Genomic DNA, 450,618 nt, shown 5'->3' with positions numbered 1-450,618 from the left:
TGATGTCCCAGCCGGTGGTCGACATGACCATGTCCACCGAACCGGACGCGAGGTTCTTCATCGTCTCGGTGGTGCCCGACGGGTAGTACTTCACGTACTTGCCCAGCTCCTGCAGGAACGCCCAGGTCTTGTCCCAGCCCTTGTCGGGGTCCTTCGGGTCCTTGTCGCCGAGCAGGTACGGCAAGCCCATGAGGAAGGTCCGGCCCGGGCCGGAGTTCGACGGCTGGGCGTACTGGAACTTCTCCGGGTGCGCCTTCGCCCAGTCGAGGAGCTCCTGCGGGGACGCCGGGGCGGCGGGCACCGCGCCGGGGTTGAACTCCAGGAGCGGGCCCGAGGGGTAGTAGACGACCTCGACGCCGTAGCCGTTGGCCAGCTCCTGCATCTTGGCCGCGGGCTCGAGGTAGTTCTGCATCAGGTTCGGGAACCGGCCGGAGAAGTCCGGGAGGACCTTGGCGAGGGTGCCGTTCGCGATGCCGGCGGACAGGCCGTCGGTGCCGCTGAGGACCAGGTGCGTCTGGGCGACGCCACCGTCCTGCTCGGCCTTCAGCTTGCCCGCCATGCTCGGCGCGGGCGCCGTCGAATAGGTGACCTTCGAGAGCACGTCCGGGTGCGCGGCCTTGAAGTTCTCGATCATCTGCTTGGTGAGCTGCAGGTTGCCCGCCACGTCGAGGATGTTCAGCTCGACCGGCTTGCTCGGTTTGTCCGGCACGGCCTGGGGATCCGCCGCCTGGCCGCCGTCACCGCCCGGCGCGCCGCAGGCCGCCAGGCCGGCGACGAGACCCACCGCCAGCAACACTCGTCGGAATCGGAAGCCGGTGCAACGCTGCATGGCTGCTCCCTAGGTCCGTGATAATGTTGTATGTCGCATCGTATATCAGATCGGACATGCCAGTGGCGAGCACTTCTTCGGCCAGGAGGCCGCCGCCGCCCGTCTCGCGGACGGATTTCGTCCGTGACGCGATCAAGGAAGCGATCTTGAGCGGGGAGTTCGGGCCGGGCGAAACGCTCGTCGAGGCCGAGGTCGGCGCCCTGCTCGGGGTGTCGAAGACGCCGGTGCGCGAGGCACTGCGGATCCTCGCCGGTTCCGGTTTGGTCACGATGAGCACGTACAAGGGGGCGGCGGTCCGCGTCATGGACGCCGAGACCGCGTACGCGGTGTACGACCTTCGCGCGCTGCTCGAGCCCGAAGCCGTCCGGCGCGCTGTCGAGCGCGGGGCGGACTTCAGTGCGGCGCGGCAGGCGCTGGCCGGGGTCGAGACCGGTGCGGCGGCCACCGACCGGGCGAAGGCCAGCCTGGCCAACCGGCTGTTCCACCGCGCGCTCTACGCCGGGTGCGGCAACCCGCTGCTGGTCGAGGTCCTGGACGGGCTGCGCGACCAGGCGGCACTGATCACCGTCACCGGTTGGGGGATCAGCCCGACCTGGCAGGGCGAAGCGGCCGAACACCGGGCCATCCTGACCGCCGCCGAGAACGGGAACGCGCGGCAGACCGAACACCTGCTGCGCAAGCACATCACCGATTTCATCGACCGGGTCGCGTTCGAGCTCCCCGGCGAGCACGAGCGCGACCGCACCGCAGAGAAGGGGGCCCGATGACGTTCGAGCAGCAGAAGCGGCGGCTTTCCGGGGTGGTGGCCATCCCCGTGACGCCGTTCGACGCCGAGGGCGCTGTCGACGGCCAGACCTACGCGAAACTGGTGGACCGGCTGGTCACCGGGGGCATCGAGGTCGTGACGCCGAACGGGAACACCGGCGAGTTCTACGCGCTCGACGCGAGCGAGGCCCGGCAGTGCCTGGAAGTCACCGTCGAGGCCGTGGCCGGCCGGGCGAGCGTGCTCGCCGGGATCGGTCACGACGTCGCGTCGGCGACGCGGGCCGCGACGCACGCGCGGGACGCCGGGGCGGACATGATCATGATCCACCAGCCGGTGCACCCGTACATCTCCGGTGACGGCTGGGTGGACTACCACGCCGCGATCGCCGGAGCGGTGCCGGAACTCGGTGTCGTGCTCTACGTCCGCAACCCCGCGATCGCCGGCGAGCAGCTGCGCGCGCTGGGCGAGGCGGCGCCGAACGTCATCGGCGTGAAGTACGCGGTGCCGGACCCGGTGCGGTTCGGCTCGGTCGCGCGCGACGCGGGGTTCGGCCGGTTCGTGTGGATCGCCGGGCTGGCGGAGCTCTCCGCGCCCGGCTACTTCGCCGTCGGCGCGACGGGTTTCACCTCCGGGCTGGTGAACGTCGATCCCGCGATCTCGCTGGAGATGTTCCGCGCACTGTCCACAGGGGACTATCCGGCGGCGATGACGGTCTGGGAACGGATCCGGCCGTTCGAAGAACTCCGTGCGGCCAACGGGAACGCCAACAACGTCAGCGTCGTCAAGGACGCGCTCGGTCAGCTGGGCTTGTGCCGCCCCGACGTCCGGCCGCCGAGCCGGCTGCTGACAGCCGCAGAACGGGAACGACTCTTCGGGCTGCTCTCGTCCTGGGGATTGTCCTGACGGTGATCCGTCGGCGAGCTGCGGCGCGGTGACGCGGAACCGCAACTCGCCGGCGGATCGCCGGGCAGCAGGAACCCCGTCGGAGCGGCACCGTCGACACAACCTTCATGGGCGCCTCGGGCTGTCACTCTGCGCGACTGCGGGCGGCTGCTCGTCGGCCGATCGGCCGACCTGGCTGCGGTTCGATTGGGCGCTCGGACTGGACTCCTGCCCGGTCGGGGGTTGGCCCGGCCCGTAGATGACGGGATCGTACCGGCTTCGAGCCGATCATCCCTGTGGTGCCGACTGTACACCCTTTGCCCCCTCGCCGGCGGAATTGCCAATCGGGCGGTGGGGTGGGAGGCTGGACAGAGGACGCGGTACCACCGCGACCAGGCCCCAGTGCCCTTTCCCGAACCGGACCCAGACCCCGTCAGGGCTGGAAACCGTTGCTGGACAAGCCTTTACGACTTACCCAGAGCGGTGCGTTGATGACTTCCACCCAAATCGCGGGTACTCCCGCGATGCCGGGCAGCGATTTCGCCGAGCTGTCACGGCTGATCAAGGCCGCCGGCCTCATGCGCCGCCGACGGCGGTACTACGCCGCGCGGATCGGGCTGAACCTCGCCGCCTTCGGCGGGGGCTGGGTCGCGTTCGTCTTCCTCGGCGACTCGTGGTGGCAATTGTTCCTCGCCGCGTTCTTCGCGATGGTGTTCGCGCAGCTGTCCTTCATCGGCCACGACGCCGGCCACAAGCAAATCTTCAGCAGCCGCAAGGCCAACGACGCGACCGGGCTCGTCCACGGTGGACTCACCGGGTTGAGCTACGGCTGGTGGATCGGCACGCACGCCCGCCACCACGCCAATCCCAACAACGAGGACGAGGACCCGGACGTCGACATCGCCGCCCTCGCGTTCAGCAAGGCGCAGAGCTCACGCAAGCGTGGATTCCTGCGCTGGGTGGCGAAGTACCAGGCGTTCCTGTTCTTCCCGCTGCTGCTGCTCGAAGGTCTCAACCTGCACGTGTCGAGCGTGAAGGCCGTGTGGCGCAAGGACGTTCGCCAGCACAAGCTGGAGTCCGCGCTGCTGGTCGCCCACCTGGTGGCCTACCTCGCCGCGGTGTTCATCGTGCTGTCGCCGCTGACCGGGATCATCTTCGTCCTGGTGCACCAGTTCCTGTGGGGGCTCTACATGGGCTGCTCGTTCGCGCCCAACCACAAGGGCATGGAGATGCTCGTGGCCGGGCACAAGCTCGACTTCCTGCGCAAGCAGGTACTGACCTCCCGCAACATCCGCGGCGGCCCGGTCGCCGACTTCGCCCTCGGCGGGCTGAACTACCAGATCGAGCACCACCTGTTCCCGAGCATGGCCCGGCCGAACCTCAAGCACGCGCAGGTGATCGTCCGCGACTTCTGCGCCCGGCACGGGATTTCCTACGCCGAGTGCGGCTGGGCCCGCTCGTACGGGTACGTGCTGCAGCACCTCCACTCGGTGAGTGCGCCCCTGCGAACGAAGGTGGAGGTGACGGCGTGACGGCCCCGCTGTCCGACGCCCCCGGCGTGCCCCGCTCCGGCACGCAGTGCCCGAGCTGCCCGCACCCGCTCGGCACGCACGACGCCATCGCACGTCGCTACTGCGCCGCCACCACGGCCGGCCAGGCGGCCGACCGTGGCTGCGTCTGCGGCACGGTGCAGGACCACCAGAGCCCGGAAGGCCCCCGAGGCCACAAGAGTTTCACCACAGCAGCCACCGAAAAGCAGACGAGGACAGAACGATGACCACACCGACCCCTTCCCCCACCCGCTACGAGCTGCGCGTCGACCGCGTGAAGAAGATCGTCATGGAGGACACCAAGCTCGGCGACAGCAAGGCACTCGCCTTGGCCGTGCGCATGGTGCACGAGCTCGACACCGTCCCCGAGCCGATCCGCTAAGGCTCCGGCAGCACCTCGGGCAGGCCGAAGACCCCGAAGACGGCCGGGACGAAGGTGGTCACCTCGGCCACCTTTCCCCCGGCGATCGACAGCACGTTGAAGCCGAACGCGCGGAACCGGCCGTCGTGGCGGAGGTACGTCGCCACGGCGGGCCGGCCGTTCGCGCGGGTCGGCAGCATCCGCAGCTCCATCGGCACGGAACCGTGCAGCACCGGTGCCCAGCCTTCGAGGACAGTCGTGAGACCGCCGTACCAGGTCGGTTCCGGACCGTCGTGCCCGCCGGCGCCCGGCTGGTGGCTGCAGCGGACGTCGTCGCTCAGCACCGCCGCGATGGCCGCGTCGTCAGCCGTCGTGATCGCCTCGATGTAGCGCGAAACGACTGCGCGCTCTTCACCGCTCGAGTCGACGCGCCACTCCGTACGCCGCGAAGGCAACTGCGCCTTCAGCTCGGCCCGCGCGCGTTGAAGCGAACTGTGCACCGAAGCCGGGGTTGTGTCCAACGCGCTCGCAGTCTCCTTCGCCGACCAGCCGACGACGTCGCGAAGGATCAGCACGGCGCGCTGCCGGGGCGAGAGGTACTGGACGGCCGCGAGAAACGCCAGCTCGACCGTCTCCCGGGCGATGGCCGCGTCGAGCAGGTCGTCCGGGCACGGCTGCAGCCACGGGACCGCCGCCGCGGGGCGGGGCGCCAGGTGCGAGCCGGAAGCGACCGGCAGGTCGACCGCCGGGACCTCCCGAACGGCCCGGTCGAGGTGGTCGAGGCAGGCGTGGGTGGCGATCTTGTACAGCCAGGCGCGCACGCTCGCGCGTCCGGCGTACTGCTCGCGACGGCGCCACGCACGCAGGAACGTCTCCTGCACCAGGTCCTCGGCCTCGTCGAGGGAGCCCAGGAACCGGTAGCAGTGCACCCGCAGCTCCCGCCGGTGCTGTTCGGTCAGTGCGGCGAACTCGGTCTCGTCCATCGTGTCGGTAACCATGCCTCGTGTGACGGCACCTGCGGCAGAAATTCGACTCTGCGCAGGTCAACGGGGGTGTGGTCGAAGTTACTCGCGCGTTAATAACGAGTAAGTGCCCGTCGGAAGACCGTCAGGAAGGCATTCAGAGGAGCGTCGGGCGGGCCACGACGGCGGTGTTCTGACGGAGTCCGATCCGCCGTGATGCCCGGAGGCACCCCGTGACGCTTAGCGAGCTTCTTCCCAGCCTCGGCTGCGAAGCCGCCGATCACCTCGAGCCAGGAGTCTGGCCGCGAAGCACCCGACTCGGCGAAGACGGCGAACTGCTCTTCGCCGGCGCGAAGGTCAGCCACCTCGCCGCTCGCTTCGGGACGCCGTCGTACCTCATCGACGAGCAGCAGGTCCGCGACACCGCGCGCGAGTACCGGCGAGCGCTCCCGGACGTCGAAGTCGCGTACGCGAGCAAGGCGCTGTGTACGCGCGCTGTACTGCGTTGGGTCGCCGAAGAGGGGTTGTCGCTCGACACCTGCTCCGCCGGCGAGATCGCCGTCGCGCGCTCCATCGGCTTCCCCGCGGAGCGCATGCTGCTGCACGGCAACGCGAAGACGCCCGAAGACCTGAAGGCCGCTCTCGAGTACGGCGTCCGGCGGATCGTGGTCGACTCGCTCGACGAGATCGAGCAGCTCGGCGCCCTCGCCCCGGGCGCGCAGCAGGTGATGATCCGGGTGACGCCGGGGGTCGCGGCCGGGGTGCACGCGGCCATCAGCACCGGCACCGAAGGCCAGAAGTTCGGCTTCTCGCTGCTCGACGGCGTCCCCGACAACGTCGACGCCGCCGTCCGGGCCGTGCTCGCCCAGCCCGGGCTGCGGCTCGCCGGCCTGCACTGCCACATCGGCTCGCAGGTGTCCCGGGTCGACCGGTACGAGGCCGCCGCGCGGCGGATGGCCGAGGTGCTCGTCCGGATCCGCGACGTCCACAGCGTCACGTTGCGGGAGCTCGACCTCGGCGGCGGGCACGCGGTGCCGTACGTCGGCGGCGAGCCCGCGTTCGACCTCGGCGGCTACTCGCGACGCCTGCGGGTGGCGCTCGCCTACGAATGCGCGGCGCACGGCTTCCCGTTGCCACGCCTGACGATCGAGCCGGGCCGGGCGCTCGTCGGGCCGGCCGGGATCACCGTGTACCGCGTCTGCGCGGTCAAGCGCGGCAGCCGCACGTTCGTCGCGGTCGACGGCGGGATGAGCGACAACGCGCGCCCGTCGCTCTACGGCGCGCGCTACACGACGCGCCTGGTCGGGCGGCGGTCCACCGCGAAGCGCACGCCGATGACCGTCGTCGGACGGCACTGCGAAGCCGGCGACGTCCTCGCCGACGGCATCGAACTCCCCGGCGACCTGCACGCCGGTGACCTGCTGGCCGTGCCGTGCACCGGCGCGTACCACCACTCGCTGGCGTCGAACTACAACCAGGTCGGGCGGCCGCCGCTGGTCGGCGTCCGCGACGGTGTCGCGACGCTGCTGGTGCGCCGCGAAACCGAGGAGGACCTCAGCCGTCGCGACTTGGGCTAGGCCCGGGCACTGACGGCTTCGAGTCCGGCGAGCAGCACGCCGAGGGCGTACCGGAAGTCGTCCTCGACCGTCGAGCCGGCCCGTTCGCGCAGGCCACGGGCCATCAGCGGGAACGGGAACGAATCCAGCGCGATCAGCGCCGCCTCTTCGGACGGCTGTGGCCGCGTCTGGTCCTCGACGGCCCGGCCGAGCACGAAGTGCACCAGCACCCCGGCCGCGCGCGTGGCTTCGCCGAGCGGGAAGCCGGCTTCGTGCAGCACCCCGACCGCGCGCTCGGCGAGTTCGCCGAGCGCGCGGGCCGTGGTGAGGTCGGCGCCCAGCGCGACGCGGGCGCCGTCGCGGTGCGCGAGCAACGCCGCGTGCAGCGCGAAGGCCGCTTCTTCGACCCACTGCAGCCACGGCCCACCGGACGGCAGCCCGGCGACGACCGGCGCCACGATCGTGTCCGTCAGGTGGTCGAGCAGGGCGCGCTTGCTGCGGAAGTGCCAGTACAACGCGGGCGCCTTGACGCCCAGCTCGCTCGCGAGCCGTCGGACGGTCAGCTTGTCCAAACCCTCGTCTTCCAGCAGTTTCAGCGCGACGCGCACCGCGTCGGCGACCTCGAGCGGCATGCTCCTCCTTGACGCCTGAACTAGTTAAGGACACTATCACCTTAACAAGTTAAGGAGAACGCATGGATGCCGACGTGATCGTCGTGGGAGCGGGCCCGGTGGGCCTGTTCCTCGCGGCGGAGCTCGAGCTGGCGGGGGTCGAACCCCTGGTACTGGAACGGCTTCCCGCGCCGTCCGAAGAGACGAAGGCGCGCGGCCTCGGCGCACTGGCGACCGAGGCGCTCTGGCGACGCGGCCTCGGCGACCAGCTCGCCGAAGCCGACGCCGAAGGCACGAAGGACCTCGCCCGCGACCACGGCAGTACCCGCGGGCACTTCGCGAGCATCTTCAAGATCGTCCCGGACTCCGGCCGGCCGCGCACGAACATCTGGCAGCCCGAGCTGGAACGGGTCCTCGCGAAGCACGCCGAGGGCGTCCGGGTGCTGCGCGGGCACGAGGTCACCGCGTGCGAGTCCGATGTGGACGGAGTCACGGTGACGGCCGGGAAGACCTGGCGCGCGAAGTACCTCGTCGGGTGCGACGGCGGCCGCAGCACCGTCCGCAAGCTGGCCGGCTTCGACTTCCCCGGCACACCCGCGCTGCTCCGGACGATCGCCGGCCGGGTGCGGTTCGCGGGCGACGTCCCGCCGAGCGGCCGCTACACCGGCGGCGCCTTCATGTACGGCGGCAGCATGGCCGGCGTCTCGGAGCCGGCCGGCCCCGAGCGCGAAGGGCCGGTGACGCCGGACGAACTGGCCGCGGCGATCCGCCGGGTCACCGGGCAGGAAGTCGTCGTCGAAGAGATCACCGACGGGCGACGGTTCGGCGACCAGGCCCGCCAGGCCGCCACCTACCGGCTCGGCCGCGTGTTCCTCGCCGGCGACGCCGCGCACGTGCACTCGCCGAGCGGCGGCCAGGGCCTCAACCTCGGCCTGCTCGACGCGGCCAACCTCGGCTGGAAGCTCGGCGCCGTGATTCGCGGCGACAAGCCCGAAGCGCTCCTCGACACGTACACGCGCGAAAGGCACCCGGCGGGCGAAGCGGTGCTACGCAACACGCGCGCACAGTCGGCGTTGCTCGCCCCCGGGCCGCACGTCGACGCCCTGCGCGAGATCGTCGCGGAAATCATGGACCTGCCCGAGGCGAACAAGTACTTCGCGGATCTGCTGTCCGGGGTGCGCGAGCGGTACGAATTTCCTTACCCCGCCCCGGCGCCGGTCGGCGAACACTGCCCGGACCTCGAACTCGTCCACGACGACGGCCACCGCTCCCGGCTGCACGAGCACACGCGCACGGGCCGCGGTCTCCTGTTGACGACGGATCCCCTGGACGACCCTCGCGTCGACGTCGTCCGCGTGACGAACCCCGGACCGCTGCTGCTCCGGCCGGACGGCATGATCGCCTGGGCGGGCGAGGGCCCCCTGGCCACCGCGCTCGACGCCTGGTTCTAGACCGGCTCGATGACGTCGCCGCCGCGCGGAACGGCCCCGCGCGGCAGGCGGCGGCCGGCGAAGAAGTCGCGGCAGGCCCGGTGCACGGCGAACATCAGCGGCACCCCGAGCACGATCGACACCACGCCGATCACCGCGACCCCGCCGATGCCGAACACCGTCGTCTCGCCCGCGTCCGGCCGCGCGTACTCGATCAGCGCGAACACCAGCACGGCCAGGAAGAACACCCCGCCGAGGAAGGGCAGCAGGCCGCGCAGCGCGAAGTGGCGCACGCTCGCGAAGAGCGTCCGGCGGAACACCCAGACACAGGCCAGCGCCGTCATCGTGTACTCGATGGCGATGGTCAGCCCGACCGCGTCGACCGAATCCGACAGCACGTTGTCGCTGAGCAGCGCGAGGAGCACGTACCCGGCCAGCGACACGAGCCCGAACGCCCAGGTGGCCACCGACGGCGTCCGGAACCGCGGGTGCACCCGCGCGAAGACGCGGGGCAGCGCGCCGTGGCTGGCCATCGACAACGTCGTGCGCGCCGCGGGCATGATCGTCGCCTGGCTGGTGGCCGCGCCGCTGGTCAGCACCGAGACGATCAGCAGCACGCCCAGCACCTTGCCGGTCGTGCCGTCGCCGAAGACCGCGGCGCCCAGGCCGGCCAGGACGTCGTCGGAGCCGGCCTCGTTGCCCAGCCCGATGCCGTCCGCGCCGACCCCGGCGAAGGCCAGCGCGGCCACCGTGACGAGCAGGTAGTTCAGCACCAGCAGGACGGTCGAGAGCACCGCGGCGCGGCCCGGCGCGCGGCGCGGGTCGGCGGACTCCTCGTTGACCGACAGCGAGCTTTCCCAGCCCCAGTAGATGAACACGGCCAGCAGCACCGCCGAAACCGCCGTGCCGGCGCCGACCCCGCCCGGCCACAGCCAGTCCAGCCTCGGGACCGACGCCTGCGGCCCGGCCGTGCCGTCGAAGACGCGGACCAGCGCGACGACCGAGAACAGCACCAGCACGGCGAGCTCGACGCCGAGCAGGATCCACTGCGCCCGGGCGGACACCTCGATGCCGCGGTAGCAGAGCCAGCACAACGCGAGCAGCCACGCGGCACCGATCGCCGTCGTGATCCAGCGGTTCTCCGCCGCGTCCGTCGCGCCGAACAGCAGCAGCGTGTACCGGCCGGTGAGCGCGGACTGGCTGCTCATCACCAGCAGCTGGGCGACCGTGACGACCCAGCCGGTGAACCACCCGGCGTGCGGGCCGAACGCCCGCGCCGCCCACGTGAAGTTGGTGCCGCAGTCGGGTTCCGCGGTGTTCAGCTCGCGGAACGCGACCGCCACGAACAGCACCGGCACGAACGACAGCAGCACGAAGGCGGCCGCCTTGAACCCGGTGCCGGCCAGCACGATCAGCCCGAGCGTGGCCGCGATCGAGTACGCCGGCGCGGTCGACGACATCCCGATGACCATCGACGACACCATGCCCAGCGCGCCGCCGCGCAGGCCCTTCGCGGGTACGGCGGGAGCGACGCCGAGCGCCACGGCCTCCGACATTGCCTTCGTCCTCCTGGTGTTCCCGATCTCGGCAAACCGCCAGAACGTACCCGCCGACGGCGCCGGGGCGGGTACTGCTGTGCGCGGGCGCACAGAACCGCCTCGGAAAGCCGTGTGATTTTCGTCGTCCGCCACCGATTCCTCGGCTGATCGCGACGTGCGCGCCGGATCACGTGAAGCTGGCCCAGGGGTCTCGCTTTCTGGTCAGGTCTCGATACGCTGCGCACTTGACAAATCACATGCCGAAACACAGGGAGGGACGGCATGGGTGACGAAACACGTGCGCGCGCGCTGGACAACACGGACAGATCACTGATCGCCCTGCTCCAGGAAGACGGCCGGGCGTCGTTCACCGCGCTCGCCAAGGCGGTCGGGCTTTCGGAGGGAGCCGTCCGCCAGCGCGTGCAGCGGTTGCTGCGCGACGACCTCATGCAGATCGTCGCGGTGACCGACCCCGCCAACGTCGATCTGACGCGGCAGGCCATGGTCGGGATCAGCGTCGACGGCGCTGATCCCCGTGCCGTCGCGGACAAGCTGTCCGAACTGCCGAACGTGCACTACGTGGTGTTGTGCGCCGGGCGGTACGACCTGCTGGCCGAGCTCGTCTGCCGGGACGACGACCACATGCTCGAGGTGCTCGGCGAGGAGATCCGCAAGATCGAGGGCGTCTCCGGGACCGAGCTGTTCGTGTACCTGAAGCTGGCCAAGCAGAACTACTCCTGGGGCCGGCTGACGGCGTAGCGGCCGGGGTGACGGGCCTCCGCCCGCCACCCCCGCTCGGCTACAGGAACCGGCGGTGCCCGGCGCGCACGGGCACGCCGGCCTCGACGAGCCCGCTCAGCGCCGCCGGGAGCGGCTCCCGGTGCAGCACGCCGAGGCGCTGCGTGGCGCGGGTGAGCGCGACGTACAGCTCCGCCGCGCCACGCGAGCCCTCGGCCAGGATCCGCTCGGGCTCGACGACGAGGACCGCGTCGAACTCGAGGCCCTTGGCCGCCGACGGCGGGATCGTGCCGGGCACGCCCGGCGGGCCGATCACGACGCTGGTGCCTTCGCGGCCGGCTTCGTCGCGGACGAATTCGCCGATGGCGTCCGGCAATTCGCCATCCGCAAGTCGTCTGGACCACGGTCGGACCCCGCACGCGCGCACCGACTCCGGCGGCCGTGCGTCCGGGGCGAACTCCGCGAGCAGCGCACCGGCGATGGTCATGATCTCCGCCGGGGTGCGGTAGTTGACGGTCAGCTCGCGGTACTGCCAGCGGTCGCCGACGTACGGCTCGAGCATCGGCGCCCACGCCGTCGCGCCCGCCGCCGAGCGCCGCTGGGCGAGGTCGCCGACGATCGTGAACGAGCGGCTCGGGCACCGCCGCATCAGCACCCGCCAGTCCATTTCGGACAGCTCCTGGGCTTCGTCGACGACGACGTGCCCGTACGTCCAGTCGCGGTCCGCGGCCGCGCGCTCGGCGAGGTCGCGGGTGTCGCGTTCGGCGAACCGGCCGGCCAGGTCTTCGGCGTCCGTCAGGTTCTCGGCCGCCAGCATGATGTCCTCGTCCATCTCCTCCCGGTCCAGCTTCATGAGCTCCAGGACGCCGGCGGAGTACTCGGCGTGCTCCGCCGCCCGGCGCCGGGCGGCGGCGCGCTCGGCCGAGTCGTCCCGGCCGAGGAGGTCGGCCAGCTCGTCGAGCAAGGGCACGTCGGACACCGTCCAGGCCGCGCCGTCGGCCCGGAACAACGCCGGATCGGCACCGGCGGCCTCGAGCCGGCGCGGCGACATGTACAGCGGCGCCAGCAGCGTCTCCGGCGTCAGTTCCGGCCAGAGGCCGCTGAGCGTGGCGTCGAGCTCTTCGTGCTCCTCCAGCTCTTCGAGGACGTCGGCGCGGAGGTCGGCCCACGCCCCGCGGTCTTCCCGCGTCAACCAGCCCTCGCCGATCTGCGCGACGGCCCGCTCGGCCAGGAGCGCCACGACGTGCTCGCGGAACACCGGGCGGGCCTCGTTGTGCGGCAGCCCCGACCGGCGCGCTTCGAGCCGGGCTTCGTCGGCGATGCCGGGGTCGAGGTCCACGGTGACGTCGGACAGTTCGACCGGCACCGGCTCGTCCGGCACCTTCTGCCGGTCGGCGACCGCGGCCGCGAGGACGTCCAGGATCTTCAGCGATCCCTTGGCCCGCGCGACCTCCGGCCGGTCTTCGGCCATGACGCGCAGCCCGGGCACGAGGTCGCCGGTGGTCATGAAGACCACGTCCGACTCGCCGAGCGACGGCAGCACGCGGCCGATGTGGTCGAGGAAGAGCGGGCTCGGCCCCACCACCAGCACGCCGGTGCGCGACATCCGCGCGCGGCGGGTGTAGAGCAGGTACGCCACGCGGTGCAGCGCGACGGCCGTCTTGCCGGTGCCCGGCCCGCCCTCGACCACCAGCGCCCCCGCGTGGCCGAGCCGGATGATCTCGTCCTGCTCGGCCTGGATCGTCGCGACGATGTCGCGCATGCCCTCGCCGCGCGGCGCGTTGACGGCGGCGAGCAGCGCCGCGTCCCCGCGGGCGCTGAAACACTCCTGGGGGGCCGGCTCCCCGGACAAGCCGTCGTCCGGACGTCCCAGTACCTCGTCGGTGAAACCGGTGACCCGGCGCCCCATCGCGTGGAACTGCCGACGACGCCGCATGTTTTCCGGCGTCACGGCGGTGGCGGTGTAGAACGGCCGCGCCGCCGGTGCCCGCCAATCCAGCAGGAGGGGTTCGTAATCGTTTTCGTCGTCGAAGAGCCCGATCCGGCCGACATAACTCCGTTCGCCCGAAAGGGCGTCCAACCGGCCGAAGCAGAGCCCGTTGTCCGCGACGTTCAGCCGCGTTGTCTCCCGCGCGCGGATCCGGACGTCGGCATCGCGCTCCACCAGCGCGATGCCGGTTTCCCCGAGTGCGGTGCGGTAACGGGCCCGCGCCTGCTCGCGTTCGCGGTCGAGACGCGCGTACAGCCCGGAGACGTACGCGCGCTCGGCCCGCAATTCCTCGTCGTACCCCTGATTTGACAAGTTCCCCTCACAGCGGTTAGACTAATGGAACATTCGGCGAGTTCTCCGGTTCCTGACGGAGAGCACGTCGATTTTTTATTGTCCACCCGCTGTCAAGTCCCTCAGCCCAGCATGAATTCGCGGGGGTTCAGCGGCCGGTCCACCACCCGCACGTCACCCAGCAGCCCGGCGAAGCTCCGGTCGACCTTCCCGTCGTAGGACGAGGCCCCGACGAGCCACGACCCGCCCGGGTCGGCGAGCCCGACGGCCGGCGTGGCCGGGTTCCGGACCACCGGGCAGCCGTCGACGTACACGACCGTGCGCTTGCCGTCGTTGACCACGGCGACGTGCCACCACTTCTCGACCGGCAGCTCGTGGCCCCAGTTCGTCGAGGTCCGGTCCTGGTTCAGCGGGTACACCGCCCACTGCAGCTCGCCACCGTCCGAAAGGGACAGTGTGGCGGCCGACTCCTTCGGGTTGTCGCCCGTCTTGCCGGCGGCGGCGCCGCTGCCCTGCCGGGCGAACAGCCCGCACCAGCCGTGGTGACCGTCCTTGAAGTCCGCCGGGAGCCGGAAGAACGCTTCGACGGTGTACCCGCGCTCGAACTTCAGGCGGTTCATCGGCGCCGCGTCGACCGTGCGCAGGTACGCGCCGCGGCTCGGGTCACGGCCGCCGTCGAACCGCAGGCTGGCTCGCGACGGCTGCCGCGGCGAGAACTCGCTCGAGAACTTCAGCGCGTCCGGCCCGCTGCCGGGCGCGGTGACGCGGGTGAGGTCGTTGCCGCGGCCGGTCTGGTCGCGCACGACGACGTCGTCCGGCACCGGCTTGCCGTCCTGCCCGCCCTCGAAGCGCCAGTAGGCGACCGTGCCCGGGACGAGCAGCTGCTTCGCCGGCCGTCCCGGCGGAACCGGCACCGGCGCGAACCCCTGGAAGCGCTCGGCGAAGTCGATCTCCAAGCTGAAGTAGTCGGACGCGCCGCTGCGCTCGACCTCGACCCGCTGCATCTCGGTCAGGTGGTCCTGCGCGGCGAGCCACGGCGAGAACGTCCGGACGTCGATCACGCCGCGCGCGAGGTCGAACTGGTAGAGCCGGATCATCGCGCTGCCGCCGTAGTAGCGGTCCTGGTAGTTGGCGATGTGGACGTGGACGTCGTGGCCGGCGGCGTTCTTGCGGACGGTCCGCCCGGTCGGCCAGTAGTGGCCGTTGAGGGTGAGGAAGATCTGGTCGTTGCCCTCGACCAGCTCCTTCCAGACGTGTTCGCCGAACGTCGAGAACTGGGCCTGGCCGTCGTCGTCGGCCCAGACCAGTTCGTGGATGGTGAGGATGGCCGGCAGGTTCGGGTGCTGCGCGAGGACCTGCTTCGCCCAGTTCAGGCCGCCCGCCGAGGGCCGCCAGTCGAGGGCGAGCAGCAGCCACTCGCGGCCGCCGCCGCGGAAGACGTGGTGGCTGTTGTAGCCGTCCTTGGACGCTCCGCGGAACGTCGGCGAGTTGCGCTGGCGCTGCGGGCCGAACGCGTCGAGGTACGGCGAAGCGCCGCGCTGGTCGTCCTTCGACCCGTCGATGTCGTGGTTGCCCGCGAGGGTGCTGTACGGGAACCGGCGGCGGTCGAGGGCCTGGAACGACCGGCTGATGCGGGCGAACTCGTCCGCGCGGCCGTTCTGCGTGAGATCACCGAGGTGGGCGAGGAAGACAACGTTGTCGTCGACCTCGTCGAGGACGTAGCGCAGCGAGGCGTCCAGCGGGGCCGCGTCGCCGCGGTCCTCGTCGAACAGGTACTGCGTGTCCGGCATGACCACGAGCGTGAAACGCGGATCGTCGGGGTCGGGGCGGTGCCGGCCCAGCGCTTCGGCGGCGGGCGCGCCGAGGACGTGGGGGAGGCTCGCCACGGCCGCTCCGGCGCCGAGCAGGCCGGCGCCGCGCAGGAAGATCCGGCGGGAAGTGTCAGTCACGCGCCGGAAGCTACGGGCGCCGCCCGACCGGCCCGGCAACTACCGCCGAACAGCGGATGAACACCCCGGGGGCGGCGGTACTGTCTCGTCGCATGAGCGGACCACGCGTCTTCCGGCTGATCCAGCCCGTCGACGACATCGAAACGGCGGTCGCGTTCTACGGGCACGTCCTGGGGCACCCCGGCGAGCGGATCGCGGTCAACCGGCACTACTTCACCTGCGGCGGCGTCGTGCTCGCCTGCGTCGAGGCGCCACTCGAACACCGCGAGCCGCGGCCGCAGAAGGACCCGCGGATCATCTACCTCGCGGTCGAAGACGTCGAGGAGACGTTCGGGCGGGTGCGCGCGGCCCGGCCGCGCTGGATCGACGACGCGATCGAGACCCAGTTCTGGGGCGAACGCTCCTTCTACGCGGACGACCCGTTCGGCAACCCGCTCTGCTTCGTCCAGGAGGACACGCTCTACTTGGGCGGGCCCGTCGGCTGAGTGCCGTTGTTGTTCTCGGGGTGCAGCCGGATCGGCATGACGAACCAGAGGATCCCGAAGATCAGCGCCGACAGCACGGCCACGACGAACATGGCGATCCCGCCGTAGACGACCTTCGCGATCAGCGCCACCGTCGAGGTGATCGCCAGCGCCAGGCAGACCAGCCCGACCAGCACGAGCCGGTTGCCGACGGTCAGGATCCGCTCGCGGCTGCCGGTCCGGAACAGCAGCCGGTGCCACGCCGCGGGCGCGGTCAGCAGGGCGGTCGCCGCCACGGCCAGCATCACGGCGGTCAGGTGCAGCGACTTCTCGAACCCGCTGGCGTCGTGGAACCGGTCGGTGAACACGACGGAGAGCAGGAAGCCGAAGAGGATCTGCACGCCGGCCTGCGCGACACGCAGTTCTTGCAGCAGCTCGCCGACGTTGCGCGTCAGCTGCTCGTTGCGGGTTTCGCCGGTGTGTTCGGGCACGCGAAAACCATAACCGCGCTCAGGACTTCCCACTCGATGGGAGAAACGTGACTTTTCCACCCAAACCCGTCACCCGTCCGCATGAAGATCATGGCGCCCCCTGTTCGCGCTGGCTAGAGAAGGATCATGCGTCTGCTCCCTGCCTCGGCTCTCGCCGCTGCCGCCGTCGTGCTCGCCCCCGGCCTCGCCTCCGCGTCACCGGCTCCCGTGCACTTCGTGACCGCGCACGGCACGTTCACCGCGTACGCCCCCGGCGCACCCGCGGTGACCTACCGCCCCGGCCTCGTGCCGCCCGGCGCCCGGGCGCACGTCTTCAGCCTCTCGTCCGCGGACACCGGCACGGCGACCACGCTCGTCGTCACCGGCCTGCGCCCGGGACGGGCCTACGGCGCCCACGCGCACGCCCAGCCGTGCGGCGCCACCGGCGACGCCGCCGGGCCGCACTTCCAGCACGCGCCGGACCCGGTGAAGCCGTCCGTCGACCCCGCGTACGCGAACCCCCGCAACGAGATCTGGCTCGACTTCACCACCGACCGGCTCGGCAACGGCCTCGCTCGGTCCACAGTGGACTGGACGTTCGAGGCCCGGCGCGCACGGTCCGTGGTCGTCCACGAAACGCACACGCACACCGATCCCGGCCACGCGGGCACGGCGGGTGCCCGGCTCGCCTGCGTGGACGTCGGCTTCTAGTCAGAACCCCCAGGAGCGCTCGGGCACCACGCGGATGCGGACGGAGTACTTGGCGTCGAACCCGTCCGCGGTCAAGCCGAGCGCCGCGTAGTGGGCGCCGTACTTGTCGAGGTACCCGGGCGCCTCCGAGGCCTTGCCCGCCTCGACGTGCGCTTTCCCGCTGACGACGAGGATCGAGCCACCGTGCTCGTCGCTGTTGAAGTGGAAGCTCACGTCGGGGCTCGCCTCGATGTGCCGGAGCTTCGCGGTGCCGGGTTCGCTGAACAGCACGATGTCGTCGCCGTCGAGGACGAACCACACGGGCCGGGGCGCGGGGCGCCCCTTCGGCGTGACTGTGGTCAGCCAGGCGATCGATTCGCCGGCGCGGTCGGCGAGCTTCGGTGGTGCCATGTCGGTGCCCCTTGGTCGTCGGTCAGGTGATCCAGGTAACCACGGGGCACCGACACTTTCTTCCCCCTACCGCGAGGCGACGCGCCGCGCGTACCGCGCCCCGGCCGCCAGCAGCACCAGCCCGGCGCCGAGGAACGCACCGACCCTGGCCAGGCCGTCCAGCGCCGACAGGTCGAACAGCACCAGCTTGAGCACCGCGGCCCCGACCAGGACCAGCCCGATCACCCGCAGGGCGACGGCGTCGATCCCGCGCAGCAGCAGCACGAGCGCGGCGATCGTCCAGGACACCGTGATCAGCGCGTGGCCGACGAGGAACCCGGTCCGGCCGGGGACCGCCAGCAGCGACCCGCACAGCACGACCCCGGCGGCGCCGTACAGCGCCGAAACCCCGGCGAGCAGCCAGATCGGCAGGTTGTCGGACGGTCCGCGGAAGACCGCCAGCCGGGCCGCCGCCCACGGCAGCGCCACCGAAACGGCCAGGATCAGCGCGGCGACCGCGAGCGCGCCGACGACGTCGGCGACCGACCGGGGCCGGTGGACGATCAGCAGGACCGGCGTGACGTCGAAGAACACGCCGATCAGGCCGCCGATCACCGCGAACCCGAACGCGGCGCCGAGCGCGAGCCGGTTGCGGCCGCCCACCGCGGCCACGACCAGCAGCAGCGCCTCGCCGAGGAGCACGCCGGCGCGGGCCGGGCCGTCGAACTGCGTGACCGTCGCCTGCAGGATCGCCAGCAACCCGGCGAGACCGGCCAGCTGCCCGGCGAGCCCCGGCCACCAGCGGCGAGCCGCCCAGACGGCGAGCAGGACGACCCCGGCGCCCGCCGCGATCGGCACCGCCTGGACCTTGGGCAGCAGCAGCGCCGCGACCAGCGTCGGGACGACCGCCGCGGCCAGGACCGAAAGCGCGCCGGGGTCGTTCTCGCGGCGGTGCAGCACGATCAGCGCGAGCGTCACGCCGACGACCCCGGCGCCGCCGGCCGCGGCCGTGTTGGCCCAGCTGCCGCCCCCGCCCAGCACCGCGGTGCTGATCAGGGACGCGAACAGCGGCGGGACGCCGGCGGCGAGCGCCAGCGACGACCAGTCGCGGCGCAGCTGCACCGGCGTCGTCGCGAGCTGGACCATCAGCAGGAAGGTGACCAGTTCGGGGGTGAAGCCGCGGGTGATCATCGGCGCGCACACGACGCAGCCGACGACGACGGCGGAGGCCAGCAGCGCCGACTCCCAGCGCACGGCCACGAGCAGGCCGCCGACGGCGACCGCCAGCCCGGCGGCGAGCCCGGCGAGCACCGGCAGGAACTCGTACAGCGTCGTCGCGGCGACGGCGTCCAGGTAGAGCGTCGCGATGCCGGTGGCGGCCAGCGCGAAGGCCCCGGTGCGGCCGGCGGGCTTGCGGTGCAGCCACACGCCGGTGCCGGTCAGCGCCAGCCCGAAGCCGGCCCCGACGAGGACCCGCGGCAGCGGCCCGAGCCAGCCCCGCTGGACGGCCAGCACGAGCAGCAGGACGACGCCGAGCAGCGTCACGGCCCCGCCGACCCAGGCGAGCACGCGGCTGCCCGCGCCTTCCTTGCCGAGCTTCTCGCCCAGCGTCTGGCGCGGAACGGGCTGGTACGGCTGCTGGTACTGGTACTGAGGCGGGTACTGGTGCGGCGGAGGCGGCGGGACGTACTGCTGCTGGGGCGGCGGCTCCCACTGGTACTGCGGCCACGGGACCGACTCGGGCCGCGGCATCGGCCGGGGCTGCGGCTGAGGCTGCTGCTGTTGCGGCTGTGGTTGCGGCTGCGGTGCCTGCTTCGGCTGTTGCTGTTGCGGCTGCGGCTGGGGTGCCTGCTTCGGCTGTTCAGCCTGTGCGGCCTGCTCAACGTTCTCGGCGGTCTCGGCGTCCTCGGCCCGGACGGTCCGCAGTTCGGAACCCACCAGGGCGAGACGACGCCCCAGGTTGTCGATCTCGCCGGCGAGCCGGAGGAGCACATCTGCTTCGGTGGTCATATCGGACAGGGTCACGCACCCGCTCCACCTGCGGATCCGTAGCACTACTCAAACCGGGGTCACGTCCTGGTCGCGGCGAGCACCTCGTCCATCGTCACCATGATCGAGACCGTCTCGTCCAGCGGCATGAGCGGGCTCTCGAGCTCCCCGGCGGCCAGCCGTCGCGCCACTTCGTCGGCCTGATACCGCAGGCCACGGCCTTCGTCGACGTATTCGAAGCGGCTTCGCTCGCCTTCGCGCGGGATGAGCGTGAAGGACGCGGGCGCGTAGAAGGGCCCGTCGATCTCGATGCGCGCGTCGGTGCCGACGATCGTCGCCGTGGTCGGCGAAACGGCGCTCAGCGTGCAGCTCAGCACGGCCTGAGCCCCGTCCGCGTAGCCGAACAGCATCGACATCTGCGCGTCGACGCCGGTGAAGGCGGGCGTGGCCATGGCAGCGACGCGGTCGGGCGCGCCGAGCACCATCGAAGCGAACGACACCGGGTAGATCCCCAGGTCGAGGAGGGCGCCGCCGCCCAGCTCCGGCGCGAACAACCGGAAGGCCGGGTCCTTGGCGAACCACTGCCCGTGGTCGGCGGTGACGGTGACGAGTTCACCGAGGCTCGGCAGCAGCTCCCGGATGTGCCGGATGTGCGGCAGGAACCGCGTCCACATCGCTTCCATGAGGAAGAGCCCCCGCTCACGAGCCAGGGCGACGAGGTCCCGCGCCTCTTCGGCGTTCATGGTGAACGGCTTCTCGACGAGAACGGGCTTCCCGGCTTCGAGGGCGAGCCGCGCGTTGGCGTGGTGCATCGGATGCGGCGTGGCGACGTAGACGACGTCGACGTCCGGATCGTTCGCGAGTTCTTCGTAGCTGCCGTGCCTGGTGGGAACGCCGTGCCGGTCGGCGAAGGCACCGGCGCTGCCGGCCTTGCGCGACCCGACGGCGGTGACGACGCCGGAGCCGGTGAGCTTCAGGTCTTGCGCGAACGCGCCGGCGATGCCGCCGGTGCCCATGATTCCCCAGCGCAGGGGCTTTTCGGTCATACGACGAAACTTACTTGCTGTCGGCAAAACCACGGTGGGAGCCGTTCTCCGGATCGGGCACTGTGGTGATTCCTTCGAATCGAGCGGAGGCTCGCCGTGCCTCGTCGTCGCGTGCCCGAACGCGCCACGCCCGCCGGTGCCGGCCGGATCTTCCTGCCGGTGATGCTGGTCGTTTTCGGACTGGGCACGGCGGTGGTGCTGGTCGCCCAGATCATGGTGCTGGCGGACGACCTCACCCACGGCGGGCAGCCGTCACCGTGGTTCGTGCTCGGCGTGTTCGCCACGCTGGTCCAGCTGATCGGCGTGCTCGCCCTCGCCTTCCGGCGGCGGTGGGGCGCGCGGGTGCTCGCGGCGGCGTTCGTGGCCGGGGTGGTGCTGGACCTCCTGTCGTTCACCGGCACGGCGGCCGTGCTCATCATCGGCAAGATCCTGGTGGCCGGCCTGCTCGGCGCGGCGGTCCTGGTCCGCTGGGACGACCTCGTCGCCTGACCCCGATCGGCGTGATCGACACCACAGGCGACAATGGAGGACGTGACCGCCACCTTGAGCAAGCCCGCCCTGAAGATCGGCCCCTACGAGGTCGATCCGCCGGTCGTGCTCGCCCCCATGGCCGGGATCACCAACGTCGCCTTCCGGCAGCTGTGCGCCGAGTACGGCGCCGGGATCTACGTGTGCGAAATGATCACCGCCCGCGCCGTCGTCGAACGGCACCCCGGCACCATGCACATGATGACCTTCGGCGCGAACGAAAAGCCCAGGTCCATGCAGCTCTACGGCGTCGACCCCAAGACCATGGCCGAAGCCGTCCGCATCATCGTCGGGGAAGGGCTCGCCGACCACGTCGACTCCAACTTCGGCTGCCCGGTCGCGAAGGTGACGCGCAAGGGCGGCGGGGCCGCGCTGCCGTTCAAGCGGAAGCTGTTCGAGGCGATCGTGCGCGAGTCCGCCAAGGCCGCGGGGGACGTGCCGTTCACGGTGAAGTTCCGCATCGGCATCGACGACGACCACCGCACGTTCCTCGACGCCGGCCGCATCGCCGAAGCCGAGGGCGCGGCCGCCGTCAGCCTGCACGCGCGCACCGCCGCCCAGCGCTACTCCGGCCAGGCGGACTGGACGAAGATCGCCGAGCTGAAGGAAGCCGTCACGAGCATCCCGGTGCTCGGCAACGGCGACATCTTCTCCGCGGACGACGCCCTGCGCATGGTCGCCGAGACGGGCTGCGACGGCGTCGTCGTCGGCCGCGGCTGCCTGGGCCGGCCGTGGCTGTTCGGCGAGCTGGAAGCGGCGTTCGCCGGTCGCCCGCTGCCGACCCCGCCGAACCTGGGCGAAGTCGCCCGCGTACTCCGTCGCCACACGGAGTTGCTCGTCGAGCACGACGGCCACGACAAGGCGATGCGCGACATCCGCAAGCACATGGCCTGGTACCTGATGGGCTTCCCGGTCGGCTCGGAACTCCGCCGCGGCTTCGCGATGCTGTCGAGCATGGACCAGCTGGACGACCTGATCGCCCAGCTCGACCACACAGCCCCGTTCCCGGCGGCTGCGACGGGCCCGCGGGGGCGTCAGGGCTCCCCGGGCAAGGTCACGCTGCCCCACGGCTGGCTCGACAACCCGGACGACGACTGCGTCCCGGAGGCGGAAGACATGCACTCCGGCGGCTGAGCAGGCCCGCTCGCGACCACCTGACATCCGGTGTCCAAGTCTTGACAAGGTGACACAAGATGGACACCATGATGTCATGGAGACCCACTGAGCTTTGTTGTCGATCAATACATTTCTCCGAAGATCGACACATTCCGTGACGGGTCGCAGAGGCCTCGACGAAAGGGCACCTTATGGGTGCGATCGCGACATGGCTCAATGAGGTTGCCTTTTCGGCCTGGGCAGTCCTGGCACTGGCCCTTCTGTTGATCACCTGGCTCATCGGGCTCGCCATCGTTCTCCGCGGGAGCGATCCGAAGGACCGGGTCGCGCTTCTCCGTGAATACGCGAAATGCCGACCTTGGACCACATTCGGACACCTCCCCAAGCCAAGACGTAAAGTGAAATAGCGATCATGAGCCCCGTGCGACCTGAGGCCGACAGGGAATTGGACGAAGTGGTTCGCGAACTGAGCGAACTCCGTCGCGGACGCGGGATCTTCGCCACGGACATCGAACAGCGCACCGGCCGCCTCCTGCGAGAAGCGTTCACGATTCCGACGTCGGACACGGAACGCCAGATCAGGGAAAAACTGATCCAGGCGATCACCAGCCTGGCGACGAGGCTGCCCGACAACCTCCAACTCGCCGCCATGACCGCGTTCGGCCTGGAAGAGAGCACTTCGGGCGAGTTCTTCGACCAGCGGCTGCGCTGGCTGGCGCAGGCACTCGACCGCGACCCTCGAACGGCTCGCAGGCGGGTCGACCTGGCCTTCCGGCGGATGGCCGAAGAGATCCTCGAGAAACTGGCCTCCCCCTCGGACGACTACGCCACCGAGCAGTGGCACACGGAATCCGTCCAGGGAATCTTCCAACTCGACCTCGAGCAGCCGATCCTGACCGAAACCCGGCAAATAGTGTCGTCCACCGACGGGCTGGAAGAGATCCAGCTTCCCGCCACCGCTCCGCGTCGAACTCCGAGCCAGAAGGAGCACGTCCACGCCGAGTTCGTGTACGGCGGAAGGATCCTCGAGCGCAGGCAAGCCTCGCCGAGCCACATGGTCTTGACGGTCCAGCTCGCAAAGGCCCTGCGCGTCGGCGAGCGCTACGAGTACCGCATCCAGTACACCGTGCTTTCCCCGGAGCTGATGCACTCGTATTACTTCCTGACCCCCCTGCGCAAAACGAACCATTTCAGCGCGCGGGTCAAGTTCGCCCCGGATCGGCTGCCGGGCAACGTGTGGGCCGTCCACGGCATCCCCCCGCGAGCGGCGGAAGAGATCAATTCCGAGGACGTGCCCGTGACGATCGACCGGATCGGCGAGGTAGCCGCCGAGTTCAACTCGCTCAGGGAAGGACTGACCTACGGGCTGCGCTGGTCGGATTCGTGACGCTGAGCTGCAGCAGGCTGAACCCGAAGAGCAGGACACCCAGCGGCACGTGCACGGTCTTGACGTGCGCGATGCCCAGGAAGACCTGCGCCAGCGTGAGCCCGAGGAAGGCGACCGCGTAGAGGATCGGCCGGGGTGATCCGCCGCCCGGCCGCCACACGAGCACCGCGGCCACGACGTGCACCACCGCCACGACGAACACGGTGTACGCCGAAGCGCTGTGCAGCGCCTTCCCGCTCGGGACGGTCAGCAGCAAGCCGGCGGTGACCGGCGCCAGGAAGACGGCCAGGGTCTGCAGGGCGATCGTGACTCGCAAGAACGTTGTCATGCGGACCCGACGACGCAGGCCGGGGAAATGTGAGGCGATCAGCGTTCCGGTGCTGAGCCGGGGCCGTGACATCTGTCAGGCCCAAGTCGTGGCGGACGGCATCCTTCTCGGGCCCCTCGCCGCGACAAGCTCTTCCCATGACGACGAAGACGACGAACCAGGCCGGAAGCTCGCTGCTCAAGACCCTCGCCATCGACATCGCCGTGCCGATCGGGACCTACTACGGACTCCACTCGCTCGGCGCGAGCGACTTCACCGCGCTCGCCCTTTCCGGGGTCTTCCCGCTCGGCCGGACGCTCTTCCAGTTCGCCAAGGACCGCACCCTCAACGGCCTCGCCCTCGTCGTCCTGGTCACGAACGTCGTCGGCATGCTGCTGACCTTCGTCTCCGGGGACGCCCGCATGATGATCGCCAAGGACTCGCTCGGCAGCGGCATCACCGGGCTCGTCATCCTGATCTCCGCGTTCACCGCGCAGCCGATCATGACCAAGACCCTGCGCCCGTTCCTCACCCACGGCCAGGCCGACCACGAAGAGGCCTGGGAACGCCTGCGCGGCAACCGGCGGTTCGACACCGTCCTCCGCCGCAGCAGCTACATCTGGGGAATCGGGTTCGTGCTGGAGAGCGCCGCCCGCGTGGTCGGTGCCTTCACCCTGCCGGTGTCCACCATGGTGTGGCTGAGCACCGTCATCTTCGTGGGCTCGTTCGCGGTGATCATGCTGGTCGCCGGCCTGAGCGCCAAGGAAGCGGGGGCGATGGTCGCCGCGGAATCCGGGCGGCGCGAGCTCGTCGCCGCTTGACCTGCGACAACGCCAGGTGTACAGGTGTGTACATGTATAGCAAGCGGGAACAGGTTGTCGGCGACCTCAGCGACCTGATCCGCTCCGGCCGCCTCGCCCACGGGGAACGCCTCCCCGGCGAGAACCAGCTCGCCCTGCAGTACCAGGTCAGCCGCGGCACCGTCCGCAGCGCGCTGTCCGAGCTGCAGCAGCTCGAACTCATCTCCACCCAGGCCGGCGTCGGCTCGTTCGTCACCTTCGACGGCGTCCAGCTCGACCAGCGGATCGGCTGGGCCCGCGCCCTCGCCGACGCCGGCGCGCCGGTCACCACCGAACTGCTCGGCATCGAGACCGTCGAAGACCAGGCCCTCGAAGAGGAATTCGGCGAGAAGACCTACGTCGCCGTGCGACGGCTGCGGCGCGAACGCGACCGCGGGATCTCGCTCGAAACCGCCACCGTGCCCGCGGTCGGACCGCTCGCCGGGCTCCCGGAAACGGGCCTGCGCGACGGTTCTCTGACCAAGACCCTCGAAGCCGCCGGCCGGATCTCCGTCGGCGGCGACCAGTGGATCAGCACCGAACGCCTCGACGTCTGCGCCGCCGAACTGCTCGGCCGGAGCATCGGCGAGCTCTTCCTCCGCGCGGAACGCACCTCCGTCGACGTCGAGGGCCGGCTGGTCGAGCGCGTCGTCAGCCTGCTGGACCCGGACCGGTTCCAGTTCCACCTCACCTTCGGACACCGGTGAGCGCGCGGGACCGGGCGCTCGGCGCGTTCACCGGGCTGGCCGTCGGCGACGCGCTCGGCATGCCGACGCAGTCCATGTCCCGCGCCGCGATCGCCGCCACCTACGGGCCGGTCACCGGCCTGCTCACCGCCGTCGCCGAGCAGCCGGTCGCGCCGTCGATGCCCGCCGGCTCGGTCACCGACGACACCGAGCAGGCCATCCTGCTGGCCCGGCTGCTCATCGACGGCCGCGGCACCGTCGAGCCGCACGTCTTCGCCGACGCCCTGCTCATCTGGGAGGCGGACATGGTCCGCCGCGGCTCCGCGGACCTGCTCGGGCCGTCGACGAAACGCGCGCTCTCCCGGCTCCAGGACGGCGTCCCGGCCGACGAAGCCGGCCGCACCGGCACGACCAACGGCGCCGCCATGCGCGTCACGCCGGTCGGCATCGCCACGCCCGCCGAGAACCTGCACCGCCTGGTCGACGCCGTCGTCGCGACGGCGCGGGTCACGCACAACACCAGCCTGGGCATCGCGGCGGCCGCCGCGGTCGCGGCCGCCGTCTCCGCCGGGGTCGACGGCGCGAGCCTGCCCGAGGCGCTCGACGCGGGCGAACGCGCCGCCGTCGTCGGCGGGGAGCGCGGGCACTGGGCGCCCGGCGGGGAGATCGCCGCGCGGATCCGCTGGGCGCGCGACTGGGTGCGGGGCATGGCCCCGGACGCCGTCGCCGACGCGGTCGCCCGGGTGATCGGCACGTCGGTCGCGTCGCAGGAGTCCGTCGTGGCCGCGTTCGCGCTGGCCGAAGCCATGGGCGACGACCCGCCGTCGGCGCTGCGCCTGGCCGCCGGGCTCGGCGGCGACACCGACACCGTCGCCGCGATCTGCGGGGCGATGCTCGGCGCCGCGCACGGCGTCGGCGTCTTCCGCCCCGACGTCGTCGAAACCGTCCTCGCCGTCAACCGGCTCGAATTCGGGCCGCTCGTCGACGAACTCCTCAAGCTGCGCCGCCGGTGACCGGGCGGCTGGTGCACACCGGGCAGGTCGTCCTCGACCTGGTCATGGCGGTACCGGCCCTGCCGCCACCCGGCGGCGACGTCCTCGCGTCCTCGACGAACCTGCTGCCCGGCGGCGGGTTCAACGTGATGGCCGCGGCCGCGCGGTCCGGCGCCCGCGTGCTCTACGCCGGCAGCCACGGCACCGGCGGCTTCGGCGACCTCGCCCGCACCGCCCTCGAAGCCGAAGGCATCGAAGTCGCCCACGAGCCGACGCCGGAGCTGGACACCGGCGTCGTCGTCGTGCTGGTCGACGCGACCGGCGAGCGCACCTTCGCCACGGGTACCGGCGCCGAAGGACGGCTGCGGACGGACCTGCTCGACCGGGTCCTCCCAACGAAGGACGACGTCGTGTACGTGACCGGATACAGTCTGTTGCACGAGATCAATTGCGCGGCGCTCCTCGAGTGGCTACCCCGGCTACGCGGCTCGAGAGTGCTCTTCGATCCTGGCCCACTGGTCGCATCGATCCATCCGGACGCACTTCGAAAAGTATTGTCCACAGTAGACATCTTGAGCTGCAACACCCGCGAAGCCGATGTGCTCGGTGAGCTGCCCCCGGTCGCCGTCGTCCGCGACGGCGCGAAGGGCTGCCGCGTCCACGAACACGGGCGCACCACCGACGTCCCGGGCTTCCCGGTCGACGTCGTGGACACCACCGGCGCGGGCGACACGCACTGCGGCGTACTGGCCGCCGAGCTGCTGCGCGGCAGTACCCTCCTCGACGCCGCCGTGCGCGCCAACGCGGCGGCCGCGCTTTCGGTGACCCGTCCCGGCCCGGCGACCGCGCCGGTCCGGGAGGAGATCGACCAGCTGGTGGAGGCCACGAAATGACCGGTTCCCGCAAGCTCGAGGTGGAGACCAACGGCCTCGACGTCATCGACGACGCCGAACGCCGCGGGCGGCCGCGTCAGCTGTTCTGGCCCTGGTTCGGCGCGAACGTGTCGGTGCTGGGGCTGAGCTACGGCTCGTTCACCCTCGGCTTCGGCATCTCGTTCTGGCAGGCGGTGGTCGCCGGGGTCGTCGGCATCCTGTTCTCGTTCCTGCTGTGCGGGTTCATCGCGATCGCCGGCAAACGCGGGTCGGCGCCGACGATGCTGCTCTCGCGCGCGGCCTTCGGTGTCCGCGGCAACCGGCTGCCGTCGGCGATCTCGTGGCTGCTCACGGTGGGCTGGGAGACGGTGCTCGCCGCGCTGGCGACGCTGGCGACGGCGACCGTGTTCGAGCGCCTCGGCTGGGGCGGCGGAACACCGACGAAGGTGATCGCGCTGGTCGTGGTGGCGGCGCTGACCGTCGCCGCGGGCGTGCTCGGCTTCGACGCGATCATGAAGCTGCAGACGTGGATCACCTGGATCACCGGCGTGCTCACGGTCGTCTACGTGGTCCTCGTGGCCGGCGACGTCAGCTGGGAAGCCGTCAGCGCGCGGCCGTCCGGGTCGGCGCAGCAGTGGATCGGCGCGCTGGTGTTCCTGATGACCGGGTTCGGCCTCGGCTGGGTCAACGCGGCGGCGGACTACTCGCGCTACCTGCCGCGCTCGTCGTCTGGCCGGGGTGTGATCGGCTGGACGACGTTCGGCGCGTCCGTGGCGCCGCTGGTGCTGCTCGTGTTCGGGCTGCTGCTGGCCGGTTCGTCGCCCTCGCTGAACGACGCGATCGCGAAGGACCCGATCGGCGCGCTGACGACGTTGCTGCCGCTGTGGTTCCTGGTGCCGTTCGCGATCGTCGCGGTGCTCGGCCTGGTCGGCGGCGCGGTCCTGGACATCTATTCGTCGGGGCTGGCGCTGCTCTCGGCGGGGCTGCGCGTGCCGCGCCCCGCGGCGGCGCTCGTGGACGGCGTGATCATGATCCTCGGCACGATCTACATCGTGTTCTTCGGCGGCGAATTCCTCGGCCAGTTCCAGGGTTTCCTGGTGACGCTGGGCGTACCGGTGGCGGCCTGGTGCGGCGTGATGCTCGCCGACGTCCTCCTGCGACGGCGCGACTACGCCGAGCAGGACCTGTTCGACCCGGCCGGCCGCTACGGCGACGTCCGGCCGGGGCCGATCGCGTTGGTCCTGGTGGCGACGGCGCTGGGCTGGGGTCTGGTGACGAACTCGTCGGCGGACTGGCTGCAGTGGCAGGGATACCTGCTCGAGCCGCTCGGCCTCGGCGGCCGCGACGGCGCATGGGCGTACGCGAACCTCGGGGTGCTGCTGGCGCTGGCGCTGGGCTTCCTGGTCACGTTGTCCACGCGGCCGCGGATCCACGCCCAGGAGACGGCGTGAAGTCGATCCTGGCGGTCATCGACCTGCAGAACGTGTTCGCCGACCCGGCGAGCCCCTGGTTCACGCCACGCTTCGCCGAGGTGGTGCCCCGGATCCACCGCTTGGTGACCGCCTTCGGCGACGACGTCGTGTTCACACGGTTCGTCGCGCCTTCGCCGCCGGAAGGGGCGTGGAAGCAGTACTACGCGCAGTGGCCGTTCGCCCTGCAGCCCCCGGACGCACCGCTGTACCAGGTGATCGACGCGTTCCAGCCGTCGTCCACTGTGGACGCGACAACGTTCGGCAAGTGGACGCCCCGCATGGCGACACGGGTGGGTGGCGCACAGCTGGTGCTGGCGGGGGTGTCGACCGACTGCTGCGTGTTGTCGACAGCCCTGGCAGCGGCGGACGCGGGTGTTGCGGTGACGGTGGTGTCCGACGCGTGCGCGGGCGTGGACGACGAGAGCCACGCGAAGACGCTGGACATCCTCCGCCTGTACGGCCCCCTGGTGAAGGTGACCACGACGGACGAGGTGCTGGGCTGACACCGGACGTTCAACCAGGGCAAGTAGATTCGCTCCCGTGATCGACCACATCAGCATCCCCACCGAGGCCGGTTCCTTCGACGCCATCGCCGCCGGGCCCGAGGATGGGCGGCCCGTGCTGTTGCTGCACGGCTTTCCCGAAGCCGCCGTCGAGTGGGAGCACCAGGTGGCCACCCTCGGGGTGCTCGGCTTCCGGGCCGTCGCGCCGGATCAGCGGGGGTACTCGCCCGGTGTGCGGCCCGAACAGGCTTCCGACTACTCGATCGATCACCTCGTCGGGGACGTTGTCGCCATCGCCGACCAGTTCGGCTGGCGGGAGTTCGACCTCGTCGGGCACGACTGGGGTGGCGCGGTCGCCTGGTGGACCGCCGACGCGCACCCCGAGCGGCTGCGCAGCCTCACCGCCATCTCCACGCCGCATCCCGCCGCGCTCGCCGCGGCCATGAAAACCGATGAGGACCAGCACCTGCGCACCCAGTACATGACCGAGTGGCGGCAGACCCGCGTCACCGAGCGGCGGATGCTGGAGAACGACGCCCGCGCGCTGCGCGAGATGTTCGAGCGGCGCGTCCCGCCGTCCAAGGTCGACGACTACGTGCAGCGGCTTTCCGAGCCGGGTGCGCTCACCGCGGCCCTCAACTGGTACCGCGCGGGCCGGCCGGGCGGGAAGATCGGCAAGGTCGCCGTGCCGACGCTCTACATCTGGAGCACCGAGGACGTCTCCTTCGGGTCGACCGCCGCGCTCGACACCGCGAACTGGGTCACCGGGCCCTACCGCTTCGAGATGCTCGAGGACGTCACGCACTGGGTGCCGGAGGAAGCGCCGGAAGCCGTCACCTCGCTGCTCGTCGAGCACCTCCACGCGCGGTAGCGGACTGTCACCCGGCCGGGCGGACCGCCGTTAACCCACCCGCCTCGCGGTACGGCCCGCTCCGGCCCGTCGTGTTCACTGGAACTCGTGGATACCGCGACCGAACCCGAGACCGAGCAGGTCGTCTTCGTCACCGAGGACGGCGTGCCCACCGGCGAGACCGGCCCGAAGCTGGCCAGTCACCACGAGCACACCCGGTTGCACCTGGCCTTCTCGTGTTACGTCCTCCGCCGCAGCGACAGCGCCCTGCTGATCACCCAGCGGGCCCACGAGAAGAAGGTCTGGCCGGGGGTCTGGACCAACAGCGTCTGCGGCCACCCCGCGCCCGGCGAATCCCTCGAGGACGCCGTGCGCCGCCGCGCCGCCTACGAGCTCGGGCTGCCGTCGCTGTCCGGGCTGCGGTGCGTGCTGCCGAACTACCGGTACCGGACGCCGCCGTTCCAGGGGATCGTCGAGAACGAGTTCTGCCCGGTGTTCACCGCCTGGGCCGACGCCGAGCCGTCACCGAACCCGGCCGAGGTCGGCGACTGGCGCTGGGTCGCCTGGACCGACTACACGGAGCTACTGAACGACAACACGGCTAATGTGAGTTACTGGGCCAAGGACCAGTTCGAGCAGCTCAAAGGGATCGACCCGTTCTCGGGCCTCTGAGCCGACAACTCCGCAGAGTCACGACCGCACTCCCGTTTGAGCTAAATTCACCTTCGTCCGGACCGACGTCTCAAGCGCGGCCTCCGCCACGACGACAACCAATGCGTGGTGGAGGTGGGCATGGTCGCCGAGGAGGAAGCCGCGCTGCGCCGGGCCGGCACCCCGCAGCCGCCGGACCTCCTCCGCCTGCACGAGGCCGTCGCGAGCCTCTTCGCCACCCAGGGCGACTGGCGCCGCGCCTACCAGCACCTGCGGTCCGCGCTGGACATCGCCCGCGACGGCAGCCTGCGCGACGCGCTGACGTCGAGTTACAACCGCCGCTACCTCGACGAGCGGCTCTACGGACCGTTCGGCGACCGGCAAACGGCGCTTCCGCGGCCGCCGCTGGGCATCGCGCTCATCGATCTGGACCGCTTCAAGAGCGTCAACGACACGTACGGTCACCTCGTCGGCGACCGCGTCCTCCGCCGGGTGGCGGACCTCCTGCAGGAGGGGCTGCCCCCGGACGGCTTCTGCGCCCGCTACGGCGGCGAGGAGTTCGTGCTGTGGCTGCCCGGGGTCGACGCGGGAGACGCTGTCCGCATCGTCGACGCCGCCCGGCGGCGCGTCGCCCGTCACCCCTGGTCAGAACTTCAGCCGGGACTGCGCGTGACCATCAGCGCCGGGCTGGCGCACGAGGCGCCGGGGCGCGGGACGCCGACGTCACCCGAGCGCCAGCTGCGCAGCGCGGACACCTTGCTTTATGCGGCGAAACGTGCGGGGCGGAACAAAGTCGCCTATCACGACGCGCAAAGCACGCAGTTAATAACCCACTCTGAGTAACGTAAACCCAGCATTACTCCGGATTGCGGACGAGGTCCTTCACCCGTTTGTCGACGCCCAGCGGCCGTTCGTCGACTCAAGGTGAAGAAAATTCCGGGAGGGTGTCGTCACGAACGGGGGGTATCCGTACGATAACGAAAACCTCCTGGGGAACGATCACCTCCTGCGGGGGAAGACGGCCAAGTCGAACCCGCCCTGCGAAACGCGCGAAAGGAGACCGAGTGCCGGACGAGCACGACAGCCCGGGAACCGGTCGCCGCGCCGACGGCCCCGCACGGCCCCGGACCGGCAGACGGCGGTCGATGGAGGACCAGGGCGGGATCAGCGTCTCCGACGTCGTCGCCAAGACCACCGGCGTCCGCCCGCTCCCGCCGCGCGAGCAGCAGGACCGCTCCGACCAGCCGGGACACCGGGTCCGCGCCGCCGAACCACCCGCTCAGCCGGCTCCGGGCCGGGCCTCGCAGCCGCCGCGCGCACCGCGGCCGGCGCAGGCTTCCGCTGAGAACCCAGTACCCACGGACGCCACTCGTCAACCACGCCCGCCGCGGCCGCGTCAGCCGCGCCGCACGACGGCCGCCGCTCCGCTGCCCGAGGCCCCGCCCCAGCGCCGCCCGCCGGCCGCGAACCCGGGCGCCCAGCAGACGTCGGCCGCGCCGCAGCCGCCCCGCCGGCTCCGCCGTCCCGGGGCTGCCGCCGATGGGGTCGCCGACAACGCGGCTCCTCGCCGCGGCGCTCCTGACGCACCCGCACCTCGCCGGACCGCCCCTGAGGGGAATGCGCCTCAGCGGGCCACGAGCACGCCCGACAGCCCGGCACCCCGCCGCGCCGCCGCGGCAGCCGACGCACCCGCACCTCGCCGCGCCGCCCCCGACGGCAACGCGCGCGCCGCGACTCCCGACGGACCAGCACCTCGCCGCGCGGCCACGGCATCCGACGCACCCGCACCCCGTCGCGGTGCGGCCGCGCCCGAGGCACCCCAGCGGCCCGCGAACACGCCCGACAGCCCGGCACCCCGGCGCGGCGCCGCGGCGGCCGACCCCCGTCGCGCCGCCCCCGAGGCGCCCCAGCGGCCCGCGAGCGCCGCCGAGGGGAACGCGCCCCAGCGTTCCCAGGCTGCCGCGGCTTCACCGGACGCCCCCACCCAGAAGCGTCCCGGGGTCACCCGCCCGGCTCCGAGCGCGGTGCCGCCGCGGTCCGCGCTCGATCCGCTGACCATGACCGACGAGATGGAAGCGATCGACGAGGCGACGCAGGTCCGCCGCAAGATCGACCACACGCTCGCCCGGTTCTCGGCCGCGCACGACGAGATGGAAGCCGAGGAAGCGAAGCGGCGCGAACGCCGTGAGCGGCTTTCGCCGACTTCGCTCATCGAGAGCACCCGTACCGCTCTGCAGCGCGTCGTCGCGCCGGCGCCGCCGGAGGAACCCGAGGTCGACGCCGCCCAGACGCGGCTCCAGGAGAAGAAGCAGCGCAAGATCGAGCGTTCGGCGCGGTTCGGGCGGATCGCCGCGGCCGTCGTCGCCGGTCTGGTGTTCCTCGGCATCGGCGGCGCGTGGGGTGCCCAGACCTACTTCGACGCCAAGTTCACCCAGGTCTCCGCGCTCGACGAGAACTCCGCCGACATCCAGGACGCCGACGCCCAGGCCAACGACGAGAACTTCCTGATGGTCGGCTCCGACACCCGCGACGGCGCGTCCGCCGAGGAAGGCGTCGGCACCGCCGACAGCACCCCCGGCGCGCGCAGTGACACCGTGATGGTGGCGCACATCCCGGCCGACCGGAAGCGGGTCGTCGTCACGTCGTTCCCGCGCGACCTCGAGATCGCCCGGCCCGACTGCCAGCGCTGGGACCCGGCGCAGAGCAAGACGACCGATGAAAAGGTCCCCGGCCAGAAGATCGCGAAGCTCAACACCGCGTACGCGGTCGGCGGCCCGGCCTGCGTGACGAAGGTGATCCAGCAGATCACCGGGCTGCGGATCAACCACTTCGTCGGCATCGACTTCAACGGCTTCAAGGAGATGGTCGACGCCGTGCACGGCGTCACCATCCACAACGAGCTCCCGATCGACGACAGCGTCCTCGGCAAGGTGCTGCTGGAGACCGGCGACGTCACGATCTCCGGTGACCAGGCGCTGAACTTCGTGCGCGCCCGGCACGTCAAGGGCGACCCGACGTCGGACTACGGCCGGATCAAGCGGCAGCAGGAGTTCATCGGCGCGCTGCTGCGGAAGGTCATGTCGTCGGACGTCGTGCTCGACCCGGGCAAGCTCAGCGACTTCATCACCGCCTTCGCGAAGGCCACCTTCGGTGACAACCTCGGCGTCAAGCAGATGATGACGCTGGCGCAGTCGATGAAGGGCCTCGACCCGTCGAAGATCTCGTTCCTCACCGTGCCGACCACCGGGGAGTCCAACAGCCGCGGCAACGAGGTCCTCGTCCGCAGCAAGACGAAGGCCCTCTTCGACGCGCTGCGCAACAACACCCCGCTGCCCGACCCGAACGCGCCGGTCCCGGCGAGCGAGCAGGCTCCACCGAGCAGCACGTCGAAGTCGCCGTCCAAAACCACGTCGAAGTCGTCCGGCACCAGTAAGAAGACCGGCACCACGGGCTGATCGTTAGTCCGGGTTCACGTGCGGTTCACCCGGCGATGCGGTATTTGGTCACGGTTGGCCGTAGGGTTGGGCCATGCGTGAGGCTTACCATGTCGAACTCGAACAGCTCGCCGACCACCTGGCCGCGATGTCGGTCCAGGTCGCCGAGGCCATGGAGCTCGCCACCAGGGCGCTGCTGGAGGTCGATCTCAGTCTCGCCGAGCAGGTGATCAGCGACGACGCCAAGGTCGACGACGCCCGCGCCCAGTGCGAGGAGCAGGCGTACGCGCTGCTGGCCCTGCAGGCGCCGGTGGCGACCGACCTGCGCACGGTGCTGGCGGCGATCCACGCCGCGGAGAGCCTGGAGCGGATGGGCGACCTGGCGCTGCACGTGGCGAAGGCCGCGCGCCGCCGTCACCCGGAGCCGGTGCTGCCGGACGCGGTGCGGCCGTACTTCGCCGAGATGGGCGAGGTGGCCGTGAAGCTGGCCCGCCAGACCGAGCAGGTCATCAAGACGAAGGACGTCGAAGCGGCGAAGACGCTCGAGTCCGACGACGACCAGGTGGACGACATCCACCGCCACCTGTTCACGGTCCTGATGGACCGCGAATGGCCCCACGGCGTGGCGGCGGCGGTCGACGTCACCCTGCTGGGCCGGTTCTACGAGCGCTACGCCGACCACGCGGTGTCGGTCGCGAAGCGGATGATCTTCGTGGTCACCGGGAAGATGCCGGGCTACGGCTCGGACGACGACATCTGAGTCCCCCGACGAGAAAGCCCCCGGCCGCCGCCGGGGGCTTTTCTTTTGCTCCACAATGGACAAAGAAGAAAGGCCTTCCTCGCCGGCCCCGAGCGCCGGCGGGAAAGGCCTTCCACTCCAACGACAACTCAGCCGAAGCGACCGGAAATGTAGTCTTCCGTGGCCTTTTCGTCCGGGTTGGAGAAGATCTTCTCCGTGTCGTTGAGCTCCACCAGCCGGCCCGGCTGCCCCACGCCCGCCAGGTTGAAGAACGCCGTCTGGTCGGAAACCCGGGCCGCCTGCTGCATGTTGTGCGTCACGATGACGATCGTGTAGTCCTTCTTCAGCTCGCCGATCAGGTCCTCGATCGCCAGCGTCGAGATCGGGTCCAGCGCCGAGCACGGCTCGTCCATCAGCAGCACGTCCGGCTGGACCGCGATCGCGCGGGCGATGCAGAGCCGCTGCTGCTGACCGCCCGAAAGCCCGCCGCCCGGCTTGTTGAGGCGGTCCTTGACCTCGTTCCAGAGGTTCGCGCCGCGCAGGGCGCGCTCGGCGATGTCGTCGAGGGTCTTCTTCCCCTTGGTGCCGCCCAGCTTCAGGCCCGCGACGACGTTGTCCTTGATGGACATCGTCGGGAACGGGTTGGGGCGCTGGAAAACCATGCCGATCGTGCGGCGCACCTGGACCGGGTCGACCGCCGACGCGTAGATGTCCTCGCCGTCGAGCAGCACCTGGCCGTCGACGCGGGCACCGGGGATGACTTCGTGCATGCGGTTGAGCGTGCGCAGCACCGTCGACTTGCCACAGCCCGACGGGCCGATGAACGCGGTGACGTTGCGCGGCGGCACGGAGAGGGTGACACCGTCCACGGCGTGGAACTTGCCGTAGTAGATGTCCACGTCCTTGACGTCGATTCGCTTGGCCATCAGGAACAGCTCACTTCTTCTTCGGGGCGACGAGGCGCGCGAACACGGTGGCGAGGAGGTTGATCAGCGCGATGATGAGCACCAGGGTCAGTGCGGCGCCCCAGATCCGGTCGAAGCCGACCGAGCCGGGGTCCATCGAGTTGGTGACGCGCTCGTTGTTCATCAACAGCGGGAGCGCCGCCTGTTCGCCGCTGAAGATGTCCCAGTTCGTGTAGGCGGAGTAGCCGACCAGGACCAGGAGTGGCGCGGTCTCGCCCATCACGCGGGCGAGGGCCATCATGACGCCGCCGACGATGCCGGACATCGCCGTCGGGAGCACGATCTTCATGATCGTCTTCCACTTCGGCACGCCCAGTGCGTAGGAAGCCTCGCGCAGGTCGTCCGGGACGATCCGCAGCATCTCCTCCGACGAGCGGACGACCACCGGGATCATCAGCAGCACCAGGGCCAGCGACACCGCGAACCCGCTGCGCGGCAGGCCGAACGTGGTGATCCAGAGCGCGTAGATGAACAGCGCGGCGACGATCGAGGGGACACCGGAGAGGATGTCGACCATGAACGTCGTGGCCTTCGCGAGCTTGCCCCGGCCGTACTCGACGAGGTAGATCGCGACGAGCATGCCGATCGGCACCGCGATGACCGCGCAGACGAGGCCCTGCAGCAGGCTGCCGATGATCGCGTGCAGGACACCGCCGCCGACCTCGTCGGACAGGTAGTTGCCCAGGTCCTGCGACCACCAGTTGGTGTACGGGATGCGCTTGATGCCGTTCGCGACCACCGTGTAGAGCACCCACACCAGCGGGACGACGGCGATCAGGAACGACAGCCAGACCAGGGCCGTGGCGATGCCGTTCTTGACCTTGCGGGCCAGGCTGACCTGCTGGAACGCGGGCGTGGTCGCCGGGGCTTCGAGCGAGGTGGTGGACATGCTCAGTCCCCCTTCTTGCCGATGACGGAGCGCGCGGCGAAGTTGACGAGGAAGGTGAGCACGAACAGCACCAGGCCGGCCGCGATGTACGCGCCGGCCGAGATCTCGTTGTTGAACTCGCTGTAGTTCGCGGCGATCTTCGAGGCGAAGGTGGCACCGCCGTCGAAGAGGCTCCAGTCGAAGTTCTTGCCCTGCGGGATCAGCAGGATGACGGCCAGGGCGATCGTCTCGCCGAGCGCGCGGCCGAGGCCGAGCATGGACGCGCCGATGTAGCCGGCCTTGCCGAACGGCAGCACGGTGGTGCGGATGACCTCCCACCGGGTGGCGCCGAGCGCGAGCGCGCCCTCCATGTGCGGGGTGGGCGTGCGCTCGAAGACCTCGCGCGAGAGCGACGTGATGATCGGCAGGATCATCACGGCCAGCACGATGCCGGCGGTGAAGATCGTGCCGCGCACGCTCGGCGCGACGTTGCCGGGCGCCAGCAGCGGGAACCACGAGAACGTGGTGTTGATCCACTGGGAGAACGGCTCGATGGCCGGCGCGAACACCAGGATGCCCCAGAGACCGAAGATGATCGACGGCACCGCGGCGAGCAGGTCGATGACGTACGCGAACGGCCGCGCGAGCCGCTTAGGCGCGTACTGGGTCAGGAACAGCGCGATGCCCAGCGAAACCGGCATCGCGATGATCAGCGCCACGACCGACGTCGCCACGGTCACCTCGAGCAGGTCGAGGATGCCGAACGACATGTTGGCGGGGTCGCTGGTCGACCAGCCGTGGTTGAACAGGAAGTTGGCCTTGTCGGCCTGCAGCGCCGGGATCGCCTGGATGAGCAGGAAGAGCCCGATCAGGCCGATCAGGGCGACGACGAAGATCCCGGCCCCGGTGGTCAGGTTCTGGAAGATGCGGTCACCGGGCCGCACCTTCTTCGGTTTGTCGCTCGCGGGCGGTTGCGGCACCGCCGGGGAGCCTGGCTGCTCCGAAATCGGGACCTCCGGGGGCGTCGTGGCGGACGACGAACGCCCACCGGGGTCGCCGGTGGGCGTTCGCGTCGAGGATGACTCGCTCATCAGCTACTTCTGACCAGCCTCTATCACTCGGATCTCAGTCGCAACGCCGGTTCAGGAGATGGCCTTGACGGCGGTCAGGACCTTGGTCTGCAGCGACTGCGGGATCGGCACGTAGCCCTTGGCGGACAGCGGCTGCTGACCGTCCGTGGCCGCCACCGTCAGGAACGCCTTGACGGCCTTCGCGACGTCCGGGTTCGCGTACTTCGAGCAGACGATCTCGTAGGTCGTCAGCAGCAACGGGTAGGCACCCGGGGTGTTGCTGGCGTAGATGCCGTTGAGGTCGAGCGCGAGGTCGTTCGAGCCCTCGTTGAGGAACTTCGCCGCGTCGAGGGACTTGGCCACGTTCGCCGCGCTGAGCTCGACGCCGCCGGAGCCGCTGTCGATGAGGGCCGGGGTCAGGCCGTCCTTGGCGAACGCGCCCTCGACGTAGGTGATGCCGCCGTCGGAGGCCTTCACCGCGGTCGCGACACCGTTGGAGCCCTGCGCACCGTTGCCGACGCCACCGTTGAACTTCTTGCCGGCGCCCTTGGTCCAGTCGGCCTTCGCCGCCGCGCCGAGGTACTTCTGGAAGTTGTCGGTGGTGCCCGACTCGTCGGCGCGGGAGACGACCTGGATGGCCTTGTCCGGCAGGTTCAGGCTCTCGTTGCCCTTGACCGCCTTGATGGCCGGGTCGTTCCACTTGGTGATGCCACCGCTGAAGATCTTGGCAGTCACCGACGGGGTCAGCGTCAGCTTGTCCACACCGGACAGCTTGTAGGCGACCGCGATCGGGCCGACCACGAGCGGGATGTTCCAGGCGTCGCTGGCGCAGCGGGCCTTGGCGGCCGCGGCGTCGGCGTCCTTGATCGGCGAGTCCGAGCCGCCGAAGTCGATCTGGTTGGCGTTGAACTGCTTGACGCCCGCGCCCGAACCGCTCGGGTTGTAGTTGACCTGCTGGCCGGCGCACTTCTTGCTGTACTGCTGCGTGAAGATGTCGATGGCGTTCTTCTGGGCCGACGACCCTTCCGCGGACAGCGGGCTCTTGCCACCGCACTCCACGTCGGCGGTGCCGGTCGCAGCGGGCGCCGAAGCCGAGTTCGAGCCGCTGCTGTTGGTCGCCGCGGGGTCGGTACCACAGGCGGCGAGCACGAGGGCGGCGCTCGCGACGATGCCCACCGCGCTCAGGGGCCGCATGATCTTCACTGCTGTTTCCTCCATCAGGAGCTTGACCGGGTTGTCGCGGCTGTGCTGCCGCGCCGGATCCGGACATTAGGCAGCCCTGGTGGACGGTCACCCCTGTCCAGATGAACGCAAAGTGAACAAGGCCGCCGATGTGAGCAGTGCTACTGACCGGAGAGAGTGCCGTGTCCCGGCCGTGACCTGCGCGTTCGCACTCAGTGACGAACTGCTCGCACGGTGTCCACCGTGGTCACCGACCGTACTGGACGTCGGTTTCGTGACGCGCGAACCCGAGCTTGGTGTAGACCGCCAGCGCCGGCGCGTTGTCGCCCTCGACGTACAGGATGATCTGCCGCAGCCCCCGGCTCGCGAGGTACCGCAGCCCGGCCAGCGTCAGCGCCCGGCCGAGCCCCCCGCCCTGCGCCGCCGGGTCGACCCCGACGACGTACACCTCGCCGACGCGTTCGCCGCCGAACCGGCCCGGCGTCGGCTCGTGCACCTTCGTCCAGTGGAAGCCGATGACCTCGCCGTGCTCTTCGGCGAGGAAGAAGCCCTCCGGGTCGAACCAGGGCCGCCGCTCGTCGGCCCGGACGTCGTCGGCGGTCAGCGCCCCCTGCTCGGGGTGCCAGTCGAAGGCCCGCGCGTTGACCCGGACGACGGCGTCCTCGTCCTGGCCCGGCACGAACGTCCGCAGGGAGACGCCCTCGCGCAGCACCGGCTCCGGCCAGTCCGCGCCTTCGACGGTGGTGTGCAGGATCAGCAGTTCGCGCTTGCGCTCGAGGCCGCTCTTCAAGGCCAGCCGCTGGGCCGCCGGGTGGTCGCCGTGCGCCCAGACGCGGAAGCCGACGGCGGCACGCTCGTCGAGGGCCTGAAGGAGCTTCGCGCCGTAACCGCGGTTGCGGTGGGCCGGGTGCACGAACAGCTCGGCGACCTGGTGCCCGAAGGAGTCACCGGTCGTGTCGACGTGCGCGTAGCCGACGACCTCGCCCTCGACGCAGGCGACGAGGTGCTCGCCGCCGTCGAACTCACCGGGCAGCGGCCCCTCGGCCTCGACCTCGGGCCGCCCGTCCGCCTCGCGCACGGCCAGCAGGAGCCCCCGCACGTCCTCGAGCTGCTGTTCGTCCAGTTCCTGGCGCCACTCGCCGTCTCCGCTCACCCTGCGACCGTACCCGGGCGCGACGCAACGCGAAGGTTGTGCGACACGTCTCTTGGTCAGCGGAAGGGGACTAGTGCGCCAGTTCGGGAGTGTCGGCCGGGGCCTCGGCGGTCGCCTGCGCGGGCACGCCCGGGCGCGGCGCGGTGCCCTTGGCGGGCCGCTCGAACTTGTAGCCGACGTTGCGCACGGTGCCGATCATCTGCTCGTGCTCCGGGCCGAGCTTGGCGCGCAGCCGCCGGACGTGCACGTCGACCGTGCGGGTGCCACCGAAGAAGTCGTAGCCCCAGACCTCCTGCAGCAGCTGGGCGCGGGTGAACACCCGGCCCGCGTGCTGCGCGAGGTACTTGAGCAGCTCGAACTCCTTGTAGGTGAGCTCCAGCGTGCGACGCCGCAGGCGCGCGGTGTACGTCGCCTCGTCGATCACCAGCTCGCCGACCCGCAGCTCGGCGTCGACCTGCTGGGAGCCGCCGTCGCGGGTCGTCACCAGCCGCAGCCGGGCGTCGACTTCGGCCGGGCCCGCGGTGGGCAGGAGGATGTCGTCGGTGCGCCACTCGGCGCTGACCGCCACCAGGCCGCCTTCGCCGACGACCGCGATGATCGGGGTGGACGCCTCGTCCTCACCCGTGCCCTTGAGCAGCCGGCAGAGGCTCTTCGCCGAGGCCAGGTCGCTGCGGGCGTCGAGGAGGATCACGTCGCGGTGGCCCGCGTCGAGCAGGGCGGTCACCTCGGGAGCGCGGACGCGTACGGTGTGCGGCAGCAGGTCCAGCGCAGGGAGCACCGAGGTGGCGTCGGCTTCCGCAGTCAGTACCAGAAGGTCCAGGCTCATGAGCCGCACCGCCTTCACAAGTCGTCGCCTCACGGTGGCGTTTGCCGGTGCTAAGTGAGAATAGCGGCTGAACGGCCGGGCACCTAACCCTTGCTGGATCGATCACACCTGGAGAAACCCCGGTGCCCCCGACGAACAGGAGTACGGACGCGATGGTGAGCAGGCCCGTAGCCCGGGACGACCGACCCGCACCGAGGCCGGACGCGCGGCGCCGCGGACGCCGGCTGCGGCGGTGGGTGATCGCCCTGGTCGTCCTGGTGCTGCTGCTGGTCGGTGCGGATTTCGGAGCCGCGGCGTACGCCGAGCACATGATCTCGCAGAAGGTGCGCACGCAGCTGCAGCTGAGCGACGACCCGTCGGTCACGATCCACGGCTTCCCGTTCCTCACGCAGGCCCTCGGCGGTGACTACAGTCACATCAGCGTGTCGGCCGCCGGCGTCCCGGTCGCCGGCAAGCTGCAGGACGTGGCGGTGAACGCCGAGCTGGAGAACGTGACGGCGCCGCTGTCGGACCTCACCGCGGGCAACACGAAGGCGATCACGATCGGCGAGCTGACCGGCTCGGTCACCATCAAGGCCGCCGACCTGAGCCGCGTCGCGCCGCTGGACAAGATCAAGGACCTGCGGATCGAGCCGTCGAGCAGCGAGTACGTCGAGAACGGCGACGCCGGCCAGAGCGAGCCGACGCCGACCACCACGACCACCGAAGGCCAACCCCAGGACGAGTCGAGCACGGGTGTCCGCATTTCGGGACACCTTCAGTTCGCGGGCAAGGATCTGGAAATCTTCTGTTTCGCGATGATCGAGGCCGACGCGAAGGGCGGGACGATCAACTTCGTCCCCAAGCGGCTCCAGTTCGGGAATGACCAGGAGACCACGGTCGTTCCCCAGGCAGTGCAGAACGCGCTGATGCCGAACTTCCGTGCCTCGATCAACACGAAGGACCTGCCGCTGTCGGTCACCCCGACCGGCGTGCGGGTGCAGAGCGGATCGGTCACGATCAAGGGCGAAGCGACGAACGTGTCCTTCGCGGACCTGAGCAAGTGAGGAGCGCCGGTGACGGGGCTGTGGGTGCTCGTGGCGACGCTGGTGGCCGCCGCGGCCGTCGGCGCGCTGCTGCGCGCTCGCAACGGCCGGGTGCGCGACGCCAAACCCGCCCGTGAGCTGCCCGCCCCCGTCACCGCCGCGCTCGACCCGGCGTCCGCGGTGACGCTGGTCCAGATCTCCACCACCTTCTGCGCGCCCTGCCGGCACGCGAAGGCCGTGCTCGCGCCGCTGGCCGAGCGGACCGCCGGCCTGCACCACGTCGAACTCGACGTGACGAACCAGCCGGAGGTGGCGCAGTCGCTGTCCGTGCTGCGGACGCCGACCACGATCGCGCTGACCCCGGACGGCCGGGAGCTGCTGCGCGTCGGCGGCGTCCCGAAGGGCCCCGAACTGCTGGACGCGCTGCGTCCGCATCTCACGACTCGGACGTCTTGACCAGGGCGTTGTCCCAGAAATCGGGAATCGTCCCAAGGTATGAACGTGGTTCCCACTGTGAGGGAGCTCTGGGTACCCTCGCACCCGTGACCGGGCTGACCACCTTCTTGACGCAGCGACGCGCAGTCGACCTCTGCCGCGTCCGCAGCAGCCTGTGTCGCGCTCAGTCCGACCGGCGCTGAACCACGTCCGGTCCCAGCCCAGCCCTGATGCCGCTGACGCGTGCCGTTCGCACGCACCCCCTGGAGCTCCAGCTGGAGGAACCATGTCCGCCGGACCGGCCGTCGACCCGCGAGGCCCGCGGTTCGCCGCCATCCTGACCACGATCGTGCTCGCGGTCGTCCTGGTCACCGAGTGGTGGCCGTTGCTGGCGATCCAGACCGTCGTGTTCGCCATCGGCGCGTTCGTGGGTCTGAAGCCGGCGCCTTACTCGATCGTGTACCGGGCCCTCGTGGCCCCGCGCCTCGGCCCGACCGACGAGCGGGAGGACGCGGCCCCGCTGCGGTTCGCCCAGGCCGTCGGGTTCGTGTTCGCCCTGGTCGGCACGGTCGGCTTCGCCGTCGGGATCGTCCCGCTCGGCATCGTCGCGACGGCGTTCGCCCTGTTCGCGGCCTTCCTCAACGCGGCCTTCAACTTCTGCCTCGGCTGCGAAATGTACTTGCTGATCAAACGCTTCAGCCCCGCCCGCGCGTCGTCCTGAAGTCCGTCCATGCCCCCGCCACCACCCTCAACGGAAGGCGCTTCGCGCCGCTGTGTTCGACCCCAGAAAGAGAGTTCTGTTCTCATGAGCCGTGAAGACGTCCTGGTCACCACCCAGTGGGCCGAGGAGAACCTGGACACCCCCGGCGTCGTGTTCGCCGAGGTCGACGAGGACACCACCGCCTACGACGCCGGCCACATCCGGGGCGCGGTGAAGTTCGACTGGCGGAAGGACCTGCAGGACGGGGTGCGCCGCGACTTCGTCTCCAAGGAGGGCTTCGAGCGCCTCCTGTCGGAGAAGGGCATCTCCAACGACGACCTCGTCATCCTCTACGGCGGCAACAACAACTGGTTCGCCGCGTACGCGTACTGGTACTTCAAGCTGTACGGCCACGACAAGGTCAAGCTGCTCGACGGCGGCCGCAAGAAGTGGGAGCTCGACGGCCGTGAGCTGAACTCCGACGAGGTCAAGCGCGACGCCACGAACTACCAGGCCAAGGACCAGGACACCTCGCTGCGCGCGTTCCGCGACGAGGTCGTCCAGTCGATCGGCGCGAAGAACTTCGTCGACGTGCGTTCGCCCGACGAGTTCTCCGGCAAGCTGCTCGCCCCGGCGCACCTGCCGCAGGAGCAGTCCCAGGTCCCGGGCCACATCCCCGGCGCGCTGAACGTGCCGTGGGCGAAGGTCGCCAACGAGGACGGCACCTTCAAGACCGAGGACGAGATCCGGGAGCTCTACAAGGACGAGGGCATCGACGAGGGCAAGGGCACCATCGCCTACTGCCGCATCGGCGAGCGCTCCTCCATCGCGTGGTTCGCGCTCCACGAGCTGCTGGGCTACGAGGACGTGAAGAACTACGACGGTTCGTGGACGGAATACGGCTCGCTCGTCGGCGTGCCGGTCGAGTTGGGAGCTAAGTGATGGCGGTTGACGACAGCTGCGGCGCACCGGTCCAGGAGGCCACGCCGGCGGACTTCGACACGAAGGGCCAGGTCGTTCTGGCCGGCAAGGTGACCGGCGCGGACGGGCCGATCGGCGGCGCGTTCGTCCGGCTCCTCGACGGCGGCGGCGACTTCACCGGCGAGGTCGTCTCGTCGGCCGACGGCGACTTCCGCTTCTACGCGGCACCGGGCGACTGGACCGTCCGCGCGCTGCACCGCACCGGCAACGGCGAAGCCTCCGTCACGGCGGAGGGCCCCGGCCTGCACCAGCTGGCCATCTCGGTCGGCTGAGCTTCACGGTTCGTGAAGGCCACCGCGCGGGACTCCCGCGAGGTGGCCTTCACGCTTTCGAGCGGGCTGCACCTGGCCATGGCGGTGACAGTGCTCACCGCAGTGACCCTGGGCCGGGCCACGCGGCGGGTCGCGGACTAAGCTGCCAGCCGTGGAAATCCTGTTTACGACCCTGCTGGTGCTGGCGGGCATCGCGATCACCTGGTTCGCCGTGTACGTCGTCTACCGGCTTTACGCGGACCAGCGCTGACCCATGACCGCCAGCGGCGACGAAGCCATCGCGGCAGCGGAGGTGCGCGCGGAGAGCACCCGCACGCGCAACCTCCCGCTGTGGGACGACCTGCCCATCCCCAACGACACCGCGAACCTGCGCGAGGGGCCGAACCTCAACGACGCCTGCCTCGCGCTGCTGCCGCTCGTCGGCGTGTGGCGCGGTGAGGGCGAGGTCGACTACCCGACCATCGACGGCCCCCGCAAGTTCGCGCAGCAGCTGACGATCTCGCACGACGGCCGCCCGTTCCTGATCCACGAGTCCCGGGCGTGGCTGCTCGACGACGACGGCAACGTCATCCGTCCCGCCGCCCGCGAGTCCGGGTTCTGGCGGCCGCAGGAGGACGACACGATCGAGCTGCTGCTCACGCACAACACCGGCATCGTCGAGCTGTACTACGGCAAGCCGCGGAACCAGACGTCCTGGGAGCTCGGCACCGACGCGGTGATCCGCACGGCCACGGCGAAGGACGTCACCGCGGCCCAGCGGCTGTACGGCCTGATCGAAGGCTCCCTCGGCTACGTCGAGGAGCGCGCGATGGTGGGCCAGGAGATGCAGCCGCACTCCTCGGCCCTGCTGCGCCGCGTCGTCGGCTGACGTCCGTGCGCTGGCGGCGGTGTGGCGAGGACGCCGCCCTGCTCGACTGCGACTCCCTCGAGCAGATGCGGGCGGCGCACGCCACCGTCTGCGCGTCGCGGCCCGAAGGTGTCGTCGACCTCGTGCCCGGTGCGCGCAGCCTGCTGGTCGTCGGGGACGTGGCGGCGGTACGCGCCTTGCTCGAGGACGCCGATCTGTCCCACCCGCCCGCCGGCGATCCGCGCGAAGTGACCCTCGACGTCCACTACGACGGCGAAGACCTCTCCCTGGTCGCGCAGGACGCCGGGCTGTCCACGGACGCCGTCGTCGAGCTGCACACCGGCGCGGTCTACACGGTGGCGTTCACCGGGTTCGCGCCCGGCTTCGGCTACCTGACCGGCCTGCCGGACCCGCTGCGCCAGCCGCGGCTGGAGTCCCCGCGCACCCGCGTCCCGGCCGGGTCGGTCGGGCTCGCGGGCGAGTTCACCGGCGTCTACCCGCGCGAGTCCCCGGGCGGCTGGCGGCTGCTCGGGCACACGACGGCGACGCTGTTCGACCCGCGCGCCGACCCGCCGGCGCTCTTCGCGCCAGGCGACCACGTCCGCTTCCGGAGCGTCCGATGAGGACGGTCGAGGTGCTCGACCCGGGGCGGTACGCGCTGGTGGAAGACCTCGGCAGGCCGGGTTACGCGCACCTCGGCGTCGCGCCGTCCGGTGCGTTGGACGCGGGTTCGCTGCGCCTGGCGAACCGGCTCGCCGGCAACCCCGAAGCGGCGGCGGGCATCGAAGCCCTGCTCGGCGGCCTGTCGGTCCGGTTCACAGCGGCGGCGACGGTCGCGGTCACCGGCCCGGCGGTCGACGTCCGCGTCGACGGCCGCGCGGTCGGCTCCCACACGCCCGTGCCGGTCCGAGCCGGGCAGACGCTGTCCCTCGGCACGCCGTCCGCCGGGCTGCGCTGCTACCTGGCCGTCTCCGGCGGCATCGACGTCGAGCCGGTGCTGGGCAGCCGGTCGCGGGACGTCCTGTCCGGCATCGGCCCGTCGCCGCTGCAGGCGGGAGACGTGCTCCCGCTCGGTGCCGCGACCGGGATCCCGGCGGGCGCGGACGTCGTCGTCCCCAGTCCCGCGCCCGGCGAACTCGTCGTCCCGGTGAGCCTCGGCCCGCGCGACGACTGGCTGGACGAACCCGCCCGCGGCCTCTCGGCGTGGTGGACGGTGACGGCCGACTCGAACCGCGTCGGCCTGCGGCTGGACGGGACGCCGCTGCGGCGTTCCCGCGAGGGCGAACTGCCCAGCGAAGGGGTCGTCACCGGCGCGATCCAGGTGCCGCCGAACGGCCTGCCGGTCGTGTTCCTCGCCGACCACCCGACCACCGGTGGCTACCCCGTGGCGGCCGTCGTGCGGACGGCAGTGCTGGGCGCGCTCGCCCAGGCCCGGCCGGGCACCCGGGTGCGGTTCCGGCCCTCCTGAACCGGCTGTACCGCCACGCGGGTGAGACCCGGGTCACGCCGTGCACCCGTCCGGGTAGGGGCTGGAACCATGTCGCGCCGTCGCCCGTCCTGATAGGCGTGGAACAGGTGACGATCAGCGGTGGCACGGGTTTCCTCGACGTGAACACGCGGGTGCGGGCGGAGCTGCCCCAGTCGCTGCGGATCGCCCTCGCGACCGGGCAGCTGCGCCGTCCGCTGGCGACCACGCTCGGCCCGGTCCTCGACCTGCTCGTCGACGGCGACTACCGCGTGAGCGGCCCGGAGCGGCTGCCGGACGACCAGGAGCTCACCCCGACCGACGCCTGGCCGCCGTCCGACGAGGCCCGCGTCGGCTACTACCGGACCGCGATCCGCACCGGCCACCGCCCGGTCGCGGTGGTGCTGGCCGCCGGCGAACGCGACCTGATCATCGACGGCCACCACAAGATCGCCGCCTACCACGCGGAAGAGGTCGCCCCCGCCGTCGTCCGGATCAGCCAGGGTCAGGCGTACTCGGCTTCGTAGGCCGCCACCAGCTCGGCGTACACGGCCGACGAGTCGGGCAGCCGCTCGCCGTCGAGCGTGTGGACCCGGGTCAGCTTGCGCACGCTCGACGCCATGAAGACGCCGTCGCCCTCGACGAGGTCGCGGACGGTCAACGGCTCGACCTTGACCGCCCAGCCCGCCTTCTCGGCGCCGCGGAACAGCGCGGCCTGGGTCGTGCCCGGCAGGATGCCGATGCTCGGCGGCGGCGTGTAGAGCGTCCGCCCCTTCGCGAGCACCACGGTCGACGTCGGTCCTTCGAACACCGATCCGTCGGCGGCGGTGAAAATCACATCTTCGGCGCCGCGGCGGCCGGCCTCGCGCAGCGCGGCCATGTTCACGCCGTACGACAGGGGCTTCGCGCCGAGCAGGAGCCACGGAGCGCGCTCGGCGAGGTCCGGCGGGAAACCGCGTTCCAGGGTGATCGCGGCGACGCCTTCGGCACGGGCCCGCAAGATCGACGGCGCGACCTCGGAGCCGAGCGCGAAGCCGGTCGGCACGGCGGCCGGGTCGCCGTCGGATCCCCTGGTGTACACCAGTTTCAGCACCATTTCGGGGCCGCCGGCCCACCTTTCGAGCACCAGCGAAACGACGCGTTCCCAGGCGGCGAGGTCCGGCGCGGGGAGGTCGAGCATCGCCGCCGAGCGGGCCAGCCGCTCGAGGTGCGGCCGCAGTTCCCGGGGCCGGCCGCCGACGACGAGGATCGTCTCGAAGACGCCGTCGCCGCGCATCAGCCCGAGGTCGTCCACCCGGATCTGGGCGGCGTCGGGGTCGGCGGGGGTTCCGTCGAGGAAGACGAGCACGCGCATGCCGACACGGTACTCACCTAGGCTGGGAGGTATGCCGTACCGCTCGCCGCTGCTGGACGTGCCCGGATCCATTCCCTCGCCCGACGACCACCCCGAGGCCGGTGTCCCCTGGCACTGGGGAGACCCGTTCGCGGAGCAGCGCACGGCCTCGCGCGGCGTGGTCGTGATCGACCGGTCGCACCGCGAATTCCTCGCCGTCACCGGCGAAGAACGGCTCTCGTGGCTGCACCTGGTGATCTCGCAGCACGTGACCGGGCTCGCCGAGGGCTCCGGCACCGAGGCGCTGGTCCTCGACAGCCAGGGCCGCGTCGAGACGCACATGGTGGTCGCACACCTCGGCGGCACCGTCTACCTCGACACGGACCCGGGCACGAGCGTCACCAGCGCGCTGCCCAAGGGCGGCCCCCAGACGCTGCGCGAATACCTCGAGGCCATGAAGTTCTGGTCCAAGGTGGACATCCGCGACGCGACCGGCGAGCTCGCGCTGCTCACCGTGCTCGGCCCGGACGCCGAGCGCGTGCTGAGCGCGGCCGGCGCCGAGGTCGGCCCGGAGCCGTACGCGGTCGCGGCGCTGCCCGGTGGCGGCTTCGCCCGGCGGATGCCGTGGCCCGGCCGGTCCAGCGTGGACCTGGCGGTGCCGCGCTCCGACTTGCTCGGCTGGTGGCAGCGGCTCACCGACGCGGGTGCCCGGGCGGCCGGCAGCTGGACGTTCGACGCCCTGCGCGTCGAGTCGCTGCGGCCCCGGCTGGGCGTCGACACCGACGACCGCACGATCCCGCACGAAGTGGGCTGGGCCGGCTCGGCCGCGCACGTCGCGAAGGGCTGTTACCGCGGCCAGGAGACCGTCTCCAAGGTGCACAACGTCGGCCGTCCGCCGCGGAACCTGCTCCTGCTGCACCTCGACGGCTCGCCGGACGTCACGCCGGAGACCGGCGACCCGGTGCTGCTCGACGGCCGGACGGTCGGCCGGATCGGCACCGTGATCCAGCACCACGAGCTCGGCCCGATCGCGCTGGCCCTGGTCAAGCGGTCGACGCCGGTGGGTGCGGAGCTGCTGACCGGGGCTGAAGACAACCCCGACAGCCTCGTCCAGGCCGCGATCGACCCCGACTCCGTGCCGTCGGAACTGCCCGCGCCGGGGCGCACGGCGGCCGCGCAACTTCGTGGCTGAACAAAAGCCCCTGACAGCGAGATCACGCTCAACCGGGATAAACTGCGCTGTGATCGAAGTGCGGCCCGGCGGCAGGCGGCGGATCGACCGCGTGCTCGGCCCGGGGTACCTCAGCGGCCTGGGTGAACTGCCGCTGAAGGTGCTGCGCGAGCGGCGCGACGAAGCCGCGCAGGAAGAGACGGACCTGTCCTACCTGCGCCGGCTCCTGCACGCCCGGATCGACATCGTCCGCGCGGAGCAGGCGCGACGCAGCTCCGGCGGCGAGTCGAGCATCGTCGACCAGCTGGCCACGATCCTCGCCGACAACGCACTGGGCCCGGCCGCGGGTTCCGGACGGCACCAGCAGCTCGAGCCGTCGCGGGCCGGGGAGCACCGTCGGCACGCCGAAGCCCTGATCGGCGACACGGACCTGACCGACGTCGAGTCCCTGTCGGACGAGAAGCTCGCCTCCGCTTTGGACACCTACGCCAGCGAAGAGCTGTCGGTGTCGTCCTTCCGGCGCGAGGTCCAAGGGGTGATGGACACGCTCAACGCGGAGATCGCGAAGCGCTACCAGCAGGGTTCGGCCACTGTGGACGAGCTGCTCGAGAGCGAACGCGGGCGCGGCGAGGGGCAGTGACCAACCCCGTCCTCGCCGAGGTCGTCCGCTCCGGTTTCGTCGAAAGCGCCCACCGCGGCGCGCTGGTGGTGACCGGCCCGGACGGCGGCGTCCGGCTGGCCCTCGGCGACGTCTCCTCGCCCATCTTCCCGCGCTCGTCGAACAAGCCGCTGCAGGCCGTCGGCATGCTGCGGGCGGGGTTGGACTTCACCGGCGAAAGCCTCGCGCTGGCCTGCGCGTCCCACTCCGGCGAGCCCGGGCACGTCAAACGGGTCCTCGAACTGCTGGACGCGGCGGGCCTGCGCGAAGACGACCTCGCGTGCCCGCCGGACTTCCCGCTGCACGTCCCGAGCATGCGCGACGCCGCCGAGCCCCGGCGGGTGACGATGAACTGCTCCGGCAAGCACACGGCGATGCTGACCACCTGCGTCCGGGCGGGCTGGCCGGTGTCCGGGTACGAGGCGCCGGACCACCCCCTGCAACAGGCGATCGCCGCGGTCGTCACCGAGCTGACCGGCGAGCCGATCGCCCACACGGGCGTCGACGGCTGCGGCGCCCCGCTCTTCGCGTTCTCCCTGACGGCGCTGGCGCGCGCGTTCGGCCGGCTCGCGAGCGCGGCGGACGGGCCGTCTTCGGCGGTGGCGTCGGCGATGCGGGCGAACCCGTGGCTGGTCGCGGGCACCGGGCGCGAGGACACGGAGCTGATGTCCGCGGTGGACGGTCTGGTGGCGAAGGGCGGCGCCGAGGGAGTCCAGGCGTTCGCCCTGCCGGACGGCTTCGCGGTGGCGCTCAAGATCGACGACGGCAACAAGCGGGCGTGCGCCCCGCTGGCGGTCGAGGCGTTGCGGTACCTGGGGGTCGACGTGTCCGGCCTGAACGACCTGGCCCACGGTTCCGTTCTCGGCGGCGGTCGCCCGGTCGGCGAGGTCCGGGTTCCGGAGCTCCGGGGCTGAGCAGCCCCCGGTTCCGGAGCTCCGGGGCTGAGCAGCCCCCGGTTCCGGAGCTCCAGGGCTGAGCAGCCCCCGATATTTCACGCTACTGGCGGGCACCGACAGTTTCGGGTCCGGCTGGCGGCGCAGCTAGTTCGAGCGTTCGCGGGCGGCCAGGTCGCCCCAGAACTCGCGCAGGTCGGAGAACAGTTCGGCCAGCTCCTCGACGTTGCCCGAGCGCAGCGCGTCCAGGATGTCGTGCACCTCGTCGGCCGTGTTGTCGGCTTCCAGGATCGGGTCCGCGAAGAGCTGCACCAGGCCGCCGTAGTCGAGCTCGACCACCGAGTCCGCGTGGAAGTTGTCCAGCCAGCGCCGCGTCTCGAACAGCACGCGGCCCGGCCCCGAATCGCCGAAGGTCTGTTCCAGCAGCTCGCCGGCCTCGCGCGCCCGGTGCTGCGCGTCGGCGAGGGTGGTCCGCCAGGACAGCTCGCGCTTCGGGTCGTCGCGGCCGCTGCCGAGGACGAGCCGTCGCTCGTCCGGTTCGATCAGCACGAACCACGGCAGCGGGACGGTCCAGGTGGTCGACAGCGTGTGCGCCGCCGTCGTGGACAGGTCCGCCATCGCCGACTTCGTCCGGGCGCGGATCGTCTCCTGGGTGAAGCCGCCCTCGTCGATGACGACGTTCTTCAGCGCCGGATGGGCGTCACCCAGGAAGGTGACGAGCGCCGCGGCCGAGCGGGCCCGCAGTTCGAGGGGGCAGACCAGCGGACCGTGCGCGGCCTTGCCGCCGGGCACTTCCGCGGGGTCGAGCACCAGGACGTCGGTCAGCAGGCTCGGCGCGGGACGACCGTCGGCCAGCTCGGCGGGCAGCAGCCGCCGCGGCGCGGCGACCTGTGACTTGAGCCACATGGCCTGCTCGCGCGCGCCCGCGTCCGTCCGCCGCAGCTTGGCCGCCGCGACGGCCGCACGCAGCCGTTCGTCCGGCGGGTCGCCCAGGGCGAGCAGGGGTTCGTACACCCGCAAGTAGGCCGCGAAGGGACGGAGCACGGGTAGATCGTGGCACGCCTACCTGCGCCGATCGCCACCGACCGGCCGGTAACCGGTGTCCGGCGAACACTGTCACCACCGGCACACCGTGCCACGTCGCATCCAACCCCCCGGACACGGTACGGTGTGAGCAGGAAAGAATTGTCGAGACGATGCGGGGCCGCCGATTCCCCCGGCCGCCCCGCCCCTGTGCGAGGGGGTCGAGCCATGGGGCGCGGCCGGGCTAAGGCCAAGCAGACGAAGGTGGCGCGTGAGCTCAAGTACAGCTCGCACGAGACCGACTTCGATGCTTTGCAGCGCGAGCTGTCGAGTAATTCCTCGAGTAGTCACTACGAGGAGTCCGACAGCGAGGAACAAGACCCGTACGACGACGGGTACGACGAGTACCGTCGTTGAGCACGCGTAACCGCGCGAGGGCGTAGCCGGAACACCTCCGGTCACCGCCCTCGCGCGCTGCGTGCTGCCCAAAGCTTTTCACTAAAGCGTGCGCGGGCTGCGAAGCGATGAAGGAGTGAGCCGGTGGTAAGTCGGGTTGGAGTCGTCGGGGCGGGACTGATGGGTTCCGGCATCGCCGAGGTGCACGCGCGGGCCGGGCTGGACGTCGTGATCACCGAGGTGAACCAGCCGGCGCTCGACGCGGGCAAGGCGCGCATCGAGAAGTCGCTCCAACGCGGCGTCAAGAACGGCAAGCTCACCGCCGAGGACGCCGACGCGGCCCTCGGCAGGCTCCGGTTCACGACGGACATCGCCGAGTTCGCCGACCGCGAACTGGTTGTCGAGGCGATCCTCGAGCAGGAGCAGGCGAAGGTCGACGTCTTCCGCCAGCTGGACAAGATCGTCGAGGCCGAGGACGCGCTGTTCGCGTCCAACACGTCGTCGATCCCGATCATGAAGCTGGGCATGGCGACGAGCCGGCCGCAGCAGGTGGTCGGCATCCACTTCTTCAACCCGGTGCCGGTGCTGCCGCTGGTGGAGCTGGTCCCGTCGCTGCTGACCAGCGAGGAGACCGCCCGCCGCGCGGAGGAGCACGCGACGACGGCGCTGGGCAAGACCGTGATCCGCTCGCAGGACCGCGCCGGGTTCATCGTGAACTCGCTGCTGGTGCCGTACCTGCTCTCGGCGATCCGGATGATCGAGTCGGGCTTCGCCTCGGCCGAGGACATCGACCGCGGCATGGAGCTGGGCACCGCCCACCCGATGGGCCCGCTGCGGCTGTCCGACCTGATCGGCCTGGACACCATCAAGGCCATCGCGGACTCGATGTACGCGGAGTTCAAGGAGCCGCTGTACTCGTCGCCGCCGTTGCTGCTGCGCATGGTGGACGCTGGCCTGCTCGGCAAGAAGACCGGCCGCGGCTTCTACTCCTACAGCTGACTCCGGTCGAACTCGACGGGCGCCTCGAAGGCGGCCCGCCTGGCGGCGCGCCTCAGCACCGCCAGGACAGCCGGCCCGAGCAGAACGATCGCGACGGCGTTCGTGACCGCGCGGCCGGTGTCCCAGCCGAGCGTCGACGTGAGAATCGTGTACGCCGCGAACCGGTGCAGGTTCTCCAGCAGGGGCGCGCCGGGCACGAAGCTGAGCTGGGTGCCGGTGCCGGCGAGGAACGGCCACGACCACAGGCTCATCAGGAGCCCGAAGAAGTAGGCCGCGAAGACGCCGTACGCGACGAGCACGGCGATCTCCGCCTTACCGCGCGGTCTGCGCGGGAGCAGCCCGGCCCCGAGCCCGATGAGCGACGACGCAAGCATCTGGAACGGCAGCCACGGCCCGACACCGGCGGTGAGCAGCGCGCTCGTGAACAACGACGTCGAGCCGAGCACGAACCCGAAGCCCGGCCCGAACACGCGTCCGGCGAGAACGAGCAGGAAGAACACCAGCTCGATGCCGCCGGTACCCGCGCCGAGCGGCCGCAGGCCGGCGTTGACCGCCGAGAGCACGCCGAGCAGGGCGAGCGCCTTGGCGCCGATGCCGCCGCGGGACAGCTCGGCCAGGACGACGAGGATCAGCACCGGCAGGGTCGCCATGAAGACGAAGGGGGCATCCGCCGTGTGGGCGGCCGCGGTGGGTTGCGGGTGGGCGAAGAGCGGCCAGCAGAACATGGCCAGGCCAAGGACGGTGGCCGTGCCGAGGACCAGCGCGGGCCGAAGGGTGACGCGGACCGCACGGGCCGGCGGCCCGAGGAAGCTGGTCATGCCGCAACCTCCCGCGACGCAGCCACGCGCCGGATGGCACCGCCGGCCGGCGGTTGATCGGCCAATCGAACACGCCAGCCATCGCCGGGCGGGCCGGGGAAGTCGGTCATCGTTCTCATGCCAGCGCTTCCGCGACCTCGTCCACCGTCAGCCACTGCTGCGGCGCCAGGATCTTCGCCACCTGCGGGGCGAACGCCGGGGAGGCGACGATCACCTCCTTCGTCGGGCCGTCCGCGACCACCTCACCCTCGGCCATCACCACTACGCGGTGGGCCACCGTGGCCACGAACTCGACGTCGTGGGTGGCCAGCAGCACCGCCCGATCCTGCGAGGCCAGCTCTCGCAGGATCGCGGCGAAGCGCCGCTTCGCGTGGTAGTCCAGGCCGCGGGTCGGCTCGTCGAGCAGGACGACCGGCGGGGCCGCCGCCAGCTGGACCGCCAGCACCAGCGCCAGTCGCTGCCCTTCGGAGAGGTCGCCGGGGTGCGCTTCACCGGCGATCCCGGGGGCGAGCCGGTCCAGCAACGCCCTGGCCGTGCCTGCCGGTACTTCGGACTCCGCGTCGGCCTGTGCGCACTCGGCGTCGACCGAATCGAGGTACAGCAGGTCGGCCGGGGTCTGCGGGACCAGCCCCACGCGCCGACGGGCCGCTTTCGGCTTGAGCGACGCAGGATCCGCGCCGCCGACGTCGACCTTCCCCGTCGACCTCGGCCCGCTGCCCTGCACCGCCCAGAGAAGCGACGACTTGCCGGAGCCGTTGCGTCCCATCAGCGCGACTATCTCCCCCGGTCCGACACGCAGGTCGACCCCGCGCACCGCCAGGACATCTCCGTATCGGACCACCACCCCTCTCACATCCAGTGCTCGACCGGTCACCGACAGAGTAGAACCCACCACCGACAATTCCGAGAGCCGCGACCGCAGGGGCCCGGCGACCCGCCGGGCGTCGCGGACCGACAGCGGCAGCGGCGACCACCCGGCCAGCCGCCCCAGCTCGGCGATCGGGGGCGCGATCTCGGACGTCGCCAGGATCTCCGAAGGCGGCCCGGACCGCACCGAACCGTCGCCCGGCAGGTACAGCAGCCGGTCCGCGTACTGCGCGACGCGCTCCATCCGGTGTTCCGCGACGACGACCGTCGTCCCGAGGTCGTGCACCAGCCGGGTGATCGCCGCGAGCACGTCCTCGGCGGCCGTCGGGTCCAGCGCCGACGTCGGTTCGTCGAGCACCACGATCCGGGGGTGGGCCGTCAGGACCGAGCCGATCGCGACGCGCTGCTGCTGCCCGCCCGAGAGCGTCCGGAGTGGACGATTGCGCAGCTCCGCGATCCCCAGCAGGTCCAGGGTTTCCTCGACGCGCTTGCGCATGACGTCCGGCGGCACCGCGAGCTGCTCCATCGCGTACGCGAGTTCCTCCTCGACGGTGTCGGTCACGAACCCCGCGAGGGGGTCCTGCCCGACGACGCCGACGACCGACGCCAGTTCACGGGGCGGGTACGACGCCGTGTCCAGACCGTCGACGAGCACCCGGCCGGCCAGGCGCCCGCCGGTGAAGTGTGGAACGAGCCCGTTGAGCGCGCCGAGGAACGTCGACTTGCCGGCCCCGGTCGGCCCGGCGACCAGGCACAGCTCACCCTCCTCGACCTGCAGGGAGACGTCCGAAAGCACCGGACGCGCCGCATCGGGGTAGGTCACGGTGACCCGCGAGAACTCGATCACCGGACGACCTCCGACGAAGGGGGCGGGGGCGCGACGAACGCCGGCAGCACCGCGACCAGCAGGGACAACGCGTGGACCGGCGAGACCTCGGGCCAGCGCAGCGGACTCAGCGACGGGTAGAGGTTCCCCGGATCGACCCGCGCGGAAACGAACAGCAGCACGCACGCCCCGACCCCGGCCAGGACGACCAGCGTCTCCGGCCACCGCCACGGATCGGGCCGGTACGCCGTCCGCCGCACGCGCCGCCCGCCGAGCACGAACCCGACGACGGCCACGGCCAGCCCGGCCGCCAGCAGCGGCACGCCGAGCCACGACGACGTCCCGTCGAGCACGCCGTAGACGCCGACGCACACGCCGGCCAGCCCGGCCAGGACGCAGGAAGCGATCAGCACGCGCAGACCGGCGCTCAGGTACGCCCGGCGCCCGTAGCCCCGGGAGTCCATCGCGGCCGCCAGCCGCAGGGACCGGTCCATCGCGTCCTCCAGCACCGGGACCACGATGCCCTTGACCGCCCGCAGGCCGCGAGTCCGGCCGGCCCGCAGCCGCCGGGCCCGCCGCACGCGGTGCACGCTCTCGACCAGCTGCGGCGCCACCGTCAACGCCACCGTGACCGCCGTGCCCACCTCGTACAACGCGCCGGGAACCGCCTTGAGCAGGCGTTTCGGGTTGGCGAGGGCGTTCGCCGCGCCGACGCACACGACCATCGTCGCCAGCCGCAGGCCGTCGTAGAACCCGCCGAGCAGCTCCTCCGCCGACGTCGGCCCGAGCAACGACACCCCGGCGGCCAGCGGGATCTGCGGTAGCGCGAACAGCACGTGCCCGCCTTCCTCGCCGCCGATCAGGATCCGGAACAGCACGCGCGACGCGACGATCAGCGCGCCGACGTAGGCGTACAGCCGGAACGCCAGCGCCCACGGCGCGTCACCCCGCCGGTTCGCGACGACGAACCCGGCGACGGCGATGATCAGGCCGAGCAGCAGCGGGTTCGTGGTCCGGCTGGCGGCGATGGCCAGCGCGAGCGCCCAGGCCCACCAGGCGCCGGGGTGCAGCGCCCTACTTCGCACGCCGACGGCGCACCGCGACGTACACGCCCGCGCCGCCGACCACCACGATCACGACGGCCCCGAGCACCAGGCCCCACGGGAAGGAACTGCCGCCCACCGAGACGTCCGGGGTGGCGGTCGTGGCCTGCCGCACCGGCGCCACGCGCGGCGGCGACGGCAGGTCGTTCGCGGACTTCGGCCGCGCGAACGCCCAGCCTTCGAACCCGCCCGGCACCGGCTTCGCCGTCTGCGCGCCTTCCGTGCTCGACGTCCAGGACCCGCCGGCGGGTGCGTGCCAGTAGCTCCAGTACGCCGTGGCCGACGGCATGCCCGCGCAGGACTCGACGTCGGGGCCGGGCTTGCCGTTGATCCGGCAGGCGACGGCGAGGCCGTACTTCTGCGAGCCGGCGACCTCGATCCCGGCCTCCTGAAGAGCCGCGACGCCGTTCGCGGGTGTGCCGGGAGCGCAGCGGACCAGAGGCTGCGGGCCCAGGTCACCGAAGTCGACGACCACCGTGACGCCGCCGCCCTCGGGGCACGACCCCTCGGTGCCGGTCGCCGACGCGGGCGCGGCCCCGGCGAAGCAGGTGGCCAGCAGGAACACACAGACGGCGAAGAGGCGGGACAGCACGGCGATCATGCAGGCACTTTATCCACGTCGGCGCCCCGCGAAGGTCGGTTCCGGCGCGACGCGGGACACACCTAGACTGCGGGCCGTGGGACAGCTCATCGCGGACGGACAGCTGCGCGTCGGCCTCATCGGCGCCGGCCCGTGGGCGGCGACGGTGCACGCGCCCGGCCTGGCGGATCACCCCGGCACGGCGCTCACCGCGGTCTGGGCCCGGCGGCCGGAGGCGGCGCAAGCGCTTGCGGACACGCACTGCGCGGCCACCGCGAGCAGTGTCGAGGAGCTGTTCGAACAGGTGGACGCCGTCGCGCTCGCCGTGCCACCCGCAGTTCAGGCCGAGCTGGGCGTGCGCGCGGCCGAAGCGGGGAAGCACCTGATCCTCGAGAAGCCGATCGCCGCCGACCTGGCCGGCGCGCAGCGGCTCGCCGACGCGGTCGCGGCCGCGGACGTCGCCGCGCTCGTCGTGCTGACCCTGCGGTTCTCGGCGCAGACCCAGGAGTGGCTCGCCGGCCTCGCCCAGGCGGGCGGCTGGGCCGGCGGCGGCGCGCGCTGGCTGTCCGGCGCCCTGCTCGGCGGCCAGTACGCGACGTCGGAGTGGCGCCAGGACGACGGCGGCGCGCTGTTCGACATCGGCCCGCACGCGCTCGACCTGCTGGACGCCGCGCTCGGCCCGATCACCGAGGTCGTGGCGGCCCGGCAGAGCCCGGGCGACCTCTGGCACCTGATGCTGGCCCACGACGACGGCGTGGTCAGCACCGCCACGCTCTCGCTGCGGCTCCCGGTGCAGCCGACCGTCGTCGAGGTCGCCGTCTGGGGTCAACACGGCTACCGGACCCTCGGGCGCAAACCGGGCTCGGCGCAGGAGTCCTACACCGCGCTGCTGGACGACTTCGCGGCGATGATCGCGAGCGGCACCACGGCCCACCCCTGCGACGTCCGGCGCGGCCTCCACCTGCAGGCCCTGCTCGAGCAGGCGCGCGACTTGGCCGCCAAGTAGTACACAGGGCAGCTTCGCGGATTTACGTTGTGAAGTAAGGGTTCCTCACAAACTCCCCGAATTCATCCACAGGGTTGTCCACAGCCTCCACTGTGGACAGTTCGCCTCCTGACCGAACCACGGAAAGCCCCGCCGCGCCACCGGAAAGATCACCGAATACTGCGGCCCCTCGGACTGCCGAGTCGACTTGCGGCCCGGCGCCGCAGAAGACTTCCCGTCCGCTACGCGACCGCGACAGCCGGCGTCGACTGCGCCGCCTGCCTCGTCGCCTTCCTGGTGTTTTGCCTGGTCACCATGCCCATCGGCGACTCCGCCGAGAGCACGCTCGACCTCGTGCCCGGCGCCGATCTGACCGCGGCATTCGGCGGCGACGGTTCCCTCTGGCAGGTGATCGGCAACGTCCTGCTGCTGTGCCCGCTCGGTGCGCTGCCGGCCCTGCGGGTGCGCCGCCTGCGCGCCCTGCTGCGGGTCACGCTCGCCGCGTCGATCGCATCGGTGCTGGTGGAAGGTACGCAATATCTGATCCACACCCGGCCGCGTGACGTCGACCGACGACGTCCTGCTGAACACGGCGGGCGCGACGCTCGGCGCGGCCCTCAGCCGCCGCGGGTGGCGCGCGCTCGACGCCCGTGCCGGTGATTCCGGCGCCCCGCCGGACGATCTGCGAGGACGCGCGCTACGCCGCCATCTCGCACCCGGAACGCCAGCAATCCGGTTGCGGGCCGTGCGAAACTGGCTCGGTAGAGCCCTTCGAGTCAAGGAATGACCGCCTATGCCTGGCGCCGTCTCCGGCGTCGGCCCCCGCTAGGCCCGACGCCCAGCGTTCGGCCCGCAGGCCCGTTCACGGCTGCGGTTCCTTGCCGTGCTCTCGAAAGGCTCAAACCCAGCAATGTCCGCTATCCAGACGTATGTCCGCAAGACGGCGCCGCGCGGCCGGGCGACCGAACAGGTCGGCCCGTTCCTCGCGACCTACTCATCGGGTACGGCGCACCCGATGCTCAACTACGCGATCCCGGACGACGGCGCGAAGCCGACGGCGGCCGAGATCGACGCGCTGACCGAGGCGTACCGGCGGCGGAACCTGCTCCCGCGGCTGGAGTACTTCACCGACGTCGCCCCCGACCTGGAGAACAGGCTGGTCGAGGCGGGGTACACGCTCGAACGGCGGGTGCCGTTGATGACCTGCACCGCCGCGGGTCGGATCGATCGGCCCGTCCCGGCGGGCATCCGGTTGCGGGTCCCGGAGGCCGGTGAGGACTTCCGGCGCATGCGGCAGGCGCAGAACACGGCGTTCGGCGAACCCGCCGAGATCGGCGACGAAGAGGTCGACGAGCTGAAGTCCGGCATCGACACCGGGGTGCGCCACCTCCTGGCGGAGGAGGCCGCCACCGGGGTGGTCGTCGGTGGCGGGCTGGCGCTCGAAATCGTCGACGGCACCACCGAGATCGCCGGGATCGCCGTTCTCGAGCCCTACCGCGGGCGCGGCATCGCCGCGGCGCTCACCGCGCACCTCACCCGCGAGGTCCACGAGGCCGGCGCGCGCACGGCGTTCCTCACCCCCGGTGACCTGGGGATCGGGAACGTCTACGCCCGCGTCGGCTACCGGCCGGCGGGTGAGTGCGTGCACCTCTCGCTGAGCTAGTCCTCGAAGCGGCCGGAGCGGCCACGTTTCACGTCGCTCCGGCGCTTCTTCGACGCCAGGCGGCGCTCCTTCGAACCGCGAGACGGTTTCGTGGGGCGCCGCTTGGCCGGCGGCGGGGCCGACGCTTCGAGCAGGAGGTTCGCCAGCCGGCCTCGCGCCGCTTCACGGTTCTGCAACTGCGAGCGGTGTTCGCTCGCCGCGATCGTCAGGACGCCGTCGACCAGCCGCGAGCCGAGCCCGTCCAGCACCCGGTCACGCAGGTGGTCCGGGATCGACGGCGACGAAGCGACGTCGAAGGACAGCTCGACCCGCGAGTCCGTGGTGTTCACGCCCTGCCCACCGGGACCGGACGACCGCGAAAAGCGCTCGTTCAACTCGGCTCCCGGGATCACGAACCGGGAGCCGATCACCACGTCCTCGGCTGCCACCCCTCAAGTGTGACAGCCGCGATCAACCCCGTTTCAGAACCGGGGGTGGTCGCCCGAGAGCACCGCGCGCGGGCCGTCGACGTCGTCGGCGGGCTGGACCTCACCCAGCACCCACGCCGGGACGTGCCGCGCGGTGAGCATGGCCAGCGCCCGGTCGACGTCTTCGGCGCCGACGATCGCGACCATGCCGACACCCATGTTGAACGTCTTCTCCAGCTCGGCGCGTTCGACCTTGCCCCGCTGGCCGATCAGGGCGAACACCGCCGACGGCGTCCAGGTGCCGCGGTCGAGCCGGGCGACCAGGCCGCGCGGCATGACCCGGGCCAGGTTGGCCTCCAGGCCACCGCCGGTGACGTGCGCGAACGTCCGGACTTCGGTCTCGGCCGCGAGCGCCAGGCAGTCCTTCGCGTAGATCCGCGTCGGCTCCAGCAGCTCCTCGCCGAGGGTGCGGCCGAACTCCTCGACGTGCCCGCCGAGCGGCATCCGCGCGATGTCCAGCAGCACGTGCCGGGCCAGGGAGTAGCCGTTCGAGTGCAGGCCCGACGAGCCGAGCGCCAGCACGACGTCGCCCGGGCGGACCTTCTCCGGGCCGAGGAGCGCGGACGCCTCGACCACGCCGATGCCGGTGGCCGACATGTCGTAGTCGTGCTCGCCCATCATCCCGGGGTGTTCCGCGGTCTCGCCGCCGAGCAGCGCGCAGCCGGCCTGGACGCAGCCTTCGGCGATGCCGCCGACCAGCGCGGCGATCTTCTCCGGCAGCACCTTGCCGACGGCGATGTAGTCCTGGAGGAACAGCGGCTCGGCGCCGGTCACGACCAGGTCGTCGACCACCATGGCGACCAGGTCGATGCCGACCGTGTCGTGCTTGTCCAGCGCCTGCGCCACCGCGATCTTGGTGCCGACGCCGTCGGTCGACGACGCGAGGATCGGCTCCTTCCACTTGTCGAGCTTCAGGGAGAAGAGCCCGGCGAAGCCGCCGACGCCGCCCAGCACCTCGGGCCTCGTGGCCCGCTCGGCGTGCGGCTTGAGCAGCTCGACGGCTTGGTCACCGGCGTCGATGCTGACGCCGGCGGCGGCGTACGTGGCGCTCGTGGACTCGCTCACGGTGGAAGGACTCCCTACTGGAAGGACTGCTAGGGACGCCGGACGGCGTCTTCGGCACCGTACCCGGCGGGGCTGACCGGGGTCGCCGCGCCATTGACCGCGTCGAGGCTTTCGAGCAGGTGTTTCCCGATCAGCGCGTCCTCCGGCAGCGGAATCGGGTACTCGCCGGAGAAGCACGCCGTGCACAGCCGCGACTTCGGCTGCTCCGTGGCCGCGACCAGGCCCTCGAGGGAAATGTAGCCCAGGGAGTCGGCCCCGATCGAGCGCCGGATGCCGTCCAGGTCGACGCCGTTCGCGACCAGCTCGGCCCGCGAGGCGAAGTCGATGCCGTAGAAGCACGGCCAGCGCACGGGCGGTGACGCGATCCGGACGTGCACCTCGAGCGCACCGGCCTCCCGCAGCATCCGGACCAGCGCCCGCTGGGTGTTGCCGCGGACGATCGAGTCGTCCACCACGACCAGGCGCTTGCCGCGGATGACGTCGCGCAGCGGGTTCAGCTTGAGCCGGATGCCGAGCTGGCGGATGGTCTGCGACGGCTGGATGAACGTGCGCCCGACGTAGGCGTTCTTCACCAGGCCGGTGCCGTAGGGGATGCCGGAGCCCTGCGCGTAGCCGATCGCGGCGGGCGTGCCCGACTCCGGCACCGGCATGACCAGGTCGGCCTCGACCGGCTGCTCGGCAGCGAGGCGGCGGCCGATCTCGACGCGGGTGGCGTGCACGCCGCGGCCGGCGATCGTGGTGTCGGGGCGGGCGAGGTAGACGTATTCGAAGACGCAGCCCTTGGGGTCCGGGTTCGCGAACCGGGAGGAACGCAGGCCCGCAGCGTCGATCGCGATGAGCTCGCCGGGCTCGACTTCGCGAACGAAGGACGCGCCGACGATGTCGAGGCCCGCCGTCTCGCTCGAGACGACCCAGCCGCGCTCGAGCCTGCCGAGCACCAGCGGGTGCACCCCGTGCGGGTCGCGGGCCGCGTAGAGCGTGTTCTCGTCGGCGAAGACCAGGCAGAACGCGCCCTTGAGGGTCGGCAGCAGCTCCATGGCGGCAGCTTCGATGCCCTTGTCCGCGGCGTTCGCGGCGAGCAGGCCGCAGATCAGGTCGGAGTCGCTGGACGAGCCGGTCAGGCCCGCGTGCGGCTTCAGCCCCGCGGCGATCGTGCGTTCACGCAGCTCGGCGGTGTTCACGAGGTTGCCGTTGTGCGCGAAGGACAGGCCGCTGCCGGTCGCGGTGGTGCGGAAGATCGGCTGCGCGTTCTCCCAGATGGTCGCACCGGTGGTCGAGTACCGGCAGTGGCCGACGGCGATGTGGCCCTGCAGCGACTGCAGGATCTGTTCGTCGAAAACCTGGCTGACCAGGCCGAGGTCCTTGAAGACCACGATCTGGGAGCCGTCGGAGACGGAGATGCCGGCTGCCTCCTGGCCCCGGTGCTGCAGGGCGTAGAGGCCGTAGTAGGTCAGCTTCGCAACTTCTTCCCCGGGAGCCCAGACGCCGAAGACGCCACACTCCTCACGGGGTTCCGGTTCGGGCTGGTCGGACACGAGCTGCGGGTCGGAAACCACCGAGGAGCTCCTGGGAAGACGTGGTCAGGCCGGTCTTCAGTGTAGACGGTGCAGACATGAGTCAGGCCCCGCCCGACGTGGTACTGACCACTTCGGACAGGGCCTGGAAATCTTCATGTCTAACAGGCTTCCGGCAACGAGAGGATCTCCGTGAGCACCTGTGCGCCTTCGCCACGGCGGCGCCACAGCCACCGCTCCGGCTCGAAGATGTTCTCTTCGGTGCCGGGCATCCGGGTCGCCACCACGTCGTCCTCGGCGTTGAGCCGGACCACGTCCACCACGTCGTCGTGCACCCGCACGCCGACGACGGCGAGGACCTCGCCGCGCTCGTCGGCGGGGTGGACGAACTGGTAGCCGCGGGCCACCAGCTCCTGCAGTCCGGTTTCGATGTCGAAGACGGGGGCGACGGCGGCCTCAGCCGAGGACATCGTCGAACTCACCGTCCTTCGCGCCCGCCAGGAACGCCGCCATCTCCGCGCGCGTGTACACCAGCGCGGGGCCGGTCGGGAACCGCGAGTTGCGCATCGCGATCTCGCCGGTGGACAGCGGCGCGACCTCGACGCAGTTGCCTACGGCACCGCTGTAGCTCGCCTTGCGCCACGCGGCACCGGACAGCCGATCGGCCGGGATGCCGTTGTCGAATCGCTCAGCCATGTTCCCACCTCTCGATGTGGAAAAGCTTCCGGGGCAATGCAGATGCATGTGCATTTGCCCGCGTATTCGAGGCTAGCACGTGTGGCTGCAGCGGTAAATGCACGTGCAGAATTTCTTGCAAAGTTCTCGCACGGTAAAGAGTCACCAGGTCACGGTTAACCTATCGGGTGATAGTTAAGTACCCTAACGGCCGAACCACTACGCGCGGTTACCGCTGAGCGGGTACACGTCGGCACACAAGCCCAGCTCGGGCCAGGTTTCTAGATCTCCTGGCGGCGCTTCGCGAGCAGAGTGCGGCTCCGCTCCGGCGTCTCCGCGTCGACGGCCAGCATGTCCAGCGCGCGGCTGTACTTCTCGATCTCTTCGCGCTTCTCGATGTAGTGCGCGCCGGTCAGGTACTCGACGTAGGCGATGTTCGGCAGTTCCGGTTCGCCGAACCGCAGCAGCGAAAACGCGTGCTCCGCGGACAGCCCGCTGCGCGAATACGGCAGGACCTGGACCGACACGTGCGGCAGCGCGCTCATCTCGAGCAGGTATTCGATCTGCTGCTTGAGGACCTTCACCCCGCCGATGGGGCGGAACAGCACCGACTCGTCGAGCACCATCCACACGCGTGGCGCGTCCGGCCTGCTGAACATCTTCTGCCGCCGCATCCGCAGCGCGACGAGCTGGTCGACCCGCTCGTCGGCCATCTCCGGACGGCCGTGGCTGAAGATCGCCCGCGCGTACGGCTCGATCTGCAGCAGCCCCGACACGTAGAGCGGCTCCCAGATCTGGATTCGCGCGGCGGCCTCTTCGAGGCCGACGAGGTCGGTGAACCAGTTCGGCATCGTGTCGCCGAAGCGCCGCCACCAGCCCGGCTCGTTCGACTGCTTGACCATGTCGAGGAACGTCTGGCGCTCCGTCGGGTCCTCGACGCCGTACATCGTCAGGAGGTCGGTGACGTCGCGTTCCTTGAAGCCGACGCGGCCCAGCTCCAGCCGGCTGATCTTCGACTCGGACCCGCGGATGTTGTAGCCGGCCTGCTGGCGGGTGATGCCCGCCTCTTCGCGGAGTCGCCTCAGCTGCGAGCCCAGGATCATCCGGCGCGCTGTCGGGCCGATGTTCTGTTCGCCGCTGGACGCGTTCACCGCGTTCATTCCCGGACCTTCCGCGCTCACGTCACCAGGGGGTTCTAGCCCGACTACCGAAAGTACACGTTGGGCCGTCCTGCGCAAAGAGGTGACCCGGTTTACCGCATGCGTGTGGAGTCCTACTCTACGTAGAGTACGAGACTTTCGACACAGAACTTGCGAGGTTCAACATGCCCGACGCCGCGACCCGGACCGAACGAGTTCCTGTGGGGGTCGACCCGACCCGAGCGAGCATCGCGCGCGTGTACGACGCCTTCCTGCTGGGGAAGGACAACTACGAGATCGACCGGGAGGTGCTGCACAAGGTCCAGAAGGCCGCCCCGGAGGCCCAGGACCTGGCCTTCGAGAACCGCGGCTTCCTCATCCGGGCCTGCCGGTTCCTCGCGGGCCAGACCGGCATCACCCAGTTCCTCGACTGCGGGTCCGGCCTGCCCACCGCCGAGAACACCCACCAGGTCGTCCAGCGGATCAACCCGGAGATCAAGGTCGTCTACGTCGACAACGACCCCGTCGTGCTCGCACACGGCCGGGCGCTGCTCGAGGAGAACGAGAACACCCACTTCGTCGCCGAGGACATCTTCGAGCCGCAGCGGATCCTCGAGCACGAGGTCGTCCGGCAGCACATCGACTTCTCGCAGCCGGTCGCCTTCCTCCAGCTGGGCACGCTGCACCACTACAACGGCGCCGCCGAGCGGCCGGCGCAGATCATGAAGGAGTACATCGACGCGCTGCCGTCGGGCTCGTTCGTGGCGGTGTCGCACTTCTTCGACCCCGAGGACGAGGACTCCGCGACCGCGCGCCGCATGGAGGACTTCTTCCTGCACAGCCCGATGGGCTCCGGCACGTTCCGGACGCAGAAGCAGATCGAGGAGCTGTTCCCCGGCCTCGAGATGGTGCCCCCGGGCGTGGTCCGGTGCGCCGACTGGTGGCCGGACGGGCCGCGCCTCAAGGAGCTCAACGTCGCCCAGCGCACCATCGCCGGCGGGATCGGCCGCAAGCCGTAGCCGCCTGCGCTCCCGGTCCGTCAGAGCCGGATCAGGGGGAGCCAGTGGGAAAGGTCGGCCCGGGTGCCCGACGCGGACACCCGGCCGTCCGCCACGGCCGTGGTCCAGTCCAGTCGCCCGGTGGCCAGTTCGAGCCACGTGCGCGGGTCGGTTTCGATCACGTTGGGCGGGGTGCCCCGCGTGTGCCGCGGACCCTCGACGCACTGCACCGCGGCGAACGGCGGGACCCGGACCTCGACCGTGCGGCCCGGCGCGTCGGCCGCCAGCGCGCGCAGGCTGAGGCGGACCGCCGCGGCCAGTTCGGGCCGGGCGGGATCGGGCGCGTCGCCCTGCAGCCACGGGGAAATCGCCTGCACCGCCGCACGTAACTGTCCGGGGTCGACCGAACGCGAAGAGGCCATGGGCAAACAGTAGAGTGGCGCACCAAGAGTTTTCAGGCACACCCGAGAACGTGGGGATGACGATGGCGCAGCGGGACGAGGCGGATCGGATGGTTTCGCAGCAGCCCACCGGAAGCGGAGCCGATCGCCCCGGCAGGCACGGCAAGCAGAACCGGGCCGCGCGGCGCGGCGGCCAGCAGGCCCGGCGTTCCGGCAAGCACGGCACACCCGAGATCACCGCCGAGATGCGCACGAACGCCCGCGCCAACCCCAACAGCTGGCTCTACGTCATCGACGAGGCCTTCGACCCGAACGGCCCGGTCCCGTCGTGGGCGGTCGTCGGCGCCTACCCGGTGAACGCCGCCGGCGACGTCGTCGCCGACTTCCACCCCAACGACCGGTACCGGCCCTCGCCCAAGGCGCTCGGTTTCCCGGAGCCGACGAACGACCTCGAGCAGCTGCTGCAGCTCGTCCGCACCGAGCACCGGCCGCCGTCGGACCTGCCGAAGGTCGTCCTCGACTCGACGCTGTTCGTCTACGCGATGTCGCCCGTGCAGCGCACCGTCATCGGCTTCCACAACACGGACGGCCGGGTCATGGTGCCCGCCTACACGCGCAAGGCGCTGGTGCCGCGCGAGTGGCCGCACGCCCGCGCCGTGCTCGGCCGCGACATCGTCCGCCTGCTCGGCGGGCACCCGGTCGCGATCAACCCGCACGACCTGATCACGGCTGTCGTGCCGGCGGAGCACCTGATGAAGGCCATCGCGGACGAACAGCGCTGACCTGCGGCTTCAACCCCATCGGGTGACCATCCGAGTCGCCGATCCGGCGGCTCGGGTGCATCGTGAGACTGGATAAGTCTCACGAGACCGGTGGGGAGCAAGAGGGTGAAACTTCGTTCATTGCCCTTCGCCGTCTTCGCCGCCGTCCTGCTCGTCGCCGGGCAGGCGCCGGCGACGGCCGCCGACATCTACACCGGGGCCGAAGACCACTACGCGGGTTCGCAGATCGCGAAGGTCGAAGGCGTCGGCGAGGCGCCCGACGTGCTGTACGGGACCGACGACCAGCAGCTCGGGCACGACGTCAGCGGCCACCAGGGCCCGGTTGACTGGCCGGGCGCGACGAAGTCGGGCGCGAAGTTCGTCTACGTCAAGGCGACCGAGGGCACCGGCTTCGTCAACCCGCAGTTCGCGCAGCAGTACAACGGCTCCTACAACGCCGGCCTGATCCGCGGCGCCTACCACTTCGCCCGGCCGGACATCTCCGGCGGCGCCGAGCAGGCGCGGTACTTCCTCGCCCACGGCGGGGGCTGGTCGGCCGACGGCAAGACCCTGCCCGGCGCGCTCGACGCGGAGTACAACCCGTACGGCGAAACCTGCTACGGCAAGGACGCCGCGGGCATGGTCGGGTGGATCCGCGACTTCTCCGACACCTACCGCGCGGCGACCGGCCGGTTCCCGACGATCTACACGTCGACGAGCTGGTGGAAGCGCTGCACCGCGAACAACGGCGGCTTCGGCGGCAATCCGCTGTGGATCGCCCGCTACAACACGGCCATCGGGGAGCTGCCCGCAGGCTGGGGCGTGCACACGATCTGGCAGTTCGCCGACCGCGGCCCGCTGCCCGGCGACCAGAACTGGTTCAACGGCGCGGCCGACCGGCTGCTCGCGCTCGCGCTGGGCTGAACGGCCCAACGTTCGAGTAATAAGTGTTAACCGGTCACCAATTGAAGATCAACTTCCCGGGAAAATCACCCACACGTATACCCAATTTCACGGAACTGAGTGACAAACGCCACTTCGTCCCTAACAATCGTGCACGGGCGGCTACCTGCAGTAAGCCGCCCTCAGCGAGGGTATCTGTGAAGGGATTCAACGATGTCCACTTCCCGAAGAAGGCGGTTCTTCGCCGCCCTGGTCGTCCCGGCCACGCTGCTCCTGCTCGGCAGCACGGCCCAGGCGACGACGTTCTCCCCCGAGGTCGACCCGGTGGCCGCGATCAACGCGGACATCGCCCAGCACAACCACGAACTGGGGTCGCAGATCCGGCGCGTCGAAGGTGACAAGTCGACACCGGAGACGCAGAAAGCCGCCCTGCAACCGCAGCCCGCCCAGGCCATCCCGAACCAGGTTCTGGCCACAGTGGCCGGCATGGACGTCGCCAGCTACCAGGGCAACGTCGACTGGGCGAACTGGTGGAACCAGGGCAAGCGGTTCGTCTGGACCAAGGCCACGGAAAGCACCAGCTACACCAACCCGTACTTCGCGCAGCAGTACAACGGCTCCTACAACCAGGGCTTCATCCGCGGCGCCTACCACTTCGCCACACCGAACACCTCGAGCGGCGCGGCGCAGGCGACGTACTTCGTCTCCCACGGCGGCGGCTGGTCGGGCGACGGCAAGACGCTGCCCGGGGCGCTGGACATGGAGTACAACCCGTACGGCTCGACCTGCTACGGCCTGAGCAAGGCGGCGATGACGGCGTGGATCCTCGACTTCCACGACACCTACCACGCCAAAACCGGCCGGTACCCGGTGATCTACACGTCGACGAGCTGGTGGAGCAGCTGCGTGAGCGGTGACTTCTCCAGCACGGCCCCGCTCTGGGTCGCGCGGTACTCGTCGTCGGTCGGCACCCTGCCCTACAACTGGGGCTTCTACACGGTCTGGCAGTACACCTCGAGCCCGCTCGACCAGGACACCTTCAACGGTGCCTACGACCGGCTCCAGGCCCTCGCCAACGGCTGACCCGCACCACCCGGCTCCCGGATCGTGACGACTTCGCGTCGTCACGGCCGGGAGCCGGTTTCATGCCGTACCGTCCGAGCTTGCAGAATGCTGCTCACACGTCCTCGGGGGAACCGCACGCGTCCACCGGACGTCGGAAGCGCACGAACACCCAGCGCCCGGAAGGCATGGAAAGATGACGTACCCGCCTCAGCCGGGCCAGCCCGGTCAGCCCGACCCGTACGGCCAGCAGCCGCAGTCCGGCGGCTTCCAGCAGCAGCCGTACCCGCAGCAGGGCGGGTGGGACCCCAACCAGCAGCAGTACCCGACGCAGCAGTACCCGCAGGGCTGGGACCCCAGCCAGCAGCAGGGATACCCGTCGGGCGGCTTCCCGGCGACCCCGCAGCCGCAGTGGGGCGACCCGAACGCCCAGCAGCAGTCGGCGTGGGGTGACCCGAACGCCCAGCAGCAGTCGGCGTGGGGTGACCCGAACGCCCAGCAGCAGTCGGCGTGGGCGGACCCGAACGCGCAGCAGTACGGGCAGCAGGCCTGGGACCCGAACCAGGGCGGCCAGATGTCCGGCTGGGACCCGGCGACCGGCGGTTACTCGCAGGGCTTCGGCGGGCCGCCGGCGCCGCCGAAGAAGAGCAAGACCGGGATGTGGATCGCCATCGGCGCCGCCGTGGTGGTCGTGCTCGCGCTGGTGGGCATCACCGGGTTCGTCGCGCCCGGGTTCTTCCTGTCGAAGGACGACAACGTCGCGGCGCCGCCGGCGTCGAGCACGTCTGCGAAGCCGTCGACGCCGAAGTCGACCACGAAGAAGACGCCGACCACGAAGCCGTCGGCGCCGAGCGGCTCGGGCGCGTCGGACGCCAAGGCCGTCCTGCAGGGCTTCATCGACAAGCTGAACGCGGGCGACAAGGCGGGCGCGCTCGCGATGGGCTGCTCCGACTCGAAGGACCTGCTCGACTCGTGGCTCAAGACGTTCCTCAAGCCGCCGCTGCAGCTGCAGCTCGGCGAGGTGCCGGACGACGAGTACCTCGTCGAGGGCCAGGTCACCGGGACGTCCGCGGGCAAGAACGTCAAGGGCACGCTGAGCGCGACGAACTTCGACGACAAGGGCTTCTGCGTCAGCACCATGCTCGTCTCCTGACCGGTGAAGCTGTGGCGATCACCGCTGGCGTGGACGTTCTTCGCGTCGGTGGTGCTGCTGCTCGGGGTCGGCGGCTGGCTGCTGACCGACCCCGCCACCAGCCGCAGTGACGCGCTGAAGACCGGCGGCCTGGCCGGCGGCGCGATCGTGGCGCTGTACGCGCTGTGGCTGAACGACCGCCGCCGCCGGGTCGAGGAGCGGCGCCAGGACATCGAGCGGCAGCGGCACGAACTCGAGTCGCAGCGCGCGGAACAGGACCGCGAGCGGGTGGCGGACGAGCGGTTCGCGAAGGCCGTCGAGCTGCTCGGGCACGAGGCCGACCAGGTGCGGGTGGGAGCGCTGCACGCGTTGGCGGGGCTGGCGCGCAACCGGCCTGCGTACGCGCAGACGGTGCTGGACGTGCTGTGTTCCTACCTGCGGCGGCCGTTCACGCACGCCCGCTACGACGAATCCGTCGCCGAGTCGCCGGAGCAGGAACGCGAGCTCACGGTCCGGCTCACCGCACAGCGGCTGGTCACCGAACTCCTGCCCGCACGCGACGCCGACGGTCCGGCGTACGACCTGGACCTGACCGGCGCCAGGCTCGAGTACCTCGACCTCTCGGGCAAGCTGCTCGGTGGTCTGCTGCTGCGGTACGCGTCCCTGCACAGCAGCACGAACCTCAGCGGCTGCCGCTTCAAGGGCCGCGCGTACTTCACCGCGGCAGGCACCGACGACGGCAGGCTCGTCGGGTACTTCCGGTGCCGCGGCGCGGTTTTCGAGAGCCACGCCTGGTTCAGCGGGACCCGGTTCGCCGAAGACGCGGACTTCGCCGAGACGACCTTCGCGGGCCGCACGGCGTTCAAGGACGCGGAGTTCGCGCGGGGCGCGTTCTTCACGGGGGCGACCGCCTCGGCCGAACTGGACCTGCGCCGCACGGCGTTCGGGGGACAGACGGACCTGCGGTTCGCGGCGCTCCCGGACGCGGTTTCGCTGTACAACACCCGGGTCCGAGCCGAGAAGGACGTCCAGCTGCCCTCGGCGTGGGCGCTGGAAGAACTGCGCGACGGCGAGGCGCGGATCGTCGCCAAGGTGGGCTGAGCAGCCGGATCCGTTGGGGCCTTCGGCGCGAAGGCCCCAACGGAACGGTCAGTTGAACAGGGCGGGGAGCGTGCTCTCCCACGCCTCGCGCAGCTCGTCGAGCGTGAACTCCGTGATGCCCTGCAGCTCCAGCGCGCCCGACTCCGGGTCCACGACACCGGTCTTGCGCCACGGGAGGCCGCGGGCCGTGCACATCTCGGTGAACCGCAGCTCCTCCGTGCGCGGGACCGCCACCAGCACGCGGCCCGCCGACTCGGAGAACAGCTGGACGAACGGGTCCTGGGCGTCGTCGAGGAACACCCGGGCGCCGCACTGTCCGATCAGGACGGTCTCGACCAGCGTCTGGATCAGGCCGCCGTCGGACAGGTCGTGCGCGGCCGAGATCATGCCGTCGCGGGAGCCCGCCACCAGGATCTCGCCCAGCAGCTTCTCGCGCGCCAGGTCCACCTTCGGGGGCACGCCGCCGAGGTGGCCGTGGAGCTCGCGGGCCCACGCCGAACCGTCCAGCTCGTCGTGCGTTTCGCCCAGCAGCAGCAGGGTTTCGCCCGCTTCCGCGCCGATCCCCGTCGGGATGCGGCGGGTGACGTCGTCGATCACGCCGAGCACGCCGATCACCGGCGTCGGCAGGATCGCCGTCGAGCCCGTCTGGTTGAAGAAGCTGACGTTGCCGCCGGTGACCGGGATGCCGAGCTCGACGCAGCCGTCCGCGAGGCCGTGCACCGCCTGCTCGAACTGCCACATCACGCCCGGGTCCGTCGGCGCGCCGAAGTTCAGGCAGTCCGACACCGCGACCGGGGTCGCGCCGCCCGTCGCCACGTTGCGGTACGCCTCCGCCAGCGCCAGCTGCGCGCCGCGGTACGGGTCGAGGTAGACGAACTTGCTGTTGCAGTCCGTCGCAACCGAAACACCGCGGCCGGACGATTCGTCGATCCGGATCATGCCGGAGTCCGACGGCTGCGCCAGGACACTGTTGCCCCGGACGTACCGGTCGTACTGCGACGTCACCCATTCCTTCGACGCCTGGTTCGGCGAGGAGATGAGCTTGAGGACGTCCGCGCGCAGTTCGTCCGGAGTGGACGGACGCGGCAGCCGGTCCGAGGTGTCGGCGACCAGGGCGTCCTGAGTGGACGGACGCTCGATCGGCCGGTCGTACACCGGGCCCTGGTGGGCGACCGTGTGGGCCGGGACGTCGACGACGACCTCGTCGTGCCAGGTGATGACCAGGTGCTCGCCGTCGGTGACCTCGCCGATGTCGGTGGCGATGACGTCCCACTTGCGGCACACCGCCATGAACGCCTCGACGTTCTCCGGCGTGACGACCGCGCACATGCGCTCCTGCGACTCGCTGGAGAGCACCTCGGCGGGGGTCATCCCGGTGGCGCGCAACGGAACGCGGTCGAGGTAGATGTGCATGCCGCCGTCGCCGGCCGCGGCCAGCTCCGACGTCGCGCAGGACAGCCCGGCGCCGCCGAGGTCCTGGATGCCGACCACGAGGTCCTGGGCGAACAGCTCGAGGCAGCACTCGATGAGCACCTTCTCGGTGAACGGGTCGCCCACCTGGACGCTCGGCAGCTTCTTGCGGCCCGCCGCCGACTCGTCACCCGAGAAGGTGTCACTCGCCAGGACGGAAACGCCGCCGATGCCGTCGAGGCCGGTGCGGGCGCCGAACAGGATGATCTTGTTGCCGGTACCGGACGCGAACGCCAGGTGCAGGTCCTCGACGCGCATCGCCCCGACGCACAGCGCGTTCACCAGCGGGTTGCCGGAGTAGGACGGGTCGAAGACGAGCTCGCCGCCGATGTTCGGCAGGCCGAGGCAGTTGCCGTAGCCGCCGACGCCGGCGACGACACCGGGCAGCACGCGCTTGGTGTCGGGGGCGTCGGCCGGGCCGAAGCGCAGGGCGTCGGCCACCGCGAGCGGCCGCGCGCCCATCGCCATGATGTCGCGGACGATGCCGCCGACGCCGGTCGCGGCGCCCTGGTACGGCTCCACATAGGACGGGTGGTTGTGGCTCTCCACCTTGAAGGTGACCGCCCAGCCCTCGCCGATGTCGACGACGCCCGCGTTCTCCCCGATGCCGGCCAGCATCTTGGCCTTCATCTCGTCGGTGGCGGTCTCCCCGAAGTACCGCAGGTGCTTCTTCGACGACTTGTAGGAGCAGTGCTCGCTCCACATCACCGAGTACATCGCCAGCTCGGCGTCGGTGGGCCGGCGGCCGAGGATTTCCCGGATGCGGGCGTACTCGTCGTCGGCGAGCCCGAGCTCGCGGTACGGCTGGGTGTGGTCCGGGGTCGCCCCGGCGCGCTCGGTGGTGTCAACGGTGCTGGTCACGGTGTCCGTGTCAGGGTTCGCCACGGCCGCCAGGATACGTGCCGCCCGGTGGTGCCCCGGACGGTGGGCCGCCGAAAATCGGTCGCCATCGGGTGGGTATCGGCTTACCGTCGGGAATCGTGCTTTCCGCCACATACCCCTTTCCGCCGCTGCGGCTGCCCGCGCGGCCGACCGCGAGCCGCTTCCTGCTCGCCGTGTTCCGTGCCCGGCTGGGCACGGTGCTCGGCGCGGCCGCGATCGGTGTCGTCTGGGCGCTGCCGGGCGCGCTGGTGCCCCTGGTGGTCGGCCAGGGCATCGGCGCCGTCAGCGCACACGACGGCGCCGCCGTCGGCCGCTGGGCGCTGGCCGCGGCCCTGCTCGGGGTCGTGCAGACGCTGACCGGGACCTGGCTGCACTTCCTCAACTACGGCTTGTGGCTGCACGGCGCGGGCTCGACGCAACGGGCGGTGTCGGCGCACACCACGCGCGTCGGCGCCGGCCTGCGCGAGCAGACGACCACCGGCAACCTCGTCGCGATCAGCACCACGGACATCAACCACATCGGCAACACCGTCGAGATGACCGGCCGGGCGTTCGGCTCGCTGCTGGCGTTCGTCGTGGTGGCGGTGTGGCTGATCTCGACGTCACCGCTGCTGGGCGTGGTCGCGCTGGTCGGCGTGCCGGTCGCCGTGCTGGGCATCGGGCCGCTGCTGGCGCCGCTGCAGAAGCGCAAGGCGAAGCAGCGTGAGAAGCGCGGAGACGTCAACGCGCTCGGCGCGGACATCGTGTCCGGCCTGCGGATCCTGCGCGGCATCGGCGGCGAGCGGCGGTTCTTCGCCCGCTTCCGGGAAACGAGCCAGCGGGTGCGGCGGGCCGGCATCGAGGTCGGCAAGGCCGAGGCGTGGCTCGCCGGGGCGGAGATCGCCCTGCCCGGCCTGGTCACCGTGGTGATCACCTGGCTGGGGGCGCGGCTGGCCGTGGCCGGGGAGATCGGCGTCGGGCAGCTGGTGGCCTTCTACGGCGTTTCGGCGTTCCTCATCTGGCCGGTCACCGCCGCGACGGAGGCGGTCGGCTCGATCACGTCCGGCCTGGTCGCGGCGCGGAAGGTTGTCGCGCTCCTGGCCATGCGCCCGAAGCTGGCGGACCCGGAGAGGCCGGTGCCGCTGCCCGATGGGCCCCTAGAGCTGGTGGACACCGAGTCCGGGGTCCGCGTCGCGGCCGGACGGCTGACGGTCGTCGACTTCGGCGCGGACGGCGAGGCGGTGGCCGACCGGCTGGCCCGGTTCGCCGATCCGGCCGAGGGCGAAGAGGTGCTGGTCGGCGGGGTCCGGGCGGACCACGTCGCGCTCGCGGAGCTGCGGCAGCGGGTCGTGTACGCGCACAACCAGGACATCTGGTTCTCCGGCGTGCTGCGTGAGCAGCTGGCGCCGGCGCGGCCGACCGGCGTCAGCATCACCGATGCGCTGTACGCGGCCGACGCCGACGACATCGTCGAGGCGCTGCCCGGCGGCGTCGACGAGGTGATCGGCGAGCGCGGCCGCGAGGTGTCCGGTGGCCAGCGGCAGCGGCTGAACCTGGCCCGCGCGCTGGCCGTCGACGCCGACGTCCTGGTGCTGGACGAGCCGACGTCGGCGGTCGACGCGCACACGGAGGCACGCATCACCGAACGCGTCGCGGAGCTGCGGCGCGGCAAGACGACGGTGGTGTTCAGCCAGAGTCCCTTGTGGACACATGTGGCCGACGAGGTTTTCACGGCGAAGGTAGTGACGGTATGAAACGGCTCCCCACGGCGTCCCGGCGGGACGTCCGGCGCTGGGCGCTGAAGACGGCGGCGAGCCACAAACGCGAGTTCGGCCTGCTGCTGGGCTCGCTGGCCGTCGCCACGCTGATCGGGCTGGCCGGGCCGCAGCTGCTCGGCGCGCTGGTCGACGACGTCGCGGCCGGCACGACGACGGGCCACGTCGACGTGCTGGCGGTGGCGTTCCTCGCGATCCTGGTGCTGCAGGCGCTGGCGCGGAAGATCGCCCGGATGCGCGGTGCGGTGTTCGGCGAGCTGGTGCTGGCCGAGACGCGCGAGGAGTTCGTCGGGACGGCGCTGCAGCTGCCGCTCGGCACGGTCGAGGCGGCCGGCACGGGCGACCTGCTCAGCCGGGCCACCACCGACCTCGGCCGGATCGACCACGCGGCGCGGTTCGCGGCGCCGGAGATCCTGGTCGCGGCGGTGACCGTGGTGTTCACGGTCGCGGCCATGGTGCTGACGTCGCCGCTGCTGTCGCTGGGCCTGCTGGTCGCGGTGCCGCTGCTGGTGCCCGTCAACGTCTGGTACCAGCGGCGGATCCCGTCGATCATGCAGTGGATGCTCGACCGCTGGGCGGACCTGACGACCAGCGTCCACGAGACGGCGGAGGGCGCGCGCACGGTCGAGGCGCTCGGGCTGACCGGGCGGCGGATCGACGCGGCACACGACGCGCTGGACCAGAGCATCCTCGGCGAGCGGCGGATGCGGGCGCTGCAGCTGCGGTGGCTGCCGTCGCTGGAGATCAGCTACGTCGTGCCGCTGGCGGTCATGCTGCCGCTCGGGCTGCTCGCGTACACGCGCGGGTGGGCCGGGCTCGGCGAGATCACCACGGTGCTGCTGTACATGCAGGCGATGGCGGCGCCGCTCAACGAGGCGCTGTTCTGGCTGGAGGACCTGCAGGTCGCGGCGGCCGCGGCGCGCCGGATCCGCGGCGTCCACTCGGTGTCCCTCGAAGAGTCGACCAAGGTGACGGAGGTGCCGCGCGGGCGGGACATCGACGTCCACGGCGTCCGGTTCAGCTACACCGCCGACCGCGAGGTGCTGCACGGCATCGACCTGCGGGTCCCGCGCGGCGAGCGGCTGGCGATCGTCGGGCCGTCCGGGGCGGGCAAGTCCACGCTCGGCCGGCTGCTGGCGGGCATCGCGGCGCCGTCGTCCGGGTCGGTCCGGATCGGTGGCCAGGACGTCTCGGCCCTGGCCGACGACATCCTGCGCGGCGAGGTCCTGCTGCTGACCCAGGAGCACCACGTGTTCTCGGGGACGCTGCGGCAGAACCTGGCGCTGCCGGCGCGCCGGGCGGGCGGCGACTGGACGGACGACGAGCTGCTGGCGGCGCTGGCCTCGGCGGGCGCGTCGGAGTGGGTCGCGTCGCTGCCGTCCGGGCTCGACACGAAGCTGGGTTCGGGCGAGCACCCCGTCCCCGCGGCGATCGCGCAGCAGCTGGCGCTGGCCCGGGTGGTGCTGGCGGACCCGCACACGCTGGTGCTGGACGAAGCGACGTCCCTGTTGGACACCGGTTCGGCGCGTGACCTGGAGAAGTCGCTGAACAGCGTGCTCGAGGGTCGCACGGTGATCGCGATCGCCCACCGCCTGCACACGGCCGCGGCGGCCGACCGGGTCGCCGTGGTCGAGGGCGGCCGGATCACGGAGCTGGGGCCCCACGCGTCCCTCCTGGCGGCGGGCGGTTCGTACGCCCGCCTGGTGGCGGCGGCTTCGTAGTCCGGAATGTCCGGAACGGTCGACGTGTTGCTCCCCGTGGATGACCATCTACCTGGGGAGTGACATGTCGTCGTTCGTGATGACCGCCGCGGAGCGGGAGTCGTTCTTGAGTGGGGCGCACGTCGGGGTGCTGGCGGTGGAGCGTGTGGGACGGGCTCCGCTGGCGGTCCCGGTCTGGTACGACTACTCGCCCGGCGGCGAGGTCTTGATCTGGATGGAACGCGACACGGTCAAGGACCGGTCCATCCGCGCGGCGGGGAGGTTGAGCCTGGTCGCGCAGGACGAGAACCCGCCGTACAAGTACGTGACGGTCGAGGGCCCGGTGGTGGCGAACGACGAGCCGCCGACGCGCGAGCAGGCGTTGCGGATCGCGGGGCGGTACTGGCCTTCAGACCAGGCGACGGCTTACGTCGACTCGGCACTGGGTCCGCAGTCGGTGCTCGTGCGGGTACGGCCGGAGAAGTGGCTGTCGAACGACCAAAGTAAGAGCTGACGTGGGCCGGGGGCTGTGGACAACTCGCGTCCACAGCCCCGGAACTGTCGGTGGGCGCCGGTAGAATGGTTACCGGGGGCCGAGGGCCGCCCAGCTGCGCGCACGCGCCGCGCGGTGGTGCGCGAAACGTCGGCACGCGTGATTGAGCGGTCGACACGCGTGCTCGGCTCGCGTACCTGGACGGTCGGCTCGCGCACCCAGAGGGTCGGCTCGCGCACCCAGAACTTCGGCTCGCACACCTGGACGCTCGGCTCGCGCACCTGGACGTCGCGTACCAGGGCGGTCGGCTCGCGCACCCAGAACGTCGGCTCGCGTACCGGGGCGGCCGGCTCGCGCGCCCAAGCGGCCGGGGTGCGCGAAGCACCCCGGCCGAGGGCCGCTCTCAGGCCTTGACCAGCGCGTCCACCGCGCTGAAGAACATGCCCAGCCCGTCGTCCGACGGCCCGGTCAACGCGTCGATCGCGTGCTCCGGGTGTGGCATCAGCCCGACCACCCGGCCGTTCTCGCTGCGGATCCCCGCGATGTCGTTGCGCGACCCGTTCGGGTTACCACCCACATACCGGAACACCACGCGGCCCTCGGCCTCGAGCTCGTCCAAAGTGGACTGCTCGGCCACGTAGCAGCCGTCGATGTTCTTCATCGGGATGAGGATCTCGGCGTCCTGCTCGTACCGGGTGGTCCAGGCCGTCGCGTTGTTCTCCACCCGCAGCCACTGGTCGCGGCAGATGAAGTGCAGACCCTGGTTGCGGATCATCGCGCCCGGCAGCAGGCCGGCCTCGCACAGGATCTGGAAGCCGTTGCAGATGCCGAGCACCGGCATCCCCGCGCGGGCCGCCTCGATCACCGGCGTCATGACCGGCGCGAACCGGGCGATCACGCCCGCGCGCAGGTAGTCGCCGTACGAGAAGCCGCCTGGGACGACGACCGCGTCGACGTCACGCAGGTCCTCGTCCGCGTGCCACAGCGGCACGGCCTCGCCGCCGGCGTAGGTCACCGCGCGGGCGGCGTCGCCGTCGTCCAGCGTGCCCGGGAAGGTGATGACCCCGATGCGCGCGCTCACGCGTCCACCCGGGTGATGGTCCACTGCTCGATGACCGGGTTCGCGAGGAAGCCTTCGGCGATCTTCTCGAGCGTCGCGTCGTCGACGGTGTCGTCGACCTCGATCTCGAAGTGCTTGCCCTGGCGGATCTCGGTGATCCCGGTGAACCCCAGGCGGCCGGCGGCGCCGAGCGCGGCCTGGCCCTGCGGGTCGAGGATTTCGGGCTTCGGCATGACGTCGACGACGACTCGGGCCACGGCAGGCTGCTCCTTATTCACGCAGGTCGTGGGTACCCCGCGAGCATAGTTCACCCGGTCCGCCGACCCGTCGCCCAGGTGTCGAGGGCCACCGGAAAACCTAGACTGGCCCCCGGCGCGGCGCTGCGCCATGATGAGTCGTTGACATCTCGCCAACAGGAGGCACCGTGGCCGTCCAGGAGTCCTACGACTACGTCATCGTCGGCGCCGGGAGCGCGGGCTGCGTGCTGGCGAACCGGCTGACCGAAGACCCGACGGCCCAGGTCCTGCTGCTCGAGGCGGGCGCGGAGGACACGGCGGACGAGATCCACATCCCGGCCGCGTTCGCGTCGCTGTTCAAGACGAAGTGGGACTGGAACTACGAGACCGTCGAGCAGAAGCACACCGGCAAGACGGCGTACTGGCCGCGCGGCAAGATGCTCGGTGGCTGCTCGTCGATCAACGCGATGATCTACATCCGCGGCAACCGCGCCGACTACGACGGCTGGCGCGATCAGCACGGCGCCACGGGTTGGGGCTGGGACGACGTCCTCCCGTACTTCAAGCGCGCCGAGGGCAACCAGCGGCTCGGCGGTCCGCTGCACGGCACCGACGGTCCGCTGCACGTCGAGGACCGCCGGTTCACGCACGAGCTGTCGCACGCCTGGGTCGACTCGGCCGTGGCGTGGGGGCTCAAGCGCACCGACGACTTCAACGGCGAGAGCCAGGAGGGCGCCGGCGTCTACCAGGTGACCTGCAAGAAGGGGCGCCGCTGGTCCACCGCCGACGCCTACCTGCGGCCCGCCCTCGACCGGCCGAACCTCACGCTGAAGACGTGCGCGCCCGCCACGCGCGTCGTCTTCGAAGGCACCCGCGCCGTCGGTGTGTCCTATTTGGACAACGGAGTCGAGCGCACCGCGCGCGCGTCGTCGGAGGTGGTGCTGAGCGGTGGCGCGGTGAACTCGCCGCAGCTGCTGATGGTTTCCGGCGTCGGCCCGGCCGAGCACCTGCGCGAGCACGGCATCGACGTCGTCGCGGCGCTGCCCGGCGTCGGCGAGAACCTGCACGACCACCCGGCGTGCGGGATCATCTGGACCACGCGCGGCACCACCGACCTGGTCGACGCGGCCACGCCGCGCGGCCTGCTCCGCTACCAGCTGACGAAGCGCGGGCCGCTGACGTCGAACATCGGCGAGGCGGGCGCGTTCTTCTCCACTGTGGATGGTCTGGCCGGGCCGGACATGCAGATCCACGCCGTGCCGTCGTTGTTCTACGACAACGGTTTGCGCGAACCGACAGTCGCGGGGTTCACGTCCGCGGCGACGGTGGTGGACGTCGCCAGCCGCGGCCGGCTGCGGCTGAAGTCGGCGAACCCGCTGTGGAAGCCGGAAATCGACCCGGCGTACTACGCGGATTCGCGGGACATGGACGCGATGATCGCCGGGCTGCGGGCGCTGATCGAGATCGGGAAGTCCGGGCCGCTCAAGCGGTTCCTGGACCAGCCGTTCCTGCCGGCGCGCCACGACCTGAGCGACGCCGAGCTGGCCGAGCACATCCGGGAGAACACGCAGACGCTGTACCACCCGGTCGGGACGTGCTCGATCGGGACGGTGGTCGATCCGGAACTGCGGGTGCAGGGTGTGGAGGGGCTGCGGGTGGTGGACGCGTCGGTGATGCCGGTGGTGCCGCGCGGGAACACGAACGCGCCGACGATCATGGTGGCGGAGAAGGCGGCGGACCTGATCCGGGGACGCTGAGGGCTGGTTGGTGCCGCTCGGTCGATCCGGGCGGCCAGTTGCGCCCGGCCGGGGCGATTCGCTTGCCATTCCAGGGCGGTCACGCTCGGCCGATCGCGCTCAGCCGACTCGCGTGCCGTTCCGCGGCGGGCCGTCGCGTGATCATCCCGCACAAGATCGGCACCGCCGACCGCGGCGAATCGAGTAGCCGCAGGGCTCCGCGAAGGCCCCGACCTGATCCGCAGCCGCTGAGGGCGGCCCTCGGCCCCCGGTATCCACTTTACCGAGCAGCACCGACAGTTCCGGGGTTGTGGAGCACACTGATCCACAACCCCGGAGCCGCTCAGCGCTTGCCGTGGAGGATCGTTACCAGCTTGGCCACCAAGGCGTCCGTTGAATCCTTGCGGTTGAACGATGTCAGCGTGATCGGTGCCGTGAAGCGCTGGCGGGCGATCGCCTTTGTGCGGGCGAACTCTCGTAGGCCCTCCGGGCCGTGGATGCGGCCGAAGCCGGAGTCGCCGACGCCGCCGAAGGGCAGGGATGCGATGCCCGCGAACGACAGGGGTGCGTTGATCGCCGTCATGCCTGTGCGCAGCTTCTCGGCCAGCTCGACGCCTCGGGACTTCGAAAACACCGTCGATCCCAGGCCGTATTTCGTGTTGTTCGCCTTCTCCACCGCTTCGTCCATGTTGCGGACCTTCGCGATCGTCACCGTCGGGCCGAACGTCTCCTCGGTGACCGCTTCCGAGTCCTCCGGGACGTCGATCAGGACCGTCGGCTGGGCGTAGCGGTCGCCGACCGCGTCTTCGCCGCCCAGGACCGCCTTGCCGCCGCGGGCTAGCGCGTCCTGGATGTGGCGCTTGATCACCGAAAGCTGCGAAGGCATCGTCACCGGGCCGTACTGGGCCGCCTCGTCGGAGCCGGCGCGCACGTCCTTCGTCTTCTCGACAACCTTCGCGACGAACTCGTCGTGGACGTTCTCGTGGACGTACACGCGCTCGACGCCGATGCAGGTCTGGCCCGAGTTGGAGAACGCGCCCCACACCGTCGCGTCTGCGGCGGCGTCGAGGTCGGCGTCCGCGTCGACGAGCACCGGGTCCTTGCCGCCCGCCTCGATGACCACCGGGGTGAGCGTCTCGGCGGCCGCGGCCATGATCCGCTTGCCGGTGGCCGTCGAGCCGGTGAAGGCGATCTTGTCGACGCCCGCGCCGACCAGCGCGGCACCGGTCTCGCCGAACCCCGTGATCAGCTGCAGCACCGGCTGCTCCGGCACGATCTCGGCGAACGCGTCGACCAGCCACTTCCCGACGCCGGGGGTGTACTCGCTGGGCTTGAACACCACGGCGTTGCCCGCCGCGAGCGCGTAGGCGATCGAGCCGAGCGGCGTGAACACCGGGTAGTTCCACGGGCCGATCACGCCGACCACGCCCAGCGGCTGGTACTCGACGGTGGCCGCCTGGTTCGACATCAGCAGCCCGGCGGACCGCTTCTGCTTGCCGAGGATCTTCTTCGCGTGCTTGCCCGCCCACGCGATGTGCTCGATGGCCAGGACGCTCTCGAGCTGCGCGTCGGCGATCGGCTTGCCGGTCTCGTCGCGGACCACCTGGCACAGCTGCGGCAGCCGCCGGGTCAGGACGCCCTTCCACGCGCGGAGCCGCTCCGCGCGGCCGGCGAAGCCGAGGTCGGCCCACCACTTCGCCGCGACACGCGCCCGCGCGACGGCGGCCTGCACGTCTTCGGCGCTGTGCACGGGGTAGGTTCCGACCACCTCGTCGGTCGCCGGGCTCAGCGAGTCGAAGGTCTCGCCGACCGACGTCGGCTTTGGCTGGACGGCAGTCATCGGCGTCTCCCGTGAGGTCGAGGGTCAGCCCAGGTTACGACCTTACTGACATGGTGCCAATAGCTCGCGCGGGCTTCATCACCAGCATTGCACCGGCGATCGCCGCGGCAAAGACGCCGAACAACGGCGCGAGCCACAACGGCAGCACGCCGACCGCCAGCGAACCGAGCCCGAAGCCGGCCGCCTGCACCGTGAAGCTCAGGGAGAACCCCGCTGACCTGCGGTTCTTCGGCAGGAGGCGCTGCAGGTTGACCGAGGTCGCGGCCACCAGCGGCCCGGTGCACGCACCGATCACGGCCACCGACCCGAGCAAGCCGGGCCAGCCGAGATCGGCGGCGAGCACGAGCCCGCCGGCGACGAACCCGCCGAGGAACAGCCGCGGGTCGCCGGTCTTGCCGCGCCACGCGTAGAGCGCGCTGCCCGCGATGCTCGCCCCGCTCAGCACGGCGATCACCACCGGCGCCGCCGTCCCGGGCGCGCCGAGGCGCTGGACCAGCGGCAACGGCGCGACCTCGATCGTCGACAGCAGCAGCCCGACGGTGAACGCGCAGCAGAGCCAGGGCAGGTAGGTCAGCAGCGTCGCGGGCGGGGCGTCCGGGCCGGATTCCACCCGATCGTGGTCACCCGCGCGGCGCGGGACGAGCGCCGCGGCGACGACGTAGGCGGCGGCCATCGCGGCGACCGGGACGAACGTGCCGGCGAGGTCGAGCAGCGCGACCAGGGCCGGGCCACCGATGAGCACGCCTTCGAGGATCATCGCGTCGACGGAGATGGCGCGCGGGAGCAGCGCGTCGTCGACCGTGTCCGCGAGCAGCGTCCGGAAGCCACCCGACAGGGCACCGCCGGCGATCCCCGGGAGGAGGACGAGCGCGAGCAGCACGGGGCTCGGCGCGCCGTTCGCGGCGGCCACGGCCAAGGCGGCGAACCCGGCGGCGGTCAGGACGAGCAGCACCGGCAGCCCGCGCGCCGGGCCGACGCGGTCGAGCAGCCGGCCGACCGGCACCGCGCCGGCCATCTCGGCGGCGACGTAGACCGACATCAGCACGCCGCCCAGCCGGTAGGAGCCGGTCGTGGCGGTGGTCAGCAGCGTGAACGCGAGCGGCGCCATGGTCGCCGGGAGCCGCGCGAACTGGACGCCCGCCGACCAGCGCCAGTAGGCGCGATGGGTGAACAACGACATGTGCCCAGGCTGGTTCGGCGGCTTCGTGGGGCACACTGATTCGGGTGAGGACGAATCAGCGATGATCGAGCTGGTCCTGACCGCGGCGGGCGCGCAGCGCGTCCGGTTCGCGATCTCGCCGCTGGAAGAGGTGCTGGGCGCCGTCCAGACGCTGCTCGGCGTCCGGGGGCACCCGGCGCACCTGCCGTGGGTGTCCGACGCGCCCGCGCTCGACGTCCCCGAGCTGGCCGCGGTGCTGAGCGCGCGGCACTACATCACCGAGTTCCTGAGCCCGCCGCCCGACGGCCCGGAAACGACGGCGCAGGCGCAGCTGCGGGCGGTGCGCGCGACGCCCCCGGCGCAGGTGGCGCTGGAGCTCTCGATGGTCGACGCCGACCTGAGCGCGCTGCCCGCCGACCCGGCGACGGCGCGCGACCTGCTCGCCGACCAGCTCGAGGTGGTGTGGGACGCGCTGCTGGCGCCGCAGTGGCCGCGCCTGCGCGAGTTGCTGGCGGCGGACATCGCGTTCCGGACGCGGGTGCTCGGCGACGGCGGGGTGGCTTCGATGCTGTCCGGGCTGCACCCGCGAGTCCGGCTTTCGGGGACGTCAGTGCTGGTCGACATCCGGGCCCGGGAGCGGGTTTCGATCGACTCGCGCGGGTTGCTGCTGATCCCGGCGGTGTTCGCGTGGCCGAGCGTCGGTGTGGTGACTGTGCCGCCGTGGCAGATCTCCCTGCTCTACCCGGCCCGGGGCGTGGCTTCGCTGTGGACGTCGTCCGCGGCGCCGCCGGAGCCACTGGCCGAGATCCTCGGCCGGACGCGGGCCCTGCTGCTGACCGCGCTCGACGCTCCCACGGCGACGACCGACCTGGCCCGGCGGCACGGCCTGGCCCCGGCGACGGTTTCGGCGCACCTGACGGCTCTGCGCGGGGCCGGGTTGCTGGCTTCGGAGCGCCGAGGGCACCGGGTGCTGTACCGGCGCACCGACCTGGGCGACGCCCTGCTCACCGGAAAGCTGTAAGCAACTACGCGAATCAAGTCACTTTCATCAAGTGGGTGGATTCGCTCTTCAACCTCAAGACCATGCCCACTCGTTTCTGTTCGGAAATCGAGCGGGCGACCAGCCGCGCTTCGACTTGTTCCGCACCCAAAGCCCTGATGCCGACGACATAGTCGTCGACACCTTCCTGCAGTCCCACAGGATCACAGTAGGCTCGGTAGCCGACCGGTAGCACAACAGAGCATTCGATGTACTCGATTGGGCGAGCGAACGTCACCGCACATGTATCAGGGCGCCCCTCCTTCATCAACGGGGACCATTTTCCCGGCCAGTGTTTGTCGAGTGCCAACCGTATGCTCGCCCCTCTCCGCAGCGGGTGCGCGAAGTGGATCATCACCTCGACTCTACCGTCACTGAGCCAATTCATGGTTGCATCCCATTGCGAGGATCCCAGTCCTTCGCCTTCGAACGAACTGACTCCGACCTTCACCCGACGGCGGCTCGGCTTGATCTGATCGCGTCCTGGGCCGGTTCGGATGGCAAAGAAATCGAGCAACTCGGAATCGACAACCGCGGTGACGACGAGACGCTCGTCAGCGTCGCCGTTCGGCTTCAACACTGTCGATTCTTCCCACCGTGAAATTCTCCACCGCTGTTCGCCGCGATCCCTCAGGGAAGCGCAGTACCTGACCAGTAAACGCCGATCGAGTTCCGCCCTCGTTCGAGATCCAGAGCGATTTACCAGCAGGATTGCGAGAACACCCAGCGCAGCCAGGAGGGCAGCGACCAAAAACCCGGATTTGATCGCCAAGCTGCCGAGAAGGCCACTCAAGAGCACACCGAACCCGAGGATACCCAGAACACCCTGCACGAGACCTGCGCCCCCGAGGCGCACGAGTCGACCTTGAAGCCAGTTCAGGAAATCGTCAAGCACGCGGACCGACCACCTTCCAGCAGTGGTACCAAGACGTAAGCCTAAACGCCCCCGGCGTGCTATCCGCCGATCGTTTCGGTCATCAGGCACAACTGTGACATTTCCGAGATTGACCGCTGGGATCCGCGGCTCAGGCACAGCTCGAGACCAGCCGTTGTGGCGATCCAGTGGAGCCCCGGCCTAGGCTGGGATCGACCACGTGTGAAGGAGAACACCGATGCGTATCGTCCATTTCGGACATTCCTGCGTGCTGCTGGAGACCGGTTCCGAGCGGATCCTGATCGACCCCGGCGTCTTCTCCGCCGGCTTCGAGGGTGAGCGGGAACTGTCCGCCGTGCTCGTGACGCACCAGCACTTCGACCACCTGGACGTCGAGCGGCTGCCGAAGGTGCTCGAAGCCAACCCGGCCGCCAAGCTGATCGTCGATCCCGGGTCGGCTCCCGAAGTCGAGAAGCTCGGCGTGCCCTTCGAGGTCGCCAACGTCGGGGACGCCTTCACCTTCGGGGACACCTCGATCAAGGCCGTCGGCGGGCAGCACGCCGTCATCCACGCCGACATCCCCGTCATCCCGAACATCGGCTACGTCTTCGACGACGGCGCCTTCTTCCACCCCGGCGACTCGTTCTTCGTGCCCGAACAGAAGATCGACGTGCTCGGGCTGCCCACCGGGGCGCCGTGGCTCAAGGCCGGGGAGGCCGTGGACTACCTGCGGGCGGTCGCGCCGCGGGTCGCCGTGCCGATCCACGAGGCCGTGCTCGCCAACCCGGCCCTGCACTACGGCCTGTTCGGCAACCTCGCGCCCGAAGGCACCGAGGTCAAGGTGCTCGATCGGGCCGAACCGGCGAAGTTCTAGCCACCCACGCCTCGACGCCGTCGAGGAAGCCGCGAAGGGTCAGGCCGCGATCGCGCGCAGCGACCCGTACGTGGCGCCGAACGCGCGGTTCTCGAGCGCGACGTCGACGGCGTCGAGGAGGGCCTGGCGGAGGCCGGGGCGGGTGAGGTCGGTGGCGTCCACCCCCAGCCGGACCAGCCCGCCTCGGCGGGCCGCCCGCGCGGAGGCCAGCACCAGCGCGAAGCAGCGGACCGTCTCCGTGCGGTGCGACTGGCTGGTGAACTCCTGGACGCGGGCGCGGCGCACCTCGCCGGTGACGAGGTCCCGCACCGCGCCGAGGTCCGCGCACAGCCGGAACCCGTGCTCGGCCAGCGCCTGCAGCGTGCCCTGGGACGCGATCCACCGCGGCGGCGCGAAGCCGTCGACGGAGAGACCCGCGTTGTCGAGGGCGGCCTTCGCCGCGATCAGCCGGAGCCGCGCTTCGTGGGCCGGCAGCGTCGCGAACTCGGCCTTCTTGCCCAGGTAGACCGTGCGGTGCGTGGGCGTGACGGTGTGGTCGTAGCCGTGCAGCAGCACGGAATCACCGCGGCGGGCGCGGGTGCGCACCCACTCCGTCACCGGGCCACCGCCGGTGCGGGCGGCGTACAGCACCGAGAGCGGCACCTTGCGGCGGTCGAGCTCGGCCGCGAGGTCGGCGCACCGGTGCAGCGTGCGCGGGGTGATTCCCGACAGCGAAACCAGCAACTGAGCATCCACGCCACCATTGGGACGCACGCGTCTGACGTCGTCGTGAACTGCGCAGAACGGGCGGACGACCGTTGCCGGAAGGCTCAGCCGCCTTCGCGGAGGCGCTGAACGGCCACGGCGATGCGGCCCCGCAGGTCGGGATCGACGACCTGGCCGTCGGCGACCGCGTCGCGCGGGACCGGGATCCGCGCGCACGCCTCCTCCACGATCCGCGCGCCCGCGTACGTCAGGACCTTGCGCAGCGAGTCGTGCGCGTCGCGGCCGCCGGTCGGGGCCGCCACCGAGGACGCGTTGATCCACGCCACCGGCTTGCCGTAGATCTCGCCGCCGCCGACCGTCCAGTCGAGCAGGTTCTTGAACGAGCCCGGCAGGCCGCCCGCGTACTCCGGGGTGCAGATCAGGACCGCGTCGGCCTCCTTGATCGCGGCCCGCAGCGAAGCGACCGCGGGGTGCAGCGGGTCACGGTCGTCATCCGGGTTGAAGTGCGGCAGGTCGCCGAGGCCGGTGTACGTCGTGCTCGTGGTGAGGGTCGCGACGGTCCCCAGCACCGCCGCATTGCCCGAGCCTGCTCGCAGGCTGCCGCAGATCAGCAGGATCACGCGGCCAGTCTGCCAGGGAAAGCCCGGTGATGCGGCGGTACGCCTCGAGGTACCGGTCGCGCGTGGCGGTCACCACCTCCGGGGGCAGCGCCGGCAACGGGGACACGCAGTCCCAGCCGGACGCCGGGCCGACCAGCCAGTCGCGCACGTGCTGCTTGTCGAACGACGGGCGGCCGGGCCGGTGGCCGTCCGCGAGCCAGTAGCGCGCCGAATCCGGCGTCAGCAGCTCGTCGGCGAGCACCAGCCCGCCGTGCGCCCCGATGCCGAACTCGAACTTCGTGTCGGCCAGCAGCAGGCCCTGCTCCGCGGCCCGCGCGGCGCCCCGGCGGTACAGCTCCAGCGACGCCTCGCGGACCTCCTCGGCGAGCGCACTGCCCAGGATGGAGACGAAGGTGCCGAAGTCGATGTTCTCGTCGGGGTCGCCGGGGCGGGCCTTGGTCGACGGCGTGAAGATCGGCTCCGGCAGCCGGGCCCCCTCGGCCAGCCCGGACGGCAGCTCGACCCCGCACACCGCCCCGGACCGGCGGTAGTCCGCGTACCCGCGGCCGGTGAGGTGGCCGCGGACGACGGCCTCCACCGGCAGCATGTCGAGCCGTTCGACCAGCAGCGCCCGGCCGCGGAACGACTCGGGGATGAGCGGCCCGTCGCAGGCCACCAGGTGGTTCGGGAGGACGTCGGCCAGCTCGCCGAACCAGAAGACGCTCATGGCCGTGAGCACCCGGCCCTTGTCCGGGACGGGGGTGGGGAACACGCGCTCGAACGCCGAGATGCGGTCGGAGGCGACGAGCAGCAGGTGGTTGTCGCCCACTTCGTACAGGTCACGAACCTTGCCGGAGGCGAGCCTCCGGCACGTGGGGAGGGGTGTCACGCGCTGAACCCTAACGGGCACCCTCTGCCACCATGGATGATGCTGGCATGGCGTACGACTGGATCTCGGTGACGACCGACTACGGCCTGCGCGACGGCTTCGTGGCGGCCTGCCACGGCGTGATCGCGCGGCTGGCACCCGGCGTGCGGGTGATCGACGTGACCCACGAAGTGCCGCCCCAGGACATCCGGCACGGGGCGATGGCGCTGGCCCAGACGGTCCCGTTCCTGCCGGAGGCGGTGCACGTCGCCGTCGTCGACCCCGGCGTGGGCACGACCCGGCTCGGCGTGGTCGTCGAAGCCGAGGGCGGGCTGCTGGTCGGGCCGGACAACGGCCTCCTGCTGCCGGCGGCGCAGGCACTGGGCGGGCTGCGGGCGGCGTACGAGCTGGCGGAGCCGTCGCTGCGGCTGCCGGTGACGTCGGCGACGTTCCACGGGCGGGACGTCTTCGCGCCCGCGGCCGCGCACCTCGCGCTGGGCGTGCCGCCGGCCGACTTCGGTGACCCCGTGAACGACCTGGTCACGATGCCGGAGCCGTTCGTGGCGGCGTTCCCCGGGAAGCTCGTGTCGGAGGTGCTGACGGTCGACCACTTCGGCAACGTCCAGCTCGCCGCGACACCGGCGGACCTCGAGCTGTCGGGGCTGGCCGGCGCGGTTTCGGTGCACAGCGAGCGCGTCGCGGTGACGACGGTGATCGGGCGGACCTTCGCCGACGTGCCCGCCGGCGCGAGCGTGCTCTACACCGACTCCGCCGGACGGCTCGCCGTCGCCGTCAACGGCGGCTCCGCGGCCGCCGTGCTCGGGCTCGGACCCGCCCAGGAGTGCACGATCACCTCGTCGCCCACGGCCAGCTGACCCGGGCGCAGCACCGCCGCCTTCATCCCGAACACGACGCCGCCCTCCGGGTCGCGGCGGTAGGTCGCCAGGGTGCGGATCGGCTCGGGGCCGTCCTTCGCGCCCGTCTCCTGGTCGACCATCGGCACCGTGCAGCGCACGCACTTCTTGGCGTAGCCGAACTTCGCCGTACCCGCCGACAGCACCCGGGCCTCGTCCTCGGTGTGCGGCTCGGCCCAACCCGAGACGACGACGTTGGGCCGGAAGCGGTCCATCGGCACCGGCTCGCCACCGCGCTCCAGGATGCGGGCGTTCAGTCCGTCCAAAGAGGATTCCGAGGCGATGAGCAGCGCTTGCCCGTCGGCGAACGCGGCCGTGCCCGGGGTTTCCCCGCTGGTGACGCGCTCGTGGTCGGGCGTGACGCGGACCAGCTCCGCCGGACGGCCGAGCAGGTCGGAGAACCACTCGGCGACCTCGGCCCCCTGGTGGACGCCTTCGCCGTGCCAGGCGAACGTCGACACCGGCCGCCGCGGGCCGTCGCGCCGGATGGCGAAGACGAGGTCTTCCCGGCCGGGGGCGGACAGCGCGAGCCGGTCGCCGAGCACCCGCGGCCGGACCGACGCCAGCACCGGGTGCGGCCGCTGGGTGAGGACGTCCCCCTCCGGCGCGACGACCTGGAAGACCCGGTCGTGCGCCAGCCCGGCGGGGGTGACCTCGGCGGACGGCACATCGGTGCCGGCGCAGGCCTTGACCGGGTAGTACCTCAGCCGAGCGATTCGAGCCATCTCCGCAGGTTACCCGGGCCCCCGCCGCCGAAGCGTCTTGTTTCAGAGCACCTGCGACAGGAACCGCTGCAACCGCGGGCTCTGCGGGTTGTCGAAGATGCGGGCCGGCGGGCCCTGCTCGACGATGCGGCCCGCGTCCATGAACGCCACCTCGTCGGCGACACTGCGCGCGAAGCCCATCTCGTGCGTCACCACGATCAGGGTCAACCCCCGCGAGGCGAGCCCCGCCATCAGGTTCAGCACGCCCTTGACCAGCTCCGGGTCGAGCGCGCTGGTGGCCTCGTCGAACAGCATGACCTCGGGGTCCATCGCCAGGGCCCGCGCGATCGCGACCCGCTGCTGCTGACCACCGGACAACGCGCTCGGCCGGTACGGCGCCTTGTCCGCGAGGCCGACCTCGGCGAGGCGGGCGCGGGCGATCTCCGCCGCCTCCTCCTTGCCCAGCTTCTTCACGCTGCGCAGCGGCAGCACGATGTTGTCCAGCACGCTCCGGTGACCGAAGAGGTTGAAGTGCTGGAACACCATGCCGACGCGCTGGCGCAGCGCGTCCGGGTCGGACTTGATCACGGACTCGCCGTCGAGCAGGAGGTCGCCGGAATCGGGTTCCTGCAGGCGGTTCACGCAGCGCAGGAGCGTCGACTTGCCCGAGCCGGACGGCCCGATCACGCACGTCGTCCGCCCGCTCGCCACCTTCAGGTCGACCCCGCGCAGGACTTCGAGCGTCCCGAAGCTGACGTGGATGTCCCGCAGCTCCACACTGGACGAACGCACCGCCGTCGTCGTCACGAGACGACCTTTCCGCTGGCGACCAGGTCCAGCTCATCACCCTCGCCCGGCTCGTCGGCGCGCACCTTGCGGCCGGTCCGGAGCTTCTTGTCGATGTAGTTCACCAGGTGCGTCAGCGGCACCGTGATCACCAGGTAGACGAACCCGGCGGCCACCAGCGGCGACAGGTTGCCGGTGTTGGCCGCGAGGTCCTGCCCGATGCGGAACAGCTCGCGCTGCTCGGACAGCAGCCCGAGGAAGTACACCAGGCTGGAGTCCTTGATCAGCGAGATGAACTGGTTCACCAGCGCGGGCAGCACCCGCCGGACGCCCTGCGGGATGATCACCAGCAGCATCGCCTTGCTGTAGCTCATCCCCAGCGCGCGGCTGGCCTCCAGCTGTCCCTTGTCGACGCTCTGGATGCCGGACCGGAAGATCTCGCCGATGTAGGCGGCCGCGATCAGGCTGAGCGCCAGGATGCCCAGCGGGTACGGGTTCGTGCCGACGACGTCCCGCGCGAGCGTGCCGAGACCCTGGCCGATCACGAGGATCGTCAGGATCGCCGGCAGCCCGCGGAAGATGTCGGTGTACACCCGCGCCGGCCAGCGCAGCCAGATCTTGGTGGACAGGCCCATCACCGCCAGCACCATGCCGAGCACGGTGCCGATCAGCGCGGACGTGACCGCCAGGATCAGCGTGTTGAGCAGGCCGGTCTTCAGCAGGTCCGGGAAGACCTGCCAGATGTACTCCCAGTTCAGGAAGGTGTCGAAGAACTGCTCCATCGTGGACTACTGCCCCGGCTTGAACTCGGCGGGAACCGGCGCGGTGGGCTCGAACCGGTCGTGCACCTTGACCCAGGTGCCGTCCGCGATGACCTTCTTCAGGCCGTCGTTGACCTTGCCGATCAGCTCGGTGTTGCCCTTCTTGAACGCGAACCCGTGCGGGATGGTCGTGGTGATCGCCTTGGTCACCTTGAGCTTCGCGTCCGGGTTGTTCTTCGCGTAGTCCTCGGCCGTGGCCTGGTCGAACACGGCGCCGTCGACGGCACCGGTCTTCAGGGCCGAAAGCGCGGCGGCGTCGTTCGGGAAGCGCACGGCCTGCGCGGTCGGGGCGTTCGAGCCCAGCCACGTGTCCGAGACCGTGCCCTGCACGACGCCGATCCGCTTGCCGGCCAGCGAGTTCTCGTCGGTGATGCCCGCCGTCTCCTTCGCCTCGATGCCGAGGGCCTGGTAGTTGTACGGCGCCGAGAAGTCGACGGTCTTCTTGCGGGCGTCGGTCTGGGAGATCGCCGAGCTGCCGATGTCGAACGTGCCGTTCGCGACCTGGCCGAGCAGCGCCGAGAAGTCGGTCGACACGAACTCGAGCTTCAGACCCTCCTTCTCCGCGATGGCCTTCAGCAGCTCGTTGTCGAACCCGGTGAAGGTGCCGTTCTCCTGGTAGGCGTTCGGCTTCGAGTCGCTCAGCGTGCCGACGCGCAGGGTCTTCTCCCCGCTGTCGGAGCCGCCGCACGCGGTCAGCGCCGCGAGCAGCGTCGCCACGATCGCCGTGACCAGTGTCTTCCTCATGCTTCTCCTCACCTGGAGCCCGGCCGGCCGGATCTGCTGGTGCAGCTTATGCCGGATGTCACGCGTTCGCGTTCTTCACCGGCAGGCCGGGGCCGCCCTGCTGCAGCTCCTTCGCCAGCGGCGTGTTCTTGTAGAACTGCGCGTAGATGCGCGCGACCGTGCCGTCGGCGACGGCCTTGGCGAGGCCGTCGTTGAGCTTGTTCAGCAGTTCGGTGTTCTTCTTGGCGACCGCGAACGCCGACGGCGTGTCCTTGTCCTCGACCGTGTAGCCGAGCTCCAGCGGGACCGCCGGGTTCTGGTCCAGGTACTTCTGGCCGATGTCCTGCGGCACGACCCAGCCGTCGAGCGTGCCGTTCTTCAGCTGCGCGAAGCCCGCGTTGTAGTCCGGGAAGCGGACGACCTGGGCGCCGGGGACCTTGCCCGCGAACTCGTCCTGCACCGAGCCCTGGACCACGCCGAGCCGCTTGCCCGGCAGCGCCGCGACGTCCTTGAGGTTCGCGCCCTTCGCGGTGACGACCGTGGTGAAGCCGGTGTTGTAACCGTTGGAGAAGGCGACCGTCTTCTTGCGCGCCTCGGTGCTGGAGATCGTCGAGCTGCCGATGTCGAACTTGCCGTTCGCCACGCCGGCGAGGAGGCCCGCGAACTCCGTGCCGACGAACTCGACCTCGAAGCCTTCACGCTGGGCGATGTCGCGCAGCAGCTCGTTGTCGTAGCCGGTGAACCGGCCGTTCTCGAGGTAGATCGACGGCGGGGCGTCGCTCAGGGTGCCGACGCGCAGGGTCTGGCCCGCGGCCGAGGAGCCGGAGCCACCGCACGCGGCCAGGGTCAGCGTCAGCGCACCCGCGGTGACGACCGCGGCGATTTTCGACAGCGTGGATCTCATCGCTTCTTCCGTGGTTGAGCGCACGCGAGTGGCGTGCGAAGAACTATCGGGGTTCAGCGATCGAGATTAGGGAATTCGCCCGTTCGAGTAATTTTGTTCCAGTCCGTGGACGGGTGCGTCAGCTCACAGGATCGGCTGCGGGGCGTAGCCCGCGGCCTCGGGGAACCGGTCGAGGACCCGCGAGACGCGCGCGGCGACCTGCTCGACCTGACGCCCGGCCGTGCCGGTGAACGAGATCCGGTCGGCGAGGAGTTTGTCCAGCTCACCGCGGTCGAGCGGGATGCGCTCGTCGGCGGCGAAGCGGTCGAGGAGGTCGTTCTCGGCGCGGCCTTCCCGCATCTCCAGCGCGACGGCGACGGAGTGCTCCTTGATCGCTTCGTGGGCCGTCTCACGTCCGACGCCGGCGCGGACCGACGCCATGAGCACCTTCGTCGTGGTGAGGAACGGCAGGTAGCGATCCAGCTCACGCTCGATCACCGCGGGGAAGGCGCCGAACTCGGCGAGGACGGTGAGGAACGTCTCCAGCAGACCGTCGAGCGCGAAGAACGCGTCCGGCAGCGCGACCCGGCGGACGACCGAGTCCGAGACGTCGCCCTCGTTCCACTGGTCGCCGGCCAGCTCGCCGATCATCGACAGGTAGCCGCGCAGCACGACGGCCAGGCCGTTCACGCGCTCGCACGAGCGGGTGTTCATCTTGTGCGGCATGGCGGACGAGCCGACCTGGCCCGGTTTGAAGCCCTCGGTGACGAGCTCGTGGCCCGCCATCAGCCGGATCGTCTTGGCCAGGCTGGACGGCGCCGCGGCGAGCTGGACCACAGTGGACAGCACGTCGAAGTCGAGCGAGCGCGGGTACACCTGGCCGACGCTGACGAACCGCTCGTTGAAGCCGAGGTGCTGCATCACGCGGTCTTCCAGCTGGTCCAAAGTGGACTCATCGCCGAGCAGGTCGAGCATGTCCTGCGCGGTGCCGACCGGGCCCTTGATGCCGCGCAGCGGGTACCGGCCGATGAGGTTGTCGAGCCGCTCGAAGGCGACGAGCAGCTCGTCGGCCGCCGTGGCGAACCGCTTGCCGAGGGTGGTGGCCTGCGCGGCGACGTTGTGCGAGCGCCCGGCCATGACGGTGTCGGCGTGCTCGACGGCGAGGGCGGCCAGCCGCGCCAGCACGGCGGCGACACGCGTGCGCACGAGCTCCAGCGAGCGGAGCAGCTGCAGCTGCTCGACGTTCTCGGTGAGGTCGCGCGAGGTCATGCCCTTGTGGATGTGCTCCTGCCCGGCGAGGTCGCTGAACTCCTCGATCCGCGCCTTGACGTCGTGCCGGGTGACCCGCTCCCGAGCGGCGATCGACTCGAGGTCGACGTTCTCGATGACGCGCTCGTAGGCCTCGACGACCCCGTCGGGCACCTCGACGCCGAGGTCCTTCTGCGCCTTGAGGACGGCGAGCCAGAGCTGCCGCTCCAGGACGACCTTGTGCTCCGGCGACCAGAGCGAGACCAGCTCCGCCGAGGCGTAGCGGGCGGCGAGCACGTTCGGAATGCGGGGCTTGTCCGTCACGCCCTCACGATACCTGCGCAGGTCAGCCGGGTTGCACCTGGACGTCGGAGGCCTTCACGTAGACGACGCGGTGGTTGTAGGAGAGCTGCAAGTACGTCGCCGCGCCGGTGACGAGGGTGTGGTTGGCCGGCACCCCCGCCGGGTCGAACCGCGCGTAATAGTTTTCCTCCCGGAACTGACCGGTGACGACGTAGCTCTGGCCCGCGGGTAGCGTCCAGGGGATGGCGCCGACCGCCCAGATCGGGTCGAACGGGATCTCGGCCGGGTACTCGGACTGCTCGGGGAAGGCGCGCCCGTACAGCGGCGCCGAGGAAGGTGCGGTCACCCGCTGGGCGTGTGCCGGGACGGTCACCTTGTGGCTGGGGTTCTCAAACCACGCCTTCTGGCCGCCGTACCAGATCGCCGTCCAGTCGCCTTCCTCACCGGCGAGTGCGTACGAACGGCCCGCGACCGCCTTGTCGCTCCAGTCGTCGATCGCGGTCGTGCCCGCCGAGCCGTCCGGGTGCACGACGGGGTCGGTGATCAGCGGGGACGCGGCGTCCGGCGCCGTGTGCAGGGGGACGAAGTTCGCGCCGTGCGCGGGCAGGGGCGTGCAGGTCCCCGCGGTGCAGGTGGTCATCGGCGGCTGGTTCGTCGCGTAGTCGGGGTTGATCGTGACGACCTGGCTGTCCGCGGAGCCCGTCGCCTGGATCGGGGCGCCGAGCAGGTCCATGTAGTGCGCCCAGTCCCAGTACGGGCCCGGATCCCAGTGCGCGGCCGCGAAGTTCTTCGTCCGCTCCCGCGAGATGTCCTCGTGGCCGAGGATGTGCTCGCGGTCGAGCGGGATGTGGTACTTCGCCGCGAGGAACTTCACCAGGTCCGCGGACGCGCGGTACATCTGCTCGGTGTACCAGGTGCCGCCCTCGGCGGCGATGCCCTCGTGCTCGATGCCGATCGAGTGCTCGTTCATCGTCCAGTTGCCGGCGTGCCAGGCGACGTCCTTGGTCGGCACCATCTGCGTGACCTGGCCGTCGGAGGAGCGGATCACGTAGTGCGCGCTGGCGCCGCTCGACGGCTTCTGGAACGTGGCGATGGCCTGGTCGTACGGGCTCACGCCGCTGCCGGGCACGCTCTCGGTGTCGTGGACGACGATGTACTGGATCTTCTGGCCGTCATCGGGCCGGTTCGCGGGGTCGTAGTTGCCGTAGTTGTTGGGGTCGCCGTGGTCCTCGCTCGACCAGTCGTAGGCGGCGGGCACGAACCGGCAGCCGAGGTTCGCCGGGCACTCCGGCGCTTCCTGCGCGCGGGCCGTGACAGGGACGGCGGCCGTGATCACCAGCGCGAACACCGCGGCGGTCAGGCTTTTGACGGTGAAGGTCACACACCATCTTCCCGGACCGTGCCACGGATCAACAAGCCGGTCTTCTCGCCCGGTTCGAGCGTCGTCAGGGGGCCGAGGATCTCCAGCTCGACGATCCGCGCCGGCGGGTCCAGGTCGCCGAGCGAGGCCAGCGGTTCCGGAAGCGGGTGCTCCAGCCAGATCTCCAGCGGCGAGCCCTGGTCGGGGTACGCACCCCCCGGGTCGACAAGAAACGACAGGGTCAACGCGCCGTACGTCACCCAGCCCGCGGTGCCCGGCACCCCCAGCTTGCCGACGACGTCCTGCGCCGGCACGACCAGCCGGTCACCGTCCACTGTGTACTCCGGCGTGCCGGTGCCCGTGACCAGCGCGACGACGTCCGGCCGCCGGAGGCCCGCCGTGATCGTCCCGCCGCCGGGGAGCTGGGTCACGTTCCACAGGGCCCACCGCACCTGCCGTGACGAGGTGTTCTCAGCGGACAGCCGCAGCTCGTAGCCGTCCTCGAGGATCGTGATCGCGCGCGTGAAGCGGAGCCCCGTGCGGGGGTCGGGGGCGCTGGTCATGGTCACCGTGTCGCCGTCGGTCGCCGCGGAGTACGGCCCGGAGTCGAGCACCGGGTCCGGCGGTCCCGGCCACTCGTGGGGGCCCGACCAGCCCTGCGGTGCCGGCCACGTCTTGTCGCCGCCGTAGTTGACCCAGTCGCCCATCCGGCCGGAGTTCGGCGCGTACTCGCCGCGCAGGTCGTCGTCCAGCAGATCGGCGTTGCGCCACAACAGCTCGACGCCGCGGTGGCGCACCGACAGCAGCCGGCCGCCCAGCTCGGGCACCAGGCCCAGCCGCAGGTCGCCGCGTTCGAGCCAGGTCACCATTCGGCGAGGCCCCCGTCGTCGTGGCGCCACACCGGTGACCGCCACGTGTGCCCGACCTCGTCGGCGCGGCGGACGGCTTCTTCGTCGACCTCGATGCCGAGGCCGGGGCCGAGCGGACGGGCCGCGTAGCCGTCGCGGAACGCGAAGATCGACGGATCCACGAGGTACTGCTGCTCCCGGCCCTCGTGGTAGTGCATGCCGACGCTCTGCTCCTGGATCAGGAAGTTCGGCGTCGCGAACGCGACCTGCAGCGACGCGGCCAGCGAGATCGGCCCGAGCGGGCAGTGCGGCGCCAGCGACGCGCCGTACATCTCGGCCAGCGCGCCGATCCGGCGCAGCTCGGAGATGCCGCCGGCGTGCGACGGGTCCGGCTGGACCACCGCGACGCCGGCGTCGAGCACCGGCTTGAACTCCCAGCGCGAGTAGAGCCGCTCGCCGACCGCGATCGGCACGGTGGACGCCTCGACGACCGAGCGCAGCGCGCCGCCCTGCGTCTCCGGCAGCACGGGTTCCTCGACGAACATCGGCTGGACGTCTTCCAGGAGCTTGACCAGCCGGCGCGCCATCGCGGGCGAGACGCGGCCGTGGAAGTCGATCGCGAGGTCGCGGTGCGGGCCGAGCACCTCGCGCGCCTCCCACGCGCGCGCCACCGCCGCGTCGGCCTCGGCGGGGGACGCGATCGCGGCCAGCGGGCCGGCGACGTTCATCTTCACCGCCGTGAACCCGGCCTCGACCTGGGCGGAAACGGCTTCGCGGATGCCGGACGGCCGGTCGCCGCCGACCCAGCTGTAGACCCGGACGCGGTCGCGGACCGGGCCGCCGAGCAGCTCGTGCACCGGGGCGTCGCGGACCTTGCCGGCGATGTCCCACAGCGCGTGGTCGAACCCGGCGAGCGCGCTGGAGAGCACCGGGCCGCCGCGGTAGAAGCCGCCGCGGCGCAGCACCTGCCAGTGGTCCTCGATGCGCAGCGGGTCCTGCCCGATCAGCAGTTCGGACAGCTCGTGCACGGCCGCGCGGACGGTCTCCGCGCGACCCTCGACCACGGGCTCACCCCAGCCGCTGACCCCCTCGTCGGTGCTGACCTTGAGGAACAGCCAGCGTGGCGCGACCAGAAACGTTTCAATGCCGGTGATCTTCACCCGTGTCCCCCATCTACGCGGAATCCTTGGCGGCGGACCAGCCACCGTCGACGGTCAGCTCGGCCCCGGTGACGAACGACGCGGCGTCCGAGAGCAGGAACGCGATCACGTTCGCCACCTCCGCGGGGTCGCCGAGGCGCCCCGCCGGCGTCGCGCGGGCGCTGCGTTCGCGGTCCTCCGGCGAGATGCCGTTCCAGGCCTCGGTGAGCACCGGCCCCGGCAGCACGGAGTTGACCCGCACGCCGGGGGCGTATTCGACGGCCAGCTGCCGGGCCAGCGCGACCAGCGCGCCCTTGCTCGCGGCGTACGCGGGGTGTCCCGGCAGGCCGAAGTGCGCGTGCACCGAGGAAACCAGCACGATCGCGCCGCCGCGGGCCCGCAGCGACGGCAGGCAGGCCCGCACCGCCAGGTACGTGCCGGTCAGGTTGACGTCGAGCTGGCGTTCCCACTCGGCGCGGTCGATCTCGTGCAGTGGCCCGGTGCTGGGCACGTAGGCGTTGCTGACCAGGGCGTCCACCTCGCCGATGTCCGCCCAGGTCGCTTCGTCGCCGACCGAGCCCCGGATCGGGACGACGCCGTCGGGGAGTTCGGCGATGTCCACGCCCAGCACGCGGTAGCCGTCGTCGAGCAGCCGCCGGGCCGTGGCCAGCCCGATCCCGGACGCCGCTCCGGTCACCACCGCGGTACGCGTGGACATCGCCTTCTCCCGTCCTGGAACTTCTCCACCCATGCCCCCGCCGCCACCCTCAACGGAGGCGCTACGCGCCCATCTTCATTACGTGCACATGGTCGTCCGGCCCGCGGGCGGCGAACCACAGCGACGCGCCGTCCGACGCCGCCCCGAGAGTGCCCACGATGCTCCCGCTCGGGTACTCCGGCCGTTTGAACCAGCCCGCCCAGGAGCCGGACCAGTCGTTGGCCCACAGGCTGTAGTCGCCGGCGGACGCGGTGAGCGCGACCTTCGCGCCGACCGCGACCAGCGTCGGGCTGCTGCTGACCGTGCCGCCGATGGACGTCCAGTCCGACCAGCCGGCACCGGTCTTCGTGCGAGCCCAGACGCTGTCGTCCGCGGTCCGGACGGCGACAACCGTGCCGCTCGTCGACGTCGCCGCGCCGGGACGGCCGTAGATCGGCTTGCCTCCGGGCGCACCCAGGCCGGACCACTGGCCGTCGCTGGTCCGCTGCCAGACCTGGCCGTCGGCACCGCGGGCGAAGAGCGTGCCGTCGCTCGTCACGGACGGCGAGTCGGTGAGCACGCCACCGAGCCGCTTCCAGTCGCCCCAGCTCTTCCGGGTGTAACTGCGCTGGTAGACGGCGTTGTCGAGGCCGCGGACGTAGACGTCTACGCCGGTCGGCGTGGCGACCGCGGCGGGCTGGCCGAGGAACTTGCCGCCGACCTGGCGCGGGCTGTCGAGCCCGCTCTGCTGGAGCGCGCCCGCGGCGTCGCGGAAGAACGTCACGGTCCGGCCGCCGGTGCGGACCACGGCGGGGCTGGCCGAAGCCGGGCCGCCGACGTCGGTGCCGGGGACGAGGTCGGTGCCGTGCAGGCGCAGGAACGCGGTGCCGTGCGCGGGCACGGTGACGGTGTACGAGCCGGTCGCGCTGCCGCGGTCGGCGCGGGCGCGGAGGTCGCGGACGGACACCCGCCCGCTCAGGCCCGCGTCGGCGAAGTTCAGCGTCATCCGCGTCGGCGTCTCACCGCGGTTGAGCAGCACGACCGCGCGGTCACCGCGCTGGGACAGCACCTTGCTGTAGGTGTCGGTGGTGCCGGCCGTCGCGACGCGGACGCCCTGGGTGCCGAGGCGGTCCTGGTTGACGCCGACGATTTCCGGGTTCGTCAGCGTCTTCAGCATCGACGCGGGCAGCGTGCGCGGGTCGGAGCCGAGGATCAGCGGGGAGGCCATCTCCGCCCACATGACGAACTGGGTGGTCGACTCCTCCTCGTTCAGCTCGTAGGTGCCCTGCTCGGTCTTGCGCATCGGGATGAGGTAGTCGGGGTCGTTGTAGTGGCCCGGCCCGTTCGCCTCGGGGTGCGCGGCGTTGGCGTCCATGTTGCGCAGGACGTCCTTCCAGATGCCCTCGTACGGCGTGCCGAACGCGATGTCCGTGCTGGTGCGCCACGAGTCGGCGACGAGCGGGCCGTAGGTGTAGGCGATGCCGGCGACCTGGTCGGGCCCGTGCGGGACGCCCCACTCGTCGGTGACCGGGTTGCAGATGTTGAGCACCATCGGGCGGCCCGCCTTGGCGAGCGCCTGGCTGAACTGCGTGAACGCCTCGGCGGGTTTGAGGTTCTGGGCGATGCCGCAGAGGAAGTCGACCTTGACGGCGTCGAACTTCCAGCTCGCGAACCGCTTGGTGTCCTGCTCGTAGTAGCCGCCGGAGCCGGCCGCGCAGTTCTTGCCGTCGGAGGCGCCCGCGTCGGTGTAGATGCCGGCCTTGAGCCCCCGGTCGTGCAGGTAGGTGACCAAAGTGGACAGTCCACCCGGGAACTTCGCCGGGTCCTCGTGGAGGTTGCCCTGCGCGTCACGCGGGTCCGGGGCGGTCCAGCCGCCGTCGATCCAGACGTAGCGGTAGCCGGCGTCGCGCAGGCCGCTGGAGACGAGGAAGTCCGCGACGGACTTCACCGACGCCTCGCTGGGCGCACCCAGGCCGTAGTAGGTGTTCCAGCCCATGTACGGGGTCTTCGCGACCCCGCTGTCGTAGTAGTCGGGAGCGCCTTGGTCGACGGCCGCTTGGGCGGGGGCCACCGAGAACGCCGCCGCCGCCGCGGCCACCACCGCCAGGGATCTCTTGAGGAGCATGTTGCCGGACACCCTTCTCCAGTGAAACAGCGTCGAGCGAGCCGGGAGCAGCATGCCGGGGCGTCTCGGCTGCCGTCAAGAATAAATCCTAAATTAAGATTTCAACCGCTATGCTGTCCCGGATGAACACCGAAGTCGTCACTCTCGGCGAGGCGATGCGGCTGCTGCTCGCCGAACCCGGGGTCGCCCTGCGGCGCGCCCACACGTTCACTTCGTCCGTCGCCGGCGCCGAGACGAACGTCGCGGTCGGCCTGGCCCGGCTCGGACACCGCGTCCGCTGGCTGAGCCGCGTCGGCGACGACCCGTCCGGGGCCGCGATCCTCTCGGCATTGCGCGCGGACGACGTCGACGTCTCGCGCGTCGAAGTCGATCCGGACGGCTTCACCGGCTTCCTGATCCGGGACACCGAGACGGTCGAGTACCACCGAAGCGGCTCCGCGGCTTCACGGCTCTCCGCCGCGTACGTGCGCTCCGCAGGCCTCGACGGCGCAAGGCTCGTCCACGTCTCCGGCATTACGGCGATGCTGTCGTCCGACGCACGCGAAGCCGTCGAAGCGCTCTTCGCGCTCGCACGTACTTCAGGTGCTTCGGTGTCCTTCGATCCCAACATCCGGCACAAGCTGGGCAGTCCGGAGCGCTGGCGCCACACCGTCGGACCGCTGCTGACCAGAGCGGATCTGGTCTTCGCCGGCGAGGACGAGCTCGAGCTGCTCGGCCAGACCCCCGAGCGGCTGCTCGCGGGCGGGGCGCACACGGTGGTCGTCAAGCAGCGGAACAAGATCGCGCGCGCCGTCACCGCGGACGGCTCCTGGTGGCAGCCGAGCCTGGTCACCCGGGTCGTCGACCCGGTCGGGGCGGGTGACGCGCTGACGTCCGGGTACCTGTCGGCGTGGCTGCGGGGCGCTTCGCCGGACGAAGCCCTGCGCGCCGGCGCCGCCAGCGCGGCACTGGTCGTCGGCACGCGGACCGACCTGGAAGGCCTGCCCGGCCGGGGTGAGCTGGTCAAGGCACTGATCGCCACGGAGGTGGACCGATGAGCTATCGCTGGGAGATCACGGCGGACGCGCTGCGCCAGGGCGTCGTCGGAATCGTGCGCACGCGCGACGCGGAGTCGGCGGTTTCGGCGGCACGCGCGGCTTTGGAAGCCGGGCTGCGCTCGATCGAGCTCCCGCTGACCAACCCGGGCGCGCTCGACGCGATCTCCGGGCTCACCGCGGCCTACCCGGACGCCACGATCGGCGCCGGCACGGTGCTCGACGAGACGTCGGCGGTGCTGGCGATCCGCGCGGGCGCGCGGTTCCTGGTGTCGCCGTCGGTCGACGCGGCGGTGATCCGGACCGCTCACCGGTACGGCGCGGCGGCTTTCCCGGGCGCCGGTTCGGTGACCGAGATCGTGCGGGCGCTGGAGGAAGGCGCCGACGCGGTGAAGGTGTTCCCGGCGTCCGCGCTGGGCCCGTCGTGGGTGCGGGACGTGCGGGCCGCGCTGCCGCAGGCGCCCCTGGTACCCACCGGCGGCATCGCGCCGGAAGACGTGCCAGGCTGGCTGTCGGCGGGCGCGGTGGCCTGCGGGGTCGGCTCGGCGCTGACCCGCGGCAGCACCGCGGAGATCTCCGCCCGGGTCGAGACGTTGTTGAGGAGCGCGCATGGCTGAGCTGGTCTTCGTCGGGTGCTACACGGGCGACGCCGGGAACGGCACGGGGATCACGACGTTCTCCCGGTCCGCGACGGGCGAGCTGACGGAGGTCGCGACCCTGCCGATGACTTCGCCGTCGTGGCTGACGCAGCACCCGTCGTTGCCCGTGCTCTACGCGGCGAACGAGACCGCTTCCGGAGCCGTGACGGCGTTGGCGATTTCCCCGTCCGGCGCGCTGTCGGTGCTCGGGACGGCGGAGACGGGCGGCGCGCACCCGTGTCACCTGGCGGTGACACCGGACGGCCGGTTCCTGCTGTGCGCCAACTACACCGGCGGCAGCCTGGCGGTGTTCTCGCTCTTGCCGTCGGGCGAGCTCGGCCCCCGGACGGCGCTGGTCCAGCACACGGGCAGCGGCCCCGACGCCGACCGCCAGGAGGCGGCGCACGTCCACATGGCGGTCCCCGGTCCGTCGATCGTGAGCGCGGTCGACCTGGGCACGGACGAGATCCGCAGCTACACGCTGTCTTCGTCGGGTTCTTTGGAGCTGCTGGCGGTCTCTCCGATGCCGCCGGGCACCGGGCCGCGCCAGCTGGTGCGGCGGCCGGGTACGGACCTGGCGTACGTCGTCGGCGAGCTGGCCGGGACCGTGGTGACGGTCCGGGAGACATCGCCGGGCGCGTTTTCGGTGGTGTCGGTCGCCGCGTCGACGCTGAAGGAGCCTTCGGTCCCGAACCTGGTCGCCCATCTGGAACTGACCGGCTCGCGCATGTACGTGTCGAACCGCGGCCCGGACTGCGTCACGGAGTTCGCGCTGGACGACGTGGCCGCGGTGGCGGACCAGCCGTGTGGCGCCAACCCGCGGCACTTCGCGCTGGTGGACGGGACGTGTTACGTCGCGGCGCAGTCGGAGGACGCCGTCACGGCGTTCACGCTGACCGCGTCGGGCGATGCGGAGCTGCGGTACTACCCGACCGGGTCGCCGACGTTCGTGCTGCCGGTTTCACTGCCCTGAGCGACGCAGGACGACGACGTCCGCGTCGTGGTCCGCCGTCCAGGCGAAGGGGAGGCCCGCGTACTTCAGGTGCGCACCGGAGTACCGGGTCCCCTCTTCGTCCACATAGGACGATTCCGGGTGCACGTCGAGCCGGACGCGGGAAGAGCGGCCCGGAACCAGCGGTGCCCCCGTCAGCGGGCCCGTGCTCCACGCCAGCACGACGACCGTGTCGCCGTCCTCCGCGGTGTACTGCGTCGCCGCCGTGGGGGACGTCGGACCGGCGAGGACCCGGGCCACCCCGTGGTGGATCACCGGCCGGATCTCCTTGTACAGCGCAACCAGCGAGGCGGCCTCCTCCAGCTGTGACGGCGTCCACTTCGACAGGTCCGCGCCGATGCCCAGCACGCCCGCCATCGCCGTGACGAACCGGAAGCGCAGGGAACGCGGGCGCGGGTCGAAGACGCCCGGCGAGTCCGTCACCCACGAACTCATCAGGTGCGGTGCGTGCATCAGCAGGAAGCCGTCCTGGATCGCGAGGCGGTCCAGCGGGCCGGTGTTGTCGCTCGGCCAGACGACGTCCGTGCGCGCGACCGTCGCCAGGTCGGTCCGGCCGCCGCCCCCGGCGCAGGCCTCCACCGTCACGTGGGGGTGCGCGGCACGCAGGTGGTCCAGCACCGACAGGTACCCGGCGACGTGCTCGGCGTCCAGATCGGCGAAGGGGGCACCCGGGCGGCCGCGTTCCGTCGGCGGCCGGTTCATGTCCCACTTCAGGTACGAGATCGGATAGCGGGAAAGCAGCGAGTCCAGAGTGGACTTGACGAAGTCGACGACCTCGGGAAGACCCAGGTCCAGCAGCAGCTGGTTCCGGATCAACGTCAACGGGCGGCCGTCGATCCGGTACACCCAGTCCGGATGGGTCGCGTACAGCTCCGACTTCGGGCTGACCGCCTCCGGCTCGACCCACAGCCCGAACTCCAGGCCCAGCTCGCGCACCGAGCCGACGAACGCGCCGAACCCACCCTCGAACGACTCCGACGGGGTCCAGTCGCCGAGGCCGCCGGTGTCGTCGTCGCGGCCGGTGAACCAGCCGTCGTCCACCACGAACAGCTCCACGCCGAGGTCGGCCGCGCGCTTCGCCAGCTCCAGCTGCCGAGCCCCGTCGACGTCGAACCCGGTCGCTTCCCACGAGTTGTAGAGCACCGGACGCGGACGTCGCCAGCGCGAGCCGGCCAGCATCCGGTCGTGGTCGTGCCACACAGCCGCCAGACCGGACAGACCGTCCACACTGGACGCCAAGGCAACCGGAGGCGTCACCAGGGAGGCCCCGGGTTCGAGCCGCACCGGCCCCGGCGACGGCAGCCGCCCGGCCCGGACGCGGGTCAGGCCCGACGGCTCGGTGTCCGCCTCGATCGACCAAGAGCCCGGCCATGCCAGGGAAACCCCGAAGGCGGGCCCGCCCGAGGCGTCCTGCACCGCCAGCCACGGCACGTGCGCGTGCCCCGGCACGCCGAACCGGCTCTCCATCCGGAACCCGCCCGCGGGCAGCGCGAGCGACCGGCGCGTGAACTCCTGTGACCACTGCCCGGTCAGGTAGGTCAGCCGGGCGCCGGACACCGTAGGGACGCAGACCCCCGCCGAGCCGAGCCGGTCGAACTCCAGCGGGGCCGGGCCCGTGTTCGTGAACTCGACCCAGCGGTCCAGGACGTCGGTCTCCGGCACCGGCCGGTAGCACAACACCGCGCGCAACCCGGTCACTTCATCCACGAAGGACAGGCGCAGCTCGGTACCGGACGAGACATCGCCGTCGAAGCGCCACCACGAGCCACCGCGGACCGCGACGTCGGCGCCGGAGAACGGGCGCAGCCCCAGCGGCGCGTACTCGACCGGCGCCGCGTCGGCGTCGGTGATGAAGTGCACCTCGCCCTCGTTCGCGAAGACCGACGGGCCGTCTTCGACGCCGTGCGGGCCCCACGCCACCAGCTCGAGCCAGCGGTGGCCGGGTTCCAGCGCCACGGTGTACGAAGTGGACGCCATGCGCACGGTCCACGTCACTTGATCGCCCCGATCGCGAGTCCGGAGATGAAGTGCTTCTGGAACCGCAGGAACACGGCCACGGTCGGCACGGCCGCGAGCACCGAGCCCGCCGCGATCACGTTCCAGTTCGACACGTACTGGCCCTGCAGGCCGAGCAGCGCCGGCGTCACCGGCATCACCGAGCCGGTGCGCAGCACGGTGATCGACCAGAGGAGGTCGTTGAACGTCCAGGTGAACGCCAGCGCGCCGAGCGCGGCCAGCGCCGGGCGGGCCATCGGCAGGATGATCCGCCAGAAGATCTGGACCACGCCGGCGCCGTCGATCAGCGCGGCCTGCTGGATCTCGTCCGGGATGGACCGCATGAACCCCTGCAGCACGAACGTGTAGAAGCCGAGCCCGAACCCGACCTGCACGACGATCAGCGCCGTCAGCGTGTCGTAGATGCCGAGGAGCTCGGCCAGCTTCGCCACCGGCACCAGCAGGATCTGCGGCGGCAGCAGGTTGCCGGACAGCATCACCAGGATGATCGTGCGGCGGAACGGGAGCGCGTACCGGCTCAGCGCGAACGCCGCGGCCGAGCTCAGCAGCAGGGCGAGCAGCACCGTCGGGATGGTGACCAGCAGGCTGTTCAGCATCGCGTGCCCGCCGCCGCCCTCGCCCCACGCCTGCCCGAACCCGTCGAGCGTGAACGAGCCGGGCAGGGTGCCCAGCCCGTTCGACGCGATGTCCTCGAAGGACCGGACACTCGTCGTCAGCACGAGCAGGATCGGCAGCAGCCACAGCACCGAAAGCCCGCCCGCGAGCAGGTGGAACCCGAAGGTCCGCGTCCTCACTGGTCCTCCCGGAACGCGCGCACGAGGTAGGTCACGATGACGCCGAACGCCAGCACGAAGATGACGACGGCCAGCGCGGACGCGTAACCGAGCCGCAGCGACTGGAACGCCGTCGCGTACATGTACGTGCTGAGCAGCTCGGACGAGTGGTACGGCCCGCCCTTCGTCATCGACCACACGACGTCGAAGGAGCGCAGCGAGTCGATGATGATCACCGACAGGACCACGGAGTTGACGCTGCGCAGCTGCGGCCACGTCACGTTGCGGAACTGCTGCCACGCGGTCGCACCGTCCAGCTTGGCCGCTTCGTAGAGCGCCGGGTCGATGCCCTTGAGCCCGGCCAGGTACAGCACCATGACGTAGCCGACCTGCCGCCACAGCGCCGGCACGAGCACCGCGTACAGCGCGGTCTTCGGGTCGGCGAGCCAGGCGTGCTGCCAGCTACCGAGCCCGACCGCGCCGAGCACCTTGTTGAAAACACCGTCCGGCTGGTAGATCACCTGCCAGATCAGCGACGTCGCGACCAGCGAAAACACCACCGGCGTGAAAAGCGCGGCCCGGTAGAACCCGACGCCCTTTCGCTCGCGCTGCAGCAACGTCGCCAGCGCCAGCCCGCCGACGGCCGAGAGGCCGCCGAAGAGCACGAGCCAGACCACCGTGTCGAACGCCGCCGTCTTGAAGATGTCGTCCGAGAACATCTCGGCGAAGTTCCCCAGGCCGACGAACGTCGGCGCCGAGACGCCGTCCCAGTTCGTCAGCGCCAGGTAGAAGCCCTGCAGCGCGGGCCAGAACACCCAGAACCCCTCGACGACGAGGGGCACCAGGACGAAGGCCAGCAGCACGGGCGAGATCCGGCGGCGCCGGTTCGCGGGCCGTGCCGCTGCCTTCGGCTTTTCCGCGGTGAGCACCGCCATGTCAGGACTGCCAGACCTTCTGCGCGGCGGTCTGCCAGTCGCTCAGGATCGAGTCGAGCTCGTTCGGCTTCTGGATGAACCGGATCAGCGCGGCGTCGGCCGTCGGCTGCAGCGCGTCGGAGGAGTCGCGGTTGAAGAACTGCGTGATCTCCTTGGCGTCCGCGAGCATCTTCCGTCCCTTTTGGACCAGCGGGGTGCCGGAGTCCTTCGCGGAGGGGTTGGCCGGCAGCACCGTGCCGGAGGAGTTCTTGATGTAGAGCTCCTGCGCCTCGGCCGTCGCGACGTACTTGAACCACTCCTTGACCTCGGCGACGTGCGGTGTGCGGGCGCTCGCGAAGAAGCCGTCGGTCGGGCCCTCCTCGGCCACCGGCACCGCCGGGTCGAGGATCGGGAACTGGAAGAAGTCGAGGTCGTCGAGCGCGTCCTTCGGGGCGGCGTCGGCGAAGAACGTGCCGGTCAGGACCATGCCCGTGCGGCCCTGCAGCAGCACGGTTGTCGCGTCCTGGAACGCGATCGCGGTGCCGTTCGGGTCGAAGTACGGCAGGGCCTGGCGCCACGGGTCGAAGATCTTCTTGACGCGCGGGTCGTCGAAGCGCTGCTTGCCGGCGAGCAGCTCGCGGTGGAAGGGCGCGCCGTTGATCCGGATGTTCAGGTAGTCGAACCACGCGGACGCGGTCCACGGCGTGTTGCCGCCGGCGCCGAGCCCGATCGGCGCGATTCCCTTGCCCTTCAGCGTTTCGCAGAGCGCGAGGAACTCGGTCCAGTTCGTCGGCGGCTGCACGCCCCACTTCGCGAAGTTGGACTTCCGGTAGAAGAAGCCCCACCAGTAGTAGGACGTCGGGACGAAGACCTGGTGCCCGGCGCCGTCGCCGGAGAGCGCGCGGAAGGCCGCGCTGTAGTTGCCCATGGTCTGCCAGACGTCGCCGACGTCGAGCAGCAGGCCCTTGCGCGCGTAGCCTGACAGCAGCGAGCCGGGGTACCAGGTGAAGGTGTCGGGCGGGTTGGCCGCGGTGAGGTAGCTGGGCAGCTGCGTGCGGAAGGTCTCCGACGCCACCGTGTTCACGGTCGCCGTCGCGCCGCCCTTCTCGCCGAACGCCTTGGCGAGCGCCTCGATCGCCTTCTTCGCCTCGGGCGAGGACAGGTTCGACTGGACGGTGACCGCGCCGGCGGCCTGCTTGACCGGCCCCGACGAGGTGGCGGTGGCGCAGGCGGCGAGGAAGCTGCCCGAGCCGACGGCGCCCAGCCCGGCCAGGCTCGCGTTGCGCAGGAAACGACGGCGGGACAGGCCGGCACTCGTCATGTCGTGACCCCTTTGTCTCGGTGCACTGGTGCCCGCACGGGCTTGACTGCTGCCAAAGAGTGCAACCGGGCGACGCCGGTGTCAAGATGTATTCATAATTTATGACGACTTCGGTCGCAGCGTAGGATGACCCTCCGAGTCACACCTGCCAGCTGAGAGGCCCTCCTTTGACCGAACACCGGCCACGCGGGTTGCACGGCCAGACCGTGGAGGCACTGGCCAGCCGGATCCTCTCCGACGAGTGGGGCGAGGGCACCGTCCTCGACCTGCCCGCCCTGCGCGAAGAGCTCGACATCAGCCTGACCGCGCTGCGCGAGGCGCTGAAGGTGCTGGCAGCCAAGGGAATGATCGACGCGCGGCAGAAGCGCGGCACGTTCGTCCAGCCGCGCGAGGCGTGGAACATGCTCGACGCCGACGTCATGCGCTGGCAGACGGCGGCCGCCGACGACCCGGGGCTGCTCGACGAGCTCACCGAGGTCCGCGCGGTCGTCGAACCCGCCGCCGCCCGGATCGCCGCCGGGCGCGCGTCGGATGAGGACGTCGAGGGGCTGCGGGAAGCGCTGGCCGACATGGCCGCGGCCGGCGGCGACCCCGAGGCGAGCGTCCAGGCCGACCTCGCGTTCCACCGGCGGCTGATGGCCGCCACCCACAACAACTTCCTGATGCGGATGGAACGGATCATCGCGATCGGGCTGGCCGAGCGCGACAAGCTCGTCCACGCGGCGTCGTCGGCCGAGGACCCCGTCCCGAGCCACCGCAAGGTGTTCGACGCGATCGTCGCCGGCGATCCCGCGGCGGCGGAGCAGGCGATGTTCGCCCTGGTCACGAAGTCCCGCGACAACCTGGAGAAGGCTCAGCGCAAGTCGTGAGCGGCGGGCTCCAGCGCCGCCTGGAGCATCCGGGCCGCCGCCGCCCGCGGAGCCGGGTCGATCGCGATCAGGGCGTTGACGACCGCGCCGTCGACCAGCGCGACCAGCCGCTCCAGTTCGGCGTCGGTGACCGGCGTGCCCGAGCGGGCGAAGATCTCCGTCAGCAGCTCGTTGAGCTGGGCCGACAACGTCCGCATCAGCGGCCGCAGGTACGGACGGCGGCCCGTCGCGACCAGCCGCTCGTACCGCAGGAGCACGGCTTCGGCGTCGGCCTCCGGGTCACCGCTCTCCGGACCCAGCAGCATCTCCAGCACCAGGTCGACGGTCGCCTGCACGCCGCGGTTGCGGGTCGCGAGCTCCTCCAGCCGCCGCCGGCCCGTGTTCAGCTCGGCGTTCGAGTGGTGCTCGACGGCCGCCGTGACCAGGTCTTCCAGGGAGTCGAAGTAGTACGTCGTCGACGCGAGCGGCAGCCCGGCCCGCTCGGCCACCGCCCGGTGCCGGACGGCGTCGAACCCGCCCTCGACGAGCAGCTTCGCGGCGGCCTCGACAAGCGCGGCGCGCCGTCGTTCCCCCTTCGGGGTGGTCGCAGCGGTCATGGCCGGTCATTCTGCCAACCGGGCGGACCCGGGCTCAGAAGCGGGGCGCGAGATCGTGCGCGATCCCGTCGACCTCGCCCGCGTACGGCGCCACGCCGCCGCTGTCCGGCGCGGGCACGCTGACCAGCACCAGCACGCCACCGGACCCGGTGCCCACCTGGATCGTCACCGCGCCGGCCGGCTGGGACTTGAAGACGACCGGGATGCCCTTCGGGTACACCGCCGCGGCGACCTCGCCGCCCGGGACCGGGAACCCGGCGGACCGCGACGCCGTCGAACAGGCGCCGCCCGGGGAAGCCTGGGAAACGGCGAAGTGGCCGGGGAGCTCGCCAGCGAGGGCAATGGCGAGCTCCCCGTCCACCTGTTCGCACCCGGAGGCGCCTTCGGCCAGGTGGCCGGTCTTCCCGCCCCCGTCACCCCCCTGCTGGGGTGGCTGGGTCGAGAAGTTCGGTGACTCCCCACCGATTTCAGGACGTATCGGGACATCCCCCGGTTGCCCGGAGCCCGGAGCCGATTGCGCGGTCCCGGCGTCGTTCGCCGCGGTCAACGACCGGGAGGTACCCCCGGACAGCAGTCCGTATGCACCGAAGCCGACGACGACGAGCGCCACGGCGCTCACCCCGGCGGTGATCCGGTTGCGGAGCCGCACGGTCTGGCGGCGGGATTCGCGGACGACGTCGTCCTGGCTGAAGGTCGGCGACGGCGCGTCCCCGGGCGCGGCGGAGAACAACGAGCGCAGCTCCTGCTCATCCATTCGTCTCCACCTCCCGTTCCAGGACCTGTTTGAGGTTCGCCAGCCCGCGCGCGGTCTGGCTCTTCACGTTGCCTTCGCTGCAGCCCAGCACCTTCGCCGCACTGGTCACGTCGAGTCCTTCGAAGAACCGCACGACCAGCACCGCCCGCTGCTTCGGCGGCACTTCCTTCAACGCCGCGAGCAGGTCCTCCCTGGTCGCGACGAGCTCGTCGAGGCCGGGCGTGTCGTCGACCGGCTCCGGCAGCGTCTCGGTCTGCCATTCGCGCCGCCACGGACGCCGCGATTCGTCGATCGACGCCCGGACGAGCGTCTTGCGGACGTACGCGTCGGTCGCCGCGCGATCCCTGATCTTCTTCCACCTCCGGTGCAGCGCGACGAACGCCGTCTGCGCGAGGTCGTCCGCCCGGTGCCAGTCGCCGCAGAGCATGTACGCGGTCCGGCGCACGGCGTCCCGCCTGGCGGCGAAGTACTCCGCGAACTCCTCCTCGTCGCGCTGGTCCACGCGCAGTCGTGCTCCGCTCTGTTGTCGTTCGCCCGGGAGGACGGAATCAGGGGCGTCCACGGTTGCACGGACCGGGCAGGTTCGACCACTCCGGGCCTCATTGATCCCCGGGAGGTGGGTGTGATGTGATCGCTCTGTGACCTTCACGCTGCCGCCACTGGACTTCCGCTCCGACACCGTCACCCGTCCGGATGACACGATGCGAGCGGCGATGGCGTCCGCCGAGGTCGGCGACAACGTCCTCGAACGCGACCCGACGGTCCAGGAGCTGGAAGAACGCGCCGCGCACGTCCTGGGCATGCCGGCCGCGCTCTGGGTGCCGAGCGGGACCATGGCGAACCTCGTCGCGCTGAGCCTCCACCTGCAGCGCGGCGACCGGTTCCTCGCGACGCGCGGCGCCCACGTGCTGTCCAACGAGCTGGGCTCGGCGGCGTGGCTGGCCGGTGGGATGCCGGACATCCTGGAGCACGACGGCGGCCCGGGCCGCCCATCGCCCGACGCCCTCGCGGCCGCGATCGGGCAACCCGGGCCGTACTTCACATTACGGACATCGCTGCTCTGCCTCGAGAACACGCACAACGCAGCCGGCGGCGCGGTGACCCCGCCCGACGAGCACGCCCAGCTGCTGTCCGTCGCGAAGGAAGCCGGCCTGACCGTGCACCTCGACGGCGCCCGGCTCTGGCAGGCCGCGGTCGCGCTGGAAGTGCCGCCCGCCGCGCTGACCGTCGGCGTCGACAGCGTGTCGGCCTGCTTCAGCAAGGGCCTCGGCGCGCCGGTCGGCTCGGTCGTCGCGGGCAGCGCGGAGTTCGTCGAGCGGGCGCGCCGGATGCGGCAGATGCTCGGCGGCGGCGTCCGGCAGGGCGGCATCCTCGCCGCGGCCTGCCTGGTCGCGCTCGACCGCATCCCCGACCTGGCCGAGTCGCACGAGAACGCGCAGCGGCTGGCCGAGGGCCTGCGTGAGCACGGCTGGCCCACCAACTCACCCGACACCAACATCGTGCTCGCCGAGGTGCCCGACATCCCGACCGCGCTGGCCTGGCTCGACTCGCTGGGCATCCGCGCGGTGCCGATGGCGGGCAAGGTCCGGTTCGTGACGCACCGGGACCTCAGCGCGGCCGACGTCGAAGAAGCCTTGCGCCGGCTCAAGACCGGCGTCTGACCTGGGGGTTCGATGAACTGGATCGTGTTCGACTACGGCGACGTGCTGAGCGAGCCGAGCCTCGCGCGCCCGGACCTCGCCGCGCTGATGGGCGCGCCGCTGCCGGAGTTCGAGAAGGCGTACTGGGACTACCGGATCCCGTACGACGCCGGCAGCACGCCGCTCGAGTACTGGCAGGCGGTCGGCGACGCGGTGGGCGTGCCGGTCGACGAAGCGCTGTCGGCCGAGCTGACCCGCATCGACGTCGAGGGCTGGGGGCACCTGGAACCGTCGTCGGCGGCGCTGCTCGAAGCGCTTTCCGAAGCCGGCGCCGCACTGGCGCTGCTCTCGAACGCGCCGTCGGTCTTCGGCGAATGGGTCCGCGCGCAGGACTGGGCGCGGCACTTCCGCGTGACGCTGTTCTCGGGCGACGTCCGGTGCGTCAAGCCGGACGCGAAGATCTTCCGGCTCCTGCTCGACGAGCTCGGCGCCGAGCCGGCCGACTGCCTGTTCTTCGACGACCGCCAGTCCAATGTGGACGGAGCGAGAGCGGTGGGGCTCAAGGCCCAGCTGTGGAACGGCGCCGACGCGGCCCGAGCCTGGCTGGACACCGATTAACCCTCACCGCACGTGCGCCTACCGCGGGTGATCTCCATGACCTAGGCTGGGCGCGTCCTCCGCCGACTTCCCCGGTAGGTGTCCATGGCGAGCGAACAACCGTCGGCCCGCGTCGACTTCGACCGGCCGAGCATCGCCCGCGTCTCCGACGCGCTGATGGGCGGGCGGGACAACTACGAGGCCGACCGCGCGGTCCTGCGGCAGCTCCTCGAGATCGCGCCCGAATCCCCGGCGATGGCGCAGGAAGTGCGGCAGTGGCTCGTCCGCGCCGTCCGCTACCTGACCGAACGGCTCGGCGTCGACCAGTTCCTCGACCTCGGCTCGGGGTTCCCGACGGTGGAGAACACCCACCAGGTGGCGCAGAAGTACAACCCGGAGGCGCACGTCGTCTACGTCGACAACGACCCGGTGGTGCAGGCGCACGGCCGGGCCTTGCTCGTCGACAACGACTTCACGCACATCTCGGGCAACGACCTGCTGCGTCCCGAAGAGACCCTCGCCGACGACACGGTGAAGCAGTTCATCGACTTCGACCGGCCCGTCGGGCTCGTGCTGTGCGCGGTCGTCCACCACATCACGGATCTCGAGCAGGCGCGGCAGGTGGTCAAGTCCTACGTCGGCGCGATGGCGCCGGGTTCGTACCTGGTCCTGCTGCACCAGCACAACCCGGGCGACGGCTCCGAGGCCGCCCGCGTCGCGGCGGCGTTGCAGGACCGGTTCGCCAGCACCGGGCTCGACACGCTCTACCGCACGCGGGCCGAGATCGCGTCGTTCTTCGACGGCCTCGAACTGCTCGATCCCGGCTTGACGGCGCCGCACCTGTGGTGGCCGGACGGGCCGCGCCTGGCGCCGCTGACGCCCGTCAACTGGACGTCACTGTGCGGCGTGGCGCGGATCCCGTAGGACGTCAGTAGCGGTTGATCCGCTTCGGGTCCTTCTTGCCGCTGATGGCGCCGTACGCGGCCGTGCCCAGGAAGATCACGCCGCCGATGATGGCGATCCACAGGACGGCCTTGAACACGAAGCCGATCACGGCGCCCAGCACCATGAACGCCACCCAAGCGACGATCAGGCCGCCGACGATCTTCCAGAACATGGCTCCTCCGATGCTTCCCCGTGGCCCCACCGGCCCGGTGACTCCCAATGTGCCACCCGTGGCGGTGAAACTCCCCTCGCCGAGCCAACGTTCAGGGATGAATCAGGGTTCCCCCTGGCCGAGCCAGGCCCCGAACCGCCGGACGCCCTCGTCGATGTCCTCGGCGCTGCCGGCGAAGGAGAACCGGACGTACTTGCCGCCGTCGACCGGGTCGAAGTCGACGCCCGGCGTGATGGCGAGCCCGGTGTCGGCGAGCAGCCGCTGGCACCAGCTCAGGCTGTCTTCGGTGTAGGCGCTGACGTCGGCGTACGCGTAGAAGGCGCCGTCCGCGGGGGCCAGCTTGTCGAGGCCGATGCGCTTCAGGCCGGCGAAGAGCCGGTCGCGGTTGGCGCGGTACCGCTCGACGTGCGCGTCGGCCTCCGCGTACGCCTCCGGCGTGAAGGCGGCGAGGGCCGCGTACTGCGACACGGCGGGCGGGCAGATGGTGAAGTTGCCGGTCAGGACGTCGACGGCGCGGTGGAGGCGCTGGGGCACGAGCATCCAGCCGAGGCGCCAGCCGGTCATCGCGAAGTACTTCGAGAAGCTGCCCAGGACGATCGGCTCGCGGCCGTACTGCCACGCGCAGTCGAGCTCGGCGCCGTAGGAGATGCCGTGGTAGATCTCGTCGCTGATCAGCTGCACGCCGTGCGACGAGCACCAGCCGGTGATGGCGGCGAGCTCCCCGGGCGGCAGCACGGTCCCGGTGGGGTTGCTGGGGCTGGCGACGATCAGCCCGTCGATCGGGCCCAGCTCGTCGAGCAGCTGCACCGTGGGCTGGAAGTTGGTGTCCGCGTTCGTGGCGAACTCGACGACCTCGCAGCCGAGGACGGAGAGCAGGTTGCGGTAGGCCGGGTAGCCCGGCCGGGCCATGGCGACCTTGGCACCGGGGTCGAAGGCGCTGAGGAAGGCCAGCAGGAAGCCGCCGGAGGAGCCGGTGGTCATGACGACGTCGTGCGCCTGGACGTCGACGTCGTACCGCTTTCGGTAGTGCCCGGCCACGGCCTCGCGCAGCTCGGGAATGCCGAGCTGCTCGGTGTAGCCGAGGGTGCTCTGCCCGAGAGCTTGCCGGGCGGCCTCGAGCACGGGCGTCGGCGCGGGCGCGGACGGCTGCCCGGCCGCGAGCGACACGAGGTCGCCGTGGCTGCGCTGCCGCGCCCCCGCCGCGGAGAGGACGTCCATGACGTGGAAGGGCGGCACGCCGGCCCGCAGCGCGGGCCCGGCGAAGGCTCCGAGGTCGACCATGCGGCCAGGCTAGTTCTAGTACCCCCGGTAGGCACCACCGTGGGCCATGGCCTTGATGCCCGGGACGTTGTCGAGGCTGCCGTACCGGTCGAAGGAGTACCGGACGCCGGCGATGATGTTGTCGACCGGGTTGTAGATGTTGTCGTGCCCGGGCAGCTTGTGGGCGTTGAACGTCGAGTCGATGCACTGCATGAGCCCCTTGGACGGGTGCCCCGCGGCCGCGTTCGAATCCCAGTTGTTGATGGCGTTGGGGTTCCCGCCCGACTCGTGCTGGATGATCGCCCAGATCTTGGGGATGTCGGCGTCGGTCACCGGGATGCCCGCGGCCTGCAGCGCCTTCATGGCTTCCTGGATCCACTGCTGGACGTTCCCCGGGGGCGGCGACGACGGCGGGCCGCCGCTCGGGCCGAGGCCGCCGCCTCCGCCACCACCACCGCCGCCTCCTCCGCCACCGCCACCGCCGTGGGAGGAGCCGTTGCTGTGGATGCCGCCGGTGCTCTTGGGCGCCGCCGCGGAGCTGGCCGGGAGCGGGACCTGGTCGTAGCCGCCCTCGATCTGCTGGGACATCAGCTTCTGCGACGCCTTGATCGCGGTGTCGGCCTGGGTCTGCAGGCCCGTCACGTCACCGTCGAAGCCCGCGGTGATGGTGTGGATGTCGGTCGCGGCCTTCGCCTTGATCTCCGCGGAGGTCGGGCTGGGCGCGGGCTTGTTCGAGTCCTCGTTGTGCGCCGCGGCCGCCTTGTCCGCCGCGTCCATTTCGTTCTGGGCCTGCTGGTTGCGGGCGTTGACCGCCTTCTCCGCGGCCAGTTGCTTGTCCTGGACGTTCTTCTTGATCTGCGCGAGGGTCGACTGCAGGTCGTCGAGGTCCTTGGCGACGTCTTCGAGGTGGGTCTGCACCTTGGTCCCGGCGTCGCGGACCTGGCGGACGTAGGTGAAGAACTGGTCGGCCGCCGGACCCGCCCACACTTTCGCGTCCAGGGAATCGGTGGACGTCTTCAGCGCCGCGTTGTGGTCGCCGGCGTTCTTGCCCGCCTCGCGGAACTGCGTGGCCGCGTCGGTGATTTTCTGCAGGTCGACCTTTTCGACCTGCTGGACCTTCTTGAGGAAAGCGTCCCAATTGTCCGGCGTTCCGGCGCCGACCCCGTTCAAGCCCACTCTCGTGCCCCCGCTCAGTTCACTTGTCGACGTGGAGGGTCAGGTCGCTCGCGCCGACCTGGTCGGTTTCGGCGATCAGCCCGGCGGCCTTGCGCATGGCGAACCCCAGCGCCTCCATGTGCTTGCCCGCGGCGTCGAACTGGCTGTGCACGCCGTCCTTGAACTTGCCGACCGCGCCGTGCGCGTCGCCCGTCTCGTCCATGCCGCCGAAGGGGCTTTCCTTCTCGTGGTCCAGGCCGGTGACCTTCTGCTTGGACTTCTCGAACTCGTCCTTCAGCTTCTCCACCTGGCCGGCCGCGATGGCCATCGAGTCCGGGTCGTAGACAGGCACGGTTCGTCATCCCCTTCGGAAAACTTGTGTCCGCCCGATCAGACGTCGCCATGACCAGGACGGTTCCCGCGCTTACTTTATGACTTCGCGCGGGTCGCGCGTACGGATCCGCGCGAACTTCCACCCGGCGGAGCTCAGGCTTCGGCCATCAGCTCGCGGATCCTCGTCGCGAGCAGGGCGTTGTCCGACGGCGTCACGGTGGCCCACTCCCGCCCTTCGCGGTCGGTTTCGACCTGGAACAGGTACCGGCCCGCGTCCGTGTCGAAGAACGCGACCACCCGGTTCGCCCGGTGGACCACCCCGTCCCGCGAAGTCCGTTCCGCGCCGAACTGGCCGCGGGCTTCCTGGCCGAGCAGCATGCCCGAGAGCTCCTGGGCCTGGAACAGCGCCACGCCCCTGTCCTCCAGCAACGTGACGAGCGCCTTCGGGTCACCCTTCGCGGCCGCGTCGGCGGACTTCAGCGTCTCGTACGGGATGCTCACCGTCTGGCCGATGCCCGGGCCGAGGTCGCCCGCCACCGAGACCGCCGCCTCCGGCAGGCCGTCGTCCGTGGCCGGGATCAGCCACACCTCGCCGTGGTCGACCACCGCCAGGACCGCCTGGCTGCGGACGCTGACCGCGCGACCGCGGATCTCGCGTTCCGCCCACACCCAGACGTCGATGCCGAACTGGGGGCGCGCCAGCAGGTGGAGCAGGTCGGCCACCTCGCCGGACACCCGGCCGTTGCGGGCCAGGCGCCGCTCGCTGAGCGACGCCCAGGCCGACTCCACGACTTCGCGCCGCTCGGTGCGGGTGGTTCCCTCGCTCGGCACGTCGATCGCGACGTGCCGCCGAGGCAGTTCGAGGGACTCCCAGAGCACGTCGAACTCGCGCGCGGACAGCACCAGCGACACGGTCAGTGCACATCCCCGCCGTGGTCACCGATCACGTCGGGCGAAACCATCCGCTGGTCGGCGAACAGGTCCTGGTCGTCGACGCCGTAGCGGCGGATGTGCTCGGCGTCCTCCTCCTGCGGTGCCGCCTCCGACAGGAACTTCGTCTCGCCGCGCTCCTGCTTCGGGCTGATCTGCTCCCGCTTCCGCAGCGCGGCGGCCTCCTCCTCGGGCAGCTCGCCGACCGGCAGCGGCCGCACCGGGCCCTTCGCCTGGCCCTTTTCCCGCCGCTGGCGTTCCTTGTCGCCGCTCAGCGCGCCACCGGCCGCGCCCGCGCCGACCGCCGCCGCGCCCGCGCCGAGCTCGCCCGGCGTCGCGCCGGGCTTCACCGCGAAGCCGCGTTCGGCCGTGTACTGGCCGGGCGCCACCGGGGCCTGCGGCATCGCGCCGACGGTGCGGCCCTTCGCCAGCAGCCCGTCCGGACCGCGGTTGGCCCCGCCCACGGAGCTGTCGATGCCGGTCGAGCCGCCGGACGTGCCCCCGCCGCCGAGCGACTTGATCGGGGCCGTCGCCGGCGACGAGCCGGGCGGCAGCGCGCCGGGCGCACCCGGCGGGACGAAGGGCTCGCCGCTGCCCCCGACCGCGAGGCCCGGGGTGAAGCGGCCGGGCTCGTGGGAGCCGCCGCGGCCCGGGCTGTTGACCCACCCGGGGGCGGGCGTCGACGTCGGCGGCTTCACGCCCGACGGCGTCGTCGACGACGACGAACTCGGCGTCGTGTGCTGCGCGGCCGGGGCGGTCACCCCCGTCTGCCGCGGCTGCTGCGCGGGCTGCGACGGCTGCTGCGCCGCGACGCCGTAGACCGGGGTCGGCGGGTCGGCGTGGACGGTGTGCGACACGGGCTGCACCACCGGCGGGTCGACGTGCACCGACCGGACCTTGTCCGAGGCCGGCTTCACGCCGCCGTCCGGCGTCACCGCGACCGCGGCACCGGCGACGTCCAGCACCCCCGGCGTGATGCCCGGGGCGGCCAGCTTCAGGGACTCGGGGTCGGACAGCGACTGCGTCGAGAGCAGGTTGGTGCCGCTCTCCTGCGCGTACTCGTTGAGCGCCTGCTGCGCCTGAGCCTTGGCGTTGTTCGCAGCCTCGACCTGCCGGGCGTGGTCGGTCTCGAAGCCGATGAGGCTCAGCAGGAGGCCGTCGGTGAGCGTGTAGCCGCCGGCGCCCTTCCGGACCGTCTCGGCGTCCGGGAGCTTGTACTTCGTCCGGTTGAAGGACTCGCCCTGCTCGAACACCATTTCCGCGGCGTGCGCGACCTTCGTCGTGGCGTCCTGGGAGAACCCCGCCTGCTCGGTGAGCACCTGGCTGGCCGCACCCCCGGCCTGGCTCTGCCACTCGACGCCGAGCTTCAGCAGCTGCGCGCGCAGCGTCTGGTCGGTGTGGGCGAGCGCGGTCGCGACGGCCTTCAGCGCGTCGACGGCGGTGCCGATGCTGCCGGTGCCGTCGCCGTTGACGATCCGCGTGATCTGGTCGGCGATCGCGGTGTTGGTCCAGCCGTCGAACCGGTGGTTCTGGATCCCGGCCGCGAGCTCGGAGAATTCCACGCGCCCTCCCTAGTTGCGTGCTTTCAGGGTCTGCAGCGCCAGGTCGGCGGCGTGCGCCGACATGTCGCACAGCTGCGGCTGCGTGAGCTTGCCGCGGGTGATGAGGAACGTCCGGATGGTCAGCGTCCGGCCCTTCGCGACGCCGACGAGGGTCGTGCAGTCGGCCGGGTCGCCGGCCGCGCGGTGGCTCGTCAGCGCCGGATAACCGCCGATGGCCTTCGGTGCGGTGGTCATGCTGTTCTTGCGCCGGGCGCCGGTGATCCACTGGTCGAGGTCCGCGGCCACCGAGCCGACCTCGTAGCCGTGGAACGGTTCCTCCCGGTCGGCGTCGAGCACGCAGACCGGGCCGTCCGCGGCGTCGGCCTGCCGGGGGGCGCTGCTGATCTTCATCGCGTCGAGCTGCACCTGCGGGAAGAGGCCGCACAGGTCGACGCCCTCCATGGGCAGGTCGGCCGGGCGCTGGGGCAGCTGGGCCGCCTTCGCGCTCTGCGACGCCGCCGTGGCGGCCGTCTCGACCGGGTACGGGGTGCCGTCGGTGCCCGCCGAACAGCCGGCGAGCGCCGCCGTCGCGAGCACGCCTCCGGTGATCCGCAACGTGTGGTTACGCACCGTGCTTGCCGCGGTCACCGAACACGGCCGCCTTCTCCTCGTCGCTGATCCGGTAGTCCTTCGCGGCGTCGCGAAGCTGCGAGACCAGGCGCTTCAGGCCCGCGACGTACTCGCGGACCTGGCCGGCGTAGGAGCGGTCGCCGTCGGCGATCAGGTGGTTCCACGCCTCGATCGACTGGGTGCTGATCACGTCCGCGGAGGGCGCGTCGACCCGCAGCTGGTCCAGCCGGGTGATGAGCTGGTCCTCGAGGGCGTTGGCCTGCTCTTCGACGATCCGGGCGACGTCGAGGACCTTGTCCGGGTGGACCAGGACGTCCGCGGCCGCCGGCGCCACCGGGACGGCCGAGGTGAGGTCGTACGAGGGTCCTGACATGCTCTCCCCTGACGTCATACGGACAGTGACCGGCCGACTCCCGTCGAGGCTACCAACGAGTGTGAACCGGTGAGCCTCAGTTTGGACGAACTTCGTCCCCCGCCGGTTCCCCCGATCCGTGAAATCAGGCGCGTTGTTTGACCGTCGGGGCGCTGACCTCGCCGTTCGCCGCCTTCAACGCGATGTCCGTGCGGTGGTGCGAGCCCGCGAGGTGGACCTTCGCCACGGTTTCGTACGCGTGCTTGCGCGCCGACTTGAGCGACTTGCCGGTGCCGACCACCGACAGGACGCGGCCGCCGGCGGACACCACGGCGCCGTCGTCGCGGCGGCGCGTGCCGGCGTGCAGCACGCCTTCGATCTCGGCGCCGGTGATGACGTCCCCGGTGCGCGGCTTGCCCGGGTAGCCGTCGGCGGCGATCACGACGGTGACCGCGGCGCCGTTCGCCCACTCCAGCGGCGGGTGCTCGGCGAGCCTGCCGGTGGCGGTGGCGTGCATCAGCCCGGCGATCGGCGTGCGCAGCAGGGCCAGCACGACCTGCGTCTCCGGGTCGCCGAAGCGGCAGTTGAACTCGATGACCTGCGGGCCATCGGAGGTCAGCGCGAGCCCGGCGTAGAGCAGGCCGGAGAACGGCGCCCCGCGGGCGACCAGCTCGTCGGCGACCGGCTGGACGACCTTCTCGACCAGCTCGTCGACCAGGTTCTCGGGCGCCCACGGCAGCGGGGCGTACGCGCCCATGCCGCCGGTGTTCGGGCCCGCGTCGTCGTCACCGACGCGCTTGAAGTCCTGCGCGGGCAGCAGCGGCACGACGGTGTGGCCGTCGACGAAGCAGAACAGCGACGCCTCCGGACCATCCAAAAAGGACTCCAGGAGGACCGGGTGGCCGCCGTCGAGGAGCATGATCGCGTGCTTGCGCGCGACGTCGATGTCCGTCGTGACGACGACACCCTTGCCGGCGGCGAGCCCGTCGTCCTTGACCACCCAGGTGGGCCCGAAGCGGGCGAGCGCGGCGTCGAGGCGGGCCGGGTTGTCGACCACCTCGCAGCGCGCGGTCGGCACGTTCGCCGCGGCCATGACGTCCTTCGCGAACGCCTTCGAGCCTTCGATGCGGGCCGCCGCGGCCGACGGGCCGAAGCAGGCGATGCCCGCCTTGCGGACGGCGTCGGCGACACCGGCGACGAGCGGGACCTCCGGCCCCACCACCACCAGGTCGGCCTGCCAGCTCTTCGCGAGCGCCGCGACCGCTTCCGGGTCGGCCGCTTCGACACCGAGCTGCTCGGCCATCGCCGCCGTCCCGGCGTTGCCGGGCGCGCAGGCGAGCGCGGTGACCGCGGGGTCGCCGGACGCCGCGAGGACGAGGGCATGCTCACGGGCGCCGGAGCCGATTACCAGTACGCGCACGCCGCACAGCGTATCCGGCCGCGTCGGCGGCGGACATTTCGCCGTCCCCGGGGGGTCCCGCGCAAGAGGAGTCCACGCGCCGTTTACCGCCGCTTTCGCCCGGATACGCACTTCGGACGCTTGCGACCGTGAGGGTTGCGCGAGTAGTCAGGGAACACCCTGTGTGAAAAGAGGTCACCAGATGAAGCGCAAACGTGTCGGTGTGCTGGCACTGGCCGGGCTGGCGTTGCTGAGCGTCACCGGAGTCGCGATCGGGTCGGCGAGCGCGGCCGCGGCGTCCTCCGAAAGCGGGGGGTCCGCCGATGCGGCCGCGCACGGACGGGGCCACGATGACCCGGTGATCGTCGGACACCGCGGTGCTCCCGGCTACCGGCCGGAGCACACCCTCGCCTCCTACGAACTCGCCTACCGGATGGGCGTGGACTACGTCGACGTCGACCTGGTGCCGACGAAGGACGGACAGCTCGTCGCGCGGCACGAGCCGGAGATCGGCGGCACGACCGACGTCGCGAAGCACCCTGAGTTCGCTTCGCGTAAGAAGACCGTCGTGCTCGACGGCGTGACGACGACCGGCTGGTTCACCCAGGACTTCACGCTGGCCGAGCTGAAGACGCTGCGCGCGGTCGAGCGGATCCCGGCGAACCGGCCGCACAACACGCTGTACAACGGCCGCTACCAGATCGCCACCTACCAGGAGGTGCTCGACCTGACCAGGCGGCTCGGCCGGGAGCTGCACCGGACCCTGGGCACCTACCCCGAGGTCAAGCACTCGACGTTCTTCCAGTCCATCGGCAACCCGACCGAGCCGAAGCTGGTGTCGATCCTCAAGCGCAACGGCCTCGACCGGCCCGACGCGACGGCGATCATCCAGTCGTTCGAGGTGTCGAACCTGATCGCGCTGCACAAGGAGGTCCGGACGCCGCTGCTGCAGCTGACGTCCGCGACCGGTGCTCCGGCGGACTTCGTCGCGAAGGGCGACAAGCGGACGTACGCGGACCTCGTGACGCCGCAGGGCCTGCGGGACATCGCGAAGTACGCGAAGTACCTCGGGCCGGAGAAGGCGCAGATCATCCCGCTGGACGCGGCCGGGAACCTGACCAAGCCGACCGCGCTCGTCGCCGACGCGCACAAGGCGGGTCTCAAGGTGCAGCCGTACACGTTCCGGAACGAGAACCCGTTCCTGCCGGCCAACCTGCGCTCGTCGGCCGAGCCGGACGCCTACGGCGACGTCTTCACCGAGGAGGCGGCGTTCCTGAAGGCGGGCGTCGACGGCTTCTTCGCCGACCAGCCGGACACCGCCCTCGAGTCGCTGCACGCGTTCCTGGGCCGGTAATCCCTTTGCCGTGACGGGCGCGCTCGTGGACGCTGGGTCCATGAGCGCGCCCCTCGACGACCTGGCCGCGAACCACGGTTTCTCCGGCGTCGTGCTCGTGACCCGCGGCGAGGAGACACTCGTCGAGCGGGCGTTCGGGTACGCGCACATCGCCTACGGCGTCGAGAACACCGTGGACACCCGGTTCGCGATCGCCAGCGGCGTCAAGGGGTTCACCGCGCTCGTCGTCGTCGGTCTCGTCGCCGAAGGACGGCTGGCGCTGGAGACCACCGCCCGCGAAGTCCTCGGGGACGACCTGCCGCTGATCGATGACCGCGTCACCGTCGAGCACCTGCTGACGCACACGTCCGGCATCGGGGACTACTGCGAGAAGGAGGCGGACCCCGCGGTCGCCACCTCGGCGGACTACCTCGCCGCGCTCGACGGGTTCCCGCAGCGGTTCCCACCCGGGACGCGGTTCCGCTACAACGACGGCGCGTTCGCAGTCCTGGCCGTGCTCTCCGAACGGATCGCGGGCATACCTTTCGCCGACCTCGTCCGGACCCGCGTGACCGAGCCCGCGGAGATGACCGACACGGCGTTCCTCCGGTCCGACGCGCTGCCCGCCCGGACGGCCACCGGCTACCTCGAAGACGGCCGCACCAACGTGTTCAGCCTGCCCGTCGTGGGTTACGGCGACGGCGGCATCTACAGCTCCGCGCCGGACTTCCGGAAGTTCTGGCCCGCGCTGCTCGACGGCCGGATCCTGCCGCGCGAGTGGGTCGACCGGGTGCTGCGCCCGCACGCGGACTCCTACGGGCTGGGCTTCTGGCTGCCGCGCCCCGGCGCGGTGCGTTCGGAGGGCGGCGACGCCGGTGTCACGTTCCGGAGCACGCACGAGCCGGCGTCCGGGCTGACCGCGACCCTGATCTCGAACAACCACCGAGGTGGCGGGCCCCTGCTGGGGTGGCTGGACGAGTATTTGACGAAGGCTTGACACCCTCGGGGACCAAGGCTACCTTCGGCGAATTCAATGGTCTGGCCGCATACCTTTCAAGAGGTGCCCGATGGATGTTTCCGACCAGCAGACCACCCCCGACCACGCTGACGACGACAGCGCGCGCCTGCACCAGCTGGGGTACGCGCAAGAGCTGAAACGGACGATGTCGGCGTTCTCCAACTTCGCCGTCTCGTTCACGATCATCTCGATCCTCTCCGGTTGCCTCACGCTCTACGGCTTCGGCATGAAGACCGGCGGACCGGCCGCCATGATCTGGGGCTGGCCACTGGTCGGGGTGTTCGTGATCCTGGTCGGCCTCGGCATGGCCGAAGTCTGCTCCAGCTACCCGACCGCGGGCGGGCTGTACTACTGGGCCGCGAAGCTGGCGCCGAACAAGTCCGGGCCCGCGTGGTCGTGGTTCACCGGCTGGTTCAACCTCATCGGGCAGATCGCCGTCACCGCGGGCATCGACTTCGGCGCGGCACTGTTCCTCAACGCGTTCCTGGACCTGCAGTTCGGCTTCGAAGCGACGCCGGGGCACACGATCCTGCTGCTCGCGATCATCCTCGTGGTGCACGGCCTGCTGAACACCTTCGGCGTCCGGATCGTCGCGATCCTCAACAACGTCAGCGTGTGGTGGCACCTCATCGGCGTGCTGGTGATCGTCGGCGTGCTGATCTTCGTGCCCGCCAAGCACCAGGACGCGTCGTTCGTCTTCGGCAGCTTCGTGAACCAGACGGGCTGGGGGTCGGCGTTCTACGTCTTCGCGCTCGGGTTGCTGGTCGCGCAGTACACGCTGACCGGCTACGACGCGTCGGCGCACATGACCGAGGAGACGAAGAGCGCGGCGACGGCGGGGCCGCGCGGCATCGTGATGTCGATCGTGGTCTCGCTCGTGGCGGGCTGGATCCTGCTGATCGGCCTGACGTTCGCGATCCAGGACTACGACGGCGCGGTCGGCTCGGCCACCGGCGTCCCGCCCGCGCAGATCTTCATCGACGCCACCGGCGCGGTCACCGGCAAGTTCCTGCTGCTGATCTGCATCGGCGCGCAGCTGTTCTGCGGCATGGCGTCGGTGACGGCGAACTCGCGGATGATCTACGCCTTCGCCCGCGACGGCGCGATCCCGGGGTCGGGCCTCTGGCACAAGATCAACAAGCGCACGCAGACGCCGACCAACGCCGTCTGGCTCGCCGCGGGCGGTGCGCTGATCCTGGCTCTGCCGTACCTGTGGAGCGCGACGGCCTACGCGGCGGTGACGTCCATCGCCGTGGTGGGGCTGTACGTGGCCTACGTGATCCCGGTGTTCCTGCGGGTCCGCCGCGGCGACTCGTTCGAGCCGGGGCCGTGGACGCTCGGCCGCTGGGGCAAGCCGATCGGCATCGTCGCGACGATCTGGGTCGTCCTGATCTTCTTCCTGTTCATGCTGCCGCAGGTGTCGCCGGTGACGGTGGACTCCTTCAACTACACGCCGGTCGCGTTCCTGGTGGTCCTCGGCGGCGCGGGGCTGTGGTGGGTGGTTTCGGCGCGGAAGTGGTTCAAGGGCCCGAAGGTCCAGGGCTCCGAAGCCGAACTCGCCGCCGTGGAGCAGGAACTGAAGGAACTCGGCTGACGCGGGTGGCGGCCCCCGCGGGGGCCGCCACCGACCGCGTCAGGTGGTGGCGGGCCGGGAGCCCGGCGTCGCCGGGGCGGCTTCCTTCGCGGGATCGCGGCGACCCGGGCGAACCACCGAGACGGCCACCGCGCCCAGTGCACCGACGCAGGCGAACGCGTAGAAGCCCCACGGGTACGCGATGCCCGCCGTCAGCAGCGCGCCGCCGAGGATCGGGCCCGAGATCGCGCCGATCCGCCCGATGCCGGCGGACCAGCCGAGGCCGGTCGCGCGGATCGCGTCCGGGTAGATCCGGCCGATGTAGGCGTACACCAGAACCTGGGCGCTGAAGACGAAGCAGCCGGTGAGGAACACCGCCGCGTACAACCCGACCGCGGGCAGCTTCACGCTCAGCAGGGCCAGGAACAGCGCGCCGGCGCAGAACCACACGATGGCCGACGGGCGGATGCCGACGCGGTCGGCGACCCGGCCCGCGACGAGCAGGCCGACGATGCCACCGACGTTCAGCGTCAGCAGCAGGCTCAGCGCGGCGCCGAGCGGGTAGCCGGCCTGGCGCATGATCTCCGGCAGCCAGGTGTTCAGCCCGTACACGAGCAGCAGGCCCATGAACGAGGTGATCCAGAACGCGATCGTCGCGCGCAGCAGGCCACCGCGGAACAGCCCGGCCACGGCGTGCCCGGCCGACCGCTCGGTCTCGTGGACCCGCTGGAACGTCTCGGACTCCGGCAGGAACTTCAGCATCAGCGGGATCAGCACGACGGCCGGGAGCGCGCCGGCGACGAACATCGCGCGCCAGCCCAGCGGCGAGATCAGCACGATGCCCAGCAGCGCGGTCAGCACCGCGCCGACGTGGTAGCCGGTCATCACGGTCGTGGTGGCGCTGCCGGCCTTGCCGTGGCGCGCGTACTCCGTGACGAGCGTGATGGCCGTCGGCAGGCAGCCGCCGAGACCGAGCCCGGCGACGAACCGCAGCAGGCCGAAGACGAACGTCGACGGCGCGAAGGCGCACAACAGCGTGCACAGCGAGAACAGCGCCACGGAGATGATCAGCGACTTCCGGCGGCCGATGACGTCGGTGACCGTGCCGATCGCCAGCCCACCCAGCATCATCCCGGCGAGCCCGACGGTCGACACGACCGACGCCGTGCCGGGCGTCAGACCCCAGACGTGGCCGCGGAGCAGCACGGGCAGCACGGTGCCGAGCACGACCAGGTCGAACCCGTCGAGCAGAACGGCGGTCCAGGCCAGGGGCACGACCCAGGAACGAGTGCCAGGGGACATGGGGGAACCTCCGGTTGTGCGTCGGTGCACGTGATCCGCACAGGTGTGCGTATTGCGCACAAGTATGCACAGCACCCCGGGCGTAAGCCAGGTCACTTCCATTCAACGGAAGCCGAGCACAAGGCTCTCACCTGCGCAAAGATCACGCGCGTGGAGACACTGACGCTGATGGGCGTGCTCGCGGGCTCGCTGGCGCTGACCGCGTTCGCCCGGCGCTACAACTTGTCGGCTCCGCTGCTGGTCGTGGTCGTCGCGCTCGGGGTCGCGCTGATCCCCGGCGTCCCGCGGCTGGAGCTCGAGCCGGAGCTGATCCTCACCGTCGTGCTGCCGCCGCTGCTCTACTCGACGTCGCTCGAGAGCTCGGTGACGCACTTCAAGACGAACCTGCGGCCGATCGTCGCGCTCGGCGTGGTGCTGGTCGCGGTGACCGCGGTGGTCGTCGCCGTCGTCGTGCACCTCCTGCTGCCGGACGTGCCGTTCGCGTCGGCGCTGGTCCTCGGCGCGGTCGTGGCGCCGCCGGACGCCGTGACGGCGGTGGCGATCGGACGCAAGCTCGGCCTGCCCCGGCGGGTGATGGCCGTGCTGACCGGGGAAAGCCTGGTCAACGACGCCGCCGCGCTGACGCTGTACAAGGTCGCGCTCGCCGCGGTCGCGGGCACCGCGGGTTCGGCCGGGCACGGGTTCGCCGTGTTCGGGGTGGCGACGGTGCTGGGCATCGCGGTCGGTCTGGTGATCGGCGCGGTCGTGGTGCTGATCCGGCGGCTGCTCGACAACCCGCTGCTGGAGTCGGCGTTCGGGATCATCGTGCCGTTCGGCGCGTACGTCACCGCCGAGCACCTGCACCCGTTCGGCGCGGAGTTCAGCGGTTCCGGCGTGCTCGCCGTCGTCGCGGCGGGGCTCTACCTGGGGGCCCGCTCGCTGTACGCGTCACCGGCGACGCGGACGCAGGACAGATCCGTGTGGGCGTCGATCGACGTCCTGCTGGAGGCTTTGGTGTTCGCGCTGATGGGGCTGCAGCTGCCGTTCGTGCTCGACGGTGCCCAGCACGCGGCCCGCGACAACGGCACGCTGGCGCTGGTCGCCGTGGTCGTGCTGCTGGTGACGATGGCGGTGCGGATCCCGGCGGTGTTCGCCTTCGCGTACCTGCCCCGCGCCCTGCGGTTGTTCGGCCGTGGGCGCGCGGCACCGTCGTGGCGGACGCTGTCGGTCCTCTCGTGGACCGGCATGCGCGGCGTGGTCACGCTCGCCGCCGCGGCCGGTGTCCCGGCCGGCGTTCCGGGCCGTGAGGAGATCCAGCTGTTCGCGTTCACGTTGGCGATCGGGACGGTGTTGGTCCAAGGACTGACGCTGCCACCGTTGATCCGGGTGCTGAAGGTGCAAGACCCTTCGGAGGCAGCACGGGACGAAGCGGAGGAACTGGCGGCGCGCGAGGTCGCGCGGAAGGCGGCTCACGAGCGGCTACGCGAGATCAGCCGCGACCGGCTGGCTTCGCTGGACCTGCCGCCCGAGAAGGTCGACCGGCTCAAGGAGCGCCTGCAACGTCTCGTGGACACGCGCTACCGATTCGCGAAGGCGGCGATCACGCTGTCGGGCGAGGAACGGTCCGGGAGCCCGCAGGCGCAGTTCGCGAAGGCCCGGCGGGAACTGCTGATAGCGCAACGGTCGGCCATGCTGGAGGAGAACCGAGCGGGCCGGCTCGACGACGAGATCCTGCGGAAGGTGCTGCGGGAACTGGACCTGGAGGAACTGTCGGTGTCGACGACCCTCACGAACCGGATGGGCTGAGCGCCTCCCAGGTCCGCAGGCGTTCCTCGGCCGAGCGGATCCCGGCCTGGGTCAGCACGACATCGGTGGCGCCGGCGTCGTAGTAGCGCTGTACTCCCCGGGCGACGAGTTCTTCGTCGCCGATCAGGGCCAGCTCCACGGGGTGGGCCACGCCTTCGGCGTCGAGGATCTTGCGGTAGGACGGGATTTCGGCGTAGAAGGCCATCTCCCGTGCGGCGAGCTCGCGCACGGCGTCGGGTTCGTTCGTGACGACGGCCGGAACGGCGGCGATGACGCGTTTGCCCGCCTTCGCCATGATCGGGACGATCCGTTCGGAAAGCGCTCTCGGCCCGGCGAGGTAGGGCAGGGTGCCGTCGGCGAGTTCCGCGGTGACGCGCAGCGCCTGCGGCCCCATGGCGGCGACGATGATCGGGATGTCGGTTCCGCCGGACACTGTGGACGGTCCGGGGGTTCTCGCGGTCACGGTCTCGCCCTCGAAGTCGACCGCTTCCCCGGCGAAGGCACTGCGCAGGACGGTGAGGTATTCACGCAGGTGGCGAACCGGCGGCGGGTAGTCGACGCCGTAGACCGGGCCGAGGAAGCCCTTCGAACCGAGCCCGATCCCGAGGGTGAACCGGCCCCCGGTGGCGGCTTGGGCGGTCTGGGCGGCGCTCGCGACGAGCAGCGGGTGGCGCGGGTAGGTGGGCACGACGGAGGTGCCGACCTCGATCCCGGGCACTTCGCGCCCGGCGAGCGCGGCGACGGTGATGGCGTCCTGGCCGAGGGGGAGCTGGGAGAACCAGACGGACTTCAAGCCGGCTCCGGCGGCCTGACGGGTTTGGGTGATGAGCTCGTCGACGAGGTTCGCCGCGGATCCCGTGTCCCCGGATGGCAGCGCGACTCCGATGGTCATGATCCCAAGCTAGCGAGCGGCGCCACCGGATTTCCGGCTTCCCACCGCGTGAGAAGCCGAGCGGACAGCCGTGAAATCGCCCACCCTGAAGCGAAATTCCGATCTTCAGGAGAGCCCATGTCGCTGACCGACGTCATCGAAGGCACCCGCAAGGCCGTCGACGCCGACCCGCACAACGCCGCCGTTTCCTTCTCCGTGGCCAATGCCCTCAAGCCCGGCACCAGGACCGAAGTGCAGGTCACCGTGCGGGACCACCGGTTCACCGTCGACGAGCCGCCCGCGCTCGGCGGGACCGACCACGCCGCGAACCCCGTCGAGTTCGCGCTCGCCGCCCTCGGGTCCTGCCAGGTGATCACCTACCAGTTCTGGGCGGCGAAGCGCGGGATTCCGCTCGACTCCGTCAAGGTCACCGTCGACGGTGATCTCGACCTGCACGGCTTCTTCGGCTTCTCCTTCAACACCCGCCCCGGTTTCGGGGACGTCCGGGTGTCCGTCGAGCTCGAAGGGCCGGCGGACCGGGAGCGCTACGAAGACCTCAAGCGCGAGGTCGACGAGCACTGCCCGGTGCTCGACCTCTTCCGCAACGAGACGCCGGTCAGCACGAAACTGACCTAAACGAACTGGTGCCGCACGATCGTCTGCTCGCGGCCCGGGCCGACGCCGATCGCCGAGATCCTCGCGCCCGACAGCTCTTCCAGGCGCTCGACGTACGCGCGGGCGTTCGCCGGGAGCTCCTCGAACGTGCGGCACGCCGAGATGTCCTCGAACCAGCCCGGGTGCTCTTCGTAGATCGGGATCGCGTGGTGAACGTCGGTCTGCGTCATCGGCATGTCCTGCGTGCGGAAGCCGTCGACCTCGTAGCCGACGCACACCGGGACCTTCTCCAGGCCGGACAGCACGTCCAGCTTCGTGAGGAAGTAGTCGGTGATGCCGTTGACGCGCACCGCGTACCGCGCGATCACCGCGTCGAACCAGCCGGTGCGGCGCGAGCGGCCCGTCGTCACGCCGAACTCGCCACCCTGCTTGCGCAGGTACTCGCCGGACTCGTCGTGCAGCTCGGTCGGGAACGGGCCGGAGCCGACGCGCGTGGTGTAGGCCTTGAGGATGCCGAGCACCGTCGTGATGCGGCCCGGCCCGATGCCGGACCCGGCGCTCGCGCCGCCGGACGTCGGGTTCGACGACGTCACGAACGGGTAGGTGCCGTGGTCGACGTCGAGCAGCGTGCCCTGTGACCCCTCCAGCAGCACCGTCTCGCCGCGCTCGAGGGCCTGGTTGAGCTGCAGGCGCGTGTCGGCGATGCGGTGCGCGAACTTCTCGCCCGCGGCCAGGACCTCGTCGGCGACCTGGTCGGCGTCGAGCGCCTTGCGGTTGTAGACCTTCACCAGCACCTGGTTCTTGAACTCCAGCGCGGCTTCGACCTTCTGGCGGAAGATCTTCTCGTCGAGCAGGTCCTGCACGCGGACGCCGACGCGGGCGATCTTGTCCTGGTAGCACGGCCCGATGCCGCGGCCGGTGGTGCCGATCTTGCGGCTGCCGAGGTACCGCTCGGTGACTTTGTCGATGGCCACGTGGTACGGCATGATCAAGTGGGCGTCGGCCGAGATCAGCAGCTTGGACGTGTCGACGTCCCGCGCTTCGAGGCCGGACAGCTCGTCGAGCAGCACGCCCGGGTCCACCACCACGCCGTTCCCGATGACGTTCGTCACGCCGGGGGTGAGGATGCCGGACGGGATGAGGTGCAGGGCGAAGTTCTCGCCGTTCGGCAGGACGACCGTGTGACCGGCGTTGTTGCCACCCTGGTAACGGACGACCCACTGGACGCGGTCACCCATCAGGTCGGTGGCCTTGCCCTTGCCTTCGTCTCCCCATTGGGCACCGATGAGCACGATGGCCGGCATGTGACACTCCAGGTGTTCGACGACGTGAGGTTTAGTGTCCCGGACGGACACCGGTGGCGCTGGTAAATGCCGGTGCATGAGCGTAACGGAGGACCCGCGGGTGCGCGGAATAGTGGTGGCCTGTGGCGACGAAGCGGCCGGCTTCGAAGAGGTCGACGACGTCGAGTCGATCCGCGTCCCGAGCCGTCCCGGCAAGGCGGAAATCGACCCCTTGCTGGGGGAACACGATCACCTGGTCGTGTCGGGTACGGACGCGGACCTCGCCGCGGTCGTGCTGCGGCTGCTCCGGAAGGACGCGATCTCCGGCGTGTCGGTCGGGTTCGTGCCGTCGTCGCCGGACTCGTCCGTCGCCGCGCTCTGGGGACTGCCGAAGACGCCGCTGCAGGCCCTCGCGCTGGCGCTGCGCGGCGAGGTCGACCCGGTGCCGCTGATCCGCGACGACGTCGGTGGCGTGCTCGTCGGGCGGGGGCTGCTCCGGCTCGTCCGCGGCGTGGCCTACGCCGACGAACAGGTGGCGCTGCGGGGGCCGGCGGCGTCGATCGAGGTGGTGCCGGACCCGGGCGGTCCCGGCATGGCCGTCCGCGTCGTGAAGGGCACGATCTTCAAGCGGCCGACGACGCTGTACTCGCGGGCGTTCCAGATCGGCTGCATCCCGACCCGGCCGGTGCGCGACGACGTCGTCTTCGAGCGTGCGGTCAACAAGTGGACCTGGTACCGGCACACCGAAGACCTCCGGCTGGTCCGCGGTGCGGTCTGACCTTCACGATCGGGTGAGCCATCGATAACGCGTCGTTCACCAACGGACAGCAACATGTCACCTATACGTGTTGCACTCGCCACTCCCGTGTATCAGGGTGAGCTGTTCCCCGCACCTGACACGGAGGCAGCAAAATGCCAACCAGGCGTGCTGTTCGTCATGCGTTCACCATTCTCGCCGCGACCGCGATCCTGTCCGGAACCCTGGCCGGCGTCGCGGACGCGACCCCGCCGGGCATCCCGACCGCGACCACCGCGAAGTCCGAGCTCGCGACCCTGACCGTCAAGGCGGACGGTTCGCTGACCGGCTACAGCCGGGACCTGTTCCCGCACTGGATCGACCAGGGCAACAGCTGCAACACCCGCGAAGTGGTGCTGAAGCGCGACGGCACGAACGTGGTGACCGACTCCAGCTGCGCGGCGACCTCCGGCAAGTGGTTCAGCCCGTACGACGGCGCGACCTGGACCGCGGCGTCCGATGTGGACATCGACCACGTCGTCCCGCTGGCCGACGCGTGGCGCACGGGCGCGTCCTCGTGGACGACGGCGCAGCGCCAGGCCTACGCGAACGACCTCACGGACCCGCAGCTGATCGCCGTGACGGACAACGTCAACCAGGAGAAGGGCGACAAGTCGCCCGACGCCTGGAAGCCGCCGCTCGTCAGCTACTGGTGCACCTACGCGAAGATGTGGGTCGCGGTGAAGTACAAGTTCAAGCTGACGATCAACTCCGCGGAGAAGACGGCGTTGACGGACATGCTCGGCCGCTGCTGATCCCGGTGCGGGGCGTGTTTCCCGGGTCGGGAAACACGCCCTGTGAACCGAAATCCGGGGCAGCTGGACGGCGCACCACCTCGACAGGGCGCCCCTCGCGGAGTTCGACGCCGAGGTGGAGACCGAACACGGCGAGGAGACGTCGACGTCGTTCGCCGTGGCGCACGTCGACGGTCCACCGATCGCCGTGACGGGCATCGACAAGCTCGCTCCAGTGCTCCGCGGGTGGACCTCGACCGCGGCCAGGGCGGGGGAAACCCGGTCACCGCCCGCGAAGGCGGCTCGCTCGGGCGGCAGTTCGCCTCGCTGGACGGGCGGCCGGTCGTCGTCACCGTCGGGAGCGGCGATGTCCAGGTCCGGGTGCGGGCGGTCACGCTGGACTGATCCAGCCCCGCAAGTCAAGGGGGAACCCTTGCGGTGCCAGGGAATGGGACCGCGGTTCGCCCCGTGGGACGGCCTCCGGCGGGTGGCTAGCGTCGCCGGTTGAAGACGCAACCACTCCCCGCTGGAGGCCGTCCGGTGTCCCCCCTTCCTCGCGCCCGCAACGCCGCGGCCCTGCTCGCCCTGCCCCTGCTGCTGACCGCCTGCTCCGCCGCGGGCACCGAACAAGCCGCGTCCGGTCCGCCGAAACCCGGCGGCACGCTGCGCCTGGGCATTTCGTCCGCGCCCGACTGCATCGACCCGCAGCAGACCGCCACGAACGCGTCCATCAACGTCGCTCGCCAGCTGGTCGACTCGCTCACCGACCAGGACCCGAAAACCGGCGAGATCAAGCCGTGGCTGGCCGAAAAGTGGGAGATCAGCGCCGATTCGACGGCGTTCACCTTCCACCTGCGGGCCGGCGCGACCTTCTCCGACGGCAGCCCGGTCGACGCCGCCGCGGTCAAGACCAGCTTCGACGGCGTCAAGGCCCTCGGCACGAAAGCCCAGCTCGGCTACGGCTACCTGGCCGCGTACAAGACGTCGACCGTGGTCGACCCGCGGACCGTGCGCCTCGAATTCTCCTCGCCCAGCGCGCAATTCCTGCAGGCCAGCTCGACCGTGTCGCTCGGCGTTCTGGCCCCCGCGGCGTTCACGAAGACGCCGGAGCAGCGCTGCCAGGGCAACGGCCTGATCGGGTCCGGGCCGTTCGTCTTCGACAGCCTCAAGCAGAACCAGGAGATCGTCCTGGCCAAGCGCACGGGGTACCGCTGGGGCTCGGCGCTGTTCAAGCACCAGGGTGAGGCCTACCTCGACAAGATCGACTACCGGATCGTCCCCGAGCCCGGCGTCCGCACCGGCAGCCTCGCCTCCGGCCAGCTCGACGCGGCCACCGACGTCCAGCCGGTCGACGAGCCGCAGTTCACCGGCAACGGCTTCGGCGAGAACATCCGGCCCAACCCCGGTGTCGTGTTCAACCTGCACGCGAACACCACCCGCGGCGTGCTCGCCGACGAGAAGGTGCGCCAGGCCGTGCTCAAGGGCGTCGACCGCGCCGAGGTCGTGAACACCGTGCTGACGCCGAGCTACCGGCCCGCCACCAGCATCCTCGGGTCGGCGACGCCGTTGCACGACGACCTTTCGCGGCAGCTCGCCTACGACCGGACGGGCGCGGTCGCGCTGCTGGAGGGCGACGGCTGGGTGCCCGGCCCCGACGGAATCCGCGTCAAGAACGGCCAGCAGCTGAGCGCCTCCGTCGTGTTCTCGCCGGTGTTCAACCAGAACCGCAGCGTGCTGGAGCTGGTGCAGCAGCAGCTGCGCAAGATCGGCTTCGACCTGCGGATCGAGCAGCACACGACGGCCGAGACCACGCAGATCCAGCTCAGCGGCAACTACGACTTCCTCTGGTACAACGTGACCCGCGCCGACCCGGACATCCTGCGCGGCCAGTTCTCGACGAAGGCCGGCAACCGCAGCAAGCTCACGCCCGGCAACCCGCTCGACGCCGCCCTCGACGCACAGTCGTCCACTGTGGACCCGGCCAAGCGCGAACCGGCCGCCGACGAGGCGCAGCAGCTGATCATCGACCACGCCTACGCGATCCCGGTGTTCGAGCTGACCCAGGTCGTCGCGCTGAGCTCGAAGGCGCACGCCGTCGACTTCGAGGCGTCGTCGCGGCTGCAGCTCTTCGACGCGTGGCTGTCGTGAGGCGCTACCTGCTCCGCCGCTTCGGGCAGGCGGTGTTCGTGCTGTGGGCGGCGTTCACGCTGTCGTTCCTGATCCTGTACCTGCTGCCGGGTGACGCCGTTTCGGCGAAGCTCGCCAGCGGCGAGGCGGGTTCCTCGGCGACGCCGGAGCAGCTCGCCGCCGCCCGCGCCGAATACGGCCTCGACTCGCCGCTGCCCGTGCAGTACCTGAAACGGCTGGTCTCGGCGCTGCACGGCGACTTCGGCCGCAGCGTCACCACCGGCGACGAGGCGACGCACATGGTCGTCACCGCGCTGCCGCCGACGCTCGCGGTGACCGGCCTGGCGCTGGTGTTCGCGGTGTTGTTCGGCGGCGGCACGGCGTTCCTCGGCACGTACACCCGGTTCCGCTGGCTGCGGCAGGCGCTGCTCTCCCTGCCGTCGCTGGCGATCTCGCTGCCGCCGTTCTGGGTGGGACTGCTGCTGATCCAGTTCTTCTCATTCCGCCTGCGGCTCCTTCCGGCGCTCGGCACGCAAGGCTTCTCCGCGGTGCTCCTGCCCGCGATCACCCTGGCCCTGCCGACCGGCGCGATCATCGGCCAAGTGCTGGCGAAGAGCCTCGCCACCCAGCAGGAGGAGCCGTACGCGGAGATCGCCGCGGCCAAGGGCGCCAGCCGCTGGCGGGTCCACTTCGGACACCTCCTGCGCAACGCCGCGGTGCCGACGCTGACCGTCGCCGGCGTGGTCGCGGGCAACCTCGTCGCGGGTTCGGTGATCACCGAGACGGTGTTCTCGCGCGACGGCGTCGGCCGGATCACCGCGGCCGCCGTCACCGCGCAGGACGTTCCCGTGGTGCAGGCGGTGATCGTGCTGGCCGCGCTGGTGTTCGTGGTGCTCAACCTGGTCGTCGACCTGCTCTACCCGCTGCTCGACCCGCGCATCGCGCGGACGCCGGAGGTGGCCCGTGGTTGACCTCGCCACCCCGGTCGTCCGCCGCCCGGGACTCGCCGTCGCGGTCGCGGTCCTGGCGTTCGTGCTGCTCGCGGCCTTCGCGCCGGCCCTGCTGACGTCGTACGACCCGATCAGCGGCGTCCCGGCCGAGCGGATGCAGGGCCCGTCGCTGACTCACTTGTTCGGCACCGACGAAACCGGCCGGGACGTCTACGCGCGCGTGGTCCACGGCGCGTCGCTCTCCCTGCGGGCCACCGCGATCGCCGTGCTCGTGGCGCTGATCGCCGGGTCGGCGCTGGGCCTGCTCGCCGGCTTCCGCGGCGGCTGGGCGGACACGGTGATCATGCGGATCGTCGACGTCTTCCTCGCCATCCCGCCGATCCTGCTGTCGCTGGCCCTGGTCACGGCGCTGGGTTTCGGCACGACGAACGCCGCGATCGCCGTCGGCATCGCGAACCTCGCGTCCTTCGCGCGGGTCATGCGCGCGGAGGTGCTCCGCGTGCGAAACGGCGTGTTCGTCGAAGCCGCGCGAGCGGGCGGAGTGCGCTGGTCCGGCGTGCTGCTGCGGCACGTCCTGCCGAACGCGGCGGGCCCGGTGCTCGCGCTGGCGACGCTCACCCTCGGCACCGCCGTGCTCGAGGTGTCGGCGCTGAGCTTCCTCGGCTTCGGCGCGACTCCGCCGACGCCCGAGTGGGGCTCACTCGTGGCCGGCGGCCGCAGTTTCCTGGCCACGGCCTGGTGGATGACGACGTTCCCGGGACTGACGGTCGCGGCGGTGGTCCTCGCCGCCAACCGGCTGTCCCGGGCTTTGGACGGAGGAGACCGATGACCCTGCTGCGGATCTCACACCTGGCGGTGTCCTACCGGACGATCCCGGCCGTCCGGGACGTCAGCCTCGACGTCGACGCGGGCGAAGTGGTCGCCGTCGTCGGGGAATCGGGCTCGGGCAAGTCGACCACGGCGCACGCGGCGATCGGCCTGCTTCCCCGCGGGGGCCGCGTCGACGGCGGCTCGATCACCTTCGACGGCCAGGACCTGACGTCGTTGAAGCCGAAGCAGTGGCGTGGCGTGCGCGGGCGCGAGATCGCGCTGGTGCCGCAGGACCCGGCGGTGTCGCTGAACCCGGTGCACCGGATCGGCGACCAGGTCGCGGAGGTGCTGAAGATCCACGGGCTCGCGGGCCGGCGATCCGCGTCCGCGCAGGCGATCGAGCTGCTGGAACGCGCGGGGGTGCCCCAGCCGGAGCTGCGGGCGCGGCAGTACCCGCACCAGCTGTCGGGCGGGCTGCGGCAGCGCGTGCTGATCGCGTCGGCACTGGCCGGGCGGCCGAAGCTGATCATCGCGGACGAGCCGACCAGCGCCCTCGACGTCACCGTGCAGCGCCGGATCCTCGACCACCTGACGTCGCTGGCTCGTGAATCGGGCACGGCGATCCTGCTGATCACGCACGATCTCGGCGTAGCGGCCGACCGGGCATCGCGGATCGTGGTGCTTTCGCGGGGATCGGTCGTCGAAGAGGGCGCCTCGGTCGTCAGCGCGCCTTCGCATCCCTACACGCGGGAGCTGCTCGCGGCCGCGCCGAGCATGACGAGCACTTCACGCCCGCCCGCGCCGACCGCCGAACCGCTGGTCTCGGTCCGCGACCTGGCCAAGACGTTCGACGGCGTCCGCGCGGTCGACGGGGTGTCCTTCGACATCCCGCGCGGCCAGACGCTGGCCCTGGTGGGCGAGTCGGGCTCGGGCAAGTCGACGACGGCGCGGATGGTGCTCCGGCTGGAGACGCCGTCGGCGGGCTCGGTGGAGTTCGACGGCCAGGACATCACCGGCTTGGGCGGGGAAGAGCTGCGCCGGCTGCGACGCCGGATGCAGATCGTCTACCAGAACCCGTACGCGTCGCTGAACCCGAAGTTCTCCGTCGAAGACGTCGTCGCGGAGCCGCTGCGGGCGTTCGGGCTGCCGCGCACGCGGGTCCCGGAGCTGCTCGACCAGGTGGCGTTGCCGCCGTCGGTGGCGCGCCGGAAGCCGGCCGAGCTGTCCGGCGGCCAGCGGCAGCGCGTCGCGATCGCGCGCGCACTGGCGCTGCGGCCGGACCTGGTGGTGTGCGACGAACCGGTGTCGGCGCTCGACGTCTCGGTGCAGGCCCAGATCCTGCGGCTGCTCGCCGAGCTGCAGGCCGGGCTGGGGCTGTCGTACCTGTTCATCTCGCACGACCTGGCGGTGGTCCGGCAGCTCGCGGACCAGGTCGGCGTCCTGCGGGACGGTTCCCTGGTGGAGCTGGGCCCGGCGGCCCAGGTGCTGAACGAGCCGCGTTCGGAGTACACGAAGGAGCTGCTCGAGGCGATCCCCGGCCGGGCGCGAGCCGCCCCGGCCGGGCCGCGCTGAGCAGTACGCTCGGGCGGGTGCGAATCCTCTTCACCTGCCGCCCGGCGTACGGCCACCTGTTCCCGCTGCTGCCGCTCGCGAACGCGGCTCGCGCGGCCGGGCACGACGTCGTCTTCGGCACCGGCGAGGCGTTCGTCGCCAAGGTGCGTGCCCTCGGGTTCGAGGTCCACCGCGTCGGCATCGCCATCGGCGAGGCGGAAGCCGAAGCCAAGCGGCGGCACGGCGAGGACGCGGGCTTCCTCGACGTCGGCATCACGATGTTCGCCGAGCTGCTGCCGCGGGCTTCGCTCGACAACCTGCGGCCGCTGCTGCCCGAACTGCGTCCGGACCTGGTGGTCTACGAGCAGAGCGACGTCGGCACCGGGGTGGCGGCCCAGCGGGCGGGCATCCCGGCCGTCTCGGTGGTGATCGGGCGGTCGATGCCGCCGGAGGTCCTGGCCGTCGCCACCGAACGGCTGGCGCCGCTGTGGGGCACGCTCCCCGCGGACGCCATGTTCGGCGACGCCTGCGTCGACGTCTGGCCCGACAGCGTCCGCGACCCGGGCACGGCGAACCTGCCGACGGTGTTCCGGATGCGCCCGACGCCGTACGACCCGGACGTCCCGCTGCCGCCGCTGCCGGACGACGGCTTCGTGTACCTGACGCTGGGCACGGTCGTCTTCGGCGCGACGGACGTGCTGCGCGGGGCGATCGCGGCCCTCTCCCGGCTCGAGGTGGACGTGCTGGTGGCGCTCGGCCCCGGCGATCCGGCGGCACTGGGCGAGCTGCCGGAGCGCGTGCGGGTCGCGGGGTTCGTGCCGCAGGCGGAGGTGCTGAAGCACGCGGGCGTGGTGGTGCACCACGGCGGCACGGGCACGGTCCTCGCCTCGCTCGCCGCCGGGCTGCCGCAGCTGGTCCTGCCCCAGGGCGCCGACCAGTTCGCGAACGCCGATGCCCTCGAAGCGCTGGGCGCGGCGAAGGCCCTGGTGGGGGACGCGATCCGGATCGACGCGATCGAAGCCGCGGTCCGCGACCTCCGGGAGGACCCCAAGCCGCGCGACATCGCCCGCGGCGTCGCGGCCGAGATCGCGAAGATGCCCTCGCCCGAGCAGGTCCTCGCCGAGCTCGTCAGCTGGGCGGGCTGACCAGCGCCAGGATCTCCCGCGCCACGGCGTCGTTCTGGCGGAAGGGCAACGCGTTCGTCCGCGGCCGCGTGAACGCCGCCGCCGAGCGGGCGCTCGTGTGCGGCCCCACCGCGAACAGGTGCGGGTGCGGCCGGCCCGTGCCGTCGAGCAGGCGGGAGTCCGAGACCCGCGTGTGGATCCGGCCCGACGGCAGGAGCGCCCCGGTGACCGGGTCCGTCACCGTCTCCTCGGCCAGCTCGCCCGCGTCGCGCAGCTGCCGGAGCAGGCCGTCGGCCGCGCGGGTCACGCTCGGGCCGGGGAGCCGCGCCTCGACGAGCGTGCGTGCCTCCACCGTGCCCGGGAAGCTGGCGCTGGACGCCACGAAGGCGCCGCGCTCCGCCGTCACGCGCATTTCCGCGCCCGCGAAGGAAACCAGCCCGGCCTCGTGCAGGGCCAGCAGCTCCTCCAGCCGGCGCGGCGGGGGCCCGCTGGCGTAGTACGAGAAGAACCCGTGGAACCAGCCGTCCATATCGGACACTTGAGATGCGGCGTCGAGGCGTCCTTTCTGGACCAGCACCGGGAGCTGGCTGTACACCGACAGCAACGCCGTGAACGCACCCAGGTCGGCGCTGAACTCCTGGTCCGCCCGGCGTGCCAGGTCGGCCTCGACGTACTCGCGCAGCTCCTTGCCGAACTCCTCCGCCGTGCCGAACTCGCGGCCCGCCATCGGCCGGTCCAGCCGGTCGAGGTCGAGCCGGTCGGGCTCGGCCGGCACGGCCCGCGCGATCAGGTCCCGCATGCCCGGCGAATCCCAGGCGAGGTCGGCGAAGGCGTCGGCGAACACGGCGAAGTCCATCCGCACCCGGTCCGGGTGCCCGGTGAACAGCTCGCTGTAGTAGCCCCAGGCCAGCTCCTTCGCGATCAGCGGCCAGATGTCCGCGCGGAAGTCGAGGGCCGCCCCGGCCAGCTCGTCGATCGCGTAGGCGTCGAAGAACCTGGGCAGCCGCAACGGTTTTCCGCGCAGCCGATAGCCGATTTTCGCGTGGTAGGGCACCCCGCGCCGGGACCCGACGTGCAGCACCGGCTCCGCGCCGCTCGGGTGGTAGCGCAGGCCGCCGCACGGGAGCTCCTCGAACCGCCCGCCGCGGCCCTCGGTCAGCAGCAGCATCAGGTCGACGAACGCCAGCCCGAACCCGCGCACCAGCACGGTTTCGCCCGGTTCGATGCCGGAGTAGTCGACGTCGGCGGTGTAGCCGGCCGGGTAGTAGGCGAGCCCGTGCCGCGCGGCGAACGTGACGAGCTCGCGCTCCCGCTCGTCCGGCTCGGCGTCCAGGTGCCCGACCGTGAACACGACGGCGTCCGCGGTGATCGTCGTCCCGTCGGACAGGCTGACGGTGTAACCGTCGACGCCGACCGCCCGCGCCGCGTGCTCGACGACGTCGATGCCGTCGGGCAGGTCCTCGACGACCTTCCGGTACACCCAGGTCAGGTAGGCGCTCTGCAGCCGCCGGGTGGGGAAGTCGAAACTGCCGAGCGCGGTCAGCTCGGCGACGACGTCGGGCGGCACTTCGGCGTCGAGCGCGCCGTCACGGACCTTTCGCGCCCACTCCAGCAGCGACGGCCCCGGCCGCACCGGGCCGGCCATCTTCACCGAGTCGTCGGTGAACATCGTGACGTCCTCGGGCATGGAGTTCATCCGCAGCAGCGGCGACTGGTCGTAGCGCCACACCCGGCCGGGGCCCGGCGGGAACGGGTCGATCAGGTGCACCTCGAGCCGCCGGCCGACGGGCAGGGCAGCGGAGTTCGCGCCGAGCCGTTCGAGGACGCCGACCCCCCGGGGTCCGGCGCCCACGACGGCGAGGGTGAACGGCGGCAGATCGGCCACCCAGCCGAAGCTACGCCGGGGCCGGGAGCCGGGACGTCCTTCCCACAGTCCGGAATTCCCGGGCCGGGACCAAACACCGCGGCCACCCGCTCCGAATCCCCGGCGCACACCGGAGGAAGGAGCGGATTTGTCCCCTGTCCACCTAGGCGCCCGGGCCTTCCGACCATCCCTTCGGGGGTCCGGGTGGCGAAGCCCCCGGACCCGGGGCAGCGCCCCGGATGGCACCGCAGCACCGCCGCGGCTGCGAAGACGTGGCCGATGAGATCGGCCCGCCGCACCGCGTCCACACCGCGCAGGACGTGGTCGGCACCCTGCTCAGGGGCAACTGGGCGATCTTCGCGCACGAGTGGGCCGACCCGGACGGGATCGACCCGAAGCACTGGCGAGACGTCGTCGAGGCCGCCGCGGAGGCGGCCGGCGTCGACGTCGAGTTCGTGGTCATCCCGCGCCGGTCCTTGACTGTGGTGTTCAACCGGGCGTCGCCGCCCACCTTCGAGCAGGTCCGCGCGTCGATCGAGGTGATCGAGCACTTCCGGGGGAAGAAGCAAGCGTGACGCCGAGGCCCCGCGCCCGTCGCGGCTGACCTCGGCCTTCCCTGGCCGCCACCCGCGCCCGCGAGGTGGCTACTTTTGCCTCTGGTCCTTGAGCCATGGGGTACGGAATGATCCATTGGTGACTCCTGGGCGACCGGCCAGACACTGCGGGCTATCGTCTGACCCGTTCGGGAAAGCTCCGTGACACCTTGGATACCAGCGAAAGAACCTAGAGATTTACCAACAGTCACGGGACACTGACTGGGGTAACTCACGTACCGTGACTACCTCATGACCGACTGGTCGTCTCGTCACCGGCGGTCATGCTAAGGACGCGGTCTGCACAAGAGGTCGGGAGAAACGCATGGCAGCACCGCCGGATCGCGTCACGTTCCGTGAGGTGTTCGGGATCGCCGAGTTCCGGGCGCTGTGGTTCGGGGAGCTGCTGTCGATCACCGGCGACCAGCTGGCCCGCGTCGCGCTCTCCGTCCTCGTCTTCACCGCCACCGGCTCCGCCACGCTGACCGGTCTCACCTACGCGCTGACGTTCGCGCCGTCGCTGCTCGGCGGGATCTTCCTGACCGGCCTCGCCGACCGGTTCTCCCGGCGCACCGTGATGGTCGCCGTCGACCTGGTGCGGGCCGGGCTGATCCTGCTCGTCGCCGTGCCGTCGCTGCCGTTCTGGGTGGTCTGCGTCCTGGTCGCCGGCGTCTCGCTGCTGAACCCGCCGTTCAAGGCCGCCCAGCTCGCGCTGCTGCCGCAGATCCTCGAGGGTGACCGGTTCGTCGTCGGCATGGGCGTGCGGACCATGACGGTGCAGACGGCGCAGCTGCTCGGGTTCGCCGGCGGCGGAGCACTGCTGCTGGCCCTCGACCCGCACGTGGCCCTCGTGCTCGACGCGGCCACGTTCCTGCTGTCCGCGGCCTTCATCCGGTTCGGCGTGCGGGCCCGGCCGCCGGCGGCCAACCCGGAGCAGCGGAAGTCGTTCTTCTCCACGATCGGCACCGGCGGCCGGGTGGCGTTCGCCAACCCCGCGCTGCGGGCGCTCGTGCTGTTCACCTGGTTGATGGGCCTGCTGCCGGTCTACGAGGGGATCGCCGCGCCGTACGTCGCGTCGGCGGGCGGTGGTCCCGAGCTCGTCGGGCTGCTGCTCGCGGCCGACCCGGTGGGCAGCGTGCTCGGCACGTTCGTCTTCACGCGGTGGGTGCCGGCGCGGGCCCGGCCGAAGCTGATCGCGCCGCTGTCGGCGCTGTGCGCGGTGCCGATGCTGGCCGGCTTCGCGCAGCCGAACCCGTGGGTCTCGATCGTCTTGTTCGTCCTGTCTGGCGCGTTCGGCTCGGTCGCGCTGCTGCAGGCGACGGCGTCGCTGACGCTGGCGGTGCCGGACGCGAACCGCGCGCAGACGATGGGCCTGTCGAACACCGGCCTCACGACGATGCTGGGCGTCAGCCCGCTCATCGGCGGGGTGCTCACGGACATCGTCGGGGCGCAGACGACCGTCGGCATCTTCGGCGTTGCCGGATTGATACTTACGCTGCCCCTCGCCCTGGCGTGGCGGCGCTCGAGGATCGCGAACTCCGATCAAGGGCATGACTTGGAAACCCAGCGCGCCGAACACGCCTGAACGCGCTCAACACGCTGGTTTCTCATCGCGACCTTGCGGCGCGGCTCCCGTCACTGATCTCTGGAACGCATCGCTGGCCACCCTTCGATCCGGCGTCCCGGAAAATGTACACACCATAAGCCCTTGTGGACAGACGGCAAACGAGCTGAAACTGTCCGTGAGTGGTTCATCACCACCGACGAGCACAAGGGTTTGGGGGAAAAATGGTCACATCGGGGGAACGATCTGGACAAGGCGTGATTTCTGGTGTTGCGGGCTGGGCGCTGTGGCGGCGGCCGCCCCGCTGGATCGCCGTCACCCTCGCGGCGATCGCGGTACTGGTGGGCTGGACGGCCGTCGCCACGATCACCACGCCGGTCACGTTGAAGCACTGGGGAGCCCTGGGCCTGCTGGGGGGCTTGGCCCTGGCCCAGACCGAGGTCAGCCGCCGGATCGAGCGCCAGCGGCGCATCCTGAGCGACGGCCCGCACATGAACATGACGTCGGTGTGGCTGCTGCCCGCCGCGCTCCTGCTGCCGACCCAGCTGGTCACCTTGCTCGGGGTGACGCTGTACGTCGGCCTGGCGCTGCGCAGCTGGTCGGGGACCCGGCCCGGCCAGCCCCACCGCGTCGCCGCGAACCTCACCAGCGCGACGCTGTCGGCCTGTTCCGCCGGGCTGGTCACGCACTACTCGCCCCAGCTCAGCGTCCTCACCGTCTCGATCGCGGTGCTCGTGTACTTCGTGGTCAACGCCGCGCTGACCGGCCTCGGCCTCTACCTCGCCAACCCGGCCGAGGCGACGGTCGAGAGCTGCCTCGGCAACATGGACGACAACCTGCTGGAGCTGGCCACCCTGTGCGTCGGCGGCCTGCTCGTCATGGTCCTGACCACCGAGCCGCTGCTGTCGGTGCTGGTCATCCTGCCGCTGTACGTGCTGCAGCGGTCCGTGCTGATCAAGCGGCTCGAGGAGCTCGCCACCACGGACCAGAAGACCCAGCTGCTCAACGCCACCACCTGGCAGGACGGCGCCCAGCGGGAGATCTCGCGCGCCGAGCGCGAAAACGGCAGCTTCGGCGCCATGATGATCGACCTCGACCACTTCAAGCGGATCAACGACACCTACGGGCACCTCGCGGGGGACGACGTGCTCAAGGCGGTCGCCGCCGTGGTCAAGCAGGAGACCAGGGCGCACGACCTGGTCGGCCGGTTCGGCGGCGAGGAGTTCGTCGCGCTGCTGCCGTCGACGTCCAAAGAGGACGCGATCGTGACGGCGGAGCGGATCCGGCAGCGGGTCAGCGAGCTGATCATCAGCACGAAGACCAACGAAGGCGCCGCCGTCGACATCCAACGCCAGACGGCGTCCATCGGCGTCGCCGCGTACCCGCTCGACGGGGCGTCGATCGAGGAAGTGATGGCGTCCGCCGACGCGGCCGTGTACGCGGCCAAACACGGCGGGCGGAACCGGGTGGTGGGGTCGCCCGAAGTGGCCTTGGCCGCGGCTTAGCGCCTTACCGGAGCCGCTCGAAGACGTCGCTCGCCTTCGTCTGCAGGCGGGCGACGCCGCCGACGGTGAATTCGGTGAGCAGGTCGATCAGGGCTTCCTGGTCCGGCGGCTCGCCGTCCCAGGTGGCCTGGACCAGTGACTCGGTCATCGCGAAGAAGAGGGTGACGAGCGCGCGGTCGGCCCGGCCGGAGTCGATGCCGTGCGCGGCCCACCGCTTGCGGCTGGCGTCGGCGTAGACGACGGCCAGCCGCTCCCTCAACCGGGTGAGAGCGGGGTCGCCCGCGCGCTCGGCCGCGCGGAGCACGCCGTAGGCCTCCGGACTGTCCGCCACGAAGGTGACCATGTTGGCGTAGTTGGCCCGCGCCCAGGCCCGCAGGCCGGGCTGCGGATCGGCCACGGACGGCCCCGCGATGGCGGCGAACGCCCGCTCCTCGGTTTCGGCCACGACCTCGGCGAACAGCGTCGCCCGGTCACCGAACTGCTCGTAGACGGCCTGCCGCGAGACGCCGGCTTCGCGCGCGATCTGCTCGATCGTGGCGCCCTGCATCCCGTGCTGCGCGACGACCCTCGCCGTCGCGCTGAGCACGCGTGCGCGCTGCTCCCCGACCGGGAGCTTGCGCGGCCGCCCGCGCGGAGCGGGGCTTGACATGGTGGTCCACCTCACGTGATTCTTTTTCCGACACCTCTGTCCAAAAAGGTGTTCCCCGCGCACTCGTCCTGCTCAACGAGGAGCAAGCATGCGTATCTTCCCCCGCCGCGCCCTGTCCGCGGCCGTCGCCACGGTTTCCGTACTGGCCCTGACGACGCTCGGGCCGCCTGCCGCGTCCGCCGCGACCTTCTACGACCCGCCGTCCCCCCTGCCCGCCGGCAGCGACGGCGATGTGATCCGCCACGAGGCGTCGACGTTCTCCATCGACCCGGTCCAGCTGATCAAGGCCGACGCGAACGTGCAGCGGATCATGTACCGCAGCACCGACACGCACGGCTCGCCGATCGCGGTCACCGGCACGGTGCTGACCCCGCGGTCGGCGTGGCACGGCACGGGCGCGCGCCCGATCGTCTCCTACGCCGTCGGCACGCAGGGCGAGGGCGACGACTGCGCGCCGTCGAAAGCGCTTGCCGCGGGGTTCGAGTACGAAGGCCCGTTCATCGCCGGGCTGCTGACGCGGGGTTACGGCGTCGTCGTCACCGACTACGAAGGCCTCGGCACGCCGGGCGACCACACGTACGTCAACCGCGCGGCCGAGGCCCACGCGGTGCTGGACGCGATCCGCGCGGCGCAGCGGCTGCCGGAGGCGGGGCTGCCGGACGACGGCCCGGTCGCGATCGCGGGCTACTCCCAGGGCGGCGGCGCGTCGGCCGCGGCGGCGGAGCTGCAGCCGAGCTACGCACCGGAGCTGAAGCTGAAGGGCGCGTACGCGGGCGCGGTGCCGGCGGACCTCGGCGAGGTCGCCAAGAACCTCGACGGCCACTACGCGGTCGGCTTCCTGGGCTTCGCGCTGGTCAGCATGAACTACGCGTACCCGGAGCTGAACATCCCGGCGCTGCTCAACGCCCGTGGCAAGCAGCTGTTCGAGCAGGTCCGGACCGAGTGCACGGTCGAGGCGATCGCCGCGCACGCGTTCACGCAGTCGTCGACGCTGACCAACGACGGCCGCTCGCTGACCGCGTACCTGGGGGAAGAGCCGTACCGGTCGCGGGTGGCCGAGCAGAAGATCGGGACGCTGAAGCCGTCGGTGCCGGTGCTGATCGTCCACAGCGCGCTCGACGACATCGTGCCCTACGCGCAGGACCGCGACCTGGGCCGGACGTGGTGCGGCAAGGGTGTGCAGGTGCGGTTCAGCACCACGCTGGTGCCGACGCACGTGCTCGCCGCGGTGCGCGCGTTCCCGGAGGCGTTCGCCTGGCTCGAGGCGCGCTTCGCGGGTCTTCCGGCGGTCTCGAACTGCGGCTTGTTCTGACCCGCTGGGCCCGGGACCGCGCGTCCCGGGCCCGCGGCGTCACTTCAGGCCGGTGGCTTCCGCGGCGGCGGGGTCGGAGTCGGCGAGGAACGTCCGGCAGCGGTCGTACTCCTCGGTCTCGCCGATCTTCCCGGCGGCCTTGCCGAGCACGGCGAGGGCGCGCAGGAACCCCTGGTTGGGGCGGTGGGACCACGGCACCGGGCCGAAGCCCTTCCAGCCCGCGCGGCGCAGCTGGTCGAGACCCCGGTGGTAGCCGGTGCGGGCGTACGCGTACGCGGCGACGGTCTCGCCCGCGTCCAGGGCCTTCTCGGCCAGCGAAGCCCACGCTTCGCTGTAGTCGGGGTGTTCGGCCGCGACGGCGGCCGGGTCGTTCCCGGCGTCGAGCGCGGCCTGGGCGGTGGTGTGCTCGGGCAGCAGCGTCGGCTCGGGGCCGAGCAGGTTGTGCGTCATGCCGCCCATTGTGCCCACGGCCGCGGATCAGAAGAACAGGCCCGCGAGAACCCCGCCGCCGGCCAGGACCAGAGCGCCGACCAGGACGGCGGCCACAACTCGTTTCGGCATCATGGCGGCACACCATGCCAACTCGTGCCGGGCGGAAGCAAGTCGTCCACCCTTAGGGGTGAACCCTGGGCGCGAAGCGCCTCCGGTGAGGGTGGCGGTGGGGAATAAGGTCGGGGGAATCCCGATTTTGGCGTCTTTCGCCACGGTCTTGGCCCACTCGTGACCATGACCGGCCATGATGTCCGGCATGGCCAAGGCAGTCGACGTCCCCGTGGACGTGATCCCGCGCAGTCCCGTCGGCAAGACGCGGCTGTTCTTCACGCGGCACTGGCACCGCGGCGCCCCCGGGCAGCCGACGCCGGACTGGGTGCTGCGGTTCTGCTACGGGATGTGGCTGGCGGCGTTCGCGTTCAAGCTGGTCGGCTCGTCGTGGGACATGTCGTGGCACTTCATGTGGCTGCGCGACGACCTGGCGCCGCCGCACCTGATCAACACCGTCGGCACGGTGATCATCGTCGTGCTGGTGGCGATCCACAGCTACACGGGACTCGGCGCCGACAAGACCTCTTTGCGGCTGATGCAGATCGGGCTGCTGACGTTCCTGGTCGCGGCGCCGCTCGACGTCATCAACCACCGCGTCAACGGCCTGGACCTGACCGCGTGGAGCCCGTCGCACATGATGCTCTACCTGGGCACGGGCATCATGCAGGCGGGCGTGCTGCTGGGCTGGCTCCGGCTTTCCCCGCCCGGGCGGTTCCGGACGGGCGTGCTGCTCGCGCTGTGGGCGTTCTTCCTGGAGAACACGTTCTTCCCGAACGGCCAGCAGGAGTACGGCATCCTCGGCCTGCGCGCGTGGGAGCGCGGGCAGCCGGAGGCGGAGCAGTCGCTGCTGGACTTCGCGGCCAACCAGATCGGGCACCCGGTCGACCGGACCGCGGTCCTGCACTTCACGATGCCGATCCCGGAGTGGGTGTACCCGCTGTGGGGCATCGGCGTGATGGCGCTGATCCTGGCACTGGCCCGGCACACCCTGGGTCGCCGCTGGTCGGCTTCTCTGGTCGCGCTGGCGTATGTCGCCTACCGGTCGGTGATGTGGCCGCTGCTGCTCGGGCTGGGTTTCCCGGTGTCGACGGTGCCGTTCTACCTGCTCTTCGTGGGCCTCGCGGTGGACCTGGCGTTCGCGATGAGCCACGGCGTCGTCCGCGCGGCCGCGGGGGCACTGCTGGTGACGGCGTTCGGGTATGGGGCGTTCTGGGTGCAGTCGCAGTTCCGGCCGTGGGTGCTCGGTGACGCGCACACGGAGTCGGCCCCACCGGCGGCCTATTGGACGGCGCTGGTGGTGCTGGGCGGAGTGTTCGCCCTCTGGGCGGCAGCGGGCCCGGTGAGCCGCCGGTGGACGGCTCGGCGAGGTTCCGGTGTAGCACAGGGTGCTACACTCGACGCGTGAAGGTCATCAGCCAGCGAGAGCTCCGCAACGGCTCCGCCGCGGTCATGGACGCCGTCGAAGCCGGCGAGACCTTCCACGTCACGCGCAACGGCGTGGAGATCGCCGAGCTGCGACCGCTGACCCAGCGGCGCCGGCTCACCACCGAGGAACTGATCGCCAAGCATCGCCGCCTGCCTCGAGTCGACGCGGCGGAGATGCGCAAGGACATCGAGGAGTTCTTCGGCGACGATCGACTGACCGAAGACGACGATCCCTGGAACCGGCCGCGTGGCTGAGGGGCACGAAGTCGGCGTGCTCGACACCTGCGTCTACATCGATCTGGGCCTACTGGAGCGATCCCAGTTGCCGGCAACCGCCGAACTGACCGCAGTCTCGATGGCCGAGTTGCACCAAGGCCTGGCGGTGGCCACGGATCCCGCGGTCCGCGCCGCCCGAACCGAAAAGCTCGGCGCCGCGATCGCCGACTTCACTCCGCTCCCCTTCGACGGTGAAGCGGCCACCCGGTACGGCACATTTGTCGCGATGGTGCTCGCCATTGGGCGCGACCCGCGCCCGCGCAAGATGGACCTGATGATCGCGGCGATCGCTTCCGTGCAGAACCTGCCGCTGTACACGCGTAATGCGAGGGACTTCCGCGGTCTCGAGGGCCTGCTCGAAGTCGTCGAGGTCTGAACACGACGAAGGGCCACCACGACCGTGGCGGCCCTTCGCGTGAACGGACTTACTTGAGCTTCGTCCCCGCCGAACCCAGCGCCTGGCAGGCCTCGACGACCCGAGCCGCCATGCCGGCCTCCGCGGCCTTCAGGTACGAGCGCGGGTCGTAGACCTTCTTGTTGCCGACCTCGCCGTCGATCTTCAGCACTCCGTCGTAGTTCTTGAAGAAGTGGTCGACGATCGGGCGGGTGAACGCGTACTGCGTGTCCGTGTCGACGTTCATCTTCACCACGCCGTACGACACCGCCTCGCGGATCTCCTCCGGGAGCGAGCCCGAGCCGCCGTGGAAGACCAGCTCGAACGGCTTCGAACCCGCGTCGAGGCCGAGCTTCTTCGACGCCGCCTCCTGGCCGCCCTTCAGGACGTCCGGGCGCAGCTTCACGTTGCCCGGCTTGTACACGCCGTGGACGTTGCCGAACGTCGCCGCCAGCAGGTAGCGGCCCTTCTCGCCGGCGCCGAGCGCGTCGATCGTCTTCAGGAAGTCGCCCTCGGCGGTGTACAGCTTCTCGTTGATCTCGGCTTCGACGCCGTCCTCTTCCCCGCCGACGACGCCGATCTCGACCTCGAGGATGATCTTCGCGGCGGCCGTCTTGGCGAGCAGCTCCGCGGCGATCTCGAGGTTCTCGTCGAGGTCGATCGCCGAGCCGTCCCACATGTGGGACTGGAACAGCGGGTTCTGGCCGTTCTTGACCCGCTCGGCCGAGATCTCGATCAGCGGGCGGACGAAGCCATCCAGCTTGTCCTTCGGGCAGTGGTCGGTGTGCAGTGCGACGTTGACGTCGTACTTGGCCGCCACGACCTGGGCGAACTCCGCGAGCGCGGTCGCGCCGGTCACCATGTCCTTGACCTTCTGGCCCGACGCGAACTCGGCACCGCCGGTGGAGAACTGGATGATGCCGTCGCTCTCCGCCTCGGCGAAGCCGCGGATGGCGGCGTTCACGGTCTCGGACGAGGTCACGTTGATGGCCGGGTAGGCGAACTCGTTCGCCTTGGCCCGGTCGAGCATCTCCGCGTAGACCTCGGGGGTGGCGATGGGCATCGTTACTCCTCCTTGGCACAGGGTGGTCCCGACCGCATCGTACGAGGTGGACCGCCGCCGCACACCGGTCCCCGCACAGAAACTTTCCTGCACGTGGAATCGGTTCAGAAGGGGGTGCGTCCGGCCGCCGGTCGAACCGGCGGCCGGACGGAGATCACAGCAGCTCGGAAGCCAGCGCGCGGTAGGCGGGCCACGGGTCTTCGTTCAGGACCTGGACGATCACCTGGTCCGCCCCCGCGTCGAGGTGGGCCGACAGGCCGCGGGCGATCGTCGCCGCGTCGCCGTGCAGGGCCAGCGCGTCGATCAGGCGGTCGCTGCCCTCACCTTCCAGATCGGAGTCCGTGAAACCCAGTTTGCGCAGGTTGGCGACGTAGTTCGACAGGCCGAGGTAGTACTTCACCGTCTGGCGGCCGATCGCGCGGGCTTCGGTGGCATCGGTCGAGAGGACGACCTTGTGCTCCGGGGCCAGCAGCTTGCCCGCGCCGAGGATCTCGCGCGCGCCGCGGGTGTGCTCCGGCGTCGTCAGGTACGGGTGCGCGCCGGCCGTGCGCTCGCCCGACAACGCCACCACCTTCGGACCCAGCGCCGCCAGCGCGCGGCCGGACGCCGGGACCCCCGCCGCGTCCAGGCCGTCGAGGTAGTCGACCAGGGCCGCGTAGGGCTTCTTGTACTCCTTCGTCGCCTCGCGGTGGCCCGCGCCGATGCCGAGCAGGAAGCGGTCCGGGTACTTCCCCGCGATCCGCTCGTAGACGCGGGCGATCGACGCCGGGTCGTCCTGCCAGATGTTCACGATGCCGGTCGCGATGACCAGCGAGTCCGTCGCTTCCAGGATGCCGTCCACCGACGCGAGGTTGTCGCCGCTGGGTGAGCCGCCCAGCCAGATCGCCCCGTAGCCGAGCTTCTCCGCCTCCGCCGCGAACTTCGCGTCGACGTTGGCGTGGTACCGCCAGATTCCGAGCTTGCCCAGTTCGATAGCCATGGAACACTCCAACGCGCGAGGTCCCGGTTTTCCTCCCGGGTTCCCAAGTGGTGGGAAGACTACCGTCGGAAGCATGACCAAGCTGGGCAACACCGACCTCGACGTGTACGGGCTCAACCTCGGCGGCAACGTCTTCGGCTGGACGGCCGACGAGACGCAGTCCTTCGCCGTGCTGGACGCCTACACCGCGACCGGCGGCAACTTCGTGGACACCGCCGACCTCTACGGCGGCGGCCGCTCCGAGGAGATCCTCGGCGACTGGCTGGCCGCGCGCGGCAACCGCGACAAGGTTGTCGTCGCCACCAAGGTGGGCATGTGGGACGCCCGGCCCGGCCTGTCGGCGAAGAACATCCAAGCCGCGGCCGAGGACTCGCTGCGCCGCCTGAAGACCGACCACATCGACCTGTACTACGCCCACCGCGACGACCCGGACACCCCGCTCGAAGAGACCCTGACGGCGTTCGACGCGCTGGTCCGCGCCGGAAAGGTGCGCTACGTCGGCGGGTCGAACTACAGCGCCGAACGGCTCGCCGAAGCACTGTCCACTTCGGACTCCGGCGGGCTGGCGCGGTACGCCGTCCTGCAGCCGCACTACAACCTCGTCGAGCGCGACTACGAGCGCGACCTCGCCCCGCTCGTCGAGCGGGAAGGCCTGGCCACGCTGCCGTACTTCGCCCTCGCGAAGGGGTTCCTCACCGGCAAGTACCGCACGAAGGACGAGCCGGGCGACAGCCCGCGCGCCGCCCGCGCTTCGTCCTATTTGGACGGCAATGGCGAACGCGTGCTCGCCGCGCTCGACGAAGTGGCGCGGGCGCGCGGCGTCTCGGTCGCGACGGTGTCGCTGGCCTGGCTGCGCGCTCAGCCGACGGTCGCCGCGCCGATCGCCAGCGCCCGGACACCCGAGCAGCTCACCGACCTCATCGCGTCGGTGAGCCTCGAGCTGACCGACGCCGAAGTCGCCGCGTTGAGCGAAGCCTAGAACCTACTTCTGGGTAGCTTACCGCGGGTAAGTTGAGGTACGGTGCCCTCCGGAAGCGACGTTCGACGTCCAGGAGGGCACCGTGGCCAACCCGTTTTCGCTGCTGAGCGGCACCAAGAAGGTCGACGGCAAGGTCGTGCTGATCACCGGCGCCGCCCGCGGCATCGGCGCCGGTCTGGCCGAACGGCTCGCCGCCCGCGGCGCGAAGGTCGCCCTCGTCGGGCTCGAAGCCGACGAGCAGAAGAAGGTCGCCGACCGGATCGGACCGAACGCCCGCGCCTGGGAAGCCGACGTCACCAGCTGGGACGCCCTCGAAAAGGCGACCGCCGGCGTCGTCGAGCACTTCGGCGGGATCGACATCGTCATCGCCAACGCCGGCATCGCGACCGCGGGCTTCGTCCGCTCGGTCGACCGCGCCGCGTTCGAGAAGGTCATCGAGGTCGACCTGCTCGGCGTCTGGCGGACGTTCCGCGTGACGCTCCCGCACGTCATCGAGCGCAAGGGCTACCTGCTGGCGATCTCGTCCCTCGCCGCGATCACGCACGCGCCCGGCATGGCCAACTACTCCGCCGCCAAGGCCGGGGTCGAGGCCTTCTCGAACAGCCTCCGCGCCGAAGTCGCGCACCTCGGCGTCAAGGTCGGCGTCGCGCACCCGACGTGGATCCGCACCGACCTGGTCGAAAGCGCGGACGCGCACCCGGTGTTCGGCAAGCTCCGCGCATCGATGCCCGGCCTGATCGGCAAGACCTACCCGCTGAACGTCGCCCTGGACGACCTCGAGGCGGGCATCCTCAAGCGCGCCCGGACCATCCACGTGCCGCGCTGGGTCGGCGGGCTCAAGCTGTTCCGCGCGTTCCTCCCGCCGGTGATCGAGATCGGCTCGCGCAGCCGGGTACCTTCGGCGGACAAGGCCGCGCTGGCCGACATCGAGGCGCGCGGCGCCTTCGAGTCGGCGGTCACCGGCCACGGCGGCCGGGCCGCCACCAAGGGGTGAAGATGTCCCGTCGCGACCAGATCAGGATGACCGAGGACGAGGTGCGCGCGTACCTCGCCGGGCAGAAGGTCATCAACGTCGCCAGCATCGGCCCGAACGGCCGCCCGCACCTCGCGCCGCTCTGGTACTTCCCGCACGAGGACGGCGTCGCGACCTGGACGTACGGGACGTCGCAGAAGGCGAAGAACTTCCGGCGGCTCCCCGAGGCGACGGTGCTCGTCGAGGACGGCGACAGCTACGAGAAGCTCCGCGGCGTCTCGCTCGAGGCCGACGTCGAGCTCGTCGAGGACACCGACGAGGTCACCCGCATGGGTACGACGCTCATGCAGCGGTACTCCGGCGCCAAGCCCGGTGACCCCGTGCCGGCCGAGCTGAGCGCCTTCATCGCAGGTCAGGCCCCCAAGCGCGTCGGGCTGATCTTCCGCCCGACCAAGGTCGTCAGCTGGGACCACACGAAGCTCGGCGGAACGTACTAACCAGTAGGGAGTACTTCCAAGTAACTGTTACCTGAGGTAACGTCATCTGGGCAGCATCCCCGAAGCAGCGGAGGCCGACAGATGACCGAGCGGTTCAAGGTCGTGATCGTGGGCACCGGGTTCTCCGGTCTCGGCCAGGCGATCCAGCTCGAAAAGGCCGGCATCCGGGACTACGTGATCCTGGAGAAGGCCACCGAGGTGGGTGGCACCTGGCGCGACAACTCGTACCCCGGGTGCGCGTGCGACGTGCAGTCGCACATGTACTCGTTCTCCTACGAGCAGAACCCGGGCTGGTCGCGGTCGTTCTCGCCGCAGCCGGAGATCTTCGACTACCTCAAGGGCGTCGCGGACAAGTACCGGCTGCGCGAGAAGATCCGGTTCGGCGTCGAGCTCACCGGCGCCCACTGGGACGAGCGGGAGCGCCGCTGGACGGCGACGACGAAGGACGGCCGCGAGTTCTCGGCGCAGTTCCTCGTCTCCGGCGTCGGCGGCCTGCACATCCCGCAGATCCCCGAACTGCCCGGGATCGGGAAGTTCCAGGGCCAGACCTGGCACTCCGCCCGCTGGAACCACGAGTACGACCTGCGCGGCAAGAAGGTCGCCGTCGTGGGCACGGGCGCCAGCGCGGTCCAGTTCGTGCCGAAGATCGCCCCGGAGGTCGCCGAGCTGACGCTGTTCCAGCGGACGCCGCCGTGGATCATGCCCAAGCCCGACCACGCCATGCCGTCGTGGGCGCGGACGCTGTTCAAGCGCGTCCCCGGCACCCAGCGCCTCTACCGCAACGCGCTGTACTGGCTCCTCGAAGCGCGCGCCATCGGCTTCAACGGCCACCCGGCGATCATGAAGGCCGGCGAACTGATCGCGAAGCGGAACATCGCGAAGGGCATCAAGGACCCGGTGCTGCGCAAGAAGGTCACGCCCGACTACACGATGGGCTGCAAGCGCGTCCTGATCTCCAACGACTACTACCCGGCGTTGGCCCGGCCGAACGTCGACGTGAACACGTCCGGGATCAAGGAGGTCAAGGCGCACTCGATCGTCGACTCCGCCGGGGTCGAGCACGAGGTCGACGCGATCGTCTACGGCACCGGCTTCAAGGTCACCGACGCACTGGAGTACCTCGACATCACCGGCGTCGACGGCCGCAACCTCGCCAAGGAGTGGGCGGCCGAGGGGATGCGGACGCACAAGGGCATCACCGTCTCCGGCTACCCGAACCTGTTCTTCCTGCTGGGGCCGAACACCGCGCTGGGCCACAACTCCGTCGTGTTCATGATCGAGTCGCAGTCGCGGTACGTCGTCGACGCCATCAAGCTCGCCGGCTCCCGAGACGCCGCCGCGCTCGACGTCCGGCCCGGGGTGCAGGAGAAGTTCCAGCAGGAGATCCAGGACAAGCTGGTCAAGGGCGTCTGGACGCAGGGCGGCTGCAAGAGCTGGTACCTCGACGCGAAGGGCGTCAACCGGACGATCTGGCCCGGTTTCACCTGGCGCTACTGGCTCGAGACGCGGAAGGTCGCCCCCGCCGACTACGAACTGAGCGGGCGAGCGTCGTGACTTCCCGGGACGAGCAGCTCGTGCTGCACGCCCGGGACGTCGAGTTCGACTGGGCGGCGCTGCCGATGCACTGGATCCCCGGCGAACCACAGGCCACGCACACCATCAACGTCCTGCACCTCGCGCTGCCCGAAGGCGAACGCTGGTTCGTCGAGGTGTTCAAGCAGGCGCTGCCGCTGATCCGGGACGAGCGGCTCGCCGAAGACGTGCTCGGCTTCATCGGCCAGGAGGCGGTCCACGCCGAGGCGCACGATGGCGCGGCGGCGCACCTCGAAGCCGCCGGCGTGCGCGTGCGGCCGTTCGTCGCGCAGATGGAGTGGCTGTTCCGGAAGCTGCTCGGCGACCGCGACCTGACCGGCCGGGCCGCCGAGGAGTGGCTGGTCGAACGGCTCGGCATCATCGCCGCGATCGAGCACTACACCGCGTTCCTCGGCCAGTGGGTGCTCGACGCGCCCCTGGAACGCGCGGGCGCCGACCCGGTGATGCTGGACCTGCTGCGCTGGCACGGCGCCGAGGAGGTCGAGCACCGTTCGGTCGCCTTCGACCTGTTCATGCACCTCGACGGCCGGTACACCCGCCGGGTCCGCAGCATGGCGGCGGTGACGCCGGTGCTGGCCTGGGTGTTCGCCCGTGGCACGCGATATCTGATGCGCAACGATCCGACGGGCCCGGGCCGCGTTTCGCTGCGGGGCTATCGCCGGGCGGCGAAGCGGGGTCTCCTGCCGACCGGGCGGCAGCTGGTGCGCGAGATCCGGCCGTACTTCCGGAAGTCCTACCACCCGTCCCGGACCGGGAGCACCGAGCAGGCCGTCGCGTACCTGGCGAGTTCGCCCGCCGCGCGAGCGGCGGAATGACCCTCGGCCGGCCCACCCGGCTGGACGGCAGCGCACGCCCCGACCACCTCATGTCCACTTTGGTCGGTGTGGTGGGCGTTTACCGCCGGTTGTCGCAATTCAGCGGAAACCGGCGGCCGCCGGTGCGCGCGGTGGACCGGAACCTTTCGCTCGTGGTCGAAAGGGTGCGCCCCGAAGCCGAGGGCGTCGTCAGCCTGCGGCTCGGCAACGGCTCGTCGTTGCCGGGCTGGCGGCCGGGCGCGCACCTCGACCTGGTGCTGCCGTCGGGGCTGGTCCGGCAGTACTCGCTCTGCGGGGATCCGTCCGAAAAGGAGCATTACCGCATCGCCGTCCGGAAGATCGGCGCCGCGTCCGGCGAGGTCCACGCGCTGCGGCCCGGGACGCGGGTGACCGTGCGCGGGCCGCGGACAGCGTTCCCGCTCGTCGGCGGCGGACCGTTCCTGTTCGTCGCCGGCGGCATCGGGATCACGCCGATCCTGCCGATGGTCCGCGCCTGCGTGGCCTCGGGCGCCGACTGGCGGCTGGTCTACACCGGCCGCAGCCGCGAGTCGATGCCGTTCCTGGACGAACTGGCGGGCGACGACCGCGTCCGGATCCGCCCGGACACCGAGTACGGCGTCCCGGCGTCGGGCGGGGAGCTGCTGGAGGAACTGCAGCCGGGCGCGTCGGTGTACTGCTGCGGGCCGGGGCCGATGATCGCCGGCGTCCGCGTCGACCTGGCGCTGACCAGGGCGAAAGCCGTGCACTTCGAGCGGTTCGCGCCGCCGCCGATCGTCTCCGGCGAGCCGTTCCAGCTGACTCTCCGCCGGTCGGGGCTCGTCTTGGACGTCCCCGCCGACCGCTCGGCCCTGGACGTGCTCCGGGAGGCGCGACCCGCCACGCCGTTTTCGTGCCGCCAGGGCTTCTGCGGGACCTGCGCGGTGCCGACGGCCGACGGCGGTGCGATGCGGATCTGCGTCGACCGCGGCCCCGCGGTCCTCGACCTATGAGGCGTCGGGCACCCAGGCGCCGATCACCGGCTTGAACTCGCGGACGCTCCGCTCGGCGATGACGCCCTCCAGGAAGTACGGGTCCTGGTCGATCGTCTCCTTGAGGTGCGCCTCGTCGTCGGCCTGGTACAGCGTGATGCCGCCGGAACCGTCACCGAGCGGCCCGGCGACCGCGACACGGCCCCGCGCGGCCAGCGCGCGGAGGAACTCGCGGTGCCGCGGCCGGACCTCCGGCATCTTCTCCTGGACGTAGGTGATTTCGACGAGGAACCAGGCCATGTGGATCTCCGGGGTCGGGCGGGCGGGACGGATCCGACGCTACCCGTGTCACGGTTGTGTTCCAGCATCCGAGCTGTGGCGCCGGCAGTCCGACCCGATAGGCTGGGCGTGCGTCAGTACCTGTGTGAGCGCTGTGAATACCGTGAACCTGCTGACGCGGCGCACCGTGCAAACCGGGGTCGGAGACAGGCAGGGGTTCATGCTCGAGGGCAATGCGGAACGCAGTGTCGAGGCCACCCTCGGCCACCTGCGGGTCATGGACGGTCCGGCCCCGGCGCAGACCGCCGCGCCACTGACCCTCGAAGACCTCTACCGCCAGCACCGCATGCGGCTGGTCCGGCTGGCGATTCTGCTGGTCGACGAGCCCGCGACAGCGGAAGACGTCGTCCAGGAGGCCTTCACCGGCCTGCACCGCAACTGGGGCAGGCTCCGGGACGCCGCCGCGGCGGTCGGCTACCTGCGCACCGCCGTGGTCAACGGGTCACGCAGCGTGCTGCGCCGCCGCAAGACCGCCCGCGAGTACGTGCCGCCGCACGCGGTGAACGCGCGGTCCGCCGAGAGCCTCGCGATGCTCTCCAGCGAGCACCAGGCCGTGGTCAGCGCGCTGTCCAAGCTGCCGCCCCGCCAGCGCGAGGTGCTGGTGCTCCGTTACTACGGTGGGCTGAGCGAAGCCGAAATCTCTGAGGCCGCAGGCATTTCCAAGGGTACCGTTAAGTCGACCGCCAGCCGGGCGCTCGAGGCTCTCCAGAAGGCCATGCAGGCCCCACAGTGACCCGGGTGGACCACTCCGATCACTGAGTCGTATCACCATGCTTGGTCCAGACCAATATATGCTGGGGTGCGTGAGAGGCGCCGGAGATTTCGTGATCATGGGCGGCCGGGTCGCCGCCCCGGACCGTGTACTCGACGACGGCTGGGTAGCCGTCTCCGACGGGCGGATCGCCGGCGTGGGTTCGGGGACCCCGCCGTCCGGCGAGCACGTGGACGTCGGAGGGGCGCTGGTCGTCCCCGGGTTCATCGACACCCACTGCCACGGCGGGGGAGGTGCTTCGTTCACCTCCCTCGATCCCGAGGAACTCCTGACGGCGGTGCGAGCGCACCGCCGTCACGGCACCACGACCATGCTCGCCAGCCTGGTCTCGGACCCCGTGGACATCCTGCGTGAGCAGGTCGCCGCGCTGCGTGAGCTCGTCCAGGACGGCGAGGTCGCGGGCATCCACCTGGAGGGGCCGTTCATCTCGAAGGCCCGCTGCGGGGCCCACGACCCGGAGACGCTGATCGAGCCGGACACCGGCACGGTCGACAAGCTCCTGCGCGCCGGCCAGGGCGCGATCCGGATGGTCACCATCGCCCCGGAGCTGCACGGCGGCGTGAAGGCCGTCCGCCAGCTGGCCGAATCGGGCGTCATCGCCGCCATCGGGCACACCGACGGCGTCGAGGAGCAGTTGCTGCCGGCCATCGACGCGGGCGCGACGGTCGCGACCCACCTGTTCAACGGCATGCGGCCGCTGCACCACCGCGAGCCCGGCCCGGTCGGGGCGCTGCTGGACGACGAGCGCATCACCATCGAGCTCATCTGCGACCTGGTGCACCTGCACCCGACCGTGGTGCGGCTGGCGGCGAAGCACGCGGGCCGCAACCGGACGGTGCTGATCACCGACGCGATGTCGGCCACCGACGCCGCCGACGGCCGCTACACGCTGGGCCGGCTCGAGGTCGACGTCCACGACGGCGTCGCCACCCTCGCCGACAACGGCTCGCTGGCCGGCAGCACCCTGACGATGGACACCGCCTTCCGCAATCTGGTCGGGGGTGCGAAACTCGGCATCCTGGACGCGGTGCACGCGACGTCGCAACGGCCCGCGGAGCTGCTCGGCATCGCCGACCGCACCGGGATGCTGTGCCAGGGCTACGCGGCCGACATCGTGGTCCTCGACCGGGACCTGCGGCCGGCGAAGGTGCTGCGCCGGGGTGAGTGGGTCGCCGAGGTGGGTACGGCTACGTTGAGCACCTGAGATTCCGAGGAGACGGACGGGCGGGATGAGCGAGCCGAAGGACCCCGAGCAGCTGCTGGCGGACGCCCTTCGCGCGCAAGCCGTCTTCGCCCCGCAGGCGTCACCGCCCCCGGACCGCGAGGCCGAGCCGGGCACCGGCGCCGCGATCAACGAGCTGCCCTCGGCCTACGGGTTGCTCTCGGGGGCCAGCGCGGGCTCGCTGGAGCGCGAGCGCGCCGCCCTGGACGCCGCCGACGCCCCGACAGCGCTGTCGCCGCGTCCGGCCCTGCCGTCGCCGGACTCCGGGACGGCCCGCCAGCCGACGTCCAGCGCGCAGCTGCCCGCGTACTGGATCCTGATGCTGGCGGTGCTGCTGGGGCTGGCCGCGGGGTCCGTGGTGGGCCTGCTCACGCTGGTCTGACCGGGTCTCAGCTGCGACTCAGGGTGACCCTGTACCGTTTTCCAGGTGATTCTCGCCCAGAGCACGGTCAACACGATGTCGCTGCTGCCGTCATGGCTGGACCCGCAGCACCTGCTGAGCGGCCTGACGACGCCGGTCATCGCGGTGCTGTGCCTGATCATCTTCATCGAGAGCAGCATCTTCCCGGTGCTGCCCGGTGACTCCCTGCTGTTCACGGCGGGCCTGTTCATCGCGAACGGCACCCTCGACGCGCCGTTGTGGCTGGTCTGCGTGCTGGTGACGGTCGCGGCCCTGCTCGGCAACGTGGTCGGCTACTACATCGGCTACTTCGTCGGGCCCAAGCTGTTCAACCGGCCGGACTCGAAGTTCTTCAAGCGCGAGTACGTCGACAAGACGCACGAATTCCTGGAGAAGCACGGCCCGAAGGCGGTCGTCCTGGCCCGGTTCGTGCCGTTCGTCCGGACGTTCATCACGTGGATCGCGGGCATCGGCCGCATGGACCCGAAGCGCTACTTCACGTACACGGTCCTCGGCGGCATCCTGTGGGCCGCGGGCATCACGGTGCTGGGTTCCCTGCTCGGCAACATCGGCTTCATCCGCGACAACGTGGACGCGATCTTCGTGCTGATCGTGCTGGTGTCGGTGGTGCCGATCGGCCTGGAGTACCTGAAGTCGCGCCGCGAGAAGAAGGCGAAGGCGGAGACCGACCCTGAGGTGACGCAGCGGATTCCGCGGGTGCGGGACTGAGGTTTGCGGGAAGGAAGGGCCCCACCGGTCGGCGGTGGGGCCCTTTTCGTCACGTCATCGAGAACATCGAGCCCGGGTTGAACAGGTTCTCCGGGTCCAGGGCCTGCTTGATCTGCCGGTGCACCCGCAGTCCCACCGGGCCGATCTCGCGGGCCAGCCACTCGCGCTTGATCTTTCCGACCCCGTGCTCCCCGGTCACCGTCCCGCCGAGGCCCAGACCCACCTCGAGGATCGCGTCGAACGCACGCTGAGCCCGCGCGAACTCGTCCGGGTCGTCCGGCTGGTAGACGATCGTCGGGTGCATGTTGCCGTCGCCCGCGTGGCCGACCACCGCGATGCGCAAGCCGACCTCGGCGCTGATCTTCTCGCACCCGCGGATCAGCTCGGCGATGCGCGTGCGCGGTACGCACACGTCGTCGGTCAGCCACATCCCGTACGTCTCCAGGGCCGTCAGCACCACGCGGCGGGCCTGCAGCAGCATCCGGCCCTCCTCGAGATCCTCGGTCGTGTACGCGAGGTCCGCGCCGCAGTCGACGCAGATCTGCTCCAGGGCCGCCAGCTCGCGGCGGGCGACCTCGCCGCCCGCGTCGGACTGGCCGAGCAGCAGCGCCTGGCAGTCGGAGCCCGCGCCGAGGTCGGTCTTCAAGTACGTCTCGGACGCCTTGATCGACGACGCGTCCATGATCTCCAGCAGCGACGGCACGAGCCCTTCGCGGACCACGCGCGCGACGGCCTCTCCGGCGGCTTCGGTGGTGCTGAAGCCCGCGACGAGCGTCGCCGGGGCCTGGGGCAGGGGCTTGAGCTGGACCGTCGCCTGGGTGATCACGCCGAGCGTGCCTTCGCTGCCGACGAACAGCCGGGCCAGGTCGTACCCGGCGACGCCCTTGACCGTGCGGCGGCCGGTCTTCAGCAGGGACCCGTCGGCCAGGACGACCTCGAGGCCGAGCACCGAGTCGGTGGTCACGCCGTACTTCACGCAGCAGAGGCCGCCGGCGTTGGTGGAGAGGTTGCCGCCGATCGTGCACCAGTCGTAGCTCGACGGGTCCGGCGGGTAGAAGAGCCCGTGCTTCTCGACGGCGTTGCGGAAGTCCAGGTTGACGACGCCGGGCTGCACGACGGCGAGCCGGTTGCCCGGGTCGATCTCGACGATCTCGTTCAGCTTGGTCAGCGACAGCGTGACGCAGCCGTCGATGGCGTTCGCGGCGCCGGACAGCCCGCTGCCCGCCCCGCGCGGCACGATCGGCACCTTCGCTTCGGCGCACGCCTTGACGACGGCCTGCACCTCCTCGACGTTCGCGGGCAGCACCACCGCGAGCGGCCGGCCGGACGGCGCCAGCGGCATCATGTCGCGCGCGTAGGAGGCGGTGACGTCGGAGTCGGTGAGCACGGCGCTCTTGCCGAGCAGGTCGCGGAGCCGGGTGACCAAAGCTTCGTCGCTCATGGCCTCATCGTAAGCCCGGGTAGTCCGCACTGCGGAAATTTTGTTTCAAATCCAGCCGCGCGGACCAGCCCCGGGCCACCGCGGTCAGCGGATCAGGCCGTGCACCTTGTCGAGGTGCAGCCGCAGCAGGACGCGCTGGTCGGTGACCATCGCCGCGCGGTACTCGGCCCAGTCCGGGTGCTCCCCCGCCGCCCGGCGGTAGTAGTCGACGAGCGCCTCCACCGTCTCGTCGTCCGGCCGCGCCGCCGGCGGCGTCAGCTCCGCACGGGCCTCCGCGACCACGTAGCTCCAGCCGTCCTCGCTGCCCACGTGGTAGGTCACCCGCGGGTCGCGGCGCATGTTCTTCGTCTTCGCCCGGGTCTCGGTGATCGACGCGATGATCGTGTCCGTCTCCGCGTCGTACAGGTGCGTGATCGTGGACAGCTGGGGCCGCCCGTCGCGCCGGATGGTGGCCAGGACGCCGTGGCGGCGTCCGGCGATGAAGTCCTTCAACGCTGTGTCGTCGGTCATGGTCCTTCCAACCCCGGGCCGCCCTCTTTGTTCCACCGGGAGCCCCGCCGGAAATCTGCTTGCATACGACAACTAAAGTGTGTTCCGACACATCGCGAGGTACTCCGCTTGCATAACCGCTAGTGAAGGCACATCCTTGCTTGAGGCAACTAGTTGCAGCCGCCAACCAACGCCTTGAAGGATCACCATGGCACCGAACACCGCAGCCACCCGGCCCACGGCCGAACTCGACCTCGCCGACCAGCTCGGTCATGAGCTCGTCCGCCTGGTCCGGCTGATCAACAAGGCGAAGTCCCAGGTCTCCAAGCAGGGACCGGACGGGATCGAGCGGGCGGCGTACGCGATTCTCTTCACCCTCATCCACGAGGGCCCGCAGCGCACCAGCCGGCTCGCCGAGTCGCTCCACTCCGAGATCTCCACGATCAGCAGGCAGTCGAGCTCCCTCGTCCAGCACGGCCTGGTCGAGCGCCAGGCCGACCCCGAAGACGGCCGGGCCTGCCTGCTCGCGCCGACGGCCGAGGGCATGCGGGTGTTCGAAGAGAACCGCAAGAAGCGCAACGAGTGGCTGGCCGAAGTCCTCGGGGACTGGACCGAAGGGGAGATCCAGACCCTCAACCGGCTGTTCGGCCGGCTCAACACAGGTATCGAGAACCACTCTCCACAGCTGGCCGACGCCCACGCGTCCGCCGCTGCACCGGCCAAGGGGGCCAACGCATGAGCACCACCACCGTCGAACAACCCGTGGCGAAGGAACCACCACGGCTGAGCCACCGCCAGATCGTCACGATCCTGAGCGGCCTGATGTGCGGCATGTTCCTCGCCGCGCTCGACCAGACGATCGTCGGCACGGCGATCGTCAAGATCGCCAACGACCTGCACGGTTTCGACCTGCAGGCCTGGGCGACCACGGCGTACCTGATCACCTCGACGATCGTCACGCCGATCTACGGCAAGCTGTCCGACATCTACGGCCGCAAGCCGTTCTACCTGGCCGCGATCACGATCTTCGTCGCCGGTTCGCTGGCCTCGACGTTCTCGCAGTCGATGTACGAGCTCGCCGCGTTCCGCGCGGTCCAGGGCCTCGGCGCCGGCGGCCTGATGTCGCTGGCCATGACCATCCTCGGCGACATCGTGCCGCCGCGTGAGCGGGCCAAGTACCAGGGGTACATCCTCGCTGTGTTCGGTCTGTCGACCGTGCTCGGCCCGGTGCTGGGCGGTCTCTTCGCCGGCATCGACGACCTGGCCGGCATCGACGGCTGGCGCTGGGTCTTCCTGATCAACGTCCCGATCGGCGTCCTCGCGCTGTTCGTCGTGGCGAAGGTCCTGAACGTGCCGCACACCCCGCACAAGCACAAGATCGACTGGTGGGGCGCGCTGACGCTGGTCGTCGCGGTCGTGCCGTTCCTGGTCGTCGCGGAGCAGGGCCAGAAGTGGGGCTGGGGCGACCAGAAGTCCATCTGGTGCTACGTCATCGGCGGCGTCGGCGTGATCGCGTTCATCGCGGTCGAGAAGCTGATGAAGGACGCCGCGCTGATCCCGCTGCGGCTGTTCAAGAACTCGACGTTCACCGTGGCGATCATCGGCGGCGTCATCGTCGGTGTCGCGATGTTCGGCGCGATCACGATGATCCCGCAGTTCATGCAGGTCGTGCAGGGCTACACGCCGACCGAGTCGGGGCTGCTGATGCTGCCGCTGATGGCGGGCATCATGCTCAGCTCGATCGTGTCCGGCCGGCTCACCGGGAAGACCGGGCGCTACAAGATCTTCCCGATCATCGGCACCATCCTGATCGCCGGCGGCGCGTTCTTCTTCGCGCAGGTCAAGTACGACTCCGCGCTGTGGCACCCGCTGGTCGCGGCCGCCATCATCGGTCTCGGCCTCGGCCAGTGCATGCAGACGCTGATCATCGCGGTGCAGAACGCGGGCCCGCGCAGCGACATGGGCGTCTCGACCGCGTCGGCGACGTTCTTCCGCCAGATCGGTGGTACCGCCGGTGTCGCGATCTTCCTGACGGTCCTGTTCAACACCCTGCTGCCGAACATCACGAAGGCGTTCGGCGGGCAGCTGCCGGCCGGCGCCGGGGCGGGCATCGGCAACCTGTCGGAGAACACCAGCGGCATCCAGAACCTGCCCGAGGCGATCCGGACCCCGGTGCTGATCGGCTTCACCGACTCGATCACCACGGTGTTCTACATCGCGGGTGCGGTGGCGCTGCTGGCCACGGTGGTGCTGCTGTTCATGAAGGAGATCCCGCTGACCAACGCGGCCCCGGCCGCGGCGGCCGTGGAGGGCGGCGAGGCGCTGCTCGAGGAGGACGACTTCGCGGACGCGCCGACCGAGATCGTCGAGCCGGTCAAGCCGGTCGACCGCGAGCCGGCCCTGGTCGGCGGCGGGAAGCACGCGCTGAGCAACGGGCACGGTGACTACCAGGCCGTTTCCGGTGCGCTGCCGATCACGAACTCCGTCGCCGACGCCGAACTGGACACCCCGGTCGGCGCGGGCGGCCTGCCGGTGACCGGGCACGTCCGCCGCCAGGACGGCAGCCACGTGCCGGGTGCCGCGCTGACCCTGATCGACCAGCGCGGCCGCCAGGTCGCGCGGGCCACCGGGGCGGCGGACGGCAGCTACTCGGTGCCCAGCCAGGGCCCGGGCGCGTACGTGCTCATCGTGTCCGCGCACGGCCACCAGCCGCAGGCCTCCAGTGTCGTGATCAGCAACGGGCCGGCGACGGTCGACGTCACGCTCACCGGGTCCGGCGAGCTGACCGGCACCGTCCGGGCGGCCGCGACCGGCTCCCCGCTGGCGAACGTGACCGTGACGCTGACCGACGGCCGCGGCGAGGTGAACGGCGCGTTCATCACGACCACGGACGGCACCTACGCCTTCGTCGGGGTCGGCGCCGGGGCCTACACCCTGGTCGCCAGCGGCCCGGGCTACCGGCCCTTCGCGGTGACGCTGACCGTGCCCGACAGCGGCGTGCTGCGCCACGACGTCGAGCTCGCCAGCTCGGTGCTGCTGACCGGCACCGCGCGGACCGAGGGCGACCGGATCGTGCCGGACGCGCGGATCACCGTGCTCGACGCCGAAGGCAACGTGGCCGCGGTCGCGCGGACCGACGGCGAAGGCAAGTACGTGGTGAGCGACCTGCCCGCGGGCGCGTACACCGTGGTGGCGAGCGGCTACCCGCCGGCGACCAGCCAGGTGGACCTCACCGGTGGCGAAGCCGGCCACGACGTCCGGCTGAGCTACGACCAGGCCCTCGACGAGCTGGTCGACCGGTCATGACCGGTCTGCGCGCGACCTTCCGCACGGCCGAGGGCTGGGCGGTGGAGCACGCCGTGCTCACCGTCACCGACCCGGCCGGGCGGCAGGTCGCCCGGCAGGCGGCGGACGTCCGCGGGCAAGCCGTCACCGACGCGCTGCCCCCGGGCGCCTACACCGCCGTCGTCACGGCGACCGGGTACACCCCGGTCGCCCGGACGGCGCAGATCGCCTCGGACGGCTCGGGCTCGCTCGGCGACGTCGTGCTGGCCCCGGTCGCCGAGGCGATCGACCTCCCGCCCGCCGGGCCGTGGGTGATCGACCCGATGCACACGTCGGTGGTCGCGACCGCGCGGCACCTGGGCATCGCGAGCATCAAGGCGCGGTTCCCGGACGTGTCCGGCCGGATCGAGATCGGCCGCCCGGCCGAGCGGTCGGCGGTGCACGCCGAGATCAAGGCGGCGAGCATCGACACCGGCATCCGGATGCGGGACGACCACCTGCGTTCGCCGGACTTCCTCGACGTCGACGTGCACCCGGTGATCACGTTCACGAGCACCGGGCTGCGCCAGCGCGGCGCGGACTCGTGGACGCTGCTGGGCGAGCTCACGCTGCACGGCGAGCGCCGCGAGATCGAGCTGGACCTGACCTACGGCGGCTGGGGCCCGGACCCGTGGGGCGGCGTCCGCGTCGCGTTCCACGCCGAGACGACGCTGCACCGGAACGACTTCGCGATCAACTACAGCGCGATGGTCCGCGCCGGGGTCGCGGCGGTCGGCACGACGGTCAAGGTCGAGCTGGACATCGAAGCGGTGCAGGGCGAGTCGCTGCCGCAGTTCTGAGTCCACGGTTCGAAGGCCCTCTCACCACCACTGGTGAGGGGGCCTTCACCGTTCGTGAGAGTGAAACTTCCGGACAGCTCGATTTGACCGTTCGCCGCGGGGTGTTCACCCGGGCCACGTAGGCTCGCGGTGTGAACGTCGTGAGCATCGAGGCCGCGGGCGTCGGCGTGAGCTGGCTGGACACCGCCGGACCGCTGCTCGTCTGGGTGATCGTGCTGAGCTTCGTGCTGGTCGAGTGCGCGCTGATCATCGGGCTGTTCCTGCCCGGCGATTCGCTGCTGTTCGGGGCCGGTGTGGTGCTGGCGCAGCACGGTTCGGACGCCAACGCGTGGTTCCTGTCGGGAGCCGCGCTGATCGTCGCCGTCCTCGGCAACCAGATCGGCTACTACATCGGGCGCTCCAGCGGGACGAAGCTCATCGCGCGCCGCGACGGGAAGGTGCTGAACCGGCACAACCTCGAACGCGCGCAGCGGTTCCTGGACCGCAAGGGCTTCTTCGCGATCGTGGCGGCCCGGTGGATCCCGTGGATCCGCACGCTCGCCCCGCTGATCGCCGGCGCCGCGCGGATGGACCCGCGCCGGTTCATGGCGGCGACCGCCCTCGGCGGCCTGCTCTGGGTGCCGACGCTGGTGCTGCTCGGCTACTACGGCGCCGGCCTGCTGGACGCGCTGCCGTGGCTGAAGACGGCCGCGCTGTGGATCAGCGTCGCCTTCTTCGTGTTCGGGACCGGGTACGGCGTGCTGCGCTACCGCCAGGAGATGCGCCGGCCGGTCGACGAGCCGGACGACAGCAACGCCCGCGCCTGAACGCGTTCAGAGCACCGGGTCGGTCCAGATCTCCAGCTGGATGCCGTCCGGGTCGCGGAACACGAGGACGTGCGAGCCTTCGAAGGTGCGGGACGGCCCGGCCGGTTCGGAGAAGACGCCGAACTCGGCGAGCCTGCTCTCCCATTCGGCCAGCTCGGCGACCGAATCCACCTTGAACGCGACGTGGTCCAGCCCCGTCCGGCGTTCGTCGAACCCGCGTCTGCCGGTGTCCGCGTGCTGCACCAGCACGACGGAGAACTCGTCGCCGGCGGACCGCAGCACGACCTTGCGCAGTCCCGTGTCCGGCTCTTCGCGCCGGGTGACCTCCTCGAGGTCGAGGACGCGCACGTACCACGGCACGCTGCGGTCCACGTCGGTCACGGTGAGCGCCAGGTGGTGCACGGACATGAGTTTTGCCATGGCTGTCGAAGCCGTCCTTTCGGGTGGCGGCTCCCCAGAGTTGCACAGCGTTCGCCGGCCGAAACGGAGGTGACCAAGTTCCCCGTCCGATCGTGATCTCGCCGTCTCCGGGCGTCTCAGCAAGCGGACGTCCGTGACCCAAGGTCATTCCGAATTATCAGAGAGTGCTCACCCGATCACCGGCCGCCACCGACGTCCAGCACCGCGCCCGTGGTGAACGACGAGGCCGGGGACAGCAGGAACAGCACCGATTCGGCGATCTCGGCGGGCTGGCCGGCCCGGCCCATCGGGATCTGCCGCGCGTACTTCTCGAGCCGGTCCGGCAGCCCCGCCGCCTCGTGCAACCCGGTGTGGATCATGCCGGGCCGGACCGCGTTGACCCGGATCCCGTCGGCCGCGACCTCCTGCGCGAGCCCGAGCGTCAGCGTGTCGACGGCAGCCTTCGACGCGGCGTAGTGCACCCACTCGCCGGCCGAGCCGGTGCGCGCGGCCGTCGAGGAGATGTTGACGATCGCGCCGCCGTCCCCGCCGTGGCGCGTGGACATGCGGCGGACCGCCTCACGGCAGCACAGGAACACCCCGGTGACGTTCACGTCGAGGGTCCGCCGGACGACCTCGACGTCGTAGGAGTCCAGCCGGCCGGGTGTGTTGCCGACGATCGCGGCGTTGTTGACCAGCGCGGTCACCGGGCCCAGCTCGGCGGCCGCGTCGAACAACGCGCGGACGTCGTCCTCGACCGAGACGTCCGCGCGGAACGCCAGCGCCCGGCGTCCGTGCGCCCGCACCCGCTCGGCGACGGCCTCGGCGGGGGCGGGCTCCCCGGAGAAGTTGACGACGACGTCGTGACCGCGGGCGGCGGCCAGCTCGCAGATCGCGGCACCGATCCCGCGGCTGCCGCCCGTGACGATGACGGTCAAATCGCGAAGTTCGCCAGCGGCAGGTTCTCCAGCACCAGGTCGGCCCGGTCCCGCGTCTGCGAGATGAGGTCGGCGTTGCGCTGGTCGGAGCCGAGCGCGCGCTGCCGCGCCTCGACCAGCGAACGGCCGTAGCGGCGGTGGCGCGACACCAGGCGTTCGATCCGCTCTGGCTCGTCCGGCGCCAGGAACCACGCCTCGGTGAGCAGCGGCCGGATCCCGCTCCACGGGTCGTCCGGCAGCAGCAGGTAGTTGCCCTCGGTGATGACGAGCTGGACCTCGGGCGCCACGGGGACCGCGCCGGCGATCGGCTCCTCGATCTCCCGGCGGAACTCCGGCGCGTAGACCGTTTCGCGGCCTTCGGCGAGCCGGCGGATCAGGTGGTAGTAGCCGGCGGCGTCGAACGTGTCCGGCGCCCCCTTGCGCTCGGTGCGGCCCAGCCGGCGCAGCTCGACCTGCGCGAGGTGGAAGCCGTCCATGCCGACCACGGCGGCGCGCGAGCCGAGCGCGTTGGCCAGCGCCCACGCGAGGGTGGTCTTGCCGGACGCGGGCGCGCCCACGATGCCGAGCACGTTGCGCTGGCCGCGCACGGTCAGGCCCTCGGCCCGGGCCAGCAGGTCGTCGAACGCCGTCATGTCCTGTTCCTTCCTGCGATCGCGGTCGTCCACGACCGCGGTCCCACCTGCCGCACCCGTTCGGCGGCCACCTCGTTGGCGAAGCGAATCCGGTCCGTCACCGTTCGTTCGCGAGCCACGGCCACGGCGAGCGCGCCGTGCCAGACGTCGCCCGCACCTAGTGTGTCCCGCGCTTCGACGGCGGGCACAGGCACCTCACCCGAGCCGCCGTCCGCAGTGGACCACCGAACCGGGCCGGGCCCCGCGGTGGTGATGACGGTGGGGACGCCGCGCTCGTGCAGGCCCGGTCCCGGCGCGGTGAAGTGCGCGGAGCACGCGGCGATGTCGACCAGCGGGAGGAGCTCGTCGAGCACGGGCTTCCAGCTCCCGGCGTCGAGGACGACCGGCACGCTCCCGGCCGCGCGGGCGACGGCCAGCGCGACCTTCGGGTGGTGCCCGTCGACGAGCACCACGTCCGCGTCGACGGCACCGCTCCAGGTGGCTTCCGAGCCCGCCGCGTTGCGGGAGACGACGGTCCGCTCGCCGTCGCGCTCGCGCACGGCGACGGCGCTGACGGGCGGGGGATCCGGCCGGGCGGCGTCCAGATCGACGACCTGGACGCCGTGGGCTTCGAGGTCGGCGCGGGCGAGGGCCGCCAGCGGGTGCGCACCGAGGACGGTCAGCAGGGTCGCCTCGGCGCCGAGCGCGGCGGCCGTCACAGCGGCGTTCGTCGCGGGCCCACCGGCCGCGACGTCCACCCGCAGCGACTGCACCTTCTCGCCCGGCGCCGGAAGCTCCTCGACCCGCTGCACCAGGTCCACGGTGCACAAGCCCGCCAGCAGCACTCTCACTTCAAGCCGGCCACGTGGGTCGCGGCGGCGGCCTCTTCGACCTCGCCGTTCTCGTTGAGCCGCAGGGCACCCGTGAGCAGGCCGACGACCTGGTTCATCGAGTGCGTCTTCGGCGAGACGACCGCGACGCGCTTGCCGAGGCGGTGCACGTGGATGCGGTCGGCGATGTCGAAGACGTGCGGCATGTTGTGGCTGATCAGCACCACCGGCAGGCCGCGGTCGCGGATCCGGCCGATCAGGTCGAGCACCTTGCCGGACTCGGCGACGCCGAGCGCGGCGGTGGGCTCGTCCATGATCACGGCCTTGGTGCCGAACGCGGCCGCGCGGGCCACGGCGACACCCTGGCGCTGGCCGCCGGACAGGGTCTCCACCGGTTGCGTGATCGACTTGATGTTGATGCCCAGCTCGTCGAGGATCCGCTGCGCCTCGGTCCGCATGGTGGCGGTGTCGAGCTTGCGGAACAGCCCGAACGGTCCCTTGAGCCGCTTTTCCCGGCCCAGGAACATGTTCGACGCGATGTCGAGCGCGGGCGCGACGGCGAGGTCCTGGTACACCGTCTCGATGCCGTAGTGCCGAGCGTCCAAAGGGGACTTGAAGTGGACGGTCTGACCGTCCACTTTGATCTCGCCCTCGTCCGGGATCACGGCCCCGGACAGGGTTTTGATGAGCGACGACTTCCCGGCTCCGTTGTCGCCGACCACGGCGAGCACCTCGCCGGGCAGCAGGTCGAAGTCGGCGCCGTCGATGGCGGTGACGCGGCCGTAGCGCTTGACCAGGCCCCGGGCCTGCAGGATCGGTTCGGTCATGACTGCTGCTGCCTCCTCGCGATCCGGTCCACCACGACGGCGGCGATGAGCAGGGCACCGGTGGCGAGGTCCTGGTAGTTGCCGTCGACGTTCATCTGCGTCAAGCCGGACCGCAGCACCGCCACGACCAGCGCGCCCATCAGCGTGCCGAGCACCGAGCCGCGGCCGCCGAAGAGGCTCGTCCCGCCGAGGACGACGGCGGTGATCGAGTCGAGGTTGCCGAGCTGGAACTGGTTCGGATCGGCGTTCGGCGTCCGGCCGAGCGCCTGCCAGGCGGCGATGCCGAAGGTCAGCCCGGCGACGATGTAGACCGACAGCACCGTGCGGTTGACCTTGATGCCGGACAGCCGGGCGGACTCCGGCGCGTTGCCGACGGCGTAGACGTGCTTGCCCCACGCCGTTTTCGTCAGCGCGTACCAGACGCCGAGGTACATCAGCAGCGCCAGCGTCATGCCGTAGGTGATCGGGATGCCGCCGAAGAGGTAGCGCTTGGTGCCGAGCCACTGCAGCAGCCCGTCGGTCACCGGCACGGCCTGGCCGCCGGCGATCAGCTTCGACACCGCGGTCAGCATGGTGAACGTGCCGAGCGTGATGATGAACGCCGGCAGCTTGATCCGCGTCGCGAGCGAGCCGATGAAGATGCCGACGATGATCGTCAGCACCACCCCGGCGAGCAGCGCGACGAACCCGTTCGTGCCTGCCGCGGCGAGCTTCGCCATGATCAGCGTCGCGACGACCATGGACGAGGCGTTGGACAGGTCGATGCCCGCGATGAGGATGACGAGCGTCTGGCCCAGCGCGAGCGTCCCGACGACGAGCGACTGCTGGACCACCGTGGACAGGTTGTCGAGGTCGAAGAAGGTGTCCGTCGACAGCGAGAACACCACGATCGCGACGACCAGCGCGAGCGCCGGGCCGACCGCGGGGGCGCGGAGGAGGAACTCGCCGAGCGACTCACGTTCCCTTGTGGACACTGCGGTTGCGGTCGTCATTTCTGGCCTCCCCAGCAGTTCTGCAGGCCCCACGCGGTGTCGTGGCTTTCGACGCCGGGCACGGGCTTGTCGGTGATCACGGCGGAACCGGTGTTGACGAAGCCCGACGGCTTCTTCCCGGTCTTGGCGTACTCGACGGCGGCGAGCACGCCCTGTTCGGCCATCTTCTTGGGGAACTGCATGACGGTCGCCGCGTAGAGGCCGTCCTTGACGTTCTGGACGCCTTCGCAGCCGCCGTCGATCGAGCCCATGACGATCTGCCCGGTGAGCCCGCGGGCCTTCAGCGCCGCGTACGCGCCGCGGCCCATCGGCTCGTTCATCGAGTAGACGGCGTTGATGTCGGTGCTGCGCTGGAGCAGGTTCTCCATGCCCTGCTGGGCGAGGCTCTGGTCGCCGTTGGCCGCGGTGTGGCCCTTGATCTCCGGCGAGCCGTCGGTCAGCCCGATGCCCTTGAGGAAACCGCCGTGGCGCTGGGTGTCGACCGAGCTGCCGGCGGTGCCGTCGACCATGAGCAGCTTGGGCGGCGTGCCGTTGAGCGCGGCCTTGACGTAGGCGCCCTGCTGCTGGCCGGCGGCGAAGTTGTCGGTGGCGAAGGTGGCGTCGACCGCGTCCGGCGGTTCGGTGGCGGTGTCGAGGGCGATGACCAGGACCCCCGCGTCGCGGGCGTCCTTGATCGCCTTGAGCACCCCGGTGGACGAGCTGGGCGTGATCAGGATGGTGTTGACGCCCTGCTGCATGAGGTTCTCGATGGCGCGGACCTGGCCGTCGTTGTCGCCGTCGAACTGGCCGGCGAGCGCGTTGAAGTCGGCGCCGTTGGCCTGCGCGGCGGCTCTGGCGGAGTTGCGGAGTTCGACGAAGTAGGGGTTGGTGTCGGTCTTGGTGACCAGACCGACCTTCGCTTTGCCGCTCCCGCCGGTGTTCGTGTTGCCGCCCCAGTGGCGTTCGACCGTGCAGCCGGTCGTCGCGGCGAGGACGGCGGCCAGCGCGAGTGCGGTGAGACTTCGCTGTCTCATGGTTCCCACCCTTTGTTTCGGGTCCGAGGCTTGCCGATGGTCGGGAAGGTAGACAGACTGCTCCGTGGACGCAAGCGTTTGCGCAAACGCTTGCCGGAAAGGATGGGTATGCCTCAGCCGAGGTCTTCGCGGCCGACCCAGCGGGACATCGCCGAGCTCGCCGGCGTGTCGATCACGACCGTCTCGCACGTCGTGAACGGGACGCGCGCGGTCGCCGAGGACACCAAGGCCGCCGTGCTGCGGGCGATCGAGACGACCGGCTACACCGGCGACGCGATCGCGCGGTCGCTGGTCACCGGCGGGACCCGGTCGATCGGGATGGCGATTTCGCTCGTGGCCAACCCGTACTTCGCGACGCTGATGCAGGCGATCGAGCGGGAGGCCTCGTCGCACGGTTACACCGTCCTGCTGGCCGACACGCACGACACCGCGGACACGGAGCGTGACACGGTGCGGGCGCTCCGCTCCCGTCGCGTCGACGGCCTGCTCATCACGCCGGCGCCGGGCGACGGCCCGGTGATCGGCGAGCTCGTGTCGCTGGACGTGCCGACGGTGCTGATCGACCGGCTGACCACCCGCGTCGACGTCGACCAGGTCGGCACGGAGAACATCCAGGCGACGTCGGCGCTGACCGCGCACCTGGCGACGCTCGGGCACCGGCGGATCGGGATGATCAGCGGCGCGCCCGGGCTGTCGACGAGCGAGGAGCGGGTGCTGGGCTACCGGCTGGGTCTGGGCCGGTCGGGCCTCACGTGGTCGTCCGAGCTCGTGGCCTGCGGAAACTCGTCGCACGAGGGCGGGGCGCTGGCGTTGAGCACGCTGCTGGCGCTGCCCGAGCCGCCGACGGCGCTGGTCGTCGGGAACGACAGCATGATGGTCGGGGTGCTGCACGAGGCACGGCGGCGGGGCCTGCGCATCGGGCGTGACCTGCCGGTGGTGGTCTACGACGACGTCGAGTGGGCGGACCTGGTCGACCCGCCGCTGACGACGATGGCGCAGCCGATCGAGGAGATCGGCCGCCAGGCGGTGCGGCTGCTGCTGGCCCGGATCAACGACCCGGCCCGCAAGGCCGAAACGGTCCGGCTCGCACCCACTCTGCGTCACCGAGAGTCGTGCGGCTGCCCGCCGGTTCACTCACCTCAGTGATTCTGCGGCTCAGGGGCCTCCGGAGCACCGTTCAGCGGATACCGTGCGGCAGAGCGTCTGCGAGGGCTTATGACCGCACTTTCGCCGGAGCTCCGGTTGTGGGACCCCCCGGTCACCTACCGGATCGGCGTCGCGATGGGTGTGCACGCGAACCCCTACTCGGGTGAGCTGCTGCGCTCCATCAGGGCGGCCGCGGCGCAGGCGGGGTGCGACGTCGTGCTGGCCGACACCGAAGACAGCGTCAGCGAAGAAGCCGCGGTGGTCCGCGCGCTGCGCGCGGACCTCGTCGACGGCGTCCTGCTGGTTCCCTCGGCCGGCGACGAAGCGGTGATCAACGGCCTGGTGCGGATGGGCGTGCCGACCGTGCTGGTCGACCGGGTCGCCGCCCGCAACGACGTCGACCAGGTGGGCACGGAGAACGTGCACGCGGTGGCGTCGCTGGTGAAGCACCTGACCGAGCGGCGGCACCGCAAGATCGGCCTGATCTCGGGCGACGAGGGCCTGGACACCAGCCGCGAGCGCGTCCGCGGCTACCGGTTGGGCCTGGAGCAGGCGGGGCTGCGCTTCAACCGCGAACTGGTGGAGTGCGGGTTGTCGACTTCCGGCGGCGCCGCCCGGGCGACGGCCAAGCTCCTGGACGGCTGGCCCTCCCCGACGGCCCTGGTCGTGGCGGACGAATCGATGCTGGTGGGCGTCCAGTACGAGGCTCACCGCCGGGGAATCCGGATCGGCTCGGAGCTGGCCGTGGTGGGCTACGGCGACATGGACTGGGCCCGGCGGGTGAGCCCGGCGGTGACGACCCTGGCCCAGCCGGTGGGCGACCTCGGGCGCCGGGCGCTGCAGCTGCTGCTGACGCGGATGGCGGACCCGGACCGGCCCCCGGAATCGGTGCACCTGACGCCGAAGTTCCTGCACGGCGCCTCCTGCGGCTGCTGAGCGACCGAGGACGATGCCGGTCACTGGCCGGTTCCGGACGTCGTGGAGTGACGGTCTGTCGAGATGCGTCACATAGGGTGCTGTTGTTGTTAATCTCGGCGCGCTCCCGGCCGCGGGAGGGAAAACAGAGGGGTCGCATGAGCGATGGGTACATGAGTGGAAGCGTTTACTCGGCTTCCCTTTCGGCGGCGCTCAACGATTACTGGCAGGCACTCGAACGCCGGTGGATCAGGGACGCCGGCCAGACCCTGCGCGGCGGGACGAGCCAGATCAACGCGGCCCCGGAGCCGGCCCGGTGGCAGGTCCCGGTCGAGTCGCGAGGCCACCTCACCACCTGCCCGTTCGTCACGTGGGCGGTCAACGACAGCACCCCGGCCAACCGGCCGTCCGCCGCCTGCGACGGGTGGAGCGTGCCGGACGCGACCTACGTCGAATGCCGGGCAGCCGACGTCTTCGCACAGGTCGGGGACTGGGCGTGGGCGAAACGGGAACAGCTGGCCGCCGCGATCCCGGATCTCGCGGGCGGCCCGGAACTCTCGTCCCTCGAGGACGCGCGGGAGAACCTCGTGTCCGTCGAAGGAAAGATGAAGCCGGACGACTCCCTCGACGGCAACGCGCTGCCCGGCGTGGTCAACCTGCTCTCCGGCGAAGACAAGGGCAACAACTGGATCTGGCTGGAGGGGTGGACGGGAATCGCGGCGGAAAACCTCAAGACCGGCTTTCTCGCCTCGATCGGCCCCACCATGAAGAACCAGAACATCCTCGTGAAGTGGCTGGCCAACTGCTATTCCCTCCGCGCCACGACGATCCACGCCACGCGGAACAACACCCTGCTCCTCCTCGCCCGGGCCGCCGGTGAACTCTTCGAGGCCGCCGCGCCGTCGACGGACACCTCGAAGGAGCGGCTGGCGGTGGACGCCGTCAGCCGGGCGTGGAGCATCACCAGCACCGTCATCGAAGCGATCGGGAACGAGGCACCGAGCGGCGTCGGGACGACGCTGGCCCTCGTCGACTTCGCGATGAACCTCCGCGAGGGGAAAACGAACGAAGACCTTCGCTTCCCGTTGTTGAGCGACTTCTTCACCCACCTGGACACCGCCGTCCGCGCTCTCCACACCGACCTGGACCACGCCGAGGCGGACTACCGGAAAGCCATCACGGCCATCGAGCACCAGGTCGCCGGCGTGGACCACGCCTGGCTGGAGCTCTACGACTTCGCGCACGCCCCGAAGCCCGGCGCCGCCGCGCCCCGCGGGTACACCGCGGACGTCGTGTCGATCCTCGACCTCGCGCAGCGGTGCTACGACGCCGCCGAGATCTACTCCGGCCTGCTGAGCAGCGTCGCTGCCGCCTCCTACGCCGACGGCCAGCTGGTGGGCCGCGGCGTCGTCCCCACCTCGGCGGACACCGCCCTGATCGCCCTGCGGAACAACGTCGAGTCGTTCTTCCAGAAGACGACCGAGCGGTACCTCACGGCCGCCGACCGGATCAAGAAAGCCGCCGAGAAGTACGCCGAGAGCGACGAGAAGCAGAAGAGCCTGTTCGACTGGGTGATGACCAAGTGGCAGAACAGCCAGGAGGGCGAGTACGGCCAGCGCGGCAAGATCGACCTCGACCCGCGCAAGGAGGGCGTCCAGAACTGACCCGGCCGCTCAGAGCGTCGCCGCGGCCTCCAGGAGCATCCAGCCACCGACCTGCACCGACATGTCCCGCTCCGGGGCGTCCGCCGGCAGGGGCCGTCCCGGCGCCGGGCGGTCCCAGAACGCGCTGAACAGGGGCCCGTCGGGGGTTTCCGAAGCCCCGGACCAGCAGGCATCCGCCGACGTCAGCACCAGCGAGCGGGCCGTCGCCGCTTCCGGACCGGGCAGGGCGTGGGCCGCCAGGGCCAGGTAGCGGGCCAGGATCGCCGCGAACAACCCGCCGTCGCCGCCGCCTTGGCCGCGGAGCACCCCGCCGGGGGCGAGGTGCTCCGACACCGCCCGGACCGTCCGCGCCGCATTGTCCATTTCGGACAACTCCAGGCAGGCGCCGAGGTAGACCCCTTGGCAGTACGTGTAAATGTGCTTCACCAGCTCGCCGGTGTCCGCGCGGATCCCGTCCCACACGAGCCCGGTCGCCGGATCGACCAAGGTGTCCGACAGCCAGTCCGTCATCGCGCGTGCCCGGGTGAGGTTTCCCGAGCGCGCGTGGAAGATCGCCGCCGGGCCGTTGGCGGGGGCGTTCTTGAAGTCGTCGCCCCGGCGCCACCAGATGCCACCGCCCGCCGCGGCGGTCCAGCCGGACAGCAGCTGCGTGTCGATCGCCGCCAGCGCCGGGCCGACGTCGATACCCAGCGCGGAAACCCGTTGCAGCGCAAGGCCGAGCCACGCGATGTCGTCGTAGTAGTCGTTCGTCCAGCGGCCGAAGTTGCGCAGCCGCACCGAACGGACGAAGGACCGGATCATTGCCAGCCGCGCCGGTGTGGGCGCGCGCAGCTGAGCGTCCACGAGCGTGTCCAGCAGGTGCGCCTGCCACCAGTAGTTCCAGTGCCAGTGCACCCGCTGACCCGCCGACGCCGGCCAGCCGCTGCGGCCCAGCACCGTGGCCGGCAGCGCCCAGACGCGGCGCAGGTGCCGCGCGGTCACCGCGCGTTCGGCAGCCGAGACGTCCATGGCGCAATCCTGCCTTGCCCCTCGACATACCGCTCGGTATGTTGAAGGACCCGACGGCCTGCGAGGTGCCCATGACCACAGCACACGTCACCTGCCCGCTGTGCGAAGCAACCTGCGGCCTCGAGGTGACCCTCGACGAGAACCAGCAGGTCACGCGCGTGCAAGGCGACGATAAGGACGTCTTCTCGAAGGGCTACATCTGCCCGAAGGGCGCGTCGCTCGGGGCGCTGCACCACGACCCCGACCGGCTGACCGCGCCGCTGCTCAAGCGCGACGGCGAGTTCGTCGAGGTCAGCTGGCAGGAGGCCTACGACGAGATCGACCGCCGCCTCCCGCCGATCCTGGAGCAGCACGGCCGGGACGCCGTCGCGGTGTACGCGGGCAACCCCGGCGTGCACAACATCGCGCTGACGCTCTACGGCCGCGTGCTCTACAAAGCCCTGGGCACCAAGAACTTCTACAGCGCGACCTCGGTCGACCAGCTGCCGAAGCACTTCTCCGCCGGCACCATGTTCGGCGACCCGCTCGCCATCCCCGTGCCCGACCTCGACCGGACGCGGCACCTGCTCGTCCTCGGCGCCAACCCGCTCGTCTCCAACGGCAGCCTGATGACCGCGCCGGACATCCGCGGGCGGCTGCGCGGGATCCGCGACCGCGGCGGCAAGATCGTCGTCGTCGACCCGCGCCGCACGCGCACCGCGCAGTTCGCCGACGAGCACCACGCCATCCGGCCCGGCACCGACGCACTGCTGCTGTTCGCGCTGGTCAACGTGCTGTTCGCCGAAGACCGGGTGCAGCTCAAGCGGCTCGAAGCGCACCTCAACGGCCTCGACGACGTCCGCGAACTCGCGCAGCCGTTCACGCCGGAGGCTGTCGCGGCCCGCACCGGCATCGACGCCGCCGAGATCCGCCGGCTGGCGCTCGAGCTGGCCGACGCCGAAAACGCCGTGGTCTACGGCCGGATCGGCACCACGACGCAGGCGTTCGGCACGGTCGCGAGCTGGCTGGTCGACGTCCTCAACGTGCTCACCGGCAACCTCGACGAGCCGGGCGGCGCCATGTTCCCGCTGGCCGCGTGCCAGCCGACCGGAAACCGCCGGCCGTTCGCCGTCGGACGCTGGCGCAGCCGCGTGCGCGGGTACCCCGAGGTCGTCGGCGAACTGCCGGTCGCGACGCTCGCCGACGAGATCGAAACCCCGGGCGACGGCCAGGTCCGCGCGCTGATCACCGTCAGCGGCAACCCGTGCCTGAGCACGCCGAACTCCGGCCGCCTGAGCGAAGCCCTGAAGAAGCTCGACTTCATGATCTCCGTCGACGTCTACCTCAACGAGACGTCACGCCAGGCCGACGTCATCCTCCCCGGCCCGTCACCGCTCGAGCGCCCGCACTTCGACCTGGCCTTCTACCAGCTCTCGGTCCGCAACGTCGCCAACTGGACGCCGGCGACGCTGCCGTCGGAACTGCCGCAGGAGTGGGAGACCATGCTGCGGCTCACCGGCATCGTCACCGGTCAGGGCCCCGAGGCGGACGTCGCCGCGCTCGACGACTTCGTCGCCGCCGAAACCGCGCGCCGGAACAAGCTGGACGTCACCGGGGAGCGCACCGGGCCCGCGCGGCTGGTCGACCTGCTGCTGCGGGCCGGGCCTTACGACGTCACGCTGGCCGACCTCGAAGCCGCGCCGCACGGGATGGACTTCGGGCCGCTGAAGCCGCGGATCCCCGAGGTGCTGTGCACGGCGTCCGGGCGGATCGAGCTCGCGCCCGAGCCGGTCGTCGCCGACGTCCCGCGCCTGCGCGAGGAACTGGCGAAGCCCGGCGACGACGGCCTCGTGCTGATCGGACGGCGGCACCTGAGCTCGAACAACTCGTGGATGCACAACCTGAAGCCGCTGGTCCGCGGCGGCAACCGGTGCACGGTGCAGGTGCACCCCACCGACGCGGCACGGCTCGGCCTCACCGACGGCGGGCTCGCGTCGGTGACGTCCCGCGCCGGGAAGCTCGAGGTGCCGGTGGAGGTGACCGACGAGGTCCGGCCGGGCGTGATCAGCATCCCGCACGGCTGGGGCCACGACGTCGACGGTTCGCGGACGCGGGTGGCGCGCGCGAACCCCGGCGTCAACTCCAACCTGGTCGCCGACGAGACGCTGCTGGACGTTCCGTCCGGAACGTCCGTCCTGAACGGCATCCCGGTCGAGGTCGCCCCCGTCTGACGCTTGACACGGCCCGGGCGGGAGCGCATTCTCGGCCGCAGATGTTGACGTAAACATCGATCATCGGCGGCCCCGCCTCGAACATCGGAGTTCGAATGAAGCGCTCCCGCACCCGGATCTGGTTACGCACCGCGATGATTGCGGTACTCAGCGCACCTCTGCTCGCGATTCCCCACGACGCCTCGGCCGTCACCAACGCCTTCCGCGGCGTCAACTGGGCGGACAGCCGCGACAACTACGTGGACGGGTGGGTCATCCCGACCGGCCTGACCGCCGGGGACAGCTACAGCACCGTCCGCACCAAGGCGGACGGCATCATCACCGGCTTCCAGCAGCAGCTGGGCGCCAACACGCTGCGGCTGCCGATCAACCCGCAGAGCGTCAACTCCGACTGGTGGGCGCGGTACAAGGGCGCCGCCGACTCGGCACTGGCCCACGGCATGAAGGTCATCTTCGGGTACTGGGAAGCGAACAAGGACGGCTTCGTCGACGACGTCACCGCGTGGAACACCATGTGGGACAAGGTCACCGGCGACTACGGCGGCAACGGCAACGTCTACTTCGAACCGATGAACGAGCCGTTCGGCTACAGCCTGAACGCCTGGGTGTCGCTGTGCTCGACCTGGCTGTCGCGCCACTCGGGCATCCCCCGCGGCCGCGTCCTGATCAGCGGCACCGGCTACAACGACAACGTCACCGGCGTCGGTGCGGCGAGCGCGTTGACCGGAACGCTGCTGTCGCTGCACTTCTACGGCTTCTGGGCGTCGGACACCACCCGCTCGGCGTGGACGGCGAACCTCAGCAACCGGCTCGGTTCCTACTCCGCCCGCACGATCATCGACGAGGCGGGCGCCCCGATGACGACCGGGCTGGACTACTCCGCCGGCCACCAGGACGGCAACAACTTCACCGCCTACTTCGCCGCGACCACCGACCTGGCGCGGTCCCGGCAGATGGGTGTCGTCTACTGGCCCGGCCTGCGTTCGGGTGACACGTACTCGATCACGCGGCAGAGCGGCAGCGGCCTGGCGGTCAACAACGCGTCGGGTGTGGCGCAGCTGCGGTGGGGCTGGGGTCTGTGACTACCAGGCTGTGGTCAGGTCGGCGTGCTGCCGGATCCAGGCGTGCATGACGATCCCGGCCGCGACGCCCGCGTTGATCGAGCGGGTCGTGCCGAACTGGGCGATCGACACCACCAGTGACGCCGCGTCCTGCGCCTGCGGGGAGAGTCCCGGGCCTTCCTGACCGAACAGCAGGACGCACGCACGCGGGATCTCGGCCGTCTCCACCGGCTGGGATCCCGGCGTGTTGTCCACCGCGACGACGGCCAGGCCTCGCTCGGCGGCGAACTCCACCAGGCCGGAGACGTCGTCGTGGTGGCGGAGGTGCTGGTAGCGGTCGGTCACCATGGCGCCGCGCCGGTTCCAGCGGCGGCGGCCGACGATGTGCACCTCGGCCGCGGCGAACGCGTTGGCCGTGCGGACCACCGTGCCGATGTTGTGGTCGTGCTGGAAGTTCTCGATCGCGACGTGGAACGGGTGGCGACGGGCGTCCACATCGGACACGATCGCCTCGCGGCGCCAGTAGCGGTAGGCGTCGACGACGTTGCGGCGGTCGCCGTCCCGCAGCAGCTCCGGGTCGTACCGCTCGTCCGACGGCCACTCACCCGGCCACGGGCCGACGCCGACCTCTTCGCGGCTGACCCACTCGGTGGGTCCGGCGTCGGGGGAGGTGCTCACCCGACGATTGTCGCCTAGCCGAGGTGGACGGGGTGCACGTGGGCGTCCTCGGCGTGGTCGCGCTGGCGCCAGCGGTGGTACACGCCGATGTAGGAGTAAACGACCACCGCGATCGCGCCGATGCCGATCGCCGGCAACCAGGACTGCGGGAACACCGTGCCGTACAGGTAGTAGGCGTTGAACCCGCCGGGCAGGTCACCGAGCCCCTGCTGGTGGCGGAAGTAGTTCTCCAGCGCGGTGAACGGGCACGGCACCGGGGCCACGTTGACCAGGATGCCCCAGGCCACCGCGAACATGTGGATGAAGATCAGCTTCGGCCAGCGCCACGCGATGAAGCCCCCGAAACCGATGAGGAGCAGGGCCACCATGTGCACCGCGACAGTCACGTCGGCCAGGAACTTCGCCATCACACGCCCCCTTCACCGAACCCCCTACCAGCGACTTTACTCCGCTGATCGGCTTCGTCCGCCCTCAAGAGTGCCCCGCTGTGTGATGTTTAACCCAGCGGAGCAACTCCTTCACCTTGGCGGTGACGGGGGCGTCACGCCCGGTGGGAATTCCGGTGGGCGCTTCGCCGGGTACTTCGTCGGCTCCTCGTGCGGGTACTGGTCCGGGGCGCCGTCCGGTTTCGTCCGGTTCGGGTCACGCGGGCGGTGGGGCTCCGGCGGCTCGCCGGGCTTCGACGGCTCGTCCATGCTTCGACCGTACGCCCGGCTCACCGGGCGCGGACCCCGGATTTCGCCGTCAGCCGAAATTCCAGGCGGACCGGCAGGCCGTCGACCTCGAGCGCCTGCCGCAGCCGCGGCAGCGCGTGCTCGGTGATCCGCCGCCGGACGGCGGTGGCGTCGGCGTCCCGGTCGGTGGTGACGACCAGCGACAACTCCGGCGCCTCCCGCGGCCCCGACAGCCAGGCCGACGCGGCCCGGACGCCTTCGTAGCCCTCGACGTCGGCCGCGACCGGCCCGGCGGCGGTCGCCGAGTCCAGGGTGAGGGCGCCCACCGGGTCGTCGGTCCGCCAGGCGACGGCCTTCGGACGCCGGAACACCTGCGCGGCCAGCCAGCGCAGGCACAGCAGCCCGAGCAGGACGGCGACCGCGATCGCGCCCCAGAACACCCACGTCGGCGGCGGCGCGTCGCCGGGGACCAGCGGCGACGCGGGGTCGACGACGTGGAGCCGGCCGAAGTGCGTCGCCAGCGCGAAGCCGCCCCCAGCGAGGAGAACCAGGCCGAGGAGGGCGAGCAGGGTGCGGTTGAGCGTGGCGGGGCGGTTCATCGGGTCCCTCCTCGGACACGGACGCGGACCTTCGGCGACTGCGCCAGGCCGACCCGGTCGAGCCGCTGTTCGACGGCGGCCCGGACCGCGTCGGCGAGCCCGTCCGTGTTCGTGCGGTTCGTCCTGACCCGGACCTTCGCCGTGCGGCGGCCGAGCTTGAGCCGGGCCGCCGCGACGCCGTCGACGTGCGCGGCCGTGGCCCGCAGCGACGTCCGCAGGCCGTGGCGCGTGGTACCGGCGTCGAAGCCCGGCTCGGTCGCCAGCGCCAGCACCACCGGACGGCCCCGGAGCACGGCCGCCGCCAGCAGCACGAGCCCCGCCAGAACCGCTGCCCCGCCCCCGACGAGCACGGGCAGTTCGTTCCACGAGGTGTCGTGCACGCGGGCGGCGACCGCGTCGTAGGACAGCACCGGCCGCTCGCCGAGCAGGCGCTGCCCGAGCGCCGTCACGACGAGCGCGCAGGCCGCGAGCAGGACGAGGGCGGTGAGCACGGCGGGCACGCTCCGCCTCGGCCGCCTCATCGGACCCGCCGGTGCGGGTGCTCCGGCCGGGGCAGCGCGATGGTGATGTCCACGCGGTTCGCGCTCAGTCCGGTCAGTTCCGCGGTCCGGTGGAGCAGGTGCGCCCGGACCCGTTCGGCGGTGGCCGCGATCGGCGCCGGGTAGGCCACCGGCAGCCGAATGTCCAAAGTGGTCGTATCACCGTCCACAGTGGCCTCGGCGGTGACCTCCCCGGCGACGCCGTCGACCTCGCGGGCGGCGCGCGCGGCGATCCGCCGCACCGCCCGTGGTGCCACGGTGGTCACTCCGCGTTCCACGGTCACCTCCGATCGCGCGCGGCGCCGACGAGGGCGGACAGGTCGAGCTTGCCGTCGAGCCAGCGGCCGGCCAGCAGGCCGATCCCGCCGAGCACGAGCACGGCGACGAAGGCGCCGAACCCGCCGAAGCCGGCGGCGAAACCCAGTGCCAGGCCGTAGAGCAGGCCGATCAGGGTGGCGTTCACGGTCACTGCACCCGGTCGCTGGTCGCGGCTTCGTCGTCGTCACCGGGGATGTGGACGTCGTTGACGTTGATGTTCACCTCGACGACCTCCAGCCCGGTCATCTGCTCGATGGCGGTGATCACGTTGCGGCGCACCGCCCGCGCGAGATCCGCGATGGCGACGCCGTACTCGACGAGGATCTGCAGATCAACGGCGGCCTGCTTCTCACCGACCTCGACGGAGACACCTTGGCCGACACTGGCGGAGGCCCCGGGGATGCGATCGCGGATGGCGCTCAGCGCACGGGTGGCCCCGCCACCGAGCCCGTACACGCCACTGACCTCCCGCGCGGCGAGACCGGCGATCTTCTGCACAACGGTGTCGGCGATGGTGGTGCTGCCCTGCTTGGTGACAAGCGCGGTTTCGGCCGTGGTGGCCACGTTCTTCTCAGCCGTCGCGGTCATGGGGTTCCTCCCTGGATGTCCTGCGGTGCAAGGCTTTTTGCCTTGTTCGTAGGTAGGACACGGAGGGCGGGAGGCCGTCACTGTGACGTGGGTCTCGCCCGCGGGATCAGGGGAACGCGGCGCCGTCGAGGTCGGTGACCACCAGGCGCAGGCGGGCGTTCTCCCACTCCGTGCCCGCCAGTGCCGGCCGCACCGCTTCGGCCGCCCGCTCCAGCAATGGCGGGATCGGCAAGCGCGTGGCGATCAGGCGGACCTGGACCACCTCCGGGGTCAGGTCCACCGCCATGCCTTCCCAGTCCACCGGCAACCACGACGTCTCCGGGGAGACCGGGGTCGCCGGGCGGAGGCCGTCCACCGCTTCGAGGGCGCCGACGATCTTCTCGACGGCTTCGCCGGCGGTCACCGGGGCGCCGGCTCGATGTCGATGACGGACACCGAGACCTCGTCGACGACCAGGCCGGTCTGCTCGGCCACGAACCGGGTCACCGAGCGCTGGACCGCGCGGCCCACCGCTCCGGCCTGGTCGGCCGCCGCCGTGACGAGGTCGATCTCGACCGTCACCCGGCCGTCCGCCGCGCGGACCCGGACGCCGTCCGCCGGGGCCGGGTCGAGGCCCTTCCAGCGCTGGCGGGCCGCGCGCGTCCACGCCGTCACCAGGCCGCGCAGGCCCGGCTCGAGCCGCACCACGCCGGGCGTCGTGATCGCCGCCCGCGCCGCCACACTGGCGATCACCGGGTCGGCGACGACGTAGTCCACGCTCATTCCCCTGGCTCCCCGTACACGTCGTCCACCAGCAGGTCGAGCTTCACCAGCGTCAGGCCCACCCGGGCCGCGGCCGCCGCGGTCACCCGCTCCCGCACCTTCGCCAACGCTTCACCACCCGTCGCGTTCCGCAAACTCACCGCGAGGGTGAGTTCGACTTCGACGACGCCTTCGCCGTCGGCGTGCACCCGGCAGCGTCGCGCCCGGACGCCGTCGACCGTGTCCGCCGCGTACCGCAGCACCGCCGCGACCGCCTGCTCGCTGATCTCGACGTACCCCGGTTCGGGGGTCGGTAGCCGCACCATCGAGCCGCGCCGCACCTCCGCCCGGACGGCCGACATGATCCGGCCGAACAGGTCCGGCGACGGCGCGTCCTCCTCGGCCACCAGTTCCGAGGTGGCTTCACGCAGCGCGAGCAGGCTCTCGCGCGCCGCGCGGCAGTGCGGGCAGGTCAGTTCGTGCTCGTCGGCCAGCCCGGCGCCGACCGCGTCGAGCCGCTCCCACACCTGCTCGACGTCGCGTTCGCAGGGGAGCTCGTAGTCCGTCATCGCCATGGCTTCATCACCTCCGCCAGCTGGGCCCTGGCGCGCGCGATCCGGCCGCGGACGGCGGTCGCGTTCACGCCGACGATTTCGCCGATCTCCTCGTAGGACCGGCCGTGCACCTCGCGCAGCAGCCAGCACGCCTTCTGCTCGGGAGTCAGCTGCGCCAGCGCCGCGTTCAACGCGGCGAGCTGGCTGCTCACCTGCACGGCCCGCTCCGGCTGCAGATCGGCCCGCGGCGACTCGGCGGTGTCCAGATCGACGTCGGCCTGGGGCCGCCGCGCGCGGATGGCGTTGAGGCAGCGGTTCGTCGTGGCCCGGTAGAGCCAGCCGACGAAGGCGGCGTCCTCGCCGAGCTGCCCGAGCTTGCGCCAGGCGTTGAGGAACACCTCCTGCACGACGTCTTCGGCGTCGCCGCGGTGGGCGAGCATCTTGACGGCGAGCCGGAACATCGGCCCCTGGTAGCGCAGCACGAGCTGCTCGTACGCCCGGACATCCCCGTCCCGCGCGCGGCCGACGAGCGTCACGTCGTCGAGCGGCGTAGTCGTCGTCACGGCACCTCCTCGGGAGGAGGACACCGGCGGGCGGGAAACGTCACGCACTGATTGTGGGTGACGGTGGTCACCGCGGCCAATCAGTCGAGGCCGAGGTCGTCCTTGCCCAGGATGTAGCGGTACTCCAGGCCTTCCTTCTCGATGGCCTCGCGCGCCCCGGTGTCGCGGTCGACCACCGTGACCACGCCGATGACCTCCGCGCCCGCTTCACGCAGGGCCGCCACCGCCGTGAGGACGCTGCCGCCCGTCGTCGAGGTGTCCTCGACCGCCAGGACGCGCTGGCCGCGGACCTCCATGCCCTCGATGCGGCGCTGCATGCCGTGTTCCTTGGTCGACTTCCGGACCACGAACGCGTCCAGCACGACGCCGTCGGAAGCCGCGGAGTGCAGCATCGCCAGCGCGACCGGGTCGGCGCCGAGCGTCAGGCCGCCGGCCGCCACGTAGTCCCAGTCCGCCGTCAGCTGGCGCAGCAGCTTGCCGATCAGCGGCGCGGCCGCGTGGTGCAACGTCGCCCGCCGGAGGTCGATGTAGTAGTCGGCTTCCTTGCCGGACGCCAGGGTCACTTTTCCGTGCACCACGGAAAGATCGGTGACCAGCCTGGCCAGTTCGAGTTTCGCCGCTTGATCCAAACCGGGGTTCGCCACGGCCGAGAGTCTTACACACGGCCGGTCTCACTCACCGATGGATGTGGCGTCGACCGCACGCCCGCGCGTCGCGGCCCAGGCCGGGACGAGGATCGCGACCAGCGAGAGGACCACGGCGATCGCGAGCACCACCAGGTAGACGGCGAGCGGACCCGACGGCAGCAGCGAACCGGTCACCACCAGGCAGAACGGCACGATCGCGCCCGCCGCGGTCGCCGTGCCGAGCAGTACGGCGATGGCCGCGATCAGCCCGCCCTCGACGCCGGCCATCCGCAGCACCTGGCCGCGGGTGAACCCGCTCAGCCGCTGCAGCCCGAACTCCCGGCGCCGCTTGGCGGTGGCCATCACCAGCGTGTTCACCACGGAAATCACCGTGTACGCGATGATCATCCCGACGAGCAGGTAGTTGACCCACGCGCCGACCTCGTTGCCCTTCGCGTGCGCCGCGATCAGCGTCTCGCGATCACCGACGAACACCGGCAACCCCGCTGTCGCCTCGCGAAGCCGCGAAGTCAGCGTCGCCGTGTCGACGCCGTCGGCCGCGCGCACCAGCAGCTGCGGTGCGAGCCCGGCCGTCGTGTGCGGCGCGAGCAGCCCGGCAGGCAGCACGAGCTTCTCGAACCCAGCGCGCTGCTTCACGACGGCGGCCACCCGCACGTCCACTGGTGAGCCGTCGCCGAGCCGCAGCGACAGCGTGTCGCCGACGTGGCGGCCGAGCGTGTCCGGCACCTCGACGGCGTTCCCGGTCAGCTCGCTGACGCCCAGCGCGGGCCACCCGTCGTCGTTCTGGCCGGAGTCGAACGGCTTCTCGATGAACACCGTGCTCGTGACGTACTCCGAGGCGCTCGCCACCCCCGGGGTCGCGCGCACCCGCCCCAGCACCGACGGGTCGAGCCCGCTCGGCGCGCCGACGACCGCGTCCGCGCGCAAGTCCTCGGTGTACGCCTGGTTCGAGACGGCTTCCTGGGTGGTCTGCAGGTAGATGTTGGCGGTCGCGATGCCGACCGCGAGCATGATCGGGGTCACCGCGCCGGCCGTCCGCACCGCGCCGACGCGCGTGTTGAGCAGCGCGACCCGCCCGGTGACGCCGCTGACGGCCTGGACCGGCCAGCGCAGCAGCATCGCCATCACCTTGGTGACGCCCGGGCTGATCGCCGCGAGGCCGAACGCCCACAGCATCACCGCCGGGCCGGCCGTGCTGGCCGCGACCGGGCCGGTCATCACGGCGACCGTGACGATGGCCAGCGCGGTCCCGCCCGCGAAGCACAGGATCGCGGTGATCAGCCGGATCGGCGTCAGCCAGCGCCGCTCGACGGCCGCCTCGGCGAGCGCCTCGGTCGGGCGGACGCGGGAAGCCCGCCGTCCCGCCATGAACGAAGCGGCGACGACGGCCAGCAGTGACGCGCCCGCGGCGACCGTCGCCGGCAGCCAGCCCTGCTCGAACCGCAGGACGTCGGGCACGACGTGGTTGGCCGCGAGCTGGTCGAACAGCCAGTTCCCGAGCACCGGGCCGAGCACGACCGCGACGGCGACCGCGAGCAGCCCGACGACGAGCGCCTCGCCGAGCACCATCCGCCGCAGCTGCCGCGGGGTCGTGCCGATCGCGCGCAGCAGCGCGAGTTCGCGCTGGCGCTGCTGGGTCGACAGCGTGAGCGTGCCCGCGACGACGAACACCATGACCATCGCCGACAGGCCGCCGGACACCGCGGCCAGCACGATCAGGTCTTCGCCGCTCTTGCCCACCTCGGGGAACTCGAGGACGCCCCGGTCGGCACCGGTCGTCACGACCCCGGCGTCCCCGACGGCCGCCGACACCGAGGCGACGTCGCCGCCGAAGACGCCGATGGTATCGAAGCGGCCCGGGTGCCCCGACAGCCGCGAAGCGTCCGGAGGCGCGAAGAACAGCGCGGAGTCCCGCATCGCCTGCGGAGCTTCGGCGATGCCCGAGATGCGGAACGAACCGATGCTGCCGTGCGCGGCGACCGGCAGCGTCCCGCCGACCACGAGACCCGCGGAGCGTGCCAACGCGCCGTCGACGACGACCTCGCCCGGCTTCGGCTCGGCGCCGGTGAGCGCGTACGGCGTCAGCACGGCCGAGTCCCACGCGTGCCCGAAGGCGCTCGCGGCGCCGATCTGGGCCGGGAAGCTGATCTCGCCGACCACGCCCGTGACCCCCGGGACCGCGCGCAGGCGGTCGGCCAGCGCCGCGTCGAGCCGGACGCGCTCGGGCAGGGTCGCGTTCTCGAACTTGTGCTTGTCCTCGGCGTCGAGGGTCGCCGGGTCGTCCTTCGGCAGCTCGAGCGTCTGCTGCCCGCCGACGACGATCGGCGCCGCGGCCAGCCGCTGCACCGGCGTCTCGGACCGGATGCCGGTCTCCATCAGGCCACCGCACGCCGAGACGATCAGCGCGCCGAAGAACACGGCGACGAACGTCGCCAGGAAGCCGCCCTTGCGGAGGCGAAGGGTGCGAAGTGCCAGGGAGAACATCAGGCCCGCACCGCCAGCCGGTCCCAGGCACCCAGGTGGGTCATCCGCTCGGCGACGGCTTCCGCGGTCGGCCGGGCCAGCCGGCCGGCGATGCGGCCGTCGGCCAGGAACACGACGTCGTCGGCGTAGGACGCGGCGACCGGGTCGTGCGTCACCATGATCACCGTCTGGCCCGACGACCGGACGGAGTCGCGCAGCAGACCGAGCACCTCGGCGGCGGTGCGGGTGTCGAGCGCGCCGGTCGGCTCGTCGGCGAACAGCACGGCGGGGTCGGTGACCAGGGCCCGCGCGATCGCGACGCGCTGCTGCTGCCCGCCCGACAGCTGCCCGGGCAGGTGCTTGCGGCGCCCGTCGAGCCCGACGTGCGCGAGGATCCGCGAGACGAGCCGCTTGTCCGGGCGCTTCCCGGCCAGCTGCAGCGGCAGCACGACGTTCTGCTCGACCGTCAGCGCCGGGAGCAGGTTGAACGCCTGGAACACGAACCCGACGCGGTCGCGCCGCAGCTTCGTCAGGAACGTCTCGTTCTTGCCGTCGAGGTCCTGGCCGTCGAGCACGACACGGCCCGACGTCGGCCGGTCGAGCCCGGCCGCGCAGTGCAGGAACGTGCTCTTGCCCGAGCCGGACGGGCCCATCACCGCCGTGAACCCGCCGCGCGGGAACGAGATCGAGACCCCGTCCAGTGCGACCACGCCGCCGTACTCCTTGCGCACGGCCTCGAGCCGAACCGCCTCATTCGTCATGGGGAAAACGCTAGGCAGCCGGCCCGCGATCCACCCTGGTGCGCACGCGCGTCTTGGAGGTGGGGACAGCCCTACTCAGGTGCGGCCCTTGCCGCCGAAGCCGCCGCTGATCCGCCGCAGCACCGCGCGCGGCAGTAGGCCGCCGATGGCGACGACGGCCTTGTACTGCAGGCTCGGCACCGAGATCACCTTGCCCCGGCGCAGGTCCGCGAGCGCTTCGTCAACCACCTGTTCGACACCCAACCAGGCGATTTTCGGGCCGGGTTTGCCGATGCCGGCCCGCTCGTGGAACTCGGTCGCGGTGAAGCCGGGGCAGAGCGCCATCATCCGGACGCCCTTCGGCAGGGACGCGGCGATGCCTTCGGTGAACGAGGTGACCCAGTTCTTGCTGGCCGTGTACGTCGAGCCGCGGCCGCTGAAGAAGCCCGCGACGCTGCTGACCTGGATGATTTCGCCGTGCCCGCGCTCGATCATGCCGGGCAGCACGGCCCGGGTGAGCCGCAGGACCGCGGTGACGTTGACGTCGAGCTGGCGCTGCAGCGCGTCCGGCGGGATCGTCCAGAAGTCGCCGTTCAGCCCGAATCCGGCGTTGTTCACCAGCAGGTCGACCGGCCCGGCGGCGAGCCGCTCCTCGACCGCCGCTCGTCCGTCCACTTCGGACAGGTCGGCGGGGAGCACTTCGACGGCGACGCCGTGGCGTTCCCGCAGCTCGGCGGCGTACGCCTCCAGCCGCGTGGTGTCGCGGGCGACGAGCACCAGGTCGTACTTTTCGGCGGCGAGCCTGCGCGCGAACTGCGCGCCGATGCCCGCGGTGGCTCCGGTGATCACGGCGGTGGTGGTCATGTGGGTGAACATACCCGCTGGTCAAGGGCGGACGTGCGTTCGAACGGGCCGGGAAGTATCGTCCGCCGCATGGGTAAGCACAGCAGGCGCAAGAGCGGCTATCTGCCCAAGGTCGCCGCCGGCGCGGCGCCCGTCGCGCTCCTCTTCGCGGCTCCGGCGACCGCGCTCGCGACCCAGTCCGACCTCACCCTGCCGCTCGACCGGATCGAGCTCCCGGTCGGCCACCACGGCGACGGCACGCTCGACCGGTCCGGCGGTTCCCTCGCCGCGACCCGCCACGACGTCGTCACCCGGCCGCTCGGCGGCGACGGCCGGCTCGTCTCCGACCTCAGGCAGGCCGCGGCGGCGAGCGGCGAACGCCTGGGCGCGGCGGAGAGCGCCTACCACGGCGTCTGGCTGGGCCACGGCGTCGACGTGCTCAGCGAGAACGCCGAGCAGGTCGACACCGGGCTGCGCGGCACGTTCACCGGCGACCTCGAAGGGGCGCTTTCGGTCCGCCGGACGTCCGGGCAGGCCGTCGACCTCGGCCGCCTGGGCGCCGTCGGCACGACGTCCGAGCACCACGCGAGCGGCCAGCTCTCCGGCGTCCTGGACGTGGGTCAGCACCACGAACTGGGTGGTCAGCTGGGCCCGGCCGCGGGCCTGGTGAAGACGACCCAGTCCCTCCGCCCGGCGGGACCGGCGGGCTCGATCAGCGGCGACCTCGGCGCCGACCGCGTCGTCCACGTCCAGGGCGACGCGACGACGTCGGTGCGCGGCACGCTCGACCCGCACGGATCAGTGACGGCGAGCGCGCTCGACCGGCCGGTGCTCGGCCTCTAGTCCTGCGGCGCCGGCGGGTCCGCGGGCGGCTGCTGGACCGGCGTCCCGGCCGCCGGGGTGCCCGGCGCGGAGGACGGGATCGGCGCGCTCGCCTGGTGGCGGCCCGCGTCGTAGTCCTCGTCGAACGGGTCGACGATGTCCGCGATCTCGCCCAGATCCCGGAGCAGCCGCTCGAGCCGCGACGGCCCGGCGGTCGGGACGACGCTGGCGAGCACCCACTCGTTCTCCAGCCACGCCACGCCGACGTCGCCGCCGAGCTGGTCCGCGGCGTCGACGAGCTCCTGGGTGATCACGACGCGGGCGCCGTCGGCGTCGTCCGCGAAGGCGTAGCGCGAGCCGATCGGGCCGAGCATCTCCGGCATGTCGGCGCGCTGGAACGGCACGCTGGACAGCCACATCTCGATGGGGATCCGGTGCTTCTTGTTGCAGCGCACGGCGACGACCACCGCGGGGATCTGCCCCTCCGACTCGATGTCGAAGATGAACACCGGGCGGCGGCCGTCGGAGGTGAAGGTCGAGCCCGCGACGACGTTGACGGCGGCGTCCGCGCCGAAGTAGCCGATGGCGCCGTTCGACCACTGCTGCGGCAGCCGTTCGTCCTCCTCGACGAACTGCCAGCCGCGCAACTGCGCCCAGCGCATGCGCTCGCGGTTGCGCGAGCCCTCCTTCGCCCGGTCGGCGGCGAGCAGCCCCAGCCCCGCCACCAGGGCGACGGCCGCGATGACGAACCAGATCCACGCCGGAATACCCACGACGGCCAGGGTATCGCCTGCTACGCCGGAGAGATGATCGCCGGTACCCGTGTCGCCGAGCCCGTTCGGACCATTTTTGCCGGGAAACGTCGACAAATCGGCACGAGAAGCCACTGTGGACGGCCGCCGGACGCCGTGAAGGCCACCCCGCGTGAGGTGGCCTTCACGGATTGACGACTCAGACCTTGGTGACGGTCAGCGCGTCGCCCGCTTCCATGTCCGGGATGTCGACGCGCACGGTGTCGCCGTCCCGGACCTCGCCGGACAGCAGCTCCTTCGCCAGCTTGTCGCCGATCGCCGACTGGACCAGCCGCCGCAGCGGACGGGCGCCGTAGATCGGGTCGAAGCCGTTCAGCGCGAGCCACTCACGGGCACCGTCGGTGACGTCGAGGTGCAGCCGCCGCTGGGCCAGCCGCTTCGCGAGCCGGGCCACCTGGATGTCCACAATGGACGTCAGCTGCTCGGTGCCGAGCGAGTGGAACACGACGATGTCGTCGAGCCGGTTGAGGAACTCCGGCTTGAACTGCCGCTGCACCACCGACAGCACCGCGTCCCGCCGCTGCCGCTCGTCGAGCGAAGGGTCGGCGATGGCCTGCGAGCCGAGGTTCGAGGTCAGGATCAGGATGGTGTTCCGGAAGTCCACCGTCCGGCCCTGGCCGTCGGTCAGCCGCCCGTCGTCGAGGACCTGCAGCAGCACGTCGAAGACGTCCGGGTGAGCCTTCTCGACCTCGTCCAGCAGCACCACCGAGTACGGCCGCCGCCGGACGGCCTCGGTCAGCTGCCCGCCCTGGTCGTAGCCGACGTAGCCCGGCGGGGCACCGACCAGGCGCGCCACCGAGTGCTTCTCGGCGTACTCGCTCATGTCGATGCGCTGCATCGCGCGCTCGTCGTCGAACAGGAACTCGGCCAGCGCCTTGGCCAGCTCGGTCTTGCCGACGCCGGTCGGGCCGAGGAACAGGAACGAGCCGGTCGGGCGGTCGGGGTCGGCGACGCCGGCCCGGCTGCGGCGCACCGCGTCCGCGACGACCTGCACGGCCTCCTGCTGCCCGATGACGCGCCGGGTCAGCTCCTCCTCCATCCGGAGCAGCTTGCCGGTCTCGCCTTCCAGCAGCCGTCCCGCCGGGATGCCGGTCCACGCGCTGACCACGTCCGCGACGTCGTCCGCGCCGACCTCTTCCTTGAGCATGACGTTCTGCTGGCTGGCCTCGTTCGCCGCGGTGGCCGCTTCGAACTCCTTCTCCAGCGCGGGGATCCGGCCGTAGCGCAGCTCGGCGGCCTTGCCGAGGTCGCCGTCGCGCTCGGCGCGCTCGGACTCGCCGCGCAGCTGCTCGAGCTGCTCCTTGAGCTCGCGGACGCGCTCGATGGAGCCCTTCTCGTTCTGCCAGCGCGCGGTGAGCGCGGTCAGCGTCTCGCGCTTCTCGGCCAGCTCGGCGCGCAGCGCGTTCAGGCGTTCCTTCGAGGCGGCGTCGCTCTCCTTGGCGAGCGCCATCTCCTCGATCTCCAGGCGGCGCACGGCGCGCTCGACCTCGTCGATCTCCACCGGCCGCGAGTCGATCTCCATGCGCAGCTTCGAAGCGGCCTCGTCGACCAGGTCGATCGCCTTGTCCGGCAGGAAGCGCGCGGTGATGTAGCGGTCGGACAGCGTGGCGGCGGCGACCAGGGCGGCGTCCGTGATCCGGACACCGTGGTGCACCTCGTAGCGCTCCTTCAGCCCGCGCAGGATCGCGATGGTGTCCTCCGGCGACGGCTCGCCGACGAGCACCTGCTGGAACCGCCGCTCCAGGGCGGCGTCCTTCTCGATGTGCTGGCGGTACTCGTCGAGGGTGGTCGCGCCGACCATCCGCAGCTCGCCGCGGGCGAGCATCGGCTTGATCATGTTGCCCGCGTCCATCGCGCCCTCGCCGGTCGCGCCGGCGCCGACGATGGTGTGCAGCTCGTCGATGAAGGTGATGACCTCGCCCGCGGAGTCGGTGATCTCCTTGAGCACGGCCTTCAGCCGCTCTTCGAACTCGCCGCGGAACTTCGCGCCGGCCACCATCGACCCGAGGTCGAGGGCGACGACGCGCTTGCCGCGCAGCGACTCCGGCACGTCCCCGGCGACGATCCGCTGGGCCAGGCCCTCGACGATGGCCGTCTTGCCGACGCCCGGCTCGCCGATCAGGACCGGGTTGTTCTTCGTGCGCCGCGACAGCACCTGCACGACGCGGCGGATCTCGGCGTCCCGGCCGATGACCGGGTCGAGCTCGCCGGCGCGGGCGCGCTCGGTGAGGTCGACGCCGTACTTCTCGAGCGCCTTGAAGGTGCTCTCCGGGTCGGCGCTGGTGATCCGGGCGGAGCCGCGGACCTTGGCGAACGCCTCGCGCAGCGCGTCCGGCGTGGCGCCGTGGCGCTTGAGCAGGTCGGCGACCTGGCCGCCTTCGGTGGCGAGGCCGACGAGCAGGTGCTCGGTCGAGACGTACTCGTCGCCCAGCTCGGTGGCGAGCTTCTGGGCGTGCGTCAGCGACTTGACGGCGAAGGTGTCGAACTGCGGGCTCGACACCGTCGCGCCGGTCGCGGACGGCAGCGCCGCGATGAGCGGCTCCAGCTCCTTGTGCACCACCCCCGGGTCGGCCCCGACCGCGGTCAGCAGCGGCGCGGTGAGCCCCTCACCCTGCGCCAGCAGGGCGCCCAGCAGGTGGGCCGCCGCGACGTGCGGGTTGCCCGCCATCGTGGCCGCCTGCGCCGCGGACGAGATCGCCTGCTGGGTCTTCGTGGTCGGGTTGAAAGCGTCCATCCCTCACCTCATGCTCGGTACATCGAAAGTCCAGGTGACAGGCCTGACCGAGACCTGACACTATCCTTAACGCACGAAAACTTGAGTCTGTTCCGCTCAACTCTGCCCGGGGGCGACGGCGCTCGCCGGCAACCGCGGGCCCAGCGTGCCGAGCCCGGCCACGGCGAGACCGGCGCACGTCCCGACCAGCACCCAGGGTAACCAGTCGGCCACCGCGAACAACGTGACCACGGCGGGCGCGATCACCTGCGCCACGGTGAACGCGTACTGGTACGCAGCGAGATAACGCCCACGGGCGACCGGAGGTGCCGCGGCCTCGGCCAGCGCCCCGGACCGCGGGCCGAAGACCAGGTCACCGGCGGCGAACACCAGCGTGGACGCCAGCAGGTAGGCCACCACCCAGCCGTCGGGGACGAGCAGCACGCCGAGGCTGACCAGGCACCACGCGGCGAACAGGGCCGAGCCGGCCCGCATCGCGGCGATCCGGGTCAGCCGCGCGGTGAGCCGCAGCGCGAGCGTGCCGCCGATGCTGGTCAGCACGGTCAGCAGGGCGAGGATCGCGCCCGGCAGCCAGGCCGGACCGTGCAGCCGGTTGAGCACGAACACCGGCGTGCCGATGAGGAAGAAGTCGAGCGAGAGGCCGAAGAGGCCGCTGAAGAGGATCAACGCGAGGTAGGGCCGGTTGCGCAGCACCCGGACGGTCCGTTCGCCGTCGTGCCGGTGCGGCCGCGCGAGGTGGACGAAGAAGGCGAGGATCGACGCGGCCACGAAGAACGACACCGCGTCCACGACGAGCGCGATGCGGTACCCGGTGGTGCCGAGCCAGGTGAGCAGCGCGCCCGCCGTGAGACCGCCGAGGCCGAAGCAGCCGGCCCGCACCATCCCCACTTCGGCGAACGGCCGATCCTTCGGGACGTCGCCCGCGACGTCGGCGATGAGCACGAACAGGGAGCTGTAGAACAACTGCTGGCCGGTGGCGAGCAGGACCGCCGCGACCACCACGAGGCCCGCGCTGTCGGCGAGGAGGTAGGCGCCCGCACCGGCGGCCTGGAGCAGCTGGGCCCCGATCACCACGGCGCGTGGCCCGATGCGGTCGACGAGCCGGCCGGCCAGCGGCGGCACGACGAGACCGCCGACGGTACCGAGGGTGACGGCGGTGCCGGCCATGGCCAGCGGCACGCCAACCACCTGGGTCACGTAGACCAGCGCCAACGGGAGGAACAGACCTGAGCCGAAGTTGTCGATCCCCAGCGCGCACAGCAGTGCGACCCGGCTACGCGTCACCTGCCGACGTTAACCCTGCTGAACACCGGGAAGTCAGGCCCGAAAGGAGACAATCCTCCGGGCACGAAGCCACTTGCGGTGGGCCCCGTTCACTTGTTCGTGTCAGCGAGGCACGCGGCGCTGCCGAGGGCGCGGCGGAGGTCGGCGTTCATCTCGGCGAGCCGCCCGGTGAGGTCGGTGACGCGCTCGTCGTCCCAGCCGCCGAGCGCCTTCTCCATGAACTCGAGGTAGTTGGCGCGCCAGCGGGCGAGCTCGGTGCGGCCCTTTTCGGACACGCTCACCAGGGACGCCCGGCCGTCCTCGGGGGCGGGACGGCGGTCGACCAGGCCCGCGGCGGAGAGCTGGGTGATCTGCCTGCTCACGACCGACAGGTCGACGAACCGGCGCTTCGCCAGCTCCGAGGGCCGGGCTTCGCCGTTCTTCGCCAGGTCCGACAGCAGCATCGCGGCCGCCGGGTGCAGCCCCGGGTCGCTCTGCCAGGCCTGCATGAGCCAGGCGTGCTGGAGCTGGGAAGCCGACTTCAGCTCGCGCATGAGCTCGACCCGGACGTCGTCGTCGGTGTCGTCGAAGCCCATCGGAACCTCCCTTAGTTGTGCAATACAAGTTTATTGCCGGACGCTTGCTCGGGGCAACCATCGGCCCGGTGAGGTCGCCCACGCCCTGGCCGGGGGCAATACACCCGGTCGGAGCAACAATGCGGGCAAAAGGCCGCCCGGCGGCTACCCTGCGGACGGGCCGTGCGAACGGCACGTTCGAGTGACGCGGAGTGACAAGGTGGATGCGGTGGCGATGGACCCAGGAGGCGGCTGTGCGCGGAAACGCCGTCCCCGCACCCTGGCCGGCGGTGCGTGATCGGGTGCCGCCGCTCAACCGTCCCCGAACCGTGAACGCCGGCCCATGACAGCCGACTCGGTCAGCCCGCTCCCCAGGTCCTCGGCCCCGCGCGAAGCTCCCGCCGCCGTGACCGCGATGGTCCGGCTCATCCGGGACAGCTGGGCCAAGTCCGAGCCGTACATCGCGGACATCTCGCAGTTCTTCTACGGGATGCTCTTCACCCTCGCCCCGACCACGCGCGACTTCTTCCCGATCAACATGGAGATCCAGCGCGGCCGGCTGGTGCGCGCGCTGGTGCACATCGTGCAGATGGTCGACCGGCCCGACGACCTCGCGCCGTTCCTGCGCCAGCTGGGCCGCGACCACCGCAAGTTCGGCGTGGTGCCCCGGCACTACGAAGCCGTCGGCACCGCGCTGCTGGCGTCGCTGAAGAACCACCTCGGCCCGGAGTGGACGCCCGAGGTCGAGCGCGCGTGGGCCGAGGCGTTCACGATCGCCGCGCGGGCCATGCAGGACGCCGCCGCGGCCGACACGAACCCGCCGTCGTGGCAGGCCACCGTGGTCGAGCACCGGCGGCTGACCTGGGACCTCGCCCTGGTGCGGCTGGTGCCCGACCAGCCGGTGCCCTACCACCCCGGCCAGTACGTGAGCGTCGAAGTACCGCAGCGGCCGCGGCTGTGGCGCTACCTTTCGCCGGCGAACGCACCGCGCGAAGACGGCGGCATCGAGTTCCACGTCCGCGCGATCGACGGCGGCTGGGTCTCCCGCGCCATCGTCAGCCACACCCAGCCCGGCGACGTCTGGCGGCTCGGTCCGCCACTCGGCCGGATGACGGTCGACCGGGAGTCGTCACGCGGCGTGCTGATGGTCGCCGGCGGCACCGGCGTCGCGCCGCTGCGGTCGATCCTCGACCACCTCGCGCTGTGGGGCGAGAACCCCAAGGTGCGCCTCTTCTACGGCGGCCCCTCGCGGGAAGACCTCTACGACCTCGAGGAACTGCGCGCGCTCGCGTCCGTCAACCCCTGGCTGACCATCACGCCGGTGGTGGAGCGCGGCGGCGACGTCCCCGGGTTCGAGCAGGGCACGCTGGCCGAAGCCGTCACGCGGTACGGCTCCTGGCCCGGCCACGACATCCTCGTGTCCGGCTCACCGGCGATGATCCGCGCGACGGTGTCGCGGATGCTGGTCGCGGGCAGCGCGCTGGACCAGATCCAGTACGACCCGTTCACGATCGACTAGTTCCGGCGAAAAGCCGGAAACGCAATCCGCCTGTCCGGTGACTGATTTCCCGAAACCGGCGTATTGATCGTTTTTACGCAGGGCCAGGTCGGGTTGACCCGGCGTGGCGAAATTGCTCCGTTCGAGCGGGAACGCGCGGAATCACGCGCATCTGCACGGGAATGCGCCTACAGTCGGGCCCTCGGGGGCGGCACCGCACAGCGACGCCGCATGCACGGCGTGAAAGCCTTTGCACGACTGGAGAATACCGTTCCCGATGAATGCTGAATCCGTGAAGATCTCCGCAATGCCCGCGACCGTTCCCGTTTCGGCCGTGGAAGGTCGCGAGACGGCCCGGCTGATTCGTGAAAGTTTTGCCGCGATCGAGCCGAAAGCCGACGAACTGGCGCAGTACTTCTACGGCGCGTTGTTCGTGGTCGCCCCCGATTGCCGCGACCTGTTCCCGGTCACGATGTCGACCCAGCGGAGCAGGCTGCTGCGCGCGCTCGTGTACGTCGTGCAAATGGTGGACCGGCCCGACGAGCTGGTCACCTTCCTCGGGCAACTGGGCCGCGACCACCGCAAGTTCGCCGTCGTCGCGCGGCACTACGACGCCGTCGGCGTCGCGCTGATCGCGGCGTTGAAACGATTCCTCAAGGAGAAGTGGACGCACGAAGTCGAATCCGCGTGGACCGCGGCGTACGGGCTCATCGCCAAGACCATGCGCGAGGCCGCCCAGGCGGAGACCGGGCCTGCGGCGTGGGCGGCGACGGTTCTCGAGCACCGCAAGCTCGCCCGCGACGTCGCCCTGGTGCGGGTCCGCACCGACGGCCTCCTGCCGTACCGCGCGGGCGGGTACGTCAGCGTCGAAGTGCCGCAGCGCCCCCGGTTCTGGCGGTACCTCTCGCCGGCGAACGCGCCCAGCGGCGACGGCCTGCTCACCTTCCACGTGCGCGCGGTGCCCGGCGGCTGGGTCAGCGGCAGCATCGTCCACCACACCAGGCCGGGTGACGTCTGGCGCATCGGGCCGTCGATGGGGGTGTTGAACGTGCGCCCGACCACCACGAAACGGCGCCTGCTCATGATCGGCGGCGGCACCGGGATCACGCCGCTGCTGGCCATCCTCGACGACCTTTCGCGCTGGAAGCGGAACCCACCGGTGCACCTGTTCTTCGGGGGCCGAAGACCGGACGACCTCTACGCGCTGGACGACCTGCGCCGGCTGGCCGCGACGTCCAAGTGGCTGACGGTCACCCCGGTCACCGAGGAGGGCGCGCTGGCCGGCGGCGACCGCGGCACGCTCGCCCACGCGGTGACCCAGCGCGGCGCGTGGCAGAACCACGACGTCCTCGTTTCCGGGTCGCCGCCGATGATCCAGGCGACCATCGCGAAGCTGCTGGCGAGCGGGATCGAACTGGAACGGATTTCCTACGACCCGTTCACGCTGGACTGAGGTTTTGCCTGAAACGGCTCTCAGCGTTCCGCGCGGAACCGGTGGGTTCTCGCTATCTTCGCCGATATGGAGATGACTATTCCGGTTTCGGACGGCACCATCGGCGGCTACCTCGCGGAACCCGAAGGCGAGGGACCGCACCCGGGCGTGGTGCTCATCCACGACGCGTTCGGGCTGAGCCAGGATACGAAGAACATCACCGACCGCTTCGCCACCGAGGGCTACCTCGCGCTCAGCCCGGACCTGTACTCGCGCGGCGGCATGTTCCGCTGCGTGCGGCGGGTGTTCTCGGACATGTTCGCCAACCGCGGCCGCACGTTCGACGACATCGAGGCGTCCCGCGCGCTCCTGGCCGGGCGCCCGGACTGCTCGGGCCGGATCGGCGTCGCCGGGTTCTGCATGGGCGGCGGCTTCGCGCTGGTCGCGGCGGCACGCGGGTTCGAGGCTTCCGCCCCGTACTACGGGCAGCTGCCGAAGAACCTGTCGGTACTGGACGACGCCTGCCCGGTCGTCGCCAGCTTCGGCAAGAAGGACTTCAGCCTGCGCGGCGCGGCGGCGAAGCTCGAGACGGCGCTGACCGAGCGCGGCATCCCGCACGACGTCAAGGAGTACCCGGACGCCAGCCACGGGTTCGCCAACAAGGTCGACGCGGCGGCCCCGGTGAACCTCCTGCTCAAGGTCGTCGGGTTCACCTACCACCACGAAGCGGCCGAAGACGCGTGGAGCCGAGTGACCTCTTTCTTCGGCGAACACCTGCAGCAGCCGGACCGACCTTCGCACTGAGCCGAGCGGAGCAGCGTTTTCGTCGATCGGCGGTAGTTCGTTGACCGTTGTGCCCGAATCGCCTTATGGTCTAGACCACATCGCCCGCCGATGTGCTCGTTCGTCCTCCCCTCCGGAACAACGCTGTTCCCCTTCGAGGAGCCGAAATGACCTGGAAACGAAAGCTCTTCGCGGCCGCAGCCGGTGCCTTGCTCGCCCCGGTGCTGGTTGTCGTCCTCCCCGCCACCTCCGCGAGCGCCCACGGGTACGTCTCGGACCCGCCCAGCCGGCAGGCCAACTGCGCGGCCGGAAAGGTCTCGAACTGCGGCGACATCGTCTACGAACCCCAGAGCGTCGAAGGTCCGAAGGGCCTGCGCAGCTGCAACGCCGGCCTGTCCCAGTTCGCACAGCTGGCCGACGAGTCGAAGCCGTGGCCCGCCAAGTCGGTCGGCACCTCGGTGACGTTCAACTGGGTCTTCACCGCCCGGCACTCGACGTCGAACTACGAGTACTACGTCGGCAACACGCGCGTGGCGGTGTTCAACGGCAACAACCAGCAGCCACCGTCGACGCTGTCGCACACGGTGAACCTGTCCGGGTACTCGGGCCGGGTGAAGGTGCTGGCCATCTGGAACATCGCCGACACGGCGAACGCGTTCTACAGCTGCGTCGACCTCCAGATCGGCGGGGGCGGCACCACCCCGCCCCCGACCACCACCCCGCCCCCGACGACGACCCCGCCGCCCACCACGACCCGGCCCCCGACGACCACCCCGCCCTCGGGTGGCACGTGGTCGGCGGGCACGGCGTACAAGCTCGGTGACGTCGTCACCTACGGCGGCGCGAGCTACCGCTGCATCCAGCCGCACACCGCGATCGCGGGCTGGGAGCCGCCGAACACCCCGGCGCTCTGGCAGCGTCAGTGAGGCTGCTGCCGGCCGTCGTCGCGCTGCTGCTGCTGACCGCGTGCGGCGCGACGCCGGCCACCCCGCCGTACAACGCGGCCGACGTGATGTTCCTGCAGATGCTGATCCCCCAGAACCAGCAGGGCATCGAGATCGCCCGGCTGGCCGCGGGCCGCCCGGTACCGGCGTCGCTGAAGGAACTGGCGGCGGCGATCGAGTCGACCCAGCGGACCGAGATCGACGACATGAAGACCTGGCTCCGCGCCTGGAACCAGCCCGAGACGATGGACGCGAACCCCCAGGCCCACGCCGGCCACGGCGGCATGAAGATGACGCCACCCGACCTCGTGGGAGCGCTGAAGACGGTCCCCGACGCGGAGTTCGGCCGCCGGTTCCTGGACGTGCTGACCGGTCAGCAGCAGGGTGCGGTCGAACTCGCCCGGACCGAAAACGGGACCGGCGGAGGCGTCAACGCCCTGGCCCGCGATCTCGCCCGCCGGGTCGTCGAGTCACGGACGGCCGAGGTCAAGCAGCTGCTGAACTTCAAGGTCTGACGCCTGCTGGGCCACGCAAAAGGCCTCCCCGGTCGCCCGGGGAGGCCTTTTTGGCGGTGGTCAGCGGCGCTTGGGGCGCCAGACCACCAACGCCGTCTGCTGGTTGAGCGGCACCAGGTCACGGCGGTAGGACGCGTGCGCCGCCGCCGCGGCCTGTTCCGCGGCCGCGTACGCCGCGGCCAGTTCTTCGGTCATCTCCGCGAGCCGGGCCCGCAGCGCGTCGACCTGGTTCTCCAGCTCGATGATGCGCTTGATCCCGGCCAGGTTGACGCCGTCCTCCTGCGACAGGCGCTGGACCTCGCGCAGCAGCGCGATGTCCCGCATCGAGTAGCGCCGCCCGCCACCGGCGGTGCGGCCCGGTGACACCAGGCCCTGCCGGTCGTAGGTGCGCAACGTCTGCGCGTGCATCCCGGCGAGCTGGGCCGCCACCGAGATGACGAACACCGGGGTCTCCTCGTCGCCCTCCGGGGGAATCCCGCCGAACATCCCACTCACCTGCCTTGGAGCAGATCGGTGATCTCGGGCCGGGGGTCGTGCCCGGCCATCGCCTCGGCGTACGCCTGCAGTGCCTCGCGCGCCTTGTCGTCCAGTTTGGCGGGAATCGCCGCCTGGAGGGTGACGAGCAGGTCACCCTGCGAACCGTCGCGCTTGGCGATGCCCTTGCCGCGCACGCGCAGCACCCGTCCGCTCGCGGTGCCCGGCGGCACCTTGAGCGAGACCTTGCCCTCGAGCGTCGGCACCGTGATCGTGGTGCCGAGCGCCAGTTCGGTGAAGTCCACCGGCACGGTGATCGTCAGGTCGAGCCCCTTGCGCCCGAACAGGGCGTGCGGGGCCACGTGCACCCGGACGTACAGGTCGCCCGCCTGCGCGCCACCCCGGCCCGGCTCGCCCTGACCGGCCAGCCGGATCCGCTGGTCGTCGTCGACGCCCGGCGGCACCCGGACGGTCAGCGTGCGGGTCCGCGTGCTGACGCCTTCGCCGCCGCACTCGGGGCACGGGTCGTCGATGATCGTCCCGCGGCCACGGCAGTCGCGGCACGGCTCCGAGAACGCGAACGCGCCCTGGCTGCGGCTGACCAGCCCCGAACCGGAGCAGGTCGGGCAGGTCCGCGGCGAAGTGCCTGGCCGGGCACCGTTGCCGCCGCACGTCGCACACGTCGCCGGGCTCGACAGCCGCAGCGGCAGGGTCGCGCCCTTGACCGCCTCGGTGAAGTCGATCCGGACGTCCGTCTCGACGTCGGCCCCGCGCTGCGGCCGGTTCGCCGTCGCGCCCGCCGACGCCCGGCCACGGCCGAAGATGCCGCCCAGGATGTCGCCGAGCCCGCCGAAACCGCCCTGCTGACCGGCGCCGGCCTGGCCGAAGATGTCGCCCATGTCGAAGCTGCCGGTACCGCCGCCGCCCGGGAAGTTGAACCCGCCCCCGCCGCCGAACAGCCGGCGCGCCTCGTCGTACTCCTTGCGCTTGGCCGCGTCGGACAGCACGCCGTAGGCCTCGGAGACCGCCTTGAACTTCTGCTCCGCTTGCGCGTTGCCGGAGTTCGCGTCCGGGTGGTTCTCCTTGGCCAGCTTCCGGTAGGCCTTCTTGATCTCGTCCGCGGTGGCGTCGGAGGAGACGCCCAGTTCACGGTAGAAGTCCTTACCGATCCATTCCCGTGCACTCATCGGGCGTCTCCTCCTCCCACTTGAACCGGATACTGCTTACTGCTGTCGCTCATCGACTCCGCCGTCGAGTGGCAGCTCGCCACCGACCGACGGGTCCACCGGGGCCGCACCGGGCTCGTGGTCGGTCACGCCGACCAGCGCCGCCCGCAGTACGCGGTCCCCGAACCGGTAACCGCGGCGCATGACCACGGTGACCGTCGGGCCCGCCACGTCCGGCGAGGTGTTGTGCTGCACGGCCTCGTGCACGCTCGGGTCGAAGGGCTCGCCTTCGGAGCCGAACGACTCGAGACCCGCGCGCTGCAGGCCGCTGATCAGCTTGTCGCCGACCGCCTTGAACGCCCCGGTGAGGTCACCGTGCTGCTCGGCGCGCTCGAGGTTGTCGAGCAGCGGCAGCAGGTCGTTCACCACGGTCGCCTTCGCGCCGAGCACGACCGCCTCGCGGTCACGCTCGACCCGCTTGCGGTAGTTGGCGTACTCCGCCTGCAGGCGCTGGAGGTCGGCGGTGCGCTCGGCCAGCTCCTTCTCCACGTCGGAGACGACCGACACCGCATCGTCCACAATGGAGTCGCCAAGCGAGGGGCCCGCGTGCTCCACGGGCGCGTCCTCCGGCTCCGGCGCGGCGTGGGCCGGACCGGGCGGGCGGACCTGCCCGGTCTGGGGGTCCACCCGCCGCCGATCCCGCACGACCACCGGCTCCTCGGGGCCGCGGCCCTGGTTCTCGGATTCGTCGTAGCTGTGGGTCACTTCTTCTCGTCCTCTTCGACGATCTCGGCGTCCACCACGTCATCGGCCTTGGCCTGGCCACCGGCCGCACCGGCGTCCCCGGCCGCGCCCGACGCACCGGCCGCACCGGCCGCCGCGTCGGCGTTCGCGTTGGCGTACAGGGCGGTGCCCAGCTCCTGCGAAGCCGCGTTCAGCTTCTCGATCGACTCGCGGATCTTGGTCGAGTCGGTGCCCTTCAGCGCCTCGTTGGCCTCGTCGATCGCGGACTTGACCTTGCCCTTGAGGTCCTCGGGCAGCTTGTCGTCGTTGTCCTTGACGAACTTCTCGGTCTGGTAGACCAGCGTCTCGGCCTGGTTGCGGGTCTCCGCTTCCTCGCGGCGCTTCTTGTCTTCCTCGGCGTGCGCCTCGGCGTCCTTGACCATGCGCTCGATGTCGTCCTTCGGCAGCGCCGAGCCACCGGTGATCGTCATCGACTGCTCCTTGTTCGTGCCCAGGTCCTTCGCGGTCACGTGCACGATGCCGTTGGCGTCGATGTCGAAGGTGACCTCGATCTGCGGCACGCCACGCGGGGCGGGCGGGAGACCGGTCAGCTCGAACATGCCGAGCTTCTTGTTGTGCGCGGCGATCTCGCGCTCACCCTGGAACACCTGGATCTGCACCGACGGCTGGTTGTCGTCCGCGGTGGAGAAGATCTCCGAGCGCTTGGTCGGGATCGTGGTGTTGCGCTCGATGAGCTTGGTGAACACGCCACCCTTGGTCTCGATGCCGAGCGACAGCGGGGTCACGTCCAGCAGCAGGACGTCCTTGACCTCACCCTTCAGCACACCGGCCTGCAGCGCCGCGCCGACCGCGACGACCTCGTCCGGGTTCACGCCCTTGTTCGGCTCGCGGCCGCCGGTCAGCTCCTTGACCAGCTCGGCGACCGCCGGCATGCGGGTGGAACCACCCACGAGCACGACGTGGTCGATGTCGCCGACGGAGATGCCCGCGTCCCGGATGACGTTGTTGAACGGTGCCTTGGTGCGGTCGAGCAGGTCCGAGGTGATCTTCTGGAACTCGGCGCGCGAGAGCTGCTCGTCGAGGAACAGCGGGTTCTTGTCCGCGTCCACGGTGATGTACGGCAGGTTGATGCCGGCCGAGTTCGAGCTCGACAGCTCGATCTTCGCCTTCTCCGCGGCCTCACGGATGCGCTGGAGCGCCATCTTGTCCTTGGTGAGGTCGATGCCGTTCGTGGCCTTGAACTTGTCGACCAGCCACTTGACGATGCGCTCGTCCCAGTCGTCACCACCGAGGTGGTTGTCACCGGAGGTCGCGCGGACCTCGACGACGCCCTCGCCGATCTCCAGCAGCGAGACGTCGAACGTGCCGCCACCGAGGTCGAAGACCAGGATGGTCTGCTCCTTCTCGCCCTTGTCCAGGCCGTACGCCAGCGCGGCGGCGGTCGGCTCGTTGACGATGCGGAGCACGTTCAGGCCGGCGATCTGCCCGGCTTCCTTGGTGGCCTGCCGCTGCGCGTCCTCGAAGTACGCGGGGACGGTGATCACCGCGTCGGTGATCGTCTCGCCCAGGTACGCCTCGGCGTCGCGCTTCAGCTTCATCAGCACGCGCGCGCTGATCTCCTGGGAGGTGTAGTTCTTCCCGTCGATCTCGGTCTTCCAGTCGGTGCCGATGTGCCGCTTCACGGACCGGATGGTCCGGTCGACGTTCGTCACGGCCTGGTTCTTCGCCGGCTGACCGGTCAGCACTTCACCGTTCTTGGCGAAGGCGACGATCGATGGGGTGGTCCGGGAGCCTTCCGAGTTGGCGATGACCGTCGGCTCGCCGCCCTCAAGGACGGCGACGACCGAGTTGGTCGTGCCGAGGTCGATGCCGACCGCTCGCGCCATGGTGCTTTCCTCCTGTGTAAGCCTGCTATGTTCGTGACCTGCACGTTCACCCTCGCCTTGAGCGAGGCCTTAGCAAGTTCTATCCGGGTGTCGCGCCCCTCGTCAAGCCAGACTTGAGTCGGCTGCACTCAACCTTCGTACCCAGCCTAACGAGCCGGTTCGGGTTCTTGTTCCCGGGTTCGGCGGAAGAAGGTGCCGGGACTCCCTGTGACGCCGCTCACCAGCTCATTCGCCCCGGTCAGGCCGGTGGCGGCGGAGCCGGACAGCCGCCGCGGGACCGCCTCACCGGCACACCGCCCCACGACCGGGAGTGACGCCGCTCACCAGGTAGTCCACCTCGGCCGCCCGCGCGCAGGCCGAGTTGAACAGCCCCGTGTGCCCGTCGTCGGTCCGCGTGAGCAGCACCGACCTCTCGATGCCCGCCGCCAGGCCGCGGGCCCACGCCAGGGGCGTCGCCGGGTCGTGGGCGCCGCCGACCACCAGGATCGGCGGGGCGCCGCGCACCAGGTGGGGCTGAGGTGGGTTCTTCGCCGCGACCGGCCAGCCCGTGCACCCGCTGGTCAGGTCCCAGTACTCGGAGTACCGCCAGCTGTGCGGAGCCACCGCGCGCACCAGCCCGGCCAGCACCCCCGTGTCCGCCGGCCCGGTGAACGGCGACGGGAAGTCGTGGCAGCCGATCGCGCGGTAGGCGCCGTAGATCGGAGACAGGAACTGGTTCCGCTCGGTCAGGCCCTTGGCGTCGGGGAACTCGCCACCGGCCGCGGCCAGCGCCTTCCCCAGCGCCGGCCAGTCCTCCCGCCGGTAGAGGTGGTTGTAGACGCCCGCCGAGACCTCGTCGGCCGTCGCGGGACGGCCCAGCTCGCTCGACCACACGTTGCCGCGCGCCGCCCGCGCCACGACGTCGTCGTAGAAGCGGAGGACGTCCTGGCCGTGCAGGACGCAGCCGGCCGCGCCTCGGCACCAGTCCGCGAACCGGACCAGCGCGTCCTCGGTGGCCGCGGCTTCCTCCAGGATCGCCTGACGCAGCGGCCGCGCGTGGTCGATGGCGCCGTCGAGCACCATCGTGCGCACCCGGCCGGGGTGCTTCGACGCGTAGATCGCACCCAGCTCGGTGCCGTACGAGAGGCCCAGCCAGGAGATCTTCGGCTCGCCGAGCGCGGCGCGGATCGTCTCGATGTCCTCGGCCGCGCTCTGGGTGTCGGCGTTCGCCAGCAATGGCCCGGTCCTGGCCAGGCAGTCCTGGCCCGCCGCGCGGTTGTGCGCCACCAGCGCGTCGAAAGCCGGCTTGGACGCCGGGAACCGGTCCAGTGCCGGGTCGAACAGCGTCGCCGGGTCGCACGTGATCCGCGGGGTGCTGAACCAGTCGCCGCGCGGGTCGAAGCCCACGACGTCGAACCGCTGCCGCAGGCGCGCGAGATCCGGCGAGGCCAGCCCGCCGAACTGCACGAACCCGACGCCGGAGCCCCCTGGCCCGCCCGGGTTCACCAGCAGCGAGCCGATCCGGCGGGCCGGATCGAGCGCCGGCAGCCGGGCCAGCGCGAGCCGCGCCGAACCCAGCTCCGGCCGCGTGCGGTCGATCGGCACCTCGACCGCCGAGCACTCGGCCGCCGGTTCCTGCTGCGTGGCGCACGGCGCCCACGAAAGCTCCGCCGCCTCGGCGACGGCCGGTACCGCCGCCATGACCACGCCCGCCGCGAAGACCGCGACGATCCGGCGCACGTCCATGATGTGTTTCCTCCCCCTGCACGCCGTCCTTCGGCGCACCCCATTCCTAACAGCGACCACCGACGATTCAGGAACGGCGGGAGGTCCAGGAGGAGAGGAAGAAATCGGAACTTCCTTGCCGCACAACGACTTCGGCCGGAGTACCGATCCACGAAGTCACTCGATAGTGGGAATCCGCGGTGACCGGCACCCCCTGCGCCGGAGTTTCGTTCTGCTCGCCGCGCGTGAAGCCCACGACGCCGAACATCGCGACGGCGCCCAGCAGCGCGGCAGCCAGCACGCGCCGTTCGATCTTGCCCATGTGAAAAGCCCCCGTGGTGAAGGAAAGTCAGGCCGCGCGGACCGTGACGCTGCCGCTGTCGGTGGTGAGGTCGAGCACGTGCCGGCCCGAGCCGTCGGTCGGGACGTCGATGGTCCGGTGCCCGCTGTCGCTGTTGCCCTCGACGCGGTAGGGGCCGCCCGGCACCTTCACCGAAACGCTGCCGCTGTCGGCCTTCACCTTGACGTCGTTCTCCTGGGCCAACGTGAACTCGACGCTGCCGCTGGAGGACGTCACGTCGATCGGCCCGCGCACGTCGTCGCCCTCGATGCTGCCCGAGTCGGCGTGCAGCTGGACCTCGCCCACGTTCCGCAGGTCGATCGAGCCGCTGTCCAGCCGGAGCTTCACCGCGCCGGAGACGTCTTCGACGCGGGCGTGCCCGGAGTCGGCCCGAACGTCCACACTCGACACCCCGGCGATGTCCAGCCCGCCGGAATCGACCTTGCCGGTGACGGGCACGCCCTCGGGCACGACCACTTCGTAGTCGACCGAGCAGTTGTTCCCGCAGCCGGCGAGCACGAGCTGGTCGCCTTCGACGCGGTAGAACACGCCGTCCGGCTTGCTGCGCCAGTGGTAGCTGATCTTCTCGTGCACCTTCGACGGCCCCGAGCCCGTGCGGATCTTGACCGCGCCCGAGTCGCTCTCCAGCTTCACGCTGCGGATGGTCTGCGAAACGGTGTTGGTGTTGTCGAAGTCCGAGCCCCAGCCCCAGCCGAACGCGGTCGCCAGGCCGACGCCGATCAGGACGATGCCACCCAGAGCCAGAAGCGGGCGCGCCATGGTCGTTGGTCCCCTCAGTGATGTTTCCTCTGCGTGAGAAACGTTATGGGCGGGTGGGGGCGCGGTACATGGGGGTAACCCCCCGAAAGACCCTGAGATCCCTCCCTGAGACGCGGGGGTGGCTCCAGGGGCCTAACCTGGCGCAAGTCTCGGAATTCCTTGATCAGGAGGATCCATGCCGCAAGCACCCGGCCCGTACGAGTCCCTGCCCGACGTGCCGTCGTTCACCCTCCGCAGCAACGACGTCGCCGACGGCGAAACCCTGGCCACGCCCCATTTGTCCGGCATCTTCGGTGCCGGCGGCGAGGACCGTTCGCCCCACCTGGCGTGGGAGGGCTTCCCGGCGGAGACGAAGAGCTTCGCGATCACCTGCTACGACCCGGACGCCCCCACCGGCAGCGGGTTCTGGCACTGGGCCGTGTTCAACGTCCCGGCGTCGGTGACCGAGCTGGCGTCCGGCGCGGGCGACGGCTCCGGCCTCCCCGAAGGCGCGGTGACCTTGAAGGGTGACGGTGGCGTCAAGCAGTTCCTCGGCGCGGCGCCCCCGCCCGGGCACGGCCCGCACCGCTACTACTTCGCCGTGCACGCGCTGGACGTCGACAAGCTGGACGTCCCGGAGGACGCGACGCCCGCGTTCCTCGGCTTCAACATGTTCGGCCACACCCTGGCTCGTGCGGTGATCACGCCGGTCTACGAGAACAAGGGCTGAGTTTCCCGCCGGGCCCGGCACTGTTGCGGAGCGGCAACACTGCCGGGCCCGATCTGCCGGCGGTCCACGACGGCCGTCAGCGCAGGGATTCCTGGTTGACGCCCTCGCGCTCCAGGTAGCGGCCCTTCGTGTGCTCGCCGAAGCCGAACTGCCGGTACAGCCCGTGCGCGTCGGCCGTGTGCAGCATCCAGCGGAAGCCGGCGCCGGGGCCGTTTTCGATCATCTCGCGCACGATCTCCTTGCCGAGGCCGGTGCCGCGAGCGGAGTCGACGACGAAGACGTCGGCCAGGTACGCGGACCCCACGCCGTCGGAGAAGGCGCGCGCGAAGCCGACCTGCTCGCCCCCGCGGTAGGCGCCGACGACCCGCCACGAGCCGTCGATCGCCGCCTCGACCTGCGCACGCGTGCGCCAGCGGCCCCAGTAGGCCTCGGTGGAGAGGAACTTCCACACCACTTCGAGGTCCAAGCGCGTGCGATCGTCGTCGAGTTCGTAGTCACCGAAGGTCCGCATGATCCGAAACTAAGACAGCCGTCAATGCGGTTTCAGCAGGTAGTCCACCACCGGACGCAGCTCTTCCGCCGACGGGGGCTCGTCGTCGATCAGGCCCTGGATGAGCAGCCCGTCGATGCCCGCGAGGAAGACCCGGAACGACACCTCGTCGTCGTGGCGGACCATCGACGTCAGGACGTCCAGCCAGCGCCGGGCGGCCGGGCGCAGCTCCGGCTTGCGCGCGGCCAGCAGGTACAGCTCGTACTCGGCCATCGTGCGCCCGCGCCGCGGGCCCAGCGCCTCCGCGAGCAGCCCGGCGACCTCCTCGGCGCCGCGCGAGCCGCGCGAGCGGGCCCGGTCGATCATCCAGTAGACCTCGGTCGCCATGTCGCGGGCGCACGAGATGAGCGTCGCGATCAGCAGGTCGTCCAGCGACGAGAAGTGGTACGTCGTGGACGTCGTCGGGACGCCGGCCTCGGTCGCGACGGTCCGGTGCGTCACGCCCGCGACGCCGTCGCGCTCGATGATCCGCAGCGTCGCCTCGATGATCTCCGCGCGCCGCTTCTCGCCCCGGGCCTTCCGCCCGTCCACCTGCAGTTTCACGTCGACGCACTCCCGATCTCGATCAGCACCACACCGCCGATGACCAGCGCCAGCCCGGCGATCATCGCCGCGTTGACCGGCTCCTTCAAGAACACGACGCCGACGATCGCGACCAGGGCGACCCCGGCCGCGGCCCAGATCGCGTAGGCGACGCCGATCGGCAACCCCATCTTCAGCACGTACGACAGCGCGACGAACGCGACGGCGTACCCGGCGACCACGACGATCGACGGCCCGAGCTTCGAGAAGCCCTCGGAGAGCTTCAGCGAGACCGTCGCGGAGACCTCGGCGGCGATCGCCAGCGCGAGGAGAAGGTACGCACCCATAGGGTGAAAACTACCTGAACGATCGTCCCGAAACAAAGAGCGACGTACACCACATCGGTGGGACTTAGGCCCACTCAACGGGTTACTCATCAGTAAGGACGGTTAGTCTCCCGGCACCACCACAGTTTTATCCGGACGAAAGGCACCCGAACGATGGGCGCTCTGCAACTGACGCTCGGCGGCATCTCCGTCGTGCTCGGCCTCGTCGCCTGGGGCATGTTCGCCGCGACGATCGCCCGTTTCGTGCGGGTGATCCGCCTCGGACAGCCCGACTCGACGCGCAACGGGCCGTTCCTGCCGCGCATGAAGACGCTGATCAAGGAGTTCGCCGCGCACACGCGGATGAACCGCAAGCGCAGCGTCGGGCCGGCGCACTGGCTCGTGATGTGGGGCTTCCTGCTCGGCTCGCTGGCCCTGTTCGAGGCCTACGGCGAGGTCTTCGTGCCGACCTGGGGCTGGCCGATCCTCGACGACTTCCCGCCGTTCCAGCTGCTCATGGAGCTGCTCGGGCTGGGCACGATCGTCGGCATCCTGGTGCTGATGGCGATCCGCCAGCGCAACCACCCCCGCCGCGCCGACCGCCAGTCGCGCTTCGCCGGCTCCAACTTCAAGTGGGCGTACTTCATCGAGGCCGTCGTGCTCATCGAGGGCATCGGCATCATCGGCGTCCGCGCCGCGAAGTCCGCGCTGAACACGCACGAAGGACCGCTGTGGGCGTCCTTCGTCTCCAACCCGATCGGCCAGCTGCTGCCGGCCAGCCCGAACCTGGTCACGGTGTTCGCGTTCGTCAAGCTGATGAGCGCCACGGTCTGGCTGATCGTCGTCGCGCGCACGATGACCATGGGCATCGCGTGGCACCGGTTCAGCGCGTTCTTCAACATCTACTTCAAGCGCGAGGCCGACGGCGGCGTCGCGCTGGGCGCGCTCAAGCCGATGATGAGCGGCGGCAAGGTCCTCGACCTCGAGGAAGCCGACCCGGACGAGGACACCTTCGGCGTCGGCAAGATCGAGGACTTCAGCTGGAAGGGCTGGCTGGACTTCTCCACCTGCACCGAGTGCGGCCGCTGCCAGGAGCAGTGCCCCGCGTGGAACACCGGCAAGCCGCTGTCGCCGAAGCTGGTCATCACGCAGCTGCGTGACCACGCCTACGCGAAGGCGCCGTACCTGATGGCCGGCGGCAAGCGGGACATGGCGGGCGACGAGGTCGGGCTGTCCGGCGACAACATGTACGCGGGCATCGACGTGCTCGCGATCGCCGAGTCGCAGAAGGCGCTGGTCGGCGACGACGGCGGCGTCATCGACCCCGACGTCCTGTGGTCCTGCACCAGCTGCGGTGCCTGCGTCGAGCAGTGCCCGGTCGACATCGAGCACGTCGACCACATCGTCGACATGCGCCGCTACCAGGTGATGATCGAGTCGTCGTTCCCCAGCGAGCTGAACGGCATGTTCAAGAACCTGGAGAACAAGGGCAACCCGTGGGGCCAGAACGCCAAGGACCGGCTGGCCTGGACCGAGGACCTCGACTTCGAGGTCCCGGTGTTCGACGGCGACCTCGGCGACACCGAGTACCTGTTCTGGGTCGGCTGCGCCGGCGCGTTCGAGGACCGCGCGAAGAAGACGACGCGCGCGGTCGCGGAGCTGCTGCACATGGCGGGCGTCAAGTACACCGTGCTCGGCTCGGAGGAGTCCTGCACCGGTGACCCGGCCCGCCGCGCCGGCAACGAGTTCCTGTTCCAGATGCTGGCGCAGCAGAACGTCGAGATCCTGAACTCGGTGTTCGAGGGCCGCGAGCGGAAGGCCCGCAAGGTCGTCGTGACCTGCGCGCACTGCTTCAACACCCTCGCCAACGAGTACCCGGAGCTGGGCGGCCAGTTCGACGTCGTGCACCACACGCAGCTGCTGAACCGCCTGGTGCGGGAGAAGCAGCTGGTGCCGGTGGCGCCGGTCGCCGAAGACGTCACCTACCACGACCCGTGCTACCTCGGCCGCCACAACAAGGTGTACGAGGCGCCGCGCGAGCTCGTCGGCGCGACGGGTGCGCGGCTGCGCGAGATGCCGCGGCACGGCGACAAGTCGATGTGCTGCGGCGCGGGCGGCGCGCGGATGTGGATGGAAGAGAAGATCGGCAAGCGGATCAACGTCGAGCGCGTCGACGAGGCGCTCGGCACCGCGCCGTCGAAGATCGCCACCGGCTGCCCGTTCTGCAAGGTCATGCTGAACGACGGCCTGACGGCCCGGCAGAGCGACGGCAGCGCGAGCGAGAAGGTCGAGATCGTCGACGTCGCGCAGATGCTGCTGGAGTCCGTCAAGCGCAAGCCGGAGCCGAAGCCGGTGCCGCTCGGGGCGCCGTCGCTCGCGGAGGAATGATCCCTTTTTGCGAAGGTCACCCGGCCCCGATCAGGACTTCCTGATCGGGGCCGTTCTTCGTCCGGCGCATTCACGTAGCCGAAGAACTACCGATCGTCACGGGTCCACTGCCTGCACGTTTAGCCAGTAATCGTTTTCCCGAATAATGTTCACGATATTCACTGAAATGGCCCATCAGGCCAATGACAAACGATCTCCTGAACCCTGGACAACGGGCGTATCCTGGGCTTTCCTCGCCGCCGCCGTTGCCAGCGAGGGCACCTTTGACGATCACGGAAACAGGGGGCGGCACGGATGCGCGAGGACCGGCGGACGACGACGACCGGGCGGCACGCTCTCCACACCCTCCCCGAAGAAGACCGGCTCACCGATGCCGGCCCCGTCAGCGCGGACCCCGTTCCCAGCCAGCGGACGCTCGTGCGCCCGTACGTCCTGACGCGCGGCCGCACGCAGTCGCGGCGCCACCTGGCGATCGAGGCGCTCGTCTCGACGCGGGCGGGCGCGCACTGGAACGTCGCCCGGCTGACCGGCGAGTTCCGCTCGGTCCACTCGCTCTGCCACCACCCGCGCTCGGTCGCCGAGGTCGCGGCGCGGCTCAGCGTGCCGCTCGGCGTCGCCCGCGTGCTGCTCGACGACATGGCCGAGCAGGGCCTGGTCACCATCCACGACAGCCGCGTGAGCGCCGAGGGGCGACCCGCGATGGCGCTCATGGAACGCGTGCTGCACGGCCTGCGCCGCCTCTGACCATTACGCTCACTGAGGTGAGCGAGGAATCCGGGAACTCCGGTGGCGAAAGCACTCTGACCGTCCTGCTCGCCGGTGGGGTGAACCTGGCGATCGCCGTGATGAAGCTGGTCGCGGGGATCATCACCGGCTCGGGCGCGATGCTGTCCGAAGCGGCGCACTCGGTGGCCGACACGATCACCGAGGTCCTGCTGCTGACCGCGCTGAAACGCTCGGCGCGCCCGGCCGACCGCGTCCACCCCTTCGGGTACGGCAAGGAGCGCTACTTCTGGTCGCTGCTCGCGGCCGTCTCGATCTTCGCGTCGGGCGCGATGTTCGCCCTCTACGAGGGCGTCTCGACAGTCCTCGGGCACGGCGAAGCGCAGAGCACGTCGCTGCTCAGCTACATCGTCCTGGCCGTGGCGTTCCTGCTCGAAAGCACGTCCTGGGTGCAGGCCGTGCGCCAGGTCGTCCGGGAGTCGAAGGCCGAGAACCGGTCGCTCTGGACGTACCTGCGGCTGATCGACGACCCGACGCCGAAGACCGTGCTGTTCGAGGACTCGGCCGCGCTCGTCGGCCTGCTGCTCGCCTTCGGCGGCATCGGGCTGCACCAGCTCACCGGCTCGGAGGTCTGGGACGGTGTCGCGTCGATCGCCATCGGCCTGCTGCTCGCCTGCGTCGCCTACCTGCTCGGCCGCACGAACCGCGGCCTGCTCGTAGGGCGCCAGGCCGACCCGACGCTGGTCCGCGGCGTCCGCGACCACCTGTCCGCCGCGCCGGAGATCGAGGCCGTCGTCGACCTGCAGACCATGCTGATGGGCACCGACCAGGTGCTGGTCTGCGCCCGCGTGGACTTCGACGACTCGCTCGGCGCCGCGGACCTCGAACGCGCCTGCGTCCGGCTCGCGTCGGAGCTGACCGAGTCGTTCAACGACGTCACCGAGGTGTTCATCGAACCGGTGCCGCGGTCCGATCCCGAACTGCGGGCGACGGTGCTGGCGCGCTACGGCGACATCGCGGAGCGGTGGAGCCGGCCTCAGTAACCGAAGTCCTGGACCCAGTACCAGCCCTTCGTGGTGACGCCGACGCCGATCTTCGTGAGCGTGCAGTTCAGGATGTTCGCGCGGTGGCCCTCGGAGTTCATCCAGGCGTCCATGACCTGCTCCGCCGACGTCTGCCCCTTCGCGATGTTCTCCGCGCCCGGCTTCGAGTAGCCGGCGTTCTTGATGCGCTGGTCGAACGTCGTGCCGTCGGGGCTGGTGTGGGAGAAGAAGTTCTCGGCCGCCATCTGGTCGCCGTAGTCCTGCGCGGCCTTGGTCAGGTGGGACTCCTCGGCCAGCGGCTTGCAGCCGGACTTCGCCCGCTCGTCGTTGACCAGCGAGATGACCTGGGCGGCGACCGAGGGCGCGACGCGGGCCGCGGGCTTGGTGGTCGGCGGCGGCGCTTCGGACGTCGTCGGCTGCGGGGCCGCGGAAGTCTCGGTGGGCGTGGGCTCCGCGCTGGACGTCGTCGGCGCCGGGGCCGACGACGTCGGGTCGGCCGGCTTGGTGGTCTGGACCTGGCCACCGGCGAGGTCGGTGCCCGCGCCCCCGGCGCCCGCCGGCGCGTCGGGCAGCACCAGGGCCGCGGCGCCGAGCTCGGCGGTGTTTCCTTCGGCGGTGGCCATCCAGGTGCCGGTGGCGGCGGAAAAGACGCCGAGCAGCACACTGAGTGACACCATCACCACGCGAGAACGTTCACCAATGGGGGACACGGCGCAGGAACGTATCACGGGACGATTACAGCGAGAACCCTGCGAACGCTCTGGTCACATTTTCCGCCGTACCCCTTTCGGCGACAGGTAAGAATTCGGCGGCAATCGGCCGCTTCCGCATTACTCCGTTCAGCCGCTTCGGACGACGAAGGTGGCGTCGCCGGAGGCGGTCACCGCGCGCCGGGTCGGGTCCTGGCCGGTCGCGGTCGCCTTGCTCGTGAAGCCTCCCTTACCGGCGATCATCGTGCAGGTGTAGGCGATTTCGGCGTCCTCGGCCAGGTCCGGGGCGGCGCGGGCGCACCCCGGTGTGTGGTCGTCCACGACGGACACGGCGGTGAGCGGCACGTCGCCGGTGTTCTTCACGAGGATCGAGAACGTGACGGTGTCGCCTTCCCGGACTTCGAACGGTGTCGCGTCCTTCATCACCGCGATCTCGGGGTGCACAACGTCGACTTTCGCGGTGTCCGACGATTGCACCGCGCGACCGCCCGGGTCCATTCCGGTAACCGTGGCGATGTCGGCGAAATCGTCTTCCGGTGCTTTGCGGCTGCAGGTGTACGTCTGCGCCGCGCCGGCCGCCAAGGCGTCGAACTTCTTCGCGCACGTCCTGTCCTCGATGGACACGGCGGTCAGCGGGACGTCGCCGGTGTTGCGGACGACGACGGTGAAGGTCACTTCGTCGCCTACACGGACTGTCTTGGGCGACGCGTCCTTCGTCAGCTTCACGGCCGGGTGGATGACGTCGATCTTGTCGGCGTCACCGGCGGCGAGCGGCGGGCCGACCGGGGCCGTGGCTCGGGCTTCGACGGTGCTGACGATGTCGTCTTCGGGCGCCGTCGCGGTGCAGTCGTACTTCCGCGCTTCGCCGGCTTCTAGCTTGTCCACCGTCTTCCCGCAGGACTCGGCCAGGTCGTCGGTGATCTTGACGGCGGTCAGCGGGCCGTCGCCGGTGTTGGTGACGGTGACCGAGAGCGGGACGGTGTCGCCCTGGCGGAAGGGGCCGCCCTTGATGTCCTGGGCGATCGAAAGCCCGGGGTGCACGACCGTGAACGTCGCGTCGTCGGTGGCGCTGACCTGGCGGTTCGTCGGATCGGTGCCGATTGCGGTGGCGGAGCTCACGAAACTGTCGGTGCCGGCGTTTACCTTGCAGGAGTGGCGCTGCGGAGCGCCGGGAAGGAGGGTGCCGATGGTCTGAGCGCACGCCGGAGTGCGACTGTCCACAACGGACACATCCGTCAGTGGCACGTCGCCGGTGTTCGTGACGACGAGGGTGAACGTGACGGTGTCGCCTTGCCGGACCTGGGCGGGCGCGGCGTCGTTCGTGATGGTGACCGCCGGGTGGATGACCTCGACCGGGATCCCGGCGGACGCGGTCACCGGACGGTTCGTGGCGTCGGTTCCGGTCGCCTGCGCGGTGGCGGCGAAGTCCCCTTCCCCGGCGACCTGGGTGCAGCCGTAGGTCTGCGTGGCCCGCGGCTCGAGCGGGCCCAAGGTTTTGGTGCAGTCCGGCGCGAGCCGGTCGGCCACGGAAACGTCCCGCAGCAGGCTGTCGCCGGTGTTCGTCACGGTGATCGTCGACGTCACGGTGTCGCCGGTGCGCACCAGTTTCGGGTCGGCGGCCCTCGTGATCGCGATGGCCGGGTGGATCACGTCCACCTCGGCGTCGGCGGCGGCCGTCACGGCCGGGCCGACCGGTGGGGTGGCGGTGACCTGCACGGTGCGGGTGACGTCGTCGGCCGGTGCGGTGGTGGTGCAGCCGAAGTCCCTGGTGGCGCCGGGTTCGAGCGCGCCGTCGATCGGCTGGCTGCAGCCCGGTGCTGCTCGCGGGCTCTTGGCCGCGGCGTCCGTGACGTGGAGGCCGGTCAGCGGCACGTCGCCGGCGTTGCGCACGGTGATCCGGAACGGCACGGTGTCGCCTTCGCGGAAGGGCCCGCCGGTGACGTCCGCGGTCAGCGCGACGGCAGGGTGCTGCACAGCGAACGCGGCCTCGGCGGTGGCCGTGACCGGTCGGTCGGTCGGATCGGTGCCCGTCACCGCCGGCTTGTTCGCGACGCCGGTCGCGCCCGCGACGGTCGTGCACGTGTAGGCCTGCTTCGCCTGCGGGGGGAGCGTGCCGAGCGGCTTCGCGCACGCGGCCAGCTGGTCGTCCGCGACCTTGACGCCGGTGAGCGGCACGTCGCCGGTGTTGGTCGCGGTGATCGTCCAGGTCACCGTGTCGCCCTCGCGGACCTGCGCGGGTGCGGCCTGCGCGGCCAGCGTGACGGCGGGGTGGATGACGTCGACGACGGCGTCGTCGGTGACCTTCACCGTGCGGCCGAGCTCGTCCTTGCCGGTCGCGGCGGCCGTGGTGGTGAGGTCGTCCGCCGGCGCGGGTGCGGTGCAGGTGTACGTCTGCCTGCCCTCCGGCGGCAGCGTGCCGATCGCCTTGGCGCAGGCCGGGAGGCGGTTGTCGGTGACGGCGACTTCGGTCAGCGGCGCGTCGCCGGCGTTGGCGACGGTGATCGTGAAGGTGATCGGGTCGCCGGTGCGGGCGATGCCGGGTGCGGCGTCCTTCGTGAGGGTCAGCGCCGGGCTGATCACCGTGACGGTCGCCGACGCGGTGGCGGTGACGGGCTGCCCGCCCAGGTCGGTGCCGGTGGCGGTCACCCGGGACGTCGTGGTCTTGGACGGGTTCGCCGTGCACGGGTACGTCTGCGTCGCGCCGGCCGCCAGGCTGGCGAAGGTGTGCGCGCACGACGTCGTCGTGTCGTCGGTGACCTTCACCGGCGCCAGGGGACTGTCGCCGGTGTTGTGCACGGCGATCGTCCAGGTGACGGCGTCGCCGGCGTGGATCACCGGCGGGGCCGCGGTCTTGGTGACCTCGAGGGCGGGGGCGATCGTCGGCGCGGGTGCGTCGGCGGTGGCCGTGACCTGCTTGCCGAGCTCGTCGGCGGCGGTGGCGGTCGCGGTGTTGACGCCGTCGGCGATCGGCGCCTTCGCCGTGCACGTCAGCGTCCGGCTTTCGCCCGGGGCGAGCGTCCCGGACGGCGGCTGCGCGCACGAGGGCGTCTTCGGGTCGGTCACCTTGACGTCGCCGAGGCCGGTGTCGCCGGTGTTCGCGACCTTGATCGTGAACGTCGCGGCGTCGCCGGCGCGGTAGGCGGGCCGGTCGGCCTTCTTCGTGATGCCGAGCGCCGGGTGCAGGACGTCGACGTGGGCGGCGGCCACGCCTTCCAGGGCGTCGCCGAGCGCGCTCGTGCCGGTCGCCTTCGCGGTGTTGGTGAAGTCGTCGGCCGGCGCCGAGCTCGTGCAGCTGTAGCTGACCGTCTTGTGCGGGCCGAGCGTGCCGAGTGGCTTGGCACAGGCCGGGACGACGTCGTCGGCGACCTGCACCCCGGACGCCGGGACGTCGCCCGGGTTGGTCACGACGACGGCGAACGTCACCGGCTCGCCGGCGTGCGCCTTCGGCTGGGTCGTGCGCACGGCGAGCTGAAGTTCGGGCACCGGCACGGAAAACGCGAGGTTCTGGGCGAGGTAGGCGTCACCACTGGTGGCGAAGCCGAGCTTCGCGCTCGTCGTGCCCGCGGGGACGCCGTCGACGTTGAACGCCTTGGCGTCGACGCTGAAGTTGTTCTTCGGGTCCGGCGCGGCGGCGTTGTCGGCGTTCGAGACGAAGAAGTTCGACGTCCCGCCGGTTGCGGGTTCGGCGACCGGGGTGCCGTCGACGAGGAACTGGTCGCCGGGGGCACCCCAGTCGCCGTCGTACGCGGTGACCCCGACGTGGGCGTCCGCGGCGGCCGCGCGGAAGCCGGTGATCGTCGTGTCCGTGGCCGGAGCGCCGCCGGTCTGGCGGACGTGGCCGTCGTACACGACGATCTTGCGCTTGTTCGGCGCGTAGTCCGGGTTGCGCTCCGGATAGGCGTAGACGAGGGCGACGGACCAGCCGCCGACGCAGTCGAAACCCTTGGGGGCCCAGACGTTGCCGACCGTCAGGTCGAGGGCGGTCCCGGTCGGTGCGCTCGCGAACCGGCCGGTCACGTCGGCGTGGGCCGAGTAGTAGCCCGCGTCTTCGGTGAACGCCGAAGGCGGGACGTCGACGGGCTCCGCGCTGCCGACGGACAGCCGGACGCTCTGCTTCGAGGGTGTTCCGGGTGGCGGAACGGAGTGGGCACCGCAGGCCGTGCTGCCCGCCCAGTTCAGGCGCGCGAAGACGATCTTCGCGCCGGGCGGGATGCTCACCGACGCACTGGCCGAGTCGAACGTGCCCGCGTCGGCGTCGACGTCGGCCCACTGCATGAAGAAGTCGTCGTTGACGAGGGTGTCCTGGCGGTCCGCGGTGTTCGCGCACGCCGCTGGGGTGGCCGCCGGCCCGGCGGCGGGCGCGCCGTCGGCGGCGGTCGGGCAGCGCAGGACGCCGTTGCCCGCGTACAGGAAGTCGCCGTAGACGACGTCGTCGTAGCCCACCTTGAAGGGCGGGGCGACGTCCGCGCCCGCCGCCGGCGCGAGGGCCGGGGCCAGGAAGACCAGTGCCAGAACGAGAAGCAGGCGAAGCGGTCTTGCGGGCAACGGCACTCCTTGCCACCTCCGGGGCCGAGACGACCCTTCGGAGCCTGGCACGGGGGCGGCCGCCGCGCCCCACCTCTCACCCGTCCGTGGACTCCGTCAGCTTCGCCGTCGATTCGTGCGTGATGGCGGTGGCCTCTTCGACGAACCCGATGACCGTGCGCAGCTCGTCGTCGGTGTAGCGGTCGCACAGCTCGTACATGCGCTTGACGAGGTGGTCCCACAGGTGGACGCCGCCGGCGATGGCCCGCTCGTCCAGCGCGATGAGGACGCGGCGCCGGTCGTCCGGGTGCGGGCGGCGGTCGACGATGCCCTTGCGCTCCAGCCGGTCGATCATCGCCGTCACCGACGCGGGTGCGAGCCCGGAGAGCCGCGCGAGGTCCTTCGGCGTCTGCGGCCCGAACCGCGCGAGGTAGTCCAGGACCTTGCTCTCCACCGCCGACAGCCCGCGGGTCTCGGAGATCGCCGAGTGGAACATGACCGTCTCCGTCGACAGCTCCCGCGACCTGAGCAGGACTTTCTCCACCAGCTGCGCTCGTTCGCTTGACACGGCGCTCAGCCTAGCCCACTCTTTAGTTCGACAGAACGAATTAGTTTCTAAGAGATTCGAGGGGACGAACGAGATGACACGGGCACTGATCATCGGGGGCGGCATCGCGGGCACGATCACGGCCATCGCCCTGCACGAAGCCGGGCACGAGCCCGTGCTGTACGAGGCGTACGACCGCGGCGCGGAGGGCGTCGGCGCGTTCCTGACGCTGGCGGTCAACGGCCTGGACGCGCTGCTCCCGCTCGGCCTGAAGGACGTGGTCAAGAGCGCGGGCTTCGACTCGCCGAAGATGTCGATCGGGCTCGGCAACGGCACCCGGCTGGCCGAATTCCCCCTGGGCGGCGCGCTGCCGGACGGCACCGTGAGCCAGACCGTCCTGCGCTCCGACCTCTACGTCGCCCTGCGCGACGAGGCCACGCGACGCGGGATCCACGCCGAGTACGGGAAGCGCCTGATCGGCGCGAGCCAGACGGCTTCGCAGGTCAGAGCCGACTTCTCGGACGGCTCACACGCCGAAGGCGACCTCCTGGTCGGCGCCGACGGCCTGCGCTCGCGGGTCCGCACGATCATCGACCCGGACGCGCCGTCCCCGCGGTACGTGCCGCTGCTCAACACCGGCGGCTTCGCCGAAGGGCTGAAGCTCCCGGACGAGCCGGGCGTGCTCAACATGGTCTTCGGGAAGCGGGTGTTCTTCTGCCACGTCGTCAGCTCGGACGGCCGCGTCTGGTGGTTCGCGAACCCGGCCCGCAAGACCGAGCCGACCGCGTCGGAGCTGGCCACGCTGGCCGGGGAGAAGCTGCGGGCGGAGCTGCTCCACCTGGTGTCCCGCGACCGGACGCCGGCCGCCGAGATCATCCGCGCGACCCGGGAGATCTACCCCGCCTGGCCGACGTACGACTTCCCGACCGTCCCGGTCTGGCACCGCGGCCGCATGGTGATCATCGGCGACGCGGCGCACGCGACGTCACCGGCGGCGGGCCAGGGCGCGTCGATGGCCATCGAAGACGCCGTCACGCTGGGCAAATGCCTCCGTGACGTGCCCGAGGTCGAGCGCGCGCTGACGACGTACGAGAGCTTGCGGCGCGAGCGCGTCGAAGCGGTGGTCGCGGCCGGTAAGCGCAACGGCGACGACAAGGTCATCGGCCCGGTCGGGCGGGTGGTCCGTGACTTCTTCGTCAAGCGAGCGTTCTCGAAGCCGTTCGACGAGGACCCGAACGAGTTCATGTGGAACCACCACATCGACTGGGACGAGAAGGTCGCGGTCTAGCGCCAGGTGTCGACGCGGTGGAAGTTCTTGTACGCCCGGCTCGGGGTCGGGCCGCGCTGCCCCTGGTAGCGGGACCCGGCTTCGCTCGAGCCGTACGGGTGCTCGGCCGCGCTCGAGAGGCGGAAGATGCACAGCTGGCCGATCTTCATGCCCGGCCAGAGCGTGATCGGCAGGTTCGCGACGTTCGACAGCTCCAGCGTGATGTGCCCGGAGAAGCCGGGGTCGATGAACCCGGCGGTCGAGTGCGTGAGCAGCCCGAGACGGCCGAGCGAGGACTTGCCCTCGAGGCGGCCGGCGAGGTTGTCGGCGAGGGTGACGAGCTCGAACGTCGAGCCGAGCACGAACTCGCCCGGGTGCAGCACGAAGGGCTCGTCGCCCTCCTTCTCGACCAGCGAGGTCAGCTCGTCCTGCTGCAGCTGCGGGTCGATGTGGGTGTACTTGCTGTTGTCGAAGACGCGGAAGAACCGGTCGAGCCGGACGTCGATGCTCGACGGCTGGACCATGCCGGCGTCGAAGGGGTCGATGCCGAGCCGGCCGGCGTCGAGCTCTTTGCGGAGGTCACGGTCACTGAGCAGCACGCCCGGCAGCCTATCCGGTGGAGTCAGGCGACCCGCATGTGCTGCGCGTAGGACGTGTCGGGCGCGAAGATCTTCTCGAGCCGCTTCACGTACCCGCGGCGCCCGGCCTCGCCGATCCGTTCCTGCAGCGCGGTGGCGCCGGGGATGAACCGCCGCACGGTCTCGGCGGCGAAGTTGACCCCCGCGACGGCGACGATCGCGGCCTGCGCGACCGGGTCGTTCGGCAGACCGAGGAAGTCGGCGTTGGTCTTCCCGAGCACGAGCCGGCTGATCGACGAGTGCACGGCGACGGAAACGTGGGACAGCACCTTCCCGACGGCCCCGCGTCCCTCCCCGACGGCGGCGTTGGCCTCGATCAGCGCCTTGGCGAGCCGCTTGGAGTCGTCGTCCGGGATGAATTCGGTCGCCGCGAGCAGCCACAGCAGGCGCCAGGCGTCCTCTTCGCCGGTGGGCAGCAGCTCGTCGTCGACGCCCATGAGCCAGCCGATGTAGCGCCAGAGGTGCAGGATGTCGCCGCGCTCGCGGGCGGAGTAGCGCAGGCCGAGCAGCTGCGTGCCGAAGACGTAGACGAGGGAGAAGAGCAGGAGGGTGCCGGCGGTCTGCACCTGGTTGACGGGCCGGTCCCAGGCCTCGTAGTCCCAGTCGTCCCGCCGGTTCATGGCGGCGCGCACGTGGGCGTGCACGAGCCGGATCCGCAGCGCGGAGGCGTAACCCTTCTCGCCGTGCTTGAGGGCACCGGGCGTGGTGACGTCGATCCACCAGGTGGCGGTCTCGACGAGCCGGCGCGTGGCCTTGTACTCGATCTCCCCGGTCCCGACCAGCGCTTTCGTCGCGCGCGAGGCGAGGTAGCCACCCATCAGCGACATGTCGCCGAGCGGGAAGAGCCCCAGGAGCCCGGCCCGGGTGATGGCGCGCGCCCCGCGTTCGATCCGCTCGTCGTCGACCCAGTAGGGCTTCGCCTCGACGTCGGCGAAGAAGGCCCTCAACGGCTCGGGCGCATCGCTGCCGACACCGTGCTGGAGGGCGTCTTCGAAGAGCCGCCGGCCCTGACCTTTCGGCTGCCGCGCCATCCAGGCGACGACGTCGTCGGCCGGCTGGTCCTGCACCTGCGCGAACTCCCGCAACCGGGCGACCTGCCGCTCGTCGCCCCGGATGTCCCCCTCGATGAACAGCCGCGACGCGAGCCGGAACCCACCCTGCCGGAACAGCTCGGGATCATCCATGACAGCCCACCTCCGAGGTCGACAACAAGTGTTGTCACTTGAAGCGCGAACGTCAAGGAGGGAGGGTCTGGACAAGGGGATCACGCCGCCGTGTATGCTGGCGACGCACTGCGGATGTAGTTCAATGGTAGAACATCAGCTTCCCAAGCTGAATACGCGGGTTCGATTCCCGTCATCCGCTCTCATGCGAAAGCCCCGGACTTCACGTCCGGGGCTTTCGCATTTGTTTTCAGGACCAGAAATTGTCGTCGGCGGATTCGTCGCTCGAAACGTCCGTCAGTTCCGTTGCCTTGCCGTCGCGCATGTGGAAGACCAGGGCGTGGCGGGTGTCCAGGCGCTTGCCGTCGCGGGTTCCGGTTGAGTGGTAGACCGTGATGACTTCCTCGTCGTTCGCGTAGACCTCCTCCAACTCGACCTTGAGCGTTCCGCCGCTGCGCTCGGCGAGCCTGCCGTACATGGCGAGGATCGCGTCGCGGCCCTTGTGGTCGCCGGAGAACTCGTTGTGACCGGGCATGTGCTGCACGGCGTCCGGTGCGAGGAGTTCCGACAACGTGGCGACATCGCCCGTGGAAAATGCCTCGTAGCCCCGGCGGATGAGAGTGGCGTTCTGGTGTTCGGCCATGGGTGGCCTCCTCGGGTAGGACGTCCGTCCATCGAACGCGCCTCCGCGATCCGGGGTCAAGACCTCGGTTTTTCAGGCGACCGGTGGGGAAAACACCATCTACTGTGGACCTGACCGGCGACGCAGGTGAGCCGCGTGCGCGGCCGGCAGGCCGGTCTCCACCGCGCGTTCCACCGCCTCGGCGGCCGACGGGGAACCCAGGCGGTACAGCAACTCCGCCCGCGAGGCGTGCCACCACGGGTACTCCGCCAAGCCGGCCAGCCCGTCCACCAGGGCCAACCCCGCCGCCGCGCCGTCGCGTTCCGCCACCGCCGCCGCGCGGTTCAGCCGGACCACCGGGGTGTCCTGGACCGTCAGGAGCACGTCGTACCAGGAGATCACCGCGTCCCAGTTCGTCTCCTCGTACGTCGGCGCCAGGTCGTGGCAGGCCGCGATCGCCGCCTGGACCACGTACGGGTTCGGCACCGTGGGCGTGCGGCGCAACCCCACTCCCACCAAGGCGACGCCCTCCTCGATCAGCGAGGTGTCCCACCGCGAACGGTCCTGCGCGGACAGCAGCACCGGAAGGCCGCCGGAATCGAGCCGGGCCGCGCGGCGGGCGTCCTGCAGCAGCACCAGGGCCAGCAGGCCCAGCGCCGTCGGCTCGTCCGGCATCAGCTCGGCCAGCAGGCGCGCCAGGCGGACGCCCTCGTCGATCAGCGAGGCGCGGCCCGTGTAGCCCTCGTTGAAGATCAGGTACACCGTCGACGCCACGCCGGCCAGCCGCGAGGGGAGTTCCTCCGCTGAAGGCACCCGATAAGGGATCCGAGCCTGAGCGATCTTCTGCTTCGCGCGCGTCAGGCGCTTCGCCATCGTCGCTTCGGGCACCAGCAGGCCGCGGGCCACCTCCGCGGTCGACAGACCGCCCAGCGTCCGCAGGGCCAGCGCGACGGACGCGTCCAGCGACAGCGCCGGGTGGCAGCACGTGAAGACCAGCCGGAGCAGGTTGTCGCGGACCGAGACCGGGTCCGGGCACGGGTCGACGGCGGGCATCGCGTCCGCCTCCTTCCCGAGCCGCTTCGCTTCGCGGCGGACGACGTCGACCGCGCGGCGGCGGGCCGCGACCAGCAGCCAGCCGCGCGGGTTCGCGGGGACGCCGTCGCGCGGCCACGTCTCCAACGCGCGCACGACGGCGTCCTGGACCGCGTCTTCGGCCAGGTCGACGCTGCCGGTGACGCGGACCAGGGTGGCCAGTACCCGGGTGCCCTCGTCCCGGACCAGCCGCGCGACCGCGTCCCCGGCGTGCGTCACTTGCCGAAGTCGACGACCGGCCGGACCTCGATGGCGCCGTCCCAGGCACCCGGGATCTGCGCCGCGACCTTGACGGCTTCGTCGAGGTCGGCGCACTCGATCAGGTAGAAGCCGGTCAGGGCTTCCTTCGTCTCCGCGTACGGGCCGTCGCTGGTGACGATGTCGCCGCCCTTGCCACCGGTGACGCGGACCGTGGTCGCGGTCGCGGTCGGGTACAGCGCCGCGCCGCCGCGGATCACCGCGCGCGCGGCCGCGCCGAACTCGTCGTAGTCCTTCATCATCTCGGTGGCCTCGGGCGTGGTCGGGTCGACGTCGGAGGCGTAGATGATGGCGGCGTACTGGGGCATGACTGCTCCTCACAGGGTCGTGACCGGCGCCGTTCGCCGGCTCTCACTGTAAGGACGAACGGCGCGGACGTCCCCGGGACAACCGCGCCGGACTTTTCTCAGCCTTCGACGAGCTCCCAGTCGCTGTCCGGCGTCGCGCGGTCGTAGACCTGGCCGGGTGCGGCCTTGAGGACGCTGCGCACGTCCGGGTACAGGTTCGCGACGTGCTCCAGCTCCAGGCCCTCGACCTCGAAGTCCTCCGCTTCGGGGACCTCGAACCCGACGAACAGCCAGGTGCCGTCCTGCTCCCGCACGACCTGGCGGACCGCGCGCACCGGCTGCTGGGGGCCGGTGGGGATCTCGGTGAGGCCGCTGCTGATCTGCGCTTCGTCGTCCGGCGAGCCTTCGAACTCCCAGGCCGCGATGCGGGCCTCGAGCAGACGGCGGTCTTCGTCCTCGTCGTCGGAGCCGGTCACCGACGACAGCAGCCACGTGCGGCGCTCGGGGTCCCAGTCGGCGGCCATGCCCGTCGGCAGGCCCGCCAGCGCGCCCAGCTGCGGGAGCAGCTCGAACGCCTCGCGCAGCGACAGCTTCCCGAAGCTCTCCCGGTTGACCAGGACGTCTTCGGACAGCTCGGTGCCGTCGCTGATGAACCAGTCGTCCTCGTCGTCCAGGACGACGAAACCGAGCGCTTCCGGATCGTTGACCAGGGCCAGGGCGATGATCACCGGCGCTTCCGGGTCCTGGCGCAGCGGCCATGCGGTCGACATGCGCCATATCCCACCATCGGCGCGGCACGCGCCGGGAGCCGGGTCACCCGTTCGGTTAATTCATCAATTGTTGATATAATCGGGCCATGGTGCTGCCGAAAGGACTCGCCCGCTTCAACCGCGTGGTGACCAACCGGGTCAACAAGTACGTCGTCGGCTGGGCCCCCGGGTTCGGTCTGATCGTCCACAAGGGACGGAAGTCCGGCAAGGAGTACCGCACGCCGCTGAACGTCTTCCGCTCTGAGGACGGCTTCGTCGTCGCGCTGACCTACGGGCCCGACGCGGACTGGGTGAAGAACGTGCTGGCCGCGGAGAGCTGCACGCTGATCACCCGGCGGCGTAAATACCGCGTGCACTCGCCCGAGCTCGTGCATGATGAGTCGCGGAAGGCCATGCCGACCCCGGTCCGGCAGTTCCTCGGCCTCCTGGACGTTCACGACTTCCTGCTGCTCAAGCGGGACTAGGGGGAACCATGCTCGAGGGGGAGCTCGTCCGGCTGCGCGCACTCGAACCGGAGGACGCCGACAACCTCTACGACTGGGTGCACGATCCCGAGGTCGGCCGGTGGATGACCAACGCGCACCCGCGCTCGCGCGCCCAGATCCGAAAGCGCTGCGAGGAACGTCCGATCAACAACTACGAGCTGGTGGTGCTCGGCATCGAAGCCAAGGCCGACGGCAAGCTCATCGGTGTCATCGACCTGCGCGACGCCGAGCCCGAGCTGGGCGAAGCCGAACTGGACGTCTACATCGGTGACGCCGAGTACCGCGGCGGCGGCTACGGCACCGAAGCCCTCCGCCTGATGTGCCGCTACGGCTTCAACGCCATGCGCCTGCACCAGATCACGCTCTGGGTGGTCGCCGAGAACGAGGCCGCCCGGCACGTCTACCGCAAGATCGGGTTCGTCGAAGAGGGACGGCACCGCGAGTCGTTCATCGGTGAAGACGGCCGCCGCCACGACATGATCCTGATGAGCATGCTCAAGGGCGAGCTCAGGTGAGGAGACGGCGGGGCGCCCTCAGCCGCCACGCCTCTTCGAGCAGCTCCCGCAGCTGATCGACACCCACGCGGTCGAGGTCGACGATCACCATGCCGTGGCCGTCGTAGTGCGACGTCGTGAAGAAGGCCGCGTCGCCGGAATCCAGCAACGCGGCCTTCTCGTCGAGCCCGCACAGCACGACCAGGCCACCCTCGGCCTCGGTGCGCAGCCGCGCGAACCCCTTGCCCGCCACCTTCAGCGCGGGCGTGCGGTACCACGTCGACGCCTCGACCTCGGGGAGTTCCGAGGCCAGGCGCACGACTTCTTCCCAGGTCGTCATGGGTCCATTGTCGGCCCGGCGTCTTGGAAGAACGGGAACTACGGCAGGCGGGTGATCCGGTCCGCCGCGGGCGGGGCCAGGTTCGGGTGGGCGCCCAGGTACGCGATCAGCGCGTCCAGGTCCACCGGTCCGCCGGCCAGGTTCGTGCCCTTCGTGAACTCGGTGAAGCCGTCCCCGCCGGCAGCGAGGAAGTTGTTCACCGACACGCGGTACGACGCCGCCGGGTCGACCGGCGTGCCGTTCACGGTGATGTCCGAGATCCGCGAGCCCTGCGGCGCGGACGCCGAGTAGCTGTAGTGCAGCGAGCTCGAGATCTGCAGCATCCGCGTGGTCGTGCCCTGCCACTGCTGTTCCAGCACGTTCTTCAGGTTCGCGCCGGTCAGCGTGATCGTCTGCATGATGTTCGCGAACGGCTGGACGGTGAACGCCTCGCCGTAGGTCACCACGCCGTCGCCCTCGCCGTTCGCGGACGACTTGTACGTCAGGTCGGCGCGGATGCCGCCCGGGTTGGTCATGGCGATGACGGCGTTGTTCGACTGCGTGCCCGCCAGCTGCGCGTCGGCGATGACGTCACCGAGCGACGACTCGCCGGCCGCGTTGCCCGCCGCCGGCAGGTCCGCGGTGATGGTGCCGACCTGCCGGTTCGCGATCGGCGCGGCCTTCGTCTTGGCGTCGGCGACCAGCGCGGCCACGGCCGGGTCCGGCGTGACCGTGCGGGTGACGATCTCGTTGCGCGCCTGCGTCTGCGAGCGGACGACGTCACGCGTCTTCAGGTTGATCTTCAGGTCGACGACCGAAAGCAGCCGCCCGAACGACGATCCCTGGATCACCGTGCGCGGCTGACCGGCGGGGTCGTTTATGACGCAGTTGTACTGCTGGTGGCTGTGCCCGGTGAAGATCGCGTCGACCTTCGGGGTCACCGCGGCCGCGATCGTGGCCGCCGGGCCGGGGCGCAGCTTGCAGTCGTTCGGGCCCTCGACCTCGGTGCTGTCGCCCTGGTGCAGCAGCACGACCTGGGACTTGACGCCGAAGAAGTCGAGCAGGTTCGCGGTGCGGTTGATCGCCTCGACCTCGTCACCGAACTTCAGGCCCTTGATGGCTTCGGGCGTGACGACCGTCGGGAGGTCCTTCAGCGTGGCGCCGATGACGCCGATCGGCACGCCGCCCTCGAACTTCACGGTGAACGGCAACAACGCGGGCAGGCCGTTGGTGAAGTACACATTGGACCCGAGGAACGGGAACTTCGCACCCTTGAAGGTGCTCTCGAACTGGCAGCCGTCGGTCGGGTGGCAGCCGCCGGACTGCATGCGCTGCAGTTCCCGGTAACCCTCGTCGAACTCGTGGTTCCCGACGACGGACGCGCTGACGCCCAGCATGTTCAGGAAGTCGATGGTCGGCTCGTCGTGGAACAGCGCCGAGATCACCGGCGACGCGCCGACGTTGTCGCCGGCCGACATCACCAGCGAGTTGCGCACCTGCGAGCGGAGCTCCTTCACGTGCGTCGCGAGGTAAGCGGCACCACCGGCATCCACAGTGGTCCCGTCGGACTGCGTGACGCGGCCGCTGGAGCCGGACGGCGGCTCGAGGTTGCCGTGGAAGTCGTTGAACGTGATGATCCGGACGTCGGTGGTGGGGTCCGGGCGCTGGGCCGCGGACGCGGGTGCGGTGGTCACCGCCGTCGTCGCCAGCGCGGCCGCGGCGAACACCGCGAGCCGGGTTGAAAGCCTCATGCGTGTTCTTCCTCCGATTCGCGCCCCAGGTCCCCGAACGGGCGCACGGCGGAGGATTCTGCCTCGCGGAGCGGTCACCTACCAGGGTCAAAAGACGGACGTGAAGCGAATGTCACCTAACGGCTTCCGTCGAGCAGCACCTGCGCGACGAGCGCCGGGTCGTCGTTCATCGGCACGTGCCCGCAGCCGGGCAGCAACCGGAACGTCCCGTCCGGCGCGACCTTCCGCAGGTCGGCGACGCGCGGCCGGGCGAGGATCCGGTCGTGCTGGGCCCAGGCGATGGTCACCGGGACGCCGGTGACCGGCCCGGTGAAGCGGAACCCGCCCCGCGACTGCGCGGCGGTGGGCTCGAAGCCCGGCGCGGTGGCCAGCGCGTGGGCGTCCTCGACGACGGCGTCCGGGGTCAGCCGCTCGGGCCGTCCGACGATCATCCCGGTCAGCGCCTTGCGCCCGGTCGCCGTCGCGGCGATGCGGCGCACGACGTGCGGCGGCGTGCGCTGGGCGAGCGTGCGGTGGGCCCGGAGCGCCGCGACCGCGTAGACCTTCTGGGTCCGGTTCCACAGCCCGGCCGGCGACAACGCCGTGACGCTGCGGACGAGCCCGGCCTGGCCGAGCGCGAGCGACAGCAGGCCGCCGAGCGAGTTCCCCGCGACGTGCGGCCGGTCGAGGCCGAGGTCGGTGAAGAGCTCCTTGAACATCACCAGCGCGGGCTCGATGCCGTAGCCGCCGGACGGCTCGGGCGACTCGCCGAAGCCGGGCAGGTCGACCGCGATGACGTCGCGATGCGGCGTGAGCAGCGGAAACACCGGCGCCCACGCCTGACGGCGGTGACCGATCCCGTGGATCAGCACCAGGGGCTCGCCCCGGCCGGCGCGGTCGTAGACAACGTCGTCCATTACCCGAGAGTAAGTCCGGGCCCGCGGAAAAGCTACAACCGCCGGTAACAGTTACTCTGCGTCCGGTTGAACCCGGGTTCCGCTCTCGGCCGACCGCTGGACGGCGTCGAGCACCCGGTGCACGCGCAGGGCGTGCGCGAAGTCCGGCAAGTCGCCCTTGAGGTGCCGCGCGTAGGCGTGCGCGACGTTGTACGACGGCTCGGCGCTGCGCCCGGCCAGCTGCGGCAGCTCGTACCGGGCGGGCACGGTGAGCTTCTCCAGCGTCCCGGTCCGGCTGCCGCGCAGCGTCAGCTTCGCGATCCAGAACAACGGGTCCGCGGCGTTCACGACCAGCGTCCCCTCGGTGCCGTTGATCTCCCAGTGGAAGTCCGTGGCCGGCGACGTCCCGCCCCGGACGTGCATCGACGCGACGGCGCCGCCCTTGAGCACCCCGGTGACGGCGATCTGGTCCGGCGCGGTCATCGGGACGGAATCGCCGGTGACCTCGTCGCGCACGCGCGGCCGGACGGTCGCCATCGTCGCCGACAGCTCGGCGAAGCCGCCGAGCACCATGGCCAGCGCGTCGACGGTGTGCGCGAACGGGATGGTCAGCATCGTCGCGCCACCCTCGGGGTGCAGCTGGTAGCCCCGTCCGGCCCGGACGCTCGGCCCCCAGTTCGCGCCCGACGCGATCAGCGACGTCGAAAGCACGCGGCCGACGTAGCCGTCCTTGATGAGGTCACGCAGGTAGCGCAACGCCGGCGCCGAGCGCCCCTGCAGGCCGACCGCGGTCGGCTTCTCCCGGGCGGCTTCGGCCAGTGCCTCGGTTTCGGCCAGGCTCACGCCGAGCGGCCACTCGCTCAGCACCTGCTTGCCCGCGGCGAGCGCGGGCTCGATCAGCGCGCGGTGCTCGCTCACCTTCACGGCGACGACGACCAGGTCGACCTCCGGGTGCCGCGCCAGCTCCCCGGCGTCGCCGAAGGTCAGCGGCACGCCGTACTTCTCCCCGGCCACCCGCGCCGACTCGGCGCTGCTCCCGCTCAGGGCGCGGAGCTCGTAGCCGTCCACCGCGGCCAGCGCGGGCACGTGCGCGGTGGCGGCCCAGCCGCCGTTCGCGCTGAGCCCGACGATGCCGACCCGGACCGGTGCCATGAGCGTTCCTTTCGTTGCCTGCACAAGACTCCGACGTCCCGAGCGTCGTGCTCATTCCCGGTTCGGCGCAAGCCGCATCCGGTTACGACTGGCTTTCCCGGCTATGACTTCGGACTCGTCGTAACACTGGACAACGTGGACACGATGAGGCGGGCAACGCGGCAGCTGGGGGAAAAATGGGCATCGAGGTCGTACTCGTCGTGCTGGCCGTCGTCGTACTCATGATCGGCGGCACCGTGTTCAGCGCCTGGCGAGCCGAGCGGGGCGCCGAGGACGACGCCGCCGAGGACGAGATCCAGCCCTGACCGATCGGCCCGCCGCCGGGTCGGTCAAGTGGCCGAGGGCCGTCCTGGCCGTCCGGCTCTTCGACCGAAGCGGCTCCCCGGGCAAGATCCATAACGTCGGTGGCATGACGAACGCACAGGTCACCGCCCTGCAGTACGGGTTCATCGGCTTCCTCGCGGTGTGGACCGTGGTGCTGGTGCCGCAGCTGATCACCCAGCTGGCCCGCTACGGCGGCCTGCGGGTGCGCGGCATCGCGACCACCGCGGCCGTGCTGCTCTACGGCTGCATGACCCTCGCGGTCGTCTTCCTGCCGCTGCCCGGCCCCGGCACCCGACGGCTGAGCCAGACCGTGCAACTGCACCCGTTCCAGTGGATCACCGACATCCACACCGAGCTGCTCAAGCACGGCGAGCCGCTGTCGCAGTGGTTCATGACGCAGACGTTCCAGCAGGCCTGCATGAACGTCCTGCTGTTCGTGCCGCTCGGGGTGTTCGCGCGGATCCTGTGGCGCCGCGGCCTGATCGGCACGACGCTGATCGGCTTCACGGCCTCACTGCTCATCGAGCTCACGCAGGTCACCGCGAACTTCGGCACGGCGCCGTACGTCTACCGGATCTTCGACGTCGACGACCTCATGAACAACACCTTCGGCGCCGGTGTCGGCTGGGTGTTCGGCGCGCTGCTGCTGGCCCTGCTGCGTTCACCGGTCCGCGTGCAGCCGGCTCGGCGCGAGCGGGTCCACCTCGCCCAGACGCGCTAACCGCGCCTTCCGCTGCAGCGCGGCCCGCTTGGCCGCCCGCCTGTCCTCGAGGACGACCACCAAGGCGGCGACGGCCAGGACCAGCGCGACCAGCCCGAGGACGATCGGAAGCTGCACGAAATCCTCCTCGGTACGGCGCTGTGCGGGAGATCACACAGGGTACGCAGGTTTGTGGTGAATTCGCTACCCCTCGCGACCGACGTGGCCGGTGGACATCCCCGGCGGTGCCGGAGACTGGAGCGGTGAGCACCCGACCCACGAAGGACCAGCTGGCCGCCGCGCACAACGCCACCATCCCCGACGTCATCGCGCCCGGCCTCGACGTCCTGTTCTGCGGCATCAACCCCGGCCTCTACTCCGGTGCACTCGGCCAGCACTTCGCGCGGCCGGGCAACCGCTTCTGGCCCGCGCTCCACGCCGGCGGCTTCACCCCGCGGCGGTACGCGCCGAGCGAGCAGGAGGAGCTGCTCGGACTCGGGCTCGGCATCACGAACGTCGTCGCCAGGACCACGGCCCGCGCCGACGAGCTCACCGACGACGAGCTGCGCGAGGGCGGGAAGCTGCTCGTCGCGAAGGTGCTCGAGTACCGGCCGCGGTGGCTCGCCGTCGTCGGGATCACGGCGTACCGGACCGCCTTCGGCTTCCCGAAGGCGCGCGTCGGCCGGCAGGAGCACCGGATCGGCGACACCCACGTGTGGGTGCTGCCCAACCCGAGCGGCCTGAACGCGCACTGGACGCCGGCCGGGCTCGCGGCGGAGTTCGCGGAGCTGCGGGCCGCATCCGACGACTGTCGAAATCGTTGAACAGACCGCGGGCAACCCTCAGTAGCGCCAGTAGCCCCGTCCGCCCTCACCCCGCTCGGTCGAGCAGCCTTCTCCCGAAGGTTTTCTACCCAGAGTTTGCTGTGACCTGCGGGTTGGGCCATGAGGGGGAATTGGCGTCATGAGCTGCGCAATCGCGACTCGTACCAAGCAGGAGGAGTCGCTTTTGGCCGGTCCTGGCAGGGGGACCGGGCGGTGCCGGAGACGTCCGGCACCCCAAGAGCGGCGCGCAGAGACGGAGGCCCACGATGCACGGCATCGAGCCCACCCGCAGGCCCACTGGGCCGATCGGACCCGGCGGGCGAAGTCTCGGCGTGGCGGTCGTCGACCCGGTCCCGATCTACCGTGACGGGCTCGCCGCGCTCGTCCACCGCAGCCAAGGCCTCCACTGGGCCGGGCAAGCGGCCAGCCACCACGCCGCACTGCAGCTGTGCGAGCAGGTCAAACCGGACGTCGTCGTGCTCGACTCGGCGCTCGACCCGAACTGCCACCTGACCAAGCTGCTCAACGCCGGCGACCCGGCGCTGATCCTGGTCACGCTGATCCGTGACGCGAATCGCACGCAGCAGTACCTCGCGGCCGCGATCGCCGCGGGCGCGCACGCCATCGTGCCGCGCTCGATCGACTCACGACGTCTCGCCGAAGCGATCCGGCGTGCGCACACCGAACGCCGGTACATCGACCCGGCGCTGGCCGCGCTGACCGCCCGGCCGAAGCGGGCGACCGTGCCGAAGGGCGACCTCACCCACGACAGCCCACCGGCGCCGCGCGGCGGGATGCCGCTGTCCAGGCGCGAATACCAGGTGCTGCAGCTCGTCGCCGAAGGTCTGGAGAACTCGGCGATCGCGAAGCTGCTGTTCCTCTCCGTCGAGACGGTCCGGACCCACGTCAAGAGCATCCTGCGCAAGCTGTCCGCACGAGATCGGACACACGCGGTGACCATCGCGTTCCGCGGCGGGATACTGGTCGCCAGGGCCGAAGACGGCCACGTCCCGGTGACGGCCGACACAACGGCGATCCCCGGGCACCGCTGACCCCGGGTTCCCAGGCAGAACGCCACTTTTTCGCGGATTTCCGATACTCGGAAGTGCGGTTGTCCTTGCCCCAGTTACCCGCAGGTAATATCCTGAAGTTACCGGCGAGTAAGGCGAGTATGTGCCCGGCCGGGGAGCCGAACACATTGGAGTGACGACATGGGCCACTACAAGAGCAACGTCCGAGACCTGGAGTTCAACCTCTTCGAGGTACTCGGCGTCCAGGAGCGCCTGGGCAAGGGCGTGCTCGCCGAGTCCGACGAGGAGACCGCGCGCGGCGTGCTGTCCGAGCTGAACAAGCTCGCGACCGGCCCGCTCGCCGAGTCCTTCGCCGACGCCGACCGCAACCCGCCCGTCTACGACCCGAAGACGTTCAGCGTCAAGATCCCCGAGTCGTTCAAGAAGAGCTACAAGCAGCTCCTCGACGGCGAGTGGTGGCGCCTCGGCCTCACGAACGACCTCGGCGGCTTCGGCCTGCCCCCGACCGTGCAGTGGGCCGCGTCCGAGCTCATCCTCGGCGCCAACGCCCCGCTGTTCATGTACATGGCGGGCCCGAACTTCGCGATGATCGTGAACAAGAACGGGACCGAGGAGCAGAAGCACTGGGCCCAGATCATGATCGACCGGGCCTGGGGCGCCACGATGGTGCTGACCGAGCCGGACGCCGGCTCCGACGTCGGCGCGGGCCGCACCAAGGCCACCAAGCAGGAGGACGGCTCCTGGCACATCGACGGCGTGAAGCGGTTCATCACCTCCGCCGAGCACGACATGAGCGAAAACATCATGCACCTGGTGCTCGCTCGCCCCGAGGGCCCCGGCATCGAGACCAAGCCGGGCACCAAGGGCCTGTCGCTGTTCCTCGTGCCGAAGTTCCACTTCGACTCCAAGACCGGTGAGCTGGGCGAGCGCAACGGCGCCTACGTCACAGGAGTCGAGCACAAGATGGGCATCAAGGCCTCGACGACGTGCGAGCTGACCTTCGGCCAGCACGGCACCCCGGCCAAGGGCTGGCTGCTCGGCGAGGTGCACGACGGCATCGCGCAGATGTTCCAGGTCATCGAGTACGCCCGGATGATGGTCGGCACGAAGGCCATCGCGACGCTGTCGACGGGTTACCTCAACGCGCTCGAGTACGCCAAGGAGCGCGTCCAGGGCGCCGACCTGCCGAACATGCTGAACAAGGCCGCGCCGCGCGTCACCATCACGCACCACCCGGACGTCCGCCGCTCGCTGATGCTCCAGAAGGCGTACGCCGAGGGCCTCCGCGCGGTCTACCTGTACACCGCGTCCTTCCAGGACCAGCTGTGGACCGGCGAGGGCGACCAGAAGCTGGCGCACGGCGTCAACGACCTGCTGCTGCCGATCGTCAAGGGCGTCGGTTCCGAGCGCGCCACCGAGCAGCTCGTGCAGTCGCTGCAGACCCTGGGCGGTTCCGGCTTCCTGCAGGACTACCCGATCGAGCAGTACATCCGCGACGCCAAGATCGACTCGCTGTACGAGGGCACCACGGCGATCCAGTCGCTGGACTTCTTCTTCCGGAAGATCGTCCGCGACAAGGGCCAGTCGCTGGCCTTCGTCGCCGGCGAGATCACCAAGTTCATCGAGTCCGAGGCGGGCAACGGCCGGCTCAAGAACGAGCGCGCGCTGCTCAAGCAGGCCCTCGAGGACACCCAGGGCATGCTGGGCTCGCTGATCGGCTACCTCACCGCGTCGCAGGAGGACCCGCAGAGCATCAACAAGGTCGGCCAGCACACGGTCCGGCTGCTGATGTCGGTCGGCGACCTGCTCATCGGCTGGCAGCTGCTCAAGCACGCCGAGGTCGCCATCGGCAAGCTCGACGCGGGCGCGTCCGCCAAGGACGTCCCGTTCTACGAGGGAAAGATCGCCTCGGCGTCGTTCTTCGCGAAGCAGGTGCTGCCGGAGCTGACCGCCCGCCGCGCGATCGTCGAGGCCGCCGACAACGCGCTGATGGAGCTCGACGAAGCCGCGTTCTGATGCCGTTCTGATGGTCACGAATTGGGTCCTCCCCGGTCGGGGAGGGCCCTTTTCGTGTTTCAGGGGCGCGCGGCGCGGGCATTCCGCTCACCGAGTCCGACGGACCCGAGTGGCCGGGTCCGCGGATCCTTGAGAGGAGAAAGTGATGACTGTCGCCGGCATCGTCAGCGCCATCATCGTCGGGCTGATCATCGGTGTTCTGGGCCGGCTGGTCGCGCCCGGCAAGCAGGGCATCCCGATCTGGCTGACCATCGTGATCGGTATCGTCGCCGCCTTCATCGGCACGGCGATCGCGCGCGGCATCGGGTACGCCGACACTGACGGTATCGACTGGCTGGAAATCCTGACGCAGGTCGTGCTCGCCGCGATCGGTGTCAGCATCGCTGCGGGCGCCTACGGCCGCCGCGGGGTAACCAGGTAATCCCCTTTCCCAGGCCGATCCGGCCCGGTTCGCCCCCTGCGGCGGACCGGGCCGGATCTTTTTCGCCTGTCACTCCATCGGGGGTCCGGGCGGGCGAGGCGAGCCGATCGGTGCCACCTTGGCGCTTATTGCGCTATCCGAGGAGGCACTCGTGCTCGGTGGACTTTGGGGCATCATCTCGACGATCGTCGTGGGCCTGATCCTGGGCGTGCTCGGCCGGCTCTTCGCGCCCGGCGAGCAGAAGATCCCGATCTGGCTGACCATCGTCGTCGGCATCGTCGCCGCGTTCATCGGCAACTGGCTCGCCGGCGTCTTCGGCGTCCGCGACACCGCCGGCATCGACTGGATCCGGCACGTCTTCCAGGTCGTCGCGGCCGTCATCGGGGTCATCCTCGCGGCCGGGATCTACGCCAAGGTCAAGGGCGGCAGCCGCACTAGCGCCTGACGGCCAGGCCTGCGCCGGCGAGCAGCAGCACGGCGGCGCAGGCCATCGTCACGGTGAGGGCGTGCGCGGACGACGTCGTGGCGAGCGTCAGGAACAGGCTGCCGAACGTGGCCACGCCGACGACCTGGCCCAGCTGCAGCGTGGTGGTCAGCAGACCGCTGACGTCCGCCGCGCGTTCGAGCGGGACGTGCGTCAGCGCGTTCACCATCAGGGAGCCGAACGCGGGTCCCATCGACAGGCCGAAGAGCAACAGTGCCACGAAGAACAGCGCGCCGCCGTCGCTGCCCAGGGCGAGCAAGGCGTAGGCGACCGCGGACCCCACGTAACCGCACGGGGTCAGCCAGGCGTGCACGCGCCGGGGCAGCCGGTTCCAGAAGAACCCGCACAGGCCGAAGACGACGCCGCCCGGCGCCATCGCCAGGCCGGCGGCCAGTGCCGCCTTGCCGAGGCCCGACTGCAGGTGCAGGGCCACGCAGAAGAGGAACCCGCCGTAGGACGCGACTCCGGCTCCGAGCGTGGCCAATCCCGGCGCGACGCCACGGATCTTGAGCACGGCGAGGTCGACGAGCGGGTCGCGCACCCGGCGTTCCACGACCACGAACAGCACGGCCAGCAGCGCGCCGACGACGATCGAGGCGAACGTCCAGGCGGGCCAGCCGGTTTCGTGCCCGAGCACCAGCGGGAGCACGACGAGCACCACCGCCGGCACGGCGATCGCGAGCCCGGCGAAGTCGAGCCGCCGTCCGGCTTTCGCGGCACCGCCGGGCACCAGCCGCAGCGCCAGCACGGCCACGAGCACGCCGATCGGCACGTTCACCAGGAAGATGGGCCGCCAGCCCGCCCCGAACAGGTCGGCGCCGACGAGCACCCCGCCCAGCACCTGGCCGGACACGAACGCGACGGAGATGACGGCGGTGTACGCGCTGAGCGCCTTCGCCCGCGCGGGGCCGGTGAACTGCGCCTGGATGACGCTGATGACCTGCGGCATCATCAACGCGGCCCCGGCGCCCTGCGCGATCCGCGCGACGACCAGCGCCGTCGCGCCCGGCGCGAGCCCGCACAGCAGCGAGCAGACGGTGAAGGCGACGGCACCGGTGACGAACAGCCGTCGCCGTCCGAACAGCTCGCCCAGGCGGGCGCCGGTGATCAGCAACATCGCGTAGCCCACGGTGTAGCCGGAAACGACGAGCTGCAGCGCGGCGCCGGACGCGTGCAGGTCGGTGCGGATGTCGGTCATGGCGACGTTCACGACGGTGACGTCGAGCAGCGCCATGAACTGGCCGAGCAGCAGGACGGCCAGCATGAACCACGGCCGCCGGTCCGGCCGGGCGGCCCGGTCCGGGGTGGCCGGGGCAGGGGTGGTCAGTGTCATGGCCTGAGCCTGCTTTTCTTCGTCTCCCGGCGGAGAGAGCCTGGTGGTGCTGGTACTGACAGCACCCGGCTCGCCGAAAACTGTCGTACCCCTCGGGCACCATGTCGGCATGACCCAGACGCAGGTCCACGCGAGCCGCCGGGAGGAACTCGGCCGGTTCCTCAAGGCGTGCCGGGCGCGGATCGGCCCCGAGGAGGTCGGGCTCGCCCCCGGCCCACGCCGTCGTCTCAGCGGGTTGCGCCGCGAAGAGGTGGCGCTGCTCGCCGGCGTCGGCGTCACCTGGTACACGTGGCTCGAACAGGGCCGTCCGATCAACGCGAGCGCGCAGGTGTTCGACGCGGTGGCGCGCACGCTGCGGATGGACCACATCGAGCGCGAACACCTCTACCGGCTGGCGGAGCTGACCCCGTCGCGGGGGCCGTTGTCGGCCGAAGTGGTGCCCGAGACGGTGCGCGAGGTGCTGCGCGCGCTGGATCCGTTGCCCGCCACGGTGGTCAACGGCCGGTTCGACGTGCTGGAGTCGAACGCGGCGCAGGAGGAGATGTTCTGGGAGTGGCACAGCCTGCCGTGCCTGCACGGGAACCTGCTGTGGTGCTGCGTGACCGAGCCGAACGCGCGGCGGTTCCTGCTGAACTACGACGAGGAGGTGCCCCACATGGTCGCGCGGATGCGGGCCGAGTACGGCAGGCACGTCGGTGATCCGTCCTGGGACGAGGACATTCGCCGGCTGTCGGCCCTGAGCCCGGAGTTCGCCGAGCTGTGGGCCCGCCACGAGGTGGCGGAACCGCGGCCGCGGCTGCGGCAGCTGAACCACCCGCGGGCGGGCCGGCTGAATCTCCGGCTGACCGAGCTGGCGGTGTCGGAGGTGCCGGGCCTGCGGATCCAGGTGTCCACTCCGGACGACGCTTCGACGTGGGCGTTGCTGCCCCGGACCCGGCGGGAGAAGCCGTGACGTCACTCGAACTGGGCAGTCAGGGACTGACCTCGGTGCCTTCGGTCCCGCCCGGTGTCACCCGGCTCGATCTCTACGCGAACGAGATCTCCTCGGTGCCCGCCACGCTGTGGGAGGCCACCGGGCTGCAGGTGCTCAACCTCGCGGCCAACCGGATTTCCACGCTGCCGCCGGGCATCTCGGCACTGGAGTCGTTGCACACGCTCGATCTGGCGCACAACGAGTTCGACGCATTGCCGGACGAGCTGGGCGACCTGGCCGGGCTCACGGAGTACCTGTACGTCAGCGACAACCGGCTGACCAAGTTCCCGGATGCCTGGTGCCGTCTGGGAAAGCTGCGGTACCTGGGGTGCACGGACAACCGGCTGGTGTCCCTGCCCGCCGATCTCTCGGGCTTCGCGTCCCTGCGCGAGCTGCGGCTCTACCGCAATGAGCTGGGCGCGCTGCCGGAGTCGATCGGCGCGCTCGGCGCGTTGCGGGAGCTGCACCTGCGGGGCAACCGGCTCACCGAGCTCCCGGAGTCGATCGGCGAGCTGGGCGAGCTGCGTCAGCTCGACCTGCGGGAGAACGCGTTGGTGACGCTGCCCGCGTCGGTCAACCGGCTGTCCAAACTGGACAAGCTGGATCTGCGGTGGAACAAGCACTTCCGCGAGCCGGCGTGGCTGCGTGACTTCGAGGAGGCTGGTTGCATGGTCCTTCGCTGACAACTCAACAGAGAATGGTCGGACGCGGACCGTAGGTCGCCGTGTGCGAGGTCCGGCGGACCTCGGCGCCGCTCGCGACGTCGTAGAGCACCCGGGTGTCGGTCACGCTGAAGCCGGGTGTGCCGATCGACGGCCGGCACGGATCGGTTCCGGTTCCGCCGGAGCCGAACTGGACCGGTGGCGGGTCCCCGGGCGTCTGCGCGCCGGTCTGGCCCTCGACGCGGTAGTGGCGGGTGCCCCAGATCCGGACCGTCACGGAGTCGCCGGAAACCGTGGCCTGGACGGCGAACCCGGTGGGCGCGTCGTTGGTCAGCTTGAGCTCGACCGGGCTGCCGTCGGCGTTGACGGCCTTGGCGTCGCGGCCGACGGGGTAGCGGTCGAGGTAGCGGTCGTGCACGAGGTGCCCGCCGTCGGCCAGGCCCGCGAGGTAGCCCGCGTTGTACAAAGTGGACGCCAGCTGCGAGACGCCGCCGCCGACCACGGTGGCGCCGGTGCCGTCCTCGTCGACCGGGGCGGGCACGTAGCCGTTGTCGGCGGTGCGCGGGCCGGAGCGTCCGCTGAGGCTGAACGTCTCGCCGGGCTTCACGATCGTGCCGGAAACGCGCGCGGCCAGCGTGCGGTTGTTCGTCGCGGCCGGGCCGGCCAGGCCACCGGTGGTGAACTCGCCGATGACCTCCTTGATGCCGAGGGCGTCCGCGGCTTCGGTGGTCACGCTGGGCTTCGACGCGTTGTAGACGACCGGGAGATCGCGTCCGTCGGTCTTCTTGAGCACGTCGATCAGCGGCAGGAAGGTCTTCTCCCAGTCGACCCTCCGGGCGTCCTCGGACGGCTCGACAGCCGGTTGGTCGCCGGTGAAGACGATCTGCGCGTCCTTGCCGTCGGTCTCGGTGCTCGCGAGGTCGTCCTTGAGCGCGGCCTGCAGCTTGCCCTGGTCGACGCGGACCTCGACGGCGCCGCCTTCGACCGGCGCGAACTGGAACGACGCCGCGATCGCCACCGGCTTCAGCGGGACGTCCTTGTCCTGGCCGTGCACCACGACCGGCTTCGCCACGGCGGGTGCGACAACCTGCTGCAGGGCCGCCTGCACTCCGGCGGCGGTCGCCTTGACCGGCGTGATCGCCATGGCCAGCTTGACCCCGCCGGGGTCGAGCCAGTGGTCGGTGACGGTGTGCACGGCGCCGGCGAGGTCGGTCAGCTGCTGCCCCTGCCGCGGCAGGACGGGGTACGGCGTGACCCCGCCGTCGCTGCCGGGGATCGGCGTGAAGCCGACCGCGCCTTCGGTGGCCGGATGGTTGAGCTTGCCGTCGGCGAGCTCACGCACGGCCTGGCTGATCTGGTTCTGGTCGGTGCGCGTCGCGACGCCGACCTCACGGCTGCTGAAGAACGACATGATCCGCGTGATCGGACTGAGCGGCTGGTGCCCGGCGAGACCGAGGGTGTTCGGCCAGTCGAGCCCGAGCCCGGAGCGCGACGGCACCAGTTCGGCCTGCACGTCTCCACCGTGGATCACCACCGGCCGGATCAGCCGCGGCTCGAGCTCCCGGCGCAGCTTGGCTTCCGCCTCGGCGTGGGTCAGCCCGCCGACATCGATACCCGCGACGGTCACCCCGCGCGGCACGTCCCCGGCGCTGGCGACCAAGTCGATCGCGTAGAGGATGACGAACAGTCCCAGCGCGACGCCGATGATCATCATCGTGCGGGCGAGGCCCTTGCGCATGCGAGTGGCGGGAGTTTCGGGCGCCGGCGGCGGGGCGGGCGTTTCGAGGAGCTCGCCGAGCAGGTCGTCGGTGAAGAGGTCAACGGTGGCGGGCGGCTCGCCGGGAGCTATCGCTTTGTCGACAACGGTCGGAGCCTCGGGGCCAGTCGCCGGCTCGATGACCGGCAGCGCCTCGACGGTCGGGTCCCCGGCGGCACCTGCTTCCTCGACGACGGGCAGCGTCCCGGCGACGATCGTTGCCTCGCGCCCCACCGGCTCCGCGGGAGCCGGTTCCGCGGGCTCGGGCGCGGCGTCCGGCACCGATTCGCGCACCTCGGCGCGCTCGGCCACCTCTTCCTCTGCCACGCCCCCGCCCTCCGCGGGACCCGACCTACAGGTAGAGCCCCGTCCCGTGCTCGGTCCGCTCCATCGCCACCGCGTGGATGTCGCGTTCGCGCATCACCAGGTGCCCTTCGCCCTGGATCTCGACCTCGAGCTGGTCGTCCGGGTTGAAGAGCACGCGGTCGCCGGTCTTGACGTTCCGCACACTGTTGCCGACGCCCAGTACATCACCCCAGGCGAGCCGCCGCGCGACCTGCGCGGTGGCGGGGATCACGATGCCGCCGCTGCTCCGGCGCTCGCCCTCTTCGGGGGACAGCCGCACGAGCACCCGGTCGTGCAGCATCTGGATCTCGAGTTTCCGGCCGTCAGACACGGCGTGCATGTTACCCGTCGGTCCGGGGCTCCCCCGCCATGACCAGGCTCAGCTCCCGCGCGCCACCCGACTCGAGCCGGACCGGGACGCCCCAGTCCTGCCGGGTGATCCGGCATGCCGGGTGCTCACCGCCGTCGTCGCAGCTCGCCGCCTGCGCCACCACCTGCAACACGCCTTCGGTGACGCCGTCGGCGAGGCGGATCTTGCGCCTGAGATCGGTGCCGGTACCACCGCCATCGACGAGCAGCGAAGGCGGCGACGCGCTGATTTCGAGCCGCGTCGACGGGCCGAAACGATCGTCCAGCTTCTCCCCGGGCGGCGCGGTGAAGACGACGGAGAAGTCGATCTCGCCCGGCGTGAGCACCGTCGGCGGACGGCGCACGGCGTGTGCGTCGCCAGTGACGACCGTCGGCTCGCTCGCGGGGAGCGGGCCGATCCGGTGGCCGGCGGACTCGACGACCAGCAGCTCGCCGTCGTGCACCAGCAGGCCCTGCGGTTCGGCGAGCCCGGTGGCGATCGTGGTCACCTGGCGGGTGAAGACGTCGAAGCGGCGGACGGCGCCGTTGTAGGTGTCCGCGATCGCGACCTTGTCGCCCGGCAGCACGGCCAAGCCGAGCGGGTGCTGCAGCAGCGCCTTGTCAGCCGGGCCGTCGGTGTGGCCGAAGGAGAAGAGGTCGATGCCGATCGCCGTGTGGACGGTGAACGACTCGCCGTCGGGCTCGATCCAGCGCAGGGCCGACGTCTCGGCGTCGGCGAGCCACAGCTTGTCGCCGTCCACGGCCAGGCCGGACGTCTGCGCGAAGAACGCTTCGCCGACGTCGCCGTCGCGAAGGCCTTCGACGGTCGTCCCGGCGAAGCGGCGGATGGTGCCGGAAACCGGGTCGAAGACGCTCAGCGTGTGGTTGCCCGCCATCGCGACGACGATCCCGCCGGCCGGGCCCCACCAGGCGACGTCCCAGGGGCTGGTGAGATCGACCTCGACGCCCTTGCCGGAGTCCGGCCCGCTGCGCCACTGCGCGCCGGTGCCGGCGACCGTGGTCACCTCGCCGGTGATCAGGTCGAGGCCGCGCAGCCGGTGGCCGGCGGTGTCGGCGACCACGGCGTGGTAGCCCGCGCGCTCGGCGATGTCGTACGGCAGGAGCGCGATGCCGGAGGGCTCGGTGAAGGTCGCGACGTCGAACGGGCCGTCCTGGCCGCCGCGCTCGCCGCTGCCGAAGCGGCGGATGACGGTCTCGCCGTCCGAAGCGAACTCGACGATCGCGTGGTGCCCGGTGTCCGCGACCAGGATGCGCCCTTCGGCGGTGGCGACGGCCTTGCTCGGGAAACGCAGCTCGCCGTGCTGCTCCTCGACCGGCACGTACGGGCTGCCGCCGCGCCGGAGCGTCCCCTTCGCCTCGTGCTTCGTCACGAGGTCCGCGATGACGCGGCGAAGCGCCTCTTCGTGCCCTTCGCCCGCGGCGACGTGCACGACGTACCCCTCCGGGTCGACGACCACCAGCGTCGGCCACGCGCGGACCGCGTACTGCGACCACAGCTCCATCTTGGGGTCGTTGACCACCGGGTGGTGCACCTCGTAGCGGCGGACCGCGGCCTCGATCGACGCGCGCTCGCCCTCGTGCAGGAACTTCGGCGAGTGGACACCGATCGTCACCAGCACGTCCGCGAACTCGGCTTCGAGGGGACGCAGCTCGTCGAGCACGTGGAGGCAGTTGATGCAGCCGCTGGTCCAGAAGTCCAGCAGCACGACGCGTCCGCGCAGCTCGGCGAGGGTGATGGGGCGGTCGCCGGTGTTCAGCCAGACGTCGCCGCGAAGCTCGGGGGCGCGCACGCGGCTCTGCGGTCGTGGAGAAGTCACGGCAAGAGTGAACTACACGCGCTCACGCTCTGTTCCAAGGTTCAGCCGATGAGAGAACAAACTCACCCCTCGGGGGTCCCCCAGGTCGGCGCGGAAAAGAACGCGCGGCGGGGTGAGCCGCCGCTTAGGCTCACCTCATGACCCCCGTCCAGCCGGCCGGTGCCCTCACCTTCGAGGAGGCACGGCACCTGCAGGAGAACCTCCGGGAACCCGTGCGTCCCGGGCTGAGCGAACCCGAGCTCGACGACGTCGAGCGCCGGTTCGGCTTCCGCTTCGCCGCGGACCACCGCACGTTCCTGGCCGCCGGCGTCCCGATCGGCGACCGCTGGCCGGACTGGCGCTGCGGCAACCCCGAGCAGCTGCGCAAACGTTTGGCCTGGCCGGTCGACGGCGTGCTCTACGACGTCGAACACAACGGCTTCTGGCTCCCCGACTGGGGCACGCGCCCGGTCGGCCCCGAGGACGCGGTCCGCGAAGCCCGCCGGCGCCTCGCCGACGTGCCGCAGCTGGTGCCGGTGTGCGGGCACCGCTACCTGCCGGGCCTGCCCGGCACGGTCGGCTACCCGGTGCTGTCGGTGTACCAGACGGACATCATCGTCTACGGCTGTGACCTGCGCGATTACCTCCACCGCGAGTTCGCGACGGGCGGCATCAGCACGGCCCCACCGGACGGCCCGCGCTACATCCCGTTCTGGTCCCGCTTCATCGACTAGCCCACTCTGCCGCGCTATCGGATCTGCGCTAGAAAGCCGCAGAAAGGTCAATTCTCCCGGCGCAGCATGCGGCTGACGCCGGCCGCCACCGTCGTCGCCAGGATCCAGCCGGACGCTGTGAAGCCCGCCGCCACCCAGTTGTCCGGGCCGTGCATGTACCACCTCGACTTGTTGCCGAAGTCGACGATCGGGACCAGCAGGTCCGCGGTGTAGATCACCGGGTTCCACTGCAGGCCCGTGTCCTGCTGGTTCACCACGCACCGGGGGCCGCTCGCGATGTACCGGCCCGTTCGGTCGTTGACGCAGTCGTCGGTGCCCAGGCCGAACCACAGGCTGCCCAGCACCAGGAGCGTGAACAGCCAGCCGAGGGCGCGGACCGGGCGGTAGCCGTAGCCGACCATCGAACGCTGCAACCAGCTCCACAGGCGCACGCCGGGGCCGAAGAACTTGAAGCCGCGGGCGAGGGCCTCGTAGCGGAACTGCTGTTTGCGCAGGGCCACCGTCGAGGCGTGCTCTTCGTTGCCCGCCGCGCGGAGCATGTGCGCGAGCTGGTCGTACGGGCCGGGGCGGTAGCCGCGCATCGCCTTGCGCAGCAGCTCGATGCGGTGGTCGAGCGCCTTGTCGTCGTCGAGGGGGATGCCGTTCTTGAGCGCTTCGTAGCGGAAGTCCTCCAGCTCGATGCCCTCGGACGCGGCCCAGAACGCCTCGTTGTCGCTGAGCGTCCCGCAGTGCGCGCGGCGCAGCACGACCCGGCCGGCCGGGGGACGCTCGGCGTCAGCGTGAACTCGTCCGCCGCGACGTCGCCGGCGTCGAGCGCCACCACGAACGGCGGCAGCGAACCCAGCTGCGAACCCCGCAGGTCCACGCGCCGGGCGACCTGCGCGCCGTCGAGGTTGACGCCGCCCTCGGCGACGAACGGGCGGCCGTTGTTGTCCCGCAACGTCAGGTCGCGGCCGATCCGGCCGGTGCGGATGTCGAGGGAGAAACTGCTGGTCGCGCGGCGGCCGGGGTCGGTGAGCCGAGTGCCCGCCAGGTTGATGCTGCCGCCGACCTCGACCCCCTGCAGCCGCAGCGTGCCGTGGATCGTGGCGTCGGTCAGCTGGAAGTTGCCGGCGATCTTCGACCGGCGGGCGGAGAACACGTCCCGGCCCGGGTGGCGGAACATCGAGTTCCACGCCAGGAAGTTGCCGCCGACGGTGACGTCGGCCAGCCGCAGCTGTCCGGTCGGCACGCGCAGGCTCGTCGCCTCGATGTCGCCGCCGATCTCCGTGCCGTCCAGGTGCAGCGCGCGGTCGTAGTACGGCTGCGACTTGCCGCGCACGACGCTGATCTCGGCGCCGGCCAGCCGCAGCGAGCCGCCGATCCGGGCGTTGACCATCCGCAGCGTGCCCAGCGCCTGCAGGCCGTCCGACAGCTCGACGTTCCCGTCGACGCGCATCCGGTCGGCGACCAGCGCCGGCCGCGGATCCAGGTACGGGTCGTTCGACTTCCACGCGTCGACGGCGATCGGCCCGTGCTGGGACACCGTCAGCTTGGCCTCGCGCAGCACGATGTCGCTGTCCACCGTGGCGCTCGGCAGGTACATGATCCCGGTGGCGGAGAACCGCTTGCGCTGGCTGGCCGGCCCGTAGTTGTCGACCTCGCAGAGCAGGCTGCCGCCGATGTGCAGGCCGTTGCCGTTGAGCGCGAAGCCGTCCGGGTTGTTCAGCGTGGCGCCGGAAAAGTTGACGTTACCGCCGGTCCGCAGGCCGGGCAGCCGGACTTCGCCGTTCGCCACCATCCGGTAGGCCAGCAGCGCGCCGGCGAGCACCAGCCGGTCGGCGTGGATCGCCTTGCCGTGCGGGTGCGAGATCACCGTGCGCGTGAGCACCAGCGAGCCCTCGATCACGGCGTCGGTCAGGTTGACCGCCGCGTTCGGCATCCCGCGCTCGCGGTCGTCGCCGCGCTGGACGGTCGTCTCCTCGATCTCGCGGTCGGCCCCGTCCACCTGCACCACGCACCGGATCAGCCGGACGTCGTTGCGGCTGCGCATGTTGCGGGCCTTCAGCCCCGGCAGCCAGCACTTGCGGAAGACCAGGCCGAGCAGGTTCGCCTCGCGCACGTCCGGCGGCTGCTCGAACCGGCAGCGCTCGAACCGGAACAGGTACTTCAGGTCCGCGGCACGCAGGTCGAGGGTGCCGGTGATGTAGGCGTCCTCGACGTAGACGATCGGGGCGTTCGTGGCCTGCCGCCGCCAGCGCAGCAACCCGCCGTTACCCGGTTTCAGCAGGTCGGACGCCTTGACCTCGTACCGCCGGTCGGGGATGCCGCCGAAGGGGTCGAGCGGGGGCAACGTGCTTTCGGTCGTCATGACGGCCTCCCCCTCCCTGCCCCGCCATCAAGGTAGCGAAAAAGCGGCGGAAACGGTGCCGGAACACCGTTTCCGCCGCGAGAACCCTCAGGCGTTGGGGTTCAGCACCCGGGCGAGGAAGGACTTGGTCCGCTCCTCGCGCGGGCTCCCGATGACCTGGTCGGGCGGCCCCTCTTCGACGACGACGCCGCCGTCCATGAACAGGACCTTGTCCGCCACCTCGCGGGCGAACTGCATCTCGTGCGTGACGACGACCATCGTCATGCCGTCCTTGGCGAGCTGCTTCATCACGCCCAGGACGTCGCCGACGAGCTCCGGGTCCAGCGCGGACGTCGGCTCGTCGAACAGCATCAGCTTCGGCTTCATCGCCAGTGCCCGCGCGATCGCGACGCGCTGCTGCTGCCCGCCGGACAGCTGCGCCGGGTAGTTCTTCGCCTTGTCGCCGAGGCCGACGCGGTCGAGCAGCTCCAGCGCGCGCTGGCGCACCTGGGCCTTCGGCTCGCGCCGGACCTGGATCGGCGCCTCCATCACGTTTTCCAGCGCGGTCATGTGCGGGAAGAGGTTGAACCGCTGGAACACCATGCCGATGTCCTTGCGCTGGAACGCGACCTCCTTCTCGCGCAGTTCGTGCAGCTTGTCGCCACGCTGCCGGTAGCCGACGAGCACGCCGTCGACGTAGAGCCGGCCGGCGTCGATCTTCTCGAGGTGGTTGATGCAGCGCAGGAGCGTCGACTTGCCCGAGCCGGACGGCCCGATCAGGCAGAGCACCTCGCGCTCGTGCACCTCGAGGTCGATGCCCTTGAGGACGTCGACACTGCCGAAGCTCTTGCAGATCTTCTGCGCGGAAACGACCGGGGTCACTGCCTATCCCTTTCCGCCACTGGCGCCGGAGCCGAACCGGAAGCCCAGCATCCGGCCCGCCCACCTGTTCTTCGTCGCGATGTCCCGCGAGGTGCCGCGCGAGAACCGCTTCTCGATCTGGATCTGCACCAGCGTCAGCACCGACGTCATGAAGAGGTACCAAGCGGCGGCCGTGATCAGCAGCGGCACCGTCTTGTAGTTCTGGGAGTAGATGGTCTGCGCCGCGACCATCAGCTCGAAGTACCCGATGACCACGACCAGCGACGTCGTCTTCAGCATGGAGATCGTCTCGTTGCCGGTCGGCGGGATGATCACCCGCATCGCCTGCGGCAGGATGATCCGCCTCAGCGTCTTCGTGCGGCTCATGCCGAGCGCGCTCGACGCTTCCAGCTGGCCGGAGTCGACCGACTGGATACCGCCGCGGACGATCTCCGCCATGTACGCGGCTTCGTTGAGCCCGAGGCCGAGCAGGGACGCCGTGAACTGCGTGATCAGCTGGTTGGTGTCCCAGCTGACGAACTCCGGGCCGAACGGCACCCCGAGCCCGAGCCGGGGGTAGGCGAGCGCCAGGAAGTTCCAGATGATCAGCTGCGTGATCAGCGGGGTGCCGCGGAACAGCCAGATGTAGATGGCCGCGGCGCCCGACGTCAGCGGGTTCGGCGACAGCCGCATCACGGCGAGCAGGATCCCGCCGAAGATCCCGATGACCATCGAGATCACCGTGAGGATCAGCGTGTTCTGCAGGCCGCGCAGGATCCGGTCGTCGAAGAGGTAGTCCCCGACGACCGGCCACTGCAGGGCATCGTTCGTGATCACGCTGCGCACCACGATGAACGCGACGAACAGGATGAGCACACCGGCCACCCAGCGCCCGTAGTGGCGCACCGGGACGGCCTTGATGGGCTCGGCGTCGATCGGCGCCTCGGCAGGAGGCGCTTCGGAGGAACTCACGAACTCAGTCCTTAACTCAGGAAGCCGGGTTGATCTCCGACTTGGTGACCGCGCCGGTCGCGTTCAGGCCCCACTTGTCCAGGATCTTCTTGTACGCGCCGCTGTCGATCAGCTTCTGGATCGCGCCCTGGACGGCCTTGCCGAAGTCACCGCTGTTCTTCGGCAGCACGATGCCGTACGGCGCCGTGTCGTACGGCGCGCCGACCGACTCGAGCTGGCCGTTGGTCTGCTTGACCGCGTAGTCGATGACCGGGGAGTCGGCCAGCTCGCCCTGGACGCGCTTGGCGGTGAGGGCGAGGTTGACGTCGGTCTGGGCCTGCAGCTGCGTGACCTCGATGGCGGGCTTGCCCGCGCCGGTGCAGGCGGCGGTCTTCTTGTCGAGGTCCTCGACCTGCGTGGTGCCCTTCTGAACGGCGATCTTCTTGCCGCAGAGGTTGTCGACCTTCAGGCCGTCGGGGTTGCCCTTCAGCACGGCCAGCGAGGTGCCCGCGCTGTAGTAGGAGATCATGTCGACCGACTGCAGCCGCTCGGCGTTGATGCTGAACGACGACATGCCCAGCTCGTACTTCTTGGCGCCGATGCCGGGGATGATGCCGTCGAACGAAGAGTTCTGGAAGTCCATCTGCACGCCGAGCACCTGGCCGATCGCGGTGCCGAGATCGACGTCGAAGCCGGTCGCCTTGCCGCCGTCGACGAACTCGTTCGGCGGGTAGCTCTGGTCCTGGCCGACCACGATCTTGCCGTCGGCCTTGACGTCGGCGGGCACCATCCCGGCCAGCGCGTCGTCCTTCGCCACCGTGCCCACGTCACCCGATCCGGCGCCCGGCGCGGCCGAGCTGCTGGGGCTGGCGTCACCCGCGCCGCTCCCTCCCGCTCCGCACGCCACGGTCAAGCCGACCAGGGCGAACGCAGGCAGCAGGGCGATCGCCTTGAGCTGGGTTCCTCGGGCCACGTCGTCACTCCTCGTAGTTCTCAGTTCGTGAGAGCACGCATATTGCCACTCATCCATACCAAAGCACAGCACTGTGAAGTTACGGCGATGTTTAGAGCGGCGCGCGTCGTACCGCGGGTATCGCGTCCACCCCGGGGAGTGAGTAAGGATGTCGTTCATGAACGCCACCCCGCCCCGGCTGCCCCCTCCGGTCGACGTGCGAGGAAGGCGACGACCCGCCGGATCACCCGGCCGGGGGCCCGGTTCGACGGGTACCTCTCGCCGGATCGGCCCCACGCCGGCGCCTACGACGAGATGTTCGCCGCCGACGGCACCGTCCGCGGCCCGTACCGCGCGCTGTACGAGTCGATCGCGGCGCTCGACGCGCACGACCTGAACTCCCGGTCGCTCGCCCTGGACCGGGCGATGGTCGACCAGGGCATCACGTTCTCGCTGTCCGGGCAGGAGCGGCCGTTCCCGCTGGACCTGGTGCCGCGGGTGATCCAGGCGGCCGAGTGGGCGAAGCTCGAGCGCGGGGTGGCCCAGCGCGTCCGCGCGCTCGAGGCGTTCCTCGCCGACGTCTACGGCGACCGGCAGATCCTGCGCGACGGCGTGCTGCCGCGGCGGCTGATCACCTCGTGCGAGCACTTCCAGCGGGAGGCGTTCGGCATCAACCCGCCGAACGGCGTGCGCATCCACGTGTCCGGAGTGGACCTGGTGCGCGACGAAGAGGGCACGTTCCGGGTGCTGGAGGACAACCTCCGCAACCCGTCCGGGGTGTCGTACGTGATGGAGAACCGGCGGACGATGGCGCGGGTGTTCCCGGACCTGTTCGCCCAGCACCGGGTGCGTCCGGTCGGCGACTACGCGTCACACCTGCTCCGGGCGCTGCGCGCGGCGGCCGCGGCGAACGTCGCCGACCCGATGGTCGTCGTGCTCACCCCCGGCGTCCACAACTCGGCCTACTTCGAGCACTCGCTGCTGGCGCGGCTGATGGGCGTCGAGCTGGTCGAGGGCCGCGACATGTTCTGCCGCGACAACGTCGTCTACCTGCGGACCACCGAGGGCGAGCGCCAGGTCGACGTCATCTACCGGCGCATCGACGACGAGTTCCTCGATCCGGTGCACTACCGGCCGGACTCCGTGCTCGGCATCGCCGGCGTGCTCAACGCGGCGCGGGCGGGCAACGTCGTCGTCGCGAACGCGGTCGGCAACGGCGTCGGCGACGACAAGCTCGTCTACACCTACGTGCCGGAGATGGTGAAGTACTACCTCAACGAGAAGCCGCTGCTGCCCAATGTGGACACCTTCCGGTGCTGGCTGCCGGACGAGTTCGACCACGTCATGGCGCACCTCGACGAGCTGGTCGTGAAGCCGGTCGAAGGGTCCGGCGGCTACGGGATCGTCTTCGGGCCCGAGGCGTCGAAGAAGGAACTGGACACGCTGCGGCGGAAGGTGCGCGCACACCGGCGCGGCTGGATCGCCCAGCCCGTGGTCCAGCTCTCGACCGTGCCGGCCAAGGTGGAGGACCGCCTCGCGCCGCGGCACGTCGACCTGCGGCCGTTCGCGGTCAACGACGGCAAGGAGATCTTCGTGCTGCCCGGCGGGCTGACGCGGGTGGCGCTGCCGGAGGGCAGCCTGGTCGTCAACTCGTCGCAGGGCGGCGGCTCGAAGGACACGTGGGTGCTGGCGTCCCGGGCGTCGACGGTCGAGCGCGAACTCGAGCAGCCCGCACTCGGCGCGATGTCCAGTGTGGACGGCTTGGTCGCCGAGCAGGGCCCGGAGCTCACGACGTCCCAGCAACAGCAGCAGCAACAGCGGGGCTAGGGAGGTTCGAATGCTGGCACGCAACGCGGAGTCGCTGTACTGGATCGGCCGGTACGTCGAACGCGCGGACGACACCTCCCGCATCCTCAACGTCTCGGTCCACCAGCTGCTGGAGGACGCGACCGTCGACCCGGACCACGCGAGCCGGCAGCTGCTGGCCGTCCTGGGCATCGACCCGGAGGGCACGGAGTCCCTCGACGTGTGGAAGCTGACCGAGCTGGTGGCGTACGGGAAGGACAACCCGGCGTCGATCGTCGGGTCGATCAACTCGGCGCGCGAGAACACCCGCGGCGCCCGCGAAGTCGTCTCGACCGAGCTGTGGGAATGCCTGAACGCGACGTGGAACGCGGTGCCCGACCGGCAGCGCTACGCCCGGCGCGCCGGGCCGCACGCGTTCCTGTCGTTCGTGGAGGAGCGCGCGGCGATGTTCGCCGGGCTCGCCGACTCGACGATGAGCCGCGACGACGGCTGGCTGTTCATGGTGCTCGGCCGCTCGATCGAACGCGCCGACATGGTCGTGCGGCTGCTGCTGTCCCGGGTCGCGGACCGCGCGTCTTCGCCGGGCTGGATCACGGTGCTGCGCTCGGCCGGCGCGCAGGACACGTACCTGCGCACCTACCGCGGCGCGCTCGACGCCGGCCGCGTCGTGCAGTTCCTGTTGCGGGACACGCTCTTCCCGCGCTCGGTGTTCCACGCCCTGCGCCAGGCGGAGGACTGCCTGCAGCGGCTCGACCCGGGCGGCGGCGCGCGCACGAACGAGAAGTCCGAGGCGCTGCGCCAGCTCGGCCGGGCCCGCAGCGAGCTGGAGTTCCTCCGCCCGTCGGACCTCCTGACCGACCTGCCGCGCCGGCTCGGGGCGTTGCAGACGTCGATCAAGGAGATCGGCGAAGCGGTGTCGATGCAGTACTTCAGCACGTCGCCGTGGGTGGCGTGGAGCGGCGCGGAGGTTTCGCTGTGACCTGGCAGCTGCGGGTGGCGCACCGGACGGGGTACCGGTACGCGACGCCGGCGACGCAGTCGTACAACGAGGCCCGGCTGACCCCGCGCTCGGACCGCCGCCAGACGACGGTCGCGACGCGCATCGAGACGACGCCGGCGACCCGCGCCTACCGGTACACGGACTACTGGGGCACGGTCGTGACGTCGTTCGACCTCCACGCGCCGCACACGGAGTTCACGGTGCTCGCGACGTCGGTGGTCGAGACGGCGGACGAAGCCGAGCCGATCCGCGCGGCGTCGTGGCGGGACCTGCGCAGCGAAACGGTGATCGACCACCGGACCGAGTACCTGACGCCGACCGACTACACCCCGCGTGACGTCACGTTGGCGCGCGAGGCGCGCGAGCTGCGCCGGGGCCTGGACCCGGCGGACGCCGTGCTCGCGGTCTGCGAGTGGGTGAACAAGCAGCTGAAGTACCAGCCGGGCACGACGGGCGTCCACTCGACGGCGACCGACGCGTGGCAGGCGCGCGAAGGCGTCTGCCAGGACTTCGCGCACGTGACGCTGGTGATGCTGCGCGCCATCGGCGTCCCGGCCCGGTACGTCTCCGGCTACCTGCACACGAAGCCGGACGGGAAGCTCGGCGAGGTGGTGGAGGGCGAGTCGCACGCCTGGGTCGACGTCTGGACGGGCGGCTGGTGGGCGTACGACCCGACGAACGCGATCCCGGTCGGGCCGCGGCACGTGTGGGTGGCGATGGGCCGGGACTACGCGGACGTGGCGCCGCTGAAGGGCATCTTCACCGGCGGCGGCCAGTCCACTTTGGACGTCTCGGTCCAGCTGACCCGGCTGGGCTAGGCCGTGCGGCGGGCGGTGAGCAGCCAGATCAGGTACGCGCCGCCCAACGCCGCCGCCACCACGCCCACCGGGAGCAGCGACGCCGACAGGATCCGTTGCCCCAGGTAGTCGGCCGCCACGACCAGCGCCGCGCCCGTCAACGCCGATGCCGTCAGGTTCGGCCCGGGACGACGGGTCAGGCGCCGGGCCAGCTGCGGGGCCGCCAGTGCGACGAACGGGATCGGGCCGGACACCGCCGTCGCCACGGCGACCAGGCCCACCGCCAGCAGCAACGCCGTCGTGCGGACCCGGGGGACCGCGACGCCGGTCGCCGTCGCCGCGTCGTCGCCCATCTCGAGCATCTTCAGGGCCCGGCTGTGCAGGAGGATCGGCGGAGCCAGCAGCGCCACGGCCACCGCGATCGGCACGAAGTAGCTCCAGTCGCGGCCGGCCAGGTCGCCGGTCAGCCAGCCGACCGCCTGCTGCGCACCCTCGAGGTTCGCGCGCACCAGCAGGGAGGAGTTCACGCCGACCAGCACCGCCGACACCGCGATGCCCAGCAGCACCAGCCGGGAGCTGCGCAGGCCGTGCGGGGCGCAGAGGGCCGCGATCACCGCCGTCGTCAGCAGGCCGCCGCCGATCGCGCCGAACGCGACCAGGGCCGGGGCGCCGCCGAAGAAGACGATCACCGTGATGCCGCCCGTGGCCGAGCCCGTCGTGAAGCCGATGACGTCCGGGCTGCCCAGCGGGTTGCGCGTCAGCGTCTGGAACACCGCGCCGGCCAGCGCGAGGGCCACGCCGACGAACACCGCGACCAGCGCCCGCGGGAGGCGGCCCATCACCACCAGGTACTGCGGCTTGGTGCCCTGTCCGGCGAGGGTCCGGAGCACCTCGCCCGGCGTCATCTCGTAGTCGCCGGTGCCGACCGACAGCACCACCAGGACCAGCGCCACCAGCACCAGGGCGCCGAACACCAGCGCGCGGCGGGTCATCGGCGCACCGCCTTGAGCCGCCGGGCCACGACGACGAAGGCGACGCCGCCCACGACGTCGGTCATCACGCCGACCTGGATCTCGCCACTGCCGCCCAGCAACCGGCCCAGGACGTCACACCCCAGCAGCAGCACCGGCCCGAACACCGCCGACAGCGGCAGCACCCACCGCTCGTCCTGGCCGACCAGCAGCCGCACGACGTGCGGGATCATCAGCCCCACGAACGCGATCGGCCCGCACGCCGCGGTCGCGACCGCCGCCAGCAGCCCGACGGCGACCATCCCCGCCAGCCGCGTCGACGCCGGGTTCGCGCCGAGGCCGCGGGCGGTGTCCTCGCCGAGCGCCAGCACGTTCAGCGGACGCGCGAGCAGCGCGGCCAGCACCAGGGCGAGCGCGAAGAACGGCAGCAGCCCGGCCACGCTGTCCAGGCCGCGGTTGACCAGCGAGCCGACCAGCCAGTACCGCATCCGGTCGAGGTTGTGGGTGTTGATCAGCTGCATGCCCTGGTTGATCCCGACGAACACCGCCTGCACGGCGACGCCGGCCAGGACCAGCCGGATCGGGCTGCGGTTGCCGCCGATCGCCGTCACCAGCGCGGTGCCGGCCAGTGCCCCGGCGAAGGCGAACCAGATCAGCTGCCCGGGCTCGGTGATCGAAAACACGGCGCTGCCGAGCACGATCGCGACGGCGGCGCCGTGGTTGATGCCGAGCATGCCGGGGTCGGCCACGGGGTTGCGGGTGATCGCCTGCAGCAGCGCGCCGGCCAGGCCCAGCGCGACGCCGACCCCCAGCCCGACCAGGGTGCGGGGGAGCCGGTTGTCGCGGATCACGACGTCTTCGTAGCTGCCGCTGTAGGCGAACAGACCGTGCAGGACGGTGCCGAGCGAAAGCCGGTTGGAGCCGAAGCCGATCGACAGCAGCACGACCGCGACGAGCGCGATCATGGCGCTGACCAGCACCAGCGTCTTCGTCGAGACGCTGGTTCGGCGTTCCGTGATCTGGACCATGGCCATAAATGTAAGGCAAGGCTAGCCTCACAAACCATGAACCTCCTCCAGTCGCGGCTGTCCCGCCGCGGATTCCTCGCCGGCACCGCGGCGATGGGCCTGCTCACCGCCTGCGGCTACACCGAAGACAAGGCGTCCGGCAGCGCCACGACGTGGTCGTTCACCGACGACCGCGGCCGGAAGCTCGACGGCGCCCGGCCCGCCCGGATCGTCGCGCAGGTGACGGCGGCCGCCGCGCTCTGGGACTTCGGCGTCAAGTCGGTCGGGATCTTCGGACCCTCGAAGCTGGCCGACGGCAAGCCGGATCCGCAGGCCGGCGGCGTGGACCTGGGCGCCGTGACGTCGCTGGGGAACGTGTGGAACGAGTTCAACTTCGACAAGTTCGTCGGCCTCGACCCGGACCTGCTGGTCAGCGTCATGTACCTGGAGAACGAGCTCTGGTACGTCCCGGAGACCCAGGCGGACAAGATCGACAAGGCCGCCCCGAGCGTCGGGCTGTCCCTTCAGGACATCGCCATGCCGGAGGGCATCACGAAGTTCGCGAACCTGGCGAAGTCCCTCGGCGCGGACGTCGAGACGGACGCCGTGAAGCAGGCGAAAGCGGGCTTCGACCAGGCCGATGCCGCGCTCGGGGAGGCGATCGAGAAGACGTCCGGGCTGAAGGTGCTGCTCGTCTCGGCGCAGAAGGACACCTGCTACGTCGCCGCCGCGCCCAAGTTCGCGACGTCGAAGCACTACCAGAACAAGGGCATGACGTTCGTGCCGCCGGAGAAGCCGGACGAGAGCCAGGGCGGCTACTACGAGCAGGTGAGCTGGGAGAACATCGGCAAGTACACCGCCGACGTCATCATGTACGACGCCCGCGGCGGCTCGCTGTCCCTCGGCCCGGACGGCCTCGGCGGCGTCCCGACCTGGCAGCAGCTGCCCGCGGTGAAGGCCGGACGGTTGATCGCGTGGAACAACGAGACGCCGTTCTCCTACCAGCGCTTCACGCCGGAACTGACCAAGCTCACGGAGACGCTGAACAAGTTCGCGTGAGCACGCCGGGAAGGGCGCACCTGCCGTCGGGGCAGGTGCGCCCTTTCGCGATGCTCAACCGCGGGCGTGGGCGTCCAGGATGTGCGCGACGGCCTCGGTGACCTGCTGCGCGTAGTCCAGGTGCAGCCACTCGTCCGGCACGTGGATGTTCGAGTCGGCCCCGCACGCGCCGGTGACCAGGAACTGGGCTTCCGGGTACTTCCGCGAGAGCAGGCCCATGAACGGGATCGAGCCGCCCATGCCGGTCGCGCGGTGCGGGCGGCCGAACACCTCGTCGCTGACCGTGCGCAGGGCGGTCGTCAGCCACGGCGCCTCGGCCGGCGCGTTCCAGCCGTTCTCCGCCTGAGGCGAGTCGAGCGTGACCTTCGCGCCGTACGGAACGTCCGTGGTCAGGACCCGCTTCACGGCTTCGAGCGCCTTCTCGGCGTCAGCCGTCGGCGGGAGCCGGAAGCTCAGGGTGAGGGTGGTGCTCTCGCGGAGCACGTTGCCGGCGTCGGCGGGCTTCGGGAAACCGTCGGCGCCGATCACCGACAGCGTCGGGCGCCACGCGTTGTTGAGCATCAGCTCCAGCGCGTCCTCGGTGATCACGCGGCCGCCTTCGACCAGCGGGAACGCCTTCGCCAACGCCTCGGGGAAGTCCTGCGAGACGGCCTCGAGCTCGGCGAGCCGGTCGGCCGGGACGTCGACCTTCAGCTCGTCCAGCAGCAGTTCGCCGGTCGCGCTGTCCTCGAGCCGCTCGACCAGGTGCCGCAGGATCCGGAACGAGCTCGCGACCACGCCGCTCGCGACGCCGGAGTGCTGCGCCGAGCCCAGCAGCTGCACGGTGACGTCGAGGTGCAGCATCCCGCGCAGGCTCGTGACCAGCCACAACCGCTCGTAGTCGCTGCCGCCGGCGTCCAGGCAGACGACCAGCGAGACCTCGCCGATCCGGTCGGCCAGGTGCTCGACGTAGGCGGGCAGGTCGGGGCTGCCGGACTCCTCGCCGGTCTCCAGCAGCACCACGATGCGGGCGTGCTCGCCGCCGGCCGCGTGGACGGCTTCGATCGCCGTCGTCGCCGCGTAGCCGGAGTAGCCGTCGTCGACGGACCCGCGGCCGTACAACCGGCCGTCGCGGATCACCGGGGTCCACGGGCCGAGGCCCTCGGACCAGCCGCCGACCGGGGGCTGCTTGTCGAGGTGGCCGTACATCAGGACGGTGCCCTTGTCCGCCGCGCCCGGGGTCGCCGGGACGTCGACGAGCAACAGGGGGGTCCGGTCTTCGAGCTGCACGACCTCCAGCGTCGCGCCGGGCAGCTCGCGCCCGGCGATCCACTCGCGGACGTGGTCGACGGCGGCGGCGAGGTGGCCGCTCTTCGCCCAGTCGGCGTCGAAGGCCGGGGACAGGGCGGGGATGGCCACCAGCCCGGACAAACTCGGGGTGACGTCGTTGATCCAGGCGGACACGACGGATTCACGGACGGATTTCTGCTCCACGTGGCCCATCGTGCCACGCTGGGACAACGGGGCTTCGTCCCGAGCCGGGGGCTCCGCCACCCGGACCCCCCGAAAGCCGCAGGTCCGGCCGTGCGGCACATCACAACGGCGTCGCCCGCCCGGGCGACCACGCATCCGCACGGCCGCGTGCCCGTGCGGCCACGCCTGGTGAGCGCGCGGACCGGCGCCCTACTCTCGTAGGTCCGATGCTCGGGCTTCCTAGCGTTTCCCCAGTTCAGGGCCCCTTTCTCAGCAACAAATCAGCATCCGTCACTCACCAAAGCGTGGACCTTCGTGCCAGGATGTCGGCGTGAACCGTCAACGCCGACGGTGACCGAGCGCTTCGGAGACCCGGAACGCTGGTCCCCGCCGGTGCAGTCGCTGTGGTCGCCACAAGCGGCCGCCAGAGGCACCGACACCAAGGAGTACAGCGCATGCCGTCCGAACAGTGGACGCACCCGGAGCCTGGAGACGGCCCCGCCGCGGTCGCGGCCCAGCCCTCCCCCGAACAGGTGATCGCCGGATTGCGAGCAACCAGCGAAGGTGGCGCTGAGCTGACTCAGCTGCTCACCCCCGAAGGCGAACGGGTCCCCTCGCCGCAGTTCGACAAGTACGTCGAGGACGTCGACGCCGAAGCGCTGCGCGGCCTGTACCGCGACATGGTGCTGGTGCGGCGGGCCGACCGCGAGGCGAACGCGATGCAGCGCCAGGGCCAGCTCGGCATCTGGGTCCCGCTGCTCGGCCAGGAGGCCGCGCAGATCGGCTCCGGCCGCGCGCTGAGGAAGAACGACATGGCGTTCCCCAGCTACCGCGAACACGGCGTCGCGTACGCGCGCGGGGTCGACATGAAGGACCTGCTCGGCATCTTCCGGTGCACGGACCACAGCGGCTGGGACTACCAGGGCCACGGCTTCCACCCGTACACCATCGTGATCGGCAACCAGGTGCTCAACGCCGCCGGCTACGCGATGGGCCAGAAGTTCGAGGGCAAGGTCGGCGACGACGACGGCGAAGCGACCATCTGCTACTTCGGCGACGGCGCCACTTCGCAGGGTGACGTGCACGAGGGCTTCGTCTGGGCCGCCGTCTACGACGCGCCGCTCGTGTTCTTCTGCCAGAACAACCAGTGGGCGATCTCCGAGCCGACCGAGCGCCAGTCGCGCCTGCCGCTGTACCAGCGCGCCCGCGGCTACGGCTTCCCCGGCATCCGCGTCGACGGCAACGACGTCCTGGCCTGCCTCGCGGTGTCCCGCTGGGCGCTCGACGAGTGCCGCCACGGCAACGGCCCGGTGCTGATCGAGGCGTTCACCTACCGGATGGACGCGCACACGACGACCGACGACCCCTCCCGCTACCGGCTCTCCGACGAGCTGGAGGAGTGGAAGCTCAAGGACCCGATCGAGCGCGTCCGCGCGTTCCTGGCCCGCGGCGGCTACGCCGACCAGGCGTTCTTCGACAGCGTCCAGGCCGACGCCGACGCCTTCGCCGCCGACCTGCGCGAGTACACGTTCAACATGCCGGAGCCGCCGCCGGAGAGGATCTTCAGCAACGTCTACGCCGAGGGCAACCCGGTGCTGGACGCGCAGCGCGAAGAGTTCCTGTCCTACCTCGACGGCTTCGTATCGGCGGGTGAGCACTGATGACCGACCTCCAGAAACTCACCATCGGCAAGGCGCTCAACCTCGGCCTGCGCCGCGCGATGGAAGAAGACCCCAAGGTCCTGATCATGGGTGAGGACGTCGGCAAGCTCGGCGGCGTCTTCCGGATCACCGACGGCCTCCAGAAGGACTTCGGCGAGCAGCGCGTGCTGGACACGCCGCTGGCGGAGTCGGGCATCATCGGCACCGCGGTCGGCCTGGCCGTGCGCGGGTTCCGGCCGGTGTGCGAGATCCAGTTCGAGGGCTTCATCTTCCCGGGCTTCGACCAGATCTCCTCGCAGCTGGCGAAGCTGCACTACCGGACGCAGGGCAAGATCAAGATGCCGGTCGTGATCCGGGTGCCCTTCGGCGGCGGGATCGGCGCGGTCGAGCACCACTCGGAGTCGCCGGAGTCCCTGTTCGCGCACATCCCGGGCCTCAAGGTCGTGTCCATTTCGAACGCCGTCGACGCCTACTGGGGCATCCAGCAGGCGATCAAGTCCGACGACCCGGTGCTGTTCTTCGAGCCGAAGCGGCTGTACCACTCGGGTGCGCTGCGGGCCGAGATCGACGTCGCCGGCACGCCCGTCTCGTGCTTCTCGTCGCAGGTCGTGCGCGAAGGCACGACGGCGACGGTCGTCGCGTACGGCCCGTCGGTGAAGGTCGCCCTCGACGCGGCCGCCGCGGCCGAGGACGAAGGCAAGTCCCTCGAGGTCATCGACCTGCGCACGCTCTCGCCGCTGGACCTCGGCCCGGTGTTCGAGTCGGTGCGCAAGACCGGACGGCTGATCGCGCTGTCGGAGGCGCCGTCCGAGTCGTCGCTGACGTCGGAAATCGCCGCGCGCGTCCAGCAGGAGTGCTTCTACTCGCTGGAAGCGCCCGTCCTCCGGGTGACCGGGTTCGACACGCCGTACCCGCCCGCCAAGCTCGAGGAGCACTACCTCCCCGACCTGGACCGGGTGCTGCACGCCGTCGACCGTTCACTGTCCTGGTAAGGGGGATTTCCGCGCGATGCCTACGTACAAACAGTTCCCCCTGGCCGACACGGCCGAGGGGCTGACCGAAGCCGACATCCTGTCCTGGCACGTGAAGCCGGGCGACACGGTGACGGTCAACCAGATCGTGGTCGAGATCGAGACCGCGAAGGCCGCCGTCGAGCTGCCGATCCCGTGGGCCGGGGTGGTCACGGAGCTGCACGTCGAGCCGGGGCAGACGGTGGAGGTCGGCACGCCGATCCTCACCATCGACGTCGACCCCGGCGGTGCGGCCGCGCTGGCTCCGGCTCCGGCTGCTGCTGCTGCTGCGCCGGTCGAAGAAGAAGAGATGAAGCCGCTGGTCGGCTACGGCTCCAAGGCCGTCGTCACGCAGCGGCGAGCTCGGAAGGGCGCTGCTCCGGCCGCCGCTGTTGCCGCACCCCCCGCGCCTCCCGCGCCTGCGCCCGCTCCGGTCGCAGCTCCGGCTCCGGCTCCGCGCGGCGGGTACGTCCCGCTGGCGAAGCCGCCGGTGCGGAAGCTGGCGAAGGATCTCGGCGTCGACCTGCACGCGCTGACCGGAACCGCCGACGGCGGCGTCATCACGCGTGAAGACGTCGAGCGGGCGGCCAACGGCTCCGCGGCCCCGGTGGCGGCTCCTGCATCCACTGTGGACAGCGGTTACGACCCGGCCACCCGCGAGCGGCGCGTGCCGATCAAGGGTGTCCGCAAGATGACCGCGGCCGCGATGGTGCAGAGCGCGTACACCGCTCCGCACGTCACGGAGTTCCTGACCATCGACGTCACGCCGATGATGGAGTTCCGCGAGAAGCTCAAGAAGTCGCGGGAGTTCGCCGGGGTCAAGGTCACGCCGCTGACGTTCGCGGCGAAGGCCGTGTGCCTGGCGGCGAAGCGCACCCCGGACATCAACGCGGTGTGGGACGAAGCGGCGCAGGAGATCGTCTACAAGGACTACGTGCACCTCGGGATCGCGGCCGCGACGCCGCGCGGCCTGATCGTGCCGAAGGTCCGCGACGCCGACTCGATGTCGCTGAAGGAGCTGGCGCAGGCGCTGACGACGCTGACCGACGTGGCCCGCGAGGGCAAGACGTCCCCGGCGGACATGGCGAACGGCACGATCACGATCACCAACGTGGGCGTGTTCGGCGTCGACACCGGCACGCCGATCATCAACCCGGGCGAGTCCGCGATCCTGTGCCTCGGCGCGATCAAGGACCAGCCGTGGGTGGTGGACGGCGAGATCAAGGTCCGCAAGGTCCTGCAGCTGTCGCTGAGCTTCGACCACCGCGTGGTCGACGGCCAGCAGGGCTCGGAGTTCCTGGCCGACGTCGGCGCACTGCTGGCCGACCCGGCCATGGCGATGACGTACTGAGTTCACGCAGGTAGAGGGCCGTCCCGGCATGTCGGGGCGGCCCTCTCCGCTTTCGCCGTCAGCATACTCGCTTGACGGAGTGAGCACTCACTCCGCACACTGGTGGCATGACACCAGCACCCGAAACCCGGCGGAGAGCGCCGGGCATGAGCGTCGAAGCCCGGCGCGCCATGATCGTGCACGCGGTGCTGCCCCTGCTCATCGAGCACGGAGGCACCGTCACCACGAGCCAGATCGCCCGCGCCGCCGGCATCGGCGAGGGCACCATCTTCCGCGCGTTCAAGGACAAGGACGAGCTGTTCGACGCCTGCACCGCCGAAGCCCTGCGTCCCGACCACGTCCTGGACGCCATTGCCGAGATCCCCGTCGACCAGTCCCTGGAAGACCGGCTCGTCGAGGCCGCCGAAGCGCTCGGCGCGCACCTCGAGCGGATGGGTGCGCTGATGGGCGCCCTGCACGCGTCCGGCCGCATCAAGCACCGTGACCCCGAGCAGCGCCTGCGGGGCAGCTGGAAGGGCGGCCGCCGGGAGTCGATGGCGGCCATGCGCGGCGCCATGACCGAGCTGTTCGAGCCGGAGAAGGACCGCCTGCGGCTGCCGCCCGAGCACCTGGCCGCGCTGTTCCTGACCATGCTGTTCAGCGGCCGCCGGATGGCCCCGGACGACGACGCGCCCACCACGCGCCAGGTGGTCGACGTCTTCCTGCACGGCGCCGTGGAGGCTCAGTGATCCCGGGCGGTGGGGGCGGCATGGAGTTCATGCTGGCTCGGCGAGGACGACGGCGGCACGCCTCGACGGTGCCGGAAAGCGGGCTCACCGGGCCGGTCGAGATCCCCGAGCCCAAGCCGGACGACCAGCCGAAAGACCTGCGCTCGCGGCTGAAGCGCGCGAAGACGTCCGTGGCGGGCACGGTCCGCGGCCTGCCGAAGGTCGTGAAGCTCACCTGGCAGGCCAGCCCGGTCCTGACCATCCTGCTGGCGCTGATCACGCTGCTGTCCGGCCTCCTGCCGACCGCGACCGCGTACATCGCGAAGCTCCTGCTCGACTCCGTCGTCGCGGCGATCCAGCACCGCGGCACGACGGCCGACATCGTGCACGTCGCGTTGTTCCAGTTCGGCGTGCTCGCCGCGACCGCGATCAGCAGCGCGCTGACGTCGATCGCGCAGTCGCTGCTGCAGGAGCGCATGACGCTGACCATCCGGCACCAGGTGATGGCGCACGCCAGCGAGCTGCACCTCGCGTACTTCGAAGGCTCGACGTCCTACGACATGCTGCGCCAGGCCGCGCAGGAGGCGCCGACGCGGCCGCTGTCGATGATGAACTCCGCGCTGGGGCTCGTGCGGACGCTGATCACGTTCGGCAGCATGGTCGCGCTGCTCGTCTCGATCAGCCCGCTGCTCGCGCTGGTCGCCCTGGTGGCGCCGATCCCGGCGTTCATCTCGCAATCGAAGTACGGCTCGCGCGCGTTCTGGCTGACGTTCCTGATGTCGCCGATCAAGCGGCGGATGGACTACCTGTCCTCGTTGGTCACGACGGACACCTACGCCAAGGAGACGAAGCTGTTCGGGCTCGGCCCGTACTTCGTCGACCGGTTCCGCCGGCTCGGCGTCGTCTCCTACGAGCGGCAGCGGAAGCTGACGATCAACCGCAACGTCAGCTCGACGTCCTGGGGGCTGCTGAGCACGCTCGCGGGGTCGGCGATCGCGCTGTACATCGCGCTGGAGGCGGTCGGCGGGCGGCTCACACTGGGCGACCTGGCGCTGTACACGGCCGCGGCGACGTCCGTGCAGACGTCGGTGTCCGGGCTGTTCACGGCGTTTTCCGGGATGTACGAGAACAACCTCTACCTCGACACGCTCTACCGGTTCCTGGACACGAAACCGGAGATCACCGCGCCGGCGTCGCCGCGCCCGATGCCGTCCACGGTGGAGGGACACATCGAGTTCGACTCGGTGACCTTCAGCTATCCGGGCGCGGAGGAACCGGCGCTGGACAACGTCAGCTTCGAGATCCGGCCCGGCGAGACGGTCGCGGTCGTTGGCCGCAACGGCGCGGGCAAGTCGACGCTGTTCAAGCTGCTCTGCCGGCTGTACGACCCGACCGGCGGCCGCATCCTGCTCGACGGCGTCGACATCCGCGAGTACGACCCGGTCGAGCTGCGGACGCGGATCAGCGCGATGTTCCAGGACTACGTGACGTACCAGGGCACGGCGTCGGAAAACATCGGCCTCGGCGACCTGACCCGGCTCGAGGACCGGCCGCACATCGAGGAGTCGGCGCGCCGCGCGGGCGCGGACGAGCGGATCGAGCGGCTGCCCCAGGGCTACGACAGCCCGCTCGGCCGCTGGTTCGACCAGGGCGTCAGCCTGTCCGGCGGCGAGTGGCAGAAGATCGCGCTGGCCAGGGCGTTCCTGCGGGAGGCGCCGCTGCTGATCCTCGACGAGCCGACGTCGGCCCTGGACGCGCAGGCCGAGCACGACTTGTTCTCGCGGCTGCGTTCGCTGTCGGAGGGCCGGACGACGCTGTACATCTCGCACCGGTTCTCGACCGTGCGGCAGGCGGAGCGGATCCTGTTGCTGGACCACGGGAAGGTCGCCGAGTACGGCACGCACGAGGAGCTGATGGCGGCGAAGGCAGGTTACGCCGAGCTGTTCACGCTCCAGGCGCAGGCGTACCTGGACGAAGTCCCGGGCTGAGCAACACCTTGCCGACGCCTTCACGGCTCTCGACGCGCGCGTGCGCCGCGGCGGCGTCGGCGAGGGGGTAGATCCGGTCGATGACGGGGGTCAGCGCGCCGTCCGCAACCTTCTTCGCCCCGGGCCACGCTCCGGCACGGACGAGTATCCCCCGAACGAACCACACCGGATCCGCCGTCTTTCGGGGACAATCGGGATGAGCTGCGCGAGGGGGAACCATGCGCTTGCCGGACACCGATCGAGCCTGCTTTCAGGAAGCCATGCTGTTGGCGTGCGCACTGGTCGGCAGCCATCCCAGTCACATCGAGAGTCGCCACCAGCTCGCCACCGAAGTCGAACACGCTGGTCTGAGCAATGCGTCGGTCCGCGTGCTGCACTACAACGGGTCTCACTTCTTGCGCGAAGATTGGATCGAGGTTCGCGCGGACGGCTCCGGCCGCCACCACGACACTGCCCCGCCCGGTTCCGAAACGTGGCCCACCGTGCACCTCGACGAGGCTCACACTCCCGCACGGGACAGGCTGGTGGTGCTGACCGAACGCGCGGACCGGCTCCCGGCGACCACTCGCGCCGTAACGGACGGCCTCGACTTCCTCCACAACGCGCTGGCGATCACCGCGGCCGGTGCTGTTCCGCCGATCCGCGCGACCCTCCGTTCCTTCGGCAAAAGCCACCATTTCGTCGACCGGATAGGGGCGAGCGCCGACCCGGTCGCGGCAGTTGCCGACGAGTCCGCCCGGCTGGCAGAGCTGCTCCACACCGCCCGCGAACGCGGGCAAGTCGACGGCGTCACGGCGGCCGAGGTAGTGATCGCGATCGAGCTTCCGATGGCGATCGCGCAGGTCAGCGCCGAGGACGGGTTCGCGCGTTGGGTGCAGTACACGATGTTCTCTTGCTTGCAGATCGGCGAGTCGCCCCCCAACATCGGCCCCGTACTCGCGAAGGCGGTGCGAGAGGGTTTCGCGTCCGTCGTGAATGACCTCGCACACGCATTACTGGCCGAAGGCGAACGAATCCAACGAGCTGCGCTCGAACTGCAGCCGGCCAACCGAGTCCGGTTCGCCAAGGTGCTGTACGACGGCTACCCGACCCTGCTGGCCGCCCGCCAACTCGCGAAGAGCCTCGTCGATCTGCTTGCCCCGTCCGGCGGCGACACACCGTGGGCGAAGACGTTCTCCGTGGCCGACGAACGTTCGGTCCGCTTCATCGACGGGATGATCGAGCAGTGGGCGGACCTGGGCGAACACCGGCTGAACCGCGAGCGTGCGGAGATCGCACGAGCCAAGGCCGCCGGGGACAACCGACGGGTGCGGACCATTCTGGTGTCCGGCGAAGAAGCGCTACGTCGACCCAAGTCAGCGCGGTCTTTCCTACTCGGCGAGGTGAGCTCATGATCGACATTGAGGACTCGGCGGCGGCCATCGCCGACGAGCTGGGACCGAATCTGCCCCACCTGCAGCCCCCGGGCGAAAAGCGGTTCGACCCAGCGACGCTGGCGGTGGTAGTCGGCCTGTGGCTGCTGCGCAACGTAGCGGACGGCATCGCCGAAGGGATCAAGGAGCAGGCGAAGGAGGCTACGCAGTCGCTGCTGCAGCGGGTCACCGCCGCAATCACCCGCAGAGCCCGCCGCGACGTCCGCACGGCGATGGCTTCCGGTAGTAGCGACGCGGTGCTGGACGCAGCGAAGAAGGCTGCGGAGTCGGCCTGGGTGGAGGCCCGTGCTGCGCTGGCGACAGTGCCGGGTCAGGCCCGGTCAGCGCTCGCCGATGCGTCGGCCCGCGGGGCCGCCAACGCCCTGGTGGAGACCGGTTTACCGACCGAATCAGCGAACCGCGTCCACGCGGCACTCGACGCCGAAGTGAGCCGCCTCCTCGAGGACGGCTGAGCGGGCCGGGAGCAAATCGGACAGCTCGTTCGTTGTCCCGGTATGGCTGTCGCGTTCCTGCTGTATGTCTTCGCCGAGATCGCCGCGATCTGGGCGGTGGGCTCAGCCGTCGGCGTGCTCGGCACACTGGCCCTCCTCCTGGCCGGCGCCTTCCTGGGCTCCTGGCTGGCCCGCCGCGAAGGCGGCAAGGCCATGAGGGCGTTCACCTCGGCGGCCCGCTCGGGACGCCCAGCGGAGAAGGAACTGACCGACGGCATGCTGGTCGGGCTGGGCGGGGTGTTGATCCTGGTCCCGGGCTTCGTCAGCGACGTGCTCGGGCTGCTGCTGATCCTCCCGCCGTCCCGCGCGGTGGCTCGGAAGCTGTGGTTGAAGCGGATGGAGAAGCGAGCGGTGCGGTTCGCCAACCAGCGCCGAGGGCCGGTGATGGTGGTGGACAGCGAGGTGGTGCCGCCACAGGAGGAGCGCCGCCACGACCACCCGACGGTGATCGAAGGCCGGATCGTGGAGAACTGATCAGACGAAATCTCACCGATAGCGACAGATCGGCTTCTCATCGTTGACTGTCAGTAGTAACGTGCCCGGCTTTCGAGTCTTGGCTATGCTCTTTCAGCTGTAAGCGTGGATCAGCCTCACGCCCGGAGGAGCGCACTCACGTTGGCGAACCTTTCGACGACGGAAGCCACCCGTGCTCGGATGAGCAGACAGCGAAGTCGCGACACCGGCACGGAACTCGCCCTTCGTCGTGAACTCCATCGACGTGGTCTGCGTTACCGGATCCATCGGCGTCCCTTGCGCGAGGTCCGACGAGAAGCCGATTTGGTCTTCGGTCCTGCGCGGGTTGCCGTGTTCGTGGACGGATGCTTCTGGCACGGCTGTCCCCAGCACGGAACCTGGCCCAAGCGCAACGGTCCGTTCTGGCGAGAGAAGATCGAGAAGAACCAGGTGCGGGACACTGACACCGATCGACGCCTACACGCTGCCGGATGGCTGGCCGTACGAGTCTGGGAACATGAGAATCCCGTGGATGCGGCCGCGAGAGTCGCCGCGACCGTCATGACGCGGCGCCGGTCGTAGCACGGGTCAATGCCAGGAACTGTCGGTGGTGTCGGCTAGCCTGGCTGACGTGGGTACGAGAACTTTGACGATGATCGACTTGTTCGCCGGCTGCGGCGGGATGACCTCGGGGTTCATGGCCGCCAAGGGCTTCCGGCCGGTGATGTCGGTCGAGTTCGACCTGCACGCCGCCGCCACGTACGCCGCGAACTTCGGAGAGTCACACACCCGCTTCGCGGACATCGCTTCGATCCCGGATGCCGAGATCCCGGAAGTGGACCTGATCATCGGCGGCCCCCCATGCCAAGGCTTCTCGAACTTGGGTTCCCGCAACGTTCAAGACCCGCGAAACAAGCTTTGGAAAGAGTACATCCGCTTCGTCCTCCACGCGCGTCCCAAGGTCTTCGTCATCGAGAACGTCGATCGGTTCTTCTCCTCCAGCGAGTTCGCCTTGCTGCAAGCCGAGGCTACCTCCGGTGGTCTACTGGAGGATTATGAATTGTCATCGGGTTTCTTGCTGGCTGCGGACTTCGGAGTGCCCCAGCGACGCAAGCGCACGATCGTAATCGGCTCTCGGATCGGCAAGATCCCGCTGCCCACGCCGACACACAGCCGCCCGGGAACTCTCGGTGACCTGCCGGACTGGCACACGACGCGGGATGTCCTCTCAGGGATTCCTGAACACCCTTTGACCACCGAGCTGCCTGCTTCACGAGTGGAATTCTTCGGCAAAGACATCCCCGGCATATTCAAGAGTTCCGATCTTCACATTGGTCGCAACCCCCAGCCGATCTCACTCGAACGCTACAAGCACATCCCACCGGGTGGCGGAAGATTCAATCTTCCTGACGAGCTGCTATCCCGTTGCTGGCGCGAGAAAAAGACGGGAACAACAGACGTCATGGGACGTATGCGTTGGGACATGCCGTCATTGACCATTCGCACAGAGTTCTTCAAGCCAGAGAAGGGCCAGTACCTTCATCCCCAGTGGGAGCCGGGCGAAACCGGTCATCGAGTCGATCGACCTATCACCCATCGAGAAGCAGCACGCCTGCAGAGCTTCCCTGAAGACTTCCAGTGGTGCGGAACCAAATTGCAGGTGGCGAAGCAGATCGGCAATGCAGTGCCCCCGATGTTGGCAGAGGCGATCGCCCGTCACCTCAAGCCTTACCTGCGAGGATCGACCTCTCCGAAGAGCGCGGCGACGACGTGTCGCCTCTGCTCCAGCTGAATTGAGACGTGGGCCCGGCTAGACCGCTAGTTCTCCGGAGGACTCGATCAAGCGCACAGCGCGGTCGAGAGCTTCCTGCGAAGGTAAGTGAACACACCCGAAGGCCGTTGCGCGATCCAGCTCGATGTCGACGTAACGAAAAGTGCAGTCAGCACCTCGAAGGAGGGATTGCACCTTTTTCTTACGACCCGCTGAACCTTTGCGAAATTCTACATTGGACACCCAGAGACTGATAATTATCTCATTGACCCATGCATCCACCCTGCAGAGCGCGTCCGCCAAGGGATGAACTTGAACGTCGAATCCCCGAAAGCGCAATGAAACGACGGAGTAGACCTCTCTCAGGAAACTGTAGTACGCCAGGCCAACGCGCCATTGGAGCGCTTGACGTGCAATCTTCTCGGATACACGCTCTTGGCGGACCACCAATTCGACTTGTCGAAATATGTCTTCGCCCATAAGCGAGACGCCTTCGGCGTCGCGAAGCAGGTAGTGACTAAAAGCCTGCCAGGTCGGTAGATCTTCCGCACCCTCCAAATATCGGTGAAACAGGTGCGTAAATGCGAACTCCGGCTCCCAATCGCGGGCGGACCTCAGACCCTCTACGTCTTTTTTGCGGATTTCCCCAAGTGAATGTGCGGTTGTTCGACAAACCTTCTGAACATCAACCGGGCTCAATCGATAAAGAAACACAGTGCGATGATCGGTCACGACATCGACCACTCGTGCGCGGTCCGGGTTATTTCTCCATTTCTCGTATTCATCGACCATAGAAGGCGTTCGCACAAAATTTTCAACGACCTGTTGGGCCGAAGTTTCGGCCATCCCCATCCCCCAAGAGTCCACAGTAGCCCGTCAACCGGCCGTCGCGACCCTACCCAGGCCCGCTCACAGAACGCTGTCACCAACTCGGGAGCATGACGCCGCACGACTCGCGTCGTGCCGGACTTCGACGCCACGATTTCGTCCGGACTCTCTCGATCTGCATGGTGTTCCACGCCTCAAGATGATATGAAAGGAGTGACGTACATCTCAACGACTGACGCACGAGGGGGACCATTGGCTCTCAAGAGACGCAAGCCGCGTCCACCGCGCCCCGATAATCGACCGTCGCGGCAATTGGGTCCTGAAAAGAGCTTGTTTGACCAGCCCCCGACGCGCAGTGACGACGAGGAGCTTTGGAAAGTCCGCGACGAGCTCCTTCGAGTCGAACTGCTCGATCGCCTTCCGGACGTGATACGAGAGACGTTCGACCAGATCTATGACGGCCAGCGCACAGGTCGTTGGGATTTCGACCAGCTCAACAAGACGGAAAAAACACACGTCGGCACACTCGTGCAGATCAACCTTCAGAAAGAACTGGATCTCGAAGACGGCAAACATCTCGACTACCGCATTGCCGGGATCGAGGTGGATTGCAAGTGGTCGCAGACGATGTATGGCTGGGAGATCCCCAGCGAGATGTACTCCAGAGGGCCGCAATTGGCTCTCCTGATTTGGGCCAACGATTACACTGCTCGCTGGGCCGTTGGACTTCTGCGAATTGACGAGTCAGTCCTCAAGGCGCCGGGTAAACAGCGAGACGGTAAGCGCCGAATCAACGATGAAGGCAAGAATAGAATACTCTGGCTCGAGGTCGGAGATCTGGTACACAACACACTTCTCGACCTCGACAGCACACAGCGAGATCGTATTCTTGCCGCAAATTCCGGACAGAAATGCGTCGACGAATTATTTCGCGAACTGACCGGAATCCTGGTCAACCGTGCCACCATCTTGACTGTCGCCCAACAAGACGACTCGATGAAACGGGTCCGCGACGCGCGCTCACATTTACGGCCGGAAGGGATCGTGATTTTCGGACACTATGCTCCACATCCCGATCTTGCCGTTGCCTTGGGTCTGCCCAAGCCGACCAGGGGTCGCTTCGTAAGCGCTCGTCTGGCCCCCGCCGAGACCGAAGACGAGGGTGGGGTGATCAAATTGGGAGGAACCACCTGGTGCAAGGCTCACCATGATTCCACTACGGGCATCGAGGCGCCGCTTCTGCCTCGGCAAGGAAAAGACGATATTTGATCGTCTTCAACGAACACCTTGTTCAATGAATTAATCAAGCATCGGACGGCTTAGGGATGTCGAAGTAGCTCGAGAACCTCACCGCCGGGGCGTACTCGCCCTTCACCTTCACTTTCCCCGTTACGAACATCGCCGCCACCGCTGCGTTGCCGGTTGCCATGCGGATGAAGTCGTCCACCGACAGGGTGATTGTGGTGTCCGGCGTTCGGGACAAGTCCGTCGAAGAAACGCACAGGCCGTCCTCGATCACGGTCTGGAAGCGGTCGTAGCCGTCTTCACCCGTTCCGTCGGAAAAGCGCCAGGAAACCACGAAATCGACGTGGCGAGCTCGGTGCGGGACGAAGTGCTCCGACATTCTGCGGAATATCTCGTCGAGGAACACCGGACGGAGCTCGGGGTGGTCCGCGATCGCCTTCAGCTGTTCCTTGGATGCGCGGCGGACGACGTCGACCAGGACGTCCGTCGAGAGGGAGCTCAGCTCGATGCCCGCGCCCGACTCGCCCAGCATGTGGAGGGTTTCCAGGACCTGGATGAACTGGCCGGGGGTCAGCTTGCCGAGGACCAGCTTCTCCGCGAACGCGTTGACCACGTGGCCGCCACGAACCGTGCGGGGCCGGGAAAGGCGCCACTTCGCTTTTCGGGGCACGGCGACGGACTATACGGGGTGGGGGAGGTCGAAGAAACCGATCAGGCCGGCCGCAAAGGCGAGGTCGCCTTTGACCTTGATTCTTCCCGTGACGAACAGCACGGCCGGCGTCGCCTGGTGGGTGATGAGGCGGAAGAAGTCCGCCGGGGCGATCGTGATCGTGACGCGGGGGCGTTCGCGCGCCCCGCGGTTCACCGTGCACGAACCGTGGGAGATGACCGTCTCGTAGCGGTCGTAGCCGCCTTCGCCGAGGCCGCCCGAGAGGCGCCAGTGGACCACCGCGTGCAGGTCGCGGGCTCGGTCCGGGCGGATGTGCGCGCCCATCCTGGCGAAGATCTCCTCCAGCACGCGCTCGCGCAGGGGCCGCTCCGCGACGACGCTCTCGAGCTGCGCGCGCGACGCGCTGGCCACCAACGAGGCGAACCGCGCCGGGTCGACCTTGCTCAGGTCGAACGCGGGGGCGCGCTCCGCCAGCCGCAGCAGGGCGCTCAGGAGCCGGCGGAAGTCGTCCTTGCCGAGGTCGCTCGGGTTCACCGCGTCGGCGAGCGCGTTGACGTCGAGGGCGTGCGCCTCGGGGCTCAGCGGATCGAGCCGCTCCAGCGCGTCCAGCAGCGCCGCCCCACGGAGGCCCGCGACTCGATCTGCGCTGGTCATCCCGGCGTTGTCGGCCATGGTCACTCCCTCTCCAGTTACTCATGCGTAAGGCTACCCGCCAGTAGGTAGAGCGGCAAGCGTGCCGAAATCACCCTCCCGGGTCGGCTCCCGGTACCGTCTCCGGGCAGCTACAGGGAGGTCCAGCGTGTCAGAGGAAGATCAGCGTCCGCCCGAACGGGCCAGGCGGCTGCCGCGCGCCGTGCGCGAGCGGCAGATCCTGGACGCGGCCGTCCAGGTCTTCTCGCGCCACGGCTACCACGCGGCCTCGATGGACGAGATCTCCGACGTCGCCGGGGTGTCGAAGCCGATGATCTACACCTACCTCGGCTCCAAGGAGGACCTCTTCGGCGCGTGCATCCGCCGGGAGGCGACGCGGCTGCTCGAGGCCATCCAGGCCGGCGTCCAGCCCGACCTGCCGCCGGACATGCAGCTCTGGCACGGTCTGCGGTCCTTCTACCGCTTCGTGGCGGAGTACCGCGAGTCGTGGACGGTGCTGCACCGCCAGGCGCTCACCGTCGGCGGCGCGTTCGCCGCGGAGATCACCGACATGCGGGCGCGCGCGATCCAGCTGGTCGCGGCGCTCGTCGTGTCCGCCGGCACCCGCAAGGGCGTCGGCGAGCAGGCCGAGTTCTCCGGCGAGGGGCTGTCCGCGGCCCTGGTCGGGGCGGCCGAATCGCTGGCCGACTGGGCCCTCGACCACCCCGACATCTCCGACGGCGTCCTCGCGTCCTGGCTGATGAACCTCGTCTGGCTGGGCTTCAACGACCTCATCGAGGGCGAGGTCTGGAAGCCGTCAGAGTGAGCTGATCGCGCCTTCCAGGTGCGGCTTCGACCCGCTCCACAGCTCGAACGCCCACCCTTCCGGAGTGGCCCACGACGTGAAGCCCGCCTTGGCCGGCAGCAGCACCGGCTGCTTGAAGCGGACGTCCACCGTGAACGCCTCCGGCAGCCGTCCCTCGAAGGCCGCCAGTGCGTGGGCCTTCGTCCACATGCCGTGGGCGATCGCGGCCGGGAAGCCGAACAGGCGAGCCGTCAGCGGGTGCAGGTGGATCGGGTTGCGGTCGCCCGAGACCTCGGCGTAGCGCCGGCCGATGTCGGCCGGGACGCGCCAGATCGCGTCCGGCGTCGGGGGCGCCAGCTGCTCCCGGCGTCCGGACGGCGCCGAAGACGAGCCGCGACGCAGGTACGTGCTCACGTCGGACCAAACCAGGTCGGTCCCGGCCCAAGCTTCGCTGACGACGTCGAACTGACGGCCCTTCTCGTGCGGCCGCAGGTTCTCCGCGCGCACCCGGATCGTCAAGGCCTCACCCAGCCGCAGCGCGCGGTGCTGGGTGATCCGGTTCGCCACGTGCACCATGCCGAGCAGCGGGAACGGGAACCCCGGCTCGGTCATCAGCGCCATCTGCAGCGGGAACGCCAGCATGTGCGGGTACGTCGCCGGCAGCTCGTCGCTCAGCCGGAAGCCGCAGACCGTGTTGTACGCCGCCAGGTGCGCCGGGTCGACGACCACGCCCGTGCGCACCAGCTCCGTGTCGGGCAGCGAAGAACCGGACGGCTTCCGGATCACCCCGCCGAGCAGCGCCTTCGGGTACAGCGTGGCCAGGCTGGGGGTGCTGTCGAGCTCGCGGATCGCCACCGTCACGCCCCCAGCAGGGCCTGGCCGCAGACGCGGACCACGTTGCCGTTCACCGCCGCCGACGCCGGGTTGGCGTACCAGGCGATCGTCTCGGCGACGTCGACCGGCAGCCCGCCCTGGCCGAGGCTGGACAACCGCCGCCCGGCCTCGCGGATGAACAGGGGCACCGCCGCCGTCATCTTGGTCTCGATGAACCCGGGCGCCACGGCGTTGATCGTGCCGCCGTACTCCGCGAGCTGCGGCGCACCGACGTTGACCATGCCGATCACGCCCGCCTTCGACGTCGCGTAGTTCGTCTGGCCGACGTTGCCGGCGATGCCCGCGATCGACGAGACGCCGATGATGCGGCCGTTCTCGTTGAGCACCTTGTCGGCGAGCAGCTTGTCGTTGACCGCGAGCTGCGACGCCAGGTTCACCGCGATCACCGAGTCCCACGCGCTCTCGCTCATGTTCCCCAGCGTCTTGTCGCGGGTAATGCCCGCGTTGTGCACGACGACGTCGACGCCGCCGTGACGCTCCTTCAGGTACTCCGCGAGCTTCGCGGGCGCGCTCGGCGAAGTGATGTCGAGCTGGAGGGCGGACCCGCCGACCTTGTTCGCCACCTTCGACAGGTCACCGCCCTGGGCGGGGATGTCGAGGGCGACGACGTGGGCGCCGTCGCGGGCCAGCACCTCGGCGATCGCCGCGCCGATGCCGCGGGACGCGCCGGTGACCAGCGCGACCTTGCCGTCGAGGGGCTTCTCCCAGTTCGCGGGCGGAGAAGCCGTCTTGCGCTCGGAGCCGATCCGGATCACCTGCGCGTCGACGAACGCCGACTTCGCCGAGAGCAGGAAGCGCAGCGTCGACTCCGTCGCCTCTTCGGCGCCATCGGCGACGTACACGAGCTGGGCGGTCGCGCCGCGCTTCAGCTCCTTGCCCACCGAGCGGACGAAGCCCTCGAGCGCGCGCTGCGCGATCCGCTCGCGGCCCTCGACCTGCTCCGGCGGGGTGCCGAGCAGCACGACCCGGCCGGAGGGGCCGACGCTGCGGATCACGGGGTGGAAGAAGTCGTAGACCTCGCGCAGGCGCGCGGGGTCGTTGACGCCGGTCGCGTCGAACACCAGCGCCGCGTGCCGGTCGGCGGCGGAGGTGACGACCTCGATGCCGGCGTCGGCCATCTGGTCCCGAAGGGTCTTCTCGAGCCGGCCACCGGGCGCGGCGCCGAGAAGTGCGGGACCCTCGAGTGCGGATTGCCCGGGCTGGTACCGGCGCAGCGTGGCGGGGTTGGGCAGGCCGAGCTTCGGCACCACGAACTTCCCCAACGGGCTTTTCGTGAACTGCTGGTACCTGTCAGCCATCGGATGCCTCCCGTGCAGTCTGCGTCACGTCGCAGTCTAACCTACTCCCGAGTAGGTTACAGTGTGAGAGACACGACCAGAGAGGTGGAGTCATGCCGCCGAAGCCGAAGCAACCAAAGCAGGCGCCCTCCGTGCGCAAGGTCGCGATCATCGGGGGCAACCGGATCCCGTTCGCGCGGTCCAACGGTCCGTACGCGAAGGCGTCGAACCAGGACATGTTCACCGCCGCGCTCGACGGTCTGGTCAGCCGCTTCTCGCTGCAGGGCGAGGTGATCGGCGAGGTCGCCGCCGGGGCGGTGCTCAAGCACTCGAAGGACTTCAACCTGGCTCGCGAGAGCGTGCTGGGCAGCAAGCTTTCGCCCGCGACGCCCGCGTCCGACGTCCAGATGGCGTGCGGCACCGGCCTGCAGGCCATCGTCAACGTCGCCAACAAGATCGCGCTCGGTCAGATCGACTCGGCCATCGCCGGCGGTGTCGACACCACGAGCGACGCGCCGCTGGCCGTGAACGAGGACCTGCGCCAGATCCTCATCCAGTTCAACGCCGCGAAGACGCTCGGCGACCGGCTCAAGCTCGTCGCGAAGATCCGGCCCGGGCACATCGTCCCGGCGATCCCGCGCAACGAGGAACCGCGCACCGGGCTGTCGATGGGCGAGCACGCCGCCCTGACCGCGAAGGCCTGGGAGATCACGCGCGAGGCGCAGGACGAGCTGGCCGCCGCCAGCCACCAGAAGCTCGCCGCCGCCTACGACCGCGGGTTCTTCGACGACCTCGTGACGCCGTTCCTCAAGCTCGCGCGCGACCAGAACCTGCGCCCGGACTCGACCGCCGAGAAGCTCGCCAAGCTCAAGCCGGCCTTCGGCGGCCCGGACGGCACGATGACCGCGGGCAACTCGACCCCGCTGACCGACGGCGCGTCGACCGTCCTGCTCGCCACCGACGAGTGGGCGAAGGCGCACAAGCTGCCGGTGCTGGCGTACCTGACGTTCTCGCAGACCGCGGCCGTCGACTACGTCCACGGCGACGAGGGCCTGCTGATGGCGCCCGCGTACGCCGTGCCGCGGATGCTCGCGCGCGCCGGGCTTTCGCTGCAGGACTTCGACTTCTACGAGATCCACGAGGCGTTCGCGTCGCAGGTGCTGGCCACGCTCAAGGCGTGGGAAGACCCGGCGTTCGCCAAGGAGAAGCTGGAGCTGGACGCGCCGCTCGGGGCGATCGACCGGGCGAAGCTCAACGTCAACGGCTCGTCGCTGGCGGCCGGGCACCCGTTCGCCGCGACCGGCGGCCGGATCGTCGCGACGCTGGCGAAGCTGCTGCACGAGAAGGGGTCCGGCCGCGGCCTGATCTCGATCTGCGCGGCCGGTGGCCAGGGCGTCACCGCGATCCTGGAGAAGTAACCGCACACGAAAGGGCCGTCCCCCGCGGGGGACGGCCCTTTCGTCTGTCAGTGGGGGAGCGCCTTCTGAGCTCGCTTCGCGAGCTTGTTCGCGCGCTTCTCGGCCTTGCGGCTCAGCTTCCCGGCCGCGGCGCCGACGTCCTTCGCGGCGTGCCGCGCCCGCCAAGCCGCCGACGGCTTCCCGTGCGTGTCGCTGACCGCGAGCAGCAGGCCACCGGCCAGGCTCGCGTTCTTGAAGAACTGGATCTGCTGCTGCTGGCGCTCGCCCGGATCCTTGATGGTCCAGAAGCTGTGCGTCGACAGCGTCGTCGGCACCAGGCTGCCGAGGAGCAGCCCCGCCGCGAGCCGCGGCGCCTTGCCGGCCGCGAGCGCGAGACCGGCGCCGATCTTCACCGCTGCGTCGATCCGGACGAGCGTCACCGGGTCCCGGGGAACCTGCTCCGGCACGACGTCGCCGAACTTCTCGAACGCGTTGTTGAGGAACGGTTCCGCCGCCTTGGCGTGCCCCTCGGCCTGCCTCAGCGCATTGATCCCGCCCGTCACGAAGATCGTGGCGAGCAGTGGACGTGCCACTCGACGGAGTATCACGGTCATAGCCTTCCTCGTACGGGCCGCTGCCTGGTCGAACCTACTCCGTGGATGCCCGCTCGGCCCGGGCTCGAATCCTCATCGGCCTTTCTGCGGAAATATCGCCTCAGCGCTAGAAAGAGCTATAAAGCCTTAGCGGTTGACCTTGACGTTGCGTCAACTTCTATCGTCGAACCCATGGAGTGGTCGATCCAGGACATCGCCCGCTCGGCCGGGACCACGAGCCGGACGCTGCGCCACTACGGCGCGGTCGGCCTGCTCGAGCCCAGCCGGATCGGCGGCAACGGCTACCGCTACTACGACGAGCAGGCGCTCGTCCGGCTGCAGCGGATCCTCCTGCTGCGCGAACTCGGCCTCGGGCTGCCGGCCATCGCGGAGGTCCTGGACGGGCAACGCGACAGCGTCGCGGCGCTCGAGACCCACCTGGAGCTACTCGAACAGGAGCAGCGGCGGATCGGGCGGCAGATCGACTCGGTCCGCACGACGCTGCGGAAACTGAGAGGAGGTGAACGACTGATGGCAGAGGAAGTCTTCGACGGCTTCGACCACACGAAGTACGAGAAGGAGGTCACCGAGCGCTGGGGCGCGGAGGCCTACCGGAAGGGCGACGAGTGGTGGACCTCCCTGACGGCCGAGGAGAAGAAGGCCCACCAGCAGGAGCAACTCGACATCGCGGCCGCGTACGGCGACGCCCGCGCGGCGGGACTCGCGCCGGGCTCCGACGACGTCCAAGCGATCACGCGGCGGCTGCACGCGTGGCTGCGGCCCGCCGTCGCTTCGGTGTCGAAGGGCTACTTCGCGGGCCTCGGACAGCTGTACGTGGATGACCCGCGGTACGGCGCGTACGACGAGAAGCACGGCACCGGGACCGCGGAATTCATCCGCGACGCGATGAAGATCTACGCGGAACGGAACCTCGGCGACTGACCCTGCGTCGTAGTCGGCGCTGGGGGTAGGGACGAGCGGGGCTGCAGACCTGTTCGTCCCTGCATGGCTCAGTCCTGCGGGGTGAGCAGGACGATCGGGATCTCGCGGTCGGTCTTCTGCGCGTACTCGTCGTACAGCGGGAAGATGCGCGCCATCTGCGCCCAGAGGGCCGGGCGCTCGGCCGCGGACGCGACCCGGGCGCGTGCGGTGAACCGGCGGGTGCCGGCCTGGACCCCGACGCTCGGCTCCGCCAGGAGGTTCTTCAACCACTCCGGGTCCTCGTCGGCGCCGCCCTTGGACGCGACGACGACGAAGTCGTCCCCCGAGGTGCCGTAGATCAGGCAGGTGCGCCGGGGCACGCCGGTTCTGCGCCCGGTCGTGGCGAGGATGAGGGTGTGCACGCCGTTCGATTCGTGCCCCTCGGTGCCGCCCGAAGCCAGGTACGTCCGGGTCTGCTCGGCGACCCAGTCCCACTGGGAGTCGGTGGCGCGGTCGAGATCTTCGGCGACGGCCATGGCGGCGTCCTTTCGGAGGTCCTGGCGCGCCTCCGGCCGGAGTACCCGCTCGGCCTAGACCATCCGGTCGAACTCGGCGACACGCCTAGACGTCTATGGCGGAATATCGGGCCCGCGCTAGATACGCCGATAGCTTGGCAGAGTGGACCCCATCCGCAACCCCTTCGCCCCGGGTGCCGGGCAGCGGCCGCCCGAGCTGGCCGGGCGCGAGCGTGAGCTCAAGGCGTTCGAAGTGGTGCTGGAACGGGTCGCGCGGGGGAGACCCGAACGCAGCCTCGTCCTCACCGGGCTCCGGGGCGTCGGCAAGACCGTGCTCCTCGGGGAGCTGCGCGCGATGGCCGTCCGGCACAAGTGGGGGGCGGGCAAGATCGAGGCGCGGCCGGACGCCGAGCTGCGGCGGCCGCTGTCCGCCGCGCTGCACCGGGCCATCCGGGACCTCGCCGTGCGGCACCGCGCGCCCGATCGCGTCGAGGAGGTCCTCGGGGTGCTGAAGGCGTTCGCGCTGCGGGCCAACAAGGCCGACGCCAAGCTGCGCGACCGGTGGCAGCCGGGCATCGACGTGCCCGCCGCGCAGGGACGCGCCGACTCCGGGGACATCGAGATCGACCTCGTCGAGCTGTTCACCGACGTCGCCGAGCTGGCTGCGGACGTCGGGACCGGCGTCGCGCTGCTCATCGACGAGATCCAGGACCTGCAGCCGGACGACGTCTCGGCGCTGTGCGCGGCCTGCCACGAGCTGTCCCAGTCCGGGGCGCCGCTCGTGGTCGTCGGGGCCGGGCTGCCGCACGTGCCCGCCGTGCTCTCGGCGTCGAAGTCCTACTCCGAGCGCCTCTTCCGCTACGCCCGCATCGACCGGCTCAGCCGCGAGGACGCCGACTTCGCCGTGATGGCGCCGATCGAGCGGGAGGACGCCGGCATCGAGCCGGAGGCCCTCGACGCGCTCTTCGACGCGTCCGGCGGCTACCCCTACTTCATCCAGGCCTACGGCAAGGCGGCCTGGGACGCGGCGCCGTCCGACCCGATCACGGTCAAGGACGTCCAGGTCGCGGCGCCGGAAGCGGAGTCGGAGCTGGCGGTCGGGTTCTTCGGTTCGCGCTACGAGCGCGCGACGCCGGCCGAGCGGGAGTACCTGCAGGCGATGGCCGAGCTGACGCAGGGACGCGACGAGCCCGCCGGCACCGCGGACGTCGCCGTGTTCCTCGGGCGGAAGCCGTCCTCCCTGTCTCCGGCGCGCGACAGCCTGATGAAGAAGGGCCTCGTGTTCTCCGCCGAGCGGGGGCAGATCGCCTTCACCGTCCCGCACTTCGGCCACTACCTGCTCGGCCGCGACTGACCTGGTCTTTTCCGGCTGTCTCGCGGTCTATCAGCGTCGCTAGCCACTTATTGAGAATTCACTAGAAACACTTAGACGCCGGTAGCCGGGTTGCTCCGCGGTGACCGCCGCCACCCTCGATCTCTCCGGCCCATGCCCAAGTTTGCCGATGATTCATCGGCAGGTGTGCCAAGTCACCGGATGATCGTTGGATTCCTTGTGAAAAAAGGTGCATACTAGAGGCACAACCACCAAGACCCTCCGAAGGGGATGCAGAAACCGATGAACAACATCGCCGCCAAGCTCCGTGCCCGTCGCGCCGAGGTTCGCACTCGCCGGGCGCTGAACCGGGCGATCGACACCGCCGCGACCGCGACGGTCCGTCAGGAACTCATCGCGATCGCGCAGGCTCGCTCCGCGTACATGCGCTGATCTCTCACCCCGTGGCGGTCGCCCATTCGAGTGACCTATGCCACATAGTGCTCGAGGTGTAACGCCGCGCGAAGCGGCGTCGATACCCAGTACGACCCCGTGATGCTGGCGGACCCCCGACCTGGCAGCATCGCGGGGTTTCCCATATCCGGACCCCGGCCGAAAACCTCTTGCCGGAGCAGTCTGCCCGAGTAATCTTTGACTTAGTCAACGAACTTGTTGAGGTGGTCAATGAACGACGTGCAGCAGGCCGACCGGGTGGCCGCGGTCCGCGCCTTCAACCGGCTCTACACCGGGGTCATCGGGGTCCTCGACGAGGGACCGGCGGACGCCGAGTACTCGCTGCCGGAAGCCCGCGTGCTCTTCGAGCTCGCCCACCAGGACCCCATGCCGGTCACCGACCTGCGGAAACGCCTCGACCTCGACGCCGGCTACGCCAGCAGGCTGCTCGCCCGCCTCGAAGCGCGCGGGCTGATCGCGCGCGAACGGTCCGACGAGGACGCCCGCCGCCAGCTCGTCCGGCCGACCGCGGCGGGCCGGGACGCGTTCGCGGTGCTCAACCGCCGGTCCACCGACCAGATCGGCGGGCTGCTGAGCCGCTTCGCCGACGAAGACCAGCAGCGCCTGCTGACCGCGATGCGCACGATCGGCGACATCGTCGGCGACCGCCGTCGCGACCCGGCGCTCGTCCTCCGCCCGCCACGACCGGGTGACCTCGGCTGGGTGGTGGAACGGCACGGTGCGCTCTACGGCCGTGAGTACGGCTTCAACGCCCGGTTCGAGGGACTCGTCGCGCGCGTCGTGGCCGACTTCACCGACGGCCGCGACGATCCGCGGCAGGCGTTCTGGATCGCCGAGCTCGACAGCGAACGCGTGGGCAGCATCGCGTGCACCCGCGGGCCGGACCCGGACACGGCGAAGCTGAGGCTGTTGCTGCTCGAACCGGCGGCGCGCGGTCACGGCGTCGGCAAGCGGCTGGTCGCCGAGTGTGTCGAGTTCGCGCGGGCGCACGGCTACCGCGGGATGGAGCTGTCCACGGTCTCCATCCTGACCGCGGCGCGCTCGATCTACCGCGCCGCCGGGTTCGAGCTCGTCCGCGAAGAGGACTTCGACGACTGGGGCCCGGAGCTGACCGACGAGACCTGGCGCCTCGAGCTCTAGCGCGGCACCCGGCCGAGCAGGAAGAACTCCGGGTTGGGGCGCAGCGCGGTCAGGTGCGCGAGCCGGTTCGACATCGCGAACAACGCCGTGATCGCGCCGACGTCCCAGATCTCGTCGTCGGTCAGGCCCGCGTTGCGCGCCGCTTCGAGGTCGCCTTCGCCGAACAACGCCGAGTCCTGGGCGAGCGCGAGCGCGAGGTCGACGATCGCGCGCCCGCGCTCGTCCAGCTCGACCTGCCACGGGTTGCTCGACACGCGGTCGGCCAGCTCCGGGTCCTTGGCGCGGATGCGCAGGATCGCACCGTGCGCGACCACGCAGTAGGTGCAGTGGTTGGCCCCGGACGTCGCGACGACGACGAGTTCGCGTTCGGCCTTGCTCAGGCCGTCGGAGCGTTCCATGAGGGCGTCGTGGTAGTCGAGGAAGGCGCGCAACTCGGCGGGGCGGTGCCCGAGCGCGCGGAAGATGTTCGGCGTGAACCCGGACTTCTCCGCGATCACGCCGACGCGCTCGCGCAGGTTGTCGGGCAGGTCTTCGAGTTCCGTCACCGGGAACCGGCTCACCGCGTCGCTCATGGCACCAACGCTAGCCGTGGTTGGCTGTCGGTGTGACGGACTACGTCGACGGGTACTGCGAACGGGTCGCGCCCGGGCTCTGGGGAGAACCGCTCAACGATCTCAGCGGCCTCGCGTTCCTCGTCGCCGCCGTGCTCGTGTGGCGGCTGGCCGCGGGGGACCGGCTGGGGCGCCTGCTGGCCGGGCTGATCGGGCTCGTCTTCGTGGCGAGCACCGTCTTCCACCTGTTCGCGACGCGGTGGGCCGGTGTCGGGGACTCGGCCGCCATCCTGCTCTTCATGCTGGTGTACGCCGTGTTGTTCGCGCGCGAGCACTGGAGCCGCCGATTCGCGGGGCTCGCCGCTCCCGCATTCCTGGCGCTCACTGTCGTCACGGCGCTGCTGGGCGGCGGGCTCTACCTCGGCGCCCTCATCGGCCTCGGCGTCTTCGCCGCGGTACTCGCCTTCAAGCGCGACGCCTACTGGACGCACTTCGCCATCGCGGGCGCGGTGTTCGCGCTCTCGCTGAGCCTGCGCGGGCTCGACCGGGACGTGTGCGACTACGTCCCGGCCGGCACGCACTTCCTCTGGCACCTGCTCAACGGCGTGGTGCTCTACCTCGGGTCACGAACCCTGATCACCAGGCTCGATCGTCCTTAGTGGACGCCGATCGGGCGGAGGTTCTTGTCGTGCTCGTCGGTGTGGTAGTCCTCGGGCTCGGTGTCGTCCGTGCCGTTGAACACCTTCATCTGCCGGGCGATCACCGTGACGATGGCCGCGATCACCAGGTTGCCGATCAGCGCCACGAAGCCGACGTAGATCTGCACCTGCGAACCGGCGAACGGGTGCCAGCCGAAGAGCGACAGGTTGCCCAGCGGGAGGGCCGAGCCGCCGAAGTGCAGCTTTCCGTTGGCCGGGTTGGGGATGCCGTACAGCATGATCAGGCCCCAGCCGATGCCGACGACCCAGCCCGCGATCAGGCCCCAGCGGTGGAACCAACGCGTGTACAGCGCCAGCGCGACCGCCGGGAGCGTCTGCAGGATCAGCACGCCGCCGATGAGCTGCAGGTCGATGGAGAACTGCGGGTCGATCAGGATGATGACGGCCACCGCGCCGAGCTTCACGACCAGCGAAGCGAGCTTCGCCTGCTTCGCTTCTTCCGCAGGCGTCGCATTCTTGCGGATGTACTCCTTGTAGATGTTGCGCGTCCACAGGTTGGCCGCGGCGATCGACATGATCGCCGCCGGCACCAGGGCGCCGATGCCGATCGCGGCGAACGCGATGCCCGCGAACCACGACGCGAAGGTGCTGTCGAACAGCACCGGGACGATCGTGTTGCCGTCCGCCTTGCCGGTCGCCGCGTTCGTCAGCGGCTTGACACCAGCGGTGATCGCGACGTACCCGAGCAGCGCCAGCAGGCCGAGCACCAGCGAGTACGCCGGCAGCGCGACCATGTTCCGCTTGATCACGCTGCGGCCGCGCGAGGCCAGCACGCTGGTCAGCGAGTGCGGGTACAGGAACAGCGCGAGCGCCGAACCCAGCGCGAGCGTGGCGTACTGGAGCTGGTTGTTGGCGTTCAGCAGGATGCCGTCGGCCTTCGACGGGGTCTTGTCGAACTTGGCCACCGCGGTGTCGAAGATGTGCGACCAGCCGCCGAGCTTCGAGGGCAGGTAGATGATCGCCACCAGGATCACCAGGTAGATCAGGATGTCCTTGACGAACGCGATCAGCGCGGGCGCCCGCAGGCCGGACTGGTAGGTGTAGAAGGCCAGGATCACGAAGGCGACCAGCAGCGGCAGGTGCCCGACGATGCCGGAGCCGTTGATGCCCATCGTCCGCAGCACGGCTTCGAGGCCGACGAGCTGCAGCGCGATGTACGGCATGGTCGCGACGATGCCGGTGATCGCGACGAGCAGCGCCAGGATCGGCGAGCCGAAGCGGCCGCGCACGAAGTCGGCCGGGGTGACGTAGCCGCGGACCCGCGAGACCGACCACATCCGCAGCGCCGGCAGCAGCACGATCGGGTAAACGACGATCGTGTACGGCAGCGCGTAGAGGCCGAGCGCGCCGGCGCTGAACACCAGCGCGGGCACCGCGACGAACGTGTACGCCGTGTAGAGGTCACCGCCGAGCAGGAACCACGTGATCCACGAGCCGAACTTGCGGCCGCCGAGGCCCCATTCGTCCAGGTGGTCCAGCCCGCCGCCGCGCTGCCAGCGCGACGCCAGGAAGCCGAGGACGGTGACCAGCGCGAACAGGATCGTGAAGATGATCAGTTCGGGCCACTGCAGGTTGCTCATCGAGCGTCCCCCTCGTCCAGGTCTTCGACGCTCAGCCGGTCCGGGGCGTCAACGGTCGGCTTGTCCCGCGTCATCATGTAGACGATCCAGGTGCTCAACACCCCGATCGCGACGAAGAGGAACTGGAACCAGTAGAAGAACGGCATCCCGAACAGCCGCGGCCCGTCCAGATTGAACAGTGGCGTGACCAGGACCAGCAGCGGGACGATCAGGAGCAGGTTCCACGGGCTGAACTGGAACCCGCGCACCTTCCCGTCGTGCTTCACAGTCGACATCGGACCTCACCTAACACTCCCGTAACCGACCGCCTGACCTTAAGACCTGGGTGACAGGGAGTCACGTCTGTCCGATATCGATTTGATCGCCCCGGCCGCCGATGCCGACCAACGTCGGTTGCCCCGCCCCCACCGGCCCTATATCAATAGCCGGACTCCGCACGCGAAAACCCAAAAGGGGCAACCGTATGACACGACTCCGCTACGCGGTGGTGATCCCGGCCATCGCCGGCACCCTGCTGGCCGGGTTCACGCCTGCGTTCGCAGGGCAGGAGGTCGCGGCCGGTAACCAGCCGCTGAACTCCACGAACATCCCGCCGCAGTACGCGAACCAGAAGCTCGACTGGCACAAGTGCGCAGTCCCCTCCGAGCTGCCGACGGCCCCGCCCGCCGGCGCCGAGGACATGGAGTGCGCGACGTACAAGACCCCGCGCAACTGGTACCAGGCGAACGCCCAGATCGACCTGACCATCGCGGTCAGCCGGCTGAAGGCGACCAAGGACGCGACCGCCAGCGTCGTCACCAACCCCGGTGGCCCGGGCGCGCCCGGCCGCAACTTCCCGGCCCGCCTGCGCAACCAGACGAAGCTGCGCGAGCACCAGGAGATCGTCGGGTTCGACCCGCGCGGCACCGGCAAGAGCACCAACATCACCTGCGGTGGTGCCATCGGCACCGGCTCGGACCTCGACCCGCGCGACCGCAGCCGGGACAACCTGAACCTGATCCTGCAGGCCACGAAGTACGCGGCGCTGTCCTGCCAGCAGAAGTCCGGCGAGCTGGGCCCGCTGATCAACACCGACCAGACGGTCAAGGACATCGACCTGCTGCGCGCGCTGCTCGGCCGCGACAAGATCAACTGGGTCGGCTACTCGGCGGGCACCTGGATGGGCGCGCACTACGCGCAGGCCTACCCGACGCGCACCGGCCGGTTCGTGCTCGACTCGGCGACCGAGTTCACCACGACCTGGCAGAAGTCGTTCGACTGGCAGCCGCTCGGCTTCGAGCGCCGCTGGCGGCAGGACTTCCTCCCGTGGATGGCGAAGTACGACAAGCTCTACCACTTCGGCACCACCGGTGAAGCGGCCCGCCAGACCTACGAGCAGGTCCGCTTCGCCCTGACCCAGGGCGCGGTCACCCTGCCCGACGGCTCGACCGTGTCGGCCAACGGTCTCGACTCGTTCATCGCGTCGAGCATCTACTCGAAGCGGTCCTTCCCGGGCCTGGCCGACTACCTGGTCAGCGTCCGCACGCTGACCCAGGGCACGGCGTCGGCGCAGGCGAAGACGTCGGCCGCGCAGAAGGTCAAGGCCGCCGACAAGAGCACCGACACCTCCGGCGCCCAGCCGCTGATGGTGCCGACCGACGGCGACGCCTACGACGCCAGCTTCTGGACCATCCCGTGCAACGAGGGTCCGTGGACCGGCAGCACCAACAGCGCCATCAAGCAGTCGCAGAAGCTGATCGACCAGCAGCTGCCCCTGCTCGGCGCGGGCTGGTTCATCCAGCCGTGCCTGTTCTGGAAGAAGCCGCCGTCCCCGCTGCCCGTGCTGGACGGCAAGGGTGTCCCGCCGGTGCTGATCGTCGAGTCCGAGCACGACCCGGCGACGCCGATCGAGGGCGCGCGGCGCGCGCACAAGGCGTTCGCGGGTTCGCGGATGCTGACGATCACCGGCGAGGGTGACCACGGCATCTACGCCGGCGGCAACGCGGGTGTGGACAAGGTCGTGGAGGCCTACCTGATCGACGGCGTCGTGCCGAACGACCAGAGCCTGCCCGGAGTGGCACTTCCGGTGCCTCCGGGGGCCTGACACCACAAGCAGTAGTGGGGCCCCGCCGAACGGACGTTCGGCGGGGCCCTTTCCACACCTGTGCACAGAGTTGTCCACAGGCAGTGGACAACTCGAGTGGTATTAGAATCGGGTTCATGGTGCGAGTGCCGCTGACGGACGAAGAGCGCGAACGGGGCGAACGCCTCGGCCAGGCGCTGCGGACGGCGCGGGCCGGCCGGAGCATGGTCGACGTCGCCGCCGAGGCCGGGATCTCGGTCGAGACGCTCCGGAAGATCGAAACCGGCCGCATCCCCACGCCGGCGTTCTTCACGGTCACCGCCATCGCCGACGCCGTCGGGCTGCCGCTCGACGAGCTGCGGGCGGTGGTCACGCCGGCGGCGTCACCACCGCTTTCCCAGGCGAGCTAGACCGGGCGCAGCTGCCGCAGGATGTGTTCGCGGTCGTTGAGGAACGCGCAGCCCGGCACCGGCAGGTCGTAGCTGTTGAGCAGCTTCTCCAAGTCGGAGAACTCGTCGGGTGAGAGGTGCAGGCCGACCTTGACCGCGTGCGCGGCCAGCACGTCCGCCAGCTCCTCCCACTCGCCGGCCCACAGCAGCGTGCGGTAGTGCGTGTAGTCCTCCGGGGACAGCCGGTCGCCGACGGTGGTCAGGACGCTGTCGGCGAAGAAGCTGATGCGGTTCTCCTTGAGGTCGGCGACCGTCGGGTTCGCCGGGTCGCGCGCGGTGTCCGGGTTGCGGACCACGCCGGGACCCGCCACGGGGTAGGCCGTGTGGACGTGCCCGTTCTCCTCGACCAGGACGATCAGGTGCACGTTGTACCGCTCGCCGGCGCACCGCCAGCGGCCGTTCTGCTGCTGCCGGCGAGCCTCACTCGGGTCGTTCGCGACGTCCTTGACCACGGAGATGATGTGCTCGTTGGTCCAGCCGGGCGGGAACTCGCTGGTTCCCCTGCGTCCGACTCCCGGTGCGTGTCCGCCTCCCACGGGCTGCTCCCTTCGTCGGAACGAGACTAGGTCAAATGCCGAGGGAGAGCACTATGGTGCCCAGAACCTGCAGGTCCAGCCCGCGGAAGAGCTGGCGGACGAGGTTGGCGGGCATCGGACCCATCGGGGTGTCGACGAACGCCGGGTTGGCGTAGTCGACGGCGGTCCGGGTGACCGTGCGCAGGATCGAGAGCACCGACAGCGGCACGGCGAGCCACGCGGCCGCGGCGAAGGACGTCCCCGCGGCGAGGGTGACGACGGCGAGCACGACCGCCCAGAGCAGGCCGACACCGGCCAGCACCAGGCCGTGGGTCAGCACCAGCTCCCGGTTCCCCGACCCCAGCCACCGGCGACGGCCCGGGTTGCGCCACAGCTCGCCGAGCCCCGCGCCGAACGGCGTCAGCGCGACGTACGCGCCGATGCCGATCAGGACCGCGCCCGGCACCGTCGGCACCGCGATGTGCGCGACGACGACCGCGAAGGCGACCAGCACCGCCGCGCCCGCGTACCGCGACCGGCCGAGCGTGCCCGCCCAGGCCAGCCGCAGCGGCGTCGGGCGGCGCAGCGAAACCCGCCCGATCGGCGCGGACGGCGGGAGCAGCATCATCGGGTCGAGGAAGGTGACGGCGACCGAGCGCAGCACCCGGCCGTCCCACCCGGCGAGCAGCGCCGCCCGGCCCGCGCGCGAGACCGGCTCGCCGCCGAACGCCAGCGGCAGCGCCGCGACCACGACCCCGGCGGCGACGACCTGGACGGTCACCGGGCCGAGGCCGAGCGCGGCGACCGCCAGCCCCAGCACCGCGAGCACGAACGGCCCGAGCGCGTCGAACCACCGGGACGTCCGCCGGGCCGAGGCGAAGGCCACCACGCCGGTCGCGGCGACGACCGCGACGGCCGCGCGCCACTGGTCGAGCCCGGCCCCGCCGACGGCGAGCAGCAGCGCCGCCAGGTAGCCGGTCACCGCCACCACGCCGGTCCAGGCGCCGAGCAGCCGGAGCGTGACGACGCGGCCGCGGTCCACGGGCGCGAAGTCGAGCCAGGTCAGCTCCGCCGGTTCGACCCAGACGAAGCCGCGGCGCAGCAGGCCGCGCCACGCCACCGCGCAGCACAGCGTGAGCAGCCCGAGCACGGCCGGGAAGTCCACGTTCGCCGAGCCGTAGACCGCCGGGCGCCAGGCGTCGACGTGGAAGAACGCGGTGAACAGGAACCCGAAGCCGAACAGGAAGACGAAGGTCGCGGTGTCGCCGCTGAAGATCCCGCCGAACCGCTTGCGGCCGGGGACCCGCATCCGCCTCGGCGTCAGTGTCACCACAGTTCGAGCACGCTGTCCGCGGCTTCGAGCAGCGGCGGGTGGTGGGTGGCCACCACGACCGCCGCACCGGCCGCCGTCGACCGGGCGATCACCTCGACCAGCCACTCCTTGCCCGCGGTGTCCAGCGCGCGTTCCGGCTCGTCCAGCAGCAGCACCCGGTGCGGCCGGGCGGTGACGCCGAGCAGGAGCAGCCGCCGGCGCTGGCCCGCGGAGAAGTGCCCGGCCGTGACGCGCATGCGTTCGCCCAGACCCGCGTCGCGCAGCAGGTCCTCGTGGTCGCCGAGGTCGGCGCCGAACGAGCCGGACAGCAGCTCCAGGTGCTGCAACGGCGTCAGCTCGGCGAAGAAGTCGGAGTCGTCGAACAGGACCGACACCTTGCGGCGGAACTCGACGTCCCGCTCGTCCGGCGCACGGCCGTCCACCAGCACCCGGCCCCGCTGCGGCTTCTGCATCCCGTAGAAGCAGCGCATCAGGGTCGACTTGCCGACGCCGTTCGGCCCGACGATCGCGGCGCACTCACCGGGGTCGACGGAGAAGTCGAGGTCGTCGAACAGCCAGTGCTCGCCGGCCAGGACGCCGAGCGCCTTCGCGTCGATCATCGGAGGTGTTCGAGGACCGGCGCGAACTCGTCCAGGAACATCTCGAGGACGGTGAAGTAGGTGAACCCGAACCGCTCCCGGTGGCCCCGGATCTGGTCGGCGATCTGCGCCGCGGTGCCGACGAAGGCGGTCGGCAGCTCGCCGATCTGCTCGGCGGTCAGCCGGCCGTGCAGGAGCCCTTCGAGCTCGGCCAGCCCGGCCGCGCGGTCGTTCGTGATCTTGACGAACTGGCAGAGCAGGTTGAACTCCACCGCGGACTCGCGCTCGCCGAGCTTCGCGCGCACGAACGCCACCCGCTCGTCGATCTCCTCGGCGGTGGCCCCGGCCAGGGGCGCGCCGTCCGGGGTCTTGGCCGTGCCGGTGAAGCCGATGATGTCGGCGTGCTCGACGGCCAGGCTCAGCACGCGGTCGCCGCGGCCGCCGAGCAGCAGCGGCGGGCCGGCCTTCCGCACCGGCGCGGGCTTGTGCTCCGGATCCGCGTACAGCCGCTTGAGCTCGGTGATCGTGCGTTCGAGGTGGTCGACGCGCTCGCGCGCGGACGGGAACGGCATCCCGGCGGCCTCGAACTCCTCCTTGACGTACCCGGCGCCGAGCCCCAGCTCGAGACGGCCGTCGGTGAACTGGTCGGTGCCGGTGACGTCGCGGGCGAGCAGCACGGGGTTGTAGAACGGCGCGTTCAGCACGAAGGTGTTGAGCCGGACCCGTTCGGTGACTTCGCCGGCGAGCACCAGCGCGGGGAACGGCGGGGCCATCCCGAGGTGGTCGGCCACGGAGAGGACGTCGAAGCCGACGTCCTCGGCCTTGCGGCACTTCTCGATCCAGGCGGCGCGGCTGCCCGGCACGACCATGTTGACGCCGAAGCGGAACGGCTTTTCCCCAGTCATAGGACCAAGGTACTCACCGGCCGCGGAGGCGCTCGATCACCGGGGCCAGCCTCGTCAGGTCGTCTTCGATCACCGTGAAGTAGCTGATCCCGAGCGTTTCACGGGTGCGCAGCAGCTGGTCGGCGACGGCGTCCGCGGATCCGACGAGGACGGTCGGGAGCTCGGCCAGCTCGGCGGTGCCGAGGTCCGGGACGCGCCGGTGGACCGCCTCCAGCGCCCCGCGCCGGTTGTCGGTGATCCGGGTGACGTGCACCAGCAGGTTCAGCTCGGCGTCGCGGTCGCCGAGGGCCTTGCGCGCGAACTCGACGCGCTCGGTGAGCTCGGCGGCGCCGGCCAGCGCCATCCGGCCCTCGACCTTGGTCGCGGCGGTTCCGGTGAACCCGACGATGTCGGCGTGCTCCGCGGCCAGCTTCAGCACGCGGTCGCCGCGCCCGCCGAGCAGCAGCGGCGGGCCGGGCTTCTGCACCGGCTCCGGCCGGTGCGAAGGGTCGGCGTAGAGCCGCTTCAGCTCGGTGACCGCACGCTCGAGCCGCGCGAACCGCTGCCCGGGCGTGCCCCACTCGATGCCGGCCGCGTGGAACTCCGCCTCGACGTACCCGGCCCCCAGCCCCAGCTCGAGACGACCCGCGGTGAACTGGTCGGTGCCGGTGACGTCCCGGGCGAGCAGCACCGGGTTGTGGAAGCAGGCGTTGATGACGAACGTGTTGAGCCGGACGCGCTCGGTCGCCTCGGCGGCGAGCACGAGGGCCGGGAACGGCGGCGCCATCCCGACGTGGTCGGCCGCGCCGACGACGTCGTAGCCGAGGTCCTCGGCCTTCCGGCACTTCTCCACCCACTCGGCCCGGGACCCGGGCACCACCAGATCGACGCCGAACCGGAACGGTCTCATGGCCTCGAAACTACCGGGAACGGCAGAAGGGGACGTCCCGATCGGGACGTCCCCTTCTGTCTCAGCTAGCTCAGCCGAGGCGCTGGGCCAGCGCGTCGAGCTCGTCACGCAGCGACGTCGGCACCTTGTCGCCGATCTTCTCGAACCACTCCTCGATCAGCGGCAGCTCGTCGCGCCACTCCTCGGGCTTGACGTCGAGGGCGGCCTGGATGTCCTCGAGCGGCTCGGTCAGGCCCTCGGTGTCGAGGTCCTCCGCGCGCGGCACGAAACCGACCGGCGTCTCGACCGCGTTGCCGCGGCCCTCGACGCGCTCGACGACCCACTTGAGGATGCGCGAGTTCTCGCCGAAGCCCGGCCACAGGAACCGGCCGTCGTCACCGCGGCGGAACCAGTTGACGTAGAAGATCTTCGGCAGCTTGTTCGCGTCGGCGTTCTTGCCGAGGGTCAGCCAGTGCTTGAAGTAGTCACCGGCGTGGTAGCCGAGGAACGGCAGCATCGCCATCGGGTCGCGGCGCACGTTGCCGACCGCGCCGGCTGCCGCGGCGGTGGTTTCCGACGACATGGTGGCGCCCATGAACACGCCGTGCTGCCAGTCGCGGGCCTCGTTCACCAGCGGCACGGTGGTCTTGCGGCGGCCGCCGAACAGGATCGCCGAGATCGGCACGCCCTTCGGGTCGTCCCACTCCGGCGCGAGGATCGGGCACTGCGACATCGGCGTGCAGTAGCGCGAGTTCGGGTGGGCGGCCTTCTCGTCCGAGTCCGGCGTCCAGTCCTGGTGCTTCCACGAGGTGGCGTGGGCGGGCTGGTTCTCCATGCCCTCCCACCAGATGTCGCCGTCGTCGGTCAGGGCGACGTTCGTGAAGACCGTGTTGCCCTTCTCGATCGTGCGCATCGCGTTCGGGTTGGTGTGCCAGTCGGTGCCCGGCGCGACGCCGAAGAAGCCGAACTCGGGGTTCACCGCGTACAGGCGGCCGTCCTCGCCGAAGCGCATCCAGGCGATGTCGTCGCCCAGGGTCTCGGCGCGCCAGCCCGGGATGGTCGGCTGCAGCATGGCGAGGTTGGTCTTGCCGCACGCGCTCGGGAACGCGGCGGCGACGTAGTGGACCTTGTCCTCGGGCGAGATCAGCTTGAGGATCAGCATGTGCTCGGCGAGCCAGCCCTCGTCGCGCGCCATCACCGAAGCGATGCGCAGCGAGTAGCACTTCTTGCCCAGCAGCGAGTTGCCGCCGTAACCCGAGCCGTAGCTCCAGATCGCGCGCTCTTCGGGGAAGTGCGAAATGTACTTCGTTTCGTTGCAGGGCCAGGAAACGTCCTTCTGACCCGGCTCGAGCGGCGCGCCGACGGAGTGCAGGGCCGGCACGAATTCACGCTCGCTGCCATCCGGCGCGACGAACTTGTCGAGGGCCGCCTTGCCCGCGCGGGTCATCACGCGCATCGAAGCGACAACGTAGGCGAAATCGGTGATTTCGATACCCAGCTTGGGATTCTCGTCGGCGAGGGGACCCATGCAGAACGGGATGACGTACATCGTGCGGCCGCGCATCGAGCCGCGGAAGAGCTCGGTCATCGTGGCCTTCATCTCGGCCGGGTCCATCCAGTTGTTGGTGGGACCGGCGTCCTCGGGACGCTCCGAGCAGATGAAGGTGCGGTCTTCGACGCGGGCGACGTCGTTGGGGTCGGAAGTGGCCCAGAAGGAGTTCGGCTTCGACTTGAGCTGCACGAACGTGCCGGCTTCGACCAGCTCCTGGTTGATCCGGGCGGCTTCTTCGTCAGACCCGTCGACCCACACCACGCGGTCCGGGGTGGTCAGCTCGGCGACCTCCCGGACGAAGGACAGCACGCCACTGTGCGTCGTCGGCGCGGTGTCCAGTCCGGGGATGGCGACTGCGGTCATCTCTACTCCTGACTTCCGACGACAAAAGAGCCCACACCGGAACGACGCTGTCCCGGTGCGGGCGTCATTGCCGGCGACCGAATGGCTTCGCACACCGGCTGGCGAACCGGTGTGCGTGATTTGGGATTCCTTGAGAGTAGCCGCATGACCGGCAGGTAACCGAGAGCTGACGTGTACGTTCTCTCACAAGAACGATAAGGGAATCGATTCAGACGTCACCGGATCGGTGCATTCGGCGAAAATCTTCCGGTGGTCGCCGTCACGACTGTGACCTGGTTGTTTTCATTGAAGACATGAAGAAAGCCCGGGGCAGCTGCCCCGGGCTTTCAAACTGTGACGTGGGTTACGTTCAGTTCGGCGAAATCCACTGGCCGGTGCCGGAGTCGATGCGCGCGACGCCCTCCAGGGTCTGCGTGCCGGCACCGCCCCACTCGGCGTCCGCGGCCGGGTCGCCGAGCTGCTGCTCGCTCCCGGAGTCCATCAGTCCACTGGAGACTTCGGTCCACTGGCCGGGGCCGGAGTGCTCGAACGTCGTGGTCGTGCCGTCGGCGTCGGTCTGCACCGCGATGTCCGCTTCGCCGTCGCCGTCCTTGTCCGTGAAGGCGATGGTGCCACCGCTCTTCGTCTCGACGATGGCGGTGTCGTTGTGCCCGTCGTGGTCGGTGTCGATGGTCGCCACCCCCGCGTCGACCTCACCGTCCGGCAGGTCGGCGTGGATGTGGCCACCGGAGCTGTCGTCCCGGCCGCCGGTGTCGGAGTCGTCGTGGTTGCCGGATGTGCCCGATTCAACCCATTCGCCGCTGGCCTCGTCGTAGACAGCCTGCTCGACGACGTGCCCGGTCTCGTCCAGCACGGCGTACTGGTCGGCTTCGCCGTCGTGGTTCGTGTCGATGAAGGCCTGGGCCGTGCCGTCGTCGTGTTCGATGATCGCGGTGTCGTTGACGCCGTCCTCGTTCACGTCGTAGTTGACCTCGGCCTGGTAATCCTGGCCGTCGACGTGGACGGTCATCGCGTCCGGGCTGCTCGCGTCGGTGTCGCTGCCGCCGCTCTCGTCGACCCACATGGGACTTCCCCCTTTGAACCGGGTAACGCCGTCTCTGACCTGCTGTCTGAGGGTATGACTCACCGTAGGCCCGTTCGGTTCCGCTCCACAACCGGACCACCCGGGTGGTCGGCGGTCAGGCGGTCTTGTCCCGGAGCGCCCGGATGCGGGTCAGGAAGGCCTCGGCGCGCTCGCGGCCGTCGCTGACCTCCTTGAGCCGCTTCGACACGATCGCGATCTTCTTGGCGCGTTCCTGGGCGCCCATCTTGATCGTCTTGTCGACTTCCTTCAGCTCGGCCTCGATGGCGTCGATGCGCCGGCCCAGTGCTTCGTCCAGGGCCATCGACAGCTGCTGCTCGGCCTCGATGAGCTGCTCGGCCACCAGCTGGTCGAGCGTCGAGCGGGCGTCCGCGATGGCCTCGACCAGCCACTGCTTCATGTGCTGCTTGTCCGCCGCGTGCTTGCGGGTGCGGGCCATCCACCAGCCGGCGCCGAGGCCGATGATGATCGTCACGGGCAGCACGACGGGGTTGAGGATCGCGACGCCGGCCAGCGGCAGCGCGGCCACCTTGCCGGCACCGACACCGCCGGAGATGCCCATGAAGACGAGCAGCTTGTCCTCGGCCGTCGGCGGCTTCTTGTCCGGCGGGCGCAGCACGACCGGCGGGCCGCCCGCCCTGGCGAACTGCGCGCGGATGACGTCGAGCTCTTCGGGCGAGAACAGCTCCGACAGCGAGACGTTGGTGACCTGGTTCAGGCGCTGCGAGAGCAGCATCGAGATCCGCTGCGACGTCGTCTGCAGCGCGATGTCGACCTGCTGCGGCAGCGCGGCCAGCTCGTCGCGCTTCGCCGCGTCGATCAGCTGGCGGAAGTGGGTCTGCGCGTCCCGCATCTGCCGGCTGCTTTCGTGCCCGACCTCGACGCGGGTGCGCTGCACCTCGCCGCGCAGCTTCAGCTGCCAGCCCCGGGTCGACGTCCGGCGCTCGGCCTGCAGCTGGTCACGGCGCTCGCGCAGCTGCTCGGCCTCGGCCTCACCCGCGGACAGCGCCCGGCTCTCGGCCTGCAGCTTCGCCTTGAGCTCACCCAGCGCGCTGGACAGCGCGCGCAGCGTGTTCGCCTCGGCGAGCATCGCCGACCGGCCGACGAGCAGCTCCTGCAACGCGGTCTGCACCGCCGCGATGCCGGACTTCTCGCGCAGCATCGCGGCCATCTGCTCGTTGGGCGCCTTCGCCGCGGTCTCGAACATCCGCGCCGACACCGGGTGGAACACCGCGTCGGCGAAGCGGGGCGCGTGCTCGCGCAGCAGCTGCCGGTCGGCCTCCATGACCTCGCGCCAGCCGCGGAACATGTCGACCTTGGTCAGCGCGAACACCACGGTCTCGACGCGCTCTCCGACGTCACGCAGGAACTGCAGCTCGCTGGCGGTGAACGGGGCCGAGGCGTCGACGACGAACAGCAGCGCGGTCGCGCCCGCGGCGGCTTCCTTGGCGAGCTCGCCGTGCATCGAGTCGAGCCCGCCGACGCCCGGGGTGTCGACCAGCGAAAGGCGTTCCAGCAGCGGGACCGGGCCGGTGACCTCGACGTACCGCGGCGGGATCTGGCCGGGCGGCAGTTCGTGCGCGGCGGACACCCAGTGGATCAGCTGGCCGAGGTCGATCGGCACCGGCGCGAGCTGACCGGGGTAGCAGGCCTGCGCACCCCACGCGTCGGCGTGGTCGAACACGAGGTAGGTCGCGGTGGCGACGTCGGCGTCCACAGGGGACAGTCCCGGCCGCGCGAGCAGCGCGTTGACCAGCGAGCTCTTCCCGCGGTTCGTCTCGCCGACGACCACGACGGCCGGCTTCTTCGGCCGGGCCTTCCGGATGTCCTCGACCCACTTGGCCGCGGCCGGGTCGGCGTCGCGGACGACGGTCAGCAGCTGGTCACGGGCCGCCGCGACCTGCGCGGGCAGGCTCGGCGCGGTCGGCGCGCTCACGGGGTCTTCTTCGCGTAGACGGTGACGATCGGGGCTCGCAGCAGCCGGTCGTGGTCGGCGAAGCCGGTGACCTCGGTTTCCGCGACGACGCCGTCGAGCGCGGGGTCGTCGGTCGGGATCGCGCCGCCTGCCTCGTGGCGGGCCGGGTCGAACCGCTCGCCGTCGGGCCGCAGGGCCTGGACGCCGATCGCGGCGAGCCCTTCCTCGAGGCGTTCGACCACACCGCCGCTGCGGGCGCGGTCCAGCGCGTACAGGCACATCTGGATCAACGCCTGGCGATCTGCGAGGGCCCTCTCGAGATCACTTACCTGCTGCTGCAAGGGGTGCACATCGGTGTCCGACGCGGCAGCGCCGCCGTCGGTTCCGTCCTTGCGAAACCACGCCATGACCACAGTTTGGCGGACTCAGGCGCCGGCCGGTGGCGAAACCGGGCGAAGGAACCGGATCAGGATCGTCCGGAGGATCGCTTGTTCGGCGGGCAAATCGAGGCCGGGGTCGAGACTGGCCCGCGAGATCATCGCGTCGATCAGTCCCGCGACCCATCCGGCGGCCGCGCGCGGGGCGACTCCGGGGTCGATCAGCCCGGCCTCGACGGCCCGCTCGACCAGGACCGCCAAGCCATCGCGCAGGGCGCTGTCGTTGCGGTGGATCAGCTGGGCGAACTCGTCGTCGCGGGCGGCCTGCGCGGCGGCTTCCAGCACGATCCGGACGACCCCCGGCTGCGCGACCTGCCCCGCCAGCTCCTCGACGACGTCGAGCAGCGCGGCCAGCGGGTCGCCGGCCTTCGCCGCGGTTTCCAGGCGTTCCGCCGTCTCGGCCGCGTCGTCGGTGAAGATCGCCGTGAACACCGCGCGCTTGCTGGGGAAGTAGTGGAAGAGGCTGCCGGAGCTGATGCCCGCGGCCCGGCAGATGTCCGCGGTCGTCGTCCGCTCGAAGCCCTTTTCCGCGAAGCAGCCCGCGGCGGCGTCGACGATCGCGCGGCGCTTGGCCGCGTGCTTGGCCGGATCGACGGTCCTCATCGTTCGACAGGGGGCTCGTCGTGCCAGGGGTAGCCGTGCTCGGCGAAGGCGGGCGCCAGCTCGTGGTTGCGCAGGTCGGTCTTCTCCCTGGCGATCTCGCGGCCGTCGGTGGTGCGCAGGACGAGCTCCTTGCCGTCGAGGTAGACCGCTTCGAGGTCGGCCTCGATGCGGCGGGTCTTGTCGCCGCGGACCAGGGTGACGCGGGTCGGCGACACCGTGACGACCAGCCGTTCGTGCGCCCAGATCGCGGCGAACACCAGGCCGAGCACCAGCCCGCCGGCGACCGCGGCGAGCGTCGCCCACGGCTGCGGCAGCTTCGTGAGCACCTTGAACACGCCCTGGAACGGGAAGGCGGGCAGGTCGCTGACCCAGGCGGCGATGGCCCAGACACCCACGCCGAGCGCGGCGCCGGCCACCGGGCAACCGATCCAGGACCCGGTGCGCAGCCACGACGGCTCGTCGACGGTCGTCTCCATGCGGTCCATTATCAGACCGCGTGCTCGGTTTATGAAAGGCCGGGGTCAGACCAGTTCGTCGATGACCTCGCGGAGCACGGCCTCCAGGCCGGGCCCGTCCTCGGCGAGCCGGGACGAGACGAGCACCTGGTCCTCGGCCGTGCGCAGCCAGATCGGCCCGGCGACGGAGATCTCGATGACGTTCAGGCGGAAGGGGTACGCGCGCCGCCCCTGCCGCACCTCGGCCTCCCGCACCAGCTGTCCGAGCCGCTCGCCGGCGACGATCTGGCGCCGGTAGAAGCCGGGCGCCCACGGGGTGCCGCCCGCCGGCTCGCCCGAGCCGCGCAGGGCGGGGCCGCGGGCGTTGGCGAAGTGACTGGCCGCGAGCGGCGTGAAGAACTCGACCGCCTGCCGCATCGCCGAGCCCTGGGCGAGCGCGGGCCTGCCGTAGCGGGTGCGCGGGCTGCGGGGGTCCGGGTCTTCGCGGTTGCGGAGGAAGGCCAGCAGGTCGGTCCACCAGTCGGCCCACTGCGCCTGGACGGCCGCACGGTCGATCTCGGGCGGGATGTGCACCGGCACCTGCGGCTCCACCGGCGGCAGCACCTGCCCTTCGGAAACGGACAGTGCCAGGGCGTCACGGATGTACAGCGCGACGTCGATCTCCGTCTCGCTGCTCCAGCCGGCTCGCCAGGATGTCGTGTTTTCTAGGCGCACGTTTTCACAGTACGCGGGAAAGCGGGGTGACCAGCGAAAGTTGGCAAGGAGAAACAAACTCAGCCTTGCGGTTCGCGGACCTGCTGCCAGATCAGGAAGTACGCCCGGTGCACGACGTGCGCGACGCGGCTCTGCGCGGGCGTCGCGCCGAAGGACGCGAAGGACCGCCACCAGCCCGCGCGTTCCAGCGCGTGCGCGGCCAGCTCCGGGCGCGGCGCGCCGGGCTTGCCGAGCTGGGCGCCGATGTCGGCGTTGCTGCCCACCCGCAGCACCTCCTCCGACAGGTCCTCCGGCATGTCGACCGCGCCGGAAGCGACCAGCGTCAGCGCTTCGAGCAGCCGCAGCTGGTGGGCCTCGGGCTTGGCGAGCAGCACCTCGATGGCGTCGTGGACGCGCTGGCGTTCGGCGGGGTCGGCCGAGGCGTGCGCGAGCGCGGTGACCGAGGCGAGGGCGGCGGCCGCCTTGATGCCGTCGGCGCGGGCGGCGAACACCACCGACAGCCGCTGCCGCACCGCTTCCAGGCCGGACGCGTCGAGCAGCGACCGCCGCAACGCGCCCGCCGTGATCTCCGGTTCCTTGCGGATGGCCTCGACCGCGTGCGAGACGCCGAACAGGTCGAGCTTCTCCAGCAGCCGCAGCCGGGTGCCGGCCGGGACGTCGCACTCCCAGCTGGTGAAGATGTCGGCCGAGATCAGCATGGTCTGCAGGACGTCGTCGTCGAGCTCGGCGAGCTGCCGCAGCGCCTCGGCGTCGGCGGAGGTGAAGCCGCCGGATTCGGCGGACTCGGCGATCAGCCCGATCACCGGCAGCACGTCGGCGACGCGCGGCTTCAACGTCGAGGCCTGCTTCTCGGCGAGCATGGTCGCCGCCTTCCAGACGTCGCCGCCGGCGCCCTCGACCGACTCGGGTGCGATCGTGTCGGCCTTGTTGAGCACGGCGATCGCGTTGACCGGGCCCGCCTCCCGGCTCGCGGTGGCGGCGGTGAACGCGGCGAGGGCCTGCTGGTCGTCGGCGCGGACGCCCTGGGTGACGACGTAGAGCACGGCTTCCGCGCCGGCGACGGCGTTGCGCGAAGTGTCGTCGAGCTCGTCCGAGCCCTCTTCGCCGTCCTCGTCCTTGCGGTGTTTCGCGGCGCCGAGGAGCTGCTCGGTGCGGGACACCGAAGCGGCGTCGAGCGAGCCGAGGCCCGGGGTGTCGATCACCGTCATGCCCTGCAGGACGGCGTTGGTCAGGTAGGCCTCGATGTGCGACACCTGGTCGATGTCGACGCCGAGCTCGGCCGGGATCATCCCGTCGGCGGCGAAGGGGAGCACCTGCTTGCGGCCGTCGGTGAAGACGATCTCGACGCGGTCGACCGTGCCGTACTGGAACCGGGTCACCAGCCGGGTGCACTCCCCGATGTCGGTCGGCGCGACCCGGCGCCCGATCAGCGCGTTGACCAGCGTCGACTTGCCCGACTTGATCCGGCCGGCGACGGCCACCTGCAGCGGCGCGCCGAGCCGGCGCAGCACCTCGGCGAACCCGGCCGCGGTGCGCGCGGAGACCTGCGACTGCAGGCGGTGGCACAGGTTGGCCACCGACATCGACAGCGGACCCGCGAGCCGGCCCTGCTCCGGTGACGTCACGGCCCCCAGCCCTCCCCGCCTTCGTACGGACAACCCCGGGGTGAATCGTGCCATGCTCCTCATCCGCAGGTCGCACCGAAGGTGGTACCGGCGACCGACGCGACGGCCCCGGCCCGGCACCTAGTGTTGTGTGGTGCGACGGCTGAGTCTCTGGATGCGTGCCCACCCCATGGCGGGCGACACGGTGCTCGCCGTCCTGCTCGGCCTGTTCGACATGCTGCTGTTCGTCGCGGACGGCCTGGCCGACGTCTCGGAGCTGCCGCCCTGGTACGTCGCCGTGCCGGTGAACATCGCGATGGTCGCGCCGCTGGTGTTCCGGCGGAAGTCGCCGCTGTGGTCGGCCTACGTCGTGCTGGTGATCAGCATCGTGCACGCGACGCTGCTGCTCGGCATCGGCAGCGTCGCCGGGCTGGCGATGAGCATCTACTCGGTCGTCGTCTACGCCGGGCGGCGGCAGGGGCTGGTGTACGTCGGCGCGGTCGTGGTCGCCTCGGTCGTGCAGCTGGCGCTGGACCCCGGCCAGGACGAGCTCGTCCTTTCGGGGGTGTTCCTGGCGTTCGGCATCGCCCTGTGCTGGACCCTCGGCGAGTTCGTCGGGGCCCGGCGCGCCTACGACGTGGAAGTGGAGGCCAGGTTGCACCTGCTCGAGACCGAACGGGACCAGGCCACCCGGATCGCGGTGGCGGAGGAGCGGGGGCGGATCGCGCGCGAGCTGCACGACGTCGTCGCGCACGCGGTGAGCGTCATGGTGGTGCAGGCCGACGGCGCGTCCTACGCGATCGAGAGCAACCCCGAGCTCGCCCGGCGGGCCCTGCAAACGATTTCCGAGACCGGCCGCGGGGCGCTGGGCGAGCTGCGGCGCCTGCTCGACGTGCTCCGCAGCGACGACGCCGACGGCGAACCCCGCGTGCCCCAGCCGGACGCGCACGCCCTCGCCGACCTCGCCGAGCGGATGCGCGCGGCGGGCGTGCCGGTGGAGCTGGACATCGGCGACCTCGGCGAACTGCCGGCCGGTGTCTCGCTGGGCGTGTACCGGATCGTGCAGGAGTCACTGACCAACACGCTCAAGCACGCCGGGCGCGGCGCGACCGCGGCCGTGCGGGTGCACCGCACCGGCGACCTGGTGGAGGTGCTGGTGTCCGACGACGGCGCCGGCCGCGTCCGGCAGCTGACCCCGGCGCGGGACCCGCGCCTGCCGGGCGGGAACGGGCTGATCGGCATGCGCGAGCGTGCGCACGTGTACGGCGGGACGCTGGAAGTGGGTCCCGCTCCGGGCGGTGGGTGGCAGGTCCGCGCGGCCCTGCCGGTTAGGTTGGACAAGTGATCCGTGTGGTGGTCGTCGACAACCAGGAACTGATGCGCGTCGGGTTCCGGATGGTGCTCGGCGCGCAGGCCGACATCGACGTCGTCGGCGAGGCGGGCGACGGCGCCCAGGCCATCAAGCTGGCCGACGAACTGCGCCCCGACGTCGTGCTGATGGACGTCCGGATGCCGGTGCTCGACGGCGTCGAGGCCACGAAGCGGATCGTTGCCGCCGGCACCGCGCGCGTGCTGGTGATGACGACGTTCGACCTCGACGAGTACGTCTACGCGGCGCTGCAGGGCGGCGCGAGCGGGTTCCTGCTCAAGGACACCCAGCCCGACCACCTCGTGTCGGCGCTGCGGGCGGTCGCTTCGGGCGACGCGGTGGTCTCGCCGTCGGTGACCCGGCGGCTGCTCGACCGCTTCGTCGGTTCGGGCGGCTCGCCGATGCGGGACACCGCCGAGCTGGACGTGCTGACCGACCGCGAGCGCGAGGTGCTCGTGCTGATCGCCAAGGGCATGTCGAACCTGGAGATCGCGGAGGCGCTGTTCCTCTCCGAGGCGACGGTGAAGACGCACGTCGGGCGCATCCTGGCGAAGCTGGACCTGCGGGACCGGGTGCAGGCGGTGGTGCTGGCCTACGAAACCGGCCTCGCCCGCCCCGGCCTCGCCTGAAATCAGCGGAAGCCCTCCGGTGGCGTGGTCGCCGGGTCCTTGCCCGCGTGGCGGACTTCGGTGAGCCAGCGGCCGAAGTCCGGGCGGTCGCCGTCGATGTCGGTGTAGCCGTACTCCTTCATCAGCGTCCACGACGCCAGCGTCTGCCCCGCGAAGCGGGCGACGTCCTGGTCCTGCGCCAAAGCCGCGACGCCGCGGGCCAGCAGATAAGGCGTCTCGGAGATCTTGAAGTCGACCGGCGCGAGCTTGCCGACCGCGTCGCGCCAGTTCTCCTCGGTGACCTCGAAGTGGTCGAGCATCGACTCCGAGCGCAGGAAGCCCGGCGTGACGGCCAGTCCGACGCAGCCGTTCTTCTCGAGCTCCACGCCCAGCGCCCGGCCGAGCGCGCGGATGCCGCACTTGGCCAGGTAGTACGGCAGGCCCGCGCCGACGTAGTCGTCGTTGTCGCCGTCGGTCACCTCGAGCACGAGGCCGCGGCGCGCGACCACCAGCGGCAGCAGCTTGTGCAGCGCGATCAGGTGCGTGTCGAGCGCGTTGTGCGTCAGGTTGAGCGCGTCCTCCAGGGGTGTCTCCCAGAACGGCGCGTCGAAGTGGAAGTACATGTCGCCGCCCCAGACGTCGTCGACCAGGATGTCGATTCCATCCACTTCGGACTCGATGCGGACCTTCAAAGCGTCCACATCGGACTGCGAGGTGAAGTCGCAGCGGACGACGACGGCCTTGCCGCCCGCCGCCTCCACCAGTTCGCCCGTCTCTTCGATGGTCTCCGGGCGTTTCATCGGTGACGTCGTTTCGCGCGTCGTGCGGCCGGTGACGTACACCGTCGCGCCCGCGCGGCCCAGCTCCACCGCGATCGCCCGCCCGCAGCCCCGGGTCGCCCCGGTGACCACGGCGACCTTGCCCGCCAAGCTCATGAACCCTCCCGTCCCCGCCACGCGGACAGCACCGCGTCGACGTCTTCCGCCAGCCGGTCGGCCAGCCGCCCGTGCGGCCGGATCGACCAGTCGATCGACACTCCGTTGATCACGCCGAGCACCGCGCGCGCCGCCCGCGGCACGCTGGGCGCGTGGGGCAGCGCAGGCGCCGCGGCCCGCACGAGCCGTCGCAGCTCGTCCTCGACCGCCGTGAAGTGCTCGCCCAGCAGCGACCGCAGCACGGGATCGCCGATGTCCACGCCGAGCTGCCCCAGGTGGTTCGCGGCCTCCTCGGCGTCGCCGAGCACCGCGTAGACCGACACCGCCGCGGCACGCAGGCCGTCGACCGGGTCGTCCGCCCGCTCGGCGCACTCCCGCATCTGCTCGACCGCCCGCTGCGTGGCCCGCCGGCTCATGGCCTGCAGCAGACCGCTCTTCGAGCCGAACCGCTGCGCGACCGTGCCGACCGAGACGTTCGCCTCCGAAGCCACCTGCGCCAGCGTGAAACCCGGGCCGCAGCGGCCGATCACGGTCTCCGCCGCGGCCAGCAACCGCTCGTCGGTGATGCTCCTCGGCCGGGCCACCCCATTATTGAACCACAGTTCATTAATAACGGCGAATCAGGGTCGGCTCAGGGTCATCACCGATCGCGCATCGGCCGAAAAGCCAGCAAGGTACTACTCAGGTAGGGGGAGCGGTTAGGCCTGCAGGGTGACGCGCGAACCGCCCCCGACCCGCGACGATGAACGCGTCGTAAGCGAGGGGCGGAAGAGGAGCAGTCATGATCGAGGCAACCGGCCTCACCAAGCGGTACGGAAAGACACTGGCGGTGAACAACCTGTCGTTCTCCGTGGCCGCGGGCCAGGTCACCGGCTTCCTCGGCCCGAACGGGGCGGGCAAGTCCACCACCATGCGGATGATCCTGGGCCTGGACAACCCGACGGGCGGCCAGGTCACCATCGGGGGCAAGAAGTACCACCAACTCAAGGAACCGCTGCGCACCGTCGGGGCGCTGCTCGACGCGAAGTGGGTGCACCCGAACCGCTCGGCGCGCGCCCACCTGCAGTGGATGGCGAAGTCCAACCGCATCTCCACCGCCCGTGTCGACGAGGTGCTCGAGACGGTCGGCCTGACCAGCGTCGCGGGCAAGCGCGCCGGCGGGTTCTCGCTCGGCATGTCGCAGCGGCTCGGCATCGCGGCCGCCCTGCTCGGCGACCCCGAGGTGCTGCTGTTCGACGAGCCGGTGAACGGCCTCGACCCCGAGGGCATCCTCTGGATCCGGAAGTTCATGCACCGGCTGGCCGAGGAGGGCCGCACCGTCTTCGTCTCCTCGCACCTGCTTTCGGAGATGGCGCTGACCGCGAGCAACCTCGTGGTGATCGGGCGCGGCCAGCTGATCTCGCAGTCGTCCACCGAAGACTTCGTCTCCCGCGCGGCGGAGAACACCGTCAAGGTCCGCTCGCCGCAGCTGGCCGAGCTCCGGGACGCCCTGCAGCGCGCGAGCGCCGGTGTCGCCGAGGAGGCGAACGCGCTCGTGGTGTCCGGAATGGACAGCGACAAGATCGGCGAGATCGCCGCGGCCAACCGGATCGTGCTGCACGAGCTGAGCCCGCAGACCGGCTCGCTGGAGCAGGCGTTCATGCAGATCACCGGCGACTCCGTCGAGTACCACACCGGTCTCGACGCCGAGGCGCAGCACGTGCTCGAGTCCGCCAAGTAACCGAAGACCTCCGGGGAAACCAAGATCATGAACCTGCTCGCGGTCGAACGCATCAAGCTGTTCAGCACCCGCTCGCCGTGGTGGTGCGCGCTCATCACCCTGGCCCTGACCATCGGCTTCGCCGCCATCATCGCCGGCGCCACGCCTGCCGACTCGCCCGTCGCGCTGTCCGCCACGCAGTTCGGCGGCTCCCAGTTCGGCATCGCCGTCGTCATGGTGCTCGCCGCGCTCGCGGTGACCACCGAATACCGCTTCAACACGATCCGCACGACGTTCCAGGCGGTGCCGCACCGCTCGCCGGCCCTGATCGCCAAGGCCGTCGTCGTCGCACTGGTGGCGCTGGTGATCGGCGAGATCGGCGCGTTCGGCGCGCTGGGCCTCGCCATGCTGATGCGGCCGGACGACCACCTCGGCCTGCACACCTCGCAGGACTGGATGAACGTCGCCGGGCTCGGGCCGGTGTTCGCGCTCAGCGCCGTGCTGGCCGTCGCGCTCGGCGTCCTGATCCGGCACAGCGCCGGTGCCATCGCCCTGCTGCTCATCTACTACTTGGCCGTAGAGGAGCTCGTGCAGCTGATCCCGAAGATCGGCTCCCACATCCACGAGTGGCTGCCGTTCAACGTCGCGAACAAGTTCCTGCGCGGCTCGGCGGTCGTCGACGGCCCGGCGCCGTCGGACTCGCCGCTGAGCCCGGGCTGGGCGCTGGCCTACTTCGCGGGTGTCGCCATCGTGTTCCTGCTCGTCGCGCTCGGGGTCGCGAAGAAGCGGGACGCATAAGGGGGAAACAGGGGGAACAGGGGAAACACCGGATCCGGGTCGCGCTGTCGGGGGGCGACCCGGATCCGGTGTTTCGCAGTAGGCTCCCCGTGACGGACGGGGGAGCGGATGATCGAAGCGACCGCACTGACCAAGAAGTACGGCGCCACCACGGCGGTCAACGAACTGACGTTCACCGCCCGGTCGGGCCGCGTCACCGGCTTCCTCGGCCCGAACGGCGCCGGCAAGTCCACGACGATGCGGCTGATCCTCGGCCTCGACACCCCCGACGCGGGCACGGTGCTCGTCGACGGCGTCCCGTACCGGCAGCTGAAAGATCCACTCCGGACGGTCGGCGCGATGCTGGACGCCACCTGGCGCCACCCCGGCCGCAGCGGCGGCGACCACCTGCGCTGGCTGGCCGCGACCAACGGCATCCCCGACAAGCGCGTCGAAGAGGTGCTCGCGCTGGTCGGGTTGACGAGCGTCGCCAAGACGCGCGTCCTGCAGTACTCGCTCGGGATGCAGCAGCGGCTCGGGATCGCGGCCGCGATGCTGGGCGACCCCCGCGTCCTGCTGTTCGACGAGCCGGTGAACGGCCTCGACCCCGAGGGCATGGCCTGGATCCGGCAGCTGCTGCACGCGCTGGCCGCCGAGGGCCGGACCGTGTTCGTCTCCAGCCACCTGCTGCCCGAGATGGCGCAGACCGCGCAGGACCTGGTCGTGATCGGCCGGGGACGGCTGATCTACCAGGGCACGATGGAGGAGTTCGTGGCCCGGACGAGCGAACACGGCGTGCGGGTGCGCACCCCGCACGCCGACGAGCTGCGGGCCGCGCTCACCGGGCAGGCGGAGTTCACCGAAGCCGGCGGTGCGTTCGTGGTGTCCGGAATGGACAGTGACCGGATCGGGCAGCTCGCCTTCGACGCCGGCGCGACCCTGCACGAGCTGAGCCCGATCACCGGCTCGCTCGAGCAGGCCTACCTCGACCTCACCCGCGAAGCCGTCGAGTTCCCCGCCGCGTCCGCTCCGGAGGCCGTCCAGTGACCACGACGACGAACCTGCTCCGCGCCGAGCGCATCAAGCTCTTCAGCACCCGGGCGCCGTGGTGGTGCCTGGCGATCGCGCTCCTCGCGCCGCTCGGCTTCACCGCGCTGTTCTTCGCGCTGGCCGGGCCGGAGATCCCGGCGACCGTCGGCAACACCCAGCTCGCGAGCGGCAACGGCCGGACCGTGCTGCTCGTGCTGGCGATCCTCGCGACCGCGTCGGAGTTCAACTGGGGCACGATGCGGCTGACGTTCCAGGCCGTCCCGAGCCGGGTGCCCGCCCTGCTGGCGAAGGTGGCGGTCGTCGGCGCGGTCGGGGCCGTGCTCGGGCTGGTCGTCGGCTTCGGCTCGTGGGGGCTGGCGTCGCTGGTGCAGCCGGACGCCGATCTCGCGCTGCACTCGGCCGCGGACTGGCGGTCGGTGCTCGGGCAGAGCCTGGTCTTCCTGCTCTCCGCCGTGGCCGGCGTCGGCGTCGCCCTGCTGCTGCGCAGCGTCGCCTTCGCCCTGACGGCGGTGCTCGTCTGGACACAGCTGCTCGAAGGCCTGGTGGTTTTCATCCCCGGCGCGGGCAGGCACATTTACCAGTGGATGCCGTTCCACGCCGCCGACGAGTTCGTCGGGGCGGGCGGGTTCGCCGCGGGGCCGTTGCAGCTGCCGTCGGCGCCGCTGGGCCCGTGGGGCTACCTCGGTTACTTCGCGGCGATCAGCGTTGCACTGTTCGTGGCCGGGGTGTTCGTCACGGCACAGCGCGACGCCTGAGCGTGACCGGCGTCTCAATACCTCAAAAAACTCTGTTAAGAGAAGATGAAGAGGCTGTGGCTTCTCTCACAGCCACCGGACATAATGCTATGACCAGGCAATATTCGTAAGTGAGCGAACCGGACCCGTCTGAGCTCCCCTGGAGGTGATCCTTGACGGTGGACACCGGTCAAGAATTGGGCAGCACGATTCCCCGAGCCCGCGTCGAAGACGACGCTCCCCGGCTCGAACCGATGTTGGACCTCGAATGGTCGCGGGCGATCGAACTCCCGCAGGCCGCCATGACCGCGACGACACCCGCGGAACTCCGCCGCGCCTGGGTGCACCGCGCACCCGAAGACAGCGTCCTGGCGCTGTTCCGCGCTTCGGCCGGGATGGCGGGACCGATCCCCGCGCCGTGGTGGCTGCGCGCGATGGCGGACGGCAAGCTCGATTCGCGGGAACAGGGTTTCCGCGTCGAGGACCGGATCGCGCAACTGCTCGGCAGGCGGCCGGGCTGGGAATTCGTCCCGTGGGCCGCGGACGGCGAATCCGGCTACTGGGAGTTCATGCCGTCCGAACGCGGGAAATCGGGACACGCGATTCCCACGACGGTGATGAACACCGACCGGCACGCCGGCTGGATCGACGTCCTGCCCGCCCACAGCGGACGGACGCCGGACCCGATCGCGGTCGCCGGGCTGGCGGGGCTGCGGTCTCGGCTCGGGGAGTTCGAGGCCGTCCGGTAACCACCGGTAACCTGCATCCTCGTGGAAAACGAGGACCAGCCCCGGCTGCGCAGCGTCGTCAGCTACGTCAAACGCGGTGGCCGCATGACCGTCGGCCAGCAGCGAGCGTGGGACGACCTCTGGCCGCGGCTGGGCCGCACGGTGGGCGAGCTGCCCGCCGGGAAGCTGGACTTCGGCGCGTGGTTCGGCCGCGAGGCGCCGGTGCTGGTCGAGATCGGCTCCGGCATGGGCGAGACGACGTCGCAGCTGGCCGCCGCGGCGCCGGAGCTGAACTACGTCGCCGTCGAGGTCTACGAGCCGGGCCTCGGCCAGCTGATGCTGCGCGCCGAAAAGCTGGGCGTCGAGAACCTGCGGCTGCTGCACGGTGACGCAGTCGTGCTGCTGACCGAGCACGTCGAGCCGGACTCGCTGCACGGCGTCCGGCTGTTCTTCCCGGACCCGTGGCCGAAGAAGAAGCACCACAAGCGGCGGATCGTGTCGCCGTCGTTCGCCGCGCTCGTGGCTTCGCGGCTCGCGCCCGGCGGCACGTTCCACATGGCGACCGACTGGGAGAACTACGCCGAGCAGATGCTGGAGGTCTGTTCCGCGGAGCCCGCGCTGCGCAACCGGTACGCGGACGAGCCGGGCGGCTGGGCGCCGCGGCCGGAGTGGCGGCCGGTGACCAAGTTCGAGCAGCGCGCGGACGTCGAGGGCCGCGTCTCGCACGACCTGATCTTCGAGAGGCGCTGAAGGGGACCCTCTCCGGATCCCCTGCGGAGAAAGTCCCCTTCAGCTCACTACCCCCGGTGCTCGCCCCTCCCCCGACAGAGGGGCGAACGTCCTATTCCTCGGCCAGCGGCTCCGCCTGGACCCGCTTGAGGGCGGGCGTGCAGACCGACGCGCCGAGCAGGGCCACCCCGACCCCGAGCACGATCGGCGCCAGGATCCACGGGCTGAGCACGATGCCCCGCTCGTCGACCATGCTGAACAACCCAACACCGACCAGCACCCCGACGATTCCCGCGCCGATGGTGGCGACCAGCGCGGGCAGCGCGGCCTCCATCCGCAGCGCCCTCGACAGCACCCGCACCGGCGTGCCGGCGGCCATCAGCGCCCCGAAGGTGCGGCGGCGGTCCATCACCGAGCCCGCCGTCGCGACCGCGGCGCTGCAGCCGGCCAGGATCCCGGCCGCGAGCAGCCCGATCACCGTGACCCGGCGCAGGTCGCCGAGCTCGGTCTGCTGGTTGAACAGGTACTGGTCCCGGCTGCCGATCTCCTCGCCGGCGGCCGGCGCGGCCAGCGCCGTCCGGACGATCTCGCGGTTCGCGTCGGTCGTCGGCGCGACCACGGTGACGTACTTCGGCGTGAAGCCGTCCGGCAGCGCGGCGGGATCGATGATCGACGTGCTGGACAGGTCCGCGTCGGGGAGGTGGACGGCTTCCGCCCGCGTTCCCGACTTGACGGCCACCGCCGCCCCTTCCCAGTTGTCGGTGACCTTGAACTGCGCCAGGTCGAGCGCCGAGTCGCCGAAGACGGCCGGACCGCCCGTGCAGTTCTCCGCGGTGAGCCCGAACCGGGTCAGCTTGACGGCGTCGGCGCAGGTCATCACCAGCGCGCGGTGGCCCGTGCGGTTCCGGCCGTCGCCCTGCACCAGGTAGACCTCGCCGACCGCGACCGCCTTCTCGGACTGGCCGTACCGCTGCAGGGACGCGTTGGCCTGCTCGACAACCTTGCCCGCGTGCTGGGCGTCGGAGTCGACGTAGAGCACGGAGTCCACGAAGGACCGGCCGCCGCCCGCCATCGACTCGAACGTCGGCAGCAGCGTCAGCGCCATCGACCCGGCGAACACCGCCAGCACGATCCCGGCGGACGCGCGGTAGGCGCCCTTCGGGTCGTCACGCAGCCGGCGGCCGGCGAGCAGCGCGGACGGGCGCCGCCAGATCCGGACGAATGTGCCGCCGACCGCCGACGTCACCCACGGCCCCACGATCGCGGCCGAGCCGACCAGGAAGAACAGCCCCGCCATGACCAGCCCGATGCCGCCGGTCTCCTTCACCGTCGTCACGGCGACGAGGAAGAACGCCCCGGCCGCGGGCAGCGCCAGCAGCCGCCACCAGTGCAGCGGCTTCTTCGTGTGCCCACCGGTCGCGAACAGCGGGTTCTTCAGCACCCGCCGCAGACCGAGGACACCGGCCAGCACCACGAGGACCGGAATGGCCACGACGATGGACACCGTCAGGCCGACCGGCAGGGCGAAGTCGGACGCGAGCCAGGTGCCGCCGGCCCACGGCACGAACGACGCGAGGCCGTGCAGCGCCGGGCTGATGAGCAGGCCGAGCAGCGCGCCGATGCCTGCCGACAACGTCGTCTCGGCGGCCACCATGTTCGTGACCTGCCCCGGAGTCGCCCCGGCCAGCCGGATCGCGGCGAGCCGCCGCTCCCGCCGGGCCGCGGTCAGCCGGGCCGACGACGCGACCAGGACGAGGCTCGGCACCAGCAGCACGATGATCCCGACCCAGGACAGCAGCATGAGCAGGGCGTCCGGGCTCGCCTTCCCGCCGGGGAAGCCGGCCACCTGGGACGAGCTCTCCGGCATCGCATCCGGCGTGTGCCCGGTGAGCGCGACGAGCTGCTCCGGGAACCGGAGACCGTCCTCGCCGAGCGCGCCGACGGGCTTGCCGAAGCGGTCGCCGAGCCGCGCGGCCGGGTTGGCCTGCAGGAGCCGGCCGAGCGCGGGCGACACGACGGTCTCACCCGGCCCCGGCAGCTGCGGCACGCCCGGCGGCAGCTCGACCCCGGCCGCCGTGGCGCCCGGCGCGAGTGCGACGTCGACCCGGATGATCTGCTTGCCGTCGAAGTAGTCCTTCGAAGCGGCGTACAGCAGCTTGACCGGGCCGTCGGCGCCGCGGCTGTAGAACTGGTCGCCCTGCCAGAGGGCGCGCTGCTCGCGGTTCTGCGTGGCGAACGGCAACGTCGCCAGCAGCAGCACCAGCCCGGTCGCGACGGCCACCCCGATCGCGGTGAGGATCGCTGACGTCCGGGTCCGCCGGTCCACCCTCAGCACCCGCATGGCGATCTGCAGCGAATTCATGCCGCGAGCCTCGTCGCGATCAGGCCGTCGCGGATGGCCACGGTCTTCGGCATCGACTCGGCCAGCTCGCGGTCGTGGGTCACCACGATCACCGCGGCGCCGGTCTCGTGGGCGGCGCCGAGCAGGGCGTCCATCGTCTCGCGGCCGGTGCGCGTGTCGAGCGCGCCGGTCGGCTCGTCGGCGAAGATCACCTTCGGCCGGTGGGTCAGCGCCCGCGCGATCGCGACGCGCTGGGCCTCGCCGCCGGACAGCTCGCCGGGGCGGCGGCGTTCCTTGCCGGCCAGGCCGAGCCGCGAAAGCCACTGGCGGCCGGCGTCGATGGCCTCCTTGCGGCCGAGCCCGGCCAGCAGCGACGGCAGCGCGACGTTCTCCTCCGCCGACAGCTCGGCGACCAGCATCCCCGACTGGAAGACGAAGCCGAACTCGGTGCGGCGCAGCTCGCTGCGCTTCTTCTCGCCGAGGTGGTCGATCCGTTCGCCGGCCAGGAAGATCTGCCCGTCATCGGCGCGGAGGATGCCGGCCAGGACGTGCAGCAGCGACGTCTTGCCCGAGCCGGACGGCCCGACGATGGCGACGGCGTCCCGCGGCTGGATGTCGATGTCGATGCCGGCCAGGGCGTACTGCGCGCCGTAGCGCTTCACCAGCCCACGGCCGGACAGCACCGGGCCGTTCGTCCACTGTGGAGTATTCGGGTCCACGAGGTTCTCCCTGTCGGTTCGGATCTTGATGCGATGAGCTTCGCCGAGATCGGGGGGTGTCCACTTCGGGCAGAAGGCCAGTCACGGCCGGTGCCGCATCGGCCGATCGGCCGAGGGAGCGCGAGCCACTCGGCCAAGGTGCGCACGGCCGGGAATCCTCTAACGTCACGTTGTGACCGCCGCGCCCCCGCCGAAAACGCCGTACGCCCGAGCCGCCGCCCTGGTGCGGCGCATCGGCGTGCCTTCGGCCGTCCTGTTCGCCGCGCTGCTGTTCGACGTCGTCTACACGACCCAGGCCGCGCTCGACGACGCCGGTCCGCGCTTCGTGGACTTCGGCCTGCTCCCCGGCGTGATCGCGATGGTCGCCTGCGCGCTGTGGGCCCAGCAACGCGCCGCGGTCGCCGGCGCGGTCGGCGCCGCCGTCCTGGTGTTCTCCACCCTCTTCGTCCACGCGTTCCACTTGCCCGCGTACTCGAGCGTGCTGCCGAAGGTGACCATCACCGAGATCGTGGCCGGGGTGCAGATGGTCTTCTACGTGACCCGCCGGGCCCGGGCGGGCGTGGCGTTCTGCGTGGACAGCGTCCTGGTCGTCGGCGGTCTCGTCGCGGTCTTCGGCCGCTACCGGGGGGTCAGTGACATCGACGGCGGCACGGGCACCCAGGCCCTGCTGTTCGGCCTGCTGCTGTTCGCCGGGGCGGTGGCCCCCGCCGTCGCGGCCCGCGACCGCAGCCCGCGGGCCGACCCGCGCACGCGCCGGCTCCGCCGGGTGAACGAGCTGGCGATGGGGCAGTGGCCGCTGATGGGGCTGCTCGGGTTCGCGCTGCTGTTCGAGTTCGGCTACACGTACTCGAGCAACGCCCGCGGGTTCCCGATCCTGTTCTGCTCGCTGGTCGCGGCCGTCATCGCGGTGCTGTCCCCGCGCCGTCCGGCGGACGCGCTGCTCGGCGTCGCCGGGATCATGCTGCTGTCCGCGATCATCACGCCGTTCCTGCACCTGCGCTACGAGTACGAGATGCCGGGCGGCGTCCCGTTCACGCAGGTCGTCGCCGGGATGGGCGCGGTGGTGAACCTGACCCGCGCCCGGGGGCTGAGTCCCTCGTGGCCGCGGCTCGCCGTGCTGTCGGGGGTGGTCGCGCTCGCGGCGATCCTCAACTCGGACCGGCCCGATGGCTTGCAGACCGACCCCCAGGCGCTCTCGGGCCTGGCCTTCGCCGCGGCGCTGCTGCTGGGCATCTCGATCGCCGTCGGCCTGATGCTGCGCTCGCGGGACTCCGAGCGCACCACGGTCGTCCAGTCGGCGGTGGCCGACGCCCAGACCGCCGAGCGGATGGCGCTGGCCCGCGAGCTCCACGACGTCGTCGCCCACCACGTCACCGGCATCGTCGTCCAGGCGCAGGCCGCGCGGCTGATCGCCGAGCGGAACCCGCAGGTGGCGGTCGAGGCGATGGGCCGGATCGAGAACGCCGGCGTCGAGGCGCTCGTGGCGATGCGGCGGCTGGTCCGCTCCATGCGCGGCGACGCGCCGGCCGGATCGAGCGAGTTCAGCGAGCAGGCCACCACCGACCTCGGTGCCGACCTGCGGAAGCTGGTCGAAGGCGCCAACCACGGCGTGCCGACGTCGATGCACCTCGACCTGCCGCCGGACCTGCCGCACGAGGTCGGCCGCTCGGCGCTCCGGCTGGTGCAGGAGTCGCTGACGAACGTCGGCAAGCACGCCGCCGACGCGACCGAGGCGTTCGTCGTCGCCGAGGTGGCGGGCGACGAACTGCACCTGCGGGTGACGGACAACGGACGCGAGACGGCGCACCGGCCGGCCGGCGGGTCGGGCGGCTACGGTCTGGTCGGGATGCGCGAACGCGTCGCGCTGCTGAAGGGACGGCTGTCGGCCGGGCGCGGCCCGGACGGTGGCTGGCGGGTCGAAGCGTGGCTGCCGCTGGCCGCCGGGGAAGGGGACGAGTGATCCGGGTACTGATCGCCGACAACCAGGAGATGGTGCGGATGGGGTTCCGCATGATCCTGGAGTCCCACGACGACATCGAGGTCGTCGCCGACGTCGCGGACGGCGTCTCGGCGGTCTCGAAGGCCCGCGAACTGCGCCCCGACGTCTGCCTGCTCGACATCCGCATGCCCGGCCTCGACGGCCTAGAGGTGACCCGGCAGCTGGCCGGCCCGGACGTGACCGACCCGCTGAAGGTGGTCGTGGTCACGACGTTCGACCTCGACGAATACGTGCACACGGCGCTGCGCAACGGCGCATCCGGCTTCCTGCTCAAGGACGCGGGCCCGGCCCTCCTGATCGAAGCGGTCCGCGCAGCCGACCGCGGCGACGCGCTGGTGTCCCCGCAGATCACCGTCCGGCTGCTCAAGCACTTCGACGGCAGCTCGGCGAAGACGCGGGCGAACCCGCCGTCCGAGCCCCTGACCGCGCGGGAGATGGACGTGGTGCAGGCGGTCGCCCGCGGCCTGACGAACACGGAGATCGGGGCCGAGCTGTTCATGTCGTTGTCGACGGTGAAGACGCACCTGGCATCGGTGCAGGGCAAGATCGGCGCGCGGAACCGCGTGGAGACCGCGGCGTGGGCCTGGCGGAGCGGAGTCGTTTCCTAGTCGGTGTCCCTCCGCCACACGAGCAACAGCGTGGCCATCAGCGCGAAGACCAGCCCGACGAGCAGGGCCGACAGCCAAGCGGGCCAGTGCAACGACATCCCGGTCAAGGCGACACCGACCGCGGCCAGCACCGAAATGGCGATGATGATCGCGGCCGCGCACGCGTAGGCGATCCGGCCGCCCGCGTCGCCCGCGTCGACCTCACCTTCGGCCTCGCCGGACAGCGGACCGAGCGCGATCTTGAAGCGCCCTCTCACCTTCACGCGCTCGACGCGCACCTCGGCGCGTTCCGAGGGGTTCGGCTCAGCCTTGGACAGGTCCGTCTCGATCGCCTCGTCCACCGATCTCCCTCACCTTCCCTGACCGGTGCGGCGGCGCACCGGACGGACGGTCCCTCGTAGTTGGTCGACACCGTACCACCGATGCGGTGAAGTGATGCTCAAAGCGAGTACAGAGAGTAATAGAAGATCAATACTTTTGACTTGCCTGTCACGCGGGTCGTCAGCTTTTTGTCAACTCCGCCCGGCTCGCCGACCCCGCGGAGACCGCCCCCGCGACACCGTGGTTGACAACGTGGTCAGAGCGGCCACCCGTCCCCGCTCACACCGATCCACAATGGACTTTGTAGCGATTTCACCGCCAGGAGCGTCCAATTGAGAAAGGAAGGCCAAACAGACCACTTGGCTAAATGGTTCAGTCGATCTCGAGGGCCTATGACTACGTACAGCTACCCACGGGTAGGATGTGGCGGTAACATGCATCTCACATACATCTCTCATACGTCTTTCAGCTTGACAGAAGCTAAGCCGCACGCGGATGATGAGAATGAACCTGGAGGTGCGGGACCTCCGGGTTACGCACTTGTCCGCCGAACGTCGCTTCCGACGAGTACCGGCCGCGGTGACGCAGTCGAGCTCGGCGAAGTGCTCCGGGGCCGGCCATTGGGGGACCGGACCTCGCATACGAAAGGACGGTTGTCGTGACACCGAAGAGTGGGTCGGTAACGAACGAACTCGGTGACGCGAAAACCGCTCCCGGAAAGCCGCCGCCTCGCAGTGGTGGCGGCGGCGGCGGTCTCGAGCGGGTGACCGTGAACCTGGTCCCCCGCGCGTCGCGGGCCCTGGACCGGGCCGTCGAACTCACCGGGGACTCGAAGACCGACACGATCAACCGGGCTTTGCAGGTGTACGCCGTGCTGGAGGAAGCGGTGAACAAGGGCGGCGAGGTGGTGATCCGCCACAGCTCGGGGGAGCAAGAAGTGATCCGCTTCGTCTGACGCCCCGGGGGCGACAACCTCGGGAAGCCGGGCGCCGGTGCGTAGTATCCAGAGATGCAACGCCGTTTCCACGCCCCTGTCGTTCTCCCGGCCGACCCGTCCTGTTCGCTTCTTCGTGACGCGGTTGTCGATGTCGACGCCGATGGGCGCATTTCGCACTGCGGACCGGCGGCCACCGCCCCCGAGTCCGCCGCTCCGGTCACCACCCTGACCGGCATCCTGTTGCCCGGCCTGGTCAACACGCACGCGCACAGCCCGATGACGCTGCTGCGCGGCATGGGCGGCGACCTGCCGCTGCTGCCCTGGCTCAACGAGATCATCTGGCCCGCCGAAGCGAAGCTGCGGCCGGAGGACGTCCGCACCGGCATGCTGCTCGGCTCGGTCGAGATGCTGCGCCACGGCGTCACGACCAGCGCCGAGATGTACTTCGAAGGCGAGCAGCTGGTCGACGCGGTGCTCACGACCGGCGGCCGCGTGCTCGTCGCGCCGCCGGTGATGGAGCTGCCCGGCCTGGACTGGCGCGCCCAGCTGGCCGGGATCGAGCGCTGGATCGACACCGACGGCCTGCGTTTCGGTCCCGGCGACCGGATCGAGCTCGGCTACGGCCCGCACTCGGCGTACATGCTCTCCGAGGAGGGCCTGCGCGCGACGGCGGAGTCGGCGGCCTCGCGCGGCGCCCTGGTGCAGATCCACGTCGCCGAGGCGGCCGCGGAGGACGTCTCCGTCCGCGAGGCGCACGGCTCGGTCCCGGCGCTGCTGAAGCAGCTCGGCATGCTGGACGGCCGGGTGCTCGCGGCCCACGCGATCCACCTGTCGGACGAGGACATCGCCCTGTTCGCCGCGCACGGCGTGGGCATGGCGCACTGCCCGGGCTCGAACGCGAAGCTGGCTTCGGGCATCGCCCGGATCGCCGACCTGCGCGCGGCGGGCGTCGACGTCGGCCTGGGCACCGACGGACCGGCGTCCAACGACGACCTCGACCTGTGGGAAGAACTGCAGCTCGCGGCCATGTTCGCGCGCCTGGCGACGGGCGACTCGACGGTGCTGACGGCCGCGGACGTCTTCCTGCTCGCCACCCGCGGCGGGGCGGCGGCGCTGGGCCGCGACGACATCGGCGCGCTGGAGCCGGGCCGGTGGGCCGACCTGGTCCACATCGACCTGGACGACCCGGCGTTCGCCTGCGGCCTCGAGGTGCCGGACGCCCAGCTGCTGTCGAACCTCGTCTGGGCGGCCGGTTCGCGGCGGGTCCGGGACGTGTGGGTCGCGGGCGAGCCGGTCGTCGCCGACGGCGAGTCGCTGAAGGTGGACCGGGCGAAGGTGCAGGCCGGGGTGGCCGAGACCGCGGCCCGGCTGCGCGCCTGAGCTCAGCGCGGGCGGAGGATGACCTCCGTCGGGTGGGCGTCCGGGGCGGCCGACACCGCCGTCACCACCGCGGTCGCCACCGAGTCCGCCTTCAGCAGGTGCGACGTGTCGTACTCGCGGCCTTCGCCCGCGAAGATCTCCTGCTGCATGTCGGTGTCCGTGCGGCCGGGGTAGACCGACGTCACGCGCAGCTGCGGCTCCTCCTCGCGGAGGGCGTCGGCGAAGGCGCGGACCGCGAACTTGCTCGCCGCGTACGGGGACCAGCCCGGTCGCGCGTTCAGCCCGGCGCCCGAGTTGATCACCACGACGTGGCCGCGGGCCGCGCGCAACGCGGGGAGCAGCAGCCGCGTCAGCTCGACCACGGCCAGGACGTTGACCTCGAAGTTGTCCCGCCACGCTTCGGCCGAGGCGTCCTCGACGCGGCCGAGGCGCGCGACGCCCGCCGAGTGGACCAGGACGTCGAGCGAGCCGATGTCCGCCACGGCTCCGGCGAGCGACGCGGGGTCGGTCAGCTCCACCGGCCACGGCTTCGCGCCCGGAAGCTCCTTCGCCAGCGCGCCCAGCGCGTCCGCGTCACGGCCGCCGAGCAGCAACCGGTGCGTCGGGGCCAGCTGGTGGGCGACCGCCGCGCCGATCCCGCGCGAAGCACCGGTCACCAGGGCGAGGGGAAGATCCGTCATCCCTCCACCGTAGGACTCGGGACGGGTGGCGGCTCAAGGGGCGTCGTCGACGACGGCGGGGGCGGCGGAGGCGGCGGCTTGAAGAGCCCGAGGTCCACCGTGAAGTCCTCGCGCGCCTTCCCGCCGAGGGTGCGCGGGGCGGTGCAGCCGTCGGTGCCGGCGTCGGAGTCCTTGTCGTCGCCGCCGGCGTCCTCGCGCGTCACGACGACGCCGGCCGGGAAGCTTCCGACGTCGAAGCAGACCTGGTAGGTGCCGTCCTTCAGCTTCTCGAAGCCGTACTTGCCCTTGTCGTCGGTCGTCGCGGTCCCGACCGTGCCGCCCGCGCCGTCCTTGAGCGTCACTTTGACGCCCGCGACGCCGGGTTCGTCCGGGTCCTGCCGCCCGTTGCCGTCGAGGTCCGCCCAGACGAAGTCGCCGAGCTGCGCGATCGACGGCGGCGGCTGGACGGTGATCGTCGCCGACGCCGTCTTGTCGCCGAGCGCGCCGCCCGCGTAGTGCACCCCGGTCACCTTCGCCGTGTTGACGTGCCCGTCGTCGGCCACCGTGAGGTCCGGGTGGTCGCAGGTCAGCTGCCGGTTCGCGCCCGCGGCCAGCGCGAACGGCTCGAACCGGCCGGCGCACCACGGGTCCTGCACCGCGATGCCGGTGAGGTCCTGCGTGCCGTCGTTCGTCACCGTGACGCGGTAGTGCGCGGTCTCGCCCGCCGTCACGGTCGCGAACGGGCCCCACGCGCCGGTCGCCGGGTTCTGCACTTCCTTCTTCACCGAGTACGCCGCGAGCTCGAGGTCGACGCAGTCCCAGTACAGCCGTCCGGCGCTCGTCGTGACGAAGAACTTCACCGCCGCGGCCTTCGCCGGCGCCGTCGCCGCCGGGAGGTCCTGGGCCACCAGCCGCCCGTCGCCCGAGCCGGGGTCGGCGGCCAGCCTGGCCTCCTGCACCTGCGTGCCGCTCGCGTCGAAGAACCGCAACCCGGTGGCCTGGCCGGCGCCCGGCGCCTGCGAACCGGTCCAGACGCTGAGCGCGTAGACGCCGCCGGGCACGAACTTCTCGGTCTGGGCGGCGGTGCTGGCCTTGCCGTCCGGCGTCTGGATCACCGCGGACCGCTGCCCGTCGACGGCGTACGCCTGCTCGGTCAGCAGCCTCGGCTGCTTCGCCGGCGGCGTGCCGGGTGGGACCGGCGCGGCCGGGGTGAACACGTAACCGTCGGGTGCGCCGTTCCTCGCCGTCTCCTCGACGCTCGGGTTGGCGGCGACCCCGCCGCAGGACGGCGGCGGGTCCGCGGCGGCCGTGGGCACGACCACCCCCGAAAGCGCCACCACCGCCACTGCCACCCACACGCGCACCGAACGGACCATGCTCCGACTATGACGCGCGGCACGGGCCCGCACCGGCCGAGAGCCGTCCACTTAAGAGTGAACCTCGGCCGGGGCGGGGCCCGCGTGCGTCAGCGCTCGCCGATGCGGCCGGGCAGCCCGAAGCGGCCCTTCTTCCACACCGAGACGATCGACGGCCGCGGCTGCGAGGTGCCGCCGTCGGGCCAGTGCGACGTCGGGCTCGCCGAGCTCGCCGCGTTCTCACCCGGGTGCTGGACGGCGACGAGCACCAGGTTGTCGGTGACGACCGGGCCACACGTCTCGGCACCGACCGGCACCGAGAGGAACTGCTTGACGTGCCCGCGTTCCGGCCCGGTGACCGGCACCGAGAACAGGCCGTCGTTCGCGCCCAGCGCGTTGCCGTCGGTGGAGATCCACAGGTTGCCGTGGCGGTCGAAGGCCACGTTGTCCGGGCAGGAGATCGGGCTGACCTGGTCTTTCGGGAAGCCGCCGAAGTAGGTGTCCGCCGCCGTGGGGTCACCGCAGACCAGCAGCAGCCGCCAGGAGAACCGGGTCGACGCCGCGTCGCCGCGCGCCTCCTCCCACTCCAGGACGTGGCCGTTCTTGTTGCCGATCCGCGGGTTGGCCTCGTCGACGCCGGCCTTGCCCGCCGCGCCGCGGTCGGTGTTGTTGGTCAGCGCCGCGTAGATCCGGCCGTTGACCGGGTTCGGCTCGATGTCCTCCGGCCGGTCCATCTTCGTGGCGGCCACCTTGTCCGCGGCCTGGCGCGTGAAGACGTAGACCTCTTCGGCGGTGAACCCGTCCACAAAGGACTTGTCGCCGCTCGCCAGCGGGATCCACTCGCCGGTGCCGTCGAACTCGCCGTCGGACGGCAGCGTGCCCTTGCCGTCGATCTCCGCCGCGGGGCTGTCGCCGGTGAAACGGGCGACGTAGAGCGTGCCCTCGTCGAGCAGCGCCGAGTTGTGCCGCCGCGCGTGCGCGCTGTTGCCGGGCTTGTACTTGCCCTTCGACACGAACTTGTAGATGTACTCGAAGCGGCTGTCGTCGCCGGAGTACACGGCGACGCGGCCGTCGGCGGCGATCTTGATGTTCGCGGCCTCGTGCTTGAACCGGCCGAGCGCGGTGTGCTTGATCGGCGTCGAGTTCGGGTCGTTGGGGTCGATCTCGACGACCCAGCCGAAGCGGTTCGGCTCGTTGGGCTCCTGCGCGACGTCCCAGCGCTTGTCGAAGCGCTCCCACTTGCGGGTGCTCGTGCCGGTGCCGACGGTGTAACGCTTGAGGCGCGCCGCCACGACCGGGTCGGTGACCTTGTCGGAGTTCGCGAAGTACTGGTCGAAGTTCTCCTCGCCGGAGAGCACCGTGCCCCACGGCGTCACGCCGCCGGAGCAGTTGTTCTGCGTGCCGCGGACCTTGCGCCCGCTCGGGTCGGCCGACGTCTTGAGGTACTTCGAGCCGGCGGCCGGGCCGCGCACCTCGAAGATCGTGTCGAGCGTGATCCGGCGGCCGTACCGGCTCGGCACGACGTCGAGACCGCCGCGGACCGGGTCGCGCCGGGTCTGCAGCACCGAGAGGCCGTGCGCCGCCCAGGCGATCTTCACCTGCTCCTCGGTCGGGTTGGCCGGGTCGTACTGGTCGGCCGGGAACATGTGGACCTCGGTCGTGTACTCGTGGTTGACCACGAGCAGGTTCGACAGGCCCAGCGGGTCCTGCGGGATCAGGCCGACGAAGTCGTTGTTGTAGCCGAACTGCTTCGCCTGCGCGGCCGCGGTCTGCTTGGCGTAGTCGAACTTCGGCGCGCCCGGGACGACCGGGTCGCCCCAGCGGACGACGACGCGCTGGGCGTAGGCGTCCGGGATGCTGACCGCGTCGAGCTTGTTCGGCGGGACCGGCGTGAAGTCGGTGCCGGGCACCGGACGCGGGCGCGGCTTCTGCAGCGGCTCGGCGGCAGCGGTCCCGGACAACGCAGCGAACCCGCCCGCGGCGGCGGCCATCACCGCACCGGCCTTGAACACCCGGCGACGGGAGATGTCCTTGACGACATCACCGAAGTACTCGTTCCCGGAGTCGTTGGCCTCGGGGTGCGCGCACGCGTTGCCGCAGCGGTATTCGCAGGTGATCGGGGAACGGCCGCCCGGGTGAGCGGGGAACAGCGGGAGCAGGCGGTCGAGCACAGCGCCTCCATGGTGGGGATTCGGGAACGAACCGAACCTAAGCGCCGAAAACCAGCCTTTCCGGACTTCTGGGTGAACAACGCGTGTACAGCACGACAGCCCCGAGACAGGTGTCCCGGGGCTGTCACAGTGCGTGCGGAGCTCAGAACTCTTCGCCGACGAGCACCGCTTCCTTCGGCACCGCGTGCGGGTCCGCCTTCTTCTGCCGCAGCGAGAGCAGCGCGCCCGCGACGACGCACAGCACGGCCGAGGCGACGAACGGCGCCTGCGGCGAACCGAACCACTCGGCCACGTGCCCGACCAGCGTCGCGGCGACGGCGCCACCCAGCCAGCGGCAGAAGTTGTAGCCCGCGCTGGCGACCGGGCGCGGTGCGTCGCTGATGGACATCGCCGTGCCGGTGAACAGGGTGTTCAGCAGGCCGGAGACCAGCCCGGAGACGATGATCCCGGCGACCAGCACCGGCTTGCTCGGCACGGCCAGCACCAGCATCAGCACGGCGTAGCCGAAGACGGCGGCCGCGGCGGCGTGGCGTTCACCGAGCCGGGCGGCGAGCCGCGGCGCGAGGGCGACCCCGGCGACCGCGACGCACAGGCCCCAGCCGCAGAAGACGAGGCCGACGGCGATGGCGCTCCAGCCGAGGACGAACGGCGACCAGGCCAGCACCGCGAAGAACGCGGCGGTGTACAGCGCGGAGGCGACCGAGGTGCGCAGCAGGCCGGTGTGCTTCAGCGCGCGCAGCGGGTCGAGCAACTTGATCGGATCGCGCTTCTCGTGCTTGTCGCTCTTCAGGAACACCGCGCACAGCACGAGCGCGCCGGCCATCAGGATCGCGGTGCCGAGGAACGGGCCGCGCCACGAGATGCTGCCGAGCAGCGCGCCCAGCAGCGGGCCGACCGAGAGACCGACGCCGAGGGCGGCTTCGTAGAGCAGGATCGCGCCGGACTGGCCGCCGGTCGCGGCGCCGACGATCACCGACAGCGCCGTCGCGATGAAGAACGCGTTGCCGAGGCCCCAGACCGCGCGCAGCCCGACGAGCTGCTCGATCGACCCGGCGGCCGCGCACAGGGCGGTGGCCGCGACGATCAGCGTCAGCCCGACCAGCACCGTGCGCTTCGCGCCGAAGCGGGCGCTCGCCGCGCCGGTGACCAGCATCGCGACAACCTGGACGCCGAGGTAGGACGAGAAGAGCAGGGTGACCTGGGACGGCGTCGCGTCCAGGCCCTTGGCGATGGACAGCAGGATCGGGTCGACCAGCCCGATCCCCATGAAGGCGATGACCGCGGCGAACGCGGTGATCCACACCTGCTTGGGCTGGCCCTTGACCGCGTCCAGCAGGCTCGAGTGGTGCTCAGCGCTCATCGCTGATCAGTTCCTCCTTCTTGACGTCAACGAGCTCTGTCTTCTGGGGCCGAACCCCAGACCCCAGCCGGGGGGCCGGCCCCTCGGGACCCCCCACCAGCAATTTGGCGAGAGCGGGAAGGGCGGCTTCGATCGCGGCGCGGTCGGTGTCGTCCATGGCGATGAGCCGCTCGCGGAGGAACTCCTCCCGGGCGGCCACCGTCTCGGCGTAGAAGCGACGACCCTCGTCGGTGACGTCCACGAGCACCGCCCGCCGGTCGGCGGGGTCCGGCGTGCGGGTGGCGAGGCCGAGCCGTTCGAGGCGGCCGACGACGTCGGTCATCGACGGGAGCTTGACCCGTTCGAACTCGGCCAGCGCGCTCATCCGCCGCGGACCGCCGTTGACCAGCTCGCTCAGCACCGAGCCCTGGGTGAGGGTCAGCGTCAGCTGCGGGGTCTGGCGGCGCACCTGGTGGTACAGCCGGAAGACCAGCGGCCGCAGCCGGTGGGCGAGATCGGCGATCGGGGAAGTCACTTAGCAAGGCTAACAAAAAATAGTAAGGGTAGCTAAGTAACTCGGCTCACAGGCTACGCTCGAAGCATGGACGCGGTGATCTTCGACCTCGACGGCGTGCTGGTGGACTCCGAGCGGATCTGGGACGAAGTGCGGCGGGCGGTCGTCGCCGAGCACGGCGGCACCTGGCGCGAGGAGGCGACGCGGGCCCAGCAGGGGATGAGCACCCCGGAGTGGGCGCGCTACCTGGTGGAGGAGCTCGGCGCGCGGACCACCCCGGCCGAGATCGCGACGCTCGTGGTCCAGCGCATGGCCACCCGGTACGCGCAGGAGCCGCCGCTGATCGAGGGCGCCGTCGACGTCGTGCGCCAGGTCTCCAAGCGGTGGCCGGTGGCGATCGCGAGCTCGTCGCCGGTGATCCTGATCAAGGGCTTCCTGGACGTGACCGGCCTGCCGGTCGGGACGGCGGTGTCGTCCGAGCAGGTCGGGGCCGGCAAACCGGCACCGGACGTCTACCTGCGGGCCGCCGAGCTGCTGGGCGTGGCCCCCGAGGACTGCGCGGCCGTGGAGGACACGACCAACGGGCTGCGGTCCGCGCTGGCGGCGAAGATGACCGTGTACGCCGTGCCGAACCCGCACTTCCCGCCCGATCCGGAGGTGCTGAAGCAGGCGACGGCGGTCGTCGCGGACATCACCGGCTTGCCGGGTGCGCTTGGACTGGGTTGACCTCGAACCGCACGGGCGGTGACCCGGGCTTCACGTCGGCGAGGTAGAGCTGGTCGCGCCCCAGTGCGCCGACCGCCTTGGCCGGGCTCAGGTCGCCCGCCGCGTCGTAGAGGCGCAGCTCCCGCACGGTCGGGTCGACGAGGTAGACGGCCTTGCCCGCCGGCAGCGGGCCACCGAGCTCGCCCACGTACCCGGCCCGCACCGGCCCCGGCGACGGCGTGACGCACGACGGCGACTTGATGCCGAACTGCGACACGTCCCCCGGCCCGTGGTTCGTCCCCTTGAGCAGCGCCTCGACGCAGAACAGGGTCCGTCCCGCCGGACCGGTGGGGTCGACCGCGTAGGCGGTCCAGGTGTCCGTCTGCCCCACGAAGTCGGTGAGGGCCACCGGCTCGTTCCCGCCGCGCAGGGTCGCCGGCGGCACGACCACGGGCTTGGCGAGCGTGAGTTCCAGGCCGGGGTTCGCCGGCGGCGCCGGATCCGGCGCCGTGTTCACCCGCGTGGCCACCAGCACGCTGGTCAGCACCACCAGCACCGCGGCCAGTGGCGCGATCCACACGGCCGCCCGGCGGCGCTGCGGCCGGCGCTGCCGCCGCTGCTGCTCCGCCCAGGCCGCGTCGAGGTTCGGCGTGACCTTCCCCGCCTGGTCGCGCAGCGTTTCGGCCAGCTTGCGTTCGAGGTCGGTCATCGCTCACCTCCCGGCTCGTCCCCCAAGTGTTTGCGCAGGTTCTCCATCGCGTGGTGGGTCGTGGCCTTGACCGTGCCCGGCGAGATGCCGAGCGTCTCCGCGATGCCCGCGGTGCTCAGGTCCAGCCAGTACCGCAGCACGAGAACCTCGCGCTGCCGCCTGGACAGCCTTTCGAGCACCGAGCGGAGCTGCTGGTGCTCCCAGTTGGCCACCGCCCTGACCTCGGCCGACAGCTCGTCCGGCGGCCGGTCCTGCGGCGTCTTCCGGACCACGCGCAGGTGCCGGGTCCGCGACCGCGACATGTTCACCACGGTCGCGCGGAGGTAGCCGGCCACCCGGGTGTGGTCGGAGAGGGTGTCCCAGCGCTGGTGGAGCTTGACGAAGGCCTCCTGCGCGACGTTCTCCGCGTCGTCGGCGCCGAGCAGGTGGGCCAGCCGCGTCATCTGGCCGAAGTACTCCCGGAAGAGGTCGTGGAAGGTCGGCGCGCCCAGGTCCCCCGGCGCGCTCTCGCCCACGCTCGCACTCACACCACGCCAACGCGCACCCCGCCCCACCGGTTTAGTCCACCACGCGAAGAAGGCCGCCACCAGCGGTGACGGCCTTCGACGGTGGACAGTTCTACCGCTCGACCTCGCCGTGGATGAACTTCTCGACGGCGTCGCGGGCGGTCGCGTCGTCGTACTGCTCCGGCGGCGACTTCATGAAGTAGGAGGAGGCCGACAGGATCGGGCCGCCGATGCCGCGGTCGAGCGCGATCTTCGCGGCGCGGACGGCGTCGATGATGATGCCCGCCGAGTTCGGCGAGTCCCACACCTCGAGCTTGTACTCCAGGTTCAGCGGCACGTCGCCGAAGGCGCGGCCCTCGAGCCGGACGTAGGCCCACTTGCGGTCGTCGAGCCACTGCACGTAGTCCGACGGTCCGATGTGGACGTTGCCCTTGCCGAGGTCCCGGTCGACCTGCGAGGTGACGGACTGGGTCTTCGAGATCTTCTTCGACTCGAGCCGCTCCAGCTCCTTCATGTTCAGGAAGTCCATGTTCCCGCCCACGTTGAGCTGCATCGTCCGGTCGAGCTGGACGCCGCGGTCCTCGAACAGCTTCGCCAGCACGCGGTGCGTGATGGTGGCGCCGACCTGGGACTTGATGTCGTCGCCGACGATCGGGACGCCCGCGTCTTCGAACTTCTTGGCCCACTCCGGGTCGGAGGCGATGAACACCGGCAGCGCGTTGACGAACGCCACCCCGGCGTCGATCGCGGCCTGGGCGTAGAACTTGTCGGCCACCTCGGACCCGACGGGCAGGTAGGAGACCAGCACGTCGGCCTCGGCCTCGCGCAGCGCGGCGACGATGTCGACCGGGGTCTCGTCGGACTCCTCGATCGTCTCGCGGTAGAACCGGCCGAGCCCGTCGTGGGTGTGACCGCGCTGGACGGTGACGCCGAGCGGCGGCACGTCGGCGATCTTGATGGTGTTGTTCTCGGAGGCGAAGATCGCCTCGGACAGGTCACGGCTGACCTTCTTGGCGTCCACGTCGAACGCGGCGACGAACTCGATGTCGCGGACGTGGTACCCGCCGAAGTCGACGTGCATCAGACCGGGGACGCGGGTGGCCGGGTCCGCGTCGCGGTAGTACTGGACACCCTGGACCAGCGACGCCGCGCAGTTGCCGACGCCCACGATGGCCACCCGAACGCGGCGGTTCTCGCCCATGGGAGGTTTCTCCTTCAATCCGTGTCTGTTCAGTAGGTCTTGCCGCGACGCTGCGGCCCGGCCGCGCGGCTCAGGTCTCCGGACCCTGCCGTTCGGCTTGTTCGTGCGCGATCAGCTCGTTGAGCCAGCGCACCTCCCGCTCGCTGGTCTCCAGCCCCAGCCGGTGCAGCTCGCGGGTGTAGCGATCGATCCTCTCCTCGGCCCTGCTCAGCGCCGCCCGCAAACCCTCGCGGCGCTCCTCGACCCGGCGGCGGCGGCCCTCGAGGATCCGCATCCGCACGTCGGCCGGCGTCCGCGAGAAGAAGGCCAGGTGGACGCCGAAGCCTTCGTCGTCCCACGTCTGCGGTCCGGCGTCGCCGAGCAGCTCGCCGAAGCGCTCCTTGCCCTCGGCGGTCAGCTTGTAGACGCGCCGGCCGCGCCGGGACCAGGCCCGGTCGTCGGCCTCGTCCAGCTCTTCGACGAGGTACCCGGCCCGCAGCAGCTTCCGCAGGGTCGGGTACAGCGAGCCGTACGAGAACGTCCGGAACGTGCCGAGCGTCTCGTGCAGCCGCTTGCGCAGCACGTACCCGTGCATGGGCGCTTCGTGCAGAAGACCGAGGATCGCGAACTCCAGCACACCGCACCCCCTTTCGGGAACAAACCGAGCCGACCGTCGTTGCTCCGAACGATCGCCTCGATCCAACCTACTCAGCCACTATATCGCGCCGATACATCGAAGTGGCGAAGCTAACCCCGCCCGAGTACTGGAGTTTCCGGGGCTTCGCCCCGGGCCGGGGGCTCCGCCACCCGGACCCCCGTGCCCAACGGGGGCGAAATTCACCGGAGAGTTATCGAATGTCCGGCGTGTCCGCGCCGGTCGGGGGGCGGGTCGCGCTAGGGGGCGTGGACGACACAGGAAGAGCCCGTACTCTGTCCTGGTGATTAACCAGCGGCAGGTCGTGGACTACGCGCTGCAGCGCCGTGCGCTGCTGGCCGAAGTCCGCTCCGGACGCGTCGGCAGCTACGAAGCCTGCGACGCGAGCCCGTACCTGCTGCGGGCGGCGAAGTTCCACGGCCGGGCCGGTGACCTGCCCTGCCCGATCTGCCGCCAGGAACCGCTGACCCTGGTGTCCTGGGTCTACGGTGACGAACTCAAGCACGTCGCGGGCTCGGCGAGGACCCCCGAAGAGCTGGCCAGGATGGCCGGCCTGTTCGCCGAGTTCACCGTGTACGACGTCGAAGTGTGCCGGGCGTGCCACTGGAACCACTTGGTCCGCTCGTACGTCCTCGGCACGGGGGAACCGGCCGACGGTCCGCGAAGGACCGCAGGCCGGTGAGCTGGAACACAACCGCTGAAGAGCGCAGAACGGTGCAGTACCGCGCGCCGGTCTGGGAGGCCCATTCGTGAACGACGACCGCAACCGCTCCTGGCCCGGCCAGGAGCCAGATGCACCTCGCCGTGCCCAGTCAGGCCCGTGGCCGGGGGAAGACCCCGGACCGGCGTGGCCCGGCGAAGAAGCCCCCCGCCGGCCGCAACGCGGCACCCCGCCGCGAGGCGTCCCCTCCGGCAGCGCCCGTGGCGGCGGCCCGGAGTGGCCGTCCGGCGACGAGGGCGGGCCCCAGTGGCCCGCCGGTGACGAGCCGCCCCGGCGGCCGCAGCGACCGCGCCAGCAGGGCACGCCGCCGCGGCGGCCGGCCCCGCCGCCCGGCGGCCGTCCCGCGCAGGGCGCGCCCGGTTCGCCCCCGCAGGGCTTCCGCCAGCCGTCCGGCCGGCCGATCCCGCCCCCGCAGCACGAACCGGACCTGATCACCCACCACGCGCACAACGGCACCGACGACATCGGCCGCGACCCGTACGACGACGGCTACGACGACGCCGCGTTCAACGAGTTCGCCGACGACGTCGAGCCCCAGGAAGAGCTCGACGAAAACGGCAAGCGGATCCTCACGCCGGCGCAGCGCAAGAAGCGCCGGTGGAAGATCGTCCGGCGGGTGGCCTACGCCTTCGTCGGGCTGTTCTTCGTGGTCCCGGCGATTGCGTTCGTCATCACCTACTTCCTGGTCGACGTCCCGACGCCGGAGAGCATCAAGGCGCTGCAGAACCAGCCGATCACCTACTACGACGCCAACGGGCAGGTGATGGGCCGCGAGCTGCCCCCGGGCGGCGACCGCCAGCTGCTCAAGCCGGGCGAAGTGCCCGACGTCGTCAAGCACGCGGTGTACGCGGCTGAGGACGCGACGTTCGAGACCAACTCGGGCTTCGACGTCAGCGGCATCCTGCGCGCGGTCTACAACCAGGTCACCGGCGGCCAGGGCGGTGGTTCGACCATCTCCCAGCAGTACATCAAGAAGGCCACCGAGAACGACGCCCCGACGCTGACCCGCAAGTGGACCGAGCTGGCCAAGTCGTTCAAGATGAACAACCAGCAGTCCAAGGAAGAGATCATCACTTCCTACCTGAACATCGTCTTCTTCGGCCGCAGCGCGAACGGCATCCAGGCGGCCTCGAAGGCCTACTTCAACAAGGACGCCAAGGACCTCAACGCGTCCGAAGCGGCCCTGCTGGCGGGCCTGATCCAGGGGCCGAGCCGGTCGGAGAACCAGGACTACGCGCACCGGCGCTGGGCGTACGTGATGGACCAGATGGTGGCCAACAAGTGGCTCCGCCCGGAGGAGCGCGCCACCTTCCAGTTCCCGACGCCGATCCCGAAGAACGCCAACAAGGAGCAGAACTCGGGGAAGCTGACCTACCAGGTCCAGGAACGGATCAAGGACGAGCTCGCGGCGAAGGGCTACGACGAGAGCAAGCTGTTCTCCACCGGCGCCAAGATCTACACCACGATCGATCCGGCGGCCCAGGCCGCGGCCGAGCAGGCCGTCGAGGAAGGCATGAAGGGCCAGACGGACGAGAACCTGCTCAACGCCCTGGTCGCGGTCAACCCGAAGAACGGCGGCGTGATCGCCTACTACGGCGGACCGGAGATCGTGAAGGACGCCGAAGGCAAGGACGCGATCGGCCAGGACCGCGCGAACCAGGCGAGAAACCCGGGTTCGTCGGTGAAGGCGTTCGACCTCACCGCGTTCCTCAAGATGGGCAAGGGCCTCGGCGAGACGTTCGACGGCTCGAACAACCGGGTGCTCGGCGGCCGCACGGTCCGGAACGCGGGTGACAGCGCCAGCTGCGGCAAGGACTGCACCGTCGCCAAGGCGATGGAGATCTCGGCGAACACCGTGTTCTACGACATGGTCCTGAACGTGGTGAAGCCGTCGCGGGTCGCGGAAGCGGCCAAGGAGGCCGGGGTCAAGGTCGCGCCGGAGGGCAAGAGCGTCCTCTACACCGACGACAACAACATCTCGCTCGGTGGTGGTGGCACGGCCGTGACGCCGGAGGACATGGCGGCCGCGTACGCGTCGTTCGCCAGTGGCGGCACCTACCACGAGCAGCACTTCGTGGCGAAGCTGACGAACGGCCAGGACGAGGTGGAGTTCGACGAGAACAACATCAAGACCAACCCGGCGTTCGACGACGACGCGGCGAAGAGCCAGCAGATCGCGGGCAACGTCACCGAGGCGCTCAAGCCGGTCATCCCGCACTCGAACCTCAAGTGCCCGACCGGCCACGAATGCGCCGGCAAGACCGGTACGCAGCAGTACACGGCCAAGGACGGCGACCCGGCGTCGTACGCCAACCGCAACGCCCAGACGTGGATGGTGGGCTACACGCCGTCCGTGTCGGCCGCGGTCTGGGTCGGCGGCGACGGCAACAAGCCGCTGCACGACAAGAAGAACAACCCGATCTTCGGTGCCACGATCGCCGGTCCGACGTGGCAGAACTTCATGAACCTCTACCTCAAGGGCAAGCCGGCGGAGAAGTTCGACAAGGTCGCGCCGATCGGCAAGGACGTCAACGAGGTGACGACGACGCAGCCGAAGCCGTCGGAGACGCCGAGCACGACGACGACGCCGACCAACCCGGAGACGTCCGACAGCACCGAGCCGTCGGACACCAACACGACGACGCCGACGCGGACCCGGACCCGCCCCGGGCCGCCGCTCACGTCCCCGATCGACCCCGGTACCGGCAACACCTTCGGTGGTGGTGGCGGCGGGCTCGTTGCCCCACCGGGTCCAGGACCCGGCTAGCCGCTCAGGGCCCTCCGCGACCACGCGGGGGGCCCTGACCCGTTTCGGGGAGATCGTTCCCGCAACCCGGGTCCCTCCTGCGCGTCCCTTCCAAGAGGGGGTGGCGGCCGTCGCCGCCCGCGCTGACAGTGGAGGACCGCCCGTGCCCGACGATCGATCCCGCTCCTGGCCGCCGGGCCAGGGTCCCGATCCGCGCCGTCGTGGGCCGTCCGCACCCCAGGGCCCGCACGGCCAGGGGCCGCGCCGCCCGCAGCAGCCGTGGCAGCAGCAGCCGCCCCAGCAGCCGCCGCGGACGCCGCCGCGTGGGTACCGGCCCGAGCCGCCGCCGATGAGCGGCGGTCCCGAGCTGATGACGCACCACTCCTACGAAGAGCCGTCCGGCTACGACGACGTCGAACCCGAAGCCGACGGCAAGCCGGTCCTCACGCCGGAGCAGCGCAAGAAGCGGCGCTGGAAGATCATCCGGCGGGTCGCCTACGCCGGCGCCGGGGTGTTCTTCGTGCTGCCCGCGATCGCGTTCGTCATCACGTACTTCCTGGTCGACGTGCCTTCGCCGACCGAGGTCGCGCAGAACCAGAGCCAGGCGGTGACCTACCTCTACGCCGACGGTTCGCCGATGGGCAAGGACGTCCCGCGCGGCGGCAACCGGGTGCTGCTCAGCCCGGAGCAGATCCCCGACGTCATGAAGCACGCGGCGATCGCGACCGAGGACGACTCGTTCGAGACCAACTCCGGCTTCGACGTCGGCGGCCTGCTGCGCGCGGTCTACAACCAGGCCACCGGCGGCGCCGGCGGCGGGTCGACGATCTCGCAGCAGTACATCAAGAAGGCCACCGACAACGACGCGCCCACGCTGACGCGCAAGTGGACCGAGCTGGCCAAGTCCTTCAAGATGAACCAGACGTACGAAAAGAAGGACATCATCACCGCGTACCTGAACATCATCTACTTCGGGCGCGGGGCGTACGGGGTGGGCGCGGCTTCGCAGGCCTTCTTCCACAAGGACGCCAAGGACCTGACCTTCTCCGAGGCCGCACTGCTGGCCGGCCTGATCCAGCAGCCGGGCCGGTCGGAGAGCGACAAGGTCGCGCACGACCGCTGGAACGTCGCGCTCGACCGGATGCTGAAGAACAACTACATCAGCGCGGCCGACCGCGCGGCGGCGCAGTTCCCCACGCCGATCCCCCTGGAAGACAGCAAGCAGCAGGCCGGCGCGCCGCCCGCGTTCGTCGTCCAGCAGGTGAAGGACGAGCTGGCCGCGCACGACATCCCGGAGGACCGCTACTACTCCGGCGGCTTCCAGGTGCAGACCACGATCGACCCGAAGGCGCAGCAGGCGGCGGAAAAAGCCGCCACCGAAGCGCTCGAGAACCAGGTCGACGACAACCTGCTCGACGCGCTCGTCGCCGTCGACCCGAAGACCGGCGGCGTGCTCGCCTACTACGGCGGCAAGCCGATCGTGCAGGTCAACGGGCAGGACCAGGCCGGACGCGACTGGGCGGCCACGCCGCAGAACCCGGGCTCGTCGATGAAGCCGTTCGACCTGACGGCGCTGCTCAAGATGGGCAAGGGACTCGACACCACCTACGACGGCTCCAACAACCGCGTGTTCGACGGCCGCGTCGTCCGCAACGCCGGCCCGGGCAGCACCTGCTCGCAGCAGTGCACGGTTTCGGAAGCGATGATGCGCTCGGCGAACACGGTGTTCTACGACATGGTCCTCAACGACACCAAGCAGGGCCCGGTCAAGGAAGCCGCGAAGGAGGCCGGGGTCAAGGTCAAGGAGGACGGCGGCCAGTCGATCATCGCCACGAAGGACAACAACATCTCCCTCGGCGGCGGCGAAACCCAGATCACGCCGTTGGACATGGCTTCGGCGTACGCGACCTTCGCGGCCAATGGCGAACAGCGTGACCGGCACTTCGTGCAGAAGGTGACCAACGCGCAGAACGAGGTCGCGTACGAGGCCGCGACGGACGCGAAGCCGGCGTTCGACAGCGACGCGGACAAGAGCCGTCAGATCGCCGGGAACGTCACCGAGGCGCTCAAGCCGGTGGTCGACTTCTCGCACCTGAAGTGCCCGAACGGCCACGAGTGCGCCGGCAAGACCGGGACGCAGCAGCACACGAAGGTCGCGGGCGAGCCGTCGTGGGCGGCGAACGCGAACTCGCAGACGTGGATGGTCGGGTACACGCCGTCGATCTCGGTGGCGGCCTGGGTCGGTGGTGACGGCAACAAGCCGCTGCACGGCAAGAACAACTCGCCGATCTACGGCTCGACCATCGCCGGCCCGATGTGGCAGAAGTTCCTGTCGCTCTACCTGGCCGGCAAGCCGGGCGAGAAGTTCGACAAGGTCGACCGCATCGGCGGCGCGGTGCCGCCGCCGTCGTCCGAGGTCGCGACGACGTCGGAGGCCACCCCGACGGACGAGAACTCCGGCGACGACGGCAACGACAACGGCGACCACCACGGCCGCGACGACGAGACGTCGTCCCAGTCGTCGTCGAAGCACACGAAGACGCCGACGTCGTCGAAGGAGACGCCGACCTCGAGCGGCGATCCGGAGAACTAGCCGGACTGAACCACGGTGGGCGGCGGTACGTGTCCGTCACAGAGGACTGCGCCCGCAGCCCACCGTGGTACCCGAGGACGGCCCGTGAACAACGACCGCACCCGCACGTCGCCCGGCCGGCAGCCCGATCCACGTCGTCGTCGCACGCGGCGGCCGGTGCCCCGCGCCGGGTTGCTGGGCGACGAACCCGAGTTGATCACCCACCACGCGCACAACGGCACCGTGCCGGACGAGCCGCCGACGGTGCCGATCCTGCGGCCGCGCCCCGGCCAGCCGCCACGCCGTCCTCGCCCGCTCACCGAGCAGGACCTGCGGAAACGCCGTTGGCGGCGGATCCGGCGGATCGGTTACGTGGCCGCCGGGGTGTTCTTCGTGATCCCCGGGATCGCGTTCGCGATCACTTACCTGTTCGTCGACGTCCCCTCGCCGGAGACGGTCGCGCAGGCGCAGGGCCAGGCCGTCACCTACCTGTTCAGCGACGGCACGGAGATGGGCAAGGACGTGCCCACCGGCGGCAACCGGCAGATCCTGGCGGCGAACCAGATCCCCGACGTCGTCAAGAAGGCCGTGATCGCCACCGAGGACGCGTCGTTCGAGACGAACTCCGGGTTCGACGTCGGCGGCATCCTCCGCGCGGCGTACAACCAGGTCACCGGCGGGTCCGGCGGCGGGTCGACGATCTCGCAGCAGTACATCAAGAACGCCTCCGGCGACGACGACCCGACGCTGACCCGCAAGTGGGTCGAGCTCGCGAAGTCGTTCAAGATGAACCAGACCTACGAGAAGGCGGACATCATCACCGCCTACCTCAACATCATCTACTTCGGCCGCGGCGCCTACGGGATCCAGGCCGCCGCGCAGGCGTACTTCGGCAAGGACGTCGGGCAGCTCGACTACGCGCAGTCCGCCCTGCTGGCCGGGCTGATCCAGCAGCCGGGCCGTTCGGAGAACCCGGCCGTCGCGATGAGCCGGTGGACGACGGCGCTGGACCGGATGCTGAAGAACGGCTACCTGACGCCGGCCCAGCGCGCCTCGGCGAAGTTCCCGACGCCGATCCCGCTGCGGGAGAGCAGGCAGGCCGGTGCGCTGAACCCGTTCATCAAGAAGCAGGTCAAGGCCGAGCTGGCCGCGCAGGGCATCGACGAGAAGCAGTACTACTCCGGTGGGTTCCAGGTGTTCACCACCATCGACCCGCAGGCCCAGCAGGCGGCCGAGAAGGCGGTGGCCGAGGGGATGGCCGAGCAGACCGACGACCGGATCCTCAACGCGCTGGTGGCCGTCGACCCGAAGACCGGCGGCGTGCTCGCCTACCACGGCGGCGACGCGGTCGTGAAGGGCCCGAACGGCGAGGACCAGGCCGGCCGCGACTGGGCCGACGAGCCGCACAACCCCGGGTCGTCGATGAAGCCGTTCGACCTGGCGGCGTTCCTCAAGCTCGGCCGCGGCCTCGACGCGCGGTTCGACGGCACCTCGCCACGCACGTTCCCCGGCGTCGACCTGCCGATCCGCAACGCCGGCGACAGCAGCAGCTGTTCGGAGCGGTGCACCGTCGCCGAAGCCATGCAGCGGTCCACGAACACGGTGTTCTACGACATGGTGCTCAACGTGACGAAGCCGTCCGGAGTGGCGGAAGCCGCGCAGGAGGCGGGCATCCGGACGTCGGACAACGGCGGCCGCAGCAAGCTGTTCACCGGCGACAACAACATCTCCATCGGCGGCGGCGACACCCAGGTCACCGCGGCCGACATGGCATCGGGGTACGCGACGTTCGCGGCCGGCGGCGTCCAGCGCGACCGCCACTTCGTGCAGAAGGTGACCAACGCGAACGGCGAAACGGCGTACGAGGCGCGGATCCGCTCGGCCGACGCGTTCGCCGACAACGACCCGCAGAAGAGCGCGCAGATCGCCGGGAACGTGACGGCGGCGCTGGCCCCGGTGATCCAGTTCTCCCGGCTGACCTGCCCGGCCGGCCACGAGTGCGCCGGCAAGACGGGCACCCAGCAGCACACCCCGCAGAACGACGAACCCGCGTCGGCGGCGAACGCCAACTCGCAGACGTGGATGGTGGGCTACACGCCTTCGGTGTCGGCCGCGGTCTGGGTGGGCAGCGACGGCGACAAGGCCCTCCGCGGCCCCGGCGGTACCCCGCTGTTCGGCTCGACGCTCGCCGGGCCGATCTGGGACCGCTTCATGCAGCTCTACCTGACGGGCAAGCCCGCGGAACGCTTCGACCGCGTGGCCGCCATCAGCGCCCCGGAAGACCGGCAGCAGGTCCAGCAGCAACAGCAACAGCAGCCGCCGCAACAGCAACAACAGCAGCAGCGGAACTCGGTCCAGTTCGGCAACGGCGGGAACCAGCAGCAGCAGCTCGACCAGTTCCGCCAGTTCCAGCAACGGCTGCAGGAACTGCAGGACCAGCAGCGCGGCCGAAGGAGGCCGTGACCTCGGAGCTGGGGGTCACCGAGGTCACGGCCGGTCAGGGGAGGCTCAGAGCCGGATCACGGTGCCTTCGACGCCGGAGCGGTGCGCGGCCTCGATCACGCGCAGGGCTTCGACCGACGACGCGGGGTCGACCGGGAACTCGCCTTCGCCGCGCAGCGCGTCGTGCACCTGGGCGTAGAACTGCTCGTAGCGGCCGGTCTCGGTGGGCACGGTCTTGACGTCGTGGCCGACGCCGATCTTCCCGGCGTCCGCCGCGGGCTCGACGCCCCAGCCTTCGTCGCCGGGGCGCAGGCCCGCCTTGATCTGCGGTTCCTGCACGTCGAGGCCGTACTTGGTGAACGTCGCCTGGTCGCCGAGCACCCGGAACCGCGGGTTCTGGGTGCCGGCGAGCGCGGACGACCACAGGTGCGACCGGACGCCGTTGGCGTGGTGCAGCGCGACGAAGACGTCGTCGTCGACCTGGACGCCGGCCCGGCGCCGGTCGACCTCCGCGTAGACCTGCGTGACCGGGCCGAACAGCTGCAGCGCCTGGTCGACGATGTGCGCGCCGAGGTCGTAGAGCAGGCCGCCGGCCTCGGCCGGGTCACCGAACTCGCGCCAGTTGTCCTTGGGCTTCGGCACCCAGCGGTCGTAGCGGGACTCGAAGCGGAACACCTCGCCGAGCCGGCCGGACTCCAGGACCTTCCGCACGGTGAGGAAGTCGGAGTCGAGCCGCCGGTTCTGGAAGACCGTCAGGCCCACCCCCGCCGCCTTCGCCGCGGCCACGACCCGCTCGGCCTCGGCCGCGGTCGGCGCGAACGGCTTGTCGACAACCACCGGCAGGCCGGCCTCGATCGCCCGCAGGGCGAGCGGCACGTGCGTGCGGTTCGGCGTGCTGACCACGACGAGGTCGAGGTCGGCGGCCCGCTCGAACAACGCGTCGGCGCCGGACACGATCTCCGCGCCGGGGTGGTCGGTGCGCGCCTGGGCGGCGCTGCTCGACGTCGTGATCACCGCCGGGGTCAGCCCGGGCGTCGCCGCCACCAGCGGCGCGTGGAAGACGCGACCGCCGATGCCGTACCCGAGGATGCCTACGCGCAAGTCAGCCATGCCGGTCATTAAACAACACTGTTGCTTAATTGACCAGGCGTGCGAAGATCCTGTCCATGGCGGCCACCGGGGTGAACCTGCGCGACGTGCGCGAGCACAACCGTGCGCTGCTGCTGACGCACATCCTGCGGGCCGGCGGCCTCAGCCGGGTGGAGCTGGCCGAACGCACCGGGCTGACCCAGCAGGCCGTCTCCAAGATCGTGCCCGAACTCCTCGACGCCGGTCTGCTGGACGAAGAACGCCAGCCGTCCGCGGGCGTCGGCAAGCCCCGCACGCGGCTGCGCATCCGGGCCGGCGCCCGGCACGCGCTCGGCGCGCGGCTCGACCGTGACGAGTACCGCGTGCTGCGCACCAACCTCATCGGCGAGGTCGAGGAGACGGCGGGCGGCCCGCTCCCGGTCGGCTTCACGCCCGAACAGGCCGTCGAGGCGATCGGCGCCACCGCGCTCGAACTCGCGGACGGCTTCGACGTGCTCGGCCTCGGCCTCGGCGCGGTCGGCCCGCTGGACCACCGCGCCGGCCTGGTCCGCGACGCGACGAACATGCCGGGCTGGCACGACGTCCCCCTGCGCGACCTGCTCGAGAAGCGCACCGGCCTGCCGGTGACGCTCGACAAGAACACCAACGCGGCGGCGTTCGCCCAGCTCTGGCCGCACGGCGAGCCGACGGCGACCGCGGTGGTGCTGGTCGGCACCGGCATCGGCGTCGGCCTGCTGATCGACGGACGGCTCTACCGCGGCCCCCGGACCAACGCGGGTGAGTTCGGGCACACCACGATCGCCTACGACGGGCCCCGGTGCGCCTGCGGGCGACGCGGCTGCGTCGAGATCATGGCCAAGCGGGCGCCGGACACGCGGACCGCGGCCGGCTTCCTCGGCATCGGCCTCGCCGACCTCGTCCAGGTGCTCGACCTGGAGCGGATCGTGCTGGCCGGGCGCGCGGTGCGGGACGAACCGGGCGTCCACCGCGACGCCGTCTCGTCCCGGCTCGAAGAGTTGCTGCCGCTGCCGCACTGGCAGCGCATCGACGTCGTCGAGGACACCTTCGGCGAGGAGATCGTCAGCCGCGGCGCCGCCGCCGAGGTCCTGGCCTCGTACTACGCGAATCCGGCATGATCGTCGGCTTCACCGCCCCGCGCCCCGGCGACCGATACGATCCGCGTCGTGCCAGAGGAGACCACGCGGGAGCCGGATCCCGGACCCGTGACGCTGACCCGGGCGGAACGGGTCGTCCCGAGCTGGAACGAGCCCCTCGCGGCGGCGGTCACCAGACCACTCGGCGGGCCGCTCGGCGAGCACGCGGCGGTCGGCAGGCACTGGTTCTGGTCGCCCCAGCGCGTCGGGCTGCTGCTGGCCACCCTCGCGCTGATGCTCTGCTGGATCGGTAAGGGCTCCTGCATCCAGCAGTACCAGGACTCGAGCGGCGCGAACCAGCTCGACTGGCGCTCGGGCCGCCCGTTCGTCGCGATGTGCTACTCCGACATCGTGCCGCTCTACAGCTCCGAGCGGCTCGACCGGCCGGGCACCTTCCCGTACTACACGTCGTGGAAGGAGAACACGCAGACCGCGGAGAACGGCACCCGGTACATGGAGTACCCGGTGTTCACCGGCCTCTTCCAGTGGGCGAACGCGAAGCTCGCGGCCGGCTGGCTGAACGTCGCCGAGACCGGGTGGCTGCCCGGCGCGCTGCCGGTGGCCGTCTACTTCGACATCACCGCGTTGTTCCTGTCGATCGCCTGGCTGGTCACCGTGTGGGCGACCGGGCGGACGGCGAAACGCCGGCCGTGGGACATGGTGCTGGTGGCCGTCTCCCCGCTGGTGCTGGTGCACGCGTTCACCAACTTCGACGCGATCGCGACCGCGTTCACCGCGACCGGCCTGCTCGCCTGGGCGCGGCGGCGGCCCGTGCTCGCCGGGCTCCTGCTCGGCCTCGGCGCGACGGCGAAGCTCTACCCGTTGTTCCTGCTCGGCGTGCTGTTCGTGCTGTGCGTGCGCGCGGGGAAGCTGACGCCGTTCTGGAAGACCGCGGCCGCCACGGTCGTGACGTGGCTGGCGGTGAACGCGCCGTTCATCCTCACCGCCACCCGCGGCTGGTGGGAGTTCTTCCGGATGAACACCCTGCGGCCGATGGACCCGGACTCGCTGTACAACGTCGTCTCGTACGCGACCGGCTGGGCCGGGTTCGACGGCGTGCTGCAGAAGAACCAGACACCGACGTACCTGAACGTCGTGGTGGCCGCGCTGTTCCTCGGCTGCTGCGCGGGGATCGCCTACCTGGCGCTCGCCGCGCCGCGCCGCCCGCGCGTCGGCCAGCTCGCGTTCCTCGTCGTGGCCGCGTTCCTGCTGACCAACAAGGTGTGGAGCCCGCAGTACTCGCTGTGGCTCGTGCCGCTGGCCGTGCTGGCGATCCCGCGCTGGCGGCTGCTGCTCGGCTGGATGCTCATCGACGCGCTGGTCTGGGTGCCGCGGATGTTCTACTACCTCGGCGTCGACCACAAGGGCCTGCCCGAGGGCTGGTTCCTGGGCACGGTCGTGGTCCGCGACCTCGCCGTCGTCGCGCTGTGCGTGCTGGTGGTCCGGGAGGTCCTCCGCCCGGGCACCGACCTGGTCCGGGCCGCCGGTGACGACGACCCGGCCGGCGGCTTCCTCGACGGCGCCCGTGACGTGATCATCCCGAACGCCACCCGGCGCCGCCGGAAGGCCGTCGCCGTCTAACCCAGCTGTTCGCGCAGGTAGGCGATGTCGGCGGCCTGACCGTCCGCCGGCGTCTCGACGACGACCGGCGCGCCCGCCTCGCGGGCGACGGCGACCAGCACCTCGGGGTCGATCGTCCCTTCGCCCCGCACGACGTTGGCGTGCCGGTCGCGGGTCGAGCCGAACTCGTCGCGCGAGTTGTTGAGGTGGACCAGGTCGATCCGGCCGGTGATGGCCCGGACCTTCTCGACGGCCGTCGACAGGTCCCAGCCCGCGGCGAACGCGTGGCAGGTGTCCAGGCAGAACCCGGCGCCGAACTCGCCGACCTTGTCCCACAGCCGGGCGATCACCTCGAGGTCGCGCGTGATCGCGTTCTCGCCGCCGGCGGTGTTCTCGATCAGGATCGGGACCTTGAAGCCGCCCTTCTCCTGCTCGCGCTCGAAGAGCTTGCGCCAGTTGTCCAGCCCGGCCTCGACGTCGTCGTTGTCGCCGACGTGCCCGCCGTGCACGATCAGGCCCTTCGCGCCGATCGCGGCGGCGCCGTCGGCGTGCTGCGTGACGTTCTTGCGGGACGGGATGCGGATCCGGTTGTTCAGCGAAGCCACGTTGATGAGGTACGGGGAGTGGATGAACACCTCGACCGGGTCGGCCTGGATGGCCTCCCCGTGCGGGTGCGGCTTCGGGGCTTTCCAGCCCTGCGGGTCGGAGAGGAAGAACTGGACGACGTCGGCTTTGCGGTCGGCGACCGCGGTCAACGGGTCGTCGTCACGGACATGGGCGCCAATCAGCATGCCGAGCACGCTACTCCGGGATGAACCTCGGCCTGTGGGTCCTGTTGGTGACGCAGGTGGAGTACCGTGAGCGCGTTCCGTGATCCAGATTGGTCCGACTGCCGGAGGGCATCGATGGGGAAGCACGTCGCCCGGCTCACCGCACTGGGGTTCTCGATCGCCGCGTCGGCCGCGCTCGCGGCACCGGGCGTGGCGAGCGCCGAGCCCAGCCCGACCCTCGGCGGGGACTGCTCGGCCACGCTGCAGAAGAGCGGCGGATCCTCCGGTCTCCTGCTGGACGCGGGCGCGCCGCTGAACTCGCCGGACCGGCTGACCGTCGGCCTCGACTCGACCGCGAAGAACACGAACGGCTCGGCCCCGCTGCTGACGCTGCCGCTCGGCGACACCGTCAAGGCGCTCGGCATCGGCGACGTGCCGGTGGTCGGCGACACCGCGGCGAAGACCGTCTGCCCGGTCGCGCAGGGCACTGTCAACGCTGTCGGAAACACGACACAGGGCATCCTCGAAGACGCCGGTGCTCCGCCGCTGCCGTTGCCGCCGGGACCGCCCGGGCCGAACCCGCCCGCACCCAACCCGCCCGCGCCCAACCCGCCCGCGCCCAACCCGCCGGCGCCCACCCCGCCCGGGCAGAACCCGCCGGGCAACAGCACCGGCCCGATCACCACCGGTCCGGGCAACGCGGGCCTGCCGGGTGACGCGATCTCGGGCATCTTCACCAACGCCGCGCTGCTGCCGGGCGGCCTGGTGCAGGCACCGGTGATCGCCCAGATCATCCCCGGCCAGCAGGTCCCGACGGTCGACGCCGAGCGGTCCGGCACGGCGGAGGCCCTGCCCGGTGTCACGCCGCCGGCGAAACTGCCGATGCTGCTCGCGGTGCTGGCGCTGGCGATCGTCGCCGCGGCACTCGTCCGGGCCTGGATCCGCCGCCAGCCCGCCTGATCTGACGCAGGGTGACGCCCGCTTCCACTCGAATGCCGGACATTCTCGAGTGAGCGGGCGTTACCCGTCTGCCTTAACGTCGTTGTTCTGGGGAGAGGCGACGAGGCAAGGGGCGGCGAGCATGCAGGATCGGACACGGAGGGCCACGGCGGTCGGTGCCGCCGCGTTCGTTCTCGCTGGTTCGGCCGTGCTCGGCATGCCGGGAACGGCATCGGCCGAGACGAAGACCGTGCCCTGCGGCAGCACCGTGGACGCCAAGCCGGGCGACCACATCCAAGGCTCGCTTCTCGGTATCCCGACCATCGACCTCGGCATCGTCGGCCAGGCGACGACAGTACTGACCGCCACCGTCGGCGGCCTGCTCAACCAGGTCTGCAAGGTCACGGTGAACGTGGTGAACACCGTGGTGTCGCCGGTTCCGGTGGTCGGAGCGCCCCTGGCGAGCGCGGTCAACCAAGGCGCTGATGGCCTCAACTCGGCCGCAACGGGCGGTCTCAACACGATCAACGGTGGCAGCAAGCAGGCGTCGCCGCAGCCCGGCACGGGCACGGGCACGGGTGGCAACCAGCAGCAGCCGCCGTCCGGGGGGACCGGTGGCGCGCCGCAGGGTGGCACCCCGGCGGGCACCACGCCGATCCCGGAGGCGAACAGCCCGCTCCTGCCCGGCTTCTCGAGCAGCCCGGTGTTCGGCGGGTTCCCGTTCAGCATCGGCACCGGCTACGCGCCCATGCGCGACTACAGCGGCATCCCGTTCGCGACGGCCGGGCTGTTCACGCCGTCGCCGGCGATCCGGTACGGCAGCCAGATCCCGGGTTACGCCCCGCAGTACGGCCTCACCGGTCCGGACGGCACGCCGGCCGGCAGTTCCGGAATCCAGACCGCGGGCCGCGCCGAAGCGCTACCCTCCGCATCGGACGGTTTCACGAACGGGTCGAACCTGCCGCTGCTCATCGCGGTCCTGGCACTCTCCGGAGTCAGCGCGGGCCTCGTCCGCACCTGGGTGCTCCGCCGAATGGCCGCTGCGAATTGATCCGACTGCCGAGTATCTTTCACGTATCTCCCTCGTTCATCCTGTTGTTCAGGACGACGTCCCGATAACCCCACGGAGGACAGTGCTCGTGCGGAAGATCCCCACCTGGCAGACGACCCGCCGCGCACTGACCCTCACCGCCGTCGCCGCCTTCGTGACCGGCGGCGCGTTCCTTTCCGCAGGCACGGCCTCAGCCGCGACGACGCTCGTCAGCAACAGCTGCACGGGCTCGGTCACCGGGCAGATGGGCGACCTGGTGGCGATCGACGGGGCATCGGTCAAGACCTTGGTCACCAACGGCGCGAACAACGCCGGAACCCTCGCGATCGGCAGCTGGGCGGGCGATTCGATCGCCAAGAACCACTCGATCCCGGTGGGCCAGGTGCCGAATTCCGCGGGCGGCGAGGCGACCGGCGCGGCGATCGGCAAGGCGGTTCGCACCGCGCTCGCGAACTCCGGCACCTGGGGCCTCGGGCTCGACTGGAACAAGACGCTGAACAGCGTCGAAAGCACCGTCGCCAAAGGCTGCGGGCTCACGCTGCTCGCCGGTAACTACGTGGCTCCGAGCACTCCGTCCGCGCCGGGGGCCGGCACGGGCACCGCGCAGGGCGGGACCGGGAGCACCCCCGGTGGCACCACCGGCAACCTGTCCAACCTGAACCCCGGCACCGCCGGTGGCACGGGCGGCAGCGCGCCGATGCGCGACTACGGCGGCATCCCCACGGCGACCGCCGGCACGGCCGTCGCCCCTGGTGTCCGCTACCCGGCGAACGGCACCCTGCCCGGCGACGCGTCGGCGCCGCAGGCGGGCCAGGGTGACCAGAGCGGCCAGGGCGCGGACATCCGCGACGCCGGCAACGCGCAGTCGCTGTCGGCCCCGGCGGGGTCGAACGACGTCCAGCTGCCGATGCTCCTCGCGGTGATCGTCCTCGCCGGCGTCACGGCCGGCCTGGTGCGCACCTGGGTCCTGCGCCGCGCGAGCTGACCCCCGCCGTCCGGTCCTGTCGGTACCCCCAGGTAGCCTTACCTGGACAAACCCTCCTGTCACGGACAGTCCGTGACCGCGAGCCCATAGGAGGTGAGTGGTTGTGTCACGCCATTACGAGGTAATGGTCATCCTGGACCCCACGCTCGACGAGCGCACGGTCGCTCCGACGCTGGACACCTTCCTCAACGTCATCCGCACTTCGGGCGGAAGCGTCGAGAAGGTCGACGTCTGGGGCCGTCGCCGGCTCTCGTACGAGATCAAGAAGCACGCCGAGGGCATCTACGCCCTGCTGGACCTGAACTCGTCCTCGGACGCGGTGAAGGAGCTGGACCGCCAGCTGTCGCTGCAGGAGACCGTGCTCCGCACCAAGGTCATGCGTCGCGAGGTCAAGCGCGCCGCGGCCAAGCCCGCCGCCGCCAAGGCCTGAGCCGAAGGGGAATCCCGATGGCTGGAGACACCGTCATCACGGTGATCGGCAACCTGACGTCCGACCCGGAACTGCGCTTCACCCCGTCCGGTGCGGCGGTCGCGAACTTCACCGTCGCGTCCACCCCGCGCACGCTCGACAAGCAGTCGGGCGAGTGGAAGGACGGCGAGGCGCTGTTCCTGCGTTGCAACATCTGGCGGCAGGCGGCGGAGAACGTCGCCGAGTCCCTGACCCGCGGCGCCCGCGTCGTCGTGCAGGGCCGCCTGAAGCAGCGGTCGTTCGAGACGAAGGAAGGCGAGAAGCGCACCGTCGTCGAGCTCGAGGTCGACGAAATCGGGCCCTCGCTGCGCTACGCCACGGCCAAGGTCAACAAGGTCAGCCGCGGTGGCGGCGGCGGCGGTGACTTCGGCGGCGGCGGTGGCGGCGGGAACCGCGGTGGCGGCGGCGGCGGAATGCCGGCCGACGACCCGTGGGGTTCCGCCCCGGCCGCCGGCAGCGGTGGCGGCGGCGGCTTCTCGGACGAGCCCCCCTTCTGATCTCGTACACATCCACAAGATTTGGAATCCCAGGAGTAACCAGTGGCCAAGCCACCCATTCGCAAGCCCAAGAAGAAGGTCTGCGTGTTCTGCAAGGCCGAGAAGAAGGGCCGCCCGGAACTGATCGACTACAAGGACACCAACCTGCTGCGGAAGTACATCTCCGACCGCGGCAAGATCCGTGCCCGTCGCGTCACCGGCAACTGCAGCCAGCACCAGCGTGACATCGCCATCGCGGTCAAGAACTCCCGCGAGATGGCGCTGCTGCCCTACACCTCGACCGCGCGCTAAGGGAGGGCACTGACATGGCGAAGATCATCCTCACCACGGACGTGGCCAACCTGGGCGGCCCCGGCGACATCGTCGAGGTCAAGGACGGTTACGCGCGCAACTACCTGCTCCCGCGGGGCTACGCGATCGCGGCCTCCAAGGGCGCGGAGAAGAACGTGCGCACCATCCAGCGCGCGCAGGAGAGCCGTCGCATCCGCGACCTCGACCACGCCAAGGAGATCAAGGCGACGCTGGAGGGCCTCGGCGCCATCCAGCTCACCGGCAAGGCGGCCGAGGGCTCGAAGAAGCTCTTCGGTTCGATCACCGCCGGCGAGATCGTCGACGCGATCAAGGCGGCCGGTGGCCCGCTGCTCGACAAGCGCGTCATCGAGCTGCGCGACCACATCAAGACCGTCGGCAAGCACTCGGTCGGCGCCCGGCTGCACCCGGACGTGAAGGTCGACGTGCGGCTCGAGGTCAAGGCCGCCGCGCAGTAGCAAAGCAGTACGTCGCGCAAAAGGCGGGTCGCTCCCTGGTGGGCGGCCCGCCTTCACGCGTTTCGGGGGAACCCCGGACACACCGGGGTCGTCGTAGGACAATGGAGCGGGACGCGAAGGGAGTGCACCGGGATGGGTAACGAGGTCAACATGTCCGCGCCGTCCGGCGGAGGGGGCTTCACGTTCGACGCCGACAAGATCGACGGCGTCATCAAGAAGTGGCAGGACCTGCAGACCGACCTGCAGAACGACGCGGCCGACGCCAACCTGATGGCCGACGTGAAGGCGCCCGGCAAGGAGTTCGCCAGCGGCGACTGGGAGAAGCTCGCCAACCCGTCCGGCAAGGCGTTCCTCGAGCAGAACCAGAAGATGCAGGAATACGTGAAGAACTACATCCAGGCCCTGCTCGACGCGAAGAAGAAGATCACCGCCGCGGACGCCGACCACACCGGCGACATCTCGAAGGCGGGGACGCAGGCGTGAACCGCCGTCTCGTTCTGCCCGGGCTCGCCCTCGTGGCGCTCGCCCTCGCCGGCTGCAGCACCGCCACCAACGGCACGGCCAACCCGGCCGGCTCCAGCGCGCCCGACACCGCGAGCAGCGCGGCGGGCGACGGCGGCGGCAACGGCGCGCCGAAGGTGGCCAGCCCGCTCGACCCGGCGAAGCTCAAGTCCGACGCCTGTTCCGTCCTTTCGGCCTCGCAGCGCTCGTCGCTCGGCGTCGAGGACGGCACGCCGCGGACGACGTCCGCCGGCTCGACCTGCGCCTGGGTGTACAGCAGCGACGAAACCCGCAGCAGCCGCGTCGACATCGCGGCCGACCCGAACACCGACGGCCTCGCGGGCATCTACGACCTCTACGCCAAGGGCGGCAAGGACCAGTACGAGTACTGGGAGCCGACCGACGTCGCCGGCTACCCCGCGGTGTACGCCGCGACGAAGGACTTCCGCGCCCAGGGCCAGTGCAAGCTGCTGGTGGGCGTGACCGACACCCAGGCCGTGCAGGTCTTCGCGCAGATCGGGAACGGCCCGGGGGCGACCGACCCGTGCCCGTACGCGCTGAAGGCGGCCGAGGCGATGATCCAGACCATGAAGGTGGGCTGAGATGCTGGAACTGGTGCTCCTCGGTGGCTTCGCCGCCTACAACATGGCGACCACCCATTCGGACGACCACACGTCGGTGCAGGGCGATCGGAAGATCGACTGCTACGACATCTGGGAGAAGATCACCACCGGTCCCGGCACCGGCTCGATCCAGAACGGGCAGGCGGCCGCGAGCCGCCTGAAGGGCGCGTACCAGGAGCGGCTGAGCACGATCGACAGCCTGGCCAAGGAGATGGACGCCGCCTGGACCGGCGGCGGCTCCGAAGCGGCGCAGAACGCGGGCGCGCACCCGCTGCGGGTGTGGATGGAGGATTCGGGCACCAAGCTCACCGACTCCGACAAGTACCTCGGCGAGCAGAACACCGCGTTCACCACGGTGCACGCGCAGGTGCAGCAGGTGCCGAAGGACCCGCCGAAGAACAACCTGCTCAACGCGGTCACGCCGTGGACGACCGACACCGACCGGGCGATCCGCGACTACAACACCAAGGGCCAGGCCAACGTCGACGCCTTCAACACGTACTACAAGGCGAGCAACGACAACGGCCAGAACATGCCGACGTACTCCGCGCTCAAGGGCCAGCAGGAGAACATCGGCATCGACGACGGCAAGAAGAAGCCGGACGACAAAAACGGCAACGGCACCGGTTCGGGAGACAGCGACGGCAACGGGACCGGCACGGGCCCGGGCGGCGTGAACATGCCCGGCCCGGGCGGCGTCCCGTCGTTCCCCGGCCAGCCGAACACCCCCGGCGGCAGCTTCGACCCGTCGAAGGTGCCGGGCTTCGACGACCGCTCCAACGTTCCGGGCTTCGACCCGTCGAAGGTCCCCGGCGGGAAGTACGACCCGTCCCAGATCCCCGGCGGCAGCTACACCCCGCCGAACTTCGGCGACGGCACCCACTCCTCGGGCTTCACGCCGCCGAAGATCCCGGGCGCGGGCGGCTTCGGCCCCGGTGGCTCGGGCGGCGGCGGCGCGGGCGACTTCTCGATCCCTGGCGGCGGCTTCGGCCCCGGCGGGTCGGGCGGCATCGGCGACCCGACGGCGGGCTTCGGCCCGGGCGGCGGGGGCTTCGGGCCGGGCGGCTCGACCGGCGCGGCCGTGCCGGGTGGCGCGGGCGCGTCCGGCGCGGGCCGGGGCGGCATGGGTGCCGGCGGCGGAATGGGTGCCGGCGGCGCGGCCGCGGGCCGCGGTGGCGCCACCGGAATGGGTGGCATGGGCGGTATGGGCCACGGCGCCAAGGGCCAGGGCGGCGGCGACGAGGAACGCACGTCGAAGTACCTGCTCGGCGACGACCCGAACGAGATCTTCGGGACCGACGAGCTGACCGCACCGCCGGTCATCGGCGAGTAGCGCACGCGAGAGCGCCGGGCGCGTGCCAAGATGGGCGCGCCCGGCTCCTTCGGGTTCACAAGCTGATCTTCACTGATTTTCGATCTTCACTGGGGGAAGAGCGGTGCTGGACAGGCAGGTCACCATCACGACCGGCACTCTGATCAACCTGATCCGGCGCCGGGGCGGCGAGCCGCACACCGTCCTGTCCGAGACGCCGACCTGGTACAGCGAAGAGGCCCAACGCGCCGAGGACGAGCGCGTCAACGCCGAGCTCGCCAAGGCCGGGCTGTTCGGCGCGCGCGGCATGCACCCCGGGTTCGTCGCGACGATCGAGGCCGTCGCCCGGCCGCAGCTGGAGTACTACGGCTGGATCGACGGCGGGTTCCAGGGCAAGCCGGTCAGCTACCGGCTGCTCGCCGGCACGGCCGGTGGCGAGGCGTTCGTGCTGGCCAAGCACGAGGAGCTGGACGTCGTCGTGCTCGAATCTTCGCGGCCCGGCGAGCTGCTCGACGACTTCCTCGGCCAGATCCCGAAGCTGGCGCCGGGGCGCGGAACGCCGCTCGCGGTGCCGAAGAGCCAGATCGAAGGCACCGCGCGGCGCGAAGACGGCGGGTTCGCCGTGCTCCGCAGCGACCGGCCGGCCGAGGGTTCGCAGGAGGTCGAGGAGCTCCGGCGGATCCTGGCGCTGCGCCGATTGGGGAGTGGCAGCCTGTACGTCGCAGCGCGTAGCCGCACCGGCGCGCGGCACCGGATCGAACGCCCGGTGAACTACATCGATACGTCGGAAGGCCGGTGGCTGACCGAAGAGATTCCGGGGCGCGGGGAGAACCGGATCGCCTTCACCCCGGCCGACCAGCGCGTTCTCGCTGACCGGTTACGCAGCGCACAGGGCCGGCTCACCGCGGCCTGACCCGGCGCCCGTTCAGCCCTCCGGGTTACGGCTCTACCCTCCGTGATATTCATCCACAGGTCGCGCGGCTCAATGGGCCTGAGCTGGTCCACGACACGCCGAACAACGGACTTCGCGCGACACGCCGGACGAGTTTTCCGCGAGTTCTCCACACCTTGTTCACAGCCTTTGACCTGCAGGTTCGTCGAAGCCGATCACGCTTGTCCCCAACTTGTCCACAGCTCTCGCGGCACCTGTGACTGGTTACCCCCATTCATCCACAGGTTGTCCACAGAAGGGTCCCCATCCTGAATTGCCATCGGCCTTCCGGGGGATCTAGCGTGCCCGCTCGGGCCTGTACTCACGGTGGTGCCCGGCGTGCCTCCAAGAGCCGGACGGCGTTCTCGCCGATCATCAGGGCACGAGGACCAGGAGACGGGAACGCGGGCCGGGCCGCGTGCTTCGAGAGCGAAGATCCGGCATACTCGAACGGGTGTTCGACACGATGAGGAGGTGTCCGGGGCGGTGGCGCTGACCGACAACCGCAGTCCGATGTACGCGGAGTCCGACCCGGGTCCGAGCGACCCCGGCTCCGGCGGGTTCGACCGCCAGCCACCGCAGGACATCGCGGCCGAGCAGTCCGTGCTCGGCGGCATGCTGCTGTCCAAGGACGCGGTCGCCGACGTCATCGAAGCGCTCGGCCCCGACGACTTCTACAAGCCGGCGCACCAGGCGATCTACGACTGCGTCCTCGACCTCTACGGCCGCGGCGAGCCCGCCGACCCGATCACGGTGTCGGCGGAGCTGGAGCGGCGCGGGGAGCTGGCCCGTGTCGGCGGCGCGCCCTACCTGCACACGCTGATCGCGACGGTGCCGACCGCGGCGAACGCCGGCTACTACGCGGAAATCGTCGCGGAGAAGGCAGTGCTGCGCCGGCTCGTCGAGGCGGGCACCCGCATCGTGCAGTACGGCTACGGCGCCGCGGCCGCGGACGGCGCGAACATCGACGAGGTCGTCGACCGCGCGCAGGCCGCGATCTACGACGTCACCGAGCGGCGGACCAGCGAGGACTACGTCGCGCTGGAAGAACTGCTGCAGCCGACGATGGACGAGATCGACGCGATCGCCTCGCGCGGCGGCCAGTCCCAGGGCATCCCGACCGGGTTCGCGGACTTCGACGAGCTGACCAACGGCCTGCACCCCGGCCAGATGATCATCGTCGCGGCCCGTCCCGGTGTCGGCAAGTCGACGCTGGGCCTGGACTTCGCGCGGTCGGCGTCGATCCGGCACGGCCTGACCAGCGTCATCTTCTCCCTGGAAATGAGCCGCACCGAGATCGTCATGCGCATGCTCTCGGCCGAGGCGAAGATCCGCCTCGCCGACATGCGCGGTGGCAAGATGTCCGACGACGACTGGACGCGCCTGGCCCGCCGGATGAGCGAGGTGTCCGAGGCGCCGCTGTTCGTCGACGACTCGCCGAACATGACGATGATGGAGATCCGCGCCAAGGCCCGGCGGCTGAAGCAGCGGCACGACCTCAAGCTCGTCGTCCTCGACTACCTCCAGCTGATGACGTCCGGCAAGCGCGTCGAGTCGCGGCAGCAGGAAGTCTCGGAGTTCTCGCGGCAGATGAAGCTGCTGGCGAAGGAGATCGAGGTCCCGGTGATCGCGATCAGCCAGCTGAACCGTGGTCCCGAGCAGCGGACCGACAAGCGCCCGATGCTGTCCGACCTGCGTGAGTCCGGCTCACTGGAGCAGGACGCCGACCTCGTCATCCTGGTCAACCGCCCCGACGCCTGGGAGCGGGACGACCCGCGCGCGGGCGAGGCGGACCTGATCATCGCGAAGCACCGTGCCGGACCGACGGCGACCATCACCGTCGCACACCAGCTGCACTACAGCCGGTTCGTGGACCTCTCGCACGACTAGCCGAGGGCGCTGTAGCCGCGGATGAACGCGGTGAGCAGCCGGCCGAAGGTGACGCGGTCCTCGTCGGGCCAGTCCGCCATCACCTCCGCGAACACCGCGCGGCGGAAGGCGTGCATCTCGTCGAGGTGCGCCTGGCCGGCTTCGGTCGGCACGAGCACCGCGCGCCGTCCGTCGCGTTGGTCGGCTTCGCGGCGGAGCAGGCCCTGCTCGACCGCGCGTGCCACGAGCCGGCTGGCGCGCGGCTGGTCGACGCCCATCGCCGCGCTCAAGGCCGTCACCGTGCTGGGCTCGCCGCGCTCGGCGAGCTCTTCGACGACGTCGAGCAGCTCGTGCACCGGGTCGTGCGCGCCGCGGCCGCGGGCCTTGCCGATCCGGCTCAGGGCCCGCCGCTGCTGGCTGCGGCGGATCGCGATCATCGCGCGCTCGACGTCGGCCACCGCGTCCGTCATGGTTGCTCCACCTCCCAACTACATGTACTTTTACATGTAGTTGCTCATCGACATCTTGGAGTTCCCGTGAAACCCCTCGGCTGGTGGCTTCGCCACGTCCACGAGCTTCTCGAATCCTCCATGGCCCAGGCCCTCGAGGCAGAATCGCTGACCCGCCGGCACTGGCAGGTACTCAACACGATCGCCCTCGGCGCCCGCACGCCGGAGGACGTCGACTCGACCATGGCTCCGTTCGTCGTCGCCGAAGGCTCGATGGCGCCGAAGGTCGCCGACCTCCGCGAGCGCGGCTGGGTCACCGAAGGCGAAATCGCCCTGACCAACGAAGGCCGCGTAGCGCACGCGCGGGTCGAAGAGCGCATCAAAGCCTTCCGCGCGTCGGCGATCGACGGCATCAGCGAGGACGACTACCGGACCACGCTCCGCACGCTGGAGCGGTGCGCGGCGAACCTCGAAACCGCCTGAGGAATATCCCGGCCCCCGGCGGCGTCAAAGACTCCATTAGTTGAACTTTCAATCACTGGAGTCGTCGATGACCCGCACCCCGGTCCTCTACCTCAGCCATGGCGCCCCGCCGCTCGCCGACGACGCCACGTGGACCCGCGAGCTCGCCGGCTGGTCCGCCGACCTGCCGAAGCCGCGCGCGATCCTGGTGGTGTCGGCGCACTGGGAGGCCGCGCCGCTGACCATCGCGGCCACGACAACCGTGCCACTCGTGTACGACTTCTGGGGCTTCCCCGAGCGCTACTACCAGGTGCGGTACGACGCGCCGGGCGCGCCGGAGCTGGCGGAGAAGGTGCGCAAGCTGCTCCGCTCGACCACTGCGCCCATTAAAAGCGAGCCGGTCCACGACGCGCCGGAGCGCGGCCTCGACCACGGCGCCTACGTGCCGCTGGTCGAGATGTACCCGGACGCCGACGTCCCGGTGCTGCAGGTTTCGATGCCGTCGCTCGACCCGCAGGAGCTGTTCGACCTGGGCCGCAAGCTCGCGCCGTTGCGCGACGAAGGCGTGCTGATCATCGGCAGCGGGTTCTTCACGCACAACCTGAGCGGCATGGCCCGGGCGACCGACGGGACGCCGCCGGCGTGGTCGGCGGAGTTCGACCACTGGGGTGACGAGGTGCTGCGCAGCGGTGACGTCGACACGCTGCTCGACTTCCGGCAGAAGGCCCCGGCGGCGACGCTCGCGCACCCGCGGATCGAGCACTTCGCGCCGCTGTTCGTCTCCCTCGGCGCCAGTTCGGACGAAGGATCCGGCCGCACGGTGATCGACGGCTTCTGGCACGGCCTGGCGAAGCGGTCCCTGCAGTTCACCTGATCTTCCCGGAAACGCGAGCGAGCCCCAGGAGCCGACACTGGCTCCTGGGGCTCGTCGTCTCCAGGGAAGGAGAGCTATTCGGTGTTCGCGGGCTGATCCCGCATCCGCGGTCGCGTCGCCGGGGCGCTCCGTGCGAGGTTGCCCTCGCGGCGCGGTGGAACGCCTGCCGCCGCGACAGCGGCGTCTGTGGGCCGGACGGGTTCCCCGGGTTCCGGGGAACCCGCCGGCTTCACCGCACTACTACTTGCGCTTGACCAGACCCATCAGCTTCGCGAGGAAGCCGGTGGAGTCGAGGCCCGACATCGCCGGGACCTGCGCGGCCGGGGCCGCGCTGTCCAGCACCGGCAGCTTCGCCTTCACCGGCAGGGCCGCGGTGGTCGGCAGCGCCGGGGTGACCGGCAGCGTCGTCGGCAGCGCGGTCGGCGCGGCCGGCAGCGCGGTCGGCAGCGCCGGGGTCGCCGGCAGCGCGACCGGCAGAGCCGGGAGGCCACCGTTCAGGGCCGGCAGGGCCGGCGCCGCGACGGGCAAGCCGGCGGTCGGCAGGTCCGCACGCTGGGTGCCGTGCCCGGGCAGGGCACCGCCCAGCGCCGACAGGCCGGTCACCGCGGGCACGGCCGAGGCGGAGGGCAGGGTCGGCTTCGGCAGCGCCGGGGTGCCGGACAGGCCACCCGCGGCCGGCAGCTGCGCCAGCTTCGTCAGCCCGGACAGCGGGTTGCCCGCCGACGGCACGTCGGCGCGCTGGACGCTCACCGGAGCGGTGGCCGGCAGCGCGACCGGCAGCGAGGGGAGACCCTCGGCGGCCAGCCCGGCGGTCGGCAGCTTGCTGGTCAGCCCGTCCACCGAGGGCAGGCCCTGGGTGGGCAGACCGGCGGTCGGCAGCTTGCTGGTCAGGCCCTGGGTGGGCAGCCCGGCGACCGGCAGCTCACTGGTCAGGCCCTGGGTGGGCAGCCCGGCGACCGGCAGCTTGCTGGTCAGACCCTCCACCGACGGCAGACCCTGGGTGGGCAGACCCGCGACCGGCAGCTCGCCGGTCAGGCCCTCCACCGACGGCAGACCCTGGGTGGGCAGACCCGCGACCGGCAGCTCGCCGGTCAGGCCCTCCACCGACGGCAGACCCTGGGTGGGCAGGCTGGCGGCCGGCAGCAGACCGGTCAGGCCGTCCAGCGAGGGCAGGCCCTGGGTGGGCAGCGCGGCGGTCGGCAGGCCACTGCGGAGCGCGGCCAGCGAGGGCAGCTCGTCGGCCGCCAGCTCCGAACCCTCGACCGGGAACGCGATGGCGTCCTCGGCCTCGTCGATGCTGGTCGTGTCCGTCGCGTCCGCGATGGCGACCCCGAGCAGCTCGAGGGGCACCCCGAAGATCTGCACCGGAAGCGCGAACGCGTGGTAGAGGTTGTAGCCCGACAGGCTGGACCCGTCGCCGACGGTGACGGCTTCGCCACCGTTGTTCGTGGTCAGCGTGTTGTCGCCGATGGCGTGCGCGACACCGCCGACCGTCACCGCGTCGCCGAAGAGCTGCGCGATCGCGGTCACCGGCAGGTCGAGGATGTTGCCGGAAAGGGCACCCTCGACACCCGAGGTGGTGTCGTCGCCCGCGTTCTTCACGGACGTCGTGTTGATCCCGGTGCCGTGGGCGACACCCAGCGCGCTGACGGCGTCGCCGAAGACCTGCACCACCGGCAGCGGGTCGACGCCGACGATGTTGCCCGCCACGCTGCCGCCGTCACCGTTGGTGGCGGCGTCGCCACCGGCCTGCGACATGACGTCGTTGGTGCCGACGCCGTGGCCCAGCCCGACCCCGGCGATCCCGTCGCCGAAGACCGTGCCGGCCCCCGCGATCGGGGCCTTCACGATGTTGCCGGTGAGCGCACCGTCCTGGCCGTCGGTCAGGGCGTCGCCGCCCGCCGAGGCGTCGGTGATGTTGTCGTTCTCACCGGTGCCGATGCCGGCGAGCGCGCCACCGACGCCCATCGCCTGCACGGGCAGCGCGACCGGGGCCTCGATGATGTTGCCCGCGCCGGCGCCGGCCGGGCCGTTCGCCGTGACGTCGCCGCCCGCCTCGGACGTCGTGTCGGTCGAGCCCTTGCCGTGGCCCTGGCCGATGAACGCACCGCCGATGTTGGCGACCTGCACCGGCAGCGACGCCGGCACCGTGCCCAGGTTCGAGCTCAGGAAGCCGTTGTCGTCGTGGGTGCTGCCACCGCCGCCGCCGTGGACGTCCTTGGTCTCGTCGGCCGAGCCGTGGCCCTGGCCGATGAACGAGCCGCCGATGCCGAAGACCTCGGCGGGCACGGCCACCGGCACCTGGACGACGTTGCCCGAGCCGGACGAGTCGTCGCCCTGCGTGCCGTCGTAGTTCCCGGCAGTGACCGTCTTGTCCTCGGTCGAGGTGCCGGAGGCGTTGCCGATGTGGCTGCCGCCGATGCCGTAGACCTCGGGCGCGCCCGCGGTCTGGGTGTTGACGATGTTGCCACCGATGAAGGACTCGTTGCCCTTGGTGTAGCTGCCGTCGCCGGCGTTGGCGTCGGTCGTGTTGTCGTGCGCGGCGTTCGCCTGGCCGATGTAGGTGCCACCGATGCCGAAGGCCTCGACCGGGAGCGCGAGCGACGGGTTCAGGACGTTGCCCGACCCGCTCGAGTTGTCACCGGCGGTCTTGACGAAGCCACCCGAGTCGACAGCGCTGGAGGAGCTGCCGGTTTCGGGGAGGCCCGCCGAGGCGTTGCCGATCCAGGAGCCCGCGACGCCCGCGACGTTCGCGATCGGGGACAGCGCGACCGCGCCGCCGTTGCCCGACAGGAACGAGTCGTCGCCGCTGGTCTCGAGGTAGGTCGGGATGTTGAGGCTGCCCTTGCGGGTGGCCCCGGCCGTGGCGTCGGCGGAGGTGTTGCAGCCGTCGGAGTTCGACAGCGAGCCCCACACCGCACCGGAGTTGCAGTTGAACTTGACCGGCAGGGCGATCGGCGCGCCGACCACGTTGCCCGATCCGGAGCCGTTGTCGCCGGAGCTCAGGAGCGAGCCGCCGGAGGTCGCGACGGTGTCGGCCGAGTAGTCGTGGCTCTGCCCGTTGCCGAGCAGGTACGAAGCGGCGTTGCCGGTCACCTGCACCGGGGTGGCGAACTGGCCCGCCACCACGTTGCCGGAGAGGGCCGAGCCGTCGCCGTTGGTGTCGACGTCACCGGTCTCGGTGGTGCTCTGGCTGGCGGACCCACCGGTCACGCGGCCGGTGCCGCCGGCGAGGCCGCCGCCGTTCCCGGCGATCTGGACGGGGAGCGCCCAGTCGAGGACAACGGCGTTGCCCGCGAGGCTGGAGTCTTTGCCCGTGGTCGCGACGTCCTGGTCGTGGCTCCAGGTCTGCGAGTGGTTGCCGCCCTGGACGTTCGCGTCGCCGAGCACGCCGATCGCGTTGTCCACGATCTGGATCGGGACGACGACGTCACCCGCGACCTTGTTGCCCTTGAGGTTGTTGTGGCTCGGGGTGAACTTGCCCCCGAGGGTGCTGTTGCTGATCGGGCTCGCGTCGTCGAACTGCTTCGCGGCCTCGTTGGCGGCCTGGGTGGCCGGCTTCGTGCTCAGCTCCGTCTGCCCGGCGGGCAGGTCCAGCTGGCCGAAGGGGGTGCCGACCGCGTTGTTGGCTTCCTGGATCGGAGCCGTCACGTTCAGGTCGAGCGGGGAGGCCGGGGTGTCGGGGTTGACGTTCTCGTCAGCCGAAGCGATGCCGGTACCCAGCATCAGCAACCCACCCGTGACCAGCGCGGTCTGGAGTCCGCGCTTTGCCCACGTCTGCATGGGGTTTTTCTCCTTTATTTCGGGTTCCCTTGCGGGCTTATGGGGGTGCGCTCGTCGAAACGGGGATGGCGTCCGAGCCGCACCGAGAGGGAAGGAACTTCATGCGGGCGCGAAAAAGCGCACCGCCGTGTCACGGGTATTGCGCGGACGCAGGCGCCGTCAGATGAAGACGGGCTTGGGCGCGTCAGCGACCCGTGAAGGGAGGTGTTCAGTCAGGAGTGACACCGGGCTGCTCGCCCGGGGTGCGCGCCGTCTGGCGCAGGCCGGCGCGGCTCATCGCCGCGACGGCGGTGTCGACGGCTTCGGTCGTCCAGAAGGGGACGCCGAAGTTGAGGCCGTCGAGGTGTCCACCGGGGGCCGTGGTGCCACCCGGGGCGGTGGGGACGGCCGGCGCGACCGGAAGCTGCGCCGGGGCCAGCGGCGACGGCAGATCACGGTGCCCGTTGCGGAACTTGTCCGCGGCACCGGTGCCGTCGTTGTCGTGCGAGCCCGTCGGCGTCGCGAGCGCGGCTCGCGACGAGGCGGGAAGCTGGACGGTCGTGATGGCGACCGAACCGGCCGGCTGGCCGGCGCCGGGGGTCACCGGCACGTGCCCGGCCGGGGTGCTCCCCTGCAGGCCGGGGAGCGGGACCAGGTCGCCGCGGCCGGCCGGGTCGAGCAGCTGCCACACCTGGCGGCCGAAGTCCGTGGCCGGCTCGGGGGTGAAGGTCTGCTCGAGGACCTGGCGGGTGTCCTCCGGCTTGCGGGCGATGTGCTCGAACGAGCCGAGGGTGCGCTCCACCGGGCTCAGCACCGCGTCGTCGGAGAGGTCCGACACCGAGTCGCTGACGCGCTCGGAGACCTCGTGCTCGAGGACGCGGGTGTTGGTGGGGCCGCAGGGACGCTGCGGCTCGCTCCACGTGGTGGCTTCCTGGTGGCAGGCCGCTTCGGCGACACCGCCGGCGACGTCACCCGTGAAGTGGGCGGCACCGTGGTTCACGTCGCCGAGGCTGCCGGCGGTCGCGTCGGAGACCGGGGTGACGGACGGGGTGCCGACCTCGACCGTGTCGGCGGACGCGGCCGCGGCGGAGAACAGCCACGCGGCGGCGGTGCCCGCCACCGCGCCGCCGAGGACGAGCAGCGCCCGCGACACGAGACGGCCGGCGCGCTTCGCGCCCTGCCCCTCGTTCGTCGCGGTGTTCGCCACTCGTTGTCTCCTCGTGCTTGGTTCGTGATCAACGGACGAAGTTGTCGTTGCGGAAGCGACCTAACCAAATTCGCGGCGCGCGGCGCACCCTCGACACGACTTGATGCCCCCATCGTGTGAAGAACACAGTGTGTGGCCCGCTTTGACGATGGGTGATCACCGCTGGCCGTCAAGCGTGTCGGACGCGGCCGCGGGAAAGCGGCCGAATCGGGCGGTCCAGCCGCTACGGTGAGCCCGTGAGCCACGCGCGACGCGAAGACCCGTTCCTGCCGGAGCACGAGGACGTCACCGGGCTGATCCCCCGGGGCCTGCGCATCAGCGCGGCGCTCGCGTGGCGGTTCATCGTCGTGGCGGCCGCCCTGTACGCCGTGGTGTGGGTGATCGGCTACCTGTCCGTCGTCATCATCCCGCTGTCCATCGCCCTGCTGCTGTCCGCGCTGCTCGCGCCGGCGGTGCAGAAGCTCGTCGCGGTCCGGTTCCCGCGGGGGCTGGCGACGGCGATCGTGCTGATCGCCGGGCTGGCCGTGCTGGGCGGGCTGCTGACGTTCGTCGTCACGCAGTTCTCCTCCGGACTGCCCCAGCTGCAGAAACAGCTGAACGACAGCCTCGACCAGATCAAGAACTGGCTGCTCAACGGGCCGCCGCACCTGCGCCAGGAGCAGATCCAGGACTTCATCAACCAGGCGATCGGGTTCATCCAGAACAACCAGGCGTCGATCACGACAACCGCGCTGACGACGGCGAGCACCGTCGGCGAGATCCTCACCGGGTTCCTGCTGACGCTCTTCATCACGATCTTCTTCCTCAGCGGCGGCGAGGGGATCTGGACGTTCCTGGTCCGCGCCGTGCCCGGACGGGTCCGCAACCGCGTCGACGTCGCCGGGCGGCGCGGGTTCGCGTCGCTGGTCAGCTACGTGCGGGCGACCGCCGCGGTGGCCGTCGTCGACGCCGTCGGCATCGGCGTCGGGCTGTGGATCATGGGCGTGCCGCTGGTCATCCCGCTGGCCACGCTGGTGTTCATCGGCGCCTTCATCCCGATCATCGGCGCGGTCATCACCGGCGGCGTCGCGGTGCTGATCGCCCTGGTGACCAACGGCTTCATCGGCGCGGTGATCGTGCTGGCCATCGTGATCGGCGTGATGCAGCTGGAGAGCCACGTGCTGCAGCCGCTCCTGCTGGGCCGCGCGGTGAAGCTGCACCCGCTCGCCGTCGTCCTAGCCATCACCGCGGGCCTGGTCACCGCCGGGATCGCCGGTGCGCTGCTGGCCGTCCCGCTGCTGGCCGTGCTGAACGCCGGGGTCCGGTCGCTCCTGCACGAGACCAACCCCGACCCGGCCGAGGTGAACGTCCTCAAGGACCAGGCCGCGCAGCCCAACGACGCCGAGCCCGGGTCCACGACCGCGGAAGTGCCGACGCGCGGCGAAGAGGAATGACCGTTCGACGGACGCCCGACCCGATCACGCCGATGTGGCGCGGCGTGATCGCGTTCCGCGTCCTCACCTGGGCGTTCGCCTGCGGCACCGTGATCGTCCAAAGTGGTCACTACCAGCGTGAGTGGCTGGCGTGGGCGATCCTCGGCGTGATGGCCGTGTGGTCCGTCGTGAGCGGGTTCCTCTACCTCCGCGAGCGGACGCGGCCGCCGTGGCTGGTCGTCGCCGACCTCGTGTTCACCACCGCCCTGCTGCTGACCTCGCCGTGGGTGCTCAGCGACGCGCAGTTCGCGCTCAACGTCCCGCTCATCACCACGGTCTGGGCGGCCGTCCCGGCGGTCGCCGCCGGCGCGCGGTTCGGCGCGGCCGGCGGAGTGCTCGCCGGGCTCGTCCTCGGCGTGGCGACCGGGCTGGCGCGGGAGAAGTTCGACCTCGACGTCGCCCGCGACGGCGTCCTGCTCGCCGCCGCCGGGCTGCTGGTCGGCATGGCCGCGACGATGGGCCGCCGGTCCGCGGCGCGGCTGGAGCAGGCGCTGCGCAAGGAAGCCGCGACGGCCGAGCGGGAACGGCTGGCCCGGTCGATCCACGACAGCGTGCTGCAGGTGCTCGCGCGGGTCCGCAAGCGCGGCAACGAGGTCGGCGGCGAAGCCGCGGAGCTGGCCCGGCTGGCGGGCGAACAGGAGATCGCGCTGCGTTCGCTGGTGACGACCGAGCCGCTGAAGCCGAACGACAGCGGCACGACGAGCCTGCGCGCCGCGTTGCAGCTGCTCGCGACGCCGTCGGTGCAGGTCTCCACCCCGGCGGACGACGTCGAGCTGCCGGCGCACGTCACCGGCGAACTGGTCGCCGTGACCCGCGAAGCGCTGGCGAACGTCGAGAAGCACGCGGGGCCCGAGGCGCACGCTTGGGTGCTGTTGGAGGACCTCGGCGACGAGGTCGTGGTGAGCATCCGCGACGACGGCCCCGGCATCGCGGACGGCGTCCTCGAGCGAGCGGCCGCGGACGGGCACCTCGGCGTGGTGGAATCCATCCGGGGGAGGGTCCGCGACCTCGGCGGGAGCGCGACCCTCGACACCGGGCCCGGCCGGGGCACGGAGTGGGAGGTCAGGGTGCCGAGCACGAGGGGTGCGAGATGAGCGACGAGCCGCGGGTTTCGGTGATGGTGGTCGACGACCACCCGATCTGGCGCGACGGGGTGGCCCGCGACCTGACCGAGCACGGCTTCGACGTGCGGGCGACCGCACCGGACGCCGACGCGGCGCTGCGCATCGCGCGCACCGTCCGGCCGGACGTCGTGCTGATGGACCTCAACCTCGGTGGCACGTCCGGCGTGGACGCCACCCGGGAGATCACCGCGGCGCTGCCGTCGACGAAGGTGCTGGTGCTGTCGGCCAGCGGCGAGCACAAGGACGTCCTGGAGGCGGTGAAGGCCGGCGCGTCCGGCTACCTGGTGAAGTCGGCGTCCGCGGCGGAGCTGGTGGACGCCGTCCACCGCACGGCCGCCGGCGACCCGGTGTTCACCGCGGGCCTGGCCGGGCTGGTGCTCGGCGAGTACCGGCGGATGGCCGACGCGCCCGCCGAAGGCGCGGAGCCGCCCCGGCTCACCGAGCGCGAGACCGACGTCCTGCGCCTGGTCGCGAAGGGGCTGACGGCGCGGCAGATCGCCGAGCGGCTCGTGCTGTCGCACCGCACGGTGGAGAACCACGTGCAGTCGACGCTGCGGAAGCTGCAGCTGCACAACCGCGTCGAGCTGGCCCGGTACGCGATCGAACACGGCCTCGACGAGGAGTGACCCTCAGGGGATGACCGCGATGCCGTTCCACTGACCGGCCGGCAGGACGGCGTTGCCCAGGCGCCACCGCGGTTCACCCGGGTGCCAGGCCGCGAGGACGCCGTCGGCGAGGACGAGGTCACCGGCGTCGCTCCAGTCGATCCCGCCCGCCGACTTCAGGTGGTCGGTGATGAACGGCATCCCGGGCGCGTGCTCCCAGGTCTGGGTGTCCGGGCGGAGCAGCCAGATGTCCCTCGTCTGCAGCGGACCGCGGTACGACGGGTCGACGAAGTCGACCGCGAAGACTTGGCCCTCCCGCGACGGAACGACGATCGGCGGGCCGCTGGTCACCGGCCGGGTGAGCGGCTTGCGGCTGCCGTCGCGCAGGTCGAGCAGGCTGAGGTCGGTGAAGCCGTCGAGCAGCAGCCAGTCGCCGGCGGCGCCGAGGATCCGCGGGTGCTGGCGGACGGTGCGGCCCGTCTCCGGGTCGATCAGCGCGTCCGTCGACTCGGCGGAGCCGGCGTTGATGGTGATCAGCAGGCCGTGCCGGGTTTCGGCCCGGACGCCGGTGCGGCAGCTGGCGGACCGGCCGTGGCCGAGCTCGGCACCGGAGAGTGAGACGTGCTGGAGACGGCAGTCGTCTGGCGCGTCCTGCCGGACCAGCCACACGCTCCGGCCGTCGGCGCCGGGCGCCACCGACCAGGCGCGGCCGAGGGAACGCGGTGGAGTCGCCGGTCCGGTGTACCGGAGCACCTCGAAGGGGTTGTCGTAGTCCGCGTCCGCCGGGTACGCGGTCAGGACGGCGTCCTTCCCGACCCGGAGGACGCCCAGGCCGCCGGGGTAGCCGGGCGGGGTGGCCGTGGGGCCGCGGTCGGCGTCGAAGAGCGTGGGCCCGGTGGTGGGGAGCAGCGCCGCGACACCGATCCCGCCGGTGGCGACGACCCCGGTGAGGCCGGTCGGCGGGTTCGGGGCGGTGGTGGTGGTCGACGGCGCCGGTGCCGGAACCGGCTCTTCGCCCGTGCACGCGGACAGCAGAAGCAGCGCCGCGCCGATGGCGACACCCCGGATTACGGGTCCGTTCAGGGTTTTCCCCCGATCTCCCTGGTGAAATCCGGTTCTACCATCGTCAGCATGGGCGAGGAAGAGACCACGGCGGCGGAATCGGTGACCGAGACCAAGCCGTTGAGCGAGCGGGACCTGCGGGTCTCCGACGACGAGCGCGAGCACGTCGTCGGCGTGCTGCAGAAGGCCATCGGCCGCGGCATGATCGACCTCGACGAGTTCACCGAACGCACGGACCGCGCGCTGGCGTCGAAGACCCGCGGCGAGCTGAACGCCGTGCTGGCCGACCTCGCCGGCCTCTACCACCCGGCCGCGGCCCTCGCCGCCGCGCCGGCGTACGCGCCTCCGTCGAGCTACGGCGGTTACGCACCCGGACGGCGCTTCGAGCTCAACGCGAAGTACTCGTCGCTGCACCGCGGCGGACCGTGGGTGGTGCCGCCGGAGATGGTCGTGCGCAACAAGTACGGCTCGACGAAGCTGGACTTCACCGAAGCCCAGGTGCAGTCGCCGGTGGTGCACATCGAGCTCGACGCCAAGTGGGGCTCGGTCGAGATCATCATCCCGGAGCACGCCGCGGTCGACGTCAACGCGATCACCGACGTCAAGTTCGGCGCGATGGAGGACAAGACGCGCAGCAACGGGCGGATGGGGAACCCGCGGTTCGTGCTGAGCGGCCGCGTGCACGGCGGTTCGCTGGTCATCCGGCACCCCCGGCGGGGGTTGTTCGGCTAGCCGGGGTCCCTCTGCCCCCGGCGTCAAGAAGGCCTCCCCACCCAGGCATCGGGTGGGGAGGCCTTCGCCGTCAGAGGTTGCGCCGCACCAGCCAGACGAGGACGGCGAACGCGGCGGCCGCCAGCCCGGCGACGACGTGCAGCCCGGCGGCGAAGCCGTGGGCGCGGACGACGGCGTTGCCCAGGGTGCCGACCGTCGCGAGGCCGAGCGCGTAGCCGAACTCGTTGACGGTCTGGGCGAGCGAAGCGGCGGCGCCCGCCTTGCGCGTCGGGACCGAGCCGACGACGAGGTCGGTGCCCAGCGCGACCATCGGGCCGACACCCAGCGACGTCACGGCGAACCCGAGCGCGGGCCACACCGGCCCGGCGTCGGCGGTGACGAAGGTCAGCACGACCATGCCGGTCGCGGCGAGGGCGACCCCGCCCGCGATCAGGGTGCCCGGCCGGACGCGGCGGACGAGGACCGGCGCGGCGAGGAAGCTGACGGTCGAGGCGGCCATCCCCGGCAGCAGCCCCAGGGCCGCGCCGACCGGCGAGAGCTGCTGCGCGATCTGGAAGAACTGCGCGACGAACAGCATGGTGGTGCCGCCGAGCACGCTGAACAGGAGCATCCCGCCGAGGGTGGTCCGGAACGCCTTCGCGGCGAACAGGCTCAGGTCGATCAGCGGGTCTTCGAGCGTCCGCTGCCGCTTCACGAAGACGTACCCGACGGCCAGGCCGGTGGCCAGCGCGACGACGGGGACCAGGTGGACGCCGTCGCGCGCGAGCTCCTTGACGCCGTAGACGGCGGGCAGGATCGCGGCGAGCGAGAGGGCGACGCTCGGCAGGTCGAGGCGCCCGGCGGTTTCGTCGCGGTACTCGGGCAGCAGCTTCGGGCCGATGACCAGCAGCAGGACCATCGCGGGGACGCCGAGCAGGAAGACCGAGCCCCACCAGAAGTGTTCGAGCATGAAGCCACCGACCATCGGGCCGATGATCGCGCCGACGGTGAAGCAGCCGGCCCAGATCCCGATCGCTTCGGCGCGCTGCCGCGGGTTCTGGAACATGGTGCCGATGAGCGAGAGGGTCGACGGGGCGAGCGTGGCCCCGGCGATCCCGAGCGCGGCCCGGGCGGCGATGAGCGTGCCGGCAGAGGTGGAGAAGGCGGCGACGACGGAGGCGACCCCGAAGGCGGCGGCCCCGGCGAGCAGCAGCTTCCGCCGCCCGATCCGATCGCCGAGGGTCCCCATGGTGACCATGAACCCGGCGACCATGAAGCCGTAGATGTCCATGATCCACAGCTGCTGGGTGCCATCGGCGTGCAGGCTGGCGGCGATGTTCGGCAGGGCCAGCACGAGGACGAAGACGTCCAGCGAGACGAGCAGGGCAGGCAGGGCCAGCACGGCGAGGCCAACCCACTCCCGACGCCCAGCCCTCCCCGCGGCGGCCGGCGCATCGGCGGTGATGGTGGCGGTCATGTCGGCGTCCTCTCGACTCGGTGGCTACACCACTTCGTCGAGCAGCCGGTACCGGAATCGACAACCGGCGCCGAGGTTTTTGGGTGGACGCCGTGAAGGCCACCTTTGTGGTTCTCAGGTGGCCTTCACGGACCTACGACAGGTTGTCCACACCCCTCGATCAATGTGAACAACTCCGCGCTCCCAGGTTGGCACAGCCCGGCACTGTCGGTGATGACCGATAGACTGAAAGTGGGGGGCGCCCCTGGGAGTGGGGGTGGATTTTCGGCTCGAGGGCGGGCAGCAGCGGGCCGCTACCGGTCGGAGGTCGCCAAGGCGGCCGGGCTTCGCACTCGCCAAGCCGCCGCCGAGCGAGCCGCCGGGCCGCCGCGGCGCTCAGCTGCGCCCCCGTCAGGGCCGGGCAGCCGCGCGTGCCGCTACCGGGTCGGAAGTCGCCAAAGCCGCCTCGGCCAAAGCCTCGCACTCCGCGAGTGTGGCAGCCGCCAGGCTTGCGCCCACCGTCCGAACCGCCGGGGCGTTCATCGACAGGCTCGTCAGGCCCAGCCCGGTCAGGACCAGGGCCAGCCGCGGGTCTGCGGCCGCTTCGCCGCAGACGCCTGCCGGTTTGCCCGTGGCCTTGGCCGCGTCGCCGATCAGCTTGAGGAGGCGCAGCAGGGCCGGCTGCCACGGGTCGTTGAGCTTCGCGACCGCGCCCAGCTGGCGGTCCGCGGCGAACGTGTACTGGGCCAGGTCGTTCGTGCCGACCGAGACGAAGTCGACGACCTCGAGGATCTCGCGGGCGCTCAGCGCCGCCGCGGGGATCTCGATCATCACGCCTGCTCTGGCGATGCCCGCCGCGCGGACGCGGTCGGCGAACCAGGCGGCTTCCTCGACCGTCGCGACCATCGGGGCCATCACCGAAACCTCGGCGCCGGAGTCCTCCGCCGCGCCCGCGATGGCTTCGAGCTGGCGGTCCAGCACCTCGGGACGGTCGAACGCCACGCGCAGCCCGCGGACGCCGAGCGCCGGGTTCGGCTCGGCCTCCGGGGAGAGGAAGGCCAGCGGCTTGTCGGCGCCCGCGTCCAGCGTCCGCACGATCACCGGCTTGCCGCGGAACGGCGAGAGCACCGCGGTGTACGCCGCGCGCTGGTCGGCCACCGACGGTTCGTCCGAGGCGTCCAGGTAGCAGAACTCCGTGCGGAACAGGCCCACGCCCTCGGCGCCGGCGTCGGCCGCGGCCTGCGCGTCGGCCGGGGAGCCGACGTTGCCGTAGACCTTCACGCGGTGGCCGTCGGACGTCGCGCCCGTGCCGTTCCAGTCGGCCAGCTGCGCCACCGTCGCCGTGACGACCGGGGCCGATGGGTCCGCGACCTCGACCGCGCCGGTGTCGCCGTCGACGGCGAGCGCCTGCGCGTCCAGGGCCAGCAGCCCGCGCACCGCGACGACGGCCGGGATGCCGAGCGCGCGCGCCAGGATCGCCGTGTGGCTGGTCGGGCCGCCCTCTTCGGTGACCAGGGCGAGCACCTTGGCCGGGTCGAGGCCCGCGGTGTCGGCCGGCGCGAGGTCGCGGGCGACGAGCACGCTCGGCGACGTCAGCTCCGGCACCCCCGGCGGCGCGATGCCGAGCAGCTCGGCGATCAGCCGGTCACGCACGTCGCGGACGTCGCGGACGCGCTCGGCCATGTACCCGCCGGCGGCGGCCAGCGCTTCGGCGAAGCCCTCGGCGGCCTGGTAGACGGCTCGCGCGGCGGGCAGGCCCTGCGTCTTGACCAGCTGTTCCGCCTGCGCCGCGAGCGCGGGGTCAGCCGCCATCGCCGCCGTGGTGATGAGGATCGTCGCCGCCTCGCCGGAGGCGGTCTCGGCCTGTTTCTCCAGCCGTCCGGCGACGATCGCGGCCGCGGGGGAAATCCGGGCGGCCTCGGCGGCGGGGTCGGCGGGGGCCGGGGTGGCGGCGGGCTCGCCCAGCGGCTCCGCGACGCGGACGACGGGACCACTGGCGCGGCCGGGGCTGACGGCGACCCCGGACAGAGACTCAGACATGGTCTAGACCATAGCTCAAATAGGTCTCGATATCTCGTGGTGGCGGGCGCAAGCCGCGTCGACGTACCTGTTCGAGCACCGGCCGGACCTCCTCGTGCCACCAGGCTTCGGCCAGCTCGTCCCGGCTGCGCACCGGCCGTCCGGCCAGCATACGGCGGAAACCCCAGGCCTCGGCCGAGTCGGCGAGCCGGAACCAGTCGGCCGGATCGTCGAGCCACAGCCCGAGACGGACGTCGTCCGGCAGCGGGACGCGCTCCAGGAACATCCGTTCGGCGGTCTTCGACGGCAGGTCCGCGAGCGTGAGGCAGCGCAGCGCGCACGCCACCGTGCTGATCCAGCGGACCCGCGCGCGGATGGTCCGGGCGCCGCGGGCGCGCGCGATGGCGACGCGGTGGTGGCCGTCCTCGACGAAGAACATCTCGGACAGGCGCACGAGCCGCACCGGCGGCAGGTCCGCCGACGTCCGCGTGAGGTGCTCCCAGCGGTCGCGCAGCGCCCGGTTGCGCGGCCGGAACTCGCGGTCGAAGTCCCCGGCGCGGGCGACCGTGCCGACGACACCCTCCAGCGGCACGTCGTAGACGCCTTCGTCGAGCTCGGTCTGCTTGCCGAGCGCCTTCAGCGTCTCGTCGAGGGGCATGATCGCGAGGTGGTCGGGCCGCCGCGCCTCCGCGATCGCCTTCAGCTGAGCGGCGTAGCCGCGCCACCAGGCCGAGCCGAACGAATCGCCCATGTGAGGGGCAACACGCGCGAGCGGATGATCATTCCCCCAGGTCGGCGGCGGTCGGGTAGGACGGCTGAGCCCCGCGCCGCGTCACGCTGAAGGCCGCCACACGCACCGCGCGCCTCGCCGCGGACACCAGGTCGGCGCCGTCGGCGAGCGACGCCGCGAGCGCGCCCGCGAAGGCGTCCCCGGCTCCCGTCGTGTCGACGGCCTCGACCTTCGGTGACGCGACCTCGGTGACCCCGCCGGTTTCGACGACGACCGCTCCGGCGGCGCCGAGCGTGACGACGGCCGCGCGCGGCCCGAGGTCGAGCAGCTTCCGGAAGTCCGCGCCGGGCCCGGTCAGCCAGGCGGCCTCGTGCTCGTTGACCAGCAGGACGTCGAGCTTGGCCAGCGTTTCCGGGGAAAGTTCCGCCGCCGGCGACAGGTTCAGCAGCACCTTGACGCCCTTTTCGGCAGCGCGCGCGACGGCGTGCTCGACGGTCGGCAGCGGCACCTCGAGCGAGCCGACCATGACCTCCACCCCGTCGAAGACGGCGTCGACGTCGGCGGGCTCCAGACTCGAATTGGCGCCGGGGGAGACCAGGATCGAGTTCTCGCCGTCCGGGGTGACGGTGATGTAGGCGATGCCGGTCGGCCGGTCGCTGGTCCGCACGAGCCCGGTGTCGACGCCGGCGGCGCGGAGCGAATCGAGCAGCAACCGGCCGTAGGGATCGTCGCCGACGGCGCCGAGCAGCGCGACGTCCGCCCCGAGCCGCCCCGCCGCGACGGCCGTGTTGGCCCCCTTGCCGCCCGGCAAAAGCACGGTGTCGCCGCCCAGCACGGTCTCCCCACCCGCCGGTCGCCGATCCACCGCGACAACCAGGTCGGCGTTGGCGGATCCCACAACGAGCACGTCAGAGTTCATGCCCGCACTGTGCCACGAAAGGCGCCTGGACCAGGTCAACACGGGTGAGCAAGGGGAAAGTGAAGGTTTTTGTAACTTATCCGGGGCTGAGTGCGACAATCATGCGAGCAGCGGATACCCGTCACTCGATCGGGGGATGTCCGTCCCCCGGCCGTCACTTCAGGGACCGGTCCCGCTCTCCAGGTGCGTCATCGCGGCAACGCGTTGACGTTGCCCCAACCGGCGCGAGCCGGGCAGGGCATCGGGTCGCCGGCGCCGATCACGTAGCCCCCCGAGTGATCGGCGTCGGCGGCGCCCAGCCCACACCGCCGGGTCAGCCGACCGTCTCCACCGCGGCCGCCTGTGTCACGCGTTCGGCCGCGGGCCGGGAGATCTTCTTGACCAAAAGCTCGTCACCGTCGCGGGAAATCGCGCGAAGGGTGACGTAGTGCCGGGTGGCGCTCTTCGTCGGTGGCTCGGTCGTCAGCCGCGCGAGGTCGGCTCGCCGCACCACGACGGGCGCGCCCTCCCGTGGTCGCCAGGTGATCGCGGCGGCCGTCAGGACGAATTCTCCGAGGTCGCCCCGATAACGCGTCCGGTAGAGCAGCACCCAGATGACCACGGCGACCGGCAGCGGAATCCCCGGTGGGATGTCGTAGAAGGCCGGCGCGGTGAAGTCGGCGACGACGGCCAGCCAGCCCGCCCACAGGAAGAACTTGCGGCCGGCCGACGCCCGGTCAGCGCCGACGACCGATCGTGGCTCGGCGGCGCGCCAACGTCGGATCAGCCGCGTCACCGGCTGCGGCACGCCGAAGCCGCCGCGCCGGACGTTCTTCGAGGTCCAGCGCCCGAGCCCCGGCCGGTACCGCTCGATCGCCGCCGCGGCCTTCTCGGCCTCCTCGCGAGCCATGGCCGACGACAGGATGTAGCCGTCCTCGGATTCGTGCCGGAGATCGGGCGCCAGGTACCGGACAGCCGCCTCGTCCACCAGGGAAACGGCGAGAGCGACCCGGTCAGCGGGCTGGCCCTCGCGGAAGACGAAGCGACGGACCTCGGCCCACGGCAGAACCAGGGTGGTCTTGTCTTCGAGCGGCTGGCTGAACCCGTCGGGGCCGAACTCGACCCGGGCCCGCACCAGCGCGCCGTGGCGACGGAGGTAACGCCCGAGGATCGGCCTTATGCAGAAGCACCCCGCCGCCAGCAAGGCGAGCCCGGGCGTGACCACGTGGGCCACCGGATCGTCGCGGCGCAACCACAGCAGGAGACCGGCCGAAACCGCGAGCACGATCCCGATGAAGATCACGCACCCGGTCGCCAGCTTCAGGTCACCCGGCGGATTGTGGAGCGGCAGCCGGACCTGGACCGCGGCCTGCTCCCGCCCGCTCGGAGTCGTCGACACCACAGCGGCTAGATCGACCCGGAAATGCGCTGGGCGCCCTGCTGCCGGAAGACCGGTTCGGGCTGTTTCTCGTTGTAGTGGTTCTCGCGGTACTCCTTGTCGGCCTCGTCGTAGGCGCCCGCGGTCTTCTTCCCGGCTTCCTTACCGGCTTCTTCGCCGAGCGCCTTGGGCAGCTCCTTGAGCCCGTCCTTGAAGATGCCCGGGGCCGCGTGGGCGGCGTCCCTCAACGCCGCGAGCAGTTTCTGTCCGACGATCCGGAACAGTCCGCTCAGGTCGTCGAACTTCTTGACGCCCTTCGCGAAGGCGCGCATGAGTTTCCGCAGCCACTCCAGCATGCGCTCGCCGGTCGAGACGACCTCGACCGTGCCTTCACCGGCGAAGCCGGCGGGCGCCGCCGGCCCCGGGTAGCGCGCGAGGATGCTGATCAGCTTGCCGATGCACTCGGTGAGCAGGTCCCGGAGCACGCTGCGCACGACGTTCAGGATGCTCTTGCAGACCTCGATGAGGACGGAAATGGCTTTCGCGCCACCGGCGACGCCGGAGTACATGTCGCCGAGCTCGGCGGCGAACGCGCGGTAGGCGTCCGCGCCTTCGCCCTTCCATTCGGCGCTGTCCGCCTTGACCGCCTCGGTGAGGTCCTTGGCCACACCGTCGATTTCGTCGCTGATGTTGGCCCAGGTCTCCTGCATGACTTCGAGCTGTTCCTGGTTCCCGGTCACCCAGTCGAGTGGCGCGCGCAGGAATTCGACGTGCTCGATCAGCCAGCCGAGACCCATGCTGGCCAGGCCCGCGATGGGGTCCTGGAGGAACTCCGCCACCCCGGCGGCGCCGAAGCCGAGGTTGAGCAGGCCCTCGGTCCAGTCGCCGTCGGCCGCCTTGGTCGCCGCGTCCCAGAAGTCCTGCGCCATCCCAGCGCCTTCGAGCGCCGAAGATCCTTCGTCGACCTTCTTCTCGGCCGCCGTCACCAAAGCGTTCTCAGTCAACGTGGATCCCGTCCAGGCTCGCCTTGACGTCCTGCTCGCGCCAGTCGACGTGCTGCGACCAGGCGCGGACGCGGTCGATCTGCTCCTGGGCCACGTTCTTCGCGTGGCCGATGGAGTCGCTGCCCAACGTCTGCGCGACACCGCACAGCGCGCCAAGACCACAGGCCTGGCCGATGAGACCGAAGGCCATCGGGTCGACGACCTGGGCCGCCGCGTCCAGCGCCTTCGCGAACCGCTCGACGAGCGGCTCCAGCGTCTTCGCGTGGGACAGCAGCTGCGCCGGTTCGATCCGGATGTCCGGCTGCGGGTTGTTCACGGTCTTCCCTCCCTCGTTCGCCTGGTCAGCGCAGGTAGTCGCCGTCGCTGAAGTAGTCGTCGTCGGCGCCGGCTTCCGGCGGGCGGCGCGGCGGCGCGGCGGGCGGCTTGGGCGCCGCCGGTTTCGGCGGAGGCGGGGGTTCCTCCTCCGCGAGGAAGCGGGACCCGTCGGTGGGTGCCGCGGGCCCGCCTTCGACGAAGCCCTGCGGCTCGGGCTCCGGGTACTCCCGGTGCAGCTGACCGACCAGCTCGGTCATGGTCTCGGTGCCGGCGATCGACGGCATCCCGGTCTGCACCGCACCGGCCAGCTTGCTCTGCGCGCGCCGGACGGTCCGCAGGATCTCGTCGGCGAGGTTCGGCTTCTCCCGGACCGAGTGCCCGATCTCCAGGCCGACGAGGTTGCCGAGGTGGTTGACCTTGACCGCGATCTGACCGTCCTGGCTGCGTTCGGACGCGGAGACCGCCGCCATCTCCGCCTGCATGCGGTCGGCCTTCTGCCTGGCCTCGGCGATCTTGGCCTCGAAGCCGGCGAGCAGCTGCTCAGGGTTCGTCACGCGAACCTCCCCCGTTCACGTCAGTAGCCGTACGGCGACCGAGTGTGGCACATGGCACCGACAGTCGCGGGTGGTTCCGCTCGGTGTGACGAAGACCCTGCGGTTTTCCCCACCCGAGCCGGTGGTCAACCGGCTGTTCGCGCTGGTCAGCGGCTCCTAGCGTGGTTCCCATGAGCATTTCGGACTGGAAACGGACGATCTACGCGATCCTCGCGCTGCCCGCCTACTTGGCGGGGCCCTCGGTGCGGCAGCGGCTGGCTCGGCGCTGGCTGGGCGCCGAGCTCCGGCGCGGTGCCGTGTTCGCCGCCGCGGCGTCGTTCGTCGTCGCGTTGCTGATCTGGTACCTGGTCGCGCGGATCGCGACTTTCGGCTTCTTCTGGACCGAGGACGGCGCCGCTGGGTCGTGGGGCGGTCCCTCGCTGGCGGGCGCGTGGACCGTGCACTTCTTCTGCGCGCTCGGCATGGCCGTGCCGTGCATGTGGCTGCTGCGGCCGCTGACGCGGTGGCAGACCCGGAGCCCTGACCTGGCCAATTCTCTCCACGGGTAGTAATCGGTGCGGTATTGTGCGTGACGCAGGAGGGGTGATCGAACGCGAGGGGAGCGCAGTTCGGTGGGGTTGTTCGGCGACATGCTCGACGCTGCCAAGCACGTCGGGTCGGAAATCGCGCACGCCGTCGAGTCGGGGAGCGAGGGCCTCGGCAAGGTCCTGACCGGAGCCGGCATCGGCATGGTCGCGGGCGGACCGGCCGGCGCGGTCGCCGGCGCGTACATCGCGTCGCAGACGGGCACCGGCGCCGCCAATCCGCAGGCCGCCGGGTTGTCACCGGGCCAGCTGGTGCAGGCCGTGATGACCGGCAAGGGCACCGGTTCGCTGCAGGAGGTGCACCGGGCCGGCGTCGCGCAGTCGGCGTACCAGCGACAGCTGGAGCAGGACACCCACGAACTGACCTCGGGCCTCGAATCGGCGTGGACGGGCGGCGCGGCGGACGCGGCGCGGGCCAAGCTGCAGCCGCTGACCGCGTCGGCGACTTCGGCGTCGGCGACGCTGGACCGGAACTCGGACCTCGCGCAGACGCAGATCGACCAGTTCCACGCGATGAAGAACGCGCTGCACCAGGACGTCACCGACCAGCCGCCGACGCGCGGCGCCTGGGACGTCGCGACGCCGTGGGACACCGACACCGAAGACAAGATCAACCAGTACGACCAGAAGGCCCAGGAGAACGTCGAGCGGTACAACTCGTACGCGCAGCAGTCCAGCGCGAACACGGCGTCGCGGACGATCGACTACGGCCAGCTCCGCCAGTACGACGGCGGCGACTTCGAGGTCAAGGACCCACCGCCGCGGCCGCCGGACCACCGCGACCCGCGACCGCCGAGTCACCGCATCGACGACGGACGGCCGGACGTGCCACCGGTGCAGCCGGTCCAGCCGGTCCAGCCGGTTCAGCCGCCGGGTCAGGTGACGCCGCCGGTGACGCCTCCGCCTGGGCACTACACGCAGCCGCCGGTGCCGGTCGCGGACGACACCGTCCGCGCGCAGGGGTTTGTGCCGCCGACGCCGTCGCAGTACCCCGGCTACCAGCCGCCGGGAACGGGCCCGGGCGGCGGCTCGTCGCCGTACTCACCCGGCGGCTTCGGCCCGGGCTTCGGACCGGGCGGTGGCTTCGGGCCGGGCTCGAGCGGCTCGTCCGGCGCGGGCGGGACCGGCTCGGGTGGCCGCACGACCGGCGCCGTACCGGGCGGTGGCCGAGGCAGCGGCGCGGGCCTTCCCGGCGAAGGACGTCCGGGGGCCGCCGGCGGCGTCCGCGGCGGCGCGTCCGGCAAACCGGGCTCGCCCGGGATGGGTGGCATGGGCGCCGGCGCCGGCAAGGGCAAGCAGGAGGACGAGGAGCACCAGCGCCCGTCGTACCTGCTGGAAGCCGATCCGGAGAGCATCTTCGGCGGGTCCGACGACAGGCCGGTGCCGCCGGTGATCGGGCTGTGAGCACGCTTTTCCTGCCCAAGGCCGCCCTGCTGACCGCGTGGGAGTGGGAGCGGCACGGCCCGCCGCCCGCGGTCCTCGGCCCGGACAACTTCTGGCTCGGCGACGAAACCCGCAAGCGCCTCGAGGAGAAGGTCCTCGACGTCCTGGCCTCGCTCCGGCTCGCGGCGGGCGGCACGCTGACGCGCGAGTTCCGTGAGGTCCTGCGAGTCCTGGCGAAGGGCAACCACCAGTTCACAGCGTGGCTCGGCGACATCGAGGCGGACGAGTCGGGCGCGGTCCTGGTGTCGGCCAACGGACCGGACGCGCTCCGGCTGATCCGCAAGGACGACACGGTGCGGATCGACGTCGTGGAGCCGTCGGAGATGGCGGAATCCCTGGTCGACGTGCTGCCTTCGGTGCCGGCCGCGCGCATTCCGGACGTGTCGATCCCGCAGTCGCGGTTCTCGGGTTGTCGCGCCGAAGCGTCGTACGACCTGACGGACCCCACTGACGAGCCCGCCTATGATCCGCTGCCGTGGGCGCGCGACCTGATGGCGGCGAAGCGCACGGGCCTGCACCAGTGCTACGCGGTGAACCAGGGAACGCGCAGCGCACCGATCACGGCGGTGGACGTCTTGGGGATGGGGCGAGTGCTGACGTACGTGTACCCGGGACCGCGGGGCGAGCGGATGGTGAGCTTCCAGCCGGGCAGCCGCGCGGCGATGACCGAGGTGCTGTACGCGACGCTGCACGGCCTGAGGGGAGGAGTTCGGTGACGGATCCGGGAAGCGCGATCTTCAGCGACGTGGGTTTCTGGGCGACGGACACGGCAAGCGGAGCTTCGCGGCCAGCCGGTGGGCAGGGGTTCGCGATGAGCAGCGCGGAGATGCGGGCGATGCTCAAGAAGGCCGAAGATCAGCGGCAGACGATCGGCGAGCAGCGCGACAGCGCTCGCATTCTGTCCCAGGCCTATCCGCCGGCCCAGGAGCCAGCCAGCATCCAGGCTGTCGATGGACCCAACGGCGTCAACGAGACCGGCCGCTACTACCAGGGCCATCTGGATTACCAGTTCGCTTACTTCACCGAGTTGATTCGCCGGTTGCGCCTGGCCCTCGGCATGCACGAAGAAAATGACCAGCAAGCAGCGGACACGACCACGAAACGCGGGACACTCGAATGAACAGGCGAGGAATCACTGTTGTCGCCATCGCTGCCTGCGGGCTCCTGCTCGCGGGTTGCACGGACAAGGGCGGCACGGCCGGCCCGACACCCTCGACGGCCGAGTCCGCCGCGGCGGCCCTTCCTCACAGCGGAGCCCCCAAAGTCGACTCGCCGCTCCCGTCGACAGTTCTCGCCGGTAGCCCCTGCGACACGGCGTTGACTCGCGACCAGCTCACGGACCTCCTGGGCAAGCCGACCCAAGGCAGGGCGAGCGATGACGCACTCGGCTCAGCCTGCAACTGGAGCAGCGATTCCGGAAGTGGCGCCAGCATCGCGGTCAACTACCAGGTCAAGTCCGACCAGGGCATCAGCCTGGCGTACCAGAACGTCCAGCCCACGGCGGCGCGGTGGCAGCCGCTGTCCCCGATCCAGGGGTTCCCGGCAGTCGCGTACGCGAACACTGACGACAAGCGCGCGTGCGTCATCGTGGTGGGGGTTACCGACGAACTCGCGTTTTCGATGGCACTGACGCTGGGCGACAAGGCCACGAGCGAAGGCAAGGACTCTTTCGACGTGGGCCCCCAAGTCGCCGACACGGTGTTGACCAACCTCAAGGCAAGGGTCTGAGCTGCGCCTTCGTTACGGCGGAGATCGCGTAAATGCAAGATTTGTCGTAGTAAGCACCTAGACTGTTCGGATGAGCCACCCCACGCGGAGGGGTCGCGCGCGTGCGGCTACCGAACAGGACATCCGGCGGACCGCCCGGCGGCTGCTCGTCGAGCAGGGGCCGGAGGCGGTCACCCTGCGCGCCATCGCGCGGGAGCTCGGCATCACCGCGCCCGCGCTCTACCGGTACTACGAGTCGCGGGATGACCTCGTCGAGAACCTGCGGCTGGACGTCTGCGCCGACCTGGCCGACGAGCTCGCCGAGGACATCGCCGAGCTGCCGGATGACGGGATGTTGCAGCTGTTCGCCATCTGCAAGGGCTTCCGGCGGTGGGCGCTTACCCACACGAAGGAATTCACCCTCGTCTTCGCGTCGCCGACCGGTGGGGTGGGGTCCACGTCCGGGTCCGCGCTGAGCCGGGTCGACGAGCCGTTCGGGCGGATCTTCCTCGCCGCTGCCGGGCGGGTGCTCGCGCGGACCGACATCGTGCTGCCGTCGGCCAGCGGGGTGCCGGACGAGCTGCGGGACGACCTCAAGACGTTCCAGGAATCGCTGGTCACCGTGCTCGCCGAGTCCGATCAGGACGTTCCGGTGGAGAAGATCGACCTCGGCGTGACGTACCTGATGATCCAGTTCTGGGCCCGGCTCTACGGGCACGTCACGCTCGAGGTCTTCGGCAACTACCCGATCCCGATGTCGAAGCCGGACGTCCTCTTCGAGTCCATGCTCATCGACCTGGCGCGCGAGATCGGGCTCTACTCCGGCTAGGCCGCGTGGCCGCCGTCCACCGACAGCACCGCTGCCGTCACGTAGCCGGCGCCGGAGGAAGCCAGGTAGGCGACGGTCGCCGCCACCTCGGACGGCGCGCCGTAGCGGTCGAACGCCGTCAGGGCTCGCTGGTCCGCCGCGTACGGGCCGTCGGCCGGGTTCATGTCCGTGTCCGTCGGGCCTGGGTGGACCAGGTTGACCGTGATGCCGCGCGGACCCAGCTCGCGCGCCAATGCCTTGGTCAGGCCGACCATCGCCGCCTTGCTCGTCGCGTACAGCGCCATGCCCGGGCCGGGCACGCGGTCGGTCACGCAGCTGCCGATCGTGATCACGCGGCCGCCGTCGCTCAGGACCGCGGCCGCCGCCTGGGTCGCCGCGAAGACGCCGCGGACGTTCACCGCGAGCACGCGGTCGACGTCGTCCAGAGACGTCTCCGCCAGCGCGCCGACGAAGCCGACGCCCGCGTTGTTCACCAGGACGTCCAGGTGGCCGAACTCGGCAACCGTCGCCGAGACGGCCGCCGACACCGCGGCCGCGTCCGCCGAATCCGCCTGGACCGCCAGCGCCCGGCGGCCGAGGTTCTTGATCTGCTCGACCACCTCGGCCGCGCGAGCGCCGTTGTGCTGGTACGTCAGCGCGACGTCCGCGCCGTCCTCGGCGAGCCGCAGTGCCGTGGCCGCGCCGATGCCCCGGCTGCCGCCCGTCACCAGCGCCACCTTGCCGTCGAGCGTCATCCCCGGTTCTCCCTTGTTCGAACAGTTTTCGTTGACTGCTCAATCAAATCGAGAACGCGGAAGAAGTACCGGCGGCTTTCCGCCGTGGCGCTACAGGACGATGTTGACCAGCCGCCCCGGCACGACGATCACCTTGCGCGGCGAGCCTTCGCCCACCAGCGCCGCCACCTTCTCGTCCGCCAGCGCGGCCGCCTGGACCTCGTCCGACGACGCGGAAGCCGCGACCGTCACCCGGGAGCGGACCTTGCCGTTGACCTGGATCGGGTACTCGACGGAGTCCTCGACCAGATACTTCTCGTCCACCACCGGGAACGGGCCCTGCACCAGCGAGTCCGCGTGGCCCAGCCGGTGCCACAGCTCCTCCGCCAGGTGCGGGGCCAGCGGCGCCAGCATCAGCACCAGCGGCTCGGCCAGCTCACGCGGCGTCGACGCGGCCGCGCCGTACACCTTGGTGACGTGGTTGTTCAGCTCGATCAGCTTCGCGCCGGCCGTGTTGAACCGCATCTCCGCGTAGTCCTCGCGGACGCCGGCGATGGTCCGGTGCAGCACCTTCCGGTCCGCCTCCGTGGCGTCCTCAGTGGACACCCGCAGCTCGCCGGTCGCCTCGTCGACGACCAGGCGCCACAGCCGCTGCAGGAACCGGTGCGCGCCCACGACGTCCTTGGTCGCCCACGGGCGCGACATGGCCAGCGGGCCCATCGCCATCTCGTAGAACCGGAACGTGTCGGCGCCGTAGTTCTCGGCCATCTCGTCCGGCGTGACGACGTTCTTCAGGCTCTTGCCCATCTTGCCGTACTCCTGGGTGACCTCTTCGTCGTTGAAGAAGTACTTCCCGTCGCGCTCCTCGACCTGCTCGGCCGGGACGTAGACACCGCGCGCGTCCGTGTACGCGTACGCCTCGATGTAGCCCTGGTTGAACAGCCTCCGGTACGGCTCCTTGGACGTCACGTGCCCCAGGTCGAACAGCACCTTGTGCCAGAACCGCGAGTACAGCAGGTGCAGCACCGCGTGCTCGACGCCGCCGACGTACAGGTCGACGCCGCCGGTGTCGTCCGCGCCGTGCTCGCCCGGGCGCGGGCCCATCCAGTACGCCTCGTTTTCCGGCGCGCAGAACGTCTCGCTGTTCGTCGGGTCCAGGTAGCGCAGCTGGTACCAGCAGGAACCCGCCCAGTTCGGCATCGTGTTGATGTCGCGGCGGTAGGTCTTCGGGCCGTCGCCCAGGTCCAGCTCGACCTCGACCCAGTCGGTCGCGCGGGCCAGCGGGGACGACGGCATCGAGTCGCGGTCCTCGGGGTCGAACGTCACCGGCGAGTAGTCGGCGACCTCGGGCAGCTCGATCGGCAGCATCGACTCGGGGACGGCGTGGACTTCGCCGTTCTCGTCGTAGACCACCGGGAACGGCTCGCCCCAGTAGCGCTGGCGCGAGAACAGCCAGTCGCGCAGCTTGTACTGGACGGTCCCGGTGCCGGCGCCCTTTTCGGCCAGCCAGTCGATGATCGTCTTCTTGGCTTCGGCGACGTCCATGCCGTCCAGGAAGCCGGAGTTGATCGCGGGGCCGTCACCGGTGTACGCCTTGCCGTCGAAACCTTCCGACGGCTGCACGGTCCGGATGATCTCCAGCCCGAACTTCTCGGCGAACTCCCAGTCGCGGACGTCCTGGCCGGGCACGGCCATGATCGCGCCGGTGCCGTAGCCCATCAGCACGTAGTCGGCGACGAAGATCGGGATCTGCTTGTCGTTGACCGGGTTCGTCGCGTACGCGCCGGTGAAGACGCCGGTCTTCTCCTTGTTCTCCTGCCGGTCCAGCTCGGACTTGCGAGAGGCGGCAACGCGGTACGCCTCGATTGCTGCGGCGGGCGTCGCGGCACCACCGGTCCAGCGCTCGTCGACGCCCGAAGGCCACGCCTCGGTCATCAGCTTGTCGACCAGCGGGTGCTCGGGCGCCAGCACCATGTAGGTGGCGCCGAACAGGGTGTCCGGGCGGGTCGTGAAGACCTCGATGCCGTCGTCCCCGGATTTGAACGTGACGCGGGCGCCGTGCGAGCGGCCGATCCAGTTCCGCTGCATGGACTTGACCTTCTCCGGCCAGTCCAGCAGGTCCAGGTCGTCGACCAGGCGGTCGGCGTACGCGGTGATCCGCATCATCCACTGCCGCAGGTTGCGGCGGAACACCGGGAAGTTGCCGCGCTCGCTGCGGCCGTCGGCGGTGACCTCTTCGTTCGACAGGACCGTGCCCAGGCCCGGGCACCAGTTGACCGGCGCTTCGGAGATGTACACCAGCCGGTTGTCGTCGATCACCTTCTTCCGCTCGGACGCGCTCAGCGACGCCCAGTCACGGCCGTCCGGCGTGGGCCGCGAGCCGTCCGCGAACGCGGCCTCCAGCTCGGCGATCGGGCGCGCCTTGCCCGCCTCGGTGTCGTACCAGGAGTTGAAGATCTGCAGGAAGATCCACTGCGTCCAGCGGTAGTACTCGGGGTCGATCGTGGAGATGCGACGGCGTTCGTCGTGGCCCAGGCCCAGGCGCCGGATCTGGCGCAGGTAGGTCCGGATGTTCTCTTCGGTGGTCTTGCGCGGGTGCTGCCCGGTCTGGACGGCGTACTGCTCGGCAGGCAGGCCGAACGCGTCGAAGCCCATCGTGTGCAGCACGTTGCGCCCGATCATCCGGTGGTACCGGGCGAAGACGTCGGTGCTGATGAAGCCCAGCGGGTGCCCGACGTGCAGGCCGGCGCCCGACGGGTACGGGAACATGTCCTGGACGAACAGCTTGTCGCTGGGGACCGGCTGCCCCTCGGTGGCCAGCGGCCCGACGGGGTTGGGCGCGTGGAAGGTGCCCTGGTCGGCCCAGTGGTCCTGCCAGCGCTGCTCGATCTGACCCGCCAGCGCGGCCGTGTAGCGGTGCGCCGGGACGTCGGTCCCTGTTGTCTCGGTCATCGCCGTCTTCCTCCGAGTTCGAGCTACTCCAGAAACAACTCGACCCCTCAGCCACCAGGGCATGAGGGGTCGCCGCGCCGGCCGGGCCGGGCCCGGTCAGCGCGGCAGGCTAAGGAGCAGCCGAGCCGTGTTCATGTGCACATCGTAACTTGCTGGTCAAAGCCGTTCGGAGGGGACCGCCAGAGCGACGAACTGGGTGACCTGGGTCGCGGAGAAGTTGTTGTCGCTGACGAGCACCAGGCTGCGCTCGCCGTTCGGCAGCTTCGGGCCCCACGTCATGCCTTCGAGGTTGTCCACAGTGGACAACCCGAGGTCGGCCGCGTCGAAGAGCAGACGCTTCTTCACCGGCTTGACGTGCTTCGCCTCGCCGAGGGACTTCACGTCCAGGACGTTCGTCGCGCCCTTCGTGTCGATCTCGTAGACGCGGACCTTGTTGCCGACGCCGGTGACGAACGAGCGCTCCATCATCAGGAACTTCGTCGGGTCGGCCTGGTCGACGGCCAGCATCGAGGACACGCCGGTGGTGGCGAACGCGCCGGCGGGCACCGGTGACGCGAAAAGCGGCTCCTGCGGGTACGCGTACTGCGCCAGCACCGGCCCGAACCGCGACTGCAGGGTGATCCGCGACAGCGCGCCGGTGGTCGTCGTCGGCTCCGGGCCGTCCTGCAGCAGCGGACCCTCGACCTCGCTGGCCAGCAGCGAGCCGAACCCCGCGAACGTGATGCCCTCGAGGACCAGGTTCTGCCGCGGGCCCGCGGTCGGCGTCATCTTCTCGTTGGCGGGAATCGGCAGGTCACGGACGTATCGGCCGTCGCGGCGCGCCTCGCGGATCGACGGGTCGATCAACGTCGTCGCCGTGCGCTCACCCTCCTGCGACCAGTAGTAGCCGCCGCTCCACGGGTCGACGCGCAGCTCTTCGGGGTCGATCGTCTGCTCGTTCTGCGGCTTCGAGGGATCGTTCTGCGCGAGCGGCGGGTACGGCGTGCCGTCCGGCCGCAGCAGCGGCTTCGTGCCGGTGAAGGTGACCGGGCCGACGCCGTCCGCGGACACCGGGAACGTCGCGGTGTAGAAGCGGGCGGGGTTGATCGCCGACCGGTTGTCGCAGATCAGCGCGTAACCGCCGGTCCGGGGGTCGTAGTCGATGCTGGACAGGCCGCCGACCGTCGTGCCCTGGAACGGGAGGGCGTTCGGGACGATCTGCTCGCCCAGCAGCCGGAGAGGCCGCTCGTGACTCTCGGTGGCATTCGCCGGTGTCGCGGCGAGAATTCCCCCGATCAGGGCAGTGGCCAACACAGTGGGCAGTACGCGCGGTGACATGGCCTGTAGCACAGTCGATCAGGGTATCCGCCAGGTTGCCAGGACGTCACGCTTATCCTTGTCCCGTGTTCGCTATCGCGCTGGTTCCGATCCTGCTCGGTGTCCTCGTCGGCTGGGGCGGTGTCCTCGGCGTCCGCGAAAAGCTGACGCGCGAGGGGGGCACCGGCGTGCGCACGCAGGCCGCGTTGCGCAGCGAAGAAGCGTTCAAGCTCGCGAACCGCGTCGCCGGGCTGCCCACGGCGGCCGGCGGGGCGATCGCGGTCCTCTCCGGGCTGGCCGGGCTCGCGATGCCGACGACCGGCGGCCTGATCTCCGCCGCGACGGCCGGCGTCCTGGCGATGTTCCTGCTGATCATGGGCGGCGGGGTGCTCGGCAACCGGGCCGCGCTGTCCGTCCCGGCTCCCGCTCCGGCGGCGCCGGCCGGGTGCAGCGGCTGCGCGTGCGGCGCCGGCGGCTGCGGGGTCTTCAAGAAGGACGAAGCCTAGTTCCGCTGCAGGTCGCCCGGGTGGGTGGCCAGCAGCGCCAGCGGGATGCCCTGGCGGCGCAGCACCTGGCTCCACAGATCGCCGTTCGGCGACGCCAGGATGTCGCTCGGCAGCGCGGGCACGATCACCCAGTCGTCCCGCTCGATCTCGCCGGCCAGCTGCCCCGAGTCCCAGCCCGCGTAGCCGGCGAAGACGCGCACGCCGCGGACCTTCGGCACCAGCACCTCGGGATCGGTGTCGAGGTCGACCAGCGCGACCGGGCCGCGGACCGCGATCACGCCCGGCACGCTCGCCGCCGTCTCGCCGGTGCGCAGCGCGGCCAGGCACAACGCCGTCTTCTTCTCGACCGGACCGCCGACGAACACCGCCTGCGGCTCGGCGACGTGCCCGCCCCAGTTGGGCAGCACGTCGTGCACGGCGACGTCGCTCGGCCGGTTCAGGACCACGCCGAGGGTGCCCTCGTCGCGGTGATCGATGACGAACACCACGGTCCGGCGGAAGTTGGGGTCGACCATCGTGGGGGCGGCGACCAGGAGCGTTCCCGGTTCAACCTCGGCGTCCGCTGGCACGCCACCCATGATCCCACCCTTGGCCCGGCGAATTACTTCGGCTCGGGAACAATCGCCCCAAGAGCCTCGTTTGAAACAGTGGTCGGCGCACTCCGTGTCCCCCGGGCTCACTGAAGAACCGCCTTTGTGGAATACCGTCCGGCTGGAGCCACACTGCGCATAGCCGCCGAGAGGCGACCTCAGTGCGTCGGCCACCCTCTACTCTGGCCTTGTGACGATCAGCGTCGGCGTGGCGACAGCGCGAAAGGGCCCCCGGGAGCTGCTCAAGGACCCGGACTTCCGGCGGCTGCTCTTCACGCGCTTCGCCGCCAGCTGGGGTGACGGCGTCTTCCGCGCCGGGCTCGCCGGTGCCGTGCTGTTCAACCCCGAGCGCGGCGCCGATCCGCTGGCCATCGCCGGCGGGTTCGCGGCGCTGCTGCTGCCGTACTCCGTCGTCGGCCCCTTCGCCGGCGCCCTGCTGGACCGCTGGGACCGCCGCAGGGTCCTCATCTTCGCGAACCTGCTGCGCGCGCTGGCGATCGTCGCGGCGGCCGCCGCCGTCGGCTTCGGGTTCGGCGGTCTCGGCCTGTTTTCGCTGGCACTGGCCGCGGAAGGGATCAGCCGCTTCATCGGCTCCGGGCTTTCGGCGTCGCTGCCGCACGTCGTGCCCGAAGAGAGCGTCGTGACGGCGAACGCCTTCTCCACGACGCTCGGCTCGGTGGTCGCGGTCATCGGCGGCGGCTGCGCGATCGGCCTGCGGGCGCTCTTCGGCAGCGACGACGTCGGATCGGCGTACACCACGGTGTTCGCCGTCCTCGGCGCCCTCCTCTCGGCGTTCATCGCGCGCGGTTTCGCGCGGGGAGTGCTCGGGCCGTCGGTGGTCGACGAGCCGCCGAACCCCGTGCTGGCCGTCGCGCGCGGGCTGGCCGACGGCGCGAAGCACGCCTGGCGCGCGCCGAGCGTCACGGCCGGGTTCGTCGCGCTGTTCGCGCACCGGGCGTCGTTCGGGGTGTCGCTGCTGGTCACCGTCCTGATGATGCGGAACTACTTCACCGACCACGGCGTCTTCCGCGCCGGGCTCCCCGGGCTCGGGCAGATGGCCGCGCTCGCCGGAGCGGGTCTCCTGCTGGCGGGGTTGCTGACCGCCCGGCTGATCCGCGTCTTCGGCCGGCTGCGCGCGGTGCTCGGCGCCCTGGTGCTCGCCGCCCTCGCCCAGGCCGGGCTGGGACTGCCGATGGTGCTGCCGCTGGCGCTGCTCGCGTCCTTTGTGATCACCGGCGCCGGGCAGGTGCTGAAGCTCTGTGTCGATTCGTCGATCCAGCTCGACGTCGCCGACGAAGCCCGCGGCCGGGTGTTCGCGCTGTACGACACGCTCTTCAACATCACGCAGGTGGCGGCGGTTTCGCTGGCCGCGCTCGTCGTCCCCGACAACGGTCACGCGCCGGGCCTCCTCATCGCCGCGACCGTCTGCTACCTGCTCGGCGGGGCCGGCTACCTGGTGGCCCGGCGTCGCGTGATTCGCTGAGGCAAACACCCGAACCGGTCACGGTCACTGCTCCATTGGCATTAGGGTGACGGCAAGTCATTAGTAGGTTCGAGGGACACCGGGGGCACCTGTGACCACCGCGGGCGACGACCGTGCACGGCTCGAAGCACGGAATGCCGCGATGAAGGACCAGATGGACACCCTCCTGGAGAACTTCGAGCGGCAGACCGCGCAGCTGCGCGACGCGCAGGCCGCGGCGGCGGAAACGACCGCTCAGGTGAGCTCTCCCGACGGCTTGGTCCGCGCCACCATCGACGCCGGCGGCAGCCTCGCGAAGCTCGAATTCGCGCCGAACACGTTCGAACGCACGACTCCGGCGCAGCTCGCGAACACCGTCCAGACGTTGGTGCGGCAGGGATCGTTGCAGGTCAAGCAGAAGATCGCCGACCTGATGGCGCCGATCACCGAAGGCCTGCCCGACCTCGCCGACCTGGTCGAGGGCGCGCCGTCGCTGGCCGGGCTGGTGCCGCCGATCCCGGACTTCGTCGAGGAAGAGGCTCCGGCCCCGCGGCCCTCGTACGAAGAAGGTGGCTCGATCCTGCGCAACGACGCCGTGCCGCCACCCGTGCCCGCGCCGAAGCCCACTCCCAAGCGCGTCCGCCCCCCGCGTGACGAGGACGAGGAGCCGCCGTCGTCCTGGATGACGAGGGGCGACTGATGCCGGACGGGGGTTCCGGCTTCACCGCGGAACCGGACGCGGTGCTGCGCGCGTCGAACGGCCTGGTCACGGCCGCCGACGGGCTCGACAGCGCGCTGAAGACGTTGCAGAGCGCCCTGGCCGCGCAGGGCGAGTGCTGGGGGAACGACGACTCCGGCAAGGAGTTCGCCAAGGACTACGTGCCGGGGTCGCAGGGCGCCGTCGAGGGCTTCACCAACCTCGTGCAGGGGCTGCGCGGGATGCAGCAGAACGTCGCCAAGTCGATGAAGGCCCTTTCGGGCGCGGACGAAGACGTCAAGTCGCAGCTCGGCAAGGGGCAATGACGCGTGGGTATGGAGATGCCCGACGCGGTCAAGTGGCTGCTGCCGATCGTCGTCGGGGAGAGCTGGCCCGAGGGCGACGAGACCAAGCTGCGCGCGCTGCGGGACGCGTGGCACACGGCGTCCAGCGCGCTGGGTCCGGTTTCGGACGCGGGTAACCAGGCCGCCGGCGGGATCCGCGACAACTGGACCGGCGACGGCGCCGACGCGTTCGCCGAGCAGTGGAAGAAGTTCGTCGAGGGCGACGAGGCGTACTTCAAGCAGCTGGCCGACGCGACGAAGGCCCTCGGGGATTCGTGCGACCAGACGGCTCTGGACGTCGAGTACACGAAGTACATGATCATCATCTCGCTGATCGTGCTGGCGGCCCAGATCGCGGCGATGATCGCGGCGGCGGCGGTGACGTTCGGCGGCTCGACGGCGGGCATCGCGCCGGCCCAGATCGCGACCCGGATGACCGTGCAGATGCTGTTCCGGCAGCTGCTCGAGAAGCTGGCTCAGCAGGGGTTCAAGCAGGTCGCGAAGGAGCTGCTGGAGAAGCTGCTCAAGCAGGGCCTCAAGAAGATCGGCATGGAGGTCCTCAAGAACGAGGCCATCAACCTCGGCATGGACGCGGGCATCCAGGGCCTGCAGATGGCCAAGGGTGATCGCAAGGACTGGGACTGGTCGAAGACCTCCGACGCGGCGATCTCGGGCGCGGTCGGCGGAGTCGTGGGGGCGGCTTCGGGATCCATCGGCCGCGGGGCGACCGAGGGGCTTTCGCACAGCGCGGGTGGGCAGATCGCTGACGCGGCTATGCGCGCGGGGACTCGGGGCGCGGTCGAGGGCGTGGCTCAGACGGTCGGTCAGGCGGCGGTTACGGGGGATCTGGGGTCGTTGACGCCGGAGCAGCTGCTGATGGGCGCGTCCAGTGGGGCGGTCGGGGGTGCTGTCGGGGGCGCCAAGGAGCAGATGCACTCGGTTCACGAGGCGAACATCCCGCGAGCGGATGGGGATGGGGCCGGGGAGTCGCGGGCGGGAGGGGATGAGGAGCGGGGGTCTTCTTCGGAGCCCGAGTCGCGGGGTGAGTCCTCGGGGCCTGAGTCGCGGGGGGACCCGGAGTCGCGGGAGTCGTCGTCCTCGGAGCCTGAGTCGCGGAGCGAGCCCGAGTCGCGGAGCGAGCCCGAGTCGCGGAGCGAGCCCGAGTCGCGGGGTGAGGCTGAGTCGAGGGGCGAGCCCGAGTCGCGGGGTGAGGCTGAGTCGAGGGGCGAGCCCGAGTCGCGGGGCGAGCCCGAGTCGCGGGGTGAGGCTGAGTCGAGGGGCGAGTCGTCTTCGGAGCCTGAGTCGCGAGGTGAATCTGAGTCGCGGCGGGAGCCGTCCTCGGAACCGGTGTCGGGCGGCGAAGAGCCGCAGGTCCGGCGAGAGCCCGAGTCGGGCGGCGATGAACCACGGCGGGAGTCAGCTTCGGCGCCTGAGTCGCGGGGCGACGAACCCGAGGCACGGCGAGAGTCGTCCTCGGAACCCGAGTCGCGGAGCGAAGAACCACGGCGAGAGCCGGCTTCGGCGCCCGAGTCGCGGGGCGAAGAGCCGCAGGCGCGGCAGGAGCCGTCCGAATCGCGCAGCGAGCCCGAGGCGCGGCGGGAGACCGAATCTCGCGGTGAAGCTGCGTCGGAGCCGCGGCGGGAGGCGTCTCAACCGGAAGTGCGGGCCGCTTCCGAGCCGGAGGTTCGACGGGAAGCCGAACCGCAGCAGCGCGCGGAGAGCGCGCCGAGCTCTGACCAGGTCCAGCAGACGGAACGTCCGACCACGGGCGGGTCCGCACCGAGCTCTTCACAGGGCGGCTACGGCATGGCCCCGCCGGGGTTCGGCCCGGAACCGGGACGACAGACCGGCGGACGTCCGCAGGACGGCGTCGGGGCGGCCGGGTTCACGGGCGGTCCGAGCCAGCCGTTCGCGGCGGATGGTGGGCCGGGGCCGTTCCAGAACGGTCCGTCGCCGCAGCAGACGCCACCTCCGCCCGCGGGCGGGTTCACGCCACCACCGCCCGGCGGGATGCCGAACGGCGGTGGTCCGGGACGTGCCGGTGGTCCGGGTCCGGGTCCGCGCCCGGGTGGGCCGATGCCGCCTCAGCCGCCGATGCCGCCGCGTGGTGGGCAGGGACCGCAGGATCCGCGCCGGATGTTGCAAGGTGGTCAGCCACCGATGCCTCAGGGCGGGCAACGGCCGGGTGGGCAGCCACCGGGCTCGCACGGCGGGCAGCCACCTGCGGGCGGGCAGCCACCTCTCGGTGGGCAGCCGCAGATGCCCCAGGGAAGGCAACGGCCAGGCGGGCAGCCGCCCGTGGGTGGACAGCAGCCGGGTGGGCAGCCACCGGCCTCCCAGGGCGGGCAGCCGCAGATGCCCCAGGGTGGGCAGCCGCGCGTGGGTGGGCAACCGCCGATGCCTCAGGGCGGGCCGCAGCCGGGTGGGCAGCCGCCCTTTCGGGGTGGGGGGCAGCCGCCGGTTCAGCCGGGTGGGCTGCCGCATCAGCGGGGGCAGCAGCCGCCGGTGGGTGGGCAGCATCCGAACGATCCGCGGCGGATGCCGCCGCCGCGGCCGCCGGTGCCGCCTCAGGGTGGGCCGCGGCCGCCGATGGCTGGGGGGCAGCGTCCCGCTGGGTATCCGAACCAGCCGCGTGGTCCGCAGGGGCCCGGCCCGCACCCCGGGGGACGGCCGCCGATGCCGCCTCCGCCGGGTGGTCGGCCGCCGCACGATCCGCGGGTGGGACCGCCTCGTCCGGCCGGGCCGCCGCAGGTGCCGCCGCCACGGTTCGGGCCGCCGCAGGAGCACCTGCCCCGCGGTCCTCAGCGACCCTTCGACCAGCCGGGGCCGGTGGATCCGCGGGTGCCGCACGAGCGTGCGCCCGAACAGCCACGGGAACAGCGGCCGTTCGAGCAGCCGACACACGAGCGGCCGCCAGCGACCGAGCAGACACCGACGCACGAGCGTCCGGCGGACCACGACCACACTGGCGAGCACGAGCCCGCGGAACAGAGCACTCCCGCACCGGAGAGTGCGACCCAGCACGAGCCTGCTCCTGTGCACGACGGCTCAGCCGAACAAGAGCACGCGCGCGAAGACGCGGGTGGCCCCCACGAGCCCTACCTCACCGATGAGCACTTCCGCACCGATGACCCCGCTGGGGTGCGGCGGATCGAGGACACCTTCATGGACTCCGGGCGGCAGAGCCTGGAGACCGGCGAGTGGCGTCACGAACAGGTCCGCCGCGAGGCGCTCGCCAAGCGCGACGAGTTCCACCCCGGGATGTCGGACGCCGGTGCGTTCGCTGTGCACGCCTACACGCGGTACGAGATGGTCGGTCCGCTCAACCGCGCCCTGCGGATGGGTGGTCCCGAACTCGTCGACCTCGCGCCTCAGGCCGGCGCGCTCGTCTCCGGGCTGAACGAGATGCCGCCGCACGTGGGGACCGTTTCGCGGCGGATCGACTTCCAAGGGGATCCCGCGCGGCTGCAAGCCTTCCTCGGGCGGTTCCACGAGGGTGCGCACATCACCGAACCGTCGTTCCTCAGCTCGTCGAAGGTCGACGCGGAGCACCCGCGCAGCACCTTCCCCGGCGAGGTCGAGATGCGGATCGAGTCGCGGACCGGCCGGGACGTCGAGTCCATGGCCAGTCTCGGGCGTGAGCGCGAAGTCCTCTTCAAGGCCGGGTCGCAGTTCGAGATCACCGGCGTCGAAATGGGGCCCGGGCACCCCGAGCACCCGAACCACCGGCGGGGCGAGCCGCAGTGGATCGTGCACGCCGAGGAGGTCACCGCGGGGGATCCGCGGCACCTCGGGGAGGCCGATGCCCAGCGGGCGATCGAGGAGCGCCGGGCTCAGGAGCGCGCCGACGAGGAACGCTTCCAACGCGAAGCCGACGCAGAACTCGAGCAGTTCTACGCCGAACACCCGCACCTCAAGCCGACCGGGGACATGTCGAAGCTGCTCGGCTTCGACCCCGTGGACGCGCCGCCCGCACCCGAGCGGCGGGTGCCGGCCACCGGCGAGCCCGAGGGTGGCTGGTCCCGGCTCGCCGAGCCGCTCACGCCCGGCGGTACGCCGGTGCTGCACGCCGGGTCCGTCGAGACGCCGCAGCAGCACGCGCGGCTCGTCCGGGACGCCGTTCCGGAGCTCAGCGCCGTCAACACCCGCAACCACTACAGCCCCGGCGCGCTGGAAAACGGCTTCCGGACCAACTCCGTCGAGTCGATGGCCGCCTTCGAGCGGCGGATGAACGGCGAGGACGTCACCGCCGGGCCGTCGCGGCAGCAGCACCCCAGCGAGCTCGGCGGGCCGTGGAGCGGCCGGGACAGCTTCGCCGACGTCGCTCGCGAGCTCGGCGAACGCCCGGTCGGCGCACGGGCCGCCGTCGCGTTCGACGTCAACGGCGAGTCCCGGCTGGTTGCCGCCGTGCACACCGAGCACGGTGTCGTGTTCGCCGACCCGGTCACCGGACGGCTCGCCGAACTGCCGCCCGACGCCGGCGGCATCCGCGAGCTGCCGCTCGGCGGCGGGGAGACGCCGGGGATCGCCGACCGGCTCAACCCGGTGCCCGAGCGGCTGCCGCACGACGAGGGCTACCTCTTCGACGACGACCACCGCGGGACGCCCGCCGACCACGAGAGCATCCGGCGCGCCGTCGGCGACGAAGGCATCTACCAGGACATCCACGACCGCGCGCTCGCCCGGCGGGACGCCGCGGGCCTGCCGCTGACCGACGAAGGCGCCGTCGCGGTCCACGGCTACACCCGCGGCGAGTACGCCTACGACGTCAACGAAGCCCTGCGCCGCGGCCCCGGCCACCCCGGGTTCGACCTCGCGCAGGCGAACGCCCGCGCCATCACCGACGGCCTCAACCAGGTCCCGCGCACGTCCGGCGAGACCGTCCGCGCCTACGACGTCGGCGGCGACCCGCGGCTGGCCGAGCTCGTCGCCGGGCCGTACGAGCCGGGCGCGGTCGTCGTCGAGCCCGCCTTCTCCAGCGCGTCGATCAAGACGGACGAGTTCTCGACGAGCAAGTTCGGCGACGACGTCGAGCTGCACGTCCGGTCGGACAACCTCCGCGACATCTCGAAGCTCGCCGAGAACCCCGGCGAGCGCGAGTCGCTGTCGCCGCCCGGCACGCAGCTGCTGGTCCACGAGCGGCGGCTGGAGATCACGCCCGAGGGCCGCCGCAAGTGGGTGATCGAGGCCGAGGAGATCGGGCCCGGCCACCCGCGCTACCTCGACCCCGAGGCCGCGCAGCAGAAGATGGCCGAGCGGCGCGCGGAGAACGACCACAACGCGGCCGAGTTCGAGCGGCGCAAGCAGGCGGCGATGATGGAACGCCTCGGCGGCCTCACCGAGCCGGATCACGTCGCCGACGGTCCGCAGCGGCCGACGGTCCACGACGCCGTCGACGACGTCCCCGCCGAAACCCCGCAGGTCCCCGCGCCGGCGCACGACTACTCGCGGCTGGCGCGGGCGACGAACCCGCCCGCCGAACCGGCCATCCACGCCGGCGGGACGACGCCGAGCGAGCGCGCGGCCTACGTCCAGGACCGGCACCCGCACCTGCGTGACGTCAACCCGGGCTTCCACCAGCCGGGCGCGCTGGAGAACGGCTACGTCTCGAACTGCACGCGCGGGCCCGAGGCGTACATGGACCGGGTGCGCGGGGGCGACATGACGGCCGAGCCGGTCCTGCTGCACGAGATGGGTAGCCGCGGCACGCTCGAGCACCTCGAGGGCCGGTTCGGCGAGACGTTCTCCGAGCGCGGCAGCTACGACGACGTCATCCGCGAGATGCGCGAGCGGCCGCTGGACCACCACGCCGTCGTGGCCGTCAAGTACGACGGCCCGAACGGCGTCGAGTACGGGCACGTCGCGATGGTCGTGCACACCCGTGACGGCGTCGCGTTCATCGACCCGCAGTCCGGCGACCTCATGCACCTCCCGCAGCCGCCGAAGAGCATCAAGCTGATGCACGTCGGCACGCCGGACGAGGTCCACTTCCAGACCGAGCACGTCACCGGGGAGCACGGCGGCTACGGCAGTTCCCCGCAGGCCCGGCTCGACGAGCTGCTCGCCCAGCCGCGGGTCGCCGAAGCGCTCGCCGGCGCCACCTCCGACCTCGTCGTCAAGGACCACGAGGGGAACCCTCAGAACCTCGGGCCGGTCGGCGAGTTCGTCCGGACGCGGCTGGCGAGCCACCCGGAGCTGGTGGACCTGCTCCACGACCCGGCCAACGAGTTCCTGACGCGGTCGCTGCTGCGCAAGCCGGAGACGATCGCGAGCCTGCTGGTGCACGACGAGGCCATTCCGATCCTGGCCGACGCCGTGCACGAGGTGCACCACCCGGACCCGGACGCCGAGCCGGTGGGCCCCGACGCCGAGCCGACGCCGTTGACGCCCGAACAGCACGAGGTCGCCGAGCGGGTCACCGAAGAGGCCCGGCAGCACCGGCCGTCGGAGCGGCTGCAGGCGCCGTTCGACCCCGCCATGCGCGGCGACGAGGCCTATACGCGCGAGTACCTCGGGCACCGCTACGAAGAGGCGGCACGCGCGCAGGAAGTGCTCGAGCGGACCTTGCCGCCGCTGGCGGAGGAGACCGACGGGACCCCGGGGTTCCGCCCCGGTCCCAAGTCGCTCGGCCGGGCCATGGACAAGATCGCCGACTACGGCGGTGACGCCTCGAGGTTGATCGACCTGGCCGGCGCCATGATCCAGTTCGACCGGGTGCAGGACGCCTACGCGGCGCTCGAACGCGTTGCCGCGCACCCGGAGCTGGAGATCGTCAAGTTCGAGGACCGGTTCGCGAACCCCGCGGAGGCCGGTTACCGCGACCTGCAGATGAGCGTGCGCATCGACGGCCACGTCGCCGAGCTGCGCCTCCACGTCAAGGCGCTCGACGAGGTGGCGGCGTACGAGCACGCCCTCTACGAAGTGCGCCGTGACCTCAAGGCACTCCGGAAGGCCGAAGGGCGAACGAACTACACGACCGAGGAACAGGCCCTGATCGACGGGCTGATCAAGCGCGAACGGGACCTGTTCTGGGACGCGCTGCAGGGGAGTCTCTAATGGTCCAGACGCCGTCCTACTTCGAGTACTACGACCACACCTACGTGGTCGAGAGCACGCCCGACGGCGGGCTGACCGGTCGCATCCTGAACTGGGAGACCGGCGCGTTCGAAGAGAAGCCGGACCACGTTCCGGACGTGCTCCTCGGCCACGAAGCCGAGATCGTGAAGCTCGACCGGGAGCGGTTCGTCATCCGCACCGAAGAGGAACGGCACCACTACCTCCGTGGTGACGGGCCGATCTTCGCGCTCTACCAGACCATCGACGCGATCTGGGCCGGAGCCGAAGAGGAGAACCGCCGGATCTCCAAGGAGGAGCGCGCGTTGATCGACTCCCTGTACCGGCGCACCTTCAAGATGTGGGAAGACGAGTTCGCGCGCCGAGCCGCGGGCGAGCCGCCGACCTTCGGCTACACCTCGACGTTGGCGCGATGATTCACGTGGAACATCGCCTTTCGCCCGAAGCGCAGCGCACCCTCCTGGTGCAGCTGGGAAAGCTCGTGCGCGCGCACCGGGCCGACGCCGCCGGGCCCGCCGCCGTCGACTTCCGGCAGGTCGGGAAGCACGCCGAACTGGCGGGCCACAACACTTCGACACCGGACGAGCTGGCCGACCTCTTCACCGAACTGCGGACCGGGATGTACGCCGAGGGCCGCGGAACCTGGCTGCAGGCCCGGTTCACGCTCAACCCGGACGGCACCTTCGACTTCGACTTCGCGCTCGACGACGATCCGGTGTGGACGGAGCCGCCGCCCGCCTCGGCCTACCCGGCGGAGCTCGCCGAGTTCCCGCGGGCCGACGAGCACATCCCCGACTGGTGGCGGCTGCGCGCGCAGCTCCCGCTCGGCGTGGTGTTCCGGCACGCCGACGTCGGCGGACCGGACGCCGACCGGCCGCCGCTGACCGACACCGAGGTGCCGCTCGTGCTGCAGTACCTCGAGCGCGAAGCCGTCGTGCACGAAGACGGCGACGAGCGCTTCCACACCGACGGCACCTGGATCTGGCCGGCGGCCGTGCCGCACCTCCTGGCGGAGTACGGCATTCCTCCCGAACCGGACCTCGTCGCGCACATCCGCCGTCACCACTTCCAGCCGCCCTACGTCGAGCCGCTGGTCCGCCGGACCGCCGAGGCGGACCTCCTGGGCGAGCCGCGGCCGAAGCCCGGCCGCGCCGACGTGAAGATGACCGTCGGGGACATCGTCGCCGAGCTGGAGACCACGCCGGACCCGAAGCTCGCCGACGACGAGCTGCTGATCGTGCTGGTGCAGCGGCTCGGCGAGCACGGGGTGTGGCCCGAGGCCTACCGCGTCGGGGAGCGGGCGGACGGCACGTGGTGCCTCAACTACACGCACGACGGCTGGGAGGTCGCCGCCCACGCCGGCGGGCAGCCCCGCGAGCCGAAGTACTTCGAGCGGCTGGAAGACGCCGCGCAGCAGTTGCTCGGCGCGTTGCTGCTGCACCCCGCCCGGATGACCGCCGGACACGAAACACCCCTCGAGACGGCGAAGGAGCTCGACGACTGGCCGGTCCACCCGGCTCCGGGTGAGCCTCCCCTCACCCTGCTCCGGAACAAGCGCATCACGCGGTTGGTGGCGGGTACGGTCGTTCTGCGCTTCGGCGAGGAACCCGGCAACCTCGTTCACCACGGGGAGGTACGGTTCGCCACGACGTCGCTGCCGCTGGAACGCGAGCGGGTGCGGCGGAGCTACCGGCTGAGACGCCCCTTGCACGTGATCACCGGCATCACGGTTCCGTGGGCGAACCTGCCGGGTGGTGCGGTGGCCTTCGTGCTGCCGAAGACGATCGCCGAGCACGAGTCCGACGGAAGCCTGGAGAGGATCGAGTAGGTGGAAGCGGCGGAAGCGATTGCCAAGGTCGGCCAGTGGCTGCGCGCGGTGCACGGTCCGGACGTCTCCGGTCCCGCCGGGCTCCGGGTGGACACCGAGAAGGTGCTGCGCATCCCCGAGGGCTGGTCGGTGCCCTACAACACCATCGCGTTCCTCGACGAGGGACGGCCGGAGAAGGAGATCTTCCCGCCGCCGTCGGTCGTGGTCCGCGAACCGGACGGCGAGCTGCGGCAGGCGCACCCGCACCCCGGCGGGCTGTCGGTGCCGGTGGCGTTCCCCGGCCAGGAGAACTGGCGCGAGGTCGTCGACCCCGAGTACGTGAAGGCCGGGCTCGGTGAGCTGGGCGTGCCGCTGCAGGCCGTCGCGGGCTGGGTGAAGGTCGACGCCGAGGGCAACCAGACCGGCGAAGAGCGCGAGAACCCCGAGTACAAGGCGGGCCCGATCCGCCGTGGCTACCCGAAGCCGGAGAACACGCTCGAGACGCTGCTGTCGTTCGCGAGCGTCGGCTGGCTGACCCGCGAGCTGCTGCTGATCGGGCTGATCCGCTGCGAGGTGTTCGTCCCGCTCGACCTGGAGACCGGCAAGACCGACCGGTTCTACTTCGCCGAGGAGCGCAACGAGCTCAAGGTGTTCAGCTCGACCCGGCACCTGCCCTCGCGCGAGCACGGCTGGTGGAAGGTCGACGTCGCGACGCTGGCCGAGTTCGAGCACCCGCCGAACCTGGTGATCAACGGCGGCCCGACGACCATCGAGGACGTCTCCAGCGGCGAGCTCGCGCAGATCGTCAAGCGCTTCCCGCGGCACGAGCCGCGCATCGACGTGCACGGCCGCTGCCCGGAGGCCGAGGAGGACCTGATCCGCGTCGCCGCCGACACCGCGGCCCGGATGGGGCTGCCGGACCCGGTGAAGCCGCCGCTCCTGGCCGCCGAGAAGGCGCGCCGGCGTGGCTTCGAGCTGACCGCCGAGGAGTGCGCGAAGACCGTGCTCGGCGCGTCCTGGCTCAAGCGGATGGAGATGCCGGAGCCGCCGCGCAGCAAGCCCAACGACCTGCGCGCGAACGGCCTGGCCCCGGCCTACGACAACGCCGGGCGCACGGTTCCGCGGCTGGACACGTTCGGCAAGTACTTCGAGCAGGACCTCGACGGTTTCCGCTACGGCTGGCAGCGCGTCACCGGCGCGTACGTCGGCTTCGCGCTCGGCGAGGCACTCGGCGCGGCCGTGGACCGGATGCCGCTGCACGACATCCACGCGAAGTTCGGCATCGAAGGCGTCACCGACCTCGTCCCGGCGTTCGACCAGCCGGGCCGGATCGGCTCGCTGACGCAGCGGCTGCTGTTCTACACCGAAGCCGTCATCCGCAGCCCGCACCGCGAGCAGCCCGAGTCCCGCGAAGCCGAACAGCTCTTCCCGGGCGTCGTCCGCGGGGCGCTGCAGCGCTGGCTGCGCACCCAGGGCGCGCCGATGGACGCCCCCGACGGCTGGCTCGTGCAGGTCCCGGACCTGCACGCCCGGCGCGACGCCGACGACGCCGAGCTCAACTCCTACCACCAGCTCGCGACCGGGACGGCGGGCGCGCCGATGACCGGCCCGGCCGCGCTGATCCCCGCCCTGCCCGCCGCGCTGACCATGGCCGGGCCCGGCAGCGGGTTCAGCGGTGGCGCGCGCCAGGCCGTGCGGGACATGGCGGGTGTCACCCACCCCGGCGAGCCCGACCTCGCCGCGGCGACGTACCTGACCTGGCTGTTCGAGCAGGCGCTGACCAAGGAGGCGTTCAGCTTCCCGATCTGGAACCTCGGCCGCGAGGTGCTCAACCCGGACAACCAGTTCCAGCAGGGTCCGGAGTGGACGGCGATCGGCGAGATGGTCGCCGAGTCGGTGCCGTTCTTCGGCGAGCACGGGCTGCCCGACCTGCGGATGCCCGAGCTGATCGGGGACGGCAAGACGACGCTCTCGGTGCTCGGACGCGCCTTCGCCGCGTTGTCCGGTTTCGAGAACTACCCGGAGCAGGCGCTGCTCCGCGCCGTCAACCACTCCGGCCGCAGCGCGCTCACCGGGGCGCTCGCCGGTGCCCTGCTCGGCGCGCGCACCGGGATCCCCGGGCTGCCGCAGAAGTGGGTCGACCAGCTGGAGCTGCGGTACCTGGTCGAGAACGTCGCTTCGGACGCCTACTGGCACTTCGACCGGCATTCCGCGCTCAGCGCGCTCGGCGACCAGTGGATCGAGCGGTACCCGCGGCATTAGCGCGAGGATGGGGAGAATGACAGAAGCGGAAGCCGGTGGCTTCGTCGAGTGGCGCCCCGACGTCGACCCGGAGTTCGACGAAAAGGCGTTTCCCGGCCTCGGCATCCCCGTGCGCGCCATCCGCGGCTGGGCGCAGTACACGCTGTTCGGGGAGCCGACGGGCCCGCGCCGGGACAACGAGCAGTACACCGGGGGCCCGGTGTGGCACGGCTTCCCCGTGCCGACAACCGACGCCGAAAAGCTCCTGAACTACCTGGGCGCGAACTGGATCAGCCGCGCCGAGTTCGTGCACGCGCTGCTCGACTGCGAGGTCCTCGTGCCGCTGCTCAGCACCGGCGAAGCCGGTTCGGGGGGCCTGGGGGGTCGCCCTCCCAGGAATGTCACAGACGGCGAGCCGCTGCTGCGGCCGGTGCCCGGCACCGGCGGCCGTGAGGTGATCGCCTACAGCTCGTCGGCGAAGGTGCCCGGCCGGTACCCGCGCCGCTGGCGGGTGACGGTCCGCGAGCTGCTGGCCCACCACCCGTCGTCCGGGCTGACGCTCGACCCCGGCACCGGCCTGGTCCGCAGCCTCACGGCGGCCGAGCTCGCCGGGTTCCGCGACGGCACCGAGCCGCCGCCCCGCGTCGAGGAGCCCGCGCCCGAAGCCGGGCCGGAGGTCGCCGAGGCGGTGTCCGCGCTGGTCGAGGAGTTCGGCATCGAGCCGCCCGACCTGCTGGAACGCCACCTGCGGTACGCGGTGGACCACGCCCGCGACCACCACTTCGAGCTGTCGCCCGACGAGTGCGTCCGGTACCTGCGCGGGTTCGCCTGGCAGTACCGCAACGGCGTCCGGCACCGAGCGGGCCAGAACCCGGAATGGCCCGCCGACCTGGGCGCCAACGGCCTGATCGCGCACGTGGACGAGGACGCGCGCCCGCGTCCGGTGCCGTGGACGTTCGGCAAGTTCTCCGCCTTCGGCACGCTGGCCGGGCGCTTCGCGTGGCACCGGATCGTCGGCGCGTACGTCGGCTTCGCCATCGGTGACGCGCTGGGCGGCGGTGCCGGCCCCGTGGGTCCGCTGCCGCTGGGCGGGCTGACGCGGCACCTGCTGTTCCACACCGACGCCGTGCTGCGCGGCCTGCCGCCGGTGCCGACCGGCGCGGTGCCGGCCACCCTGCCGGAGCCGGACCCGGTCGGCTGGCTCGCCGTCGCGACGCGGCACGCGGGTCCCGCGCCCGCCGAGTTCTCCGCGCTGCTGGCCACGGCACTGGCCGCGACCCCGGCCGGCGCGGTCGCCCTGGCCGACGTCGACGGCGAGCGGTACGCCAAGGACGTCGCCCGCGAGCTGACCGGGAGCGCGGCCGGCACGGAGGTCACCGAAGGCGTCGAGCTGCTGATCGCGCTCTTCCAGGCCCTCCTCACCCGGGACACGTTCGCCCTGCCGGTGCACGTCCGCCTGCGGGAAGTGGGCGGCGACCTCGCGACGTCGACGCTGGCCCTGCGCGAGGACCGCGACGCCGACGACGTCACGCAGCTGGAGAGCATCGGCGACGGCCGGAGCGTGCGGTCGGTGCTCGGCCGCGCGCTGTTCGCCGCGGCCAAGCGCGGCCACGACCCGGCGGCGGCGATCGCGCTCGCCGCGCGGTCCGGCCCGGTGGCCGGCGCGCTCGCCGGAGCACTGGTCGGCGCCCGGCTCGGCGTGCCCGGCCTGCCCGCCGCGTGGGTGGCGGCGCTGCCCGACCTCGGCCTGCTCGACGACGTCGCGAGCGACGTCTTCTGGTACTTCAACCGCAACGGCCTCCAGACGGAGACCGCGGAGCACGCCCGATGGGAACGCCGGTACCCGAGTGGCCGGTTCACCCCGGAACCGAAGGGACCGGACTTGCGATCGCGACTGCGGGGCAGCCTGCTGGCCGGGGCGATCGGTGACGCGCTGGGCGCGAAGACGGAGTTCGACTCGATCGACCGGATCCGCGAGATCGCCGGCCCGGACGGCATCACCGACTTCATCCCCGCGTACGGCGGCACCGGCCGGATCACCGACGACACGCAGATGACGCTGTTCACGCTGGAAGCCCTGATCAGGGCCCACGCCCAGCAGCGGCGGACCGGCTCCGCCGACGTCGCCCACTCGCTGCAGATGGCCTACCAGCGCTGGCTGCACACCCAGGGCGTCCCGTGGGACCGCGCGCGCGGTCCGCAGTCGGCCGTCGAGGCGCCGGACGGCTGGCTGATCACGCACCAGGAGCTGTTCAGCCGCCGCGCGCCCGGCCTGACCTGCTTCGGCGAGCTGGAGGCCTACGGCCGTTCGGGCGTCCGGGGCACCATCGAACGGCCCGTGAACAACTCGAAGGGCTGCGGCGGCGTGATGCGCGCGGCCCCGATCGCGTTGTGGTCGGACGACCTCGCCGAGGTCTTCCGGCTGGGCGCCGAGAGCGCGGCGCTGACCCACGGTCACCCGAGCGGGTATTTGTCGTCCGGCTGCTTCGCCGTGCTCGTGCACCAGCTGCTCCACGGGAAACCGCTGCTCGACGCGGTGGCGACGGCCCGGGCCGAGCTGGTGAAGCACCCGGACCACGAAGAGCAGAGCGCGGCGCTCGACGCGGCTCTGGCGCTGGCGGAACAGGGGCCGCCGACGCCGGAGAAGCTCGAGTCACTGGGCGAGGGGAACGTCGGCGAGACGGCGTTGTCGATGTCCGTCTACGTCGCGCTGACCACGGCGGACGCCGACTCGGCGTTGCTCGCCGCGGTCAACCACAGCGGGGACAGCGACTCGACCGGCTCGGTCTGCGGCAACCTCGTCGGCGCGATGTACGGCGAGGAAGCCCTGCGGGACAGCTGGCTCGACCGGCTGGAGCTCCGCGACGTCATCGTCGGCCTGGCGGACGACGCGCTCACCGAGTTCGGCCCGGACGCGCCGGGTGACGACCGGTGGTTCGCGCGGTACCCGGTCGACTAAGTTTCCGGTGTCACTGGGGACGGGGAGGAAATCGTGCGTTACCGGGTTGAGGTGGCCGAACGCCCGGACGGCCTGTATGCGGCGTGGGGTGAGGGGACCTTCCGCGCGCAACGTTCGACCACGGACGGCACCGTGCTGCTGTCCGTGCTGCCGGAGGAAGAGGCGCCCGAAGGCTTCGACAAGGAGTTCGAAGGGCGTCCGGCGCGGGTGGTGCCGGCGAGCGAAGTGCCGTCGACGTTCACGCTGCGCACCTTCTGCGAGTACGACGACGAGATCTTCGAGGTCGCGCCGGGCGCGCGACCCGAGCTGACCCTGCGCTGGGTCCGCGACGACGCCGCGCGCGCGGCGCAGCTGGGGCTGACCGACTTCTCGGTCACGGTGCCGGTGAAGCAGGTCACGGCGTTGTGGCAGACGCGGCTGGACTTCACGGAGACGCCGGAGGCGCGGCCGCAGCCGGGCACCGGTGACCAGAACGCGCTGCTGCGCGCCATCGGCCGGACGCTGCTGCACACCGTGCCCGGCGGCTGGGCCCGGGTCGGCGCGCAGTTCCGCCAGGTCGGCGACTACTCCGAGATCGAGCTCCGCGCGGTCGGCGACGAGGACGGCCCGGTGTCGGTCTCGCTGCCGGCGGTGCCCCGGCTCGGCGGGCTCTTCGCGCGGCTGCGCGCGGCGATGTACCAGCCCGAGGCGGGCACCTGGTTCCAGGGCACGTTCACGCTCGACTCGGCGTCGCAGTTCGACTTCGACTTCGACGCCGACCGCGAGCCGGACTGGCGGGTGCCGCCCAACGACGGCGGCCGCCCGTCGACCGCCGCCTACGAGCTGGAGCTGGCGACCTTCCCGCGGACGCCGAAGCACATGCCGGCGTGGCTGACCGCGAAGGCCGGGCTCCCGCTGGACGTCGCGTTCCGGCAGGCGCGGACCGTCGACTCGCACGCCGAGGGCGAACGCCCGGTGGTGAACCGGCCGCCGGTGCCGCCGGACCAGATCCGCGGGGTGCTCGACTACCTGTTCCGGGCGCCGGTCGCGCTGCACCGGCCCGCACCGCTGCCGGACCTCTTCGGGGCACCGGGCGCGCCGCCGGACGTGCCGAACGCGTTCCACACCGACGGGACCTGGATCTGGCCCGCCGCGGTGCCGCACTACCTGCGCAAGTACGGGGTGCCGCCGGAGCCCGAGCTGGTCGAGCACATCCGCGCGGCCGGGTTCCGCCCGCCGTTCGTCGGGGAGCTCGTCCGCGCGACGGCGGAGGCGGAGGTCCTCGGCCAGCCACGGCCGCCGCAGACGCCCGCCGACCTGCCGGACGAGCGCGCGCTCAGCCGCGTCGCGCGCGGCGAGCAGGTGCGGAGCCTGCGGGGCGCGGAGACGCTCGAGCTGCTCCAGCAGCGGCTCGCCGAACACGGCGTGCCGCCCGCGGCCTACCGGATCGGCGCCAGGGAGGTGCCGGCCGACGGCGTCTGGACGCTGCGCCGGGCGGAGAACGGCTGGGAGGTTTCGCGGCCGCCGTCCGACGAGCCGGTGGCGTTCGGTTCGCTCGGCGACGCCGCCCGGTTCCTCCTCGGCGTGCTGCTGATGCTGCCGCCCTGGCCCGCGGAGGAGTCCGACCAGCCCGCCGACTGGCCGATCCTGCCGATGCGCGGCGAGCCGCCGTTGAACTTCTACCGCGGCAAGCGCCTGGTCGTGCTCGCGCCGGGCAAGACGGTCGTCCGGTTCGGTCCCGAGACCGGCAACCTCGTGCACGCCGACGGGACGCGGTTCGCCGAGACGTCGCTGGCGTTCGAGCGCGAGCGGGACAAGCGGCTCTACCGGGTGCAGCGCGCACTGCGGGTGCTGACCGGCGTGACGGCGCCGTGGGGCGGGATGCCGGGCGGCTCGGTCGCCTACCTGCTGCCGCGGCCGGTCGCCCAGCACCTCGAGACGGGGTCGCTCAGCAGGCTGTGACGAGGACGGCGGGCGACCACCAGTAGTCGGCGAGCGGTTCGACGCCGACCTCGGTGAAGCCCGCCGTCTTCAGCTGCTCGACCCAGGTCACGGCCGGGTGCTCCCAGTTCGTCCGCTGCTCCCCGGAGACGATGCCGAGCAGGATCGGGAGCAGGAAGCCCTGCGCGACGAGCGAAGCGTCTTCGCCGTACTCGGCGACTCCGCGCTCGTAGCGCGCGACGAGCGAGCGAAGGTGCTCCGGAGAGCCTTCGGTGAACTCGGGGACGTCGAACTCGGCCAGCACCAGCGTCCCGGTGCGCGGCTGCAGCGCGCGCAGCACGTCGGCGCGCTGCTCCGGCTCGATGGACTGCAGCGCGAACGTCGACTGCGTGAAGTCCCAGCCGAGGTCGTCGCGGGCCAGGAACTCCTGGGCGGTGGCCTGCCAGCACTGCGCGGCGGGCACGCGGTCGCGGACGTCGTCGAGCAGCGCGGCCGACGGCTCGACCAGGTCGATCCGGGCGGGCACGTGGGCGGCGCGCTCGAGGGCGGGCACCACCGCCAGGCCGTCGCCGCAGCCCAGGTCGAGCAGCGATGCCGGCTTCGCGGCGTCGTAGCGGGCCGCCAGCTCGTCGCTCAGCCGCCGGTAGAGCTCGACGTTGCCGCCGCCGCGGATGAACGCCGTGAACGCGCTCGGCTGGTCGTACACCGGCGCCGACGTGTCGCCGGCCAGGAAGATCCGCAGTTCGGCGGCCAGCGGGGACCCGGCGCGGCGGGCGAGTTCGGCGGCCTGGTCGCGGTCACCGGACCGGTAGGCGGCGAGGGCGTCGGCGAGCAGCTCGATCGAGGTCATGGTCCGGGGATATCAGAACGGCACCCACAACGTCACCCGCGTGCCCCCACCGGGCAGGCCGGACTCGACCCGTGACGTCCCGCCGACCTCCGCCAGCCGCGCGGTGATCGACTCGCTGATGCCGAACCCGGCCGGGCAGTCGGCCTGGTCGAACCCGCTGCCGTGGTCGCGGGTGATCACGGCGATGCCGCCGTCGCGTTCCTCGACCCGCACCACGACCCGGTCGGTGCCGGAGTGCTTCATCGTGTTCCGCAGGGCCTCGCGCACGGCGTCGCGGATCGCGATCTGCCGGACTTCCGACAGCGTGTCGTCGTCGAGTTCGGCCACCACGAGCTGGGCGCGCAGCCCGTCGCGCGCCATCTCGGCGGCGAGCGCGGCGAGCTTTTCGCCCAGCGGCCGGGCACCGGCCTCGGCCCGCTCGGACGCGGCCGACTCGATCGTGTGCCGGATCTCCATCGCCTGCGCCCGCGCGAGCCGCTGGATCTCGACCAGCCGTTCTTCGGGGTGCGAGGTGCCGGACAGCGCCATCGCCTCGAAGGTCTGCAGCACGGTGTCGTGCAGCATGCGGTGCTGCTGGGCGCGCTCGGCGAGCCGGCCGTTGCGGGTGCCGTAGGCGAGGGCCAGCCGGGTGCCGAGCCCGGTCAGCACCAGCGCGGCGGTGGCCAGGAACAGCTCGGCGAGCAGCGCGGAGCACGTCGAGAACGCGGCCGTGACCCGGAACTGGCCGGTGTTCAGCCAGTTCGCCAGCATCCGCAGCGGGAAGCTGATCAGCCCGAACACCAGGCCGCTCGGGACGCCCAGCGCGAGCGTCAGCAGCCCGGCCTCGCCGAACAGGTGGACGCTGCTGACCGCCAGCGCGTCGAAGTACCCCTCCGGCGGCACGGTCAGCGCGAGGACCAGCGGCGAGAGCACCGTGAAGACGAGGTCGACGGCCAGCAGCTTCCCGGCGTCCCGGCCGCGGAACGGCGCCGAGCGCAACATCCACCGGAAGCCGAGCACGTTCAGCGCCACCGACAGCAGGGTGAACACCCCGACCGGGAGCAGCCCGGTCGCGCCGTGCTGGAAGACGTAGACGCCGAACTGGCCGGGCACCGCGAGCAGCCGGTAGGCCAGCGGGATGAGCACGACGTACCGGGTCGCGCGCAGCAGCAGGCCGTCCCGCTGGGCGGGGTCGATCGGCCCGGCCATCTTCGAGATCCGCTTCAGCGCGTGGATCGGCGTCGGATCGGCGATCTCGTCCGAGAGCTCGCTGGTGGCCGTGGCGATCGCCGGGGCCCCGCGCCGCAGGAGCGCCACCAGGAAGCTGCCCCCGGCCACCGGCTTCGGCGGGTCGGGCGCTTCGGTGGACATCGCTCGGACAACCCCCTGGTCAAATCGGTGAGCCGAGGTGGGGAGTATCACCGATCTGCCGCGCCGCGGTCCAGCGTTCGACGGAATTCACCGCAAGTCGGTCAGGAGTTTCCGATTCCCTGCTCGGCGGCCCACTTCTTCAGCTCGGCCACGGCCTCGTCGTGGTCCAGGGGACCGCGGTCCAGGCGCAGCTCCTTGAGGAACTTCCACGCCTTCCCGACGTCCGGCCCCGGCTTCAGGCCGAGCAGCTCCATGATCTGCTCGCCGTTGAGGTCCGGCCGGACGCGGTCGAGGTCCTCCTTGGCCTTGAGCGCGGCGATGCGGGCCTCGAGGTTGTCGTAGGTCGCCTGCAGCGCGGCCGCCTTCCGGCGGTTGCGCGTGGTGCAGTCGGCGCGGACGAGCTTGTGCAGCCGGGTCAGCAGGGGACCGGCGTCGGTGACGTACCGGCGGACCGCCGAATCCGTCCACTCGCCCTTGCCGTACCCGTGGAACCGCAGGTGGAGGAACACGAGCTGGGAGACGTCGTCGACGACCTCCTTCGAGAACTTCAGCGCCCGCAAACGTTTGCGGGCCATCCGCGCGCCGACGACCTCGTGGTGGTGGAAGCTGACCCCGCCGCCCGGCTGGAACTCCCGCGTCGCCGGCTTGCCGACGTCGTGCAGCAGCGCCGCCAGCCGCAGGATGAGATCGGGCTCCGACGTCGGCTCGTGCGAGGTCTCCAGCTCGATGGCCTGGGCGAGCACGGTCAGCGAGTGCTGGTAGACGTCCTTGTGCTGGTGGTGCTCGTCGATCGCCAGCCGCATGCCGGGCACCTCGGGCAGCACGTGGTCGCCGAGGCCGGTGTCCACCAGCAGCTCCAGCCCCGGCCGCGGGTCGGCCGCCAGCATCAGCTTCGACAGCTCGGCCTGCACCCGCTCGGCGGTGATCCGGTCGATCTCGCCGGCCATCGACGTCATCGCGTCGATCACCCGCGGCGCGGCCGTGAAGCCCAGCTGCGCGGCGAAGCGGGTCGCGCGCAGCATCCGCAGCGGGTCGTCGGCGAACGACTCCTGCGGCGTCGCCGGCGTGTCCAGCACCTTCTCCCGCAGCGCGCTCAGCCCGTCGTGCGGGTCGATGAACGTCTTGGACGCCAGCTCGACCGCCATCGCGTTGACCGTAAAGTCGCGACGGAGCAGGTCGCCTTCGATGCTGTCGCCGAAGGTGACCTCCGGGTTGCGGCCGACCCGGTCGTAGCTGTCGGCGCGGAACGTCGTGATCTCGAGCTGCATGCCCTTCTTCGTCACGCCGACCGTGCCGAACGCGATCCCGACGTCCCAGACCGCGTCGCCCCACCCGCTGACGATCTTGAGCACGCGGTCCGGCCGCGCGTCCGTGGTGAAGTCGAGGTCGCCCGAGCGCCGGCCGAGCAGCGCGTCGCGCACGCTGCCGCCCACCAGGTACAGGCGGTGGCCCGCGCCGGCGAACCTCTCCGCCAGCTCCTCCGCCAGGGGGGAGACCTGCATCAGCTCCACCACCGCGTTCTCCTTGGCGACCACGTCGTTCACGAAAATCCCACTACGCATTGGGTGCGATCTACTACAGCACCGCCGGACACGGACACGGAGAGCCAGCCTACCGGGGCAACCGTTTGCTCTAGCATCGCAGCATGTCTGGATCAGCCGGCCGTCCCGGCGCCTCGAAGCCGCGCAGGCGGCGCAGGCGTCAGCGCGGCAGGCGCCTGACCACGGTCGACGAGACGTCGGCCGGCGGGCTCGTGGTGGACCCCGAGCGCGAACAGGCGGTGCTGATCGGCCGGCTCGACCGGCACGGCAGACTGCTGTGGTCGCTGCCCAAGGGCCACATCGAGGACGGTGAGACGGTGGAACAGACGGCCGTGCGCGAGGTCAAGGAGGAGACCGGCATCTCCGCGCGCGTGCTGCGGCCACTGGGCACCATCGACTACTGGTTCGTGGCCGAGAAGCGGCGGATCCACAAGACCGTCCACCACTTCCTGCTCGAAGCACTCGGCGGTGAGCTGTCCGACGAGGACGTCGAGGTCACCGAGGTGGCCTGGGTCCCGCTGGCCGAGCTGGAGACCAAACTCGCCTACTCCGACGAGCGCAAGCTCGTCCGGAAGGCCAAGGAACTTTTCGCGCGCCCGGACGTCCACGGACGAGACGAGCACGCCCCTGAGGGAGCCCCCGAGTGAAGCGGTTCGCCGCAGCCTTCCTTTCCGTCCTCTTCCTGGCCGTCCCCGCCCTCGCCGGAGCCACGGTGGCCCAGGCGCAGGAAGGCGCCCGCCTGCGCGTCGACCTGGCCGAGCTGAACCCGCGGGTGATCACCGGCTCGACGACGACGCTGACCGTCGCCGGCACGGTGACCAACACCGGCGACCGGCGGGTCACCCGGCCGCAGGTGCGGCTGCAGGTCGGCGAGCGGGCGACGAACGAACGCGGGATCGGCGACGTGCTGTCCGGCGCGGTCATCAAGGACAGCCCGCTGACCGAGTTCACGTCGGTCGCGGAGGCCCTCGAACCCGGCCAGAGCGCGCCGCTGAACATCACCGTGAACCTGACCGGCCAGCGGGCGGCCCAGTTCAGCCGCCCCGGCGTCTACCCGCTGCTGGTGAACGTCAACGGCACGCCCGAGTTCGGCGGGCCCGCGCGGCTCGGCGCGGTGAGCATGCTGATGCCGGTGCTGGCCGGGCCGGGCAAGCAGTCCACCTCGCACTCCGGCGCCCCGAGCATGACCCTGCTCTGGCCGCTGACCGGGAACGTCCCGCACGTGTACGCGGCGCCGTACGGCGGCCCGCTGGTGCTGGCCGACGACCGGCTGGCCGACGAGATCGGTCCCGAGGGCAGGCTGAACGGGCTGGTCACCGCCGCCACCACCGCCGTCCAGGGCGACTCGAACCTGGCCAAGTCGATGTGCTTCGCGCTCGACCCGGACCTGCTCACCACCGTCGACGCGATGAGCCGCGGCTACCAGGTCCACACCGACGGCGGCAACGTCGACGGCAAGGGCACCGAGACCGCGAAGACGTGGCTGTCCGCGCTCCGCTCGCTGGTCGGCAGCCGCTGCGTCGTGGCGCTGCCGTTCGCCGACGCCGACCTCGACGCCCTCACGCGGATCCGGCCCGGCGACACGAGCCTGGTCACCCGGGCCGCCACCGGCGCCGCGACCATCCAGCAGCTGGCCGGCGTCACCCCGCAGACCGGGGTGCTCTGGCCGGACGGCACGCCGAGCGCGGCGGTGCTCGCCGCGCTCACCGAGGCCGGCGTGCGCACCGTGCTCACCGACGCGGGCAAGCTCGCGCCCGCCGCGGCCGGCGGCGGCGTCACCGTGCAGGGCAGCACCGTCCGCGTGCAGCCGACCGACTCGCTGATCTCCGCCGCGATGACGGGCGTCCCGGCCGTGCCGGACTCGGTCACGGTGGCGGCGACGACCGAGCGGGCCGTCGCGAGCCAGAACGGCCTCGGCGCGCTCGCCTTCCGCGCCGGGCTCGGCCAGCCGGCCGGGCAGCAGCGGCCGGACCACCTGCTGGTCGCCCCGCCGCGGCGCTGGGACGCGTCCGCCCCCGAGCTCACCGCGTACCTGCAGCAGGTCGGCGACTTCCTCAACGCGGGCCTGGTCACCGCCACCGGCCTCTCGACCCTGCTGGCCGCCGTTCCCGAGGCCTCCGGCGCGGTCGGCGACGGCGGGCAGAACCCGGCCGCCGGCATCGACCCAGGCGTCGTCTCGACGCTCTCGGGCCTCGACGACCAGGCCACCGGGCTGGCCTCCGCGATGCAGATCGATCCCACCAAACGGGTGAAGCCGGACGACGTCGTCGCACCGGTCCGGCTGGCGGAGCTGCGGGGCGCGTCCACGGCGTGGCGGGGGCTGCCCGCCGACGCGGCGACCACGAACGCCCAGGCCGAGCTGGCGGCGATCAGCGGGCGGGTGACCGTCTCGCAGCCGAAGCAGACCATCGCGCTGGCGTCCGGCAACTCGCCGCTGCCGGTGTACGTCAGCAACGACCTGCCGGTCGGGATCAACGCGCGGTTCGCCCTCGACAACAACATCGGCCTGCGCCCGGGGGACGCCCAGGACCGGTTCTTCCCGGCCAGCGGCGGCAAGAACTACTTCCTCCCGGTGGAGGCGCTGCGGGCCGGCCGGTTCAGCGTCGATGTGTCGTTGCGCACGCCCACCGGTACCCCGCTCGGGTCATCCGCGCGGTTCGAACTGACGTCCACCGAGTACGGCGCGATCACCATCATCGCGACCGTCGCCGCAGGTGTGGCCCTGCTTCTGCTCGCCTCCCGGCGCATCTACCGACGGCTGAAGGACGCCCGGGCGGGCCGCTCCGTCGTGGACTGATCCGTCGGCCTTTGAGTGTTCCGGGCGGTTCCCGATTACCCTTGGTCCGCACGTGCGCGGCACCGGGCCGCGGCACCGGACCGAGCACCGAGGATTGGGCACGCGTTGGAGAGAGAGCCGGGCTTACCACCCGAGCGTGCGAGTCGTCCTCGGCGCGAAGGCGCTCCGCCCCCGCAGCAGCCGCAAAGGACTGACGGGCCCCCGCGACCGGCGCAGCCGGTCCGCCGCCAGCCACCACCCCAGCAGCCGCCTCCACCACCTCCGGAGCGCGGCCGCCGCCAGCCGCCCCGCAACGGGCACACGCGCCAGCTGCCGGCCCCCGACGACGCCCCGGTGCGCGACCCGCGCCCACCGCGCGACGAGGCACCACCCCGGCGCCCGGTCCGCGACGACGCCCCGGTCCGTGACGACGCTCCGCCCCGCCGCCCCGAAGAGCCCCCAGTTCGGCGGCCGATCCGCGACGACGTGCCGGTCCGCGACAAGCGACCGGCCCGGCGCGTCCCGCCGCCGCCGGGGCACCCTCCGCAGGGTCCGCCTCCGCAGCCGCCGCGCGGCGGGCAGCCGCCCCGCAACGCCGGTGGCCCGGCGCCCACGCGCGTCCAGCCCGTGCCGCCGGTCCCGCCGCCCCCGGTTCTGCCGGGCCCGCCGCCGCAGAAGGGCCCGCCCTCGCACCAGGGACGGCTCCCGCAGCCCGCCCCTCCGGTGACGCCCCCGCCCGGCACCCCGGCGCCGGGCACTCCGGCGCCGGGCATGCCGGCCCAACCGGTACCGCCCCGCGGCCGCGCGCCCCGGCGTCCCGCGCCGGTCCGGCCGTGGCAGGAGGAGGCCCAGCAGGCGCCGCCGCGCGACCCGGAGGCGACGCGGTTCATCCCGCGCACCGCCGGCGTCCCGATGAACTCCCGCTGGCCGGTCGCCGACCCCGACGTCATGCGGCCCTACGACGCGCTGGCCACCCAGGTCATGCCGGCGATCGGCAAGCCGCTCGTCAAGCCGGCCGAACCCGGCACGGCGGCGCCCGCGAAGGCGCCGTCGCTGGCGAAGGCGTCCGGGCGGATGGCGATCGCGTCGCTGATCAGCCGGATCACCGGCTTCCTGTGGAAGCTGCTGCTGGTCGGCGCGATCGGCCAGGGCATTGCGAACGACTCGTTCAACGTCGCCAACACGATGCCGAACATCATCTTCGAGCTGCTGATGGGTGGCGTGCTCGCCAGCGTGGTGGTGCCGCTGCTGGTGCGCTCGCAAGACGATCACGACGGCGGCACGGCCTACACCCAGCGGCTGATCACGGTGGCCTTCTCGCTGCTGCTGGTCGGCACGGTGGTCGCGGTGATCGCGGCACCGGCGTTCACGAGTCTCTATGTCGACTCGTCGGGCAAGGCCAGCGCGGGGCTGACGACGGCGTTCGCCTACCTGCTGCTGCCCGAGATCTTCTTCTACGGCGTCTTCGCGCTGCTCTCGGCGGTGCTGAACGCCAAGCAGATCTTCGGCCCCACCGCGTGGGCGCCGGTGATCAACAACCTGGTCGTCATCTTCACGATCCTGGTCGTCTGGATCATGCCGGGCGACATCAACACCGAGCAGGTCTCGATCACCGACCCCAAGGTGCTCACGCTCGGCATCGGCGTCACCGGCGGCATCGTCGCCCAGGCGCTGCTGCTGGTGCCCCCGCTGCTGCGGTCCGGCTTCCGGTTCAAGTGGCGCTGGGGCATCGACAAGCAGATGAAGGAGTTCGGCGGTCTCGCGCTCTGGATCCTCGGCTACGTCGCGGTGAGCCAGGTCGGCTACACGATCAACACGCGCGTGCTGACCAGCGGCTCGCCCGGCGGCGTGACGGCCTACTCCAACGCCTGGCTGCTCTTCCAGTTGCCGTACGGCGTCATCGGCGTCTCACTGTTGACGGCGATCATGCCGCGGATGAGCCGCGCGGCCGCCGACGGCGACCACAAGAAGCTGATCGGCGACCTGTCGTACGCGTCCCGGATCTCGACGGTGATGCTCGTGCCGATCTCCGCCGTGATGACCGTGGTCGGCGGCTCGATCGGCATCGCGCTGTTCACCTTCGGCAAGGGCACCGTCGACACCGCCGAGCGGCTCGGCGACGCGCTGGCCATCTCGGCGTTCGCGCTCCTGCCGTACGCGCTGGTGATGCTCCAGATGCGCGTGTTCTACGCGATGAAGGACGCCCGGACGCCGACGCTGATCATGATCGTGATGACGCTGGTGAAGGTACCGCTGCTGTACCTGTGCCCGGTGCTGCTGTCGCCGGACAACGTCGTGCTCGGCGTCATGATGGTCAACGCGCTGACCTTCGTCGTCGGTGCGATCCTCGGTCAGGTGTGGCTCTGGGTGACGCTGGGCAACCTGCGCAGCAAACGGGTGATCGGCGTGATCCTCTTCACGGTCGTGGCGAGCGTCCTCGGCGTCGGCGCGGCGTGGGTCGCGGGCCGGATCGTCCCCGACTCGTTCGGGCCGACTTTGGGTGCCTGGGTCAAACTTCTCTTGCAGAGCATCGTGGGCATCGTCGTCTCGTTCGGCGTGCTCATGGCGCTGAAGGTGGAGGAGCTGAGGCCGGCCACTTCGAGGTTCACCCGGTTGATCAAGCGCGGGTAACGATTCCGGTACGGAAGGCGACGACTCCCGCGTCGTATTCTGGGTACCCTCGGTGCGGGGATTAGCGGGAGAGTGCGGGTGGACACGAGGCGGAGCGAACAGGCGGGGGGTGCGAACCACGTGGGCAAGGCCCAGGTCGGATCGCTGGCCCCCGGGCGTGTGGTCGGCGACGGCCGCTACCGCCTCCTCGCGCAGTTCGGCGTGGACGAGCGGGGCGACGCGCACCTTTGGCGTGCGCGGGACGGGCAGCTCAAGCGCGATGTCGCGCTGACCCTGCTGGTCGGCGACCCGGCCGATCCGGAAGCCGCCCGGCTGGCCCGCCGCACCCTCGAACGCGCCACGCACGCGTCCAAGTTCGGTCACGGCGGCGTCGCCCGCGTGCTCGACGTGCTCAGCCTCGGCAGCGGCGTCACCTCGAGCGAGGGCCTGCTCGGCGTCGTCGTCGCGGAGTGGACCAAGGGCAGCGACCTGGTCGACCTCGTCGCGCAGCGGCCGGTGGCCCCCGCCGCGGCCGCGCGGATGGTGCAGGCGCTGGCCGAAGCCGTCGAACAGGCCCACCAGAACGGGCTCGTCCTCGGGCTCGACCACCCGCAGCGCCTGCGGCTGACGCCGAACGGCGCGCTCAAGCTCGCCTTCCCGGGCCCGCTGCCGGAGGCGACGCTGCGCGACGACGTCAAGGCGCTCGGCGCGGTCCTCTACCTGCTCCTGACCGGACGCTGGGCGCTGCCCGGCGGCCCGCCCGCGATCCCGCCGGCGCCGATGACGCCCCAGGGCCGGATCGTCCCGCCGCGCCAGCTCGTCCCCACCGTGCCCGCCGACCTGTCGTCACTGGCCGTGCGCACGATCGAGGACGGCGGCAACGGCGGCATCCGCACCAGCGCGGCCATCCTCCGCGTCCTCGACCAGGTGGCCGAGGAAGAGGAGCGCACCCAGCTGATCAAGGCCGTCGGCGGCGACCCGGCCGAGGCCGAAGGCACGGTCTGGACGACGAAGAAGCCGGTCAAGGACGTCGCCCGGCGGCGCAAGCTCGCGCTCGGCGTCACCGTGCTGGTGGTCGCGACCGTCGTCATCCTCGCCTGGGGCGGGCTGATGCTGATCAACGTCTTCCAGGGCGATTCGAAGGCGAGCGGGCCGACGATCAACGTCGCCGCGCCGCCGGCGTCGAGCCAGCCGGCCGGGCAGCCGCCCGCGTCGTCGTCGCAGGCTCCGCCGCCATCGCCGACTGTGGGCGCCGCAGTGAAGCCGCAGTCCGTGGCCGTCTACAACCCCGAGGGCAAGGGCGACAACACCTCGCGAGCCAAGTACGCGACCGACGACAAGCCCGAGACGGTCTGGCGGACCGAGCAGTACAAGCAGCAGTTCCCCGCCATCAAGCCGGGCGTCGGGCTGGTCGTCACCTTCGAGGCCCCGATCAACCTCAGCCAGGTGAAGATCGGCGGCGGCACGCCGGGCACGAAGGTCGAGATCCGCTCGGCGACCGAGAAGGACCCGGACCTCGCGGACACCAAGGTGGTCGGCAACGGCGACCTGCAGGACGGCGAGACGACGATCCCGCTGGCCCAGCCGACGCAGGGCGAGTACTTCATCGTCTGGATCACCCAGCTGGGTGGCGACGACGGGAAGTTCCAGACGGAAATCGCCGACCTGACCTTCCTGCCTGCGGGGTGACGCACCCGACAGGGTCAGTAGGCTCTGCCGGGTGACAGCTGCAGCTCCCACGGATGCGGATCTGATAGCGGCTCACGCCGCGGGGGACCCTCATGCGTTCAGCGAACTCGTCCAGCGACATCGCGACCGGATGTGGGCGGTCGCCCTGCGCACGGTCCGCGACCCGGAAGAGGCCGCCGACGCGTTGCAGGACGCCTTCATCTCGGCGTTCCGGGCCGCCGGTAACTTCCGCGCGGAGTCGCAGGTCACGACGTGGCTGCACCGGATCGTGGTGAACGCCTGCCTCGACCGGATCCGCCGCCGCCAGGCGCGCCCGACCGTGCCGCTGCCGGAGACCGGGTTCAACGAGCCGGCCGCCCCGCGCGACTCGATGGCCGAGCGCGAGACCAGCCTGCTCGTCCGCGAGGCGCTCGACCAGCTGCCCGAAGACCAGCGCGCCCCGATCGTCCTCGTCGACGTCGAGGGGTACTCCGTCGCCGAGACGGCGAAGATGCTCGGCATCGCCGAAGGCACCGTGAAGAGCCGGTGCGCGCGGGGCCGCGGAAAACTCGCGAAGGTTCTCGGACACCTGCGGAACCCCGATGCGATTGCGAACGTCCCAACTCACGAAAGCAAACGGGCCGGGCGTCAGCCGGGTAGCGGGGAGGGACGATGACGGACGAAAGCCGGGGGATCGGGGGGACCGTCGGTCCGCCCTGGTCTGTCGACGTGCTCGCCGACCTCCACGCCGGCGTCCTGGACGACGCGGAGGCCCGCGAACTGTGGCCGGTGGTCAACGCCGACCCGGAGGCCAGAGCGATCCTGGACGCCCTCGACGCGACGCAGGCCGACCTGGCGTCGCTCGCGGAAGCGCCGGCCCCGCCGATGCCCGCGGAGTACGCGGCCCGGCTGGACGCGGCCCTGGCCGCCGAAGCAGCGGCCGCCTTTCCCCGGGCGACGCAGGCGCCCGCACCGCGGCAGGCCGGGCCAGGGGACGCCCCGGTGGTGGACCTCGCGGCCGCCCGGCGGCGCCGGAACAAGCGGCTCGGCTGGTCCGCCGGCATCCTGACCGCGGCCGCGGCGGCGGTCGTCGCGGTGACGGTCGCGCTGCCCTCGACGTCGCAGCAGAGCGGCACGCCGAACGTCGCGGCACCCGCGCCGTCGGGCCCGAGCGTGGGCAGTGACGGCAACGGCGCCCAGGCCCTGGTCGGCAAGGCGATCGGCGTCCGCGACTTCGGTCCGCTGGAGAACGAGGACCGGCTCGACGCGTGCATCGCGGCCGCCGGGCTCGACCCGAAGGTGCGGCCGGAGGGCATCCGCCCGGTGAACGTCGGCGGCAAGGCCGGGGTCATGATCATCCTGACCACCGGCAAGCTGGCCCAGTTCCGCCTGGTCGCGTTCGGCGCGGACTGCGGGCCCGGGAATCCGGCCGTCCTGTTCGACAAGGTCGTCGGGGAGAAGTAGCGCCTGTCACGGCTGGGAACATGGCCACCTACGATCGTGTTGAGCCTGGTACAGGTCACTACGAGCGGAGGTCACGGGTGGCTGCCGAAGAAATCAGGAACCTGATCATCGTCGGGTCGGGTCCTGCCGGATACACCGCTGCCGTTTACGCGGCGCGGGCCCAGCTGGAACCGCTGGTGTTCGAGGGCACGCAGTTCGGCGGCGCGCTGATGACGACGACCGAGGTCGAGAACTTCCCGGGGTTCCGCGACGGCATCATGGGTCCGGACCTGATGGAGGAGATGCGCAAGCAGGCGGAGCGCTTCGGCGCCGAGCTGCGCGCGGAGGACGTCGAGTCGCTGGAGCTGACCGGGGACGTCAAGTACGTCCACGCGAACGGCAAGCGGTACGCCGCCCGCGCGGTCATCCTCGCCATGGGCGCGGCGGCGCGGTACCTCAACGTGCCGGGCGAGCAGGAGCTGCTCGGCCGCGGTGTGTCGGCCTGCGCGACCTGTGACGGCTTCTTCTTCCGCGACCACGACATCGTGGTCGCCGGCGGTGGCGACTCGGCGATGGAGGAGGCGACCTTCCTGACGAAGTTCGCGAAGTCCGTCACGGTCGTCCACCGGCGCGACGAGTTCCGCGCGTCCAAGATCATGATCGAGCGCGCCCGCGCGAACGAGAAGATCAAGTGGAAGCTGAACTCGCAGATCACCGGGGTGCTCGGAGACGGCAAGGTCGAGGGCCTGCGGATCAAGGACACCAAGGACGGCTCCGAGTCGACGCTGGACGTGTCGGGCTTCTTCGTCGCGATCGGCCACGACCCGCGCAGCCAGCTCGTGAAGGGGCAGGTCGACCTGGACGAGGACGGCTACGTCGTCACCCAGGGCCGCACGTCCTTCACCAACCTCGACGGCGTCTTCGCGGCCGGCGACCTGGTGGACCGCACCTACCGGCAGGCCATCACGGCCGCGGGTTCCGGGTGCAGCGCCGCGATCGACGCGGAACGATGGCTCGCGGAGCACGGCGAGTCGGACGCCCACGAGGCGGCCGAACTGGTCGGCGGCGGCTACGGCGCGGGCACCAACTGACTTTCCGGCGTTCCATCACCCCGAAGGAGAAACCATGTCCAACACCGTGAAGGTGACCGACGCGACGTTCGTCGACGAGGTCCTGACCAGCGAGAAGCCGGTCCTCGTCGACTTCTGGGCCACCTGGTGCGGGCCGTGCAAGATGGTCGCCCCGGTGCTCGAGGAGATCGCGGCCGAGAACGGCGAGAAGCTGACCATCGCCAAGATCGACATCGACGAGAACCCGAACACGCCGCGTGACTACCAGGTGATGTCCATCCCGACGCTGATCCTGTTCCAGGGCGGCAAGCCCGTGAAGCAGATCGTCGGCGCGAAGCCGAAGGCCGCGCTGCTGTCGGACCTCGCCGACGTCCTCTGAACCGAACAAGCCCGGCGAACCCGGGGCCTGCGGGAATCCCCCTGCGGACCCCGGGTTCGTCGTCGTTCGGGTGAATCTGTGCCGTGTGGGTGAATCGAGCGTGACGAGAGCCACGGCGGGTACTCCACGATCGGGCCCTTGACGCACCTACCGGGCCTGCGCTGTCACCGAGAGTTGGCAAGGCACAATAGAGGACCTGGGCGAGTCCCAGCGAAGGTTTTCCCGAAGTCCTGCCACGCACCGAGCTCCCCGAATCGGTGCCTTAGGAAGAGCGAGGAGTGCATGCGGGTACTCCGCCGCGGTGACGCCGGTCCGGACGTCGCCGAGATCAGGTCCATCCTGGCCGGGATGGACCTGCTCCCGCCGGTCACCGGTACCGACGACTACGACACGTTCGACGTTGCCGTCGAGCACGCCGTCCGTGCCTTCCAGCAGCGCCGTGGGCTGATGACCGACGGCGTCGTGGGTCAGGCGACGTTCCAGGCGCTCAAGGGCGCCAGCTACCACCTGGGCAGCCGCCCGCTGTCGTACATGATCGCGTCGCCCGTGCACGGCGACGACGTGTTCACGCTCCAGGAGCGGCTGACCGAGCTCGGCTTCGACGCCGGCCGCCCGGACGGCTACTTCGGCCCGGCGACCGAGCGCGCTCTCAAGACGTTCCAGCGCGACATGCGCCTGACGCCGGACGGCATGTGCGGTCCGGCGACCATCCGTGAGCTGCACCGCCTGTCTTCACCGCGGGCCAGGGGCGGTCGCCCCGTGTTCCTGCGCGAGCAGGAGCAGGTGCGCCAGGCCGGTCCGCGGCTGCGCGGCAAGCGCATCGTGATCGACCCCGGCCACGGCGGCGACGACCTCGGCGTGGTCGCCGGCGGCCTGCGTGAGGCCGACATCGCGTGGGACCTCGCGCGCCGCCTGGAGGGCCGGATGAAGGCCACCGGCATGGAGGCCCTGATCTCCCGCGGCCCGAACCACAGCCCGACCGAGCTGGAGCGCGCCCGCTTCGCGAACGACGCGGGTGCGGACCTGTTCCTGTCCCTGCACAGCGACGGCAACCGCTCACCGCGCGCCCAGGGCATCGCGAGCTTCCACTTCGGCACCGGCAACGGCACGACGTCGACGGTGGGCGAGCTGCTGGCCGGCTTCATCCAGCGCGAAGTCGCGGCCCGCACGGGCATGCTCGACTGCCGCACGCACTACAAGACGTGGGAGATCTTCACCCGCACCCGCTGCCCCGCGGTCCGGGTCGAGATCGGCTACCTGACGAACCCGGACGACAGCCGCAAGCTCGGCGACCCGGCGTTCCGCGACATCGTCGCGGAGGGCATCCTCATCGCGGTCAAGCGCCTGTACCTCCTCGGCGAGGGCGACCAGCCGACGGGAACGTTCACGTTCGCCGACGTCCTGGCGCACGAGCTCGCGAAGGCCGAATAGGCCCGACCACAACCCCTAGCGGCTCACCTTCACCTGCCCCACCACCCCTGGGGACGCCGTCTGCGCGTCCCCAGGTTTCGGGGCAGTTCTCCACAGCTTGTCCACCGCTCCTAGCAGGGCTCTGTGGATAACTCGGCACTTCTTCCACAGCTGTGCACACCCGCGTTCGAGGCATGCCGGACCCTGGACGCAAACGTTTGCGGTGTGGGTTTACGCGCGGCCGAGGCTCGGCTCGGCCGTGGTGATCGTCACCTGGCCGAGCAGCCGCTCCAGCGCCGCTTCGACGTCTTCCTTCCAGGTGATCGCCGAGCGCAGCTCCAGGCGCAGGCGCGGCCACTTCTGGTGGGGGCGGACCGTCTTGAAGCCGACGCTCTGCAGGAACGCCGCGGGCAGCACGCAGCTGTGGCCGCCGTCCGGGTCGGCTTCGTCGGGACGAGCGTCGCCGAACGCCTCGATCGCGCGCACGCCGCGCTTGGTGAGGTCCTTGGCGACGGCCTGCACCAACATCCGGCCGAGCCCGCCGCCGCGGAACTCCGGGAGCACCTGGAACGCGGTCAGCAGGACCGCGTCCGCGCTCGGGGGCGACGTCGGGAAGGCCAGCGAGCGCGGGACGGCGTTCGGCGGGGCGTACAGCACGAACCCGACCGGCAGCGTGTCGCTGTAGACGATGCGGCCGCAGGAGCCCCACTCGAGCAGCACGCTCGAGACCCAGGCTTCCTTCTCGACCTCGGTGGCGCCGAACTCCTCGGCCTGGTTCCTCAGGTGCGGAGCCAGCTCCCAGTACACGCACCTGCGGCAGCTCTTCGGCAGGTGTTCCAGGTTGTCCAGTGTGACGCCCACGACGCGACGCGACACCCGCGACCTCCCTGACCTGCGCTCCCGACCGGCCGCCCGGTCGTCAAGCAGCGCGAGGGCGCAGCACGAACACGGGAGCCACGGTCGAGGATAGGCCGATGTGACAAGCACCGAAAGGCCAGGGGGTCCCGATGGGTGCCCGGTTACACTCGATGGGATCTACCAGCTCCCGCGGGAGTGACCGTGTCCACCGAGCCCCGGGTGAATCGTCGATGACCGAGAACCGCCCCAGCAAGCCGCACAGCGGCCGCCAGAACCTCGACCCCCACCTCGACCGGTACGCCGCGCGCACCGCCGGGATGACCGCCTCCGAGATCCGGGCGCTGTTCGCGGTGGCCAGCCGGCCCGAGGTCGTCTCGCTGGCCGGCGGCATGCCGAACCTCGCGGCGCTCCCGCTCGACACGCTGTCGGCGCAGGTGGCGGAGATCATCGCGGACGACGGCATGGTGGCGCTGCAGTACGGCTCGGCCCACGGCGTCCCGGTCCTGCGCGAGCAGATCTGCGAGATCATGGCGCTCGAGGGCATCAAGGCGCACCCGGACGACGTCGTGGTGACCGTCGGCTCCCAGATGGGCCTGGACATGGTCACGCGGCTGTTCTGCGACCCGGGTGACGTCGTGATCGCCGAAGGCCCGTCGTACGTCGGCGCGCTGGGCTCGTTCGCCGCGTACCAGGCGCAGGTCGTGCACGTGGCGATGGACGACCACGGCCTGGTGCCGGAAGGCCTGCGGCACGCCCTCGCCGAGGCGGAGAAGGCCGGCCGCCGGGTCAAGTTCCTGTACACGATCCCCAACTTCCACAACCCCGCCGGCGTCACGCTGGCCGTCGAGCGCCGCGCGGAGATCCTGGAGATCTGCCGCACCCACGGCGTGCTGGTCGTCGAGGACAACCCGTACGGCCTGCTCGGCTTCGACGGCCAGATCTACCCGGCCCTGCGCTCGATCGACCCCGACAACGTCGTGTACCTCGGCTCGTTCTCCAAGACGTTCGCGTCCGGCCTGCGCGTCGGCTGGGTGCTCGCGCCGCACGCCGTGCGCGAAAAGCTGGTGCTGGCCGCGGAGTCGGCGACGCTGTGCCCGCCGACGTTCAACCAGATGATCGTCTCGCGCTACCTGGCCACGCACGACTGGAAGGGCCAGATCAAGAAGTTCCGCGAGAACTACCGCGACCGGCGCGACGCGATGCTGTCGGCGCTCGACCAGTACCTGCCCCCGGGCTGCTCGTGGACCAAGCCGGACGGCGGTTTCTACGTCTGGGTGACGGTGCCGGAAGGCGTCGACACCAAGGCGATGCTGCCGCGCGCGGTGACCGCTCGGGTGGCGTACGCGTCCGGCACCGGCTTCTACGCCGACGGCTTCGGCAGCCGCCAGATGCGGCTGTCCTACTGCTACCCGACGCCCGAGCGGATCCGCGAGGGCGTCCGGCGGCTGGCCGGCGTGCTGGAGTCCGAAATGGACCTCGCCCGCACCTTCGGTAGCGTGGTCACGCGCCAGATCCAGGGGCCGCAGACGCCCTACCCGGACACGGTCTGATCGACCGGGGATCCGTTAGCAGCTAAGGAGTTTCCACGGTGGTCGACCGTACCGTTGCCGTGCTCGCCGGCGGGCTCTCGCACGAACGCGACGTCTCGCTGAGGTCCGGGCGACGGCTGTCCGCGGCGCTGAAGTCCGAAGGCCTCGGCATCGAGGAGTGGGACACCGACGCCGGGCTGCTGGAGCGCTTGCGCACGCAGCGGCCGGACGCGGTGGTCGTCGCCCTGCACGGCGGTGAGGGCGAGAACGGCTCGGTGCAGACCGTGCTGGAGATGCTGGACGTGCCGTTCGTCGGCACCGGCTCCCAGGGCTGCCGCCGCGCGTGGGACAAGCCGACCGCGAAGGCGCTCATCGAGAACGCCGGGTTCGTGACGCCGGGCTGGGTGGTGCTGCCGCACAGCACGTTCCGCGAGCTCGGCGCCCAGGCGGTGCTGGACGCGATGGTGGAGCGCCTCGGCCTGCCGCTGATCCTCAAGCCGGACCAGGGCGGGTCCGCGCTCGGCACCCAGGTGGTGCGCGAGGCGGCGGAACTGCCGGCGGCGATGGTCGGCTGCTTCGCCTACGGCGACACGGTGCTCGCGGAGCGGTTCGTGGACGGCGTCGAGGTGGCCGTGACGGTCATCGAGGGCGAGAACGGGCCCGAGGCCCTGCCCGCGGTCGAGATCGTCCCGGAGAGCGGCGTGTACGACTACACGGCCCGCTACACCGCCGGCCTGACCGACTTCTTCACCCCGGCCCGGCTCGACGACGCCGCGGCCAAGGCGGTGGCCGAGCTCGCGGTCGCCGCGCACCGCGTGCTGGGGCTGCGTGACATCTCCCGCACGGACGCGGTCGTCACGGCGGACGGCACGGTGCACTTCCTCGAGGTGAACCCGTCGCCGGGCCTCACCGAGACGTCGACGGTGCCGATGGCGATCGAGGCGGCGGGCAAGTCGCTCGGCACGGTGTTCGCGGAGCTGATCGGGCGCGCGATCTCCCGCTGAGTCAGAGGTACGGACTGAAGTGGTCGGCCACCAGGCCGGCCACTTCTTCTGCGTTGTGGGAGCCGTCGACCTCCAGCACCCGGACGCCGAGTTCGCGCGCTCTCGCGACGGCGTCGTGGGCGAGCAGCCGATCCCGCGCGAGCCGGTTTCGCTGCGCCCGTTCCGGATCGCTGACTTTGCGCGTGACCGAGCCGGCCCGTGGCAGGGTGGCCGCCTGGTGGCTCCGGAACTCGTCGGTCGGAACCATGACGATCATCCGGCGCGGCGAGTCGAGCAGCGGCACGACCAGCTCCGGGCGCAGCCCCCACCCCTCGGCGATCAGCGGCCGCGGCGAGTCGAGCGCGCGCAGGTCGTCGAGCGTCCACTCGAACCGCAGCGCGAAGATCTCGCGGGCGTCGGCCGCCATCTCCTCCGGCGTGCGCCGGACCCAGGTCTCCTCCGGATCACGCTCGGCGGGTTCGCCGCGCGCGATCCGGCGGTCGAGGTGACCGCGCGCGTCGTGGTAGTCGTAGTGGTACGCCGTCAGCCCGTACCGGACGGCGAGCAGCCGAGCGACCGTCGACTTGCCGGCCCACTGCCCGCCCCCGATCCAGAGCGCGCGAGCGAGCGAACCGGTCGGATCCCACACGCTTCCCCCTCGTAGCTCAGCGTCGTGGCGGGGTGATCAGTCCGCAATCATCACCGTGACGAAACACCCTGGGGTGATCCCTAATCGGTTTTCGGTGTCTGATTTGTCGTGTTCGCATCGATGATCGAGACGATGCGTTCAAGATCGTCGACCGAGCCGAACTCGAGCACGATCCGGCCCTTGCGCCGACCGAGGTCGACCTTCACGCGGGTGTCGAACGTGTCCGAAAGCCGGTTCGCGAGCTCCTGCAACCCGGGCGCCTGGATCGGCTTGCGCGGCGCGGGCTTCGGCTTGGCCGGCTTCTCGCTCTTCTTGAGCGTGACGGCTTCCTCGGTCGCCCGGACCGACATGCCCTCCGCGATGATCCGCGCGGCGAGCTCTTCCTGGCTGTCGGCGTCTTCGAGGGACAGCAACGCGCGCGCGTGACCGGCGGAGAGGACGCCCGCGGCGACCCGGCGCTGCACCGGCAGGGGCAGCTTGAGGAGCCGGATCGTGTTGGTGATGACCGGACGGCTGCGGCCGATCCGGCTCGCCAGCTCCTCGTGCGTGACGGCGAACTCGTCGAGCAGCTGCTGGTACGCGGCCGCCTCTTCGAGCGGGTTCAGCTGGACGCGGTGGATGTTCTCCAGCAGCGCGTCGCGCAGCATCGACTCGTCGGCGGTCTGCCGGACGATCGCCGGGATCGCCTCGAGCTCCGCCTGCTGCGACGCGCGCAACCGCCGCTCGCCCATGACGAGCTCGTACTCGTCGTTGCCGAGTTCGCGGACCACGATCGGCTGCATGAGCCCGAACTCGCGGATCGAGTGCTCGAGTTCGGCGAGCGCGTCTTCGTCGAAGACCTGGCGCGGCTGCTTCGGGTTCGGCTTGACCGAGCCGACGGGGATCTCGCGGTAGACCGCGCCGGCGACCTCGCCGCTGTGCTGCTTCGCCTGACCGTTCGCCGCGAACCAGCCCTTTTCCTCGGCCGCCTTCTTGTCCGCCGCCGCGCCGTCACCGGGCGCCGGCAGCGGGCCGCTGGCCGGTCCGGTGGGGATCAGGGCGGCCAGACCGCGCCCCAGCCCTCCTCTGCGCTCGGTCATGTCGAACTACCCCTTTCCTCCATCTGTGCGCCGCGCTCGGCGATCTCCTTGGCCGCGTCGACGTAGCTCATCGCCCCGCGCGAACCGGGATCGTAGGCGAGCACGGTCTGGCCGTACCCGGGCGCCTCCGACACCTTCACGCTGCGGGGGATGACCGTCTTCAGCACGGTGTCGCCGAAGTGGTTCCGCACCTCGTTCGTCACCTGGTCGGCCAGCTTGGTCCGGCCGTCGTACATGGTGAGGAGGATCGTCGAGACGCGGAGCTCGCGGTTGAGGTGCTGCTGCACGAGCTCGATGTTGCTCAGCAGCTGCCCGAGACCCTCCAGTGCGTAGTACTCGCACTGGATCGGGATGAGCACCTCCTGCGCGGCGACCATCGCGTTGACCGTCAGGAGGCCCAGCGACGGCGGGCAGTCGATGAGGACGTAGTCGACGCCGATCTCGTCGAGGATCTCCGAGGAGATGGCCTCCTTGAGCCGGGACTCGCGCGACGCCATCGAGACGAGCTCGATCTCGGCGCCGGCGAGGTCGATCGTCGCGGGGACGCAGAAGAGGTTGGGGGATTGGTCGGTCGGCTGGGCCGCCTCGGCGAGCGTCACCTCGCCGATGAGCACCTCGTAGATGGAGGGTGTCCCGGACCGGTGGTCGACGTCGAGCGCGGTGCTCGCGTTGCCCTGCGGGTCGAGGTCGACGACGAGCGTCTTGAGCCCGTGGACGGCCAGCGCGGCGGCGAGGTTGACCGTGCTGGTGGTCTTGCCGACGCCGCCCTTCTGGTTGGCGACGGTCAGCACGCGGCGGCGACCGGGACGGGGAAGCGTCCCGTCCGGGTGCAGCAGCCGAGCGGCGCGGGTGGCTTCTTCGGCGATCGGCGTCCAGCCCACGTCGTGGCTGGTCTCCGTGGAGTCGGACGGCGGGGGATTCACCGGTCTCGACACCTCCTCCATGTAGACGTCTGGTCGGTGGTCGAGTCGCGTCGTTTCACGTGGAACATCGCGGCTCGTTAACGCTTCTTGCTCCGCGCCTTCGGCTTGGTTGCCGTCGGCAGGCGACGGATCTTCACGACCGTGCTGGGGACCTCTAGTACTGCGGCACCGCATTCGATGATGAGTGGGTCGGCCCCGCCGGCCTTGCGGATGGCGGCACCGTCCCGGTCGATCTCGTCCGCCGCGCTGGCGCCCTTGAGGGCGACCAGGAAGCCGTCGGGACGGACCAGCGGCAGGCACCAGTCCGCGAGCCGGGCGAGCGGGGCGACCGCGCGAGCGGTGACGATGTCGGCGCCACCGAGCTGCTCACGCACAGGCCGCTCCTCCGCGCGTCCACGGACGATGGTGATCGGGAGTTCCAGCTTCTCGGCCACCTCGGCCAGCCAGTCCACCCGGCGGGCCATCGGTTCGAGCAAGACGATATCGAGGTCGGGTCGCGCGATCGCGAGCGGTACTCCCGGAAGCCCCGCCCCGGACCCGACGTCGACGACCCGGGCACCGCTGGGGATCTGCTCGCCGATCACCGCCGAGTTGAGCACGTGCCGTTCCCACAGCCGCTCGACTTCCCGCGGCCCGATCAGCCCACGTTCGACGCCGTGGAGTTCCAGGAGTTCGACGTACCCGGCCGCTTGGTCGACGTGCTCACCGAACACCCGCTCCGCCGCGGCCCGCACCACCACCGCGGCCTGATCCAAGCTCACTCCGTCTACTCCTCGTCCGCCGGTTTCACGTGAAACCGCGCTGAGTTGATTGTCCCCGATGTCGAGGCGAAAACGAGCCGACAGTCCGCAGATGTGGACAACTCCACTCGCCCGGCGGCCGGTTCCACGTGAAACACGACCGCCGTCACCGCTCCTCGCGACGGCGTTCCACGTGAAACATCACCGATGTAATTCGCTCGGCCGCGGCGCCGCGTTGCGCAACCGGATACCGCTGAAGCCCAGCGAGCTCGCCGCGGCCGCGTCCACGAACCCCCAGAGGTTCGGCAGCACCCGCAGCTGGATCCCGGCCGCCGCGTGGAGCGCCAGCAGATCACCGACGGGCTCCGGCGGTCCGAGCGGCTCCACCGGAGTCACCGCCACCTTCGCGTGGCCGTGCTCGCCGAACGTCCGGAAGGAAGAAGCCGCGAAGCGGTACCCAAGCCATCGCGCGCGGGCACTGGCGCGGGAACCAGTAGTCGGGAGACCGGGACGCACCGACCGCCCAGACGTACGCCTCCGGCTGTCGGGCCGTCGCCGCCACGTGCGGCTCGAACCGGGTGATCGCCGGGTCCTCCGAGAAGTGGAGGACTTCGCCGGGTGCGGGACGCATCCACCACACCTAGCACACAAAGAAGCGGCCCCACCCGAACCAGTCGGGTGGGGCCGCTCGGCAAAGCCGAACCGGATCAGGACTCCGGGAAGATCACCACGCGCCGCTTGGGGTCCTCGCCCTCGCTCTCGCTCGTGACACCCGCGACCGTCGCCACCGCGTCGTGGACCACCTTGCGCTCGAACGGGCTCATCGGCTGCAGCCGCACCCGCTCGCCGCTCGAGAGGACCGACTCCGCCGTCGACCGGCCGAGCTCGCGCAGCTCCTCGCGGCGGTCCGCGCGCCAGCCCGCGATGTCCAGCATCAGCCGGCTGCGGGAGCCGGTCTCCTGCTGGACCGCCAGGCGGGTCAGCTCCTGCAGCGCCTCGAGCACCGTGCCGCGCGGGCCGACGAGCTTCTCGAGGTCCTCGCCGCCGTCGATGCTCACGATCGCGCGGCCGGCCTCCACGTCGAGGTCGATGTCACCGTCGTAGTCGAGCAGGTCCAGCAGCCGCTCGAGGTAGTCGCCGGCGATGTCACCCTCTTGCACGAGGATGTCGTCGCCACCGCCCGCCTTCTGCTCGCCCGCTTCTTCGGTGGCCGCGCCCGCGGCCGTGTCGTCCTGATCGGCGTCGATCGTGTCGATCGTCTCCGACATCATTCGTCTCCTCTCCGAACCGGTCGCGCCTCAGCGGCGCTTCCGGCCCGACTTCCTGGTCGAGTCTTTGAGGAGGCCCGGCACGCCCGTGCCGTTCTCCTGCGAGCCGTTCTGGCCGTTGGTGTCGGCCTGGACCTGGTCCGCCGCCGTGGCGCCGTCGGCCTTGGCCTCAGCGGCCTTGGCGGCGGCCTCCGCCGGCGTCAGCTGCGCGAAGCCGTGGGCCGAACCCGCCTTGGCGACCTTCTTCTGCGAGCCACCCTGAGCGGGCTGGTTCTTCTTCTGCTGGACCGGCTTCTGGCCGACCTTCGGCGCGGTCGGCTTCTGGCCCGGCTTCGGGCCGAGCGACGCGCGCTTCTCGATGGCTTCCGCCTTGCGGGCGGCCTCTTCCTTGTCGATCTTCGTGTAGACGAGGCGCTGCTGCATCAGGGTCCAGCCGTTGTTCGCCAGCCAGTAGAAGAGGAGGCCGAGGGGGAACAGCGCACCGAACACGAGCACACCGAGCGGGAAGATGTACATCGTCAGCTTGTTCATGATCGCGGTCTGCGGGGTGGCCGACGCGGCGTTCTGCCGGGCCACCGAGTGCCGCGCGGTGAGGTGCGTGGCGATCGACGCGACGATCATCAGGGGCAGCGCGACCGGGAGCACGCTCCAGTGGAACCCGACGTTCGTGGCCCCGCCGCTGACGACCCCGACGCCGTTGTAGACGGCCTCACCGAGGTTGACGCCGAACAGCTTCGCGTTGACGTAGGACTCGACGTCGTGCTGGGTGAAAAAGTAGTTCTCGGTCTTGGGGCCACCACCGGGCGGCGGCATCGTGAACGCGCGCAGGACGTGGTTCAGGCCGATGAACACCGGGATCTGGAGCAGCATCGGCAGGCAGCTGCCCAGCGGGTTGACGCCGTGCTCGCGCTGGAGCTTCTGCATCTCCTGCGCCTGGCGCTGCTTGTCGTTCGCGTACTTCTTCTGGAGCTTCTTCATCTCCGGCGCGAAGTCCTGCATCTTCTTCATCGACCGGACCTGGTTCACGAACGGCTTGAACATGATGCCGCGGACCGTGAACGTCAGGAAGATGATGCCGAGGATCCACGCGATCGCCGTCGACTCACCGAAGACGAACCCGAAGACCTTGTGCCAACACCACAGGATGAAGGACACGGGGTAGTAGATGAAATCGAGCACTGCTGCTACTCCTCGATCGGTGTTTCAGGTTGTCGGTGCCGCCACGAGAACGTCTCGGGCACGGGGTCGCGGCCGGGCATGGTCCACGGGCCGCAGCGCAGCAGCCGGCGCAGCGCGAGGTAGGAGCCGCGGCCGGCGCCGTGCCGGGTGAGGGCTTCGACTGCGTACGCGCTGCAGCTCGGGTAGAACCGGCAAGCCGGCGGGAGGAAGGGCGAGATCGCCTTGCGGTAGAGCTTGATGGGGAGCAACAGGACCCAGGCGACCGGACCGGGCCGCGCGGGCTCCGGTTCCACGTCGTGGTCGTGCGCTGAGTCGTGCTCGGGGGTGGCTCGCATGCCGGTCACACCGCAGATCCGTGGTCGGGGGCCGCGTCCGCGGGACGCGTCGGGCGGGGGACATCCCCGGCCGGACGGCGCGACGGCAGAAGTCCCAGCCGACGCAGCGCGGCGTCGAGATCGGCCCCGAGCTCCGCGCTGGACGCGGTGGCGGACGGCGGCAATGCCCGTACGACCAACGCACTGCCGGCGGGCAGGGTTCCGAGCCTGGCCGAAACGAGGTGACGCAACCGCCGGGTGACGCGGTGGCGGACCACCGAATTGCCGACGGCTTTGCTCACCACAAAACCCGCCCTGGCCGCCGACGAGGTGTCGGCGGCCCCGGGCGGGTCCGTGGTCAACGCGTGGACGACGAGGCGACGCCTGCCTGCCCTGGATCCGCGACGGAGAACCACGCGGAATTCCTCGCTCCGCCGCAGGCGTGCGGCAGCCGGCAGCACGGCGCGCCTCGATCGGGGGCGATCAGGCGGACAGCGCGCCGCGGCCCTTGCGACGGCGGGCCGCCAGGATGGCCCGGCCGGCCCGGGTCCGCATGCGCAGGCGGAACCCGTGGGTCTTCGCGCGGCGGCGGTTGTTCGGCTGGAAGGTGCGCTTACCCTTGCTCACTGCTTCTCCTGTGTGTCGCGTCGGGCGGGAGGATCGGGTCCCCTCCGCCTGGCGTGTCGTGCGGGCGCACGGCAGTCTCTGGTGTCTCCTACCAACGTGTGGCCTCGTCACGACGAGCAACGACAACGTGGGCGCGCGAAACGCACCCGTCGCATACGGGAGACCTTACGAGGGTACGCACCCCCGTCGGGAGGCCGGTAAGCACCCCCTCGGCCACGGTACGCGACCGGAAAGCAGCCGTGAGACCGTCCACGCCACGGCACCGAATGGCAACGCCCCGTACACCGTGAAATGCTGGCCGCCCAGGATGCCTTGTGGCAGCGGGCGGGGCTTGTTAGCGTGCCTCTCTCGGGTCACCGGTCGAGGTGCACGAGTATCCGGGTGGTGGAGTGCCCACCGGCGTACGACGAGCCCGCAGGTGGCGTCGCCGCGGGTCGCCGTACATTAGTGCACAGCTGTGGACAACTATGTGGATATTCGCTGTGCCGATGCGCACGCCGGTCCGCCACCGGCGCCGGACCGTGTGACCAGGGGCGTTCGGCCGTCCACGCCGACGAGGGGAGGGGAGCCAGACAGGTGTCGGAGCACCAGCACAATCTGGGCGTCATCTGGGAACAGGTGGTACGCGAACTGTCCGACGGGACCCTGTCCCCCCAGCAGCGCGCCTGGATGCGCGTGACCCGCCCGATCGGCCTGCTCGACGGCACCGCCCTCCTGGCGGCCCCCAGCGACTTCGCGAAGGAAGCGATCGAACGCGGTCTCCGCGGCGCGATCACCGACGCGCTTTCCCGGCGGCTCGGCCGCGCCATCTCGCTCGCGGTGAAGGTCGACAGCGCCGAGACGCTCGCCCCGGCCCCCGCACCCCGCTACGCGCCGTCACCCGGCCGAGTGGAAAACGGCGCGAGTTCCGAAGCCGCGCCGCCGCTGCCCGCCAACGGCGCGCCGATGATGCCGCCGCCGCGTCCCGAGCCCGCTCCGCCCCTGCCGCAGCACCAGGCCGTCGCGGCCAAGCAGGACGACGGCGACGACACCGACGAAGAGGTGGACGAAGAGGGCGAGGCGCTCGCCGCCGTCCACGAGATCTGGCCGACGTTCTCCGGCCAGCCGATCGCCGGCCAGCCGTACACCGCGCCCGCGCAGCCCCAGACGTCGAAGACGAAGCTGAACGAGAAGTACACCTTCGACACGTTCGTCATCGGCGCGTCCAACCGCTTCGCGCACGCGGCCGCGGTCGCCGTCGCCGAAGCCCCCGCCCGCGCCTACAACCCCCTCTTCATCTGGGGTGAGTCCGGGCTCGGCAAGACGCACCTGCTGCACGCGGTCGGGCACTACGCGCAACGCCTCTTCCCCGGCATGCGCGTGCGGTACGTCTCGACCGAAGAGTTCACGAACGACTTCATCAACTCCCTGCGCGACGACCGCAAGGTCGCCTTCCAGCGGCGCTACCGCGACATCGACATCCTGCTCGTCGACGACATCCAGTTCCTGGAAGGCAAAGAAGGTACGCAGGAGGAGTTCTTCCACACCTTCAACACCCTCCACAACGCGAACAAGCAGATCGTCGTCAGCTCCGACCGGCCGCCGAAGCGCCTCGAGACGCTGGAAGACCGGCTGCGGACGCGGTTCGAGTGGGGCCTGATCACCGACATCCAGCCGCCCGAGCTCGAGACGCGCATCGCGATCCTCCGCAAGAAGGCGGCGCAGGACAGGCTGGCGGTCCCGGGTGAGGTCCTGGAGTTCATCGCCTCGCGCGTCGAGGCGAACATCCGGGAGCTCGAGGGCGCGCTGATCCGCGTCACGGCGTTCGCGTCGCTGAACCAGCAGCCGGTCGACAGCGCGCTCGCCGAAATCGTGCTCCGCGACCTGATCCCGGACTCGCACGCGCCGGAGATCACCGCGCCGACCATCATGGGTGTCACGTCCGAGTTCTTCGACGTCACGCTCGACGACCTGTGCGGCCCCGGCAAGACGAAGGCGCTCGCCACGGCCCGCCAGATCGCGATGTACCTCTGCCGCGAGCTGACCGACATGTCGCTGCCGAAGATCGGGCAGACGTTCGGCGGCCGCGACCACACGACCGTCATGCACGCGGACAAGAAGATCCGCAAGGAGATGGCCGAGCGCCGGCGGATCTACGACCAGGTGCAGGAGCTGACGTCGCGCATAAAGCAGCGCGCTCGCCAGTAGCAGTTCTCCCTTACCACACAACGGCTTCGGGGCGTCCACATCGGATGGACGCCCCGAAGCCGTTTCTGTGTGTCCTCGTAAGACGGTGAAGCGCGCGTACGCCGGCGAAGCCGCGAAGCACGCGTACGCCCGCTTCGCAAAGTCGCGAAAATTGTTTGTACACAAGGAAGTTTCCCCACCGTGTGGGCAGTTTGCCCACAGTGCCAACGGATCTGTCACCTGCGACGACGCGAAATCCGTCCACACCTCGCCCACAGGTGATCCACAGGGAATCCACACCCTTGTCCACGCTGATTCCACAGGTTGCCCACATTGTGTGCACAGGGCGGCCCGATCACTCGGTAGGGCGATTCGGACCGCCCCGAGCACCCCCAGAGCCTGGGTACAGATCGCCGCACACCTGGGGACAACCGTGGGGACAACTGGGGACAGCTGTGGACGGATCGGGGGTCGCCCGAAACCATCCACGGACGGCCCGAGTTGTCCCCAGGTCTGCCACCACGGTTCTCCACACGCCCGCAAGCCCTCCGACCTGCGCGAACGACCTCAATCCACACAATCCACAACGCCTATTACTGCTACTGCCTTTAGATCTCTTCTAAGAGAGAAAAAGATAAAAACAGGCGGAGGACGAAGTTGGGGACAGTCGCGAGATCGTGTCGTCAAGTCGACAAAGTCAAGGGGAGGCCGAGGTGACGGCGGCCCCCGCGACGGCCTAACGTGGACGCCTGCACCTGGTCCGTGCTCCGGCCGCTCAACGCGGAGGGCGGACCGGCCGGACGAGGCAGCCGGTCACTGCCCAGCCAGAACGAGGCCTGGCCCGAGCCGACCCCGGCTCGGTCGTCGAAAGGATGCGCGCATGAAGATCCGCGTCGAGCGTGACGGGCTCGCCGACGCCGTCGCGTGGGTGGCCAGAAGCCTCCCCTCCCGGCCTCCGGTGCCGGTACTGGGCGGTGTCCTCCTCGACGCCGGTTCGGACGGCGACACCGACGCGCTGACGGTTTCGGGCTTCGACTACGAGGTTTCGGCCACGGTCGGCGTTCCGGCGACGATCGCCGACGGCGGCCGCCTGCTGGTGTCCGGCAGGCTCCTCGCCGACATCACCAAGGCGCTCCCCGCGCAGCCGGTCGAGATCTCCGTCGACGGCTCGCGCGCCACCATCACCTGCGGCAGCGCGCGCTTCTCCCTGCCGACCATGCCGGTCGAGGACTACCCGCAGCTGCCGTCCCAGCCCGCCTTCGCCGGCGAGCTCGCCGGCGACGCGTTCGGCCAGGCCGTCACCCAGGTCGTCGTCGCCGCGGGCAAGGACGACACGCTGCCGATGCTCACCGGCATGCGGCTCGAGATCTCCGGCAGCTCGCTGACCCTCGTCGCGACGGACCGGTTCCGGCTCGCCATGCGCGAGTTCACCTGGCAGCCGGCCGAGGGCCTCGCCGACGCCGCGGTGCTCGTCCCGGCCCGCACCCTCGCGGAGGCGGCCAAGACCCTCGGCGCGAGCGGCGCCACGATCCGCCTCGCCCTCGCCAGCGGCGAAGGCCTGCTCGGCCTGTCCGGTTCCGGGCGCTACACGACGACCCGGCTGCTCGACGCCGAGTTCCCGCCGTACCGCCAGTTGCTGCCCGCGTCGCACACCTCACGCGCGGTCATCGACGTGTCCGCTCTCACCGAGTCCATCAAGCGCGTTTCGCTGGTGGCGGAGCGGGGGACTCAGGTACGACTGGAGTTCGGGGACAACACGCTGCGGTTGTCCGCGGGCGGCGACGACGAGGGAAGCGCCGAAGAGGAGCTTCAGGTCGAGTACGAAGGTGAGCCGGTGACCATCGCGTTCAACCCGGGTTATCTCGTCGACGGCCTCGGCGCGCTCCACAGCGACCGGGCGGAGCTGACGTTCACCACGCCGAACCGGCCGGCGCTGATCAAGCCCGCCGACCCCGAGGGCAACGTCGTCCCCGGCTACCTCTACCTCCTGATGCCGGTCCGCCTTCCGGGCTGACCCGCAACTTTCGTTAGCACGTAAGGGGATCTCATGGTTCAGCTCGGTCTGATCGGCCTGGGCAAGATGGGCTTCAACATGCGTGAGCGGCTGCGCGCGGCCGGTCACGAAGTGGTCGGCTACGACCGCAACCCGGACGTCACCGACACGACCTCGCTCGAAGACCTGGTGTCCAAACTGGACGCGCCGCGGATCGTGTGGATCATGGTCCCGGCCGGCGAGCCGACCCGCCAGACCGTCACCGAGCTGGGCAACCTGCTCGCCGAGGGCGACATGGTGATCGACGGTGGCAACTCCAAGTACACCGACGACAAGCTGAACGCGGATCTGCTCGCGGCGAAGAACATCGGGTACCTGGACTGCGGCGTGTCCGGTGGCGTGTGGGGCAAGGAGAACGGCTACGGCCTGATGGTCGGCGGCGCGGCCGCCGACGTCGAGCGCGCGATGCCGATCTTCGACGCGCTGCGCCCGGACGGCCCGCGCGAGGAGGGTTTCTCGCACGCGGGCGACGTCGGCGCGGGCCACTACGCGAAGATGATCCACAACGGCATCGAGTACGGCATGATGCAGGCGTTCGCGGAGGGCTTCGAACTCCTCGAAGCGGCCAAGGTCGTCAAGGACGTGCCCGCGGTGATCAAGGGCTGGCAGCGCGGCACCGTCGTCCGGTCCTGGCTGCTCGACCTGCTCGTGCGCGCGCTCGACGAGGACCCGGAGCTGGACGACCTCGAAGGCTACGTCGAGGACTCCGGCGAAGGCCGTTGGACGCTGGAAGAGGCGATCAACAACGCGGTGCCGGCGCCGGTCATCTCGGCCGCGCTGTTCGCGCGGTTCGCCTCGCGGCAGGAGCACTCGGCCGCGATGCGCGCGGTCGCCGCGTTGCGCAACCAGTTCGGCGGGCACGCCGTGAAGAAGGCCGGCGGGTAAGGAGCACCTGGTGTATCTGCGGCACCTGCAGGTCACCGACTTCCGCTCCTGGCCACAGGCCGATCTCGCCCTCGAACCGGGGCCGACCGTGCTGGTCGGCCAGAACGGTCGCGGCAAGACCAACCTGCTGGAGGCGATCGGGTACGTCGCGACGCTCGGTTCGCACCGCGTCGCGACGGACGCGCCGCTCATCCGGCACGGGTGCGAGCGCGCGCTCGTCCGGGTCGCGGTGGTCAACGACGACCGCGAACTGACGGTCGAACTCGAGATCACCGCGGGTCGAGCGAACCGCGCCCGGGTGAACCGCGGCGCGGTCGGCCGGCCGCGGGACGTGCTCGGGATCCTGCGCACGGTGCTGTTCTCCCCGGAGGACCTGGCGCTCGTGCGGGGTGACCCTGGCGAGCGACGCCGGTTCCTCGACGAACTGCTCGTGCTGCGCGCGCCCCGGTACGCCGGGGTCCGGGCCGACTACGAGAAGGTGCTGAAGCAGCGCAACGCCCTGTTGAAGACGGCGGGCAAGCGACGCACCGGCCGTGAAGACCCGTACGCGCTTTCGACGCTCGAAGTCTGGGACGACCACCTCGCGGTGGCGGGCGCGGAGCTGCTGGCCGCGCGCCTGAACCTCGTCGCGGACCTCGCGCCGTACGCGGCTTCGGCGTACATGGGGGTGGCGCCGGACTCTCGCCCGGCGAAGATCTCCTACCGGTCGTCGCTGGGTGCGGCCATGCCGGAAACGTACGGCGTACCGGACGGCGAGCGGGCGCAACCCGCTGTCCTCAAGGACGTCTTACTGAAGGCGCTCGGAGAGGCTCGCAAGGCCGAGCTCGAGCGCGGGATCAGCCTGGTCGGCCCGCACCGGGACGAGCTGGAGCTGATCCTGGGCGAAGCGCCGGCCAAGGGGTACGCGAGTCACGGGGAGTCGTGGTCGTTCGCGCTCGCCCTCCGGCTCGGCAGCTACGAGCTGCTGCGCGGGGAGGCCGGCGAGCCGGTGCTGCTGCTCGACGACGTGTTCGCCGAGCTGGACCGCAAGCGCCGGGCCCGGCTGGCCGAGGTGGCCGCGAGCGCCGAACAGGTGCTGGTGACCGCCGCGGTCGACGAAGACGTGCCCGGTGAGCTGGCCGGGCACCGGTTCGTGGTGGCGGATGGTGAGATCACGCGTGGCTGAGCAGGGCGGACCGGGGGCGGCAAGATCGAATCGAGCACCCCGTGTGATCGCCGACACAGCAGTTACCCACCGATCTGGGGACAAACCTGTGGACAGTGTGGATAAACCCGTGCCCGAGTTATCGCCCGGCGTGACCAAAACGCCGAAACGGACGCTTGACGCCCCTCGCACGGGGGGTAACCCAGCCGGGGACGCGGCCGCGCGCACGCAAAGTGACGAATCCACTGGTCCGAACGGGACCCCGCAGACGGGACGCGACCTCGCGCACGCCGCGCTGGAGGCCGCGAAGGCCAAGGCGAAGGAGCGGGGCACGCCGCCCGGGTACCGCCGCCGGGTCGCCGGTGGCGGGGGGCAGAACCCCCGGCGCCGCCGCTGGTCGGGGCCGGGTGCGGACCCCCGCGACCCCCAGCCGCTCGGCCGGCTCGTCTCCCGGCTGGTCAGTGACCGCGGCTGGCACGACAGCGTCTCGAGCGCCCGGGTCTTCGCGCAGTGGGGGCGGCTGGTCGGCGAAGACGTCGCCGAACACGCGCAGCCGGTGGCCCTCAAGGACGGCGAGCTCACGGTCCGCGCCAGCTCGACGGCGTGGGCCACCCAGCTGCGCCTCCTGCAGGGAAAACTGCTGGCCAAGATCGCGGCGGGCGTCGGCAACGGCGTCGTCAAGCGGATGCGGATCCAGGGTCCGACGGCCCCGAGCTGGCGGAAAGGGCCCCGGCACGTGCCGGGCCGCGGCCCCCGTGACACGTACGGCTGACCCGGGTTGCGCGTTGCTCGGTTGAATGCCCCGAGAACGCATTCAGACCTCCCGAAATACGTCAAGACTCGGCTCGGACCGATTTCGTCCGTCTGCGACGCGCTCAGGGGTGTCCTTGCCGCATGCCAGCAGACGCGGCCAAGTACACTGGGAGGGAGCGAACGTCCGCTCGGGCGAGACGAGGAGAAACAAGGCCTGTGACCGAGAACAAGAGCGAGTACAACGCGTCGTCGATCACGGTGCTCGAAGGCCTCGAAGCGGTCCGCAAGCGCCCCGGCATGTACATCGGTTCCACCGGTGAACGCGGGCTGCACCACCTTGTCCAGGAGGTCGTCGACAACTCGGTCGACGAGGCGATGGCCGGGCACGCCACCAAGGTCGAGGTTACCCTCCTCGCCGACGGCGGGGTGCGAGTCGTCGACGACGGCCGTGGCATCCCGGTCGACATGCACCCCAAGGAGAAGAAGCCGACCCTCGAGGTCGTGCTCACCGTGCTCCACGCGGGCGGCAAGTTCGACAGCGACTCCTACGCGGTGTCCGGCGGCCTGCACGGCGTCGGCGTCTCCGTGGTGAACGCGCTGTCGACGAAGCTGCTCGCCGAGGTCAAGTACGGCGGCCGCAGCTGGCGCCAGGAGTACACGAACCAGATCCCCGGTCCGCTCGAGGACCTCGGGCCCGCCTCGGAGACCGGCACCACGATCACCTTCTGGGCCGACTCGGGCATCTTCGAGACCACGACCTACAACTTCGAGAACATCTCGCGCCGGCTCCAGGAGATGGCGTTCCTCAACAAGGGACTGACGCTGTCGCTGCGCGACGAGCGCGTCGCCGACGAGGAGACCGAGGCGGACGCCGAGGGCAAGGTCGCGCGGATCAAGGAGAAGACCTACTGCTACCCGGGTGGGCTCGAGGACTTCGTCAAGCACATCAACGGCAGCAAGGACCCGATCCACTCCAGCGTGATCTCCTTCGAGGCGAAGGGCACCGGCCTCGAGGTCGAGGTCGCGATGCAGTGGAACAACGGCTTCACGCCGTCGGTCTACACGTTCGCCAACACGATCAACACCCACGAGGGCGGCACCCACGAAGAGGGCTTCCGCGCCGCGCTGACCCGCGTCGTCAACACGTACGCGCGCGACAAGAAGCTGCTCAAGGAGAAGGACACCAACCTGACCGGTGACGACGTGCGCGAGGGTCTCGCCGCGATCGTCTCGATCAAGCTGTCCGAGCCGCAGTTCGAGGGCCAGACCAAGACCAAGCTGGGCAACAGCGAGGCCAAGACGTTCGTGCAGCAGACGTCGAACGAGTGGCTGGCGGACTGGTTCGAGCGCAACCCCACCGAGGCGAAGACGATCATCAACAAGTCGATCTCCTCGGCGCAGGCCCGGATGGCCGCGCGCAAGGCGCGTGACCTGGTCCGCCGCAAGGGTGCGCTCGACATCGGCGGCCTGCCCGGCAAGCTCAAGGACTGCCGCTCCACCAAGCCGGAGGAGTGCGAGCTCTACATCGTCGAGGGTGACTCGGCCGGCGGCTCGGCCAAGGAGGGCCGGGACTCGATGTACCAGGCGATCCTGCCGATCCGCGGCAAGATCATCAACGTCGAGAAGGCCCGCATCGACCGCGTCCTCAAGAACACCGAGGTCCAGTCGCTGATCACCGCGCTCGGCACCGGCATCCACGACGAGTTCGACCTCGAGAAGCTGCGGTACCACAAGATCGTGCTGATGGCCGACGCCGACGTCGACGGCCAGCACATCACCACGCTGCTGCTCACCCTGCTGTTCCGGTTCATGACGCCGCTGATCGAGCACGGCCACGTCTTCCTGTCGCGGCCGCCGCTGTACAAGATCAAGTGGCCGCGGTCCGAGCCGGAGTACGCGTACTCCGACCGCGAGCGCGACGCCGTCATCCAGGCGGGTGTCGAGGCCGGCAAGAAGCTCCCGAAGGACGACGCGATCCAGCGCTACAAGGGTCTCGGCGAGATGAACGCCGAAGAGCTGTGGGAGACCACGATGGACCCGGCCAACCGGCTGCTGGGCCAGGTCACCCTCGACGACGCCGCCCAGGCCGACGAGCTGTTCTCGGTCCTGATGGGCGAGGACGTCGAGGCCCGCCGCTCGTTCATCACGCGCAACGCCAAGGACGTGCGCTTCCTGGACGTGTAGGCGTCCCCGTTCTTCGTCCCGCTAGGACCCCGCACCCGAGAAGGACCTCATGACGGAAACTCTGCCGCCGGCTCCGGACCACGACCGGATCGAGCCGGTCGACATCCAGCAGGAGATGCAGCGCTCCTACATCGACTACGCGATGAGCGTCATCGTGTCGCGCGCGCTGCCGGACGTCCGGGACGGGCTCAAGCCGGTGCACCGGCGGGTCCTGTACTCGATGTTCGACTCCGGCTTCCGGCCGGACCGCGGGTACAACAAGTGCTCGCGCGTCGTCGGCGACGTCATGGGCAACTACCACCCGCACGGCGACTCGGCGATCTACGACGCGCTGGTGCGGCTCGCGCAGCCGTGGTCGATGCGGTACCCGCTGATCGACGGGCAGGGCAACTTCGGCTCGCCGGGCAACGACCCCGCGGCCGCCATGCGGTACACGGAGTCCCGGCTCGCGCCGCTGGCCATGCAGATGCTGGCCGACATCGAAGAAGACACCGTCGACTTCTCCGACAACTACGACGGCCGGACGCAGGAGCCTGACGTCCTGCCGTCGCGGTTCCCGAACCTGCTGGTCAACGGTGGTTCCGGGATCGCGGTCGGGATGGCGACGAACATCCCGCCGCACAACCTGCGCGAGGTCTCCGAGGGCGTCGTCTGGGCGCTGGAGAACCCCGAGGCGACCGACGACGAGCTGCTGGCCGCGCTGCTGGTGCGGATCAAGGGCCCGGACTTCCCGACCAAGGCGATGATCCTCGGCACGTCCGGCATCGAGGACGCCTACCGCACCGGCCGCGGCTCGGTCCGGATGCGCGCGGTCGTCGAGGTCGAAGAGGACGCGAAGGGCCGCACGATCCTGGTCGTGTCCGAGCTGCCGTACCAGGTCAACCCGGACAACCTGGTCGAGAACATCGCGAACCTGGTCCGCGACGGCAAGCTCACCGGCATCTCCGACATCGCCGACGAGTCCAACAGCCGCTCCGGCATGCGGATCGTCGTCACGATCAAGCGGGACGCGGTCGCGAAGGTCGTGCTGAACAACCTGTTCAAGCACACCCAGTTGCAGCAGAACTTCGGCGTCAACATGCTGGCGCTGGTCGACGGCGTGCCGCGCACGCTGCGGCTTGACCAGATCATCCGCCACTACGTGAAGCACCAGGTCGAGGTCATCGTCCGGCGGACCAAGTTCCGCCTGAAGAAGGCCGAAGAGCGGGCCCACATCCTGCGTGGGTACGTCAAGGCGCTCGACATGCTCGACGAGGTCATCGCCCTCATCCGGCGGTCGCCGTCCGCGGACGAGGCCCGGCCGGCCCTGATGGAGCTGCTGGACGTCGACGAGATCCAGGCGACCGCGATCCTGGACATGCAGCTGCGCCGCCTCGCCGCCCTGGAGCGGCAGCGGATCATCGACCAGCTGGCCGAGATCGAGCTCGAGATCGCCGACCTGAAGGACATCCTCGACAAGCCGGAGCGGCAGCGCGCGCTGATCCGCGACGAGCTGATGGCGATCGTCGACAAGTACGGCGACGACCGCCGCACGAAGATCATCGGCTTCAGCGGCGACGTCACCGACGAGGAGCTCATCGCCGTCGAGGACGTCGTCGTCACGATCACCCGCACGGGCTACGCCAAGCGCACGAAGACCGACCTGTACCGCTCGCAGAAGCGCGGCGGCAAGGGCGTGCAGGGCGCGACGCTGAAGCAGGACGACATCGTCCAGCACTTCTTCGTCTGCTCGACGCACGACTGGATCCTGTTCTTCACGAACAAGGGTCGCGTCTACCGGACCAAGGCGTACGAGCTGCCCGAGGCCAACCGCAACGCGCGCGGCCAGCACGTGGCGAACCTCATGGCGTTCCAGCCGGACGAGCAGATCGCCCAGGTCATCGAGATCAAGAACTACGAGGTCGCGCCGTACCTGGTGCTCGCCACCAAGCGCGGCCTGGTGAAGAAGACCAAGCTCACCGACTTCGACTCGAACCGCTCCGGCGGCCTCATCGCCATCAACCTGCGCGAGGGCGACGAGCTGGTCGGCGCGGTCCTGGCGGCGGCGGAGGACGACCTGCTGCTGGTGTCCGCGGAAGGCCAGTCGATCCGCTTCCACGCGACGGACGAGGCGCTGCGGCCGATGGGCCGTCCCACCTCCGGCGTCCTCGGCATGCGGTTCAACGACGGCGACGAGCTGCTCGGCGTCAGCGTGGTCAAGCCGGACAAGTTCCTGCTGGTCGCGACCGACGGCGGCTACTCGAAGCGCACCCCGATCGAGGACTACCCGGTCCAGGGCCGCGGCGGCAAGGGCGTGCTCACCATTCAGCACGACCGCAAACGTGGCAGGCTGGTGGGTGCGCTCATCGTCGACGCCGAGGACGAGCTCTACGCGATCACCTCGAGCGGCGGCGTGATCCGCACGCCGGCGCGCGACGTGCGCAAGGCGGGACGGCAGACGAAGGGGGTCCGGCTGATGAATCTCGGCGAAGGAACCACTCTTCTCGCCGTCGCACGCAACGCGGACGAGCCCTCGGACGTCGCCAATGGTGACGCGCCGGAAGCACCCGAAACGGGTGAAGAGACGACGGCGCCGTCGGAGCAGTAAGTTCAACTACGGACAGCGCCCCACGGCACGGGTAAGGACTGACTCTTCGTGACACCATCCGAGAACCCCGAGGCAGCGGGCTCGAACGGAACCCCGGCGAGCCCACCGTGGCAGCGGGTCGGCAAGGAAGGCGACGCCGAAGCGACGGTCGGCCTGGCCACGGACGAGGCCCCGGCCGGGGAAACCCAGCCGGTCTCCCCGGACCAGCGCACGGTGGTGACGGGAACCGCCGCCCCCCGCCTCTTCGGCGGCGGCGACTCCCCGTCAGCCGCCGACCCGTCGGCGGCAGCCGTCCCCGCGGCATCCACGCAGCGCGCCCGCCCGAGCGCCCTACGGCGCCCGGGCCGGGGCCCACGCCGAGCCTCCCTGCAGGTCAAGCGCTTCGACCCGTGGTCGGTCCTGAAGCTGTCGCTGGTCCTCGGCGTCGCGATGTTCTTCGTCTGGCTGGTAGCGGTCGGCGTCCTGTACACGGTCCTCGACGGCATGGGCGTCTGGGACAAGCTGAACGGAACGTACTCGTCCCTGGTCGGCGGCGAAGGCGCCAACGCATCGGCAGAACCGCTGATCAGCGCCGGCCGGGTGTTCGGCATCGCAGCCATCCTCGGGGCGATCAACATCGTCCTGGTGTCGGCCCTGGCCACGGTGAGCGCGTTCATCTACAACGTGTCAGCCGACCTCGCGGGCGGCCTCGAGGTGACCCTGTCGGAACGGGAGTAACCCGGTTGCAGGGCCCCCTCGGGGGTCCTGTAAAGTTCTCCTCGTTCAAGGGCCTATAGCTCAGGCGGTTAGAGCGCTTCGCTGATAACGAAGAGGTCCCAGGTTCAAGTCCTGGTAGGCCCACCGAAATCCCCGGTTCAGTGAACCGGGGATTTTTCGTTTTCGACGCCTGACCCTGAGATCCCGGATACAGGTCAGCCCTGCCGGGAAGAGAATGAACCGGCAGGGCTGAGCGGTCGCAGCCGGCGCGCGCCACGGTCGCCTCTCGGCGAAATGGCTCTTCGTGGCTCCAGCCGGACGGAACTCCGCGAAGGCGATGGGTGAGGCCCGGGGGACACGGTGGGCACACCGACCAGTGGGTACAACAGGACGACCGGGGCCGGTATTTCCCGCTGGGTGTGACGTGCGTTACCTGCGCAATCGTGGTTCCACGTGGAACCACGGTGCCCGACACCCGGCCGGCGGCGGTGCAGTAACATCGCGGGGTAAGGGAAGCAAGCTGAGAAGGGGGCTTCGGTGAAGAAGCTGCTGGCACTCGCGGTCATCGCGGGCGGCGTCCTGTTCGTCGTGAAGCGCAACAAGGCGGCCAAGGCCGAAGCCGACCTGTGGCGTGAGGCGACCGCGCCGGTCCCCTCGAGCAACGGCACGACGCCGGCCAAGCCGGCGGGTGCGTCCCACAACTGAGTTTCCGCGGGCGGTCCGCCGCCCGCGCCCGGGGCTGTAGCTCAATTGGTAGAGCACCGCCTTTGCAAGGCGGGGGTCAGGGGTTCGATTCCCCTCAGCTCCACACCGCCAGGGATGTGACAAAGCCCAGGTCAGCGGCATTCCGCTGACCTGGGCTTTGTCGTATCAGGCGGCCGTGGTGCCCGTCGTGTCCTCACCCCGCCGGCGAGCGCGTTTGCCCTGCGGACGCAGGCGTGCGGACTCGATGTCGCGGTTCATCGCGTCGGCGATCGTGGCGGCGGTTGTCAGGTGGGTTTGCGGACGAGGCCGGTGTAGGCGGCGATGGCGAGCGTGGCGAGACCCCAGAGGAGGGCTTGGAGTGCCCAGAGGATGACGGTGAAGGTTTGACCCCAGCCGGTGGCGGTGTCGAGGTCGCAGCGGGTGCGGATGCCTGTCGCGCCGAGGGGGAGACCGCGGTCGATGCCGAGGCCGACGAGTTCGACGGGTGAGCAGGGTGTGCCGGGGGCGTCGGGTTTCGCGGTGGCAGGTGGGACGCGTTCGGCGGCGTGGTGGCCGGGGTGGGTGGCGACGTGCCCAGCGAGCAGTCCGAGTCCGGCGGCGAGGGTGAGGACGACGGCGAGAGCGGTGACGAGGCGGTGGGCGCGGTAGCCGTAGCGGCCGAGCCAGCCCCAGAGCGCATGTCGCGCGCGTGCGAGTCCGTTGCCCAGAGCCTGAGGGGTGCGGCGGCGGAGGTCGTGTTGCTGGGTGATCAGCACTTCACGGGCGTTGTTGTCGTGGCCGGCGGCGCGCTCGGTCGCGGCGAGCTGCTGGAAGGGTTGAGGCCAGTAGCTGGGGGTGTGGTGGACCAGCAGGTGCAGCCATTGCCGCCAGGAGATTGCGCCCAGGATGGGGTAGGTCAATCCGTGGGCTGTGATGGTGCGGTCACGGTCAGGGCAGCCACGGCGGCTCATCCCCTCCCTGCTGGCCGAGCACACCACCGCCGGCGGGAACACGAACGCCCCGGCGATCTGCGCCTCCTGCAGCGCCAAGAGCGGACCTGAGCTGTTGTCCAGCCTGGACAGCAGCAGCACAGCTTGGCCGTCGATATGAGCGCCGAGCAGCCGGATCGCGCCGAGCTCTCCAGTGCCGGTGATGGTGGCGTCCCGCATGAACAGGCTGCGATCGGCGCGGAGGCGGTCGGCGACCAGTGAGGGGCCAGTGGGGTTGGCGATGGTGGCACGACTGAGATCGAGTGAGCCGCCGATGTGGGCGCCGATCAGCCGGATCGCGCCTTCTTCTCCGGTGCCGGTGATGGTGGCGTCCCGCATGAACAGGCTGCTGTCCGTGCGAAGCCCTTCGGCGTCCAGTGCAGGGCGAGTGGTGCTGGCGATGGTGGCACGATCGAAGTCGAGTGAGCCGCCGATGTGGGCGTTGAGCAACCGGATCGTGGCGAGTTCTTCGGTGCCGGTGATTTTGGCGTCCCGCATCAACAGGTTGCTGTCCGTGCGGAACCCGTCGCCCCGCAGGTGGGTGAGCAGGCAGCTATTCAGGTACAGGTAGCGAAGGCGCGCGTGACGGCAAGTGATGCCGTCCGGCAGCGCACATCGGTACAAGTACAGACCGGTGACGGCGGTGACGTGATCGAGGTCGAGCTGTCCGACAACCCGCACACGCGTTATCTGGATCCCGCGGGGGTCGAGGTCACCGTGCAGGCCGCGGAGCAGATCGCGGAGCAGGTCGGCTCGTACCTGCAGTTCGGGGTCGTCGGTGGCCGCCAGTTCTTCCACCGTCATCGTAGTGGCGGGTTTGGTGAATTCCCCGCGGCGGGCGGCGTCGACTACCTGTTGCTCAAGCTCGGTCAAGTCGGTCAGCACGGGTTCGATTCTCCTCAGCTCCACCCAAACCCGGGCTAACCTGGGTTGATGGGATGGCCCATCAAGCGAGTCGACCTCGGCGAAGTCGGCTATCACGAAGCCCTCGCCGACATGCGTGGCTGGGTTGAGGAACGGCAGCAAGGCCTCGCCGAAGATCGGCTTTTCCTCCTCAGTCACCCGCCGATCGTCACCTACGGACCGCGCACCAAACCCGGGGACCTCCCTGCCGATCTCCCCGCCGTCCAGGTCGATCGCGGCGGATTCGCCACCTACCACGGGCCCGGGCAGCTCGTCGGCTACCTCGTCGTCGACGTCAAAGCCCGCGGGCCCGTCGACATCGTGCGGTGGCTCGAACACGGCCTGATCGACGCCCTCGCGGAGCTCGGTTTCCCCGCCACCAGAAGGGAAACGCCGAAAGGGCAGTCCAGTCTCGCCGGCGTCTGGACGCCGGACCACCGCAAGGTCGCCTCCATCGGCATGCGGATCCGGAAGGGCGTCACCAGCCACGGCTTCGCGCTCAACGTCGACCCCGACATGGCGGCCTTCCGCCACTTCACCGCCTGCGGCCTCGCCGACGTCACGATGGTGTCCCTCGCCGAACTCGCTGCCGAGCAGCGACGAGGGACACCGACCGACGCCGAGGTGCGGGACGCCGTTTTCGCGAGCCTTACCGCAGGAAGCTGATCACCGCGTCGCGGCCGGCGTGGCCGCGCTCGCGGTTCTGGATCGAGTGCGACTCGCCCGGCACAATCACCAACTTCCCCTGCGGGGCAACGCGATCCTCTTCATAGGCCCACTCCATCGGCGTCGACAGATCGCGGTCGCCGTTGAGCAGCAACACCGGCACGTCCGGCAGCGACGCAGCGGGGTTCGACCCCGGCTGTTCCGCCGGCCACGGCAGGCAGCTCTGGATGAAACCCTGCTGTGTCGCCACTTCCGTCGTGTACGGCCAGGTCGCCGACGCCGGCAGGGCGCGCGCGGCCAACGACAACAGCGGCTGCCGCAGCGCGACCGGCGTCGCCGACGAACCCCACGGGAAACGCTGGTCCGCGCACAGCGTCGCCGCGTGCAGACCCGAGCTGAACGCCGCCGGGTCGTCGCCGCCGGACGCGTAGCCCTTCAGCAGCTGGTCCAGTTGATCCGGCGCACCCAGCCGGGCCGCGTGCAGGGCGCCGATGATGTCGCCCGCCTCCGGGTTGCGGTACGTCGGGTCGACGAACTCGTACGTGACGATCGTGTCGAAGATCTTCACGCCGTCGGCCGTGCTGCGGTGGCGGACCACCCACGCCAGGTCCTCGGCCGGGTCGTAACCGCACGCCGGTGCCACCGCGCACGCCGCGCGCAGCACGCGGGCTTCGGCCGTCAACCCCGTCAGGTACAGCGACGCCGACGCCGTGGCGTGGTGCGGCAGCACCGAATCGAGCACGACCTTGCTGACGTTGTGCGGGTGCGCGATCGCGTACCGCGCCGCCGTGAACGAGCCGTACGAGACGCCGTCGACCACCATCTTCGGCACGCCCAGCGCGCGCCGGAGCTGGTCGAAGTCCGCGACGGTCTGGTCCGTCGAGTACAGCGGTGCCGTGTCGCCGAGGATGCGCGCGCACTCGGTGACCGCGTCCCGGGTGGGGGTCGCGATGTCCGAACTGCCCATCTGCTCCTGCAGACCCGGACACCGCAGAGCCCCCGACGGCCCGGTGCCGCGCTGGTCGAGCATGACGAACCGGTAGTCCTTGGCGACTTCCGGCAGCCGTTGCGTGGCGATCCGCGTGATCGAGCCGACGCCGCCCTGCCCGGGCCCGCCGGTGAGGAACAGCAGTACGCCCTTCGGCGCGGTCACGTTGTCGGCGGTCGCGACGGACAGGTCGAGCGTGCCCCGCACGCGACCGGTGTGGTCGAGCGGCACGGTCAACGTCGAGCAGGTGAAACCCGGTTGTCCCGGGCACGGGTGCGGGTCCGTCAGCTTCGGTCGTCCCCCAGGACGCGCGTCGGCCGCGGCCACACCCCCGAGTGCGGCGGTCAGCGCCAGGACCAGCCCGGCGGTCAGCATCTTCGAACGCATGGATGCATCATGGCCACACCGGCCCGCGCGCGGCATACCCCCGAACGGCGACAGTTCTCAGTCGGCCGATTTGTCGCAGGCCGTGACGCGGTACAGCTTGAACGTGCCGCCCTGGTCGATCTGGCGGAAGCCCTTCGCCGGGTCGGGGTAGGCCAAACCGTCCCACAGGTTGCCGCGTGGGATGTCGTTGGTCAGCAGGTAGCGGACGTTGAGGCGGTCGACGATGCCGCAGACCTGCGGGTCGGTCGCCGCCTGGTTCAGGTGGCGGGCCAGGTAGATCTGGTCCGGGGTCAGCCTGCCGATGTTGAGCTGCGGGAACAGCACCTGCCGGCGGGTCAGCGCCATCACCACCGGGCTGCCGTTGTACGGCATCTGGGCGACGATCGTGCCGGGCTCGGTCCGCTGACCGATCCGCTTGAACAGGTCGTACTCCTCCTGGCTGACGAGCGGATCGACCTTCGGGTAGGCGCTCAGCACCCGGTTGCGGTGGTCGATGACGTTCAGCCCACCGGTCGACACCAGCAGCAGGACGATCACCACGGGAAGCGCGACGGCGGACGCCCGCGTGGCCAGCGTCCGGCGCTGCTCGAGGAAGCTCGCCGAGGAAAGCCACGTCCGGATCGCCGTGACCACGGCGATCACGCCGATCACCGCGAGCGGGACGCCGGTGATCGGCAGCATGGCGGCGAGCCGGTGCGAGTCGGTGTACCAGAACCCGGTGAACATCCGGCGGCCCGCGCCCGGCACGCCCGCGGCCAGCACGTAGAGGCCGGCGGAGATGGCGTGCCCGGCCACCAGCCAGCGCCGGAAGCGCTGCCGGAAGCACGAGACGGCGCCGATGATCACGAGCACGGCCAGCACCCAGCCCGCGCCCCGGCCGTTCGTCGCGCCGGTCAGCACCTCGCCGATCGCGTGCGACGGCGACTCGAACGGCTTCGAGTCCGCGCTCATGGTCACCGCGAACAGCCCGGACTTGACGACGACCAGCCAGTACACGGGCGCGGCCAGCACGATCGGCGCGGCCATCAGCGCGGCACCCGCCCGCCGCCCGGCGCGGTACCGCCGGATCGCGGCCCTGCCGAAGCCGAGGAACACGATCGGCACGGCGATGGCCGCCAGGCTGATCACCGCGTTCGGGTGGGCGATGGTGACGGCCACCAGGAACACCGGCGCGAGCAGCCACGCCCGGCCGACGCCGATGGCGTCCTCGGTGGCCAGCTTCGCCACGGACAGCAGCGTGGCCAGCCCGGCCGGGATGAGCGAGAGGCCCAGCAGGTTCGGCCAGAGGATGCCCCAGCCGAGCATTTCCCAGGGGAACGCGCCGAAGGCGACGCTGAGCAGGCCGGTGAGCCCCAGGTACAGCCGCGACGGCCCGGCGAGCTGGCGCATCAGCAGGACGCAGCCCAGCGGCCAGACGACCAAGGCGATGGTGACCGACAGGATGTTCGCCGCCGCCGGCACCGAGCTTCCGGTGATCATGAGGAACAGCGAGCAGAGGTCGTGCCAGGCGGCCGGGTAGAAGCCGTGGGCGCGGCCCGGCACCCCGAGGGTGTCGATCATCAGCGTGGACGCGTCGCCGGTGTTGAGGATGTTCGCGATGGCGTTGTAGTGGAACGACGAGTCGTCGGTCTGGATCAGCTCTTCGGGACCGCGGATCGACAGCCGCACCGCGAGCGCACCCAGCAGCGCGGCGCCGGCGAGGCCGGCCACCGAAGCCCCGACGACCGGCCAGCCGTCCGCGGGCGCCGGCGAAGGCAAGCGCTTGCGCAGGGGAACGACGACCGCGGCGAGCACCGCGGCCAGCCCGGCGAAGACGAGCAGCACGTACAGCGGTGACCACGCGATGCCGAGCTTCGACCCGGCGATGGCCGCCACGACCACCACGGCCACCACGACGACCGGCGCGAGCGCGACAGCCGTCAGCCGGCGCAGGCCGAGCAGGTACGTGACCGGCAGCCCCGGCAAGATCAGCAGCAACCCGCACAGCAGCACCCTCGGCACCGCGTCCAGCCACGTCATCGTCGAACTCCCCGTTTTCGGACACACCTGCACGTGTTTCGGAAGGCACCTGCAGGCGGATGAGCGGGCCGGTTCGGCAGGCCGCTGCGGATCACCCCACGCGGACCCCCGCGCGGACGCCCGGGATCCTATCCCACCGGCGTCCGCCGGAGATTTCGCTGGTCGGCCGCACCGCGGGTCACGGCCAGAGGCGCTCGCGGACCCAGCCGCCGTCGGTCTTCCGGTACCGCAGCCGCACGTGCCGCCGGTCGTGACTGGCCTGCCAGAACTCGACCTCGTCCGGGTCGACCAGGTACCGCGTCCAGGTTTCCGGGGCGGCGTCCGGGTTCTCCTCGACCCAGCGCTCCGCCTCGGCGGCCGCCGAGGCGAGGTCCGCCGGGTCGTGCAGCACCTGCGACTGGTGCCCGATGAACGCCTCGACGCGGGACGCCGGGGGCCGGGCGAGGAAGTCCGCCGCGGACACCTCGGGCGCCGCGGGGGAGACGGGGCCGCGCAGCCGGACCTGGCGGCCGCGGCCGGGCCAGAAGAACGTCATCGCGGCACGCGGGTCCTTGCGCAGCTGCAGGCCTTTGGGGCTTTCCGAACTGGTGGCGACCGCCCAGCCGGCGGGGCCGACGTCCTTGAGGATCACCACGCGCGCGTCGGGCGCGCCATCGGCGTCCACTGTGGACAGTGTGACGGCGTGCGGCGCCAGCACGTGTTCGCCGGCTTCGGTCAGCCACTCCACGAAGAGCGACTGCGGGGCCGGCGGCGCCGTTTCCGGCGTGAACACGGGAAGTTCTTCGGGGAACGAGGGCCAGCCGCGCAACGCCACCATGTCAGTAACCGTACGGCCCCTGCTGCGGCGGGTGTCCCGGCGGTGGGTAGACCGGCGGCTGCGGACCGGCCGGGCCGGCGTACGGCGGGGGCGGCACCGGCGGCGCGGCCATCGGCGGCTGCTGCTGCCAGCCCGGCGGCGGCTGCGGGGCCGGCTGCGGCGGGAGCGGGGGTTGCTGCGCCTGCTGCCACTGCACCTGCTGGTACGCCTCGGCGGGCTGCGGGAAGCAGAACGTCAGCTTGGCCCGGATCGCGCCGTGCATCGCGGCGCCCCAGACCTTCCCGCCGGTGAACGCGTACGTCTGCCCGGCGGTGAGGTCCACCGCGACCATCCGCGTCTCGCCGCCGAACTGGTTGCTCGTCTTCGCCGACGCGGCCTGCGCGGCGTCCGGGTAAACCCGCGGGCCGACGAGCCCGGCGATCACCACGGATCCCGCGGTCCAGCCCATGGTGCCGATCATGTTCGCCCGGGCGTGCTGCGTGGCGCGGGCGGTGAAGTCGTACAACGCGGCGGCGCTGATCTCGGGGACGGGCGCGGCGACGACGCAGTAGTTCATCGTCGTCAGCATCACCGACTCGGTGAACAGCCCGACGACGGCCGTCGCGGGACCGATCTGCACGGAGTTCAGCCGGCCGCCGGAGCGCTGGACGCGTTCGGCCACCACGCCGAGGTACTGCTCGGGGGTGAGCACGCCGGGACCTCCCTCGTCGAGACAACGCCATCGTCGCACGCCGGGCGGTCCCGCCGACGTCAGCCAGCAGTTTTCACACATGCTTCATGGTTGACTGTGCGCGCTATGCGACGACTCGTACTTCTCGCGCCCGCCGTGGCGCTGCTGGCCGGCTGCGGCCCCAGCATCGTGTCCGGCACCGCGGCCCCCAGCCCGCCGTCCGCGTCGACCGGGGCGGCCGCCGGCGCCGAGCTGCCGCCGGACCCCCAGCCGGGGGCGACCGAAGACTGCCCGTACCTCGGCAGCGAATTCGTGGCGGAGTCGAACGGCCAGCACGTCTCCAAGGTGCGCGTGTCCACCGACCAGCCACACCCGGCGTGCTTCTTCTACCGCCCCGACGGGAAGATCCAGCTCACCGTGCGGGTGTACGTCGGGGACGCGAAGACGGCGACGGCGCTCGTCAACAAGGCCGCGCCGATCGACTCGTCCAACCCGGCGAGCGACCCGTCCGGCTGGAAGGGCGGCTACCAGTCGACCGACGACGGCGCCGTTTACGCGGTCTCGAAGGGGGCATCAGCAGTCGTGGTGACCACCAACCAGAAGCAGAGCGTAAAGGCACGCACAGTGGCGAAGAAGGCTATCGCTGCCCTGAAGCTCTAGGTAGCGGGCTCCACACGGGTGAGTGATGTTGATCTTGTATTACCCTGTGCGGCACGCGCAAGTCCACCCCCTCGGGATTCGCGCACCGCAGCAGACCGGGAGCCGCCGCGCGGTTGTCCCGGGGCGGGGCACTTACTGCAACGACAAAAGGACAAGATTCGTGGCTGACACCCTCAAGGAAATCCTGCTCGACTCCAGCCGGCGCCCGGCTGTCGTGAGCGACCTGGAAGGCCTCGTGGACGCGGAGGTCTCCGACAAGGGCGGCGTTTCCGGTGCCGTCGTGAAGACCGGCTTCGCGGCCGTCAAGAAGATCAAGCCGGGCATCATCCCCTCGGCCGTCGACACCCTGCTCGACGACTTCGCCAACGCCCTCGAGCCGTTCTACGGCGACTACCGGGCCAAGGGCGGCAACGACTTCGGCGCGTACCTGACCAGCCGCTCGGACGAGGCATCCGACGCGCTGCTCACCGTCACCGACTCCCGCGCGGAGAAGAGCAGCCGCGACAGCATCAAGAAGGTCTACTCGAAGCTGCGCCCGAACGGCAAGAAGAACGTCGAGGAGGCGCTGCCCCGTCTCGGCGCGCTGATCGACAAGCACGCCGCCGCGGTCTGATCAATCCTCAGGCACGACTGAAGAGGCCCCCGGGTGCACCCCCCGGGGGCCTCTTCGCGTCGGCTTCAGTTCTTCTTTTCGGCGGGCGCCGGGGACGGCGCCTTGCCGTTCGCCGTCGGACCCGGCTTCGTCGCTTCGGCCGGCTTCGGCGGCGCGGGCGGGGTGGCCTTCGGCGGCGCGGGGGCGACCGGGGGCTCCTGCTTCGAGCGGAGCACGTAGGCGGCGCCGGCGCCGACCACGAGCAGACCGACCAGCCACGGCCAGCGGCGACGGCTGCGCGTGCCCTTGGCCGCGGACTTCGCCTCGACGACAGCGGCGTAGAAGTCCTTCTTCGCCGCCTTGAAGTCCTTCTTGCCGCGGCGCTTCGACTCGCCGGCCGCCTTCGCGGCCTTGATGGCGGCCTTCTTCGCCTTGCGGCCTGGCTTGCGCAGCTCGGAGAGCCGCGCGAGGGCCTCCTTGCGAGCGGCCTTCGAGCTCTTCTTGAGCTCCTTGCGGGTCAGTTCCGTCTTCTTCGCCAGCTGCTTCTGCACGCGGCGGCCGGACTTGGCCCCCTCGGAGACGAGCTTGTCGGCGGCCTCGACGGCCTGGGCTGTCGCCCGGGACATGGCCTTCACCTCATCAATCGTTTTGGCACTGCTCTGTTGCCCGTAACCTATCGTGCCCTTTTTCGAGCTGCTTCGCTCCGTCTTCCTGCGTGAGTACCCGGTTACTCACCCCCCAAAGCCCCCGGACCCCCCGATAAGGGGAACAAGTGGCACCATGAAGCGCGTGAAAGCGACGCTGCACACCAACCAGGGTGACATCCACCTGAACCTGTTCCCCGACCACGCGCCGAAGACGGTCGCGAACTTCGTCGGGCTCGCGGAGGGCACCAAGGAGTACACCCAGCCGAACGCGGCGGGCACCAACTCCGGCCCCTTCTACGACGGTTCGATCTTCCACCGGGTCATCGACGGCTTCATGCTGCAGGGCGGCGACCCGACCGGCACCGGCCGCGGCGGCCCCGGCTACAAGTTCGGCGACGAGTTCCACCCGGAGCTGCAGTTCAGCAAGCCGTACCTGCTGGCCATGGCCAACGCCGGGCCCGGCACCAACGGCTCGCAGTTCTTCATCACCGTCGCGCCGACCACGCACCTGAACTTCCGCCACACGATCTTCGGTGAGGTGGCCGACCAGGAGTCGCGCACGGTCGTCGACACGATCGCCCGCACGTCGACCGGCCCGGCGGACCGTCCGCTGACCGACATCGTGATCGAGAAGGTCACGATCGACCACGAGGGCTGAGGCTGGGAGGCCCCCGCTTCGGGGGTCCGGGGGACCTCGTCCCCCGGCGGGGCCTGGGGCTCGGCCCCAGAGATTTCGGTAGGTTGGTTCCATCGTGAACCAACCGCCGAATCCCGCCGCCGAACCGCAAGCCGCGCTGCCCGGGTGCTGGTGGCACCCGAACCGCCCGACCGGGCTGAGCTGTTCCCGGTGCGGGCGTCCGGCGTGCCCGGACTGCCTCCGCGAAGCGCCCGTCGGCTTCCAGTGCACCGACTGCGTGCACGCCGGTGGCCAGCAGCAGCGCCGTCAGCACCGCGACTACCAGGAAGCCGGGTTCGGCGTCCGCACGATCGCCGGCGCCCGGCCGTCGCGGTCCGTCCTGGCGACCCAGGCCATCCTGGCGGTCAACGTCGTCGTCTTCGTCGTCACGGCGATGCAGGCCAGGAGCCTGAGCGACAACCAGGTGTCCGACGTCTTCCAGCTCGGCGTGCTGTGGGGCCAGGCGACGTTCGGCGCCGACGAGTGGTGGCGCCTGTTCACCTCGGGCTTCCTGCACTACGGGCCGATCCACATCGCGGTCAACATGTTCTCGCTGTGGATGATGGGCCGCGCGCTCGAGCCGGTCTTCGGGAAGATCCGCTACCTCGCGCTCTACTTCGTCTCGATGCTCGGCGCGTCCACTGCCGTGCTGCTCTTCGACAGCCTCGACGGCGGCACCGCCGGCGCGTCCGGCGCGCTGTTCGGCCTGATGGGCGCCTACGCGGTCATCGTGCTGAAGCTGCGCCTGAACCCCACCGGGCTGATCATCACGCTCGCGCTGAACGCGTTCATCACCTTCGGCGTCGCGAACATCTCGATCCTCGGCCACGTCGGCGGCCTGGTGACCGGCGCGCTGGTCACCGTGGCGCTGCTGTACGCGCCGAGCGCGCGCCAGGCGACCTGGCAGGCGGTCGGGGTCGCGGTGCTCGTCGTCGCGATGATCGGCCTGCTGATCTACAAGGACACCGAGGTGGCGGCCCAGACGTGCCACTTCGTCCAGTACCGCGGCCAGGAGCTCTACAGCTGCGGCTAGCTCCGCGCGCGCAGCGTGCTGAGGACGTCCAGGACGTCGCGCGGGTCCTCGCCGAGGTCGAGCCACCCGAAGATGTACAGCTGG

442 protein-coding genes, 3 tRNA genes and 4 pseudogenes (2 of these 449 only partly in view) are annotated in these 450,618 nt (G+C 70.8%); 230 read left to right on the top strand and 219 right to left on the bottom strand.

The annotated features are described in order from the left end of the window. Nucleotides 1-796: the 5' portion of an extracellular solute-binding protein gene (locus ACH54P_RS31505; protein ID WP_489906954.1), read on the bottom strand. Its footprint begins 398 nt before the window's first position; the window shows 796 of its 1,194 coding nt (coding positions 1-796); it begins with the start codon at nt 794-796; its stop codon lies off the left edge, out of view. A 95-nt stretch (nt 797-891) separates the two neighbouring features. On the opposite strand from ACH54P_RS31505, the gene ACH54P_RS31500 reads away from it, so the two are divergent. From ACH54P_RS31500 to ACH54P_RS31480, 5 genes are all read left to right on the top strand, one after another. Further along, the gene (locus ACH54P_RS31500; protein ID WP_489916740.1) at nt 892-1,596 is read left to right on the top strand and encodes a GntR family transcriptional regulator; all 705 of its coding nucleotides are present in this window, start codon (nt 892-894) and stop codon (nt 1,594-1,596) included. Beyond that, nucleotides 1,593-2,498: a dihydrodipicolinate synthase family protein gene (locus tag ACH54P_RS31495; protein ID WP_489906953.1), complete on the top strand. Its 906-nt coding sequence runs from the start codon at nt 1,593-1,595 to the stop codon at nt 2,496-2,498. The genes ACH54P_RS31500 and ACH54P_RS31495 overlap by 4 nt, the downstream gene beginning before the upstream one ends. 470 nt (nt 2,499-2,968) lie before the next feature. Then, nucleotides 2,969-4,009 (top strand): fatty acid desaturase family protein, encoded by a 1,041-nt coding sequence (locus tag ACH54P_RS31490; RefSeq protein ID WP_489906952.1) that lies wholly within the window; start codon nt 2,969-2,971, stop codon nt 4,007-4,009. Next, nucleotides 3,919-4,254: an RGCVC family protein gene (locus tag ACH54P_RS31485; RefSeq protein WP_489906951.1), complete on the top strand. Its 336-nt coding sequence runs from the start codon at nt 3,919-3,921 to the stop codon at nt 4,252-4,254. Before ACH54P_RS31490 ends, ACH54P_RS31485 begins: the two co-directional genes overlap by 91 nt. Next, nucleotides 4,251-4,409 carry a DUF6307 family protein gene (locus ACH54P_RS31480; protein ID WP_489906950.1) on the top strand — a complete coding sequence of 53 codons (159 nt, stop codon included), beginning with the start codon at nt 4,251-4,253 and terminating at the stop codon, nt 4,407-4,409. The genes ACH54P_RS31485 and ACH54P_RS31480 overlap by 4 nt, the downstream gene beginning before the upstream one ends. Here the strand turns inward: ACH54P_RS31480 and ACH54P_RS31475 are convergent. Then, nucleotides 4,406-5,386, bottom strand: coding sequence for an RNA polymerase subunit sigma-70 (locus ACH54P_RS31475; RefSeq protein WP_489906949.1), 981 nt, complete (start codon nt 5,384-5,386; stop codon nt 4,406-4,408). The genes ACH54P_RS31480 and ACH54P_RS31475 overlap by 4 nt on opposite strands. 197 nt (nt 5,387-5,583) lie before the next feature. Here ACH54P_RS31475 and lysA point away from each other — a divergent pair, with 197 nt between their 5' ends. Continuing rightward, nucleotides 5,584-6,927: a diaminopimelate decarboxylase gene (gene lysA, locus ACH54P_RS31470; protein WP_489906948.1), complete on the top strand. Its 1,344-nt coding sequence runs from the start codon at nt 5,584-5,586 to the stop codon at nt 6,925-6,927. Here lysA and ACH54P_RS31465 read toward each other — a convergent pair. Then, on the bottom strand, nt 6,924-7,538 hold the full coding sequence (locus ACH54P_RS31465) for a TetR/AcrR family transcriptional regulator C-terminal domain-containing protein (protein ID WP_489906947.1): 615 nt from the start codon (nt 7,536-7,538) through the stop codon (nt 6,924-6,926). The genes lysA and ACH54P_RS31465 overlap by 4 nt on opposite strands. 62 nt (nt 7,539-7,600) lie before the next feature. On the opposite strand from ACH54P_RS31465, the gene ACH54P_RS31460 reads away from it, so the two are divergent. After that, nucleotides 7,601-8,968 (top strand): FAD-dependent monooxygenase, encoded by a 1,368-nt coding sequence (locus tag ACH54P_RS31460; protein ID WP_489906946.1) that lies wholly within the window; start codon nt 7,601-7,603, stop codon nt 8,966-8,968. On the opposite strand, the gene ACH54P_RS31455 is transcribed toward ACH54P_RS31460, so the two are convergent. Continuing rightward, on the bottom strand, nt 8,965-10,503 hold the full coding sequence (locus ACH54P_RS31455) for an APC family permease (RefSeq protein ID WP_489906945.1): 1,539 nt from the start codon (nt 10,501-10,503) through the stop codon (nt 8,965-8,967). The genes ACH54P_RS31460 and ACH54P_RS31455 overlap by 4 nt on opposite strands. Nucleotides 10,504-10,767: 264 nt before the next feature. On the opposite strand from ACH54P_RS31455, the gene ACH54P_RS31450 reads away from it, so the two are divergent. Beyond that, nucleotides 10,768-11,244 carry an Lrp/AsnC family transcriptional regulator gene (locus ACH54P_RS31450; protein WP_489906944.1) on the top strand — a complete coding sequence of 159 codons (477 nt, stop codon included), beginning with the start codon at nt 10,768-10,770 and terminating at the stop codon, nt 11,242-11,244. 40 nt (nt 11,245-11,284) lie between these two features. Here ACH54P_RS31450 and helR read toward each other — a convergent pair whose 3' ends face one another. Both helR and ACH54P_RS31440 read right to left on the bottom strand, forming a co-directional pair. Continuing rightward, on the bottom strand, nt 11,285-13,525 hold the full coding sequence (helR, locus tag ACH54P_RS31445) for an RNA polymerase recycling motor ATPase HelR (protein WP_489906943.1): 2,241 nt from the start codon (nt 13,523-13,525) through the stop codon (nt 11,285-11,287). Between the two features lie 101 nt (nt 13,526-13,626). Further along, entirely contained in the window at nt 13,627-15,453 is a 1,827-nt protein-coding gene (locus tag ACH54P_RS31440; RefSeq protein ID WP_489906942.1) for a laminin G domain-containing metallophosphoesterase family protein, read from the bottom strand. A gap of 92 nt (nt 15,454-15,545) precedes the next feature. On the opposite strand from ACH54P_RS31440, the gene ACH54P_RS31435 reads away from it, so the two are divergent. Further along, nucleotides 15,546-15,938 carry a VOC family protein gene (locus ACH54P_RS31435; protein ID WP_489906941.1) on the top strand — a complete coding sequence of 131 codons (393 nt, stop codon included), beginning with the start codon at nt 15,546-15,548 and terminating at the stop codon, nt 15,936-15,938. Here the strand turns inward: ACH54P_RS31435 and ACH54P_RS31430 are convergent. Continuing rightward, on the bottom strand, nt 15,914-16,408 hold the full coding sequence (locus ACH54P_RS31430; protein WP_489906940.1) for a DUF6328 family protein: 495 nt from the start codon (nt 16,406-16,408) through the stop codon (nt 15,914-15,916). The genes ACH54P_RS31435 and ACH54P_RS31430 overlap by 25 nt on opposite strands. A 126-nt stretch (nt 16,409-16,534) precedes the next feature. Here ACH54P_RS31430 and ACH54P_RS31425 point away from each other — a divergent pair, with 126 nt between their 5' ends. Further along, the gene (locus ACH54P_RS31425; protein WP_489906939.1) at nt 16,535-17,098 is read left to right on the top strand and encodes a superoxide dismutase; all 564 of its coding nucleotides are present in this window, start codon (nt 16,535-16,537) and stop codon (nt 17,096-17,098) included. Here ACH54P_RS31425 and ACH54P_RS31420 read toward each other — a convergent pair whose 3' ends face one another. The 3 genes from ACH54P_RS31420 to ACH54P_RS31410 form a co-directional block, all read right to left on the bottom strand. Next, a complete protein-coding gene (locus tag ACH54P_RS31420; RefSeq protein WP_489906938.1) occupies nt 17,099-17,488 on the bottom strand; it encodes a TIGR03667 family PPOX class F420-dependent oxidoreductase in 390 nt (129 codons plus the stop codon). A 66-nt stretch (nt 17,489-17,554) separates the two neighbouring features. Beyond that, the gene (locus ACH54P_RS31415) at nt 17,555-19,477 is read right to left on the bottom strand and encodes a DUF2339 domain-containing protein (RefSeq protein ID WP_489906937.1); all 1,923 of its coding nucleotides are present in this window, start codon (nt 19,475-19,477) and stop codon (nt 17,555-17,557) included. Nucleotides 19,478-19,536: 59 nt separating this feature from the next. Further along, entirely contained in the window at nt 19,537-20,502 is a 966-nt protein-coding gene (locus ACH54P_RS31410) for a Gfo/Idh/MocA family protein (protein WP_489906936.1), read from the bottom strand. Between the two features lie 96 nt (nt 20,503-20,598). Here ACH54P_RS31410 and ACH54P_RS31405 point away from each other — a divergent pair, with 96 nt between their 5' ends. From ACH54P_RS31405 to ACH54P_RS31395, 3 genes are all read left to right on the top strand, one after another. Continuing rightward, a complete protein-coding gene (locus tag ACH54P_RS31405) occupies nt 20,599-20,991 on the top strand; it encodes a hypothetical protein (protein ID WP_489906935.1) in 393 nt (130 codons plus the stop codon). 33 nt (nt 20,992-21,024) lie between these two features. Beyond that, on the top strand, nt 21,025-22,164 hold the full coding sequence (gene dusB, locus ACH54P_RS31400) for a tRNA dihydrouridine synthase DusB (protein WP_489906934.1): 1,140 nt from the start codon (nt 21,025-21,027) through the stop codon (nt 22,162-22,164). A 394-nt stretch (nt 22,165-22,558) separates the two neighbouring features. Beyond that, on the top strand, nt 22,559-23,533 hold the full coding sequence (locus ACH54P_RS31395; protein WP_489906933.1) for a hypothetical protein: 975 nt from the start codon (nt 22,559-22,561) through the stop codon (nt 23,531-23,533). Here ACH54P_RS31395 and ACH54P_RS31390 read toward each other — a convergent pair. Continuing rightward, entirely contained in the window at nt 23,490-23,849 is a 360-nt protein-coding gene (locus tag ACH54P_RS31390) for a hypothetical protein (RefSeq protein ID WP_489906932.1), read from the bottom strand. The two genes, ACH54P_RS31395 and ACH54P_RS31390, sit on opposite strands and share 44 nt — an antisense overlap. Before the next feature lie 149 nt (nt 23,850-23,998). On the opposite strand from ACH54P_RS31390, the gene ACH54P_RS31385 reads away from it, so the two are divergent. The 9 genes from ACH54P_RS31385 (at nt 23,999) to ACH54P_RS31345 (ending at nt 31,548) form a co-directional block, all read left to right on the top strand. Continuing rightward, the gene (locus ACH54P_RS31385) at nt 23,999-24,661 is read left to right on the top strand and encodes a VC0807 family protein (protein WP_489906931.1); all 663 of its coding nucleotides are present in this window, start codon (nt 23,999-24,001) and stop codon (nt 24,659-24,661) included. Nucleotides 24,662-24,693: 32 nt separating this feature from the next. Then, nucleotides 24,694-25,386, top strand: coding sequence for a GntR family transcriptional regulator (locus ACH54P_RS31380; protein WP_489906930.1), 693 nt, complete (start codon nt 24,694-24,696; stop codon nt 25,384-25,386). Further along, complete coding sequence (locus ACH54P_RS31375) at nt 25,383-26,378, top strand: ADP-ribosylglycohydrolase family protein (protein ID WP_489906929.1); 996 nt, start codon at nt 25,383-25,385, stop codon at nt 26,376-26,378. The genes ACH54P_RS31380 and ACH54P_RS31375 overlap by 4 nt, the downstream gene beginning before the upstream one ends. After that, on the top strand, nt 26,375-27,250 hold the full coding sequence (locus tag ACH54P_RS31370) for a PfkB family carbohydrate kinase (protein WP_489906928.1): 876 nt from the start codon (nt 26,375-26,377) through the stop codon (nt 27,248-27,250). Before ACH54P_RS31375 ends, ACH54P_RS31370 begins: the two co-directional genes overlap by 4 nt. Next, nucleotides 27,247-28,680, top strand: a complete 1,434-nt coding sequence (locus ACH54P_RS31365) for a purine-cytosine permease family protein (RefSeq protein WP_489906927.1) — start codon at nt 27,247-27,249, stop codon at nt 28,678-28,680. Before ACH54P_RS31370 ends, ACH54P_RS31365 begins: the two co-directional genes overlap by 4 nt. Next, the gene (locus ACH54P_RS31360) at nt 28,677-29,204 is read left to right on the top strand and encodes a cysteine hydrolase family protein (protein ID WP_489906926.1); all 528 of its coding nucleotides are present in this window, start codon (nt 28,677-28,679) and stop codon (nt 29,202-29,204) included. The genes ACH54P_RS31365 and ACH54P_RS31360 overlap by 4 nt, the downstream gene beginning before the upstream one ends. Before the next feature lie 37 nt (nt 29,205-29,241). Beyond that, nucleotides 29,242-30,075, top strand: a complete 834-nt coding sequence (locus ACH54P_RS31355) for an alpha/beta fold hydrolase (RefSeq protein WP_489906925.1) — start codon at nt 29,242-29,244, stop codon at nt 30,073-30,075. Nucleotides 30,076-30,162: 87 nt separating this feature from the next. Continuing rightward, nucleotides 30,163-30,726 carry an isopentenyl-diphosphate Delta-isomerase gene (gene idi / locus ACH54P_RS31350; RefSeq protein ID WP_489906924.1) on the top strand — a complete coding sequence of 188 codons (564 nt, stop codon included), beginning with the start codon at nt 30,163-30,165 and terminating at the stop codon, nt 30,724-30,726. Nucleotides 30,727-30,846: 120 nt separating this feature from the next. Continuing rightward, nucleotides 30,847-31,548, top strand: coding sequence for a GGDEF domain-containing protein (locus ACH54P_RS31345; RefSeq protein ID WP_489906923.1), 702 nt, complete (start codon nt 30,847-30,849; stop codon nt 31,546-31,548). A gap of 553 nt (nt 31,549-32,101) precedes the next feature. Here the strand turns inward: ACH54P_RS31345 and ACH54P_RS31340 are convergent. Then, complete coding sequence (locus ACH54P_RS31340) at nt 32,102-32,260, bottom strand: hypothetical protein (protein ID WP_489906922.1); 159 nt, start codon at nt 32,258-32,260, stop codon at nt 32,102-32,104. A 69-nt stretch (nt 32,261-32,329) separates the two neighbouring features. Continuing rightward, the gene (locus ACH54P_RS31335) at nt 32,330-32,764 is read right to left on the bottom strand and encodes a hypothetical protein (protein WP_489906921.1); all 435 of its coding nucleotides are present in this window, start codon (nt 32,762-32,764) and stop codon (nt 32,330-32,332) included. Here ACH54P_RS31335 and ACH54P_RS31330 point away from each other — a divergent pair. Then, nucleotides 32,763-34,160 carry an LCP family protein gene (locus tag ACH54P_RS31330; RefSeq protein ID WP_489906920.1) on the top strand — a complete coding sequence of 466 codons (1,398 nt, stop codon included), beginning with the start codon at nt 32,763-32,765 and terminating at the stop codon, nt 34,158-34,160. The two genes, ACH54P_RS31335 and ACH54P_RS31330, sit on opposite strands and share 2 nt — an antisense overlap. Nucleotides 34,161-34,233: 73 nt before the next feature. Next, nucleotides 34,234-34,899 (top strand): phosphate signaling complex protein PhoU, encoded by a 666-nt coding sequence (gene phoU, locus ACH54P_RS31325; protein ID WP_489906919.1) that lies wholly within the window; start codon nt 34,234-34,236, stop codon nt 34,897-34,899. Between the two features lie 128 nt (nt 34,900-35,027). Here phoU and pstB read toward each other — a convergent pair whose 3' ends face one another. The 6 genes from pstB to ACH54P_RS31295 form a co-directional block, all read right to left on the bottom strand. After that, a complete protein-coding gene (pstB, locus tag ACH54P_RS31320; protein WP_086862623.1) occupies nt 35,028-35,804 on the bottom strand; it encodes a phosphate ABC transporter ATP-binding protein PstB in 777 nt (258 codons plus the stop codon). A gap of 10 nt (nt 35,805-35,814) precedes the next feature. Then, entirely contained in the window at nt 35,815-36,732 is a 918-nt protein-coding gene (pstA, locus tag ACH54P_RS31315; protein ID WP_489906918.1) for a phosphate ABC transporter permease PstA, read from the bottom strand. 2 nt (nt 36,733-36,734) lie between these two features. After that, nucleotides 36,735-37,655 carry a phosphate ABC transporter permease subunit PstC gene (gene pstC, locus ACH54P_RS31310; protein ID WP_489916738.1) on the bottom strand — a complete coding sequence of 307 codons (921 nt, stop codon included), beginning with the start codon at nt 37,653-37,655 and terminating at the stop codon, nt 36,735-36,737. A 198-nt stretch (nt 37,656-37,853) separates the two neighbouring features. Then, the gene (gene pstS / locus ACH54P_RS31305; RefSeq protein WP_489906917.1) at nt 37,854-38,984 is read right to left on the bottom strand and encodes a phosphate ABC transporter substrate-binding protein PstS; all 1,131 of its coding nucleotides are present in this window, start codon (nt 38,982-38,984) and stop codon (nt 37,854-37,856) included. Nucleotides 38,985-39,210: 226 nt separating this feature from the next. Beyond that, nucleotides 39,211-40,116 (bottom strand): mycothiol synthase, encoded by a 906-nt coding sequence (gene mshD / locus ACH54P_RS31300; RefSeq protein ID WP_489906916.1) that lies wholly within the window; start codon nt 40,114-40,116, stop codon nt 39,211-39,213. A gap of 70 nt (nt 40,117-40,186) precedes the next feature. Next, on the bottom strand, nt 40,187-40,942 hold the full coding sequence (locus tag ACH54P_RS31295) for a winged helix-turn-helix transcriptional regulator (RefSeq protein WP_489906915.1): 756 nt from the start codon (nt 40,940-40,942) through the stop codon (nt 40,187-40,189). A 152-nt stretch (nt 40,943-41,094) separates the two neighbouring features. On the opposite strand from ACH54P_RS31295, the gene ACH54P_RS31290 reads away from it, so the two are divergent. The 10 genes from ACH54P_RS31290 to ACH54P_RS31245 all read left to right on the top strand — a co-directional run bounded on the left by ACH54P_RS31290 (nt 41,095) and on the right by ACH54P_RS31245 (nt 47,194). Further along, nucleotides 41,095-41,988: an LmeA family phospholipid-binding protein gene (locus ACH54P_RS31290; RefSeq protein ID WP_489906914.1), complete on the top strand. Its 894-nt coding sequence runs from the start codon at nt 41,095-41,097 to the stop codon at nt 41,986-41,988. 9 nt (nt 41,989-41,997) lie between these two features. Beyond that, nucleotides 41,998-42,423, top strand: a complete 426-nt coding sequence (locus ACH54P_RS31285; protein ID WP_489906913.1) for a TlpA family protein disulfide reductase — start codon at nt 41,998-42,000, stop codon at nt 42,421-42,423. A gap of 265 nt (nt 42,424-42,688) precedes the next feature. Then, entirely contained in the window at nt 42,689-43,123 is a 435-nt protein-coding gene (locus ACH54P_RS31280; protein WP_489906912.1) for a DUF4395 domain-containing protein, read from the top strand. A gap of 84 nt (nt 43,124-43,207) precedes the next feature. Continuing rightward, nucleotides 43,208-44,044 carry a sulfurtransferase gene (locus tag ACH54P_RS31275; protein WP_489906911.1) on the top strand — a complete coding sequence of 279 codons (837 nt, stop codon included), beginning with the start codon at nt 43,208-43,210 and terminating at the stop codon, nt 44,042-44,044. Further along, on the top strand, nt 44,044-44,355 hold the full coding sequence (locus ACH54P_RS31270; RefSeq protein ID WP_489906910.1) for a DUF1416 domain-containing protein: 312 nt from the start codon (nt 44,044-44,046) through the stop codon (nt 44,353-44,355). Before ACH54P_RS31275 ends, ACH54P_RS31270 begins: the two co-directional genes overlap by 1 nt. A gap of 12 nt (nt 44,356-44,367) precedes the next feature. Then, on the top strand, nt 44,368-44,496 hold the full coding sequence (locus tag ACH54P_RS31265; RefSeq protein WP_489906909.1) for a hypothetical protein: 129 nt from the start codon (nt 44,368-44,370) through the stop codon (nt 44,494-44,496). Between the two features lie 112 nt (nt 44,497-44,608). After that, the gene (locus ACH54P_RS31260; RefSeq protein ID WP_489906908.1) at nt 44,609-45,223 is read left to right on the top strand and encodes a heme-binding beta-barrel domain-containing protein; all 615 of its coding nucleotides are present in this window, start codon (nt 44,609-44,611) and stop codon (nt 45,221-45,223) included. Between the two features lie 5 nt (nt 45,224-45,228). Then, nucleotides 45,229-45,825 carry a 5-oxoprolinase subunit B family protein gene (locus ACH54P_RS31255; protein ID WP_489906907.1) on the top strand — a complete coding sequence of 199 codons (597 nt, stop codon included), beginning with the start codon at nt 45,229-45,231 and terminating at the stop codon, nt 45,823-45,825. Next, nucleotides 45,822-46,670, top strand: coding sequence for a 5-oxoprolinase subunit C family protein (locus tag ACH54P_RS31250; protein WP_489906906.1), 849 nt, complete (start codon nt 45,822-45,824; stop codon nt 46,668-46,670). The genes ACH54P_RS31255 and ACH54P_RS31250 overlap by 4 nt, the downstream gene beginning before the upstream one ends. A gap of 98 nt (nt 46,671-46,768) precedes the next feature. Next, on the top strand, nt 46,769-47,194 hold the full coding sequence (locus ACH54P_RS31245; RefSeq protein WP_489906905.1) for a hypothetical protein: 426 nt from the start codon (nt 46,769-46,771) through the stop codon (nt 47,192-47,194). Here the strand turns inward: ACH54P_RS31245 and ACH54P_RS31240 are convergent. Then, nucleotides 47,173-48,021, bottom strand: a complete 849-nt coding sequence (locus ACH54P_RS31240) for an aminodeoxychorismate lyase (protein ID WP_489906904.1) — start codon at nt 48,019-48,021, stop codon at nt 47,173-47,175. The two genes, ACH54P_RS31245 and ACH54P_RS31240, sit on opposite strands and share 22 nt — an antisense overlap. A gap of 31 nt (nt 48,022-48,052) precedes the next feature. Between ACH54P_RS31240 and ygfZ the strand changes: the two genes are divergently transcribed. Genes ygfZ through ACH54P_RS31225 form a run of 3 tightly spaced genes read left to right on the top strand, consistent with a single transcriptional unit; the run spans nt 48,053 to nt 50,743 of the window. Then, complete coding sequence (gene ygfZ, locus ACH54P_RS31235) at nt 48,053-49,192, top strand: CAF17-like 4Fe-4S cluster assembly/insertion protein YgfZ (protein ID WP_489906903.1); 1,140 nt, start codon at nt 48,053-48,055, stop codon at nt 49,190-49,192. A gap of 49 nt (nt 49,193-49,241) precedes the next feature. Beyond that, entirely contained in the window at nt 49,242-49,811 is a 570-nt protein-coding gene (locus ACH54P_RS31230; RefSeq protein WP_489906902.1) for an RsiG family protein, read from the top strand. Continuing rightward, nucleotides 49,808-50,743, top strand: coding sequence for an asparaginase (locus ACH54P_RS31225; RefSeq protein ID WP_489906901.1), 936 nt, complete (start codon nt 49,808-49,810; stop codon nt 50,741-50,743). Before ACH54P_RS31230 ends, ACH54P_RS31225 begins: the two co-directional genes overlap by 4 nt. 126 nt (nt 50,744-50,869) lie before the next feature. Here the strand turns inward: ACH54P_RS31225 and ACH54P_RS31220 are convergent, their stop codons facing one another. After that, nucleotides 50,870-51,766 (bottom strand): DUF8083 family protein, encoded by an 897-nt coding sequence (locus ACH54P_RS31220; protein WP_489906900.1) that lies wholly within the window; start codon nt 51,764-51,766, stop codon nt 50,870-50,872. A 207-nt stretch (nt 51,767-51,973) separates the two neighbouring features. Between ACH54P_RS31220 and ACH54P_RS31215 the strand changes: the two genes are divergently transcribed. Both ACH54P_RS31215 and ACH54P_RS31210 read left to right on the top strand, forming a co-directional pair. After that, nucleotides 51,974-52,162, top strand: coding sequence for a DUF3073 domain-containing protein (locus ACH54P_RS31215; RefSeq protein WP_489906899.1), 189 nt, complete (start codon nt 51,974-51,976; stop codon nt 52,160-52,162). Nucleotides 52,163-52,285: 123 nt separating this feature from the next. Next, nucleotides 52,286-53,140, top strand: a complete 855-nt coding sequence (locus ACH54P_RS31210; RefSeq protein WP_489906898.1) for a 3-hydroxybutyryl-CoA dehydrogenase — start codon at nt 52,286-52,288, stop codon at nt 53,138-53,140. On the opposite strand, the gene ACH54P_RS31205 is transcribed toward ACH54P_RS31210, so the two are convergent. From ACH54P_RS31205 to ACH54P_RS31190, 4 genes are all read right to left on the bottom strand, one after another. Further along, a complete protein-coding gene (locus tag ACH54P_RS31205; protein WP_489906897.1) occupies nt 53,131-53,958 on the bottom strand; it encodes an ECF transporter S component family protein in 828 nt (275 codons plus the stop codon). The two genes, ACH54P_RS31210 and ACH54P_RS31205, sit on opposite strands and share 10 nt — an antisense overlap. A 115-nt stretch (nt 53,959-54,073) precedes the next feature. Continuing rightward, entirely contained in the window at nt 54,074-55,672 is a 1,599-nt protein-coding gene (locus ACH54P_RS31200) for an ABC transporter ATP-binding protein (RefSeq protein WP_489906896.1), read from the bottom strand. After that, entirely contained in the window at nt 55,669-56,736 is a 1,068-nt protein-coding gene (locus tag ACH54P_RS31195; protein ID WP_489906895.1) for a CbiQ family ECF transporter T component, read from the bottom strand. The genes ACH54P_RS31200 and ACH54P_RS31195 overlap by 4 nt, the downstream gene beginning before the upstream one ends. Further along, complete coding sequence (locus ACH54P_RS31190; protein WP_489906894.1) at nt 56,726-57,355, bottom strand: hypothetical protein; 630 nt, start codon at nt 57,353-57,355, stop codon at nt 56,726-56,728. The genes ACH54P_RS31195 and ACH54P_RS31190 overlap by 11 nt, the downstream gene beginning before the upstream one ends. A gap of 76 nt (nt 57,356-57,431) precedes the next feature. Here ACH54P_RS31190 and ACH54P_RS31185 point away from each other — a divergent pair, with 76 nt between their 5' ends. The 3 genes from ACH54P_RS31185 to ACH54P_RS31175 all read left to right on the top strand — a co-directional run bounded on the left by ACH54P_RS31185 (nt 57,432) and on the right by ACH54P_RS31175 (nt 59,982). Beyond that, on the top strand, nt 57,432-58,340 hold the full coding sequence (locus ACH54P_RS31185; protein ID WP_489906893.1) for a Gfo/Idh/MocA family protein: 909 nt from the start codon (nt 57,432-57,434) through the stop codon (nt 58,338-58,340). 294 nt (nt 58,341-58,634) lie between these two features. Continuing rightward, nucleotides 58,635-58,979, top strand: coding sequence for a VanZ family protein (locus ACH54P_RS31180; RefSeq protein WP_489906892.1), 345 nt, complete (start codon nt 58,635-58,637; stop codon nt 58,977-58,979). Between the two features lie 250 nt (nt 58,980-59,229). Then, nucleotides 59,230-59,982: a GNAT family N-acetyltransferase gene (locus tag ACH54P_RS31175; RefSeq protein WP_489906891.1), complete on the top strand. Its 753-nt coding sequence runs from the start codon at nt 59,230-59,232 to the stop codon at nt 59,980-59,982. Here ACH54P_RS31175 and arfB read toward each other — a convergent pair. The 6 genes from arfB to ACH54P_RS31145 all read right to left on the bottom strand — a co-directional run bounded on the left by arfB (nt 59,979) and on the right by ACH54P_RS31145 (nt 64,863). Then, nucleotides 59,979-60,395 carry an alternative ribosome rescue aminoacyl-tRNA hydrolase ArfB gene (gene arfB / locus ACH54P_RS31170; protein ID WP_489916736.1) on the bottom strand — a complete coding sequence of 139 codons (417 nt, stop codon included), beginning with the start codon at nt 60,393-60,395 and terminating at the stop codon, nt 59,979-59,981. The genes ACH54P_RS31175 and arfB overlap by 4 nt on opposite strands. A gap of 48 nt (nt 60,396-60,443) precedes the next feature. Then, a complete protein-coding gene (purM, locus tag ACH54P_RS31165; protein WP_489906890.1) occupies nt 60,444-61,514 on the bottom strand; it encodes a phosphoribosylformylglycinamidine cyclo-ligase in 1,071 nt (356 codons plus the stop codon). Nucleotides 61,515-61,543: 29 nt separating this feature from the next. After that, nucleotides 61,544-63,070, bottom strand: a complete 1,527-nt coding sequence (purF, locus tag ACH54P_RS31160) for an amidophosphoribosyltransferase (RefSeq protein ID WP_489906889.1) — start codon at nt 63,068-63,070, stop codon at nt 61,544-61,546. Nucleotides 63,071-63,189: 119 nt separating this feature from the next. Then, nucleotides 63,190-63,498 carry a hypothetical protein gene (locus ACH54P_RS31155; RefSeq protein WP_489906888.1) on the bottom strand — a complete coding sequence of 103 codons (309 nt, stop codon included), beginning with the start codon at nt 63,496-63,498 and terminating at the stop codon, nt 63,190-63,192. After that, nucleotides 63,485-63,724, bottom strand: coding sequence for a DUF397 domain-containing protein (locus tag ACH54P_RS31150; protein ID WP_489906887.1), 240 nt, complete (start codon nt 63,722-63,724; stop codon nt 63,485-63,487). The genes ACH54P_RS31155 and ACH54P_RS31150 overlap by 14 nt, the downstream gene beginning before the upstream one ends. Nucleotides 63,725-63,984: 260 nt before the next feature. Continuing rightward, nucleotides 63,985-64,863 carry a Sco1979 family transcriptional regulator gene (locus ACH54P_RS31145; RefSeq protein ID WP_489906886.1) on the bottom strand — a complete coding sequence of 293 codons (879 nt, stop codon included), beginning with the start codon at nt 64,861-64,863 and terminating at the stop codon, nt 63,985-63,987. Between the two features lie 200 nt (nt 64,864-65,063). On the opposite strand from ACH54P_RS31145, the gene ACH54P_RS31140 reads away from it, so the two are divergent. Beyond that, nucleotides 65,064-65,861, top strand: a complete 798-nt coding sequence (locus ACH54P_RS31140) for an SAM-dependent methyltransferase (protein WP_489906885.1) — start codon at nt 65,064-65,066, stop codon at nt 65,859-65,861. Nucleotides 65,862-65,881: 20 nt separating this feature from the next. Here the strand turns inward: ACH54P_RS31140 and ACH54P_RS31135 are convergent, their stop codons facing one another. Next, complete coding sequence (locus tag ACH54P_RS31135; RefSeq protein ID WP_489906884.1) at nt 65,882-66,262, bottom strand: sterol carrier family protein; 381 nt, start codon at nt 66,260-66,262, stop codon at nt 65,882-65,884. Nucleotides 66,263-66,318: 56 nt separating this feature from the next. Here ACH54P_RS31135 and ACH54P_RS31130 point away from each other — a divergent pair, with 56 nt between their 5' ends. From ACH54P_RS31130 to ACH54P_RS31110, 5 genes are all read left to right on the top strand, one after another. After that, on the top strand, nt 66,319-67,023 hold the full coding sequence (locus ACH54P_RS31130) for a type VII secretion system-associated protein (RefSeq protein ID WP_489906883.1): 705 nt from the start codon (nt 66,319-66,321) through the stop codon (nt 67,021-67,023). Between the two features lie 105 nt (nt 67,024-67,128). Continuing rightward, nucleotides 67,129-67,926, top strand: a complete 798-nt coding sequence (locus ACH54P_RS31125) for a lysozyme (RefSeq protein ID WP_489906882.1) — start codon at nt 67,129-67,131, stop codon at nt 67,924-67,926. 192 nt (nt 67,927-68,118) lie between these two features. Beyond that, nucleotides 68,119-68,988: a lysozyme gene (locus ACH54P_RS31120; protein WP_489906881.1), complete on the top strand. Its 870-nt coding sequence runs from the start codon at nt 68,119-68,121 to the stop codon at nt 68,986-68,988. A gap of 175 nt (nt 68,989-69,163) precedes the next feature. Beyond that, complete coding sequence (locus ACH54P_RS31115) at nt 69,164-70,120, top strand: hypothetical protein (RefSeq protein ID WP_489906880.1); 957 nt, start codon at nt 69,164-69,166, stop codon at nt 70,118-70,120. 3 nt (nt 70,121-70,123) lie between these two features. After that, nucleotides 70,124-71,200, top strand: a complete 1,077-nt coding sequence (locus ACH54P_RS31110) for a pentapeptide repeat-containing protein (RefSeq protein WP_489906879.1) — start codon at nt 70,124-70,126, stop codon at nt 71,198-71,200. A 48-nt stretch (nt 71,201-71,248) separates the two neighbouring features. On the opposite strand, the gene purL is transcribed toward ACH54P_RS31110, so the two are convergent. Beyond that, nucleotides 71,249-73,555 (bottom strand): phosphoribosylformylglycinamidine synthase subunit PurL, encoded by a 2,307-nt coding sequence (purL, locus tag ACH54P_RS31105; protein WP_489906878.1) that lies wholly within the window; start codon nt 73,553-73,555, stop codon nt 71,249-71,251. Between the two features lie 95 nt (nt 73,556-73,650). On the opposite strand from purL, the gene ACH54P_RS31100 reads away from it, so the two are divergent. The 3 genes from ACH54P_RS31100 to ACH54P_RS31090 all read left to right on the top strand — a co-directional run bounded on the left by ACH54P_RS31100 (nt 73,651) and on the right by ACH54P_RS31090 (nt 77,520). Beyond that, the gene (locus ACH54P_RS31100; RefSeq protein ID WP_489906877.1) at nt 73,651-75,285 is read left to right on the top strand and encodes an ABC transporter ATP-binding protein; all 1,635 of its coding nucleotides are present in this window, start codon (nt 73,651-73,653) and stop codon (nt 75,283-75,285) included. Then, entirely contained in the window at nt 75,282-77,027 is a 1,746-nt protein-coding gene (locus tag ACH54P_RS31095; protein WP_489906876.1) for an ABC transporter ATP-binding protein, read from the top strand. Before ACH54P_RS31100 ends, ACH54P_RS31095 begins: the two co-directional genes overlap by 4 nt. Before the next feature lie 64 nt (nt 77,028-77,091). Beyond that, nucleotides 77,092-77,520, top strand: a complete 429-nt coding sequence (locus ACH54P_RS31090; protein WP_489916734.1) for a pyridoxamine 5'-phosphate oxidase family protein — start codon at nt 77,092-77,094, stop codon at nt 77,518-77,520. 382 nt (nt 77,521-77,902) lie between these two features. On the opposite strand, the gene purQ is transcribed toward ACH54P_RS31090, so the two are convergent. Continuing rightward, on the bottom strand, nt 77,903-78,580 hold the full coding sequence (purQ, locus tag ACH54P_RS31085; protein ID WP_489906875.1) for a phosphoribosylformylglycinamidine synthase subunit PurQ: 678 nt from the start codon (nt 78,578-78,580) through the stop codon (nt 77,903-77,905). Then, nucleotides 78,577-78,816: a phosphoribosylformylglycinamidine synthase subunit PurS gene (gene purS, locus ACH54P_RS31080; RefSeq protein ID WP_013230759.1), complete on the bottom strand. Its 240-nt coding sequence runs from the start codon at nt 78,814-78,816 to the stop codon at nt 78,577-78,579. Before purS ends, purQ begins: the two co-directional genes overlap by 4 nt. 167 nt (nt 78,817-78,983) lie before the next feature. Here purS and ACH54P_RS31075 point away from each other — a divergent pair, with 167 nt between their 5' ends. Next, nucleotides 78,984-80,552: a GMC family oxidoreductase gene (locus ACH54P_RS31075; RefSeq protein WP_489906874.1), complete on the top strand. Its 1,569-nt coding sequence runs from the start codon at nt 78,984-78,986 to the stop codon at nt 80,550-80,552. A 322-nt stretch (nt 80,553-80,874) separates the two neighbouring features. Here the strand turns inward: ACH54P_RS31075 and ACH54P_RS31070 are convergent, their stop codons facing one another. After that, nucleotides 80,875-82,371 (bottom strand): aldehyde dehydrogenase family protein, encoded by a 1,497-nt coding sequence (locus ACH54P_RS31070; RefSeq protein WP_489906873.1) that lies wholly within the window; start codon nt 82,369-82,371, stop codon nt 80,875-80,877. A 34-nt stretch (nt 82,372-82,405) separates the two neighbouring features. Beyond that, nucleotides 82,406-83,551, bottom strand: a complete 1,146-nt coding sequence (locus ACH54P_RS31065) for an MFS transporter (protein ID WP_489906872.1) — start codon at nt 83,549-83,551, stop codon at nt 82,406-82,408. A gap of 61 nt (nt 83,552-83,612) precedes the next feature. Here ACH54P_RS31065 and ACH54P_RS31060 point away from each other — a divergent pair, with 61 nt between their 5' ends. After that, on the top strand, nt 83,613-84,551 hold the full coding sequence (locus tag ACH54P_RS31060) for a DUF5937 family protein (protein WP_489906871.1): 939 nt from the start codon (nt 83,613-83,615) through the stop codon (nt 84,549-84,551). Nucleotides 84,552-84,564: 13 nt separating this feature from the next. Here the strand turns inward: ACH54P_RS31060 and ACH54P_RS31055 are convergent, their stop codons facing one another. Then, nucleotides 84,565-85,464 (bottom strand): hypothetical protein, encoded by a 900-nt coding sequence (locus tag ACH54P_RS31055; protein ID WP_489906870.1) that lies wholly within the window; start codon nt 85,462-85,464, stop codon nt 84,565-84,567. 217 nt (nt 85,465-85,681) lie between these two features. On the opposite strand from ACH54P_RS31055, the gene ACH54P_RS31050 reads away from it, so the two are divergent. After that, nucleotides 85,682-86,317 carry an MBL fold metallo-hydrolase gene (locus ACH54P_RS31050; RefSeq protein WP_489906869.1) on the top strand — a complete coding sequence of 212 codons (636 nt, stop codon included), beginning with the start codon at nt 85,682-85,684 and terminating at the stop codon, nt 86,315-86,317. A 39-nt stretch (nt 86,318-86,356) separates the two neighbouring features. On the opposite strand, the gene ACH54P_RS31045 is transcribed toward ACH54P_RS31050, so the two are convergent. From ACH54P_RS31045 to ACH54P_RS31035, 3 genes are all read right to left on the bottom strand, one after another. Then, nucleotides 86,357-87,052 (bottom strand): DUF2334 domain-containing protein, encoded by a 696-nt coding sequence (locus ACH54P_RS31045; RefSeq protein WP_489906868.1) that lies wholly within the window; start codon nt 87,050-87,052, stop codon nt 86,357-86,359. Between the two features lie 74 nt (nt 87,053-87,126). Further along, nucleotides 87,127-87,591, bottom strand: a complete 465-nt coding sequence (locus ACH54P_RS31040) for an NADPH-dependent FMN reductase (protein ID WP_489906867.1) — start codon at nt 87,589-87,591, stop codon at nt 87,127-87,129. Then, nucleotides 87,512-88,510, bottom strand: a complete 999-nt coding sequence (locus tag ACH54P_RS31035) for a phosphoribosylaminoimidazolesuccinocarboxamide synthase (RefSeq protein WP_489906866.1) — start codon at nt 88,508-88,510, stop codon at nt 87,512-87,514. Before ACH54P_RS31035 ends, ACH54P_RS31040 begins: the two co-directional genes overlap by 80 nt. A gap of 47 nt (nt 88,511-88,557) precedes the next feature. On the opposite strand from ACH54P_RS31035, the gene ACH54P_RS31030 reads away from it, so the two are divergent. Continuing rightward, nucleotides 88,558-89,364, top strand: a complete 807-nt coding sequence (locus ACH54P_RS31030; protein WP_489916732.1) for an SAM hydrolase/SAM-dependent halogenase family protein — start codon at nt 88,558-88,560, stop codon at nt 89,362-89,364. Here the strand turns inward: ACH54P_RS31030 and ACH54P_RS31025 are convergent. The 11 genes from ACH54P_RS31025 to ACH54P_RS30975 form a co-directional block, all read right to left on the bottom strand. Further along, nucleotides 89,247-90,128, bottom strand: a complete 882-nt coding sequence (locus tag ACH54P_RS31025) for an MOSC domain-containing protein (protein ID WP_489906865.1) — start codon at nt 90,126-90,128, stop codon at nt 89,247-89,249. The two genes, ACH54P_RS31030 and ACH54P_RS31025, sit on opposite strands and share 118 nt — an antisense overlap. 42 nt (nt 90,129-90,170) lie before the next feature. Next, complete coding sequence (locus ACH54P_RS31020) at nt 90,171-90,914, bottom strand: amino acid ABC transporter ATP-binding protein (RefSeq protein ID WP_489906864.1); 744 nt, start codon at nt 90,912-90,914, stop codon at nt 90,171-90,173. Further along, on the bottom strand, nt 90,911-91,675 hold the full coding sequence (locus tag ACH54P_RS31015; RefSeq protein WP_489906863.1) for an amino acid ABC transporter permease: 765 nt from the start codon (nt 91,673-91,675) through the stop codon (nt 90,911-90,913). The genes ACH54P_RS31020 and ACH54P_RS31015 overlap by 4 nt, the downstream gene beginning before the upstream one ends. 6 nt (nt 91,676-91,681) lie before the next feature. Then, on the bottom strand, nt 91,682-92,458 hold the full coding sequence (locus tag ACH54P_RS31010; RefSeq protein ID WP_489906862.1) for an ABC transporter substrate-binding protein: 777 nt from the start codon (nt 92,456-92,458) through the stop codon (nt 91,682-91,684). Between the two features lie 58 nt (nt 92,459-92,516). Beyond that, entirely contained in the window at nt 92,517-93,341 is an 825-nt protein-coding gene (locus ACH54P_RS31005) for a substrate-binding periplasmic protein (protein ID WP_489906861.1), read from the bottom strand. A 123-nt stretch (nt 93,342-93,464) separates the two neighbouring features. Beyond that, a complete protein-coding gene (gene purB / locus ACH54P_RS31000; protein ID WP_489906860.1) occupies nt 93,465-94,892 on the bottom strand; it encodes an adenylosuccinate lyase in 1,428 nt (475 codons plus the stop codon). Between the two features lie 22 nt (nt 94,893-94,914). Further along, a complete protein-coding gene (locus ACH54P_RS30995; protein WP_489906859.1) occupies nt 94,915-96,252 on the bottom strand; it encodes an N-acetylmuramoyl-L-alanine amidase in 1,338 nt (445 codons plus the stop codon). After that, on the bottom strand, nt 96,249-97,100 hold the full coding sequence (locus ACH54P_RS30990; RefSeq protein ID WP_489906858.1) for a DUF4380 domain-containing protein: 852 nt from the start codon (nt 97,098-97,100) through the stop codon (nt 96,249-96,251). Before ACH54P_RS30990 ends, ACH54P_RS30995 begins: the two co-directional genes overlap by 4 nt. Beyond that, nucleotides 97,094-98,239, bottom strand: coding sequence for a galactonate dehydratase (dgoD, locus tag ACH54P_RS30985; RefSeq protein WP_489906857.1), 1,146 nt, complete (start codon nt 98,237-98,239; stop codon nt 97,094-97,096). Before dgoD ends, ACH54P_RS30990 begins: the two co-directional genes overlap by 7 nt. 13 nt (nt 98,240-98,252) lie before the next feature. After that, a complete protein-coding gene (locus ACH54P_RS30980; RefSeq protein ID WP_489906856.1) occupies nt 98,253-98,936 on the bottom strand; it encodes an SDR family NAD(P)-dependent oxidoreductase in 684 nt (227 codons plus the stop codon). A gap of 61 nt (nt 98,937-98,997) precedes the next feature. Beyond that, entirely contained in the window at nt 98,998-101,040 is a 2,043-nt protein-coding gene (locus ACH54P_RS30975; RefSeq protein WP_489906855.1) for a DUF8189 domain-containing protein, read from the bottom strand. Nucleotides 101,041-101,162: 122 nt separating this feature from the next. On the opposite strand from ACH54P_RS30975, the gene ACH54P_RS30970 reads away from it, so the two are divergent. The 3 genes from ACH54P_RS30970 to ACH54P_RS30960 are packed head-to-tail and all read left to right on the top strand — an operon-like array spanning nt 101,163 to nt 103,685. Next, nucleotides 101,163-102,077, top strand: a complete 915-nt coding sequence (locus ACH54P_RS30970) for a sugar kinase (protein WP_489906854.1) — start codon at nt 101,163-101,165, stop codon at nt 102,075-102,077. Further along, on the top strand, nt 102,074-102,691 hold the full coding sequence (locus ACH54P_RS30965) for a bifunctional 4-hydroxy-2-oxoglutarate aldolase/2-dehydro-3-deoxy-phosphogluconate aldolase (protein ID WP_489906853.1): 618 nt from the start codon (nt 102,074-102,076) through the stop codon (nt 102,689-102,691). Before ACH54P_RS30970 ends, ACH54P_RS30965 begins: the two co-directional genes overlap by 4 nt. Continuing rightward, on the top strand, nt 102,684-103,685 hold the full coding sequence (locus ACH54P_RS30960; protein ID WP_489906852.1) for a lactonase family protein: 1,002 nt from the start codon (nt 102,684-102,686) through the stop codon (nt 103,683-103,685). The genes ACH54P_RS30965 and ACH54P_RS30960 overlap by 8 nt, the downstream gene beginning before the upstream one ends. Here the strand turns inward: ACH54P_RS30960 and ACH54P_RS30955 are convergent. The 4 genes from ACH54P_RS30955 to ACH54P_RS30940 are packed head-to-tail and all read right to left on the bottom strand — an operon-like array spanning nt 103,674 to nt 108,748. After that, the gene (locus ACH54P_RS30955; RefSeq protein WP_489906851.1) at nt 103,674-105,719 is read right to left on the bottom strand and encodes an alpha-galactosidase; all 2,046 of its coding nucleotides are present in this window, start codon (nt 105,717-105,719) and stop codon (nt 103,674-103,676) included. The genes ACH54P_RS30960 and ACH54P_RS30955 overlap by 12 nt on opposite strands. After that, nucleotides 105,716-106,534 carry a carbohydrate ABC transporter permease gene (locus ACH54P_RS30950; protein WP_489906850.1) on the bottom strand — a complete coding sequence of 273 codons (819 nt, stop codon included), beginning with the start codon at nt 106,532-106,534 and terminating at the stop codon, nt 105,716-105,718. The genes ACH54P_RS30955 and ACH54P_RS30950 overlap by 4 nt, the downstream gene beginning before the upstream one ends. Further along, the gene (locus tag ACH54P_RS30945) at nt 106,531-107,448 is read right to left on the bottom strand and encodes a carbohydrate ABC transporter permease (RefSeq protein WP_489906849.1); all 918 of its coding nucleotides are present in this window, start codon (nt 107,446-107,448) and stop codon (nt 106,531-106,533) included. Before ACH54P_RS30945 ends, ACH54P_RS30950 begins: the two co-directional genes overlap by 4 nt. A gap of 1 nt (nt 107,449) precedes the next feature. After that, the gene (locus tag ACH54P_RS30940; protein WP_489906848.1) at nt 107,450-108,748 is read right to left on the bottom strand and encodes an ABC transporter substrate-binding protein; all 1,299 of its coding nucleotides are present in this window, start codon (nt 108,746-108,748) and stop codon (nt 107,450-107,452) included. Between the two features lie 167 nt (nt 108,749-108,915). Here ACH54P_RS30940 and ACH54P_RS30935 point away from each other — a divergent pair, with 167 nt between their 5' ends. Further along, nucleotides 108,916-109,617, top strand: coding sequence for a FadR/GntR family transcriptional regulator (locus ACH54P_RS30935; RefSeq protein WP_489906847.1), 702 nt, complete (start codon nt 108,916-108,918; stop codon nt 109,615-109,617). On the opposite strand, the gene ACH54P_RS30930 is transcribed toward ACH54P_RS30935, so the two are convergent. The 3 genes from ACH54P_RS30930 to ACH54P_RS30920 are packed head-to-tail and all read right to left on the bottom strand — an operon-like array spanning nt 109,602 to nt 111,469. After that, nucleotides 109,602-110,213, bottom strand: a complete 612-nt coding sequence (locus tag ACH54P_RS30930) for a TetR/AcrR family transcriptional regulator (protein WP_489906846.1) — start codon at nt 110,211-110,213, stop codon at nt 109,602-109,604. The genes ACH54P_RS30935 and ACH54P_RS30930 overlap by 16 nt on opposite strands. A gap of 34 nt (nt 110,214-110,247) precedes the next feature. Then, nucleotides 110,248-110,967: a hypothetical protein gene (locus ACH54P_RS30925; RefSeq protein ID WP_489906845.1), complete on the bottom strand. Its 720-nt coding sequence runs from the start codon at nt 110,965-110,967 to the stop codon at nt 110,248-110,250. Continuing rightward, nucleotides 110,960-111,469, bottom strand: a complete 510-nt coding sequence (locus ACH54P_RS30920; protein WP_489906844.1) for a SigE family RNA polymerase sigma factor — start codon at nt 111,467-111,469, stop codon at nt 110,960-110,962. The genes ACH54P_RS30925 and ACH54P_RS30920 overlap by 8 nt, the downstream gene beginning before the upstream one ends. A gap of 136 nt (nt 111,470-111,605) precedes the next feature. Between ACH54P_RS30920 and ACH54P_RS30915 the strand changes: the two genes are divergently transcribed. From ACH54P_RS30915 to ACH54P_RS30905, 3 genes are all read left to right on the top strand, one after another. Beyond that, nucleotides 111,606-112,628: a threonine aldolase family protein gene (locus ACH54P_RS30915; RefSeq protein WP_489906843.1), complete on the top strand. Its 1,023-nt coding sequence runs from the start codon at nt 111,606-111,608 to the stop codon at nt 112,626-112,628. Nucleotides 112,629-112,640: 12 nt separating this feature from the next. Beyond that, nucleotides 112,641-113,225 carry an HAD family hydrolase gene (locus ACH54P_RS30910; protein ID WP_489906842.1) on the top strand — a complete coding sequence of 195 codons (585 nt, stop codon included), beginning with the start codon at nt 112,641-112,643 and terminating at the stop codon, nt 113,223-113,225. An 84-nt stretch (nt 113,226-113,309) separates the two neighbouring features. Then, nucleotides 113,310-114,128 carry an SAM-dependent methyltransferase gene (locus ACH54P_RS30905; protein ID WP_489906841.1) on the top strand — a complete coding sequence of 273 codons (819 nt, stop codon included), beginning with the start codon at nt 113,310-113,312 and terminating at the stop codon, nt 114,126-114,128. Between the two features lie 4 nt (nt 114,129-114,132). Here ACH54P_RS30905 and ACH54P_RS30900 read toward each other — a convergent pair whose 3' ends face one another. From ACH54P_RS30900 to purD, 9 genes are all read right to left on the bottom strand, one after another. Beyond that, entirely contained in the window at nt 114,133-114,321 is a 189-nt protein-coding gene (locus ACH54P_RS30900) for a hypothetical protein (protein ID WP_247059237.1), read from the bottom strand. 102 nt (nt 114,322-114,423) lie between these two features. Further along, on the bottom strand, nt 114,424-115,602 hold the full coding sequence (locus tag ACH54P_RS30895; RefSeq protein ID WP_489906840.1) for a pyridoxal phosphate-dependent aminotransferase: 1,179 nt from the start codon (nt 115,600-115,602) through the stop codon (nt 114,424-114,426). Between the two features lie 15 nt (nt 115,603-115,617). After that, nucleotides 115,618-116,757 carry a transglycosylase SLT domain-containing protein gene (locus ACH54P_RS30890; RefSeq protein ID WP_489906839.1) on the bottom strand — a complete coding sequence of 380 codons (1,140 nt, stop codon included), beginning with the start codon at nt 116,755-116,757 and terminating at the stop codon, nt 115,618-115,620. A gap of 19 nt (nt 116,758-116,776) precedes the next feature. Next, complete coding sequence (locus ACH54P_RS30885; protein ID WP_489906838.1) at nt 116,777-117,088, bottom strand: hypothetical protein; 312 nt, start codon at nt 117,086-117,088, stop codon at nt 116,777-116,779. A 134-nt stretch (nt 117,089-117,222) separates the two neighbouring features. After that, entirely contained in the window at nt 117,223-117,981 is a 759-nt protein-coding gene (locus ACH54P_RS30880) for an ESX secretion-associated protein EspG (protein WP_489906837.1), read from the bottom strand. A 2-nt stretch (nt 117,982-117,983) separates the two neighbouring features. Beyond that, a complete protein-coding gene (locus ACH54P_RS30875) occupies nt 117,984-119,561 on the bottom strand; it encodes a hypothetical protein (RefSeq protein WP_489906836.1) in 1,578 nt (525 codons plus the stop codon). Between the two features lie 9 nt (nt 119,562-119,570). Continuing rightward, nucleotides 119,571-120,188: a DUF3558 domain-containing protein gene (locus tag ACH54P_RS30870; RefSeq protein ID WP_489906835.1), complete on the bottom strand. Its 618-nt coding sequence runs from the start codon at nt 120,186-120,188 to the stop codon at nt 119,571-119,573. Next, a complete protein-coding gene (locus ACH54P_RS30865) occupies nt 120,163-120,543 on the bottom strand; it encodes a hypothetical protein (protein ID WP_489906834.1) in 381 nt (126 codons plus the stop codon). Before ACH54P_RS30865 ends, ACH54P_RS30870 begins: the two co-directional genes overlap by 26 nt. Before the next feature lie 124 nt (nt 120,544-120,667). After that, nucleotides 120,668-121,942, bottom strand: a complete 1,275-nt coding sequence (gene purD / locus ACH54P_RS30860) for a phosphoribosylamine--glycine ligase (protein ID WP_489906833.1) — start codon at nt 121,940-121,942, stop codon at nt 120,668-120,670. A gap of 181 nt (nt 121,943-122,123) precedes the next feature. Between purD and ACH54P_RS30855 the strand changes: the two genes are divergently transcribed. The 3 genes from ACH54P_RS30855 to ACH54P_RS30845 all read left to right on the top strand — a co-directional run bounded on the left by ACH54P_RS30855 (nt 122,124) and on the right by ACH54P_RS30845 (nt 125,866). Next, nucleotides 122,124-123,275, top strand: a complete 1,152-nt coding sequence (locus tag ACH54P_RS30855) for a glycerophosphodiester phosphodiesterase (protein WP_489906832.1) — start codon at nt 122,124-122,126, stop codon at nt 123,273-123,275. A 40-nt stretch (nt 123,276-123,315) separates the two neighbouring features. Further along, entirely contained in the window at nt 123,316-124,251 is a 936-nt protein-coding gene (locus ACH54P_RS30850) for a serine hydrolase domain-containing protein (protein WP_489906831.1), read from the top strand. 70 nt (nt 124,252-124,321) lie between these two features. Next, a complete protein-coding gene (locus tag ACH54P_RS30845; protein ID WP_489906830.1) occupies nt 124,322-125,866 on the top strand; it encodes an amino acid permease in 1,545 nt (514 codons plus the stop codon). 39 nt (nt 125,867-125,905) lie between these two features. On the opposite strand, the gene ACH54P_RS30840 is transcribed toward ACH54P_RS30845, so the two are convergent. Continuing rightward, nucleotides 125,906-127,147, bottom strand: a complete 1,242-nt coding sequence (locus ACH54P_RS30840; protein WP_489906829.1) for an MFS transporter — start codon at nt 127,145-127,147, stop codon at nt 125,906-125,908. Between the two features lie 150 nt (nt 127,148-127,297). Between ACH54P_RS30840 and ACH54P_RS30835 the strand changes: the two genes are divergently transcribed. Next, a complete protein-coding gene (locus tag ACH54P_RS30835; RefSeq protein ID WP_489906828.1) occupies nt 127,298-128,932 on the top strand; it encodes a cation:proton antiporter in 1,635 nt (544 codons plus the stop codon). Here ACH54P_RS30835 and ACH54P_RS30830 read toward each other — a convergent pair. Beyond that, a complete protein-coding gene (locus tag ACH54P_RS30830) occupies nt 128,913-129,824 on the bottom strand; it encodes a TIGR03564 family F420-dependent LLM class oxidoreductase (RefSeq protein WP_489906827.1) in 912 nt (303 codons plus the stop codon). The two genes, ACH54P_RS30835 and ACH54P_RS30830, sit on opposite strands and share 20 nt — an antisense overlap. Before the next feature lie 117 nt (nt 129,825-129,941). Between ACH54P_RS30830 and ACH54P_RS30825 the strand changes: the two genes are divergently transcribed. Beyond that, a complete protein-coding gene (locus ACH54P_RS30825; RefSeq protein WP_489906826.1) occupies nt 129,942-130,439 on the top strand; it encodes an OsmC family protein in 498 nt (165 codons plus the stop codon). On the opposite strand, the gene ACH54P_RS30820 is transcribed toward ACH54P_RS30825, so the two are convergent. Continuing rightward, the gene (locus ACH54P_RS30820) at nt 130,436-131,722 is read right to left on the bottom strand and encodes an adenylosuccinate synthase (protein ID WP_091304830.1); all 1,287 of its coding nucleotides are present in this window, start codon (nt 131,720-131,722) and stop codon (nt 130,436-130,438) included. The genes ACH54P_RS30825 and ACH54P_RS30820 overlap by 4 nt on opposite strands. Before the next feature lie 76 nt (nt 131,723-131,798). Here ACH54P_RS30820 and ACH54P_RS30815 point away from each other — a divergent pair, with 76 nt between their 5' ends. From ACH54P_RS30815 to ACH54P_RS30780, 8 genes are all read left to right on the top strand, one after another. Further along, entirely contained in the window at nt 131,799-132,479 is a 681-nt protein-coding gene (locus tag ACH54P_RS30815) for a hypothetical protein (protein ID WP_489906825.1), read from the top strand. 134 nt (nt 132,480-132,613) lie between these two features. Next, nucleotides 132,614-133,252: an HNH endonuclease family protein gene (locus ACH54P_RS30810; RefSeq protein ID WP_489906824.1), complete on the top strand. Its 639-nt coding sequence runs from the start codon at nt 132,614-132,616 to the stop codon at nt 133,250-133,252. A 225-nt stretch (nt 133,253-133,477) separates the two neighbouring features. Then, nucleotides 133,478-133,636, top strand: coding sequence for a hypothetical protein (locus tag ACH54P_RS30805; RefSeq protein WP_489906823.1), 159 nt, complete (start codon nt 133,478-133,480; stop codon nt 133,634-133,636). A 135-nt stretch (nt 133,637-133,771) separates the two neighbouring features. After that, nucleotides 133,772-135,379, top strand: a complete 1,608-nt coding sequence (locus ACH54P_RS30800; protein WP_489906822.1) for an ABC transporter substrate-binding protein — start codon at nt 133,772-133,774, stop codon at nt 135,377-135,379. After that, nucleotides 135,376-136,329, top strand: a complete 954-nt coding sequence (locus tag ACH54P_RS30795; protein ID WP_489916730.1) for an ABC transporter permease — start codon at nt 135,376-135,378, stop codon at nt 136,327-136,329. Before ACH54P_RS30800 ends, ACH54P_RS30795 begins: the two co-directional genes overlap by 4 nt. Next, nucleotides 136,322-137,137, top strand: a complete 816-nt coding sequence (locus ACH54P_RS30790) for an ABC transporter permease (protein ID WP_489906821.1) — start codon at nt 136,322-136,324, stop codon at nt 137,135-137,137. Before ACH54P_RS30795 ends, ACH54P_RS30790 begins: the two co-directional genes overlap by 8 nt. Then, a complete protein-coding gene (locus ACH54P_RS30785; protein WP_489906820.1) occupies nt 137,134-138,690 on the top strand; it encodes a dipeptide ABC transporter ATP-binding protein in 1,557 nt (518 codons plus the stop codon). The genes ACH54P_RS30790 and ACH54P_RS30785 overlap by 4 nt, the downstream gene beginning before the upstream one ends. Before the next feature lie 17 nt (nt 138,691-138,707). After that, nucleotides 138,708-139,814 carry a glycosyltransferase gene (locus ACH54P_RS30780; RefSeq protein WP_489906819.1) on the top strand — a complete coding sequence of 369 codons (1,107 nt, stop codon included), beginning with the start codon at nt 138,708-138,710 and terminating at the stop codon, nt 139,812-139,814. On the opposite strand, the gene ACH54P_RS30775 is transcribed toward ACH54P_RS30780, so the two are convergent. Further along, entirely contained in the window at nt 139,798-141,678 is a 1,881-nt protein-coding gene (locus ACH54P_RS30775) for an FAD/NAD(P)-binding protein (RefSeq protein ID WP_489906818.1), read from the bottom strand. The genes ACH54P_RS30780 and ACH54P_RS30775 overlap by 17 nt on opposite strands. A 218-nt stretch (nt 141,679-141,896) precedes the next feature. On the opposite strand from ACH54P_RS30775, the gene ACH54P_RS30770 reads away from it, so the two are divergent. From ACH54P_RS30770 to ACH54P_RS30760, 3 genes are all read left to right on the top strand, one after another. Beyond that, nucleotides 141,897-142,232 (top strand): hypothetical protein, encoded by a 336-nt coding sequence (locus ACH54P_RS30770; RefSeq protein ID WP_489906817.1) that lies wholly within the window; start codon nt 141,897-141,899, stop codon nt 142,230-142,232. A gap of 343 nt (nt 142,233-142,575) precedes the next feature. Further along, nucleotides 142,576-143,835, top strand: a complete 1,260-nt coding sequence (locus ACH54P_RS30765; RefSeq protein ID WP_489906816.1) for an MFS transporter — start codon at nt 142,576-142,578, stop codon at nt 143,833-143,835. 320 nt (nt 143,836-144,155) lie between these two features. Continuing rightward, entirely contained in the window at nt 144,156-145,319 is a 1,164-nt protein-coding gene (locus ACH54P_RS30760) for a GGDEF domain-containing protein (RefSeq protein ID WP_489916728.1), read from the top strand. A gap of 4 nt (nt 145,320-145,323) precedes the next feature. On the opposite strand, the gene ACH54P_RS30755 is transcribed toward ACH54P_RS30760, so the two are convergent. Beyond that, nucleotides 145,324-145,968 carry a TetR/AcrR family transcriptional regulator gene (locus ACH54P_RS30755; protein ID WP_489906815.1) on the bottom strand — a complete coding sequence of 215 codons (645 nt, stop codon included), beginning with the start codon at nt 145,966-145,968 and terminating at the stop codon, nt 145,324-145,326. An 88-nt stretch (nt 145,969-146,056) separates the two neighbouring features. Between ACH54P_RS30755 and ACH54P_RS30750 the strand changes: the two genes are divergently transcribed. Next, nucleotides 146,057-147,280 (top strand): alpha/beta fold hydrolase, encoded by a 1,224-nt coding sequence (locus ACH54P_RS30750; RefSeq protein ID WP_489906814.1) that lies wholly within the window; start codon nt 146,057-146,059, stop codon nt 147,278-147,280. 39 nt (nt 147,281-147,319) lie between these two features. On the opposite strand, the gene ACH54P_RS30745 is transcribed toward ACH54P_RS30750, so the two are convergent. Both ACH54P_RS30745 and ACH54P_RS30740 read right to left on the bottom strand, forming a co-directional pair. Beyond that, complete coding sequence (locus ACH54P_RS30745; protein WP_489906813.1) at nt 147,320-147,730, bottom strand: DUF3151 domain-containing protein; 411 nt, start codon at nt 147,728-147,730, stop codon at nt 147,320-147,322. Nucleotides 147,731-147,757: 27 nt separating this feature from the next. Further along, on the bottom strand, nt 147,758-148,030 hold the full coding sequence (locus ACH54P_RS30740) for a hypothetical protein (protein WP_489906812.1): 273 nt from the start codon (nt 148,028-148,030) through the stop codon (nt 147,758-147,760). Here ACH54P_RS30740 and ACH54P_RS30735 point away from each other — a divergent pair. From ACH54P_RS30735 to ACH54P_RS30725, 3 genes are read left to right on the top strand one after another with little or no spacing between them, the layout of a single operon-like run. Then, a complete protein-coding gene (locus ACH54P_RS30735) occupies nt 148,029-149,228 on the top strand; it encodes a hypothetical protein (protein ID WP_489906811.1) in 1,200 nt (399 codons plus the stop codon). The two genes, ACH54P_RS30740 and ACH54P_RS30735, sit on opposite strands and share 2 nt — an antisense overlap. Beyond that, nucleotides 149,225-149,503, top strand: coding sequence for a type II toxin-antitoxin system Phd/YefM family antitoxin (locus ACH54P_RS30730; RefSeq protein ID WP_489906810.1), 279 nt, complete (start codon nt 149,225-149,227; stop codon nt 149,501-149,503). Before ACH54P_RS30735 ends, ACH54P_RS30730 begins: the two co-directional genes overlap by 4 nt. Further along, complete coding sequence (locus ACH54P_RS30725; protein WP_489906809.1) at nt 149,496-149,900, top strand: type II toxin-antitoxin system VapC family toxin; 405 nt, start codon at nt 149,496-149,498, stop codon at nt 149,898-149,900. Before ACH54P_RS30730 ends, ACH54P_RS30725 begins: the two co-directional genes overlap by 8 nt. Nucleotides 149,901-149,949: 49 nt before the next feature. Here ACH54P_RS30725 and fbaA read toward each other — a convergent pair whose 3' ends face one another. Together fbaA and ACH54P_RS30715 are read right to left on the bottom strand one after the other, a co-directional pair. Continuing rightward, entirely contained in the window at nt 149,950-150,981 is a 1,032-nt protein-coding gene (gene fbaA / locus ACH54P_RS30720) for a class II fructose-bisphosphate aldolase (protein ID WP_364282750.1), read from the bottom strand. Between the two features lie 154 nt (nt 150,982-151,135). Next, nucleotides 151,136-151,960: an LLM class F420-dependent oxidoreductase gene (locus ACH54P_RS30715; RefSeq protein ID WP_489906808.1), complete on the bottom strand. Its 825-nt coding sequence runs from the start codon at nt 151,958-151,960 to the stop codon at nt 151,136-151,138. Between the two features lie 73 nt (nt 151,961-152,033). Here ACH54P_RS30715 and ACH54P_RS30710 point away from each other — a divergent pair, with 73 nt between their 5' ends. From ACH54P_RS30710 to ACH54P_RS30685, 6 genes are all read left to right on the top strand, one after another. Continuing rightward, entirely contained in the window at nt 152,034-152,939 is a 906-nt protein-coding gene (locus tag ACH54P_RS30710; RefSeq protein ID WP_489906807.1) for an aldo/keto reductase, read from the top strand. Between the two features lie 82 nt (nt 152,940-153,021). Continuing rightward, a complete protein-coding gene (locus tag ACH54P_RS30705; protein WP_489906806.1) occupies nt 153,022-153,933 on the top strand; it encodes an SDR family oxidoreductase in 912 nt (303 codons plus the stop codon). A 2-nt stretch (nt 153,934-153,935) separates the two neighbouring features. After that, nucleotides 153,936-154,409: a pyridoxamine 5'-phosphate oxidase family protein gene (locus tag ACH54P_RS30700; protein WP_489906805.1), complete on the top strand. Its 474-nt coding sequence runs from the start codon at nt 153,936-153,938 to the stop codon at nt 154,407-154,409. Nucleotides 154,410-154,490: 81 nt separating this feature from the next. Beyond that, entirely contained in the window at nt 154,491-155,963 is a 1,473-nt protein-coding gene (locus ACH54P_RS30695) for a flavin-containing monooxygenase (RefSeq protein ID WP_489906804.1), read from the top strand. Continuing rightward, the gene (locus ACH54P_RS30690; RefSeq protein WP_489906803.1) at nt 155,960-156,817 is read left to right on the top strand and encodes a metal-dependent hydrolase; all 858 of its coding nucleotides are present in this window, start codon (nt 155,960-155,962) and stop codon (nt 156,815-156,817) included. Before ACH54P_RS30695 ends, ACH54P_RS30690 begins: the two co-directional genes overlap by 4 nt. Beyond that, nucleotides 156,814-157,806 carry a PDR/VanB family oxidoreductase gene (locus ACH54P_RS30685; RefSeq protein WP_489906802.1) on the top strand — a complete coding sequence of 331 codons (993 nt, stop codon included), beginning with the start codon at nt 156,814-156,816 and terminating at the stop codon, nt 157,804-157,806. Before ACH54P_RS30690 ends, ACH54P_RS30685 begins: the two co-directional genes overlap by 4 nt. Here ACH54P_RS30685 and ACH54P_RS30680 read toward each other — a convergent pair. Then, on the bottom strand, nt 157,801-158,085 hold the full coding sequence (locus ACH54P_RS30680) for a YciI family protein (protein WP_489906801.1): 285 nt from the start codon (nt 158,083-158,085) through the stop codon (nt 157,801-157,803). The genes ACH54P_RS30685 and ACH54P_RS30680 overlap by 6 nt on opposite strands. Nucleotides 158,086-158,284: 199 nt before the next feature. Here ACH54P_RS30680 and ACH54P_RS30675 point away from each other — a divergent pair, with 199 nt between their 5' ends. The 4 genes from ACH54P_RS30675 to ACH54P_RS30660 all read left to right on the top strand — a co-directional run bounded on the left by ACH54P_RS30675 (nt 158,285) and on the right by ACH54P_RS30660 (nt 161,247). Further along, entirely contained in the window at nt 158,285-158,857 is a 573-nt protein-coding gene (locus tag ACH54P_RS30675; RefSeq protein ID WP_163046624.1) for an RNA polymerase sigma factor, read from the top strand. 91 nt (nt 158,858-158,948) lie between these two features. After that, complete coding sequence (nagA, locus tag ACH54P_RS30670; RefSeq protein WP_489916726.1) at nt 158,949-160,100, top strand: N-acetylglucosamine-6-phosphate deacetylase; 1,152 nt, start codon at nt 158,949-158,951, stop codon at nt 160,098-160,100. Between the two features lie 25 nt (nt 160,101-160,125). Continuing rightward, nucleotides 160,126-160,500: a hypothetical protein gene (locus ACH54P_RS30665; protein WP_489906800.1), complete on the top strand. Its 375-nt coding sequence runs from the start codon at nt 160,126-160,128 to the stop codon at nt 160,498-160,500. A gap of 45 nt (nt 160,501-160,545) precedes the next feature. Continuing rightward, nucleotides 160,546-161,247 (top strand): DedA family protein, encoded by a 702-nt coding sequence (locus ACH54P_RS30660; protein WP_489906799.1) that lies wholly within the window; start codon nt 160,546-160,548, stop codon nt 161,245-161,247. 49 nt (nt 161,248-161,296) lie between these two features. Here ACH54P_RS30660 and ACH54P_RS30655 read toward each other — a convergent pair whose 3' ends face one another. Both ACH54P_RS30655 and ACH54P_RS30650 read right to left on the bottom strand, forming a co-directional pair. Further along, entirely contained in the window at nt 161,297-162,688 is a 1,392-nt protein-coding gene (locus ACH54P_RS30655; RefSeq protein ID WP_489906798.1) for an FAD-binding oxidoreductase, read from the bottom strand. Nucleotides 162,689-162,772: 84 nt separating this feature from the next. Further along, nucleotides 162,773-163,198, bottom strand: coding sequence for a PPOX class F420-dependent oxidoreductase (locus ACH54P_RS30650; RefSeq protein WP_489906797.1), 426 nt, complete (start codon nt 163,196-163,198; stop codon nt 162,773-162,775). A gap of 187 nt (nt 163,199-163,385) precedes the next feature. Here ACH54P_RS30650 and ACH54P_RS30645 point away from each other — a divergent pair, with 187 nt between their 5' ends. From ACH54P_RS30645 to ACH54P_RS30630, 4 genes are all read left to right on the top strand, one after another. After that, nucleotides 163,386-163,916, top strand: a complete 531-nt coding sequence (locus ACH54P_RS30645; RefSeq protein ID WP_489906796.1) for a MarR family winged helix-turn-helix transcriptional regulator — start codon at nt 163,386-163,388, stop codon at nt 163,914-163,916. Further along, a complete protein-coding gene (locus tag ACH54P_RS30640) occupies nt 163,913-166,483 on the top strand; it encodes an MFS transporter (RefSeq protein ID WP_489906795.1) in 2,571 nt (856 codons plus the stop codon). Before ACH54P_RS30645 ends, ACH54P_RS30640 begins: the two co-directional genes overlap by 4 nt. After that, complete coding sequence (locus tag ACH54P_RS30635; protein ID WP_489906794.1) at nt 166,480-167,301, top strand: YceI family protein; 822 nt, start codon at nt 166,480-166,482, stop codon at nt 167,299-167,301. Before ACH54P_RS30640 ends, ACH54P_RS30635 begins: the two co-directional genes overlap by 4 nt. Nucleotides 167,302-167,432: 131 nt before the next feature. Beyond that, complete coding sequence (locus tag ACH54P_RS30630; protein WP_489906793.1) at nt 167,433-168,107, top strand: DedA family protein; 675 nt, start codon at nt 167,433-167,435, stop codon at nt 168,105-168,107. A 6-nt stretch (nt 168,108-168,113) separates the two neighbouring features. Here the strand turns inward: ACH54P_RS30630 and ACH54P_RS30625 are convergent, their stop codons facing one another. The 7 genes from ACH54P_RS30625 to ACH54P_RS30595 all read right to left on the bottom strand — a co-directional run bounded on the left by ACH54P_RS30625 (nt 168,114) and on the right by ACH54P_RS30595 (nt 173,717). Beyond that, nucleotides 168,114-168,527 (bottom strand): VOC family protein, encoded by a 414-nt coding sequence (locus tag ACH54P_RS30625; protein WP_489906792.1) that lies wholly within the window; start codon nt 168,525-168,527, stop codon nt 168,114-168,116. 176 nt (nt 168,528-168,703) lie between these two features. Further along, nucleotides 168,704-169,444: an SDR family oxidoreductase gene (locus ACH54P_RS30620; RefSeq protein WP_489906791.1), complete on the bottom strand. Its 741-nt coding sequence runs from the start codon at nt 169,442-169,444 to the stop codon at nt 168,704-168,706. Next, on the bottom strand, nt 169,441-170,076 hold the full coding sequence (locus ACH54P_RS30615; protein ID WP_489906790.1) for a nucleoside/nucleotide kinase family protein: 636 nt from the start codon (nt 170,074-170,076) through the stop codon (nt 169,441-169,443). The genes ACH54P_RS30620 and ACH54P_RS30615 overlap by 4 nt, the downstream gene beginning before the upstream one ends. Further along, entirely contained in the window at nt 170,073-170,900 is an 828-nt protein-coding gene (locus tag ACH54P_RS30610) for a PfkB family carbohydrate kinase (RefSeq protein WP_489916724.1), read from the bottom strand. The genes ACH54P_RS30615 and ACH54P_RS30610 overlap by 4 nt, the downstream gene beginning before the upstream one ends. Before the next feature lie 2 nt (nt 170,901-170,902). Continuing rightward, on the bottom strand, nt 170,903-171,712 hold the full coding sequence (locus ACH54P_RS30605; protein ID WP_489906789.1) for an ATP-binding cassette domain-containing protein: 810 nt from the start codon (nt 171,710-171,712) through the stop codon (nt 170,903-170,905). Continuing rightward, on the bottom strand, nt 171,709-172,704 hold the full coding sequence (locus ACH54P_RS30600) for an ABC transporter permease (RefSeq protein WP_489906788.1): 996 nt from the start codon (nt 172,702-172,704) through the stop codon (nt 171,709-171,711). The genes ACH54P_RS30605 and ACH54P_RS30600 overlap by 4 nt, the downstream gene beginning before the upstream one ends. After that, nucleotides 172,701-173,717 carry a substrate-binding domain-containing protein gene (locus tag ACH54P_RS30595; protein WP_489906787.1) on the bottom strand — a complete coding sequence of 339 codons (1,017 nt, stop codon included), beginning with the start codon at nt 173,715-173,717 and terminating at the stop codon, nt 172,701-172,703. Before ACH54P_RS30595 ends, ACH54P_RS30600 begins: the two co-directional genes overlap by 4 nt. A 108-nt stretch (nt 173,718-173,825) precedes the next feature. Between ACH54P_RS30595 and ACH54P_RS30590 the strand changes: the two genes are divergently transcribed. From ACH54P_RS30590 to ACH54P_RS30580, 3 genes are all read left to right on the top strand, one after another. Further along, nucleotides 173,826-174,863: a LacI family DNA-binding transcriptional regulator gene (locus tag ACH54P_RS30590; RefSeq protein WP_489906786.1), complete on the top strand. Its 1,038-nt coding sequence runs from the start codon at nt 173,826-173,828 to the stop codon at nt 174,861-174,863. Between the two features lie 69 nt (nt 174,864-174,932). Continuing rightward, on the top strand, nt 174,933-175,799 hold the full coding sequence (locus ACH54P_RS30585) for a LacI family DNA-binding transcriptional regulator (RefSeq protein ID WP_489906785.1): 867 nt from the start codon (nt 174,933-174,935) through the stop codon (nt 175,797-175,799). Nucleotides 175,800-175,951: 152 nt separating this feature from the next. Further along, nucleotides 175,952-177,442 (top strand): hypothetical protein, encoded by a 1,491-nt coding sequence (locus ACH54P_RS30580; protein ID WP_489906784.1) that lies wholly within the window; start codon nt 175,952-175,954, stop codon nt 177,440-177,442. A gap of 9 nt (nt 177,443-177,451) precedes the next feature. Here ACH54P_RS30580 and ACH54P_RS30575 read toward each other — a convergent pair whose 3' ends face one another. Next, the gene (locus tag ACH54P_RS30575; protein WP_489906783.1) at nt 177,452-178,450 is read right to left on the bottom strand and encodes a glycoside hydrolase family 76 protein; all 999 of its coding nucleotides are present in this window, start codon (nt 178,448-178,450) and stop codon (nt 177,452-177,454) included. Nucleotides 178,451-178,521: 71 nt separating this feature from the next. Here ACH54P_RS30575 and ACH54P_RS30570 point away from each other — a divergent pair, with 71 nt between their 5' ends. Next, the gene (locus ACH54P_RS30570) at nt 178,522-180,660 is read left to right on the top strand and encodes a molybdopterin-dependent oxidoreductase (RefSeq protein WP_489906782.1); all 2,139 of its coding nucleotides are present in this window, start codon (nt 178,522-178,524) and stop codon (nt 180,658-180,660) included. Between the two features lie 134 nt (nt 180,661-180,794). Beyond that, a complete protein-coding gene (locus ACH54P_RS30565; protein ID WP_489906781.1) occupies nt 180,795-181,742 on the top strand; it encodes a cellulase family glycosylhydrolase in 948 nt (315 codons plus the stop codon). Here the strand turns inward: ACH54P_RS30565 and ACH54P_RS30560 are convergent, their stop codons facing one another. The 15 genes from ACH54P_RS30560 to ACH54P_RS30490 form a co-directional block, all read right to left on the bottom strand. Continuing rightward, nucleotides 181,743-182,399, bottom strand: a complete 657-nt coding sequence (locus ACH54P_RS30560) for a TrmH family RNA methyltransferase (RefSeq protein ID WP_489906780.1) — start codon at nt 182,397-182,399, stop codon at nt 181,743-181,745. Between the two features lie 14 nt (nt 182,400-182,413). Further along, nucleotides 182,414-182,806, bottom strand: coding sequence for a DUF2784 domain-containing protein (locus tag ACH54P_RS30555; protein WP_489906779.1), 393 nt, complete (start codon nt 182,804-182,806; stop codon nt 182,414-182,416). A 308-nt stretch (nt 182,807-183,114) separates the two neighbouring features. After that, on the bottom strand, nt 183,115-183,672 hold the full coding sequence (locus ACH54P_RS30550; RefSeq protein ID WP_489906778.1) for an alkaline shock response membrane anchor protein AmaP: 558 nt from the start codon (nt 183,670-183,672) through the stop codon (nt 183,115-183,117). Then, nucleotides 183,669-184,163 (bottom strand): DUF6286 domain-containing protein, encoded by a 495-nt coding sequence (locus tag ACH54P_RS30545; RefSeq protein ID WP_489906777.1) that lies wholly within the window; start codon nt 184,161-184,163, stop codon nt 183,669-183,671. The genes ACH54P_RS30550 and ACH54P_RS30545 overlap by 4 nt, the downstream gene beginning before the upstream one ends. Nucleotides 184,164-184,189: 26 nt before the next feature. Beyond that, entirely contained in the window at nt 184,190-184,477 is a 288-nt protein-coding gene (locus tag ACH54P_RS30540; protein ID WP_489906776.1) for an Asp23/Gls24 family envelope stress response protein, read from the bottom strand. A 14-nt stretch (nt 184,478-184,491) separates the two neighbouring features. Continuing rightward, complete coding sequence (locus tag ACH54P_RS30535; RefSeq protein ID WP_395921474.1) at nt 184,492-184,674, bottom strand: hypothetical protein; 183 nt, start codon at nt 184,672-184,674, stop codon at nt 184,492-184,494. A gap of 2 nt (nt 184,675-184,676) precedes the next feature. Further along, on the bottom strand, nt 184,677-185,117 hold the full coding sequence (locus ACH54P_RS30530; protein ID WP_489906775.1) for an Asp23/Gls24 family envelope stress response protein: 441 nt from the start codon (nt 185,115-185,117) through the stop codon (nt 184,677-184,679). Between the two features lie 106 nt (nt 185,118-185,223). Continuing rightward, nucleotides 185,224-185,520 (bottom strand): hypothetical protein, encoded by a 297-nt coding sequence (locus ACH54P_RS30525; protein ID WP_489906774.1) that lies wholly within the window; start codon nt 185,518-185,520, stop codon nt 185,224-185,226. Then, entirely contained in the window at nt 185,517-185,879 is a 363-nt protein-coding gene (locus ACH54P_RS30520; protein WP_489906773.1) for an Asp23/Gls24 family envelope stress response protein, read from the bottom strand. Before ACH54P_RS30520 ends, ACH54P_RS30525 begins: the two co-directional genes overlap by 4 nt. Continuing rightward, entirely contained in the window at nt 185,876-186,433 is a 558-nt protein-coding gene (locus ACH54P_RS30515; protein WP_489906772.1) for an Asp23/Gls24 family envelope stress response protein, read from the bottom strand. Before ACH54P_RS30515 ends, ACH54P_RS30520 begins: the two co-directional genes overlap by 4 nt. Next, nucleotides 186,424-186,975 (bottom strand): RNA polymerase sigma factor, encoded by a 552-nt coding sequence (locus ACH54P_RS30510; RefSeq protein WP_489906771.1) that lies wholly within the window; start codon nt 186,973-186,975, stop codon nt 186,424-186,426. Before ACH54P_RS30510 ends, ACH54P_RS30515 begins: the two co-directional genes overlap by 10 nt. Nucleotides 186,976-187,055: 80 nt before the next feature. Next, nucleotides 187,056-187,619 carry an orotate phosphoribosyltransferase gene (gene pyrE / locus ACH54P_RS30505; RefSeq protein ID WP_489906770.1) on the bottom strand — a complete coding sequence of 188 codons (564 nt, stop codon included), beginning with the start codon at nt 187,617-187,619 and terminating at the stop codon, nt 187,056-187,058. 27 nt (nt 187,620-187,646) lie between these two features. Further along, nucleotides 187,647-190,106 (bottom strand): ABC transporter permease, encoded by a 2,460-nt coding sequence (locus ACH54P_RS30500; protein WP_489906769.1) that lies wholly within the window; start codon nt 190,104-190,106, stop codon nt 187,647-187,649. Beyond that, nucleotides 190,106-190,846, bottom strand: a complete 741-nt coding sequence (locus ACH54P_RS30495) for an ABC transporter ATP-binding protein (RefSeq protein WP_489906768.1) — start codon at nt 190,844-190,846, stop codon at nt 190,106-190,108. The genes ACH54P_RS30500 and ACH54P_RS30495 overlap by 1 nt, the downstream gene beginning before the upstream one ends. 75 nt (nt 190,847-190,921) lie before the next feature. Beyond that, nucleotides 190,922-191,689: an SDR family NAD(P)-dependent oxidoreductase gene (locus ACH54P_RS30490; protein WP_489906767.1), complete on the bottom strand. Its 768-nt coding sequence runs from the start codon at nt 191,687-191,689 to the stop codon at nt 190,922-190,924. A 69-nt stretch (nt 191,690-191,758) separates the two neighbouring features. Between ACH54P_RS30490 and ACH54P_RS30485 the strand changes: the two genes are divergently transcribed. Then, a complete protein-coding gene (locus ACH54P_RS30485) occupies nt 191,759-192,511 on the top strand; it encodes a hypothetical protein (protein ID WP_489906766.1) in 753 nt (250 codons plus the stop codon). Here ACH54P_RS30485 and ACH54P_RS30480 read toward each other — a convergent pair. The 4 genes from ACH54P_RS30480 to ACH54P_RS30465 form a co-directional block, all read right to left on the bottom strand. Continuing rightward, nucleotides 192,508-193,263: a hypothetical protein gene (locus tag ACH54P_RS30480; RefSeq protein ID WP_489906765.1), complete on the bottom strand. Its 756-nt coding sequence runs from the start codon at nt 193,261-193,263 to the stop codon at nt 192,508-192,510. The two genes, ACH54P_RS30485 and ACH54P_RS30480, sit on opposite strands and share 4 nt — an antisense overlap. Before the next feature lie 178 nt (nt 193,264-193,441). Next, nucleotides 193,442-196,036: an ATP-dependent chaperone ClpB gene (gene clpB, locus ACH54P_RS30475; RefSeq protein WP_489906764.1), complete on the bottom strand. Its 2,595-nt coding sequence runs from the start codon at nt 196,034-196,036 to the stop codon at nt 193,442-193,444. 96 nt (nt 196,037-196,132) lie between these two features. Next, a complete protein-coding gene (locus ACH54P_RS30470) occupies nt 196,133-197,320 on the bottom strand; it encodes an MFS transporter (protein ID WP_489906763.1) in 1,188 nt (395 codons plus the stop codon). Nucleotides 197,321-197,409: 89 nt separating this feature from the next. Then, entirely contained in the window at nt 197,410-197,895 is a 486-nt protein-coding gene (locus ACH54P_RS30465; protein WP_489906762.1) for a MarR family winged helix-turn-helix transcriptional regulator, read from the bottom strand. A gap of 322 nt (nt 197,896-198,217) precedes the next feature. Here ACH54P_RS30465 and ACH54P_RS30460 point away from each other — a divergent pair, with 322 nt between their 5' ends. The 5 genes from ACH54P_RS30460 to ACH54P_RS30440 all read left to right on the top strand — a co-directional run bounded on the left by ACH54P_RS30460 (nt 198,218) and on the right by ACH54P_RS30440 (nt 203,046). Further along, nucleotides 198,218-199,393 (top strand): globin domain-containing protein, encoded by a 1,176-nt coding sequence (locus ACH54P_RS30460; RefSeq protein WP_489906761.1) that lies wholly within the window; start codon nt 198,218-198,220, stop codon nt 199,391-199,393. Between the two features lie 286 nt (nt 199,394-199,679). Beyond that, nucleotides 199,680-200,825, top strand: a complete 1,146-nt coding sequence (locus ACH54P_RS30455) for a globin domain-containing protein (protein ID WP_489916722.1) — start codon at nt 199,680-199,682, stop codon at nt 200,823-200,825. Nucleotides 200,826-200,891: 66 nt separating this feature from the next. Continuing rightward, nucleotides 200,892-201,608, top strand: a complete 717-nt coding sequence (locus tag ACH54P_RS30450; protein WP_489906760.1) for a dienelactone hydrolase family protein — start codon at nt 200,892-200,894, stop codon at nt 201,606-201,608. A 146-nt stretch (nt 201,609-201,754) separates the two neighbouring features. Continuing rightward, complete coding sequence (locus ACH54P_RS30445) at nt 201,755-202,513, top strand: lytic polysaccharide monooxygenase (RefSeq protein WP_489906759.1); 759 nt, start codon at nt 201,755-201,757, stop codon at nt 202,511-202,513. Continuing rightward, complete coding sequence (locus tag ACH54P_RS30440; protein ID WP_489906758.1) at nt 202,510-203,046, top strand: DUF305 domain-containing protein; 537 nt, start codon at nt 202,510-202,512, stop codon at nt 203,044-203,046. The genes ACH54P_RS30445 and ACH54P_RS30440 overlap by 4 nt, the downstream gene beginning before the upstream one ends. 60 nt (nt 203,047-203,106) lie before the next feature. On the opposite strand, the gene ACH54P_RS30435 is transcribed toward ACH54P_RS30440, so the two are convergent. The 7 genes from ACH54P_RS30435 to ACH54P_RS30405 form a co-directional block, all read right to left on the bottom strand. Continuing rightward, nucleotides 203,107-203,532, bottom strand: coding sequence for a heat shock protein transcriptional repressor HspR (locus ACH54P_RS30435; protein WP_489906757.1), 426 nt, complete (start codon nt 203,530-203,532; stop codon nt 203,107-203,109). Nucleotides 203,533-203,537: 5 nt separating this feature from the next. Continuing rightward, nucleotides 203,538-204,707, bottom strand: a complete 1,170-nt coding sequence (gene dnaJ, locus ACH54P_RS30430) for a molecular chaperone DnaJ (protein ID WP_489906756.1) — start codon at nt 204,705-204,707, stop codon at nt 203,538-203,540. 36 nt (nt 204,708-204,743) lie between these two features. After that, a complete protein-coding gene (gene grpE, locus ACH54P_RS30425) occupies nt 204,744-205,451 on the bottom strand; it encodes a nucleotide exchange factor GrpE (protein WP_489906755.1) in 708 nt (235 codons plus the stop codon). Continuing rightward, nucleotides 205,448-207,316 (bottom strand): molecular chaperone DnaK, encoded by a 1,869-nt coding sequence (dnaK, locus tag ACH54P_RS30420; RefSeq protein WP_489906754.1) that lies wholly within the window; start codon nt 207,314-207,316, stop codon nt 205,448-205,450. The genes grpE and dnaK overlap by 4 nt, the downstream gene beginning before the upstream one ends. 282 nt (nt 207,317-207,598) lie before the next feature. After that, entirely contained in the window at nt 207,599-209,041 is a 1,443-nt protein-coding gene (locus ACH54P_RS30415; RefSeq protein WP_489906753.1) for an alpha/beta hydrolase, read from the bottom strand. 67 nt (nt 209,042-209,108) lie between these two features. After that, nucleotides 209,109-209,342, bottom strand: coding sequence for a hypothetical protein (locus ACH54P_RS30410; protein WP_489906752.1), 234 nt, complete (start codon nt 209,340-209,342; stop codon nt 209,109-209,111). A 27-nt stretch (nt 209,343-209,369) separates the two neighbouring features. Next, on the bottom strand, nt 209,370-210,140 hold the full coding sequence (locus tag ACH54P_RS30405) for a DUF4097 family beta strand repeat-containing protein (RefSeq protein WP_489906751.1): 771 nt from the start codon (nt 210,138-210,140) through the stop codon (nt 209,370-209,372). A gap of 175 nt (nt 210,141-210,315) precedes the next feature. On the opposite strand from ACH54P_RS30405, the gene ACH54P_RS30400 reads away from it, so the two are divergent. Continuing rightward, complete coding sequence (locus ACH54P_RS30400) at nt 210,316-210,849, top strand: YbhB/YbcL family Raf kinase inhibitor-like protein (RefSeq protein WP_489906750.1); 534 nt, start codon at nt 210,316-210,318, stop codon at nt 210,847-210,849. A 76-nt stretch (nt 210,850-210,925) separates the two neighbouring features. Here ACH54P_RS30400 and ACH54P_RS30395 read toward each other — a convergent pair whose 3' ends face one another. From ACH54P_RS30395 to ACH54P_RS30385, 3 genes are read right to left on the bottom strand one after another with little or no spacing between them, the layout of a single operon-like run. Then, entirely contained in the window at nt 210,926-211,360 is a 435-nt protein-coding gene (locus tag ACH54P_RS30395; RefSeq protein WP_489906749.1) for a GNAT family N-acetyltransferase, read from the bottom strand. 21 nt (nt 211,361-211,381) lie between these two features. Then, nucleotides 211,382-211,942: a TetR/AcrR family transcriptional regulator gene (locus ACH54P_RS30390; RefSeq protein WP_489906748.1), complete on the bottom strand. Its 561-nt coding sequence runs from the start codon at nt 211,940-211,942 to the stop codon at nt 211,382-211,384. After that, nucleotides 211,939-212,268: a DMT family transporter gene (locus ACH54P_RS30385; protein WP_086671101.1), complete on the bottom strand. Its 330-nt coding sequence runs from the start codon at nt 212,266-212,268 to the stop codon at nt 211,939-211,941. The genes ACH54P_RS30390 and ACH54P_RS30385 overlap by 4 nt, the downstream gene beginning before the upstream one ends. A gap of 153 nt (nt 212,269-212,421) precedes the next feature. Between ACH54P_RS30385 and ACH54P_RS30380 the strand changes: the two genes are divergently transcribed. From ACH54P_RS30380 to ACH54P_RS30370, 3 genes are all read left to right on the top strand, one after another. Then, nucleotides 212,422-214,635: a (Fe-S)-binding protein gene (locus ACH54P_RS30380; RefSeq protein WP_489906747.1), complete on the top strand. Its 2,214-nt coding sequence runs from the start codon at nt 212,422-212,424 to the stop codon at nt 214,633-214,635. Between the two features lie 294 nt (nt 214,636-214,929). Next, the gene (locus ACH54P_RS30375) at nt 214,930-215,379 is read left to right on the top strand and encodes a DUF742 domain-containing protein (RefSeq protein ID WP_489906746.1); all 450 of its coding nucleotides are present in this window, start codon (nt 214,930-214,932) and stop codon (nt 215,377-215,379) included. A 17-nt stretch (nt 215,380-215,396) separates the two neighbouring features. Further along, entirely contained in the window at nt 215,397-216,401 is a 1,005-nt protein-coding gene (locus ACH54P_RS30370; RefSeq protein WP_489906745.1) for a cation diffusion facilitator family transporter, read from the top strand. On the opposite strand, the gene ACH54P_RS30365 is transcribed toward ACH54P_RS30370, so the two are convergent. The 3 genes from ACH54P_RS30365 to ACH54P_RS30355 form a co-directional block, all read right to left on the bottom strand. After that, entirely contained in the window at nt 216,395-217,084 is a 690-nt protein-coding gene (locus ACH54P_RS30365; RefSeq protein ID WP_489906744.1) for a CAP domain-containing protein, read from the bottom strand. The two genes, ACH54P_RS30370 and ACH54P_RS30365, sit on opposite strands and share 7 nt — an antisense overlap. A 156-nt stretch (nt 217,085-217,240) precedes the next feature. Then, nucleotides 217,241-221,662: a DUF7507 domain-containing protein gene (locus ACH54P_RS30360; protein ID WP_489906743.1), complete on the bottom strand. Its 4,422-nt coding sequence runs from the start codon at nt 221,660-221,662 to the stop codon at nt 217,241-217,243. 70 nt (nt 221,663-221,732) lie between these two features. After that, on the bottom strand, nt 221,733-222,203 hold the full coding sequence (locus ACH54P_RS30355; protein WP_489906742.1) for a MarR family transcriptional regulator: 471 nt from the start codon (nt 222,201-222,203) through the stop codon (nt 221,733-221,735). Between the two features lie 73 nt (nt 222,204-222,276). Here ACH54P_RS30355 and ACH54P_RS30350 point away from each other — a divergent pair, with 73 nt between their 5' ends. Continuing rightward, the gene (locus ACH54P_RS30350; protein WP_489906741.1) at nt 222,277-223,470 is read left to right on the top strand and encodes an FAD-dependent oxidoreductase; all 1,194 of its coding nucleotides are present in this window, start codon (nt 222,277-222,279) and stop codon (nt 223,468-223,470) included. On the opposite strand, the gene dcd is transcribed toward ACH54P_RS30350, so the two are convergent. Continuing rightward, the gene (dcd, locus tag ACH54P_RS30345) at nt 223,467-224,048 is read right to left on the bottom strand and encodes a dCTP deaminase (RefSeq protein ID WP_489906740.1); all 582 of its coding nucleotides are present in this window, start codon (nt 224,046-224,048) and stop codon (nt 223,467-223,469) included. The two genes, ACH54P_RS30350 and dcd, sit on opposite strands and share 4 nt — an antisense overlap. Before the next feature lie 23 nt (nt 224,049-224,071). Continuing rightward, on the bottom strand, nt 224,072-225,271 hold the full coding sequence (locus ACH54P_RS30340; protein WP_489906739.1) for an oxygenase MpaB family protein: 1,200 nt from the start codon (nt 225,269-225,271) through the stop codon (nt 224,072-224,074). 110 nt (nt 225,272-225,381) lie between these two features. Between ACH54P_RS30340 and ACH54P_RS30335 the strand changes: the two genes are divergently transcribed. Beyond that, nucleotides 225,382-225,452: transfer RNA gene (locus ACH54P_RS30335), tRNA-Gly, on the top strand. Nucleotides 225,453-225,500: 48 nt separating this feature from the next. Here the strand turns inward: ACH54P_RS30335 and ACH54P_RS30330 are convergent. The 4 genes from ACH54P_RS30330 to ACH54P_RS30315 all read right to left on the bottom strand — a co-directional run bounded on the left by ACH54P_RS30330 (nt 225,501) and on the right by ACH54P_RS30315 (nt 228,279). Then, on the bottom strand, nt 225,501-225,893 hold the full coding sequence (locus tag ACH54P_RS30330; RefSeq protein ID WP_489906738.1) for a nuclear transport factor 2 family protein: 393 nt from the start codon (nt 225,891-225,893) through the stop codon (nt 225,501-225,503). 99 nt (nt 225,894-225,992) lie between these two features. Beyond that, nucleotides 225,993-227,183, bottom strand: coding sequence for an RNA polymerase sigma factor (locus ACH54P_RS30325; protein ID WP_489906737.1), 1,191 nt, complete (start codon nt 227,181-227,183; stop codon nt 225,993-225,995). Next, nucleotides 227,180-227,530, bottom strand: coding sequence for a YciI family protein (locus ACH54P_RS30320; protein WP_489906736.1), 351 nt, complete (start codon nt 227,528-227,530; stop codon nt 227,180-227,182). Before ACH54P_RS30320 ends, ACH54P_RS30325 begins: the two co-directional genes overlap by 4 nt. Nucleotides 227,531-227,628: 98 nt before the next feature. Next, complete coding sequence (locus ACH54P_RS30315; RefSeq protein ID WP_489906735.1) at nt 227,629-228,279, bottom strand: hypothetical protein; 651 nt, start codon at nt 228,277-228,279, stop codon at nt 227,629-227,631. Between the two features lie 86 nt (nt 228,280-228,365). Here ACH54P_RS30315 and ACH54P_RS30310 point away from each other — a divergent pair, with 86 nt between their 5' ends. Continuing rightward, entirely contained in the window at nt 228,366-228,743 is a 378-nt protein-coding gene (locus tag ACH54P_RS30310; protein WP_489906734.1) for a nitroreductase family deazaflavin-dependent oxidoreductase, read from the top strand. An 8-nt stretch (nt 228,744-228,751) separates the two neighbouring features. Then, nucleotides 228,752-229,279, top strand: coding sequence for a GNAT family N-acetyltransferase (locus ACH54P_RS30305; protein ID WP_489906733.1), 528 nt, complete (start codon nt 228,752-228,754; stop codon nt 229,277-229,279). Here the strand turns inward: ACH54P_RS30305 and ACH54P_RS30300 are convergent. The 4 genes from ACH54P_RS30300 to ACH54P_RS30285 all read right to left on the bottom strand — a co-directional run bounded on the left by ACH54P_RS30300 (nt 229,272) and on the right by ACH54P_RS30285 (nt 233,355). Continuing rightward, nucleotides 229,272-229,598 (bottom strand): MmcQ/YjbR family DNA-binding protein, encoded by a 327-nt coding sequence (locus ACH54P_RS30300; protein WP_489906732.1) that lies wholly within the window; start codon nt 229,596-229,598, stop codon nt 229,272-229,274. The genes ACH54P_RS30305 and ACH54P_RS30300 overlap by 8 nt on opposite strands. Before the next feature lie 38 nt (nt 229,599-229,636). Then, on the bottom strand, nt 229,637-231,328 hold the full coding sequence (locus ACH54P_RS30295) for a bifunctional metallophosphatase/5'-nucleotidase (RefSeq protein ID WP_489906731.1): 1,692 nt from the start codon (nt 231,326-231,328) through the stop codon (nt 229,637-229,639). A 116-nt stretch (nt 231,329-231,444) separates the two neighbouring features. After that, nucleotides 231,445-232,224 (bottom strand): alpha/beta fold hydrolase, encoded by a 780-nt coding sequence (locus ACH54P_RS30290; RefSeq protein WP_489906730.1) that lies wholly within the window; start codon nt 232,222-232,224, stop codon nt 231,445-231,447. A 51-nt stretch (nt 232,225-232,275) separates the two neighbouring features. Further along, a complete protein-coding gene (locus ACH54P_RS30285) occupies nt 232,276-233,355 on the bottom strand; it encodes a Gfo/Idh/MocA family protein (RefSeq protein ID WP_489906729.1) in 1,080 nt (359 codons plus the stop codon). A gap of 176 nt (nt 233,356-233,531) precedes the next feature. Between ACH54P_RS30285 and ACH54P_RS30280 the strand changes: the two genes are divergently transcribed. Both ACH54P_RS30280 and ACH54P_RS30275 read left to right on the top strand, forming a co-directional pair. Next, complete coding sequence (locus ACH54P_RS30280) at nt 233,532-233,660, top strand: hypothetical protein (protein WP_489906728.1); 129 nt, start codon at nt 233,532-233,534, stop codon at nt 233,658-233,660. A gap of 104 nt (nt 233,661-233,764) precedes the next feature. Beyond that, nucleotides 233,765-234,400 (top strand): VanZ family protein, encoded by a 636-nt coding sequence (locus ACH54P_RS30275; RefSeq protein ID WP_489906727.1) that lies wholly within the window; start codon nt 233,765-233,767, stop codon nt 234,398-234,400. Here ACH54P_RS30275 and ACH54P_RS30270 read toward each other — a convergent pair. Further along, nucleotides 234,341-234,517: a hypothetical protein gene (locus ACH54P_RS30270; RefSeq protein WP_489906726.1), complete on the bottom strand. Its 177-nt coding sequence runs from the start codon at nt 234,515-234,517 to the stop codon at nt 234,341-234,343. The two genes, ACH54P_RS30275 and ACH54P_RS30270, sit on opposite strands and share 60 nt — an antisense overlap. A gap of 125 nt (nt 234,518-234,642) precedes the next feature. Here ACH54P_RS30270 and mug point away from each other — a divergent pair, with 125 nt between their 5' ends. The 5 genes from mug (at nt 234,643) to ACH54P_RS30245 (ending at nt 239,116) form a co-directional block, all read left to right on the top strand. Continuing rightward, nucleotides 234,643-235,203, top strand: a complete 561-nt coding sequence (gene mug / locus ACH54P_RS30265) for a G/U mismatch-specific DNA glycosylase (protein WP_489906725.1) — start codon at nt 234,643-234,645, stop codon at nt 235,201-235,203. A gap of 266 nt (nt 235,204-235,469) precedes the next feature. Further along, nucleotides 235,470-236,255 (top strand): response regulator transcription factor, encoded by a 786-nt coding sequence (locus ACH54P_RS30260; protein WP_489906724.1) that lies wholly within the window; start codon nt 235,470-235,472, stop codon nt 236,253-236,255. 159 nt (nt 236,256-236,414) lie between these two features. Beyond that, entirely contained in the window at nt 236,415-238,250 is a 1,836-nt protein-coding gene (locus ACH54P_RS30255; RefSeq protein ID WP_489906723.1) for an acyl-CoA dehydrogenase, read from the top strand. Nucleotides 238,251-238,395: 145 nt separating this feature from the next. After that, the gene (locus ACH54P_RS30250; protein WP_489906722.1) at nt 238,396-238,671 is read left to right on the top strand and encodes a GlsB/YeaQ/YmgE family stress response membrane protein; all 276 of its coding nucleotides are present in this window, start codon (nt 238,396-238,398) and stop codon (nt 238,669-238,671) included. Between the two features lie 151 nt (nt 238,672-238,822). After that, nucleotides 238,823-239,116, top strand: coding sequence for a GlsB/YeaQ/YmgE family stress response membrane protein (locus tag ACH54P_RS30245; protein ID WP_489906721.1), 294 nt, complete (start codon nt 238,823-238,825; stop codon nt 239,114-239,116). On the opposite strand, the gene ACH54P_RS30240 is transcribed toward ACH54P_RS30245, so the two are convergent. Beyond that, nucleotides 239,106-240,488 (bottom strand): MFS transporter, encoded by a 1,383-nt coding sequence (locus tag ACH54P_RS30240; protein ID WP_489906720.1) that lies wholly within the window; start codon nt 240,486-240,488, stop codon nt 239,106-239,108. The genes ACH54P_RS30245 and ACH54P_RS30240 overlap by 11 nt on opposite strands. A 109-nt stretch (nt 240,489-240,597) precedes the next feature. Between ACH54P_RS30240 and ACH54P_RS30235 the strand changes: the two genes are divergently transcribed. Then, nucleotides 240,598-241,440, top strand: coding sequence for a helix-turn-helix transcriptional regulator (locus ACH54P_RS30235; RefSeq protein ID WP_489906719.1), 843 nt, complete (start codon nt 240,598-240,600; stop codon nt 241,438-241,440). After that, complete coding sequence (locus ACH54P_RS30230) at nt 241,437-242,144, top strand: leucine-rich repeat domain-containing protein (RefSeq protein ID WP_489906718.1); 708 nt, start codon at nt 241,437-241,439, stop codon at nt 242,142-242,144. Before ACH54P_RS30235 ends, ACH54P_RS30230 begins: the two co-directional genes overlap by 4 nt. Nucleotides 242,145-242,148: 4 nt before the next feature. On the opposite strand, the gene ACH54P_RS30225 is transcribed toward ACH54P_RS30230, so the two are convergent. The 3 genes from ACH54P_RS30225 to ACH54P_RS30215 form a co-directional block, all read right to left on the bottom strand. Next, nucleotides 242,149-243,972, bottom strand: coding sequence for a VanW family protein (locus ACH54P_RS30225; RefSeq protein WP_489916720.1), 1,824 nt, complete (start codon nt 243,970-243,972; stop codon nt 242,149-242,151). 259 nt (nt 243,973-244,231) lie between these two features. Beyond that, the gene (locus ACH54P_RS30220; protein ID WP_489906717.1) at nt 244,232-244,564 is read right to left on the bottom strand and encodes a GroES family chaperonin; all 333 of its coding nucleotides are present in this window, start codon (nt 244,562-244,564) and stop codon (nt 244,232-244,234) included. 1 nt (nt 244,565) lies between these two features. Then, nucleotides 244,566-246,383, bottom strand: coding sequence for an NHL domain-containing thioredoxin family protein (locus ACH54P_RS30215; RefSeq protein WP_489916718.1), 1,818 nt, complete (start codon nt 246,381-246,383; stop codon nt 244,566-244,568). Nucleotides 246,384-246,547: 164 nt separating this feature from the next. Between ACH54P_RS30215 and ACH54P_RS30210 the strand changes: the two genes are divergently transcribed. Further along, complete coding sequence (locus tag ACH54P_RS30210; protein ID WP_489906716.1) at nt 246,548-247,123, top strand: hypothetical protein; 576 nt, start codon at nt 246,548-246,550, stop codon at nt 247,121-247,123. 47 nt (nt 247,124-247,170) lie between these two features. Here ACH54P_RS30210 and ACH54P_RS30205 read toward each other — a convergent pair. From ACH54P_RS30205 to ACH54P_RS30190, 4 genes and pseudogenes are all read right to left on the bottom strand, one after another. After that, nucleotides 247,171-249,473 (bottom strand): annotated as a pseudogene (locus ACH54P_RS30205) (oxidoreductase). Between the two features lie 87 nt (nt 249,474-249,560). Further along, on the bottom strand, nt 249,561-250,334 hold the full coding sequence (locus ACH54P_RS30200; protein ID WP_364619068.1) for an amino acid ABC transporter ATP-binding protein: 774 nt from the start codon (nt 250,332-250,334) through the stop codon (nt 249,561-249,563). A gap of 3 nt (nt 250,335-250,337) precedes the next feature. Next, nucleotides 250,338-251,285, bottom strand: a complete 948-nt coding sequence (locus ACH54P_RS30195; RefSeq protein WP_489906715.1) for an amino acid ABC transporter permease — start codon at nt 251,283-251,285, stop codon at nt 250,338-250,340. Between the two features lie 16 nt (nt 251,286-251,301). After that, nucleotides 251,302-252,237 carry an ABC transporter substrate-binding protein gene (locus tag ACH54P_RS30190; RefSeq protein WP_489906714.1) on the bottom strand — a complete coding sequence of 312 codons (936 nt, stop codon included), beginning with the start codon at nt 252,235-252,237 and terminating at the stop codon, nt 251,302-251,304. 148 nt (nt 252,238-252,385) lie between these two features. Here ACH54P_RS30190 and ACH54P_RS30185 point away from each other — a divergent pair. The 3 genes and pseudogenes from ACH54P_RS30185 (at nt 252,386) to ACH54P_RS30175 (ending at nt 255,840) form a co-directional block, all read left to right on the top strand. Next, nucleotides 252,386-254,043 (top strand): annotated as a pseudogene (locus ACH54P_RS30185) (circularly permuted type 2 ATP-grasp protein). Between the two features lie 10 nt (nt 254,044-254,053). After that, nucleotides 254,054-255,001 carry an alpha-E domain-containing protein gene (locus tag ACH54P_RS30180; RefSeq protein WP_489906713.1) on the top strand — a complete coding sequence of 316 codons (948 nt, stop codon included), beginning with the start codon at nt 254,054-254,056 and terminating at the stop codon, nt 254,999-255,001. Next, nucleotides 254,998-255,840 carry a transglutaminase family protein gene (locus ACH54P_RS30175; RefSeq protein ID WP_489906712.1) on the top strand — a complete coding sequence of 281 codons (843 nt, stop codon included), beginning with the start codon at nt 254,998-255,000 and terminating at the stop codon, nt 255,838-255,840. Before ACH54P_RS30180 ends, ACH54P_RS30175 begins: the two co-directional genes overlap by 4 nt. Here the strand turns inward: ACH54P_RS30175 and ACH54P_RS30170 are convergent. Together ACH54P_RS30170 and ACH54P_RS30165 are read right to left on the bottom strand one after the other, a co-directional pair. After that, complete coding sequence (locus ACH54P_RS30170) at nt 255,837-256,811, bottom strand: FecCD family ABC transporter permease (RefSeq protein ID WP_489906711.1); 975 nt, start codon at nt 256,809-256,811, stop codon at nt 255,837-255,839. The two genes, ACH54P_RS30175 and ACH54P_RS30170, sit on opposite strands and share 4 nt — an antisense overlap. Further along, complete coding sequence (locus ACH54P_RS30165; protein ID WP_489906710.1) at nt 256,808-257,818, bottom strand: FecCD family ABC transporter permease; 1,011 nt, start codon at nt 257,816-257,818, stop codon at nt 256,808-256,810. Before ACH54P_RS30165 ends, ACH54P_RS30170 begins: the two co-directional genes overlap by 4 nt. Before the next feature lie 36 nt (nt 257,819-257,854). Between ACH54P_RS30165 and ACH54P_RS30160 the strand changes: the two genes are divergently transcribed. Then, entirely contained in the window at nt 257,855-258,856 is a 1,002-nt protein-coding gene (locus tag ACH54P_RS30160) for an ABC transporter substrate-binding protein (protein WP_489906709.1), read from the top strand. A 54-nt stretch (nt 258,857-258,910) separates the two neighbouring features. Here ACH54P_RS30160 and ACH54P_RS30155 read toward each other — a convergent pair whose 3' ends face one another. Then, nucleotides 258,911-260,329 carry a M20/M25/M40 family metallo-hydrolase gene (locus ACH54P_RS30155; RefSeq protein ID WP_489906708.1) on the bottom strand — a complete coding sequence of 473 codons (1,419 nt, stop codon included), beginning with the start codon at nt 260,327-260,329 and terminating at the stop codon, nt 258,911-258,913. Between the two features lie 434 nt (nt 260,330-260,763). Between ACH54P_RS30155 and pdhA the strand changes: the two genes are divergently transcribed. The 5 genes from pdhA (at nt 260,764) to ACH54P_RS30130 (ending at nt 267,025) form a co-directional block, all read left to right on the top strand. Continuing rightward, nucleotides 260,764-261,969 (top strand): pyruvate dehydrogenase (acetyl-transferring) E1 component subunit alpha, encoded by a 1,206-nt coding sequence (gene pdhA, locus ACH54P_RS30150; RefSeq protein WP_489906707.1) that lies wholly within the window; start codon nt 260,764-260,766, stop codon nt 261,967-261,969. Then, nucleotides 261,969-262,961, top strand: coding sequence for an alpha-ketoacid dehydrogenase subunit beta (locus ACH54P_RS30145; RefSeq protein WP_489906706.1), 993 nt, complete (start codon nt 261,969-261,971; stop codon nt 262,959-262,961). The genes pdhA and ACH54P_RS30145 overlap by 1 nt, the downstream gene beginning before the upstream one ends. A gap of 16 nt (nt 262,962-262,977) precedes the next feature. Beyond that, entirely contained in the window at nt 262,978-264,330 is a 1,353-nt protein-coding gene (locus ACH54P_RS30140; protein WP_489906705.1) for a dihydrolipoamide acetyltransferase family protein, read from the top strand. A 146-nt stretch (nt 264,331-264,476) separates the two neighbouring features. After that, complete coding sequence (locus ACH54P_RS30135) at nt 264,477-265,058, top strand: TetR/AcrR family transcriptional regulator (RefSeq protein ID WP_489916716.1); 582 nt, start codon at nt 264,477-264,479, stop codon at nt 265,056-265,058. 20 nt (nt 265,059-265,078) lie between these two features. Beyond that, nucleotides 265,079-267,025, top strand: coding sequence for an ABC transporter ATP-binding protein (locus ACH54P_RS30130; protein WP_489906704.1), 1,947 nt, complete (start codon nt 265,079-265,081; stop codon nt 267,023-267,025). On the opposite strand, the gene ACH54P_RS30125 is transcribed toward ACH54P_RS30130, so the two are convergent. Beyond that, on the bottom strand, nt 266,982-267,245 hold the full coding sequence (locus ACH54P_RS30125; RefSeq protein ID WP_489916714.1) for a zinc-binding dehydrogenase: 264 nt from the start codon (nt 267,243-267,245) through the stop codon (nt 266,982-266,984). The genes ACH54P_RS30130 and ACH54P_RS30125 overlap by 44 nt on opposite strands. On the opposite strand from ACH54P_RS30125, the gene ACH54P_RS30120 reads away from it, so the two are divergent. The 5 genes from ACH54P_RS30120 (at nt 267,244) to ACH54P_RS30100 (ending at nt 271,194) form a co-directional block, all read left to right on the top strand. Then, on the top strand, nt 267,244-268,419 hold the full coding sequence (locus ACH54P_RS30120) for a hypothetical protein (protein ID WP_489906703.1): 1,176 nt from the start codon (nt 267,244-267,246) through the stop codon (nt 268,417-268,419). The two genes, ACH54P_RS30125 and ACH54P_RS30120, sit on opposite strands and share 2 nt — an antisense overlap. Then, the gene (locus ACH54P_RS30115) at nt 268,416-268,910 is read left to right on the top strand and encodes a hypothetical protein (protein ID WP_489906702.1); all 495 of its coding nucleotides are present in this window, start codon (nt 268,416-268,418) and stop codon (nt 268,908-268,910) included. Before ACH54P_RS30120 ends, ACH54P_RS30115 begins: the two co-directional genes overlap by 4 nt. A gap of 42 nt (nt 268,911-268,952) precedes the next feature. Further along, nucleotides 268,953-269,423 (top strand): FxsA family protein, encoded by a 471-nt coding sequence (locus ACH54P_RS30110; protein ID WP_489906701.1) that lies wholly within the window; start codon nt 268,953-268,955, stop codon nt 269,421-269,423. 105 nt (nt 269,424-269,528) lie between these two features. Then, nucleotides 269,529-269,984, top strand: a complete 456-nt coding sequence (locus tag ACH54P_RS30105; protein ID WP_489906700.1) for a very short patch repair endonuclease — start codon at nt 269,529-269,531, stop codon at nt 269,982-269,984. Between the two features lie 70 nt (nt 269,985-270,054). Further along, entirely contained in the window at nt 270,055-271,194 is a 1,140-nt protein-coding gene (locus ACH54P_RS30100; protein WP_489906699.1) for a DNA cytosine methyltransferase, read from the top strand. Between the two features lie 18 nt (nt 271,195-271,212). Here the strand turns inward: ACH54P_RS30100 and ACH54P_RS30095 are convergent, their stop codons facing one another. Continuing rightward, nucleotides 271,213-272,019 (bottom strand): hypothetical protein, encoded by an 807-nt coding sequence (locus ACH54P_RS30095; protein WP_489906698.1) that lies wholly within the window; start codon nt 272,017-272,019, stop codon nt 271,213-271,215. A gap of 294 nt (nt 272,020-272,313) precedes the next feature. Here ACH54P_RS30095 and ACH54P_RS30090 point away from each other — a divergent pair, with 294 nt between their 5' ends. Then, complete coding sequence (locus tag ACH54P_RS30090; protein WP_489906697.1) at nt 272,314-273,270, top strand: NaeI family type II restriction endonuclease; 957 nt, start codon at nt 272,314-272,316, stop codon at nt 273,268-273,270. A gap of 34 nt (nt 273,271-273,304) precedes the next feature. Here ACH54P_RS30090 and ACH54P_RS30085 read toward each other — a convergent pair whose 3' ends face one another. Both ACH54P_RS30085 and ACH54P_RS30080 read right to left on the bottom strand, forming a co-directional pair. Then, nucleotides 273,305-273,859 carry an SCP2 sterol-binding domain-containing protein gene (locus tag ACH54P_RS30085; RefSeq protein WP_489906696.1) on the bottom strand — a complete coding sequence of 185 codons (555 nt, stop codon included), beginning with the start codon at nt 273,857-273,859 and terminating at the stop codon, nt 273,305-273,307. 66 nt (nt 273,860-273,925) lie between these two features. Beyond that, the gene (locus ACH54P_RS30080) at nt 273,926-274,588 is read right to left on the bottom strand and encodes an SCP2 sterol-binding domain-containing protein (RefSeq protein WP_489906695.1); all 663 of its coding nucleotides are present in this window, start codon (nt 274,586-274,588) and stop codon (nt 273,926-273,928) included. A 127-nt stretch (nt 274,589-274,715) separates the two neighbouring features. On the opposite strand from ACH54P_RS30080, the gene ACH54P_RS30075 reads away from it, so the two are divergent. Then, nucleotides 274,716-275,372: a TetR/AcrR family transcriptional regulator gene (locus ACH54P_RS30075; RefSeq protein ID WP_489906694.1), complete on the top strand. Its 657-nt coding sequence runs from the start codon at nt 274,716-274,718 to the stop codon at nt 275,370-275,372. Here the strand turns inward: ACH54P_RS30075 and ACH54P_RS30070 are convergent. Further along, a complete protein-coding gene (locus tag ACH54P_RS30070) occupies nt 275,364-276,206 on the bottom strand; it encodes a MaoC/PaaZ C-terminal domain-containing protein (protein WP_489916712.1) in 843 nt (280 codons plus the stop codon). The two genes, ACH54P_RS30075 and ACH54P_RS30070, sit on opposite strands and share 9 nt — an antisense overlap. 2 nt (nt 276,207-276,208) lie before the next feature. Further along, on the bottom strand, nt 276,209-277,543 hold the full coding sequence (locus ACH54P_RS30065) for a 3-oxoacyl-ACP reductase (RefSeq protein WP_489906693.1): 1,335 nt from the start codon (nt 277,541-277,543) through the stop codon (nt 276,209-276,211). Between the two features lie 92 nt (nt 277,544-277,635). Between ACH54P_RS30065 and ACH54P_RS30060 the strand changes: the two genes are divergently transcribed. Continuing rightward, nucleotides 277,636-278,940, top strand: a complete 1,305-nt coding sequence (locus tag ACH54P_RS30060) for an acetyl-CoA C-acetyltransferase (RefSeq protein ID WP_489906692.1) — start codon at nt 277,636-277,638, stop codon at nt 278,938-278,940. 47 nt (nt 278,941-278,987) lie between these two features. Here ACH54P_RS30060 and ACH54P_RS30055 read toward each other — a convergent pair whose 3' ends face one another. Next, the gene (locus ACH54P_RS30055) at nt 278,988-279,533 is read right to left on the bottom strand and encodes a DoxX family membrane protein (RefSeq protein ID WP_489906691.1); all 546 of its coding nucleotides are present in this window, start codon (nt 279,531-279,533) and stop codon (nt 278,988-278,990) included. 171 nt (nt 279,534-279,704) lie between these two features. Here ACH54P_RS30055 and ACH54P_RS30050 point away from each other — a divergent pair, with 171 nt between their 5' ends. Continuing rightward, nucleotides 279,705-280,454 carry a MerR family transcriptional regulator gene (locus tag ACH54P_RS30050; RefSeq protein WP_489906690.1) on the top strand — a complete coding sequence of 250 codons (750 nt, stop codon included), beginning with the start codon at nt 279,705-279,707 and terminating at the stop codon, nt 280,452-280,454. 68 nt (nt 280,455-280,522) lie between these two features. Here the strand turns inward: ACH54P_RS30050 and ACH54P_RS30045 are convergent, their stop codons facing one another. Next, nucleotides 280,523-280,969, bottom strand: coding sequence for a nitroreductase family deazaflavin-dependent oxidoreductase (locus ACH54P_RS30045; RefSeq protein ID WP_489906689.1), 447 nt, complete (start codon nt 280,967-280,969; stop codon nt 280,523-280,525). A 142-nt stretch (nt 280,970-281,111) separates the two neighbouring features. Here ACH54P_RS30045 and ACH54P_RS30040 point away from each other — a divergent pair, with 142 nt between their 5' ends. The 3 genes from ACH54P_RS30040 to ACH54P_RS30030 all read left to right on the top strand — a co-directional run bounded on the left by ACH54P_RS30040 (nt 281,112) and on the right by ACH54P_RS30030 (nt 283,874). Next, nucleotides 281,112-282,302 carry a DUF8462 domain-containing protein gene (locus ACH54P_RS30040; protein WP_489906688.1) on the top strand — a complete coding sequence of 397 codons (1,191 nt, stop codon included), beginning with the start codon at nt 281,112-281,114 and terminating at the stop codon, nt 282,300-282,302. 261 nt (nt 282,303-282,563) lie between these two features. Next, a complete protein-coding gene (locus tag ACH54P_RS30035) occupies nt 282,564-282,713 on the top strand; it encodes a hypothetical protein (protein WP_167441331.1) in 150 nt (49 codons plus the stop codon). 231 nt (nt 282,714-282,944) lie between these two features. Continuing rightward, nucleotides 282,945-283,874, top strand: a complete 930-nt coding sequence (locus ACH54P_RS30030) for a bifunctional helix-turn-helix transcriptional regulator/GNAT family N-acetyltransferase (protein ID WP_489906687.1) — start codon at nt 282,945-282,947, stop codon at nt 283,872-283,874. Here ACH54P_RS30030 and ACH54P_RS30025 read toward each other — a convergent pair. After that, nucleotides 283,871-284,446 carry a peroxidase-related enzyme gene (locus ACH54P_RS30025; RefSeq protein ID WP_489906686.1) on the bottom strand — a complete coding sequence of 192 codons (576 nt, stop codon included), beginning with the start codon at nt 284,444-284,446 and terminating at the stop codon, nt 283,871-283,873. The two genes, ACH54P_RS30030 and ACH54P_RS30025, sit on opposite strands and share 4 nt — an antisense overlap. A 32-nt stretch (nt 284,447-284,478) precedes the next feature. Here ACH54P_RS30025 and ACH54P_RS30020 point away from each other — a divergent pair, with 32 nt between their 5' ends. Continuing rightward, nucleotides 284,479-285,084 carry a hypothetical protein gene (locus ACH54P_RS30020; protein WP_489906685.1) on the top strand — a complete coding sequence of 202 codons (606 nt, stop codon included), beginning with the start codon at nt 284,479-284,481 and terminating at the stop codon, nt 285,082-285,084. Here ACH54P_RS30020 and mctP read toward each other — a convergent pair. Both mctP and ACH54P_RS30010 read right to left on the bottom strand, forming a co-directional pair. Then, the gene (gene mctP, locus ACH54P_RS30015; protein WP_489906684.1) at nt 285,081-286,724 is read right to left on the bottom strand and encodes a monocarboxylate uptake permease MctP; all 1,644 of its coding nucleotides are present in this window, start codon (nt 286,722-286,724) and stop codon (nt 285,081-285,083) included. The genes ACH54P_RS30020 and mctP overlap by 4 nt on opposite strands. Next, a complete protein-coding gene (locus ACH54P_RS30010; RefSeq protein WP_489906683.1) occupies nt 286,721-286,999 on the bottom strand; it encodes a DUF3311 domain-containing protein in 279 nt (92 codons plus the stop codon). Before ACH54P_RS30010 ends, mctP begins: the two co-directional genes overlap by 4 nt. A 188-nt stretch (nt 287,000-287,187) precedes the next feature. On the opposite strand from ACH54P_RS30010, the gene ACH54P_RS30005 reads away from it, so the two are divergent. Both ACH54P_RS30005 and ACH54P_RS30000 read left to right on the top strand, forming a co-directional pair. After that, complete coding sequence (locus ACH54P_RS30005; RefSeq protein WP_489906682.1) at nt 287,188-288,807, top strand: alpha/beta hydrolase; 1,620 nt, start codon at nt 287,188-287,190, stop codon at nt 288,805-288,807. A 116-nt stretch (nt 288,808-288,923) separates the two neighbouring features. Beyond that, nucleotides 288,924-289,196, top strand: a complete 273-nt coding sequence (locus ACH54P_RS30000; protein ID WP_489906681.1) for a helix-turn-helix domain-containing protein — start codon at nt 288,924-288,926, stop codon at nt 289,194-289,196. Here the strand turns inward: ACH54P_RS30000 and ACH54P_RS29995 are convergent. The 13 genes from ACH54P_RS29995 to ACH54P_RS29935 form a co-directional block, all read right to left on the bottom strand. Continuing rightward, nucleotides 289,193-289,771, bottom strand: coding sequence for an EndoU domain-containing protein (locus tag ACH54P_RS29995; RefSeq protein ID WP_489906680.1), 579 nt, complete (start codon nt 289,769-289,771; stop codon nt 289,193-289,195). The two genes, ACH54P_RS30000 and ACH54P_RS29995, sit on opposite strands and share 4 nt — an antisense overlap. Before the next feature lie 31 nt (nt 289,772-289,802). Further along, nucleotides 289,803-291,083 carry a hypothetical protein gene (locus ACH54P_RS29990; RefSeq protein WP_489906679.1) on the bottom strand — a complete coding sequence of 427 codons (1,281 nt, stop codon included), beginning with the start codon at nt 291,081-291,083 and terminating at the stop codon, nt 289,803-289,805. Next, entirely contained in the window at nt 291,077-291,682 is a 606-nt protein-coding gene (locus ACH54P_RS29985) for an ABC transporter ATP-binding protein (protein ID WP_489906678.1), read from the bottom strand. Before ACH54P_RS29985 ends, ACH54P_RS29990 begins: the two co-directional genes overlap by 7 nt. Continuing rightward, a complete protein-coding gene (locus tag ACH54P_RS29980) occupies nt 291,679-292,566 on the bottom strand; it encodes an LLM class F420-dependent oxidoreductase (protein ID WP_489906677.1) in 888 nt (295 codons plus the stop codon). Before ACH54P_RS29980 ends, ACH54P_RS29985 begins: the two co-directional genes overlap by 4 nt. Nucleotides 292,567-292,579: 13 nt before the next feature. Then, nucleotides 292,580-293,455, bottom strand: coding sequence for a TIGR03621 family F420-dependent LLM class oxidoreductase (locus tag ACH54P_RS29975; RefSeq protein ID WP_489906676.1), 876 nt, complete (start codon nt 293,453-293,455; stop codon nt 292,580-292,582). Between the two features lie 70 nt (nt 293,456-293,525). Further along, entirely contained in the window at nt 293,526-295,349 is a 1,824-nt protein-coding gene (locus ACH54P_RS29970; RefSeq protein WP_489906675.1) for a phosphoenolpyruvate carboxykinase (GTP), read from the bottom strand. A 349-nt stretch (nt 295,350-295,698) separates the two neighbouring features. Continuing rightward, entirely contained in the window at nt 295,699-296,412 is a 714-nt protein-coding gene (locus tag ACH54P_RS29965) for a hypothetical protein (RefSeq protein ID WP_489906674.1), read from the bottom strand. A gap of 115 nt (nt 296,413-296,527) precedes the next feature. Further along, nucleotides 296,528-298,366: a dynamin family protein gene (locus ACH54P_RS29960; protein WP_489906673.1), complete on the bottom strand. Its 1,839-nt coding sequence runs from the start codon at nt 298,364-298,366 to the stop codon at nt 296,528-296,530. Continuing rightward, complete coding sequence (locus tag ACH54P_RS29955) at nt 298,363-298,752, bottom strand: nucleotide exchange factor GrpE (RefSeq protein WP_489906672.1); 390 nt, start codon at nt 298,750-298,752, stop codon at nt 298,363-298,365. Before ACH54P_RS29955 ends, ACH54P_RS29960 begins: the two co-directional genes overlap by 4 nt. A gap of 18 nt (nt 298,753-298,770) precedes the next feature. Then, nucleotides 298,771-299,385: a TetR/AcrR family transcriptional regulator gene (locus tag ACH54P_RS29950; RefSeq protein ID WP_489906671.1), complete on the bottom strand. Its 615-nt coding sequence runs from the start codon at nt 299,383-299,385 to the stop codon at nt 298,771-298,773. Then, the gene (locus tag ACH54P_RS29945) at nt 299,382-299,861 is read right to left on the bottom strand and encodes a YqeB family protein (protein WP_489906670.1); all 480 of its coding nucleotides are present in this window, start codon (nt 299,859-299,861) and stop codon (nt 299,382-299,384) included. Before ACH54P_RS29945 ends, ACH54P_RS29950 begins: the two co-directional genes overlap by 4 nt. A 45-nt stretch (nt 299,862-299,906) precedes the next feature. Then, nucleotides 299,907-300,554, bottom strand: coding sequence for a hypothetical protein (locus tag ACH54P_RS29940; RefSeq protein ID WP_489906669.1), 648 nt, complete (start codon nt 300,552-300,554; stop codon nt 299,907-299,909). Between the two features lie 59 nt (nt 300,555-300,613). Continuing rightward, entirely contained in the window at nt 300,614-302,137 is a 1,524-nt protein-coding gene (locus ACH54P_RS29935; protein WP_489916710.1) for a dynamin family protein, read from the bottom strand. 196 nt (nt 302,138-302,333) lie between these two features. Here ACH54P_RS29935 and ACH54P_RS29930 point away from each other — a divergent pair, with 196 nt between their 5' ends. Continuing rightward, on the top strand, nt 302,334-303,503 hold the full coding sequence (locus tag ACH54P_RS29930) for a sensor histidine kinase (RefSeq protein ID WP_489916708.1): 1,170 nt from the start codon (nt 302,334-302,336) through the stop codon (nt 303,501-303,503). Beyond that, nucleotides 303,500-304,156: a response regulator gene (locus ACH54P_RS29925; RefSeq protein ID WP_489906668.1), complete on the top strand. Its 657-nt coding sequence runs from the start codon at nt 303,500-303,502 to the stop codon at nt 304,154-304,156. Before ACH54P_RS29930 ends, ACH54P_RS29925 begins: the two co-directional genes overlap by 4 nt. Nucleotides 304,157-304,158: 2 nt before the next feature. Here the strand turns inward: ACH54P_RS29925 and ACH54P_RS29920 are convergent, their stop codons facing one another. Both ACH54P_RS29920 and ACH54P_RS29915 read right to left on the bottom strand, forming a co-directional pair. Beyond that, on the bottom strand, nt 304,159-305,070 hold the full coding sequence (locus ACH54P_RS29920; protein WP_489906667.1) for an SDR family NAD(P)-dependent oxidoreductase: 912 nt from the start codon (nt 305,068-305,070) through the stop codon (nt 304,159-304,161). Beyond that, a complete protein-coding gene (locus tag ACH54P_RS29915; protein ID WP_489906666.1) occupies nt 305,067-305,654 on the bottom strand; it encodes a TetR/AcrR family transcriptional regulator in 588 nt (195 codons plus the stop codon). The genes ACH54P_RS29920 and ACH54P_RS29915 overlap by 4 nt, the downstream gene beginning before the upstream one ends. A gap of 197 nt (nt 305,655-305,851) precedes the next feature. Between ACH54P_RS29915 and ACH54P_RS29910 the strand changes: the two genes are divergently transcribed. The 6 genes from ACH54P_RS29910 to trmB all read left to right on the top strand — a co-directional run bounded on the left by ACH54P_RS29910 (nt 305,852) and on the right by trmB (nt 310,808). Further along, the gene (locus ACH54P_RS29910; RefSeq protein ID WP_489906665.1) at nt 305,852-306,790 is read left to right on the top strand and encodes an ABC transporter ATP-binding protein; all 939 of its coding nucleotides are present in this window, start codon (nt 305,852-305,854) and stop codon (nt 306,788-306,790) included. Between the two features lie 27 nt (nt 306,791-306,817). Continuing rightward, on the top strand, nt 306,818-307,567 hold the full coding sequence (locus ACH54P_RS29905; RefSeq protein WP_489906664.1) for a hypothetical protein: 750 nt from the start codon (nt 306,818-306,820) through the stop codon (nt 307,565-307,567). Nucleotides 307,568-307,675: 108 nt separating this feature from the next. After that, nucleotides 307,676-308,593, top strand: coding sequence for an ABC transporter ATP-binding protein (locus ACH54P_RS29900; protein ID WP_489906663.1), 918 nt, complete (start codon nt 307,676-307,678; stop codon nt 308,591-308,593). Next, a complete protein-coding gene (locus tag ACH54P_RS29895) occupies nt 308,590-309,351 on the top strand; it encodes a hypothetical protein (protein WP_489906662.1) in 762 nt (253 codons plus the stop codon). Before ACH54P_RS29900 ends, ACH54P_RS29895 begins: the two co-directional genes overlap by 4 nt. Nucleotides 309,352-309,527: 176 nt before the next feature. Further along, a complete protein-coding gene (locus tag ACH54P_RS29890; protein WP_489916706.1) occupies nt 309,528-310,079 on the top strand; it encodes a hypothetical protein in 552 nt (183 codons plus the stop codon). Between the two features lie 21 nt (nt 310,080-310,100). Continuing rightward, the gene (gene trmB / locus ACH54P_RS29885; protein WP_489906661.1) at nt 310,101-310,808 is read left to right on the top strand and encodes a tRNA (guanosine(46)-N7)-methyltransferase TrmB; all 708 of its coding nucleotides are present in this window, start codon (nt 310,101-310,103) and stop codon (nt 310,806-310,808) included. A gap of 91 nt (nt 310,809-310,899) precedes the next feature. Here the strand turns inward: trmB and ACH54P_RS29880 are convergent, their stop codons facing one another. Together ACH54P_RS29880 and ACH54P_RS29875 are read right to left on the bottom strand one after the other, a co-directional pair. Next, complete coding sequence (locus ACH54P_RS29880) at nt 310,900-313,149, bottom strand: FtsX-like permease family protein (RefSeq protein WP_489906660.1); 2,250 nt, start codon at nt 313,147-313,149, stop codon at nt 310,900-310,902. Then, nucleotides 313,146-313,847, bottom strand: coding sequence for an ABC transporter ATP-binding protein (locus ACH54P_RS29875; RefSeq protein WP_489906659.1), 702 nt, complete (start codon nt 313,845-313,847; stop codon nt 313,146-313,148). The genes ACH54P_RS29880 and ACH54P_RS29875 overlap by 4 nt, the downstream gene beginning before the upstream one ends. A 172-nt stretch (nt 313,848-314,019) precedes the next feature. On the opposite strand from ACH54P_RS29875, the gene ACH54P_RS29870 reads away from it, so the two are divergent. Together ACH54P_RS29870 and ACH54P_RS29865 are read left to right on the top strand one after the other, a co-directional pair. Continuing rightward, complete coding sequence (locus ACH54P_RS29870) at nt 314,020-315,807, top strand: sensor histidine kinase (RefSeq protein WP_489906658.1); 1,788 nt, start codon at nt 314,020-314,022, stop codon at nt 315,805-315,807. Beyond that, on the top strand, nt 315,804-316,454 hold the full coding sequence (locus ACH54P_RS29865; protein WP_489906657.1) for a response regulator: 651 nt from the start codon (nt 315,804-315,806) through the stop codon (nt 316,452-316,454). The genes ACH54P_RS29870 and ACH54P_RS29865 overlap by 4 nt, the downstream gene beginning before the upstream one ends. On the opposite strand, the gene ACH54P_RS29860 is transcribed toward ACH54P_RS29865, so the two are convergent. Continuing rightward, nucleotides 316,451-316,795 carry a phage holin family protein gene (locus tag ACH54P_RS29860; RefSeq protein ID WP_489906656.1) on the bottom strand — a complete coding sequence of 115 codons (345 nt, stop codon included), beginning with the start codon at nt 316,793-316,795 and terminating at the stop codon, nt 316,451-316,453. The genes ACH54P_RS29865 and ACH54P_RS29860 overlap by 4 nt on opposite strands. Before the next feature lie 743 nt (nt 316,796-317,538). On the opposite strand from ACH54P_RS29860, the gene ACH54P_RS29855 reads away from it, so the two are divergent. Next, the gene (locus tag ACH54P_RS29855; RefSeq protein WP_489906655.1) at nt 317,539-317,730 is read left to right on the top strand and encodes a hypothetical protein; all 192 of its coding nucleotides are present in this window, start codon (nt 317,539-317,541) and stop codon (nt 317,728-317,730) included. 54 nt (nt 317,731-317,784) lie between these two features. Beyond that, nucleotides 317,785-319,092 (top strand): amidohydrolase family protein, encoded by a 1,308-nt coding sequence (locus tag ACH54P_RS29850; protein ID WP_489906654.1) that lies wholly within the window; start codon nt 317,785-317,787, stop codon nt 319,090-319,092. Nucleotides 319,093-319,094: 2 nt separating this feature from the next. Here ACH54P_RS29850 and ACH54P_RS29845 read toward each other — a convergent pair whose 3' ends face one another. The 5 genes from ACH54P_RS29845 to ACH54P_RS29825 all read right to left on the bottom strand — a co-directional run bounded on the left by ACH54P_RS29845 (nt 319,095) and on the right by ACH54P_RS29825 (nt 325,151). Next, on the bottom strand, nt 319,095-319,772 hold the full coding sequence (locus tag ACH54P_RS29845; protein ID WP_489906653.1) for an SDR family oxidoreductase: 678 nt from the start codon (nt 319,770-319,772) through the stop codon (nt 319,095-319,097). After that, nucleotides 319,769-321,127: a DUF7850 domain-containing protein gene (locus ACH54P_RS29840; protein WP_489906652.1), complete on the bottom strand. Its 1,359-nt coding sequence runs from the start codon at nt 321,125-321,127 to the stop codon at nt 319,769-319,771. The genes ACH54P_RS29845 and ACH54P_RS29840 overlap by 4 nt, the downstream gene beginning before the upstream one ends. An 89-nt stretch (nt 321,128-321,216) precedes the next feature. Continuing rightward, on the bottom strand, nt 321,217-323,277 hold the full coding sequence (locus tag ACH54P_RS29835; protein ID WP_489906651.1) for a PhoX family protein: 2,061 nt from the start codon (nt 323,275-323,277) through the stop codon (nt 321,217-321,219). Nucleotides 323,278-323,419: 142 nt separating this feature from the next. Further along, the gene (locus ACH54P_RS29830; protein WP_489906650.1) at nt 323,420-324,637 is read right to left on the bottom strand and encodes an MFS transporter; all 1,218 of its coding nucleotides are present in this window, start codon (nt 324,635-324,637) and stop codon (nt 323,420-323,422) included. Continuing rightward, nucleotides 324,627-325,151 carry a MarR family winged helix-turn-helix transcriptional regulator gene (locus ACH54P_RS29825; RefSeq protein ID WP_489906649.1) on the bottom strand — a complete coding sequence of 175 codons (525 nt, stop codon included), beginning with the start codon at nt 325,149-325,151 and terminating at the stop codon, nt 324,627-324,629. The genes ACH54P_RS29830 and ACH54P_RS29825 overlap by 11 nt, the downstream gene beginning before the upstream one ends. 66 nt (nt 325,152-325,217) lie before the next feature. Here ACH54P_RS29825 and ACH54P_RS29820 point away from each other — a divergent pair, with 66 nt between their 5' ends. After that, nucleotides 325,218-325,856: an HAD family hydrolase gene (locus ACH54P_RS29820; protein WP_489906648.1), complete on the top strand. Its 639-nt coding sequence runs from the start codon at nt 325,218-325,220 to the stop codon at nt 325,854-325,856. Here the strand turns inward: ACH54P_RS29820 and ACH54P_RS29815 are convergent. From ACH54P_RS29815 to ACH54P_RS29800, 4 genes are all read right to left on the bottom strand, one after another. Beyond that, nucleotides 325,822-326,544 (bottom strand): hypothetical protein, encoded by a 723-nt coding sequence (locus ACH54P_RS29815; RefSeq protein WP_489906647.1) that lies wholly within the window; start codon nt 326,542-326,544, stop codon nt 325,822-325,824. The two genes, ACH54P_RS29820 and ACH54P_RS29815, sit on opposite strands and share 35 nt — an antisense overlap. Beyond that, the gene (locus ACH54P_RS29810; RefSeq protein ID WP_489906646.1) at nt 326,541-327,071 is read right to left on the bottom strand and encodes an RNA polymerase sigma factor; all 531 of its coding nucleotides are present in this window, start codon (nt 327,069-327,071) and stop codon (nt 326,541-326,543) included. Before ACH54P_RS29810 ends, ACH54P_RS29815 begins: the two co-directional genes overlap by 4 nt. A 91-nt stretch (nt 327,072-327,162) precedes the next feature. Continuing rightward, nucleotides 327,163-328,251, bottom strand: coding sequence for an inositol-3-phosphate synthase (locus ACH54P_RS29805; RefSeq protein ID WP_489906645.1), 1,089 nt, complete (start codon nt 328,249-328,251; stop codon nt 327,163-327,165). A gap of 70 nt (nt 328,252-328,321) precedes the next feature. Further along, nucleotides 328,322-328,867 (bottom strand): PadR family transcriptional regulator, encoded by a 546-nt coding sequence (locus ACH54P_RS29800; protein ID WP_489906644.1) that lies wholly within the window; start codon nt 328,865-328,867, stop codon nt 328,322-328,324. Nucleotides 328,868-329,168: 301 nt separating this feature from the next. Between ACH54P_RS29800 and ACH54P_RS29795 the strand changes: the two genes are divergently transcribed. The 4 genes from ACH54P_RS29795 (at nt 329,169) to ACH54P_RS29780 (ending at nt 337,387) form a co-directional block, all read left to right on the top strand. After that, nucleotides 329,169-329,567, top strand: coding sequence for a DUF5318 domain-containing protein (locus ACH54P_RS29795; protein WP_489906643.1), 399 nt, complete (start codon nt 329,169-329,171; stop codon nt 329,565-329,567). A 67-nt stretch (nt 329,568-329,634) separates the two neighbouring features. After that, nucleotides 329,635-332,373: a transglycosylase domain-containing protein gene (locus tag ACH54P_RS29790; protein WP_489906642.1), complete on the top strand. Its 2,739-nt coding sequence runs from the start codon at nt 329,635-329,637 to the stop codon at nt 332,371-332,373. A gap of 328 nt (nt 332,374-332,701) precedes the next feature. Beyond that, nucleotides 332,702-334,945 carry a transglycosylase domain-containing protein gene (locus ACH54P_RS29785; RefSeq protein WP_489916704.1) on the top strand — a complete coding sequence of 748 codons (2,244 nt, stop codon included), beginning with the start codon at nt 332,702-332,704 and terminating at the stop codon, nt 334,943-334,945. 84 nt (nt 334,946-335,029) lie between these two features. Beyond that, complete coding sequence (locus ACH54P_RS29780; protein ID WP_489906641.1) at nt 335,030-337,387, top strand: transglycosylase domain-containing protein; 2,358 nt, start codon at nt 335,030-335,032, stop codon at nt 337,385-337,387. A 45-nt stretch (nt 337,388-337,432) separates the two neighbouring features. On the opposite strand, the gene ACH54P_RS29775 is transcribed toward ACH54P_RS29780, so the two are convergent. Continuing rightward, complete coding sequence (locus ACH54P_RS29775; RefSeq protein ID WP_489906640.1) at nt 337,433-338,476, bottom strand: Gfo/Idh/MocA family oxidoreductase; 1,044 nt, start codon at nt 338,474-338,476, stop codon at nt 337,433-337,435. A gap of 56 nt (nt 338,477-338,532) precedes the next feature. Between ACH54P_RS29775 and ACH54P_RS29770 the strand changes: the two genes are divergently transcribed. Both ACH54P_RS29770 and ACH54P_RS29765 read left to right on the top strand, forming a co-directional pair. Next, complete coding sequence (locus ACH54P_RS29770) at nt 338,533-339,591, top strand: ROK family transcriptional regulator (RefSeq protein ID WP_489916702.1); 1,059 nt, start codon at nt 338,533-338,535, stop codon at nt 339,589-339,591. A 48-nt stretch (nt 339,592-339,639) separates the two neighbouring features. Continuing rightward, entirely contained in the window at nt 339,640-341,190 is a 1,551-nt protein-coding gene (locus ACH54P_RS29765) for a glycosyltransferase family 87 protein (protein ID WP_489906639.1), read from the top strand. Here ACH54P_RS29765 and ACH54P_RS29760 read toward each other — a convergent pair. Next, nucleotides 341,187-341,960 (bottom strand): deoxyribonuclease IV, encoded by a 774-nt coding sequence (locus tag ACH54P_RS29760; protein ID WP_489906638.1) that lies wholly within the window; start codon nt 341,958-341,960, stop codon nt 341,187-341,189. The two genes, ACH54P_RS29765 and ACH54P_RS29760, sit on opposite strands and share 4 nt — an antisense overlap. A 114-nt stretch (nt 341,961-342,074) precedes the next feature. Here ACH54P_RS29760 and ACH54P_RS29755 point away from each other — a divergent pair, with 114 nt between their 5' ends. From ACH54P_RS29755 to dnaB, 12 genes are all read left to right on the top strand, one after another. Continuing rightward, a complete protein-coding gene (locus ACH54P_RS29755) occupies nt 342,075-342,899 on the top strand; it encodes a hypothetical protein (RefSeq protein ID WP_489906637.1) in 825 nt (274 codons plus the stop codon). A gap of 121 nt (nt 342,900-343,020) precedes the next feature. Then, nucleotides 343,021-343,929, top strand: a complete 909-nt coding sequence (locus tag ACH54P_RS29750; RefSeq protein ID WP_489916700.1) for a hypothetical protein — start codon at nt 343,021-343,023, stop codon at nt 343,927-343,929. An 82-nt stretch (nt 343,930-344,011) separates the two neighbouring features. After that, nucleotides 344,012-344,914, top strand: coding sequence for a hypothetical protein (locus tag ACH54P_RS29745; RefSeq protein ID WP_489906636.1), 903 nt, complete (start codon nt 344,012-344,014; stop codon nt 344,912-344,914). Nucleotides 344,915-345,017: 103 nt separating this feature from the next. Next, a complete protein-coding gene (rpsF, locus tag ACH54P_RS29740; RefSeq protein ID WP_176742059.1) occupies nt 345,018-345,344 on the top strand; it encodes a 30S ribosomal protein S6 in 327 nt (108 codons plus the stop codon). A gap of 17 nt (nt 345,345-345,361) precedes the next feature. Then, nucleotides 345,362-345,880: a single-stranded DNA-binding protein gene (locus ACH54P_RS29735; RefSeq protein ID WP_489906635.1), complete on the top strand. Its 519-nt coding sequence runs from the start codon at nt 345,362-345,364 to the stop codon at nt 345,878-345,880. Nucleotides 345,881-345,922: 42 nt separating this feature from the next. Continuing rightward, a complete protein-coding gene (gene rpsR, locus ACH54P_RS29730) occupies nt 345,923-346,171 on the top strand; it encodes a 30S ribosomal protein S18 (protein ID WP_003098744.1) in 249 nt (82 codons plus the stop codon). A gap of 14 nt (nt 346,172-346,185) precedes the next feature. After that, entirely contained in the window at nt 346,186-346,647 is a 462-nt protein-coding gene (rplI, locus tag ACH54P_RS29725; RefSeq protein ID WP_489906634.1) for a 50S ribosomal protein L9, read from the top strand. A 132-nt stretch (nt 346,648-346,779) separates the two neighbouring features. Then, nucleotides 346,780-347,130: a hypothetical protein gene (locus ACH54P_RS29720; RefSeq protein WP_364377767.1), complete on the top strand. Its 351-nt coding sequence runs from the start codon at nt 346,780-346,782 to the stop codon at nt 347,128-347,130. Then, entirely contained in the window at nt 347,127-347,750 is a 624-nt protein-coding gene (locus tag ACH54P_RS29715; RefSeq protein ID WP_489906633.1) for a DUF3558 domain-containing protein, read from the top strand. The genes ACH54P_RS29720 and ACH54P_RS29715 overlap by 4 nt, the downstream gene beginning before the upstream one ends. Before the next feature lies 1 nt (nt 347,751). Beyond that, nucleotides 347,752-349,104 carry a hypothetical protein gene (locus tag ACH54P_RS29710; protein WP_489906632.1) on the top strand — a complete coding sequence of 451 codons (1,353 nt, stop codon included), beginning with the start codon at nt 347,752-347,754 and terminating at the stop codon, nt 349,102-349,104. A 103-nt stretch (nt 349,105-349,207) separates the two neighbouring features. Further along, the gene (locus ACH54P_RS29705) at nt 349,208-349,996 is read left to right on the top strand and encodes an ESX secretion-associated protein EspG (RefSeq protein WP_489906631.1); all 789 of its coding nucleotides are present in this window, start codon (nt 349,208-349,210) and stop codon (nt 349,994-349,996) included. 504 nt (nt 349,997-350,500) lie between these two features. Continuing rightward, nucleotides 350,501-351,904: a replicative DNA helicase gene (dnaB, locus tag ACH54P_RS29700; RefSeq protein ID WP_489916698.1), complete on the top strand. Its 1,404-nt coding sequence runs from the start codon at nt 350,501-350,503 to the stop codon at nt 351,902-351,904. Here dnaB and ACH54P_RS29695 read toward each other — a convergent pair. Next, nucleotides 351,901-352,353 (bottom strand): MarR family winged helix-turn-helix transcriptional regulator, encoded by a 453-nt coding sequence (locus ACH54P_RS29695; protein WP_489906630.1) that lies wholly within the window; start codon nt 352,351-352,353, stop codon nt 351,901-351,903. The genes dnaB and ACH54P_RS29695 overlap by 4 nt on opposite strands. A gap of 66 nt (nt 352,354-352,419) precedes the next feature. Here ACH54P_RS29695 and ACH54P_RS29690 point away from each other — a divergent pair, with 66 nt between their 5' ends. Next, nucleotides 352,420-352,815 carry a helix-turn-helix domain-containing protein gene (locus tag ACH54P_RS29690; RefSeq protein ID WP_489906629.1) on the top strand — a complete coding sequence of 132 codons (396 nt, stop codon included), beginning with the start codon at nt 352,420-352,422 and terminating at the stop codon, nt 352,813-352,815. A gap of 67 nt (nt 352,816-352,882) precedes the next feature. Further along, entirely contained in the window at nt 352,883-353,668 is a 786-nt protein-coding gene (locus ACH54P_RS29685; RefSeq protein ID WP_489906628.1) for a dioxygenase family protein, read from the top strand. A gap of 240 nt (nt 353,669-353,908) precedes the next feature. Here ACH54P_RS29685 and ACH54P_RS29680 read toward each other — a convergent pair whose 3' ends face one another. Together ACH54P_RS29680 and ACH54P_RS29675 are read right to left on the bottom strand one after the other, a co-directional pair. After that, nucleotides 353,909-357,451, bottom strand: a complete 3,543-nt coding sequence (locus ACH54P_RS29680; protein ID WP_489906627.1) for a beta strand repeat-containing protein — start codon at nt 357,449-357,451, stop codon at nt 353,909-353,911. Nucleotides 357,452-357,659: 208 nt separating this feature from the next. Next, the gene (locus ACH54P_RS29675; RefSeq protein ID WP_489906626.1) at nt 357,660-358,637 is read right to left on the bottom strand and encodes a hypothetical protein; all 978 of its coding nucleotides are present in this window, start codon (nt 358,635-358,637) and stop codon (nt 357,660-357,662) included. Nucleotides 358,638-358,873: 236 nt separating this feature from the next. Here ACH54P_RS29675 and ACH54P_RS29670 point away from each other — a divergent pair, with 236 nt between their 5' ends. The 3 genes from ACH54P_RS29670 to ACH54P_RS29660 are packed head-to-tail and all read left to right on the top strand — an operon-like array spanning nt 358,874 to nt 361,859. After that, nucleotides 358,874-360,070 carry an AI-2E family transporter gene (locus ACH54P_RS29670; RefSeq protein WP_489906625.1) on the top strand — a complete coding sequence of 399 codons (1,197 nt, stop codon included), beginning with the start codon at nt 358,874-358,876 and terminating at the stop codon, nt 360,068-360,070. Further along, entirely contained in the window at nt 360,067-361,203 is a 1,137-nt protein-coding gene (macS, locus tag ACH54P_RS29665) for a MacS family sensor histidine kinase (RefSeq protein ID WP_489906624.1), read from the top strand. The genes ACH54P_RS29670 and macS overlap by 4 nt, the downstream gene beginning before the upstream one ends. After that, nucleotides 361,200-361,859 carry a response regulator gene (locus ACH54P_RS29660; protein ID WP_489906623.1) on the top strand — a complete coding sequence of 220 codons (660 nt, stop codon included), beginning with the start codon at nt 361,200-361,202 and terminating at the stop codon, nt 361,857-361,859. Before macS ends, ACH54P_RS29660 begins: the two co-directional genes overlap by 4 nt. Before the next feature lie 3 nt (nt 361,860-361,862). Here the strand turns inward: ACH54P_RS29660 and ACH54P_RS29655 are convergent, their stop codons facing one another. Continuing rightward, nucleotides 361,863-362,591 (bottom strand): hypothetical protein, encoded by a 729-nt coding sequence (locus ACH54P_RS29655; protein WP_489906622.1) that lies wholly within the window; start codon nt 362,589-362,591, stop codon nt 361,863-361,865. Between the two features lie 378 nt (nt 362,592-362,969). On the opposite strand from ACH54P_RS29655, the gene ACH54P_RS29650 reads away from it, so the two are divergent. Next, nucleotides 362,970-363,632, top strand: a complete 663-nt coding sequence (locus ACH54P_RS29650; RefSeq protein WP_489906621.1) for a DUF1707 SHOCT-like domain-containing protein — start codon at nt 362,970-362,972, stop codon at nt 363,630-363,632. Between the two features lie 70 nt (nt 363,633-363,702). Here ACH54P_RS29650 and ACH54P_RS29645 read toward each other — a convergent pair whose 3' ends face one another. The 8 genes from ACH54P_RS29645 to ACH54P_RS29610 form a co-directional block, all read right to left on the bottom strand. Next, entirely contained in the window at nt 363,703-365,088 is a 1,386-nt protein-coding gene (locus tag ACH54P_RS29645) for an MFS transporter (protein WP_489906620.1), read from the bottom strand. A 390-nt stretch (nt 365,089-365,478) separates the two neighbouring features. Then, on the bottom strand, nt 365,479-367,107 hold the full coding sequence (gene ptsP / locus ACH54P_RS29640; RefSeq protein WP_489906619.1) for a phosphoenolpyruvate--protein phosphotransferase: 1,629 nt from the start codon (nt 367,105-367,107) through the stop codon (nt 365,479-365,481). Then, nucleotides 367,100-367,837, bottom strand: coding sequence for a hypothetical protein (locus tag ACH54P_RS29635; RefSeq protein WP_489906618.1), 738 nt, complete (start codon nt 367,835-367,837; stop codon nt 367,100-367,102). The genes ptsP and ACH54P_RS29635 overlap by 8 nt, the downstream gene beginning before the upstream one ends. A gap of 28 nt (nt 367,838-367,865) precedes the next feature. Then, nucleotides 367,866-368,735, bottom strand: coding sequence for a ribokinase (locus ACH54P_RS29630; protein ID WP_489906617.1), 870 nt, complete (start codon nt 368,733-368,735; stop codon nt 367,866-367,868). A 313-nt stretch (nt 368,736-369,048) separates the two neighbouring features. Next, nucleotides 369,049-370,116, bottom strand: a complete 1,068-nt coding sequence (locus ACH54P_RS29625; RefSeq protein ID WP_489906616.1) for a hypothetical protein — start codon at nt 370,114-370,116, stop codon at nt 369,049-369,051. Between the two features lie 5 nt (nt 370,117-370,121). After that, entirely contained in the window at nt 370,122-371,096 is a 975-nt protein-coding gene (locus tag ACH54P_RS29620; RefSeq protein WP_489906615.1) for a WXG100 family type VII secretion target, read from the bottom strand. Further along, complete coding sequence (locus ACH54P_RS29615; RefSeq protein ID WP_489906614.1) at nt 371,089-371,412, bottom strand: hypothetical protein; 324 nt, start codon at nt 371,410-371,412, stop codon at nt 371,089-371,091. Before ACH54P_RS29615 ends, ACH54P_RS29620 begins: the two co-directional genes overlap by 8 nt. A gap of 25 nt (nt 371,413-371,437) precedes the next feature. Then, complete coding sequence (locus ACH54P_RS29610; RefSeq protein ID WP_489906613.1) at nt 371,438-371,965, bottom strand: YbaB/EbfC family nucleoid-associated protein; 528 nt, start codon at nt 371,963-371,965, stop codon at nt 371,438-371,440. Nucleotides 371,966-372,135: 170 nt separating this feature from the next. Between ACH54P_RS29610 and ACH54P_RS29605 the strand changes: the two genes are divergently transcribed. The 6 genes from ACH54P_RS29605 (at nt 372,136) to ACH54P_RS29580 (ending at nt 376,528) form a co-directional block, all read left to right on the top strand. After that, entirely contained in the window at nt 372,136-372,513 is a 378-nt protein-coding gene (locus ACH54P_RS29605; RefSeq protein ID WP_489906612.1) for a hypothetical protein, read from the top strand. A 63-nt stretch (nt 372,514-372,576) separates the two neighbouring features. Further along, on the top strand, nt 372,577-373,953 hold the full coding sequence (locus ACH54P_RS29600; RefSeq protein ID WP_489906611.1) for a hypothetical protein: 1,377 nt from the start codon (nt 372,577-372,579) through the stop codon (nt 373,951-373,953). Continuing rightward, complete coding sequence (locus ACH54P_RS29595; protein ID WP_489906610.1) at nt 373,950-374,708, top strand: ESX secretion-associated protein EspG; 759 nt, start codon at nt 373,950-373,952, stop codon at nt 374,706-374,708. Before ACH54P_RS29600 ends, ACH54P_RS29595 begins: the two co-directional genes overlap by 4 nt. Next, complete coding sequence (locus ACH54P_RS29590) at nt 374,705-375,112, top strand: hypothetical protein (RefSeq protein WP_489906609.1); 408 nt, start codon at nt 374,705-374,707, stop codon at nt 375,110-375,112. The genes ACH54P_RS29595 and ACH54P_RS29590 overlap by 4 nt, the downstream gene beginning before the upstream one ends. Further along, on the top strand, nt 375,109-375,720 hold the full coding sequence (locus tag ACH54P_RS29585) for a DUF3558 domain-containing protein (protein ID WP_489906608.1): 612 nt from the start codon (nt 375,109-375,111) through the stop codon (nt 375,718-375,720). The genes ACH54P_RS29590 and ACH54P_RS29585 overlap by 4 nt, the downstream gene beginning before the upstream one ends. 70 nt (nt 375,721-375,790) lie before the next feature. After that, entirely contained in the window at nt 375,791-376,528 is a 738-nt protein-coding gene (locus ACH54P_RS29580) for a TetR/AcrR family transcriptional regulator (protein WP_489906607.1), read from the top strand. Here the strand turns inward: ACH54P_RS29580 and ACH54P_RS29575 are convergent. From ACH54P_RS29575 to ACH54P_RS29565, 3 genes are all read right to left on the bottom strand, one after another. After that, nucleotides 376,525-377,262: an SDR family oxidoreductase gene (locus tag ACH54P_RS29575; RefSeq protein ID WP_489906606.1), complete on the bottom strand. Its 738-nt coding sequence runs from the start codon at nt 377,260-377,262 to the stop codon at nt 376,525-376,527. The two genes, ACH54P_RS29580 and ACH54P_RS29575, sit on opposite strands and share 4 nt — an antisense overlap. Before the next feature lie 90 nt (nt 377,263-377,352). Next, nucleotides 377,353-380,193 (bottom strand): leucine--tRNA ligase, encoded by a 2,841-nt coding sequence (leuS, locus tag ACH54P_RS29570; RefSeq protein WP_489906605.1) that lies wholly within the window; start codon nt 380,191-380,193, stop codon nt 377,353-377,355. Between the two features lie 156 nt (nt 380,194-380,349). Next, entirely contained in the window at nt 380,350-381,510 is a 1,161-nt protein-coding gene (locus ACH54P_RS29565) for an esterase-like activity of phytase family protein (RefSeq protein ID WP_489906604.1), read from the bottom strand. 65 nt (nt 381,511-381,575) lie between these two features. Between ACH54P_RS29565 and ACH54P_RS29560 the strand changes: the two genes are divergently transcribed. Continuing rightward, nucleotides 381,576-381,995 carry an SdpI family protein gene (locus ACH54P_RS29560; protein WP_489906603.1) on the top strand — a complete coding sequence of 140 codons (420 nt, stop codon included), beginning with the start codon at nt 381,576-381,578 and terminating at the stop codon, nt 381,993-381,995. On the opposite strand, the gene ACH54P_RS29555 is transcribed toward ACH54P_RS29560, so the two are convergent. Further along, on the bottom strand, nt 381,992-382,573 hold the full coding sequence (locus ACH54P_RS29555; RefSeq protein WP_489906602.1) for a YqgE/AlgH family protein: 582 nt from the start codon (nt 382,571-382,573) through the stop codon (nt 381,992-381,994). The two genes, ACH54P_RS29560 and ACH54P_RS29555, sit on opposite strands and share 4 nt — an antisense overlap. Before the next feature lie 202 nt (nt 382,574-382,775). On the opposite strand from ACH54P_RS29555, the gene ACH54P_RS29550 reads away from it, so the two are divergent. From ACH54P_RS29550 to ACH54P_RS29505, 10 genes and pseudogenes are all read left to right on the top strand, one after another. After that, nucleotides 382,776-384,068: an MFS transporter gene (locus ACH54P_RS29550; RefSeq protein WP_489906601.1), complete on the top strand. Its 1,293-nt coding sequence runs from the start codon at nt 382,776-382,778 to the stop codon at nt 384,066-384,068. 142 nt (nt 384,069-384,210) lie between these two features. Next, nucleotides 384,211-384,747: a YbaB/EbfC family nucleoid-associated protein gene (locus tag ACH54P_RS29545; protein WP_489906600.1), complete on the top strand. Its 537-nt coding sequence runs from the start codon at nt 384,211-384,213 to the stop codon at nt 384,745-384,747. After that, nucleotides 384,747-385,070 (top strand): WXG100 family type VII secretion target, encoded by a 324-nt coding sequence (locus ACH54P_RS29540; RefSeq protein ID WP_489906599.1) that lies wholly within the window; start codon nt 384,747-384,749, stop codon nt 385,068-385,070. The genes ACH54P_RS29545 and ACH54P_RS29540 overlap by 1 nt, the downstream gene beginning before the upstream one ends. A 9-nt stretch (nt 385,071-385,079) precedes the next feature. Continuing rightward, a pseudogene (locus tag ACH54P_RS29535) lies at nt 385,080-385,463 on the top strand (WXG100 family type VII secretion target); the annotation flags it as partial. A 2,661-nt stretch (nt 385,464-388,124) separates the two neighbouring features. Then, complete coding sequence (locus ACH54P_RS29530) at nt 388,125-392,144, top strand: toxin glutamine deamidase domain-containing protein (RefSeq protein WP_489916696.1); 4,020 nt, start codon at nt 388,125-388,127, stop codon at nt 392,142-392,144. Next, nucleotides 392,144-392,578, top strand: a complete 435-nt coding sequence (locus tag ACH54P_RS29525; protein ID WP_489906598.1) for a hypothetical protein — start codon at nt 392,144-392,146, stop codon at nt 392,576-392,578. The genes ACH54P_RS29530 and ACH54P_RS29525 overlap by 1 nt, the downstream gene beginning before the upstream one ends. Then, nucleotides 392,575-393,990 carry a TNT domain-containing protein gene (locus tag ACH54P_RS29520; protein WP_489906597.1) on the top strand — a complete coding sequence of 472 codons (1,416 nt, stop codon included), beginning with the start codon at nt 392,575-392,577 and terminating at the stop codon, nt 393,988-393,990. The genes ACH54P_RS29525 and ACH54P_RS29520 overlap by 4 nt, the downstream gene beginning before the upstream one ends. After that, complete coding sequence (locus ACH54P_RS29515; RefSeq protein ID WP_489906596.1) at nt 393,991-396,231, top strand: ADP-ribosylglycohydrolase family protein; 2,241 nt, start codon at nt 393,991-393,993, stop codon at nt 396,229-396,231. A 16-nt stretch (nt 396,232-396,247) separates the two neighbouring features. Then, nucleotides 396,248-399,169, top strand: a complete 2,922-nt coding sequence (locus ACH54P_RS29510) for an ADP-ribosylglycohydrolase family protein (RefSeq protein ID WP_489906595.1) — start codon at nt 396,248-396,250, stop codon at nt 399,167-399,169. A 33-nt stretch (nt 399,170-399,202) separates the two neighbouring features. Further along, a complete protein-coding gene (locus ACH54P_RS29505; protein ID WP_489906594.1) occupies nt 399,203-401,110 on the top strand; it encodes a TNT domain-containing protein in 1,908 nt (635 codons plus the stop codon). Here the strand turns inward: ACH54P_RS29505 and ACH54P_RS29500 are convergent. The 3 genes from ACH54P_RS29500 to ACH54P_RS29490 all read right to left on the bottom strand — a co-directional run bounded on the left by ACH54P_RS29500 (nt 401,097) and on the right by ACH54P_RS29490 (nt 404,833). Then, nucleotides 401,097-401,939, bottom strand: coding sequence for a class I SAM-dependent methyltransferase (locus ACH54P_RS29500; protein ID WP_489906593.1), 843 nt, complete (start codon nt 401,937-401,939; stop codon nt 401,097-401,099). The genes ACH54P_RS29505 and ACH54P_RS29500 overlap by 14 nt on opposite strands. A 12-nt stretch (nt 401,940-401,951) precedes the next feature. Further along, complete coding sequence (locus ACH54P_RS29495; protein ID WP_489906592.1) at nt 401,952-403,289, bottom strand: sensor histidine kinase; 1,338 nt, start codon at nt 403,287-403,289, stop codon at nt 401,952-401,954. 101 nt (nt 403,290-403,390) lie between these two features. Beyond that, nucleotides 403,391-404,833: a CCA tRNA nucleotidyltransferase gene (locus ACH54P_RS29490; protein WP_489906591.1), complete on the bottom strand. Its 1,443-nt coding sequence runs from the start codon at nt 404,831-404,833 to the stop codon at nt 403,391-403,393. Between the two features lie 101 nt (nt 404,834-404,934). On the opposite strand from ACH54P_RS29490, the gene ACH54P_RS29485 reads away from it, so the two are divergent. The 9 genes from ACH54P_RS29485 to ACH54P_RS29445 all read left to right on the top strand — a co-directional run bounded on the left by ACH54P_RS29485 (nt 404,935) and on the right by ACH54P_RS29445 (nt 416,207). After that, nucleotides 404,935-405,477 carry an NUDIX hydrolase gene (locus ACH54P_RS29485; protein ID WP_489906590.1) on the top strand — a complete coding sequence of 181 codons (543 nt, stop codon included), beginning with the start codon at nt 404,935-404,937 and terminating at the stop codon, nt 405,475-405,477. Then, on the top strand, nt 405,474-407,627 hold the full coding sequence (locus ACH54P_RS29480; RefSeq protein WP_489906589.1) for a DUF6049 family protein: 2,154 nt from the start codon (nt 405,474-405,476) through the stop codon (nt 407,625-407,627). The genes ACH54P_RS29485 and ACH54P_RS29480 overlap by 4 nt, the downstream gene beginning before the upstream one ends. A gap of 750 nt (nt 407,628-408,377) precedes the next feature. Then, a complete protein-coding gene (gene murJ, locus ACH54P_RS29475; protein WP_489906588.1) occupies nt 408,378-410,237 on the top strand; it encodes a murein biosynthesis integral membrane protein MurJ in 1,860 nt (619 codons plus the stop codon). A 78-nt stretch (nt 410,238-410,315) separates the two neighbouring features. Next, nucleotides 410,316-411,905 (top strand): protein kinase family protein, encoded by a 1,590-nt coding sequence (locus ACH54P_RS29470; protein ID WP_489906587.1) that lies wholly within the window; start codon nt 410,316-410,318, stop codon nt 411,903-411,905. A 31-nt stretch (nt 411,906-411,936) separates the two neighbouring features. After that, nucleotides 411,937-412,560, top strand: a complete 624-nt coding sequence (gene sigM, locus ACH54P_RS29465; protein WP_489906586.1) for an RNA polymerase sigma factor SigM — start codon at nt 411,937-411,939, stop codon at nt 412,558-412,560. Further along, a complete protein-coding gene (locus ACH54P_RS29460; RefSeq protein WP_489906585.1) occupies nt 412,557-413,348 on the top strand; it encodes a hypothetical protein in 792 nt (263 codons plus the stop codon). Before sigM ends, ACH54P_RS29460 begins: the two co-directional genes overlap by 4 nt. Before the next feature lie 77 nt (nt 413,349-413,425). Then, nucleotides 413,426-414,418, top strand: a complete 993-nt coding sequence (trxB, locus tag ACH54P_RS29455; protein WP_489906584.1) for a thioredoxin-disulfide reductase — start codon at nt 413,426-413,428, stop codon at nt 414,416-414,418. A gap of 34 nt (nt 414,419-414,452) precedes the next feature. After that, on the top strand, nt 414,453-414,776 hold the full coding sequence (gene trxA, locus ACH54P_RS29450; protein ID WP_020642536.1) for a thioredoxin: 324 nt from the start codon (nt 414,453-414,455) through the stop codon (nt 414,774-414,776). A gap of 282 nt (nt 414,777-415,058) precedes the next feature. Continuing rightward, entirely contained in the window at nt 415,059-416,207 is a 1,149-nt protein-coding gene (locus tag ACH54P_RS29445; protein ID WP_489906583.1) for an N-acetylmuramoyl-L-alanine amidase, read from the top strand. Between the two features lie 210 nt (nt 416,208-416,417). Here the strand turns inward: ACH54P_RS29445 and ACH54P_RS29440 are convergent, their stop codons facing one another. Next, the gene (locus ACH54P_RS29440) at nt 416,418-417,062 is read right to left on the bottom strand and encodes a GNAT family N-acetyltransferase (RefSeq protein ID WP_489906582.1); all 645 of its coding nucleotides are present in this window, start codon (nt 417,060-417,062) and stop codon (nt 416,418-416,420) included. A gap of 212 nt (nt 417,063-417,274) precedes the next feature. Between ACH54P_RS29440 and ACH54P_RS29435 the strand changes: the two genes are divergently transcribed. Beyond that, on the top strand, nt 417,275-418,594 hold the full coding sequence (locus ACH54P_RS29435; RefSeq protein WP_489906581.1) for an aminotransferase-like domain-containing protein: 1,320 nt from the start codon (nt 417,275-417,277) through the stop codon (nt 418,592-418,594). 38 nt (nt 418,595-418,632) lie between these two features. Continuing rightward, nucleotides 418,633-419,577 (top strand): D-alanine--D-alanine ligase family protein, encoded by a 945-nt coding sequence (locus ACH54P_RS29430; protein WP_489906580.1) that lies wholly within the window; start codon nt 418,633-418,635, stop codon nt 419,575-419,577. A 1-nt stretch (nt 419,578) separates the two neighbouring features. On the opposite strand, the gene ACH54P_RS29425 is transcribed toward ACH54P_RS29430, so the two are convergent. The 10 genes and pseudogenes from ACH54P_RS29425 to rpmH form a co-directional block, all read right to left on the bottom strand. After that, a complete protein-coding gene (locus ACH54P_RS29425; RefSeq protein WP_489906579.1) occupies nt 419,579-420,205 on the bottom strand; it encodes a hypothetical protein in 627 nt (208 codons plus the stop codon). Between the two features lie 80 nt (nt 420,206-420,285). Then, entirely contained in the window at nt 420,286-421,284 is a 999-nt protein-coding gene (locus ACH54P_RS29420) for a ParB/RepB/Spo0J family partition protein (protein ID WP_489906578.1), read from the bottom strand. Beyond that, nucleotides 421,281-422,207, bottom strand: coding sequence for a ParA family protein (locus ACH54P_RS29415; RefSeq protein ID WP_489916694.1), 927 nt, complete (start codon nt 422,205-422,207; stop codon nt 421,281-421,283). Before ACH54P_RS29415 ends, ACH54P_RS29420 begins: the two co-directional genes overlap by 4 nt. A 77-nt stretch (nt 422,208-422,284) precedes the next feature. Next, nucleotides 422,285-422,968, bottom strand: a complete 684-nt coding sequence (rsmG, locus tag ACH54P_RS29410) for a 16S rRNA (guanine(527)-N(7))-methyltransferase RsmG (protein WP_489906577.1) — start codon at nt 422,966-422,968, stop codon at nt 422,285-422,287. A 180-nt stretch (nt 422,969-423,148) separates the two neighbouring features. After that, nucleotides 423,149-423,578: pseudogene (locus ACH54P_RS29405) on the bottom strand (DUF6886 family protein). A 76-nt stretch (nt 423,579-423,654) separates the two neighbouring features. Then, the gene (locus ACH54P_RS29400; RefSeq protein ID WP_489906576.1) at nt 423,655-424,215 is read right to left on the bottom strand and encodes a Jag family protein; all 561 of its coding nucleotides are present in this window, start codon (nt 424,213-424,215) and stop codon (nt 423,655-423,657) included. Between the two features lie 30 nt (nt 424,216-424,245). After that, complete coding sequence (gene yidC / locus ACH54P_RS29395) at nt 424,246-425,394, bottom strand: membrane protein insertase YidC (protein ID WP_489906575.1); 1,149 nt, start codon at nt 425,392-425,394, stop codon at nt 424,246-424,248. A 5-nt stretch (nt 425,395-425,399) separates the two neighbouring features. After that, entirely contained in the window at nt 425,400-425,729 is a 330-nt protein-coding gene (yidD, locus tag ACH54P_RS29390) for a membrane protein insertion efficiency factor YidD (protein ID WP_489916692.1), read from the bottom strand. A 5-nt stretch (nt 425,730-425,734) separates the two neighbouring features. Further along, entirely contained in the window at nt 425,735-426,169 is a 435-nt protein-coding gene (gene rnpA / locus ACH54P_RS29385) for a ribonuclease P protein component (RefSeq protein ID WP_489906574.1), read from the bottom strand. A 22-nt stretch (nt 426,170-426,191) separates the two neighbouring features. Further along, nucleotides 426,192-426,335, bottom strand: coding sequence for a 50S ribosomal protein L34 (gene rpmH / locus ACH54P_RS29380; protein WP_013231070.1), 144 nt, complete (start codon nt 426,333-426,335; stop codon nt 426,192-426,194). Nucleotides 426,336-426,911: 576 nt separating this feature from the next. Here rpmH and dnaA point away from each other — a divergent pair. From dnaA to ACH54P_RS29325, 11 genes are all read left to right on the top strand, one after another. Next, a complete protein-coding gene (dnaA, locus tag ACH54P_RS29375; protein WP_489906573.1) occupies nt 426,912-428,522 on the top strand; it encodes a chromosomal replication initiator protein DnaA in 1,611 nt (536 codons plus the stop codon). Between the two features lie 859 nt (nt 428,523-429,381). Continuing rightward, the gene (dnaN, locus tag ACH54P_RS29370) at nt 429,382-430,515 is read left to right on the top strand and encodes a DNA polymerase III subunit beta (RefSeq protein ID WP_093945781.1); all 1,134 of its coding nucleotides are present in this window, start codon (nt 429,382-429,384) and stop codon (nt 430,513-430,515) included. A 33-nt stretch (nt 430,516-430,548) separates the two neighbouring features. Beyond that, the gene (gene gnd / locus ACH54P_RS29365; protein ID WP_489906572.1) at nt 430,549-431,439 is read left to right on the top strand and encodes a phosphogluconate dehydrogenase (NAD(+)-dependent, decarboxylating); all 891 of its coding nucleotides are present in this window, start codon (nt 430,549-430,551) and stop codon (nt 431,437-431,439) included. A 10-nt stretch (nt 431,440-431,449) separates the two neighbouring features. After that, on the top strand, nt 431,450-432,604 hold the full coding sequence (gene recF / locus ACH54P_RS29360; RefSeq protein WP_489906571.1) for a DNA replication/repair protein RecF: 1,155 nt from the start codon (nt 431,450-431,452) through the stop codon (nt 432,602-432,604). A 274-nt stretch (nt 432,605-432,878) separates the two neighbouring features. Beyond that, nucleotides 432,879-433,355, top strand: a complete 477-nt coding sequence (locus ACH54P_RS29355) for a DciA family protein (RefSeq protein ID WP_489916690.1) — start codon at nt 432,879-432,881, stop codon at nt 433,353-433,355. Between the two features lie 197 nt (nt 433,356-433,552). Next, nucleotides 433,553-435,520, top strand: a complete 1,968-nt coding sequence (gyrB, locus tag ACH54P_RS29350) for a DNA topoisomerase (ATP-hydrolyzing) subunit B (protein ID WP_489906570.1) — start codon at nt 433,553-433,555, stop codon at nt 435,518-435,520. 49 nt (nt 435,521-435,569) lie between these two features. Continuing rightward, entirely contained in the window at nt 435,570-438,107 is a 2,538-nt protein-coding gene (gene gyrA / locus ACH54P_RS29345) for a DNA gyrase subunit A (RefSeq protein ID WP_489906569.1), read from the top strand. 48 nt (nt 438,108-438,155) lie between these two features. Then, nucleotides 438,156-438,824 (top strand): DUF3566 domain-containing protein, encoded by a 669-nt coding sequence (locus ACH54P_RS29340; protein ID WP_489906568.1) that lies wholly within the window; start codon nt 438,156-438,158, stop codon nt 438,822-438,824. Nucleotides 438,825-438,873: 49 nt separating this feature from the next. Next, nucleotides 438,874-438,947: transfer RNA gene (locus tag ACH54P_RS29335), tRNA-Ile, on the top strand. 393 nt (nt 438,948-439,340) lie between these two features. Then, nucleotides 439,341-439,508 (top strand): DLW-39 family protein, encoded by a 168-nt coding sequence (locus ACH54P_RS29330; protein ID WP_020642567.1) that lies wholly within the window; start codon nt 439,341-439,343, stop codon nt 439,506-439,508. Between the two features lie 30 nt (nt 439,509-439,538). Further along, nucleotides 439,539-439,611 (top strand) — tRNA-Ala (locus tag ACH54P_RS29325). Between the two features lie 181 nt (nt 439,612-439,792). Here ACH54P_RS29325 and ACH54P_RS29320 read toward each other — a convergent pair. After that, nucleotides 439,793-441,361, bottom strand: coding sequence for a hypothetical protein (locus ACH54P_RS29320; protein WP_489906567.1), 1,569 nt, complete (start codon nt 441,359-441,361; stop codon nt 439,793-439,795). A 48-nt stretch (nt 441,362-441,409) separates the two neighbouring features. Here ACH54P_RS29320 and lipB point away from each other — a divergent pair, with 48 nt between their 5' ends. Beyond that, on the top strand, nt 441,410-442,045 hold the full coding sequence (gene lipB, locus ACH54P_RS29315) for a lipoyl(octanoyl) transferase LipB (RefSeq protein WP_489906566.1): 636 nt from the start codon (nt 441,410-441,412) through the stop codon (nt 442,043-442,045). Here the strand turns inward: lipB and ACH54P_RS29310 are convergent. The 4 genes from ACH54P_RS29310 to ACH54P_RS29295 form a co-directional block, all read right to left on the bottom strand. Further along, complete coding sequence (locus ACH54P_RS29310; protein ID WP_489906565.1) at nt 442,029-443,420, bottom strand: alpha/beta fold hydrolase; 1,392 nt, start codon at nt 443,418-443,420, stop codon at nt 442,029-442,031. The genes lipB and ACH54P_RS29310 overlap by 17 nt on opposite strands. Nucleotides 443,421-443,477: 57 nt before the next feature. Further along, nucleotides 443,478-445,439, bottom strand: a complete 1,962-nt coding sequence (locus tag ACH54P_RS29305; RefSeq protein WP_489906564.1) for a DUF6541 family protein — start codon at nt 445,437-445,439, stop codon at nt 443,478-443,480. 178 nt (nt 445,440-445,617) lie between these two features. Continuing rightward, nucleotides 445,618-446,256, bottom strand: coding sequence for a pyridoxine/pyridoxamine 5'-phosphate oxidase (locus ACH54P_RS29300; protein ID WP_489906563.1), 639 nt, complete (start codon nt 446,254-446,256; stop codon nt 445,618-445,620). Between the two features lies 1 nt (nt 446,257). Continuing rightward, nucleotides 446,258-446,947, bottom strand: a complete 690-nt coding sequence (locus ACH54P_RS29295) for a hypothetical protein (RefSeq protein ID WP_489906562.1) — start codon at nt 446,945-446,947, stop codon at nt 446,258-446,260. Between the two features lie 105 nt (nt 446,948-447,052). Between ACH54P_RS29295 and ACH54P_RS29290 the strand changes: the two genes are divergently transcribed. Next, the gene (locus tag ACH54P_RS29290) at nt 447,053-447,586 is read left to right on the top strand and encodes a DUF2020 domain-containing protein (protein ID WP_489906561.1); all 534 of its coding nucleotides are present in this window, start codon (nt 447,053-447,055) and stop codon (nt 447,584-447,586) included. Nucleotides 447,587-447,746: 160 nt separating this feature from the next. Beyond that, complete coding sequence (locus ACH54P_RS29285) at nt 447,747-448,199, top strand: DUF6918 family protein (RefSeq protein WP_489906560.1); 453 nt, start codon at nt 447,747-447,749, stop codon at nt 448,197-448,199. Between the two features lie 65 nt (nt 448,200-448,264). On the opposite strand, the gene ACH54P_RS29280 is transcribed toward ACH54P_RS29285, so the two are convergent. Further along, nucleotides 448,265-448,804, bottom strand: a complete 540-nt coding sequence (locus ACH54P_RS29280) for a hypothetical protein (RefSeq protein WP_489906559.1) — start codon at nt 448,802-448,804, stop codon at nt 448,265-448,267. A 154-nt stretch (nt 448,805-448,958) separates the two neighbouring features. On the opposite strand from ACH54P_RS29280, the gene ACH54P_RS29275 reads away from it, so the two are divergent. Both ACH54P_RS29275 and ACH54P_RS29270 read left to right on the top strand, forming a co-directional pair. After that, nucleotides 448,959-449,483: a peptidylprolyl isomerase gene (locus ACH54P_RS29275; protein ID WP_489906558.1), complete on the top strand. Its 525-nt coding sequence runs from the start codon at nt 448,959-448,961 to the stop codon at nt 449,481-449,483. A gap of 94 nt (nt 449,484-449,577) precedes the next feature. Further along, nucleotides 449,578-450,534, top strand: a complete 957-nt coding sequence (locus tag ACH54P_RS29270; protein WP_489906557.1) for a rhomboid family intramembrane serine protease — start codon at nt 449,578-449,580, stop codon at nt 450,532-450,534. Here ACH54P_RS29270 and ACH54P_RS29265 read toward each other — a convergent pair. Continuing rightward, a protein-coding gene (locus tag ACH54P_RS29265; protein ID WP_489906556.1) for a PH domain-containing protein crosses the window boundary here: on the bottom strand, nt 450,531-450,618 show its end. The gene runs 290 nt beyond the window's last position; the window shows 88 of its 378 coding nt (coding positions 291-378); its start codon lies beyond the right edge, outside the window; it ends in the stop codon at nt 450,531-450,533. The genes ACH54P_RS29270 and ACH54P_RS29265 overlap by 4 nt on opposite strands.

The sequence above is a fragment of the Amycolatopsis sp. N2S4-7 genome (assembly GCF_058119595.1).
This window is presented reverse-complemented; position numbering and strand designations above follow the sequence as displayed.

Excerpts from the sequence above, each read along its gene's own strand:
- ACH54P_RS31455 (WP_489906945.1), bottom strand. The coding sequence starts at position 10,503 with ATGTCGGAGGCCGTGGCGCTCGGCGTCGCTCCCGCCGTACCCGCGAAG.
- ACH54P_RS30340 (WP_489906739.1), bottom strand. The coding sequence starts at position 225,271 with ATGGATGATCCCGAGCTGTTCCGGCAGGGTGGGTTCCGGCTCGCGTCG.
- ACH54P_RS31420 (WP_489906938.1), bottom strand. The coding sequence starts at position 17,488 with ATGGCACCACCGAAGCTCGCCGACCGCGCCGGCGAATCGATCGCCTGG.
- ACH54P_RS29805 (WP_489906645.1), bottom strand. The coding sequence starts at position 328,251 with ATGGGCGAGAACCGCCGCGTTCGGGTGGCCATCGTGGGCGTCGGCAAC.
- ACH54P_RS30275 (WP_489906727.1), top strand. The coding sequence starts at position 233,765 with ATGACGAACGCACAGGTCACCGCCCTGCAGTACGGGTTCATCGGCTTC.
- ACH54P_RS29900 (WP_489906663.1), top strand. The coding sequence starts at position 307,676 with ATGATCGAAGCGACCGCACTGACCAAGAAGTACGGCGCCACCACGGCG.
- ACH54P_RS30380 (WP_489906747.1), top strand. The coding sequence starts at position 212,422 with ATGGGCGCTCTGCAACTGACGCTCGGCGGCATCTCCGTCGTGCTCGGC.
- ACH54P_RS30990 (WP_489906858.1), bottom strand. The coding sequence starts at position 97,100 with ATGGTGACCTGGCTCGAACGCGGCGACCTGCGGCTGGGCCTGGTGCCC.
- ACH54P_RS29950 (WP_489906671.1), bottom strand. The coding sequence starts at position 299,385 with ATGAGGACCGTCGATCCGGCCAAGCACGCGGCCAAGCGCCGCGCGATC.
- ACH54P_RS30500 (WP_489906769.1), bottom strand. The coding sequence starts at position 190,106 with ATGTTCTCCCTGGCACTTCGCACCCTTCGCCTCCGCAAGGGCGGCTTC.
- ACH54P_RS31090 (WP_489916734.1), top strand. The coding sequence starts at position 77,092 with ATGTCGTCGTTCGTGATGACCGCCGCGGAGCGGGAGTCGTTCTTGAGT.
- ACH54P_RS30240 (WP_489906720.1), bottom strand. The coding sequence starts at position 240,488 with ATGACACTGACCACCCCTGCCCCGGCCACCCCGGACCGGGCCGCCCGG.
- ACH54P_RS30960 (WP_489906852.1), top strand. The coding sequence starts at position 102,684 with ATGGCTGAGCTGGTCTTCGTCGGGTGCTACACGGGCGACGCCGGGAAC.
- ACH54P_RS30320 (WP_489906736.1), bottom strand. The coding sequence starts at position 227,530 with ATGCCCCAGTACGCCGCCATCATCTACGCCTCCGACGTCGACCCGACC.
- ACH54P_RS30170 (WP_489906711.1), bottom strand. The coding sequence starts at position 256,811 with ATGACCCGCCGCGCGCTGGTGTTCGGCGCCCTGGTGCTGGTGGCGCTG.
- lipB (WP_489906566.1), top strand. The coding sequence starts at position 441,410 with ATGGGATGGCCCATCAAGCGAGTCGACCTCGGCGAAGTCGGCTATCAC.
- ACH54P_RS31410 (WP_489906936.1), bottom strand. The coding sequence starts at position 20,502 with ATGACCGAAAAGCCCCTGCGCTGGGGAATCATGGGCACCGGCGGCATC.
- ACH54P_RS30750 (WP_489906814.1), top strand. The coding sequence starts at position 146,057 with ATGCGTATCTTCCCCCGCCGCGCCCTGTCCGCGGCCGTCGCCACGGTT.
- ACH54P_RS31435 (WP_489906941.1), top strand. The coding sequence starts at position 15,546 with ATGAGCGGACCACGCGTCTTCCGGCTGATCCAGCCCGTCGACGACATC.
- ACH54P_RS29920 (WP_489906667.1), bottom strand. The coding sequence starts at position 305,070 with ATGAGCTTGGCGGGCAAGGTCGCCGTGGTCACCGGGGCGACCCGGGGC.
- dnaK (WP_489906754.1), bottom strand. The coding sequence starts at position 207,316 with ATGGCGCGAGCGGTCGGCATCGACCTCGGCACGACCAACTCGGTCGTC.
- ACH54P_RS29905 (WP_489906664.1), top strand. The coding sequence starts at position 306,818 with ATGAACCTGCTCGCGGTCGAACGCATCAAGCTGTTCAGCACCCGCTCG.
- ACH54P_RS29750 (WP_489916700.1), top strand. The coding sequence starts at position 343,021 with ATGCAGGATCGGACACGGAGGGCCACGGCGGTCGGTGCCGCCGCGTTC.
- ACH54P_RS30060 (WP_489906692.1), top strand. The coding sequence starts at position 277,636 with ATGCCGCCGAAGCCGAAGCAACCAAAGCAGGCGCCCTCCGTGCGCAAG.
- ACH54P_RS30025 (WP_489906686.1), bottom strand. The coding sequence starts at position 284,446 with ATGAGCGACGCGGTGAGCCGGTTCCCGGTGACGGAACTCGAAGACCTG.
- gyrA (WP_489906569.1), top strand. The coding sequence starts at position 435,570 with ATGACGGAAACTCTGCCGCCGGCTCCGGACCACGACCGGATCGAGCCG.
- ACH54P_RS30640 (WP_489906795.1), top strand. The coding sequence starts at position 163,913 with ATGAGCACCACCACCGTCGAACAACCCGTGGCGAAGGAACCACCACGG.
- ACH54P_RS30310 (WP_489906734.1), top strand. The coding sequence starts at position 228,366 with ATGGTGCTGCCGAAAGGACTCGCCCGCTTCAACCGCGTGGTGACCAAC.
- ACH54P_RS30765 (WP_489906816.1), top strand. The coding sequence starts at position 142,576 with ATGGCAGCACCGCCGGATCGCGTCACGTTCCGTGAGGTGTTCGGGATC.
- ACH54P_RS29280 (WP_489906559.1), bottom strand. The coding sequence starts at position 448,804 with ATGTCCCGGGCGACAGCCCAGGCCGTCGAGGCCGCCGACAAGCTCGTC.
- ACH54P_RS31490 (WP_489906952.1), top strand. The coding sequence starts at position 2,969 with ATGACTTCCACCCAAATCGCGGGTACTCCCGCGATGCCGGGCAGCGAT.
- ACH54P_RS30815 (WP_489906825.1), top strand. The coding sequence starts at position 131,799 with ATGAGCGTAACGGAGGACCCGCGGGTGCGCGGAATAGTGGTGGCCTGT.
- ACH54P_RS30910 (WP_489906842.1), top strand. The coding sequence starts at position 112,641 with ATGAACTGGATCGTGTTCGACTACGGCGACGTGCTGAGCGAGCCGAGC.
- ACH54P_RS31070 (WP_489906873.1), bottom strand. The coding sequence starts at position 82,371 with ATGACTGCCGTCCAGCCAAAGCCGACGTCGGTCGGCGAGACCTTCGAC.
- ACH54P_RS31060 (WP_489906871.1), top strand. The coding sequence starts at position 83,613 with ATGATCGAGCTGGTCCTGACCGCGGCGGGCGCGCAGCGCGTCCGGTTC.
- ACH54P_RS30495 (WP_489906768.1), bottom strand. The coding sequence starts at position 190,846 with ATGACGAATGAGGCGGTTCGGCTCGAGGCCGTGCGCAAGGAGTACGGC.
- ACH54P_RS29685 (WP_489906628.1), top strand. The coding sequence starts at position 352,883 with ATGACCCGCACCCCGGTCCTCTACCTCAGCCATGGCGCCCCGCCGCTC.
- ACH54P_RS31450 (WP_489906944.1), top strand. The coding sequence starts at position 10,768 with ATGGGTGACGAAACACGTGCGCGCGCGCTGGACAACACGGACAGATCA.
- ACH54P_RS30905 (WP_489906841.1), top strand. The coding sequence starts at position 113,310 with ATGGCGAGCGAACAACCGTCGGCCCGCGTCGACTTCGACCGGCCGAGC.
- ACH54P_RS29845 (WP_489906653.1), bottom strand. The coding sequence starts at position 319,772 with ATGACGGATCTTCCCCTCGCCCTGGTGACCGGTGCTTCGCGCGGGATC.
- ACH54P_RS29970 (WP_489906675.1), bottom strand. The coding sequence starts at position 295,349 with ATGACCGCAGTCGCCATCCCCGGACTGGACACCGCGCCGACGACGCAC.
- ACH54P_RS31215 (WP_489906899.1), top strand. The coding sequence starts at position 51,974 with ATGGGGCGCGGCCGGGCTAAGGCCAAGCAGACGAAGGTGGCGCGTGAG.
- ACH54P_RS29420 (WP_489906578.1), bottom strand. The coding sequence starts at position 421,284 with ATGACCGAGCGCAGAGGAGGGCTGGGGCGCGGTCTGGCCGCCCTGATC.
- ACH54P_RS30250 (WP_489906722.1), top strand. The coding sequence starts at position 238,396 with ATGACTGTCGCCGGCATCGTCAGCGCCATCATCGTCGGGCTGATCATC.
- clpB (WP_489906764.1), bottom strand. The coding sequence starts at position 196,036 with ATGGACGCTTTCAACCCGACCACGAAGACCCAGCAGGCGATCTCGTCC.
- macS (WP_489906624.1), top strand. The coding sequence starts at position 360,067 with ATGACCGTTCGACGGACGCCCGACCCGATCACGCCGATGTGGCGCGGC.
- ACH54P_RS31280 (WP_489906912.1), top strand. The coding sequence starts at position 42,689 with ATGTCCGCCGGACCGGCCGTCGACCCGCGAGGCCCGCGGTTCGCCGCC.
- ACH54P_RS31130 (WP_489906883.1), top strand. The coding sequence starts at position 66,319 with ATGACGATGGCGCAGCGGGACGAGGCGGATCGGATGGTTTCGCAGCAG.
- ACH54P_RS30140 (WP_489906705.1), top strand. The coding sequence starts at position 262,978 with ATGCCTACGTACAAACAGTTCCCCCTGGCCGACACGGCCGAGGGGCTG.
- ACH54P_RS30810 (WP_489906824.1), top strand. The coding sequence starts at position 132,614 with ATGCCAACCAGGCGTGCTGTTCGTCATGCGTTCACCATTCTCGCCGCG.
- ACH54P_RS29585 (WP_489906608.1), top strand. The coding sequence starts at position 375,109 with ATGAACAGGCGAGGAATCACTGTTGTCGCCATCGCTGCCTGCGGGCTC.
- ACH54P_RS30530 (WP_489906775.1), bottom strand. The coding sequence starts at position 185,117 with ATGACCGCGACGGCTGAGAAGAACGTGGCCACCACGGCCGAAACCGCG.
- ACH54P_RS31335 (WP_489906921.1), bottom strand. The coding sequence starts at position 32,764 with ATGGTCAGCGGATCGAGCGCGGACCGCGGCGGCACCGCGCTCGGAGCC.
- ACH54P_RS30655 (WP_489906798.1), bottom strand. The coding sequence starts at position 162,688 with ATGAGCGACGAAGCTTTGGTCACCCGGCTCCGCGACCTGCTCGGCAAG.
- ygfZ (WP_489906903.1), top strand. The coding sequence starts at position 48,053 with ATGCCGTACCGCTCGCCGCTGCTGGACGTGCCCGGATCCATTCCCTCG.
- ACH54P_RS30385 (WP_086671101.1), bottom strand. The coding sequence starts at position 212,268 with ATGGGTGCGTACCTTCTCCTCGCGCTGGCGATCGCCGCCGAGGTCTCC.
- ACH54P_RS30840 (WP_489906829.1), bottom strand. The coding sequence starts at position 127,147 with ATGTCCCCTGGCACTCGTTCCTGGGTCGTGCCCCTGGCCTGGACCGCC.
- ACH54P_RS29735 (WP_489906635.1), top strand. The coding sequence starts at position 345,362 with ATGGCTGGAGACACCGTCATCACGGTGATCGGCAACCTGACGTCCGAC.
- ACH54P_RS30735 (WP_489906811.1), top strand. The coding sequence starts at position 148,029 with ATGGCCAAGGCAGTCGACGTCCCCGTGGACGTGATCCCGCGCAGTCCC.
- ACH54P_RS30600 (WP_489906788.1), bottom strand. The coding sequence starts at position 172,704 with ATGACGACCGCAACCGCAGTGTCCACAAGGGAACGTGAGTCGCTCGGC.
- ACH54P_RS29545 (WP_489906600.1), top strand. The coding sequence starts at position 384,211 with ATGAAGGACCAGATGGACACCCTCCTGGAGAACTTCGAGCGGCAGACC.
- ACH54P_RS30045 (WP_489906689.1), bottom strand. The coding sequence starts at position 280,969 with ATGGCCGTCGCCGAAGATCTCGACCGCGCCACCGACTCCCAGTGGGAC.
- ACH54P_RS30615 (WP_489906790.1), bottom strand. The coding sequence starts at position 170,076 with ATGACGGCGTTCGACGACCTGCTGGCCCGGGCCGAGGGCCTGACCGTG.
- ACH54P_RS30700 (WP_489906805.1), top strand. The coding sequence starts at position 153,936 with ATGTCCCGTCGCGACCAGATCAGGATGACCGAGGACGAGGTGCGCGCG.
- ACH54P_RS30030 (WP_489906687.1), top strand. The coding sequence starts at position 282,945 with ATGAACGACGTGCAGCAGGCCGACCGGGTGGCCGCGGTCCGCGCCTTC.
- ACH54P_RS30125 (WP_489916714.1), bottom strand. The coding sequence starts at position 267,245 with ATGGTTCCCCCTCGCGCAGCTCATCCCGATTGTCCCCGAAAGACGGCG.
- ACH54P_RS30465 (WP_489906762.1), bottom strand. The coding sequence starts at position 197,895 with ATGGGCTTCGACGACACCGACGACGACGTCCGGGTCGAGCTCATGCGC.
- ACH54P_RS30965 (WP_489906853.1), top strand. The coding sequence starts at position 102,074 with ATGAGCTATCGCTGGGAGATCACGGCGGACGCGCTGCGCCAGGGCGTC.
- murJ (WP_489906588.1), top strand. The coding sequence starts at position 408,378 with ATGCCGGCCCAACCGGTACCGCCCCGCGGCCGCGCGCCCCGGCGTCCC.
- ACH54P_RS30680 (WP_489906801.1), bottom strand. The coding sequence starts at position 158,085 with ATGGCCTGGTTCCTCGTCGAAATCACCTACGTCCAGGAGAAGATGCCG.
- ACH54P_RS30865 (WP_489906834.1), bottom strand. The coding sequence starts at position 120,543 with ATGTCAGGACCCTCGTACGACCTCACCTCGGCCGTCCCGGTGGCGCCG.
- ACH54P_RS29310 (WP_489906565.1), bottom strand. The coding sequence starts at position 443,420 with ATGCGTTCGAAGATGCTGACCGCCGGGCTGGTCCTGGCGCTGACCGCC.
- ACH54P_RS29695 (WP_489906630.1), bottom strand. The coding sequence starts at position 352,353 with ATGACGGACGCGGTGGCCGACGTCGAGCGCGCGATGATCGCGATCCGC.
- phoU (WP_489906919.1), top strand. The coding sequence starts at position 34,234 with ATGCGTGAGGCTTACCATGTCGAACTCGAACAGCTCGCCGACCACCTG.
- ACH54P_RS30980 (WP_489906856.1), bottom strand. The coding sequence starts at position 98,936 with ATGTCCACGCGTACCGCGGTGGTGACCGGAGCGGCGTCCGGGATCGGG.
- ACH54P_RS29850 (WP_489906654.1), top strand. The coding sequence starts at position 317,785 with ATGCAACGCCGTTTCCACGCCCCTGTCGTTCTCCCGGCCGACCCGTCC.
- ACH54P_RS31425 (WP_489906939.1), top strand. The coding sequence starts at position 16,535 with ATGCGTCTGCTCCCTGCCTCGGCTCTCGCCGCTGCCGCCGTCGTGCTC.
- ACH54P_RS30970 (WP_489906854.1), top strand. The coding sequence starts at position 101,163 with ATGAACACCGAAGTCGTCACTCTCGGCGAGGCGATGCGGCTGCTGCTC.
- ACH54P_RS29840 (WP_489906652.1), bottom strand. The coding sequence starts at position 321,127 with ATGGTCCGTTCGGTGCGCGTGTGGGTGGCAGTGGCGGTGGTGGCGCTT.
- ACH54P_RS29510 (WP_489906595.1), top strand. The coding sequence starts at position 396,248 with ATGACAGAAGCGGAAGCCGGTGGCTTCGTCGAGTGGCGCCCCGACGTC.
- ACH54P_RS31365 (WP_489906927.1), top strand. The coding sequence starts at position 27,247 with ATGACCGGTTCCCGCAAGCTCGAGGTGGAGACCAACGGCCTCGACGTC.
- ACH54P_RS29785 (WP_489916704.1), top strand. The coding sequence starts at position 332,702 with ATGAGCGGCGGTCCCGAGCTGATGACGCACCACTCCTACGAAGAGCCG.
- pstB (WP_086862623.1), bottom strand. The coding sequence starts at position 35,804 with ATGGCCAAGCGAATCGACGTCAAGGACGTGGACATCTACTACGGCAAG.
- ACH54P_RS29980 (WP_489906677.1), bottom strand. The coding sequence starts at position 292,566 with ATGACTGGGGAAAAGCCGTTCCGCTTCGGCGTCAACATGGTCGTGCCG.
- ACH54P_RS31145 (WP_489906886.1), bottom strand. The coding sequence starts at position 64,863 with ATGAACGCGGTGAACGCGTCCAGCGGCGAACAGAACATCGGCCCGACA.
- ACH54P_RS31330 (WP_489906920.1), top strand. The coding sequence starts at position 32,763 with ATGACCGACGAGATGGAAGCGATCGACGAGGCGACGCAGGTCCGCCGC.
- ACH54P_RS31095 (WP_489906876.1), top strand. The coding sequence starts at position 75,282 with ATGAAACGGCTCCCCACGGCGTCCCGGCGGGACGTCCGGCGCTGGGCG.
- ACH54P_RS31415 (WP_489906937.1), bottom strand. The coding sequence starts at position 19,477 with ATGACCACCGAAGCAGATGTGCTCCTCCGGCTCGCCGGCGAGATCGAC.
- ACH54P_RS29630 (WP_489906617.1), bottom strand. The coding sequence starts at position 368,735 with ATGAACTCTGACGTGCTCGTTGTGGGATCCGCCAACGCCGACCTGGTT.
- ACH54P_RS31005 (WP_489906861.1), bottom strand. The coding sequence starts at position 93,341 with ATGAGATCCACGCTGTCGAAAATCGCCGCGGTCGTCACCGCGGGTGCG.
- ACH54P_RS30945 (WP_489906849.1), bottom strand. The coding sequence starts at position 107,448 with ATGGCGGTGCTCACCGCGGAAAAGCCGAAGGCAGCGGCACGGCCCGCG.
- ACH54P_RS30115 (WP_489906702.1), top strand. The coding sequence starts at position 268,416 with ATGATCGACATTGAGGACTCGGCGGCGGCCATCGCCGACGAGCTGGGA.
- ACH54P_RS30410 (WP_489906752.1), bottom strand. The coding sequence starts at position 209,342 with ATGGGCAAGATCGAACGGCGCGTGCTGGCTGCCGCGCTGCTGGGCGCC.
- dusB (WP_489906934.1), top strand. The coding sequence starts at position 21,025 with ATGGAGGACGTGACCGCCACCTTGAGCAAGCCCGCCCTGAAGATCGGC.
- ACH54P_RS29820 (WP_489906648.1), top strand. The coding sequence starts at position 325,218 with ATGGACGCGGTGATCTTCGACCTCGACGGCGTGCTGGTGGACTCCGAG.
- ACH54P_RS29555 (WP_489906602.1), bottom strand. The coding sequence starts at position 382,573 with ATGGGTGGCGTGCCAGCGGACGCCGAGGTTGAACCGGGAACGCTCCTG.
- ACH54P_RS30445 (WP_489906759.1), top strand. The coding sequence starts at position 201,755 with ATGACCTGGAAACGAAAGCTCTTCGCGGCCGCAGCCGGTGCCTTGCTC.
- dnaN (WP_093945781.1), top strand. The coding sequence starts at position 429,382 with ATGAAGATCCGCGTCGAGCGTGACGGGCTCGCCGACGCCGTCGCGTGG.
- ptsP (WP_489906619.1), bottom strand. The coding sequence starts at position 367,107 with ATGTCTGAGTCTCTGTCCGGGGTCGCCGTCAGCCCCGGCCGCGCCAGT.
- ACH54P_RS30220 (WP_489906717.1), bottom strand. The coding sequence starts at position 244,564 with ATGCACGCCGTGTCTGACGGCCGGAAACTCGAGATCCAGATGCTGCAC.
- ACH54P_RS30855 (WP_489906832.1), top strand. The coding sequence starts at position 122,124 with ATGAAGCGCAAACGTGTCGGTGTGCTGGCACTGGCCGGGCTGGCGTTG.
- ACH54P_RS30455 (WP_489916722.1), top strand. The coding sequence starts at position 199,680 with ATGCCCGCGACCGTTCCCGTTTCGGCCGTGGAAGGTCGCGAGACGGCC.
- ACH54P_RS30685 (WP_489906802.1), top strand. The coding sequence starts at position 156,814 with ATGACCCTCGGCCGGCCCACCCGGCTGGACGGCAGCGCACGCCCCGAC.
- pdhA (WP_489906707.1), top strand. The coding sequence starts at position 260,764 with ATGCCGTCCGAACAGTGGACGCACCCGGAGCCTGGAGACGGCCCCGCC.
- mctP (WP_489906684.1), bottom strand. The coding sequence starts at position 286,724 with ATGAGCAACCTGCAGTGGCCCGAACTGATCATCTTCACGATCCTGTTC.
- ACH54P_RS29770 (WP_489916702.1), top strand. The coding sequence starts at position 338,533 with ATGGCGGCCACCGGGGTGAACCTGCGCGACGTGCGCGAGCACAACCGT.
- ACH54P_RS30565 (WP_489906781.1), top strand. The coding sequence starts at position 180,795 with ATGATTGCGGTACTCAGCGCACCTCTGCTCGCGATTCCCCACGACGCC.
- ACH54P_RS29710 (WP_489906632.1), top strand. The coding sequence starts at position 347,752 with ATGCTGGAACTGGTGCTCCTCGGTGGCTTCGCCGCCTACAACATGGCG.
- ACH54P_RS30895 (WP_489906840.1), bottom strand. The coding sequence starts at position 115,602 with ATGGTCGACCTCGGAGCCTTCGCCGGGCCCGCGCTGCGGGCCGGCGTG.
- ACH54P_RS30845 (WP_489906830.1), top strand. The coding sequence starts at position 124,322 with ATGGATGTTTCCGACCAGCAGACCACCCCCGACCACGCTGACGACGAC.
- ACH54P_RS30755 (WP_489906815.1), bottom strand. The coding sequence starts at position 145,968 with ATGTCAAGCCCCGCTCCGCGCGGGCGGCCGCGCAAGCTCCCGGTCGGG.
- ACH54P_RS29755 (WP_489906637.1), top strand. The coding sequence starts at position 342,075 with ATGGGGAAGCACGTCGCCCGGCTCACCGCACTGGGGTTCTCGATCGCC.
- ACH54P_RS29575 (WP_489906606.1), bottom strand. The coding sequence starts at position 377,262 with ATGACGCTCGACGGCAAGGTGGCGCTGGTGACGGGCGGCAGCCGGGGC.
- ACH54P_RS30065 (WP_489906693.1), bottom strand. The coding sequence starts at position 277,543 with ATGGCTGACAGGTACCAGCAGTTCACGAAAAGCCCGTTGGGGAAGTTC.
- ACH54P_RS31240 (WP_489906904.1), bottom strand. The coding sequence starts at position 48,021 with ATGCGCGTGCTCGTCTTCCTCGACGGAACCCCCGCCGACCCCGACGCC.
- ACH54P_RS30405 (WP_489906751.1), bottom strand. The coding sequence starts at position 210,140 with ATGGCGCGCCCGCTTCTGGCTCTGGGTGGCATCGTCCTGATCGGCGTC.
- ACH54P_RS30005 (WP_489906682.1), top strand. The coding sequence starts at position 287,188 with ATGACACGACTCCGCTACGCGGTGGTGATCCCGGCCATCGCCGGCACC.
- ACH54P_RS30675 (WP_163046624.1), top strand. The coding sequence starts at position 158,285 with ATGCTCGAGGGCAATGCGGAACGCAGTGTCGAGGCCACCCTCGGCCAC.
- ACH54P_RS29965 (WP_489906674.1), bottom strand. The coding sequence starts at position 296,412 with ATGTGGGTCGACGAGAGCGGCGGCAGCGACACCGACGCGAGCAGCCCG.
- ACH54P_RS30925 (WP_489906845.1), bottom strand. The coding sequence starts at position 110,967 with ATGGATGAGCAGGAGCTGCGCTCGTTGTTCTCCGCCGCGCCCGGGGAC.
- ACH54P_RS31205 (WP_489906897.1), bottom strand. The coding sequence starts at position 53,958 with ATGACCAGCTTCCTCGGGCCGCCGGCCCGTGCGGTCCGCGTCACCCTT.
- ACH54P_RS30460 (WP_489906761.1), top strand. The coding sequence starts at position 198,218 with ATGACAGCCGACTCGGTCAGCCCGCTCCCCAGGTCCTCGGCCCCGCGC.
- ACH54P_RS29495 (WP_489906592.1), bottom strand. The coding sequence starts at position 403,289 with ATGTCCACCGAAGCGCCCGACCCGCCGAAGCCGGTGGCCGGGGGCAGC.
- ACH54P_RS29605 (WP_489906612.1), top strand. The coding sequence starts at position 372,136 with ATGAGCATTTCGGACTGGAAACGGACGATCTACGCGATCCTCGCGCTG.
- ACH54P_RS30570 (WP_489906782.1), top strand. The coding sequence starts at position 178,522 with ATGACCACAGCACACGTCACCTGCCCGCTGTGCGAAGCAACCTGCGGC.
- ACH54P_RS30625 (WP_489906792.1), bottom strand. The coding sequence starts at position 168,527 with ATGGCAAAACTCATGTCCGTGCACCACCTGGCGCTCACCGTGACCGAC.
- ACH54P_RS31260 (WP_489906908.1), top strand. The coding sequence starts at position 44,609 with ATGACCGCCAGCGGCGACGAAGCCATCGCGGCAGCGGAGGTGCGCGCG.
- ACH54P_RS29720 (WP_364377767.1), top strand. The coding sequence starts at position 346,780 with ATGGGTAACGAGGTCAACATGTCCGCGCCGTCCGGCGGAGGGGGCTTC.
- ACH54P_RS29525 (WP_489906598.1), top strand. The coding sequence starts at position 392,144 with ATGGTCCAGACGCCGTCCTACTTCGAGTACTACGACCACACCTACGTG.
- ACH54P_RS31120 (WP_489906881.1), top strand. The coding sequence starts at position 68,119 with ATGTCCACTTCCCGAAGAAGGCGGTTCTTCGCCGCCCTGGTCGTCCCG.
- ACH54P_RS30300 (WP_489906732.1), bottom strand. The coding sequence starts at position 229,598 with ATGACGACCTGGGAAGAAGTCGTGCGCCTGGCCTCGGAACTCCCCGAG.
- ACH54P_RS30305 (WP_489906733.1), top strand. The coding sequence starts at position 228,752 with ATGCTCGAGGGGGAGCTCGTCCGGCTGCGCGCACTCGAACCGGAGGAC.
- ACH54P_RS30585 (WP_489906785.1), top strand. The coding sequence starts at position 174,933 with ATGACCGCACTTTCGCCGGAGCTCCGGTTGTGGGACCCCCCGGTCACC.
- ACH54P_RS29760 (WP_489906638.1), bottom strand. The coding sequence starts at position 341,960 with ATGCTGATTGGCGCCCATGTCCGTGACGACGACCCGTTGACCGCGGTC.
- ACH54P_RS30375 (WP_489906746.1), top strand. The coding sequence starts at position 214,930 with ATGCGCGAGGACCGGCGGACGACGACGACCGGGCGGCACGCTCTCCAC.
- leuS (WP_489906605.1), bottom strand. The coding sequence starts at position 380,193 with ATGACCGAGACAACAGGGACCGACGTCCCGGCGCACCGCTACACGGCC.
- ACH54P_RS29485 (WP_489906590.1), top strand. The coding sequence starts at position 404,935 with ATGTCTGGATCAGCCGGCCGTCCCGGCGCCTCGAAGCCGCGCAGGCGG.
- ACH54P_RS30595 (WP_489906787.1), bottom strand. The coding sequence starts at position 173,717 with ATGAGACAGCGAAGTCTCACCGCACTCGCGCTGGCCGCCGTCCTCGCC.
- ACH54P_RS30160 (WP_489906709.1), top strand. The coding sequence starts at position 257,855 with ATGAACCTCCTCCAGTCGCGGCTGTCCCGCCGCGGATTCCTCGCCGGC.
- ACH54P_RS31295 (WP_489906915.1), bottom strand. The coding sequence starts at position 40,942 with ATGAGCCTGGACCTTCTGGTACTGACTGCGGAAGCCGACGCCACCTCG.
- ACH54P_RS29635 (WP_489906618.1), bottom strand. The coding sequence starts at position 367,837 with ATGGGCGATTCGTTCGGCTCGGCCTGGTGGCGCGGCTACGCCGCTCAG.
- ACH54P_RS31050 (WP_489906869.1), top strand. The coding sequence starts at position 85,682 with ATGCGTATCGTCCATTTCGGACATTCCTGCGTGCTGCTGGAGACCGGT.
- ACH54P_RS30825 (WP_489906826.1), top strand. The coding sequence starts at position 129,942 with ATGTCGCTGACCGACGTCATCGAAGGCACCCGCAAGGCCGTCGACGCC.
- ACH54P_RS31275 (WP_489906911.1), top strand. The coding sequence starts at position 43,208 with ATGAGCCGTGAAGACGTCCTGGTCACCACCCAGTGGGCCGAGGAGAAC.
- ACH54P_RS31135 (WP_489906884.1), bottom strand. The coding sequence starts at position 66,262 with ATGGCCTCTTCGCGTTCGGTCGACCCCGGACAGTTACGTGCGGCGGTG.
- ACH54P_RS29460 (WP_489906585.1), top strand. The coding sequence starts at position 412,557 with ATGACGGACGAAAGCCGGGGGATCGGGGGGACCGTCGGTCCGCCCTGG.
- ACH54P_RS30490 (WP_489906767.1), bottom strand. The coding sequence starts at position 191,689 with ATGACCACCACCGCCGTGATCACCGGAGCCACCGCGGGCATCGGCGCG.
- ACH54P_RS30580 (WP_489906784.1), top strand. The coding sequence starts at position 175,952 with ATGAGTGGAAGCGTTTACTCGGCTTCCCTTTCGGCGGCGCTCAACGAT.
- ACH54P_RS30830 (WP_489906827.1), bottom strand. The coding sequence starts at position 129,824 with ATGACCATCGGAGTCGCGCTGCCATCCGGGGACACGGGATCCGCGGCG.
- ACH54P_RS29275 (WP_489906558.1), top strand. The coding sequence starts at position 448,959 with ATGAAGCGCGTGAAAGCGACGCTGCACACCAACCAGGGTGACATCCAC.
- ACH54P_RS30010 (WP_489906683.1), bottom strand. The coding sequence starts at position 286,999 with ATGTCGACTGTGAAGCACGACGGGAAGGTGCGCGGGTTCCAGTTCAGC.
- ACH54P_RS29945 (WP_489906670.1), bottom strand. The coding sequence starts at position 299,861 with ATGGAGACGACCGTCGACGAGCCGTCGTGGCTGCGCACCGGGTCCTGG.
- ACH54P_RS31480 (WP_489906950.1), top strand. The coding sequence starts at position 4,251 with ATGACCACACCGACCCCTTCCCCCACCCGCTACGAGCTGCGCGTCGAC.
- ACH54P_RS29975 (WP_489906676.1), bottom strand. The coding sequence starts at position 293,455 with ATGAGACCGTTCCGGTTCGGCGTCGATCTGGTGGTGCCCGGGTCCCGG.
- ACH54P_RS30745 (WP_489906813.1), bottom strand. The coding sequence starts at position 147,730 with ATGACGCACAACCTGCTCGGCCCCGAGCCGACGCTGCTGCCCGAGCAC.
- gnd (WP_489906572.1), top strand. The coding sequence starts at position 430,549 with ATGGTTCAGCTCGGTCTGATCGGCCTGGGCAAGATGGGCTTCAACATG.
- ACH54P_RS31465 (WP_489906947.1), bottom strand. The coding sequence starts at position 7,538 with ATGCCGCTCGAGGTCGCCGACGCGGTGCGCGTCGCGCTGAAACTGCTG.
- ACH54P_RS31495 (WP_489906953.1), top strand. The coding sequence starts at position 1,593 with ATGACGTTCGAGCAGCAGAAGCGGCGGCTTTCCGGGGTGGTGGCCATC.
- ACH54P_RS30555 (WP_489906779.1), bottom strand. The coding sequence starts at position 182,806 with ATGGCGAAGTTCCTGGCCGACGTGACTGTCGCGGTGCACATGGTGGCC.
- ACH54P_RS30770 (WP_489906817.1), top strand. The coding sequence starts at position 141,897 with ATGGCACCGCAGCACCGCCGCGGCTGCGAAGACGTGGCCGATGAGATC.
- ACH54P_RS30260 (WP_489906724.1), top strand. The coding sequence starts at position 235,470 with ATGCACGGCATCGAGCCCACCCGCAGGCCCACTGGGCCGATCGGACCC.
- ACH54P_RS29500 (WP_489906593.1), bottom strand. The coding sequence starts at position 401,939 with ATGACCTCGATCGAGCTGCTCGCCGACGCCCTCGCCGCCTACCGGTCC.
- trxA (WP_020642536.1), top strand. The coding sequence starts at position 414,453 with ATGTCCAACACCGTGAAGGTGACCGACGCGACGTTCGTCGACGAGGTC.
- ACH54P_RS30315 (WP_489906735.1), bottom strand. The coding sequence starts at position 228,279 with ATGTCGACCGCATGGCCGCTGCGCCAGGACCCGGAAGCGCCGGTGATC.
- ACH54P_RS30280 (WP_489906728.1), top strand. The coding sequence starts at position 233,532 with ATGGGCATCGAGGTCGTACTCGTCGTGCTGGCCGTCGTCGTACTCATG.
- ACH54P_RS30235 (WP_489906719.1), top strand. The coding sequence starts at position 240,598 with ATGACCCAGACGCAGGTCCACGCGAGCCGCCGGGAGGAACTCGGCCGG.
- ACH54P_RS29540 (WP_489906599.1), top strand. The coding sequence starts at position 384,747 with ATGCCGGACGGGGGTTCCGGCTTCACCGCGGAACCGGACGCGGTGCTG.
- ACH54P_RS30100 (WP_489906699.1), top strand. The coding sequence starts at position 270,055 with ATGATCGACTTGTTCGCCGGCTGCGGCGGGATGACCTCGGGGTTCATG.
- ACH54P_RS30515 (WP_489906772.1), bottom strand. The coding sequence starts at position 186,433 with ATGGCGATGACGGACTACGAGCTCCCCTGCGAACGCGACGTCGAGCAG.
- ACH54P_RS30290 (WP_489906730.1), bottom strand. The coding sequence starts at position 232,224 with ATGGACGACGTTGTCTACGACCGCGCCGGCCGGGGCGAGCCCCTGGTG.
- ACH54P_RS30900 (WP_247059237.1), bottom strand. The coding sequence starts at position 114,321 with ATGTTCTGGAAGATCGTCGGCGGCCTGATCGTCGCTTGGGTGGCGTTC.
- ACH54P_RS29775 (WP_489906640.1), bottom strand. The coding sequence starts at position 338,476 with ATGGCTGACTTGCGCGTAGGCATCCTCGGGTACGGCATCGGCGGTCGC.
- ACH54P_RS31345 (WP_489906923.1), top strand. The coding sequence starts at position 30,847 with ATGGTCGCCGAGGAGGAAGCCGCGCTGCGCCGGGCCGGCACCCCGCAG.
- ACH54P_RS30180 (WP_489906713.1), top strand. The coding sequence starts at position 254,054 with ATGCTGGCACGCAACGCGGAGTCGCTGTACTGGATCGGCCGGTACGTC.
- ACH54P_RS29290 (WP_489906561.1), top strand. The coding sequence starts at position 447,053 with ATGCGACGACTCGTACTTCTCGCGCCCGCCGTGGCGCTGCTGGCCGGC.
- ACH54P_RS30485 (WP_489906766.1), top strand. The coding sequence starts at position 191,759 with ATGGGTAAGCACAGCAGGCGCAAGAGCGGCTATCTGCCCAAGGTCGCC.
- ACH54P_RS31115 (WP_489906880.1), top strand. The coding sequence starts at position 69,164 with ATGACGTACCCGCCTCAGCCGGGCCAGCCCGGTCAGCCCGACCCGTAC.
- ACH54P_RS30940 (WP_489906848.1), bottom strand. The coding sequence starts at position 108,748 with ATGACGAGTGCCGGCCTGTCCCGCCGTCGTTTCCTGCGCAACGCGAGC.
- ACH54P_RS30975 (WP_489906855.1), bottom strand. The coding sequence starts at position 101,040 with ATGCTCCTCAAGAGATCCCTGGCGGTGGTGGCCGCGGCGGCGGCGGCG.
- ACH54P_RS29300 (WP_489906563.1), bottom strand. The coding sequence starts at position 446,256 with ATGGTGGCGTTGCGCGGCTGGCCCTCGTTCCCCGAAGAACTTCCCGTG.
- ACH54P_RS30165 (WP_489906710.1), bottom strand. The coding sequence starts at position 257,818 with ATGGTCCAGATCACGGAACGCCGAACCAGCGTCTCGACGAAGACGCTG.
- ACH54P_RS31155 (WP_489906888.1), bottom strand. The coding sequence starts at position 63,498 with ATGTCCTCGGCTGAGGCCGCCGTCGCCCCCGTCTTCGACATCGAAACC.
- ACH54P_RS30695 (WP_489906804.1), top strand. The coding sequence starts at position 154,491 with ATGACCGAGCGGTTCAAGGTCGTGATCGTGGGCACCGGGTTCTCCGGT.
- ACH54P_RS30120 (WP_489906703.1), top strand. The coding sequence starts at position 267,244 with ATGCGCTTGCCGGACACCGATCGAGCCTGCTTTCAGGAAGCCATGCTG.
- ACH54P_RS29565 (WP_489906604.1), bottom strand. The coding sequence starts at position 381,510 with ATGTCACCGCGCGTACTGCCCACTGTGTTGGCCACTGCCCTGATCGGG.
- ACH54P_RS29985 (WP_489906678.1), bottom strand. The coding sequence starts at position 291,682 with ATGATCGACGCGAAGGCGCTCGGCGTCCTGGCCGGCGAGCACTGGCTG.
- ACH54P_RS30605 (WP_489906789.1), bottom strand. The coding sequence starts at position 171,712 with ATGACCGAACCGATCCTGCAGGCCCGGGGCCTGGTCAAGCGCTACGGC.
- ACH54P_RS30650 (WP_489906797.1), bottom strand. The coding sequence starts at position 163,198 with ATGACCGACGACACAGCGTTGAAGGACTTCATCGCCGGACGCCGCCAC.
- ACH54P_RS31250 (WP_489906906.1), top strand. The coding sequence starts at position 45,822 with ATGAGGACGGTCGAGGTGCTCGACCCGGGGCGGTACGCGCTGGTGGAA.
- ACH54P_RS29445 (WP_489906583.1), top strand. The coding sequence starts at position 415,059 with ATGCGGGTACTCCGCCGCGGTGACGCCGGTCCGGACGTCGCCGAGATC.
- ACH54P_RS31065 (WP_489906872.1), bottom strand. The coding sequence starts at position 83,551 with ATGTCGTTGTTCACCCATCGCGCCTACTGGCGCTGGTCGGCGGGCGTC.
- ACH54P_RS30395 (WP_489906749.1), bottom strand. The coding sequence starts at position 211,360 with ATGCGGACCTTCGGTGACTACGAACTCGACGACGATCGCACGCGCTTG.
- ACH54P_RS31270 (WP_489906910.1), top strand. The coding sequence starts at position 44,044 with ATGGCGGTTGACGACAGCTGCGGCGCACCGGTCCAGGAGGCCACGCCG.
- ACH54P_RS30450 (WP_489906760.1), top strand. The coding sequence starts at position 200,892 with ATGGAGATGACTATTCCGGTTTCGGACGGCACCATCGGCGGCTACCTC.
- ACH54P_RS30930 (WP_489906846.1), bottom strand. The coding sequence starts at position 110,213 with ATGACCGCTGCGACCACCCCGAAGGGGGAACGACGGCGCGCCGCGCTT.
- ACH54P_RS30295 (WP_489906731.1), bottom strand. The coding sequence starts at position 231,328 with ATGAGGCTTTCAACCCGGCTCGCGGTGTTCGCCGCGGCCGCGCTGGCG.
- ACH54P_RS30135 (WP_489916716.1), top strand. The coding sequence starts at position 264,477 with ATGAGCGTCGAAGCCCGGCGCGCCATGATCGTGCACGCGGTGCTGCCC.
- ACH54P_RS29955 (WP_489906672.1), bottom strand. The coding sequence starts at position 298,752 with ATGGCGTGGTTTCGCAAGGACGGAACCGACGGCGGCGCTGCCGCGTCG.
- ACH54P_RS31395 (WP_489906933.1), top strand. The coding sequence starts at position 22,559 with ATGAGCCCCGTGCGACCTGAGGCCGACAGGGAATTGGACGAAGTGGTT.
- ACH54P_RS30130 (WP_489906704.1), top strand. The coding sequence starts at position 265,079 with ATGGAGTTCATGCTGGCTCGGCGAGGACGACGGCGGCACGCCTCGACG.
- ACH54P_RS30590 (WP_489906786.1), top strand. The coding sequence starts at position 173,826 with ATGCCTCAGCCGAGGTCTTCGCGGCCGACCCAGCGGGACATCGCCGAG.
- ACH54P_RS30740 (WP_489906812.1), bottom strand. The coding sequence starts at position 148,030 with ATGCCGGACATCATGGCCGGTCATGGTCACGAGTGGGCCAAGACCGTG.
- ACH54P_RS31030 (WP_489916732.1), top strand. The coding sequence starts at position 88,558 with ATGGCGTACGACTGGATCTCGGTGACGACCGACTACGGCCTGCGCGAC.
- ACH54P_RS31460 (WP_489906946.1), top strand. The coding sequence starts at position 7,601 with ATGGATGCCGACGTGATCGTCGTGGGAGCGGGCCCGGTGGGCCTGTTC.
- ACH54P_RS29815 (WP_489906647.1), bottom strand. The coding sequence starts at position 326,544 with ATGACCGACCTCGAACGCAAGCTGGCCGAAACGCTGCGCGACCAGGCG.
- ACH54P_RS31025 (WP_489906865.1), bottom strand. The coding sequence starts at position 90,128 with ATGGCTCGAATCGCTCGGCTGAGGTACTACCCGGTCAAGGCCTGCGCC.
- ACH54P_RS30050 (WP_489906690.1), top strand. The coding sequence starts at position 279,705 with ATGGAGTGGTCGATCCAGGACATCGCCCGCTCGGCCGGGACCACGAGC.
- ACH54P_RS30850 (WP_489906831.1), top strand. The coding sequence starts at position 123,316 with ATGAGCGCGCCCCTCGACGACCTGGCCGCGAACCACGGTTTCTCCGGC.
- yidD (WP_489916692.1), bottom strand. The coding sequence starts at position 425,729 with ATGCGAGCCACCCCCGAGCACGACTCAGCGCACGACCACGACGTGGAA.
- ACH54P_RS30550 (WP_489906778.1), bottom strand. The coding sequence starts at position 183,672 with ATGAACCGCCCCGCCACGCTCAACCGCACCCTGCTCGCCCTCCTCGGC.
- dnaJ (WP_489906756.1), bottom strand. The coding sequence starts at position 204,707 with ATGAGTGCACGGGAATGGATCGGTAAGGACTTCTACCGTGAACTGGGC.
- ACH54P_RS30575 (WP_489906783.1), bottom strand. The coding sequence starts at position 178,450 with ATGGACGTCTCGGCTGCCGAACGCGCGGTGACCGCGCGGCACCTGCGC.
- ACH54P_RS30635 (WP_489906794.1), top strand. The coding sequence starts at position 166,480 with ATGACCGGTCTGCGCGCGACCTTCCGCACGGCCGAGGGCTGGGCGGTG.
- ACH54P_RS29660 (WP_489906623.1), top strand. The coding sequence starts at position 361,200 with ATGAGCGACGAGCCGCGGGTTTCGGTGATGGTGGTCGACGACCACCCG.
- ACH54P_RS29400 (WP_489906576.1), bottom strand. The coding sequence starts at position 424,215 with ATGTCGGAGACGATCGACACGATCGACGCCGATCAGGACGACACGGCC.
- ACH54P_RS31175 (WP_489906891.1), top strand. The coding sequence starts at position 59,230 with ATGTCCGCTATCCAGACGTATGTCCGCAAGACGGCGCCGCGCGGCCGG.
- ACH54P_RS31385 (WP_489906931.1), top strand. The coding sequence starts at position 23,999 with ATGACGACGAAGACGACGAACCAGGCCGGAAGCTCGCTGCTCAAGACC.
- ACH54P_RS30710 (WP_489906807.1), top strand. The coding sequence starts at position 152,034 with ATGACCAAGCTGGGCAACACCGACCTCGACGTGTACGGGCTCAACCTC.
- ACH54P_RS31180 (WP_489906892.1), top strand. The coding sequence starts at position 58,635 with ATGCCCATCGGCGACTCCGCCGAGAGCACGCTCGACCTCGTGCCCGGC.
- ACH54P_RS29935 (WP_489916710.1), bottom strand. The coding sequence starts at position 302,137 with ATGTCGGTGGCCAACCTGTGCCACCGCCTGCAGTCGCAGGTCTCCGCG.
- rplI (WP_489906634.1), top strand. The coding sequence starts at position 346,186 with ATGGCGAAGATCATCCTCACCACGGACGTGGCCAACCTGGGCGGCCCC.
- ACH54P_RS29435 (WP_489906581.1), top strand. The coding sequence starts at position 417,275 with ATGACCGAGAACCGCCCCAGCAAGCCGCACAGCGGCCGCCAGAACCTC.
- ACH54P_RS30665 (WP_489906800.1), top strand. The coding sequence starts at position 160,126 with ATGAGCGAGCCGAAGGACCCCGAGCAGCTGCTGGCGGACGCCCTTCGC.
- ACH54P_RS31150 (WP_489906887.1), bottom strand. The coding sequence starts at position 63,724 with ATGGCTGAGCGATTCGACAACGGCATCCCGGCCGATCGGCTGTCCGGT.
- ACH54P_RS30350 (WP_489906741.1), top strand. The coding sequence starts at position 222,277 with ATGACACGGGCACTGATCATCGGGGGCGGCATCGCGGGCACGATCACG.
- ACH54P_RS31380 (WP_489906930.1), top strand. The coding sequence starts at position 24,694 with ATGTATAGCAAGCGGGAACAGGTTGTCGGCGACCTCAGCGACCTGATC.
- ACH54P_RS29910 (WP_489906665.1), top strand. The coding sequence starts at position 305,852 with ATGATCGAGGCAACCGGCCTCACCAAGCGGTACGGAAAGACACTGGCG.
- ACH54P_RS30110 (WP_489906701.1), top strand. The coding sequence starts at position 268,953 with ATGGCTGTCGCGTTCCTGCTGTATGTCTTCGCCGAGATCGCCGCGATC.
- ACH54P_RS31290 (WP_489906914.1), top strand. The coding sequence starts at position 41,095 with ATGGTGAGCAGGCCCGTAGCCCGGGACGACCGACCCGCACCGAGGCCG.
- ACH54P_RS29930 (WP_489916708.1), top strand. The coding sequence starts at position 302,334 with ATGCGTGCCCACCCCATGGCGGGCGACACGGTGCTCGCCGTCCTGCTC.
- ACH54P_RS30330 (WP_489906738.1), bottom strand. The coding sequence starts at position 225,893 with ATGGCCGAACACCAGAACGCCACTCTCATCCGCCGGGGCTACGAGGCA.
- ACH54P_RS30435 (WP_489906757.1), bottom strand. The coding sequence starts at position 203,532 with ATGTTCGGCGGGATTCCCCCGGAGGGCGACGAGGAGACCCCGGTGTTC.
- fbaA (WP_364282750.1), bottom strand. The coding sequence starts at position 150,981 with ATGCCCATCGCCACCCCCGAGGTCTACGCGGAGATGCTCGACCGGGCC.
- ACH54P_RS30080 (WP_489906695.1), bottom strand. The coding sequence starts at position 274,588 with ATGGCCGACAACGCCGGGATGACCAGCGCAGATCGAGTCGCGGGCCTC.
- ACH54P_RS30820 (WP_091304830.1), bottom strand. The coding sequence starts at position 131,722 with ATGCCGGCCATCGTGCTCATCGGTGCCCAATGGGGAGACGAAGGCAAG.
- ACH54P_RS31475 (WP_489906949.1), bottom strand. The coding sequence starts at position 5,386 with ATGGTTACCGACACGATGGACGAGACCGAGTTCGCCGCACTGACCGAA.
- ACH54P_RS29645 (WP_489906620.1), bottom strand. The coding sequence starts at position 365,088 with ATGACCGCCACCATCACCGCCGATGCGCCGGCCGCCGCGGGGAGGGCT.
- ACH54P_RS30055 (WP_489906691.1), bottom strand. The coding sequence starts at position 279,533 with ATGACCGTGATACTCCGTCGAGTGGCACGTCCACTGCTCGCCACGATC.
- ACH54P_RS31010 (WP_489906862.1), bottom strand. The coding sequence starts at position 92,458 with ATGAGGAAGACACTGGTCACGGCGATCGTGGCGACGCTGCTCGCGGCG.
- ACH54P_RS29580 (WP_489906607.1), top strand. The coding sequence starts at position 375,791 with ATGAGCCACCCCACGCGGAGGGGTCGCGCGCGTGCGGCTACCGAACAG.
- ACH54P_RS30715 (WP_489906808.1), bottom strand. The coding sequence starts at position 151,960 with ATGGCTATCGAACTGGGCAAGCTCGGAATCTGGCGGTACCACGCCAAC.
- ACH54P_RS30000 (WP_489906681.1), top strand. The coding sequence starts at position 288,924 with ATGGTGCGAGTGCCGCTGACGGACGAAGAGCGCGAACGGGGCGAACGC.
- ACH54P_RS30400 (WP_489906750.1), top strand. The coding sequence starts at position 210,316 with ATGCCGCAAGCACCCGGCCCGTACGAGTCCCTGCCCGACGTGCCGTCG.
- ACH54P_RS30415 (WP_489906753.1), bottom strand. The coding sequence starts at position 209,041 with ATGGACGTGCGCCGGATCGTCGCGGTCTTCGCGGCGGGCGTGGTCATG.
- pstA (WP_489906918.1), bottom strand. The coding sequence starts at position 36,732 with ATGTCCACCACCTCGCTCGAAGCCCCGGCGACCACGCCCGCGTTCCAG.
- ACH54P_RS30210 (WP_489906716.1), top strand. The coding sequence starts at position 246,548 with ATGACCCCCGTCCAGCCGGCCGGTGCCCTCACCTTCGAGGAGGCACGG.
- ACH54P_RS30785 (WP_489906820.1), top strand. The coding sequence starts at position 137,134 with ATGACCCTGCTGCGGATCTCACACCTGGCGGTGTCCTACCGGACGATC.
- ACH54P_RS31190 (WP_489906894.1), bottom strand. The coding sequence starts at position 57,355 with ATGATCGCCGTGCTGTCCCGCCTCTTCGCCGTCTGTGTGTTCCTGCTG.
- ACH54P_RS30520 (WP_489906773.1), bottom strand. The coding sequence starts at position 185,879 with ATGAGCGTGGACTACGTCGTCGCCGACCCGGTGATCGCCAGTGTGGCG.
- ACH54P_RS29650 (WP_489906621.1), top strand. The coding sequence starts at position 362,970 with ATGGGCGAGGAAGAGACCACGGCGGCGGAATCGGTGACCGAGACCAAG.
- ACH54P_RS30095 (WP_489906698.1), bottom strand. The coding sequence starts at position 272,019 with ATGGCCGAAACTTCGGCCCAACAGGTCGTTGAAAATTTTGTGCGAACG.
- ACH54P_RS30035 (WP_167441331.1), top strand. The coding sequence starts at position 282,564 with ATGAACAACATCGCCGCCAAGCTCCGTGCCCGTCGCGCCGAGGTTCGC.
- ACH54P_RS29680 (WP_489906627.1), bottom strand. The coding sequence starts at position 357,451 with ATGCAGACGTGGGCAAAGCGCGGACTCCAGACCGCGCTGGTCACGGGT.
- ACH54P_RS29305 (WP_489906564.1), bottom strand. The coding sequence starts at position 445,439 with ATGACGTGGCTGGACGCGGTGCCGAGGGTGCTGCTGTGCGGGTTGCTG.
- ACH54P_RS29830 (WP_489906650.1), bottom strand. The coding sequence starts at position 324,637 with ATGAGCGCTGAGCACCACTCGAGCCTGCTGGACGCGGTCAAGGGCCAG.
- ACH54P_RS30645 (WP_489906796.1), top strand. The coding sequence starts at position 163,386 with ATGGCACCGAACACCGCAGCCACCCGGCCCACGGCCGAACTCGACCTC.
- ACH54P_RS29520 (WP_489906597.1), top strand. The coding sequence starts at position 392,575 with ATGATTCACGTGGAACATCGCCTTTCGCCCGAAGCGCAGCGCACCCTC.
- ACH54P_RS30145 (WP_489906706.1), top strand. The coding sequence starts at position 261,969 with ATGACCGACCTCCAGAAACTCACCATCGGCAAGGCGCTCAACCTCGGC.
- ACH54P_RS31015 (WP_489906863.1), bottom strand. The coding sequence starts at position 91,675 with ATGGAGCAGTTCTTCGACACCTTCCTGAACTGGGAGTACATCTGGCAG.
- ACH54P_RS29880 (WP_489906660.1), bottom strand. The coding sequence starts at position 313,149 with ATGAATTCGCTGCAGATCGCCATGCGGGTGCTGAGGGTGGACCGGCGG.
- ACH54P_RS30285 (WP_489906729.1), bottom strand. The coding sequence starts at position 233,355 with ATGGCACCGGTCCGGGTCGGCATCGTCGGGCTCAGCGCGAACGGCGGC.
- ACH54P_RS30255 (WP_489906723.1), top strand. The coding sequence starts at position 236,415 with ATGGGCCACTACAAGAGCAACGTCCGAGACCTGGAGTTCAACCTCTTC.